Genomic DNA, 373631 nt, shown 5'->3' on the forward strand with positions numbered 1-373631 from the left:
TGCTGTCCACGATGAGCTCCTTTGATAATGGCTTTCCATTAACAGTAATTTTTAAAATGGTATAGTTTTGCTCTCTGTCGTTCATCTTTCAAAATCTCCTTCTATATCTATTTTTAATATATTTCAGCTCATATATTCCTATTCAAGCCCTGATCAGGTGCGGGTTGTTCTTTACTCGTTTGTTGGGAAAACTGCCGGAATGTTGCCGCTTCCTTGATATACCCGTTTTAAGGTACACTTAAACTAATATATCGAGTTTTTTTGATCATCTTTTCCCGTATTTGTCGTCTGTATATTCTAAAACCTGCATCCAAATCATTATATTGTACGTAACCATGTGATATGGGTAATGATCTGTAACATCTAACATCTTGGTTTATCAAAGGGGGGACATCTCTTGGCACGAGCAACTTGTCGCTTGGCTTTGTACCGCCGCATTGTCTGCGCTGCTATAGCACTTTTGTTTATTTTTGGGGTAACTCGTGTACCCGAAGTTCATGCTGCTTATTGGGATGATGTATATCAAGGCTTTGAGCAGTTTTCGCGGTTGCCCGGCGATGTGTACCAGCTCAAGGAAAGCTACCGACAAACACAGGAAGATCTGGAAAAGGCCCGCACCAGCATTGAAACCTATCAGAAGCAGAACGCCCAACTGCTGGAGCAAAACCGCAAACTGAACGACACTGTTACAGAATTAAAAAATCTTCAAACCCAGCGCGATCAGGCTTCACACCGAAATAAAATGCTCATCATCACGGCTATCATTCTGCTGGCCGGTTATTTTATCGGTATCCGACTGTTGCGTTACGGGATGCGTCGACGTTCGGGAAGATACTAACTGCCTGAAAGGATGAAAGGTCTGAATGGACATACAAACAGGACAACACCATGATGAAAGCGTCGGTTCAGTCGTAACGCTCGACCTGACTGAAGGGGAAAAGCTGCACGTTCTGCATCCGCAGCAAATTATCGCGTATCGCGGCCCCAGTGCAGGCCGTAGTGATAAGCTGATGAATATTAAAGGCATGTACCGCAAGCACAAACTGATTCAGGCCGATTTCACAGGGGCTTGCCGACTAATTGCCGCACTTCCTCCTGGCTTTAGTCTGAAGATGATCAAGCTTGAAGGAAGCGACGATCTGCTATACGATTTCCGCAACCTGTTCTGGTACAGCGCCGGCATCCAAATGCGTACCAAGCTACTAAGCATGAAAAACATGTTGTTTAGCCGTGATGTCATTAAAATGAAATTTGACGGTATAGGTTACATTGGTATTTTGACACAGGGATTGGTATGTCAAGAACAACTTCATCCCTCAGAGCCGATCTATGTCGATGCGAGCAGCGTCATAGCCTATCCAGAAAATGCCAAGCTGGAGTTAACCGTATACGGTAACCATCTGGCCAGCCAGCATATGAACTATCATTTTAAAATGACTGGACATGGTACTGTATTATTTCATGCCGGTGAGCATCATCGGCGGCTTCAGCAGGATATGAACGACGATGGCGTGATCAAACGACTTTTAAGGGAAATCATTCCGTTTGGTGGAGTGTTTATCAAATAGTCCTGCCATGCTATAATGGCAATGCTATTAATGAAGCTGTCTGTCCTCGTGGCAGATGCTAATGAAGAAAATCCATGCATAACGCATGGGAGAGGTTCGCGAACTCCCTCTATAAAAAACTAACGATGCTTTGTCCTCCGCATTTGAAAATGAACTTGCGGGGCAAGGCCTGTTTTTTGTTGAAGCCGGTTCAAGAACTCTCTTTCTTCCACGTGACAAGACGCTGTGTCTTACACCATTCCAAGAAGATCGAGAGGTTTTTTATGTTTACAAACGAAAAAGCAGTCGTCGTATTCAGCGGCGGCCAAGACAGTACAACCTGTTTATTTTGGGCAAAAAAACATTTTGCCGAAGTAGAAACTGTGACGTTCGATTACGGTCAACGCCACAAGCAGGAAATCGAAGTTGCCGCCGGAATCGCCAGCGAGCTGGGTGTTCCGCAAACGGTACTGGATATGAGCCTGCTCAACCAACTTGCCCCGAATGCCCTCACACGCACCGACATTGACATTACTCAAGAGGAAGGCGAACTGCCTAGCACATTTGTTGACGGTCGTAATCTATTGTTCCTGAGCTTCGCAGCAGTTCTCGCCAAGCAAAAAGGAGCGCGCCATATCATTACAGGCGTTTGCGAGACAGATTTCAGCGGCTATCCCGATTGCCGGGATTCCTTTATTAAATCGCTGAACGTCACACTGAACCTTTCGATGGACTATCCCTTTGTGATTCATACCCCGCTCATGTGGTTGAACAAGGCCGAAACCTGGCAAATGGCCGATGAGCTGAAAGCTTTTGAATTTGTAAGAACCCGTACACTAACGTGCTATAACGGCATCATTGGCGATGGCTGTGGCGAATGTCCTGCTTGCAATCTCCGTCGTGCCGGACTCGAGCAGTATCTCGCAGTGCGCGGAGCTTCCTCCCAAGGAGTTGAAGGTCATGCGTGAGCCAGGTACCTTTCGCATTGTCGACAAGCTCCAGCAGTTCGGGACAGACATTGAGCGTTCTCAGCTGCGTTATCACCGCAAGCGTGTACTTGTTAGCAAACAATTTACGTTCGATGCAGCACACCATTTGCACTGTTACGAAGGCAAATGCAAAAATCTGCACGGACATACTTATATCGTCGTATTTGGCATAAGCGGAATACCGGGAGAAACAGGTCTAACGCTGGATTTTGGTGATATCAAAACAATCTGGAAAGAGCGAATTGAGCCTTTTCTGGATCACCGTTACTTGAATGAGACGCTTCCTCCAATGAATACAACGGCGGAAAATATGGTCGTCTGGATCTTTGAACAAATGGAGTCAGCCTTGACCTCGGATGCATACTGCAATCGTGTTGAAGGTGGACGTACCGAATTTGTAAGGTTGTTCGAGACACCTACCAGCTACGCCGAGTTCCGACGGGAGTGGATGTTCGATGAGTAATACCGTAAATGCTAATACCGTAACTACTCACCAACCTACGATAACCCTCGATAGGGCTAAAGCAGCCCCTATTCCTGTACTTGAGGTGTTTGGTCCCACCGTTCAGGGCGAAGGTATGGTCATTGGTCGTAAAACGATGTTTGTTCGTACCGCAGGCTGCGACTACCATTGCTCATGGTGCGACTCCGCCTTTACCTGGGACGGCAGCGCCAAGGATCAAATTCGACGTCTGAGTGCCACAGATATTTGGCAGGAACTAAAGTCCATCGGCGGCGAACGGTTCTCGCATGTGACCCTTTCCGGAGGCAATCCTGCCCTGCTGCCACAGCTTGGGGCGCTGATTACACTGCTACGCAGTCAAGGCATTGCCACCGCTGTCGAAACACAAGGCTCCCGTTGGCAGGAATGGCTGTACGATATCGATGAAGTGACCTTATCCCCGAAGCCGCCCAGCTCTGGCATGACGACCAACTGGGAGGTGCTGGATGATATCGTAACCCGTCTGACCAACCGGAAGATGGCTGGAGAGTCCAAGTCTACAACAAACGTCTCCATCACAACGTCCGCAAAGAAATCAGAGGATGAATCGGTCAGACTATATGCTGGAGCATGCAGCCTGAAAGTCGTCATCTTCGATGACACTGATCTTGCATATGCCCGCACCATTCACGAGCGATATCCACATATACCGTTGTTCCTCCAGACGGGTAACCCAGATGTGAACACGGAGAACACCGGACAGATCGCGGAGTCTCTGCTCCATCGTTATGAATGGCTTATCGACCGCGTCATGGACGATTCCAGACTAAACGATGTAAGAGTACTCCCGCAGCTCCACACCCTCGTATGGGGCAACAAACGCGGCGTATAACACGTATATACAATATATTCCATGCGAGCTGTATATGATACACAAGATACACCAAATTAGTCGAAGTACACCCTCGACACCCAAAGCCATATAAAAAGAGAGAAACGCTCGTCCGCGAGGACGGGGTTTCTCAATAAAATATCGCTCCTTAAATATAAGGAGCGAAATTCCATTTCTGCCCAACCCACATGTAAACGGGTAGGGACTTTATGGTGTTGACGGCGGTCGCAGCGGAGCGGAGGATTTGAAGCTGGAGAAGCGTTAGCGTTCGCCTTTGAAATGGGATTCTAACCTATAGATCTTTTATCAGAAAGAATCCCATTTTAACAGCGATATGAAGCTCAAATCCTTCGCGAAGCGTCGCTTAACCGAACCTCCCCACCATAACTCCCTCTCCCTTTTACCAAACTAAACCAACTTTAAGGAGCCTCACTCAACATGACCGGAAGAAAACCTGAAGAAATGACCGACGTTACCCTACTTGGCAATCAAGGCACACAATACACTTTTGCCTATGATCCCGCCATTCTCGAAAGCTTTGATAATAAACACCCGTACCGCGATTATTTTGTAAAATTCAATTGTCCAGAGTTCACCAGCCTGTGCCCGATCACAGGACAACCTGATTTTGCAACCATCTACATCAGCTACATTCCTGATATTAAAATGGTTGAAAGCAAGTCCCTTAAGCTGTACCTGTTCAGCTTCCGCAACCACGGTGATTTCCATGAAGACTGTGTCAATATCATCATGAATGACTTGATTAAGCTGATGGACCCTCGCTACATTGAAGTATGGGGCAAGTTCACGCCACGCGGCGGCATTTCGATCGACCCGTACACTAACTACGGCAAGCCGGGAACGAAATATGAGCAAATCGCAGAGCATCGTATGATGAACCATGATATGTATCCAGAGACGGTGGATAATCGTTAGGCTGATCCTCTCTGTGCACTTGCATACAAATAAACAAGGGGCTGTCCCAAAGGTCATAAAATGACTCAGGGACAGCCCCCATTTTCTAGTCTGTTGAAATCATCCATAAAAGGATTACGCTTGTGTCGTTTACACACTCAGATCAAATTTTGATTTTTTATATTCATAAGGGGTTTTACCCATAACTTCCTTAAAAGCTTTTCTAAACGATTTTTCGTTGGGAAAGCCCGCCTCGTAAGAAATTTCTGTAAGTGACTTATTCGTTGTTTCCAATAAATCGATTGCTTTTTCCAGACAAAGAATTTGCTTGTACTCCGTAAACGTCTGACCTGTATATTCATGAAACATTCTCGACAAATACGCCTCTGAATAGCCGCAGATTCGGGCTGTTTTCGCCAGACTAATATTTTCGGCGTAATGCTCTTTAATAAAATCCATGATCGTCTTTATCTTTCGCTGCTTTTCGCTAAATACCTCTGGCTGTATGTCTGCTGTCTGACTAAAATGATTAACGAGCAAATACTTAAGCTCAATAATTCGGCTTTGCTCTAAAATATAGTCATATTTCCCTTTGGAAATATGCAGGTTATATATATCGATAAATAACTCTCTTAATTTAGAAAGTATAGTATGTTCAACTTGTCTCTCTTGCGTGTTTAATTGGATGAATACTTGTTCATTGGCAAAAAAGGTAGCTGGAAATTGCAATACAACAACTTGGTTTTCCGTAATACTTTGGGTGGAGTGCGGTACATTGCTATTAATAAAAAGTGCATCCTTTTCCTTCAAAATGGTTATCTTTCCTTCATGCCACACTTTGAGGCTTCCACTTGTACAATAGATTAATTCCATATTGCTGTGAAAATGCATGGGGATGACTCTTTCTGTATCTGTCGATTGAAACATAAAGAGGTTAATCATTTTTCTTCTGTCTATTTCAATATGTTCATAAATTTTTTTCATACGACACCTCATCAACCAGCTATGAGTAATCAACAGTAATTTATATTCAGTCATATACTCTAATACTCATACTATACCGATAGTAAAATGCCTACACAAGCTGAAATCTCTTCAGCCGACTAAGACAAAAAAAGGCAGTTCTTCTCGCAAACGGAGAATGAACAGCCTTTCCTTGCCTGTTTGTAGCTCTGCAGGTGAAAGATAAAAAATATCGTTTTAATGATTGATTATGGCTCCACATTCCTGCAGCTGATAAATCTCAATTTCTCCTTCATTATCTCCTGCATCAAGCATCACACTGCGCTGTTCCGTATCTTCCAAGAAATAACGCAGAGAAAATACTTCCTCGCCTTCGTTCACAAAAATCTCCAGACTTGAGCTTTCTATAAATATTTGCATGTCTACAAGTTGATTGGCTAATGTTGCTTTTCTGTACTCCCTCTGGTTCGTCAACCAGTTGGTTCTCCATACGGTTAAACTGTTTTCTTCTGAATCATAGTCAATTTCCACAGCATTTCTTACTATCATTTTGAAGTTCTCTGTAAGCTTCGAAAAATGAACAATACATTCCACCTGCAAGGAAGGCAGCATCCAAACCCCATTTTTGTGAATGTTCTCCTTAGAATGCACACCATCCAATCTTAACAACTGTAATTCCGATAATGGTTTCTGGTATAGCACACCGTTAGACAACACTATTTCTCTAGGAAGGGTCAGCGCATGAATCCAGCCTTCCTGAATGGTTGGAACAGCCCTCTCTGCTTCTTCATTCATGGCACTCATCCATCCGAACATAATGGTTCTATCATTCACCTTAAATGATTGTGGCGCGTAGAAATCAAACCCCCGATCAAGCTCTTTGAAATGGGCAAGATTCCCGCTAAATTTTCCTGTATCCATGAATTTCCCAACAATATATCCCGATTGGTTAGGGTTTCTATAATATTCGCCTGCCTCTGGTAAACCCTGAGGAGAGAAGACAAAAATATCATTTTCCGCAAATTGAAGTAGATCAGGACATTCCCACATATATCCGAACTCATGATCATGATCCAAAAATGATCCTTGGTATTCCCAATCAGACAAATCTGCAGATTTGTAGATAAGCGTTTCTCCAGTCAGATCCTCTCTTTGAGCGCCCACGATCAGCCACCAGCTCCCGTTCCGATCTCTCCATACTTTCGGATCTCGGACATGTCTGGTATAGCCTTTGGGATGTTCGAACAAAGGGCCCATTTTCTGAAAATGCTCCCCATCCTCCGAAATGGCTGCGCATTGATAGCTTTCCTTGACTCCATCATTTCTGATTACATTTCCTGTGTAAAACAGATACAGCTTTTCATCATGAACTATAGCGCCTCCAGAATAAATGCCATCCTTGTCATACCATTCCGAAGGCTCCAGTGCTACACCTTTTCTTTGCCAATGCACCAGATCGCTCGAAACAACATGGCCCCAGCATTTATTTCGATGTTCGGTTCCTTGGGGGTTCCACTGATAGAAGACATGATATTGTTGATTGAAAAAGGCAAGTCCATTAGGATCATTTAATAGCCCGTAAGGAGGAGTAATATGATATTTAAGATGATAAGCGTCGCTTTTATTCATGTTTATCCTCCGGTAACAAAGTAAAACTAAAGCTTAGCAAAATGTCTTGTGAGCTTGAACCGATATAAACCTCAAATTCGCCTGGCTCACTCTTATACTCCATTTCACGTCCATAAAATTTAAGCATGTCCTCATTCACTGAAAATTCTACAATCGTAGTCTCGCCGCTTTGTAAAAATACTTTTTTAAAGTCTTTTAATTCTTTAACGGGTCTTGCAACACTTGCAAATTTATCGCGAATATATAATTGAATCGTTTCTTTCCCAGCATACGTTCCAGTATTGGATACAGAAATACGGATATCCACTGACTCATTTGTTTTCATTTCCTTTTGGCTGACGGTTAACAGACTGTATTCAAATGAGGTATAGGATAGGCCATAGCCAAACGGATACAAGGGTTCGTTCACTTCATCTATATATCGGGACGCAAAGCGATAAGAGCCATTTTCCTTTAAATTCGGTCTTCCTGTATTCAGCTCATTGTAGTATACCGGAATTTGTCCGACGCTACGTGGAAAGGTCATCCCTAATTTCCCAGACGGATTTACTTCCCCATACAGTATATTGGCCAACGCTTCTCCGCCCATCGTTCCCGGATACCAGGCCTGAACAATGGCGTCCACTTTTCCAGCAACATCGGTAAGGACCAGAGGTCTTCCACTATATATGATCAGAACAATCCTTTTGCCCAATAAGCTTAATTCATGAAGTAGTCTCAATTGCGGCTCTGGAAGCGTCGGATTCGTACGTGATCCACCTTCTCCGCTCTGATAAATACTTTCTCCCAAGGCAAGGACTATGACTTCTGCTTCATTTGCATTCCTAATGGCTTCTTGCAGTAGAACTTCCTCGGAACCTGTTTCAACAGCCAGTTTGTCCGCATATTTATCGAATGTTTCCCTTGCATCAGGAGGTAGCAGATAACTTCCTCTGCATACCGAGAGATTGTCGGAGCCAACAAGCTGTAACAACCCTGTTTTCAAATTTATAGTGTCTGTCTGCTCTCCCTTAATCGCCCACATGCCCAGGGTAGAATTTTCTTCTGCATAGGGACCCATTAAAGCTACCTTCGTTTCCTTTGACAACGGTAATACATTATTTTCATTTTTCAGCAGCACCACAGATTCCTCTGCCAGGGACAGTGCCGCTTGTTTATGTTCGTCTGACAGAATACTGCTTGTTGAACGTTTAACGATTTCCTGTAATCCGCGGAATGGGTCCTCGAACAGCCCCAAATCATTTTTCAGCTTTAAGACACGGTATACAGCTTCATTCAGAAACTCCAGCATATAGTCGTCACCAGATATTACATTCTTCAGTTGATTAGCGTACACTGCCGTCTTCATATCCACATCCACACCTGCCAACAGTGCCAGCCTGGCGGCGGAAGCCTCGTCTTCGGCATAACCATGCATGATTAACTCTTCAATAGCGGCGTAATCCGAGATCAATACACCGTCAAAATTCATTTCCTGTCTTAGTACATCACGGTTAAGCCACTCGTTTCCAGTCGCAGGGATACCATTCAACGTATTAAAAGCCGTCATGACAAGCTTGGCACCCGCTTCTATTGCAGCTTGATATCCAGGCAAATAATATTCTCGCAATGCATGCTCCGATAGATCCACGGCATTGTATTCACGTCCAGCGACAGGCGCTCCATAAGCAGCAAAATGTTTGACGCAAGCGGCAATTTTATTGGCTGGCACGGCTGTGCTTTCCAAGTTGCTGCCCTGGATTCCCAGAACTACGCTCTGGGCATATTTCTTTGCCAACAATGTATCCTCTCCGGGCGATTCCATCACCCGCCCCCAGCGGGGATCTCTAACCATATCTACCATAGGAGAAAAGGTTACATGAATGCCTTCATCGTAGCATTCCTGAGCAGCAATCGAAGCCGCATTCTCTATCTCCTGATAGTTCCAACTACATGCTTGAGCAATCGGAATCGGGAAGATGGTTCGGTATCCATAGATAATATCTGCCATGAATAACAGCGGAATTTTATGAACCGATTTTTCCAAATAATCAGTTTGCAACCGGATTATTTTTTCCGGGTTGGTAATGTTTAATATGGAGCCCGTATTATAAATATTATAGTCCGTATTTAGCCCTAGTTTTTTCAAAGGGCCCGTCACAACCGTATCCATGTCGCCTTCAAAAAAATCACCGGTTAGTTGGATGAGCTGGCCAATTTTCTCTTCTATTGAAAGACTGTTCAATTTTTCAAGCAATGTTTTGTTGTCCATGATTTTCTCCACTAAATTTTATTTGTTCTCTATTTTTTCTTTAAATCCAAAGATCCACGTCAACGCAAATGCTACACCAAAACCGATTACACAAACCAAAGCATACAGAAAAATTTGATTATTCAGATACAATAACAAACCAGGTATAGCTGTAATCGACATGCCTGTTGCTTGAACATTAAAGATACGTGCAAAGAATCCTCCAACCGCTCCTCCAATCAAGCCCATCACGAATGGTTTGCCATATCGAATGTTCACCCCAAAAATAGCGGGTTCTGTAATACCGAGCAGTGCAGACACGGCAGACGGGTAGGCAATAGATTTGGTTTTTAATCTTTTGGATTTCAAGCCGACAGCTAACGCCGCACCCGCTTGTGCACAAATAGATGCCGAACTGATCGGGTTAACCATATTCCAGCCGCCATCCACCAGCATCTGTATTTCGATCAGGTTCAACGCATGGTGCAGTCCGGTAACGACAATAATCTGATTAATGCCTCCATAAATAAATCCGCCAATGCCAAACGGCAACTTCAAAATAGCTGTAACTGCCGATAATATAAAAACCTCTACTTCATGGAAGATGGGACCAATCACGAACAAGCCCAGTACCAATGTGAGCAACAATGTCAGAAACGGTGTCAAAATCAAGTCCAGTGCTTCGGGAACGGATTTCCTGATTCTCTTCTCCAGCATCGCTCCCACGATCCCTATAATGAACGCCGGCAGAACTGAACCCTGATAGCCTGCGATTTTAATGAAGCCCAGAAATAAAAGAGGTTCCTTCACATGTTGAGCGACATCCCAGGATGTAGGTAAAGAAGGACTTACCAGCATGAGTCCGAGCAATATCCCCAAGATCGGCGACCCGCCAAATACTCTGAACGCTGACCAGCATACCAGCACAGGCAAAAAGGCAAACGCGGTATCGGTCAGTATTTGTGTAAATAATATGAAATTCGCAGAAATATCATCCGGTGTAAGTCCAAATAACTGAAGCAGTGCAGGCTGAGTTACCAAGCCCCTAACTCCCATAAACAATCCGGTAGCTACCAATGCTGGGATAATGGGAACAAATACATCTCCGAAAACCCGAATCATTCTTTTGAAAAAGTTGTCATCTTGTGTTGAGGCCTTCTCTTTCAGCTCTGCCTTTGATGTAGCAGATACGTTCTGGCCGACCATTGCTTCATAAACCTTGTTCACGGTACCGGTTCCAAAAATAATTTGATATTGTCCGGAGGTAAAAAACACCCCTTTTGCCTTATCAATATTCTCAATAAATTCATCATCAATAATGTCCCTGTCTTTTACAATCAATCTCAACCGTGTAGCACAATGTGCCATAGAAATAATATTGTCTTCTCCGCCAAGCCCTTTAATGACATCCTGGGCTATTTTAACGTATTCTTTCTCAAGACTCATCAGTCTTCTTCCTTTCCTCTGTTCCTCTTAGTTAGTCTGTACCTTTAAAACTTGGACTAATATGCTTCTTAAGAATAACATGACTGCGCTTTCAAACAGCGCGATTATTTTACTACATTAAGGTCAAATTTTGACCTTTTTATATCCTTGGCTATAAATAACTCTGAGAAATGCGCTTTTTACGGGAACAAAAAATGCACCTTAAGAATGGGCACTGGATAACTTCATGGTTTATCCGGTGTATTCCAAAGGTGCACCTTAAATTGTCCTATTTGGTTACTTCGTGACTTTTAACTGAACACTATTGGCTGTATAGACAACCTTCACTTTATAATTGCTTGGTAGACCTGCTGCTTCAATGGAAGAGAATGCCCCATTGCGTTTACCATAGGTTAAAATGGTGGCACCGCTAGCTGGTACATATTTGTTAGAAAAATTCAGGCGTAATTTCCCGTTAAGTTGTGCTGTTCCCTTAATTTTAAGTACGTCATTTTTACTGCCTAGGTTGAGTTCAAGTTTTCCCTTGGCAGTTTGTTTGTAATTCCCGCCAACAATCAGCTTTCCAGAATTGTTTTTAAGAAGAGTTCCCCCGTTATTCGTAACTTCACCACTTCCGAAAGCTGTCTCCGAATTACCTTCGAGTATGCCTTGATCTATCTGTGTACCGCCGGAATAAATATTGCTACCCATAAGCTTCAACGTACCTGTTCCCTTTTTAGTCAGCTTTCCAACACCAGAAATATTGTTGCGCCAGCGATCCAATGCATTGAAACCGCCTTTGGAAGCATCCATATTCACCGTAACATGATTGACAAAAGCACCGTAGCCATCCGCAGCGGAAAACAGGTTTAATCGTCCCCATCCCTCAGCATCATCCAGCACAGGATAGCCGGAAGGAATCCCCGTGGTAGCCAATACCCAACGGCGTTGTGTGCTGTCAAGGTAAGGTAGGCGTGTCTCCAACAGCACCTCCGCTCCCTTAGGCACTGTCATTGGCTTCGTCGTTGGATTAATCGGGCTGAATCCGTACGTTAATCGTTGATTATAATTTTTCTTGTTTGTAGCATAGTTGCTGAAACGATCTGGGGCTGTACCTTTTTGGGACAGCAATTGTTTATGAGCATCCTGATAAGCTGCTTTCTTCAAGCTGCTATTGGCTGGATCAGACAGGATGGCAGCAGCCAGCGCTGTTGCCATGACACGCCCTCCCATAACATCAAGCGGGGAATGCATACCAGCAACAACACGATTATTGCCCAGCTCCGAAGCTCGTGTCAGCAATTCCTGATAACGCTCCGGCATGGCATAGGCCATAGCAATAGAACTGAGATACGCAGCATTGGTATGACCGCTTGGAAAGCCGCCATCATTAGTAGCATCAGATTTGAGCGCAGGGACCAGGCTCGGGACAACCACTGAATTATCGCTCCAGCGAAACGGACGAGGATAACTAAAGTAAGACTTAGCCGGGTTCGTCGTAGAGTATTCCCCGCGCAAGGTATTGACCAAATTCACGACGTTGCCGAGACTGGAGCTTACATCCCCTCCATTTGTTCCCTCATCTTCATATTTTTTAGTTGTAGCATCGGCCGGGACGTCGTTGATTGTTGTCGTGGCGCCGGCCTTCTTTCGATATACATCAGTGAGCGAACCCAGACCGTCGATTACACTGTAGCTCTGATTTCGACGATCATCCAAATAAGCCGCATCGGCCTCACTGGAAGTGCGACGGGCAGCGATATCAATTACTTTTTGAATATTAGCATCCAGTACATTGCTGTTTAGCTTGGTGCCCGTGTCCCAGGTAGCGCCGGGAGTCCAAAGCCTATTAAATTCAGAGAGCAGCCCGAGAGTCGGATTGGAGCTTTCCGTCTTATTAGCAGCACTATTATTTTTATAATGATCTACAAAATATCCCCATGACGGTTCTGTTGGAGTTACTGTCGTTGGCAGCGTGGCCGCACTCGCATAACTTCCACCTAGAGAACCTAGAAGTAAAGGTAAAGATAATAATGCAACTGATAGTAGTTTCCTTAGCAATTTCATTCTCAAATCAGATCCTCTCTTCTCTTGTGCTCTTCATACTATTTCTACATAGAAATAGTTTTATGGTGTTTGTAATACTTCCACCATGTTGATATGTCCTTATGATCAATATAGTTGGAGCAGTAGAGCATAAAATTTAATTAAGGTAGGTTCTCTTATGAACGAGGAAACTATTGCTTTCAAGTGTGGAACGTGTCAACAGGTACCAGATAAACCCCTATTAGAAAACAAAGATTTTGAGATTGTAGCTATCGAAGATGCTATGGACTGGGCAGATTTCAAACATGATATTCCAGATCTAAATAGTGAAATATGGGAAAGAGCATTGATACCTCCCACAAAAGGTGACTTAAGAAAAGTACAAGTATATTTTCCTTTTCATATGTCCGTTGGAGAAACTTTTTGGACTTTATTCAGACCTGCTTATTCACATTTTAATGGTTGGGAAGAGCAGCCTGATGAGATCAACTTCTCTGCGTTTATTAAATGTAGATTTGAAGACATCATATCCAAAAATGAAAAAAGAGCTTGGATCCATGTCAGAGTGGAGCAAGTCCTTTTTTTGAAAAATGTATGTAATGAAATGCCGACCCGTGATGGAACAGGCTATTTGGATTCATTTCATATGTTTGGAGAGGCTCAGCTGTTTCAATACAAGGATTGGATTCTTCTCTACTGTGGAAATCTAATAATCCCTGAAGACGAGTTGAACCCATTTATGCATGTTAGAGAGTAAAATGATAAGTAAAGGATATCTTATACAGATACAATGCACTCAGAGCAAGATAATCTATTGTGAATTAGAGGATCGAGCAATAAAGAGTATCCAGCAGAATGGGCAAGCAGCGATGAGTAAAGGGGGACTTTATCCCACTTTCAGCCATTTGCTGCAAACGGATTGCTTCCTATATCTTAAAATATACATACATATCCGGAGGTTGCCATGACTACTAAATCTGCTACAAAAAAAGAAACGGGCCAATCGCTCCCCCTCCAGGGGCCGCAAGCGAAAGACACCGTTTTTACGATTCTGATTGCGATCAGTTTCGTCCATCTGTTCAATGACTCGATTCAATCGGTCATTCCAGCGATCTTTCCGATCTTGAAGGAATCTATGAGCCTAAGCTACACGCAGATCGGCTGGATTTCATTCGCCATCAACTTTACAGCTTCAATTATGCAGCCTGTAATTGGCTTGTTTTCGGACAAACGGCCTACGCCCGCTATCCTTCCTATCGGTATGGGCTTTACGCTCACTGGTATGCTGCTGCTCGCCTATGCAGCCGATTATAAAGCGGTGCTAATCGCAGTCATCTTCGTGGGTTTAGGCTCAGCTGCCTTTCACCCCGAAGGCTCGCGCGTATCCCATATGGCGGCAGGATCACGCCGGGGATTGGCACAATCCATTTTCCAGGTCGGCGGCAATGCAGGTCAATCGCTGGCACCGATGCTCACAAGCTGGATTTTTATCCCGTTGGGGCAATTTGGCGCCATCTGGTTCACGGGTATTGCGGCAGCCGGAATTGTAGTGCAATCATTCATTGCCCGCTGGTACGGTAACGTCCTGCGTACAGAAGGCATTGCACGCAAAAAAACGGTGACACGCCGCATGAAACCTGAAGTGCGCAGCCGTATTATGTTTGCCATGATTGTCCTCATTCTGCTGGTATTTGTTCGTTCGTGGTATTCGACCTCGGTCGGCAGTTACTATTCGTTTTACCTGATGGAAGTATTTAAAATGCCATTGGCTGACGCACAGCTATACATTTTCCTGTTCCTCGGAGCTGGAGCGCTGGGCACCTTTTTTGGCGGCCCGCTGGCAGACCGTTTTGGTAAACGCAATATGATTTTTCTGTCCATGGTATTAGCTGCACCGCTGGCGCTGCTATTGCCTTATGCCAACCAATTCTGGACGGCGATCCTGCTGGCGATTATCGGATTTATTATGTTGTCCAGCTTTTCGGTCACAGTCGTATATGCACAGATGCTCGTGCCTGGCAAAATCGGGACGGTGTCCGGTCTCATTACAGGCCTGGCTTTTGGTCTGGGCGGTGTGGGCGCACTCGTGCTCGGCAATTGGATCGACAAAGTAGGCATCACCAACATCATGTTCCTGTGTGGCTTTTTGCCACTGCTCGGCATTTTAACCTTCTTACTTCCTACAGACAAAACCCTGAATCGCTGGGCGGAAGAAAATGGAGCCGAAGTGTAACAGGCAACCGTGTGGCGGCCATCATTGGCCGCTGCACACCTTCATAAACAACTAACTCAAGCTCCATTCCTCATTTCTACCCCACTCTTCATCTCTCCTGCATTCCTTACTTCTACTCCAACCCATTCTCTACTTCTGCTAAACGCTTTAAAATACGACGCTTCCGATACAGCATTTTCCCCGCTTCAGCTACGTCACTAATCGCACTTCGATTGGCAATGGAGCCAAACAAAATGCCTGCAATCGGGACCATTTGCAGCAGCTTTTTCCATCCAAACTGATCGCGATAGGTGTTAATGACCTCTTTCCATCCCTGCATCTGGGAAAAAACCTGTGCCTGACGTGAAGGATCATCGAACAAGGCCAGTTCCTCTAATACAGCCTTTTTACCCACAATATCGGATGAAGCAAATTGCATACATTTAATAATAAAAATGCGTTCCTGCTTATCATGGGGGTTAAAGCCATAGCACAAAGCGATTTCCTGAAGCACCTTGAGTGACAAGCCGAGCAAAATAGGGATATCCGCCGCAATCGTAAACACACCGCCAATCCCCGTGGTTGCTCCTTGAGCGGTGGCAAAGGTAATGCGTCCCGACGTCATATCGTCCGCAGTCTGATCCATGATCGTTAGTGGTAGCTCTGCCGCCTGCTTCAAATCCCACGTGGATTCCTCACTATGCTCCGCATCTGCATTTTCCCCGGCACGGAGCTGATCCTCCGGATCCGAGACGAAATCTGCACCATTTTGCTGAATTATATATTCACGGGCCGTCTTGTTTAACTTGCTCAGAACCGTTTCTTCTTTCACCAAATATTTGCCACCATTCTGAATGAAGCTGCCCATCTCATTAAGCAGTTGCTCCAGCTTGTCTTTAATGATTTTGGGCGTCAGCCGATCCAGCAGCATAAAGGGCCATCTGCCGATTTTTTCCCAGAAAAAAATATCCTTCTGCTCCTTCTCCCACTTCTCAATATGCTTCAGCTCTTGGTGCAATACATCCTGACTTTCCCGATATTCTATAAGCAGCTTCATAAGCGTAGATGTCTCCTTTTGACTATGCTAGTTTATGTATGGATAATACGTAAGTAAGACGAGTTCAGGTTTCTTTTTTTAGTAAACGAGACTGATATAATAGATTAAAATTTGTCCAGATCGGAGGGTAATGATGAATAATATAGAGCTTGTCCCTTACCATTGTGAGCATGATGCTATTTTACATACCTTTTATTTGCCTGAGGAGCAGAAGCAATTTACTGGAATGCCAGCTGAAATGCTGGCACTAGCCAAGGAAGACCCACACCGCCATCCTGTTGTCATTACGGCTACTGGAAGGCCGGTTGGATTTTTCATTTTATACGATGGAGATGAATTAGCAGACTATACGAATACTTCTGAGGCATTGTTGCTACGTGCGTTTTCTATTCATTATGCAGATCAAGGACAAGGGTTCGCTAAACATGGGCTGCTTCTGCTACCACAGTTCATCTCTAGACACTTTCCACATATTCGCGAGATTGTACTGGGCGTCAATGCCCGTAATCAAGCTGCCCAAAATCTGTATCTCAAATGCGGCTTTATCAATGAAGGTAACACTAAAATGGGACAACACGGCTTACAGCATATTTTTAAAATGAGTCTATAATGCTGACATCGACAGCCCTCGTAAACAAAAGCTTTCGGGACAAACGCCGAAAGCTTTTATTATTAAATTACGCCAATGGAAAAGCTCAATTTGTAGTTACCAAACTTCGTAAGTTCATCCAGCATGGTATTTAACTCTGACTGTGATGACATGCGAACCCGCATCCAATAACAGCCCTCCCCACTTACCCGATGGATTTCGACAATAGAGGGATGCTCCCGTGCAAAAGTCTGAAAAGCACTGTGAGTCGTTCCTGAATTCAGAAAAACCGTAATAAAGGCATGAATCGTCTGCCCAATTTTCTCAGGGTTCCAGCGCAGTGTATAGCCTTCAATAATACCTGCATCCTGCATTTTTCGAACACGTGCCCCTACTGCTTGGCCTGTCAAATGAACAAGCTGACCAATCTCCTTGTGCGTTAAAGAGCTGTCTTCAATTAAATGATGAAGAATGCGCAGGTCGGTCTCATCAGGTACGAATAGTTCCATAGTTATTTTTCCTTTCATGATGAAACGAGAATGCTGGTTTTCCTTTCAGCAGGCCGTAGCCTGCATGTTCTTGCGTCAGATATGATTGTAGCAGAAACAAAGAACGGCCGAAAATACATTCGGTCAAAAAACATTTACGATCAAAGGAGCTTCTATATATGAAAATCACACTAATCCGCAACGCAACCTTATGGATCGAATACGCTGGAGTAAAATTTCTGATTGATCCGATGCTGAGTGATGCTGGCCTAAATCCACCAGTTCCCAATACGGAGAACACTCTCCGCAATCCGCTGGTTCCCTTGCCACCACAATGGCAGACGCTTGGACAGCCTGACGTGGTCATCGTCACGCATTTGCATCCAGACCATTGGGACCCGGCGGCAGTACGCTGGCTGGACAAACAAATTCCTGTCTTCTGCCAGCCCGGAAATGAAGAACAAATCATGGCTGACGGTTTTACACAGGTTACTCCGATTTCGGTGGCTGGCTCAGTCGGGAAAATCGAGATTACCCGTACAACCGGGCATCACGGTACCGGAGAAATCGGGGAACAGATGGGACCCGTATCTGGCTTTGTATTTCAGGCTCCAGGTGAGCCTGTCGTCTATGTGGCCGGGGATACCATTTGGTGCAGTGAAGTTGCGGAGGCACTGGATAAATTCCGCCCTGACTGGACGATCGTGAACGCTGGAGGAGCGCGGTTTACGGTGGGTGATCCCATTATTATGACTGCCCAAGATGTAACGGCTGTTGCACAGCATGCCCCTTACACACAAGTCGTTGCTGTCCATATGGAAGCAATCAACCATTGTGTACTGACTCGCTCCGAGCTTACGGAACATATCAATCGTGAAGGTCTGGAGAAGCGTGTCCATATTCCGGCAGATGGAGCAACGATTTCGGCATAAGGTGATAACTCCCGATTCACCGTTTGCGCCCATTTCGAATATATTGGATTTCAAAACGCCTAAAAGAAGGGATTATTAAATGAATTGCCAATATCAATATCCTTATTATGGTACAGAAACCCAATGTAAAGAAGTTCCGATTGCTTTTCCTCCCCAGCATCAATATAGACAGCCGGGGTTGGAATACCTGGTGGTTCCACGCCCTATATTTGATAATCCAAAGTATATCGGCACGGGAAAGCTTCAGGATCGGGTGGCTATTATTAGCGGCGGGGACAGCGGCATTGGTCGCGCGGTTGCAGTCGCTTTTGCCAAGGAAGGAGCCGATGTGGTCATTGCCTATCTCGATGAGCATCGAGATGCTATGGAAACCCGTGATGTCATTCACAGGCTTGGCCGACGTTGTTTGTTAATTCCGGGTGATCTAAGGCTAAGAAGCAACTGCTGTCTGGTTGTTCAAAAAACGATGGAAACCTTCGGTCGTATTGATATCCTCATTAATAATATGGGTGTTCAGTTTGTACGTGAATCGTATCTGGATATCAGTGAACAGCAGCTTCGTGATACGTTTGATACGAATATTATTTCCTTCTTCCATATGACTACAGAAGCATTGCCGTATATGCGGGCTGGGGCCAGCATCGTCAATACAGCATCGGTTACAGCCTATGTTGGGCAAAAGAATCTGATTGACTATTCAGCTACCAAAGGTGCTATTGTCAGCTTCACGCGTGCTTTGGCTAATAATCTGGTCGATCAGGGTATTCGCGTGAATGCCATTGCTCCCGGTCCGATCTGGACTCCGCTGAATCCGGCCACACAGTCGACCGAAGTCATCCGCACCTTTGGCAGCAATACGCCGATGAAGCGGGCCGGGCAGCCTTATGAATTGGCTCCTGCCTATGTGCTGCTGGCTTCGGATGATGGCTCCTACATTACCGGCCAAACGCTGCATGTGAATGGCGGACAAATGGTGACGACTTAGTTGGGTTGGCTGATAGCCATAAGGCCTAACATACAAGCAAACCTCCAGCATCCACAAGTTAAGTGGGACTGGAGGTTTGTTTATTTTACAATATTGAATATGATCTTAGACTGATCTTTTGTTTTTGTTGTAAATATCGAAGGCAACCGCCAGCAGCAGTACCAAGCCCTTGATGCCTTGCTGCCAGTCAATACCGAGGCCGATCAGAGACATACCGTTATTGAGTACGCCCATAACCAAACCACCGATAATCGCTCCAAAAACCGTGCCGATCCCGCCTGACGCCGAAGCTCCACCAATAAAGCAAGCTGCGATGGCATCCAGTTCAAAGTTCGTACCCGCTCTCGGCGTAGCCGCGTTCAGACGTGCAGCAAAGATGAGACCGGAAATGGCAGCCAGTACACCCATGTTGACAAATACCCAGAATGTCACTTTTTTCGTTTTGACACCGGACAGACCCGCTGCCTTTTCATTTCCACCCAGCGCATACACATGACGACCCATAATCGTACGGTTCATGACAAAGGAGTATACCACGATCAGGATGAACAGCAGGACAAGAATGTTCGGTATCCCCGCATAGCTCGCGAGCATGAAGGTGAACAGATTAATCACAGCAGCCACTACGATCAATTTGAGTATAAATAACGCCTGTGATGGAACCTCAAATCCATATTTAAGCTGAGAACGGCGTTCACGAATTTCATTCACGATAAACCATACTGTAAGTGCAATGCCGACAATGATGGATACCAGGTTATAACCAGTAGCTGAGAAATCCGGCAGGAAACCTGAACTGATTTTCTGAAATCCTCCCGGGAAAGGAGAGATCGACTGGCCTTCCAACACGATCATTGTTAATCCGCGGAAGAGCAGCATCCCCGCCAAGGTCACGATAAATGCCGGAATCCGTACATAAGCGACCCAGAACCCTTGCCATGCCCCAATTAACGCTCCGACCAGCAAAGCTGCAATCACAGCAATCCACGCTGGAAGCTGCCAATCGACCATCATAATGGCGGCAACCGCACCGACAAAAGCGGCTATGGAGCCGACGGACAAGTCAATATGCCCAGTGATGATAACCAGCACCATCCCGATGGCCAGCACGAGAATGTAGCTGTTTTGCAAAATCAGATTGGTAATATTAATCGGCTTCAACAGCAAGCCGCCTGTCAGCACCTCGAACAAGATCATAATGACGACCAGCGCAATCATCATTCCATATTGGCGGATGTTATTTTTAAATAGTTTAGTTATGGTTTCCATGCTTCACGCCTCCTGACTTGGTCATATATCTCATCAACGTTTCCTGCGATGCGTCTTCACGGCTAACCTCTCCGGTGATCCGCCCGGCATTCATGACATAAATCCGGTCACACAAGCCTAGTACCTCTGGCAGCTCAGACGAAATGACTAGCACACCCTTACCCTCAGCGGCAAGTCGATGAATGATCGTGTAGATTTCATATTTAGCACCCACATCTATGCCGCGCGTCGGTTCATCCAGAATCAGAATATCCGGTCCGGCAAAAATCCATTTGCTCAGTACTACCTTCTGCTGATTGCCGCCACTCAGATTACCGGTTTTCTGTAAAATGCTCGGCGCTTTGATGTTCATGCTTTTTTTCATTTCCTCTGCAACGACGACTTCCTCCTGCTCATTGACCACAGCGCCCTTCGTCAGCTTGCTCAGACCAGTTAACGAAATATTACGCTTGATATCATCCATTAAAATGAGGCCATACTCCTTGCGATCCTCCGTCACATAGGCAAAACCGTTGTTAATCGCGTCCGTAACCGTGTTGTTCTGGATCGGCTTACCGTCCTTAATCAGTTGACCCGAGATATTGCGTCCGTATGACTTGCCAAAGATACTCATCGCCAGCTCGGTCCGTCCTGCTCCCATCAGCCCGGCAATACCGACAATTTCACCGCTGCGAATATTCAGATTCACCTGATCCAGCACCTTGCGGTCTGCATGATGCTCGTGATACACCGTCCAGTCCTTCACTTCCAACACAACTTTGCCAATCTCGGCATGACGCTCTGGATAACGGCTGGTCAAATCGCGTCCAACCATCCCGCTAATGATCCGATCCTCTGTGACCTCATCCTTTTTCATATCCAGCGTCTCAATCGTCTTCCCATCCCGCAAAATCGTAATCGAATCTGACACCTTTGCGACCTCATTCAGCTTGTGGGAGATGAGAATGCAGGAAATGCCCTGTTTTTTAAACTCCAGCATCAAATTAAGCAGATTTTCACTATCATCCTCATTCAATGCCGCTGTTGGTTCATCCAGAATAAGCAGCTTTACCTTTTTAGAGAGCGCTTTCGCAATTTCGACCAGCTGTTGCTTGCCGACCCCGATGTTCGTAACCAATGTATTGGGATTTTCACTCAAACCGACCTTAGACAGCAGATCGCGTGTCCCCACAAAAGTCTCTTTCCAATCAATCACGCCGCCGCTAGCGCGCTCGTTGCCCAGATAAATATTTTCCGCAATCGAGAGATACGGGATCAATGCCAGCTCCTGATGGATAATGACGATGCCTAATTCCTCACTCTGCTTGATATCCTTGAACTCACACGTTTTGCCTTGGAAAATAATATCCCCTTCGTAGGTTCCATGCGGATATACACCGCTCAGTACCTTCATTAGCGTCGACTTGCCCGCACCGTTCTCGCCGCACAGCGAGTGAATCTCGCCTTCCTTGACCTTGAGATTTACATTTTCCAATGCCTTTACGCCAGGAAAGGTTTTGGTAATTCCCTTCATTTCCAAAATGATTCCAGTCATGGGATACGCTCCTTTCGGTTGGATTCTTACTCTTATTTGAGACCAATTTGCTCTTTGGTGTAATAGTGACTGCCGACAATATCCTTCTCTACATTCGTCCGATCCACCGAGATCGGATCAAGCAAGTACGCAGGAATTACCTTTTTACCGTTGTTATAGGATTTAACGTCATTCACTTCCGCTTGCTTGCCCTGTAAAATGCTGTTGGCCATCACGACCGTTTGCTCAGCCAGCTTGCGGGTGTCCTTAAATATGGTTTGGGTCTGCTCACCAGCTACAATAGATTTAATTGAAGCCAGTTCTGCATCCTGTCCCGTGATGATCGGCAGTGGCTTATTCGCAGATCCATATCCGACCCCTTTGAGGGATGAAATGATACCGATGCTAATGCCGTCATACGGGGAGAGCACCGCGTCCAGATTGGCCCCTGAATAGTAGGCACTCAGCAGATTATCCATCCGCGACTGTGCTAAAGCTCCGTCCCATCGCAGCGTAGCGATCTGTGCCATCGTCATCTGCTTGCTGCGCACAACCAGCTTGCCGGAATCAATGTATGGTTTAAGTACGGACATCGCACCATTAAAGAAGAAGTATGCGTTATTATCATCCGGTGATCCGCCGAACAGCTCGATATTGAAAGGGCCCTTGCCTTCTTTGAGGCCCAGCTTCTTCTCAATATATGCCGCCTGTAACACGCCCACCTTGAAGTTATCAAAAGTCGCATAATACGTCAGATACGGTGTGTTGCGAATCAGACGGTCGTAAGAAATGACTTGAATCCCTTGGTCGTGTGCCTTCTGAATTACATCCGTCAGCGTGTTCCCATCGACCGAAGCGATGACCATAACATTGACGCCCTTGGTGATCATATTTTCGATTTGGGAAATTTGATTTTCCACCACGTCCTCGGCATACTGTAAATCCGTTTTATAGCCTTGCTCCTGAAACAACCGAACCATATTCTCCCCGTCCCCTACCCAACGCTCGGACGATTTGGTCGGCATGGAAATACCCACATAGCCTTTTTCCTTGCTGCCCGTTCCACTCTCCGCCAGATTGCAGGCCGAAAGCATCAGGGCCAAAATCAGAAGCCAAACGACAACAGCTCCTTTTTTCATATGAAGTTCCCCTTTCCTCATGTGATGCAGGTCATTTGAAGGTAAGGATTTTGTAAAATCCTCAGGTCAGTGCTAATTAGATCTGTAATTAGATAGCGCTTACATAAGTGAGGCTATGAGCACCTCTCCTTTTTTTATGTGCAAACACATGGTATCATTCCAGGCCGGGAAAGGTCTTTGCAGGTTTTGAACTTTTTTTATAAAATTTTAACCTTTGTGGTGAGGGGAGGGGATTACTTTAATAAAAAACAATGAGGGGCAATGGAGGGTAGTTGCAATTGATTGAAAAGCTATTTTAGATGCGGAGCCAACAGCTTTACCCCGAAGGCATGTTGTATTCGAGCTATAAGCTCATCCGCTAAGTTATCCGAATGAGCTTGACGTTAAACTTCATCGACATCAATTAAGAATACCCGCTCCTGGAATCCGCCTCGGGCCTCGGCTTTGTCCGCCCGCAGCTTGTCCAGCTCGGGTACATTCGCTCCATGTACTTCTGCCAGCGCTCGGATGACTTCCAGCATATCCGCCAGCTCTTCCAGCGCGTCCTGATCTTTATCTGCTGCAAAATATTCCTCTGTCTCTTCACGAAGCTTCGTTCGCAGTTCCTGCTTATACTCCTCCAGGTCCAAAATGCGTGTCCGACATTCCTTCCCCTGAGACATAATGATATGCGGAATCCGGTCTCGCACCAGCTTGTTGTATGTAGGCATATCAAATAACATCCTTTCTGATGTGGAGATTAAAAAATTTAACAATTTAATTGAACGGGTTTTCTTTAAAAATAGACGGATACCTCTTCGATGGATTAGCTACAATGCGCCGCGACATACGCTCTAGAATAGAGTCTGTTTTATAAAGCAACATGTCTACTTCCTCCAGCTTCATCGTCTCCCTGGATGCTTCTTCCTCTCCGGAAACCAGATAATGCATGGTACCCATAAACAACACCATATCTAAACACGGCTCAGCATCCGAGCGAATTAGTCTGAGCAGATCGTTCATGGATAGGCTGATGGATAAAGGTATGATTTGATTTCGATGTACATAAATGGCCTTCGCCATTGAAAATATGGCGCGATCACAAAGAATGAGGCAGTTTAGCCATTGATCATGATCACGCATCATCTGGGCAAGCTGCATTTGGTATTGGGCAAGCTTTTGAAAATCCAGCATGCAATTCAATATGTGGGTGTCACTATACTTAGGCAATTTAAAATCAGCTTCACTATGTAGTTGGTTGCTTAAGGAGTAATGTTTCATGGGGGGAATCAACTCCTGAATTAGAATTTCATAAACAGTGTGAGCAACGTAGCATATCAATGGACCACTAAAATGTATAATTTTCTAGCTATCGGACAAGCTTCATAATGAATATTACTATATAGTAGTTTTTAATTCAATTTACTTACTAACGCATATTAATTAGATGTAACTCTTTCTCTACACTTCTAACTATAGAGAGGTGTATTCATGTCAGAACTTTTAGAATTAGTCGGTACACGTATCCGAGATATTCGAAAGTCCAAAGGGCTTTCGCAAGAAGCTTTAGCCGAACAAGCAGGATTCAATTCGAGTTATATTGGTTTCATCGAGCGTGCGGAGAGAAATATATCTTTGAAAAATCTGGAGAAAATAGCGAAGGCATTGAACGTGGGCGTCTATCAATTGCTTACATATGTGAAGGAAAATGATGAGCTTACCGAAGAAGATTCGAGTATAAAAGCCATTTTGTCTCTCCTAAGAACTCGTGAAACCAAAGATACTGAGCTGGCCTTAAAGATTCTTACGGATATATTTATTAGAATGGATGAACGATGAAACAAAAAAAAGGAACTGCACTCTGCAGTTCCCTACCTACCTCTTACGACAACGCCAGCATCGCTTTCATATCTTCCTCTGCGGTCGTAATTAGCTTCAAGCCAAACATATCCACCAACACATCCAATACACCAGAAGAAATAAACTCAGGCGGTTTCGGTCCGATGCGAATATCCTGGATGCCAAGACTGAACAAGCCTAGCAGGATGGCAACCGCTTTTTGCTCAAACCAGGACAGCACAATGCTGACAGGCAGCTCATTCACTGTGCATCCGAAAGCATCGGCTAATGCCAGAGCGATTTTCACAGTAGAACCTGAATTGTTGCATTGTCCCAAATCAATATAACGCGGAATGCCAGTATCTCCAACGGTGCCATAGTCCACATCATTAAAGCGGAACTTACCACAAGACGTGGTCAAAATGACCGTGTCGTTCGGCAAGGATGTAGCCAGCTCGCGGTAATAGTTACCGCCTTTGCCTGGTGCGTCGCAGCCTGCGATGACGAAGAAACGGCGGATATGTCCATCTTTGACTGCCTGAATGATCTCAGGTGCCAGCCCGATAACTGTCTCATGATGGTATCCTGTCGTAAGCACTTGTTCAGAGTCTACATCTGCGGCTGGCAGAGCCAACGCGCGTTCAATCAGTGGAGAGAAATCGTCGTTCACAATTTTGGCAACACCCTCCAGCCCTGCTACTTCATAAGAGAAGAAGCGGTCTGCATATGTGCCTTTAATCGGCATAACACAGTTCGTCGTAGCAAGAATCGCCCCTGGGAATTCCTCGAACAATCTGCGTTGATCGTACCAGGCCTTGCCGATATTGCCCTTGAGATGTGCATATTTCTTCAACGCCGGATAACCGTGGGCAGGCAGCATCTCCGAGTGAGTGTAGATATTGATGCCCTTTCCTTCGGTCTGACGCAGTAATTCTTCCAGCGCGTACAAATTATGTCCGGTCACGACGATGCATTGACCTTCGATTTTATTTTGGCTGACGGTAATCGGCTGTGGAATGCCAAAACGATCCGTATGCGCACGATCCAGCACATCCATGATCCGTACAGCTGCATTTCCGACCTTCATCGCCATTTCCAAATGCTCTTGTACATTAAAGTTAGAATTGGTTAAGGTCATATATAACGCTTCATGCGTGATCCGATCCACCTCAGGATCGGTATATCCCAACTGACGAGCATGTGTCGCATAGGCAGCAATCCCTTTTAATGCAAAAATCATTGTATCTTGCAAGCTTGCTACCGTCTCATTTTTCCCACATACTCCGATGACTTTACACCCGCCGCTCGGCGTCTGTTCACACTGATAACAAAACATATCGTTTTCCTCCAAATATTGATAGATATTTGTTCGTTATCTACAGGGTAACAAACCCCTGAACGTGCGGGTGTGATTACACACACACTTTTTAGTACAGATTATAATGAGACGGTGCAGGCACTTCGCAATCCAATCATTCCTATTCCGACGAATTTTCCTGAATTCCCCCGCCCTTACGGTACTGCACAGGGGACACGCCCATGGTCTTTTTAAAAGCAGTGCTAAAATAATGCTGACTGTCGTATCCCGTACGTTCTGCTATTTCAAGCACAGACAACGTCGTAGAGTCCAGCAGCTGTGCTGCTTTGCGGATACGGGCACGCGTGACGAGGGTCACGAAGCTGTCATTGAGCTCCTTTTTGAGCACACGGCTGAGATATACAGCAGAGACCTGTAGACGCGAGGCCAGAGCTTCCAGCGTCAGTTCCCGATCGGCATAACCTTCCTGAATAAGCTGCCGGGCCCGGCGCACGATGGGAGGTAGCTGCGATTCACCGTACACCCGATCCCGGCTGATCCGATACGCATCGATTGCGCCTTCCAACCCACCCGTGTTGGGCTCCACATGTGTGTGAACCGCTATATTCAGATAGCGGCCCATGGCCTGCTCTATGGAAGCGCCGATCGTCTCGGGTGCCTCCTGCCACAGGCATATGCCGATCAGCCCGTTTGCATCGCGGAACAACACATGCGATAGGTTCTCCAGCAATTCGCCAATAATATTTTCTGCGGCGAAAAGAAACAACTGGCGATCATTCTCGCGCATAATCGTCTGCCGCGCCTCTGCCGCTGGCCACCGTACCACACCGATCTGAGCAGGTGGCCGGGATGGAAGACGTAAAAACGTCAATTGCTCCATAACGTCCTTTCCCGTGTGCTGTCCTTCCAGCCATTCCAGGCAAAATCGCTGGCGCAGCAGCGGAATATTGCGTTCAATCTGCCCGGCGGCTTGTTCCACATAGGCGGCACGTTTGTACTCCTCGTCCAGTCGCTGACGAAGGCGCGACAACGCAGCGTGAAGCTGATTTGCATTTACCGGCTTCAGAATATAATCCTCTACGCCAAGTCGGACAGCCTCCTGCGCATAAGCAAACTCATCATGCCCGGAAATGATCAGGCAACGGCATTCCGGACGTTCTTCCCGCAGCCGCCGAATCAGTTCAATCCCATCCATGAACGGCATATTCATATCGACCAGCAAGATGTCGATGCTAAGCTGATCAACCAGTTCCAGCGCTTCTTCACCGTCCTCGGCCTCGGCTACAACCTCCATGCCCAGAGCTGCCCAGTCCAGGCAATCCCGAATCCCCTCACGAATGATCGGCTCATCATCTGCGATCAATACTTGATAACATTTGGCCGTGGCTATGCTTACTTCTGGTATGGCCTGGTCAATCAGACTCGCCGTTGTCGCGTTGTCTGTTCCCTTGAATTTCGTCATCCTGACCCTCTCCTCTGTCATAAGGCTTCTTCAGTTGCGCCATATCCAGCAGCAACGGATGAGTGATTGTAACGCAGGTACCTGTCCCTTCTTTACTGTCCAATGTAATTCCATATTCCTCGCCAAAAGACAATCGGATACGCGCTTGCACATTCAGCATGCCGTAACTTCTGCCATTTGTACGAACGCCCTTTTGTTTCTGTCTTCCTTCCATCGCCTCCAGTGGTCTTTCCAGCCATTCACGCAGCTCACACAGACGTTCCGCCGTCATCCCTGCACCGTCGTCACGTACCGTCAGCAGCAGCTTGCCGTCCTCGGCTTTAGCTTCTACGCAAATTGTGCCTGGACCGCGTCTGGCCTTAATACCATGGTAAATCGCATTTTCCACTACAGGCTGAAGCATCAGCTTCAATACAAACAGATCCTTCAGCTCGTCGGGAACATTCAATTCCCAGCGAAGTCGATCACGATAACGGGTTTGCTGGATTTGCATATAGCTCGTGATATGCTCAACCTCAGAGCGCAGCGGAATAAAGTCATCCCCTTTGCTGAGTCCAAGGCGGAACAATCTCGATAACGCCCCCACCATGTCGGATACGTCGTCTGCTCCATTTTTCCGAGCCATCCAATGAATTGTATCTAGCGTATTGTATAGAAAATGCGGCTTAATATGCTCTTGGAGACTGCGCAGTTCGGCATCCCGTTTTTGCCGTTCCCTCAGTTCACTAAGCAACATGAGACGGCGGATCTGCTCCAGCATCCGGTTAAAGCTCCGGCCCAGCATTCCGATTTCATCCCCGCGCTCACTCCACTGGCGAACCGTAAGATCCCCTGTCTCTGCCTTACGCATATAAGACATAAGCCGGAAAATCGGCTGCGCGATGGAACTGGATAACCGCAAGGATGCCGTTAAACCAAACAGACATACAATGAAAACAAAACAGACGACGTAGAACTGAATTTGCCGCACTTCCAGTGTAGATTCGCGTGCCGGGAATACTCCCACTGTTCTCCAGCCCGTGAACTCGGAAGCCTGGAACATGAAGAGCAATTCCCTACCTCCGGCTTCACGGGTAAACATTCCGCTATCCTCTGTCCCGAACCATTGCGGCGGAATGCGCTCAATCAAAGGCATATCTGGCATATATACACTGCGTCCCTTGGCATCTGTCACCATGACATACCCGCTTTTGCCCAAGGTTACATCTCTGGCGGCTTGTGACACAGCCCGCAGCTTGAGATCGATCATAATCACACCCAGTACATGTCCTGTCTCTGGGTCCGTGACCGAGCGAACGACAGAGACAATTTCACTATCCTTATACCGGACATGAGTGGTCACATTACGGTGACTTGGCTGTCCCAGCACCGTGAATATACCTGCATGCTGCGCCGCCTGTGTGTACCAGTCTTCTTCCGTCAGGCTGCGCGTGCTTCGAGCATACATTTCATTGCTAATATAATCGCCTTTTTCGTTCACGATCAGAATCCCGGCAATTTCAGGATATAAGGTGGTAAACCCCTGCAAAAATTGCTTCATTTTATACAGCGTATCCTGCTCCTGTACGGAACTTACTGCCTGCTTGGAGCCGGGAGCCTGGTTTTGCAGAGGCTTCTGGGCTCGCTCCCCCTGATTTTCTGGCATTAAACTACTCGTATGAACCGCGTGGCCATCGGCCAGCGTCCGCCCTTTCCAAAACTCCCCAATATCAGGATTAAAGGCAATCAGATACGTCATGTTCTGCAAATTTTCCATTTTAGTATCCAGTGCTTCGTTCACCTTGCCAATCAACTGCATCGTATGATTTTCCACCTGCCGCTCAATAATCCGTTCCACCGTCCAATTCACCAGCAGGCCTAGTCCCAGCGAAGGCACGATGCCAAACAGCAAGAACAGCACCATGAGCTGATAACGTAAAGGCATATTACGCAAGCGAAGCCGTGGCATCATTTGGTGCAATCCTAAGTAGAAACGCTTCCAAAATTTATTTTGCATAATAATCATCTACATTCGCTCGGGTGACGACGGAAATCCCAGTATCTACCCGCACGGGCAGCGGAGTATTGTCTCCAGAGGAAGAAGGTGCAGGAATCGTCAAATGATGATGCAGATGGAACAGATATTGAAGTGACCAATAGCCCATATTCCATGTCCCTTGGGCAATTGTGGCCGAGATCGTCCCATCACGAATCATATCCAGTGTCGCTTTGTTCGTATCAAAAGAAATAATTTTCAGCGGATGACTGCTTTTTTGGCTCAGTGCTGCCTCACCCACACCTGTTCCTCCGGTGGCTTCGGTCACAAAAATACCCGCCAGTTTCGGATAAGCTTTCATTAGCCTTTGCGATTCATCCCTAGACACCATCACGTCAGCACGACCATCTACCACTTCCACCACCTTCATGGCAGGATACTGCCGCTGAATGGTATCGCGAAAGCCGCGCGAGCGTTCCTCATGATTTTGCTGCCCAGGCAGTGTGAGAACAGCGACTTGGCCTTCACGTCCCAACAGCTCTGCCATTTTTTCCGCAGCGGTCACGCCTGCCTTATAATTATCTGTGCCCAAAAAAGTATATGCCCGGCTCCCCGGCGCTCCGGCGTCAAACAGCACTACAGGGATGTCGGCATCCAGTGCCTTATTAATGACCGGGATCAGGGAGTGGGGATCAATCGCTGATATGGCAATGCCTGCGGGTTTACGGGCAATCGCCTGCTCAATGACCGTCGTCTGCTCCTGTGCATCATACCGGGTAGCCCCCCGATACTCCACTGTCACCCCCAAGGCATCCCCAGCATCCTCGAAGCCCTTGAGCCCGCTTTTCCAATACTCCAAACCGGACTGGAACGTAATCATCATATACGTTTCTCCGATACTGCCTCGTAGCCCTTTTTCCTCCCAAGCTCCATTCAACCGCCCGGTTTGTTCATATCTGAACACATAGAGAGCAAAGGCTGCAATCAGCAGCATGTACACCAGCAGCGTTTTCTTCATCCTTCCTCTCCTCTTCCTGTGCGTATCCTTAAGTTATAAATTCACTTTAATTTATTCTGGTTTCACTTAGATTGTAAACGCAATCATATTAAATTGGAACTACTTCGCTCTTCTTACTTTCAGGTGGCGTTAATCCTGCACTAATGTTTCTACGTTACAATACCTACAATTGTGCTAGGGAAAACATGTGCGAATCTTGAGGAAAAGGAGTGATATGGATGAGCAAGCCACGTATTGCGGAATGGACAGAACTACGGGGTCTTGCCTACCTCGCTGTCGTGCTTCAGCATTGCATTGGCGAATATATTTATCGCAGCGACATCCAACAGCCGGATTCCGTTATGCTCGCGATGCTGTACCATTTGACACGTTTTGGCACACCCACGTTCGTCTTCCTGTCTGCGGCGCTGCTATTTTATAATGGTAACAAACCGATTGGCTATTCCCGTTATATTGGCAGACGGTTTCGAGATATTTATGTTCCTTTTCTCTGCTGGACCATTGTTTATTGGGTATGTACTCAGAACTGGTCAACAGCGCAGTGGGGAAATATATATTTTTACAAAGGCATGTTTGAAGAAATGATCATCCCCGTCAGCGGATATCATCTATGGTTTGTGGTCATGATCTTTCAGTTTTATATTTGGTTTCCTTTATTTGCAAAAGCAACCGAACGGATTCGGACGCTTCTACGTCCTTTTAGCACCAAAAGGCGCAAGCAGCTTGTTTTGGCTGTGATGCTGATTGCTGCTGCGGCTTATGCGTTGCTGTTACAATGGTCCTACTATGACATGTCTGCATGGAGCGCTTGGTTGCCATCCTTTGGACAGACCCTGTTAGATTACCGCACTTATAACTTTGTTATGTACTTTTTCTATTTTATGCTGGGCGCAGTATGCGCCTATATGACGGACACCTGGCGGGGATTGGCCCAACAGACGTTGCCGTGGAATGTATTTATCTTTATTGGTCTGTTCATGCTCATGGGTCACACGATGCTGATCCAGTCTGGCGATACGATCAATCTCAATATTTCTACTTATCTGAAGCCAAGCACCTTCGTGCTGATTGTCTCGCAGTTGCTTTTGTTGTACGGACTGCTGCTTCATTTGCAAAAAGACCCGCGTACCGAGCCGTTTCGCCGTATGCTTAACTGGATTGGACGCTACTCCTTCGGAGGATATCTGGCCCATGCACTCGTGCTATCCTTCATATCCTATTACACTCGTCCGCTTGCACTGGGTGATCATCATTTTACAGCTACGCTCATTACGTTTGTCGTCGTGGCAAGTGTTTCTCTGGGCATCAGTTGGTTCTTTGCCCATCTGCCTGGCGGCAACTGGATTGTTGGCTCCAAAGGCAGACAGCGCTTGAACTGGCGGCCTAATTTTCAGTTTCTCTCCTCCAAACGTGCTTCCAAAAGCACACAGGAGCTTGGCTAATCTTCTGCTCAGCGTTTCAGCATAGGGATTCCAAGCTACATCAAAAGACTTTCGCAGGGCTCATGTATTGAGCTCTGCTTTTTTTATTGTCAAAGTATGCTGAATCATATCCCAGAGTGATTAACATTTTATGACATGGATATGTATTTTATTTTAAAATAAGTCATTATATAGAATAATTGTAAGCATTACGTGGGAGAAGTCACAGTTTTGCATAAAAAGAATGGGGGGATAAACTCAACATACCATTGTCGCTGATCATGATCTGATCCACAACTTGGTGAGGCTGCTTCCTGGTCTGAAACATACGGTTGAACTGATTAATCAGTTCATCCAAAAGCATAGACTGCTCCAGTACACAAGCATGTCCTAAGCCATACTCTGTGTACAGATCATGTAGGCGTTGTCTGGCGCATTCCATTTGTTGAATTAACGTTTTCGTTTCATCCTTGTTCATCCTACATACCTCCTATTGAATCTCATTTTAAGAAAGGATGTACAAATACGTCAGGATCAATTTTGAAGCAAAAAATTACAAAATAATACAAAAAAAGACCAGCATTAAGCTGGCCTAGAGTAAATGAATTAGTGCTTGATCAAGATCCACCAACGTGTTCTTGAATTTAAATAGTTTCATGTATTTTTTACACTTAAACTAGCACATTGATCTCAGTAATAAGCTTTACTATCAAGAAGAAAGCCATCTTTTTGATCGACTTTTTCCCATAGACTTTGCAATTTATCTTCTGTTTCTGGAACTGCATATGCCCTGAAGCGTTCAAACAGCATTGCACAATTATGCATAAGCAGCCCTTTATTAAGAATTTCAGCCTTATCCCAAGCATTTAATAGACATTTAAAACCATATGGATATCTGCCTTTATTTAGACTGTACTTAGCCATTTTGTACCAGAATCGCACGTATTCTTCTGGCAAAACTTGCTGTGTATACATGTCTGAAAATGCCGGCTCCTGATAAGCTTCAATTTGAGATTCAAAGCGCCGGAGAATATGATCTACATCTACATTATAGCGATTAGCCACTTCAAGGACGTTCAATAGCTCGGCTAAAATCTCTTTTTCAGCAGCTATATGTTCTACGTAATCTGGCAGAACACTAATATCACCAGACATAAGTCTGTTGACGTAAGTATTAATTTTCGCCCATTGCTGATATTGCTTCTTCCAATACAGAGACTCGGGGTCTTTTTCCTTCACCCAACTAAGGTCAGCATAACCACGAATATGTGCTAATGCTTGTGCATGATCGCCTTTTGCATCACAAGCATTAGCACACAACAATTCGGCGTAAACTATGTATACAAACAATGGTCTGCTTAGCTTTTTTCGTGGTTCTGTTCCTTTGCGCTTGGAATTGTGAACCAAATGATATTGAAGTTGTCCTAACTGACCCATCCGATGTGCAAATTCATACACCTTGTCCCACATGCTTAATGATCTATAGACATTCGCTAAATCTTTTAGAGCATCTAATTGCTCTATCTCGTCTAAGCGATCCACAAAGGGGGCAAATTCAATGGCAGCCTGAAGATTTACAGCCCGATCTTGTCCAACTTTGATTTGGAACAAGCGATACTGGCAGATTGCCAATCGCTCTGAATGCTGCTGCTTCTCACTTTCAGCTACCTTTTTGTATAAGTAAGCGGCTGCTTCGTTGTAACCGTCTTTGTATACATTTTCGGCGACTTCAAAGAGCGATGGCAGATAATTAGGGTTATCCAATAACAGAATGACAACTCGCTGCAAGCAGTCCAATCGCCCTAGCTCAATGCAACGGTACAGGAACGGACTGATTTTTTTCCAGTTCAGCGGACACTCTTCAATGTATTCTAAAATATAACGTTCGTAAAAGTGATCCGGTGGTAAATTCATTCCCACAGTTATACTATCCAGTTGGTGAACAGACATAGATCGATTGCCCGTCACAATACCACTAACTGTACCTACATTCAAATCGATCTTGTGACCAAACTCGGTCATGGTTAAGCCTTTTCTTTTCAGATAGGTTTGAACTTCTGCCTGTATCGTAGGTGTGATTTCCATGGATAAACCACCCTTTCAGCATCTTCATAGATTCCCATTTTCAATAATTCATATAGTTTTGAAACAAATAGTATAATTACTGTTTTTTCATTCATGATAATACCATCTTTTGGAACATCAATAAATACTTTTACTTTATAGATTTTTATATTTTTATTAGGAAATCATTGGATGATAGATTATTATGATAGGAGAAGGTCACTTGAAAAATACAGGTATGACACGTCCCTTGGACACGTTAGGCCGGATTGTTATTCCAAAGGAATTGCGAACCTCTATGGGTATTCAAGCTGGCGAGTCTTTAGAATTTTATTTGGATGTTGAAACCGGATTGTTAAGTATGCGGAAGTATATTGGTGTCTGCTGTCACTTATGCCATTCGGTCCAGGATTTAAGCTATTTCAGACATTCATTTTTATGTAAAAAATGCATACAAGATTTGAAGGGAAACATCGAGGTATGTTCAGTACCTGTTCCTGCTGTCAACGAAGCTGTGGGCAAGGAAAATAGTCTGAACCGATCGTCTTCACAACATTTGGTTGAACATCTAAGAAGACTTATGCGTGAGTATCCAACAGCCCAGCAAGGCGAATATGCTGAATGGCTTGGCGTGTCACAAAGCCGTATTTCCCAGCTTAAAAAGCTATTATAGGTATCGCTTCACTCGCATCCCAGCAAAACTCAATAACCAGTCGCTGTTTATTTCAAGCGACTGGTTATTTTTTAACTTTGAATCCGTACTGACCAAAATTCAACAAATTAGATTCCAAAACTTCCAGATGATATTGCTGTAAAATATGGATTTAAACTCTTCAAGATGATATATTCTGACTATATGTAAACTTCCTAAAAACGCTTTTAACGGACTTAAAACTAAAAAATTAACGTTGTGAGTAGGTGTATAAATGAAGTCACATGTTCTAATTTATGATGGGTATGTTAGTTTTGAAATTATGCTAGCAACCTATTTTATGAAAACCAAAGGGGATATTGTTACGATTGGAGTATCCAAAGATCCTGTCATTTCCTATGAGGATTTTAAAGTTACGCCTGCGGTAGCCCTTGATGAAGTGTCTGCGGAGGACATTCAACTCCTAATTATACCTGGTGGAGATAACACTCAATTAAAGACAAACAAGCAACTGCTAGCTCTCATTAATGCACTGAACAATGATCATAAAGTGATCGCAACCATTTGTTCTGCCACTGAACTGCTAGAGCTAGCAGGTGTTTCCCCTAAAAATCATGTGAGTCATCCATCGGGCCTGGAAATACACAAGAATATCATATCTGCTAAACCCAATAAGTATGTAGATTTTGCAATCGAAATAGGTAAGGTCATGAATATTTATACGGATGATGAAGATTTTAATGAAACGATAGACTTTTTTAAGCTTTTTAAAGAAAGCTGACTCTCCTCACAACAATCACTTTATGCATGGTGGTATTTGGGATATTATTAATAAGGAAATTAGGATACATAAAGGGGTTAATAAATTGAAGGACAAATTAAAGGGGTTACTCGTGGGCTTAACCATGGGTACGATGATTACGGGTGCAACCGCAATGGCTGCATCTGGAACAAGTGTAAATGCTGTTGTGAAAAAGTTTGATGTATTTTTAGAGGGTACAAAAAAGAACACTGCCGATGGCTTGATTTACAACGGAAACACATACATCTCTGTTAAGGATATTGGAGTTGCAGAAAGCAGACAAATCAGCCTCGTTGGTAACAAACTGTATTTAGGTAGACAACAAAATATTATTACAGAAAATCAAGCACTCGATATTCTTTTGGATAAAATAAAAAATGAAGCCGCTAAATATAATTTACACGTAATGGTTGAAGGGATCGAAGGAACAAAATACTCTTTAAGAGCTTTCGAAGATTTCCCTGATCACATTGCAACTTATGGATTCTATTACGTAGACAAATACACTGGTAAAGTAACTAAATATGACATCGTAAATGATAAGGAAGTTGAAATATAAGGATGGGTTCTCCCCATCCTTTTTTATTGTAAAACGATCCTACTCCCAGACTATCGCTTCAATTGAGCTTCATTCGAAGTTCCAGATTTACGGTCGAATGTAATCGGGCCTTTACGGTTCACAAGCCTTTTCAAATCCACGGTCATTTCGTTCTTCAATTTATCAATGAGCTGATCCTCTTGAATTCCTTTGCTTTTAGCAACCTCGGCCAACGATTTCCCTTGTCCCAGCTCTTTCTCTAACTGGACAGGAGTGATGCCCAGCAGCCTAGCTACTTTCTCGTTGAGATGGTGATTCAAGCCGCCAGGCCTTTTGCCATGTCTATGTCTGTGCACATGTCCGTGCCCGTGATCGTCCTGTGATTCAACATTCCACTGTTGGGCTTCCCCTTGGACTGAATTATTGGGAGTGAGAGCTTGCAACGAATGCTCTGATTCCATACTGGATGCTCCTGCGGGACTCGTAGCACCGAACATCATTACTCCTCCATATAGGATAGCAGCGGTCAATTTCCATTGTTTATTCATGTTGCAGACCCTTCTTTCACCCTTTTTCATCAATATTTTCTCTTTCAGCTTTTTTTATTCGTATTTCGCCTGTTAAGTAACCATAAGACGGGAAAAAGAGCTCATGAGCATTGCTATCACAATTACACCCAACCTTCGATCTTCACGCGCTCCTTGAGAACCCTATCGTGTAGAGTGAGCAAAAATAAACAACTAAACTTTCTACAATATAACTTGAAGTTTTTCAGGTTAAATATAAAGGGTAACATGATAATATTAATTTGTAATCGATTACAATGTATTTTTGGAAATAAATGTTGTATCAAGCTACTACAGAATGCATTGCATCACAGTCAGCATTATTCCGTAAAGGCAAGAAATTCAACGAAACCAAGACACACCAGCAAATCGGAAATATTTCTGTAAACTACAGCGCCAACTACCAACCAAATGGTAATTCTTATTTATGCGTCTATGGATGGGCAGTTGACCCGCTCGTAGAATATTACATCGTCGATAGCTGGGGAAGCTGGCGTCCACCTGGTGCAACACCAAAGGGCACCTTTACCGTTGACGGGGGAACATATGATATTTATGAAACCACTCGGGTTAACCAGCCTTCTATTAAAGGAGACAGAACAACTTTTCAACAGTATTGGAGTGTCCAGACATCCAAACGCACAAGTGGAACCATATCGGTCAGCGAGCACTTCAAAAAGTGGGAAAGCATGGGCATGAAAATGGGCATGATGTATGAAACTTCACTTACTGTAGAGGGATACCAAAGCAGCGGCAGTGCCAATGTAACTAATAATACCATTACGATTAACGACAGATAATCCTAAGGGCGGAACGACTCTAAAATCAACTAACCTTACTGTTTATTAAAATTGTTAGGAGGAAGAACCATGTCTATAGCTAAATTAGGAAAATGGACGGCGATTATGTCAATCACCGTGTCTTTATTCACAGGGTCGCTGGTAATCTCCAACAATCAGGCGCATGCGGCTGATTGCTCGAACGGTTATGTAGCGTTAACCTTTGACGATGGCCCCAATCCCTCTAATACCAGAGCACTGCTTAGTGCCCTGAAGCAAAACGGATTACGCGCAACGCTCTTTAATCTTGGACAAAACGCGCAGAATAATTCTTCGCTCGTACGTGAACAACAAGCAGCAGGCATGTGGATCGGTAACCATTCATGGTCACATCCGCATATGACGCAACTGAGCGCATCACAGATGTCATCGGAAATTACACGCACACAGCAAACAATACAGTCTATTACTGGCACGGCACCAAAGTTGTTCCGTCCTCCGTATGGCGAGACCAATGGAACCCTCAAATCCATTGAGAACCAAAACGGTCTTACCGAAGTGTTATGGAACGTTGACTCCCAGGACTGGAACGGCGCCTCCACCGCACAGATCGTAGCTGCCGCAAGCAGACTTAAAAACGGCGATGTGATCCTGATGCATGATCAGTATCAGACTACACTCCAAGCGATCCCACAAATCGCACAGAATCTCAAAAACCGCAACCTTTGCTCTGGTATGATCTCTCCAAGCAATGGCCGGGCGGTAGCGCCTGACGGCAAAAACAATGAAACACCGCCAAACACGAGCACAAAAATCGAAGCAGTAAATATGACGAAGAGCGGTCAGTACACTTCAAATATCAGCTCGCCGTTCAACGGAGTGGCTTTATACACGAACAATGATTCGGTGAAATTCACACAGAATTTCACCAGCGGTACCCATAGTTTTTCACTCCGGGGGGCTTCAAATAATTCCAACATGGCCAAAGTTGACTTAAAAATTGGTGGACAAACGAAGGGTACCTTCTACATCGGCGGCAGCAGTCCTGCGGTCTATACTTTAAACAATGTCAACCATGGCACCGGAAATCAAGAGATTGAGCTTGTTGTAACAGCCGATGATGGGACATGGGATGCTTATCTTGACTATTTGGAGATCATCTAATTTTAAAAAAACAAAATCCCGGCGGGATCTTCCCGACCGGGACTTTTGTTGATATCCTTTTCACATAATTCTCAATGTAAAAATAACATAATATTGCAATATCGCAATCTCTTATATAATGGCGGGTAACAACTAGAAGTCGCTACGAAAACATTTATAAGAGATGCGGGTGATGGCCATGGAATGGTATTTTGCATACAAAGAAGAATTGGAAAAGGTATTCCGCCAAGCGGAGGAACGGACGGCCACATTTCCGGTTCCCTTTCAGCAAGAGGGGTTAGACTACCTGGCGCGGTTTAATCCGTTGCGGGAAGACAGTACGCGTAATTACATATGCTATTTGCTTCCATTTTGGCTACAGGAACTGACCGGACTGTCTCCCGAAACATGTCGCAAGCTGTCACTCGGCAACGTGTTCGTCATGGCTCATTATTTAATTCAAGACGACGTGATGGACACAGCAGCAGACAACCGTAAAACGCAACTTGCCTTAAGTCAGCTTTTCTATACCGAGTGTCTAAACATTTATCAGGAGCTTTTTCCGGCAACCTCTCCTTTTTGGTCATATGCCAGGACGTATGTGGACGAATGGGCCGTTAGTGTGATATCCGAAGGAACAGAGGACTATTTTCAAGGTGAAAGAAATAAGGTCGCACTAAAAGCCAGCCCATTAAAAATGGCCGGAACGGGTGCCTTATTGCTCGCAGATCATGCCGATCTGATCCAGACTGTTACCCATATGACAGATTTGAGCTTGCTCGTGCTCCAAATGTCGGATGATTGGGCAGATTGGTCAGAAGACTTGGTGGAACATAGCTATAACTGCCTATTGTCCCATATCAGCGCCGAACAAAAGACGGCGTACTGTGAAGGACTAGGACCACAACAAATTCAGGAAGCGATTTATGTACGCGGGGCGCTCGCCAGCTATGTGGACATTGCGAATCAAGCAGTCCAGGAGCTAGAGACGATGGAGCCTTCCATCCACGGTCTGCATAGGTTCGCACATTCCATCGCAACAGAGCTCAGCGAAGAGGCAGCAGAAATTGAAGGCGGACGCTCACATTTGCGAAGAGGCGGGCTTGATTATTGGCTCTCCAAAAATATGAAATAATGCTAGATTTTTCTGAGTCTTACGTGGTATACTGACTAGGTAATTATAACCAATTGAATGAGAGGGTGATTTTTGATGGCTACTGAAGTTCTTCAAACACAAGTCATTCAAAAAGCTTGGGAGGATGCCAGTTTCAGAGAGAAACTGATGGCAGATCCCAAATCTGCAATTCGTGATGTGTTAGGAGTCGTGATCCCCGATCATATCCAAATCAAAACGGTAGAGGAAACGTCTGATCAATTTTATCTGGTTATCCCTCCAAATCCTTCAGGCGTGCTCGCTGCATCCCAGAAACCTCGCGCGATGTGGTAGATTGGTTCTTGTAGCTTATTTAATCTATACTTTTTAATCTCAGGCGGGTGGGCTCAGCAAGCTTCCCTCCGTTTTCTCCGAACGCAAAAAAGCCGGATGTTATCCGGCTACGGGGAAGCGGATGGTCGCTTCTGTTCCCACCCCTTTTGCACTTGTAAAAGATATTTTACCATTCATCGTTTCAATAATCCGAAAGGTCACCATCATCCCCAAACCCGTACCTTTAGTCTTATTCGAAAAATAAGGCTCACCTAGTCTGGATAAGGTCTGAGCATCCATCCCTTCACCATTATCCCGAATATGAATGACTGCTTCTCCATTGTCCACATAAGCCCATATATGAATATGTCCCTGTTCTCGCAACGCTTCAATACTGTTTTTGATAATATTGATAAATGCCTGCTTGAATTTGGAGGAATTCCCGCGCACTTTGATTTCCTGGGGAATATCCAGCGAAATTTTACCACCTTGCAGATTTGCCATTGGACTGATAATTCCTTCTATATGTTTGAACTCATCCAATATGGTCAACGTTTTGGTATGGTCAAACTCCGGCTTGGCAAAAGTCAGAAAATCGGTAATAATCGCGGATGCTCGATCCAGCTCCTCCAGAGCGATATGCAGATAGTCTTTGTTCTTACCATCCTCCTGCTTGCTCATCAACTGAAGAAAACCACGTGTAACCTGGAGCGGATTGCGTACCTCATGAGCCACAGATGCAGCCAAATCGCTAATAATCTCCATTTTCTCTGAACGTTGAAGCTCATTATTGAACATCTCCAGTTCTCTGGAATACCGAACCACCTGCTTGTGCTTTTCCGCCAGCCTTCTGCCCAAGATCGCAATCAATGCCAGGACAAAACCGAACACGCCCCATTTCCATAAAAACATATTGTAGTGTCCGTCCCGGATAAAGAACCAGCTGAGTTCTGCGATCGTGATGACTGCAAAAAATGCAAAGCCTGTCGATAAAATGATCGCTTCGTGGTCTCCCTTAAGCGCCATGCGAATCGAAGCAAATACCAAAAGTACCATCAAAGCTACGAGCAATATACCGAGGACGATGACACTGAAGAAATAATATACATCGTTGAGTCGCTCCTGTGCTCCTAAATTCACAATCATGATGATGAAGCAGAACAAAGAGTAGGCGGTTAACAATTTTCTGAATTTCCGAATCAGTAAAATTGAATTGATATTTTGCTCAAAAAAGAAGGCTAATGAAGGCAACAGAATAAATAGCGCCACATCAAAAAGTTGTAAATACAGCTTGCCATAGCCGCGATAGAACGTATATAAAAACGGTGAATACGTTACAATCATCAGACCGATCGACAATACAATCGCGCTTAGGGACAGCCACATGGCCATACTTGGACGGAACAGGAAAAACGAGCAGATCAATAGCACCAGGGAGATAAAGATAAATGTACTGCCCAGTACAATATCCAAGACATCCATTCTGACCAAGTTTCCCAACAAGTCACGATAATCACCAGTCATCACATTTCCGATAATGCCCAGTCTATTTTTACTGCTTTCCGTCCATATGTATAATGTTTTACCACTGTCTTCTGGCTTCAGCGGAATCAGAATACGATTATTCTCATAATTATAGCCACGGTACGATTCATAAAAATTGGTGCCATCCTTATACAGTGTAATGTGCCTGCCATAAATATTTTCAAAAAGCACCGCTGGTGTTTCATCATTTAACGAAGGTAGCTTAATACGAATCCAGGCGGTGCCTCTATTGCCCGGCTGCTTGAGCAGCTGTGTATCATCTTCAATATGCATCCAGACCTTACTGTGATCAGTTACCTCATCTAAAGAGCCATCCTCGTCTTCTGCTCCCCATCTCATATCCCAGGAGGGTATCTTATACTCCCTTTCCGGGGTCATTTTGGCCGCATAGCCAATGTGGTCCAGCGACAACAGTATCACAATGACCGCTAGCAGAGCGGCGACAGCTTTGGGCACATGCCTCATATTAAGCACCTCAAAGTTACGTAGTAGGATTTACAAATTTGTATATGTTTTAACATTTTTATCTTCCTGAAACTATATTATTCTATACGATGATGTTCATACCTTCTTCAAAATAAGGGTATCATGTTCTTTTTAATCATTATTTGTAAAATCTTCATATTGGTTAATGATCATTTCCTGTTCGCGTTGCTCCATCTGCTCTCTAAGCCCTATCCAACGTTCACATTCTTCATCCTCATAGATCGTCCAAATATCGGAGAATAAATAATCACGTATTTCTACTATTTTTCCGGCCTGTCCGCCGTCTGTCCAGTATAAACCATCCGGACGCCGAATAACGGTACGCGAATAGCCTGGGGTAGATGCCTTTTGACCTACTCGGATTCGACTAATCATCGGACCAAACATGTACCATTCCAATTCATATCCCTCCAACTCCTCTTTATCATATCACAGCAGTTACCAAAAAAACGCTTATTGGGAAAGAGCATATCCCTATTCGCATGATTTTAACTTTTTACAGACACACTAACTCTAAGTTTAGCCGTTCTGCGGTTTGGGTAAGGTCGAAATAAGCAACAAAAAGCAAAGGAGCTGAGTTAGATGGCAAATCGCGACAATCAAAAGACTGAGCTACAGGATCATGATTTTGAGCCTTCCCTGCAAAATGCAGAAACAAACTGGGAGAATCTGATCGAGGGGCCTGATACTCCTCTGGAGGACGTACCTGATGCCGATGAACTGACACCGAACAGTCCTGTTGATCCCTCTGCGCCTGCTGAATTCCTGCATGGTACAGATTTGCTGAACGGTACCGATGGGGATGAAGAAGAGCAACTGGACAGTGACGATATTCTGCTGCATGTTATAGGAGATAAGAAAGCGGTTTCCCATCTTGCTATGCGGGTAATGAAGTGTATATACCGAAAGGAGTTGACTAATCTCCTATGTATAAAGATCCGATGTCTCAAGCTGATATGGAGTACAAACGCTATAAAACCTTGAATCCTGTAGAAGAGGATGACCGCAGGACTGCGGACAAGATCCATACGGACGATGGCATAGCCGAAGATAACCCACGAGGAGTCGCATCAGCGAAGCCCGAACCCAGAGATCAAGCAAGATGATAGCACAGATAGGGAATGCAAAAACTAGAATCGGAAATCAGGGCTTGCCTTCTGCATCCACTTTGTTTAAAATAAGGTCAAATCTTTTGAATACCATGAACAAAGACATAGACGGAGACAAGTAAGCGTCATCGGATTCCCACAGAAAGGTACGTATTGCTGAGAGCGTACCGCAATCCCGCGTTGAAATTCACTCCCGAGTCGAGCCTTGAACCGACGACAGAAGGATTCATTCCTTTGACCGCAGTAGAGGTTTCCGGAAGCCCCCGTTACGGGCATCAAGCTCAGAGGTTACTGCCGTCGATTGAATGACGTTGACGACTTGCATGTATACTTCTGTAATTAGGGTGGTACCACGGCATTCGTCCCTTGCGACGAGTGCCTTTTTGTGTTATTTTCTGCAAAAAGTCTATGGGCTGAAAGAAAAACAATTTATAAATCGGGAAGGGTGTACTGTATGTCAACCAATGAAAATTCTTTGGAGCTGTTGCGGGAACAGCTCGATGCTACAAACTTGCAATTGCTGGAGCTGCTGTCCCAACGCGCTGAACTGGCAGGACAGCTAGGAAAATTGAAAGAAGCTCAAGGAGTACCTGACTTTGATCCAGTGCGCGAGCAACAAATGCTGGACAAGCTGATCGCAGCTAATCGTGGACCTTTCGACGATGCTACGATTCGCCAGCTGTTCAAAAATATTTTCAAGGCTTCTCTGAACTATCAAAAAGAAGAACACAAAAAACATCTGATTGTCAGCCGCAAAAATCAGCCGGATAGCACGGTTATCAAGGTTAAAGATACACTGGTGGGCGGCAAAGCCTCCATCATGGTTGCAGGTCCTTGCTCGGTGGAAAGCTACCAACAAACTCGCGAGGTAGGTGCGGCTCTCAAGGAAGCCGGTGTGCCGATTCTGCGTGGTGGCGCGTTCAAGCCGCGTACATCTCCGTATGATTTCCAAGGGCTGGGTATTGAAGGCCTGCAAATTCTTAAACGCGTTGGCGACGAGTTCGGGCTGGCTACAATCAGTGAGATCGTCGATCCAAGACATTTGGAGGAAGCCATCCCGTACATCGATATCATTCAAATTGGCGCGCGCAACATGCACAACTTTGAATTGCTTAAAGCTGCGGGTGAAACCAGAACTCCGGTTCTGCTCAAACGCGGATTGGCTGCCACAATGGAAGAGTTCCTTCATGCTGCTGAATACATCGTTTCCCGTGGCAATACACAAGTCATGTTGATTGAACGCGGTATTCGTACGTATGAAAAATGGACACGTAACACGCTGGATATTTCCGCTGTTCCGATTTTGAAAAAGGAAAGCCATCTGCCTGTACTGGTGGACGTAACTCACTCTACAGGACGTAAGGACATCCTGGCTCCTTGCGCCAAGGCTGCCCTGGCAGCTGGTGCCGACGGCATCATGGTAGAAGTTCACCCGAACCCGGCAGTCGCTTTGTCCGATGCTCAGCAACAGCTGAACATACCTGAGTTCCACAACTTCCTGTCTGAAGTCAAAGAATCCGGATTATTCAAAGCGTAAAACCAATTTTATGCCTAAACCTTCAATAAAAAGAATGCCATAGTGGTTATCATCCTAAACACAGCATTCAATAAATTAGGCTCATGGAAAATACTCCATGGGCCTTTTTATTTTTGCATATCGGACCTCAAACAATCTCTATACACGTTTAATGCTCTTTTCAGTCAAAGGAACATAATATCCTTTTCCATTCGGGCCCATAGCAAATTTATTGCGAAGATGGATTAGATTAGGGCCGAATTTTGCCTCCAATTCTTCACGGAACTCATATAGGATTTCCATGATATAAATATCATGAATAATCACTTCCGTAATCGGCATTACAAGGCCTGGGTGTAGCGTCCATGCAGCGCGGCTGTCATCACCAAGTGAAAGTATGCCAGCTACAACTTCCCGGTCATCCACGCTAAGCACAATCCACCGACCACCGATTTCGGACGTAATCTCCTCACTCATATCATGGCGGTAAACAGTAGCAAAATCAAAGTTAAGATCACCATATGCTACAAGGATCACCTCAATTCCTTGCTGAGCAGCTTGCTCTAAGGCATCCCGGAACACCTCGGCATCCTCTTTCCAAATTTCCAGTAAAATTCGGTGTTTTGCTCCCTTCACACCTTCGTTGATGCGATTGATAATGGCTTCATAACCCGAAATATTCCAAATATTCTCTCTATTTTGAAACGATGCTGTGTACTGCTCCAAACTCTCTTGCGCCACATTAAAAATCTGTTCTGCTTTGCGTTTTCTCTGGGCAATCAATTCATGTGGAGGAAGCGGCACATACAGAGGTGTATTTTCTTGACTTACCATGATGTCCCCACGGTTGACCATCCCCGACAAAACCTCATAAATTTTGGATCTCGGTACTCCAGAGTTCAATGAAACGGCATATCCCGAAAGTGGAGAGCTTTCCAATAAGGTCACATAAGCCTTGGCTTCATATTCACTAAAATTCAAATCACGTAGAATTTCTAATATGTTTGGTTTTGATTTCATGACGTCTTCTCCTCAATTCATGTTCTTCCTTACTATATCACTTCCCCTTGACAAAAACTGATATACAAATTATCTTTTTAGTAGTATTTTCATAGTAGTAACTATAGTAGCTACTATGATACTTTCATAGGGGATGAACTCAGGGAGGATACAACTTGAACAAAGTCATAGCTCATCACAGCGAAAGCAACCGGATTTACTATACTTCTACGATTCTAGCCTTATTGATCTGGAGCACATCGTTTATTGCCACCAAAGCAGCCTATACGACGTTCCCTCCTCTTACCTTGGGTCTATCCAGATTTATCATAGCTTCCATCGTACTAGGTATCGTTTTGCTAATCAAAAAAGAACATGTCAAAGTAAAGCCAAAGGATTTGGCTACGATTTCGTTTAGTGGGGTTCTTGGAATCACTCTTTATTTCTCAATGGAGAATATAGGGGTTAGCCTGACAACCGCTTCTAACGCAGCATTAATTGTCGCATCGTATCCGGCAATTACATCGCTGCTTGAATTTATTTTGTATAAAGTTAAATTATCCAAATATAAAATCTGCGGTATAGCACTGGCCATGATCGGGGTATATTTCTTAACCTCAGTTGGCGAAAGCTCGGATGGTAAGAATCAACTCATCGGAAATTTAATCTTGATTGGAACCGGATTTGCGTGGGCGTTTTACACTTTCATGACGCGTAAGGTTGTGGACAAATATCCGCCGGTGACGTTATCTTTTTATCAAACCGTTGCAGGTAGTATCTTTTTCATACCGTTAGCCTTATTGGAAAAGGATAGTTGGCAGGCTCCGACAACGGGATCGCTTATGTTGCTCATGTATCTGGGTGTGTTCTGCTCTGTTATCGCATTTTTGCTTTATAATTACGGATTAATCAAGCTGTCACCGAGCAGTTCCGTTTCTTTAATGAACTTGGTTCCGATATTTGGGGTGTTGTTCTCTGTCTTACTATTGCACGAAACGATTACATGGCGCCAAATCATTGGCGGTTTGGTCGTTATTCTAGGGGTCTTGATGAGTGCACACCAAACAAGCCGTACCTAAAGATATTGCAGTCCTACAATACTAAGGCGAGTGACCTTTCTAAAAGTTCTCGCCCAGTCGGCTATATCTAGGCAGTCGGCTTTTTTTCTTTTATATAAAAAAGGTGGTTATATTGATTGATGAGGTTATCCATAATTACAGACTGTTTGAGCACACTAGCATGATTAAAACCATGTTTTGCTTGCAAAATATACAGCTTTTGACGAGCATTCTCAAGCTGTTGACGCAAAATGTCGTCTCTTATCATAATATATCCCTCCCTGTCATATGATCAGTGTAAAGGGTTATGAATAATATACTAAAAATAAGGGTTTGGGATAATTATCTAGTTGGCCTATCCAGCAGAATGAGTATTCTGCTCCGTAGCGTTATTTTTGGCTGAAATCGGGAAAACGTTTTTTCCCTTCGCCCTTAGCAACAACGCTGCAACCAGCAAGATGCCACCGTTTAATACGAAGATCCAGCGAATGGGCATCCAGCTACCAAGCATGCCGCCAATCAGCGGTCCCGCCATCGTCGCCAGCTGGGTAGCTGATTGATTCAGGCTAAAGGCTCGTCCGCGAAACTCCGGCTTGGTGACTTCCACAGTCATTGCATTGATCGCCGGCATGACAGACGCATAAAACAATCCATATCCAAACCGAAGCGCACCAAAGCCAATAAAGTTGGTTACAAAAAACTGCAAGATGTTCCCGATCCCCGAACCGATCAGCCCAATCAGCAGCACTTGGGCAAAGCCGATTTCCCCTCCAATCCGGCCCCATCGGGGAGCCATCAGCACCGCCGCGATGCCTACAGCTGAGAATACAATCCCGGAACTTAAAGACGCATGGCTGCGATCCACGCCCATTTCAAGCACATACACCGTAATTAACGGTTCCAAGATCATGACGGAAAAGGTACTTAATCCAGCCAGAATAAGCAAAAAGTACAACGGCCGATTAGCAATAGCCTCTTTGATATCATCACGAACATGCGAGCGGGTACTGGTGCCCTTGAAGCTATCCTCTCTAGCGCCAAATGTCGCGATGAACGCAGATACCAATACAAGAGCCGCAGAGAAATAAAAGGCATTCCGATTGCCATAATAATGGCTCACCACACCGCCAATCAGCGGCCCTATAATGCTGCCCGTCGCTCCAGCAGTCGCCATAATGCCAAGGGCGTAGCCCGTTTTTTCTTCAGGCGAGCCCGTCCCGACCAGCGCAATCGCCGCAGGAATAAATCCGGAGAGGAGTCCTTGAAACAAGCGAACTCCTACAAATACATATGGGTCTGTCACCAAAGCACATACCAGATACAATACAGCCAGGCTGAAGCCTGATCGAATCAACATCGGCTTACGTCCATACTTATCTGCCAGCGAACCCCAAAACGGAGCAATCAACGCGCTCGCTAAAAAAGTAACTCCAAAGGCAATCCCCGACCATAGTTCCAGATGATCGTTAACACCCAATTCCGTATTCAGAAAAATAGGTAAAAACGGAATCGACACGGAATAGGCCATGCTGCAAAACAATACTCCGATCCACAAAACAATCAGGTTTCGCTTCCAATATAGATGCATGCTGCCACACGTCCCTTCTGTTCAATCCATTATTACCCTCTAAATTAGAAAAGTCTACCGTAGACCTTAGCCTTTCATCGTGGAACAACCACGAAGAAGCTGATATAATCGAATGGAATGGAGATGATGACATGGCTAAAAAGAGAAATTCGTCTTTCGCTGCTCCTGCGGCTCAGGACAAACCTGCTACGTTAAAGGATCTGTTGAGTCAGGACGTGCTGAACAAGCTTAAGGCTCAAGCCAATGAAGCGCAAGCAGAACAGGACAAGCGTAAAGATGATGAACGGCAACGTGCCCTCGAAGCAAAAAAAGCTGAACAAAAGAAGCTGGACAACAACTTTGAACACCTGTTGAATAACAGCGATTTAGACTGGCACAAATATAAATAAGCCAAAACCATTGCGGTTTTGGCCTATCTTTACACTTTATGTTATAGCCAGTCACGAATATGTTGTACTGAATACAGCACCCCTACCCAAACCGGCAGACTGAACGCCATACCCCATATGAGACCTTTAGCCAGTTTTTTGTCTACCTCCATCATGATCCTGCCCCTTTCCTTGGGAATAGCAGCAGTATGGGTCAAGAATACGGCTTTCAAACCCGTATTTCCTTATCCCCAACAAAAAAGGTATGATAGTAAATGGAAAAGTGTTCTGCGCTGTCCCCAAACTATAAATTAGGATGTTACACCATCCAACCTTTCAGGAGGAATATTAATGAACCGAAAATCGATACGCCCATGGTACACATTGTGCCTGCTGGCCATCATGCTCGTGCTGGTTGCCGGATGTGGCACAAAAGCGGCCGATGTGGAAGCCGCAAGCCGGACAAGCACTACAACGCCCGCTGCAACTAAAGACAAAAGCAAGACTGTTTCACATCCAGTTGTCACGATTGTCATGAACGATGGCAAGAAAATCAAGCTTGAGCTGTATCCGGAAGTAGCACCGAACACGGTTAACAATTTCATCTCCTTGGTGCAAAAGGGAGCTTATAACGGTACCATTTTCCACCGCGTCATCCCAGGCTTTATGATTCAGGGTGGTGATCCGCAAGGTACCGGTACAGGCGGCCCCGGCTACAGTATCAAAGGGGAATTCAAGAGCAACGGCGTTAACAATACACTCAAACATACACGTGGCGTATTATCCATGGCCCGCTCGGCGGATCTGGATTCGGCCGGATCGCAATTTTTTATCATGGTTGCCGATGCGGACTACCTCGACGGTCAATATGCCGCTTTCGGTAAAGTAACGTCCGGAATGGACGTGGTCGACGCTATCGTCAACTCCAAACGGGATAGCAATGACAAACCTACCAAACCAGCTACAATGAAAAAAGTTACTGTAGATACGCTGGGTAAAAAATATCCAGAACCCGTCAAAGTAAAATAACCTGTCTTTCAAAACGGGATAACAGCAACGACCTTGTGCATACGCATGAGGTCGTTGTTGCTTATCCCCTGATGCTTTCTAAGCTGCTGGCTCTGTGATGTAGTAAGAGTATATACACAAAAGGAAGCGTTTTCAATCATTATTTTTAAAGTATTTTACTGTTAAATGGGTCTGTCAGCGTTCGACAAAAAAGATACTAAATGAGCCGTAAAGTCGTCTAATTGGATCTGGTCTCGACTGAACGGATACCTTCCATCTCTTGTAGCAGTGACAACAATTCCTCCACTCCCTCAGACCGGGACAACTTTAGAAGCATATGAACCATCAACTGCTCACCGTTATTGATACGCTCGGCGTGAAAGCTGTGAATGGTCAGCTTTTTGTTCTCCAGCAGTTCTTTAATTTGATTCAGTACACCCGGCTCATTTTCAACTTGAACAACCACTTGCCGTGTGGACGGGGTAGCCATCTGATAAAAACGACTATGGAGCAAGGACTGAGCCGCCAAAATAAACAGCGTTACACCCGCGCCAAGCCCATACATTCCTGCACCGACAGCAATACCAATCCCGGCGGTAGTCCAGATGCCCGCAGCGGTGGTAAGCCCTTTGATTCTATTTTTTTGTGTAAAAATCATTCCTGCGCCGATAAAGCCGACTCCACTTATAACCTGTGCTGCTATTCTGGAAGGGTCCAGCGACAGGTTGGACCATACAGTCTGATCCTGAAAACCGTATTTGGATACCACCATCATAAGTGACGCCCCGATCCCGACAATGAAATGTGTGCGAATGCCGGCCTCCTTCATCCGACTTTTGCGTTCATAGCCGATTAACGCGCCGCACAATCCGGCAAACATGACTCGAATCAGGTAATCCCAATCCCACATACCTTTTTCACTCCACTATTGTTTAAGTTATGAAAAGATGTTGCCTTAATATATATAATTCATGATGCTCCGGCAAATGAGCCGTTATACAGCTGTTATTTTGTTATTACCCAAATTTTAAGGAACCTTCACTTCATGTTCGGGAAGATTGCGATGTGCCTTTCTCCCCTTGAGTAGCCACAGCTCTGGTGTATCCTGTACACCGTCTATACGCATACTAAATGCCCTTGATGGTAAATTGCGTATACGGAGCAATAGACGGTTTCCGTCTGCTGCTGCATCCACAAGCTCTAGCAGTGTTAGTGAATCATTTGTTAACTTGCGGTTCAAAGCGCGAGTTGAATCTGCGTTGTCCTCACGGCTCCAAATACGCAGCTCATCTAAAGACGGCGTAGTAATTCGCTTACTGAAAGAAATAACCACCTCATCTTCGGCTGAACGTTCCGCCCTAAGAGGTACTGGAGGCTCATCGTACATGTAGCCTCCCAGATGATATTCATAGGCAGTCCAGGCGTTGTAGTCGCCCTCCAGGGCGGTAGCCCCGAACTGCCGCGTCCACTTGCGGTCCCGAACCATCCGCGCAAGTGAACCGATATCTGCCTGCACTCCGAGGGACAGGTCCGGATAAGCGGCGCGTATGGACTGCGCGATGCGAGCATAGCCGTGAATATACTGTGGCGGCAGACGGCGGCGCATCCAGTCCGGCCAATGGGTCTGGAGTACGTGCATATCCGGAGCTACGCTCCCGATCATGGCTACCGCATCCAGGCCCTGCCATTCCCGCAGCTGACCGGGAATATCGCCACGCCCGCTCACAGCGAGCGACCATGTCGCCACGCAGATGTCCGGCCGGACATCACGCACACCGCCTGCGCCGTTCACCAGCTCATTGATGAGACTATTCACGGCGTCCACGCGCAGATCGACCCACTGCGCGTACAGCTTGGGGACCTTCCGGTAGTAATTCCGCGCATGCTTATCGCGGAAATTTGGAATGTCCTCACCGCAGCGTGCACGGAAGGCACGCTGTGCATGTGGCCCAATATCCCCGTACACTCCACTGCGCAGCCCGTTCCATTCGGGGAAATAAGGCTCCGCCACCTCAAAGCCGTCAAACGGAATATCAGTGACGAGCCGGGCAGCGGCTTTCTTTTTCCATTCCACATATTCCTGGGCAAAATGCGAAAGCCGCTGAAAGCCGTCGTTGGGCTCGCGCAGCAGCTCCATGCGCCATTCCTTCCACGCTGGCGGCAGCTGGGACACGCCAAAAGAACCGTTGCCCAGCACCATCGCCCACACTGCGATGCCTCTACGCTGAAAAGCAGCAACAAGGGCTCCATCCACTTCATTTTCACGTACAACAAAATAATGCACGGTCTGGTAGCCCGCAAGAGCGATCTCATCCGCTATGCTATCCCGCGACCGATTAGCGTAATAGGGAAACAACGGATCAATTTGAATATTGGGACCGTTCAGAGCCCAGGGTTTCATTTTTCCGATTCGTGCTATAGAGTCTGTCGATCCGGATCGCTCATCTCTCTTATTGTCCAATTCGATCCACCTCCGTCACTCACGTTTTTCCGATACTTGCTCAGAATCTACAGGTTTGGGCTATATGTTCCTACTGGTTCGCCTATGTTACCATATTTCGCAAATGGGGTGAAATGCAGCTGCTACTGTTTCATCATTAGCGTTCAGAGGTATTGGAATAACGAGTCAGGTTTAGCTTATGAACGGAATGGGAGGAATAGTCAATGGCAGAGCAGAGATTGCAAGGAAAAATAGCAGTGGTCAGTGGTGGAGGTTCAGGAATCGGCAAGGCAACCGCAATTCGTTTTGCAGAACAAGGCGCCAAGGTGGTCATGCTGGATCGGACACCTGAGCATGCAGAGGAGACCCAAGCAATCATTGAGCAGGCCGGCGGTGAAGCACTTGTGCTGGAATGTGATATTTCCAAGCCAGATATGATTCAGCAGGGGTTCGCTAAAGTCGTAGAAAGATACGGAAAGCTGGATATCGTGTTCGCCAACGCAGGCATTAATGGCACCATGGCCCCTATTGAGACCATGGAGCTGGAAGAATGGGACCGCACGATGAACATTAATCTACGCGGCACCTTCGCTACCGTTAAATATGCCGTTCCATACCTGAAGGAACGCGGCGGCAGCATTATCATCACCAGCTCCATCAACGGTAACCGAACCTTTTCGGGTATTGGGTTCTCAGCTTACGCTTCCACCAAAGCGGCGCAGGTTGCTTTTATGAAAATGGCAGCGCTGGAACTGGCACGTTACAAAATTCGGGTTAACGCGATATGCCCAGGAGCCATCGACACGAAAATTGATGATAACACGTACCCTACCGAAGACTTGAAGAAGGTACAAATTCCAGTCGAATTTCCGAAGGGCGGAGAGCATCCGCTGGAGGATGCTCCCGGTGAGCCAGAGCAGGTCGCCAATCTGGTTCTGTTTCTCGCCTCAGATGAATCATCCCATGTATCGGGTACAGAGATCTATGTAGACGGAGCAGAATCGCTGCTGCGCTAAGCATAAAGGGGATCGTTGTCCCCATATAAACTACTGTTTAGGCATTCCTAGCAGCCTTATCCCAAGTCATTACTAGTGGAAAAGGCTGCTTTTGCATGACTTGTGCATCGTTTCACAACAATTCTATAGCGCCCTGTCAGCACCATGCACAGCTCCTTTGCGAAGGCGGACATACAATCTCCCTCCTGGCAGCACCTCAAACAACAACATCAGAAGAGAAAAGAACAGCAGTGCAATGGCCTCTTCTGCCAAAATATAAACAGGGTATGGTCCCAAAACATCCAGTATCGATGGTGTCGACGGCTTTCCGGTCAGAAACATGTAGTTGGCACCGAGAGCACGGTCTACAATCCACATCATCAACGCCAAGCCATTGAGAAATAGCATAACTTTCCCTACACCCTTCCACGTCGGTCGGAGCCCTGCGATCCAGGTCATATATAGGGCAGCCAAAATAATAGCACTATGAGCTACGAAAAAATGGATAAAACGATAGTGAGGAAAGGCATAAGCCAAATTAGGCGTGAGTACGGCTTGAAGCGCTCCTCCAATTCCGGCAAAAAGGACCACCGGGTATAACCAGCGGCTGCGGAAAATAAGCATGAGGATGGACAACAGCAGTGTCACACTGCACAGCTCTAAGGGCAATGATGTCTGGACATCCCAAATATGCTGTGCCACATACCATATATTCAAAGTCACCTCTGAGAGAACGAGGACCGTAATTAATAGCCAGCGAATTCCCTCACTTACAGGCTTATTCGACCGAATCCAGCCCCGCGTTAGCCACAGCAGCACAGCGCATACAATGAGTCCCAGTATAGCTAAACCATGTGACGGAGTAAAAGCCTCGAACCTCTCCGGCGCGTACGCATCGAACCAAGACCCTGACCATAGCCAGTTCATAGAAAGCCCCCTTCGATCTCTTTCTTTTTTCGCACCTTCTATTTTATACCAAATAGTCGAATATGTTCTAGCCATCTTTCTTGCTTGTTCAATACCTTAACCTTTATGATAAAAGATATTATATTCAAAGGAGAACACTCATGCCGATTAATCGCCGACTAATTACAGATCAGGATTTCAGCGAGGCACTGGAACGTCATCTTCGTATCCGGGTATTTCAAGATGACCAATTGATTGGCTCAGGCGGGACTATAATCCGTTTTGACGATCAAACCATCGTTGTGCAGTCTAGCGTCAGTGATCTGGCTTACCATCCCAGAAAACAATGTGAGTTTTTTGAAATTAAAAAATAGCCACCACGCACCGGAGAACCCGTTTGCTTCGTTTTCCGGTGTGTAGCGGCTAAGTTTTATGGGTATTCGTCATATCTTACATGACGGTTTTAATTATAGTTGATTCCACGTGTTTTCATCATGAGTTTATTCGTAAGCACTTTCAAGTCCTCGGAAGAGGATGAAATTTCCTGCATAATAGCCGTCTCCTCATGAGCAGCCGTATAAATTTTGTGAGCACCTTCAGAGAACGCCCCTGACATTTGCTGAATACGATGAATCTGCTCAAAGGTTTGATCCACCCGATTCGTCTGCTCTGTTACGGCTTCTTCCATAGTACGAATGCTTTCGACAAATTCACGTACAATAGCGTTCAAACGGTTTAGTGTCTGATCGACAGAGCTTGTCCGTTCCGCCTCAGCACTGACCAAAGACGTTTGCTGATGCATCAACTCCACGGTCTCTACGATTTGTGACTGTACACGGCTAACGATAGCATTAATTTGCTGTACAGACTCCGTACTTTGGGCGGCAAGTGCGCGAATTTGGTGCGCCACTACAGCAAAGCCGTTCCCTTCTTCTCCCGCACGTGCCGCTTCTATGGAAGCATTCAGCGCCAACAGATGGGTTTGTTCGGCAATATCCTTCACGGTGCTTGTAATCGCTTCAATTTGTGAAGCTTCTTTTTCCAGTCGTGCAATCACCTGCTGGGAACGACTATGTGAAGCTGTCAGCTCTCCCATTCCATCCATCAGGGATGAAAATACAGTCTGCGTCGAATCCACTGAATGCTCCATATGGCCTGACAATTCCAGCATATGTCCCGATTTGTTACGCATCATTTTAAAATCGCCCAGCATTCGATCCGCTGTTTTAATTGATTGGGCAGATGCTTGCTTTTGCTGCTCCACGCCATCCAAAATATCTTCTACCACCGTAGACATGGACTCGATTTGCGCCGTAGCTTGTACAATAGCCAAGCTCAGATTTTCTGCACTTTGCGAAGTTGTTCTGGTGCTATACGAGATCTCATTGAACATATCTTTAATGTTCAGCATCAGATGCCGAAATGCATCGTACAACACTTTGATTTCATCATCTGAACGGCGCTCTGGAATTACGACAGACAGGTTGCCCGACGAAGCTTCCTCTGCCGCCTTGGCCAATCTAACAATTGGCCGTGTAAGTAATTTTGAGATCAACCAGCCCAAAATGCCACTCCACAGGACACCCAATAACAAAATGATCGAGGTGTATACCCATTCCTGTGTACCATGAGCAAGCCAGTCCTTGAGTACAAAAATAAAAAAAGCGCTTGTTCCATAGGTTATTGCTGAAATTGAGACAAATGCAGTAACCATTTTCGTACCTAGTGACATCTTCATGTACTGTAGCCCACCCCAAAAAACTCAAATTTGATTCCATTTTACCATAAAATTGCTACATTTCTAGTAGTATTTTTCACAGACACCTATATTTATAAGCATAAAGATCCAGAGCCTTAAGTCTCCTGACCTAACTACAAAAACAACATGCTATTCAGGCAGCAAACTGCGGAAAAAAAGTGGACGAATCGCGCTGCCGCTTACGTTGCAGGCCATTCGTCACATCTAAAGTAATCTATTTCTTCGCAATCCCATTTTCCATCATTGAGAATAACTGTCATCCTTTTGTTCAACAACTGCCTTTTTAACCGCTTCAATTGTGTCTATTTGGTGACTGTTTTTTTCCAGTACAGTAAACTCCCATAATCCGCTGGTCAGCTTGTCTCCTTGCTGGATATCAAAACGTTCTGAAAGCATCCAACCGCCAATCGTATATACGTCCCCGGCCTCAATATCTGTCTCCAAGCGCCGATTGACCTCATGGATAAGCGCCTGTGATTTGAGTATGTAACGATGATCATCTGTTTTTGTAATGAGTGGTGTTAGCGCTGCGGGGGTTTCAGTATCCGTATAGGAAGGAATGTCTCCAACAATCTCTTCCATAATGTCCTCTAGGGTGACAAGCCCAGACGTTCCACCATATTCATCCACCAGCACCGCTACTGGAATACGTCGTTTTTGCATCTGAATCAGCAGATCCCGAGCCTGTACCGTCTCAATCACCTGAAGTACCGGATGAATGTAAGAAGCCATCGTTGTATTTCCTGTACTATGCCCACGGGCCAAATCATGCAGAGCTTCCTTAACGCGAATCATCCCGATAATACGATCCCGGTCCCCATGTTCAGCTACAGGCAGAAAATTGTAGACCTTGTCCTCGATCAGCTCCATAAACTCGGCTACCGTTGCCTGATGAGAGATGGAACGGATGTGGATGCGTGGTACCATAATTTCCTGCGCCGCACGGTCATCAAAATCAAATACATTATTCAGGTATCGATATTCTGTCGGTGTAATTTCACCACTACGAAAGCCTTCAGATAACGCTAGTCGAAGCTCAGCTTCACTGAGTGCTGCATCTTCTTCAGATACCTTTTTCAGCCCAAAAAGCCCCGTAATGACACGTGAAGAACGACTGAGCACCCAATTCAGGGGATACGTTATTTTATAGAATACCGTAATCGGACGGGCAAAAAACAATGCCATCGGTTCGGCAATTTGTATGGCAAAGGTTTTGGGTACCAGTTCCCCGACGACCACCTCGAAATAGGTCAAAATCAGAAACGCCAGCAAAAAGGAGAGTACTCCCGTTAGTCCAGCCGGAATATGCGCCAACACAAACAGGGGATGTAGCAGCTTCTCAACTGTAGATTCTCCTAACCAGCCTAGCGCCATTGAAGTTAGTGTTGTACCAAGCTGACAAGCGGATAAGTACTCATCGAGCCGAGACAGAATATTTTTAACGGCTTTCGCGTTTTTATTGCCCTCTGAGGCCAATTGATTGATACGAGATACCCGCACACGAATAATGGAATACTCTGAGGCCACAAAAAAAGCAGTTAAGGTGATAAGTAAAATAACTAGAATGATATTTATCGTTTCCATAGCCCTCTCTTACTCCGTTGATGACGAAGCAAGAAGCACCCCCTTTGACATTCATTTTTGGATGGAATCATAACGAGAGTAATGATGTCCATAATCGTGTATTACCCAAAAATGACAAGGAGTAGACTATGTACGACTTGGTTAACGAATCGCCAGTGGACTCTTTTGCACAATATCTATCCATTGATCAGCTATCAACTGATGCCCAACCGCTGTCGGATGAACCCCGTCATGCAGCCAATAGGAGGCGTCCGCCTTGGTAGCAGCTTCGTTCAACATGCTCTGGAGCGGCACAAATACGGCCCCATATTTGTCGGCAAGTTGACGTACAATACGCTGGTAGCCCGTTATTTTTTCTTGCCAAATGTCCCAGCGCGCCTCGGTAGCTCCCGTTTTCAAAATAAACGGCTCACACAGCACCAGCCCGGTATCAGGCATCACTTCACGTGTCTCCTCCAGCAGGTGGCAATAGGCTCGTTCAAATCGGTCCGTCACCCCGGACGGCTCCTGCTCCACAATCCGCCAGGCATCGTTCACTCCGATTAGAATACTGAGCAAGTTCGGCTGTAGACTAAACGTGTCTTCATTCCAACGTGCATACAAATCCGAAACCCGATCCCCCGAAACTCCCCGGTTGACAAATTCCGGCTGTGTATCAGCCAGTCGACTCCCAAGTGCCCCAGCGATCAGATACACATAGCTCTGACCCAGCCAATGGTTCGCGTCCTCATTCCGTCCCCTTCCTCCGTCTGTAATGGAATCTCCTTGAAAAAGAATACGTGTGTGTCCTGTACTCGACATTTCGATTGTCCTCCTCGTAATTTCCAATAATACCCTTATCATACCTCGTATTTTCCGAATTGGAAAGCGGTTTCAGGAATTGGGAGAGTTATAGCCACTATGCAGGCGGAATGGTGCTTTCCATTGCTTGTACAGCACCATTCCACCTACTCCGTTTTTATATTGATTTTTCGATTTCAGACCGCTCGGTACTTACACACCTCGCGAAAATTACAACCCCCGCATACTCTGCGAGAAGGCATCGGTGTGAAGAAAGACTCGGGCTTGGGTCGATTATAGTAATCGTCATCAAGGCAGGACTTCATTTCCTCGATGTAACGTCCTACATTGCCAACTACCTTGTCGATATCCTCTGGTGTGGGGCGATATACTTCATGCTCTCCTGTCATCAAATACTCCACACGTACCTCGATCTTCTCCAAAGGAAGCTGATAGTGCTCCTGTACATAGGAAGCATACAAAAAAAGTTGGTCGGAAAAATCGCCTTCCTTACCTGTTTTCCAATCCACGATGACCATGTCTCCATTGTCTCTACGGTAGAGCAAATCCATTTTGACATATACTTTCGTCTCATGAAGGAGCATCGTATCCCACTTCTCCACTTCTACAATTCGGGCCTTTCCCTGTTGCAGTTCACGCCAAACCGCAGTACGGTACAAATTGTGTACCACCGCGTGCTGTCGCTCCTTAATCCGGGCAATCCGTTCCGGAAGCACTTCATCGTCGTAATAAATCTCTGCCAGCATAACCCGATTTTTGGGATCTTGTAGCCATACCTCACGGTGTAATGATTCCTTGTAGCTGTCATTCAACATGTTCTTCATAGCTGTCTCCAGAAATGCTGTGCGCGGGACAGCCCCTTTTTCCATCCACCCGCGTATGACCGATTCACACATTTGGTGCGTAATATTCCCGAATAAAATATATAAGTTGCTCAGTTGCTTAAGCCGATACAACGTAACTTGCTCTTCAGTGCCCTGTGCCGAATTCCAGCCGTTATGCGAGCCGTAATAATGATAATAGTATTTGCGTAAGCATTCGTCGAACGTTTGGGCCCTCGATTGTGAATAGGACCAGGACGGATATATTGCCATGACAGGCCCTCCTTCATTAGAACTTCCATCTCTTTATTATAACGCATGCCTAAGCTGTATCGGTCATAAAAACGACAAAAGACTTTAACCCATAGGTTAAAGTCTTTGACTGACTAGTTAGTATTCTCGCTACGAGTCCGTTCAGCATTGATCAATTCACTTACATTAACAGCACCATCCTCACGGACGTTGACTACGAGTACTGGAGTTCCCAGCATTCCGCTGATCCACTCCTTGTAATCATCCACATGATCATTGGGAAGAATCGTCAAGATCACACCAGCAAAGCCACCACCATGTACCCTGCATGCGCTATTATCAATTGATTTTAAATACATTTCCGTTAAAGCCAGGGCAACCGATACGTCTTGTTCCCGATCAATCCCACTTCTATATACATTCTGTAGCCATTTCCATGAAGAATTACCGGATTCGGTAATGAGCTTTAAGAAATCAGAAAAGCGCCCTTCCTCCAGCGATTTCACTTGCTCATCCACACGCTTATTTTCTTCAAAAAAATGCAAAGCACGAAGCACTGCCCGATCCCCAGCTTTTTCCCTGACCATCTTGAGATTGGCATACAGATTCTCAGGCGATAAGTCACGGCAAACTGAAGCGCCCAAAGACTGAGCCACTGCCCGCATTTCGTTCGGCACCGCTGCGTAATCATCGGTTAAATCAGCATGATTTCCACCTGTATTTACAATAACCAGGGAGTAGCCGTTTTGTTCAAAATTCCAATGGACTGGATTGATGATCGGTTCCTTGGGATTTTCAAAATCAATGGAAATCAAACCGCCATATGCGCAAGCCATCTGATCGAGCAGCCCTGAAGGCTTGTTCCAATAGACGTTTTCCGCATACTGACCAATTTTGGATTTAGCAACAGTATCTAACGCTCCCTCGTTATAAAAATGATTTAATATCGTGCATATCAACATTTCAAACGAAGCGGAAGAGCTTAATCCTGAAGCAGAGAATACATTACTTGATATATAAGCTTGGAAGCCTCCGATACGATACCCGAATTCAAGCAAACCAGCTGCAATGCCACGGACCAGCAACATCGTACCGTCATCCTCCGGTTTTGGTGCCAAGTCGTTTAAATCAATGACGTATTTCGTTTTGTAGCCTTCAGAAAAGAATGTTATAACGGATTCCTCTACTTTAGTAGCTACAGCGATCGTATCAAGTGTAATACTGCCTGCCAGCACCCTCCCGTGGTTGTGGTCTGTATGATTCCCTCCAATTTCGCAGCGCCCCGGAGCACTAAACAGTTCAATATCCCCTACACCAAAATGCTCCTGATACGCCTGTATAAGTGATTGATATCGAGAGGTTTGCTCGGAAATTTGTTGTTGGCCGTACATCCGTGCGAGAACAATCTGTCCCTCGCTAGAATTCAATAGCTCCATATCTTTCATCGTATATCCCCCTACTTGTATGTCTGTTTCCACGCAGAATGATGCTTTAATTATCTCAATTTTCCGTGTGTAAAAGTATGGCACAATTTTAATCTGTAAGCGCTTATTTTAATCGCTTTTATGAGCATTTTACCAATATAACTAAAAAAGAACCAGCCCCTAATCCGGGCTGGTTCCTGTATTTACACCTGATTCATTCCATACACTAACCGTTAAGAAGAAGAATGGTGTTCTGGATTTCTTTTTTAATCGCGTTTCAGCACATATTCTCCAGCATTGTTACGAGTTACAGTAGCGCCAAGTGCCTCTGCAACAGATTTGAAAGGAACATACAATGTGCCATATTCATCCGTATATGGAGCTTGCGGCAACGTCAATGTGCTTCCTTCCAGTACAGCCTGCTTGGAGCCACTTTTTAGCTTAATCGTCTTACCAGTAATATCATCAATTACAGTTGTTTGTTTGGCAGCCGCATCCCATTTTAATTCTGAGCTCAATTCGCCTGTCAGTTCACGCAATGGGATGAAAGCCGTACCTCCACGATTCTCCAATACGTAGTAATCGTCTTTAGGATCGAAAATTGTTTCTACTTTTGTAATTTCCAAATCATTTTTTAAAATGTTGTAGATCGGAGAATTCGCTTCAAAATTGCGCAGTGTCGCTCCCGGTGTTAATTCAGCTTGTGCATTCAAGTCAATAACGCCGTTAGAAAGATCTACTTTATCGGCCGTTACACTACCATTGACGTTCCATGATTGGGTCTCGGTCAGAACGGTAAAGGACTTCACCGGAAGATCGTCTACATCTGGCAATGCAACTGTCAGGTCTGTCAGCGCTTTGCGAACATTTCCTTTTTCATCAAAATACATGTCGCTTTTCAGCACAGTGTTTGCACTCAGAACTGTTTTGATTTCAGGTGCCTCTGCATACATAGTGCTGACTCCTACATCATACTGTGCCACAGCCAAGTCCAAATACTTTTTAACCTCAGTGTAAGCCTCGTTGACCAGCTTTTCTTTGTTTTCATTCAGTTCTGTTGTTACTTTATCACTACCCTCAATTGCTATGCTGGAAGCGATAGTTTTAGTCATATCAATAGCTTGACCGATCAATTCTTTTAAGCCAGCTTCATCCTTGGCCAGATTCGCCAGGAATGGTTTTACCAATGCAACCAGTTCATCACCGCGCAGTTCTGTATGGAGACGAGTCAGTTTCACCTTGTCTTTTTCACCGTATACTTCTTCGGTTACAGACGTTGCAGAAATGGTCGAAGGGTTAGGGGCATGCTTGAGCATAAGTGCAGCGGCTGTTTTGGTCAGATCTCTCACGTCTTTGGAATATACATACGGATCAAACCCGGCAGGCAGACCACTCAAACTCTCTTGCGAGTTCAAAGATATGTAATAAGGTTTTTTGGCACCTTCCAGATGAATAGCCATACCTTGGCGATCCAAAGCAAGCTCAAATGGCAAATTATACTTATCAATATGCAAAGTACCCTTGGCGGAAGCAACTTCCTCCGATTGTACCTTGGCTTCATCTACAGTCACCGAAATCGAATTAATCAAATCTATGATTTGTTGATCTCCTTGCGTGATACCTTCTTTTGGAGTCAACTTAAGAGAAATTTTCTCCGTTGACTGCTGGGATTTCACATCAAGTGTTCCCAATAAATTTTTACTTACATCAAATCCGCCTACTGCCTGGCAACCTGTCAAAGCTACCATTAACAGAATAAGAGGGACGGCAATCCATTTTTTTATATTCATATTAATCCCCTTTCAAGATATTTCCGTTATCTCTTCTATTATCTCAGTGTTGATACGCATTGTAAATGAGTAGAATGGAAAATAGAGCTAGTTATTTAGGATCAATTTTCAGCCTGAAGCATCCGGTAAGCCAGAAGTGCCATTTCCAGACAGCGACGTTTGTCAGAGTCTGCCAAATTCCCTTCTACGATTTCATTAATTTTATCCAGCCGATTATAAAGAGTCTGCCTATGAATATACAAAATTCCGGCGGTATCACGCTTGGAGCCATGGCATTGAAAGTAGGCATCCAGGGTATCCAGAAGCTGCATATGATGCTCACGATCATGCGCAATCAACTCACCCAAATGGTCCTGTACAAATTCTTGTAGAAAAGGAATTCGAGGCACCGCCTTCAACAATTGATAGATTCCGATGCTGTCGTAAAATAGCCGATCCTTCATGACCGGGACGCTTCGCGCGACTTCAATGACCTGATATGCCTCTTCAAAACTGCGGTCCGTCCCTGTCATGCGGTGCCTTACCTTACCAAAGCCTGCATGAATGCGCACTTTATCAAGCTGTCCTGCGGCATAGTTCTGAATATATTGAACCGTATGGGCCAGCACTTTTTTCATCTGCGCTATGGAACGCAGCGTTAATTCCTCCTTTGCACAAAGGATGTAGCATTGACTTCCCTTCATCATCAACAGATTGTGCAACGCTTCTTTTTTCAACAGAGAACGAAGCAGCACTAATACATCCTGATTGATGGATTCCTTGCGCACCTGACTTGCGTCCTTGTCCTGATGCTCTACCTCGATGACTCCTGCCCAAAATAAATACCGCCCCTTCGTTAACAATCGCAGTCCCATCCGGGTCTGGGCCTGTTCTTCATTGGGAAGCTGGCCGTTCAATACATCCTGAATCAGTTCATTTTGATTACGTAGCAATCGGTCTTCAAGAAACTGTGTTCTCAGTACCAATGTAGCAGCTGCCTTGGCTGTGTAATCAATGAGCAGCGACATTTCTTCCGTCGGCATTTCATTATGCAGTACTACACCTACAGCGGAAAACACCTGACCGAAGCATACAACAGGCTGAAACAAGACAGCAGTGGATTCATTCAGGTGAAACAGCAGGTGCCCTTCACGATCGGCAGTCATACTTGTTTCCACTTCATGGGCATAAAAATCTGCAATATGGTCTGCCACATCCGGCTGGACGGAGGGTACAAATCGATTGGTATCAATGGAGGACATGTAGATGACCTGCCGGGCAGCATAGTCATGAAGCACACGCAAGAGGGCGTTCATATCGGTGCTGCGTAGGGTTTCCTGCTGAAGCTGACGTGAAAATCGCTCCAGATCTTTTAATAGTTCATGATGTCGGTTAATAAGTAGAGAGTGAATATCTTGTGTAATTTCAACAAAACGCACCGGCTGCTCAAATACGATGACCGGGAAGTGATGCTGTTCCGCCAACTCCAGTATTTCAGGGGGGATCTCATAGATGCTCGTGCCCAGCTCCACACACAATCCCGCAGCTTCCGAGCGGATCAGCTGCTCCATATACTCGGCGCGCTCTTCCCCCTTCCGGATTAACCACAGGCCGGTCGTCAAAATCAGGTCATGACGGCTCACAAAGGGGGATACATTTGTGATTTCTAGCACATGAACCCAACCCACACGGCGATTTACGCCCTGTTCCCCCGCTGCCAGCTTCGCCCGCCGGAAAACAGGACGTTCCAGCACATCCGCAATGGTAAATGTTTTTTTACCTTTCATCGGCATTCTCCTTATGTGTATGTTTCTATGTCATTTTATATGACATATATTCATCAAAAAGTCGAGCCTTTAAGTCAGATAATCCGACAAAATGTATGATGCGAAGGAGTCGCTCCCCTTGTAAACTGTACCTAATCTAACACGAATTGCATTTATCGGCTTGAGTCCATGTAACTAATCAGCAGACTGCACAAATGATAGTGCCATTTTCTGCACTCGTTTGGTCGTATCCAACACTAAAACATAGCAGACATAGCTGCCCTAGAACAATGCTTGGCTGTTGGATAACACGATCAACAAACATTGATTCTGCAGCGTAGCTGCCCTAAAAACAATCATTTGCCGTTGGATAACAATTATTTTTAGGAGAGGTGAGACGAATGAGAATTGGGGTTCCGAAAGAGATTAAAAACAATGAAAATCGTGTCGCTCTGACACCTGCGGGTGCTGCTCAAATGATTCAACACGGACATCAAGTGTTTGTAGAAAGCCATGCAGGGGTTGAAAGCGGCTTTACAGACGGAGATTATGCCACTGCGGGTGCTACCCTGGTGCAGCAAGCCGCAGATGTGTGGTCCCAGGCGGATCTGATTATCAAAGTAAAAGAGCCGCTCCCCTCTGAATACGGGTATTTTCGGCCAGGTTTGATTTTGTTCACCTATCTGCATCTGGCTGCCGAGCCCGCACTGGCCCGGGCTTTAACAGACAACGGCGTAGCCGCCATTTCCTATGAGACGCTAGATGTGGAAGGAAGCTTACCGTTGCTTACCCCCATGAGCGAGGTTGCAGGCCGAATGGCTGTACAAATCGGAGCACAGCTGTTGGAAAAACCAAAAGGCGGTAAAGGCATCCTACTGGCAGGTGTGCCGGGGGTCAAACGCGGTAAAGTGACTATTATTGGGGGAGGGGTGGTCGGCACCAATGCTGCCAAGGTCGCTATCGGTCTCGGGGCAGATGTGACACTAATCGATCTGAGCCTGCCAAGATTGCGCCAACTGGACGATATTTTTGGCAATCAGCTCCATACGCTGGTGTCCACCCCCTCCAACATTGCTGAAGCCGTGGCGCAAAGTGATTTGCTGATCGGTGCTGTCCTGATTACCGGTGCCAAAGCCCCGCGGCTTGTCACAGAGGCCATGGTGCAGACGATGCAACCCGGTTCAGTCATCGTCGATGTCGCCATTGACCAAGGTGGCATTGTTGAGACGATTGACCACATCACGACACATGATCAGCCAACCTATGTAAAGCATGGCGTCATTCACTATGCAGTGGCGAACATGCCAGGCGCGGTACCGCAAACCTCTACGCTCGCTCTGACCAACGCAACGCTCCCCTTTGCTCTCCAACTTGCAGATCTTGGTGTGCAAGAGGCGCTTCGCAGAAGCAAGCCGCTGCTTAGCGGTGCCAATGTCCTGAATGGACATATCACCTACGAAGCAGTCGCCCGTGATCTGGGGTATCCTTATGTTCCTGTGGAACAGGCATGGCAGACCAAAACCTTACAATAGAAAAAAGCAGCACAAAGAACCATACACTTTTCCCAGTAGGGATTGAAGTGTATGGTTCTTTGTATGCTAACTACATCTAACATATTTAACCGCATTTAGACGGCTTCTGACGAAAGGAACATTTGGAGACGGCGATAAATATCCGTGATTTCTTCCAACGACATGCGCACCAGTCCACTAGACGAAGGTGCCACAAATTCATGCATTTCGGGGATTAGCGGTTCAGGCTGGAATCCCCAATCTGCTTTGGATTTTTTACTATATTCGGTGTACACGCCTTTGCCGACAAAGCAAGCGACCTTCGGGCGGTACTCCATTAGCTTCGCATGCAGCTTCAGACGTCCTTCGGCGTACTCCTCTCGTGTGATGTCCTCCACTCCCCTAGTGGGACGAGAGACAATGTTGGTAAAACCGTAGCCTAGCTTTAGCAACTCTCGATCTTCCGATGGATCGTATAAGCGAGGCGTCAAGCCGGCCCCCTCCAGTATGCGCCAAAAGCGGTTGCGCGGATTAGCGTAATGATGTCCTACCTCGCCTGATTTCAAGCTGGGATTAAAGCCGATAAATACAACGGATAATCCATAGTCGAGATGATCATCTACCTCGTGTAGTTCTGTCTCTGGTTCTGTCATCGGGCCCCTCCTTCCTCAAACCATATCCAGCGGCTGCTTCCTCGTTGGTGGAGGAAAAGCTTCGTCTATTTGTTGAAGTTGTTCAGGGGTGAGCTGAATGCTCGCCGCCGCTGCATTTTCTCGTACATGCGATTCTTGTACCGCCTTGGGAATTGCCCATACATCACCGTCCCGTATGACCCATGCGAGTGCGATTTGCGATGGAGTTACTCCGTGGCTGGCAGCAATGTCTACCATAACAGGATGGTCCAGCAGTCCTCGACGCAGGCGTCCCCCTTGAGCAATCGGGCAATAGGCCATTACAGGTACACCATGCGTACGGCTCCAAGGAAGCAGATCATATTCGATACCTCGCGAAGCCGCGTGATACAGCACTTGGTTGACAGCACAGGCTTCGCCATTACTCAGGCTCCATAGCTCCTCCATATCGGACTTGTCCAGATTGGACACGCCCCAGCTACGGATTTTGCCTTGCTCACGCAGTTTTTCCATGCCTTGTATTGTTTCTTGCAGTGGAATATTTCCGCGCCAATGCAGCAGATACATATCCACGTATTCGGTTCCCATTCGGGTTAGGCTCGCTTCGCAGGCTTGAGCCAATCCTTGACGGTCCGCATGATGAGGGTAGGCTTTGCTGACGAGATACACATCATCCCGGCGGCCCCGAATGGCCTCCCCGACGATCTCTTCTGCGCCGCCCTCCGCATACATTTCAGCCGTGTCCACCAGCGTCATACCCAGCTCGAAGCCAAGTTGAAGCGCACGCACCTCCTCCTGCCGAAGTGAGGCTTTTTCGCCCATATTCCACGTCCCCTGCCCGATGAGTGGTACTTCACGACCGTCCGTCCATGTAATCTCACTTTTCTTATGTTGACTCAACTACATTCCCTCCTTAGGAGCCTGGTGTCACAGGCTTGTCAAATACATGACTCTGCGTCCAGTGCTGACCGCCATCCGAGGTGGTATATAGGATCGGGGCCTGCTCTGAATCTGAGAAAATAGCCCAGCCTTCCTTGGCATTGGCCATCCCGATTTGCTGATTGCCATAACCCTCAAAGCCTTGCTTGCCATTGTTCCACGTCTTGCCACCGTCAGTTGTCCAACCAATCGTATTAGGCTTGTCGCACGGTACACAATAGCCTCCCATCAATGCGGTACTGCTGTTAACTGCATAGAGCATGCCTGGTGCCGTCCCTTCATTTTTGGCAACCTGATTGTCTTGCTGGCCAATACCCGGTGCCGGACCGCCGCCAGCGGTGGAATTTGCCAGTACAGTGCGCCAGCTTTGTCCACTATCAGCCGTATGCCAAAGCGAATACGACGTCTGATTCATCCCCGTGTCTCCAACCAGCTCAATCCATGCGTTGCCCCGTTCTACCGAACGAATAGTTACTCCGTTCAGAGGCCCTTCGGTTGTTCGTGACATGACAGGGGTCCAATTTTGGCCTCCGTTAACGGTGTGTAAAATCTGGAATGAGCGTTCTGTGCTCTGAGTTACCGCCCAGCCGTTTTGCCGATCATGATAATATGGCTGTCCTACTATGTGGCTAGGTACGGGGAGCGGAGACCAGCTTTGTCCACCATCTTTGGTATATTGATTGCCACTGAATCCTTCCTTGGATGATACAAAGTGTAAAAAGCCCGCTTGTCCTTGCTCAGGCACAGTCCCGACAGCTTCCCAACGCTTGCCGCCATCGAGAGTTGCCAGCAGTGAACCGCTATCTTCCATAACAGCCCAGGCCTGCTGTCCATTCAAGGCAAAAATCTGTTGAACCGTACCTTTGCCTTGATACTGCACATTCCAAGCTGAACCGACTGAACCGGATGGAGCCGCATCTGTTCGGGCAATCCATCCATTACCGCCGATCCAGCCGGATTGGCCGTCGATTAATCGCAGCGCGGTAATATTGTCCATGCGGACGTTCGCTATACTAGCATCTGTCGTTGATTGCCCTCCTGTCTCCACTGCTTTGTCAGTGCTGGACGGAGATGTGCTATTTTTACCGTCAGAAGTAGTCTGCTGTTCCGGTGTATCCACAGTGGCTCCCGAACCATTGACTTGTGACGCTGCAGAATCCTTTGGTTTGTTCTGAGCTGTTTGTCCTGTTTGTGAATTTGATTCACACCCCGCTGCTACTAGGGCTACGGCGAGCAAAAGCACCCAAACCGATGTTTTTTTCTTCATTTTGTTCATCCCCTTATGTTGTTGATATACTTGCTGCGCGGGTATGGTACTCACAGCAAAGCATATTCTATGTATTACTCTGCTGTATTGGTTTCACTCTTGCGGTGAATATACGATACTGACTGCATGCGAATCCTGTATGCGAATCGTTATAGGATTACGAGTTTACAGGAACAAAGCCGCTTTTTTCAATAGCCCGAGTTCCTTCTTCGCTTTGCAGCCATTCAAGTAATCGTTGCATCGAAGCACGTGGTTTCTCACCTTCGCGTGTAACTACAAACAGTTGGGCTGTGAATGGATATTGTTTCGAACGAATGTGTTCTTTGTCAGGCTCCACTCCATCAATAGATAAAAATTTGACCTCTTGACGATTATGCATCACATTTGCGAAATAATAAAATGAATAACCGAGCGCATTGTGATCCTTGTTAAAATCAGCAACTGCATTAATCATTTCACCCATTATACCAATTCGGAGTTCCCGAGGTGGTTCAGCCATGTCATGACCTTTCATCACTTTCTTCTGCATATATGTTTGACTTCCTGAATTTTCCTCTCGCTGATAAGCAACGATCGGCTGATTCTTTCCCCCTACTTCACTCCAGTTACGAATAGATCCTTCATATATGCTGCGTACCTGCTCCGAAGAAAGTCCGTTAACCGGATTGCCTTTATGAACGAGAAAAATAAACGCATCCCACCCGATGGGTGTGAGCTTCATTTGAATTCCCCGACTTTTCGCCAGGCGCAATTCCTCATCGGATGGACCCGCCACCAGTATCAGATCCGCCTTCTTTTCAATCAGATTGACATAAGCCTGATGTGTTGTGTTGAATCTCAGTTCGTGAGCCGCACGAACCTTGCTCATTCCGGTCAATTCATGCAGCATATCCTGCGCGAATGGAATGGCCGCTGTAGCTCCATCTACTACCGGGAAATCCCTTTCCGCAATGTACGGACGTTGAGGAAGCATGAGCGTAATCGTCAGTACAATGATGAGCGCAGCAGATATCGCGGCAACAACCCATTGCCATCTATGATCCACCTTACCATTCTTGTCGGTTAGTGCTGGATAACGATTCACCCCAACTCCTACTACCATGCCAACTATCGGCAGCAGTGCAGCCAGTAGAAACCAGAATTCACCATGCTGTGTATATGGGCCCAATACCTCTAACACAGGTTCCGCCCAAGCGTGATAGAGTGAAAAAAGCTCCCACGCTCCTCCAGACACTTCGGCAAGTTGGCCGCCAGATCCTCGTAGTCCTACAATCCACAACCACAGCCCACATAATAATGATAATAGCCCTGTCAGCATCAACGGAAGCTTGCCCATGTTGGACATACGCGCACTCAAGGCACCATAAGCTGCAAAGATGAGACCGATAATCCATGCATATAGAAGCAGTATTACAATCACAGTTGTATCCGTTACACCTTCATGCCTCAGCAAATACTGCACTTGAGGTGCTACAACCATACTCCAAATAATATTAAACATGACTGAAAACAATCCAAACATAAACGTACCGACCAGCCATGGCCAAAACCATGCGATCCGCACAGACTCGTCCTTTTTCGGCTTGGTTATAACTCCCTTTGGTTCAGACATGTACATCCCCCTATAACTAATGAATGAAATGAGACTGTAAGCCATTGCTTCTTCATTGTACAATTATGGTAAAGATTAGTATACGAAAGGATGGTAAACATGGCAAAAAGGCCTCCCCTACAGGAAAGGCCTCTTTGGTATCGAATCTTCTCTATATCGCTCTGGCATGGATCAAAAAACGATGCTGCTTCACGTCCCAATACCCATCACGTTTAATGTCCAAATACAGACCATACAGCTGTTCTATATATTTCTCTGGCTGGAAGTCTGCAATCTGCCATTCAATGACTTTTAAGTAATAGACAATCGCTCCAATATCGTAAAATCGCTGTATCGGAAACTGTTCCTGCTGCTCTAAAATTTCGAAGCCATTGCTTTTCAAACCTGCAAGTGCTTGAGAAAGGGTCCAGTCCGCATACTCGTATTCAGGTGCTCCCAAGCGAGCGTTAAGGCCTGCACAATCCAGGCCTCCCGCCTGTTGAGTCAAAAACGTACCTCCAGGACGCAAAATACGGCGCACTTCCGCTGGCGAAAATGACTCATGCTTGTTCAGCACAAGATCGAACCCGGCATCGCCAAACGGAAGGGAATCGTCATCATGTATAGCCATCACGTGCACACCCAGCGGCTCCAATCTTTGCTTGGCAATAGGTATGTTCGGTGCATATGCCTCTGTCGCACATATGATCTCTGGAAAAGGGCGAAACTGCGACAAGAGCTCTCCCCCGCCTGTTCCCATATCCAGCATCGCCTTGGTGGAATGGATCAACGCCAAAGCCTTGCTGGCATAAGACCAGTCCAAAGGCTCGCTCGCCACTCGTCCCGTATCCGAGATGAATGAAAAATCCCATCCGGAAAACGACTGTTTATGATGCTCCAACAACTGTAGAAATTCACGATCTTCTGTATACTTCATATTTTTTGCTCCTCCACTATTGAACTGTACACGCTTTGGTCTCTATTTATATCAGTTCTAATTTGGAGGAGCTCTTGCCCGTCGATCAGGTTGTTATATGTCGTGTCCCAACCATCCCATGTTCATCTACCTCCGTCTATTTGCCATCTAAACCAGACGCTCTCCCTCGTTAGAGCTTAAGGAATTGCCGGTAATGCCTTTGCAAGCTCCGGTGTCATATCGTTTGGCGTAAAATAGTAATAGCCTGTGTGGGGATCTGAACTAAATAAAGGTTTGATCTTGACCTGAAATAGGTAAGTACCCTTCGCAATATTTGGAGTATAGCTATAGGGTCTGCGCTTTTCCAGTACAGTACTCCAAAGCTTCGGATCTTCAATTGTTATTGCTTTGTGCTTCTGTTGAATGCTTTTAAATAGCTTATAGTCTTCAATATACTGATTGGGTTGATAAGGTTCAAGCTCTTCAGTAATAATAGGAACAGCCCGTATCGAAAAAATATCCTTGGCATCGATGACGACCTTATCCGCATATCCCTTTTGTTCTAGCCAACCTGTAAGCTTGTGATAGGAAGCCGGCCAATTAAATGAGAGTTCACGCTTCCATTTCGGTTCGTTATTGGTAAAGGATGACTCTTTATTTGTAATAGAAACATTCCCCAGAGGATATCGATGTGATTGCATTTCACTATAACTCATACTTAATACTTCTTCTCTGAGTATATCTTCAAATTCACGAGTTTCTTTGGGATTGGTCAAAACCACTCGTCTTTCATTATCATCTATGGATTGGATATTAATCGTCTCTGCTTTTCCTTGCAGCTTATCCAGCTCGTATCTTACCGTTTTATAAGGCTCTGCTTCCATCACCTTAGTCAGTTCTGTCCGGAAAGGTTTCTCAGGGAATGTATAACGCCGAGTCATGGTGGAACCATCATCCAAACGGTAGACTATGAATGCCGATTCGACGGCCAGGTTTTTGGACAACATTTTCTCGCCAGCTGCATGTGCGCGTACGAGTTCACGATGTAAATTCAGCACAGAGGTGATATAGGCCCTGTCTTGGGAGTAATAAGCTTCTCTTTCTGCATCTCCCCCTAGAGGCTCCTCTCGCCCGACATAAACTTTTTCTACGGAGTGTGCTGTTGGAATCCGCCCCTCATAACCCAACCAACCTGAAACCGGGATATATAGTACCAGCCCCATGATCACACCGTACACGACCATTTCCACTAAAGCACGAACACGCATAATTTGCCACGTCTTGCGAATGACCATCTCTACAACGATATAGCCTAAAATAGCTCCAAGTGCATACCCAAAAATCGACCAGTTTGCTCCTCTTGTACCTGCATTATTAAAATAATCGCCTAGTATAAGCATGGCGCATAGTATGACTCCTGCCTTGAACAAAGGCTGTAAGAAAGGAAATGCTATGGCCTGAGTCGCCTTTTCGACCAAGCGTTTACGATACAAACCATAACTCAAGGCGACAAACAGCAGAGAGATACCTAGATAGGCAAGTAGCTCCATGTAAGAAAAGGCGCGCTGTGGCAAGTTGTCCATAATGCGTACAAACGGCGATAAGTTTTCCCAAACATTATTATTGCTGCGAAACTCCCCACCATTAATATATTGAACAACGGTTTCTCGCACCCGCACATATCCGTATAAATTACGTTCTAGAAAACGCCCTATCATCATGAATAGAAACTGAGGCAATAGCAGCAAAACATACACTACTACGGTCTGTAGCAACGATTGTCCCACACAAATCCCTACAAACACAGTAAAAGTAAACAAGAAAATCGTAAGGACGGACACGACCAAAGCCCACGATCCAACATCATTAATTTGAAAAATATAAGGCAGTTCGACTGACGTGTTAACCCAAGCAGTTACTCCCGCAGTCAGCCATACAGGTACAAGTAAAAGAATAAGACCGCTAATTAAATGTGCCGTTAATAGATGCTCTCTACGCAAAGGTAGGCTATGATACAAATCGGATGGCCCCTGTCGCTGAACAAAACGAAGCAGCATCACTCCTGCCAGCACCGGTACGGTCACTAGAATTAATTTTTGCAATTCATTACCTGAGCTTGTGCTATCGAACAAGCTTTTTAAAACCACTCGTGGTTGTTCATCACCAATGCTCATAAACAATGACAGCGGTACTGTAAACAGTAATCCCGCCAAGTACAGTAGACCGATCCAGCCATGCTGTCTCAGGCATTGGCGAATTACGCCGCCGCTACAGAAGAATCGGTTGGATGTCATAACCTGCGTCCTCCATTTCATAAATGAAAATTTCTTCAAGCGTCAGCGGTAGCAAATCGAATACATGTGGCTCATACACTTCAATCGTCTCCGCAATCCGCTCTCGCTCACCCCGGATAATAAGCAGCAGAACACTGCCCCTCCGCTCCTTATGTACGACCGAAAGTTGGCTACAGACAGCTTCCTCATGCATGCTGTCCCGAAAAGCAACCTGCACCTTATGCGTATCGGATTTGAGGTCATCGACCTCTTTTTCCAATAGCATCCGACCTTGGTGCATAATGCCGACATGATCACACATGTCTTCAATCTCACGCAAATTATGCGATGAGATCACGACGGTCATCTCACGTGCAGCGGTTTCTTGGAACAAGAGATTTTTGATCATTCTACGCATCACCGGGTCCAGACCATCAATGGGTTCATCCAAAACCAGCAGCTCAGGCATGCAGCTCAAGGCAAGCAAAAAAGCGGCTTGGCGCTTCATCCCTTTGGAAAAACGGTGGAGTTTGCGCTTCGGGTCCAGCTTGAAAATATCCGTAAGCTGTGTGTAGCGTTCCTCACTCCAACTTGGATAAATGGAGCGGTAAAACCGGGCCATCTGACGAATTGTCGCTTGCGGGAAAAAATAAGGGGTATCCGGTAAAAACAGAATGTGCTGCTTGACTTCAGGCTGCTCATACACTGGCTGACCACCGATTAGCACCTTGCCAGTATCCGGTCGGTAAATCCCGGCAATGATTTTGAGCAAGGTCGTTTTCCCTGCCCCGTTCGAGCCCAGCAGTCCAAAAATGGAGCCCTTCTTTACCGTGAGGGCAAGCTGATCGACAGCCTTTTCTTCTGTAAATGTCTTTGTGACTTCCCTTAATTCAATCAAGGGACATCCCCCTTTCCTTTGTTTGCATAGCTTCCACGTATATGTCGTCCACTTCCTGCTGTGTAAAACCGAAATGGACAGCTTCGATCATCTGTTTTAACAATGCCACCCGAATCTCATCCCGCTTCATTTGTTGCGGCTGCTGCTGGGTAGGCGTGACAAAGCTGCCTTTACCCTGAACGGAATAGATATATCCTTCGCGTTCCAGCTCGCGATACGCCTTCTGAATCGTATTCGGATTCACCGTAAGTTGAGCGGACAATGCCCGTACAGAAGGCAATTGCTCATCCGGCTGAAGCGATCCGTACATGATCATTTCCTTGACCTTCTCCATAAGCTGTTCGTAGATCGGCTTACGGCTGCGGATATCCAGCTCGAACACATGGACTTCCTCCTTTCAACACTGGCTCAAATTCATTTATACATGTTCAACCGTTCTAACTGTACTATCATTAATAGTACAGTTAGAACAGATTGTCAATCTTTTCTTTGGACATTTCTTACGAAAATAGCCGTGATGCAGGATGCATCACGGCTATGTCTTTTTTTAGCCTTCCTTTGAATCATAAGGCTGATCACGGCTTATATTGGCAAGCGTTTGCCCTTCCGGCAGTTTAAGATCCAGCTGGAACCGGAATGTTGCTCCTTTGGCCTCGTTGCTATCCACACCAATGGAACCTCCCATTAGCTTGACCAGGTTTTTGCAGATGGACAAGCCGAGGCCTGTCCCTCCATATTTCCGGTTCAATGCCGGATGAAGCTGGGAAAAAGGCTGAAACAACAAATGCTGACGATCTGCCGGGATGCCGATTCCAGTATCAGTTACACTAAACTCAATTAGGCATTTCTTTTTACGGCGGCTGTAAGCCTTTCTCTCCACAAAAATATTTACATGCCCTCGCTCCGTAAATTTGATCGCATTGCTCACCAAGTTCACCAATATCTGTCGGATACGCACATGATCACCGACCAGCATCCCTGGCATTTCCTGATCTACATGCCATTCTAGCTGGATGCCTTTTTCCATAGCCTGTGTCATAAATAGGTCAGCTACACTGCCAACCACATCCTCCAGTACAAAAGACTCATGCAGCAACGACATTTTGCCAGCTTCGATTTTGCTCAAATCCAGTATCTCATTTAGTATCTGCATTAAAGCGTTGCTACTGCTGGTAATAATATCGATATAGCTACGTTGCTCCTCATCTAATTCCGTGTCTGCCAGTAACCCGGCCATGCCTATAATGCCGTTCATTGGTGTACGGAGCTCATGACTCATCACAGACAGGAATTCTGACTTGGCCCGGTCGGCGCGTTCCGCAGACTCCTTGGCCCGAATAATCTCCTTTTCATTCGTCCTGTCTACAAAAACCATCACAGCTCCTTTTCGCTCGCCGTTATCCATCAAAGGGCTGATTCGATAAGAAGCCAGAAAACTGGACCCGTCTTTTTTCCAAAATACAGCTTCCTCTGCCTGATAAGAAGCTCCGCTGCGAATCGCTTGGAGAATAGAAGCCTGCTCGTCCGGAAAATGGCTGCCTATTTCGTCAGCATGGCGAATCACGTCTATACATGAACCGTTCAGCGGGTTGGCTGATCCTATGCCGAACATCTCAACGGCTGCCGGGTTCATAAAGCGGACATGTCCTTCGGTATTCAAACCCACAATTCCTTCGGATACTGCATTCAAAATAAGCGAATGCTCGTTACTGAGCTTTTCAATCTGAGCAATGTAGTTTTTAAGAGGGGTAACATTCTCTATAATCCCGTAGCAGCCTACAATTTCTTCTTGCACGAAAATCGGGATATTAGTCATCTTGATGAATAGACGCTCCCCCTCCTTATGTATGAATTCCGATTCATAGGTTTGTGTCTCCCCCTGTTTGGCCATTTCGATATGTCGTTTGATTTTGTCCTGTTCCTCAGAGGAAGCCATTACAAGTATTTCAGTTCCAAGCAGCTCATCCCTCGTATAACCCGTAAGCTTCTCCAAACTCGGATTCACGCTCAAAATATGACCTTCCATATTCATGGCGCATATCCCGAGTGGATTATGCTGAAATAGTGACTTATAACGGTTTTCACTTTCACGAAGACGCTGCTCGATTTCCCGGTGCTCTGTAACATCCTGTATCATCCCGACTACTTGAACAGGCTTGCCTGCATGCTCGTCCATCTCAGCTTCCCAGATCGAACGCAGTACCTTCTGTTCCCCATTGGGCAATACAATCCGGTAAAAGGTTTCTTCGTGAATTCCCTTTAAGATCACGTTGTTGATAATTTGCTTCATCCGTTCAGTATCTTCGGGATGAACTGCCTTCATGAAAGCGTCAATACTTGTTTCAACCGGCTTGACACGATAGCCAAATATGCTGCGAAATTCCTTGGAAAAATGCATAACATTGTTGACCAGATCCCAGTCCCATGAGCCGAACATCGCCAACTGTTGAGCTTTTGCCAGGTTCTCCTCGCTCTTCTGGCGCTCTGTGATATTCCGTCCGATGGATAGAACTCGCTTGATCTTGCCCTGTTCATCCCGAATAATACGGTACGATACTTCCAGCCACAAATAATGCCCGTCCTTATGACGTACACGCCGCTTCATGATGCCTGTTTCCTTGAACATTCCATGTACACGCATGTAATCGGCATCTTCGATATGGTAAAATTGAAGCCGTTTTTTGCCGAGCATTTCCTGCTTCGTATAGCCAAGGAGTTTTTCCACCGAAGGAGAAATATATTGAAGTATGCCGTCTGCCGTGCTGTAAGAGATGACATCCGGCGTATTTTCGGTAATCAACATGTACAAATCCTCATTGTCCGAAAGCACCTGCTCCATGTCCTTTTTCTCCGTGACATCCATTGCATACGCAATCAAATAAGATTGTTCGGTAGCCTCATCATCAAATATGGTTAATTCCAGCGATAGCCAGACAGTTGTTCCCCGTTTATGCTTTAAACGCAGCTCTGTCTTGTAGACTTGATCCGTAGCCTTTAGCCAACCTGCATAGGCCTCCCTCAGCCCTTGCTGATCCTGAGCCTCATTATACAAGAGATGGTAATATCGGATATCCAGTAATTCCTCCTGCTCATATCCGACCATTTTGCAAAAGGCGGGATTGACATACAGACACTTCCCCTCCCTCGACAAAATCACGATTCCTGTCGGGGCATGATTATACATATGTTCCAGCAAAGGCAGTCGTTGAGCAGCAGAAAACACAATGAATCTCCTCCTCTGTGGTCCGGCAGTTTTTCTAACTATACCTATTCTAACATGATATGGGATTTTTATTGAGGAGAGCCCTCCTCTAGATGAAAGCCATTAAAACATGTATGCACAAAAGATTGCCGATGCAGGTTCATCGGCAATCTTTAGATTATTTTTTTATACCACCCGGCTAAGAAAATGACGCAAAAATCGCTCAGCGTCTACTTTAAGTGCCACATCAATCGTAGTCAGCGTTTGAGCTTCAGTCTCATTTTGTACCTCTCGGGTGCGACCAACCTCGGTGGAATCCCCTACCTCAACGGCAATGTGCATTGGACGCGTCTCCACAAAACTGGAGTCAATAGCTAACCCTACGGCTAATGGATCATGCAATGCACAGCCTGCAATACCAGGTCTGAAATTGCGATAGGCTTCCATATAAAAGTCGGTCATATCCGCCATAAACATACCAAGCTCAGTCCCTTGCTCACGCCACTTGTCCACTTCCTGCTGGAGAAGCAGGGTTTGCATGGTAACGTCCAGCCCAACAAGCGTAAGCGGAAAACCTGCTCCCAGCACATAGGCTGCTGCCTCTGGATCGGCATAAATATTGGCTTCTGCCGTTGGAGTTACATTCCCTTTCACCGTGACCGCGCCGCCCATAATAATGAGGCGGTCAAGTAATTGAGGCAATTCCGGACAACGATCCAGAGCAATCGCTAGATTGGTGAGCGGTCCCACAGCTACAAGTGTAAGCTTGCCTTCATAGCGACGAGCCTGTCCAATGATAAAATCAGCCGCATCTCCAGACGCTGCCTGACGGGACGGCGCTCCTTTTAGCTGGTTGCCAATGCCGTCTTCACCATGAATATGACGGGAATATGGCTTGAACAGCTCACGGGCATACGGCTTGTGAGCGCCCGACACGACCGGAGCCTCTACCCCCAGTTTTTCCAGCAGGATCAGTGAGTTACGTGTTGCCTCCTCCACCGAGATATTGCCAAAGGTGGTTGTAATACCAAGTAGCTCCAATTCCGGCGAATGGACTGCGTACGCAATAGCAAGCGCATCGTCAATGCCAGTATCTACATCTAAGATTAACTTTTTGCTCATGATGACCTCCACAGTAGAACAGCATTCTTTTTTCATTATACACAATTTGAATGCTTATTCCCTTGGTCATCGAATTCTTTATTTGAAGACGTTAAAAAAAGGCTACGACAGTTATGCCGTAGCCTTCTTTTACCACTTTTTAATCACTCAAGGGCACATGTTCTGGCCAAATCCTAAGGCTCGATTCCCCATACCAGCTTATCGTTGTGGAACAACGTTACTTTGTTCCATTCAGCATAAGAGGTTTTGGTTGGATCGAAGGAATAGTCATTGGATTCGTTCAGATTAGACCAGTCGCTATTGTTCATGCGGATCTGAATATCACCTGTTTGCGCTCCAGCAGCAAGCGTGCCGGCTGCCGCACTGAACCCAATTTCAATATAGTTGTCTTTAATGGTGCGCAGCACATTATCATTACCTACTTGCGCCCAGTCTACCGCAGATTGCAGTTCTTGGCTGCCATCTTTTGTGAAGTAATAGCGGATTTTCAGCTCGCTCAGCTTCACGGGTGTTGTACCTTTATTTTTCAGGTTAAAGAAAGGCTTGGCAGCGTTATTCGCTGGATCCGTGTCCCCAGCACGATACATTACCACCAGATCACCCGCTGGATCTGTAGGGTCGGTTGGATCTGTCGGTGTACCTTTTGGTTCAGCGCTTACCGTTGCTGAATCCTTACTTGTTCCTTTCGCATTCGTAGCACTTACAACATAGAAGTATGTTGTTCCGTTCGTCAGTCCCTTATCCGTGTACTCTCTTGCTGTTACAAGAGGCGCCACGGCTGTAAAAGGGCCTGCTTCGCTAGTCGCACGTTTTACGGTGTAGCTTTCGGCACCCGTAGACGCATCCCAAGTCAGCGTTACTTGCGCATTACCCACAGTAGCCTTTAAGCCTGAAGGTACAGCTGGAGCTGTAGGCGCTGGGTCCACACCACCACTGGAAGGCACGATTGCAGGGTACGCATTTTGTACCAGCATCACAAACTGATCATGGAACCATGCTCCTGAAATAGGTGCATTCGGCAAAGCATCTGTTAATGTGCCATCCTTGGTTGTATAGGTAGGATCACACATACGGTCAAAGCCTTTACCCTCATCGTTCGGAATGAGTGAGCTGGAACCATCGGAATCACCCGGAGGTTTCGCCCAGACATAGGCATCGATATGGCCAGCTGGAGCCGTTTGTGGCGGTGTTCCCATCCCTGCTCCGCTGCTATTACACCAGTTACCACGGTGCGAACGTTTGTCCACACGACCTGAGTTTACATAGGAGTTAATATCATTGCCGACTGCGGAAGTCGGACGGTTAGGTCCTCCCCATCCATTACGGCCGGTATCAATTAACATGCCGAGCGAGCTTGGCCAGCCTGCATTGACAAAATCTCTATGCAAGGACTCAGCGAAATCCGATTCATCGAAATTAGGATTCCATTCGTAGAATTTGGACGATTTGATCGGCTGCCCGCCAATATTCAGGTTGGGATCAGGCAGATTCGGTTCTGTCAACGGTGAAGTATTGGCTGTATTCGTGATAAAGCCATCCACACTGGCCAGACCTTTGCTAGTATCTTTGAAGATAGTTGTAAACAGAGATACCGTTGCTGCACGGTTGTTATCCCAACCTAACCAGCCAGAGTGACCGATATCCACGTATTTGTACACATTCGGAATCTCGTTCAGCTTATTCATTGTGTATTTAACGCCAGCCTCATAAATTCCTGTAGATTTGGCTTGTCCACATTGGGGAGTATCCAGATTGGTTACCAGATTTGGCAAACTGTCCGGTTCAATGATCGCTACGATGCGAATATCCTTATATTTGGGATTCGCAAAAATAGAAGAAATTTTGTCAATATAATCCTTTTTGTACGTTTCCAGACCTGCCTGGGTCAACGGCAATTCACCATTGGAAGCCAAGGCATGACAATCTCGTCCGGGCAGATCATACACAATGAATTCCGCCGTAATCGGTGTGTTGCCTTTCTTTTGCGCCAATACTTGGTCCAAATGCGCTTCCAAGCCAAGCTTGCCCCCACCGCCGTTAATAGCAGCAATACGATCAAGCCATACGGCTGTCGGGAACGTTTTGACCGTTTGCATTTTTGCCTTCAGGTTCGCATCCGTAACCTTGGCAATCGATGTGTCGACACTAGCCGCATAATCAGGGTTAACGTATTTTGTCGCTCCTTGGTATGGATTATCGACATGGGATTCTGCATGTATTTTATCCGTAAATCCTGCACCTGGTAGAAAGCTGCTTGCGACGAGTGATAGCGCAAAAGCATACTTCATTCCTTTACGAAGCACTTGCTTTGTTTTCAATTGCTTCACCTATCTTTCCGTAGATTTTATTGAATCTTCCTATGTCGGCACCTGATTGTTATATGATTAAATGTGTGTTACGCCTACTCTCTCCCTAGAAAAAGTAGCGTTCATAGTTGTGAAAGGTAAGCGCTTTCTATTTGTTCATGCGCTCACATTTTCCCCTTTTTGTCACCTCCTATGTTAGATTATAGTGAGCTGGAAATCTGCTGTAAATTGAATAAATTAAGGACTACAATTATTAATTAGGCATTTGAATTGCCACAACGACGGTCCGGCAGGGTGCCTCTTTTTCTAAGATCGGTTCTATCACTTGTTGAACTTCCCTGCTATGACAAGCTCTCAGGAGATTCAGAGTCGACAGTAAAAGAGTGGATTCATAAAAAACAAGACTGTATTCTTTAATTTCCGCCAGCCCAAATCGACAATGATAAACCTCAGGTTGCCAGCTACGCCAAATCGTTAAATCTATCGACAGCAAAAAGGGTGTTCCAGACCTATGGTCATGAAAACACCCTCTTATTGTTGTTCCATCCGTCTCTGTTTATTAACAGGCCATAGAATGAGCGTTACTTCAATTGTACCAAGTAGCTGTTACGCCTTGCTGTTCTGCACTTTTTCGCGATCCTTGCCTTTGTCGGATTGTCCTGCATTTTTATTGGCAGCATCCCGGTCCAGCTGCATTTCTTCAACCGTCTTCACCTTAAGCCGCGCTGCTCCCTCATAAGGTCGGGCTGGAATCAGATCGCCTGCAGCCAAACGTTGGCGCGCCTCGGCAATCGCTGCTCCATATTGCGGCAACCATGCCTCCTGTGCCACCAGCATCTCATCGACCATCTGCCAAATTTCTTTTGGATTACACACCGCGCCCACTAACGGGTCCATCATAAACGCTTGGCGCAGCAGCTTATCGTCTCCATGTACAGCCGCTTCGACAGCCAAACGCTGAACGGAAATACTAACATTGCACACGGCAGCAGGACCGAGCGGCAGTTCTCCAACATGCGGCATGGAAATGCCATTTCGATCCACATATCCAGGGGCTTCAATAATCGCATCGTCCGGCAAGTTGGAAATTACCCCATGATTAATAACATTAAAATGTCCCCGGTATACACGTCCTGTTTCCAGACCTTCGATAATGTATGAGCCGTGCTCTTCACCGCGACTCTCTGCCTTGTACTCCAGTGGCTCTTCCTTCATCCAGTTCGGGAAATCTGTTTCAAACCAGTTGCGTCCTTCCGTACATACACGCAGATAGCCGCCTGTTTCTCCGTTGATCCAGTTGCCCAGGTCAATCCAGTCCAGAATTTCATTCGGACGCTTACGATACCAAGGCACATATTCACTGAGATGACCATTCGACTCTGTGCTGTAATAGCCAAAACGACGAAGCATATCGATGCGTACCTTTTCGGTGCGGCTAAATTCAGGATGTTGTTCAAATGCCTCCAGCAGTCCGGCTGTCAGATCCTTGCCCTTATGCGAGGCCTGAATATACCATGTTTGGTGATTTATCCCTGCGCATACAATGTCCACATCCTGCTTCTCCAGACCGTACACCTCGGCAATTTGGTGATGCCCATTCTGGACGCCATGACATAGACCAACCGTACGCACGCCGCCGTACTTGTTGCACGCCCAGGTCATCATTGCCATGGGGTTCGAGTAGTTCAGCAGCAGTACATCCGGTGCACTTAACTCGCGGATATCTTTGCAAATCTCCAGCATTTCAGCGATACCACGCTGACCATACATGATGCCTCCTGCACATAATGTATCGCCCACACATTGATCCACACCGTATTTTAGCGGAATATCCACATCGGTCGCAAAAGCTTCCAGACCGCCGACACGGATTGTACAAATGACATATTTGGCATCCTTTAGAGCTACCTTTCGATCCGTAGAGGACTGTATTTGTATGGACAAACCATTCTCACGAATATCCCGTTGACACAGTTCAGTAACCATATCCAGATTGTGCTGACTGATGTCCGTAAAAGCCACTTCAATATTGTTAAACTCCGGTACCGATAACAGATCCCGCAAAATTCCACGGGTAAAACCGATGCTTCCTGCTCCAATAAAAGCTACTTTAAATGACACGGCATTCAACCTCCGGTAATTAGAATTGTAATATACCGCCATTGTAGCAATATGCCTGCGGAAAGCGTTATCAAAATCATGACCAGTTTCGCACTTAAGTGTCTAAAATCCTAACTTTCGCGTTAGCAGAGGGTTGCCCTTTTCCACTTCGTTCCATCCCATCTCTCTCTTTCTGTGTAATGTTTCTTCAGTTCAATATGTACTTTAAGTGCGATAAATGTAGTAACATAAAAGAAAATATTGGAGAGCAAGGAGTAGCCCTAAGATGAACAAAAAGATTATTTTTTTAGATATAGATGGAACGCTAGTGGATGATGACGGTATGATTCCCGAATCTGCAAAAACAGCATGTATCGAAGCGAGAAAAAACGGACATCTGATTTATTTATGCACTGGCCGATCCAAAGCGGAGATTTATGATTTTATCATGGAGATCGGTTTTGACGGGATCATCGGAGCTGGCGGTGGCTTTGTAGAAATTGAAGGTGAGATGTTATATCACCACAAAGTATCGGATGAAGATGTTAGACATATGGTCGATTACTTTGATGAGCATGATTTGGACTTTTATTTGGAATCGAACGGGGGGTTGTTTGCGAGTAAAAACTTTTTGCCCCATGTAGAACGGCTTATCTATGGAGATGTGGACAATGATCCCGTAGCCAGAGAAAAAAAAGAACAACGCCCGCATCCTTTTATCACCGGCCTAACTATAGGCGAGGACAACCTATACCGTAGTGACGTGAACAAAGCATGTTTTTTGGAAAACAAAAATGTTCCTTTCGAACAAATCAAAAAGGAATTCGCAGGGAAATTTGAGGTTATTCAATGTACTGTATCTGCCTTCGGGCAAGACAGTGGTGAGCTAATGGTTCCCGGTATTCATAAAGCCGTAGCTATTGAAAAGCTTATTGAGCATCTGGGAAGATCCCAAGAAGACACCATTGCTATCGGAGACGGGATGAACGATGCTGAAATGATTGAATATTGTGCGCTAGGAATTGCCATGGGAAATGCCAAACCGGGCCTCAAAGCCATTGCAGATGACATTACGGATGCTGTGGATGAAGATGGACTGTTTCACAGCTTTAAAAAGCATAGTCTGATTTAGCGATGTTATTTTTTATACTTAAGCCCCTGCAGCAGTTTCTGGACTTAAAATGTCCTAATCCTACTGGCAGGGGCCTATTTAAATTGCAGTATTCTTATTTTTGTATTTTCTCAATTTGTTTCATAATTAGTTCATCATTTTAAATTATCTCCATGTTGCCGAATTAGCAATGCTATCTTTCCACGGAATTCACTTCGTGCCTGCTCGACTTCCATCCCTCAATAACCGCACTTATGCTGGCGATAGCTGCGTGCGCTTCTTTTGTTTACTGTATAATGAGTTGTGTCTCTAAATATTCCCAAAGGAGCAAGACATGTCAAACCGTAAATGGACATTTATCCTTATTCCCGTCTTCCTGCTATTTGCCTGGCTGCTCTTTCAGTTCACTCTGTCTTCTCTTCAAATTCACCAATTTACAGAACAATTGAAGACGGTTTCACCAAACGACAGGGGTTCCGATACAAAAGTGGTATTGATATCGCAAGAGCTGGACAATTATTACTGGCGCTCAATCGAACAAGGAGCTCGAAAGGAAGCGGAGCAGTACGGTATACGGCTCGATTATATCGGACCGGACCGCATTAATCCGTCCGAGCAGATCAAACTGCTGGATAAAGCGATCGCCGCCAAGGCGGATGCGATTCTGGTTCAAGGGATAAATGATCCAGAGTATCGCCGATTAATCGACAAAGCGGCCGGACTTGGCATACCTGTCATCACGATCGATACGGATGAGCCGGACTCCCGGAGACTAGCTTACGTTGGAACGGATAACGAAGGAGCAGGAAAACAGATGGGCATGCTGTTGGCGAAGGCCTCTGGGGAGCGTGGCGATATTGGAGTGATGATCAGCAGCGAGCGCGTCGAGAATCAGCGGCTCAGGCTTGCCGGATTTCGTTCCGTGATCAGCCGCTATCCCAAGCTCCGCATTGTGGAGATTCGCTCCTCAAATATTTCACGGCTTCAGGCAGCCCAGCAAGCTCAGAACATGCTCACCCATTATCCGCAGATTCGCTACATGGTCGGATTCAGTGCGCTGGACGGCCTTGGCATTCTGGAGGCTACAGAACGGCGTGGAGCGCAGAACTTGCAAATTTTTGCTTTTGACGATATGGCCGAAACGTTGAAAGCTATTAAAGATCGCAAAATCGAACTGACCATTGTGCAACAGCCAGAGGAAATGGGGGCCAAGGCCATAAAATTGCTGAATGATTATCTAAAGGGGAGTCATCCTCAGGAATTAACATATACCAGAGTTTATGAAGTGCATGCAGACACTCCCGATGACATGTCTGGAGATAACAAGCGATGACGATCAGAAAGAAGCTGCTTCTGTTCATCCCTCTTCTAGTTGTGTTTGCCAATATCATCGCTTATTTCGTATTCCAAAGTGGAAAGGTTGTACAACAGAGCTACAATGAAATGCTTGGCCGCATTCTTCTCATCGAGCAAACCTCCGAATCGGCGGAGGGCAACTTAAATCTCCTATATGCCTATCTGCTCAATCCAAGAGACGATAAGGATGTGCAGGGCCTAACAGAATACCAATTGAAACAGCTAAAAGGCAGAATCCAGGAAGTCTCCGACTCGACCGATCCCTCTTTTGCCGAGGAGGACTACATGAATCTGTTAGCCACATTTCTTGAACAGAAACAAGCCGCAGTTCTGGATGCAAAGGCACAAGATCCTCAATCGGCTTTTGAACATTATATTGAAGCGGAGAAAACCGTCAGCTATATTCATGAGGAGGGCCAGCGACTGATCGATGCTGAACTGGCTTATTACCGACCGATCATCGAGAACATCCGGAACAAGAATGAGCAAATGAACGGATTGGGAATGGCGTTGTTCGGCATGAACGCGCTGATGGGTGTTTTGCTTGCCATCTGGATCTCGCGCAGCATTACTGGCCCTGTCGGCAGACTTGTCAGACTGGCGAAGCGAATCGCCACAGGTGATCTGAATATCGAGCCCCAACCCCAACCGCGACGGGATGACGAGCTAGGCGTATTGGCGGACGCCATTTCGCAAATGTCTGCTGATTTGAGCATCCTTATCGAAAAAGATAAACAGAGTCTGGAAATGCGGCGGCTTGTGAAGGAGCTAGAGCTTTTGGCTCTGCAAAATCAAATTAACCCGCACTTTTTATTCAATACCTTAAATGTGCTCTCCAAACTGGCGATCCTGGAAGGGGCGGAGAAGACCAGCGACCTGATCGTTTCGCTGTCCAATCTACTACGGTACAGTCTGCAAAAGCTGGACAAACCCGTAACTCTCCAGGAGGAACTGAATCATATAAACGAATACGTGACCATCCAGCAGGCGCGCTTCCGGGACAGAATTTGCTTTGATCTTCACTTTGACGCTTCCGTACTTCAGCAGCAAATTCCGGCCTTGACGATTCAGCCGTTTATTGAAAACGCCTTTCTTCATGGTGTAGCAGATATGGAAAACGGGGCCATTATCACATTGACGCTGTCGAGAGCGGGCGAGGATGTGCAAATTGAAATTTCGGACAACGGAAAGGGTATGACAGAAGAAACCCGACTGTCCGTGCTCCGTCTTGAAGGCGGAGCTGAAAGCAGCAGTTCAACGGGACTTGGAATGCAAAACGTGTTTAGGCGGCTGCAGTTGTTCTACGAAAAGGAAGGAATGGTTGAAATCCGTAGCCATACCGGACTAGGTACTACCATAACAATACGAATCCCAGTCAAGAAGGAGAGTGAGCAGACGAATGTATCGGTTGTTGATCGCGGATGACGAAGCTTTAGAGAGGGAAGGACTTGAATTGATAGTGGAACGGGCGATGCCGGGGGTATTTCGGTTTATTCATGCCGACAACGGCCGCATGGCGATCGAATGCGCAGAAGAGCACCGTCCCCATATTGCCATTCTGGATATCAATATGCCCGGAATCGATGGGCTTGAAGCGCTTCGTGAATTAAAGGAGCGTCTTCCTGATACCCGTTTCGTGCTCGTCACCGCATATGATTATTTTGCTTATGCACGTGAGGCGCTCTCTTTGGGCGTAAAAGAATACATTCTGAAGCCAGCGAAGCGAGAACTAATCATCAGTACACTGAAACGACTGATTGAAGAAATTGAATGCGAGAAGCGAGCACGCACGGAAGAATTGGAGCTTAGGCACAAAATCTCACAGCTAATGCCGCTCGCAGAAAATGAGCTGGCTTTAATGCTTATGGTCGACCAGACGGTGGATTCGAGCGCTTCCCAACTGTCGGAATGGCTGGACTTTCCTCTTGATCAGGGAAGCGCCATCATTGCTGCCTTTGAAGGATATGCAGACGAGCAGGACAAAAAGAAAATTTACGATCATTTCCGAAGCTATGTAAAAACACATGGTCCAAATTCCATTGTGAGCTCCCTGATTGACCATCATGTAGCCACTTTTTTACAAAAACCAGCTGCCACCAGCGAAAACGACTGGCGCCAACTGATTAAGCACCTTGTTCAGCAGCTCTCCGAGCTGGCCCAGCAGCAATTTGGCATGAAAACGGCTATTGGAATCGGCTCACTGCATAGCGGCGAGGAAGGACTTCGCAAGTCCTATTTTGAAGCCGTTTTTGCCTCCACCCTACGCAAGCGTGATGGAGGTTACTGCCACTTTGACGAACTGAAGTCGTCAGAGGCTGGAAACGCCTCTGAGCTTGCCGTCAAAGCGGAGAATGGAATGCTTCAGCAGACGTACGTCATATCAGCACTGCAACGGATACGCGAACAGCGGGAGGTTCAAACACTGACTATGCTAGGCAGAGCAAAAATGTATATCGAGGAACGCTTCAACGATGAACTTTCGTTGGAAGAGGTGGCTGATTTCGTCCATTTGAATCCCCACTACTTCAGCAAAATCTTCAAACAGGAATACGGAGAAACGTTCATCGACTTCGTAACCCGGCTAAGGATTAATAAAGCTATTTCTCTGATCAAGGAGGGCAACCTTGCTCTGAAGGAAATCAGCTTTGAAGTGGGTTATAAGGATCCGAACTATTTTAGCCGCGTCTTTAAGAAGATCACGGGCGTTCCTCCCACAGAGTTCAAAAGCCAAAAATAGCAGAGATTCATCCATGTCGACCATCGACATGGATTTTTTTAAGCTCGAATGACAAGGTAATGCTAGGTTTAGCCCCTTCATCTCGAATTCGGGAATCGAAGTCAAAATCGTGCATGAAAAGGTCCGTTTATTGAAGACGATCACCGACCTTTCTTTTACAGGTGCATGTTATACTTCTCCTCGAAGAACGGAATGAGGTTCTGGAATCTGAGGGGAGATGATCATATGGGAGTAATCATCCATAATGAAAGCGCTCAACAGAAAGCGCTTCAATCAGAAAAACCCAGTATGCTGTTTGTGACGCTGGTATCCATCGTAGCCGCGCTTGGAGGCATACTGTTCGGTTTTGATATCGCGGTTGTTTCGGGGGCAGTCGAATTCCTACAGCAGCGTTTTTCGCTGAGCGAATTTCAGGTTGGTTGGGCGGTGTCGAGTCTGATTGTAGGGAGTATCACAGGAGCGGCTCTCTCTGGCTACATGAGTGAAAGAATCGGCAGAAAAAAGGTACTGCTGGCTGCCGGATTTTTATTCGTCGTCGGCTCGATTTGCTCTGCGATTCAAGATTCGTTCACCGGGTATGTTATCTTTCGCATGATCGGCGGCGTCGGCATAGGAATCACTTCCACCATTTGTCCGGTGTATAACGCAGAGATCGCTCCCGCCAAATACCGAGGCCGTTTGGTTGCTTTAAATCAGCTGGCGATCGTAACGGGCATTTTCCTGGTTTATTTTCAGAATTCGTGGATCGTCAGCTTGGGGGATGAAGCCTGGGGTGTCTCAACCGCCTGGCGCTGGATGTTCGGAGTGGGGGCTGTTCCCGGACTAATCTTTATGCTCTTGATGCTCTTCATACCCGAAAGCCCAAGATGGCTTATCAAAAAGAATCGGCCTTATGAAGCGCTGCCAATTCTGCTGAAAATTCACGGTGAAGAAGCCGCTAAACAGGAAGTACTTGATATCAAGGAATCGTTCAAAAATGAGAACGACTCATTAAAACAATTGTTCGCTCCCGGTATTCGGGTCGCTCTCTTTATCGGTATTATGCTCGCCATTATGCAGCATATTACCGGCATCAATGCCATTTTGTATTATGCGCCGGTTATCTTTAAAGGAATGGGGCTCGGTACGGACGCTTCTTTGACCCAGACCATCTGGATCGGGTTGATCAATGTGTTGTTTACCATCGTATCCGTATGGCTGATCGACAAAGCGGGACGAAAAGTTCTGCTGATGATCGGTACCTCGTTGATGACCCTCTGCTTGGTCATTATTGGAGCCGCATTCAAAATGGGTTTAACTACCGGACCGCTCGTGCTGATCATGATATTGATCTACGTGGCCTCCTACGCTATATCGCTTGGGCCAATCGTATGGGTCATGATCTCGGAGATCTTTCCGAACCGCATTCGCGGCAAAGCTGTCGCCATTGCTTCGATGGCACTATGGGCCGGTGATTATCTGGTCTCCCAGGCATTCCCTCCCCTGCTAAGTTCAGCAGGTCCCTCCAATACCTTTTGGATATTCGGAGCCATCTCGTTGTTCGTCGTAGTCTTTATATGGCGCAAGGTTCCCGAAACCAAGGGGAGATCACTTGAACAAATGGAAAATATGTGGCTCGGAAAATAATCCAACTTTAGCTCTCAAGAAGCCCAGCACTTGTTATAATGCTTCAAAATATACGACCTCTGAAGCCATACCGACCTAAATCGGCAATGGTTCAGAGGTTTTTTATGATCAGCTCCCACCCTCCTCCGCATAGTTCCTCACATCGCGCTCCACAGCAGAGCGGTATTCAACAGGGGTTTGACCAGTGTGCTTTTTGAACAACATATGAAAATACTGTCTGCTGGCCACGCCAACATAATCGGCAATTTCTTGAATGGGAATGTCCGTTTGCTGAAGCAGCATACGGGCCTTGTCCATTCGCAACATCGTTAAATACGCGGTAAGCGTTAGCCCCGTATGTTTTTTGAAAATTCGATGCAAATACCCCGGATGCAGATTGACGGCTGCGGCCATGTCCTTGACTGCAATATCCCGGTCATAGTTCAGATGGAGAAATTCAATGCATCGCTTGATGTACACATCTGTTTGCTGCGTATTGCTGCGCTCTGCCTCTTCCCGCAGACGTGCAATTCGTACTAGCAATTGCATAAAAAGCATTTCTGCCATGGCACCCGGCTGTTCTTTTCTTTGATCCAGCTCCAGCACGAGACTTTTCAGCGCATAATATACCTCTTCCGGGTCCGATAGCACCAGATACGGGAATGGACGCGACATAAAGGCCGTGACCTCCTGTTCCTCCGCTGCTATTTGTTGGATAGATGGGCCTACCCTCACCCCTTCCTTAAAGCCAAACTCTACATTCAGCATCCGGCACGGCTGTTCACCTTCCACCACCAATCGATGTGGGATGCCTGCATCCAGCATAATAAACTCGCCTTTGCGCAGCGTAATGCTTTCTTCCGTATCTTCTCCGGTTTGTACATCTACCCTGCACAAACCAGAGATCATATACATAATTTCAGTGGAATAATGATCGTGGTAAGACATCGTATAGTCACGCCATTGCTTGTAATAGTAAGCAAAAAAACGGGGAATATAATCCCCGTCCCGCAGTCCTGGCTCAAACAGACTTCCGTTCATCCCCGCACCTCCGCGAAATAGATCAAGCTAATATGGCAACGTATATGTACCCGTTCTATTTTCACAGTTTAACAGACTGAGCCGTGTTATTCTATTTCGCTTTATCGGACACTGAAATCCCTTGGAATACGGTGAGCGACTCCTACCTAATCACTTTCTGGACTTAAATACTGAACCAACATCCCTACAAATCGGTTTGCAATTTGTACATCCTGAAATTCACTATTCCAATCTTCCTTGGAAGTTAGGCTCATTTTCTGGAGTAAACCCATCATAGACGTGAAGATAAAATGCGCAGTCTTTAAGGGTTCAGCATCCGACTTTAATGATCCATCCTGGATTCCAGCTTCCAGAGCATCTATCAGGAAATGTTGTTCCTTTTCCCGGCTAACAAAATTTTTGTACTGTTCTTTGAGTTCTTGATTTGAATCATAAGCTTCGTAATGTAGATCGAATAGTAGAATAAACTTGATGTAATCTGGATGTTGCCAAGCATAATCAATCCATGCATCAAGCATCGAAGTAAGCATCTGCTTACCATTCATTTCGGCTGAAGGTGCTCTTCTAACAAATTCGGTCATACTCTCAAGGATTTCCATTTGGACCTCAAAAATCAGTTCGTTCATGGACTGAAAGTGCTTATAAAATGTAACCCGACTTACACCAGCCACATGGCATACATCCTTAATATTAACTTTGAGAAAGCTCTGCTTCATAAAAAGTTCCTTCGCAGCCGCAATGAGTTCTTCCCGATTTTTGTTTTTCAAATTCTGGTGCCAGTTCTCAGTCATTAGCAACCATCCGTTTCTCATTTTTTGATTTTTGAAAGGTTAAGAAAAGGGCAGATGCAAGGATTAGTGCACCAAAAATATAAGGAATATGAATGTGTTTGTCAAACAATAAACCTGCTAAAATAGGTCCCAATATATTGCCTAGGCTGGTATACGTCGTATTCAGTCCGGCGGCATATCCTTGACGATCACCAGCCGAGTTGGCGATCATTGTACTTACTGTTGGCCTTAAGAAAGCATTAAAGGCAAAAAACAGAGCCGATACCACCAGCAGATAACCTAAATTGATCTTAATAAGCATGAACAGTAAAGCAATGGCTGTCATGATCAAAGAGAGGCGTATGAGCTTCATCTCGCCAAGTCTCTTGATGAGATAATCAAGCAGCCATACTTGCACCACGATGCCTATTATGGCACCAACCGTAATGATCATTGAGATTTTAGTGGCATCAAAACCGTATTTTCGTTCCACAAAAAGAGCATACACCGTTTCGTAATTCATCAAACCTAATGTCATGATCAATATGAGGAGAAGATAACGAAAATAGGACGTCCGAAATGAATTCAGGATTTGCTTTCGAATGGGCTCCCGTCGGACCCATTGGTCAACGGATTTTCGTTGTTCCTTAGGCAGTGTCTCTGGCATATATAAGCTAAGCAGCGTTGCTACAAGTCCAAGTCCACCAGCAAAAAAATAGGGCACCCTTATACCAAACTCAGCGATCATACCACCTAGCCCCGGACCAAGCACCATCCCCAAATTCATGGAAGCACCCAAGTACCCCATTCCTTTAGCGCGGGTTTCAGGAGTGGTAATATCAGCGACATAGGCCATATTGGAAGGTACCATTAATCCAATACCCATCCCCCCAATAAACTTGGCAATATATAGAAGGGGCAATGTCGTAGATACCGCAAACATCAAATCCGAAATGACGGTTAAAAACAGACCAATAATAATCATCGATTTTCGCCCGTATCTATCCGAAAGCTGACCACCTAGAGGTGAAAAAATAAACTGTGCTGCTCCAAAAGCGGCAATAAGATACCCCGCAGCAGCTCCTGCCGCATTAAATTGTTTCAGATATTCAGGCAAAATGGGAATTACCATGCCTTGACCCAATAAAGCAATAAACAGATTCAGCATCAAAATGAAAAGTGGAAATTTAGCAGACTTAGGTAAGTTGCTCATGTTTGTAGCCCCCTCCAACGATTTACACTATGTAATCCTTTACTATGTGTAAACCATATTAGTTGAACTAGGGGCCATTGTAAATAAATATATAACCTAATTGAGCCAAGCTAATATGTAAAGAGACCTTTTTATGCTGGATTTACACATAAGGCTCCCGTTTTGCAAACTCTTGCAGCATACCTCTTATTTGTTCTACCAATATAGCAGATGCTTTCTTGGGTGAACCCGTCATACATCTACGGGGTATGGGTATATTTAACGTTACGTAGCTGTAAAAAAGGCATACTTAGAAAAGGAGTTCCAGCGTAGTCCTTTCTAAATATGCCTGTAAATCTGTTGATCAAGCCAGCTTATGAGCTTTGTTTTCTCAACTGACCATAATATAAATCACTATAAAAGCCTTTGTGAGCCAGCAACTCCTCATGGGAGCCTTGCTCGTCCAGATGGCCGTCCTTTAAGACCAAAATCCGGTCAGCCTGACGAATGGTATTCAACCGATGCGCAATAACGAAACTTGTTCGGCCTTGCATGAGCCGTTCCAGTCCTTCCTGGATTTTCATCTCGGTAATGGTGTCGATACTGCTGGTCGCCTCGTCGAGTACCAGGATGGAAGGGTTGGCCAAAATCGCACGGGCAATCGCCAGCAGCTGCTTTTGACCTTGGCTGATACCGCTGCCGTTCGCTTCCAGCACCTTGTCGTACCCGTCCTTCATCCGCATGATAAAAGAGTGGGCGTTGGCCAGCTTCGATGCTTGTTCAACCTCCTCATCAGTGGCATCCAGCCTGCCGAAGCGGATATTTTCACGAATGGTCCCTTGAAACAGGAAGGTGTCCTGTAGCACAAACGCCATACGGGAGCGCAAGCTTTCACGCTCTATGGTCGTAATGTCACGCCCGTCCAGTGTAATCGTTCCCTTGTCTGGGCTATAGAACCTGGAAAGAAGCTGGATCAGTGTCGTTTTTCCTGCTCCGGTCGGGCCGACCAGCGCGATCATCTCACCAGGTTTAGCTTCAAAAGAGATCGCTTCTAGCGTAGCGCTGCCCTCATCATAACCAAAGGAAACATCCGTAAACCGCACAGCTCCCTCTACATGCTTCAGCTTTACTGCGCCACGTTCATCCTTGGACTCTTCATCTTCGTCCAATATTTCAAATACGCGCTCAGCGCCGGCAATGGCAGACAACAGTGTATTCCACTGGTTAGCCAAATCGTTCAGCGGCCTAGTGAACTGGCGAGCATATTCTACAAAGACGATAATCGTTCCTATCGTAATCGAGCCGCGAATGGCCAAAATGCCACCGATCCCTGCTACAATAGCAAAGCTGAGATTATTCAGTCCGTTCATCAGCTTAGGGATAAAGCCTGAAATCGTTTGTGCCCAGAAACCTGACAGCCGAATACGGTCATTACGCTCACGAAAATCACGAATAACCCTCTTCTCCTGTGAAAATGCCTTAATAATCTGCTGACCGGACAGCGTTTCTTCGATGTATCCGTTCAGTTCGCCCAAGTTCTTCTGTCGTTCCTTATATAAAGGCCCGGTGCGGCGTGTAATCCAGCGCATCCCGGCTGCCATTAACGGCACCACGATAAAGGTTAGCAGAGTCATCAACGGGCTTAACCACAGCATCACTGTGAGTGTACCGATGAGCGTCAATATGCTTGAAAAAATCTGAATGGCCGAGCTGTTCAGCGTAGAACTGACATTTTCGATATCATTGGTCAGACGACTCATAATTTCTCCCTGCTGACGTTTGCCGTAGAAAGGAATGGGGAGTCGATGCAAATGTGAAAACAGATCGAAACGCATGCGGTATACCGTCTCTTGGGCAATCTCAATCATCCAGATATTTTGCAGCCAGGAGGTCAGCGAGTTCAGTAAATATACAGCCCCTAAACCTATGAGAAAATAAATCCACGTGCGTCCACCCGGACCTTCGAGAAAATCATCCACCGCTACGCCAACCAAATATGGTCCCAGCAGCGACAGCCCGGAGCTGAGCAACACCATGAACAGTACCAGCATTAGCTTGGCCTTGCGACGGGCCAGATAAGCCCATATTCGCCCTACCGTGCCAGACCAGTTCTTCGCTTTGGCCTTGTTTCGTCCCTCAGCACCTGCCGGATTTCGCAACACACCGGATTCTGGTGTAGACTGACGGAACGGTTCAATGAGTTCCTTGAACATGCGACTCCTCCTTTCCGTATTGTGATTCATAGATACGCCGGTACAGATCCGAGCTATCCATGAGATGCTTATGACTTCCACTTGCGATCAGACGCCCCTCATCCAGCAGTAAAATCTGATCTGCGGATGCAGTTGAGCTGATCTTCTGCGTGATGAGAAATGTCGTGCAGGACAGGCCATCAAGTGCATTCAGCAATGCTGTTTCCGTCCCCGCATCCAGCGCACTTGTGCTATCGTCCAGAATCAGCACTGCCGGCTGGCGCACCAGTGCGCGGGCAATCGAAAGCCGCTGCTTCTGTCCGCCAGACAGATTAACGCCACGCTGTCCGAGCATGGTGTCATAGCCTTGTGGCAAGCGTTCAATCATATGATGGATTTGCGCCATGCGCGCGGCTTCCTGAATCTGCTCCAGACTCGCATGCTCCAGCCCCCACGCAATATTATCCCGAATCGAGCCGGTGAATAGCAGTACCTCTTGAGGGACATAGCCAATCGCCTCACGTAGTATGGAACCATCCAATTCACGAGCGTCCTTTCCGTCAAAGCGCACATGACCTTCATCTTCTTCATACAGACGTGTAATCAACTGTACAAGTGAGGATTTGCCCGAACCAGTAGCTCCCATAATAGCGATTCGCTCACCCGGTCGTGCCTTAAAGGATATATCCTTTAATACAGCCAAATCACTGCCCGGATAATGAAAGCTCACCCGATCCATTTCCACCTGTCCCTCCATTCGTGTGTTCTGTGTTGGAACAGCCTCCAGCTCTCGCCCCTCTTCATTAGGTGTTTCCAAAACCTCTCGAATCCGTCCTGTGGATGCAGTAGCCCGGGAAAATACCACAACGATACCGGACAAGGCAGACAAAGCTCCAATCGTCCGCAGAGAATAATTGACGACTGCCACCACCTGTCCTACACTGGCATCTCCAGTGGAAATTTGACCGCGCCCAAACCAAAGTACTGCAATGATCCCTGCATTCATCGTAAACAAAATGAACGGCATCGTCGTTTCTGTCCAGCGTAAAGCGGACACTGTCCCTTTCATCAATTCGCTTCCATAATGGGCAAAGCGTTCAATTTCATGCCGCATTCGCACAAAAACCCGGATAAGCCGTATGCCTGTCAGATTCTCCTGAATTACTCCATTAACATCATCCAAGCGCCGCTGGACACCCTTAAACAAAGTGACAGTCCTCCGCATCGTCACCAGCACAAATACGAACAGCACCGGGGCCATAACCGCCAGTAGCAGCCCAAGCCTAAAATGTACAATCAAGGCCATCACAATACTGCCGATGACCACCAGCGGAACCCGTGTCATAAATCGCAAGCTCATAAACACCGTATCTTGTACTTGCGTGACATCTCCCGTCAGGCGCGTAATCAGCGACGAAGTAGCAAACCGTTTGAATACCGGATAAGAAAAGGATTGCACCTTTTGATACAGCTTTTCCCGCACATCATAGCCAAAACCCTGACTTGCATGCGAAGCAAAAAAGGAGCTCGATATCCCTGCCATAAAAGCGATAACGGCACTGCCCACCAGTACACCGCCCCATAACCAGACGACAGGCAAATCCTGCTGCCGAATGCCCTCATCTATGATTTTGGAGATCAAATACGGCTGCGATAACTCTACCGTCAATTCCAGCAACATCATCACGAGCGCCGCGATGGCTGGAACCCGATATTTTTTTAGAAAAGAGAACATCATCCCCACAAACATTCCTCCAATTGCCTATATCCGTCCTTCCAGATCAGCGTCTTATGGTTGTATGAGTCGAAACCATTATATTTTATTATACCCTTCTGAACGACTTCGTTTAACCAGCAAATTGGAGACTCCAGTTGCAGGAATTAAAAAAACATACAAGAAAGCGTTCCAGTCACGGTCACACTTACCGGACGGGAACGCCTTTTCGGTTATTTTGGCAGCTCTGCTGGATAATACTGCAGCCAGTGCTTTAAGTCCGTGCTGCGGATGACCCGCTTGGGGTCTTCACCGACTAGGCGAAGCCGCTCCAGCAGGAAGTTGATTTCACCAGAACCTGCTTCAATTCCTTCCTGCTCCAGCATATATTGAACTGCACTTCTGCCCGAATGTTTGCCGAGTACGAACGAATGGTCGGTGCCTAGCTCAGACGGATCAAGGGCCTGATAGGCGGCGCGCTCCTTTAGCAGACCGTTGATATGTATGCCGGATTCATGGGCGAATATCATGTCTCCCACAATTGGCTTGCCTTCAGGAATGGTTCGGTTAGAGGCTTTGGACACCAGTGCAGCCAGCGGGTTCAGCAGTTCGGGACGAACACTGCAGGTTCGTTGATATAGGTCCCTCCACGACATCACTACCTCCTCCAGCGCTGTATTACCCGCTCTTTCCCCAAGTCCCGACACCGTGGTACTGGCCCAGACAGCTCCCGCCTGCAAAGCTGCCAGAGTATTGGCTAGCGCCAGGCCATAATCATTATGACAGTGGATCTCAAGCTCCATATCCTGCGGCACACGCGAAACAAGTCTGCCTATGCGGGCCGCTATGGCATCGGGATGGTGAACGGACAGCGTGTCGGCATATCTTAAGCGTCGGATACCATCCCTGTAAAGCTGATTTGCCAACTGCTCAAGGAACAGGTCATCTGCCCTTGAAGCATCCTCAAAGCCTACAGAAACAGTCAATCCTTTACACTGACCGTAATCAACAGACTTGCGGATCAGTTCCGTCACCTGCTCGGGATTCATACCCAGCTTGGCCTTCATCTGCACTGTCGACACAGGAACCGAAATATGGGCCCAGCCGACACCTGTCGATTCAGCTGCATCAATATCAGTGAACACCGCGCGATTCCAGGTCATTAGCTTCATCTGGAGTCCGAGAGCAGCAATCCTGGCAATAGACCTGCACTCCGCCTCTCCCATTGCCGGAATTCCGATCTCAGCCTGCTCCACCCCCGCCGAGTCCAGCATGATGGCAATTTCAGTTTTCTCTTCAGCCGAAAAGGCAACGCCCGGAGCCTGCTCCCCGTCACGAAGTGTCGTATCACAAATATGCAACCGACTCATCTGTATCCCCTCCTGTTCCGCAGCACGGACAACGCGTGTTGCGTTTGACCGCTACGGTGTAGCTACTCATATCCAGCACATTCATACGGTACATGCGGTCAGTGAACAGATTGCCCGCTTTTGTAATCCATTTGACCACTTCCAGTGCAGCCATACAGCCAATCAAACCGGAGGTGGCCCCCAGGACCGGGAATCCCAGAGGCTCCCAAGGTTGTCCGCCTTCCGGATAGAGACATTCCAGACATGCTGTCCTACCGGGATCAATGGTCATCAATGATACTTCATAGGCGTACATGGCCGCTTCTATCATCGGTCTGCCATGTCGAACACATAGTCTGTTGAGCGCATATCTTTCTGGAAAGTCATACCGCGCGTCAATCACGATATCCGCTGCTTCTACCCATGGTCCAGAGGATTCTTCCGTGATTCTATGGGCGTGGCCCTCAAGCTGTGTCTCCGGATTGATACGGTGCAAGTGCTGCAATGCCGTCTCCATCCGTTCCTCCCCGATTCGTCCGCTGTCCATCAGCACCTGCCGATTCATATCGGGCAGATGGATTACGCCCTCATGGGCCAATATCAGCTTTCCGACTCCAGCAGCGGTCAGGTACATCGCCGCTGTCCCTCCCAATCCTCCGATGCCTGCAACCATAACAGTAGCCTGCTTTAGCCTGTTCTGACCCTCTACTCCCAGTAGCTTCAACTGGCGTCCGTATCTACTGTCTTCCAGCAGCTGTACCATTCGTCCACCCCCATCATGTGCGGTCCCGCCCTGAAGATATTCGGTCCGCAGGATCTTGACATCATATATGGTTGCTCTTCCTTACAACATGTCATGATTCGACTTTGCCGCTGCCCTCCTCAGCATGCAGGATTTTGGCAAGCCACATGGGCGGATTACGAGCCAACATATTCTGGAGACGCTGGACCTGCTCCTCAATGGTGCTACCGAAGGCCACCTTCACAGGCATAATTGTCCGTTTGGTAACCTGTGCGGCGGCCGAAGCGCCAATTTGTACCAGGAAGATCAAGGCACAATCCTCGATCAGGCCAATTCGGCTGGCGATCTTGCCCGCCTCATTCTCATCGCTCCCCAGGGCTATCCGCCGATGCTCCAGAAACTGAACGCCTGAGTGCCGGATTTCGAATACAGTGAACATGGGACTCTGCCCAAAATGAGCATTCACAAGCACACCGTCTTCCGTCGCAAATGCAACCTTCATCCTCCTCTCCCCCTCTCAGCAAGCAATACATTGCCCACCTTGTTTACCCATTCCATAGTTCCACGGTATCCGACGCTGACGGATGTGTGGGCGCCTAGCTCGTCATACACCGGCAAGCCTGCCGGTACAAATGAAGCCCCGGCTCGTGCCGCTCCCTTTCTTCCATGTGAATTACTGATCCACAAATCGACACCCTGCGCGTGCTCCTCTGCATCATCCATATCACCAATCCAAACTTCCCGTTCTGTCTTTTGCAGTGCGGGTGTGCTGCAGGGTGTAATTAGCCGCTTCAGTTCCACTCCCATCTCCTCCAACCAGGCAGCGGTCGACAGCAGATGATCCGGTTCTAGCGCTACTACAGCCGAAGCGCCGGAATAATAGAAATGAGCATCCAGCATGCTATCCAACAGATTTTCACGCTGCCAGCGGAATCGAACGGGGGCTGGCTCGCGGCTGATTTTCTGCAGAAAATGTATGAACGCATCGCTCGCGGTCAAGCCAGACAGACCAGGAAACAAGTGGTAGGGAATGCCTGCGGCATGATCCAGCCTGCGTGCCGGACGTTCCATGCTCGCGCCAATGGCAATAGTGCAGGAAGACTCCAGCATCTGGCAGGCTGAATCCAGCGGAGTCCCCCCCCTCGTCAAAGGAGAAAAGCCTGTCAGCAGGTGACCGGACAAGGAAGTGGAGATATCGGGAAGTGTAATAACCTCCAGGCCGAAGGAAGCAATAATATCTTTGATTTCCATGACATCTCCAGCAGTCAGATAAGAAGCCGGCAACAGATTGACCTGCGTCCGGCGCTGTTTTTTGGGAAACTTGCCTCCGGCCAACCCGAGTACGGCATCCAATAGCGACTCTACTGTACTACTGTAGCCCGTCTCCAAAGAGCCGTGAAAATCAGGCAGCGAAACAGAAAACAGCAGACTGTCCTTCAATGCTCGTTCTCGCTTGAATGCCTTTACCCTGGACTGAAAATCAACGCCTGCCACCTCGGTGAGAGCTGTGCTGATAACGCCGATGACATCTGGGTGGTGCTTGGACCAGATATGATCCAGTGCCTCCTCCAGATTTCGGTCTGCATCAAATATAACGTCCATCTCTTGCAGTGCAGAGGTCTGAATGGCAATCGGCTCTCGAAAATGGCGAGTCAGCAGCGCCTTGGAGAAGGCCGAGCAGCCCTGAGCGCTGTGCAGCAAAGGCATCGAGCGATACATCCCCTGAAGAGCCAGCACGCCACCCAAAGGCTGTCCTACCTTGAGTGGGTTGACACTGACAGGCTTCATGACAGATTTAATCGGCAAATTCCGTCTCCTCCTCCCATGGAGCCAATTTGGCGGCCAGCTCCCATACCGGATGCTGCAGCGTATGCACAAGCTGTTTCGCCAGAGATAACAGCCCGTCATAGCCCGCATAGGCCTTGTGCCGCTCCTGATTGATGTCCACAAAAGGAATCTGTTCCTTGAGCGCCATATACATGTTCCGGCCCCCGGCAATGACCATGTCTGCCTTGCGACTCCGGACGGTCTTGAGAATCTGCCGGGCGCCGCCTTCCGGGATGTATTCCGCATCATCTCCGATACGATCAGCAATCCGGGATACATCTTCGGCAGTGCTTTTATTGGTTCCTACACCAACCACCTTTATGCCCAGCTCCTGCAAAGCCGTAATGACAGACCAGCTCTTTACCCCCCCGGTATAGAGCACTGCCCGTTTTCCTTTCAGCTGCTTGCGATAGGGCCTCAGCTCCAGCGATAGCCTCATTTCCTCCCGTGCGGCCAGCTTATCCACCCGTCGCTCCACATCACGATCTCCGGTCAGGTAAGCCATCTGCCGTAAGGAATAGCTCGTCTCTTTTGCTCCATAAAATGAACCTTCAAAATAAGGAATGCCGTATTTACGCTCCATTTGGACTGCCAGACCCAGCAAAGCCCGGCTGCATACGACCATATTGGCCTTGGCACGATGCGCCCATCCCACCTCACGGAACCGACCATCCCCGGTAATTCGGGACAGGATACTCATCCCCGTTTGCTGCATCAGCCGCTCGATATGCCACATCTCACCCGCAATATTGTACTCCCCGATGAGATTGATATCATGGGGAGTTGTCTGCTCCGGCTCGGTACTGCCGATAATTTGCTGGAACAGCACATCTCCCGCCAGCCGGGTCCCGAGATTCTTGCTACCCACGAATCCGGGACTGTTCACCGGAATGATCGGCGTCCCCAGCCGCTCCGATTCGGCCTTGCAGACTCCCTCGATATCTTCACCGGTGAGGGCTGTGACACAGGTTGTATAGACAAACACAGCGGGAGGGGCAAAACGGCTGACAATGTAGCGAATCGATTCATGCAGCTTCCGCTCACCACCAAAAATGATGTCCTGTTCTCCAAGATCAGTAGTGAAGCCATACGCCGACAGTTCCGGTCCGCTAGACAAGCTGCCTCTGCTCTCCCAGCTATTGCCGAGACAGGCAATTGGTCCGTGCACCAGATGAGCCGCATCTGCAATGGGGATCAGGGTAATCTGAGCCCCGTCAAAGGAGCAGCCACCCGAGGCCTCCCCCGGCACAGGCCGGGGACAGGGCATGCTTTTGGGAATTTTGTTGCCGCAGGATACCTCTAGCCTTCCGTTAGACACAGCCGGTTCCATCTGCACACCCCCTTATTTCAAATAGAATCCATTGAAATCACAAGGCAAGCTGTCAACTTCCATCTACATGGGACTGCAATTAGCGCACCAGATCAAAGCTATGATCCGGAGCCTGCTCTTCCATGACATCCAGTACGGTATTCACGAATTGGGTAAGCAGATTCAGCGCACCCTGATAGCCGATAATCGGATAACGATGCAGATGATGCCTGTCGAAGATCGGAAAGCCCACACGAAGCAAAGGAATTTTCGCATCTTTTGCAGCGAACTTCAGATGGGAGCTGCCAATAGCCAAGTCCACCGGGTCCTGGAACAGCAATGAACGCATATGCCACAAATCCTGACCGACATGAACCGTGGCTTCTGCACCGTAAGGGCTGGACTTCAGCAGAAGCTCTGCCTCCTTCTCAAATTTCCGATCTCCATTGGAGCAAACAATATGCACCGGCTCCATGCCTAGCTCCAGACAAAAGCCAATCAGGCCGATGAGCATATCCGGGTCTCCTGCCATAGCCACTCGTTTGCCGTGCAGATAGGTATGCGAATCCATCATGGCATCCACCATTCGGGCGCGCTCCTGCTTCAATGCCTCTGGAATTTCTTTTCCGGACAGCCGACTGATCTCTTCAAGCAAACGATCTGTAGCGCGAATGCCCAGCGGCGTGGAGATGGAAGACACCTGCTGCCCCCAGGTTCGTTTCATGTAGCCTAATGTTTTACGAAGAGAGTACTGCTGGATCGCCAACGTCCCGGCAGCATCTGCGGCCTCGGGCACATCCGCAAGCGGCGTTCCCCCGTAATAGTAGCTGTACTCTCCCGTGGCCCCTGAATCAAAATTACTGCTGTGGTCACCCAGAATAGTATACGTAACGTCGAACATCCCCAGCATGCGCCGCATTTCCGCAAAATTGCCCGTATACCCGTCAAACCCGAGCAGTACATTCAGCTTCAATTCATGACCAGGCTGTGGCGTCCGGCCTGACTTGTTATACAGCGTCTCCAGTACAGAGCGCAGCATGGCGTCATAGCCTGTAATATGTGAACCGGAAAAGCTGGGGGTATTGGCAAAAGGGACTGGCATAGCTTCGGGAAGGACTCCCTCCTGACGGGCATTAGCCAGGAAGGCAGATAGATCATCCCCGATTACCTCTGCCATACAGGTCGTACATACCGCAATCATTTCCGGCTGATACAAGGCAATACAGTTCTCTATACCGTCAATGAGGTTGCGCATGCCGCCGAATACGGCGGCATCCTCGGTCATTGAAGTGGAGACGGCAGGAACAGGCTCTTTAAAGTGACGGGAAAGATGGCTACGGAAATAAGCTGTACAGCCCTGCGAGCCATGAATGAACGGGAGCGTTTTTTCGAAGCCGAGTGCAGCCATAACCGCTCCCAGCGGCTGACAAGCCTTGGCCGGATTCACGACTACGGCTGTACGAGCGAAATTCTTATCCTTGTATTCCTTGGTCTTGGTATACTCCAGGGTGGCGGTAACCTCCTCTGGCGAGCATGGGTCCTCGAAGGCCCGTTTCTCCTCACGCTGGCGCACATATTTATCCTGCCGAAACAACTGATTGTGATCGACAATATTCAGACGCTCGCTCATACCGACACCTCCGCAGTCTGCCGGGACGGCAGCAGGCTCCATACTGGACTGTTTAGGGTCATATCCATATCACGTGCAAAAATCTTAAAGCCATCAAAACCATGATAAGGCCCGCTGTAATCCCAGGAGTGCATTTGACGGAAGGGAATGCCCATTTTTTGATACACGTATTTCTCCTTGACTCCGGCGCCCATTAAGTCAATATTCAGTCGCTGGGCCAATTCCTCCAGCTCATATGCCGTTGGATCATCGTACAGAATAGTGCCTTCCTTTACATCGGGAACCGTCTTTGCGTAATCATCCTTATGGGCAAACTCATAGCCTGTAGCCACAATTTCCATCCCCAGATCCTCATAGGCACCGATGGTATGCCTTGCCCGCAACCCGCCAATCAGAAGCATCACCTTTTTGCCCTCCAAACGTGGTCGGTATTTACGGATGACTGCCTCCATCTGCGGCATATATTGGGCGATGACCTGCTCACATTTTTTCTGAATCGTCTCGTCAAAGCGGGCAGCAATCGCTCTTAGGCTCTCTATCGTCTTGGTCGGACCGAAGAAGTTATATTCCATCCAGGGAATTCCGTATTCCTGTTCCATCGTTGTGCACATATAATTCATGGAACGATAACAATGGATCAGGTTGAGCTTAGATTTATGCGCAATCCCCAGCTCATTGATCGTACCATCACCCGACCACTGCGCTATGACCCGCAGTCCCATTTCCTCCAGCAAAATGCGTGAGGCCCAGGCATCACCACCGATATTGTAGTCCCCGATAATGGAGACGTCATAAGGCCCGCATTCCTTCAGTTCGCGGCGCCCCATCAGGAAATCGCGGATAGCATCATTGGCAATGTGATGGCCCAGAGACTGACTCACCCCGCGAAAGCCCTCACAGCGTACAGGAATGACCGGAACGCCCAGTTCCTCTGTCATCTTCTTGGCCACGGCCCCGATATCATCACCAATCAGTCCGACTGGACATTCAGACTGCACGGTGATACCCTTAGCCAGCGGGAACATCTCCTTAATTTCCCTGCAGATCACCTCCAGCTTCTTATCTCCGCCGAACACGATATCCTTTTCCTGAAAATTGCTTGTAATCTGCATGGCGGTAAAATTATCGATTCCCAATATTCCATTCGCATAATTGCGTCGGGTACCCCAACTGTATTGCCCGCAGCCGATGGGACCATGGCTAATGTGTACCACGTCTTTAATCGGGCCCCATACCACCCCCTTGGAGCCTGCATAAGCACACCCCCTTGCTGTCATGACGCCGGGCCGTGATTTCATGTTGGACTTAATGGAACAGGTTCCGCAGTTCACAAGCTCCTCATCCGCGATTTCAAAATGCTTGGTCCGATCCTTCTTGGCCTTCTTGGGATATACCTCCAGTATCTCCTCTACGATCTGCTTCCCCTTATCCACAATACTGCTCATTTGGCCTATTCCTCCCTCCTGCGAGCTCGCATTCAACTCCCCCATCATCACACGATGGTTCCGTCATTAAGCCTTCTAGCTGGAGCCTACTGCCCGGACGCCTCAGCTTTGTTAATTGCGGTTTCTTCATCCTCAATAATGCCGAATTCCATCAATAGCTCCTCCAACTCTTCCATGGAAATGGGAGTGGGAACCGTTAGCATGTCATTATTTAAAATTTTACCTGCCAGCTCTTCATACTCCGCAGCTTGCTTATGGTCCGGGTTGTATTGGGTAACGGTCATACGGCGCAGCTCTGCGTGTTGCACCACATTGTCTCGCGGCAAAAAGTGGATCATCTGCGTGTTCAGCCTTCTCGCAAGCTCCGTAATCAGTTCCGCTTCCCGGTCCGTATTCCGGCTGTTGCATATTAAACCGCCCAAACGCACGCCGCCGCTGTTGGCGTACTTCAATATCCCGCGTGCAATATTGTTGGCAGCGTACATAGCCATCATTTCTCCTGAGCATACGATGTAGATTTCCTGCGCCTTCTTCTCCCGGATCGGCATGGCGAAGCCCCCGCACACGACGTCCCCCAGTACATCGTAGGACACAAAATCCAGCCCTTCGTAGGCCCCCTCTTCCTCCAGAAAATTAATGGCCGTGATGATGCCGCGCCCTGCACAGCCGACACCAGGCTCTGGCCCACCACATTCCACGTTCAGAATGTCACCAAAACCCTTCTGGACAACGTCCCCCAGTTCCAGGTCCTCTACCGTACCCATTTCAGCTGCCAGATGAAGTACAGTTTGTTGAGCCTTCGTATTCAGAATAAGACGGGTGGAGTCTGCCTTGGGATCACAGCCTACGATCATAATTTTTTGTTTGAATTTGGTTGCGAGCTGAGCCAGTGTATTCTGCGAGGTTGTCGACTTGCCGATACCGCCTTTACCGTAAAACGCAATTTGTCTCATATTTTCTCAGCCTCCAAAATGTTCAATGGGTAAATCAGAATGATTGCCTTTAACTCCCTTATTGTGCTTACTTCCCTTATTCCGCTTACTTCCCTTATTGCTCTGCACAGGATACATATAACGCAAAAATTTTACATATTCCAGAACGGATTCCTCAATATCTCCGCCGCATACAATAGGTAGCACGCCAGCTTCCTGCAATGTCTCTTTAGGAGCTTCGCCTATGCCGGACGATAGCAGTAATGCACAGTCATGCACCATAGAAAGGATCTCCTTCATCGTCTCGGCCTTGTCCCCATTGCAATCGGCTTTTCCGTGGCAATAGGATTGTACCTTACGAATGCCTATGAAATTTACGATGCCCCCGTCGCTTTCATAGATCATAAATTCCTTGGCACGACCGAAATGCTGATTCACCTTCCCTCCACCACGACTGACCACAGCGATCAGGACTGGCTTTGAGGTGAAGCTCGCTTCAGGCTTATCTCCCGATAACGGGCAACTACTTCCAGCCCCGGTTGACGGTTGTTTGTGGTGTGATTGTCCCTCCTTGCGCTCCATTCTCACTCTCACCTTCTCATCCAGTTCTTTCTGAAATTGTGCCCTCGCCCCTTCATCCATGAGAGGAGCAGCCGCTATGTTATCCCATGTAAAATCCTGATTGCGATCCTCGCCCAACAGTCCAATCGCATCCGCCCTGCACTGACGACAATGGCGCATAATGACAGCTCCCACTTCAGCACATTGCTCCTGCAACTGCCGGACCAGACGGGGACTTGGGGCCCGCATTCCTTCCTGCTCATACCGGCTACCGGGTGCGATGATGAGCGGCATAATGTTGTGCAGCACCGCCCCATGCTCCTTGACCACCCTGGCTACCTCCGGTAGATGGGCATCATTGACTTCGGGAATGAGCACCGAGTTCACCTTGCACAATACGCCTCTCGAAGCCAGCATCTTCAAGCCTGCCAGCTGGCGGTCAATCAAGAGCCGTGCAGCCTCCTCTCCTGTATAGCGTTTTCCTTCATCATAGATCCATCCATAAATACGGCTCCCCACCACTGGATCTACAGCATTGATCGTGACCGTGACATGCGAAATGCCCAGCTCTACAATCCTGTCGACATGCCTGATCAAGGTAAGGCCATTCGTGCTGAGACAGAATATGACATCCTTAACTGTCTCACGGACCCGGCGGAAGGTATCGAAGGTCGCCTCCGCATTGGCCAGCGGATCTCCAGGTCCCGCAATGCCGACAACGGACAGTTGCATCAGTTGTGCCGCTACGCCATAGGTCTTGCTCGCCGCCTGCTCCGGCGTGAGCAGTTCACTAACAACGCCGGGACGACTTTCATTGACGCAATCGAATTTGCGATTGCAATAATGGCACTGAATATTGCATGCCGGGGCTACTGGAAGATGAATGCGCGCAAAATAGCGATGTGCCTCTTCGTTATAACAGGGATGTCTTCTGAGGGTTTCCAATGCTAAGGGGGTCTCCGATAGATCAGCTAAAGAGTCCATTCATTCCCTCCTCTCTACGTTATATTCCCTTACACAATTCTCTGTTTTGTCTGGAATATAATTACATGTTAGAGGCAGAGACAAATCTAGTCAATTCGCTCCCTCATGAAATCTCTGACATTCACCCTCAATTCACATATGTGTCAAATTTAAAGTTAGATAATATATCATATACTTAACATGTTTACGGTTACACTCCATATTCTCAATAACATCAAGACGCAAAAAAGAGAGCTCGTAAAATACAGCTCTCTTTCAAAAATACGAAATTCATATCAGACTTTTTCGACCCTTACATTTTGGTAAAAAGCTTGCCCTCCAAATACATTAATGCCAAAATGCCCTGCGGCAAACGTACCATCTTCCAAGTCGATTACCTGTTCATCGTCTATCTCTATACGAAGGCGTAATCCTTTTGCTTGGATTTTGATATGATAGGTTACTCCCGGAAGTACAAATCTTGGAACCTTGGTCAGCACCTGTTGTTCCTCGAATCGCCCTTCTTTTTTATAAAAAAGGCGAATGGATTTCATGTTCGGATCCAAATTCAAATAATAGCCACTCGACCCGTCCGCGTTGGCACGGAAAATCATGGAACCAGCACTCCCATTTCCATGCAGCTTCATATCAGCCTCATACGTAAAATCTTTCGCCTGTTCAGAAGCCATATAATTCGCATCGCTGATATAGCTTCCGCGCATACCATCTGCCGTCACCATCCAGCGGGATGCAGAGACATCCGGCTTCCAACCTGAAAGGTTGGTATAAAACATCCCGCCGTGTACGGTAACAGAGGTACTTGCTCTTACCGTATCTCCCGGGATGGAGGCTGTAACAACAGCTTCTCCAGGGAAAAGTGCCTCCACGGTCGCAAAGCCCTCATTTGACACGATCACCTTGACGACTGCGGGATTGCTGGATTCCCAATTCAGCAAATGTCCTTTTCTCCCGGAATGGTCCTCCACACTCGCATACAGACGTTTGGACTGTCCTTCCGCAAGCTCCAGCTGAGTGTAATCCATCATCAGTCTGATGGGTGAAGCCTCTGTAACCCTCCAGCTATTGCGTAGCGCATACACTCGAAGAGAAACAACTTTTACTTCACCACCTTGGGTATAGAAGCTCATCCCTCTACGCGCCGAATCTGGAAAAATGAGATCAGAAAATACGACTTCCCCATGATTACCAAACACCTCAACTGAGGATTCGTCCACAAATATACGCATTTGAATCCGATTCCCGACGGGTGCCAGCGATGCTTCATGAAACGTTGAAAACAGGGGAGAGAAATCGGCAAACCCTGAATCAGCACGGTTTACAAACATCTGTTGTACATCTGTTTTATAGCCGACTGCCGTTCTTTGCTCACCGCCTTCCCGTACGTAAAATCCAAAAGTCGATGCCATCCCAACGGAAGGGAATTCGAACTCCGCTTCAATCTCATAGGCCCCCGCATTCAAGCCTTCCAGTATATTCGGAGAAGATTCCGTGATACTCTCATGGTCTAGTGAAAATAAATGGGAACGCAGCGAAGTCAGTTCGGATATCGGATGCTGTATCAAGCGGATACCTTCACGGGTCGTTTTTAGCGATAACTCTCTCGCGATGCTGAACTGCCCCTTCCAGGACGAAGTCGGAAAGCTGAACGGGTAGTCCCAATTCGTCATCCATGCCAGCATGATACGCCGCCCGCCGGGTACATTGGTGAAGGACATCGAGGCATAGAATTCCTTGCCCCAATCGGTTTTCAGCACCTTCCCCGGCGGAAGATCATTTTGAAATTTTCCATCAGACGTCAGTTCACCGATAAAATATTCCGCATCCGAGCCTTGAGTGTTCGTGCTGGCTCCAGTGCTAATCATCAGCACCCATTTAGAGGTGTTGCCTTTGTCTACCGGAAGCGGGAATAAATCAGGGCACTCCCATACCCCACCCCGTATATAATCACCGTAGCCAAAGTTATCCGTCCAGCTCCAATCTAATAAATTGGCGGAGGTAAAGAAACGGATATGGTCACCTCCCGACACGACCATAATCCAGCGCTGATGCGCTTCATCCCATACTACTTTCGGATCACGAAAATCCCAGTTGCCAGGATCGTTTTCACTTTGGCCCGGATTCTCTATTACAATCGAACGGTCTTCTGAGTATTGCCATGTCCGTCCCCGGTCTGTGCTGTAAGCAAGGCCAATTCTCTGGTTTCCCCTGGGCTGATCGGGATTATAGGAGGTGTAATAAGCAACCAGCCCTTTCCCGCCATAGTCGCTGAACAAGCCGGAAGTATTGGTGAGATCAGCTACAGCCGAGCCGGACCAGATATGGCCCAAATCATTCCACTTTAATGCCAAGGGAAGCCTTTTCCAATCCAGCAAATCCAGACTGACCGCATGTGCCCACTGTCCACCATCCTGATGGAACAGGTGATATTCCCCCTCAAAATAAACCAATCCGTTCGGATCACTGGCTGAACCTCTGGCAGGAGAATAATGATACTGCGGACGATATTTTTCTGTATAGTAATTCGAGACAGGGGTAAGGTAGAGATCCTGAAAATAAGTCGTTCCCCCAGTTGCCTTTATACCTATAAAACCACTGGAATAACTGTCATCCACGATGTCAATCGCCGCAGGCATGTAGCCATCTACAAACACGCGAATCCGCTCTCCATGTGCGATGATTTCCAAACTGTGTTTACTGCCCGATGTATCCAGATACGTCATCGCCGAGCTTGCAACCAACGTTCCGTTCGCCTTTTTCAGATGTACCCGAACCTGATGATCCTCACCTTGCACAGAAGCAACATAACCCTCTGTTCCCTTCTGATTCCCTCTGAAAAATAGTCCCGCTTCCATTCCTGGTTGAGAAGGATTCAGCGTCACACTGCCTTCCATGACCAGGTCGGCAGTTGCGGTACCGTATATTTTGAGCGCACCTCCAGTACTTGTTCCCTCAGCTTTTTGCCCTTTTAGGTCCGGTTGCCATTTCCCACGGATTAAAAGCAGTTCACCTACATTCGTATCCATATCACTGACTTGAATGTTCTGAAATAATGCCGACCCATTCCAGACATTCAGTCCCAAATATCCTGATGCATACGTCGTATCGACCACATCTATAATCGGGTGATAGCCTTCATCCCAGTACACTTTAAGATGAGGACCTTCCACCTTCACCTTGAGATGATAAATACCTCCTTTTTGTAATTCTATTGGCCGTTCCTCTTTGAGCCTTTCGATATCTCCAGCAGCATCCCGTAGCCGCACCAACCCGGCGGACGGCACAATTTGAAGCATATAGGAAAACCATCCATCCCTACTGGAACGAAATACTAGGGCAGCATCCGCCTGTAGGTCTGTGACCATTACATCTGCTTCAAAAGTAAAATCCTCAGACATGGTTGCAGACATAGCCATCACATTTTCATGTGGCTCCGATCTTAGTAAAAGTCCCTGAACGTTATCTTCAATATGTCCCTGTCCTTTAATCTGCCAGTCCGTCAGGTTCGTTCGCGTGTTTGTGAGCTTTATCCTCATCGCCAATTTCCTACCTTCCAGTATGGATTATGAAGAAAATCTCATTTCAGCGCATAAAGCTCCAGCGAAAATAAAGTTACCTGCTCTTCCGATGGGAATATTTCAAGCCCCTTAGCTTCTGCGTCAGGAAATATTAAATCGGTAATGGCTACCTGTCCGCGATCGAAAAACACTTCAATAGACGAGCGATCCACATAGAGGCGGATGTCCATTCGATCTGGTAAGATTCCTAGTGAGGTCCCATGTCTGACTGCAAAGTCTTCATGAAAATCCGAACAGCCTGACCGTGTCCGGTCGACGTATACTTCCTGCGTGGCGGAAGTATAACCGACGAGTGTCTCTTGTTCATCCGATACCCGCACCTTAAAGCCAAAGTCTCCGGTAGTTGCAAATTCAGCCACAAGTTCGTAGCAATCCAGTTGCAGGGCAGACAATGCGTTCCGCACTTCCTCCCAAGATGGCTCTGTGAGTGACAGGACAGGAGTTCTTAATCCCTCCAGTTCCCGAACAGGGCGCTGAATAAGTGCCACTGTGCCCTTTCTCGTTTCCAGTGCGAGTTCACGCGGAATGGACATGGCACCTCTCCAGCGTTCCGTCGGGGTCTGATTGGCATATCTCCAGTTGCTCATCCAGCCCATAAACAGGCGTCGTCCGTCCTCTGCCGGGATATCCGACCAGCACACACCTGCGTAGTTATCTCTGCCATAATCGAGCCAGCGGACTTTTTCACTTTCCACATCTGCCACAAATGTCGTCCCATCAAATTCACCCGTAAAATACTGTGTTCTGGACCCTTCCCGAATCTCCGGATGATCACCGATACTTACGAGCATAACCCACTTTACCTGTGACCTCTCCCCATCAACCCATAACGGAAATAAATCCGGACATTCCCACACCCCGTCATGGCTACCGATGCCGTGTCCAAATTCACTGGCAAACACCCATTCCTTCAGATTCGGAGAATGATAGATTCGAACCGTCTGACCGCAGGCCAGCACCATCACCCACTGCTCTGTAGGCTCATGCCAGAACACTTTGGGGTCACGAAAATCAATGCAATGCTCATCCTCCAGTACCGGGTTGCCCGCATATTTAATCCAGCTTTCACCTGAATCTGTACTATAGGCGAGGCTCTGGTATTGGCGTATCTGATCCGTGTTTGGAAGCGAATAATGATGAGTGTAAATAGCTACCAAACCCGGCTTGCCTTCAAAAAAACCGGACGTATCCCGCTCATCCACCACGGCGCTCCCGGAAAAAATCGTTCCTAGCCCATCCGGCTCCAAAGCAATCGGCCGCTCCTCCCAGTTCACCAAATCAGTACTGACCGCATGCCCCCAATGCATAGGACCCCACGTTGTGCCGAATGGATGATGCTGATAAAACAAATGATAACGTCCTTCAAAATAAACCATTCCGTTCGGATCATTCATCCATCCGTTTTTCGGTGAAAAGTGATAGGATGGGCGGTATTTCTCTTGCCTAACAACGTTCATATATTCCATCTCCCTCGAAAAAAGAATCATTTACTTGCGTTTCTGTCATAGCCCGCTTGCTTGATTTGCAACCATTCCTGTAATCCCAGACTGTTCAGTTCCTGCAAATATTCCGGCCACTCCTCTTCGACCTTGCCATTCTGGTACCATTCCGTACGTTTGCGGAGAACGTAGGCGAATAGATCGGTTTCAATGGTCGATAAGCGGTCCAGCTCATCTATAGAGAAAAACACTTTAGGGTAATTATGATCTGCTTGCATATGGGGAACCATCACCTTTTTGAGCAAACCCAATCGCCATGTGGCATCTTCTGGCTGGGTTGTGTATTTTCCGTAGTATTCATCCAATACAGCTAACGGTCCGCCAATGTTCGTCTTTTGTCTGATTTCCACCGGAGCCGAGCCTTCCAGCGGCAGATGCTTCAACATTCCCTTTGCCTCATCATACTCAAAGATATTTTTCTGCTTCGTATCCCCGTAAGTTCCCCAGTTGTTCTGTATGGACTGGATCGGATCATACAGCTGGTCAATCCACTTGGCGGTCGCTTCCAGCTTCTTATTGGCACTGGTGATCACCATGCGCCCGCGATCGAAGCCGATGCCATTCGTCCGTGTAACATTCACATGTCCATCCGGTCCAGCCAGCGGCGGCATGAGATCGTATTTTTTATTCGGGCCTGTAATATTAGCCTTATCCCATGTAAAGTACAGACCATAGCGGTGATCCTTCCCTTTGGCCAGATAAGTGTTCCAATCCTGCTGGGAAGACTCTATGTCCACCAGCCCTTCCTTGTATAAATCATGAATATATTTGATGGCTTCCTTATATCCGTTATCCGCTGCTGTAAAAACGACTTTCCCATCGTTCGTCACTACTGTATGATCCCAGTTCTCTCCAAGCCCAAACGCCCCGTATAAAAAGGCCAAATCCTCGCCGCCGGGTTTATCTATAAACGATAACGGAATCTCGTCCGCCTGCCCGTTGCCGTTGGGGTCCTTTGTTTTAAAGGCAATCAAGACCTGCTTCAGCTCTTCGGTTGTTGTCGGCATGGACAAGCCCAGCTTGTTCAGCCACTCTACATTAATCCACGGCAAATCATCTACGGACTGGATCGCTTCTTTTCCTGTTCCCAATTCTTCAATCCACGGAAAGGAATAAATATGTCCATCTGGCGCAGTCAACATCGCTTTATATTCCGGGGATTGCTCCAATACCTTTTTAAAATTCGGCATATGTTGTTCAATCAAATCCTCCACCGGAATAATGACACCGTCTTTGGCCAGCTTGAGTAAGTCGTAATCCGAGTAGCCCGCATCGAACACTGCATCCGGTAAATCACCGCTGGCAATAGCCAGATTCCTTTTTTCCACAAACTGATCACTGGTAAAATTCTTCCAACGAATATGAATGCCTGTTTTTTCTTCCAGCCGTTTGTTGATCAGCTTGTCGTTCGGGTCTGCCGGAGCGAGTGGAGAGCTTTGGGTTATAAAGTTGAGCGTCACTTTTCCATTCACATCTGTTGCATCGCTCTCATTAGAGGAATTGCTGCTGCCGCAGCCGGAAAGAACTAAGATCGCCGCCAGTGCGGCAAATGAGGCAGTTTTGACTGTTTTCATCTGGATGACCTCCATCGGATAAAGGTAAAATGCACGTGTAGCAAATGAAGTTCCCGGCATCTTTTATTTTAAGGAGCCGACCATAACGCCCTTTTCAAAATACTTTTGGAAAAAGGGATACATCACAAGTAGCGGAAGACTGGAGATGACAATTGATGAATATTTGATCATTTCCGAAAGACGTTTCAGTTCTGCCATTGCCAATTGATCACTAATCATGCCAGGCATCGTCTGATTTTGGATCAGGATCGATCTCAGCACTAATTGAAGTGGATGTAGCTGTGCATTATCCAGATAAATCATGGCATCAAAATAAGAATTCCACTGACCGACAAAGGCATATAGCGCAATGACAAAAATAATGGGTTTGGACAGCGGGAGCACGATTCTGAAAAATATTGTCCAGTCCGAGGCTCCGTCCACGTTGGCAGCTTCTTTTAATTCATTGGGTACACCTTTAAAGAACGTTCGCGCCAAAATCAGATCCCACACATTGATCGCACCGGGAAGAAGGATGGCCCATACGGTATCCAGCATCCCTAAATTTTTGACCAGCAGGTAAGTTGGAATCAGCCCTCCACTGAAAAACATGGTGATGATAAACAATGTCATAAAGAAATTCCGCCCTACCAAGCTGTTCACCGATAAGGCATAGCCAGCACAAATCGAAACCGTCACAGAGATCAAGGCGAAGCATGAAGAATAGAAGACCGAATTGGCAAATCCACGGAGCATCGCCGGGTTGGACAAAATTTTCCGATATCCCTCCACACTCCAATCCGAAATACGGAAGGATAGCCCTTTGCTTAACAAAACGGTCGGGTCCATAAACGATGCTATGACGATATAACCTAAGGGAACTACGATAATCAATACAGCTAGAGTGAGCACAATATAATTCACACCTAGGATGAAGCGGTCCAGATTAGAATGTTTGACATGCATAAAGAGGCTCCTTTCCTAATAAAGCCCTTCTCCCTCATTGAGCTTCTTGACGATAAAGTTAACGGTCAGCAGCAAAACCACATTAATCACCGAGTTGAACAGCCCGACCGCTGCAGAATAGGCGTAATTACCGGATTGCAAGCCGACTTTATACACATAGGTAGGAATGATTTCAGAAGTAGGCAAGTTCATGGATGTCTGCATGAGATACGCCTTCTCAAACCCGATCGACATGATTCCTCCTGCTGCCAAGATAAAAACAATCGCCATAATGGGTTTAATCGTCGGCAAATCAATATGCCATATGCGCTGAAGCAGGTTGGCTCCGTCCAGACTTGCTGCATTATGCAGCTCGGGATCAACATTAGCTAGCGCAGCTACATAAATGATTGAAGACCACCCCGCCCCCTGCCAAATTCCAGACAGGATATAAATCCAGCGAAAATATTCAGGCTCTGTCATAAAGATCACAGGATTGCCGGTCACCGACGCAATGATTTGATTCAGGGGCCCTGTCGGAGACAAGAAAATAAACAGCATACCCACAATGACAACGACCGAAATAAAATTAGGAGCGTACAAAACAAGCTGGATATTCTTTTTCAATCCCGCCTTGCGGATTTGATTCAGCATGACCGCCAACAGGATCGGTACAGGAAATCCGAGTACAAGTCCATAGAAGCTCAGTTTCAGCGTATTAAAGAAAATATCTGTAAAATTAGGCGAGTCTAAAAATTTAGTGAAGTATTTCAGTCCAACCCAGTCACTTCCCCAAATCCCCTTGAGCGGGCTAAAATCCTTGAAAGCAATAATCGCCCCGTACATCGGAACATACTTGAAAAGAATCGTAAGAATCAGCGCAGGCGCCAGCAGTACGTAAAGAAAATAGTTCTTACGAATATAGTCTAATTTACTGCGAATGGTCCTTTGCTCCCCCAGTGCGACATTTCTCTGAGCTGCCTTAGCCAAGTTGGCCATTTGCCTTCCCCCCATCTGTAATAGCCGTCTGTATAACACATTTGAAAAGGCTTACAATTTTCATCTTCAATTTACCAAATCAAATTATCATCCGTCAATAACTTTTGTAAAATAAATTATTTACATTTGACCAAAATAATATTGTCAATTTGAATATTTGTAACAAAAAACAAAATAATCATACCCAATAATCCAAATATGAAACTTCCCCATTCACAATGACCGCTTCACTTATACGGCACTAATCTCCCCTCTCAGTTTTAATGAGTATTTTTTTATCCAGCTTATATAAATTTGAATTTCAGTTCATTTGTTGATCCGGTGAAGATAAATATAGGCTATTAAGCAAACTTCACAAATGTAAAAATAATTTAGTCGTTTGTAACGTTAACATTGCTATTTTATGCGAACTATTATACATTTAGGATACATTTTAGGTCTAAACGGAGAGCTGGCAGAGGGAACTGTACCTCTCAGGCAATCCATTTATTAAGTGAAGGTGGAACCAGTCTATGAAGAAAGAAAAAGTCACCATTCAAGACATTGCTGACGCTTTGGGAATCTCCCGAAATACCGCCTCCAAAGCGATTAACGGTAGTGAAAGCATCCCGGTTGATACTCGGAACAAGGTCATTAAAAAAGCGATCGAACTCAAATATAAGCAATTTGCCTATGTGGAAACAGACAGCATCATCCCTAAGAACCAAGGTAACATTGCCCTGTTTACATGCAATCTGCCGAACAGCTCGCATTTTGGCTCCTTTCTGATCAGTGGGCTGGAAAAAAGAATAAGTGCAGAAGGGTATAATTTGTCGATTCATATTGTGCGGGAAAACGAAACCCAAGCGGGAACACTTCCTAATAATTTTGAAGCCTCCAAGGTTGACGGAATCATTTGTATTGAAATGTTCGATCCACAGTATAGTGAGCTCGTTACGAGTTTGGGATTGCCCACAATCTTTATTGATTGCTCGGTGGACATTTTTTGTCCTGATTTGAAAGCGGATTTATTGTTGATGGAAAATGAACATAGCGTTTATTTTGTTACCAAAAGCCTGATTGATCGTGGATTTGCGCGGATCGGTTTTGCTGGGGATTATAAACATTGCAAAAGCTTCAACGAGCGGTGGGTTGGATATAACCGTGCTTTAATCGAAGCAGGCCTAAGTGTGGATTTATCTTGCTGCATCGTTGATCAGGACCGAAATTTTTTCTCCGAATCAGATTGGATGGATAAACAATTGGAGGGTATGAGCGCGCTTCCGTCCGCGTTCGTATGCGCCAATGATTTTATCGCCGTCAGTGTCATGAAAGCGCTCAAAAATAAAAACTTAAAAATCCCTGAAGATATTGCTGTGTTTGGGTTTGATAACGCTCCTGAATCCCGGATTGTGGAGCCTCATTTATCCACTGTGCATATCTACAACAACGAAATGGGGATTACGGCGGCTGAGATGCTATTGGCACGGGTCAAAGATCCTTCCAGACCTTATCAGATTACGCATATCAGAACAGAGCCGATATTTAGAGAATCGACTCCGACATTGTAGTAGATGGTGAGTGTAAAAGAGGTATTCTTGCGGGGCTCCGCGAACGGAACGTTGCTCCAATCGCTGTTGTATCTGGATTTTATTGAATAGCTTAGTGGTAAAAATCTGGATACAAAGGCGACCCTGACGCTTTTTCGCAATCGTTCCGTCCTCTCCGCTGCTTTCAGCACTCTTAAACTTTAATAATACAAAATGGCAAGCCTCTAAATCATCAGAGACTTGCCATTTTTCTAAGTCTATTAAACTGATGGATGCGGAGATAGAGTCTTAGTCTTCAGCTAGTCGTTTATAGACCCTCTGCTGGAACTACAGGAACTACTGGAGTTGCTGACTCTCCCTCTATTTTCTTCGCTCCTATTTCTGTTTCATCAACTTTCGTTTCATCGATGCTCGTTTCTTCAACTTTCATTTCATCGACTTCTTTTTCATCTACCTCCGTTGCCTCTATCTCATCCGCTTCGTCACTGCTCTCTTCATTCATCAAGGCTCTTGGTGTGTAGAGCTTGGGAATGGGCACGTTCGCCCAATCCATATCGGATGCAAAGTAAAAGCTTGTGTAGGACGGCTGGTTATAGCCGGTATTTTGACGCGCCACATCCGCACGATACTGCGGGTCATGCATCAACGTGTACAATTTATGCGTTGTGGGCTCGGTACTCAAATAGATACGAATCGCTGAGCTATCCGCTGTACGGACAAGCATTTCCTCACGCCAATCTCCGAAAATGTCAGCGACCAACGATGGCGTTCCTTTGGTATAATTGTTCGTTTTGGTGCCTGATGCGGTTAGTAATGTGCCTCGTTTCCAATCTTCAATGGTTGGGGTTACGTCGATCGCCCCGTTCACGATTTGTGTGGTCATATCAGCCGCCCATTTGATACTCATATTGGTACCCGGCATCTTCGTATCCAATTGTTTACCCGCAGCGGTCCACAAGCCTATGGCCCAAGTCTCCAGTCCTCGCTGTTCAGGGTCTACGTCACCGACCATCCCCCGGCCTGTATCCTTCCCGGAATATCCACCGTAGATGACTTCACCCGTTTTGGCATCCCGCAGCGAATAACCATACGGGGCATAGGTGCCGCCTTCATGCACCATAAAGATTTCTTTTCCTGGCCGATCAGGGTCAATATCGGTCACATGCAGCGCGTCGCCGTGTCCCAATCTGGCGGTTTGGCCCGGAATTGCGCTTTCAGGAGGCATAACATCAAATGAGCTGTACAGTAGGCTACCATCATGGTCAATCGTGGCGGAGCCATATACAATTTCGTCTTTGCCATCTCCATCCACGTCTGCCGCACTCAGCGAATGTGCTCCTTGTGTAGTCAAAGTGCCGAATTTCGGGTCCGTTCCATCCCGTCCGTGTGGGCTATCATTAAACGGATTGGTCATTGGCGCCCAACCACTGTCCACCATCCAATGTTTTTGGAGATGACGACCATCCCACGTGTAAGTGACCAAGGTGGAACGCGTATAATAGCCACGTGCAAATACGGCATATGGTTTACGTCCGTCCAGATATGCTACCCCTGCCAGAAACCGATCCACGCGGTTAGCAGGTTCAATCCGGGCCATAGCATAGTCTCCCCACATAAGACCGTCGTCATGGCACTCTGGCTCATAGCGAATCGTTTCCAGCTCAGTCCCCGTTTTTCCTTTGAAAATGGTCAAATACTCCGGCCCATCCACAATGAAGCCTTCAAATTCTCTCAGCTTGTTTTTGTCGCTCCGCGCAGGAGCATACACATCCATAAAGTAATCCGTCAGGCTTTCCGCATCCTTTCGGGATAACGGGTAGCTGTACTTTGGAGCAATACCAAAACACTCCTCCAGCGTAGCAGGCCACTGCCTCTTGACCACTTCTTCATGCTTCGTCCAATTCATAAACATGTTCACCACATGCTCATAATAATCCGTGCGGCTCAAACGATAATCATCCTTATGTGTAATTCCAGCTTTGCGATCCTCACGGGGCAGGGTAATATATTTTTCTTTTTTGGGTTTGCCCTTTTTATCAAAAGTAATCGTTTTGGTCCCTGGAGCCGTCTTGAACATCAGCTCGGCTTTGCCATCGCCGTCAAAATCATACACCATCATCTGTGTATAGTGCGCACCTGAGCGAATATTCACACCGAGGTCAATTCGATACAGTAGCATGCCCTCGAACGTATACGCATCGACATACGTATTTCCGGTATAACCCTTCTGAGATACATCTTTGGAGTTGGATGGGTCCCATTTTACAAAAAATTCATATTGGCCGTCTCCGTCCACATCCCCCACACTCATATCGTTGGCCGAATACGTATAGGATTCACCTGCGGGTGTTACGCCATCAGCAGGCTTTTGCAGAGGAAGCTCATAATAACCTTGCTGCCATGGCTTCACTTTGGCACTGCGATCCTTCTCTTTCCCTTTAACGACTGAAGCGACCCTGTACACCGCATTTCCGGTTCCTTCCTTATCCAGATAATTGGTGCTGTCCGTCACCGTTGCGATTTTCTTGCCATCACGGTATACGTTAAAGTCCGCTCCTGTCAGCCCTGTTGAACTGTAGCCGTTCACTTCTTGGGCCAATAACCGCCAGCTTAAAAATATACCCTCTTGCGTCGCCGCAGCCACCAGTCCGCGATCCAGCTTTTCCAACTGAATGCTGCCGCTACGATTCTGTTCTACTGCGATTGATGATTCTACCTGCAGCGTGGGTTCGGACAAGTCTTCCGCAGCCACTCCCCCAGTCGTACCCGTCATCGCCAGCATTGCTGCCAACGCGGCGGTCAAGGTTCCCTTTCGCCATGCGCCTTTCCTTTGAGCCATCCAATTCGTCCTCCTCAATTGTATTGTGATGACAAGCAAACACCCAAAATGATTGCGCTTACATAATTTAAATTCCTTATTATTATAGTTTTGCCGTTCCTCCAAACGCGTTTAAATATCCGTGCATTTCTCTACACAAATCCGTGTTGTTGTTCGTTTCAATTAAAATGTCCCCATTAACCACTACTAACAGTCCATTTCGTGAACCGACTATGTTAGTTGAAGTGAATATATCCGAATATCATAAGATGATAAAATGGACGAGCTGTGATCAAAACATACATACCTATCAAGGTTTCACAAAAATGATGTCACAAAACGCCCCGTTGCGATTGTTATATAGACATAAATACAAGGAGGTGAGCTCTTGCAGGCAACCATCCCCGGGGATCAACAGGATAAACACAGCCAGATTGAGCTGGCCGTAGAGCGCGTCAAGACTGGTGAACAGCAGGCTTACGAAATCATTATTCGACAATTCGAGCGGCAGATGTACACCTACTGCTTCTATATTTTGAAGAATCATGAAGCAACAGAGGACGCTGTTCAGGACATTTTCATCAGAGCCTATGAGAATCTTCATCAATACAGCAGACAAACCAGCTTCTCGGCATGGCTATACAAAATGGCCTACCATCACTTAATGAACATCAAAAAGAAGCACAGCCGCTGGCTCAGACTGGTTCAACAAGTCAAGGAACAAGATCCAATCGTCCAAGTATCACCTTATAAAAGCGTAATTGAAGAACTCCTGACTTATCTTACACCGGAAGAGCGTCATATTCTGCTACTGAAGGCTGTTGAGCAATACAGCTTTGAGGAGATTAGCAACATCATGGGTTTGAAGTCGGCAACCATCCGCAAAAAATATGAGCGGCTTCGGCGCAAGCTGCTGGACCACAGAAGCAAAGGAGGACTTGTTAATGGACAAACGCCCAACACCACCTTATGAACGCGAAATGGACCAGTTGGAGGATTGCATCAATGAATCAGTCATGCCCAGAGGCAGTATGAGTGATCAAATTATGAAGGAGATTGAAAAAAGAGCCATGCAAAGAAAGACGACGAAATCGAAATTTGCAAAACGGGCTGTTCTGGCGGCATCCGTAGTTGGCATATTAGGGACAGGAGTGGTAGGCGCCGGGTTTGTATCACCCACGATGGCAGCCACACTCAAGCAAATTCCCGGAATTGGCAGTATTTTTTATGGATTGAGCTCGGATGAAATTCAGACTGCTGTAGATAAGGGCATTCTCAGTCATCCTAATGAAAGTGTGACTCATGACGGAATTACGTTGACATTAAGCGATGTTCTGTATGACGGTACACGCCTGTCTTTCTCCATTGAGCGTCAAGGCGAGAATATGCCGGAAACCTCTATGAATCCTTATATACCTATGGATGCCAAAACTGAAAATAGCGATGACGAATGGGTAAAGGCACATAAAGTGCCTGAGAAGGATCAGCTTAAGGGGTACCTTAAACGTCCAGAAGTACTGATAAATGACAAAAAAGTGGACTCTCGGCGATTCGCGTTTGGGGATGATCCAGGCAAAAATAATTCAGTTATAGGGGAATACATGCAATTAGACTCCCTGCCAGATGAATTTGATTTGACGGTCAGAACTTCAGTTACAGGTGTTGACGGGTTGTATGAATTTAAGGTTCCGGTAAAAGTGGACAACACCATGATTGCTGTCCAGCCGAATGAGACAAAAACCATTGGTAGCTTCAGTTATACCGTGAAGGAACTTAAATCCACCCCAACAACGACTCGGCTAGTGCTAGACAGTATAGGTGAAGTGCCTGCTTCCCCGGAGCAAACGGGAGAGTATGCGCCAACGATGATGTATTACGATATTGTGGATGATCAGGGCAACGTTATTGAGCAACGCCAATTCGGTTATTTCTACAGTAAGCCTAGAACAAAATACCATGTGGATGAGCTGTATAATGCACTTAAGCCAAATACAAAATACGTGACGATTAAGCCTTTCACCTTGACCGTCAAGCCGGCTGATTGGAGTATTGTCGGTGAAGGCATGGGATCTGACGGCAAGCATAAAAGAGGAGATAAAACGTACATCAAGGAACTCGAAATGAAGATTCCCCTGAATAACTAATCACCAATTTTTTCAATACATGAATTTCATTTCATGAGAGGAGAACATATCTAATGAAACAAACAAACTTAAAATTAACATTCCTAAAACGGGTATTACTTACAACTTCCGCTTTCGCGATAATAGGAACAGGAGCAGCCATACCAAAAAACATATCCCCCATTGCAGCAGCCACTAGTGACGCGAAATCCGCGCAAGCCGCTTCTTCCAATCTGAGCCTAACGCAGGACGGGGTTACACTGAAGCTTGGCGATGTGTTTTATGATGGCACACGCTTGTCCTTCTCCATCGAACGTGAAGGCAAAAATTTACCTGAGGGAGTCATGAGCCTGTACCTCCCAGTAGATGCCAAGGCCAGTAAAAGCCTCAAGAAGTATATGGTTCCTGAGAAAGATCAAAAGAAGGGCTATATCAAGAGGCCTCAAATTCTGATTGATGGGAAGGCATTTAAAGGCCTTGGCTCGTTCGGAGACAAAGTATCTCAAAAGAACGCCGTAGAAGCTGAATACAATCAGTTGGATGCACTTCCAGACGAGTTTGAAATGACTATCCAGGTAGGGGTTACCAGAATCAGCAAGCCTTTTGAGTTTAAAGTCCCTGTTAAAAAGGACGGTAATATGGTGAGTATCAAGCCAAATAAAACCCAAAAGAGTGGGGATTTCAGTTATACAGTCAAACAGCTCGATATTGCCTCCCGTACAACCCGGCTGGTGCTAGACAGCGAAGGTCAAGTGCCTGCATCTACCAAGCAGACAGGAAAGTACGCTCCATCCATGATGTATTATGACATCGTAGATGATCAGGGGAAAACGCTTCAGCAACGGAGAGTCGGCTTCTATCATAGCAAGCCTAGAACGAAGTATCATATTGATGAGCTGTACAGTGCTATAGGCAGCAAACCCCAATATGTGACGATCAAACCATATACATTTACAGTCGATCCCTCTAATTGGAGTGTTGTCGGTCAAGGCAAGGGAGCCGACGGGAAATATAAAAACGGAGATAAAACATACATTAATGAACTCGAAATGACCATTCCCGTGCCAGCCCAATAACATCGATGCAAGAAGCGAGCAAGCCTAAAAGAGAATCCAGGCTTGCTCGTTTTGTTTACTTTACGTTAAGCCATTCCTTCCCCTGCTTACTTTACTGGTTCTACTGATTATACTAGTGCTGAGTGGCTTCAATTATCCGCTCACATTGCACCTGCACAGTAAGGGAGCATCGGTAAAAAAGCTGGAAAGCGACCGAGCGCTCTACACAGGAGCTTGTCAAGCTTGTACAACATCGTCAAGGATAGGTTTAGTTTACCCTTAATTGGTATATCTCCTAATTAGTGAGGGACAAAGGAATTGAAGTCGTCCCGACTAGACTGGTCTGCATGATAAAATACTATATCCCCATCCTGTAAATGAAAGGTGTGTCCGTATGGGTCCTTTATCTCTCTGCGATATCCTTCCAGTTGCCATTGGTTCAAAAGCGGGCCATTGATATATTGCAAATGTGGATGCTCGGTGTCCCCCTGACGGAGCGATTCCAAATTAAAACGAACCACTATAAAGCCTGTCTTCTTGAATAGATCTGTATGTTCGTTTAACTCCCTCTCTCGGCTTACATTACGTAAATCCGTCCCTTTGGTGACCGCGTACACATCGGCAGGCAGACTATACTCGCCATACCAGCGCTGAATCGCCGCATTCGCACGATCGGCATCCACCCCCTCCGGCAGGTCTGTCTTAGGACCGATCAAGGTACGTACAGCCGCAGGCAGCACCAGCCAGTCGTAGCGTCCAACCCAGGTCTTGCTGCGTGTGATACGCTGGGCATACAGCGCCACATAACGTTCCAGCGTTAACTGACTCCGCTCTGCTTCACTCAGTCCATGTTGATATTGGTAGGCTGCTGTATTCTGCATTTCCTCCATAGGGACATTGCGTAGTCGTTCATTCAAAATAACATATCGCTTCTCCCGGTCCTCCGCCGATCCTACACGGATAAATTTTCGACTGCCTGCATGTGTATACAGATCTACCTCTTCCCGCTGTTGCCCATCTTTGCTCACCCAATAAAATGAAGGGGTAATGCGAATTCCATCCCGGGCGCTGAACATATTGCCTTTGGTTTTGAGGTCAAACTTGAAATGATAGCCTGTCTTGACCGCCACATTTGCGTAACCTTCAAATGGATGACTGCCGGGGCGAATGGGCAATGTGAAGGGCTCCGGGTTCCCTCTAGGCAACCCGTCAATATTGCCAAGCCCTGTCCAATAGGACAGGCCACTATGCAGTGGGCTTCCTTTTTGCAGTCGAAATACACGCTCCCAATGGTAATCTGCAATATCCGTGATATGAAAATCATACATCCGTCCGATGACCTCAATATTCACCACATCATTGGCAACATGATGAGCGAGATTTGTGTTGGCATGGTGCTGCTCGGTGAATCCATCCGGTGCATTTTCGGCAATGATGCGGAACTCGACTGTATAATTGCCTTCATCGACCCATACGGGCAAATAAAAGTCTGTGTCCAGTTGTAGTACCGGAATCTCAATCCAGGTACCTCGCGGATAAAAATGCGTCTTTCCTTTGTCGTACACATCGAATGGAAAGCGCACCTGCTTGGTTCGTACATATTTGGCATACTCCCGATCACCATAGCCGGGAATATTCAAATGCGGACCTGCTGTCGAAATCGTCACCCGGAAAGGACGCTCCAAAATAAGTGCGGATCGTCCCTTCGTAGGTTGGGTTTTCTGATTATGACCAGCATCATCCGACACTGTAGACAGATTCACTACGGGAGTGTGGACAGTCACTGTATTGATCCCCTGTATCGGCAACGTTTTATCCGCACCTCCATTGATATTTCCTTTGAGAATAGCGTAAGTGATGTCACCACTGCTGGGCGTGTTGGGCTTATTCATCTTATGCTTATTAATCACATGATTCGGACTGTACAGCACATCGGCCCCAATCGCTCCAGAAGAGGGAATCACACCTGGTTTAGGGCCATTTACCTTGACGCGCTCTGGATTCATAATGATCTTGTTTTCAAAGGTCAAAGTATCGTTCTCCACTTCAATTTCCTTAACTGCCTCCTCTGCCTTAGATTTCAGTACACTGCGATCATCAGGCACACTTGGCTTGCTGCTGCCGCCGTTTTTGCTACGACTACCTCCATCCACTGTCCCTGGTGCAGGGGGCGGATAAAAGTTACCCTGGGTCGCTGCAATATAGGAAGGGGGATTATAGGATTGCGGAAACAGGGTGATTGCTTCATTGGGTAACGCATAGTTTCGGAGTGAAGCCTCTTTAATGCCATATACCTCCAAATTGTCTATCTTCCAATAGGAGTACGGACGGACGATTTGGTAAGTATAAGTTCGCTTCACCGTCTCATTCCGCCGAGATTTTTTCTTAGGCCGCCAGGTCAACCGATATTCCCGTTTTACGTTCACCGTATATGTACACTGACCCGTCATGTTCACAAACTTATGTTGAAAAAGGTATCTCTTGGCTTGCACATGACCGTACAGGCTTTCAGAGGTAGGAATACCTTTGGATACGTCGAATCGTTCCCGACCACGCTGGTCCGCTTTGATCACGGCAGATACTACTGGGTCCAACTCGGCAGTTTCCAAGCGCAGACCTGGAACGGGACGGGAGCAGACAACACCTTTCGTTGGCTGTTCATTATCTTGGCAATTTGAGGGCACTCCCTCTTGGATTTCTCCAGGCTTCGGACAGCCCTGAGCTTCTTTGTAATACAAATAAGCGGTAAACTGCTCAAAAGAACCGTCATAGGTAAACCCGGGTACAATCCCAGGCAAAACATCTCCGCTTGGCGGTTTACCTGTCGTGCTCTTCTTGTAGCCCACATACTCATATTTCGGGTTGGTTGGCGGGATGAAGTCATACGGTTGATTAGGTTTTAGCTCATCTTCTATTGGTGTAAATACGTTGTTAAGTGACTTTCCGTCAGTTGTAAAATGCTTGACGATGAGTGCGCTCTCTAGTTCAATCTTGAACAGGATGGGCTGGTAAATGCGCCAAGCTTCTACTTCTTTGGCACAGGTAGGGCAGCTTTCTTCCTTGATATCTTTGGCTATGACTTCCGCATTAAGCATCATGTTTACTGTAATTGGAATAGTAGTGGATTCCGTTCCAACCCCCTGGATTTGATAGGAGCGAATATCGTCCTTCACTGTGCCTTTACTTATGTAACGTACATATTCTTCATAGCCATCAGAACGGGATTTCTCAAAATATTTGATATAGTCAGGGTTCAGTTTGTTTTTCTCGTCGTTAGGTTTATATAGTGATGCTTCAACACTTTTTATTTTTCTACCCGGAAAACTAAACTTGTAGGTAAAAGTAGCCTCACCATGCATCCCTTTTCCAGGCTGTTTACCACCGTCTGTGACCCACGTCCCTGCGATATTCTTCCACATATCGAAATACATCATACCGACAAAGTAGCGATTATTCTTGTCAGCATAGTAGGACAGCGGAGTAATTTCTGTAACGGCTGCCGCCTTATCAATGGGAAAATAAAAAGGTGGGAGCTGCAATAATAGCAGTACCCCCACCAGCAATACGGCCAAAATGCGTTTGGTGTTACTCATATGGTTAATTTCCCTTCCAAGGACTAACCATCATCGGGATATAGTCTCTCGATGCAAGGTCAAAACCAATGTACTCAATGTCTTGCAGCTTAAAGGTTTTATAATCCTTGTTACCATAAAGGTTAGCATCAGCGTACGAATATATTTTGTAATAGAGCATCTTTGTACCGTCTCCATTATCTTGCGTCATTTCGTCTAGGGCAGGGCGAAGACGTACATCCTTGCTTTTAGTCAGGTAAAAAAGGCTACCTGCTGTAGATTTCGTTTTGGCCCGCACTTTCAGGTATGGGACTCCCTTTGGACTTGTATAAGGCTCGACTGAATAAATGTCGCGCAATAACTTAATAGGCAAGTCGGACCGTTTAAAGATTACCACTTTGTTATACGGCTGACCGACAACATTATTTAAAAGTCCAGGCATGGTCCCAATCGCCTTTTTATACGGCTCAATACTCACCGCCTGATGCCCTGTATCCTCTAACGCAGTGATTTCCTTCTTCCCAATCCAGACCCAGCGGCTGACCTTATCCCATTCTACCGTCTGTCCCAAACCCTCACTCACTAACCGCAGCGGCACAAAAGTACGGTTTTGCTTCAAAATAATCTTCGTTTCATACGTTTTGGTCTGTCCATCCACGGTAGCGGTGTTTTGCCCCACTGTCATATTAACGGCATGTGCATCATTTTTTATCGACACAGCTAATTGGCCGCCTGTTTTCTCCCAGCCCACCTTAGCACCCAATGCCTCGGATACAAACCGGATTGGAACCATTACATAATCGTTACCATCCTGAAAAGGTTTGGCATCCGGGAACTGTATTTTTTTCGCATTTAATAAGACTTCAATTGGTTTGGTGCTACTTGCCGCCTCCGTCGTTGGAATCGTATTTGTCCCGCCCCATAGCAACGCGACTGCGGTCAAACTCAACACCCATTTTTTCATACTCATCTCTCGATCCCCTTTGTCTGCTTAAACTTTCAAACTATGTATATCATCTCTAATCTCATAAACTGTTCGCATCCCCACTTTCGGAAAATACTGGATACAACTTATATATTATAGGGTTTCCCAATTACAAAATCTATAAGAAAAATAACTAATATAAATACTCTAAAAATCATTTCCTATGAGAAACCTATCCCTCTAAATCATAGAATGGCCTCCTTATTTAACTTATATCTTCCGCAAAATCTCAACAAAAAAGGGCTGTCTCTCCCCTATGAAGGAAGAAACAGCCCGTGTGCTTCACGCGCAAAAACTATGAAAATATCAGTTCATACCATATAAATTGTTCCAGCATCATCCAATATTTCTTATATCATAAATCATAAATCATAACAGACTAAAAATCAAACGTTACTTTTTTCTCACAAAGCAGGAATCCCGGCGAACTTTTGACGCCCCCTGCCCCCCATTCATCTGCCTCCCTTACACATAAGCTGGAAGCCACGTCCCGTGCGCTGCAATCAGGTCGTCGCACAGAGAAACGATATCATCCATGGATAATTCAGCCGAGGTGTGCGGGTCCAACATAGCGGCGTGGTAAATGTGTTCTTTTTTCCCCGTCATTGCAGCTTCAATCGTTAACAGCTGGGTATTAATATTCGTCCGGTTCAGTGCAGCACATTGAGGCGGCAAATCCCCGACAAAGGTCGGCGTAACCCCATTGCGGTTCACCAGGCAAGGCACCTCCACACAGGCTTCCTTCGGCAGATTGGTAATCAAGCCTGTATTCATCACATTCCCGCCAATGGCAAAGGGGTGATTGGTTTCGATTGCCTCAAATATATAAGAAGCATATTCATTCGACCGTTCATGGCGCAGATCCTGATCGCCCAAAAGTTCCTCACGCATCGTCTCCCAGCGTTCAATCTGGCTCACGCAGCGACGCGGGTATTCATCCAAAGGAATATTGAAGCGTTCAATTAGCTCAGGATATGCCCGTTTGATAAAATACGGATGATATTCTGCGTTATGCTCGGACGATTCCGTAATGTAATAGCCAAATTTCAGCATCATTTCAAAGCGTACCATATCATGATGCTTTTCCCGCTGCTTGGCGGTAGCCCGTTTTTTAATCTCAGGATACAAATCCACCCCATCCTTGCTCACTTCGAGCAGCCACGCCATATGATTGATGCCTGCGATCTTTGCCTTTACACCTTCCTGCTCCAAGCCGAGGCTTTTGAACAACTCGGGTATACACGCCTGTACGCTATGACACAGCCCTACCGTACGGACACCGCCATGTACGTTCATCACGTTCGTCAACACAGCCATCGGATTGGTATAGTTGAGAAACAGTGCATCCGGGCACACCTCGCGAACGTCTGCCCCAAAATCGAGCATCACCGGAATCGTTCTTAAATTGCGGAAAATACCGCCAATACCAACCGTATCAGCAATCGTTTGGCGCAGTCCGTATTTTTTGGGAATCTCAAAATCCGTAATCGTACACGGATCATAGCCGCCCACCTGGATGGCATTTACTACATAGGCCGCTCCGCGCAATGCTTCCTTACGGTCAGTGTAGGAGCGGATCACACAGGTACTCCCCGTTGTTTTTTTCAAATTGGATAAAATATTTTCCGAATCCTTCAGCCTAACAGGGTCAATATCGAACAACGCCAGTTCAAAGCCCTGCAAAGCAGGTGTCAACATACAATCGCCAAGCACATTTTTAGCAAACACCGTACTGCCTGCACCCAGAAATGTAATCTTGCTCATACTTTGTCCCCCATTCACATTTTGTTCGCAGCTTTGCACCTCAAATGCAAGGATACCCATCGCCCCTCTCCCCCTTTGCAGGAAGAAAGTGACGATGGGAAAGATTAGCCATGACTATGCGTTGTTGCCTCTTATTCAGGATACTCCCACTGATTTAGCTGGGCTGATAAGCCGAGACGGTAAGACAGATGTTGCCGGGGATGTCGTAGTTGGCGGGGTTACTGAAGTCTCCGGGCTAACCGAAGTTGCCGGTAAAACCACGGCCCCTGCCTCAATCACAGTTACCTTGGCCAATGCCTTCAACTCTGTCCCTTCCACTTTGCCCTTCAATTCAAACGAACCTGGAGCAGCATATTGTGCAGGGTGTATATCCTCCCATTCCACAGCCACCCATTTGGTGGAGCCTTCTCCATACGTAGCTTCCACTACGCTTGGCAGTTCAGGTTTTTCACCGACATGAGTTGTTACATTCACCTCTTTTAACGCAGTGATGTTCTCAGTTGCCGTCAGACTCTGTGCTGTACCGGAGGCCAGACCTGCCACCTCGTTTGCATTCAAAGCGCGGCTATAGATCCGGAATTCATCCACCAGACCATTGAAATACGGATCAGGGTACTGGGACTTACCGATAAAATTATTTTTCGTCTGTCCCAGACTGGTTGGATTCAAGGTCAGGTTGGTATTGCGTCCCACTTCTTTCCCATCCACGTACAAAATACCTGTGGAGCCTGAAAGCGTGACTGCAACATGCTTCCATACGCCTGTCGGCAATACAGGGGCATCAATCGTCTGTTCCTGTCCTTGCCCGTTACCCTGATTCGTAATGGCAAATAGCATCCGGTTCCCGGCTTTAGGGGTCAGGAACATATATTCATTGGTCCCGGAGCCGAAGTCAAAAAATCCGCACATAATCGCTCAGGCTGTTCGCCTTGACCCAGCCGGATACGGTCAATTGCTGTGCCCGGCTGACAATCCCTGCCGGAAGCTGCACATAGCTGTCCTTGCCGTTCAGGCTCACAGCGTTGCCTCTTTTCCCCGCAGCCCATGCCGCAGTTCCCTTAACGGTAGCATCATTGCCGCTTTCCGATGAATCCGCAGCAACAGTACCGCTGGTTTCGTCGAACTTGTAAACGGCAAGCTGTTCAGGTAACGGTGCCGCCGGTTCAGCTATCACAGTTACTTTAGCCTCTCCTGATAACTGGGAGTCGCTGGCTGTCAGCTTGAATATATACGTTCCTGATTCGGAAACGTTCACCTTCGAGCGTAGTGATGTTTTGCTGCTGAATGTGACCTTCGCGTTCTGTGGTCCTTCAACCAGACTCCACTCGCTGGTCACCTTTCCTTGCGGAAGTCCATCATCTGTAGCTGTACCTTTCAGAATAATCTGATCCGGCAGCTTCACCTTGGAATCCTTGCCTGCATCAACGACAGGTGCTTTGTTGGGATCAGGTGTGGTGGGTGTCAGCTCTACTGTATAGGAGGATGCTGTACCCATTTCCAACTTAAGCTTATTGGTTGGTGCATACGCATTAAACTTGCCTTGTGATTGACCACCCACTTTAACCAGGTACGTTCCTTTCTTTAAGCCATCAAATGTAACGTACGTAGAATGAGCTTGGCCCGGCGTTTGATTTTTCAATTGGAGCCATACATAATCCTTGGATGTTGCCAGCTTGGCTTCTGTATACTGGTCCTTTTCCAGCTCGATATACAGCTTTTCCGTAATCAGGTTGACTCGTTTGAACAAACCGTCTAGCGGCTTGATCGTATACACGTTACCGCTTTTACTCACCTCTGCACCGTAGCCGGTCAATCCAAAAATTGGATCAATCGCGATATCCGCGCTTAAGGTTTTAAGTGCACCAAACAATCCGAGGTCAGCCTCACCGCTCATGCCGCGCCAGCCGTTAAAGAGCGGAACATTTTTACCGCCGCCAGTACCGTTTGTTCCGTTATTGCCTTTTTCTGCTTGATACGTCCATGTAACCGCCCCGATGTTCTCAGGGTCCGAGCTGATTTGCCCGGAGTTAATCGCTCCGACATTGGCAATTTTGGCAGCATAGGACAGCCGTTGTTGCTCCTCGCGATGATTGTCCTCATGATGACGAATCCAGTCATCCATCGCATATCCCGCAAGTGAAGTCGTGTACTGGAAGTTAAACCAGTTCTCCCCGGTAATCGTCACCGGATCGGTATAGTAGTACCATACAGGCATATGGCCGCGTGATGCACGAGTTTTGGCATTGATTTTACCCATCATCTCCAGGGCTTTACTTTGTTCGCCTTCTGTATCTATATTCTGCTTGGCTAACGTATATACAGCCTCTTCCCCTGTATTGTCGTAGCTATATTCGGAACCGTAAGGATACTTTGTATTTTTAAAATTGTTATATTTGCGATCCATTTTTTCCTTGAGATCGTTCGCTTCATCATCGTAGCCTTCATCATGAAGGGCCTGAATAATATCCGGCGTGGTCAGCTCGCCCATCAGACCTGTTTCCCAGTTGTACGCAACGGGTCCTTCATACAATGCTTTGAAAATGTTATAAGCCCGCAGCAAATAGGTTTCCTTCGGATGCTTGTAAGTGACTAGGTCCGGGTATTCCTTGGCAATCTTATACATGCTGAAATACGTATTATATACATGCGGGTATGCATATCCCCGATAGGTCGGTGTATCATTGGGCTCCGGCATCAGGAAATCATGAATTAAATAATCCTCATGATGTCCATTCATCAGATTCGTCCAAATCGCCGTCTCCAAATAATCGTCTACGGCCCGCACCTCTTTGGCGACTGGAGAGAGTGTGTTTTTCTCAGCCAGGAACTGTCCGTGGGTCAGACCCCAATCGTCCCCCCAGCCCCAATAGCCATTGAAAATGTTGCGTTTGGATTTGGTATGCATCATCCAATCGTCAAATACCTTATCACGCAGATCACCTGGCACGTTCCACTGGGTTTTGTCTACCATAAAAGTAGCGTGCCGTTGCAGCGCCTGATCAATCGGCTCAATGGCATAGAATTGTAAAACCGTTTTGTTGCCATTGCCGTATTCTACCGTTATGAAGTTCGGGCCCAGCTTAGTAAATTTCAGTTCATAAATCTGATGTCCTCCAGCCTTGCTATCCGTCTGCGGAATAACGGTTCCGTCTGGATAGGTCACCTTGTTGATCGTTTGCTTGGTACGCAGATCCACCTTCGCCTTTTGATTCGTAGGCACAATCATGCCTGGTACAACTGTAGTATCCACCAAGTTTTCTTGATACAACGTATCTTTTACATCATGCTCGTCCTTTACCGCCAGGAACTTGAAGCCATAGTTTTTGCTTTGTCCTGGATTCAGGATCAGGCTTGTATTGGGCAAATACCCACGGTTGGTGGACTTGATGACATTGGAATGAATATAAAATACATTCAATCCCTCCAACCACTTGCCTTCGTTGGCCGGGTTCCAGGCCCACTTGCTACCCGGATGCTCTTCATCCCGCCAATGGTCCTGATACTCAAACCCAGCGCCTGTTGTGGAATCAGGGATCAATAGCAGGGAAGACCCGATACCGCTGGGACGCCCAGCTGTAATATAGGAGCTGTTATTGCCGACAAAGGAATGCGTCACGACTCTCGTTTCGTAAATTGCATCACCATAAGTCCACTGTTCATTAAAAGGTAGGGGCAATCCAAAATCGCCAATCTCCAATTTTTTGCCGCTGGTATTCTGTACCTGTATATTCCACAACACTGAACCATTCGACTCCGCCGAATAGGTTTCAATAACTTTAAAATTGCGTATGCCTTCTGCATTACTTGAGTTCTCATACGTGACAGTAACGCGGTTGCCGCTGGTCGTGATCTTACGTGCGTCTGCCGACTTATTCGTCCATGCCTTCGTCCAGCTACCTCCATCCAGTCGATACGTGAACATCAGCTCTCCTAGCCACTGATGATCAGCCGTGTTCTGCTCAGGTGTCACCGTTGCGTTCATGACATATTCGGTCGGAAAAGCATCTCCCTTGATACGGATAGACGAAATTTCCCCATGTTCTCCTGTCTGAATCGTCAGCTTGTCATTAGATAGTTCATGTGCTTCTGCTGTATGCGTCCCAAACAACACAGACGCTGTGGTTAAAAACAAAAACGCCGCCAATATTCCCTTAAATTTCATCAACACGGCCTCCTTTTCAATCTCGGGGTCCTGATTTGCTTGTCAATCAGCTGAAGTCTCTTCATTTCGCCGCAACCTCCTTGGAAATGTAAGCGCTACAACTCTATTGTACAAATCCTTGTCCATTGGTAAAATCAACATTTTCAACCGATTTATATAGGATTTCAACCTAATCGGGGGATGAATCATTCATACCAACAGACACCATGTTTTGGATTAATGAATGGACAAATCGGAAATAATTCACTCATACCGTCTGTAGGAGGGAACAACTTCATGAATTCGAATGATAATCCACCAGAGCAAAACGCTTATTTGAAAGAGCTGAATGCATTATTTATCCCATTGGATGGAATGGAGAATCTGGACCGCATGGTTAAGGCCATCGGAGATGCAGATATTGTGCTGCTCGGTGAGGCGAGCCATGGGACTTCTGATTTCTACCGAGTTCGGGCCGAGCTTTCGAAGAAGCTAATTACAAGCAAGGGTTTTAACATTATCGGTGTGGAAGGAGACTGGCCCTCTGCTTATCGGGTGAACCGGTATGTTAAAGGGATGGAGGGGGCCGATTCCTCGGCAGCCGATGCACTGGGTGATTTTACCCGCTGGCCGACATGGATGTGGGCAAATACGGACATTCGTGATTTCACGGAGTGGCTCAAGGAGTACAATGAGGCGAATCACGGCGGCGGCAGTGTCCGTGCGAAGGTTGGATTTTATGGCATTGATATGTACTCGTTATGGGAATCGATGGAAGCGATTATCGGTTATTTGGAGGAGACCAATTCTCCCCAACTGAAACAGGCCCGCAGGACATACGCCTGTTTCGACCCATATAGCAGGGACCATCAGTCTTATGGCATTGCGGCAGGACTGCTCTCGGAGAGCTGTGAGAAAGAAGTGGTTGAGCTGCTACAGCAGATGCAGAGCCGGCGCATGGCGTATCCGGGAAGTGAGGAAGAGCTGAATGCAGAGGTGAACATGCTCGTCACCTCCAGCTCGGAGGCCTACTATCGTACGATGGTCCGGGGCGGCCCACAGTCCTGGAATATACGGGACAAACATATGGTTGAATCCCTCAAGCGAATCATGTCCTATTACGGGGCCTCGGCAAAAGCCATTGTCTGGGAGCATAATACGCATATCGGTGATGCGCGGGCAACGGATATGATGGCGGATGGCATGGTTAATGTGGGTCAGCTGCTGCGGGAGGATCCAGAACATCGGGTGTTTGCCATTGGCTTCGGGACCTATCAGGGCGAGGTACTGGCTGGAAGAGCTTGGGGATCTCCGGTTGAGAAAATGACCGTCCCGCCCGGACAGCCAGAAAGCTGGGAGTATTACATGCACCAGGCGGGAGGCGGCCGAAATGGCATGATAATGCTCTCCGATGCATCTTCCATGCTGCATACGACCATTGGCCACCGTGCCATCGGTGTGGTGTACGAGCCTGCTCATGAGCGGTTCGGCAATTACGTGCCTTCCAGCATGGCAGATCGTTATAATGCGTTTGTTCATCTCGATCGGACCACCGCCCTTCAGCCACTGCCTATCCTTCAGCCGGTTGCAACGGATGCTTTATTTTCAGAATAACAGCTCGCAAGAAACGTCTGTGGGATGCTGGATGGCTGGGTAGCGTTTACCGTCAGGCTTCGGATAATAACTATGAGACTGGCTCCAATACAAAAAGTGGCAGGCACGGACTTTATTTTTATTAGTCTGGGCCTGCTGCTTTTTTATTGAACTAAACGGTCCGTTAGTTTTTATGCATCTATCAAAAAAGGGATGTCTCCATCACGGAAATCTGGAGAACACCCCCTATCTCCTGTCTTTCCGTCTGGTGTATATGGCGGCTGGACGGATGTGCCTGATTCCTTGCTCATTCCACAATTTCCGGTCCTGTCGGCCTTGGAAGTGATCGCCCGTTACTTCAATGAAAGAGGGAACATTTGCCGCGACAGTGTATCGTTTCCCGTTAGTTGAATCATTTCTGTGATAAATACAACAAAAATCGTCTCACGACTATATCGAATACCGCATAGATTTGGCCAGGAACATGAAGGACGGTAAATTCATCTGGAACCTGCTTTCCATTCTTTCTCCTACAGTGTAAAAGAACCACTGAATATCTTCTTGTTTAGAAATGCTTCCATTTTGTCTAGAAATTCAAGTACCACAACGAAGAGATCTAGTAACGCTTCAATTCCTCTTCAGACATGTATCCTTCCTGACCGATAGAAGGATTTCACTATCCTTCTTTTTCTTTGTCTTTCACTTCACTTTTTTTAAGTAGAATTACGTATAATCAACGAAGTCTTGTAGATTTTCGTTATAGGAGCAGATCGCATCCCCTTCAATCGCCGGGTAAGACATTCCGTAACATCCTTTACCATATCAGGAATACAATTGGTTAATGTGGTCAATTCCGGATTAGTCATTAATCCTACAGGATGGTTATCAAATCCGATGACGGACATTTCTTGAGGCACGGATATCCCCTTTTGCTTTGCTGCTTTCAATAAACCAGTAGCTACAAAGTCACTACCTGTTATCATTCCATCCGGCAATTGATCAGAAGTAAATAATTGTTCTCCCAAGGCATACCCATCTTCCATAGTCATCAGACCCGTATAACATTGTGATTTTGTACAGGCAAGACCGAATTGTTGGTGAGCCATTTGAAACCCATTCCATCTTTTCTTTTGCAATTGTGTCAGGTGATCCATACAGAAAAACAGATGACGGCGCCCCTTGGACAGCAAATATGCTGTCGCTTGAAAGACCGCATCTTCTTCATCCAATCGAAAGACATCAAGAAACTCTCCGTCCATCGCTTCGTTGCATATGATTCCAATGTAAGAACCTATATATTCTTTAATTTCTCTCTCCGAGAAATGGGAATGAGCAATAACCACGGCATCCATTTCTCGACGTGCCAATCGAGCATACACATCACGTTCATACTCCCGGGATAATTCAGTCTGATAGATGACAAGTTGATACCCCATTGAGCCTAAAGATCGACTTAATGTACTAACAAGCTGACTGAAATAGGGATGTTCCACATCCGGGACAAGCACACCGATATGATTGCTTGCCTGTAGACGCAACTGAACCCCCTGCGTATTGCGGACATATCCCAGCTCCGTAATGGCTTTCTGTACTTTTTGTCTGCTTTCAATAGATACATGAGGATGGTCATTTAACACACGTGATACCGTCGACTTGGAGAGACCGCTTACACGTGAAATATCAATTATGGTGGGCAAAATTAACACCTCATCTAAAGTATTGACCTGGGAACGTTCCCTGCAACTATGATATCGTTAACAAACTATAGGAGGAGCTACACTCATGAAAGTCATATATACCCCCGCTGTAACCGAATATCTGATATTGTTTGATTTTGACGAAACTTATTATCCGCATGAATGTTTGCCTGAACAACTCAAAATGGTGTACGAACTGGAACAATACCTCCAGCAGCTTGCCAGAAATCATCAGGTAAAGATAGCTTGGGTCACCGGAAGTAGTGTTCAGCAAATACAAGCAAAAATGAATATAGCCGGTATGACGCAGCTCCCCCATTTTATAGCGAGCAATCTGGGCACAGAATTGTGGGAAGTCGAGCCTGACGGACAACTGGTCGCTGTTCCTTCATGGGCAAAGATCATAAGGGCCTCCGGATTCTCTCGAAGAGATGTAGAAGATTTAATTAGCGAATTAAAATCAACATTCAACATTGTTCTTCACGAGCAGACTCAATTGGGTCAATCGCGATACAAAATGAACTACTATTATTATCCGGTATCAGCAGTCAAAACCCAATATGATATAAGTATCATCAGGCATCTGGCTGCAAATCATGGGATCGGAATTAATATCAATATTTGCAATCCCAAGGCGGGTGATCCGGAGCACGCATATGATGTCGATTTTATCCCCGCAGGAACTGGAAAGAAAGCGGCTGTGCAATTCCTGATGGATTATAGTCAGGTACTCCTGTCCAAAACATTGGCTTTCGGTGACAGTGGAAATGACATCGAGATGCTTCAGATGGTTGCCTATGGATATCTTCTCCAGAATGCAACGGCAGAGGCAAAGTCATGCCACAACAACGTTGCCCCTTATCCTTACGCCGAGGGAATTTTGCATGTATGCAGAAATTTCTTTGGGGAGTAATTCATATGGCGTTTGCCCAGCTATATTTAGCCGATCTAAGTCTCGGTAAATCGTGCGAACCGGCACTTCAAAGCGCATCGCTAGATCTTGCGCACGAACTTGATTTGTTCGTTTTTAATTTTCTACACAAAAGTCACTCCATCCTGCCCATTAGTTAAACAAAGGCAGCCAATCACTTTGATCGGCTGCCTTCTTGTTTGTATTGAACTATCGTTCTTCGTTAGCTTAATGACCTCAAATATGAAAATTTCTAAAGAGTCCATATAAGAACGAACAATTCCAATTACTGTATAATTGAGAACAAGAAAGGGTGGTAATAACAAATCATACAGGGTTATTTAAGAAATTAAAACCCACCGTAAGGCTGTCGCCTTGCACGGTGGGTTTTGCCTTTATTATCTGATTTGCGTTCCGTTGGGTAGATCGAAATCCGGCTTCAACAGCACGACATCTCCCTGTTCAGGCAGTCCGCCCAGAACCAAAACTTCCGAATTGAATCCCACTATGCGGTACATTCATTGAAACAAATATAAAGCACCAGCTTCAAAAAGATTCTTCTTTGGTTTGTCATATCTATCGGCAGAGAGTAAGTATACGGCTATCCACTAAGACTTCCCGATCGCAGACTTAGGATAGAAACTCTTTTCCCCATACTCTTATAGAATCGATAATACTCGACAATTTATTTCCTTGTTCAGTGAGGGAGTATTCTACTTTGGGTGGCACAGTGTCATCTACTATCCTCTTCACAATTCCATCCGCCTCGAGTTCCCTGAGTTGTAGAGTCAACATCCGTTGTGAAATCCCTGGTATTAATCGTTTAAGTTCATTAAATCTGACCGATTTTTCGGATAAAATGTCGATAATGATTCCCTTCCATTTTCCTCCTATCATATGTAAAACCATTTCAACAGGACAGCCCTTTATAACCTCTTCACTGCAATCGCCATAATTTTTTAATCCATATCCCATATTGCCACTCCATTCATTAAGTTACAAAAATGTGCGTACTTACAAGTATCAATCATTTCCACTATATTAACTATATCAGAAATGAAAGGAGATATATCACGATTACAATGAGAGAATCTAAATAGCAGTCACAAATATAAGAATTAAATACATTTTCGTAGGTACAGATTTTAGAAAATAGATTAGGGAGGCAATTTTATGAATAAATCCAAGATCGTATTAATTACAGGTGGCAACAAAGGTATTGGTTTTGAGACAGCAAGACAATTGGGAAACATGGGGTATGAGATTTTAATAGGAGCAAGAAGCGAAGAAAAAGGACATGAGGCCGTAACGTTTTTAGAAACGGAGAACATTAAAGCTAAAACGGTGGTTCTTGATGTCACAAACCCCAGCTCCGTTCTCTCCGCAGTAGAATGGATTGAACAAGAATATGGATACCTTGATATCTTGATTAATAATGCAGGCGTGTTTTTTGAAGGCAACACACCTCCAAGTGAACTGGAACTGTCCGTTCTCAAGAATACCTATGAGACAAACGTTTTCGGCGTATTTTCTGTCACTAAAGCAATACTTCCATTGCTCAAAAAATCTTCTGCCGGAAGAATCGTAAATCTTTCCAGCGGATTAGGTTCCTTAACTTTGAATTCAGACCCAACGTCGGAATTTTATAATGTGAATTCGCTCGCCTACAATAGTTCCAAAACGGCTGTAAATGCTTTAACTGTTTTCTTTGCTAAAGAATTAAGAGATACTCCTATTAAAATCAACTCGGTTTGCCCTGGATTTACGGCTACCGATTTAAATGGTAATAGTGGCTATCGCACAGTCGAACAAGCAGCTTCCAGTGTAGTTAAGCTTGCCACAATCAATAATGATGGTCCAACTGGTAGCTTTTTTGATGAAAATGGAGTTGTGCCTTGGTAAAAACACAGGGAATAAGTTAGCTTTAACATCCAAAAATTCCTATATAAATATTTCTAATACATCATCTTATCCGTACCATTTTACCCGGGCAGTTTCTGAGTATTCCGTAAAGCTATTTGGAGAAAGGTATCCTTTTGTTTGATCATACCAGCGGTTGCGCATATACTGAAGACCTGTTACCCCGTCCCACTCTCCAGAGTAGCGGAATAGATTCTCTGTGTAGTCAACGGCTATAAGGACTTGTTTATGTCCACTATCGGCAATAGGGTCAAATTCTTGTACCTGACCAAGGACATGAACTTGACCCTTTAAAATGAAAAAACGCGCCTAGCGCGGGTTTCTATAGGGCTATGTTCTTTCTCCTCTGACCCGAGTGACGAGCAGTCGTAGTTGCCATACCTTAGGCGGAAGCCGTCATATCATGAATAGTTATTGGTTTCCCTGCAACGCCAATCCAATCTCCCAAAAGAGTTAATACTTGAACGTGTAGTTTGTTCACATCTTCTAAGCATGTAACAACATTAACATTGCCAAATCTAACTTCACTCATGTTTCTTCCCTCTCTTTTGTAGTATGTGTTAAATTATTCAGAAATGCATAATTTGACAAGGCTAAGTATTAATAGAGCTCTACAACTTTGCAATCAGCTTCTACAATCCAGTATTGTAATTTTATATTGATTGCTAAGTTGAATATGTATTTAAACTAACCTGCCCGTTAGCTTAATGATTCGTCATCAGTCTAGAATTTTATTTTCTTCTGACACCGATATAATAAAAAAAGCCGCTTAAATAGCGACTTTCAATAGAAAATGTCTATGTACATACTATTTTCAATCTTCCCTTTTTACCGGATAGCCTATTTCCTGGATATCCTCTTCAAGATCAGCGAGTTCTAATTCTTTATCTAGACCTTTAAGCATTTCCCAATCCAAAGGCTCTATATCGAATATTCGCTGTACGAGCGACCGGTCCAGTGAAATCTCGTAATACTCCGTTGCCCAAGCATAATAATGATCCGCTTTGCCGTTTAAAATATGCAACAGGTGGTAGGCCTCGGCATCCAGTTCCTTACTCGCGGACCATGCCTGGTTGCCTTGCAACTTCCATGTGCAAAATGTAGCCACATCCATAATAAACGCTGGTTCCTTTAGAAATCCCTCAAACTCGTTAGGCACGCCTTGCAGCACATCATGTGGCCCATGCACCTGATTGAACCGCTGGTCAAACCCTTTGATGATCAGTCCGGTTGGCTGAAACAGCGCAAAATAGTGATCCCCTTCGCCGTCCCTGATCGATGCCATCTGTTTATTCTCATCCCAATGGGCGTTGTACGAATAATATCGGTATTCCCACTCTGGCATAAGGATAGCGTCCAGGATGGCTGCAGCTTGAAATATACGTCCGCTCTCCTCGATGTCGGGAAGCATGAATGAAGTTTGAATCTGTCATGATCTATCTCTCCTCTACCCGGGTCTTCTTTTATAACATCTCCATTATAAATCTTAGATACTGGAAGAAATGACAACAAAAAAGCCACGGTATCCCGTAGTTTCCTGCTGAGTAAGCCTCAAACCAGTTGAGCTATCGTTCCCCGTTAGAGCCTCGTGAATGTGATGTAATCGACTTGGGCAGGCTCTGCCGATTCGATTCGAAGTGCCCGGTTGATCTGTCCCCGGTGATATTGCCCATGTAAGAGGACCTGCAACAGGATGTCCCGGGCGGACGTTCGGAACGGAACCCCACTCTGATTCTCATAGTCAATCATCTCATCCAGCTCGAATTCCTTGAGCCCTTCGATATAGACGCGATATTGCTCAGCGTTTTCTTCGAACATCGTCCGAATCGCTAACAGGTCTTCCGTTTCCTCCCACAACGAATATTGCCCGCTACCCTTGCCCTGCAATCGGTCCAGCCAGACTCGTTCCGCGACTGCAACGTGCCGAACCAGCTTCAGAAGATCCTTGTTCTTCGTCTTACTCTCCTCTAGCGCGTCCAAGATGCGTCCGTCCGCCCAGTATAGGTGGTCCATCATGCACTTGATTGTCTTCATTTCGGTCTCCCCCTCTTCTTTTCATCGATTACTTGAACCTAGTGTATCTCGTTAGTTTAGCGACTTCAAACTTTTAAATACTTATCACACGCCATACAGATTTGCCAATGAAGTTACAGACTTACCTGTAACGTTTAGGATAAGATTGTTTGTGAGATTTGTAAAAAGTCGGCACCAAGTGGAACAAGAACGAAAAGTGAATCAAAAAATCAGTGAGTATATGAGAGGTGCTGAAGAATAAGCGAGTCAACTTCCCTACACTCCGCAGCAGCGTTCATCCATGGGTATCAAAGCCCTACTTATCAATCATCCATTTTTGATCTTTTGTAGGCTAGTGGTGTCATATTCATCGCTTTTCTGAATCTTTCTATAAAATAGCTCGTACTGTTAAATCCGACCTTATAGGCAACTTCTGTAACGTTGGATTCTGCTTGTTGCAGTAAGACTAAACTTTTTTGAATCCGATAATCCATTACATAATTCAACGGAGTTACCTTTAAAATTCGTTTGAAATATCGGCAGCACTCCGAACGGCTCAATTGACCCGCTTTTGCAATATCATCTAATGTGACTTTTTCAGCATAATGCAAATAGATCCAATTTAACATTTGCTTGATCCGTTGACTCTTTACCATTTCCATCTGGTCGTATTCTAATTGAAAGCCATTAATGACTAAGTTTTTCCAAATCAGTGTTAAATGCATGGTAATATCCATCTCAAAGTATGGTGATTTTTGTTGAATATATTGATTCATTTTCAAAATGGCATCTAAAATGTTTTTAGCCCAAAGCTCGTCCGAATCTATGTATACATAAGGTAAATTAGTCGCTTGAATATAAGGAGCTACGTAGGGTGTGTAAAGCTCTTGTGATAAAACGAAATGAGGAGAAACATTTAGACAGATATAGACGCAACCCGATTCATTCTTATCTTCCGCCATGTGTAGGCAGCCACTATTTATAAATAACCCATCACCTTGTCGTACGATTCGTTTATCCTCATTTATTCGAAAGATCGCTTCCCCTTTTTCAACCAAAACAAATTGAATTTCATCATGCCAATGAAGGGGTACATATCCATGTATATTTTGGTTAATTGTTGTTTCATAACACGCCACCGGTAGTACGACCGTCCGATGCTCAGTTAGTTCTTTTAGGTTTTGGTCAATCATAAAATTTTTTATTTGCAAATCACCACAACCTCAATATATTTATATTTTATCATCAAATTCAAGTATAATTTAAAATATTTTTCACCTATTATAACACTATTATTATATTTCAAGGTGGAGAATATTCATGGATAAATCAACTAGGGCCTGTACGCAAACTGTACAACTCGTAGAAATCTAGTAAAATAAGGCACATGAGACGAAGATACGAGTTAACGGATGAAGAATGGAATATAGTTGACCCCCTGTTGCCCCCAGCCCGAAAAAAACAGGGAGGACGTCCGCCCAAGGATCGGCGCCAGATGCTCAATGCCGTGCTTTGGGTTGCTCGAACGGGCGCGCCATGGCGGGATTTACCGAGTTACTATGGCCCTTGGTCTTCAGCCTACAGCTTTTTCTGGCGGCTACAAAAAGCGAATATTTGGGGTGAAATACTGAAGCATGTCGCCATCGAGCCGGATTGGGAGCAGGTCATGGTCGATGCCACCATCGTCCGCGTCCATCAACATGGAGCGGGCGCAAAAGGGGGCAGGACCGGCAAGCAATCGGACGTTCGCGCGGAGGATTAACTACCAAAATTCATGCGATGGTGGATGCGCTCGGCTATCCGCTGCGTTTCGAATTGACGCCAGGACAAGACCACGATTCTGTCACCGGCTATCGCCTTCTTCATGAACTGGACTTCTGCCCGGGCGAAGTGTTGGCTGATCGCGCCTACGATACCAATGCCATTCTGGAGCTTTTGCAAAGCCGAGCGATCACTCCGGTTATCCCAAGCAAACGCAATCGGCGGGTAAAGCGCCCGTTAGATTCTGAAACGTATAAAGAGCGACACTTAATTGAATGCTTTTTCAACAAAGTAAAAAACTATCGACGCTTGGCCACTCGCTATGAAAAAACAGCGAACATGTTCATGGCTTTTTTGACGCTGCTTTCAATTCGTTTATGGCTCAAATAGGTTTGCGTACAGGCCCTAGAAGAACAGGATTATTTCTTGTTATCACAGGAGCTATATTCTGGGGGATCAGTGGGACCGTTGCAAAAAAACTTTTTCTACAAATCGATGTAAATTGGCTTGTAACAACACGCTTGCTCATAGCTGGTGTTTTACTCTTGGCCCTTCAATTTTTAATAAAAGACCGTACACAAATATGGGGTGTATGGAAAAATAGAAAGACCGCTTTCCAACTCATTGTCTACGGTTTGGTTGGTATGCTAGCGGTTCAATATACGTATATGGCATCCATTCAAAGTGGTAATGCCGCTGTTGCAACATTATTACAATATTTAGCACCTGTAATGATTATCATCTATTTAGTTCTGCGAAAGCACCTGGTCTTCACACGAAAGGATCTGTCAGCTATTTTCCTGGCTTTAGTGGGTTGTTTTTTCTTGTTAACAAACGGCTCTATTTCTCAACTATCCGTTCCGAAGATCGCAATCGTGTGGGGTCTTTTATCAGCAATAGCCCTGGCTTTTTATACCTTATACGCAATTCCTCTTTTGAAGCAATACGATTCCCTGGTTATTGTGGGTTGGGCTATGGTCATTGGCGGTTTTGGATTAAGCTTAATCCATCCACCCTGGCAGATCGATTTTAAAAGCTTGACCCTAGAAACCTATTTATATCTAGCATTCGTTATTATATTCGGCACAATGATAGCATTTTGGTTCTATATAGAAAGTTTACAAAGCCTTTCACCAAATGAAACAAGCTTTCTAAGTAGTTTGGAACCACTTGCTGCTGTTTTAACAACTGTATTTTGGTTAAAAGAGCCCTTTGGTTTTTTCCAATGGATTGGTGTATTATGTATCATTGGACTGATACTATTATTGGCATTTAATAAAAAGTCTTCTTCAAATAACCAATCAAAAGAAGATATCTCGCTTTCAGAGTGAATAAATTTTACGGGTAGACATAAGGATAGTACTGCTCGTTAATTGAGAAGACGACAGCCGTTACAATGGCTGCCGTCTCATTATATTGGTGAAGCTACGGTTTGGGTTTCGTTTAATAATACACCCGAACGTTAATTTGTTTTTTGGGGAGGTTGCATAATCATAAAAGGTATATTTTGTACTCCAACCATTCGTACATACGTAAATAATTGGCCTTTATGGTGAATCTCATGGTCTTTCGCCGTAGATAGCCAGAAGCTCCCAGTGCCAAGGAAGTTTTTAAATTCAATCTCCTTTTCTAGCTGTTGAGCATTTAATTCCTTCAATTCTCGGATTGTTTCCTCTGTCAATTGATCGACTATGCTGCGTACATCGGCTATTGTGTGATATTGATCTATTTTTGACGGTGGAGTGAAGGTACCATTTTTTACGGTTTTCACGAACATTTCCATAGAACTGGCTATATGAACAATTAGGGAACCCATAGGCATCGCATTGTCCCAGGGTTTAAAGTCAATATGTTCATCCGGAATCACTTCAACCAATTCTTGCAACACCAATCTGTGCCTTAGCCATTCCTGAAGATATTGAGCTACTACAGACATGTTACCAACCTCCAAAATTTAGTAGTTTTCTAAGGTATTCATTCTACACTTTCACCCCATTACCTTCTTTTATGAAAAGGTTACGAATGAAAAAGGAACGATTTATCATCCGATGGGCGTTCCATCAGGTAGTCTAATTTCCGGTTTCAATAAAACCACGTCCCCCTTTTCGGGTATTCCGCCAAGAACTAATACCTCTGAGTTAAAGCCTGCTATTCGTCGAGGAGGAAAGTTGACTACAGCTATGATTTGTTCCCCTATCAACTCTTCAGCTACATATCTTTTTGTAATCTGTGCACTCGATGTTTTTATTCCGATATCTTGTCCAAAATCGATCTTAAGCTTAATGGCAGGCACTTTGGCTTCTGCAAAAAACTCAGCGTTAATGATGGTTCCAACCCGAATATCGAGTTTCAAAAAATCATCAATCGTTGCCATGTAAGTATTCTCCTCATCCATTGTTTTTTTTAATCTTACAATAATCCGTAAACAATTTTAATATTTTGCAAAACACAATATACCATAACTGAAATAGCCCACAGAGTGGGCTTCAATCACGTAAATCACTTCATTCAGTCGTTTAAAAAACATTATAATAAAACACCTAAAGAATTCCGCAAATTTAGAAATGATTCATGAATAAAGAAATGACGTAGCTGATATTAGATCCATTGGTATACCCTGCAACTGCAAAAAGAGAGAATTTTATGTGAATGGGCTACATTATACCGTTAGATCAGCAATCGACAAAGATGCGTCAGATTTATCTGAATTAAGATTACAAATTAATGGAGAGACAGAAAATTTAGATAGAGAGCAAGGGGAAGCATTTATAGATACATCAAGGTTCAAACAAATCATACAAATGGACGCTGTAAAACCAAGAAATTTATTTTTAGTTGCTGTAAAGGACAAAATTCTTACCGACGGTAAGTACCACAATACGGTTATAATGGGACGTTTTAATGAATAATTCCAGTAATAAAGCTCCTGTAAATCATCACGGGAGCTTTATTACTGGAAATTATAATAGGTCGTTTGCGAGATTTGTAAGAATTCGGCACCAAGTCGAACAAGAACGAAGTGGACAGAATAGTGCTGTTCAAGCGATAACATTCACCTTTGTGCCCGAATTTCAAACTTTTTAGCTTGATTAAGAAATACGACCGCGTAGTGGCACCGCATGTACATTTTTAACTCAGCTTGTATACTAAAAAAGTTTTATGCGAATAACGCATAGATATCAATATGTATCTTCCATATGTAGTAAACTTTGCTTGGATGATAGATTTACGTGATAACAAAGACTTAACACAACAGTATTCATAGGAGGCAGGATAAAAAAATGATTTTGGAGGATATGTATTATGGGAACTGGCGTCCCAGTGAACAAATAAAGTCAACCGACCCCGAATCTCAAAAAGTGAATCAAAAAATTTGCGATCTTATGGAGATGTTGAAAAATAAATTATCGGCAGTCGATTTTGAGCAAATTGAAGTCATGTTTGATTTATTAAGCGAGTCAACTTCCCTGCACTCCGCAGCAGCGTTCACCCACGGTTATCGGACGGGGGCATTAACGATGATTGAAATATTTAGCAGTGAGAAAGAATGAGTTGCTGGTCATAACCATAAGGAAAATGATAGAGAAAAGAGTACTTTATCAGCTTAAATAAACCCAGTTTGCAGTACGCCCTGCAACTGCAAAAAAGGAGATGGCGCTCGCCATCTCCCTTGCTCTTCCTACTCACACTTCCTGCTAAAAGCATAGTACATGCACAGGTGGTCGGTGAGCGGAGCGGGCAGAATTGTTCTGAAGAAGCGGAGCGTTCGCCTTTATCCCCGGATTTTCACCTCTAATTTCTATTCCAATGAAAAAATCCGGGGATAACAGCGATCGGAAGAACAATCTGCACGCGCAGCGCCTCCCCTGGAAACAACTATGTTTTTAATCCCCCACCCGATTCAAAAACACCTTCGTCCGCTCCAACTGCGGATTGCCAAAAATCTGCTCCGGTGTACCGGATTCCGCAATTTCTCCATTGTCCATAAAAATGACGCGATCTGCCACGTCTCTCGCGAAATTCATTTCGTGGGTCACGATGACCATCGTCATATGCTCCTCAGCCAACTTTTTGATCACTCGCAGTACCTCACCTGTCAGCTCGGGGTCAAGGGCCGAGGTTGGCTCGTCAAACAGTAAAATATCAGGGTTCATCATCATTGCCCGGGCAATCGCCACCCGCTGCTTCTGTCCCCCCGACAATCGGGACGGATACGCATCCGCTTTGTCCGCCAAGCCGACTTTAGCCAGCAACTCGGCGCTCTGGCGTCGCAACTCAGCCTTGCTCACCTTTTTCACCAGCTTTGGAGCCAGTTCCAGATTATCCTGCACCGTCAAATGAGGGAAGAGATTAAAATGTTGAAACACCATGCCCATTCCGGTAGTAATGCTCTTAATGTCGCCTGCCGGAGCATAGTGACCGTTTTCCACCAGGGCTTTATCATGGATGCGAATCGTCCCGCCCGTCACATCCTCCAGATGCACCAAGCTGCGAAGCATGGTACTTTTCCCTGAACCTGAAGGACCGATGACAGCTACAACCTCGCCCGACTTCACGTTAAAGCTCACTCTTTTCAGAACGTCGAGCTGGCCGAATGATTTTTTCAAATCGGTTACTTCTATTGCGTTAGTGTTCATATCCCGACATTCCTTTTACTCGAATTTGAAACGTTTTTCCAGTGCTCTGAAGAATATCGTAAGCACCAAAGCCATCAATAAATAAATAACTGCCGCTACAACATAAGGCACAATCGAGAAATCACGGTTTACAGCCGTATTGGCAAAATGCAAAAGTTCCGGTACTGCTACCGCATACAGCAAAGCCGTATCTTTCACCAGGGTCGTCGCCTCATTGGTTACCGCAGGCAAAGCAATCCGTACCATTTGCGGCACGATGACTCTAATCAACGTCTGCGACTTGCTTAAGCCCAGCACTTGCGAAGCCTCGTATTGCCCTTTATCAATCGACAACATCCCGCCTCTAAAAATTTCTGCAAAATAAGCTGCATAATTCAGTACAAATGCCAGTACCGCAGCCGTTGTCCGGTCCAGTACCAGATATTCCCCAATGACAGGCAACATCGGCAGACCAAAACAAAAGAACAATAATTGCAGCAAAAGCGGCGTGCCTCTTATAACATAAATGTACGTGTGCATCAGCCAGGCAATAGGCTTAAACCGACTTTTGGCCAGCAGCGTAACGATAAACCCAAGCGGAATAGACAAGATGAGCGTAATGAAAAATAAAATAACCGTCATCTGTGCCCCTTCAAGCATAGGCTTCATAATTCGTAAAATATATTCCATACTCATAACCTTCGACTCCTAAACCCTTAGTTCATTACATTACGTATTAATTTAATACTTTATCTTCACCGAACCATTTTTTTGAAATCTCAGCCGCTTTTCCGTTCTTGTGCAGCTCATCCAAAGCAGATTGCAGTTGCGTCAACAGCTCTTCATTCCCCTTTTTCACGCCGATGCCATATTCCTCAGGAGCCAGTGATTCATCAAGCAGCTTATACGTCCCTTGTTCCTTGGACATATAATACTTGGCAACAACTTCATCAATGACAACTGCATCCAGGCGACCCGTTTTCAAATCTGTCAAAGCAAGAACGTTATCCGGGTACTCCGACACTGGCTTCAATTTACTTTTGATCGGATTCGCATCCAGTGCGTCGGCTGCTGAGGACAACGTTTGGAGTCCCACCGTTTTGCCCGCCAGATCAGCCAGTTTGGAAAGACTGGAGGTAGCCGGAACGACAATGACCTGACTGTTTTTCAGATATGGTTTTGTGAACAGCACCTTTTCCTTACGCTCATCTGTAATGGTGTATCCATTCCAAATGAGATCAATACGTCCACTGTTCAGCTCGGATTCTTTGGCAGACCAGTCGATCGGCTGGAATTCCACTTGCTTGCCCATTTGTTCCCCGGCCGCCTTTGCATAATCAATATCAAAACCGGTCAGCTCATTATTTTCATCTCTAAAGCCCATCGGCGCGAATTTATCATCAATTCCAATAATCAACTTGCTGTTATCCTTACCGCCGGAACATCCGGCCAACACGATCATAATCAAACCAATCATCATCGTAAACATGGCTGCTTTTCTCATTTTATTCCCCTCCAACAATGGTGACCCCCGTATTCAAGAACAGGTGGCAAACGCTTTAGTTCGTTAACACGTTATCAGAGTATCATCATAACATACCGCAGGATACTCGTCGAGAGGAATCAGCGGATTCTTAGCCTTATAAAAATGGAAAACTTGTGACGAAAATTTGACCTGTGTTTTATAATGTAAAACCTTACCTTGACATGATACCTTATCCGTTTTATCATTTCCTAGTATTCTTATATACTTTTATTTATTTTAAAAATTCAACAACAATAGAATGAAAATCAGCTTGATAGACAGGAGAAATATAGTCCCATGTACATTTTAAAACGTCTTTTCACGATGCTCATTACGTTATGGATTATCGTCACTTTAACGTTTATTATCATGCACATCATTCCGGGTGATCCGTTCTCGAACGATTCCAAGACCATTCCGGAGGCTGTATTACAAAACATGCGTGCCAGGTACAATCTGGACAAGCCGCTCGCTGTGCAGTATGTATTGTATCTCAAAAATCTGCTCGTGCTGGATATGGGTCCGTCTATTCAATCGAAAACAACCGACGTAAATATGCTTATCGCCAGAGGCTTTCCACCTTCTGCACTGCTGGGTATTCAATCCATCGTGGTTGCGATTATAGCCGGTATTTCACTCGGAACATTGGCTGCTTTACACCATAATCGACCACTGGATTATATTTCAATGTTTATCGCCATTGTGGGTATTTCCGTCCCCAGCTTCATATTAGCGCCATTGTTAATCAAGTATGTTGCCGTCAAATGGCATCTGCTTCCGGTCGCCTCATGGGGAACCTGGCAGCACACGGTGCTTCCATCGCTAGCTCTCGCTGTTTCACCTCTTGCTGTTATCGCCCGTTTTATGCGGACAAGTATGCTGGAAGTCATGCATGAGGAATACATACGCACCGCCAAAGCGAAAGGGTTGTCCTCTTGGGCAATAGTCATTCGTCACGGACTACGCAATGCATTAATTCCGGTGCTGTCCTTTATCGGACCGCTATTCGCTTCTGTGATTACAGGTACCTTTGTCGTCGAAAAAATATTCGCCATTCCCGGCATCGGTAAATATTTCGTAGACAGTATCTTTAACCGGGATTATCCAGTCATTATGGGTACAACCATTTTCTACAGTGCCATTCTGGTCGTTACCTTATTTCTAATTGATATATCCTATCGCCTTGTCGATCCGCGAATCAAATTAGTCAGCAAAGGAGATTAACATGAAAGCAGCACCTACTGTCGAAAAGGACAGTCTGTTTAGTCTTGTAGACCGCAGCCAGATACCCACCCCCACGTTGACCAGACCCCAAGAGTCACCATGGCGGGATCGGCTTCGCAGACTTTTTAACAACAAGCTTGCTCTGTTGGGGTTTTCTCTACTTATCATTATTATTGTGCTAGCGATTGTCGGACCTTCCATGGTTCCTTATGCACCCAGTGATCAATCCCTTTTGAAAACGAACCTCTCTCCTTCGAAAGAGCATTGGTTTGGCACGGATGATCTGGGGAGGGACGTATGGGCACGGACATGGGCCGGAGCTAGAATTTCACTTATGATTGGCTTTGCTGCTGCTGCCATTGATTTGTTGCTTGGCATTCTCGTCGGCTGTGTAGCTGGTTATTGTGCGGGACATGGTAAAACGGGCGACCGAATCGACAATGTCCTGATGCGCATTATTGAAATTTTGTACAGCATTCCTTATCTACTGGTCATCATTCTGCTGCTCGTCATTATGAAACCCGGCCTGCTCACGATGATTATTGCTTTATCAATTACCGGATGGGTCGGCATGGCTCGGGTGGTACGTGGGCAAATCCTACAGCTCAAGCAGCAGGAATATGTGCTGGCCGCCCGCAGCTTGGGGACATCTCATTCACGCATTATTTTCAGGCATCTGCTGCCGAATGCAGCGGCTATCATAATCGTGAACCTGACGTTCACTATCCCGTCGGCTATCTTTGCCGAATCGTTCCTGAGTTTTCTCGGTCTGGGGATTCAGTCACCTTCAGCAAGCTGGGGAACAATGGCCAACGACTCGCTCGGCGTTATTTTAAGCGGTCAATGGTGGCGCTTATTCTTCCCCGGTCTGATGATATCGCTCACCATGCTGGCGTTCAACACACTTGGAGACGGGCTTCAGGATGCACTTGACCCGCGTTCACAGCATTAACAACACAGATATCCAAATTGGACAAGGAGGGGTGTCACCATGATCCGCAGCTTCTCGCCTAACCGCAGAAAAAACGGCAGTTCCTTTATGGAAGTGCGCACACGCGGCATACCTGCCGGAAAGGAGGTTGAATAAATCCCGGCTGATCGTTTAACTAACCATAATAATGGAGGAAAACCACGATGAAAAAAATGCATTGGATGACGATCATCTTACTTTTAGCCGTAACGGCTTTGGCAGGATGCTCTGGCACTGCAGACAAGACAGCAAGCAACGACTCGTCCGCTGCGTCTCAAGCAGATGTCCCGCAAGAAATTACAGCCAATCTGGCAGGTGGCGAGCCTTATACGCTGGACCCTGCTTTCGCATCAGATACAACGTCCTATTTTGTCATTGATAACCTGTATGAAGGGCTGTATACATACGACAAAGCCGGTAAAATCGTAGAAGGTGCTGCCAGCAAAGTAGACGTGTCTCCTGACGGCAAAACATACACCTTTACCATTCGTGACGGCGCAAAATGGTCGAATGGTGACCCGCTGACTGCTAAGGATTTTGAATACTCCTGGAAACGAGTCCTGAATCCGAAAACGGCTGCCTACGATCCTTCTGCCCTCTACTATATCAAAGGTGCCGAAGCGTACAACACAGGCAAAGGTAAAATTGAAGATGTAGGTGTTACAGCTAAAGATGATAAAACGCTTGTCGTTGAGCTAAAATCACCGCTGAGCTTCTTCCCAACGATTGCTGTCGGTCACGCCTATTTACCCGTGAACCAAGCTGTTGTGGAGAAAAGCGACAAATGGGCAGCAGAAGCTAACACGATTGTCGGCAACGGCGCGTATGTAGCCAAGGAATGGAAACATAACGAGCAAATTACGCTGACGAAAAACGATCAATACTGGAACAAAGATGCCATTACAATGGCAACGATTAACTTTAAAATGGTTCAAGACTCCACAACCTATTATCAAATGTACAAAACAGGCGATCTGGATCTGATCTTGAGCCTCCCTGTGGATACACTGGATCAGGAAAAGAGCAGCAAGGAATTCCTGTCGCACCCATCCTTCAGTGTGTACACGTATTCTTTCAACGTAAAACAAAAGCCGTTTGACAATAAAAAAATCAGACAGGCCATTGCCTACGCCATTGACCGTGAAGCACTGGCTACCAACGTAGCCAAAGGTGGCGAAACTCCTGCATACGGCTATGTTCCATACGGAACGACAACACCGTCTGGCAAAGACTTCCGTGATGAAGCGCCGAAAAAATACTATGAGTTTGATGCAGCAAAAGCAAAACAATTGCTGGCTGAAGGACTGAAAGAAGAAGGTTTGACCAAGCTGCCACCGATCACCTTCAAGTACAACACGTCGGACAAGCATAAAAAAGTAGCTGAAGCCATTCAAGAAATGCTAAAAACGAACCTGGGCGTTGAAGTGACGCTGGAGAATCAGGAATGGAAAACATACATTGATACCTTTAAACAAAAGAACTTCCAGATCGCCCGTATGGGCTGGGAAGGAAACTTCCTTGATCCGCTTGGCGTATTGGGACACTATACTTCCAAAAATTCGAACAACTTTACCAACTGGAGCAACCCGGAGTATGACAAGCTGATCGAATCCTCAACCTTTGAGCTTGATCCGGCAAAACGCTTTGAACAGCTTCATCAGGCAGAAGACGTATTGATGGAAGATCTGCCGATTATTCCGATCCAGTTCTCTGCGGATACCGCATTAATCAGCCCTAAAATTCAAGGCATCGTATTTGACGCTCGTTCGAACCCAGATCTACGTTTTGCAAAACGGGTCGAAAAATAATGATTTCACGTTTCGGGATCACTGCCCTGATTGTCGGTACCTTAGGATTTTCATACGCCGCACCCCATCTCATGTATGGTCGTGAAAACCTGGCTACCGCAAATCTGCTATTTCTGTTAGGATTGCTGGGCTTGGTGATTGGTGCGATCTTCCATGTTCTGCAAAGTGGCTTTCTCACCCTCTTTCTGCGGGGATTTGCCGACATCGGGCAGTTGTTCATTCGTCAATCCAAGGCATTACAGGAAGAAAATGAACGTTTGCGTTCCGATGAATCTCTGTTAGCCTGGAAAACATCCATGTTCCGCCAGCTCAAGGTATATACTTCGGGGTGCGGGACGGGACTTTTACTTTGCTCGATAGTATTAATGGGGATGAGTTAAGGAAATGAGAAGCTTTCTTGCGGTTGGTGGACGCTGCGCGTGCAGATTGTTCTTCCGAACGCTTCGCTTCTCCAGAACAATTCTGCCCGCTCCGCTAGCAACCGCCAATAGAGCTTCTACATGTTTTAGTGATTGGTAAAATGAAAAGAGAGAGTTCCGCAAAGCGTTTGCTAGCAGAGCTCTCTCTTTTTTCATTTTTTATATTAACTTTGAAAAGTTTCTCATAGTACAAGACTTATTAGCCTTAATAAATATGCTTTTCCTTCGCTTCTTGCAGCCATGACGGGAACTCGTTAAGTAATAGTTCGTACAGTTGATTGTCTTCCATAGATTCGATATCTTGTATTTGAAAGAAATTGGCGTTATCTACCACACGACCTTCTATGTTGTCGAGCTTTTTTAATACGCCAAAATCGGATTCACCCACACCGATAAATTGCCAGAAAATTGGCTCTCCTGATGAATCAATGACTGCGTTGTCAATATTGTCCCCTTTGCCACGCTTCACACCGCCATCATTAATAAAAATAACAAAAGCCGGATCTGAAGAGGGTTCTTCCTTGGTGTACTTGGCGATGACATCGCGCATCACTGGAGGCTCATCATTTCGACCAAACTTGGGCAAATAATCATTGGACAAAATATGTTTTTCAACATAGTTGTCAACGTCATTTTCGGTAACGGATGGCAACCGTGAAAAACGGTGATCATACACCCATACATCCAGTACACCATCATCATCCAAAGAACTTGCTACCGCAACAATTCGCTCCAACACTTTTTGAACGGTACCATTTTTGTACAAACTTCTCATAGATCCTGAAATATCGAGCACTAATCCAACTCTCGCGGTCACATTCGTTAGATTCTTTTTAGTCAGTACCAATTGCGCATTCTTTTTAAGTAAAGAAATACCGCTCATGTTCCCCACGCTCCTCTATGATGTTTTCACTAGTCCATCTAATCTACCATCTGCGTCGTCGCTCGTCGCCACTTAGGGGGAAGTCGCTCAATTCTCCAAGTTGGTCATGTGCAGCCTTATAAATGCGGAGGATAGCTTGCACCTTGTTAAAATCATTGTCTTCCGGTCCGAATCCTTCCATATACATCCTTTGGATGATGTTTTGGAAAAAATCGATACGTTCGCGGACAGAATCCTGCTCGATTTGCAGCACATCTTCAAAGCTGTGTGTCTCAGCAAATTCAGACAGCTCATCAAATTCCTGTTCCTGATATCGCTCTCCCCGAGTTTCGGGATTGAGGTCAATAGAGGTACGCAGGGTTGACAATAAAATATTTTCGCGTGCCAGCATGACATGAAAATCTTTGTTCTTAAACAGATCTGTAACGATCAGACGGCACATTTCCTTGTTCTGCAACAGAATCCCATCAAAGGGATGTAGCGTCCACACACCGTAATTAAAAAATAAATTAAAATTGAAGCTGCTGCTCCCATACTGATATACAATGTTGATTTTCGATTCATCGATGATTTCAAATGAAAATTCCAGCATGCATTCTCCTTTGGGATTCCAATATTTAACTCTATCCTATCAGAAAATGCATGATTTTCAATAAAAAATTTTATTTCACAGTTTCATTTAACTCCACAATAGAGTCTGCTTTTTCGCTACTGGCAGCCACGAGTAAAAAGACAATCACACACCCTAAAATAAAGGACATCATACGCTCATTCTCTCCTTTGTCATTTCACTTTTTAAGAGTTTATGCACGAGAATGCTATATATGTTCATCATGTCCTTTATTGTCCGCTGCCAAACCAAAGAAAGACGCCCTTGGGACTCGCCCTGGTATTATCCCCTTCTAGTAGACAAGAGAGAAAAGACATCTGTTAAGATGGACTTAATCTTGTTGAACGGAGGGGATTTTTCATGGCTAAAAAGGGACAATCATTCCGGCAATACTCCTTAGATGTAAAGATGGAGGCAGTCCGGTTGGTGAACGAAGAACATATGAGTATTCGTGAAGTGACGAAACAATTGGACATTCGTAATAAATCCCAAGTGCAAAGCTGGGTGATGAAACATCGAGCGGGGGAGAACCTCCAGCCAACGACCACAAGGCAGGGACGACCCAAAACGAAATTTTCCAGTATGGAAGAGGAGATGGCGTATCTACGGGCGGAGATTGAATATTTAAAAAAGCAGTATCCAAATCTACACAAGGAGTGACGAGGAAAGAAGCGAGGTTTGAAATTATTGAGGGAATGCGGACACGATATTCGTTGAAATGGTTACTTGAATTAGCCCATGTTTCTCGGGCAGGATATTATAAATGGAGAAAGAATCAGCAAACAACCCAGCAGCGTAAGCAAGAAGAAGAGCTTCTGGAATCGCATATGTTGTCGATCCACCGGATCCATCCCTATTTTGGTTATCTCCGGATGACCGTTGCTTTACGTAGAGAAGGTATCTTGGTCAATCACAAAAAGGTGTACCGCCTAATGAAGAAATTAGGGATCCGTTCCGTCATTCGAAAGAAGCGGCGCTTTTTTGGCAAACAGGCATCTGTGGTAAATGCCAACCGATTAGATCGACAATTTCAGGCAGATTCTCCTTTATCCAAGCTGGTTACCGATATTACATACATACGAGCTGGAGAGCGGTTTGTATATCTCTCTGTCATTCAAGATCTGTTTAACAATGAAATCGTGGCTTGGCGTCTTTCGGAACGAAATGACCTTGCTCTAGTTAGCGAGACGCTAGACGTTCTAAGTAAGAACGTGAACATGGAGGGTGTCATTCTCCATTCAGACCAGGGTTTTCAGTATACCTCCAAGCCGTTTAACCGCAAACTTAAGCGGCTTGGAATACTTGGGAGCCATTCAAGGCGTGGAAATTGCCTAGACAATGCCTGTATAGAATCCTTCTTCTCCCATCTTAAAACAGAGAAGATTTATTTAACGAAACCCGGAACCCTAGCGGAGGTAGAACAACACGTACGGGAGTACATTTCTTTTTATAATGAAAATAGATTTCAGAAAAAATTAAACAACCGTTCCCCGATTGAATACCGAGAAACGGTTGCTGCTTAAAGATGTCTTTTTAGTTCTGTCTACTTGACAGGGGTATGACCAATGAGCGGGTTTTTTCATAGATTATTATATTATTGTATATTAGCTATCAGTTCAAAAACGAACTTAGACCCTCAGAAGAATGGTTATCCTTCAGTGGTTTGGATTGTTCTTTCCCTTCGATGCCCAAACGTTGGCTAAGGTTGGCATTGATTGCTGTCATTTTACTTGTATAATCATGGCAGCTTTCAATAATCCGACGGTTTGATTTTTCAGACAGATCCAAAGCAGATACCAAATCGCCAATCGCCTGATTCACAGCTTCCAATGACATCGATGGCTTGCTAAGCAGATCTGTCGTTCTTTCGGTCGTCGTTTTGAGAAGCTTTGCATTTTCCTTGAATTGATCCTCAATCGTACGGTTAGTCGCATCAACGGCTGAAATAATTTTATCTTGATCGGCCAGTGCCATCGCGATCATAGCCGATACGGTGATTAGATTCGATGTTTTATCAATCGCATTATTGACAGAATCAATCAGTTTATCATTGTTATCATTAATAATATCCGTTGCTGCAATGGCCTGATTGTATAACAGGATCATTTCAGTCATCGACTGTGTACGAGTAACTACTTTGCGCAATCCCCGTTCCAGATGAGGCTTGCGATTTTCATTTTCCGGCTTGGCAATCTCGGCTTCGAACAGCTCTTTCAAGCGATTACCAAAGGCAATCTTCGTCTGCAAATTGTAGATTTCTTCAATGGAAGCCTTCTTCAACTGTCTCATGCTGACGATGTTTTCTTCCAAATTATCCTTGCCATCTCTCAAGGCAGTAATGATTTTTTCGATGTTGGTCTTCACCGACTGATACTTATAAATGTAGTTTTTCAACGGACTTTTACGCAGGAGCTTGCCAAAAAAACCTACATCTTTACTCTGCTGAAGCGTTTCGCATTCATCTCGGAGTTTTAAGATCATATTCGAGACCTCAGCCCGATCACCGGACATGAGGTCGTTTACCGGACGATCCAACATTTTAAGGGTTTGTCCCGCCCGTTCCTGCGTTTTAACCCCCAGCTTACCAATGTCATCCATTAAGGTATCCAGACTCATAACATCGCTTTGCGATACCTTTTGAATCAGCTGCGAAGCCTCCTCAGTCACCTTTTGTTCATCTTCTTTTCTCAATTCAGCCCATGGGGTCGCCATCATGCTAACCTCCTATTCTGAAAACAACTGTTGCTGAGAGCTAATAGTTATTGTTCAGAGCAGCTATGCTGCTGATTTTTATTCTTTAAAGTAACCTACAGTTCGGAACTGCTGTATCGCTGGTGAATAAGCTCTGCTTTGCTCTGTAATTCCATCAGATCCTTATGCTCCACCGTGGATACAATCACAGATATTTTGCTATCCACATCTCGCAATCCGTTTAGTAGCGTCCTCCGGTTGGTCCGTTTCGCATCGCCACTAAGCCGAAGAAATGGGTTAATCAGTCCGTTCAAGTCCTTCAAAATCAATCTCCGAACCGTGTGATTCACTTCACTGTTGTTCAATTCATGCAAAAGCGGGATGACCCGCTGCAAACGTGCAAATAGAGCCAGCGCCTTCTCGACAATCTCGTTATCTAGCGCATCTTTCTGTCCCTCGGAGATCACCATATCCTCCAGTACCTCCAAATACTCCATCACCTGAGCAAATTCACTGCTCACCTGACCTGGTTGACGTACTTGTCCTGTTATAGACTCCGGTCGAACGGCATCTTCCTTTTCATGCTGCTGTGTCTCACCGACCTGCTCCTGCACCACCGGAATCACGGAACCAGTCAGATTAGGTCGAGGATGGCGAACAGCCATGATAAGGCTATATCCTCCCAGACCAATGATCGGAATCGCCAAACACACAAACAACGGCAACCAAGAACTTAGTAAAAGCGCAATCAGGTAGCTGACCACAGCAATCGTGGCACCCCACATTTTAGAAGTCATAGCTTGTACCTCCTGACGTAAACCCTTACCATATTGTAGAAAACAATATTTGCCTATGTCAATGTAAGGATTGGCGTATCGTGATCGGCTGCTCGATATGACTAGCTAGAATGTCGTATTGCGGGTGTAGTGAACCGATTTCATGACCCAAAGCCGATTTCACCGCCAGGTAAGGGAAATTGATACCTGACAAGCATGATACATGAAGACCTCCCGACATCCGTGGATTGATCTCTAATAGCTTAGCCCGCTCGCCGTTATATTTCACTTGAATGTTATAATTGTACGGAATGTGATACGCCTCAGCGACCTTCTCTGCCACCTTCAACAGTTCAGAATGCTGCTCCAGTAGCCGTAATCGCCCTCCTGCCTTCCTACGCGGAACTGCTGCTAACAATTTTCCCTTTCGGTCAGCCAAGCAGTCGATACTGTATTCGTATCCCTCCAGCAGTTCCATCACCATCAAATTGGGAAACGTCTCTGTGGAAGACAATACGCGATAGGCCTCCTCGAACGAAATATGATTCAGCGCATGACCGAACAGTTCCTCCAGTGGATTGCGTTCATTATCGATGATACGAAAGCCCATTCCGCCTTCTGCATTACATGGCTTGAAGCATACCTTGTGCCCAAGCGCTATTAATGACTCATACGCCTGTCTAAACTGCTCGGCATTACTGGCAATGGCATAATCGGGAATGGTGACAATATCTTTTTGACGAATGGATTCATAAAATAGGTCCTTCTCCATCAATTGCTCCAGCAGTTCGGTATCCCGGCACACCATTACTTCTGTACCAATATCGTCGAACAAATAAAGATGCTTGCTAATATCGAGCATATTCCACCGTGGAATAAAGACATCAATTTCATGTCGCCTGCAAAAATCAGCACAAAACTGTGCATACTCGACACCGCTCGTGCGCGGCTCTACTTCAGCTACATCACTGGCCTGTAGTGCCATGTGCTGCGGGTCCGAATGTGTGGCATAGATCTCGAACGGAATACCGTCCTCATTGTTACGAATAGCGTTCATATAATGATACACCACCGAAAACCAGCGGTTAAAATACACTTTGACCTTCTTCACAGCGCCACGTCCCCTACTATTTTAATCATGAAGTACGAGCCGCTGATATGCTCCCGTGCACTTCATAGACATATTCCATAATTTCATCTGCTGCATAAACCCCCGACACTTCCGTAAATCGGTAGTTGACCTCTAGCTTATCCCGCAGCTGTTCCCGATACAATTCACCATGACGCGGGGCAATCGCATAGTCGGCATAATCCAGCAGACAACGGTCCAGTAAAGAGTCACCGGATGCAACCACAGCTCCCCCATTGGTAAGGTTACGGATATGCTCCACAGCTGTCTGTTTATTCACGGCCGCAGGCACCAGATATACTTTACGGCCTTGAATGGATACCTCCCAGCCCATTTCATGCATCATCCGCGCCTTCTCCAGCACCTGTTCCAGCGGCATACGGTCCCTTTCAATCACGAAAGCATAAAATAGTTCATCGCAAAAACGTTCGCTTACGACCCAGTCCTCATGCAGCACCTGTCCGAACACCTGACGTGCTTCTTCCGCATGAGCACCATCGCGGCGTACTTGTTCGTGAATACGCCGATTCCACTCTCGGTCCACCTCGCCTCCGACGATGATGTTTCCGCCGTTACTCGTCACGGCATATGCGGGAACCAGCTCCGTCTGAAACACGGTGATTCGTCTATACTGTTCCATGGTCCGAGTCGTCACAGGCATAAACATGACATCTGCCGGTAGTGTCTTGAGCCATTGCAAAGCTTGTGCAGAAATAAAGGCCGACGTCGCCCCTTCGATCTGTTCCGCAGGCAGCAGACCAGAGGACTCCAGTGGCACGCCAAGCGAACGTTTGGAATAAATCAGTGTCTGATCCAGATCACTTGCGTAGATCATTCTTGTCCCCCTTTAAGCGGCTTGATGATCCCGCAACAGGAATAGGTCAATCCTTTAAATACCTCTACAGGCACTCCACGATCCTTGGCCAGCAGCATAATATGCTGAAGATTCGGATTATCTTCACGGTCAATCAGAATTTTCCACGGCACCCTGCGGAGCAATACGCGAGTCGTCTCTCCTACTCCCGGCTTGACCAGATTGATATCCCGAATACCAAATGCTTGCTGAATCGCCTCAATATCCCGTAAGCCCTGCCACGTCACGACAGGCGGATTCAATGTCATCTGTTCCGCATGTGCAACCGCCGTTTCAGCCACGGATTGAAAGTAACCGGATACTGTATCCACAAACGTATTGGATTGATCCACTGAACGCCAGGATTCATAAAATTTAGCCCCATGAAAATCGTCCGCACCTATCAGATCGTCCCGAAGTACCGTCCGGCTCATCAGTCCTGATACCGTTGAATTCAGACAAGCGCTCGGGATCAAATAATCTTCTCGTGTACCAAAGGTCTCCGAACAGCTGCCCGGATCGGCTAGCACCGCCAGATCATCATTTAGGCGCAGCCCGTAATCTGCATTCATTTCACGGCAGGCCTCGATCAACACCTGACGAATGGCGCCTTTCCCCGTCCAGCCATCGACAAACTGAAGTTCAATCCCCAGTCCATGCTGCTGTAGAATGTACAAAATAGCATTCCGGTCAATACCTTTGCCACGAATAATAGAAATACTGTAATGCGGCAAGGATACGCCATACTTCCAGTCAATATAACGCTTGATCAGGATGCCAATGGGCGTTCCCGCTCTGGCAAGAGAAACAATCGCCGTGTTCAGACCTCTTTTTCTCACAATCATCTCAGCCACAGAAGCTGCCGCTAATGCAACCTTTTGGGCAGATTGGGCAAGCGTTTCGTGAAACAATCCAATATACTCTGCTGTGGGCTGGTATTCCACAGGCAGCATTTCTGAATAATGGACTCCAGACTGTATCGCCTCTTCCCGATCCTCTGTCCCTTTTTCCAACGCAACCCGGCTCAAATCCTTCAATAAAAAAGTGACATCCGAGGCAGGATAACTGCCTAGCGGTACGGGCGGATGAATGTTCTTCTGCTGTATTTGCTCCATGAGTGCTTGCTTCATATCCGCGCTCCTTTACTCTCCTGCTTAGTTAAACTGTTAAAATAAACGACATGCACTTTATCACAGCCCAGACCGCTTAATGCATCCAGCATGGGCTTCATTCGCTCTGGGTCCGACTCTCTTTCCAGCAAAACGAATATTTCGTCATACTGACCGGGCTCTACATTATAAATAAAATTGCGTACCGTACTGTCCTCAGGCGAGGGATAGGTCACACCACAAGCGACGCCATACTCTTCTTCCCGGTGGGGATACACCGGGCTGCGTGTCGTCGATTGGTAATAAACATCCGGGCCTAACTCCGCAGCAATGCGCATAGGAATGTACATGAATTCACCCGTACCCATTACCAGTGTGCGTTGCCCTGAACGAAGTTGGTTCAGTCGTTCAGCTGTACGCGTGATTTCTGCATCCAGCGCTGGGTTATCAGCGGATTGTAGACCAAAACGACCTGTATATTTAAGATAAGGAGTTGTATTGGCATACCCGTCGGTTGATAGGGAGCTATGTGATACTCGCTCAAAAGCGGAAGCATCCTTTTCAAGACAGTGGTCAACTACTGAAAAATCTTTGTTAATCTCTATGGTGCTAGTGGCTGCATGCTCAGCGTTTCCAGTCTGTCCGGCATATTCTGTGTGGTCCAGTATCGGTGCTCCCTGTATTTCTATCTTTCCTTTGAGTAAACTTAGAGGTGTAATCCTAATACCTAGCTCTGCTTCCAGATCGGCAAAAGCCTGCTCATCGCTGTCTGTCCGCCAGTCCAATAACGAAGCTATCACATATTGTTTGCGCGGAAAATGCTCCTGAATATCCCGTATAATATTAAGCGTTGTTTTTCCTGTCGTAATCTCATCATCTACCAGCACAATGGGTCCATCTCCGGCAAAAGCATCCTCATTCAGTGCATAACAACGATGATCAACAGCGTGCGAATGCTCTTCTTCAAACCGAATAATAGGCCGAAGGCCCGGAATATCCTCGCGTGTCGTATGAATATATGTAGCACCGTCATCAAATAACCGATACATGCTGTGCCCCAGTGCTGTAGCCGTCTCGGCAAAACCTACAAACTTGATTGGCTCTGGAAAAGCAAAAGACAAACGTTCATCCATCAGCTTTTCATAGGCCTCTTTCGCATAATTCGAATCAAGAAGTCCTCTCACGGCCTCTCTAATCAGTTTATCCATCTGTTGTCCTGACTGTGGGACAAGCTCTTTATATAGCAGGATTGCCAGTGCTGCCCCACTTAACAGAGAGGTGTATGGATTTACCGGAATATGCTTGCCCAGCACCTTGCTGACAAACAAAAACGAACGCTTTTTGTTGACCCGTGCCGCCATCGCAAACAGCTTGTCCACAGGAAGACGGAATGGATTATGAGTCTCCGTAATTTTAACGCTGAACTGCTCCAGAATTGGCAGCAGATGTGTTTTCGTGGTTGGGTAAGAGACTGACAAAATGTTGTTGTTCATGTAACACCCCGTATACTTTAGATCTATTTATAATACGATAAGCCCAATTCAAATGAGGCTTAATTTCATTCATTTTGTTGGCATAGGTGCTCTTGAATACACCCAGACTACCGTCGTTACGTTCAACAATCTCAAGTGCATCCATATACTCTTCATGGGTCACCGCATACATGGCCTGTACCGGCTTAATGTGGGACGGATGAATAATCGTTTTGCCAATAATCCCATTCTCTTTATCCATCATAACTTCGCGAATCAGCCCATCCACTGCATCTGAGATGAAGTCCATTCGCAAGTAGCGCCCCGGCTTCCCAAATGCGTCTTCAAAAGGCGACACTCTTAATTGAGGTTTAAAGATACGTTCCCGGTGAGAGAAATATTCCCATACAGGACCGGAAATGACATAGTCCGAGTCCACGCGTCCGAACAAGTTAATAATATCTGCGATGCAGTCCCGAATGACGGCAATCTCATAAATCGTAATATCCGGGCTGCGTCTCAGCCCATACAGACTGGAGAAATCAGTAGCCCCAATTCGTACATTCAGCACATATTCCTGAACCTCGTCCAAAATTTCTTTAATCGCCAGCAGCTCTTTCCAACGGGTTTCCCGATAAATAATTTTAGAGCTTTCAAGAATCGGCAATCCATACAACACAGGCGTGCGGCTTGCGTCTCCTGCCCCTGTATGCATAGTCCGGTTATATTCAGCAATGAGTGCAAAATACGCCCGTCCATTATCAGAGGAGAACTTGGGGAGGACAAAGCCCGTAAGCAGCTCCAGGGTTTCTCCCAAACTGTTCAGCAGTCGTTCCAGCTGTTCCACAGATCGCACACGTACAAACAGCAAAGGTAATTGCTGTTCACTCATCATCCCTGTCCGTACATAGGACAATAGTTGAAGTAGTTGCTGTGCCAGCGATTCTTCAGCCTGTCCGACCTGCTGATCCCCTATAGCATCCTCCAAATCCAGAATGACCGTTGTTAGTCCTTCATGCTTTCCATTCTTGATCTCTTCCGCTACTTCCAAGCGAGTCGCCGGCATGTACAAAGCCGCTCCTATGGCATAAGCCAATATACTTTTGGGTGAACGGTTATGAAACTCCATCGGTGGAGTACAAAAGATCGCTTCTACTTCCTCAGAGGTTAAATCATTAAAATATTTCAGGGCCCTTCCCCTCCTCTTGCTCTTTCTTGCCTGACTGAAGCCCTGTGCCTCGGGTATAAAAGAAATCCCCCCTTAGTTTCAGGAGGGATTTCGCTATACTTTGTACATTAAGCCTCTTTGTCGGCCTTTTTCTTTCTTTTCGCCGAGCTAAGAATCATTGTGCCTACAAAGACGGCAATCAAAATGCCGAAGAATAATACTTGCGACATGTGAAAGCCAAAAGCAGCAGCCAGCATTTTACCCCCGATAATGGCGATCATAATAAAGGCTGTCTGTTCCAGTTCCGGAAATTTATCAATGAGCTTGAGGAACACTTGTGCAACACCACGCATCATCAGAACGCCGAGTATACCACCCAGGAACAGAACCCATACTTTCTCGCTCACACCAAAAGCGGCAATAACGCTGTCAATACTGAAGGCAATATCCATCAGTTCGACCATTAATACGGTTTTCCAGAAAGAAGTAGGTTTGTTTTTCACTTCTCCATCACCCTCGGACTTGAATAAGCCCTTATAAGCGATATAGAGCAGATAAGCCGCACCCAGTACCTTAATCAGCGTGAACTTAATCAGGAATGTACCCAAGCCGATGGCCAGGAATCTGAAAATATACGCACCTAAAATCCCGTAAAATAAGGCTCTCTTTTGCTGCTCCTTCGGTAAATGCTTAACCATAACTGCGAGAACCAAGGCGTTATCCGCCGACAAAAGACCTTCCAGCAAAATGAGAGTTCCAATAATCCCCCAACTCACCGGGTCAGTAAGCGTACCTACCACATCACTCCATGAAAAGAAATGGCCGTAGTTCTCGCTGATATTTTTAAATAAATCATTCAACATGAAAAGAGTGCCTCCGATAATTCAATTTATTTACTCCCCTGCGTCCAGCGCATGCCCCAGTTATATGCCTGATCCATTTCACGATGACCGCCATAAAACTGTACGAGTCTCTCAATACTAAACGTTTCATCGTTCACATTTTGGATCATTGCAATCGCACACATCCCTTTGCGATTGTCATGTTCATTCATATGAACGATAATGTCTGGCCCGTCCTTCTGGTACAGCGTGACTACCCCGTCTGCTTGTGACCAGTTCGTGACTCCTTCATAAATGAAGGTAAACACCAAAATTCGCTTAATTTCAGAAATTTTGGCACCGTTAATACGAAGATTCTCCCCTGTTTTCACAGAGCCTGTACGGTCGTCACCATCCAGAGCAATGTACGGGAAGCGATTCAGAGAACCGAAAACTTCCCCAAGCGCCTGAACGACACCTTTATCCCCGTTCTTCATCTCATACAAGCAGCCCAGGTCCAGATCGACACCCTTGGAGCCACGACTGAAAAAGCCCTTACTCTGCTGTACCTGATTCCAGTTCAGATTGATTAGGATTTCACCTAATCCGCCTGAGCCTTTTTTCAGGTTAATGGTGTCGCCCTTTTTCTTCAGCTCAATTTTCCGCAGATTCAGATTCACCGGAGTTGCAGATGGCTCTGGCTTTGGAACAGGAGGTGCAGGTGGCGGTGTTGGTGCTGGCCGAGGCGCTGGAGGTGGTGTAGGCCCTGGCGCCGGAGGAGCCGGATTATTTTCCACTTCAATGCCGAAATTTTCACACAACGCATCCAATCCACCGGAAAAGCCTGCGCCTATCGCGTTAAACTTCCATTCACCGTTATGGCGGTACAGCTCGCCTATCACAATGGCCGTCTCGACTGTAAAGCCACTATCCAAATTAAATCGTAAAACCTCTCCATTAACCGGATGAACAAAACGTATAAATCCGCCTTGAACCTGTCCAAAATTTTGCCGTTTCTGATCCGCATCATAAATGGTCAGCGTAAACGCAATCTTCTCGATATGGGAAGGTATTCTGGTTAGCTCCAGCGAAAACTGTTTCTTGTCACCAAACTGTTGTCCATCTGAATAGGTGATAAAGGGTGTGGTCGGATTATTGTAGAAGATCAGATCCTCATCGCCCGATACCTTCCCTCCAGGGCCTAACAAAAATGCAGAAGTATCGAGTTCCAGAGCCGCTGAGGACTCCCAACCGATCCCTATGTTGACATGGCTCAGGCCCGGATTCGTTTTGGTCAAATCCACCTTCTGTCCTTTTACTACGATAACAGCCATGATTGTGTCACCTTTCTGTCCGTTTGTCGTGTTCAGCGTACGTTCTTCAATGGCTTAAAAAGAAAGGGGTAGCGCCCCTTTGGACACCACCCCAAGTGGATATTATTGAGCGTCCAAGCCATAGTTTTTAGCAAGCGCACCCAATCCACCAGCAAAGCCACTACCGATAGCCTGGAATTTCCAGTCCGCATTGTGACGGTAAAATTCACAGAATACCACAGCTGTTTCGGTGGAGAAATCTTCTCCCAAATCGTAGCGCAACACTTCACGATCCGTTGCCGCATCTACCACCCGTACAAAAGCATTGGACACTTGTCCAAAGTTTTGCGCACGGGCCTCATAGTCATAAATCGTAACTGTAATACCGATACGATGGATGTTTGCAGGAATCTTTGCAAAATCAATAATAATTTGCTCGTCATCCCCGTCGCCCTCACCTGTGCGATTATCGCCTGTATGAGTAACAGCACCCGCACCACCTGTCGGGTTATTGTAGAATACAAAATCGTCAGCTGCCTTCGCTTTACCGTCCTCATATAGCAGGAAAGCCGAAGCATCCAAGTCAAATTCAGCGCCGCCACTGTATTTATTGGTATCCCAGCCAAGACCTACGACCACACGAGTCAAGCCTGGATTTGTTTTGGTCAGATCAATCCGTTGTCCTTTCGAAAGACTAATCGTCATACTGCGTACCTGCCTTCTTCGTGTAGATTTTTTTAAGCTAAGCCGTAATCGCGTGTCAACCCTGCAAGACCATCCTGGTAGCCGCTACCAATGGCATTGAACTTCCACTCACCGCTATGGCGATACAGCTCGCCTACCACAACGCCTGTTTCGATCGAGAAATCTTCTCCCAAATCAAAGCGAACCAATTCTTCGTTGTTTGCTTCATTTACAATACGCGCATAAGCACGGGACACTTGTCCAAAGTTTTGGCTGCGTTCTTGTGCATCATAGATCGTAATCGTAAAAGCGATCTTTTCTACGTTAGCAGGTACATTGCTCAGATCAACTTTAATTTGCTCGTCATCTCCGTCACCTTCACCTGTGCGGTTATCTCCGGTATGAACGACAGAACCGTTCTCGTTTTGTGGATTATTAAAGAAAACGAAGTTCTTTTCCGTTTCTACTTTGCCGTCCGCATTCGCCAGAAATACGGATACGTCCAAGTCAAAATCCTTACCACCATCGTACTTATTGGTGTCCCAGCCGAGACCAACCATAATTTTGGACAAACCTGGGTTTGTTTTCGTCAAATCAATTTTTTGACCTTTAGATAAGTTAATTGCCATGAGTAAGTACCCCGTTTCTCATTAGTTTTGTATGAGCAACCTAAATTACATGTAACGCTCAGCCAGCACATCAATATGTACGGCATGGGTGCCTGCACCGATTGCAGCAAACTTCCATTCGTCATTGTGGCGATAGAGCTCCCCGCAGATCAGCGCAGTCATTCCCTCAAAAGTATCAGATAAATTAAACGTCACCAGTTCCTTGGAGTTGGCACCGTCCAGAATGCGGATATACGCTTTCTCGATCATGCCGAAATCCTGTTTCCGGTTTACGCAATCATATATATTCACAACAACAAGCACTTTATCGACATTGGCCGGAATCCGTGCCAGGTCAATCATAATTTGTTCATCATCGCCGTCACCTTGTCCGGTCAGATTATCACCGGAATGCACGACTGAGCCGCACGGGCTTTTTTTATTATGGAAGCATACTACATTGTCAGACTGAGTTAGTTTCCCGTTAGCATCCAGCAAAATGGCAGAAGCATCACAATCAATATTGGGTTGCTTCTTGAAGCCAAAAAATCCTTTGGACTGCACTGGGTCCCATCCCAATCCGGCTATAACCTTGGTTAGTCCTGTGTTTCCCTTGGTTAAATCAATTTTCTGGCCCTTGACCAGATTAATTACAGCCACTGATTAACACACCTCCCTTCCGTAAAATTTACAGACTAAATTCAGATGGGTTCAAACCAAGAGCGCCACAAATCTCAGCAACAATCCGTTGCTCATTGGCATCAAAGTCACCGTCAGCTGCACCAATTGCACTGCATACGCCGACGACAAGTCGACCTACTTCAGGCTTGCCTTTCAATTTACCAATCGCTTTCAATGCTTCCTGTTTGCCGATTTCAGGTGAAAATTCAAAGTTCGCTACATAGTGATTGAAACGGTTGATGACCTCACCCATATCAAACACTTTCAATTCTTCACTAATATTTATGTATCCGGCCATTTTTGTTTTCTCTTCCGGACTAATAGTACCGTCGGCAAATGCTACTAATGCACAACCTGCAACAACAGCTTCCATAAAATCTTTATTCTTAAATTTCTTAACCTGGTCTCCAAGTCCTTTTTTAGTTGTATTCAACCAATTTTTAAATGTACTCATATTTCCCTCCACAATTACGTATTTGGGTATAATCTATCCTAGTTAATTTCTTCCTTTACTATAACCTGAATTACGATCTTATTCTACAATAATATACAAAAATGCGGTAAATCTGATCTACCTTTTATAGGTATCCTCTCTATCTTTAGCCCTATTTTCTGTCGAAAGTATCCCTTCCATTATCCCCCATTAGATAGTGCAATTGCAAGTTTGTAGAATGCTAGACTTCTATGGATATGCAACAAAATACAATTGCTGTTCTACATATACGGTTTTGCTAAGGTAAACGTTGCGCATACTTGCGGATCAACAGCATACAAAAATAGCGTCGACCAAATTTAGGACGACGCTATTTTCACTTCAATCTATTAGGTTCGGTGGTACTATAGCTACTCTTTTAATTCCGAAGCTGAAAAACTCTGTCTAATGCAGGATATCTCTTTCACGTTGTTTAAACAAGTGACATATGCTGGTGTCTACATATCTTGCTTTTATTAAGAGTCTGTAAGCAACTCTGTTTTAGCTTTTTCAATTGCTTCGTCACGACTCTGCACTTGCATTTTTGAGTAAATGGTCGAAATGTAGTTTCGAACAGTTCCTTCAGACAAGTGAACCTTGCTTGCAATTGCTTTGTAACGGTGTCCTTCAGTTAAACAATGTAGAATTTCCAACTCCCGCTCTGTCAGTCCATAAGGATTCTTCATCGTCCCCGTCATTTGCTGAAACAGTGTACCTGCTACTTCTTGGGTTATCATCGTTCCTCCGTGATGCACTAGCCGTATCGTATTAGCCAGCTCTCTTGGATCAATTGTTTTTAGTACATAACCTTCAGCACCCAAAGCAAGTGATTTCGTAGCATACGAAATGTCATCAAAGGTTGTGATCATAATTACACGTATGTTAGGCCAGCTTTCTTTAATTAACTTCGTCGCAGTAATACCGTCCATCTGGGGCATATGTACATCCATTAATACAACGTCTGGCGGATCGCTGGCACATCGATCTACAGCAACGTCTCCGTCTTCTGCCGTTTGAATTCGAAAATCAGGTTCGTTTTTGAGCAACAGGCCTAAACTGTCCCGAATGAGTAATTGATCATCCACCAGCAATACCTTGATCTTTGGATTACTAACATCTGTATCCTGAAGTAATGGTATAGAACAGGTCACAATCGTTCCTTCGCCTTCTTTGGAATGAAGGTATAGCTTGCCTTGAAGGGACGAAAGCCGCTCTTTCATTCCTGAAAGACCAAACCCGAACTTAATTTCGTCACTTCCCTTCCCATTGTCCTGCACCTGCAAAATGATCTGGTTATGGTCGTAGTGAAGAAGCACCTGAATAGAATTGGCATGCCCATGTCGGCTGGCATTAGTCAATAATTCTTGTAAACAGCGGTACAAGGTCAGTTTTGACTGTTTTAGTACAGGAAGCGGCTCCCCCATCGTTCTGAACACAACACGAATGGCAGTATTTTTTTTGAATTCATTAATTATATTGAGCAAGGATAAATCCAAAGAGGGATCTTCCTCCATAGGGTCCATCTGATGAACTTGCTTTCGGATATCTTCGAGCCCTATTCGACCAAGTTGAAGAACAGATTGCAATCTTTCAATCCCCTCTTCAGAAGAGATATAAGGACGTAATGTTTCCATACTTAAGATAATGGAAGTGAATGTATGACCAATCGAGTCATGAAGCTCGCGTGACATGCGATATCTTTCTTCCAATAGTGTCATCTGTTCAACCTGAGTTGAATACTGCTCAAGAGTCTGATACTGCTTTTTTATTAATTCGAGTTTTTGTTTGATCCGATCTATAGAACGAAATGCCATTTGTAATCCGAAACCAATACCGTATACAAACGAAGCATCCACTAGGTTCTGGAATACGTCCTCTATCGTCCAATGAAACGCCCCTCTTCCTCCCAGACAAAACATCAACAACGCAAGAGGAAAAGTTACCGCATGTGAACGGCCGCGGCTATAAAACGCAATCGTAAAAACAGCTGGCAAAAATAGCCGGACAAGCTCATATTGATGAGCAAATAGCAAAGAAATTCCACCCACTAGAAATACTTCAGCCAACAAATACCAGAGATAATGGCTTCGATCAATGAACAAAGGTAGTGAATAGCAAACGAGAACAGTGATAAATACAACAGTGAAAGGGAAAGATGGGCGGTCTTGATACGATAGCAAAACAAAGCAAATCAACCACAAGATTCGGAATACAGCAACAATCCATTCCTGCCAAGACCAGCGCATATTGCATCCAAACATGTAAGTACCCCATTCTTCTTAAATTAAGGTAATTTTTTCAATCTTTTCACATCATAACAAGGTCATGACATTTTGTCACTAGGGAGTATGACTGCACTCCTGATACTTTATAGACAATCAAACTGCTGGCGAGGAGGGAATCGTTGTTGTCACTATTACAGATTCGTAATTTAAGTAAAAAGATTGGGAGGAGAACCATTGTTGAAGGATTATCCTTGGATGTGAAGGCGGGAGAAATCATGGGTCTTGTTGGCCCAAATGGAGCGGGCAAGACGACCACTATTCGAATGATCGTAGGTTTAAGTTCAAAATCAGGAGGCCAGGTATTTATCCACGGCCAAGATATCGATCGCTCCTTCGAAAAGGCAATGAGACATGTAGGGGTTATCGTCGAAAATCCAGATCTGTACAAATATCTATCCGGCTATGACAATCTGATTCATTTCTCAAGAATGTCTCCAGGGGTTTCTTCGGAACGTATTCAGGAAGTAATCTCGCTCGTTGGACTTGAGGACAGCATTGATAAGAAAGTGGGAACTTATTCTCTTGGCATGAAGCAGCGACTGGGATTAGCCGTTGTACTGGCCCATAAACCTTCCTTACTTGTGCTTGACGAGCCTACCAATGGTTTAGACCCAGCAGGAATAAGAGAGCTTCGGGAACATTTAATCAATCTGTCTCAAAAAGAAGGCGTTGGTGTTCTTATTTCTAGCCATCTTATGGCTGAAATGGAACTGATGTGTGATCAGGTAGCGATTTTAAATAAGGGAAAACTGATTGGTATCCATAATGTAGCTGAGATGATGGATAATCGGCTTGCTCCTGTTCGGTTTGAAGTAGATAGACCCGAATTGGCTCTTCCGGTATTCCAGTCCATGCTGGCGGGGAAAGAAATTATTGCAGATCAACAAACTCTACAAGTTGACATTACAAAGGATCAAATTCCGGGTATTACAAAAAAACTTATGGATACGGGGGTGAACATATACAGCGTTCAGATCACGAAACAGACACTAGAGGATAAATTTATTGAAATCACAGGGGGAATTGAAAAGTGATTCAGTTAATTCGCAATGAAAACATGAAGATTTATAAGCGTAAACGCACCTGGTTTATCATCATACTGCTTATTTTGTATGTATTAATCCAGATGGCCAATTTAAAAAGTTCTGGTATGACTGAGTACAATGAAGGCTGGAAAACACTTTTACAGCATGAAAATTCGAAGCTAACGAGAGATGCAGCAAAGTCAGACGCTCTACCCATTGAGAAAAAAATGGCAGCAGAAAAAATTTTGATGAATCAGTATTATTTGGACCATAACATCGCTCCTCAATCCAATGCTTGGAGTTTTACAGTGAGTCAATCCAGAAATTTAATTGTAGGTATCTCTCTTTTAGCTCTTATCGTGGCTGGCGATATTGTTGCCTCTGAGTTTTCTGCCGGTACAATCAAATTTTTACTGACACGTTCAGCTACACGCTCGAAAATTTATTTTTCTAAATATATTGCAACTCTCTTGTTTGGGATATTTTTGGTTCTGCTCACTTTTCTGGCTGCCATATTTTTCGGCGGTTTAATGTTTGGCTTTAAGGGGATCGGCGATCCCTACTTATTCGTCAAGGATCAAACCATTCAGCAGGCAGATATGATTCAAGCCTTGTTAGGTGGGTTTTTATTTAATATACCTTTTATGGTTATCGTGTTGACATTTGCATTTATGATTTCTGCAGCATTTCGCAGTGTTACATTTTCTATTGTATTCTCTATGCTGGCAGCTATAGCAGGATTCGTCTTGAGTATCACCATGAATGGATGGCCTTGGACAAAATATTTTGTGTTTTCCAGCACAGATCTCAATCCTTATTTTTTTGGAACAACACCAGTGGAAGGCATGACCCTGGGCTTCTCACTGTTCCTTCTTCTACTTCATCTGGTCGCTATGCATCTCGTTTCATATCCTATTTTTACAAAACGGGATGTAATCTAAATCTATACTAACTATTCTGAAATGGAGTGATTGAAATGAAATGGCTCACTACTTTAGTGATGATCTCAATGTTACTGTTAACTGCGGCCTGTTCATCCAAACCTGCAACATCTTTAAACAAGGAACTTGAACTATCATCTGCCGGTATTTCCAGCTTAGTTTTAGATAATAGCAACGGTCAAATTGAAGTTGTCGGAAAAAACAATACAGATAAAATACAAGCCAGTGTCGTTGCTAATGGCAGCAACATGGATAAGCTAAAATTAAGTCTGGAGGGAAAAGATGGTGTAGCTACGCTTAATACTTTTTTCGAAGGCCAATTCATGTCAACAGGTCCCCAAACAGTTGATGTCAAGCTCACCATTCCGGAACAAATGAAACTAGAAATTAAACATCCGCATAGAGATGGAGATATTCAAGTAACGAATTTAGCCTCGGATGTAAGTATTGAAAATGTGAATGGTAATATCACACTTAAAGAAATCGGTGGAGCCATTGATTTAACCAACAGAGATGGGGGAATTACTATTCAAAATAGCTCATCCGACGTCAATATTGAGAATGTAAACGGACATATTCAAGCAGATAAAATAGGGGGTACTGCATATATTGAGTTAGGTGACGGCTCTCTGGATATTGATCAAGTTGCAAAAGATGTTGTCATTATTCAGAGCGGCAATGGAAAAGTAAGCATCGGTGATGTGAAGGGGAAAGTAACTCAAAGCAAAAAATAACTGAAAGACCAAAAGGCCAACTTAAGTTGGCCTTTCCATTAACATCAGGTCCTTCAATCACATCATAAGCAGAAATTCAGTTTATAATGCTGATACCCGTTCTTTTTCACCTACGCTATTAAGGACTGGTTCGGCATTTTGACTGAAAAAGTTACGTAATTCTTTGTTCTTATGAGCCATGATACCCATCACCAGAGCAACTATTCCTGAAGCTAGAGGAAGGTATACCCAATGGATTCTATCCAATAGTATTCCGTACAACCCGATTCCGAGCGGAGTTGCTAGCATAGTGATCGAGCTGATTACACCAAACACCCCGGCTCTGATATGTTCTGGAGTATATAGTTGCACATAAGATATCATGGGGACATTGCTCATCGAATTAAAAAATCCGGTGACTGCCAAAATCATAATGAAGATGAACGTCATCTGTATCAGGCTTCCTGCTGTTGAGGGAAACAACAATGGGAAACACCATGTCAAGAATAAGATGGCTTGAAGCTGAAACAGGATAAATATTTTGGTAATAACAAATTGATGTACTTTCCGACGTGAAACCACAATGGCTCCTGCAATGACTCCTACGAACCAGGCTCCTTGAATAACAGACAGTTGCTGAGCTGAAAGTTGAAGTTCCTGATAAGTCACATACGGCAGTACAACCTGGATTAACGGAGCGAGCATAAAATTGATGCCAACAAAGATGACCAGTAAATACATGATGGCTTTTTGCTTGTTTATATACGCAAACACGTCTTTTACGCTGTCTAAATAACTTGATGATACCGTTTGTTCATCAGATTTTCTGAATTGTAACCATAGTTGCATTAATCCAGCCGAAATAAATGTTATTCCGTTAATCATCACAATCGTTTCCAAGCCCCAAGCTCGATAAGTAATTGCACCCAGGATCGGGCCAAGTACATTTATGATTGCTCCTATGCTTTGATAGGAAGAGTTTGCGCTATGAACTTTTTCTCTTTCCACTAAGTTAGGAATTGACGCATTCAGCGTTAGGAACGTAAATGATTGAATTAAGCTTAATATAACGGAAAACACAGCAAGCAACATAACATTGGTTGAGTCCAACAAGAAAATGGGTAAAAAGATTAGTAGCGCTATGCCGCTTAATATTTCGGTTATGACAAGCACTTTTTTCTTATTACTCCGGTCTATAACTACACCTGCAAAAATATTGACAAATACTCCGGGCAGAATGGACAAGCCTAACACCATTGAAAATACAGTGGCCGATCCGGTGATGTCCAAAATATATAGACTTAAAGCAAACTTAAAAATCGAACTTCCTAGCTCGGATATAAGCCTGGTCACAGAAAAAATAAATAGATTCCGGCGAGCATAAAACGAGAATTCCTTTGGCTGATTCATGAGATCCCCCTATTCGGTTAGGGCAAGAGTTACAGAACGGTTGCCCAGCGTCTTTCCAATTGCTCCAAGGCACTTTGTAAATGATTCCGTACTATACTTTCGTCTTCTGAAAAAGGTAGAGTTAGTGCCATAAACAGATTAGACTCGCTATCATGCCAAACTTCGCATAAGATTCGTGATCTTCCTTCAACATTGACATTACCCATATCCACCGTTTGTAGGAGTTGATGCTCACTTCTCAGCTCACCAAGGAAATTAAATACAATTGGCATTCTATCCAAAGCCTGCTGCAAGTATCCTCCAGATAAAGGATAATCGTTCTGTACATCCGGGTTATACATTAAGTTAGCAAAGCTGATATTATGTTCAGCTGCCCATTGAACACTTTGGCGAACCTGCTGTTCTAGAGATACCAGGTTTTGGTCTAAATTTGTTAGTATCGGGATATGATCCACAAATTCACCAATAACATCATAGTAACGCTTCTCTCCAAAGCTTCGGCCATACTGCGTTACCCAAATGGGTACCTGACTAAGCTCGAAATACATTTTACAAAAAGCAGTAAACGTAAAGAATGCGATCTCCCAATGACTAGTGTTGTCCAAGTGAACTGCTCTCTCGGAAGATTTTAAATCCCACATAACGGTTGTATGCCCTTCAAGTACTGCTTTTTGATCGACAAAATTGGTTATACGACCCATTGCACGATCAAACTTATCTAGACTATAGGTAGTTACTAGTTCCAGATCGTCAACACCCTGAGGTCCTTCCATAATATGAGCTGTAAAATCAGAGTAACGATTTTTGCTCCCTTCAGGCGTTTCCTTTCCAGCTCGAACACATTCATAATAAGTGTTGAACTGGTGCTTAATAATCTCACTGCTCATAAAGTCAAAGATCGAGTGCGAAAAAGGTAATATAAGCAGGTAGTCTTTCAGATTCTTTTTCACAATCAATATCCGATATAAAAGTGAATTGCTCAATTCATGCTTTTTGTAAAAATAAGGCCAGATGATATTATTCAGAATCACTTGCTGTGCATCTTCGTCATACATAGAGATATCCACCAGTGGTACAGGAAGATGATCCGGTGCTTCCCTTACTTGCCATTGCAATTCTCCGTTTTCTTCACACAGCGTACTTCTCATCAAATCTTGATCTCGAATAATCTGCAGAATCGCTTCTCCCACATACTCCATGTTCATATGTTTTTCTAGCGGAATAATCGTGCCAGAAATATCACTGTGTTGGAGATGGTAGCGTTGTGTTGGAGAAACTGGCAGTCTCTCGATCACTCCTGGGCTTAGAATAGCTTTGGAGAAAATGTCCAAATCATTGTCAATTCTTTCTGTCCATATGCTCTTAATGTCTTCAAGATTGACCTTTTCTAGTCTCAGGGTTTCTTCTCCATGCCAAGTGATGTAATGAGGCTGGATCGATTCATCGCAATTCATGTCCAACAGTTCCATAATCTCTTTTTCGAAAGAAATGGCTCCCTCTTCTAAATGCAGAACAATATAAGATTTTCCATTGAATTGCTCTTGTTGTATCCAACCCTTAACGTTCAGCTTTTGATGCAGCAACGCTATAATCTGATCAAATTGTTGGGCAAGTGCAGAATGTTTCTCTTCCATTCTTTCCACATGTAGTGCCAACTCTCTGACCGTAGGGTATTGATAGATACTGCTCAACCGTAATTCACTACTCAAAATCCCCTGTAACCGAGATGCAAGCTGAATAGCCGTTAAAGAATGTCCTCCCAGTTCAAAGAAATTGTCGTCGATACCCACATGTTCAACACCGAGTACACTCATCCAGATCTCGACTAATTCCTTTTCCAGCTCGTTGCTGGGCTCTACATATTCTGTTCCGGTACCAAACTCCAGCTCAATTTCTAATAGCATACGACGATTAATCTTACCACTCGACGTGAGCGGCATCTGATCCAAGAATACAAAATAAGCTGGAATCATATACTCTGGAACTGAGACAGATAGATTTTGTCGCAACATTGCCGTTGTCACATGAGGTTCGGCAACAAGATACGCACCCAAACTAGGCGTCCCCGTTCGGTCATCAGCACGGGCAAGCACTGCCGCTGCCCGAACTCCATCATGTGCAAGCAAAGCCGCCTCAATCTCACCCAGTTCGATCCGATACCCGCGGATTTTCACCTGATGATCGATTCTGCCCATATATTCGATATTTCCATCCGGCAACCATCTGGCCAGATCTCCTGTTCGGTACATCCGTCCTCCCGGCTCGTATGGATCTTCTACGAATTTCTCTTCCGTCAATTCCTCCCGGTTGACATATCCTCGCGCTACACAGTCGCCCCCAATATGCAGTTCCCCCGGTATCCCTATCGGTTGCAAACGGTCCTTCTTGTCCAAAACGTACAATTTTACGTTATCAATCGGCTTCCCGATCGGAATGCTCTCCGGTTCATGCTCGGCAGGACAGTCATAATACGCCACCTCCACGGTCGCTTCCGTTGGGCCATACAGATTATGCAGCGTGGCACCGCCGCCTCCTATCAGGCGGTTAAACCGACGAACATGCTCTGTCATCAGCGCTTCTCCACTGGCAAATACACGTCTTACACTGTGCATTTTCCCCGCAGCTCCGCTGTGTTCCATGTATTCCAGAAACGCTCCCAGCATCGACGGCACAAAATGCAATGCCGTTACCCGGTTAGCCTCAACCGTTTCAGCTATTGTTGCCGGGTCCTTCTCTCCTCCTGGCTCCAAAAAGCATACCGTTGCCCCTTGGATGGCCCACGAGAATAATTCCCACAACGATACATCAAAGGTATACGGTGTCTTTTGCAGGATCACATCCTCCGCTCCAAACGGAATCCGCTTTTGCATCCAGTGCAGACGATTGATCAGCGAGGCATGCTCAATCATGACTCCTTTGGGCTTACCCGTAGACCCCGAGGTATAAATCACATATACCAAATCCGTCGAGCGATTGATTGATTCCAGATTCTTTTCTCTTCCTGTTTGCTCCTTTTTCTGTACCAGCATATCTTCGATAGCGATCAGTTCCCGGGTTGTTCCATGACAACGAAGCTGCTCCGCTAACTCTTGCTGGGTCAATAAAATGGATGCTCCACTGTCCTCCAGCATGAACGCCAGTCGTTCTTCAGGGTCCTCTGGATTCAGCGGCAGATAGGCTCCACCTGCTTTCAAGATTCCTAGTAGTCCGATAATCATCTCCAACGACCGGTGAACCGCGATCCCCACCACACGATCAGGTCCTACTCCTTTTTCCCGCAGCACATGAGCCAACCGATTCGCTTGGGCATTCAGCTCCTGATACGTTAGTTGCCGTCCTTTATAAAGGGCTGCCGGATGTTCCGGTGTTCGCTCCACCTGCTCCTCAAACAATTGATGGATTGTCTTCTCTCGCGGATAGATCGCCGTAGTATTGTTAAATTCATTCAAAATCACTTCTTTCTCTGGTAAAGAAGTTACTTCAATTGAGGATATACTCATCTCCGGATTATCCACGATTTGTCGGACCACGCCATTTAAATGATTTTTTATACGTTCCACAAATTCTCTACTTAAGGTATCAGCGTTGTACAGAAATTTAATGTTCAGTTCTTCTTTTAGGGAAACAATAAGATTAAAGTCATAGTTTGTCTGTTCATAAAAAGCCATATCTCGCACGTGAATTTTCAGATTGTGCTTCTGTAGGGCCTCTTCTTCGCCATACTCAGGGTAATTTTCAAACACCATAATATGATCTAACAGGCTTTGCTTCAGTGTAGATATGGATTGAATGTCTGCTAACGATGTGTACTCATACTTAACCGATTCAATGGAGCTTTGTTGAGCTCTCTTGGCCATTTCAATGAAGCTTTCATTCTCCTCGCCATAAATTCGCACGGGAATCGTATTAATGAAAATACCTACCATGCTCTCAATGTCCGGGATTACTGGCGGTCGCCCTGAAACGACTGCTCCAAATACTACATCGTTGGTATTGTTATATCTTTGAAGCAATGCCCCCCACATGGATTGGAACAATGTGTTGACCGTAATCCGATTATGAGATGCAATCTCTGTTAATCGTCGTGTCAGTGTTTGGTCTAACGAAAATTCCAGCTGACTCGTCTGGTAACCACTTTCTTTAGCCTGCAATTTGGACGTCTTTGGTATAACTGCACATTGCGTATATCCATCCAAAGCCTGTTTCCAATATTGCATGGACTCCTCTTTGTCCTGCTTTTCCAGCCAACGAATATAAGTTGAATAAGCAGGGGCTGTTTCAGACTTAAGCGGTCTACCATCTTTCAATTCTAGATACATGCTCATAAAATCGTGGTAGACAATTCCTACGCACCATCCATCCATAATCATATGATGGAAAGTCCACATCATAAGGAACTTATCAGGAGTTGTTTTTAATACATTTATACGTATTAGTGCCTCATTGGATAAATCAAATCCATGCAGAAGATCTTGTTTTTTGCAATCCTCAAGATACACGGTAATTTCTTGCTCATTCATCCTGGTAAGGTCATAAAACTGAAACTCTGTATGTTGATGTTTACGCACAATTTGCCGAGGTTCATGTATACCGGTAAACACAAAATTCGTACGCAATACTTCATATTTTGCCAACAATTCTTGAAAACTCTGTTCCAGAAGCTCCTGCTGTAGTTCACCTTCCATTTCAATCGCGACTTGTTCCACATAAGCTGTAGTTTCCGGCTCCATCATGTAATGGAACAGCATTCCCTGCTGCATAGGTGTTAACGGGTAAATATGCTCTACCTGTTCAGTCCCACCAAACTGTGTGAGAATCTGATCTAATTCAGGAATAGAGAGAGTATGGTCTTGGTAATCAGATGGTGTGAGAACCTTCTGTGAAATGCTTGTACAGTGATTAATTAACATTTTTAAATGCTCTATATACATAAGGGATAATTGTTCAATAGCATGGTCTTCATGCTCGCCGCGAATATATCCAAATTCAAGTAACAGTTGGTCTTGGGAAACAATACTGTTGATGTCCAGTGTAAAATGGCTTTCTGCCCCTTCACCAACAGAACGTCCAGGAGATAACGGTGACGATTCAAAGCTTCCCTCTTGCGTACCATCCATAAATTGTCCCAGATAATTAAAACTGATTTGTGGCTGTATGTTAAAATCTAAATCTTGAATATGCTCCACATCGGTCAAATACTTCAGAACTCCGTATCCAATCCCTCGATTAGGGATATGCCGAATCATTTCCTTAGTTCGCCGAATAACAGATGAAATATCTTCACTATCCCTCATATCCAGCACAACAGGAAACATCGAAGTAAACCAGCCTATGGTTCGAGTAACATCAATCTCCTCCATAATCTCTTCCCTGCCATGTCCTTCAAGATTAATAGCGAAGATTTTACTACCCGCCCATTGCTTAATAGCCAATCCAAGTGCTGATAACAATAAGTCATTAATTTCGGTATTATAGGCCTGATGAGCAGTTCCAAGCAGTAGCTGTGTATCTTGCTTGTCCAACCGGACAGCTATACTCGTTCTTTCTTTTTTCACTCCACCCTCTTCAGGAACTGCTCTCTTCTGAGGAAATGGAGACTCACATTGAACACCTTCAATTTGCTGCCAATATGCCTTCTCCTTTAGTAAAGTCCGACTATTCGAATACTCTGCAAGCCGGTCGGACCAATACTGAAAAGAGTCTGTTTTATCCGGCAAAGCGATAGCCTCACCTTGTAATGCCTGGGTATATGCGCTCTCCAAATCCTCTAATAAGATTCGCCAGGAGACCCCATCAATAACTAGATGGTGAATAGCAATCAGCAAATGCTGACCTTGATCTGTTTGGAACAAGCCAACCCGGATAATCTCGCCTGCTCTTAAGTCCATGGTAGCCTGTAGACGACTAGCCTCTTCCTCAATCTTGCTTTCAGCATCGTTATTTCCTTGTAGATTATAAATATTTAAATGAAGAGGCTTTAACTGCGTTTCCATATGGTATTGGCAAACAGAACTCTGACCGATCTCATACACCATTCGTAGGGCGTCATGGTGAATAATAATATTCTCCAAAGCAGTTTTTAGGGCATCTTCATCAAACACACCACTAGTAAACAACATAACCGCTTGATTAAAATGGTTCCGATCATCCTGTACATTTTCGAAGAACCATTTTTGGATTGGAGTTAGCTGTACCTCACCTGTTACCGCCTTCTGGTCAATGATTCTGGAACGACGTTGGACATATGGTGCTACTTGCTGAACAGTAGGGTGCTGAAATATGTCCTTCATATCCAGCTTTAATCCCTCTTGACTCAACCTTGCGATAACTTGAATGGCCTTAATAGAGTCTCCTCCAAGGTCAAAAAAACTGTGACTAATTCCAATTCCCTCTTGTCCCAGTACGCCTTCCCAAATTTTGATCAACTTCTCTTCCGTAGGGCTTGTCGGTGGTTCATACAGCGTGCTTAAGTCTAAGTTGATATGAGGCTCTGGCAATTTCTTCTGATCCACCTTGCCATTAGCGTTCAGCGGCAAACTGTCTAGCAGTATTAAGCTGGATGGCAACATGTAATCTGGTAAATACTTCGCCAAGTAACGGCGAATAGCTGAAGTATTTAATTCCCCGTCTGTCACCATATATGCAGAAATACGATTTTGGCCGGATTGATCCGGTTTAGCTACAACTATTGCCTCTTTAATGCGTTCATGGGATAGTAGTTGATTTTCAATTTCTCCAAGCTCTATACGGAACCCCCTAATTTTCACCAGATGATCTTGGCGGCCTACAAATTCAATATTTCCATCTGGAAGCCATTTTGCAATGTCACCTGTTTTGTACATTTTCTCGCCCGGATTAAATGGATTGTCTATAAACTTTTCTTTTGTAAAGTCAGGTAGGTTCAAATAGCCCTGGGAAAGTGCATCGCCTGCTATACAAAGCTCTCCCGGAATACCAATAGGCTGCAATTTGAGATTTTTATCCAGAATATACACAGTAGTACCTGTAATCGGGGCTCCAATCGGAATTGTACCTTTCCGTTCATGAATCTGATCTACACCATAACAGGTAGCAAAGACCGTGCTTTCGGTAGGACCGTACATATGCAGCATTTTATGGGGTCCGATATATTCAAACAACTTACTCACATGCGGAAGTGAAACCCGCTCTCCACCAAAAAGTACTTTGCGAATTGTAGTAAAACATTCAATATTGGTTTCTATCAACGTGTTAAACAAGGCGGTAGTAATAAAAAATACCGAGACATTTTCATTTCGAATTAAGGAAGACAGTTTTTCTGGATTCAGCATATTCTCTTTACGTAAGAGAACCAGCTTAGAACCATTGACCAGAGCGCCGAATATATCGAAGACTGACCCATCAAAGGCATAGTTAGATAACTGCAAGAGAATATCCTGTTCTGTAAGATCGATATAATTGGAGTTTTTAATCAATCTTCCCACGTTATAATGCATGGTCAGATTCCCTTTTGGTTTACCTGTTGAGCCAGAGGTGTATAGCACATATGCCAAATCATCCGGTTCATTCACATAAGGTAAGTTACTAGAATCTGAATCCTTAACGATCATATCGAGCTGATCCAAATCAAGGATTTCCCCTGCAAATCCATCTGCTCCTGCCTCTTTTATGAAAGTTGATTCAGTCAGAACATGATGGGAAGCCAATAATAGTGTTATCTTGCAATCGTATAGCATCAGACTAATTCGCTCCGCAGGATAATCTGGTGCCAGAGGAACATATGCACCCCCAGCCTTTAAAATCCCTAGGATTCCGACTATCATTTCAAAAGATCGCTCTACCATAATGCCAACAAGCGTATTGGCCTGTACTCCTTTTTCTCTAAGCACTCTGGCAAGCTGATTCGCTTTATCGTTTAACTCGCTGTAAGTCCATTGTTGTTCCTCGAACGATACTGCGACACGCTCCGGCGTCTTCGCTACCTGCTCTTCAAAGAGCTGATGCAGCAATTTTCGGTTCTCTTTCTCGTTAGAAGCGGGTACCGTATTAAATTTCGTTAACAGGATCTCTTCTTCGGATGCAGTTACCATGTTTACGTCGCTAATCCGGAGATCCGCAGAGTCCACAATAGTCTGCAAAATCTGCAAATAATGCTTCGACATTCTCTCAATACTTTCTTTGTGAAACAGCTTGTTACAATAATCAATTCGAAAAGAGAGTCCCTCTTGATCCGCTTCTGCTGTTAACGTTAAATCAACTTTGGCAATGCCAGCTTCAACAGAATACGGTGATATGGATATCCCGTCAGCTTGCAGGCTTACCGAATCGGTATTTTCTAGAGAGAACATCGTATCAAACAGAGGATTTCGGCTTAAATCCCTGTGAAGTTCGAGCTTATCTACAAGATCTTCTATTGGATAATCCTGATGTTCGAAAGCTTCCAGGCTGCTTCTTTGCACCTCCAGTAAAAATTGCTTGAGCGTTTTGTCAGCAGCTGGACGGTTGCGCAGCACTAGTGTGTTAACGAACATCCCCATAATATTTTCTAAATCTGTATGATTACGACCTGCTATTGGAGACCCTACCACGATATCTTCCTGGCCTGAATACTTATGCAGCAACACGTTGTAAGCCGATAACAGTACCATAAATAAAGTGGTCCGATTTGCTGCAACAAATTGCTGTAGACTTTCACGAAGTGTCTTGTCAGCTTGAAAAGAATACCGGTCACCTTCAAAGCTTTGTACTTGAGGCCTCGTGAAATCAGTTGGTAGATTAAGGACAGGAAGCTCATCCGAAAACAAGTCTAACCAGTACTGTTCCTGCTTCATCAAGTGTCCTTCTTTGATCCACTCACTGTTCCAAACGGCGTAGTCTTTATATTGAATACGCAATGGTGGCAGCGAGTTCCCGTGATACAATATCGTGAAATCATTAGCCAAAACGCTCATGGAAACACCATCTGCAACAATATGGTGCATATCTACCATCAAAATATGCCTATTGTCCGAAATACGCACCAGCTTCGCCCGCAATAATGGAGCCTGACCTAAGTTAAACGGTCTTACGAACGATTTGAATATCGCTTGAATCTGTTTGTCCTGTGCTTCTATTTCGATATCATCAGCCTGTTGGAAACTTAGTTGAAATGGAACCTCACTATGAATTTTTTGTACTGGCTCCTCTGTGCCCCACTCAAATGATGTCCGCAATGCCTCATGCCTATCTATTAGATCCCTGAACACTCGCTCCAGCCGCTGGATGTCCAGTTCTCCCTCCATCAGTAAGGCAAAGGGCATATTGTATGCTGTTTCTGCTCCTTCAAACTGATGTAAAATCATTTGTCTCTTTTGAACGGATGTCACTGGATAAGAATCGCGTAGCTCGGCAGGAGCAATATCCATCATCGTCCCAGCTGCAACCTCTGGTCCGCAGATCAAAACACTCATTTCTTCGATGGTCGGATGTGCAAAAATATCACGGAGTGGAATTTCAACTTGCAGCAACTTATTGATTCGAGACATAAGTCGAGTCGCCGTTAGTGAATGTCCACCCAGTTCAAAAAAGTTGTCATGTATACCGATGGAGGATATGTCCAGCAACTTCTCCCAAATCTCGGCTAGTTTTCTTTCCGTTTCGTTTCTTGGTGCAACATAGCTGGTGGCTCGCATCCCATGATCTGGTTCGGGTAGCGCTTTACGGTTAACCTTGCCACTGGACAGGTGCGGCATAACATCTAGCCGAACGAAATGACTTGGCACCATGTAATCCGGTATGAGTGCCTTCAAGTGCGCCCTTAAAATAGATGTGTTCAAACCTTCTCCGCTTTCGAAATATGCGCATAAATATTTACCACCATCTCGATCATCAAGGGCAAGTACTGTAGCCGCCTTGATACCTTCGTACGCGAGTAAGGCCGCTTCAATCTCACCCAGTTCGATCCGGTAGCCCCGAATTTTCACCTGATGGTCGATCCGACCCATATATTCAATGTTTCCATCCGGCAGCCATCTCGCCAAGTCTCCCGTCCGGTACATCCGTCCCCCTGCTGCATAAGGGTCCGCTACGAATTTCTCCTCCGTCAGTTCTTTCCGATTCACATATCCCCGGGCTACGCAGTCCCCTCCAATGTGCAGCTCGCCCGGTACACCTATCGGCTGCAATCGGTCTTTACGGTCCAAAATATACAATTTCACATTATCAATCGGCTTCCCGATCGGAATACTCTCTGGTTCCTGCTCGGCAGGACAGTCGTAATACGCCACCTCTACCGTTGCCTCTGTCGGTCCATACAGGTTGTGTAGCGTGGCTCCTTCGGCTCCCAGCAAACGGTTAAACCGGCGGACATGTTCTGTCATCAGCGCTTCCCCGCTGGCAAATACTCGCCGGACACTGCGCATTTTCCTAGCGGCTCCGCTGTGCTCGATGTACTCCAGGAATGCTCCCAGCATGGATGGTACAAAATGGATCGCTGTTACCCCGTTGGCCTCCACCGTTTCGGCTATCGTTGCCGGGTCTTTCTCGCCTCCCGGCTCCAAAAAGCATACTGTCGATCCCTGAATCGCCCATGAGAACAGCTCCCACAACGATACGTCAAAGGTGTATGGCGTTTTTTGCAGGATCACATCCTCTGCTCCAAACGGAATTCGTTTTTCCATCCAGTGCAGACGGTTGATCAGTGAAGCGTGCTCAATCATAACCCCCTTCGGCTTGCCGGTAGAGCCTGACGTATAAATCACGTACACCAAATCGGTTGAGCAGTTAACGGGTTCCGGGTTCTTCTCGCACTCTTCTCCTGTAAGCTCCATCCCCTCCATCAGCAGATCTTCGATAGCGATTAGCTCGCGATCGACTCCGTGTGGACGAAGGCGGTCCAACTGATCCCGCTGGGTCAACAGGATAGATGCCCCGCTATCCTCCAACATGAATCCCAGCCGTTCTTCCGGGTCCTCTGGATGTAGCGGCAGATACGCCCCGCCTGCCTTCAAAATCCCCAGCAGGCCGACGATCATCTCCAGCGATCGATGAACTGCGATGCCCACCATCTGGTCGGGTCCGATCCCTTTCTTCCGCAGGACGTGAGCCACCCGATTCGCTTGGGCATTCAGCTCCCGGTACGTCAATTGCCGATCTTTGTATAGGGCTGCCGGATGTTCCGGTGTTCGCTCCACCTGCTCCTCAAACAATTGATGAATCGTCTTCTCCCTTGGATAAGGCGCAGCCGTCCCGTTGAATTTATTCAAAATCAATTCTTTTTCTTCTGGCAGAATAATATCTATTTCGTTCAAAACTACATCAGCAGATGAAACCACAGTGCGGGCGATTTCTTCAACATGTCGACCTAATCGATCTATATATGCTGGTTCGTATAATAGACCGTTATAGCTGAATTTCATCCGCAGTTTCTCACCGGGGACAACGTTAAGGTTGAAGGAATAATTAGTTTGTTCAAAGCCAGCCATCTCCGAAACCGCTAAACTGTTTTCGTCCGCGTGATCGGGGGCTTCCTCCATACCCGGAAAGTTTTCAAAGGCCAAAATATGGTGTATCAGATTACTCTTCAACAAACTCCCCGCCTGAATATCAGCAAGAGGCACATAATGGTGCTCCCCCGCCTCCATAACCGAATATTGTACATGCTGGACGAATTCCGAAAAAGCAAGATGATCCTCTTCACTTGATATACGCACTGGAATAGTATTGATAAATAGGCCCACCATATTTTCTGCTCCCGGAATATCTGACGGACGACCGGAAACGACAGAACCAAACACTACATCGCGGGTGTTGTTGTATTTCATCAATAGCAGACCCCAGATGGAGTGAAACAATGTACTCAAAGTAACCTTGAGTTCTTTGGCCAGTGATTCCAACTGACCTGTTAATTGCGAATCAAAGCTAAAGATTTGCTGCTGTGGATCGTAATCAACGTGGCTCCCTTTACCACTCGTAGGCAAGATGCTTTGCTGTTCAAAACCATCCAAATATCGCTCCCAAAACATAAGCGCTGTATCTGTATCCTGCTTGTCCAGCCATTTGAGGTATTTTTCATAAGAAGGAGCTTCACCTAGCTGAACTGGCTCATTTTTTTTCAATGATGTGTAGATCTGGAACCATTCTTTCAGAACGATTTCTAAGCACCATCCATCCATAATGATGTGATGGAAGCTAACGATCAGCTTGTATACATCAGACGCACACTGCAATATGGAGACCCGGAATAACTCATCCCGGGTGATATCAAATCCGTTGGCCTTATCACGTTGAACAAACTGTTCTATATAGGCCACCTGGTCAGATTGCGTTAGTGAAGAAATGTCTTCAAAGTGAATGGATGGATGCTTCTGCCGGAATACGATCAATTTAGGCTCTTCAATATTGACGTGAAAAACATTGCTTCGCAATATCTCATGGCGCTCAAATAGAACAGAAAGACTTCGGTCCAGAAGCTCTACCTCGAGTAAGCCGTTCAGGGTAAGACTCACTTGTTCAAAATAGGCGTACGAAGTTTGATCTAGCAGGCTATGGAACAAGATTCCTTGTTGCATCGGAGTTAATCGGAATATACTTTGAATTTGCAGATCTTTACTCATAATCCACCGCCTAGGAAGATGTATTATTTTTATAGTAGGCCATAATCTCATCCAAATCGTTAATTGAAAGATTCTCATCGCTCACATCTGCGGGAGTCCATTCCTTCTCCTTCTTTTCAGAGCAATGCTCAATAATTTCTAGCAAACGACTTTGCAAGAAATTCCCCAATTTTTGAATACTCGATTCAGCATATTCACGACTGCTATACTCAATCCCGAGGGTTAATATCCCCTGTTCGATACTTCCATTAATATCAAGCACAAATGGTGTCTCGGTCTCCTCACTTACTGTTCGACCCGCAGAATACTTTGATTCGACAAATAAAGGCGCAACGGAGCCTGAATCAATCTGGCCGTGATAATTAAAGCGAATTTCAGGTGCAAAATGTCCCTGATTAGTACTTTTCAAATCGTGTAGGGTCATATATTCCAGAATTCCGAAGTCAATGCCCTTATTAGGAACACGTCGCAACGCTTCCTTGGTCAGCTTAATTTGGTAAGCTAAATCGGTATTATGCTTCATATCTAGATGAATAGGATACATCGTAGTAAACCAGCCGACCGTTCTGGTTATATCTATATCATCAAAAATCTGTTCCCGTCCGTGCCCTTCCAACAAAATGGTAAATTCGTCATCATCAGTCCAGTCTCTCAATGCCAGCCCAAAGGCTGTCAACAGTAGATCGTTTACATTCGTACTATAAGCCTTGTGTACATCCTTCTGTAGACGATCTGTTTGTTGCTTGGAAAGCCTTACGTTGCAGATTTCCAGGTCCTTCCCTCTTCTGTCAGCGGCCGGATAGTCTTTATGAAGCGGTTTACTGGCATGACGGATTACATTCTCCCAATAACGTTTGTAACGAGCTGGACGCCCACCCTTTGCATCGTCACCAAGGCGATGGGTCCAATCCTTCCATGAATGGGTCTTCGCCTGAAAGAGGATTTCTTCATTATTAAGTGCCTGCATATACCCCTGCTCCAAATCTTCCAATAGAATTCTCCAAGAAACTCCATCTACCACCAAATGATGAATCGCGAGTAGTAAGTGATCACCTTGAGCGGTGTGAAACAACCCCGCTTGCACAAGCGGACCGCTTTCTAAATTCATGCGCCGCTGAATCGCTTCGCTGAGGGTCTGGATTGCTTCTTCAATGGATGACTCATGGCTTACATCCAGAGCAGTAAGAGCATATGCCTTTCGATTCGTACCATGAATGATGGGAATAATTTTGTCCTGATTCGCTGTATATGTCATTCGTAAGGCATCATGATGCTCAGTCAGCTTACACAACACCTGATCGACCAGTTCTTCCTTCCACCCATTTTGGCTATACAACATAACGGCCTGGTTCCAATAGTTGGATTCCGTGAACTTTTGCTCAAAAAACCATCGTTGGATAGGGGATAGCTCAGCCTCTCCTTCAATAATCCCTTGCTCGGCTTGAACACTGACTGCTCTTAGATCTGGAGTTAGGCTACCTATCGTTTGATGACGGAAAAGGTCCTTAATTTCCATGCGATATCCGTGCTTGCTTAGACGTGTGGAAATTTGAATAGCTTTAATCGAATCCCCGCCCAATTCAAAAAAGTTATGATTCGTTCCGATAGGAGCATAGCCAAGAACCTCTTGCCAGATTTCCGCCATCAACGTTTCAACCTTATTGGATGGAGGAATATAATCTACCTCAATCGACAGACTGTGATCAGGCTCAGGCAATGCTTTTCTGTCGATCTTACCGCTCGATAGATAAGGCATAGCTTCCATAGATACGATATAAGCAGGCACCATATACTCGGGAAGGACTTCTTTAATACGAGCCTTTAATGCTTGTACATTGAATTCCTGGGCATGTTCAACATAGGCGCATAAATAACTTCCTCCAGAACGGTCATCACGAGCAAGCACTACTGCCGTCTGTACCCCTTCGTAGGCCAGTATTGCCGCTTCAATCTCACCCAGTTCGATCCGGTAGCCGCGAATTTTCACCTGATGGTCGATCCGACCCATATATTCAATGTTTCCATCCGGCAGCCATCTCGCCAAGTCTCCCGTTCGGTACATCCTTCCTCCCGCCGCATATGGGTCCGCTACGAACTTCTCCTCCGTCAGTTCTTTCCGATTCACATATCCTCGGGCTACGCAGTCCCCTCCAATGTGCAGCTCGCCCGGTACGCCTATCGGCTGCAATCGGTCTTTATGGTCCAAAATATACAATTTCACGTTATCAATCGGCTTCCCGATCGGAATGCTCTCCGGTTCCTGCTCGGCAGGACAGTCGTAATACGCCACCTCTACCGTTGCCTCTGTCGGTCCATACAGGTTATGCAATGTGGCTCCTTCGGCTCCCAGCAAACGGTTAAACCGGCGGACATGTTCTGTCATCAGCGCTTCCCCGCTGGCAAATACTCGCCGGACACTACGCATTTTTCCGGCGGCTCCGCTATGCTCGATATACTCCAGGAATGCTCCCAGCATGGATGGCACAAAATGGATCGCTGTTACCCCGTTGGCCTCCACCGTTTCGGCTATCGTTGCCGGGTCTTTCTCGCCTCCCGGCTCCAGAAAGCATACCGTCGCTCCCTGAATCGCCCACGAAAACAGCTCCCACAACGATACGTCAAAGGTGTAAGGCGTTTTTTGCAGGATCACATCCTCCGCTCCAAACGGAATTCGTTTTTCCATCCAGTGCAGACGGTTGATCAGCGATGCGTGCTCAATCATGACCCCCTTCGGCTTGCCGGTGGAGCCTGACGTATAAATCACGTACACCAAATCGGTTGAGCGGTTAACGGGTTCCGGGTTCTTCTCGCATTCTTCTCCTGTAAGCTCCATCCCCTCCACCAGCAGATCTTCGATAGCGATCAGCTCGCGATTGGCTCCGTGCGGACGAAGGCGGTCCAACTGATCCCGCTGGGTCAGCAGGATAGATGCCTCGCTATCCTCCAGCATGAATCCCAGCCGTTCTTCCGGGTCCTCTGGATGTAGCGGCAGATACGCCCCGCCTGCCTTCAAAATCCCCAGCAGGCCGACGATCATCTCCAGCGATCGATGAACTGCGATGCCCACCATTTGGTCGGGCCCGATCCCTTTCTTCCGCAGGACGTGAGCCACCCGATTCGCTTGGGCATTCAGCTCCCGGTACGTCAATTGCCGATCTTTGTATAGGGCTGCCGGATGCTCAGGTGTTCGCTCCACCTGCTCCTCAAACAATTGATGAATCGTCTTCTCCCTTGGATAAGGCGCAGCCTTCCCGTTGAATTTCTTCAAAATCAATTCTTTTTCTACCACAGTTAACAAATCGGTATCACCTATGGTTTGTGTGCTATTAGCTACAAACGACCTTAGCACCACCACCATATGATCCAAGAAGCGTTCGACAGTGTCCTTTTGGAACAAAGCACTGTTATACTCCAAATTTAAATGAAGGTAGCTACCTGTTTCTTCCGCACTCAAGGTTAAATCAAATCGGGATACACCTGGATTGAACGGAAATGGTTTGAATTCCAATCCACTAGATTGTAGCGGCTGTCCTTTTGTATTTTGCATGACAAACATGGTGTCGAAGATCGGGCTTCGGCTCACATCTCTCCGCAGCGCAAGCTTTTCGACCAATTGCTCAAAGGGATATTCCTGATGCTCAAAAGCAGATAAAACCGTTTCCTTAACTTCGTCCAGAAAAGCTGAAAGACTCTTCTCCGCTGAAGGGCTAGTACGCAGTGCCAACGTATTAACAAACATGCCGACGATCTTTTCTGTATCTGGATGTCTTCTCCCAGCAACCGGTGTACCGATGACAATGTCGTCTTGTCGTGCATGCTTGGACAAAACAACGTTATATACAGCCAGTAAAATCATGAACAATGTACTTTGAGTTTCAGCTGCAAGTTTGTGAAGTGGCTCTGTTATATCATCGCCCAGGATTCGGGATACCGTGTTACCTTCATAGCTTTGAATAGACGGTCTTGGGAAATCCGTTGGTAGCTCCAGTACAGGCGGCTCATGTTTAAAGAGATCCAGCCAGTAGGATTCCTGCTCTTTAATAAATCCATGATTTATTTGCTCATTATGCCAGTTAGCATAATCTTTGTACTGAACGGATAGAGGCGGAAGCGCCTGTTCATCATATGCTTTTACAAATTCATCCATAATAATAGACATAGAAACGCCATCCGAAATAATATGGTGTAAATCAACCAGCAGCATATTTTTGTTCTCTGCCAACGGGATCAGCTCGCCTCTTAATAAAGGGGCACGGCTCAGGTCAAACGGTTGGACGAATTCACTTAGCACCGTTTCTATTTGCTGTTCCTCTGAATCCTCTTTGCTGGTCAGACTATGAATTTTCAACTCAAATTCTACTTCGTCATGTACGCTTTGAACCGGCTCTCCGTTGATCCATGAAAAAGAAGTGCGCAATGCTTCATGCCTGTGAATCAGAGTGTTGAAAGCCATTTTCAACCGTTCCTGTTCCAGATGGCCTTGAACGAGCATGACAGAAGGCATATTGTAAACCAGTTCCGCTCCTTCAAGTTGATGCAATATCATCTGACGTCTTTGCGAGGAGGAAACTGGATAATAGGTTTGATCAGAAAGTAGAGCAATTTCGGTAAATGTACCTGCCCCTCTCCCGATTGTACGTTCAATGAGTTTGCTCATGCTTTCCACAGTTGGGTACTCAAATATTTCACGCATAGGCAACTCGACCTGGAATTCTCGAATAATTTTCCCAATCAGTATTGTAGCCTTCAGCGAATGTCCACCCAGTTCAAAAAAATGGCTGTGTATACCTATTGGGCTCACATGCAGAATATCCTCCCACAAACGTACTAGACGAGTTTCTGTATCTGTTCGAGGAGCTACAACCCCCTGCTCCCGAATCACATGATGGGGCTCAGGAAGCGCTCCTCGGTTCACCTTTCCATTAGGCGTAAGAGGTATCGTAGCCATCTGTATCAGATGAGCAGGTACCATATACAAGGGCAGAGACGCTTTCAAAAAAGATCGTATTTCCTGTGTTAAGAGTTCATGGTCCGAAACAATATAAGCGCATAAATACATTTCGTCCTCTTGGTCTTTTCTAGATAGAACAACGGCTTCTCTGATGTCATGATGAGAGAGCAGGACCTTTTCGATTTCTCCAGTCTCAATACGATATCCACGGATTTTCACCTGGTGGTCTGTTCTTCCGAGATACTCCACATTGCCGTCGGGGAGCCACTTTGCCAAGTCCCCTGTCTTATACATGCGCTCTCCGAAAACGAATGGACTATCCGTGAATCTTTCGTCCGTTAGATCGGGTTGATTAATGTAGCCTAGGGCTACTCCTGTGCCAGCAATATGAAGTTCCCCCGGAATACCAACAGGAAGCAGTCTCCTCTCCTGATCCAAAATGTACAACCGGGTATTGTCAATAGGCTTACCAATTGGAATACTCTGCAAATCATCTCCATCCGGGCAATCAAACCATGTTGCATCCACTGTTGCCTCCGTTGGTCCGTATAAATTATGCAGAGTTGTTCCATTCGGCTTTCGAAGCAGAGTATTAAACCGTCTGGCTTGCTTTACTGTTAGTGCCTCCCCGCTAGCGAAAACTCGTTTAATACTGCTGAGTTTCCCCTCTGCTTGGTGCTGCTCAACATACTCCAAAAAAACAGACAACATGGAAGGCACAAAATGAAGGGTTGTAATTTTCTGTTCTGCCACCGTGTCCACCAGTAGCTTGGGATCCTTCTCCCCATCAGGCGGAAGAAAGTAGACTGAAGCTCCGGCTATAGCCCACCAAAATAGTTCCCATACAGAAACATCAAAGGTGTAAGGCGTTTTCTGTAAAATGATATCGTCCACACCAATCGGATACTTTTTTTGCATCCAATGAAGCCGATTCACTATAGAGGTGTGACGAATCATAACTCCTTTAGGCTTACCTGTAGAACCGGATGTATAAATTACGTAAGCTAAATCTTCCGGCCCACTGTAAGGTTCAAGATTAGTTTTTTCAGTTGGCCAGTCTGCTCCGATCGCAAGCACGCTGATATTCGCTGAAATATCCTTCAATGTAGTTTGGATTTCCTGCTGCACCAGCAGGATGGAAGCTCCGCTGTTACCCGCTATATATTGAATTCGTTCCAGAGGATCCTCTGGATTGATTGGCAAGTAAGCCCCCCCTGCCTTAAGAATAGCCATGATCCCGACTAGCATCTCCGGTGAGCGATAGGCTGCAATCCCAACAATCTGGCCAGTTTGCACCCCTTTCATCCTCAAGACGCGAGCCAATCGATTAGCCCGTTCGTTCAATTCCAGATAAGTTAACCGCCCATCAGCGAATGCTGCTGCCAAACGATTCGGCGTCAGTGCCACCTGCTCTTCGAATAGCTGTTGAATCGTTTGGCTTTGAGGATATAAGGCATCTGTATCATTAAAATCTCGCAGGATTCTGTGTTTTTCCTCGCCAGAAAGCAAATCAATATCATCCACATTCATATGCGGATTAGAAACTACCTGTTCAGCTATTTGTTTTAGGTGCAGTTCAATTCTTTCAATATCTGAAGCTTGATAAGCAATACTGTTATAGCCAAACTTAACTTTCAATTCTTTACCAGGAATGACTCCAATATTAAAATCATAATTCGTTTGCTCAAAGCCCTCGGTTTCCACAATTGAAACAAGCTGTTCTCCTTCACCACCAGCAAGCTCTTCAGTAATTGGGTAGTTCTCGAATGCTATGATATGGTGGATTAAGCTCTTGCCCAGTGGGGTTAGCATCTGAATATCAGCCAAGGATAGAAAATGGTACTTCCCCGATTCCATCATATTCTGCTGAAATTGCTTGATTATCTGGGAAAATGTTTGTGCTTCTTTATGACAAATACGTACAGGAATCGTATTAATAAATAATCCAACCATTTTCTCCGACCCTTCCAGCTCAGCTGGACGGCCGGAAACAACGGAACCAAATACCACATCTTTGGTGTTATTGTATCTTTGCAGCAACAGACCCCATATCCCATGAAATACAGAACTTAAGGTTACCTGATTTTGTTGTGCTATCATTTCCAAACCACGGGTTAACTGCCCGTCCAAGGTGAAAATATGGTTGTTCAGCTTGTAGCTTCCATCCTCAGTTGACTTGCTGCTAAGAGGTAAGCCACTTTGCTCTTCCACACCTGATAATTGTTGTTCCCAATAAGCAAGAGCTGTCTTCTTATTTTGCTGCCCTAACCAACTGATATACCGGCTATATGGAAATACTGCGTCCAATTCTGGCTTCTTCCCGAGGGAATAAGCCCTGTAAATTTGGAACAGATCCTTCGCAATTGTACCAATACACCAGCCATCCATAATGATGTGATGAAAGCTTAGAACCATTTTGCAGCTTGTATCACTTAATGCAAGAACACTTATCCGAATAAGGAGATCCTTTTCCAGATCAAAACGCATTTTCCGATCATTAATCGTAAAATTATCAACATATAAACGTTGTTCTGCTTCATTTAATTCCGTAATGTCTCTATAATCAATCGTTGCCTCTTTATTAGCCAGCACGACTTGTAACGGTTGGTCTGTTTCTTTATAAACAAACACAGTCCGTAACACATCATAACGGTCAATTAGGGTTTGGAAGCTTTCATTCAGCGTCTCTGCATTCAACCGTTCATTTAAGGTAATGACCGTTTGATCAAAATATGCTTCTGAGTGCTCGTCTAAAATGGAGTGATATAGAAGCCCCTCCTGCATGGGTGTCAATGGATAAATGTTTTGAATGAGTGCGTTTCTCATACGGCTCACCACTTTGCTACAAGTTTAGTTTGTTACTTAAAAGTTGGGACAGGTTCTGAAACTCATCGATTGACAATTTGTCATAGAGAAAATCAGTTGGACTTTGTTCCGTTACTTGTTTGCTGCAGCAATGGTCAATTAGATTCGTCAAATGTTTTTGGAATAAAAACAATATTCGTTCAATGGTTTGTTGCTGGTATTCTTGCTTGTTATAGTTGCATGTAATAATTAACTGTTCATTCTCATTAATAATGCAGTTGATATCTAACGCTACGGATCTTTCCGTAAAGGGACTAGCCTCTTCTCCTGAGGAAAATTTAGAAAGTGTAAATACATCTGTATCTAGTTCCGTATCAAAACGCCCCATATAATTAAAGGCAATTTCAGGAGCGGCTTGAAAGGCAGTCACACCAGACTCATTCACTTGAGCATAGTTTAATACCCCATACCCAAAGCCCTTGTTCGGTATCCTTCTAAGGCTATCTTTGATGTTCTTAATCTGATATGAAAGATCATGCGCATTGTCCACTTCCAGTAAAAATGGATACATTGTTGTGAACCAACCAACGGTTCTGGAAATGTTCATTTCCTGAAACACTTCTTCTCGCCCATGCCCTTCAAGATAGATCAACACACGAGACTGCTGAGTCCATTCTTTGATACTTAATCCAAGAGCAGTGAGCAAAATGTCATTAATTTCAGTATTGTAGGCCTGGTGCACCTGTTTTAATAATTTACTAGTGTTCTCATTATCAAGTGAGACACTTACATTTTCGCTATCACGCAACATATTGGTTTCATAGGAGTTATCTTTAGGTAACGTTCCAGACTCGGTTTGCTCCAGCTGTGTCCAGTATTCCAGTTCTTGTGCCAGCTCCTCGCTTGTTGCATATTGGCTTATTTCTTGTGCCCAAGAGCGGTACGAATCTGTTTTGTCTGGCAAGAGTAGTGCTGCCCCCTGCTGATATTGCTGATAAAGGGACGTAAAATCTTGTAAAATAATTCTCCACGAAACCCCATCAACTACCAGGTGATGAACCGCAATGAGCAGGTGATCTCCCTCAACAGTCCGGAATAATCCCAGCTTCATTAAAGGGCCGGTTGTGAGATCGAAACTACTTTGAATAGCCGTTGCTTCTTGCTCAATCCATGCTTCTGCTGGTAGACCTTCAGGCAGTGATTTTATCGTCAAGGATAGTGGTTGATTGTTTAGCCCTTCATTGTATTGAACGATGCGATCTTCTCTCTGACAGAATGTCATTCTTAAGGCATCATGCTGTTTAATGATGCAGTCAAATGCAGCCACAATCCCTTGCTCATCAAAACCGTCTTCAGAAAATAGCATGACGGACTGATTAAAATGCTGAGGACTTATCTTCTGTAGATGGAAGAATCGCTGCTGTATTGGCGTTAAAGGCAGCTCTCCCTCAATAGCTTCCTGACTAATCTTCCGACGGATCACCTTAACGAATGGGCTCAATTGTCTAATCTGAGGGTACAAAAATAATTCTTTAATGCTTAGCTTGTAGCCATGTGTGTTCAAACGCGAGACGATTTGCAGACCCTTAATAGAGTCTCCTCCCAAATCAAAGAAGTTGTGAGTTGCACTCACGCCTGTTACGGCAAGCACTTCCTCCCATATTTGGGCCAGCAATACTTCAGTCTCACCTGTTGGTTCCACATACTCCACTTCTAAGGCACCGCTCCAGTCAGGTTCAGGTAATGCTTTACGGTTAATCTTTCCGCCAGGTGTAATGGGGATCACGTCAAGCGGAACATACACCGAAGGTATCATGTAATCAGGAAGCTCCTTAGCCAACTGCATTTTGATATGATCCGTATCTAATGGATTAGCTGATACCACATACGCGCATAAATAAGAACTTCCCTTATTCTCTTTGACCATTACGACAGTTTCCTGAATATCAGCTATGCCTAAAAGATGATATTCAATTTCACTAAGCTCAATCCTATAGCCGCGAATTTTGACCTGAAAATCGGATCTACCCAAGAATGCAATATTACCGTCAGGCAAGTATTTAGCTAAATCTCCTGTTTTATAGAGCTTTTCATAGCCAGGCATTGAATAAGGATTATCTATAAAGCTAGCCTTCGTTTTAGTCGGATCATTCAAATATCCAATCCCAAGTGGTGTACCTGCAATATACATTTCTCCTGCGATTCCTACGGGAACCCTTTTTAGTCCAGGGTCCAATATATAAATCTTGGTATTGGCAATTGGCTTTCCGATAGGAATTCTGTCTTCATCTCCTGTCACTTGATAAGCAACACAGCCTATACTTGCCTCCGTTGGACCATACAGGTTCGTGATTTGAACATGAGGAAAAATGGTTAAAAACGTATGAACCGTCGATGGCGTAATTTCTTCACCACCAAGAATAACTTGTTGAAGAGAATCCAATTGCTTGGTTCGAGTTGAATTTTGGTCTAACTGGTTGACAATAGCATTAAATACGGATGGAACGAAGTCTGTAAAAGAAATACGCTCCTGTTCAATGATATTCGTCATGTACGTAGCATCCACGGTCATGCCTGTTTCTGGCAACACGGTCGTTCCGCCGTTCATTAATGGCCAAAACAATTGCCATACCGCGCTGTCGTATACATGATGAGTCGTCTGGAGAACACTTTGTGCAGCCGATGTTCCAAAATAGTCGTTCATCCATAGAAAACGATTGGTGATTCCTTTATGGGCAGCAATAACTCCTTTGGGTTTGCCAGTTGAACCCGAAGTAAAGATTACATAGATTGGTGATTCCATATCTACATCTACTGCCGGATTACTGATAGCGTTACTCCTCTTTTCGACTACAGAGCAGTCTATAACTAGATACTCTTCTGCATTTATTTCTGAACTGATAGGTGTACTTGGATTGACCAATAGGGTAGAACTTCCCAAATCCTGCAGGGCGCTCTGTAAGCGGTCAATAGGCCACTCTGTATCAAGAGGCGAAAAAGCAGCACCTGTTTTCATAACAGCCAGTATGGATACTACCAGTTCCAGGCTCCGTTCCATGAGTATAGGCACATAACTTCCAAGTCCAATTCCTTTAGCCAACAAATTGCTTGCTATCGCGTTTGCCTGATCATTTAACTCCTTGTAGGTCAGCACCTGATCTTGATAGATAACAGCTTTAGCATCCGGTCTTCTATCAGCCTGCTCCTCAATATAATGATGTATGGGTCTTGGCTGTGGATAAGCTATATGAGTGCTGTTATACCGTTCCTCCATAGCAGCCGCTTCTGTTGCGCTTAGAAGATTAATATCAGTCAATGCCATATCAGCGTTTTGGACTACTTCCTCCAATACATTCAGGTAATGCTCGACGAGAAGCTCAATTGTTTCTTTTTTATACAGTTTTGTACTGTACTCAAATTCCAGATGAACTCTCCCAGCCTTTTGTTCGGCATTCAGTACAAGATCGAATTTGGAAATCCCCGTTTTAAACGGATATAGCTCAAAATTAAGGTTATCGGCTTGCCACTGCTGTGCATCCGTATTCATAAAGGAGAACATCGTGTCAAACAACGGATTTCGACTCAGGTCTCTCTTGATGGACAGCTTATCAACCAGTTCGGCAAATGAATACGATTGATTTTGCAGAGCTTGCAGCGTGTTTTCTTTTACTTCGTTCAAAAAGGTTTTGAAGCTCTTATGACTAGCCGGATGGTTTCGAATAGCCAGTGTATTAACGAATAACCCTACGATCCCATTGGTATCTGCATGCGTCCGTCCAGATGTTGGAATGCCGATTACGATATCTTCCTGTCCCGCATATTTCCCCAGCAGCACATTATAGGCAGCAAATAGAAGCATAAAGAGTGTGCTATCTGTTTGAATACACGTGAGATTCAACTGTTCTATAAGCTTTTCGGACAGTTCGACTTTCACCATATCTCCAACAAAACTCTGCAACTGTGGCCGCTGATAGTCTGTAGGCAGATCTAGAACGGGAAGTTCTCCTTTATATTGATCAAGCCAATACTGTTCTTGCTTTGCATGAATTTCTGTATTCGATCTGAGCCAAGCAGAGTAATCTTTGTATTGAAGCGGTAAAGCGGGAAGTTCTTCTCCCTTGTACAGCTTGTTCCATTCGTTAATAATAGTGTCGATAGAAGTACCGTCAGCTATCAAATGGTGCATATCAATAAGAAGCATAAATTTATCATGATCCATTTGAAGAAGCTCTGCCCGAAATAGTGGGGCTTTACCAACATCAAAAGGACGGATGAAATTATGGATCAATGTATCTATGCCCTTTGTCGTAATATCACCAGCAGCCCGGGCAAAGCCAAGTTCAAAGCTTACCTCTGGTTGTACAAATTGCACCGCTCTATCATCCACGTATCCGAACGAGGTCCGAAATGCTTCGTGCCGGGCTAATAATTGTTCAAAGGTACGCTCCACTCTTCTTCGATCTACATGACCTTCGATCATCAATGCTGCCGACATGTTGTAAGCCACACCCGTCTCATCTAGCGGTAGCACGGCCAACAATCTGGATTGTGCTGGAGAAACCTCATAATAAGCTCCCTCAGTCACTGCCTCAATTCGTTGGTAATCTGTGGGTTTGGCAGCAAGAATCTTCTTGGAGAGCGCTTCGATTGTTGGTGCCCCAAATATATCTTGAGTTGAAATTTCGATATGAAAGACCTCGTTGATTTTCGCAGTCAACAGGGTCGCTTTCATCGAGTGCCCACCTATTTCAAAAAAATGATCGTGTATACCAATCGGAGAAATCTCCAGCAGATCCTGCCACATTTCGATCAATAGCTGCTCCGTTTCATTATTGGGCCCAACGTGTTTGCTAGAATGCTCCCCTGGTTCAGGTAATGCACTTTTACTAACTTTGCCGTTTGCTGTCAGCGGCATCGCATCCAACAAGAATACATGGGCTGGTACCATATAATGAGGCAGGCTTGACGACAGATAGTCTTTCAAAACATCTACTGTAACCGATTCCCGCAAAACGGCATAAGCGCATAAATACGGATTGTCATCTGTTCCTTTAATCACTACTGCTGCCTCTTTTACCGCTCTATGAGCCAACAATGTGCTTTCAATTTCACCTGGCTCAATCCGGTAGCCCCTGATTTTAACTTGTTGATCTGCGCGGCCAAGATACTCTAGCGTTCCGTCAGGTAACCATCTCGCTAAATCTCCTGTTCTGTAGAGCTTCATATTGTCCAAATAAGGGTGTGGGATAAATTTCTGCGCCGTAAGCTCAGGACGATTACGATATTCTCGCGCAATTCCTTTACCCCAAACGCATAATTCTCCTGAAAGCCCTATTGGCCGCAACTGCAAGTATTGATCCAGAATGAGAACGCCCGTATTAGGAATCGGCTTTCCAATACACCCCACTTCTTCAGGCCCCATATCTCGTAACATCGTTGTAACTACACTATTTTCTGTTGGACCATACTCATTGAACAATTGAATGCCAGGATGTTTGGCTTGGCTGGCTTCTATCAACCGTTTCGTTGCTTTCTCACCGCCTAACGTTACAACCTTGAGAGACTTGGCTTCATCTGGAGTCAGACCCTCTATAATAGACATGTACATGGAAGGAGTACACACGAGATGTGTAATACGACTTGATAAAATTAAGGCCTTCAGAGCCGATAATTCACTCAGTTCCTCATTTGTAGGTAGCACTACCGTACTTCCAGACAACAGCGGAGTAAAAAAGGCACCCACAAAAGCATCAAATGAGCTAGACAGCATTGGCAGGATACGGTCTGCTGCTTCTAGTGCATATTCATTTATTCTCCAAGACAACGTATTTAATATCGCTCGATGCTCAATACAAACTCCTTTAGGAGTACCCGTTGAGCCCGATGTATAGATCACATATGCCAAATGACTTGAATCCGATTCCCACTTTGAAGACAACTTGCTTTCTGTTTTATACCACTCATCATCGTCCATATTTAGGACTAAACCTTCATAAGTTGTAGCATTGTAATTAGATGAGTCATTCAACAACAGGAGAGCAGCCCCGCTATCCTCAAGCATAAAGTGAATTCGTTCTTCTGGATAAGAACTGTCGATTGGAAGATAGGCGCCACCGGCTTTTAAAATAGCCAACATACCAACGGCCAAATCTAATGAACGGGCCGCCATTAAGCCGACTACAGTTTCTGCCCCTACTCCCCGCTTCATTAATGCCCTCGCCAGCTGATTTGATTTCTCGTTCAGCTCTTTATAAGTAATCACATGTCCCTGATGAACTACAGCTACATGATCCGGACTTTTGAGAGCTTGCTCTTCGAATTGCAAGTGCAACGTTTCTTGTCTCTCCACTATCGATGAAGAGGGCAGATCAAAAGTGTTAAAGCCGTGTATTAGCTGCAACTTCTCTTCCTCAGGTAACCATTCCAACTTCCCAATCTCGCTCCAAGGTTGTTCTAAAATGGAGCGTAATATTTGTATATAGAGGCTAGCAAGGCGATCAATCGTTTCTGATCGGAACAATTGGGTACAATAATTGAAGCGTAAGGCTAGACCCTCCTGCCATTCGTCAGCACTTAGTACCAAATCAAATTGGGAAATCCCTGGATTGAATTCACTTGGATGAAATTTTACTCCATTGGCTTCAAGAGAACTCATTTCAAAATTCTGCATGACAAACATCGTATCAAACAAAGGATTGCGTCCTTGGTCACGGCGGATATCCAGTCTCTCAATCAACGCTTCAAAAGGATAGTCTTGATAATCCATAGCTCGCAGAGTCGTTTCCTTGACCTCTTGCAAAAACGAATGAAAACTCCGCTGAGGAGACGGACGGTTCCGCAAAGCTAACGTGTTAACAAACATTCCTATCATCGTTTCCGTGTCCGGATGCTGGCGTCCTGCCACCGCTGTTCCTACAATAATATCTTCCTGACCCGTATACTTTGCGAGCAGTATATTGTAAGCCGCAAGCAGGATCATAAAGGCCGTAGTCCCCGTATTTTTGGCAAGTTTCTTTAATTCCTCTGTCATTGCTGAAGTGATGTTATACGATAATACAGCCCCTTCGTAGCTTTGATGTAATGGTCTAGGGAAGTCCGTAGGCATTGCCAGTACAGGTAATTCTCCGTTCAAAACATTTTTCCAATAATGTTCCTGTTCAAACAAACGATTGCTGGTATATTGTTCCTTCTGCCATGCAACAAAATCTTTATATTGAATTTGGATCGGAGCTAACATTTCACTCCGATACAGCTGTACGAGTTCATTAAGGAAAATGGATAACGAAAGCCCATCTGCAATACTGTGATGCATATCCATGACCAACATATGTTTATTAGCTTCAAAGCGAAACAATTCTGCTCTGAAGAGTGGCCATTGGTGCAGGTCAAACGGACGGACAAACAAGCGACTCATCTCGTCTGCATCTTTCTCCAATATTTCTGTGACTTTGATTTCAAAAGCCGGCTCATCATGAATGACTTGTACAATTTCGCCATCCACGATATTAAAAGAAGTACGAAATGATTCATGACGCCGAATCAAATCCAGGCAAGCCTTCTGAAGACGGGGGATGTCTAGATCCCCATCAATACGCACCTGGCCCGTAATATTGTAAGCTGTACCTATCCCCATATCCTGCAAGACAAACATACGTCTTTGGGCATCGGATACTGCATAATGCGTACATTCTTCGAGCTTTTTAATAGAAACGGCTGTACCTTGTTTGGCTCCTTCGATCACCTTGGTCAAGGCCGAAACTGTCGGTGAATGAAAAAGTACATTCAAGGGGATTCGTTTGCCAAACTCTTGATGAACTCGGGCAAGCAAGAGAGTCGCCTTCAACGAATCTCCTCCTAGATCAAAGAAATTGTCATCAGATCTAACACGATTCAATCCCAGCACCGTTTCCCAAATTTCCCCTACTTTTCTCTCCGTGCTACTAACTGCCTCAACAGGTTCTTTGCTAACAGCTTGTTTCATAGTAGAAAGTTGCGACAAATCTACATATCCCTGCGAATTTAAGGGCATGTTTTCAAGCTGAATGATCTGTTGAGGTACCCATTGGTCTTGCAAATGATTTCGCAATTGCTTGCGTAGGATTTCCTCTATTCCATCATTAATACTCGTAACATATGCAACCAAATGGGTGTCTGCTCTGTCCTCTGTACTCTGAACTATCACTTGGCACTCGCTAATTTGTGGAATAGAGGTAATAAATCGTTCAAGCTGTTCAGTATATATCGCATGTCCTTTTATATAGGCTCGCTTCTGAACAGGTCCCAACAGTCGCAATTCACCGTTTGCGGTTCGCAAAGCCAGGATTCCTGTCGGTAAATACACTGAATTTTCGGAAGGAGATTCGTTTTCCTGTACTACATGCAGTTCCCCGATCGTCCCCACAGGCGCAGGTTGCAGATAATGATCCAGTAAATAGATGGCTCTTGGTGAATCGTTGTCCGTGATGCCGCTGGATTCGAGTTCCACATAGTCCCTGTAGTTTTTAACCCCATATTTCAGTTCATCCTGATTTAAGAGGGAGATATCTACAAAATCCCGTTCCTGCCCATCAGCAATCGTATTCAGGATGTGTAAAAAATACTCTGCCCAAATCTGCATTGTTTCCGGTGCGGCCAAGCTGGCTTTAATATCAAAATCAAACCAAAGCTCTCCCTCGACCTCCATCACATTGAGAAACATGTCATATTTGGAGTACAGGATCGGCGTCGGTATCAATTCGACGTCCAGTCCATGAAAATGAAAATTCTGCATTGGTCGATCCATATTGAAGATGACATTCATCTCAGGTATCCGTATGTTCTCAATACGCTCAATCAGATCAGCAAAAGAGTAGCTTTGAAGCGGTTCGACCTCCTGCATGACTTGCTTAACTTGTGCCATATACTTAAATAAAGAATCTTTACTGGTAATATGGCTCACAATCGGCAGCATGTTAACACAGTTACCGATCAAATTAATTTGTTCCATTCTAGACTGTCCAGAGGTAGGAATCCCTACTACTATCGTTGTGTTTCCAGTTAAGCGGTGCAGAAACACCTTATATGCACTCAGCAGTGTAACAAACAAGCTGTTACCCGCTTTAATGCTAAGCTTTTTCAACTTTCTCGCCAGCGTACTGTCTGCCCGAATATTTATTCTTCTTCCTCTATACGATGCTTTCTTCATGCCACCGTCCTCAGACGGAATGTCCATGGCGACAGGGACGGAATCCAATGTCCGTGCCCAGTAAGAAACTGCCTCACTCACTCCTGCATGTTCTAGCTCCAACTGTTGCCAAGCTTGAAATTCTCTGAATTTTGGCGGTACAGGCAACGTGACTATATTTTCACCTTTGCAGAAAGAAGTGTAGGCTTGCTCCCATTCACGGATAAACACTGCCATCGACCAACCATCAGCAACAATGTGATGAAATGTGAACACCACAATATGTTCTTCCGGTTGTAACCGTAAAATGTGAGTTCGGAACAGCGGATCTTTAGACGTCAAATCAAACGCTCTTTTTCCCTCTTCCTCAAACCATTGCTTGACCTTTTCTTCGTGCTCTGATGGAGGAGATCCTGAGAAATCACTCAGTGAGATGACCACATTCACGTTGTCAAGAACATGCTGTTCTTCGCCATCGAGGTCAATAACCGTCCGTAGCGAATCATGCCGGTTCACAATTGCTTGAACTGAACGTTTTACAGTATCAAGCTTCAGTTGACCCTGCATCCGCAAGGCTGCTATTTCATTGAATGCAGTGGATGAATCACTTCTGGATTGCGTTGCAAACCAAATTTGCTGCTGCTCCTTTGTTAAAGGGAACGATGAGGATTCGATGGGAACCACATTATTTTTTCGATTTCCATTTTCATCCGGTGATGGCGTATTGTCAGGTAAGAATCCCCCTTTTCTCAATTCCTCCACGCTTTCCTTTACAGCCTGTGTAATTAGTTGAAGGTCCCCATCTGTATGAGCAGTCGATAAAAAGCAATTGCGACCTTCCCAAATGTAAATTCCCTTGTCAATCAGCAGATGGAAAAAGAGCTCAATGTCGCCAAACGAAACAAACCGGAATAGTGAGCCATAGTTCACCATGTGGATAGGTACACTATTTTGTTTAAAATAAGTATTCAGCTCTGCTACCCATTCGTTGGTTCTTCGGTTCAGTTGTTCCTGAAGATTCGGCCCTTCAGACTTCAAATATTTCAAAGTCGCTAGAGCCGTGTGCATGGTCAGCGGATGTGTGCAGAAAGTACCGCCTACGAATGTTTTAATATTCGTATTTTCCGGATAGGAGTCGTCTCCGAACGACCACACACCTCCATCTACAGTGTCCATAAACTCTGGGCTTCCGGCGACAATGCCAACAGGCATACCTCCACCCGCCACTTTTCCGTAAGTAACTAGATCAGCTTTAATTCCAAACCAGGCCTGAGCACCTCCTGGATGAATTCTAAATCCTGTAATTACTTCATCAAAAATAAGTGCCGTTCCCGAATTTGCTGTTATCTCGCGAATTTGCTTCAAGAACTCCTTTGGTTGCAAATCCGGTCTGCGACTCTGTACAGGCTCCACCAATACGGCAGCAAGTTCATGTGCATAATGTTTGATAGCTTTTATAGAATCCGGGTGATTATAAGGGAGTACAATAACATCCTCCATCATACTCGAAGGAATTCCCGGTGCCATGGGTAACGCCTCTCCCCCGCTTGAGTTCGGATCGGACACAGCCAGTACACCATCGAACGTTCCATGGTAAGAACCAGCAAACAGCACTATTTTGGAGCGTCCTGTAGCCGCTCTAGCCAAACGTAAAGCGACCATAACAGCTTCTGACCCCGAATTATAAAAGGCAACCCGCTCCACACCTGTCAGCTCGCTAATCAAGGCAGCAACCTCACCTGCTGTATTTGACATAGGGCCGATCGAAGGCGTACGGTCGTGCACATTGCTCCGCAAAGTATCGGTTAGCCAAGCTGGGTTATGACCCAGTAAATGAACCCCGAAGCCCATAGTTAGATCAATGTACTCATTCCCATCTACATCCCATATCCTTGAACCCGAAGCGCTCTCTGAAATGATAGGATATACGATTTCTTTCCAATAGGACCGGAACCCAGACACATGACGATTATTAGCATGAACCAATCGACTTTCCTGTGTGTATTTCTTGGACCCGAGGGTTCGTTGAGTATATCGTTTAATAAAACGCTGTAAGAAATCATTTTGCCGCGCACTGTATCCACTTTCCTCACCGATCAGTAGAGGTTGATAGGGTACAAAGGGTTTGGATTCAGTAGTTGTATTCACTTTAATTGTAGAAGTGATAGGCACGTCAGTTGCCACAGCATGCAGAGTTGTAGGCTGAACACTGGCTGTGTCTTTGTTTGTTGTTAACGGTGCAGCCTGAATAGTTCCCCCTTGACCGCCACTAAGCATCTCTAGTTGTTTGGTCAACACTTGAGTAAGTCCAAGCTGTTGGTTGTTCAGTAATTCAATTTGTTGAGAGAGTAACTTTTCCAGGCCACCAAACTCGGACGAAGACTTTGCAGCAACCGTATTTTCTGGATTGACTTCTGTCCGATCATCGACCGTACTTAGAGCATCAGCAGCCGCTACCGATTGGGTGGTATATGTCAAATCTGAAATAAACGTTGTTAGACGATCCAGGTTTGTAACACTTTCAAAGAAGTGGTTCATGGGAACATCCACATTAAATTGTTCTCTAATTTCTTTTTGAACTTGAACTAGCATAATTGAATCCAAGCCCATTTCGAGAAAATGCATCTGTTCATCCAGTTGTTCCACCGTAAAACCGGAAACTTTACTGATTACATCTTTTAATACTTTGGAAATCTTCGCTGTGTAGTCTAGCTGATCTGTAGCTTGCAGTTCTTTTGGATACGCGGACTCCATACTTTTCTCCTCCCTGCCTACGTTACTTATCTGCACTACTTTTGGAGTAAACCAGCAACGATTTCGTTCAAAAGGGTACAAAGGCAGCGACTGGATTATTTTGATATCATCCGCATAAAGCGCTTGCCACGGAATAGCCATACCTTTGACGTACAGTTCACCCAATTGGCGTAGAGCGTGAATATCTGTATGTGCACTTGCTCTAATGGCTGTAATCAATCGACCTACCGTATCATCTTTTTTCCGTTTATGATCAACGCTCTGTTTATGAGAACCTATATACATATCAGGTGCATTCTCTTGTTTGTTCCCGGAAGTCCATCGCTTCAACTTGTGTAATAAATCCTCTGGACTGGAAGTAATAACTGCTAATTTATGTTCCATATGAGCTCTACCGATATGTGTGGTATAGCACATCTGCTCCAAGGAAACCGCTGGATTTTGGCGTAAATAGTCCACATATTCCTCAACCAAATGATGCAGACTTCGCTCATTTTTTGCAGAAACCGTAAAAAGATGAACACCATCCGGCGTGTTTACAGAATCATCATCTGTTCGCGTTTCTATAAACTCTTCCATAACAACATGAGCATTTGTTCCACTGAAACCAAAAGAACTTACTCCGCAGCGAAGTGGGGCATCATTTGAACTTAAATCCGCTACTTCTGTCGTTAAATAAAACGGCGACAATTCAAAATTAATACGGGAACTAGGCCTCTTAAAATGAACCAACGGAGGATTCTTCCTCGTTTGCAGCATCAGAACTGCTTTAATAAGACTGGATATTCCTGCTGCTTCAAATAAGTGACCAATATTGGGTTTAACAGAACCGATTGCACAAAATTGTTTTTTATCCGTATATTTTTCAAAGGCTTGTGTCAATCCCGCGATCTCAATAGGGTCCCCCAGTTTAGTTCCCGTTCCATGAGCTTCGATAAATGATAGAGTTTCCGGGTGAATAGCCGCATCATTCCAAGCGGCCTCTACCACTTCTGTCTGTGCGGAAGGACTAGGTGCAGTAATACCTACCGTTGTACCATCCTGATTCACCGCACTTCCTTTAATCACAGCATAAATACGATCTCCGTCTTGCAATGCTTGATCGAGAGGCTTCAACAGGACCGCTGCAACCCCTTCTCCCACACCTGTTCCATCCGCCTCTGCATCAAAGGTACGAGCTCTGTAATTTGGCGATTCCATATCTAGTCCCAGCTTCACTGGCAATAGCATCGTTCGGATTCCTCCAGCGATCGCCATCTTGCAATCCCCCGTCGCTAACGCCTTACAAGCCATATGAATCGCGACAAGTGAAGAGGAGCACGCCGTATCTACTGTTACTGCTGGACCTTTTAAATTAAGAAAGTACGAAATCCGACTTGCCAGCACTGACGGCAAATTTCCAACAATATACTGGTGAAATTTGTCCGGTTCTCCTTTAGAGAGCATCCGCTCATAATCGTAGCCCACTTTTGAGAAGCCGACGTAAACTCCTACCTTTTGTCCATGAATCCGATCCCCTGCATAGCCCCCATCCTCAAGTGCATGCCATGCGGTCTGAAGGAATAATCTCTGATTTGGGTCCATATAGCTTGCTTCCACAGGACTCAGCTTGAAGAACGCATAATCAAATTTATCAATTTCTTCTAGGAAGCCGCCTTCTATAAACTCTTCTTCTCCCTTCCTTTGATCCACAACTGATAAATAATCGATAGCGTCTTGCTTACGTTGAGAGCTTAAGTTCCCGATACAGTCATCGCCCTGAACAATATGATCCCAATACTGTGACACAGATGAAGAACCAGGTAAGTCCAAAGAAAGCCCAATAATAGCCACGTCCTTGCTATGGTTGTGATCCGTATCATCTGTAGGAATATGCTGTTGTTCAGAATCGGCAGGGCTCGCCAAAAATTCTGCCAAGTGAGCTATTGAGGGGTGATCAAACAAATCGGTAACTGCAAGCTTAATCCCCAGCTGATTTTCAATTTTGTCTGTAATCTGAACCAGTTGTAGGGAATTGGCTCCTAAATCAAAATAGCTATCTCTCGTATCAACCTCTTCCCTAATTAATACCTTGCAGCAAATATCGTGAAGTACTTTTTCGATCTCAAACGAAAGTGTAGGCAATTTTTGATTTTTGTTTTCTTGCTCCATGATCCCTTTTAAAACTATCGAAGTCTCCTGATAATGTCCCGCTTCATACTGAGCCGCAAGCTTATACCTCTGTAACTTCCCACTGGTCGTTTTGGGCATTTGCTTAATAGGTATAATATCGTGAACCGCCCATCCTCCATGACGATACAAATGTTTTTTTAATTGAGATGCAATTGGAGAAAATTTTTCTATCGTCTTTTTGGATACGACAAATACCACAATTTCCTCTGATTCCATCCCATTTACACGAACTCCACACGCCGCCACACGATTAAGTTCGACTCCTTCTACTTCCTCAGCGATACGCTCGATGTCATGAGGGTAAACGTTCTGTCCATTTACAAATATGATATCCTTTGCTCTCCCTGTGACGACTAATTGACCTTCACGGAAGAACCCCAGATCGCCAGTTCTCACCCATCCATCTAACGTCAAAAGTTTGGATGTCGAATCTTCGTTGTTATAGTATCCTTTTGTAACATTTTCACCTTTGATTTGTATGTGCCCAATAACGCGATCCGCGACTTCTGCATCCTCATCATCGCATATTCTGATTTCACAATAATCTAACGACTGACCGACCACAACAAATGGCAGAGCATTATGAAAAGTCTTGTCTACCTCTAAGACGGACTCTCCAATATTTAAGTGCTTACGATCAACATAAACGGTTATATATTCAGTATTGATGGGCGGGATAGCGACTCCAACCGATGCTTCTGCTAAACCATATGATGTTCGCATGCTCGTTCTTTTTAATCCAAAAGGAGCTAATGTATCAAGGAATGCATCACATAATTCAGGAGAGATAGGTTCGGCACCATTGATGATGGCGCGGATCTTGGACAGGTTCCAGTTCTTCACTTTTTCAGGTTTGAAAAATTGCATGAAATACTTATATCCGAAGTTTGGCGATGAAATAATGCTTACTTGATGTTCACTAGCTTTTTTTATCCAAAGTACTGGCTGACGAATGAACAGCGAAGTTGGCATAATATACTGATTCACTCCAGCAACTAATGGGGTAATATGATTGTAAATTAAACCCATATCATGGGTTAGAGGCATCCACTGCAAGAACGAATCTTGCTCTGTGACGACTGTCCTATTTATAATTCCACTTGTGTTATGAATGAGATTATGATGTGTAAGGATGACTCCCTTAGGATCACCTGTGGAACCGGAGGAAAACTGAATAAATGCTATATCCTCCAATTGAGGGGTGTGTATCTTTGCAAAGGATTGCTTGGGTTGTTCATGGTCTTGAAGAAGTAATTGATGACGATGGCGAATGTTTTCGAATAGGTCATCTTGGTTGCTTTTCAATGTATATTTCTCAAGGTCTTTTAATATTTTGGGCTCGATGATTAAAAAAGGATCGTTAAGAACATCCCAAATTTTAAAAAGTTTCATTCTATGCTCATCATTGTTACCGATGCTGACAGGTACCGGAATCATGCCACCAAGAATGCAAGCCCAAAACGCTTTTACAAAATGGCGATTATTTTCTATTTGAAATACAATTTCTTGTCCCTGCTTAACTCCTGCATCCTGAAGATTCCCCAGAAATGCTAGAGCTTCCCAATATAAATCTTTATAAGTAAGTGTTGTTTCATTTTGATCCGATTCAATAAAAGTAATAAATTTATGATCACACTTTCCCCGTTCTGTAATAACATCAAGCAGTGTTTTGAACCTATTTGTATACATGCTATTCCCCCGTATATCGTAAGATTTATTAGCTTCCAGTTAATAAATTTACAATCTCCAACATCATTGATGGATCTTATTCAGAACATATTAAGAATCGTCTGTTGTTCTTGATCGGGCACTTGCTTGGTAGTGAGAATAGTACGAATTAGCTCTAACACCTCTGTATTAACCGCATTATAAACGGTGTCATTTTTATGACTTTGAAGTTGATTGATCCGATTTCGAATCTGCTGACTAGGGTAAACAACCCCCTCCATATGTTGTTTGTAATCCCCATTTCGATTTTGTGCAATAAGCGCTGCTGCAAAGCCTTCCTCCAGACGCTCAAGTGTAACTTTGCGTGTAGTTTGCTGCTTACTTAGCCATTTGTCCACTTCTTTTAAAGAAGAACTGGTATTAACAGAAAAAGTGGAGATACTCGGATATCTTTCTTTCATCAGCTGTCCAAGTACTTTTCTCGGACCTAATTCTAACGCAACGGTAATACCGTTCTGATATAAATAATCCATCGTATCTGTCCAGCGTACGGGGCTTATCATTTGCTTGTACAGCAATTCATAAATCGAGAATTCATCATGTGGTAAGGCTGTTACATTGGAAACAACCGGCCACCTTCCCTTGCGTAGCGGGAATTTCTTTAGTTCTACGGCAAGCTTATCTGCTGCAGGCTTCATCAGAGTACTGTGAAAAGGCCCGCTTACTGTTAAATAGTTAACCTTACTTTGTTCCAGACATTTGATTTGCTCCACTATTCGAGCCATAGGTTCTGTATGTCCCGATAGCACGTACTGATTGTCCGAATTGTGACATGCAATAGATATAACATCACGATCCGTAGAAATTTCTTGACATAAGCTCTCTAGAATAGAAGCAGAAACATTCGCAACAGCAACCATAGTCCCTACCCCGTTAGCTGTAGTCTGCTGCATGAGCATTCCTCGTTTTCTCACGATTTGAAGTCCATCTTGAAAAGAGAAAAAACCGCTGCACACCAATGCTGAATATTCTCCTAAACTATGCCCGGCTAACAGTTGAGGTTCCAGTTCCAGTATTTCTCTGCTAGCATAATATGCAGCAAGGCTGGCAGTAAGTAAGGCTGGCTGGGCATTCATGGTCTGAAGAAGCTCTTGGGAATCTCCCTCAAAACAAAGTTTTGAGAGTTTTACACCTAAAATATCATCCGCTTCTTCGAATAAACGCTTTACCACATTAAAATTATCCCATAGTTCTTTACTCATTCCTACATATTGCGAACCCTGCCCAGGAAAAATAAAAGATACTTTATTCATCTGAAAACCATTCATCTGAAAACCTCTTCTCCAGTGAGCTTCCTGAATATGTGTACTTTTTAAATTTAACTTCTGTTGCAAGTTATAACCTTTATAGTATTAAAGCAGAAATTCATGATCGACATAATTAATGAAAAAAGGAATTATTTTAAAACAAATTAAATCATATGTAATCACCGTGTACTAGCATTTAATCAGCTTGTATTAATAATTTATAAATCGTTATTCCAACCCATGTTCTACTCCTTTTACGAATTAAAATAACGATTTATTTCAACAAAGTCAATGAATAAGTCAACCTCCAAATGTTACATTTTTGTAAATAAAAGGTCGTAAAATGTAGAATTTTGTTGATTGTCATTACATAAAGTCGTTTTCCTGAAAGAATAGCTCTTTTCATTATTTTCACTACATAAAAATAAATAAAATTAAATTATGCAATTGTTAAATATTTTTAAAAGATTGATATAAATACATTCTTATTATATTTTTGCATTTATCCAAATTATGAAAAATACAATCTTTTTTTGAAGCTTGCTCTTAAGCTCAGATTACTCTACATTTGAAAAAATAAATTAAAGACACGACATGAGTCAGATGTCCTTTATTCCATAAAGTTGCAACTTAAATCATAATTACGATGTAACAATTAAATAACTCAAATATAATTTTAGAAATATGCGCACTAAAAAATCTACAGATTTTACCAACTGGTGAGTTTTGCAGTCTTACACTGCCGCTCGCTTAGTCTTTAAAAAGTCTGTAGATGTGATAGATATTGCTATTCGCTTTACTAAGATCATTTTCCACTCAAGTTCTAGTTATAATCCTCCCAATAGCGATACTTCATTTCATTTTCACCTTTGGTGACGATGATCATGTTCTCCACATGCCCAGTTTCTTTATTTGTTCGGTAGATCATGGTACGGGTTTCTCCCTCATCGGGGACAGAGAATAGCACCTTGTCACTGATCATGCCGCCACCAATGCCGACAACGTGTTCTCCCCAGCCGGAGGCTGCGCTCGAACCTGCTCCACTGACGCCAGTCCCGCGCGACAAAATAAGACCTATTCCATAACCGGTAACGGTCTGGGCCGTTTTACCTAGAGCGTGTTCTCCAGCTGATTGAGTATGCTTTTGGACCCAGTAATCGTATTTGTCCGTATTTTGCTCATAACTTATAATATTTCCTTTTTTATCTAAGATATATCCGTTTTACTTCCGTCTTTACCTGTCAGTTCAGTGACGGCAACAAGAGAATCGGATGTGATCTTGGAGGGCGCTCCTGTATTATAATCTGTACGGATAACCGAGTCCTCATATTGCAGCCGCAGGACATTCATCTGGTCGTGGATCTTCTGCATGACCTGCTTGTCGCCGATGGTCTCTGCGTTTTTCAATAGTTCCTCATATTGATGATATTTATCCGCGTCTGCCTGCTCCCACTCGTCTATATTTTGGGGTGAATCCACGATATCTCCAGTATGATTTCCACCCTCTCCGCTGCCCGCCAGCGCTGCACTGGCGTTCATCGCTGCTGCCAAGGCTGACCAGAAGCCACGTGTGCTCCCACCATCCGCATTTCTAAACTTCAAAGCAATGCTTTTTAGCTCAATTTCAATGGATTGAACCTTATTTAATATAGAAGAAAGCGTATATTTAGCTGTACGATAGTCATTATAAAAACGATTTCTCTCCATACCATCCCACTGGCTGTGAAGGTGGTTCATTGTGCTATCCAGACCGTTTAGCTGGTTATACAGTATGCCGTGGGCATTGGCAAATTGGGAGGCCACGTTATCCAGCTGCTCCGGTGTGACTTGGATTTTTGTCATGGTGATCACATCCCATCTTCGAAAATAGGAGATAGACATTATAGTTTACAGTAATCCTTATTTCATATTGTAAGCTATAGAAGTCGGACATTCATGAGGATTTATACGTATTTGTGTATTCAGAAGCAGTTCCTTTGATATAATGAATCCATATGAGTTTATTTCGACAATATATTATTGAAAGTCAGGTGTAAGGACATGTCAGACAAAAAAATTATTTTTTTCGATATCGACGGTACATTACTGGACGATGACAAGAAAATGCCGTTTACCGCCGAAAAAGCTGTCTTTGCTTTGAAAGAGCAAGGCCATGAGGTAGCCATCGCAACAGGACGTGCACCTTTTATGTTCAAAGATATCCGTGAGCAGCTAGAAATTGATTCCTACGTTAGCTTTAATGGGCAATATGTCGTGCTTCGCGGGGAAGTCGTCGCTACCAATCCGCTGAATCGTGAAGCCTTGCAAGCAATGACCGATCTGGCACTCACCCATAATCACGCTCTCGTATATATGGATCATCTGGACATGAAAGCCAATATCCCTAACGATGAACTTGTGGAGAAATCGGTCCAAACGCTTAAGGCCAAGATTTCGGTTGGATACGATCCGCTCTATTTCCATGGGAGAGATATTTATCAGACGCTGTTGATGTGTACGGCAGAAGAAGAGCCTTACTATGAAGCGGTGTTCAAAGCATTTGACTTTGTACGCTGGCATCCAAGTTCAGTGGACGTTGTTCCTCACGCTGGCTCCAAGGCCAAGGGCATCCGCGAGATTACGTCCAGACTGGGCATTGCCGCTGAGAATCAATACGCTTTTGGTGATGGATTAAACGATGTGGAGATGCTAACTACTATACATAACAGTGTCGCGATGGGGAACGGCTGCGATGAAGCCAAAGCCGCAGCTAAAATGGTCACAAAGCGCGCTGATGAAGACGGTATTTTGTACGGACTGCAAAAACTTGGCTTGTTAAGCTAACAGAATTGCTGACGGACTGGGCATGTTTCAGGAAAAATCATGTCGGTTTAATGACTTAGATATGAGAAAAATAGGAGGTTGTCGTTGGTATGGAAACGGAAGGCTTACGCAATGTTGAACAGCTAGCCCTGAAGAAATACAAAATTTACAAGCAAAGCCTGCTCCGGTATTTGGCGCGTTCCATGCTGGCGAGTATGTTTATCGGCTTCGGCGTCATTGTCGCCTTCAAGACGGGCAATTTTTTTTACATGGAGCATTCTCCACTCACTTATCCCATGGCAGCGCTCACGTTCGGGGCAGCCATCATTCTGATCGCCTATGGCGGCGGGGATCTGTTTACCGGCAATACCTTCTATTACACCTATGCTGCGCTCCGTAAAAAGCTGCGCTGGGGGCAGGTACTCCGGCTGTGGGCTGCCAGCTATGGAGGTAATTTGCTAGGGGCGGGTGTGTTTGCACTCCTTATTTACTTGACCGGGCTGTTTGAATCCTCCAGCGTGAACAGCTTTTTGCTGAGCGTGGTTGAGTATAAAATGGAAGCGCCTGCAATGCAGCTGTTTTTCCGCGCTATTTTGTGTAATTGGCTGGTCTGCCTCGCCTTTTTTGTACCGATGTTTATGAAGGAAAATGGTGCAAAAATGTTCGCTATGATGCTGTTTGTATTCTGCTTTTTCATTTCGGGATATGAGCATAGTATAGCTAATATGTGTACTTTCGCCATTGCGCTCGTGCTGGATCATCCGGGTACGGTCTCTGTCGCTGGCGTCATCCATAATCTCGTTCCGGTTACGCTTGGGAATCTGGTGGGTGGCGTGCTGCTTATGGGGGTTATGTACTATTCGGTCAATCTCCCGTTTTTGGACGAAGAGGAACACTAAAAAAGAAGCCATGGAACCTAAGTTCCATGGCTTCTTTGCATTAAGCGTATGCAGTGTCTGCAGGTGTTTTTTTGCTGTTTATTCTGCTTGAGCAGGAAAATGGATAAATTCCTCCAAATCCTTGAACAGCTTTTTGGGATTGACGTTGTCAGGTACAACCAGAGTTAGCGGCTCATCCAGTTTGAGCACATACATGCCTAAAATGGATTTGGCATCTGCCATGCCGCTTTTGCCATGAATCCAGATGTCATACGTATAGTTGGATACGATTTGATTGATCTTCTCAATATCCTTAACGTTTTTTACCTTGATGGGTGTCATCATTGCACAGCTCTCCCCTGCGTTGAATTGGGGCTTACGAAACAAGCCTTAACATCACTATACCCTATTTATAAAGAACGTTGCACAAACTTATTTTAGAAAATGACATGCGGCGGGGAGCTGACCTTCCAGTAGCTGCCGACCTTTTCAAAATTCACAGTGATTTTCTCGTTTGCCTTCTTGGTTTCTGCCGGATACGGCACGGTCAGCAGGTAGCTGCGCTTCACCGGAGTCATGGTTATCATCTTCGCCGTGGCACGACTGAACTCTAGCAAATTACCGCCATCTGCGTTCAACTGAGCTAGTCTGCCGTTGACTTCAACGAAAAATTTGCCGACAAATTGCTCACTTGCCTGTTTGGTATAAACCTGCGTCAAATAGTTGATTAATTTGGTCTTCGTGCCGATGTCCTCGGACAAATAGCGGTAGCTTTTACCGTTCAACTGGAACGCTTGGCCCAACGATTTGCCACCGCTGATGGCATACTGATAACGAGACTGCGCCTCCAGCACAAGCGGAATCGCACTCTCATGGTTCAGCTTGTCCAGCTGGGTTGGATTCACGCTAGTAGCTGTAGCTGCGGCTGGCGCCGAAGTAGACGGCTGCTGCGGCTTGGACGGCTTGGCAGTCGATGGTACAGACGGAGCTGCCGCAGGTGCTACCGACGCGGATGGGCGCGGTGCTGGTGCAGACGGAGCTGCTGGTGTAGCCGCTTGGACGGAACCAGTTGCTGGGGCTGTTGCTGCTGGAACTGACGGCGCTTGCGCAGGGGCAGGCGTCGCAACAGACGCAGATGCTGCTGGTGCAGGCACCTGAGCCGGTACAGTTGCTGACGGACTAGCAACGTTCGGTTGCGCCGCATTCGCGGGACTGGTCACAGCGGGTGCAGCAGCGGCGACCTGTGCCGCGCTCAAAAGTGTGGCCGCAACACATAGTGCGGATAGTTTCGTATTTATTTTCATACTCAAATACACCTCCATAATCATATGTCTGCATAAACTGCACACGTTTCTATTATAAGAATTTCGGTGCTCGATTAGGTTGCTAAATTGTTTCTATTTGCCTTTTTTGTTCATTCTGCACGAAGTTTGTCCGTATTTGCCGGGAGCGTAGGTTCTGACCGTTTCTCCTGCTTTGCCTCGATCTCTTCCAAGGATCGTGACATTTGCTTCACAGAACGGTCCAGCTGCTCCAATCTACGGTTAAGGGTGACGAGAATGTATTTTAACAGAATTAGGCTTAATGCTGCAGGGAATCCGACATTAGTTACGAGCTCGATCATGCTTTCAGTCGTTAAAGAACTCACAGATCCCGCCTCCTTTACCATACACATATATTACCTTTGTAAGAACTAGCGTTCCCATTTATATGGAAAACATACGTTCCCCTCTGCACCTATAACAAAAAGAGCCCCGATTAGCATGGAGCCCTTTCTGATTATATTCATTTAACCAGCATTCAACCCACTACCGAGCTGCATATCAAGGAGTGTATATGTTCGGCTGCGGGGGCTTGGACATCCCTTCTCCCAGATAAAATCCGGTGTGCGGGGGCTGATTATAGGCTACGTTCTGCCAGGCCACACTCAGGCGATACACCGGATCATGCATAAGCGTGTAGAATCGGTGTTCTGACTCGTAAGGTGTTGTGTAGATACGCAGCGCCGAATTATCACTTTTGCGCCAAATGACTTCCTCCCGCCAGTCACCGAACAGATCAGCCTGCAACGACGGTGTTCCTTTGGTTCCGTTATTGGAACTCGTCCCTGTGGCCGTAAGCAAGTTGGAAGTCGTCGAGTTCGTATAGTTCCACTTGTCGATTTTACCAGCGCTTGAGGAGGTATGATCCAGCAGTTCACGCAGCAGATCCCCATCCCACCAGATACCAAAATTAATAGAAGACGGCGTCGTGTTGGTAATGAGCTGCCCCTGGGCTGAACGTAATCCGATGCCTGGTGCCCATTGCTCATTCCCCTTCGTACGCGGATCAATGTCTGCCGACATGCCTCGTCCGGTATCCTTGCCTGTTTTTACGCCCCATAAAATGTTGCCATTGCGCGGATCGTACATGGCTGCTCCGTAGGTGGCATTTTTATCCTCGTTCACCTTAAATACTTCATATCCTGAACGGTCCGGGTCCAAATCCCCGACATGAAGCGCATCTCCATGTCCCATTCCCGTGTTAGCCAGCTTCGCTCCGTTATCGTCTACAACCAGTGAGCCATACACGATCTCATCCTTATCATCTCCATCCACATCTGCCACACTCAAACTGTGATTCCCCTGTCCAGCCGTCCCGGCATTGGTGGAGCTGTTGCTGTCAAAGGTCCAGCGGCGGCTTAGATTGCCGTTCCGCCAATCATATGCGACTAGAACAGTACGCGTGTAGTAACCACGTGCCATCACTATGCTGGGTCTCACGCCATCCAGATAAGCAACCCCGGCGAGAAAACGATCCACACGGTTACCATAGTTATCTCCCCAGCTGGACACCGTTCCGCGCGGTGGCACATAGTCAATCGTACTAAGAGCCTTGCCTGTATCACCTGAGAACACAGTTAGAAACTCGGGGCCTTTCAAAATATATCCACTCGTGTTGCGATGATCAGCCGAAGCGTCGCCAATCTTTACACCTGTACCATCTACCGTGCCGTCTGCTGTCTTGCATACAACCTCTGCTTTACCATCTCCATCAAAATCATAGACGAGAAATTGCGTATAGTGTGCACCAGCCCGAATGTTCCGTCCCAGATCGATTCGCCATTTGCGTGTTCCATCGAGCTCATATCCGTCCAAAAATACATTTCCCGTATACCCGGATTGCGAATTATCCTTAGAATTGGAAGGGTCCCATTTCAGCACAATCTCATACTCGCCATCCCCATCAAGATCCCCCACACTGGCATCATTGGCATTATACGTGTAGTTCACATGATCCGGGGTTGTGCCTCCAGCAGGCTGCTGGATGGGAACGTCCAGATAGTTGCTGTTCCATGCTTTTACCGCTGGAGAAGCGGCCTGCTCTGCTCCGTTAACCACGGCACGAACGGTATACGAAGATGAGGTCGTACCTGCCTTGTCCAGAAAGTTGGTTCTCGATGTAATCGGCGCATCATTCACTTGCTTGCCCCTCTGTACAGATTGAAGCCAACCGAATCCGCTTCCGTACCCAATAAACGCCAGCTCACCAGTACACCCTCTGGTACCTTCACTGCGACAGTTCCCCTGTTCAGCTTCTCCATTTGCCTTGTAGAGGCAGCTGAGATTGGGCTATCCATCGGAGTGACCACTCCACACAACATGACACCGAGACAGAGCAACACAGTATGCCGAAACCTTTTGTTCATCTGATCATTAGCTCCTTTCATGGTTTGTATTTTCAATAAATTTATTTTATCTGACTGATAAGTTATTGTTTTTTTAAATCTTATGATATCGCTTACATAAATGTAAAGTGACGAATCCGTCCTTTTTGTTCAAAAATCCAGACTAATGCTTTAAAAATCAGAGGTCCATGAATAATCGTTCCTCGTCAGCTATGCTTTGGATATCCTCTGAGCTAATACTGATATATTGGTAGCCTTCTGCCTGTTGTTTTTTCAATGCCAGTTCCTTCATAAAACGTGGGCTACCCTCTCCGGCATCCTCGTCATACACAAGCAATAAACCGTCTGTTTTGCGGAAAAGGAGTTCATCCCGTGCCTTGAGTTGCCATATTCCCTGATACGGCTGGCGGCTAACCACTCCCACATAGTCAACTTCGGCACAAATCTGCTGAAAATATTCCTTTTTATCCTCCTTCCATTTTTCCTCCATATTTTGATAAGCCATCATAATAGAGCATTTTAGGTCGGGGTATTGCTGTTTTAATGCAATGACGACCTCGCAAGCCCACAAGTCCACCCCGTATTGGCCGGGGGTAATCACCCATTCCAGCCCATCTTCGATCAGGGGAATCAGCCTGCTTGTAATCGCCTTTTTAATGTATGGAATGCCTTCGTGCTTTTGACTGAAAATATTCAGCTCATGGGCACGATAGCCAGAAACGAGCAAGTTTTTCATCATCTCATCGTCCTTCTGAAATTATCATAAAGCTTATTGTACCACTTCAAAGCAGGTCGCTAAACATTTCATTTTTGGATGAATGAATACGGATGAATGAATCGAATATAGTTACAAAAAAAAAACGAACCTCTGCCCTATAGGCTAAACAAGGTTCGTTATTTGGGATGCTGGGTGTTCATTCACAACTACTTTATGGTACTTAATGAATTCCTATTAATATCGGTGTATCACTCCTCGGCCGAGTTTACACGCCGATCTTGAATTCTAACATTGCTACTCAACACACCAGCATCGCTACTTATTTTGAACGACGGGTAACTAGGATCTGCCTCAAGCCGCATTTTGCTATCGAACTGCTGCTCCTGCTGCCGATCTACCCAAAAAGAATAAGAATCGGACTGAACTGCTATATCGGTTGCATTCGGTGCATCGATCACCAAGATAACAAGTACGCCGTTGCATCCACAATCTTCTGTATCATAAAACAACTTGAACATGCCTGGCCGTCCTGAAAGGACCATCGCTAGCCTTTCAACCGACAAGGAATCCAACTCTAAATGTATACTCATGAAATGAACTCTCTCCTTTGTAATTGAGATGTTTGGACATATTTGGACTCAACAACTTCAAAAAGTCTAAATATAAACTATATTTTCATTATAATCATCTCAAAACTTTAAGTACAAGGAGATCATTAATGATGGCATTTATAAAAGAAACCGTTTGTTTCTTCGCGGAGATTCTGCTGAATGCACATCTCTAACTTGTTCCTTTGTGCCAACGATTCAAATCCACCCTTACATTTGTATTAATTTGTTTGGTATTTATCAAGTTTGAACCATTTTTGAAATTCACTCTGGCTAATTTTTTTAACAGATTTCACCTTTTTGCTGTCCATGGAGTATCTGTATAATTTCTTTTGATCAGATGGATACTCACTTATATAGTCTAAACTTTTTCCATCTTTATGCCATAAAATCAGGCCGGTGCTAATATAATCCGTTTCTCTAGGAAGATATATAAAGCCTTCCTTCTTCGTATTATAAATGGCTAGGGAGCTGCTTGACGTATCACCGAACGAAAAGGCAATTTGATCTTCTTTTGGTGACCAATTATAAGCAGTAATGGATTCTACATTTTTTTTGCCTTTAGCCTTTAATAGATCCTTTACAATGGTAGATTTTCCGGTTGTAAGATTGATTAGTAATAACGTATCGCCTGCACTACGCTGTGTCTGTATAGCCAACCATGTATTAGAAGGAGATAATACTGCACTCGATATATCACGCAGTTTATCATTATATCCATCTGTTTTAAGGGTGTAACTCTTTTTTCCTTTTTTGATCGTTATGGATGTAATGACACTTTTCTCAGAACTCGGAACATTTTCCAGCTCGACTTTTTTTGCCAATAACGTAATGTTTTTTTCCTTCCACATCACTTGATCTGGAGTCTCGTTCTTTTTAAACTTAGTTATGGACTGATACACAGATGGATTTACAACATGAACCGAACTTTGAACATAGGGATTAGAATGCAACGTACGATTAGCATTGACAATAGAAAAGCCACTTACACTTCCCACCATCACTATACCCGACAGGAAAGCAATAGCGTATTTTAATGTTAGACTTTTCATTTTAATTGCTCCTTTTGTAGTAGGTTTATTGTTCTTAGGATTCATTATAGAAAGAGAAAGGATGCGTTGATCTAAACATGAACAAAACAGCTAAATTTATTTCTATTCTTATATTTTCTGCGAGTACTATGTGTATTAGGTTTTTCACCCGATAATACGGTATACCTTCTATTTTGAAAAGGATAAAGATAATGGATGGACAATTGTTTCCATTGACTGATTAATCATTCGAATCGAAGAGAAGACGTACTGATAAAATCAGAACGTCTTCTCTCCTTTAAAATTTATTTGAACAAGTTCTGCAGCAAGAAGCGTACACAAGAAAACCAGCTAGTGTTTGTCATGAGGGTCCACTTGTACAGGGAAAATAAAACATTAGACTGGCACACCTAACTTTGAAAAGCTTTTATATACCAAGCGTCCATAGCAGAGTGTTCAGAACCTGGTAGAGGTTCATGTAAAAGTGTGAATCCAAACTTTTCATATAATAAACATGCAGTTTTTAATTCATGCATTGTTTCTAAATAGCATTTTTCATAATGTTTAGAAGCAAAAGACGAAGCTGTTTCCATAAGTTTCTTGGAAAGCCCTAAACCTTGAGCTTTTGGACTTAAGTATAGCTTTTGTAATTCGCAAACTTTATCATGTTCGTTAAACGGCGCTATGCCAATTCCACCAACAACTTCTCCCTCCATTTCTACTACCCAATAGTTCGCATGTTTTAAATTATTATAGTATTGGTGTAGGTCATTAAGTTGAGGGTCAAAATAAGCTGTTCCAGGAATCGCTAATCCAAGTGATTTTAATGAATCTTGTATAATTTCTTTTACTTTTGCATTGTCTTCTTTTTTCATTTCTCGAATAACCATATACGATCTCCTTCAATTAAATCTAAAATTCGGGAGCATACTGCCGGTAGTCCTTTCGGTCTGTGGTTCAGTATTTCAGTTCGTGATTCGCCGGACAAACGAACATATTTCGCTCGGCGTCAAAGGTGAATTTCCACTTTGGAAACAATCCTTGCTTGGGATGAAATCTCCGGTGAGCAATCACCGCAAAGGTCTTCCAGCTTTGAAGTCCTTTGCAAATTAACGTTGTTAAATAACCCGAATCAAGTGCTACGGCTTCGACCTTAAATTCAAAGCGTTTTTGCTGGCGGCCAAAAGCGACAAATAGGGCACGTATCCAAAGAAAACACTTTATTTTCTTTCAACACAACTAACATACTAACAGAAAAACACGCCAAGGACATGGTCGTGTTTTTCTAAAAACTGAACGGTATGATCGTTTAATATGATATATTTTTTGTGACCATGCAATGATGATATCTGTTGGTGAATGGAATAATATAACTTAACAGGAAATATACCTCTTAAAATATATGTTATCTACGCACCGCCTGAGCATCCATTTGGTACAGTTCATCAAAAATTGTTTAGCTCAAATACGATAGACACTACACGAATTTGAGTTGATCATGATCTTGCTGTCATGAGCAACTAATTCAGATGGCCTATCCCGGATTTCCACGAACGACGGTAGCCCATACGAAACATCGGTAGCCGTATCGAACTATCGGCTGACGTATCCCCCTATGTCAGAACAAGGGAGAAACCTTCTCTGAAAACATGTTTGTACCAAACTATGCCATGCATGAAGGACTTCCAGTTCTGCTAACGAGAAAACGGAACTCCCACCTGTTGTCTTACGTTTTTTGATGGAACACCAGAAAATGAACGCCTATCTTGTTGGTTCGGAATCAACCATTTCCCGTGAAGTAGAGGCGGAGTGGGACAGTTTTCTTGACGGGTTATTTATTCCCTAAAACCACCTAGTTCTCCCCCGGCTATCATCATCTTAAAACACCTATTAAAATAGGCCGCCCAAATTTTGGGTTGACCTAATAATACGAAATCATACTTGAGAGAAAACCGCCTTTTACTCATATCGAAATCAATCTTTAATAAGAAGCTCGCCTAGCCGCTGTTGCAACTGGTGGGCATAGAACGATAGTTCTGCTTCAGCGGCCAAATCCCGCAGCAATGCCTGGATCAAAAACGCTCTAGGTGCCTTATTTTCCAACTCTTCCTCAAGCAACACGGTCACTTGCTGAAGTTCCTTCTTTCTGGCATTTGGGATATATAGATCAGGAATGATCGACAAGATCGCTTGAAACAAAACGGAAATCCTCGCTGAGCTTGTCGGGACAAGTGACTCTAAATCCACTTCCTCATACTCTTTCATGAACTCATAGGTTAGCAGAGGCTGAGGTGAACATTTACTCAAACCTTGAACCAAATCATCCATACGTTCCGCGATAAATCCTGCTAGTTTTTCGACGGTGATTGGTTTGTAGGCAAATAACAGATGAAAAGTATACTCCCGGATCATGCCGCTAAACATGGCAGTTACGTCCCATTTCCAATCCAATATGGCAGAGCCGTATTGGCGCATCAGCAGGTTTTGGTAATAGCTGAACATCTGAATCTGAATCTGATGAATGAGGGTAGAGATGTTGTCGTTGCTCGCCGAGGGAAATTCATTGTAATCTCGGGAAATATAGTAGCCGTGACGGCCAAAAAATTGGAATAAACCCATAATTTCGGCCAGATACGTTTCCCGGCGCGGTAATGCCATTTTCCGAATTCGCTCCACCTCATCCATCATATACTGCTGGCGCTGCTTCAATATACTGACGAACAACTCTTCCTTGGACTCAAAAAATTTATACAAGGAACCTTTGGCGATACTGCAATCGTCGGCGATATCCTGAATTGAGGTCGCTCTATAGCCTTTCTCCATAAAAAGGCGGATAGCAGATTGGACGATTTTTTCCTTTATTAAACTCATGCTTATGTCTCCTTATCACTTGTTACGGACAGATGTGATTTTTTCAAAGTTCCTTGATCAAGTATAGCCAATATCCAGCGAGCAAAAAAGAAGGCGTCGTGCCAAAATGAGGCGTCCGATCCACTCCATGGTACTCAGTAAAAGCGTTCTCCCTTACATTAGAGCAATACATAGCATACAAATATGGAGTAAGACCAGTACATAAATAAGCCTCACAACAGTGTCAGGCCAATTTCGGATTATGAGCAACACGGTCATCAAGGCTGGAAAACCAAAAAGACCGCCCCATCGACTGACGAACCTGTCGGCTTGTCCATTCATGAAATGAACAGGGATCTCCAGAGGAGCAGACCAGACCACTATCATGGCGGCAAGCCACGCAAGCACTGTGACAAAAACGGGCGTTTTAGGATGAAAGAGAATCTTAATCAATGCGTTGCCTCCTTTTGTTCTATCTTATTTGGGAGTAGTAAGCCAGAAAGTCCAGTGCCAGTCTACGAATTCACCCAACCGGCCGGATAGTACCATACTTAGCGCGGGAGCGAGAAGCATTGGAATCCCAAGTAAACTGATGATCGCCCCTCGCTTGTCAGGTGGAGCAAGGCGATATAGCATGGCCATTCCAATCGGGGAAACCATGTCTCCTCCTAAACCTTGAATGATCCGAAAAAAAATCAGTTGTCCGGAATTTTGCGCGAATGCAGATAATATGGAACCTAACATAAAAAATCCAATAGAACAAAGAAACACCTTCCTAGCACCGCATTTGTCCGAAAGCCATCCTGCCAACGGAATGACCGCAGAAAGTGAAAGTGTATAGGCGTTTACCGACCATTGAGTGGTCTGGAGCGAAACGCCAAATTCCTGATCCCAGGTCGCGAGGGCCAGGTTAAGAGCTGTGCTGTTCAAAATCACCATAAACGTCCCTATGACGATCGCAAGCGTTGGTAAAAAATATAGACGGAATATAAATGACCCTTCCTTAGAAGATTCGTCAATAACTGCATGATGAGACATATACAAATACCTGCTTTCTCTAGAAATGAACGAAGGTTGAGGACTAAGCCTGCTTCAGTCTAGCCCGTCAAGACCCTATTTGACCAATTAGTTTTATTAAAAACTTTTAGGTTTTCAACTCATCATATCCTTGAGAGCCAGGTGTGTCAATCCTCGATATAAACAGATTTATTCGGATTATGAACTATTAGTTCTTTACAAAACTAAATAGTCAAAATAAGATAAATGTCAGGGGTCGAAATATACAGCATTGATTTAGTCATGAAAAAACAGGGATTTATAAATGAACGGAAGGAAAAGAATATGCAAAAAAACAATCATGAGCATACCGCTGCACTCTATTTTGATGGCTTGACCAACTTCAGGGATTTCGGAGGCTATGCCACCACGGATGGGAAGAGAGTAAGAAAGGGAATCCTGTTCCGCTCCGACGAATTGTCAAAGTTATCGAGAGCCGACATGGCACGAATGGATCAAATCGGCCTTAAGCTGATTTGCGACTTGAGAACGGAAACGGAGCAGAAATCGAACAAGAGCCGCATGCTGAATCAGGGAGTCGAAGTAAAGAATTTGACCATGCAGGATAAAAGTCAGGAATTTACCCGTCTCGAATTTATAAGGTATTTAATTAGACATGGCAAGGATATCGATTTTGAGCAAACGATGAAAGACATGTATGATCATATGGGGACTGGTTCTAAGTCTACGTTACAGAAACTTTTCACTCTGTTGTCCGAAAAAGAGAAGTTTCCCGTCCTGATTCATTGCACTGGGGGCAAGGATCGAACTGGATTCATCGTGGCGATTATTCAGCTGTTTCTGGGAATTCCCTACGAAAGCGTGCTTGAGGACTACTTGCATTCCAATATATGCATCGGGCCACGTATGAAAAAAGCCGAGAAAATGATTCGACTGTTGAGCTTTTACCGAGTGCCTGCAGAGCGAATCAGGCCCATGCTGGAGGTGAAGCGTGATTATCTGGAGGACGTGCTACAGGGAATTATGAGCCGGCATGCGAACATTGAAGGATACTTGAAAAACGAATGCGGCGTTTCGCAGCAGCACCTGGAACGCTTCAAAGAGCTCGCTCTAGAGTAACGAAATTGAAGTTACCTTGTCCAATCTACTATGGGGTATTCTGGTATTTAACCGAGGACTGATCAAGGGAAACTATATGTACATTCACCGATGGAAGATAAAATTGACTCTATACTTAACTATAGTGTTTATAATTGGTGACGCGAAACAACAAGAAAAGTTTTAGTGAGGGGATTTTAAATGATATACGTGGCGTGAGAGCTGTAAGACGGAACATCTCCTGCAGAGGAAATGAGCCTTTGTCCGGGAATGCTCGAAGGCAAGCTTGATGAAAGAATTGTTTCTGGGAACACGGTCGGAGATGAGGAATTTGTCTCCCAACTGGGCTTTCACTACAAAGAGTAGAGGTCTCAGACAATATACACAATTAAAGTGTATGCCTGCCCACATATTGATAAGTGCCCTTCGGGTAAACAAGCCACTCATCTTGCTGATTAAAAACGGGCGAGCCGCATGTTATACCTTGTTTACGAACAAATGTCCCGCCTTGAGGAAACAATTGATCCTGCGAATGAGGCTCTCCAAGCACATCTACCACAGTTCCATGATATTTTAGTACATATGCGACCGTATTAAATTCGCTTGGGTTATAGAAATGACCCTCTTGATTAAAATAGGAAACATTTGTAACATCCATAAAATCGTAAAAGATGCTGTTTATGATCAGATACGGTATTAATGGATTAACCGGATATAGCGCTATGCTGGACACGTTCATGCGGTTCGTATTTTTCATGAATTGGTGAACCTCCAGTTCATATCCTTCTATTTTATGAGAGAGGTCACATTCTCGGTTGTAAAACAATTGCAGCACGATGCGACCGTCTCCACCATCGACATATTGTGAAAAGAACAAAAGAAATACCTCCTGTGGTTCCTGATGAACCTGAAATATAGTCGCTCTGCCAGGCGGTACCACTAAATACAACGTGAATGTCCAACTTTGTAACATCTTAATTACGTCAAAGTTGAGCTATAAGTAGAGCCAGTGACTGTATTCGCTTTAGTCACAATTGCTGATGTGTCCCCTTTCTTTTCCACATGAACAAAGCTGTGGTCCCCATGCTATACCTGCCAGCAACGTCTCGATTAGCGCTTTCTACCATTCTTTATTTGTTCTTAATTCACCAGTTTCTCCCCGTACATGGTTCATTCTTTTGTTAGTGAAAAGATTTTATCATCCACTTCTGAACCGATTCTGAACAATCTTAAAATTTTATTTATTCGTAGTTGGAACTTGGTAGAGAAAAAAAGAGCACTTAACCAGATAGGGCTAAGCACTCTAAAATTTTTATAAACATGGATGTACAGACCCTCTCAGGAAGTTGTAGGCTTCCATTGAAAGGTAGCTGCTGACTTAGATGGAAGGGTTGATTTGAAAACTTGATTCCCCTGCCGAACCTTAAATGTCTTTGTGTTCTCTCCCGTATTGGCGGCAATCAGGATCAGCGTACCATCGGGGTTACGATAAGCGACCGTTTCAATACTTCCACTATAATGAGAAGAATTAATACGTACCGCACCAGGACGGACAAATTTGCTGGCATGTCCAATCGCATAATATTCTACATTTTTCGTAACGGCACCGCTTAACGGGTCGATGGTCACTACACCTCTACAGTTGGTACATCCACCATTGGTCGGACCGCCGGACGGGTCAAGTGCAATATTCCAAAAGAGGACATTTTGCGACCAGTTTCGGGGTGCGCCAATAATCAGCTTGGACATATCCCAGCTTAAATCATCTCCAAAGCCCGGACTCCATGCTCCTCCGCTGCATTCTGTCATATAAACAGGCTTATCCGGAAAAGCATTGTGCACGTCTGACATCGCTGTCGGCTCTCCTTTGTAGCAATGAAAGGCCGTTCCGTGCGTATAGCTTCGAGCCTGTTCGTCTCCCAGTACGGTCTTGGCATATTCACTCCCAGTATCCCAGTTATGGTCAAAGGCAATAATATGGGTAGACAAATCGTTTCGACTTAAAGCAGGGCCTAAATATTGCTTAATAAATTTCGCCTGCTCTACTGCTCCCATACTCATGCTGGGATACTTGGACGTGGTGAATTCCGGCTCATTTTGAATGGAAATCGCCTGAATGGGAATCCCCTCATTCGCATAGGCCTGTATATAACGAACAAAATAGTCAGCATACGCCTGATAGACACGCGGATCGGTATAGTCCAAATACCAACCGTTATATATCTGCTCACCATATTTCATCCAGGACGGGGCCGTCCATGGAGTCCCCATAATCCGTAAATCTTGGTTTCTTCTCAGAATTTGCTTCAGCACATCGATCACATCCCGATCCTTGGCAATGGAGAAATGATTTAGCTCATAGTCCTTGCCTGTGGCCACATCATCATAGGTATAGCTGCTAGGCTGTCCCTGTTCATCCACTGAATAATCTGATGCTCCAATGGTATGGCGAATATAGCTTAATTGAATACCGCCGGCTGTAAACAAGTCATTGAGCAACTGATCACGCTGATTGGCAGACATGCCATGATTCATCAGATATGCAGACGAACCGGAAACTGCTGCGCCAAACCCTTCCATCGTCTGGTAACGAATATCTGGTCTAATCTCAACCGTCAGTGTATCCGCATTCGCTGCAACTTCGTTACTGTTGTCTTTTCTCCATGGGATTGGGGCTTGCTGTGTCAGACGATTCGCCGGGTCTGGTGTGGTTAGCCACATACTGACATTCCTTTCGCCTGCCGTGTTCACACCATTCTGCATAGCCAGACTGATCAGAATAGCACCAATCAAGATGATAGCTGCAACTATAAGCAGGAACAAGTCAGAACGTCGTTGTTTTGGGAGTTTCTTCATCTAAGGTCCTCCTCTCTCCATAATCAGACTGTCCCCTATATTTCCTTCTATTTCAGCTTTCACTTGGGTTTCCCTTTGCATACCTACTGAATGTTACATATCTATAGCAAAAAGAGAGCCGGTGCTAGTGCCCGTGCTCTCTTGAAATTTAACCACTTTAAAAGGAATATAACGGGATTACTTTTTTGCCTTTTCTGTAGAGGTTGCCGGAATCGTAACACTTCCTGTCAGTCTTGTATCCTGAGAGGAGCTGCCTACATAAATCGGAACTTCACCAGATGGCATAACCCATGCTTTGGATTTTTCATCCCAATAAGAGAGAGCTTTCGGGTCGAGCTCAATGCGAACCTTCTTCTCTTGGCCCCGCTTTAACTCTACCTTGGCCCAACCTGCCAATTGACGTGATGGAGTCTCTACATTGGTCGGAAGCTTACCGCTGTATACCTGCACAACCTCAGCTCCGGCTGTTTTGCCAGTGTTTTTTAATTTAAGCGAAACCTCGACAGAACTTGTACGATCGGATTTCTTTCCACTCGCATGCTGTTTTACCTTCAAATCACTGTACCCGAAAGTTGTATAGGATAAACCGTGTCCAAAGGAAAATGCAGGTTGAATACCCGATTTCTCATATCCACGGTAGCCTACAAAAATACCGTCTGAATAGTCACCGACTCCATTGACACCCGGAAATTTCTCCGGTGAGGATACAGGTGTAGACTGCTCGTTAACCGGGAAGGTTACTGGCAGCTTGCCAGAAGGATTCACATCCCCAAACAAGACGCGCGCTATGGCATTCCCTTGCTCTTGACCAGCAAACCATGCCTGTACGATCGCTGGAACTTTGTCCTGCCAGGTGTCCATTTGCACAGCTCTGCCGCTCATTTGTACCACAATGGTTTTCGGGTTGGCAGCGGCAACCGCACGGATCAGCCGATCCTGATTATTCGGCAGCTCCATATCGGAACGCTCCACATAGCCTTCACTCTCATACGTACGTGTGACCACAATCGCAACATCCGATTTTTTAGCCAGCTTTACAGCATTGTCAATCAGCTTGTCTGTCGTATCTGCCGGAGGCTCCCAGCCCAGACGAACCATACCACCAGAATCGCGACCATTCGTTGGATAATCGGCACGATATTCAATTCGTATCTTATGCTTTTCCCCCGCTTGGAGCGAGATGTTTTTCTTCGTTGTTCCCAGCTTCGTACCTTGATTATCTACAAATAGCTTGTCATCAAGATACAGCTTGCTTGACCCCAAACTGGTTAATGACAATGCATAGTCACCATCCTTGGGAGCTGCAATGGCCCCTGTCCAGCGTGCAGATATCAAACCATTTAGTGTTGTTGGGGTATTAGGAACTTTAGGGGACTTCGCATTGAAGCCCTGATAATTATAAAAGCCAAGATTCATATTGACTTGATCATCATTGCGCACAAGAATCGGATTGCCTTCCATCTTGTTATTCGTCCAGTATTCGCCTCGCAGTCCCTGCTCAGCATCGCCATAAGTCGCATATCCAACACTGACATTCTCTTTCTGATCGGATGTGGTCAGCAACGAAGACGGAACAGCTGATGGACCTGGCATAATGTCTCCCGCAGAAATAGGGTCCGTGCCCGGTGCATACTTGACGGTAACTCCTTTGCCTACACGATTACGGATGCCTTCCAGCGGACTCACCGTGTACGTCGGGTTTACCAACGAACTGCCTCCGCCTGCCACTGTGCCGCTATCTGCATCTGGACCAATCACAGCAATGGATTTGAGTTTATCTTGAGATAACGGTAATACGTTGTTTTTATTCTGAAGCAGTACCATACTTTCCTCAGCCAATTGACGGGCTGTTTTACCATGGTCACGTGCATCAATTTGATTATTTTGAGCCGGGTGATCAAACAAACCTTTACTGAACATTTGCACCAGAATGCGCTTAGCCTTATCATCAATCGTTTGTTCACTTACCTTGCCATTCTTGACAGCATCCAGCAGCTGGTCTCCCCATTTACCATAAGGTGTTCCGGGTGTTTCCAGGTCCAAACCGCTATTTGCCGATTCGACTGTACTCAGATTTGCGCCATAATCACTCATCACGAAGCCTTTGAATTGCATTTCCTTTTTCAAAAGGTCTGTCAGGATGGTCTTGTTCTCACATGCCGATTCGCCGTTGACCTTGTTAAAGGAGCACATAGCTCCGCCCAAGTCTGCCTTGGCAATAGCCTCCTGAAACGGGCGTATGTAAATTTCATGTAGCGCACGGTCACTGACTTTGACACTTGTCGTGAAACGCTCCGTCTCCTGATTATTCATAAGGTAATGTTTCGCAGTCGCCAAGACAGGGTGGCTTTGCACACCTTTGACATAAGCGGTCGCCATTTGCGATTGCAGTAGCGGGTCCTCGCCCATAGATTCAAAGTTCCTCGATCCCCATGGAATACGGGCAATATCCATCCCCGGTCCAAGCACCACATTATGAGTCGTATTAAAAGCCTCGTCTCCAATCAAATCTCCATACTGTTTGGCAGCCTGGGTATCCCACGTTGCAGCCAATGCAATAGGGGCCGGCAACGCAGTTGATTGCTTGTCCTGCACATCCGGATTGGCGATCCGAACACCCGCAGGTCCATCTGCCATCTTTAACGCCGGAATACCCAACCGTTCCATCGAATTATTATAAAATCCATAATAATTGTTGACCTTACCAGTCACCAGATCTATTTTTTCTTCCAGCGTCATTTCTTGTAACAGCAATGCTGCCCGTTTCTCAGCCGACAGGGATGTGTTCATCCAAGGCCGATCTGTCCGGCTTCCTGCCGCTCCTGCAATATGCATAGGTCCGATCACAACAGCCGCAATGACTGTCATCATCACCATACGGAACAACCATGTTGATTTTACTTTCACGTTTGTAATTCCTCCTTGATGTTTGGTCATGAGGTGAATGCCTATTCAACGCTCACAGGCTTGCAAAGGCTCTCGACCCTGCGAGCTCCAACAAGAATCCAGAGCCACGGGGTAAGCAAGCAAGCAGCAAAAGCCGCAATGGCTCAAGTGACACGTTTACCACCCTACCGCACATTTTCGGAAATTTCATTGAAAGTTTTTGGAAGAAAAATACTAGGACCTTCATTCTTTCTTATATAAAGAGAGCGCTAACAATTCAGTTAACTGATTATAAGATTACACTTTTGTAACTTTTTAATGACTGTTTTTTAACTATTTATAACCATAAAAAATGATCCATATGTCCCACGCTTTGACATGCATCTATGATCTTTTTTAGCGTGCGACCAAAGCCTCTATTTTAGGAAATTGGAAATACTTATGTATAAAAAAGAAAGGATAATAAAAAAACAGAGACCTGAAAGGTCCCTGGAGGCAATGTGGATTCAATGTGATTATTCAAATGGATAACGGAGCCCCCACTGTGAACGAATTTGATCCATCAATTTCATAATTCCTAATGATTCATCCAAAGAAATAGTAGAACTTTCGAGCAAACCTTCGTTCAAGCAGCGCCCGACTTCTTCTGCCTCAAAAGCATAGCCTGTAGAGAAGCGGTCATCCTGAAAGTTCTGTGCCTCTTCACCGTCCACAACTAAAGTAGCCGATGTACTATTCAAGAATGACGGAATGTGGATATAGCCCTTGGTTCCATGGATATAAGCCTCATTCGTCAGCCCGAGACGAACCGCCCCGTTAAGCATAGCCGTGCGTCCTTTTCCATAATCCAGCATGATCGAAAATGTTTCATCAACGCCCGTTTCCCCGATATGGGCGGTACTCCATACATGCTCTGGCTCGGGGCCAAAGATCATCGAAGCAAAAGAAACGGGGTAAATTCCTGCATCTAATAATGCCCCTCCGCCCAGCTCGGGATTCAATAATCTTCCCTCTGGGTTCCAGTCTATACGAAAGCCGAATTCCGCCTTCACCAACTTCACTTCACCAATACGTCCCTCATGTATCCACTCCCGCACTTGACGAATCGGTGGCAAAAAACGTGTCCACATTGCTTCCATCAGGAATAGTTTATGATCACGCGCATAGCTGACTAGTTCCTCCAGCTCTTTGCTGTTGACGGTGAAGGGTTTCTCACACAAGACGGCTTTGCCCGCTCGAAGAGCCGCTAGAACATTCTCTTTATGAAAAGGATGAGGGGTTCCAATGTAAATCGCATCGACTTCGGAATCTTGCACTAATTCCTCATAGCTACCGTATGCCTGTGCTATTTGATGCTTGGCTGCAAATTCGGTAGCGCTTTCAATATTGCGTGATCCAACGGCGTATCCTTCTCCATTCGTAACATGCTGCAAATCAGCAACAAACTGATCTGAGATCCATCCCGTACCGACAATTCCCCATTTTATCTTTTTGCTCATACTTGTATCCCTCCCAGTTGTATAGTTAACGTAGACTTACACGATCTTCTTCATTCTAGCAAACACCTGCCCTAAACAAAAGAAATTCCTGTTCGCCGACAGTTTGTATTGCAGCTCGGCAGAAAGGCAGCGAGGCGAGCACGAAGTCAGTTTTGAGCAGGAATTTCCTTCAGGATCGTCTTGGTTCAGGCTATTTATTGAATGGTGTATTTGTAAAACTTTTTATCCACTTTCATAACTGGAAAGCCCATTGGCAATTCATCAGGAGCAATACTAACAAATCCATTCTTCTCATAAAATCGATGAGCTGCAACGAATTGCGGTGTTGTTCCAAGATAGATTCCTTCAACAGACCGTTTCTTGGCCCATTCTATGGCATGCTGTAGTAATTGATTCGAAACATTAAAGGCTTTGCCTCTATAGTTTTGTTTTACAAACATCTTTCTGAGTGCTGTCTTATGGCTTCCGATATCTAGCAAGGCAACCGTTCCTACTACGCTTCCTCCGCGAAGAGCCACCCAGAAGTTACCGTTGCCATGCTGATAAAAGTTTTCAATTTCAAGCAGATCAGGCTGATCTTCTTTAGTGATGGCGATATTATATTCGTTTTGTTGAATATGTAAAATTAAATCGACAACTTGCGATTGATACTCAGTTGCGTACTCCTTTAAAAGGATGCTATTTACCATCGCTGTATTCTCCTATTATCGTCAATTGTGATGTCGTAAGCTTCCCGCCAAAACACAGAGACAACCTTTTATGTATATCTCCTTGTTCGTGCTTGATTCGTACCTTGTATTAAATAACTCAACCTCCGCAGCTAAACTGAGCTTCCACCTGTATAGTCGATTGAAACCCATGTCTAAGTACGAACGTTGAGTTAATTATGATTTTCTCTATTTTTCTCTATATTACAATATCTATCCTACGCTTGAAGCTGTGCAAGAATTTGCGGATCCTTGATCTTCTGATCCTCAGCCAGCAATGCTATTTTGGATAGAATCTCGGCTGTTCTTGGATCCTCATCCAGAAATGGTAAGAAGATGCGCCCACGATGCTGCGAATGCACCGGAATAATGTGCAGTGCTCCCTTCGCTTGCTTGTAGACCCCACCGCTTCCGAGGTGGACCGCATACTCGCCAAGATTCCCATCTATACGTGCATAATTCCCATCTAAGCGTACATTGCTAATTTTCAGCAGACGAAGAGATTCCTGTACAATGACCTTACGCATTTCAACGGTCGTCAGACTAGCCTCTGGATCAACGCCGCCTACATGAGCAACACTGACAACCAAATCCACGTCCCGCATAACTTCAGAGAACAGAACAGGGGGGACCTCCTCCAAAGGCACGCTCTTATATGTTGTCCGATCAAAGAACTGCACGGTCTCCAGTGTAGGAGCCTCAGTGTCCGCTGGTGAGAACCAGTCGGCCATGGCATACAGGTTCGCAATCAGATTATCGGCATAGAACACCTTTTGGAGTCCGTCCTCATAGCTGACCGTCCATTGGCGACCTTTTAGTAGAGATACCGTTTTATTCGGCTGTACCTGGTGTCCCGCATACCGACGGGAAACTGTCGCGTTAGCACGTTCATCAGCATTCAGCAGATACAGCTCACGGAACACCTGTTTAAATGGCTGGCGTATCTGACGGTCGAATAGGTCCTTCTGGAATTCACTCCAACGACCACTTTCGTACAAATGAAGTGGATGTGCGATAATCAGCTTATCTTCTTCTCCAATAGTATGCTGTTCAGCAGAAGGAGCAGTCAACGCTAACGTATCCCCGTTAAAATATCCAAGGTGATCGCCAGCCTTGAAAACCAGTGTCCGCACCAGCGGAGCAAGCACAGGATTGCCTAGCAGTCCTCTCAATTCCTTTACCATAAAGGTCGTACCAGACTCCATAGAGCGCTCCAATTCTTTGCGAGCTCTGCGATATTGGTCTACCAGATCTCCTTTAAGCTCTTTCAACGACGTAACATACTCATCCTTCTTGAAACGAGCCGGAATGGATTTCAGCGTCTTCCCTTTGCTGACAATTTCAATATCTGCTGCTCCTTCATCATCAATAACGAGTTGTATCGTTGTAGCCTCATCCAAGGCCTGAGGCTCAAAATAAGAGCGGAGATCATCCAGCTTGCGAGCTTCCATGTCCCAGACGAGACGGGTTACGTCATCATAACCTGCGTTACGTGCCAAATTCCCGAGCGCAATCCGTGAAACCAGTGCCTCACTAGCCTTACGCTGTGCCCCGAATTTTTTGCTTTGTTCCAGAAACTTCTGGATAAAATCATAACGTTCGCGGACATCTGATTCAGGCGGCTCTGCAAGTGGAATCAGACTGTAGGTCAACAAATGGTCTTTATTTCGCTTGTCTTCCACTGATTTTTCCATTTTACTCCGTTTCAGCTTACCCAGCGTTGCATCCGCAAACAACTGGGAGCGACGATGATTGGCTCCAGCCGAAATATACTTGGCACAATCGTACAGCAGATCAAATCGTTCCTCGCCCAGCGTCTCATAGGCCTCATGAAACCAGTGAATATCGAAGGCACCGTCATTAAAATCCTGCGGAGCTATCGGTGAGTAATGAGCTACAATCGTTTCTTTCTCAGCCGAAAAGCCTTCATTGATATGCGCATGGAAGTACCATGCCGCACTGCGAAGTCCTTCCCATCCGAGATAACCTGCTACAATCTCAATCCATTGCGGGGCATACATTGCCGCCTCCAGCAGGCGTTTATCTGTAATTTTAGTGTGTTTCAGCTTTTCCTTGAGCAATGCAGCATCCTCGCCATCACTTGGATAACACGCCTTGAGTAAGTGGCTGAACGATTCCTTTTTGGTAATACGATCACCGTAGCCGTACACATAACCACGCACGAACGTTTCCTTGTCGAGACCCTCCAGAATACGGATAAAATAATCCATGCCTTCAATCCGGCTCAGACCCATCACCTTTGGTGTGGCCTCGGTAGGCAAGTCGCCTCGAACCAATTCAACCTCCAGCAGTCGATCAATAACCGTACGACGTATCTCCAAAAATTCTGGTTTGCTGGAAATCCATGTATTACGGGCATTGGTTAAGGTGCTCATATGGCTTCTGCTATCACTACTGGCCAACAGCTCCCGATACACTTCACCTACACCAATCAGCCCTTTTTCATAGGCTTTGAAGTAATCCTCCAGATCCAGCGGAGAATAAAATCGATTTTCCATTCCTGGCCATTCTGCGTAGTTCATAAAGGTATGGAAAAAGCGCTTAAAGGACTCACTATCATGAATTCGTCCCTTCTCCAATGCCACCCACGGACTGGACAATAGATGAAACATTCCCATATCCTCTGCAGGTCTATCCTTAGGCATACTCTGCATCAGTGAATTTAAGGCAAGGTCGATTACGTCAAATGTCTCGGCTCCGGCTGTGTCCATAAAATAGGCATTAATTAATGTGCTTACCTGATCGGTATAGGTCAGCTCTGCCATCCACTTTTGAACCTCGTTAATCCGCTCTAAAGGATACATTTGCTCGGCGAAGTCTTTACGCCATCCTTCCAACAGCTTGTGCTTGCTTTGTTCTGAATAGCCAAAGTTAAATGAGAAATATCGATAGTAACGATCCAAAGTTCGGTCCATAGGCTCCAATCGATCATAAAAAACAAGCTCCAGCAGATCACGCGCTTTTATGCCGCTTTCCTGCAAATAACAGTCCCATTCCTCGTAAAGAGGATATAAAGACAGCCTAGAATCTACTTCTTCATCGACCTGAATCATCCGTAGAGGGCGAAGGTTCGTCCCAATAAGCAATGTATCTTTGTAGCCTGAATAATACTCCGCAGTATATTCCACATCACGATGATGATGAACCAGTTCATCCAGTCCATTCAAGAACTGCTTGAGCTTCTCCAATGGGCTAACAAAAACATCGGCCATTCGGAAATCACCCAGATCAACTTTCTCTTCCAACCAAGCTTCCTTGACATTCGGATCGTACAGGCCAAACCCGTTTGTCCCTGTATAAGCATCCTCCTGTCCCAACTTGGACAGCAGTTGCTCCTCTTTGGCGGTGGGTTGCTGAATGATATCCGCCAAAGACCGCAGGCTTTCATACTGCTCGGCACGATCAGGATCTGCATATATCTTCGTCAAAATTTCCAGGCCACCCAATCGTTGCAGTTCCGCCTTAGCACGAAGCAAGCGTTCCAAAGAGCCAGCTAGCGGCTCTTCCGATTGTGAAAGCAACACACCGATGACACTTTGTCGCAACGAGCCTGTCTTGAGCTTTAATAAGGCTTCCATTTGCTGCATTTCTGGTTCCGACAGCGTCAGCTTACGCGCCTTAGCCACAGCGAACTCACGGATACTCATACTTTTGTCAGACAAGCTGGAAAAAATAAAGTCACGCTGTACCGCATCCTCAGGATTCTGCACAAAATGATTCAATATCTCGCCGCGCAGATTAGGGCTAATCTGATCCTTTAAGGCTATAATTTCCCCAATCCAGGAAGCGTCCATATCATAACCAGCGAGATACAGCATTTTTTGAATAGCTGCATCCGAGCGGTGATACAGATTTACATAATCCAGTACCTTGGAGGGCTCGGTAGACTCTCCCTTTTTCATATGTACAAACAGGTTATGAAGTCGTTCAAAATCCTTACGACGCTCCTCTTTGCTCTCCAACAAAGGAGTGCGCGCCACTTTAACGATTCGATCCGCAACCGTCCCGCCTTCTACCCATTCATAAAAATAATCAGTTGTATAGTTCGTGAGTATCCAATAGCGAAGCTCCGGATCCGTCTTATCCAGATATTCTCTAGCAATTCCGAGGCGCAGATCCTTGTTTTTAGTATTAGACAGTACATATTGTGCTACAATCTTCTGGTAAGCTGCTCCCTGCTCCATAAGTTGGCGAACCTGTCCATACAAGTCACGTTCCTCATGTACTGCTGTAGCCCACAAACTCATATACAGTTCGTTAGCATTTGAGCTGGTCAGCCATTCCTGGCGCAATTCACTGCGAGTCAATGCTTCATATGCCTGCTCGATCAATTGGCGAACGACCCGCTGATTCGCGGATTCCAAGCCCATGCCCGTCCAGACTGCAAGCGCCCGCACCACCGAACTGTAACGAATGAAGCCTTGGTCGATGATCACCTTTAACAGATAAATGAGAGCCTCTGGAGTTCCTTCATCCATTTGCTCCACAATGCTTTGGCGCAATCCCTCCTGAAGCTTGGCCGCTGCCAGCAGCTCGCCAATCATGTGATAATTCTCTTCTTGATGGCTCAGCAGCATGCCTTTAATCATATTGCGAGTAAGTAGCGCCGCCTGATTATCCCCATAAATAATAGCTTTTAGCGCCTCAAGCACCTGTGAATTGCCATTGTCTAGCTCGTAAGCAATCCAATCACCAATCGTCTCCTGAATTCGGTAATCCCTGCCTGGTTCATAGTCTTTTTTCGTTAAATAATCCACTATAGAGAATCCGATACAGTCCATTCGGATCAACTGCACCATTTTTTTATAAATTCGGGAAGTATGAGCGGTAATATCCGAAGTGCGAAACGGTCTGCGCTCATATCCGGTGCTGTATGGATATTCAGTCACATGTTCTGTTAGATGTGCGAACACATTGCCAGCTGTTTGTCCAATTAGAGCACGCAGTACCTCTGCCAGTGGCTTGAACAGCCGTTCTCCGCTTTCTGCCGCCCGTTCTTTCAATATTCGCTGACATTCGATAAATGACTCCTCGACCTCTTGTATGTAATGAAGCTTACCCAGTTCCACAACATACTGAGCCAACTCCTGTTGTTGTTCACCCAGTTGCGCTGCGCGCTCTTTCAGTGTGGCGAAATATTCTTGCTCATTGTTCTCCTGATGCATATTTCGTCTCCTCCTCTACCATAGGCCTCCAGCCAACATTGTGAAGCGTATAAATACAATCTCATCCCCTGCATGAAGTGACAAAGGAGCATCCAGTTCAATCGCTTCCTCATCACATACAAAAACTCTGTATAATCCATCTTCAAAGGCCTGCATCGCCGTGTTCACGGCATCCTCAATATCAGGAACACCGTCATTATATATGGAACCAAATCCTACTTTGCCTATCTCGCCTTGTGCCTGAATTTCCTCTCCCGTGAGGAACGGAATCAGCGCGACACTCTCCTGCTTTTCCCGTAGTTTCTGAACATTCAGGGCAACGGTTGCAGTAATCAAATCTCGCAATGTTTCTGGAGTAGGGTTCAGCTCTATTTCGTTTCGTGCGAGTGCGGGCTTGCGCTTTCCCAAACTTTTTACAGTTACAAACAGCTTCATATCGTTTCCCTTCCTTGTTTATTCACACTTTTTACCCGTTGTCAGCTGAATTTCTCGACCCTCATACAAACATCATTAATAAAATGAAAGACGAATGTTTGTTCGTATAATTATTTTAATATGTTCCTTATCATTACTCTATCGCCCTTAATGACCAAAATTCACAACGTTGTAACACCCCAAATCTTAAAAAATAAGACTTTGTACCCTGTTTTCGATGAAATTCATCCATATTAAGGATGAAAAAGAAAAAGACCTGCACAAGGGAGACCATCTGCTCTTTACAGACTTCACTCCATTATACAGGTCAAATATCATCAAAAATAATGTTTCAATACTTATTTATTTAAAATGCTGGAACAACGCTATCCTTGTAATTGTCCTCAAAAAATTTACGTACTTCCGGTCCGGTCATTCGTTTTGCCAGCTTTTGAATGGCATCAGAATCTGCATTATCCTTACGCGCTACCAAATTAATGGCAAAGTGCGTATCATCTTTTTCGGTAATCAGTGCGTCCTTCTTCGGTGTCAGACCGAGCGGCTTGGCATATGCGGGATACATGGCAGCCATGTCCACATCATCCAGCGACCGCGCCAGCATCAACAAATCCACTTCTCTAAACACAAACTTTTTCTTATTCTCAATAATATCAGCCTGTGTAGCATTATAGCCTACGCCTTCTTTAAGCTTGATCAAACCGTTTTGCTCCATCATTACCAAAGAACGTCCCGTATTGGCCGGATCATTGGCAATGGCAATCGTCGCACCTTCGGGCAGGTCTTTAACGTTCTTGTATTTTTTGGAGTACGCGCCATAAATGGCGTTATAGATTGGTTTTACTGCTACCAAATCAGATTTGTTGCTTTCATTATATTGTTGCATAAACGGTGCATGCTGAAAGAAGTTAGCATCCACTTCACGGCTTGCTAATGCGTTGTTCGGCTGGATATTGTCTGACAGCACGACGATTTCCAGATTGACTCCGTCCTGTTTAAGCAATGGCTTCACGATATCCAGCACATCTGTCATCGGTGGGATTAGCGTGGCTACTTTCAATGTTACTTCTTTTTGGGAAGCTGCTTCTTTAGTTGTTGTTTCTTGTGTAGCCTGCTTTTGACCACCGCATCCGGCAACCAGCAGCATAACGACTGCAAATAGTGTAAGTAATTTCAAGTTCGTTTTCATGTTGTTTTTCCGACTCATTCGATGATGAACCTCCAAATTAGTTGTGATTGGGAAGATGTTAATGAGTTACAGTATAGCCGCTCCGCTTTTGAGGCACTGTAAAGTCATTTCTCTTTCCCATAGTGAGTGGTGCAAGTGTAGCGAAAAGTTACAATTCTGCCCTATCGCTTGTCGATCCGTCGGGATATGGTGCTTCCGGTGAACTGGATCGTTTGTACGAAAATAATCATAACGACGATGGTGAACGCCATCAAGCCTGTTTCAAACCGCTGGTAACCGTAGCGAATGGCAAAATCGCCTACCCCGCCACCGCCCACAATGCCCATCACCGTGGAGTAGGAGATGAAGCTAATGGTGGACGTGGTCAAACCCAGTACTAGCCCGGAACGGGCTTCCACGTATAGAAATTTAAAAATAAGCTGGAGGGTGGATGCTCCCATAGAAGTAGCGGCTTCAATCACACCCTTGGGCACCTCAAGCAATGACTGCTCCACCAGCCTCGAATAATAGGCGATGGCCACCACTGACAAGGGAACCGTAGCAGCCATCGTGCCCAGCGCCGTCCCTACGACCAGACGTGTAAATGGAATCATAAACACGACGAGCAGCAAAAACGGGAATGAGCGGATGACATTGACCACACTGTTCAGAATGGTGAAGAGCAGTCGGTTTTCATATTTTTGCCCTTTGCCGCACAAATACAAAATCGTTCCTGCCGGAAGCCCTAACAGTACAGCTGCTGCGATGGAAATCCCCACCATGATAAACGTCTCTCCGATGGCTTTCCATATCTCAGACTGATATTGCGCAATGATGCTTAGCATCTCATTCATCAGCTTCACCTGCTTTCGCTGTTGAACCTACCGCAGCGTCAGCTACACGTTGCGTTGAAAGCAGCTGTCCATCCCGCATTTCTGATACATGGGTACAAATGTTGCGTACCACGTCCATATCATGCGTGACGATTACAATGGTAACTCCCAGTTCACGGTTGATCTCCCGTAACACGCCTAGAATATCCGCAGTCGTCTGCGGATCAAGGGCTGAGGTCGGCTCATCACAAAGCAGCACCGCAGGACGATTCGCCAGTGCTCTGGCAATCGCCACACGTTGCTTTTGGCCTCCGCTCAGTTGTGCCGGATACTGTTCTGCCTTATCCGCTAAACCGACGAATTGCAGGCATTCGCGCACGCGTTCCGCTCTCTCTTTTTTCGCGACACCTGCCAGTTCCAACGGCATTGCTACATTTCCACTTACCGTCCGATTGTGAACAAGATGATAATGTTGGAAAATCATCCCTATGGATCGTCGAGCTTCACGGAGACGTTTTTCCGGCATGCGAGTCAGATCTTCCCCGTTCACAACCACGTTTCCCTCATCCGGTCTTTCCAATACATTCATCAACCGGAGCAACGTAGATTTGCCGGCACCGCTGGCACCTATGATACCGTGAATCTCCCCCTCCTCCACTTGAAGGGACACGGATTGAACCGCATGAAATGGGCCGCTTGAGGTGGTATAATGCTTGTTTACCTGATGCAGCGTAATCATGAAACTTGGCCTCCTGATGATCCATTACTGCGGGAAAATGTAATAAGCCCGCCAGCCCAGGCGGGTCTGTACGAGCCGTCAATTCCCATTGCATTAATATACCACAGAGCAGAAATCGGGCAAAGCCTTTTGCAACAATTAACGTACATCCCATACCCCTACATAAGGAAAGCAGGTACCAAGTCCCCAAGCCAGCATCAGCAGCACCACAAAATAAAAAATAAATATAATATCTACAGCCGAATAGCCGATCGCATAATAATACGTGCGCTTGGTTTCATTAGCAAAACCCTTCGCTTCCATGGCAATAGCAATGCGCTGTGCACGCCGGATACTTTGAGCGAGTAGCGGAATTGCGTACCTGCGGAGCGTGGCGTACATATTCCATTTGGACACATGCTGGTGTAAACCTCGAATACGGTGGGCATGTCTCAAAGCCTGAAATTCCTCCAGCATCATCGGCATCAACCGCATAGCTGCCAAAAAGCTGTATGCATACTTGGGAGGGAGCTTCCATTGCTGCATCAGTGAATAAAAAAGGCTCACCGGACGAGTCGTTAAACCAAACAGCAACCCTGCCGCGGCCATACTCAGTGCACGAAAGCCCAGATGCATGCCTCGGAAAAAGCTTTCCTGCGTAATATGGATCAGGCCCCATGTCCACCAGGTCGTCACTCCTTTGCCAAACATCATCATGCCTGTTGAGGTTGAAATAAACACCAATATAAAGGGAGATCCGTACAGGAGCAGCCGCTTCCATGGATGGCCTGACCAGACAAGCAACAGCAGCATAGCACATGCAACATTAAACATAACGTTCGGATCATGGATGACTATAACGATCACAAACAGCAGGGAAAACATCACGAGCTTTAGGCCCGGGTTTACACGATGCAGCCATGTTTCATGATGAGGAAAGGACAGGCTCATACTGTAGTTCCCCTTTCTGAATACGCCATACATCGGTACAATATCGACGGACAATTTCCGGGTCATGCGTAACCATCACAATGGCCGTGCCTGCCGCTCTCAGCTGCTCCAACATATCCAGCATGACAAAGGTATTACGCGCATCCTGCCCAAAAGTCGGTTCGTCCAGCAGCAGCACTTCCGGCTCACGGATCATAGCGGTAGCAATACTCAACCGCCTTTTTTGGCCCAACGAAAGCTGATACGGATGGCGTTCATCCAGCCGTTCCAGTCCGAACTGTATAAGCATTCGATCCACTCTTTCCCTACGCTGTTCAGCTGTAAACAGGCTCTTGGGTAACGAATATTCCAGTTCCCTTCGTACGGTGTTCGCTACAAATTGCAGCTCGGGATTTTGAAACGCGAACCCAATGCGTTCTGCCAGTTGCTCCGTATTGCCTGCCTCAGCTCCGCACACGCAATAACGACCCTGCGTGTGAAGTAAGCGCATCATAGAGAGCAGAAGCGAGCTTTTGCCAGCCCCGTTTTCACCGACCACGCCAATCCAGTCGCCAGGCTTCACCTGCGCTTGCTCCACATAAATGACTGTGCTCAAACCCCGGAGTCCGCTAAAATGTTCTAGCTCCAGCAAATCCGTTGTAGGTGCTGAGGTGGACGGACTATCCGCATGCCCTCCATCTTTCTGCTGCGTCACAGACTCTCTCCAACGCGGCGAAGACGATTCATCCCATATCCCCGGATACCACACGCCATACTCGGATAATGCCTGCCGATGCACATGAAATACGTCTTCCGCCCTTCCGTCCGCAATCATTTCTCCTTGATCAGAAAGCACCACAATCCGATCCACATCCTGGACAATTTCATTGATTTTATGCTCTACGATCACCAGCGTCTGGTCTGCCGAAATGTTGCGAATGGTATCCCACACCTGTGTCGTGCCCTCCTCGTCCAACAAAGCTGTCGGCTCATCCAGAAAAAGCACTTCCGGCTCCATAGCCAGCACAGAGGCAATCGCCAGCCGCTGTTTCATTCCCTCTGACATGCTGGCAATGGGCAATTGTATATCATCCGTCGATAGACCAACCTGCATTAGCAGCTCGCGAATACGGGATGGCATCTGCTCCCTTGGAACCTGTTTATTTTCCAACACAAAAGCCAGTTCCTCGTCTGCATACGACATACAAAACTGCGTGTCAGGATCTTGAAATACAATACCAGAGAGACTCGGGATCACGGCAGCATCGTATTTCATAGGCACTTCTATCGTGCGTGGAATCAGTCCGCTCAGCACCTGAAGCAGCGTTGATTTGCCGCATCCGCTTGGCCCCAGCAGCAGTAGCTTTTCCCCTTTGCGGACAGATAAGGACATATTGTGGAAAAGCAACTCTTGCTCACCGGGAAATTTCAAACGAAGACGGGTGATCGAAGCCACCACATCTTCGTTGGCCGCGCTCATCAATCCAGCCCCTTATAATCTTGTTCCGTTGCCGGTCTCAAACTTCGCGTAACTCCGGTTACCTCCAGCGCCTTAGCCAGATAGAAAGCGAATACCCCAGCAATCACAATACTGCCAATCATCCGAAATCCAATATACAAAACATAGTTCCAGGTCGATAGCTGATCAATATACCCATAGCTGAAGTCTAAAATCAAAGAAGTGACAGCCGCCCCTGCCGCAGCTAATGAAGCGACCCACAGGTTTGCGTTCCGATACAGAAAAGCCGCAAAGAACAGCTCCGCTCCCAAGCCTTGCAGCAGACCATAGTACAAGGTGGACATGCCCCATTCGCTTCCCAAAAAAGCACTGACTGTGGCCGCGGCCACTTCTGCCAAAATCGCAACTCCCGGCTTGCGAATGATAAGATAAGCGAACGTGCCAGCCATAAACCACATCCCATACATCAGTTGCTCAGCGTGTAGACCGAATGGTTTCATTAAATCATAGGCAGGTCCCCATATTTTGTAGACTAGCCCGAACACCACGGAGATTACAATCGTGACCAAAATATCAGTCAGCTTCAGCCCTTTCGACGCTCTTACATTCGTGTTCATTGTTGATACGCTCCCCTTTTTCGTTAAAATAGGCCTTCTGGCCATAAAAAAAAGCCTGTCCGGAGCTGAATCTCCAGGCAAGCTTTATGCGCAGTCATAAAATGATCACCATACATTATCAGTTGTCGACATATCTCATATAGCACAGTAGTCTACTGCACTGAAACCGAGCCAAAGTCAGGTACAAAACAAGACACGTTTGTCCGTCTGCAACTTTTTACAGACCCGCAGCTCGTTAACTTGATATATGATATGAAACGAATCCATCGACTAGTCGCCACCAATAGGCGGTAATCCTGTTTCTTGTATAGTGTTCTAGGTTTCTCTACGCTGGCATTACCCAGATCAGATTTCACGGTCGGCGGCAAGGGCCACCCTCTCAGCCTGACTATCTCAAGCTCCCGACAATGCTTTTTAATTCACTATAATATATACCACATCTATGGCTTTGACAATCCTATAATCCGAAGAAACGTTTGCCTGTTTCCGTCGTCGCGATTTCGATCTCCATCATGCTGCGGCCTGTGCACTCAGCAATCGTAGCGGCGATGTGAGCGAGATACATCGGCTCATTACGCCCTTCTTTGGGCTTCACAGGCAGATTACGCGGGGTCAGAAACGGAGCATCCGTTTCAATCATCAACCGGTCGAGCGGAATATCCCTCACCAACTCACGCAGATGCTTGCCGCGCCGCTCATCACAGATCCAGCCTGTGATACCGATATACAGTCCCATTTCCACATACGTATGCAATTCCTGAGCAGTGCCGGTAAAACAATGCACCACCGCTTTATCGACAAGCCCTTGATGCTCTCGCAACATAGCGACAAAATCCTCATGCGCATCTCGTTCATGCAGAAATAACGGCATATGTAGCTCACCCGCCAGTTGAATCTGCTCTCCAAACCATCGGCGCTGTACATCACGCGGAGAAAAATCACGGTTATAGTCCAACCCGCATTCTCCTATGGATACGACCTGCGGCTGAACCGCGAGTTGGCGGAGCTGTTGAATCGTATCTGTGCTGCAATTTTTGGCATCATGGGGATGCACGCCAGCTGTAGCATACAGCTGACCAGGATAACGCGCTGCATACTGAGCGGCCTCTCGACTACTGCGAACACTGGTTCCAGTAATAATCAACGGTGTAATCCCTACAGCCGCTGCTCTCTCGACCACCTGTTCCCGATCTGCATGAAACGAACGGTGCATCAAGTTCACACCAATATCAATCAACGGTGTAATCCTATCCATCTCAATCCCTCCTTCGCAAACTACAATCTCGGATCAATCGGCTCCGATTCCAGAGATAGCGCGGCCAGGACGCATTCATGAATACGCTCCACCGTATCCTTGCGGACAAAACGTTCCACGCCCTCCATGCCAAGCGCTCCTTCCATCAAGGCATGACGCTCCTTTTTGTTCGTTCGACGCTGCTTCAGACGTTTTAAATTCTCAGGGACAAGATAATCCATACCGTAAATGATGTGCAAGTACTTCCGGCCTCTCACCTTGATTGCAGGCTGAATCATCTTGTCCCGATTTTTCATCAAAAAGCGTTCCGGCTTGATCACAATGCCCTCATGACCATCCTCTGTCATCTCATTCCACCAGCGAATGACCTCTTCCTCGCTTGTTTCATCCGTGATGACACGATACTCTGTCTCCATAAATATAGAGGACAGTCCTGCCAGCTCCCGGTTGTGCTCCATATGCCAAATATGAGATTGGTCAAAAAACGTCTGTCCGCTGTGGGCCAGTGTATGAAACGGTGCAATACGAATTTCATCCAGACCGTCCACATCCCAGCAATATTTTTGAAAAGCCTCTTGGAACGTTACGGCATTGCCATATTTCTGTTCCATTTCCTCCAGCCAGTCTCCAACCTCTCGGCCTGCAACCTTCGCCTGCTTCAGCTTGTCTACCAGCTTACTGCGATCCAGCAGAGCTGCTTCACCCACATGCGCATACTGTGCAGCAATCAGTTCCCGAGCCTTGAGATTCCACGGTACAATTTCTGCATCCAGCAACACAAAATCCGTCTGGTTCTGTTCAAAATATCTGGCATCCACTAGATCCGCATTCAGTTTCTCCAGCACCTGCTTCCCAAAGCCTGACTCAAAGAAGGGTCGTCCGCTTCGGGTGTAGATCGTGCCCAATGTCGGGTAGCCTACATATTCAACAGCAGCCTGTTCGTTTTTGAATAATAGCAAAATCGCCCGACTACCCATATGCTTTTTCTCCGCTACCATCGTTTGTACGCCTTGACTGCTATAATAAGCTAGCGCTTCACGCGGATGCTCCAGATAACCTTCCTCTTCGGAAACCTTGGGGGCAGGACTCATCGTGGGCGGAATGTACACCAGTTCCTCCATCGGTACCGTCACATGTGACACGGTATCTATAGCGGTTTTGACCGATTCTCCTTGAACGCGCACTTCGCCATACGATTCCGTCAGCACACTGTAACCAGCGATGAGCTTACGTAAATTCGGCGGGGAAAACCGTTTTCTCTGCCACCGGACAAGTGGGCTATCGGGATCATTCGCATAATTCTCATGAGCCGGAACGCTGACAAATTCCTTTTCCGGATAACGATAAGCGGTCAGCATACCACCAAATACCACACCCTGATCAATATTCACCGTCTGATTGACAAGGGTAGGCTGCGGTCTCGGATCATGTCCCCATACTACTATTTCTCCCGATTCATGGTCTACGAACCAATCTTTGCGGATTGGTTTTCCGTCTGCATCCTGACCTTCCGTATCTCCATAACGACAGTAATCAGAAATACGCGCCGACTGTTTGCCAATAAAATGATCCTTGATCCCCGCATGAGTCACAACTACGTGCCGCAACCCGTTTCTGCCGAAAATAAGATGAGAGGGTGCATGTAGTAGAAAATCCCTCAGCTCGCCTCTAAGCTGTTCCGCTGCTACCTTGCCCGCTTTTTGTTCATATTGAACCATTTCCTCTGCGAATCGTTCATCTCCATGATTGAGAGTTACCTTTCTTCCATCAAGGTAACGACCGATTTTCCAGCCATGATTGCTGTCAATCATGTAGGCGAGTCCAGCGTCCACGTGCTTTTTCCAGAACTGCACCGCTAATAACGATTCTGGGCCACGGCTCATCACATCTCCGACAGACACCAGTCTTCTGCCTTCTGGATGATGGTATAGTCCTTCCGTATCTTCCATATATCCGAGCCGCTCTATCACTTCCAGCATCTCACGGTAGCACCCGTGAATGTCACCAATGATATCAATGCCTGCCCCCATATCATGAAACAGCGGCTGAGCACGACGGGCAAAGTTAACCTTTTCTACATCCTTGAGGACATAGCAAGCGTCAAAGCCTTCTTCCCGGATACCACGCAGGTTCCGCTTTAACAGCTGCGCCTGCTGCCTGACCCGTTGGCGGCCACGCGGATGCGCCCTGCCTGAATCACGTTCCAGTAGCACAGATTCGGGTACATCCAGCACCAAAGCCATCACAGGTACATGTGCCTTGGTTGCTAGCTGTACATATTTCTGGCGGTCCTCAGCATACAGATGGGTAGCATCCACAACTGTCAGCTTATTCAGACGACAGCGCATAGCCAGAATGGTATCCATCGCCTCAAACGCCTTGGCTGACATCTGCTGATACTCATAAAACAGCATGTCCGATTCCAGCCTTGGAAGTCCGCGCCAGTCAATAAATTCCGTATCTCCGACCAGCTTGCGAAAATGATCCGAGGATACCACTTCCGTTTCCAGTAGAACCCCTTCGCTCACCAGCCTGTCCAGTAAAGTGGTTTTACCACTATTCGAGGCCCCTACCAATACAACCAGTCCAGCATGCGGTAAATCAATCGTTCGTTCGGATGAAATGCTCATGAATTCTTCGGCTCCTTTCTGCGCGTAAATACAGCCATTTGGGTCGGTTGTCCAAAGCCTTCGACCTCTTCTCCGATCCCTTCCAGCGCTAATGAATAAGGAGCTTCCTCAATCCATTGCTCGCATCGTTCACGAAACTCACTTCTGCTCCATTCAAATCGGTGATCGCCATGCCGCAGCTCTTGCTGATCCATACGATACACTTCATTATATTCGCGATTGGGAGTCGTCACGATCAGCATACCTGGCTGATATTCTGTCACAATCGTATTCATCACCCGGTTCAGACGATGCTCATCCACGTGCTCAATGACTTCACACAGGATCATCACATCTTTCCCTCGCAATTGTTCATCATAATAAAAGAGAGAGCCCATCATAGGTGTAGGGCGAATGGCGTCGGCATGCCTTTCCAGCTTGGCAAAACGCTCCACAGCCCTCACCTGTGCATAAGCAGACGGCTCCACAGCCCAAATCTCTTCAATGCCCTTCATTCGGGCCAAGCGAGCCGAAAGCTTCCCTTCCCCTGAACCAAAATCTACGATTTTCTGTCTTCGGGGCAGCTTGCGAATCACATCCATAATGGCTTGATACCGCAGCTCATTGAGCCGTACAGTAGGCTGTTGCGTCCCTTCCTCCAGTGACTGTTCTTGCTGCTGATCCTGTTCGTGATTATGCTTTTGTTCTTGGATCGCATGTTTTTTAGTCCGTGTAGCAGCAGAATCAGATTGCTCAAATTGCTCAATCAGGTTGGTAAAATGAAGTGTACGTCGAATGATGAGCTCGCGTAGCGGATGCGCTGACAACCAGCCTTCACCGTAACGTCTCAGCTTGTCAAACTCTTCTTCGCTAATATAGTAGTGCTTATAATTATCCAACACTGGAATCAACAGCAATAACTGACGCAGCGCATATTGCACCGTCTGATGACCACTTAGCGTGACATATCTGACGGTGCTTCGATTTTTCAGCTGAAAAGAATAATCCGCTTCCCCTCGTTCTATGGTCACTTGATAGCCCAGCGGCGCAAATAGTCCCTCCACCACAGCATCTGGCAAATCCGACGCAACAGGTCCAAACGATAACTCCAATGCAAAAGGATGCGTCACCCATGCTATATAGTCTTCCTTGGGTTTGCCGTTCAGGGCCGTACCAAGCGTGCCGCGAATATAGGTACAGAACAAGCTACTGGTTACAAACTCCCGGTCATTAATATACTGTGTAATATCATAGCTATCTGGACTGTTTTTGACCAAATCTATCGAATCTGGCGAAGCCTGAATGACGATTTCTGCCTCTTCCTCGGTAAACACGGTGTACACCATGCGTACACGCGCACCCTTTTCCGTGCGATCATACGTATTATAGGGATTTTTGGCAAGCAAATGCGAAATCATCCCGGCATTATTTCCGGTTGCTTTTAGCGTGATATGCATACTCTACTTCTCCCTCCCAACTTATGTTTTCCATACTTCATTCACCGCAGCGCGGAACATATCATCCAACTGCTGATCCCGTCCGCCCTCCATATGCTGAAGCAAAGGCGCCTTCTGTTCAAAGTAAACAATTTGCTGCTCGATAAAATCATTCACCACCGAAAGCTGTGACTCCACACCCAGCTCCTCGCCCGCTTTTTTACGTTCCAGCAAATGTTCGATCACCTGATAAAGTTCGGTATCAGCCGGAATGAATTCCTCCAGCAAGTCTACGAATTCCATCGGAGGCATGCTGTTGTATCGTTCAATCCAGCCACAGGCCAGCAGCGGGCGCAGCACGTAAAAATACTTTTTAATCTTCACCTGTTCACCTTGCAAATAATCCCGATAATTTCCCCGCGCCATATTCAGATAATGGTACATACAGGACTTCGGAGAGAAGGTTAACGGCGAGATCGCACGAATCTGATCAGCCACTGAATACTGCTCCAGATAGGGAATCGGAGATTGCAGCCATTCCAGCAAAGGCGGATTGGATTTGCGAAACAAATTGAGCGCCTTTTTCAAATCCCAGCCGTTTATACCCAGCAAATCGCTGATTGGCCGTTCAATCACATCCCGCTTATCAAAAATAGATAAATACCATTCTATGGGTCTTACATAGATAAATCGTACATCATAGTCACTGTCCTGTGAAGGAAACCCCCATGCCCGACTGCCTGATTCACAGGCGTATACAATGCGCACCTGCTCCTCCTGCTCCAACGCCCGCAGCTCACGCAAAATCGTTTCGCGCATTCCCGGTTGAATGAAACCCTGCCCATGCTTCACATCTGTCATGTTGTTCCCTCCCTTATCATTAAAGTAATTCCCGAATCTGTTCTCTAATCGACTCCTCCGTTTCAGCTACCGATAAGCGGCGAAGACGCTCTGTCGTTTCCTCACCCCACATCTCAGAAGGCCATTCCTTGAGTACATGAAGCGCTGCATGACGATTGGAGGTCACCGGACTCCAGAGTCCGGCAGCAACTAGCTCTTGCCCCATTCCTTCGTAAGAAGACAATAGCTGAAGCAAAATACCCAGACACTGATGCGCTTCATACTCCGGTCCAAAGCCTGGCACATCAGCAGGACCAGAAGAAATCTCTTCCAGAGGCAAGCGCTTTTCTGCAAAAGCCACCAGCTTACGAGCCCGTTGTTCATCCTCTGTCCTGATGAGTTCAAAGTACAGATTAGGCTTGACTGGGTATTGGCTTAATTGATCAAATAGCACGGGCCATACATCTAGTGCTAGCATTCGAGCTACACGAATGGCGTAGTGGAGATGCGGTGAATTTGCATGCTGTAGCTCCTGTTCTACCGGCTTTACCCACTGTGGATCGTCCATCATCTGCTGGCATATCGACGCGTAACGTTTACGCAATTCCGGCGTCCATTCATGCTCATAACGTGCCTCCCATGAATCGTCTTCTTCACCCAGAAAATCCGCAATATCCATGATGATCGTAAAATGCTTCACAGTCGTACACATGGCCTTAGCATGGCGAAGGTAGTTGCCTATGACCATAGCGGCATGCTCATAATCATCTATACTTTCCGCAGGTCCGCCTGCTGCCAGCAAAGCTGATAGAATATCACCCGCCCCGTCAAACAACTCCTGATCAATGTGCGGTACAGCGATGGCTGTATGCAGTTCGCCTTTATGAGCGCACTCATAAGCAAGATACTCATACATGACATTGTTGCGGAATCCTTCCCGTAATAACCAATCACGTATTTCCTGCCGTGTCGGCTCCAGCCGTTCTACTACGTGAATACGTCCCCAGCCATGTACCTGTGATGCTAACCTATACAACTGCTCGTTGGCCTGCTCCGAAATATTACGGATAGCTACAGCCGCATATAGCGTGAATTCATCATGCTTGGCTAGTGTTAAAATAAGCTCGTGGTGCTGATCCGTCTCCAGCAATCCAAGCAATGCAATGCCAAACTTCACCACATTACGATGTGCTCCGTGTTCAGCCAGCCAACGTGCTTCCTCATACAATCGATCCGGCTGAATTGCTGGATGCTCCCGCACCGCATCTAGCAGCGGATCAATCAGGCTGAGTGCATTTTCCTCCATCAAGCGTACATACGTCTCACGTCTCGTCTTCATCCCTGGCTTGCGGCATTGTCTGGACAACAACTGCGCCAGATCCTTAATTTTGTCAGTCTCTCCATCTCCGCCAGCGCCGTGATGCCCAAACGCTCCATCCAGCCCTCCTGCCACCCAACGCATCTTGTGACCTGCCCAGTATTCTTCATCATCTGGCAAATGATCATCCGTAAGCCTACCCTGAGGGTCCAGTCCCTGCTTAATCGTTTCATAAATCGAAAGCTTACCTACCCATGGATATAACACTTCATTTTTGAATCGTCCAAACATGTTGCATCACCCTTCTGTTATGTATTGCTTCTTACTTATCGTGCTACCTTATATCCCTATAATCCTTTATTTTGGAAGTCATGAACATGGTGAAAGTATTACAAAGATGAATAAATTACCTTTTTCCTGCATCCCTTCCCTGTTAGAATAAAGGGATACTTATTTTCGGAGAACGGCTACAGAAACGGGGAATGCATCATGGCGAGAGAGAGTTTTGATAAAGAAATTCAATTCCTGCGTATGCTCACACTAACAAGCGGCGCTTATAATCGGCAGCAATTTGCAGACAGACTTGGCATTTCGGTACATACCTTTGATAAAACGATCCGCCGCCTCAAGGAAATCGTCCAATCCGTACAACAGCAGCTGCCTGCGGAACAGGGACATGATTTTAATGAGATGCTGCGCTTTAATTATTACGAATCCGCTGATCCATTGCTGTTATTCCTGTTTCGGGCCAAATCGCTCAAGGAATCGGAAAGTGTCCGCTTATCCCTTCTGCTGACAGCGCTACAGTCACAGTCTATGACTACCATGGAACTGTTGGATGCTTGCTGCAATGGCCTGCCTTCCGACAGTTCACTGCCAGATGAGAAAACAATTCGTTCTGATCTGAAATATCTGGTCGAAGTCGGCGTGATTCGTAAGGAGCCTGGCGGCAGGCCCTATCGCTATGCTGTCCGCAATGATCTGGTGACAGAACTGACGGACGAGGAATTACTGGACTTATATGATTTTGTGGACATTATGGCCAACACCCAGCTCCCCTCTGTGCAGGGATATCTGTTACGAGATCATCTTAAAAAAGCCATGCGCCGTCAGCTCGGAGATCGTGAGATGGCAGAGCCTTTTTTATATAAATACCATTATTATTCACGCATTCTGGACGAAGCCCATATTCATCCGCTTCTGCATGCCATTCGGCAACGTCGCTGTGTAAGCTTTTTATATTTTTCGGCGTCCAAACGAAGCATGTACGGGTCACAGAACACAAACCCACGGTTTGAAAAAGAGACCGAAGGCCGTGAACATACCATTCTGCCCCTGCAAGTCATCTATGATCATCAATACGGACGTTGGTATGTGCTTGGTCATGTAGGCGGCAAAGGAATCATGAAGTTTCGTATGGAGGGCATGACTCAATTGGTGGAGGGCAAGCCTGTCCCAGAGCAGCTTTATGCCGACCTGTTAGCCGTGTTGGAAGAAAAAATGCGGTACAGCTGGCTTGTTGATACGGCTCGTCCCGTGAAGGTACGGGTACGTTTTTTTAATCCTGAGGGTGCAAAGCGCAACTTTATCCGGGAACGTGTACTGTCACAGGGACAATGGGGTGCAATTACGGAGGAAGAAAGTGAATCCTTTATCTATGAAATCACAGTGAATGGAATCACTGAGATTAAACCGTGGATTCGCAGCTTCGGATCAAGCTGTGAGGTATTGGAACCCCAGCGGCTGCGTAAGGAATTCAGACAGGAATGGAAGGAGCTGCAAGCCTATTATGAGCCTGTTCGAGAAAATATTTAACTATCAGATCGTCTCACGACTGGATGAATCGGGCGCTTTTGCTACCACATCGCAGGAAAGAGTCTGGCTTAAATCCATGCTTGCAGACTCGGCAGCGACAGAGGCTTTTACCCCCTCTACACTTGATAAGCTTCGGCAATTACTTGCAGACGACGAGCCTCTGGAGGCTGATGGCAGCCTGCGCGAAAAAGCAGGGGTTCCTGCTGCTTCGGTTTATCATCCACTCCTGCGTGAATTGCGTTCCATTCTGCGATCCCGTTCAGGCATCTGTATGACCTACAAACTGCGCAACGGACGCCTGCATGAGCGAATGTCCGGATTCCCATACAAGCTGGAGTTTTCCATGGTCAAAAAAGAATGGAGTCTGCTGTGGTATAATCGTCGCCACCGCGCATTTATGTCCACTAAACTGTCCAACATCGTAACCGTTACGGAGGATGAGATCCTACCTGAAGAAGCCGAGATGTTTACCCAACGAATACTCGGTATACTGGAGTCACGCAAAGAACAGGGCATCATCGAAATTATTCCTGTATATAACGGTGAAATGTCTCGTATTTTATATGCTTTTTCCTGTTTTGAAAAGGAGGTCGAATATGATCAGGAAGCAGATACCTATCGTATTACGCTCACTTTCCAGGCAGACGAATGTGAATATGTGTTATCCAAAATCCGCTTCCTCGGCAAACGTGTCAAGGTCGTTCAAGGCTCTCGATTAATTTCGCGAATGAAGGAAACAACAGCCAAGGCCCTCGCACGATACGAAGAGGAATAGCTGCTGAAGACATATAGGATATATCCACGTAAAGGCCCTCCCTCCGTCTGTTAATGAGACGAGGGGAAGGGCTTTTAAACGAGTTATGGCAAGGCTTGTCCGCGCGCGCTGACATACAATTGATACCATTCCTCACGGGTCATCAGCTCGCTCTGGCGTTCTGCATCCTGACATGCTTTGATTCGTTCAGGATTGGCGCTGCCAATGACAGGCTGAATCCGTGCCGGATGCTTCATCAGCCAGCCCAGGACGATCGCTTCACGTGTCGTCCCCTTTTCAGAAGCCAGCTTCTGCACTAGTTCTGCCGTCTTACGGATGTGCTCAGGCTCTCCTTCCAGAGAACCTCCGCTAAAACGTCCCTGCGCCAGCGGTCCCCAAGCCTGGAGCTGAATATCCTCAGTTTGGCAATATTCCAGCAATCCTTCGCCAAAATGTACATTCGTCCCTGCCTGCTGGTTCACGTGTACGGTCTGATCTATAAAATGCAGATGTGCCAGGCTCATCTCCAGCTGATTAACAATCAGCGGCTCCGTTAGGCTACGCTCCAGAAAACAAATTTGGCTTACATTCATATTGGAAACGCCAAAATGCCGGACTTTGCCGGATGTCCTAAGCTCGCTGAACGCCTTCGCTACTTCTTCCGGCTCTACCAGCGGATCGGGACGGTGCAGCAGCAGGATGTCTAAATACTCAGTACCCAGACGCTTCAAGATACCATCTACGGACTCCATAATATGATCATATGAGAAATCAAAACGGCCTGGGAGCGTGCCATCCGGCAAAAAAATGCCGCATTTGGACTGAATTACGATTTGTTCACGCAATCCGGGCTGCCCCTTTAAAATCCGACCGAAAATTTCTTCCGCTTTTCCCATACGATAGATATCCGCATGATCAAACATCGTAATCCCGATGGATTGTGCAGCTTCTACAGCTCTCTCCGCTTCAACGACATGCTCCTGTGTATACGGTGCATGGCTCCATTCTCCACCAAAAGGCATGCAGCCAAGTACCAGCCGACTATCGGAGATCCCTCGTTTCTGTAAAGGCATAATTTTCATGCTGCTCCTCCTTGAACCCTCAAAGTATTCCTTGCTTCATCTACATTCGAATAGTGCGTGAAACCGCTATCACACACCTATTTTACCACTTACTTACGGTCGTGTATCCCTTTGACCCCATTCTGCGTCTTTTTATCCGAATATCCCCATGCTCAGATAACGTTCTCCGGTATCCGGGGCAATACAGAGTACCCGTTTGCCTGCTCCCAAACGCCGGGCTTCCTGAAGGGCCGTCCATATTGTAGCCCCACTGGAGGGCCCGACGAGAATCCCTTCCTGAGCAGCAATCGCCCGTGTCATCGCAATCGCATCCTCATCGGAAACCTGTATGATTTCATCATATACTTCCGTATTCAGCACGGTGGGAACAAAGCCCGGACTCGTTCCCACCAGCTTATGCGGACCGGGTTTTCCCCCAGACAGTACGGGCGAACCTTTGGGCTCGACCACAACAATCCGCAGATCCGGCAAATGCTGGCGCAGCACTTCACCTGTACCCGTAATGGTACCACCCGTTCCCGAAGAAGCGACGAACACATCCAACCGCCCCTCCGTCTGCTCCAAAATTTCAAGTGCCGTGGTTGTACGATGGATATCGGGATTTGCTTCATTTTCAAACTGATGCGGGATAAAACTCCCTTCAATTTCTGCCCCCAGTTCGAGAGCTTTACGAATCGCTCCTGGCATCCGTTCTTCCGCTGGTGTCAGTACGACCTCAGCCCCATAGGCTTTTAAAATATTGATCCGTTCCTTCGTCATATTCGAAGGCATTACCAAAATCGCACGGTAACCTCGAGCTGCCGCATTCATCGCAAGACCAATCCCCGTGTTGCCACTGGTTGGCTCAATAATGGTGCCCCCCGGCTTGAGATGTCCCGCCTTTTCCGCCTCGGCAATCAGATTGCCCGCCGCCCGATCTTTAACACTGCCGCTTGGATTAAAATACTCCAGCTTCACATACACTTCCGCATCCTGCGGTCCTGTGAGCCGTTGCAGCCGCACACAAGGCGTATCTCCGATTAAGTCCGTAATACTATGTACCACTTTAAGTGTCATTGTTATATCCTCCCCGGATCATTCCTTCAACGTCATTTCCTATCTTCATATCATACTACCAAAATAACATAATTGGCTCCTTCCAACCTATCACTTTTGTAAATTACACAAACCTTATCAACTTAGTATGTAAAATTCTTGCAAAATGGGTCGCCAGATGTCGCCTGGAATGATATACTCGCATTACTATTTTTTCAGGAGGATACAAGAAACTTATGAGTACTCAAGAAAATATGACAGCTAATCGCTTCCCCCCCTCCTTGCTATGGTTAACCCTTGGTGCCTTCGCCATCGGCATGACCGAATTCGTCATTATGGGACTTCTACCCAATGTAGCCCATGATCTTCATGTTACGATTCCACAAGCCGGACAATTAATCACCAGTTACGCGCTTGGTGTGGCCATTGGCGCACCTGTGCTTACTGTATTAACCCATAAGGTTCCGCAAAAAAAGCTGTTGTGTCTGCTGATGTCTATATTCATTTTAGGCAATCTTTTTTCCGTCATTGCTCCTAACTACGAACTGCTGATTGCGGCCCGTATGGCTACTGCGCTATCGCACGGAACCTTCTTGGGAGCAGGTTCCCTGATCGCTGCCCGGCTAGTTCGTGCTGATAAGCGGGCAGGAGCCATCTCTATGGTGCTGACCGGATTGACCGTGGCGAATATTATTGGCGTGCCCTTTGGCACCTTTATCGGGCAGCAGCTCGGCTGGCGCGCTTCCTTTGGAGCCATTGTTGTGATCGGCTTGATTTCTCTCTTCGGTATTATTCGTTACATTCCGGTGATTCAGCAGGACAAGCCTTCCAGTCTCAAGCAAGAAGTCAAAAGCCTGTTTAATCCAAAGGTGCTGCTGATGCTGCTCACAGGTGCAGTTGGCTGTGGTAGCCTGTTCACTGTCTTTACGTACATTACGCCTCTGCTTACGGACATTAGCGGCTTTGCCGAACACAGCATTACCTGGATTCTTGTCCTGTTCGGCCTAGGCGTCACAATTGGGAACATCGTTGGCGGCAAGCTCGCAGATTGGAAGCTGCTTCCCTCCTTGATTGCAAACTATGCTGTACTGGCCATTATTCTGGCCATTCTGACGTTTACACTTCAAAGCCAGGTACTGGCCGTTATCACTGTATTCATCTGGGGGATTGCTGCATTCGGCATCATGCCGGGTATTCAGGTTCGCATCATGAATCTGGCCTATGAGGCTCCTTTGCTAGCCTCTACCTCCAGCCATTCCGCATTGAATCTGGGTAACGCAGGTGGTGCTTTTATCGGGGGAGTCGTGATTAACCAAATGGGGCTGTCCGCCATTCCATGGGTTGCATCACTCATTACTGTCGGCGGTCTGCTGCTGATGCTGGTCAGCTACATGATGGATCGCAAGACGGCTCATACTGAAGCGATAGCAGAGATACAGTCATAAGAAAAGGGACTTTCGTTCATTAGAGCGAAAGTCCCTTTTTTAAGGTCTAAATCCACGCAACCTGTCTCGGCGTTCAGCTTAACCAACCATCGAAAAAATCCCTATATCCCTGCTTCATCACCTGACTTGAAAACTGTTCCATGGCGTATGCCTGGTTTTCTGTCGAAACCCGGCGAGGTGAAGCCGCAGCCATATTGACCAGTTCGAACCAGTTCTTCTCATTCCCCGAAAATGAATGTGTAGAGCTGATGTGCCCATAGCAAGGATGCTCCGGCTTGACGACGATTTTCCCCATGGCTAGCGCTTCGGTCAGCGGCATCGCGAACGTGTCGAATTTGGAGCAGCTCCAATACACCTTCGCCGTATTCATCAGTGCAAACACCTCGTCTTGCGTTAATGCAAATTGAAGTTTTACATTGTCCGGGATGTCGTACTTCTTCATGCTTTCCTTGTAGCGTTCACCACCAAATACCATATAGACATCCTTATCAGGATTATGCCGTGCATACTCCAGTACCAGATCCGGACGCCGATTCTCTTCATCTCTACCAATCCACATCACCCGGTTCTCTACCACTTGTGAGGGATCAAAATGCTTTTCCACCAACCGCTCATTAAATCCGATCGGGATGACTGTCACATCGGTTACGCCAAACTTCGAGGCCATCTCCTGCTTGAGAAAGGCAGTCTGTACGATAGCCTTGTCCACGATCTGATAAAAAGGCTTCATCATCTCATAGCCTGTCAGTGCCGGGTCTGGAAAACTATGTGGAAAAAGCACGCTGTTTTTAAAAAACATATTCAAATAGGTAAAGCCAGATACCGTATAAATAACGTGCTCAATCTGCTGCTCGTGCAGTTGATCCAGTACGATGTCATAATTGACCAGGTCACCCTTTTCGTGCTCATAGCCCGGAAGCCAGTCATGACTGCTTACATGGCGCTCCGGTGATACAAATACGATATCCACCCCCAGTTCCAATCCGATCTGCTTCAGACGTTCTGCAAAAATACGAGGACCCTGCGCTTCAGCAAATTGTATTTTTCTCATGACCAAACCGACTTTTTTCATGGATTTATTTCCCTACCTTCTTTGGCTAACTATATAGAATCTAGGCCTTAAACCGACTACTTACATGGTTGGGCTTGTTCCCAATCCATCATCGTTGTACATTGGTTTAAACAAGCTAACGTTTCATCCAACTGGGACTCTAATTGCTCTTTTGACCATTTGTTGCTATTTCTATGCAGCTCCTTTTTAATCCTTTGCAAATCACTTGTGATTAGTAATAGCATCCAAAGCGAAAATACCACAGCAAACATACCATATTCCTGTATAAATGCCGTTCGATCTACCTGTATCCCCAACAGCTCCAGCTGTTCCAGATAGGTGTCTAGCATACGAATACGCAATTCAGACGTCATATGTCGGGGGAATAACGGATGGGACATGTCGATCAGGTGATATACATCCCACAGCGGTGTGTTTAGATGAACATGCTCCCAATCCAATACCTTTAACTGCTCCCCACTCAGCGCATAGTTCCCCGGATGAAGATCACCATGAGACAGTACAAGCTGGTGTGAAAAAGATAGATGCTCCAGTTGTACATAAATACGCTGCATGTGTTGCTTGGAAAAACCGAGTGAGCTGCAAAGCTCTAATATATCTGGCTTGCGTATGTGCAGTTCAGAAACCATCTCCTGAATGAGCGGCTTCGGTCCCCGCAATGGCATTCCTGCAAAATAATCCAGTGGCAAAGCATGCCACCTTGCAACAAGTCCTACAGCTTGCAATAGGATTTCGTCTGCGTGAACATGATGTAACGGACCAAGGTCCTCAAATACCATCCATTCTCCTCCGTCATCTGCGTCTGCATCAGACCAAGCTAGCAATTGGGGATAGATGGGTGGTAATGCGGGAAGCACATGCTCGTACACCCATCTCTCGTGCCCCTTCTGATCGTCATTGGTTAGTGGTTTAAATATATAACTTTCAGAGGAGGACACGTAAAAACGTTCCACATGCCGGCCATTCGTACCTGTATATAAAATTTCACGATCGCGCACCAGCGTATCATTCAAAGTACCGTCTACATTCACATATTGATGAAATAGATTCATAGCCACCCAACTTTTTTTGTATAAAATGTAATAGCACGATCATAACATAGTCCTTGTTCTGAACGAAGCCCAGATCATCTTTTGGGTAACTCAACGTACCAAAAAGGGGCTTGTCCTATTAGATCATACGACCTGTTGGACAGCCCCTTTTCCTATCCGTACTCCTATCCTACGCTAACGATTAGTATTTAGTATTGCCGGACTCGCTCGTGTTGCTAGATTTAAAGCCTTTGAACAATTGTTTTACATTATGATAACGAGTATTCGTAATTTTAGCTTTGCTGTTAGGACCGTCGGATCTCAGGATCGAATCCTTCACGTTGGAAATATCCGAGTTATCCAAAGTCATATTCACTCTAAAAGTAGAGCCCCCAAGTTGGCGAACCAGCTTACCGATATCATCGGCTCTAAAGTTTTTAATGTTAATTGTGCCTTCGGCATTGATTTGGAACACTTTATCATATGCATGGTATGCTCCACCGCCTGTAATATTCACTGTGCCTGGTTCTTTAAGCGTCAATGCATCTTCACCAACATCCTCCCACGTAACGTTGGAAATGGTGCCATTGCCATATACATGCACACCATCCGCAGCAGGCGCGGCGATGATCACATTTTTCAGCGTTGCATTATTTTCAAGCTTGAAGATAGGCTTTTGAGCCTCTTTTTGGCTTCCATCTCCCAAGGTATCGGGGTCAGCCACTACGGTCTTGCCTTTACCATCGTATACTTCTCCGGCTTTTACAAGTATGGTCTTATGAACGACCTCTGGAGCTGCATGAGCAGAATAATTGCCGACAAATAATGCGATCAACATACCGGATAAAGCAATACTCATTCCCTTTTTCAATACTTTAGCTGTGTTTGTTTTCATTTCAATTCATCCCTCTCGTAGATTGTTTTTTATTCTTATCTCCAATTCTCCGTTGACTAGAGCGCAAGCGCGTAGACCGTATCACCACCTTCGTACAATGAACCCATTGACCGACACATGTCCGTAAAGTGATATTTAACTATTTGCATATGTATACTTGGTTTTTGGTTCAAAGTAGCTTCATTATTATAAATTCAATCAATCACAAATTGTAAATAGAGCGATTACATTTACAATTTGCATAATTCTATTATATTCCTGCTTCCAATAATTTCAATACGTTTTTCGGCAAAATATGTCCTTTTTTTCAATTAAGTACACAAAATTGCCTCTTTTATACTTGTACAAGTTTGTTATTCTTCAATTTACGCATTAAATAATACTTGAATACCTAGTTTCGTTTGCCTCTTTTATCGTATACCTCATTGCTGATGTGCTCTATACTATTGAATGACACGGTTGATGAACGTATAATGTATTTAGTGCTTTGAAGCGTTACATCTCAACATTACTGGTGAGAAAAGAGTGGTTATCGTGCAAAACAATAGTGAGATTCCATTAAAAGAACAAAATATTGTGCTCATCGGCTTTATGGGCGTAGGCAAAACAACGATCGGTTCCCATCTAGCGCGCAAACTGTATCGCGATTTTGTCGATATTGATCAGGAGATTGAACAAGAGTACAACATGCCTACAACAGAAATTTTCAAAACTTACGGAGAGAAGCGTTTCCGCGAGATTGAAAAAGAACATATTTTGAAGTTGTGCAGCAATACACGCCTCAAAATCATTTCTGTTGGCGGTGGTGCGTTTTTACAGGAAGAGGTGAAGCAGGCTTGTTTGGCTTCCTCCATTGTGTTCTTCTTGGATTTAAATTGGGATTCCTGGAAAGATCGGCTCAAGATGCTGATTGACACCCGCCCTAATCTGCAAAACAAGACGCTGGAGGAAATTGAAAATCTTTTCCGTTCCAGACAGGACATTTACGCGGTGAATCACTCCAAGATCGATACCGATCAGTTGGATGCGGAAGAAGTCGCAGACTATATTATTCAAACGCTGAATCTGGGTTGGGAATTGTATGAACCTACTCGGGGATTGAATTAAGCGTTACAAAAAGGAGGGCCCCAGCATGCTTATCGCTTGGGGTCCTCCTTTTGTGTTCATTGCGGATAACTTGCTCACTAGCGAGCAATACCTGCGTCTTTTAAGAATGGCTATGCAGCACCTGCAATATTTCTCTCAGTTCAGTGACAGGAATCTGTCCCGGCGCGGAAGCTTTCTTGGCAGCACCAAAAGTCAAAGCTGAACCAAACAGTTCTCCGGTCAGACGGCTCACGACACCTTTTCCCGCCATCGACATCGTGATAATCGGCCGATCCGCATACTCTTCTGCCATAGTGCGTGTGGCGTCCAGTAAGGTCAGTACATCGGCTGTATTAGTTGGCATCACCGCTATTTTAGGCAGATCGCCGCCCAATTCCTGTGCCTTACGCAACCGGGACACAATTTCCTCTTTCGATGGTGTCTTTTGGAAATCGTGGTTAGAAATGATCACATATACGTTATGCTTGTGTGCTGCTTCTACCAGTGTCTTCACATCAGCTTCCTCATTAAAAAGCTCTACATCAATGATATCTACTTGTCCCGTCTCGGCCACAGTGCGATTCAATTCCACATAACTTGCAGCACTGATTTCCTTTTCTCCACCTTCTCGGGCGCTACGGAACGTAAATACGAGTGGAATATTGGCTAAAATAGACCGAATTTCATGTAAGGCAGCCTTTACCTTTTCCAGATCTTCCACATGCTCGAAAAAATCGACTCTCCACTCTACGATATCCAGGTCGAGTGTTCGTAAATGGGTAGCCTCTTCCTTCAACTGCTCCAACGTTTCTCCCACCATGGGAACACATATTTTAGGCGCTCCTTCACCGATCCGTACATCTTTTATCTTTACGATTTTTCCCATATCTATCTCACTCCCCAATTACAGTTTTAAGTCGAACATTCACAATAATTCATAGTATAACGCATTATGAATAAGCATGCAGACGATTAGGTTCAGTCGCTAGTTATTTCGTATCCAGTACGATTTGAGGAGACAATTCTCGTTTTGCAGGAAAAACGGCACTGTAGCGAAAATTAACAAATACCGCCAGTGCGATTCCAAGTACATTCACGATAATAGCCAGCATAAACACACTGGAAATCTGAGAATGCTTCAAAAGAAAGCCTGTAAACACGGGAATGAGCGTATAGGACAGCGAAGTTGCGGTATAAATAAACCCGGTAATCTGTCCTTTTCGTTGACTAAAAAATTCACTCATTACGGTTAACGTCAGCTGAAGTACACCCGATATTGAAAACCCGATGACACTCGCACAGATAATGGCGGCAGCCCCAGATTTGAAAAGAAGAAGCGCTCCAAAAGCCAACAAGGAAATGCAAGGATAAATAAGGATGATATGAACAGGTTTAACCCATTTTCTCAATACAATGACCAATACAAACACGGAAACCAGCGAACCCATATTGTAATAAACTAATAGCCTCAGAGACTCTGATTCCGTCATGCCGATAAACTGTTGTCCAAAGGTAGGCAACCATAACTGCACAATATACAGCAAGGTAGGTCCTGTAAATCCAAGCAAGATAAGACACACACCTTCCTGCCAAAACCGCGGTTTACTCGGATCATTTTCTTTTAAATTCCCTGTCTGCTTGGCGCTAGATACAGAAGTACCGCCACTTTGCCCCTTGGTGGGCTGCACGCGCATGTCTGGAAACTTCATTCTGAACAAGTAGATCGCATTCAATACAAATATCAGTGCTGGTATAAAGAAAGAGAACCCGTAAAAAATATCGTGATTCATAAAAAAGATAATCATTAGCGGTAAAAATGCCGCCCCAATGGATATAAAACCTCTCACCAACACTGTAGCCGAACCAGAGGATTGGGGAAAAGCCTCGATCAGAGCTGGATAAGTACCTGAATCAAGAAAAGAATTCGCTACACCTGCCAGCACAGCCAGTACCATCGCCATCTCAAAGGTGGGACTCAGCGGTATACCGACCAAGAATACGGTCATCAGCAGCCCTGCGGCCACAATAAACGGTTTGCGACCATAGCGGTCGGAGAGCACTCCGGATATATACAGCGTAAACATTCTGCCAAACCCCATCGCGGAAACCAAGAGACTGATGCCTGCCTGATCTGTATGCAAATGCTCTGTTAAAAAGGACATGTGTGACGCCAGCATAATATTAAACATGCCGAACAAAAGATAGTTCACATAAAGACCTGTCGCCACTGGAATAGAAGAACGTTTCATCATGAATTCACCTGCTTTTGTAAGTAAGTCTTGTAGTATCAAAACGTGAATCATTTCACATTGCTTGTGTCGATGATGAAGTATAGAACACAATTTAAAATTTATCAAGTTTAAAAATTGCGAGACTCCGGCTTAGACACGCTGATGCGTTTTCAGATAAAACTCCTTGCCATAACTTAGGGCAAAGTTCCGAAACTCTACTACTGCCGGGGATAAGTATCTATTTTTAATGCTGGCTAGGTAGATAAAACGCTCGTATTCTGGATTTACAATAGGCAATGTTTTGACGTTAAAATAATCTAACGATGAAATGCGGGGCATAACTCCGATCCCGTAATTGATAGACACCAGTCCTGCCATTGCCGTATCTTCTTCAATCTCGCAAATAATCTGTGGTGTAACGCCTGCCTTGGCGAACAAATTTTCAATAATGGGCCGAACCCCACTCTTTTTGTTGAAGAAGATCACCGGGTAATCCGCTGTATCCTTAAGATCAATTTGGTCCAGCGAAGCCAGCGGATGATCAGGGGAAACAATGACCACCAGTTCCTGCTGAGCCAGCGGAATAAACTCCACTTCTGGTTCATTTTCCACGTGAGAGCAGAACGCCACGTCATAGTGTTCCTGCTTCAGACCTTGAATAATATCGTTCGTATTCCCTTGGTGAAACGAAAAGGAAATGTCTTTACGGGCATCTTGAGCTGAAAAAGCTTGGATTATTGCTGGAATGAAGTGTGAACCTAACGTGTAAATGAACGCCAAATCTATATTCCCATGGCTTGGACTCACTAATTCCCGTAAGTTATGCTCCCCCTTTTCCAATTCATCCATCGCGTGCTCCACATATTTCAGAAAAAATCGCCCGTATTTGTTTAGTCGAATATTTCTCCCCTGCTTTTCAAACAGATGAACACCCAAATCCTTTTCTAATTCTGAAATCGCATGACTTAAACTGGGTTGAGTGATACATAGCCGCGCAGCTGCCTGGGTAAAATGCTCCATCTGTGCAAGTACACGAAAATATTGTAAGTGCTTCAGATTCATAAGAATGTACGCTCCCTCTTTAATTCATATTTTAAATTATAGATTCAAACTATGAAAACCGATAAAAATATGCATTGGATTTATAATAACACCCCTTATATAATTAAAACATAGACATTATGTGAATATTTTCACTTGTTTGTGGGCGTACTTTAATAGACCTGGACGATGCCTATCTAGGCCATTGATCTAAAATTTAAGTTGGGAGTTACACTTATGAAAAATCCTTATATCAGAATGGCAACAGGGCTTTATATCAACTATTTTCTTCTGGGTATGATTAATGTTATTCTCTCGTCGAATATGAGCTTTCTGACCGTGCAATTGAACACGGATAAAGCAGCCATCGGCTATCTGGTGTCAGCGATTGGAATTGGTAAACTGCTCGCTCTCGGAGTAGCCGGAAAAATGTCAGATAAATATGGAAGGAAACCACTCATTGTTATTGCATCATTTGCTTATTTAATCTTCCTAATCGGTATTCCGCTTGCACCTAACTACACGTTGGCATTCGTGTTTGCCATTATCGCAGGGCTCTGCAACTCAATGATGGATGCGGGGACTTATCCCGCACTCATTGAAGGGTTCGGAAAAAAAGCCGGGTCTGCAACCGTCCTGGTCAAAGCATCCATCTCGATCGGTGCCATTGTTATTCCGTTCATGATTGCATTTTTTATTAATCACGATATGTTCTATGGATATTCCTTCTTTATTCCAGCAGGAATTTATCTGCTGAACGGGATCTTCTTGTCGATGACCGCTTTCCCCAACCACAAAGCAGAGGAACAAAAGGCTCCAGCCGAGGCTGGTCAATCAACGGATTCGTTCCACAACGAGCCTAAGTTTTGGCAAGAAGGTCTGTCTCTGATTATTATCGGTTTTACTTCAACTGTATTGTTCATGATCGTGCAGCTATGGCTTCCTACCTTTGGACAAGAAGCTCTTGGCATGGACAAAGCCAGCGCCATTAAGCTGCTTAGCTACTATAGTATAGGTTCACTAGTTTCCGTTATTTTGTTGGCTGTGGTACTTGGTAGATTCATTAAGCCTATTACCGTCATGATTGTGTATCCGCTTATTGCCCTGTTTTCTTTGCTGGCTTTAATTGTATGGCACAATCCTGTCGCTACCTTGATCAGTTCATTCTTAATCGGCTTGTCTACTGCGGGTATCTTCCAAATTGCCCTTACGGTCATGACAGAATTTTTCCGCAAGAACAAAGGAACTACGACTTCTCTCGTAAACATAGCAGCCAGCCTATCGTTCATCCTGATGCCTTTGGCTACCGGGAGCATGTCCAAAAGTCTGGGAATTACCTCGGTATTCATTCTAGATATTGCGATTGCCGTAGTCAGTATTTTGCTGGCCGTGTTTGTTGCTTATCGATATAAAAAAGTGTTTCATTAAACTACACAGATAACTTGGAGGCTTATTATGAAAAACGCTGGACGTATTGACGGAAGAACACAATTAATCGGACTGCTAGCTACACCGATCGGACACTCTTTGTCCCCGGCTATGCATAATCTTGCGTTTGAGAAACTAGGGCTAAACAACGCATATATGGCCTTTGAAGTAGGCAATGAACAACTTGAAGAAGTAGTACGGGGGATGCACGCTCTAAACATACGCGGCTACAATGTGTCCATGCCCAACAAAACAGCCATCTTACAGTACCTTGACGAGCTGGACGACAGCGCTAAATTTACAGGTGCCGTCAACACTGTCGTGAATACGGATGGTAAGCTGAAAGGCTACAGTACAGATGGATCTGGTTATGTTCGCAACTTGCAGGAGCACGGCATTGATCTGAAAGGTAAGAAAATGACACTCGTCGGCTCAGGCGGTGCTGCAACACCGATTGCTATTGAAGCCGCTCGAGCTGGTCTTGCTGAAATTTCAATTTTCGCTCGTAATGACCAGTTCTTTGCCCGGGCGGAAGAGAATGTTCGTATTATTAATGAAGAGATGAAACATGCTCAAGTCAAGGCGAACATCTATGCATTAGAGGATCAGGAGAAGCTGCGTGAAGAGATTCTTACAAGTCATATTTTCGCTAATGGTACAGGTGTGGGTATGAAACCGCTGGAAGGCAAAAGTGTCATTGAGGATGTGTCCATGCTTCGTTCCGACCTGATCGTGACCGATGTAGTGTACAGCCCAGCTAAATCCAAACTGATGGAACAAGCTGAGTCCGTAGGTGCAACCGCCATTAACGGTCTGGGCATGATGCTGTGGCAGGGCGCACTTGCCTTCGAATTATGGACAGGGCAAGAAATGCCTGTCGCTTATATTAAAGAACAGCTTTTTGCTGATCAACTGTAAGATTTAGAGCTGCTAACAAGCACATCAAGCCATGAGTTCCTTCTATTATATATGCATATATGTACTTTAAAGACGATGCTCAGCGAATGAAACTTCTGCCGGGCATCGTCTTTTTTATGGGTACACACCATTCTTCCTTCTCTTTTCATTAATCCTTATATGGGTCAAACTCATTGGCCCCAGCCATGCATACCCCGATTGGCTTCAGCACATGCATAACTTCAACAGTCTCGGAATGAGCGTCCAGCACCTCACGCAGTTTGCGGTAGACGAACGGGCTTTCGTCTGTACCTGCTCCGCGCAGCTCGACACCGTAGTTTCGAACAGCCTCCTTCATCTGTAGGTCCGTAATCTGCCCTCCGCTACGCGTACGGGTTTTCCAATTCATTTTACCGGCTGCCTGGGTACGACTCATAATACGACCTGCGCCATGGACTGTGCTATAGTAGGAATCCCGATTTTCTACCGAATCTTTCCCACGCACAATCACCGAGATATCCCCCATGCTTCCTCCAATAAAGCCCATTTGACCAGGGGCCGAGGGGGTTGCGCCTTTGCGGACCACAATGGTGTCGCGTCCATCATGCTGTTCTTTCCACGCGTAATTATGGTGATTATGCACCGTAAAGTCCGCTTCGGTCCCCATAATACCAAGCACTTGTTCTATCACATGGTCACGTCCTGCATAAGCATAACGTCCGGCAAGGCGCATTGCACGATAGTACATATCCCCCAGCTCACTGTTCATATCCAGTAGTACAGGCGGCTGATCCATATGTTCTCCCGGCGCCTTTCCGAGAAACTCCCGTCCTGCGGCCAAATTTAGAAACCCGCTTGCTGTTTTATGCCCAAAGCCCCGGCTGCCGAAATGATTGGCAATCCAGACCTGTCCTGTCGCTTCCTCTACAAATACATCAACAAAATGATTGCCACTTCCTACTGTACCCAGCTGTTCTCTCGCCAAGGACTTCAGTTTGTCATGCTCTTGCTTCCCAATCGCTGCATATACCGCCCAATCCGGGTCATCAAACAGCTCATGGTCCACCTGAATCTCATTCACACGACCTACGCCAAATGAAATCTGACGTGCAATCTCATCCATCACGGTTGAAATACGCGGCATAATGTCTGCGGCAGACAGCTTGGTTCTTACCGCCTTATTTCCGCAGCCGATATCATACCCTACACCTGAAGGTGAAATTTGTCCGTCATACACCATCACACCGCCAATGGGCTGACTGTAGCCTTTATGATGATCTGCCATCAGTAGCGCCTGAATCACATTACCATTTTCGGCACATGTGCGGGCTTGAGATAATGCCCCCGGATCAGGTGCTCCCCATACGCGTACTCCATTGATTTCTTGATAAGCCATCGTTTTATCCCTCCATATTTTGCAAGAAAATTTCTATATGTAAAATTGAGCATTCTATTTTTAAACTTTGGATCTCTTAATAGCATTATGTACGGTTTACCCGCTTCCGAACAGGGCGTAAGTATTACAAGCACAACATCAGACGTCTCTATAAGAAAGTCCCTAAGAAAATGAAAAAGGATATCCATGCAGCCAAACAGACTGTAGGATATCCTTTTATGATCATTTAGAAACCATTAATCAATTTTACTGATATTTTTTGATGATTCCGAATTGATCCACAATAAAAGGTTTGGCATCATTTTTGTTTTGATCAATTTCGTACGTTACGGCTGTAAGTTTATTTTCGTCTACAGTGATGCCAACAAAATTCTGTACCTGTCCTCGTACAGGTCTACGATTGTCACTCGGATCTGGGCCATATACTGCCGCATGATTCTCTTCAGCTAATTCAAAGAGGTTATAGTACTTATCTCCAAGCTTTTCACTCGGGTTCTTGTAGTAAACTTTAGGGCCAGCAGTTGCTGGGATGACATAGATACTTCCATCCGGATTCACACTATATTCAATCGTCTTTTCATTTAATCTATCTTTTAATTGGGTTGGCGTTGTTGCTTTACCCTCTTGGTTGATTGGTTTCGTCCGAGCATAAATATGATCATGCCCCTGCACGACAAAGTCGATATCAAGTTTGTCCATGAGTGGAGCGATTTGGTTACGAACTCCATTGTTATCCATGATGTCAGCATCTGTTGCATGGTTAGAGGTAGTGTAGGGACCTTTGTGAATATTAACAATGATCCACTTTGCACCCGCCTTTTTGGCTGCCGCAGCATCTTTCTTTAACCATTCAACTTGATCTTCAGAAAAATTGGCATATTTCTCTGAGTCCTCATTGGAATTCAGTACGATAAAGTGAGCATTGCTGTAATCAAAGGAGTAGTACGCTCCTGTTTTAGTAGCAGAACCCGCTGGTTGATTAATATTAAAGTGATCATAAAAAGCGTAGTTCTCATCCTCGTGATTACCTGCTGAAGGAACAATGGTTGTATTCAAAAGACTTTTTTGTGAATGTCCCAACAACCAGTTCCACTGCTCTTCTTTGGTACCGGTATCTACGATATCTCCGTTGTGAACTACAAACTGAGCATTATTTACGGTTTGAAGTGCTTTTTCGAGCGTCTGTGAAGACAATATGGCTTCATCTTCGCTTTTCGCTTGTGTATCAGCTAAATCAATGAAGGTAAATTCACCGTTCTTAGGAGCCGTTTGAAACATACCTGTTTCGCTCCATATCCCGCGCGCTGCATCACCCACACGATAATAATAAGCTGTGTCCGCTTGAAGACCTGTAGCTACAGCTTTATGGACAAGCTCTTCTGGAGAATTGGTCGATGGAGAGGAAGTGCCTTCAAATGTAAGAGCATTCGTAAAATCAGCTTCAGAAGCTGTTTTCTTGGTTACTTGAACAGTGCTCTTCGTGAAAAGCTTTGAAGTATACCAGGTAAATCCTTTGGAGGCTTTGGTGTCTCCATAAAATGTAGCTGTAACTTTACTAATACCTTGATCTGTGTTCACTGGTGACTCAGCATGAACAGGTAAGGCTGACAGGCCCGTAATCAAACCTAACGCAAGAGCAACAGACATAGATGTTGCTGACCACTTTTGAAACTTCTTAAACATGTGTACACTCCTCTGTGCAGTTAATATGTAAAAGTTATAAATATGATCATAACAATCAATTATTAATACGTTATTTGCTGAGATGTAGTGCTTTGTAAAAATGAGTTTAGGTATATAAACCAAAAAAGGCCTACCGGATGTTTGCAAAATTTGCGAAACCGGTAGGCCTTATTCATGTTCTAAGTACTCTTGACACATAAAACTAGACTGCCCCCATATAAGAAGCAGTCGCGGAGTCTTGGAAAGCTAGTAAGGGTTTGGTTAAATCACTAGCCAACTAATGTGCAGAGGTATTTTTCAAATCCGCTTCATAACGAAGACCAAATTGTTGTCTTGCCTCCTCCATCACTTCAGCGACTGTCAGCGAACACTCCAAAGAGTTAATGGAACTGTTGCGTTCCCCACTCTTGATCAGATCAATAAATTCCTGAATTTCATAATACATGGGCTCACGCGTCTGAGCCTTGGTCAAATCCTCAATCGTGCCGTCCCGATAATGAATTTTCACCTCATAGGGCTGGCTGATTTTGTCGATCACCATCGTTCCATACTCACCCTGAATTTCGGCAGGCAAATAGGAATCTGTAATTTTGGAATGCATGACGATAGCATCCATATCCGGGTACTTCATCACGATACTGCCCTCGCCGTCGACACCAGAGGATAACAGTACACCCACCGCCCGGATCTCATCCGGTTTGCCGAACAATGCTACCATTGGATACAAACAATACACTCCCAGATCCATCAAGGAACCATTCGAAAAAGCCGGATTAAAGGCATTCAGCACCTTGCCCTGCTTAAAAGCATCAAAGCGTGAAGAGTATTGACAGTAACTTGCAAAATAACGCCGAACCCGGCCTATTTTATACATATGATCCTTTATAATTTTAAAGTTGGGCATAAGCGTGGATTTAACGGCCTCCATCAACAGAACATCATTGTTGCGCGCGGCTTCGATCATACTCTGCACCTCTGCTGCATTAGAAGCAAAAGGCTTCTCACACAGCACATGCTTTCCATGGTTCATACATAAGATCGCTTGCTCCGCATGTAAAGAATTGGGACTGGCAATATATACGGCATCCACCTGATCACTTGCAGCCATTTGTGCCAGATCTGTAAAAACCTCCGGCTGGCTGTTATATTTGGCAGCAAAGGCTTGGCCTTTCTCCTCTGTTCGTGAGTACACCGCGGTCAGGGAAAATTCGTCTGTCTCTATCGCAGCTTGAATAAATCTTTCTGTTATCCAATTCGTTCCAACGATACCAAAACGCATCACAGTATCCCATCCTTTCCCGTGAGTCATTACAATTAATATATGTTCCTATTCTCGCATTCCAGCCAAGACTTGTCCACTATACCGCTTGTCATCTCCCATGCTTCCACATATTAAAAAGGACTGCGGTCTATCAGCTTAATTTATACTGATTGTACCACAGTCCTTGTATGCTTTTTGAGGTTATATCTCTACTTTTTGGAGATCACCTTGCCCACTTCTGCCAAAATGGCATCCATGGAAGCAGGGTCGTGTACATCGTACTCATCAATGTTGAGACGCAGTACAGGACAGGCATCAAAATCGTTGATCCAATCGGAATATCTACGATGCATTTGCTCCCAATAGGATCGCTCGGTCTGAATCTCCATTTCGCGGCCGCGTTCTTCGATCCGACTCAGTATGGAGGGCAGGCTGCCTTCCAGATAGATCAGCACATCAGGGTGTGGAAAGAACGGGGTCATGACCATCGCCTCAAATAGGCTAGTATATGTTTCATAATCGGTAGGGTTCATTGTTCCCTGATCGGCATGCATTTTCGCAAAAATGCCTGTGTCCTCATAAATGGAACGATCCTGCACAAAACCTCCACCAGACAAGAAAATGTTCTTTTGCTCCTTGAAGCGTTCCGCGAGAAAATAGATCTGCAGATGAAAGCTCCATCTTTCAAAATCGTGATAAAACTTCTCCAGATACGGATTATGATCGACTTGCTCTAACGAGGTTTTAAAACCAAGACGACTGGCCAAAGCGCCCGTTAACGTAGACTTACCTACACCCACCGTACCCGCTACCGTAATTAGGGCATTTGCAGGAATGTTGTAATTATTCACTATATAAGCTCCTTTACATCGGAAACAATTTGTTCAAATTGTGCCTGGTTTTCTACAAAATCAATTTCATTCCCGTTTACGGTCAATATACGAGGGGCAGGTGACTGTTCGGCGAGAAACTGAATGCCTTTATCATAATCCGTAATCAATTGCTCCAGATAGGCAGGGTCCATCTCCTGTTCAAAGGAGCGTCCGCGCTTACGAATTCTGCCCAGCAAGGTATCCAAATCTGCTCTAATATAAACGATAATGTCAGGCTTGGGCATGTCATCTGTGAGCAAATGATAGATTTGGCGATATTTTTCGAGCTTCACACCCTTAAGCGTACGTTCAGCAAAAATCAGATTTTTATAGATATGGTAATCTGAAATTACAGGCTGGGCTTTCTCGATGTATTGCAGACCAGTATCCTCTAGCTGCTTATACCGATTGCAGAGAAAGAACATTTCCAACTGAAAGCTCCACTCATCTATATTTTGATAGAATTTATCGAGAAACGGGTTTTCCTCGACAATCTCTTTGATCATCGGCAATTGTAGCTCGGTTGAAAGCATCGAAGCCAACGTTGTCTTACCTGCTCCAATCGGCCCTTCAACGGCTATAAATGGGGCTTGTTTCATGCGGTTCTGCTCCTCCTTGTACTCCAGGTCCATCCTATGGACAACTATCCTATTGTATCACAAGGAAGTACGCTAGAGGCATAGCAAATCTATGGATAAAACAAAAAAACAGAGCAGCTACGCTTGGCTTCATAGCGTCCCTGTTCTGCTTAATATTTTTGCCTGTCTCTCATTTGAACCAACCTTTTTCATTAAAACGTGTAATCGCCTCAATTCGGTTGCTGACACCCAGCTTATCGAGAATGACTGAAATATAATTTCGCACCGTCCCTGTTGTTAAAAACAGTTCACCAGCAATCTCTTTGGTGTTCTTTCCGTCAGCAATAAGCGCCAACACGGTCTTTTCACGCTCCGTTAGCGGGTTGACCTCGGCATAAGCATCATCAACCAGTTCTGGAGCGTAAATACGCCGACCTGCCATAATGCTGCGAATGGAGGAAGCCAGTTCTTCACTGGGACTGTCCTTGAGTAAATAACCGTGTGTGCCTGCCTTAATCGCTCGTTCAAAATACCCGGGGCGAGCAAACGTTGTTAAAATAAGCACCTTGCAATTCAAGCCTCTGAGTTCCTCTGCAGCATCCAATCCGCTTTTTATCGGCATTTCGATGTCCATAATGCATATGTCTGGCTGATGTTGCTTCACCAGCTCTATAGCTTCTTCCCCGTTGCTTGCTTTTCCGACTACTTTCATGTCTTCTTCCAAGTCCAACAGGGAGGCTAGAGCACCCAGCAACATACGCTGGTCTTCTGCAATAACGATTCGAATCATGGCCCCACCTCCTCATTCGGCTTTTCAGTGATGTTGGGCACCTTAATGACCAGGGTCGTTCCCTGATCGGAACGCAGTTCCATACATCCGTTCACGAATTCGAGCCTTTCCTTCATGCCTTGCAGACCATGTCCCCGAAAGACTGCATTTTCTCCCATAATACCAACTCCATTATCCTGAATCCGCAGGGTCAATTCCTTACGAGACGGCTCAATGGTGATGGAGCAAGCGGTAGCTCCACTGTGCTTCACTACATTGGTTACGGCTTCCTTCATACACATGCTCAGCACATTTTCATTCATTAATGACGTATGCTCCAGCTTCGGGTCGCCCTCCAAGGTCAGTTCGATGTGAGCAGCCTTTAAAATTTGCCGAATACGTAGCAGTTCATCCTCTAGTCTCATGCCGCGCATTTGAGTAACCATTTCCCGTACTTCTTTTAACGCACTTCTTGCCGTGAGACGAACATCGTTAATTTCGACATGAGCCCGTTCCGGGTACTGGTCCAGTAGCTTGCCTGCCAAATCACTCTTCAGCCCAATGAGTGACAGCTTCTGACCCAAGGTATCGTGCAGGTCACGCGCAATTCTTTGCCGTTCCTCCAGCTTGATCAATTCCGATATTTTCTTATTGGCATCCTCTAATTGGACCTGAAGCCGATCACTCTTGTTGCGATTAAAATTTGTAATCGGAAGGAGGATCACACCGATCAGATTGAGCAAGATAAAAGGAATCTGCTTAATAAAAACAGGATTCTGAGAAACAAACCCATAATTGATTAATCCAATCGTAATAACCATTAAAATAATATACAGCGTCGTAAATGCAGCCTTACTTTTAATATTACCGATCAGATAAGCGATAAATATGGAAAAATACATATAGCTAAATAGCAGCGTCATCGTAATCGATATAGCAATCTGCACACTGGTCCAGAAGTATATGAGCCAGCCTTGAGAGACAAAAGCCAGTACATAACAAGCAAAAAACACCAAAATAATCGCGGTACCCAGAATAATATGACTTGTAGATGAAGAGCTAAAATAGTAAAAGGGCAGGATGTAAAAGACGACCCACACATAAGGGCTAAGTCCCGTATTTCTTTGGAAAATCTGATACCACTTTTGCATCCTACCACCCTTTTCTACTTTAGATATCCCTATCTTAACATACCAATTTCCGTACAACGTCTATTTTCTATCCGTGCCTACAACAGGTGTGGGGATGGGTTTTGAAGCGCCAACACGTTTGCTAAGCAGCGGCTTTACTTGTTTAAAGGTCAGAAAGGTTTTGGTACTTTCATCCCACAGTCGGAATTTCAAAGATTGCAGACTGCTACTCACTGTGATCGTGGTCGCCTTTTGCAGCAACGGTGTGGCTTCATGAGCTTTCTCCAAATTGTAATTTGGTACTTTCGGGCTCAGGTGATGAACGTGATGAAAACCAATATTGCCCGTAATCCATTGCAATACTTTAGGGAGCTTGTAGTAAGAGCTGCCTTCTACAGCCGCATTAATATAACTCCACTCTTCATCATGCTCAAAATACGAATCCTCAAACTGGTGTTGCACATAGAACAGCCAGATTCCCAACATACCAGAGACAAAAAAGATAGGCGTCTGTACCAGAAGGAATGCCTGCCAGCCAATAGCCCAGCACAACAGTGCATACAATGCAACGATGGATATATTCGTCACATAAGTGTTTATTTTTTCCTTACGTTTGGCTGTCTTGACATTAAACCGATAGGAAATCAAAAAAGTATAGATCGGACCTAGCCCGAACATAACCCAAGGATTTCGATATATACGATAGGCCAGTCGTGTCCATGTGGAAGCCGCTGTGTACTCTTCTACCGTGAGCACCCACATATCACCTGTGCCTCTTTTATCCAGATTACTGCTGGTTGCATGGTGGATCGCGTGACTATTTTTCCATTGGTGATAAGGGCAGAGCGTAATAATCCCTGTAATCGTTCCCACAATATCGTTCAGCTTGCGACTTTTGAAAAAAGATTGATGACCACAATCATGAAAGATAATAAACGTCCGTACCACAAAGCCTGCCGCAACAATGGTAATTGGAAGCGTAAGCCAGTAAGAAACCGCTAGGCTAAGATAAGCGGCATACCACAATAGGATTAGCGGTCCCAAGGTATTGATAAGTTGCAGAATGCTGGATTTCGTGTTTATTTTCTCGTAGGGAGCCATATTTTTTTTCAATTGAGCTAACGGGAGTTGTGTCATACCCATTCTGATCCTCCTTTAAAATGCAGCCCATACCTTGATCCTGTCAGGCGTACATGTTGGTCTAAGCTCAGTATAAGGAGACCGCTGGATCTGCTGTAGTCATAAACGTCAGTTCGGGCATATGACATTTGTCATATAGACAACTAACCAAACCTGTTTGCCAAATGTTCGCGGGTTTCCTTTCTGCTGTTTTTTTGTTAAAATGTAAGATATATAACGCTGTATGTGACTGGCGAAGTCAGTGGAATCAACCACGAGGGAGCATACAAACAAAGCGTACCGTTCGCCTGGGAGAAGTATTTGCAGAGGATTCGTCTGTCTTGACGACCTTGTGCAAATACTTTTTTTCGTTTTTTAAGACCATGACACCCTGTTGATTCTATTATGCGATAAATTCAGAGGAGGCTCGGACTATGGCTATTATTATGAAATCCAAAGAAGCAGCTGAGCAAGTGTATGCAACGATCCGTTCCCAAGTAGAGCAAATGAAACAGCAAGGACACCGTCCCCATCTGGCAACCCTGTTGGTAGAAGGTGATCCGGCATCTGCATACTATGCACGGACCAAGCAAAAAATAGCAGAGAAGCTGGGCATCTCATTTCATCTCCATACTTTTAATCGTCATGTAAGCGAAGCCGAGCTTCTGCACCTGATCGGCACCCTAAATGATGCATCCCATGTACATGGCATTATGCTGGAACTCCCGCTTCCTCAACATCTTTCCGCCTCCGTTATTAAACAATCCATCGCCCCCTACAAGGATATTGATGGAATTACACCTGATAACAAGCTGGCTACCGTTACTGGTGACGCAGGGTTGTACCCCGCTACACCTCAAGCCTGTATTGAACTGTTGAAGCATTACGGGCACTCCTTGGCAGGCAAAAATGTCACGCTCGTGGGCATTGGGCAGACGGTGGGACTTCCCCTTTTCCACATGCTGCAAAGAGAAAATGCCACCGTCACCGCCTGTCATGCAGGTACACGTGATATTGCAGAGCATCTGAACCATGCAGACATTGCCTTCGTCGCAGTTGGATGCCCTGATGTGATTACGCAGGATATGGTGCATCCAGGTTTGATTCTCGTGGATGCAGGAATTAATGAGACGCTGGAGGGAAAAATCGTGGGTGACGCTGCTCCGGACGTTGTAGAAAAGGTACATGCCATTTCTCCCGTTCCCGGCGGTGTGGGTACCTTAACGACTGCCATTTTGTACAAAAACTTGCTCAAAGCGATACGTCTGCAACATTACTCCAGAGAGGTGGTTTATTCATGACTGAACTGTCGTGGAATCAGTCCATCGCACATTTTCTGAAAGAAGCTGCAAGTGCAGCGCCTACCCCCGGCGGAGGAAGTGTATCCGCGCTGGCTGCGGCACTAGGCGCAGCTATGACCTCCATGACCGCCAACCTTTCACAAGGAGAAAAATTCGCGCAATTCCGTGAACAAATGACGCAAGTCATTAGCAGCATGGAGAGATTGTCTACACATTGTGAGGAACTGATGGCCGCAGACATCCAATCCTTTGAACAGTACATGACCGCGTTGCGTTTGCCCAAAGAAACAGACGAAGAAAAGCGCTATCGTACCCATTCCTTACAAACAGCGGTGATTGCTGCCATTGAGGTCCCTATGCGCCTGCTGGAAGTATGCCGAGACGGACTATCACAAGCCTACAACATTGTGGAAATATCCAATAAAAATGTGATCTCTGATCTGGGCATCGGCGCGATTTTGTTTGAAGCAGCCGCTCAATCGGCCTTGCTTACCATTGATATTAACCTTGCCTCGCTCAAGGACTTGGATGTCAAACAATCCTACGAAGCCAAAACAGCCGTACTCCTCCGTGAAATCGGACAAATTAAAGAGCAAACCTTATTGACTGTGCGCAGTCGAATTGCTAATTAATCAGCTTATAACTGTGCGCAAGTTGTAATAACCAAAATATTCTGCCTATTTGGTGATTACAAATAACCTCCAAACCCATCTTTAATCGTTGGGTTTGGAGGTTATTTTATTGCTCCAAAAAAAGATACTATCTTTATTTTTGGTTGATGCTCGCAATTTCCTTAAAGCTCTCATCACTTGTCAGAGGGCATGACAATTCGTTACAACGTCGGATCTTGTCATCTTTAAATTCAAAAATAGCAATCAACTCCACCTGTCCCTTCATTCCATTTTTCTTCGTAATATCTACGATATAGCGTAAAGTGACACTTTGCAGCTCATCATCATACAAAAAATCATTAAATGGTGAAATGGTGATGTTGTCGATCAGGCTTTTTAACGTGGTAATATGCTGAGTAAATTCCTCCAAATTTGTGGTGACTCCATCTGTAACTTGAATATATTCAGGTACAAAATAATCAGGAATCTTCTCTACCTTTAAACCCACGACTATGTCATTATACATACAAGTTAGAAATGCTTTTGCCTCTGCTCTGTTCATTCTGTTCTCTCCACATCTTTATAGTAGTCGGGACCATGCATGCAGAAATCGGATGACTACGTCTAATTCATCTTCCGAAAAAGCATCAAATAATTGCTCGTATTGTTCCTTTAATTGCCGGTGCATCCGATCATGTACAGCAGCTAACTGCCTGCCTTCATCCGTTACGTTATAATATAATTCCTTATGATTATCCGACTTTTTTGACGTCAGTAACAAATGGTGTTCTATAAGAATATTCACGGCTTTGGTGACCGCTGGCTTGGATATATTCAGTTCAGCAGCCAATGATGTGTTATTCATACTTCCCTGACTGTTGCTAACCAGAGAGAGAATATGAAGCTGGGTAATCGTCCATCTCCGCTTCTCCCTCACCACTTCTTCTGTTAGAGTCTCTAGTAAAGCTTGACGTCTCTGTGCACTTTTTTCTCTTTCCAGTATAAAATGTTGGATAGCCTCAAATGTCCGTTCGTGTTTGGATTGACTCATAAATCCTCCATGTTTTTTATTAACCGGTTAATAAAAATAGTTTACCGGTTAACAATATAATTGTCAAATTTCATCTCATGATTCCTTGGTACAACCTTTGTATCTGCTCAACAAATCAACAAAAAAAGCACCTCACCGCGGTTGTTATCCGTGTAGTGAAGTGCTTATTCCAGGTGAATCTCACACCTATTTTTTAGCTTTATTCTCTTTCTCTCTTTCAACCAGCATATCCACAACCATATCAATCTGTCCGGTAATAGCGATCGGATCGTAGCGATAGTACGTATCAAAATCATTAAAGAACACTTTATTATTCTTCACCGCAGGCAGATTCCCCCACACAGCGGACGATTTCAGTTGCTTAAGCGCGGTTCCCTTTTTGTCTGGATCATACGTAGTCAGGAACATGTAATCTGCGTCATACTGCGGCAGTACCTCCATTGAAAGCTGTATGGTTTGTTCCTTGGAATTAGCTGTCTTCTTCGGCATGTTCAGTTTGAGCGCATTGTATACAGCTTGTCCGCCTCGTCCCGCATTGTCGCCAAAGATCCAAAGTGCATTTTTGTCTGTCAGCTCATACAAACCGAAAGTTGCCTTTTCGTCAATAACACCTTTCAGACGAGCACGGCCTTCAGCAGCCTTTTTATCAAATGCAGCAATAAATTGCTCAGCCTTCTCCTTTTCCCCAGTGATATCGCCGAACAGCTTGACCGTATCATAGATATTAGTCGTCGTACCATACGGAATGTACAGGGTAGGTGCGATTTTAGACAAAGCCTCATAATTGGTATCCTTCATAACCACGATTAGATCGGGTTTGAGTTCCAGCGTCTTTTCCAAATTGGTCGGATCACCCACCTCTTTGGTTCCTTTTTCCTTTAGCAAATCGGTCAAAAAAGGATTTTGAAACGCAGTCGGCTCTACACCCACCACGTTAGCACCCACGGACAGCAGCTCTCCGCCGTAAAAATCCGTTACAATACGCTGCGGCTTAGCGGGAATTTGAATATCCCCTTTAACCGTTTTAAAGCTTCTTGTCTCTCCAGTAGAAGCCGACTCTTGCTTATCTCCTGAAGTTGAAGCGGGATTATTTCCAGTGTTATTTCCGCCGCATGCGCTGATAAATACAGCCAATACAAGCATCAAAGTAGCCAGCATAAAAATCGATTTGTTCCTCAACCTATTAGCCCCCTATGTAATATGGAATAGCCTTATCTCAACATGATAATGATTATCAATATCGTAAGAAATATATCAAGCGCCATCCTTACTGTCAACTAAAAAGCGAACTTTGTATTATTTCACTACTAAAATAAAAAGACCTGCCAAAATATTGGCCAGGTCTTTTCGTGAAGCCGTCTCAAAAACCTACACATTGGGGCTAGGTTGCTGGAGGCTGCTTGCTGGTGATCGCTGTTTTGTTTTATATTCTTCTCCCCAATCCTTCATCAAGTTAATAATCGGGATCAGTGTTTCTCCAAATTCGGTGAGAGAGTATTCGACCTTAGGCGGAACCTGTTGGTAGACTTCACGGTGAACGACACCATCCTCTTCCAGCTCGCGCAATTGAAGTGTCAGCATACGCTGGGTAATTCCCGGACAGATCCGCCGAAAATCACTAAATCGCTTAGTCCCATACATGAGATGGTATAAAATAATCCCTTTCCACTTGCCCCCAATCACATCCAACGTGTACTCAACAGGACACGCCTGATCATTTCCAGCGGTACACTCACCAAAGCCGCCTTTCCGATTGCGCATTGGCCCTTCTCCTCCTTGGTATCATTTTATATACTACAGCACATTAATGTGCGTACTTCCAAAACGATTATATATATTCTAATATTAGTCATGCACTTGATAAGCGTCAATTTCAATCACATCCATAAGGAGTGGAATCACGATGGAAACCCTAACAACCACTAAAGATCAAATTTTAGCTGCATACAAGTTCAGACATGCTACAAAGGAATTTGATAGTCATAAGAAAATTAGCGATTCCGATTTTGAGTTTATTCTTGAAACCGGTCGTTTATCCCCAAGCTCGTTTGGCTTTGAACCCTGGAAATTTGTTGTCGTCCAAAGTAAAGAGATGCGTGAGAAACTGCTACCCTATTCTTGGGGGGCCACAAAACAGCTACCAACAGCAAGCCATTTCGTACTTATTCTCTCCAGATTGCCTAAAGATATGGTAGCTTCATCCGATTATATCAAGAATATGATGGAAAACGTGCAGCAATTACCTGCTGAAGTGATGCAAGGCAAAGAGAAGGTATATGATGCCTTCCTAAAATCAGATTTTGCGCTTGAGGAAAATGAAAGAGCTATGTTCGAGTGGGCATGCCGACAAACCTATATCGCTCTGGGCAATATGATGACTGCCGCAGCTCAAATCGGCATTGATTCCTGCCCGATCGAGGGTTTTAATAAACAAGAAATTGAACGCATCCTTTCCGAAGAAGGCATTATGGATGCCGAGCATTTCGGTATTTCTTGCATGGTGGCTTTTGGCTACCGCCTGAACGAGCCGCGCGACAAAACTCGTCGACCTGTAGATCAGATTGTGGAGTGGGTGTAAAACGCGGAATATCCTTCTTTAAAGCAAAGGGCGCTCCACAGCCATTTCCATGGCTATGGGGCGCCCTCTTTTCATAAAACTCAGGTCCTACAAGTTTTATCACTTCATACGCTTACTGATAGTTCACTTCTTCCACGAAATAGATGTCCTTCAAACGAGCTTTCACGCGCTGAATTTCATCTGCTGTTAAAGGAGCCGTTGGACTTAGCTTGAAGTTCCTTCCGGTGACATAGCTTACGTCCGTGTGACCATCCAGGTTGTAATCCATCCTCGGAACCGGTTTTTGGGTATAATCGGTAAAGTCAATAATAGACCATTCCGCATCTCCATCCTCTTTGGATAAAATAACCCGCTGTGAGGCATTTTCAGTCCACAAATAGCGCAGATTTGCTGGTGAATTATTGGAATCCATAGCCGTCTTAATACCTGAGCCTCTAAACATGAGCGTAAACTCGGTATGATCATTATTGGATCCTGCTACCGATTCATAAACCTGTTTCAGCCCGTCCACACCCACAATCTCGACCTTGCGATCAAGCGGGAAATGATTCACAAAGTTCTCCCATATTGGACCCATGTTATGGGTGTTGGCAAGTGCGTTAATGTCCAAAATAATGGACAAGTAGTTTACCGTATTTATACGTTGATAAGGGTTATCCAAATATTGCTGTACTATATACAGTTGTGGTGCCGCATCCGTCTCCGTCACATAGGGGTCACCCGGATGAAGAGTCCAGCGTGAGGAATCTTTGGTATAGCGTGATCCAATCGGATCAATCGTAACCGAGTTCATGAATACGGTACCGCTATTATCAGTAATTCCTTGTGCGGGAACAATCGGATTGTCTTTATTAGACCAGTAAGGCATCAAAGGTGAGCCCTCACCATACATGCCGTTGACATTATATTGTGTAGCCGACCATCCCATCGCGGATGTAATTCGATAGTGATCTTTTAACCATTGAGTCTGTTCAGGATTCACCGTGAAGCTGGTCAATGATTTCGGCAGATACTTCCGATATTGGTCTGTATCCATGCTTTCAAACACGGATGGTGATCCCATCGAACCAGATTGGTGTAGCTCATTGAATGCATTGTAACGGTACATGTACAGCCACTCATCCATCTTTACTTCCCAAACAGGAAACTTCTGCTGGTTCGGATACCCGGCCAGTATCCCGACTTCATCTCCATACTGATCGACGTAATCCAGAACCTGTTTAAGCTGCGGTCGGTTCGATTCCACAAAAACAAATCCGTTTTCCATCGCCCACGTCACTTTGATGTTGGGACCAAAGTGATCCATCAGCAATTGACGAGATTGCTTGATTTGGTCTACGGTAGTCACGCTTCCCTGCAGCATGATGGAGACAGCAAAATATTGCTTCTTGCGTTCTCCGGGTTCTACCGTTAATTCCGCATCAGATGTGAAGAGAATCCCTTGGGATGGTGACTCAACCGTGAGCTTTAATGGAATAACCGAGTTTACTACCGGAATCAAATGCAGATTGGCAATCTTTCCATCCTCGTCAAATATTCCTCTGGAATCCTCTACCCGAAGTATCAAGTCGGACGGTAGCATTTCAGGAGCTATAACCTCTCCTTTAGCATTATGAAATACGTAGGACATTTTCCAAGCAGCGGGATCTAAAGCAGCAGCCTCTGAAATAGTATACGTAGACAAGTATACGGACCTGATTACGTTCGGTGGCTCTGCCGGCGGAGTCTTCCCTTTCACGATCAGCTTGGTCTGAGCTGTAAGGACCTGATAAGGTTTGGCAATAGTGAACTTCATCTCTACAGGAATGAAGCTGTCCGCAGCCGGAATATTTTCAGGATGTGCGATTTTCCCTTGTATATCAAACACGCCTAACTCATCACTAAATGTGTACGTAACACTTGTGACGCTGGTAGCAGGAATGCTTACTGGACGCCCTTCATGGTAGAGCTGAAAGGATAGCTGATACGAAGGGTACGTTTCCGGCTGATTTACCAGCTCCTCCGCCTTGATTACGACTTTATCTACCAGAAAATCCGAAGAATGATCCGATGGATCTACTGGAATTACTGGTGGTTTGGGATTAGGTACCGGTGGTGTGACTGGCGAGTCCGGTCTCGGCTTCGGTGGTATCACCGGCGGTTCCGGCTTCGGTTTCGGTGGTGTCACTGGCGGTTCCGGTTTCGGCTCTATTGGTGTCACCGGGGAGACTGGTGAATCAGGTCTTGGGCGATGCCTTTTAGGCTCCTCAATTTCCGAATTCACAGGTTGTTGCCTAATTTCCGGTGTCAAATCGACCGCAATCTTCTGCGATTCTTGTTGGCTGGTCGCCTGAGGCATCGTTGCAGCTCCATTTCCTAATGACTCCAGCAAACGTTTGGCACGTTCTCTCAGACCGTCACCGCCTAGCCATATCCGATAAGCAACCAGCGTGGCATCCTGCCGTCTCACAGACTCTTTAGGATGGAAATAGTGATTCGTATCCCCCTCGATCAGCTCCAACCGTTCCATTAGCCATACACTCGTTTGTGCATAGTCTGATATATCTGATTGATCCACAAAACTGGATATTCCAGCAGATCGGGTATCATCAGTAACACCAAAATACCGGGCATACCAAACGGCCATATCCTGACGGGTCATATTGTGCTTGGCACCAAATAATTGATCGCTAATCCCTTTGGTAATGCTCTCTTCCTGCAAGGCCTGTACATAAGGTAAGGCCCATGGTGACACATCCCGAAAAGAAGTTACGCCTCTGTTATTCGATGTTCGCTTTAAGGTTTTAGCAAAAATGCTTGCCCATTCCTGACGCGAGATAAAATGTAAAGGTCGAAAGCTCCCATCCTGATAACCTGTAACATAACCTTGAGCAGCCATGGCCTCAATCGCATCAGCTGCATAGGAATGTTCGATATCGTTAAAGGCTCTGTTCGCAAAAACAGGCGCACTATGTATACAGAACAACCAGACAGCCAGTAAACCAGCCATGAAATGCCTAATTTGTTTCAACCTTTTTTCACAGTTCATTATTTGAGATCATTACACCTCCTTTACGAGATGGCACTGGGCCACTTTCACCTGTACCTTCATATCAACTTTGAAAATAAATCTCTTTTGTTTTCAAACGATTTTTCATTACTGTTAACACCAAACTGTATATACTTGGTTTATCGGAATAATCTCCCTAGGATTGAATAAAGCCATCAAAAAAAGTGGTTTGAGCAATCTGCTGTCCTGCTCATTCAGCATGTTTTTTTAAGCCGTCATTCCCTATCACTAAACAATGGTTTTCATTGGTAATTAAATATTTATCACCTTTGGGTTATCATTTTATTCATGTATACAAACAAAAAAAGAGATGACACCTGTATCCGCATTCGTCTGAATACAAAATGTTATCTCATTTTTTGTGTAAGATGCACTTATTAAATTCTGTCTTCTCTTTCTAATCCTTTTTCAACTCAGAGCCCTTATAAATATAAAAGTAGCCCTTTAAAGATCCGTTTTGTGGATAAGCAGCAGGATCTTTGTCTTTTATTTGAGCTACCCACTCTCGGTTTATAAGCGTAGAGGGGCCTTCCTCAACTAGTGCTTCAGCAGACATTCCAGTGACTGGTTTTGCTGCGCTGGACCAGAATGTAACTAAGTATACATCGTCAGCATTAAAATGATAGCGTTCTTCACTTGGAGTTCCCTCATAAAACAGCTCAGCCAACGAAGCTGCCTCAGATCCTCTCATAAAAATTCGAATCTCATCGTTTCCGTTCCATGTATGAGGAATTCCGTCTTTTGGATTAACGTAGTCTACAGTTTCTGGCTCCTTGTCGGTATTAAAATCAACAACTGCATATTTATAAACCTCATCCGTTACACTCTTGGTTGCAAATTCAGTTGTTTTCTCTGTTCGGTAGCCACTGAACTTTCCATACACATTCGGGGTTTTGCTAATCGCAGCAAAGGCCTTTTCCTGATCCATAAATCCAGCTCTACCAGCTACCGGTGTCAGCCTGTAGGTCTTGATTTCAGTCCCCTTGTACTGATCCCAAGAGTATTCGTAATAATATTTTGCATAAGATATTCCACTGTTCCACCCTACGGATACCAGCATGATAATACCTATCATGAATACTACTGGCCATTTTTTCAACATCATACCCACAACCTCTTTTCTTCAAGTACAATCAAATCATCATTAGAATTATAGCTTTTCAATAATTCTACTAACAGTTAAATATTAGAAGGAATTGTGGATAAATTATGTCTTTTCTATTTTTCTGTCTTCTGCGGATCAGTTGCTGCTTTGAGACGTTTTTCCATTTCCGTAGACACCATAATGTTCAACAACCCCATGAGATTATTGGTCTCGTTTCTTGCTTTTTGATAGGCGGCAGCAAAGGCCTTTTCATTCGCCGCAGGGTTTTTAATATCACTCAGTTTCTTCCACTCTGGTTTAACTTGTTGATCATACATATTGTACAAACTAATGTCTGTGGGCGTCTGTGCAACAGGTATCATAGACTCAAATTTCGAAGCAACCTTAAAGAAGCCCAGCGTATTTTGGACTGATGGAGTAGAGTAATCATGCGTCTTCATCGCTTCTTCTAAAATAAGAAGTCCCTCGCGTGACAGGTAGAGCATTTTGATGAGCCCTCTTTCTGTATTAGAAGTTTCCTCCCATTTCTTGTAGGTCTCTCCCGGAGCAACTCCCTCTGTAAAATAAGTATAAGCCTCATGAATAAACTCATCCGTATTCGGGTGAATTGGCTTTTCTGTATATAAATTGACAACAGAGTCGCTGTAATTTGCGATGTTGATATGTTTTCCGGTTGGATCGGAAACCCGCCGAATGGGATGGTTTGGCACCCGTACCAGCCCATAACGATCCGCAAAGGAAAGGAGCTGCTCTTGTGTTGTATTTAGTCCTATTTGGCCTGCTTGCTGGTCTGGTTTCGTTGCTTCTTTAGCCATGTCTGCATACGTTTTTGTGTTGGTCTCAGCTTTTGCCGCTTTGTCCACTGTACTGCTCGCAGTAGCTTCCACATTTGCTTGTCCCGCAACATCACGATCCACTTTGGGCGTCTGTGTAGCTGTGGCAACTGTAGACGTAGTCGTTCCAGTCGTAGCCTCACCTTCATTTTGTTTCTTGGAGTCACCGCATGCTGCCAGCATAGCAGATAAACTCATGACAGCAGTCATCAAAATAATATACTTCTTTACCTTCATCTGATGTTTTCCTCATTTCTTGGTGTATCATTCTGCCATCCATACCTACCATAGACTAAGCTTCACATGTATCCTCGCAGGCCAATGGTATCTTCAATAATATGGAATTCATCTTATCAGAAATAAAAATGAGGGAATACTGGACCATCCTCCTGATTAAGCTCAGTTTGTTTTATAGTAATACGTTGTTTTCTGAACTAAAGACGTGATTATCACGCTGAAAATGGGCAAATTTCCTGTTGACTTTTAGAATACGGCAATCCTCGGTACTACTCCTGCACGCTTATAATTTCTAACCCGAATACGAAAAACGAAGCTCATGACCTAGGAACTTCACACACATCCGAATGGTCCTTGTTTTATCTTGCAACATTCCGCCTACTCCTTTTTTTCTATTTATTTGAAGTCCCACGGTCTGACCTTTAGAATAGATAATACACTTGGCGTTATTTAAGGAAGGGGGCACTTATCTATGTTCAAGAAAATGGATATCTACCGAATTCTCACTTTAATATTTGCCGTAGTTGCTTTGATCTCGTCCTTTTTATCACTCACATACCCAGACACCTACGGAGACTTATACAAAGTCTCACAATTTTTCCTAGGGTTTATGTTTCTATTTTCTGGAATCACGGAGTTTAAGGCTCAACGTAAGGTTATAGCAATAATCAACTTCTCCGTTTCTCTTCTCACTTTTTTGGTATCTATATTTGCACTTGTAGCGCCAACAGGTTAACCACACACTTTTTCACCTCACTTACAGCCTTTTCATTGCTCTATTCCTCTTCATATAAAAAGAAAAGCCGAGCGCAACTCAGGTAATCTGAATTACGCTCGGCAAATACTACATCTTGAGCAGCCTATTCGTTTTTTTCTAACTCTTCAATTCTCTGCCGCTTTCCTATACCAAAGATAAAATATCCAACAACGACGATCGCCATGAATGTTGCCCCGACAATCAACGATAAGCGTGTGTCCGGGTTAAACCACATTCCAACAATTACGAGCAACAGAAAAATAATCGTAATGTAATTACTGATCGGGAAAAAACGAGACTTAAAGTTATGACCTTCCATTTCGTTTTTCCACTTTTTCCGGAATTTAAATTGACTGATGGCTAATGCAAACCACGGTACCATACCTGGGAGAACGCTGGCGCTGTAAATATACAGAAATAGTTTGGAATCAGGCATTAAGTAGTTAAATAACACCCCTACCAGCAGCAAGGAAATGGTCGTTATTATACTATTTCTAGGGACGCCGCTTGCCGAAACTTTCCCAAAGAACTTAGGAGCTTGTCCATTCTTAGCCAATGTATATAACATTCTGCCCGCACTATAAATACCACTGTTGCAACCTGACATCGCAGCTGTGAGTACAACAAAGTTAATGATACCCGCAGCAGCCACAATTCCTACCTTGGCAAAAGTCAGAACAAACGGGCTGCCAATCTCGCCAATTTGGTTCCAAGGATAAATCGTAACAATGACAAAGATTGCCCCTACGTAAAAAATCAGAATACGCCAGATGATGTTTTTAATGGCTTTTCGCAGGGTCATTTTAGGATTTTCTGCTTCACCCGCTGTAATGCCCACCATCTCAATCCCCTGGTAAGCCGCCGTTACAATACAGAGTGCAAATAGGAATCCTTTTAGCCCTCCTGCAAAAAAACCACCATGGCTGACTAGATTGGATAGACCTATCGGCTGTCCGCCGTTACCGAGGCCAAAAAAGATAATCCCCGTACCAACCACTAACATGAAGATAATAGCGATAATCTTAATCATCGCAAACCAGAATTCAAATTCTCCATAAAATTTCACAGCCGCCAAATTGGCCAGCGCAATAATAATTACACCTACCAAAGCCGGCAACCATTGCGGGATATCCGGGAACCAGTAGCCCACATATACCCCAATCGCAGTGACCTCCGCCATCCCTACAGTAACCCATAAGAACCAATAGCTCCAAGCGGTCAAGAAACCGGCCAAAGGGCTGATGTATTTATGAGCAAAGGTAGCAAATGAGCCCGTCACCGGTTCAAGAATCAGCATTTCCCCCATGATCCGCATGACAAAAAACATAATAATCCCAGCTAAGAGATAAGCCAACAGCACCGAAGGACCTGCCCATTTTATCGTACTTGCCGATCCCATAAACAAGCCGACGCCAATCGTGCCTCCAAGCGCAATCAACTCAACGTGCCGTGGCTTCAGCCCTCTTGTTAATTGTTTCGATTCCAAAAGAACGCTCCCCTTCGTATATGTTCGTCATCAAATGCTAATGATCCGGAAAACTGCCCCCAAACATTATTAATTTTCAGACTGACGTGGTTGACCGAACGACTACACAGTAGTTCCACGATTCGTAAATATACAAAGTCAACCACGTCCTATTTGCCGTCCAAACCTTACTGTTTCTAAGACCGAGTCCGTAGCATTAGATGCATTGTATGACAAAAAACGTCTAAATACAACTGCTAATTAGCAGACATTTTTAGACATGAAATGGAAAGGAAGGAGATTCATTTTTCTGAACATTGGTCAATTCAATGTAATGCATTAGAGCGTTAAACATGCGTATTTTTTCAATGATAAATATCACGATATTAAGCTTATTTAAAACCTGTATCCCTACAGTGCAAAACATGAACTCCGAATGAAAGAGCAACATTTCAAACATTACCTTGTGCTATAACTATGCATGAATTCCAAACAAGGAGATGAAGACATGAGTAAGTTAAAAGGTCAAATCGCTTTAGTAACTGGTGCAAGTCGAGGAATCGGTCGTGGCATTGCATTACGTCTGGCTCGGGAGGGGGCCATTGTCGCAGTGCATTACGGAAGAAGGCATAAAGAAGCAGATGAGGTGGTTCATCAAATTGAGCAACTTGGAGGGGCTGCATTTACGATCAGTGCTGACTTCAGTGCCCTGAACGGCGTTTATGATTTATATGCGAAATTGGATAAAGCGCTTCGGGAACGTACAGGCGATAATCGGTTTAATATTCTCGTCAATAACGCTGGAATGGGTCAAATTGTCCCCCTAGAAGAGACAACAGAAGAATCTTTTGACGAAGTCATGAACATGAATGTCAAAGCACCTCTTTTTGTTACCCAGCAAGCTTTGCCGCGTCTAAAAAATGGAGGCCGCATTATCAATCTCTCATCGTTTGTTACACGCGTGGCCTCCCCTAGTGTTTTCGCATATAGCATGTCAAAGGGGGCAATCGACACACTGACACGCGTTTTGGCTCATCAACTTGGGAGCCGTCATATTACAGTCAACGCCATCCAACCTGGCATTATCAATACAGAGATGAATAGCGGAACATTACAAGATCCCAACGGGCAGAAATTTGCCGCCGGCCTATCAACTTTTAAACGCTGGGGCGAGCCTGAGGATGTTGCAGATATAGCTGCCTTTCTTGCCTCATCGGATAGCCGTTGGATCACTGGTCAATTGATTGATGCAAGTGGTGGATCTCATCTGTAAATGAACAGGTTCAAAATAAAAATAAATGCGTTGGTGAGAGAAAGTCGTTCTTCTCCACCAACGCATGAAATAGATTATCAGCCAGTTGTTCAACATGACTACTACAGATCAGGTACCACAGAAGGTTCGGTAAGGACAAGTGGGTTCCTCAGGCAATGTAGAGTAAACCTCCTGTTCAGTAGAATAAGCATAAGGGTCCGAAAGAACTTCAAGAAGTTTCTCCATCACACGGTAATCTTCTCGTTCCACCGCAGCTTCCAGTGCTTCTTCTACCCGATAGTTGCGCGGGATGATTGCAGGATTGCTGCTGCGCATCAGCTGATGCGAGGAGGCTTCGGATTCCTGTTGTCTGTCCAGCCTCGCCTGCCACTGCTTGTTCCACTGGGTAAAATCCGCAGTGCTGAACAAATCCGCATCCTCCAGCTTGTTTAAAGTTAGGGCACGGAAGGTATTGGTGTAGTCCGCGCGATGCTTCTGCATGATTTTAAGAAGATCCTCAATAAGGGATTCATCTTGCGGCTCTTCGTTAAAGATCCCCAATTTGGCCCGCATTCCCGTAAGCCAATGGTGGCGAAACATGTTTGCAAAATCTGAAATTGCATCCTCGGCCAGTTGGACAGCCTGCTCTCTGTTGTCATGTAGCAGCGGCAAGAGGGTCTCTGCAAATCTCGCGAGATTCCACGCAGCAATATGCGGCTGGTTGACATAAGCATAGCGGCCCTGCATGTCGATGGAACTGAACACCGTCTCAGGATTATAGGTATCCATAAAGGCGCAAGGACCATAATCAATGGTTTCTCCGCTAAGGGTCATATTGTCGGTGTTCATCACTCCATGAATAAAACCCACTAGCTGCCATTGGGCGATCAGCTTCGCCTGACGCTTAATCACTTCCTGAAGCAGTGAAAGGTAACGGTTTTCGTCATTGGCAACTTCAGGATAGTGCCGTTCCAATGTGTAATCAGCCAGAGTACGCAGATCTTGGGACGTGCCCCATGCTGAGACATATTGAAAGGTGCCGACACGAAGATGACTGGCAGCCACACGAGTCAGAATGGCGCCGGGCTGCTCAGTTTCCCGGATGATCGCCTCACCTGTAGTAACCACCGCCAAGCTGCGGGTGGTAGCGATACCTAGCGCATGCATCGCTTCGCTGATGATGTATTCGCGGAGCATCGGCCCAAGTGCCGCTCGGCCATCACCACGACGAGAGTACGGCGTTCTGCCTGAGCCCTTAAGCTGAATATCAACCCGTTTACCCAAGGGAGTGATCTGCTCGCCGAGCAGTAGAGCACGCCCGTCTCCTAGCATGTTAAAATGCCCGAATTGATGTCCTGCGTAAGCTTGAGCAAGAGGCGTAGCACCTTCGGGAACCTGATTGCCGGCCAACATTGCTACGGCGTCATCTCTTTGCAGCGCATTTTCGTTCAAACCCAGTGAGACTGCCAACGGATGATTTAAAATGATCAGCTTTGGTGAGCGAACAGGATTTGGATTGAGCTTCGTAAACATGGATTCCGGCAGACGAGAATAACTGTTGTCGAAGTTCCACCCTATTTTATTTGCTATTTCTTTTTTCTCCGTCATAGTGTCTCCTTTTCTGCTGTGGTATCTTGGATTTTTCCATTTTAGTTTTTACTTCTATCCATTTATTATCCACATTTCACCATGCTGTTGTACCTTTCAGCCTACTTTTTTATTGTAACCGATGATCAAACATGAATTGTATTTGAATACCGAATGGGTCTTCAATAATACCATAGGCTTGGCTAAACACGTTACTTGATAAAGGTACAATGATTTTCACTCGATCATCTGTTATTAGACTATGATAAAAATGTTCAATTTCTTCTCTGTCAGCACTTTGAATACATAATGAAGTATTATTCCCTACGGCATATTCTTCACTGGGATTCATTGGTTCTTCTGCTATCATGACCTTTGTTCTTCCGATCGATAAGACAGAATGAGAAATATAATCTTTATTTTCAGCAGTAAGCTGTATTGAGCTGTCACGTTTGGCCATATCTTGATAAGTAACGAGAAATCGTTCCTCGGCGTTAAAATGTTTTTTGTAAAAAGTTATAGCCTCCTTTGCTTTTCCGTTCATGGATAAGAAAATAGCTATTTCCAGTGTTGTACTCATGGGTTCAATCTCCTTTTATATCATGCTTTTAGGTAGATATCTTATAGATTTGATATATCACCTTGAACCTATTATCATATGTAAAGGTATCAAAACATGACACCTTTTATAAGGAGATTTATGTATGAAGAAATCCGAAAGATTAAATGACATGATCAGGTACTTAAACAGTCGAGAGTACTTTAATTTAAATGATCTCATGGATAAATACCATATTTCAAAAAGTACAGCCTTACGTGATATTAGTTCATTAGAACAATTAGGTATGCCTATTTATTCGGAACATGGCCGACATGGACGATATGGTATCTTAAAAAATAGATTGTTATCCCCTATTATTTTTACGATGGATGAAGTATATGCTCTGTACTTTGCAATGTTGACGTTAGAAGCTTATCAATCTACACCATTTCATTTAAGTGTTAATAAACTTAATGAAAAGTTTGAACACTGTCTTTCTAAAATACAAATAAACCAGATTCATAAAATGAAAAAGGTTCTACAATTTGAAATATATCAACATAATCATGTTAGTCTCTATTTGGACAAAATACTAACCAGTATTCTTAATGAGACGTACTGTAAGGTTAAATATTCAAAAAATAACCAGAATAAAAGTTACCATGTTCAATTTTTCAAGATTTCCGCTAAGTTTGGCCAATGGTACGCAACTGGAATAGAGTTAAATACGAATAAGTATAGGGTTTTCAGATGTGATCGAATCACCTTGGTAGAAGAAGAGGACATCCATTCTCACTTTTCGATAGATGAACTCCTTAATCGTTCATTAGAAATGTATCAATCTGAGAAGAGCATTGACTTTGAAGTAGAAATTGTAGAACAAGCCAAGGATATTTTTTATAAAGAACATTATCCCTCTATGAAAATACAGCAGGGTCATAAAACAGTCATCAAAGGATTCTATAATCCTGGAGAGGAGGAGTTTATCGCTCATTATTTTATGAGATATGGTCATTATGTACGATCAGTAAAGCCTGAATCTTTAAAACAGATTATTAAGGAGAGAGTTGAGCACCTCTTAAACCACTATCAAAAATTATAAAATCATCGAAGGTTTGTTCCAAAGATTCTCTACATTTTAGCAAGAAAAAGAAGCCTCAAGCTCCTTTTCCCTGCCAACAATGACATTGAAATTATGGCTTCCGTTTGGCGATAACAGCATAGGATACCGTTCTTGTGAATCCACTTGGATTCCATGCAGTAAATACCCATCTGTCTTCGGCTGCGGAATAATTATTGAGAAGAAAACCTTGTTCATTTCCAGAGAAAGTCCATGAGCCGCTAATCAGGTTGTAGTCGTTACCGTTAATCGTAGTGCTTCTAAAGCTATTGGGAGAAAGAGTGACCGGAGCGAAAGTGAAACGTGCGAATCCATCTCCAAGTTGAGTTACACGAATGGCTTTTCTAACATTCATAACCACATGGCTTCTTTTTTTCAGTTTTTTCCCCAATTTTGCTTCCGCTTTTCTAATTTTCACTAAAGTTGCCTTTCGCAAAAAAATCATCTCCTTCATTGTTATACTTATAGTTAATGAAGGACTAAATACTTTTGAATGGACAAAATCCCCGGTAAATTGGCTGGATTTTTTGGAGATGTTGAAACAAAAAGCCCTTCCTTAAAAAAAGGAGGGCTTGATACCGCTACTTCTTATTTCCTATACCGATTTTGTTAAGCCGATATGGGTTATCATGGTGTCATATGGCTCTAATTCCATGGTTTGTTTGCCATAGTCCGTTTCAATCGTTGTTCTTTGCAGTTGATCACTATTGTTAATAACAACCAACATTTTACTTTCTGGATAATAAGCACACTCCGTGTATAGGTTATCCGTAATGTACTTCGTTTCATTTAACTCATTGTCCGCAAAACGGATTATATTCAGCAGCAGTCTTGTGTTTTCCCAGCTGAATTCGAATGAAGGAAGGTAAATTCCCTTTCCTTTACCGAAGGCATGAGTGGATAGTGTTATCATTCCATTCGTTTCACCCGCTATTGCAGCTGACCCATCCGTAAGATAAATCCTATTCTTTGGCGTTATACTTGCCCCTTCAGGCACCAAACCATGCTCATCCCTAACCTCATATGTCCATCTTCCATGACCTACCCTGGAGCCTGTATCCTCATCCAAACCGAGAACATGTGCCATTCTAAAAAAGCTGTCGTGACCTTCTACCGCCGAAGGCTGATTGATGCCAATAAAGGTACCACCTTCATAAACCCATTGGGTCAGTAAGTCCACACACTGGTTGTCATTCCAATGCTGTCCACCACTCCATGCTGTACCGGCAGAGCCTGCATTGATGACTACATCACAATCCTGTAGTATTCCCTGACGGATATCTTCAAAATCGATGAACTGAACTTCAACCGGCAATCCGGATAAAGCCTCATTGATATGAATCAAATCATGCATATACGTTTCGTGGAAATGGCCAGACAAGGTCCACGATCTCAATTTTCCCCAGCTGTGCAGAATAGCTACTTTCGTCTTCATGTGATAGGGTTTGCCTTCATGATGCAGTTCTTTGATTTCTCTAAATTCATTGGCAATCTTTTCGATGTAATCGCAAAAATCCGGGTAAGGCTCTACAAGATGCAAATATCCACCCAGTCCAATCCGGTCAATAGGCTCCCTCAACAGGGCGCGCCGGATATTAATCCAATACTTTTTGGCATCCAGCGTGGGGTCGCCCCCCTCCATAAAGGTAGGAAGCCCGCCTAAGCCAACCGGAAATAAGTAGGGATGCAGCCGAATCTCATGCGTATTCACTTTCACACCTGAACACAGCCTCGCCTCATAACCTGAGAACACACATTTAATCAACCCGTCAAATCCAAACTCTTGAAAACGGTCATTATAAGGCTCCATACCAACCCAACTGTCATCATAAAACACATAGGCCAGCTTGTCGTGCTGATGCACAATATCAATTAATTTCTTGCCAAATTCGATTACAAAATCATTGATAAATGCCATCCAGTCCAGCTTGCGCTGCTCAGCCGGGATATGTGTGACGCGATACTTCCCGCCATTCACAAAATCCTCGGCAGTCATCGAATACCTATATCTCTTGGCAAATAGATCCAGCGCTCTTGAGCTTACCGTAAAATCGTATGACCCCCAATCAGAGAACAGATGGCGATTGCGCTCATTGCTGCCCCAAATCCAGGCGAAGTTATAAAATAAGGAGGTAAACCGGACAACCGTGGTTTCCTTATGATGAAGACACCAATCCTCCATCCAATCCAGCAGATACTGTTGCGTTTCTGTATACATGGGATCAATCTGCATTAAATGCTCTTTGTCCCAATGATTCGTGGTGTGATTGTACATGGAAATCTCTTCCCAGATCCGGTAGGCCATGAAGCTTACCGTGTATTTATGCCAAGGAGCAATTCCGGTAATGACCACATTTCCGGATTCCCTTTCATAATTCCATTGTTCTCTTGGAACTTCTTCCCCGGTCGTTCTGTCAAAAACCTGCCAGTAGTTAAGCGCCTCTTTAGAATCATTCACTTTGAATTGTTCTGCAAAAAAATCCTCCATCAGATAGATGGATACATAATCCTGTACAGCTACCTTCGGATTCGTCATTAAAAAACACTGTTGCAGCTTATCCAGATTGCGGGACGCCCACTTGTTATGATCTCTGATGATACAAATTGTAGAATAAATGCCGTATCCAGCGTTTATAATCTCATCGGACAACTGCGTGCCGTCACTGTCACGGATGACATCAGCGCCCCATCGTTCAGCTAATTTCAGGGTCAGCGCCTCATAACCAGATTCTCCTGGTAGCGTAAAGGCCCCCGTTTTTTGTTTAGACAACTTCGATCCCTCCTAATTCAACATATCGGATAGAAAAGCCAACGCTAAGCCTTGTCCCCAGCCCTGAATCCAGTCTTTTGGAATATTGCGATACCCTTCACGATCTTTCATAACCGCCGTGCCGCCCGATACACCCAATACCCGTCCGTCTTCGCTAATATGGTTTAAGATGCCCTCCAATGCCTTTTGCACGTATTTGGTATGCAGTGGATTGCCGTTATTGATCATGGCCGCCGCAATACCGCAAGATGCAGATACTTCTTCATAGGACTCCTCGTCATCCAGTACCGTACGCCATAAGCCGTTCTCTGTTTGAACACCTTTCAGTGCCGCCAGTTGATCCCGAAGGGAACACTCCACGTCCATACACGGCGGATACAAATACCAGTCTTTCAAATGAATTTTGACTTGCGACATGGTAAATGCTCCCCAAGCATTCGCTCTTCCCCAGAAAAATCCGGACATGTGATCCTGTTTGACATTGTTGTAGCCATGGTACCAGAAGCCGCTACTAGGATCTTGCAGGTATTTGATATGCCAGTAATATTGATTTAAGGCATCCTGGATCATTTTCTCGTCCTTTAATTTGGTTCCTACACGCAGCAGAAAGAATGCCGCCATAAACAACGTGTCTGCCCATGCCTGTTCTGGAAAATCATTAGCAACGGATACCGTATGCTGCAGAACATGGTCTCCGAACCTGAGAGCATGGTTTTGGATGTAATCCACCTTGCTCATCACAATATCCCAATATTTCTGGTCCCCTGTTTCTTCATACAATGTGATCAGCATATGGCCCATGGCACATGTATTTACCGTCCAGTGCGGCAGACCCAGCTCGATGTATTCATCTGCCCACTGGACAAGCATATTTAGATACTCTTTATTCCCTGTTTGGGTATAGGCTCTGGATACACCATAATAAGCCACACCGCAGGGCCAATCCCATGTTAAATCCATCGCCATGGTTTTTCTGACGACTTTGTCGATGACTCTTAATATTTCTTCCTTGTCATAATTTAATTGAAGCATTGTTATTCCCCTCTCCTAGTGCACACGCCCCCAAAGGCGCTTGAGAGCGGTTCGTCACTGTTTTGGAAACGCTTTACTTATTCCATTGTACGCAGTAAAATAGTCTCAATCTAAGCACATTCGCAACAAAACTGCGCAATTTCGATCATTTATGTATACCTGCTGGCTAAACTTGACATAGCGTTGACCTATAATCTACTCAAATCCAAGTTATGGGAGTATCGAATATGCCCAGAAAAAAGAAGCCCATTATAGAATACCGACATTACAGCTTGCCTATAAACTTCCCTGTCTTGCTGTTAAGCGGTGAACGTTGGAAGATTTCAGATATTAAAAGTGAGCATCTCCATTTTCATAACCATTTGGAGATTGGTATTTGCTATTCGGATAGCGGCTTCATGGAGATCAAAGGAGAATCTGTCCCCTTCAAAGCCGGGGATGTAACTTTCATTCCCAGGTATCTTCCTCACACCACGTATAGTTCGCCAAATACAGCCAGCCTTTGGTCTTATATCTTTTTTTCGCCAGAGGACCTTTTCCAACATTCCTTTAAAAGCGCTTACAGAAACTTTGAGCCCAATTTGTGGGTGATGAAGGGAACGAACTGTATATTAAACAAGGAGCAGCATCCCAAGGTGTATACACTTGCGACTTCGATCGTAGAGGAGTTACAACAACAGAATCCTTACTATCAGGAAAGCGCCTACGGCTTATTGTTATCCCTTTATATAGAACTTCTCAGAATTCACTCCAGGAATGAATCATTGAAAGATGCAGAAACAGTACATAGCCGGAAAAGCGATTTTGCCATTTCCCCGGCTTTGGAGTACATCACTAAAAATTATATGACACCTGTTAACATTGATTTTTTGGCTGATCTATGCCATTTAAGTACAACTCATTTTCGCCGAAAATTTCATGAGATTATGGGAACGTCGCCTCTTGATTTCCTAAACAGCACCCGAATCGAAGAGGCCTGCAAGCAGTTAAAAAGCACAGATGACTCCATTCTTTCCATCTCCGAGCAAGTCGGTTATCGTTCCATTTCCAGCTTCAACCGATGCTTCTCTAAGCTTATGGGAGAGCCGCCTAAAGAATGGCGTAAAGGAGCGCAATCCGAAGCACAATCGGCGAAAGCGTCCATACTGGAGTTTAAGGGGTGGGTTTAATTTTGCCAAACTGAATCCAGCAGCGCGTCCAGTTCCCGCCAAATATCATAGTGGGTGACGTAGGACATTGCGGCAACCAGGAAAGATCCTTGAATAAGGATAACCAAATCAATTTCATTTTTAATGAAAGAGACATATTTATTATTAATTCTCTTCCTCCAGTCGAAAATGCTCCGTAAGACGTTCAATCGTAAACTGGTTTCTCAATTTACAGGCAGAATTCTGATTCGCAAACATCCCTTTCTCCCAGATCGCCTCCTGTTTAGAAACAGTCTTGACCCATTTCACTCGTACAACATATTCGCATAAATCGGGGTCATCGACATCTGTATCCATTCTTACATGTATATCAGCATCAAGCAGTGGTATATTTACTCCATTTACCATCACTTGAAACTCCTTTATGGGTACTACTTCCTCTTGCACGATTCCGACACCAACATACCCCACCTTAGGAATACATGCAAAAATCCTGGCACCTGGCTTTAGAAGATTCAGCGATCTGCTGTACCATTTTCCTTGGCCAGCCGAAATAAAACCGTATCGTCTGCAATCCTCCCAGTTCCGATAATCACCGTCTCCCAAAGAGATATAAAAATCTTTCCCGTTCCATGGAGCCTTTCCTGTTTTATTCGTCGTCACATTAGATGTTTTAACCTCAACTTTGTTGGGATCAATGAGCCAGTTTCTGGCCAGATATTCATTATCTCCGTCTTTAAAATAATGAAAAAAGAGTGCATTAATCGGGACACCGAAGTTCGTTAAGTAGTTAATGATTCGTTCTGTTACTGGATCCAATTCTGCTGACACGATAATCAATTGATGGAGTTCGTTCAAAGTTTCAGGTAGGTCGGTTTGAAAATAGTCTACAAAATCTTGTTCCAATTGCTTTCCCGGATTTCTCTCACTATAGATCTCAATGATATCCGTATAATTCAACTGTTGAACCCACGAGGCATAATCCAGTGTCTGTGCAACTACTTCTCGTGGCGTTTTATTACGTTTTAATTCGATAATGACTAGATTCCCTTCCGAGTTCATTGCAAGGATATCAATGAATTTACCAAAGGCTGTATTGATCTGTCTCCCAATTAATAATAACGAAGGATCGATGATGCTAATATCATGTGTGATAACATCTTCGAGCTTACGTTCGGTCTCCATACTAGAAAAATGAATTTTCTCGACAGCTCCATTAATCTTCCAAATTCCTAGTTCGATCGGCATTCCAGTTCTCTCCTTGTTTGCATGCTTTCCTCACTCCTTAAGTCGGACCCCCAACACCTTACTAGCCAAGTCTACCTGCTCATGATTCAAATCCACTTTAACTGTACCTAAACGTCTCTGCTCGCGCCACTGCACCAGGTCCTCTTCTGTTTCCAATTTGAGTTCAGCAATCTCCGCTGCACGGTCAAACATATACTTCGACGTATACAGCACCGTATAAATTCCTCGTCCACCAGAAACAATCGGCTTGTCCCTCTTCATCCATTTCTCCACCGTAAATTTCACATATAGTTTATCTTCCGTACCTCGCCTGTAAGGACGTTCAGTGATTTCTTTACGCCGCATTACCTTCCAGTCAACCACTTTCCCATACCAGTGAATCCCGGTTTCGCCTGTGGATAAAAACTGACTTCGTGATTGATAGAGAGCAACATATTCTAGCTGTGTTAATAGTTTGTGGTCAGAGATATTTTCCAAGGGCATATGGTAAAATCCGTGCTTTAATGCTAAATCTAACTGCACCTTTTCCCGCAACGAACCAACCATAACATTTTTGCCGCTCATTTTGTTCTGATAATAACTCTTCGTCCCCCGCGGCCGGGTAGAACGCTCATAGGCTTTCTCAGGACTATCCATGATAATCTCATCCAAGAAAGCTTCCATCAGCTTTGTTGAGTTCGGTAAAAATGGAAATGCCCCAACATTAATTAACTCAATACTTTTGTAAAATTTATGTTCTTGAAACCGTTCCTCATCATGATATGGGAACAACACATAAGCACCAAACATGCTTCGTTCCAGCTCCCGGCTATGTGCATCTGTGTACACTATAGCATCCCGATAGCGATGCATCGTGTTGATGTCATCTTCCTCGGGACCCGGCATCTTGTAATTTCTGAAATACGACGTTCCCTCATACCCAGGATTCAAGCGATATTTGGCATCAAAGATATACTTATATTCCACCGCAGCTTCATTTTTCTTCAGTGTAAGAACATTGTCCGGCTGTTGCCCCAGTGTTTCGCTATGATCGCCTTTAGGTAATGTGTTGTAGTAAAGGGTGAATACCTCCCCATTGGCCGGGTTTCGATATACCATCTTGGCTTTCTGTGTTTTATCCAGGGTTACAAACAAGCCCCTGCGATCAACCCTAATCATATCTTGGGTGAGAAGCTCATACTTCCGGCTAAGAAGATCATGGATTTTAAGAAAACACCAATATTCATATAGCTGTGCTAAGTCCTTCATGGAAATACGGAAGAGGTCATTTTGAATGGACAAGCCCTTCATAAGCATCAAATAATTCCGGTACACTTCCCGATACCCCGGTGCCATTTGTAACACCAAAGAGATCGACAATTGCCTCATTTCGCCAACCTTTAGAAAATCCAGGTTCAATAGACGCTTTATTTGTGTTTGCATAAATTCCAACCGCTTCGCTAGCAATGGATCTTGTAAGCGGCCCTTTTTCATCAATCGTGCTTTTATATCCTTCAACTTGCTCGAAATACGGAGCAGCACCCAACGTACAAAGCGATTCTCCATCGTGTTGTAGCTAATTTGCCGTTTCGTCTCCAATACATGACTTGGGTAATAGCCTTGGTTGTTTAACAATACAAAGCCAAGCCTCTCATCCGGCACTAACAGATGGGGACGTTTAGTTATAAAAGGAACGTTCTCTTTGCCCACCCTCTTCGCTCGAGCAGCTTCTACAATTCGCTCCTCTTTCACTAGCTTAGTATGCGGAGAAGCCTTAATCCGCTCCACAGCTTGAACAAGCTGGTCGAACACATGCTGAAGGATGGTAAAAAACTCAGTTAGACTTTGATTACGTGTCTCTTTTAGACCCGTCAGATTGTAGGTTTTTCGTAAAAAGTCAAAGGATAGATTATAAATCTGCTGGTTCACATCTTTCAGGATCATTTGGTAATCATTTTTGTAATCCATCTTTGCTGGAAATATCTCGAGCTGAAGCTGACAAATCGGCTGCCCATTCCATCTTAGCTCCAAATCGGATAGTCCGACTTCATTTTGAAAGTTAAGAATACCAGATAAAATCGTTTTACCGAGGGGCTTAATCGCTTGACGTAAGTTTACATTCTCATGGTGAAAGGTTAACGCTATATCCTGCTTTTTCTCAATAATTAGCTCATAAGACTGCGTCTCGAAAAAGATCGGGTAGCTTGGGTCACCTGTTTGCCATGGTGACAATTCGCCTAATTGAGGAGTAAATACAGATACCTTTTCAATAGATAGAACCGCAGACAGAGTAGACACCTGCAATGAGGTATCCACCCATTTCCCTTCCTCGGTGCGGTGAAGCTGCAAAAACTCCACCGTCGGATGAAACGGCTTGCCTTGAATATATAAATTAAATAGATTCGTCTCGACACGAAGAAGCTCAACGCTCTGACTAAGAGAGCCAATATGAGGTAAATCCATCTTCCTCCAACCTCCGTAACATGAAGGCAATTTTTTTAGCAGTTTGAGGATGCTTCGCATCTTCTTCTCCTTGACTGGAGCTCCATTTCTGGTAGAGGTCTGAAGCATCTTCAATAAGATCATTTACTACTAAAGACTTCCCTAGCGCTCCTTGCATCAATTGCAGTAACACCCGTTTCACAGATAAGCTACTACCCTGGACACGCGGAAGTATTTTCTGAAGAAGCTGCAAATCAAACGCTTCATCCTCAGTAAGTAATTGAAACCGTTGATTATACACCATATAAAAACAAATGGAGTCCCTAATCCGAAATCCGACCTGAGCATGAATCTCTTCTAGGATATGGTTGATCTTCACGAGCTTCTCTGTCGTTTTATGTACCAAATCACTATAATCCCGGTACATGTCCACCAACTGTAAATACTCACTGCGTAAAAATTGATTATCGGCCACTATCATTTCTTGTTGCTCTGCCCGATAATCGTTTGGATACTGCTGTAAATTGATGTAGTTAAATTCAATCGTATTGGCACGATCTAACACCTTTTTGCTAAAAGGATGCGTAGTCTCATCCATATTGACTGTTCCAATCAAATACACGTTATCTGGCAAATATAGATCCCCATAGATCGACTGATCCTCTGACCTTAAGGAATCTCGGTTAATTAACGGTGAAGTCACAATTCGATTGTTATTCCATTCTTGGGTTTCGATGATACTTAGCAAATCACTAAAATAATACTCTACCCTAGCCAAATTCATCTCATCCAGACATATAAAAAAAGGCTTATGTCGGTTTTCTGGCTGTGAGGCTTCTACCAATACTTCCGCTAAACGGCCCGGACGAAAAGCTCCTGATAAATCTTTGTAGCCCAAAAGATCAGACGGATCACTCCAATCCGGCCTTACTGGAATCAACGTGAATTGATGGTTACTCCCAGTCGCACCAAGTGCCTCAGCAAATAGCTTAACAAGCTTCGTTTTGCCTGTACCGGATACTCCAGCTAGAATGACGAATGGTTTAGTCTTCAGAGATAAATACAGGTTCTCAATTAGCCCCGTTGGATAATGAAATCCTCTTTGCTCGATATAAGCTTTGATTTGCTCAACTCGCGGCGACACCGTTAATGGATCCAATGGCTCTAGCTCCTCATATTCGAAAGTAGGCTCATTCTCTTCTACTGGCTCTTGTGTCAGGCTGTCCACGTAAAGCTTATAGTTGTTCATTACATTTTCTAAATCGGCCAATAGTTGATCATCATCTGGGATAGAGTCCCGATCATAACGCACATAAGCAACCGTGGATACTTGATAATCCCGTCCTAAACCGCTTGTTGTTAAGTGGATGTTATCATCCTTTTGCATGCTTTGAAGTGGAAGCTGATCTCGCATTTCGGTGACCTTTTGCTCGAAATATTGGTAGGCCTCTTTTCTGCCCCATTCCTTGATAGGAAGGGTCACCCCCTGGGCTAAAGTTAGATAAACATTCCTCATATCCTCTGAAAATAAATAAACGATATACTGGCCTTGCTGTGTTGTTCCTGTAATTCGCTTATCCATGATAGCAATCCAGGGTATGTTAGCCCAGTTCCCCTGACCAATAGAGCCTTGGATTTTATAGTTATCATCAATAAAGGGCAGCTTCCTTAGTTGTTCCGGTATAGTTTGTCGAAACAGCACACCTAAGGGATGATTAGCAAAAGTTTGTGTTTTGGCGTGTAGGTAACTATTTAAAATTTCAGTTAAAGTATTTTGCAGTGAAAAGGTGGCTCCTTGTTGGTTAGCTGCTAGTTGATTATTGTAGCCGTCTAATTCGTCTAACGCATATGCTTTTAATTCCTGAATTACATTGTCATTAAGCTCATTCTTAATGGATGACTTAAAAGTAATGGCTTGCTGATCGTTGTTGAATTCAAGTATCGATGATAACGCATTTATCGGTGTTTTAAGCAGTGTCTTCGTCTGGGCTAACGTATAATCATTCCAGCTTGAAGCTTCTCTCTGCGGCGGGGCATCCACTGGATTCTCTGCACTGCTATGATGTCGGTAATACGCCAAAAAACGCTCAGCAATTTTGTTGAGCGGAAATACTAGATTGTGGTTCTCTTCATATTCGTCGATGAGGGACAGGATCAGAACCATCTTATAAGACTTTTGTTTATTTCGGAAAATGTTAGAAAGTTCGTCGGGTAACATGGTGTTCCTCCAAGAATGTGCATTAACTTATATTAGACATAATTCGAGAAAAAGTACCTTTATCCTTTCTTTATCGGCATGATAGGGAAAACTTTAAATTCCAGATTAAAGAAGCAACTAAAAAACAAGACCGTTTCCTTTTATGCATATCCTTTGAAACATCTTTCGTATTCAGCACGGAAGAAGAACCACTTTTTGAATCTCACCGATTCATTTTTAAACTTTCATCCCATATTAAATATTGAAGTAATGAAGAAGAAAAAAACATACGATCTCCCAACTTCCGGTCCATATATTTATGCATCCTTTCCCGTAGGAAACTTCTAATGTGAACCATTTTGATATGTAAGCAATCACTTTTGGGATTATGAAGTTTTCTTGTTACTAGCAGCTTGGCTATCTGATAATCTCCAAAACTAACCATAGAGTTATCAAAAATTTCTTGGTAATCTAACTCGTTACTCGTAAATCCAATTCTTTGGACAGACTTATTCACATTATAATCTTGAAAAATTTTATTGGTGTTAAAGTTGAGACCTGTTTTTACTTCGCAAATAATTCCTATTGTTTTCCCTGGCTCGAAGTAAGAAAGTAACAACGGATCCCAATCCTCTAACCTACCGCCTGTTTCTTCATATACATATGGTAATCGAACAGCTAACAAATCTGCGTCGGATGTCCTTCCCTCACTATTTAGATGTAAAACAAAATTATTAATAAGAAAGAAGCCGTTTAATCTAAGATACCAATACACCAATTCTTCTCCAAAATTTGCATTCATTTGTTTTCTCCCGCACACTACATTAGAATTGATAGGATTATTAGCCTATGCGTAAATAATATCATTTTAAGGGACTGAAAATCATTAACTTTGATGAAATTTAAAAAGGACTCCTTCTAAGGAATCCTTGGTATCTTATCAATTATTATCTTTTATTTAATAATAAGGTAAGAATAAATTTAATAATTCATTCATTGGTTATCGTTTCCGTTCTCTTATCATACTACCTTTATTTTCAGGGAGAATCCGGTTTTGGCTAAAGAATACTTTTCATTGAATGTTAATTTTTTTTCATAATGTACTACGCCGTAGTTCATAAAAATACTGCACAATGGGATGCTTTAACTTCATCTTCTCGGTCATGTTTAATATTCGCTTTTTTCCTACTCGTCTGTCCACTAAAGCTAGAATATTCAATAAAATATCATTACTCTCTAAGCTGTCTTCTATAGAAGTAGTTAAAAACTTATTAGCTACAACATTAAAATTAGACTTGCTTAATGAGGCCTGTGCTGACAAAAGCTCCTTTGCATGTTCTGAAATTTTTCTACCTCTTGCTATTACTTGTAGACGATCCTCCGGAACGTTCCCATTAGTATCTTTTCTGATCGTTTCAATTTCTTCATTGCTGATAGGAACTTGGATCTCTGGATCATTCTTGATTTCCAACTCCGACTGGTACCATTTGATTGGACTAGTTATATCATTCATATTGAGTATGTTCTTCTTATCTACAGCAATATAACAAACTCCAGATTTATCAGGCAAATAACGGTAACTGGTTGCCCGGTATTCGACCCTACCGTCTAACGCAGGAGAAAGGAAGCTCTCCAGTTGTTGCTTCAATTTACTCCAGGACATATATTCCTCCTATGTTCTCAAAGCCTACTAACAACCCGTCCTCCAACTTGGCAATTTAAATTCCACGTTCCTCTACCTCATCATGATCCTTACTTCCAAACTCATCAAGCAATGTACGCACTTCACTTGTTGATTTGGCATTCATTAAGCTGCTTCTGAGTTCACTTGCCCCTCGGAATCCACGGACATATATTTTGAAGAAGCGGGCGAGAGGGCTGAACGAACGTGGCTCCTGTGCTGAATAATGATCATGGAGATCTAGATGAAGCCGCAGCAGTTCAAGCAATTCCTCACTGCTGTGTTCCTTCGGCTCCTTCTCAAACGCAAATGGATTCTGGAAAATACCACGCCCAATCATAATGCCGTCCACTCCATATTGCTCAGCGAGCTTCAAGCCGGTCTGACGGTCCGGAATATCTCCGTTAATGGTCAGCAGTGTATCTGGTGCTACCTCATCACGAAGTTTCTTAATCTCCGGAATCAGTTCCCAGTGAGCGTCTACTTTGCTCATTTCCTCTCTTGTCCGCAGATGAATGGACAAATTCACAATGTCTTGTTTCAAAATATGGGTCAACCAGTCGCGCCATTCGTCTACGGCAGTGAAACCGAGCCTTGTTTTTACACTAACGGGCAGTTCCCCGGCTTTGGCGGCCTGAATGATATCCGCTGCGATTTCGGGACGGCAGATCAGGCCGCTTCCCTTCCCATTCTCGGCTACATTCGCTACAGGACAACCCATATTAATATCGATGCCTTTGAAGCCTTCTTTTGCCATACCGATGCTCATTTCACGGAAATATTCCGGCTTATCTCCCCAGATATGGGCCACCATGGGCTGTTCATCCGCTGTAAAAGTCAAACGCCCGCGTACACTTTTGTTCCCCTCCGGGTGACAATAACTCTCTGTATTCGCAAACTCCGTAAAAAACACATCCGGTCTAGCTGCTTCACTTACGACATGGCGAAACACAACATCCGTCACATCTTCCATCGGTGCCAGTATAAAAAAAGGTCGTGGCAAATCACGCCAAAAATTATTCGTCATATCAAAAACTCCTCTATAATTACCAGGACAAATCTTTGGTCCCAAAATGGTAAAGCTAACCTGTTCATGTCCTTGCTTCTTCTTCACATATAACATGTTTAACCAACGTAGTTCAAACGGCAGGTTAAGCATAGACATCTAAATGAGTATATCATACTCAATAGAGGAGCATACTCCCCAAAAGACTCGCAAAAAAAGGAAGAGCGCCGCCCCTCCTTGCCATCTTCTATAACGTACTGCGCCGCAGTTCATAAAAATACTGCACGGCATAACTTCCCCCAGCCTACGCCGTTCCCATGCGAATGGCTAAAAAAAAGAGCCGAGGAATAATATCCTTGACCCTTTTCGTCAATTTCTACACATCAATACCCAAAATTTTCAGCTGTTCATTGATTCTGGCTTCAAGTTCAGCGATTTCTTGTTTATCTTGCTCTATTTCTTCAAGTGATGCCACGTGAGCATATTTATCAACATCTACACGATTTCGGTACGTTTCGATAATCTTATTGATGTTTTTATCAGTAAGTTTGTTTTGATTTTTACCTTTTTCAAACGCCAATACACCTTAACTATTAGTCTTTTCTGACCAACAGCGCAACACTCTCCACATGAACCGTATGCGGAAACATATCTACAGGCTGTACTTCCACTGTACTATACCCGCCATCCTCCAATATCCTTAAATCCCGCGCCAGTGTGCTTGGATTACAGGATACATACACTACACGCTCTGGCTTCATCTCCAGAATGGTGTCGAGCAGGCGTGGATCGCAGCCCTTGCGGGGCGGATCGACGACGATAACGTCGGCGGTGATGCCTTGCTCTTTCCATGCGGGAATGACGTCCTCGGACGCGCCTACCTCAAATTTCACATTACGCATTTCGTTCAACAGCGCATTACTCCGTGCATCGTCGATGGCTTCTTTGACAATTTCGACCCCATACACCTGGTCCGCATGCTGAGCGAGGAACAAAGAAATCGTGCCGATGCCACAATACGCATCGATTACCGTTTCTTTGCCTGTGAGCCCGGCATATTCGACGGTTTTGCTATACAGCACTTCCGTTTGTACGGGATTCACCTGATAAAAGGATCGCGCGGAAATCGCAAACTGGACGTTTCCAATGTAATCGTAGATCACGTCACGCCCCCACAGTACACGAGTCTCGTCGCCAAAAATAACGTTCGTTCGCTTCGTGTTCACGTTCTGGCATATGCTTGCCACGTGTGGGATATGCTCACGAATACTGCCGATCCACGCATCTGCGTGCGGAATATCTCGCCCATTTGTGACGAGGACCAGCATCATTTCACCTGTGCGAAAAGCGGTCTTCACAACGACATGGCGCAACAGCCCGCGCCCGGTTTCTTCATTATATGCACTGATGCCCAGCATTCGGCCAATCTCTTTGACCCGTGCGACAACTTCATCGTTGCGCTCGTCCTGAATGAGACAGGTATTCATATCCACGATGCGATGGCTGCCACGTGCGTAGAAACCGCCGACAAGCCCGCCCTCGGCGACACCAATCGGCACCTGTGCTTTGTTGCGGTACCGCCACGGCTCACTCATACCGAGTGTAGGATGCACAACTACGCCTTGTACACGCGACATGTGGTCTGCATTTCCATCCGCAGAGTCAGCCAAAACCTCTGCAGTACGCTCACTGGACTCCGTAGTCACACTCAGCTTTCCTATACGCTCCAGCACATCCACCACATGTTGCCGCTTCCAGCCCAGCTGCGCTTCGTAGCTCATATGCTGGAGCTGACAACCGCCGCATTGATCATAGATGGCACACGGAGCTGCAATTCGGTCGGGGCTAGCCTGCGCAATATCCAGCAGCTTGGCATAGCCGTACTGCTTTTTCGTTTTCAGCACCTTGACCCGTACCTTTTCACCCGGTAACGCGCCTGGAACAAACAGCGTAAACCCTTCGACACGCCCTACACCCTCGCCATCATGGTTCATGCCGATGATGTCTATCACGGCCTCATCGTTCTTTTGCACAGGCAGATCGCTACGCTCTGCACTAGACCGTTTACGATTGGAAGCTTCCTGACTCCGTCCGTCGTTACTCCGTTCATTTTTGGAAAAACGACGAGGTTTTCGTTCATTCTCCCCTTTTTTCCGAGGAAAATCGTCCATATTTCCATTTTTATTTTCGGTTCCAGCCCGAAGCATTCTATTCCCAGCTCCAACTGGTGACTGTTCCAGTTCTCTGTCTTTTTTCGCCTGCATGGTCTTGTTGTGCTGCTTTCCTGGAACTGGAGTTGCTGTTGCTGTATTCCGGCGGCTTTTTCCACGTCCGCTACGGTTATTTGTCATGGTTGTCACTTCTTTCTGTTCTTCTTTACTCACTTATCTTCAATCAGCCATATCATTCAAATCGTCATCTAGACGACGTTTAACATCAACTCGAAAATGCCGTTACTCCCCACGGAGAACGGCAAGGACCGATATGTTTCCTACAAAAAACAACGATCTTCTCTACGCTCTGTATATCGAACTGCTCAAATCAACAAAAACAGAACTATTTCCGTTGATTTCCTCACCGGAACACATTCAAATGATGCGGTAAATTTCGGAAGGTCGCTGGCAAGGTGCCTCCTAATTCGCCATCCAGATTAAGCTGAACATAGCCAGGTGAGGTCACTTCCATGTAATCTGTTCTGAAATAAACGATTTTCTTGTCCTGCATATGCTCTCCGCGCAGCGCAAGTGTAACCAAGCGGATCATTTCCGCCAGATTGCATTTGCGCACAGCGATGACATCGAGCAGTCCATCATCTATTGTCGCCCCAGGAGCAAGCTTTTCAAACCCGCCGACCGAATTTGTATTTGCGATTAGGAAAAGCATAAATTCGTCGTGGATCACTTCCTGACCCGATGCCTTGATGATCAGCTCCTGTGGAGCAAGGCTGACCATCTTCTCCATACCTTTAAAATAATAGGCCAATTGGCCAATCATCGTTTTGAGCTTGCTTGGAACTTCATATGTAAGCTCGGTTAAAGTTCCACCGCCTGCGATGTTGATAAAGTAGCGGTCATTGGCTTTTCCGATATCCAACGGCTTCGGATTTTGACGAATAACGAGGTCACAATAATCCTCCCAATGCCTGGGAATGCCCAGTGCTCTGGCAAAATCATTCGTCGTTCCTAGAGGAAACACACCCAGAGGCGGGCGGTTTTCCCTTTCAGCCATCCCGTTAATGACCTCATACAATGTACCATCGCCACCAGCGGCAATAATCATATCATAGCCACGCTCAACGGCCTCTGTTGCGGCACGCGTTGCGTCCCCTTCCCCTGTAGTTGCATGGCAAGAGGCCTCAATACCACCTTCATCCAGGCGCTGCAAGACATCCGCAAGGCGACGCTTCATTTCCTCACGCCCAGAGGTCGGGTTGTAGATTAATCTAGCTCTTTTCATTCCGTTACGCCACCCGTATATTTAATGATATTTATATTCACATCGCAGTTCATCACATTCAGTCTGTACAAAATATCATCATACTGGAAAAAGGCCTCTTTTACAATAAAAGAAGCCAGTCACTATCCAAATAAGGGAATTTCAGGTTGAGACACTAGCGCCCGAATTCCGTCTATTTATTATCGATCCTTGCTTGCTTCTGCATATTCTGCATCAGTTCACGAATCTGTCTGTCCATCCAGCTTGTTAGCAAAGGATGCGGCAATAAAGGATCACCTAAATAACGGTAATCCAGCCCCTGTAAGCGTTTAGGAATCATATGACTTGTAAAATATCCCGAACTCAAAAACAGCGGTGCCACAATAACATCATGCCCCCGCTCCTGATTCCAGTACGCCGCCTTGTCATGCACACCCTCAGGATTTAGCAAAGCGTGGTCCGTAATGATGCCACTCACGTTTTGCACCGTACGAGCCAACGAGGAAATCCCTTGCTCCCAGCGCTGAAGAAAGCCGTTGTGCGCGCTGCCGTGTCCTACGAGTAAAATGACCTCGCGCGCAGGATCGACCGACAACGGGCGAACCTTGTCCCACACCATGCGGGCAACATCTTCGCCGTCATCCAATGGGCTACCAAAATGCACACGTGCCTTCAATCGAAACGGCTCCAAATCTGTTTCTTTGTCTGGCGCAGCTTTGACTCCCAGCGCATAGCTAATTTCATCTACATGCGTACTGCCTGACGACACGAACAAAGGAATAACCAGTAAATCTGTTACCCCCAAGGCTTCCAGACGGTCAATCCCATTTTGAATCAATCTTCCTTTAACCGTTTCCAAAAATGAAACCTCTACCGGCATTTCTTCCAGCAATTGAAGCTTTGCAACTGCCTGATCCACCTGTTCCACCCAATATGGCTCTCTAGAGCCATGGCTGATGACTAGTATCCCAGGGCTCCGCATTAGCGACCCAGACGTTCCAGAGTCATTTTATACCCGTCATTCCCATAGTTCAGACAACGCTTAACACGTGAAATGGTGGCTGTACTGGCGCCTGTCTCAGCTTCAATCTGATTATATGTGCTGCCTTTGCCAAGCATACGGGCAACCTCCAGACGTTGGGAGAGGGATTGAATTTCATTAATTGTGCACAGATCATCAAAAAATACATAGCACTCTTCCAAATTTTTAAGAGTTAAAATAGCTTCAAACAATTGATCAATACTTTTATCATTAAGCTTTTTAAGCTGCATAGATTATCATCTCCCAAAGGTTACAATCTCTCCTCATTGTACTCGACAAATAGTCAGTTTTTCAAGCATTAACGGTTTCACGCATTACAGAACAACATTACATGACTACAGAAACATACTGTGCGAATGCCCAAATCCGCTTTTATACCTAATTTCGGGACACGCGCCTAAACCCACTGTGCGTTTGTAACATACAGTAGAGTATCAATCTGCAAAGGAATGTGATCTCATGCCTGGACATTACTATCATCGGAGGGCGCAAACGCGTTCCATTTCCGATCCGTATAGTTCAACTCCTTATCCTGGACTCGATCCATACAGCGAGGTTCCGCAAGTCGATTCCTCCGCCGTGGTGCCCTATGAGGCACCAGCGAGTATAACAGATTCCGCCGTGGTCACGCCAGACCCCGCCCCAGCCAAAGGAGGGCTGCTTGGCGGTCTTGGTAATCTCAACGATATTAAAGGTATTATTGACCGTATGGGCGGTATTGACGGGATTGTTGCTACGGTCGGCAAGGTACAAAAGATCATGTCTAGCGTGCAGCAATTTGCTCCGATGGCAAAACTGATTATGGGCTCGCTCCCAGCATTCAACAAAAACGCAAGCAAAAATTCCAAAACAGAAATTACTGAGGAACTGGATGAATATACACCGCCACGCCGACGCCGGAAAAAGACACAGCGCAAAAGCAATACTACCCCGCGCAGACGTCCGCGCAAGCGCACAAGAAAGTAGGCAGTTTTATTTAAACCAGCCTCGGCGAATAAACCACACCACCATCGCAACACTCAGTAAGAACATAAAGAACAGTACGCCAAAATATCCATATTTCCAGCCCAACTCGGGCATATTCGAAAAATTCATACCATAGATTCCTGCAATCAACGTTAAGGGCATAAAAATAGTCGTAATTACAGTCAGCGTCTTCATAATTGAGTTCATGCGATTGGAATTAAGCGATATGTAACTGTCTCTCAGGTCGGCTGTCATCTCGCGGTCGGCCTCCAGCATGTCTGTCAGCTTCAATAAATGATCATAAATGTCAGTAAAATAAGCCTTATGATCCCCCTGACCCTGCACATGCTGCGAATTTAAAACACGGTACATCAGATCACGCATCGGGACGATCGTACGGCGCAGCTTGAGCAACCTGCCACGCAGGTCAAACACCTGCTTCATTAATTCCTCTACCGATTCGTGTGCGCCCAAACCTTCCAGCTCGGCTAATTCATCCTCAATGATGAAAAGGCTCGGAAAATAGTTGTCTACCAGCTTGTCCATCACCGTATAAGCCGCAGCCAGCGGTCCGCGAGACCATATTTTGCGTTCATTCGCATGCTCAACAATCCGCTCCCAGGCCTGATCCAGCTCCTCTTGCTCACGATGGTGATAGGTAACCAAAAAACGGCTGCCAATAAACATATCTACCTCTTCCGCCTCTAATGTATCCGCATCAAGCGCATGCACTACCAGAAACTGTACATCCTCGTAATAATCCAGTTTGGGACGTTGCAGTACATGCATACAATCCTCCACAGCTAGCGGGTGAAAATGAAAATAACTCGTCAGCAGTTCTGACTCGCTCTCTGTAGGCTCGTTAAAGTCGGCCCAAATCCATATGTAATCTTCCATGACAATCTGCTCCAATGGTTGTCCCACCGTCACCTGATGATCATGACTTATAGCCAATGTACGTATCACCGTACGTCCCCCTCGCTTATACTGCCGTCTTATATGTTATTTATATTGTATATAAGCCATTCCACATTATACAAATCTCATGCTCTATATTTCCATACACTAAATAAGAAAAGGATATGCCAGGTTCAATCCCCCTAACATATCCTTAAAATAATTGGTCGTTATCACTTAAATCTTTTTCATTTCTTATACAGTTGTGGGATGCCCGGGTTCCACCATTCAAATCGAATGATGCTTACTCGCTATATCCCTCTCGGCGCAGCAAGCAAAGCGCTGCGCCAATTCCCTCTGCCTATCTCCACCCATTTAAAAGTGGCGCGGGCTTTTGCGAAGAAAGGAGTAGGTTCAGCAAGTCTTAGCGTAGCGGTCCATTTGAATCTGTAGAAGCGCCAGCGTTCGCCTTTGCCCTTGAATTTTCACCATATAGGTCTTATATAATCGAAAAAATTCATAGGCAACAGCGATCGAAAGATCAAATGGATCGTGGAGCGTCTCACAACGAGCACCCCGACTCACATTCACACCCCCTACCCCACTTACAATACCTTCTCCAAGAAACTAATGGTCCGCTCGTTTTTCGGATTACCAAATACCTCTTGCGGTGTTCCTTCTTCCACGATGTAACCACCGTCCATAAATACGACACGGTCGCTTACTTCTCGCGCAAAGCCCATCTCATGCGTTACGATCATCATCGTCATGCCTTCGCGAGCCAGATCTTTCATTACGCCGAGCACTTCGCCCACCATTTCAGGATCAAGCGCCGATGTTGGCTCGTCGAACAGCATAATGTCTGGGTTCATTGCCAGAGCACGTGCAATCGCCACACGTTGCTTCTGACCGCCAGAAAGCTGTCCTGGCAACACATCTGCCTTATCGGCCAAACCTACACGATCCAGCAGCTTCATAGCCGTCTCCCGGGCCTGCGCCTTCGTCTGTTTGCCCAGCTCAGTCGGTGCGAACATAATGTTCTTGAGCACCGTCATATGCGGGAACAGATTGAAATGCTGAAACACCATACCTATATTTTCACGGACCTTGTTAATGTCCACGTTTTTGTCACCCAATTTGTAGTCATCGACGATGACCTCACCAGCTGTAATTTCCTCCAGCATATTCATACAACGCAAAAACGTACTTTTCCCTGAACCAGAAGGGCCAATGACGCATACAACTTCGCCTTCCCGTACTTGCATGTCAATGCCTTTTAGCACCTGGTTACTGCCATAGCTTTTTTTCAGGTTTTTAACGATAATTTTACCCACGGCGAACTCTCCCTTCAAGACGGTTGGAAATTTTGGTCAGGACTGTAATGACGATAAGATACATCACCGCAACGACCAGCCAAATATCAAAGGATTGGAACGTCCGCGCAATAATGATTTTGCCCGATTGGGTCAATTCAACCAGACCGATAACTGACAAAATTGACGTATCCTTCAACGTAATAACCAACTGATTGATAAACGACGGGATCATGATTTTCACTGCTTGTGGCAAAATGATCTTCAGCATGGCTGTCCGGTATGGCAAACCAAGCGAACGAGCTGCTTCCATTTGTCCTGGATCAATGGACTGAATACCCCCGCGGATAATTTCGGTCACATAAGCACCAGCGTTTAGAGATAACGTCAACACCGCCGCGACAAAAAGCGGCATTTTAAAATCGAGTGCCTGTGGGATACCGAAGTAAATAAAGAATGCAAGTACGATCAGTGGAATACCGCGGAATACATCAACGAAAACAGTTGCAATACCGCGGAACACCTTGTTATGGCTAACTTTCATAAAGCCAAACACTAGTCCCAGCAAAAAGGCTACGAGCAAGGATACCAGGGTGTACAACAGCGTATTTCCCATCCCTTTAATCAACGCAGGCAGCGAAGCGGAAATGAGCTCCCAGCGGCTACGTTCTACAGGGGCCACACCTTTGCCAGATTCACCAAGGTATTTCGACATAATCTTGTCATATTCCCCGCTGTTGCGAAGATTCACAAGCCCTGCATTAAATTTCTCCAGCAGCTCCGCATTTTTGCCTTGGTTGACAGCAAAACCGTAAGAACCGCCTTTTTCCTTATCAGTCACCAGCTTAAGACCATTATTCTGAGTCACACCGTATGCCAGTACCGGATAATCATCAAAGCAGGCAACCGAATTACCTGTTTTAACTTCATCATACATCTGAGAAGAATCGTCGAACGGAACTGTAGTAAAGCCATATTTCGCCTTAATGGATTCCGCGAACGTGTAGCCTTCTGTTCCTGTTTTGACAGCGACACGCTGTCCTTTCAAGTCCTCATAGCGTTTAATCGTATCATTATCCTTACGGACCGCCATGACAACACCTGAGTCAAAATAGGGTTCAGAAAAATCAAATTTTTGCTTGCGTTCATCGGTAATACTCATCCCGGCAATGACACCATCTACTTGATTCGTTTCAAGGGCCTGCACTGCCGCGTTAAAGCCAAGTGGCTTAATGGTATACTCAAAATTCTGATCCTTAGCAATAGCTGCCAGTAAATCCATGTCGATTCCGACAAATTTCCCATTTACATCTTCAAACTCAAAAGGCGCGAACGTTGTATCCGTGCCGATATCATACTTTGTTTTATTTTCTGCGTGAGCCACCACACCGAAATTACCGGCCAGGGCAACCACAGAAAACAAACAAATCATGAGTGCTATTAGTTTTCTTGGTTTTTGCATAAGATCCTCCAGTCAGTTGAACGGTTCAAAGTTTTCTGTTTATTCTACAGGAGTTATTAAAAATTGACTACTTTGATGTCAGGTATTTTTTAAAAAACATCTCATGGAACTATCTGGATGTGTGAACTCTGAAGATGTATTTTTGCCCCAGAATGCCAATAAGCCCCTGCCGCAAAAAGCGGACGGAAGCTTATTGTGTATCCTATATTGTATGTTCTTTTTCAGGGATTCATGAAGAAAACTAGAAAAGAATTTTGAAAATTAAACCTGACAACAGCGCAGAAATTGGAATCGTTATTACCCAGGTAATTACAATACGACCAGCTAATGACCAGCGAACTGCGCTAAAGCGCTTCGCAGAACCAACACCCAAAATTGCCGAAGTTATTGCATGTGTGGTACTTACTGGCAAATGGAGCAAGGTGGCTGTGAATATAACGGAAGCCCCCGAAACGTCGGCTGCAAATCCATTAATTGGGTCAATTTTAAAAATTTTGGTTCCCATCGTTTTGATGATCTTCCAACCACCAATAGACGTACCCAGTGCCATAGCGGTTGCCGCTGAAATTTTAACCCACATAGGTACTTCCAAATGGTCTTGATACCCTGCGGAGACGAGTGCGAATGTGATAATCCCCATCGCCTTCTGAGCATCATTCGTACCATGCGTAAACGACTGGATAGCTGCCGTAATGACCTGCATAGTGCGGAAACCTTTGTTCACTGTATGTGGACTGCGATAAGCAAAAATGTATTTCAAAATCATCATCACAATGTAACCGACAACAAAAGCAATCAACGGGGAGAAAATAAGCCCCTCCACAATCCCGATGAAGCCGCTCCAATTTAATTTATCCTGTCCCGCACCTACATACACCGCCCCTGCCAACGCACCAATCAATGCATGAGAGGAGGATGAAGGAATACCAAACCACCAGGTTAGAAGATTCCAGATAATCGCAGCGATCAGCGTCGCAATGACGATATCAATACCGTTGGTTAATTTGGTAGGGTCAGCAACACTTCCACCAATGGTTTTGGCAACCCCAGTGAACATGATGGCCCCAAGAAAGTTCATAACCGCAGCCATAATAATCGCACGTCGCGGCGTCAATGCACGGGTCGAGACCGAAGTCGCAATCGCATTCGCGGTATCATGAAACCCATTGATAAAATCAAATGCCAGAGCAAGAAAAATAACAATACCTAATACCAGTAAACTTGTATCCATGTAACAGGACTCCCTTACGAGTTACGCATAATGATGGATTCCAGCATATTTGCAACATCCTCGCATGAATCCGTTGTATTTTCAAGGCGTTCGTACAATTCTTTACGTTTAATCAGCTCAATAGGATCAGTTACAGTTGCAAACAGGTTTTTGATGCAAATACGCAATAATTCATCCCCCTGATTTTCCAAATCATTTAGGCGAATGGTGTATTCACGAATAGCCAACAATTTTTTCTGTGAAAGCAAATGTACAGCCTTCTGAATTTCGTAAGCTGATTGACGCAAAATATCAGCGAACTGCACAATATACTCGTCCGGCTCTGTAATGTTGTACATATAAAAACGAGAGGCTGTCGCTTCAAGACCATCCAGCACATCATCCATGGTCGTTGTCAGTTCCATGATGTCGTCGCGTTCCAGCGGCGTAATGAAGGTCTTGTTCAACTCAGTAATAATCGTGTGTGTGTAATCATCACACTTATTTTCATACTTCTTCATCTCATTGGTAAACAAAGTCACATCTTGAAAATTTGAAGTATGTTGGGCAAAATAATCGGCTGCTTGCACGATCGTATCTGCCATATTTTCCAACGTCTCGAAGAATATATCCTTTTTCTTCAATCTCATAACGATTACCCCTTTACGAAAATATCCGCAACCTGTTTCGACTGCAATAGACAACCTTTGCTATCTTATCACACTCATCAATGTTTTTGTAATGTTTGTAAAAGCAAATTTCTAGATATACGTATACAATGCCCGACATAGAGGGTCATTATCCGACAATTTTTTCCTAAATAGGTGTATTACGTTTTCTAATTCGCTTCAAACGTTACATGTTCCGTTAGTGAAGTATCTGCAGGTACTACATGTATATAGGATGTACCTGGTGTTAACGGGATTTCAACCCCATTTTTCATAAACCGAATCGCATCGCCAGATGTATGCTGCCATTCAGCACGTATTAACTGTCCTTGTTGAAACACCATGGCCTCTCCGCTACCGTCCAGTTCAACGCTTAGTCTGCCTACATCATCCAGCGTTCGATGCCTCGTGCTCATCACAATAACATTAGCCGCTGAGAGCTGTTGGTTATTATTTTGATCCAGATGTGACTTTTCGTTCACAAAACGCTTATATCGTTGATCGGCTCGATCATAGGTATAAGATACGCGATAGCTTTTCAGCAAAAACCGGATGTGCACAGATGCGGCACTCTCGTCCACCATAACTGGAGTTTCGCCGGTTTTAAGATAAGGATACACTGGAACTTCCGTCTGCTTGGTATATCCTTTGCTTTCGCTTCCTTTACGTAGCCTGCTCACATCTGTGTATAAATTATGTGGTGGACGACGATCTTTACTTCGCCAAAAATAAGCCCCTCCATTTGAAATCTCATCCAGATGCTCCTTCCGCTGCTGCTGTAAAATCGCATAGGCATCTGTACTTCCCCCTGCATGTATCGGCAACGCACCATAGGTTTCGCCTAGTTCAATCAAATACGGCCGAATACTGCGGACCGGACCGATCTTCACATCTCCACCATGACTTTGGAAAAAAGCTACCAAACGGGTAATTCCGCCTTCTGCAAGAACCTCATATACCATGTCTGCCTCGCTAAGCCCTGCCTGTGGACGCGCAGCCGGGGCATTGTTAATCATGACAGCCAGTGGCCGCTCCAAAACAGGCTGCTCCACCGGAAGCCCGGTAAGCGGAGCTGTAAATGCCGGAACAGATGGCTCCTTAGGCGGTTCAAGCACCTTCTTCTCTGTTTCTTGCTGGTTCGGTTGGGGAACGGATTCAGATTCACCCGTATTGGACAAAGCAGAACAAGATATCATTGTCATGCATAACAGAGCTGAGGCCATCACACGCAACCAATGATTTCGTTGAAACATGGGCCCGGACAAGTTCATCCCTCCACATCGTTATTTTTCTCATTATAAGCTTTATTTCCTGTTTTTGTCTTGATTGAGGCATTACCTCTCTATAGAATACTTATCTAAAGACATTAAAATTTAAAAAATATTTAGAGTTTGTGATTTTTATCACAAATAACTGTAACTGAACCTAATACAATAAAGGTGTAGCAAAGATGATCATCCCAAACAAAATGAAATACAACCCATCATTATAGATTAACAAAGAGGAGTGATTTGAATGTTTAACAACTGGTTACGTGAGAACAAAGTAGCAATGTGGCTGCTGACTGTAGTACGGGTTTATCTAGGTTATGAATGGATGACCCACGGACTTGAGAAGCTGACTGGCGGATTCGATGCAGGTGGATTTATCTCGGGGGCCATTGCTAAAACAGGCGGAGATCACCCCGCTGTACAAGGCTGGTGGGGATCGTTCCTTGAAGCCTTTGCCCTGCCGAATGTCGGTTTGTTCAACGTCCTGATCCCATTGGGTGAGTTCTTGGTCGGGGTTGGCCTGCTGCTTGGTACATTGACTACACTGGCTACTTTGATGGCTATGGTTATGAACTTCTCGTTCCTGTTCTCGGGAACAGTAAGCACCAATGCAATCTACCTGCTGGTTGAAATCTTCCTTATCGTTGCTGGTGCAAATGCCGGAAGAATCGGCTTTGACCGTTGGGTACTGCCCTTCCTGCGTGGACTGTTTGGTAAAAATAAAGATACTTATCAAACGGACCCCAATCGAAAAATAGCTTAACTATCCAAAAAACAACCGTTATCCTCTGGAAATGGTTGTTTTTTTGTTCAGCCATGCTGCTTCTCTTTAATGTGTGGCTATGCTGCACCCTCCTCTATTTAAATGAACAAAGGAGTCCTCAAGTCCATCCTGACTTGGAGACTCCTTTTTCGGGTTCATCTTTCCCACTTGAAACCTCAGAAGGCATGTTTTACCCAGTCATCAACTATGAAAAATATAAAGTATTCGGAAATGACATTACCGCAGATATCCGCAGATATATTGACATCATGGCGACGGAATCTGGACAGCCGGCTACCAAGGATGCGGCATTACACATCGGTTATCAACAGTTAGCCGGAAGGGTGCTGGCTCAAGAGTCGTTTATAACCCAATATCCACATTCCAATCGTACACAAGCAGTGAAATCATTACATGATCTCTATTTCTTCTATACTTTTTATGGTACGAACAATACACCACTATTCGATGATGACACCGGGAAGATTCGCCCCAATGCCAAAAAAGGATATCAGCTCGTCGTTCAACGCAACAGGGATTCGAAGAGTACCTACATTCAAAAGCTGAAGGCATTTATGACACTATTGGATCAAAATGGAGATAAGCGAACTCCGCAGGTATCCGCCTGGCTAAAAAAGAACGTGCCTGCTAATTAATCACAGAAGAACACACCAAAAGAACTTCCAACCCCACACACCATGTGGTTTCGGAAGTTCTTTTTCTTACATTTACAGATCATTTTCTTGACCAAAAGCCCAACAATTGAGGCTCAATGAGCCAAGGACATACGACTGAAAAAGCTTACGCGCGGAGCGATCATGATCGGCAGCCCCCATCACGTAAAACAAAGGCGAAAAGTGCTCTATTCCATACGAAGGAACCGCCTGCTTGGCATATGGAGCCTTCTTGTCATATTGGAACAGATGACGCAAATTCCAGTCTTGAAGCTGCTGTGCGATCCAGTCATCATATTGAACGGCCCAATCGGCTGGCTCACTCGTCTGCTTGAGTGTCCGCAAGTTGTGGACCAAGCCTCCACTACCAAGGATCAAAATCCCTTGTTCACGCAGTGGCGCCAGCATCCGTCCAATCTCATATTGCTCCTGAGGATCGCGCCGTGAATCAATGGATAAGGGTACGACCGGTATGTCCGCATCAGGATATATATGCCGCAAAACCACCCATGCTCCATGATCCAGTCCCCGGTTCCGAACCGGCTGGTGGAACAGGTTATGCTGACTGAACAGATGCCCTATCTCCTCATACAGCTTTGGATCGCCTGGTGCAGGGTAATCAAGTGAGTACATTTCTTCGGGAAAGCCGTAGAAATCGTGCAACGCTGCATGCTGATCATCCGCGCCGATACATTGATCGGGGCTATCCCAATGCGCGGAAAAAATGATGATTCCTTTGGGTCGGGGCAGGCTCGCGCCCAGCTTTGCAAGAAAGCTGGTATATGCGTTATTTTCTACAGCCAGTGTCGGTGAACCATGCGCAACAAAAATTGAGGGTAATGTCATCGCTGCCAACCTCCACACGCCAGTATAGTGTTACTCTTTCATTTTACTCCGGCGGAGGCGCAATTTCCAATACAATCCGTTACACCCTGAAATCAGATCATCCAGTGCTGCCAATCCCGTTGAATATTTTCCTGTTCATCCAGCCATTCCAGTGTGCGGTCAATCAGCTGTTGCCGCTCTTTACCTGACGAGAAAGTGTGATCTCCCTGGAAAATAATCTCCTTATCACAGCGTCCCTCTGGACGCATCCAGAATACCTTTTGAAACAGAAATGCATAATCCACAGGAATGATATCATCCGAGGTGCCATGAATAACAAGCACATCACCGTTAAATTTAACGGCCTCTTGGAACGGTTGGAATTGAGCTAATGACTCAAAATAAGCTGGTGTGAACTTATAGCCCAAGTAGTCTGCATGACCGGTTTTAACAGACTCGTCGTACACGCTTCGCTCCGTAATTTTGACAATGTCGTTGAACGGATAGCCGACAGCTGACCAAAGGACCAGGTTTTGTACTCTTTTGTCCCGAACGGCTGTGAGCAGAGCAACCGCGCCCCCCAAACTGTGACCGATCAGCGTCACCTTGGTCGGGTCAATGTCCGCGCAATTAACGGCGTAATCCAACACGGTGCGTGTCTGATTAATCATGGACTCAAGCCCCTGCTTGCCGTATTCACCCGTACTTTCCCCACAACCGGCAAAGTCAAAGCGCAGTACAAAATATCCACCTTCGGCCAATTCACGCGCAGTCTTGACGAACAATCGATCGACTCCGATACGATTGCCCACAAAACCGTGACAAATGACAACGAGCGGAACTCGTCTCTGACGTTCTCCCTCATTCGTACGGTTTGGATAATGAATTGTTGCGGCCAGCTCCTCATGTTCAAAACGAATTCCAATTTGCCGTTCCATCCTGATTCCCCCTGTTTCAAACTTCACTACAGCATTTTATCATTCAAACTCATATAGTAACGTGGAATATCCATCCAGAATATTCATTCACTTTAATTCCGATAAGTTTAATAAGTTTTATAGTAAAGTCAGTCTATCATCGCCCTGCTTCCTTGTCAACCTGTCAGTTCATACCGGGATGGAAGTAAACAAATGGCGCTCCCCGATGTGATGCCGGAGAACGCCATACTACTCGCTTATTAGAGTGCATCCGCTACATTAAAGTAGACGACTTGCTACTCGTAGCTGTGCCTGAACATTTGGTGGGTTTCGACTCGTCCCTCCCACTCCAGTTTACAAGAGGCGCCGTTATTTTGATCCTCATGCCACAGGCTGCGGTAGCTCTGTTCACCCAGTTCACCTGCAAATTCTGTGTCCTCAGCCAATTCAGTATCGTCCAAAATACGGTACGTTGGAGATGTCCCTTGAACGCTTCGGTGACTCACGTTTGCAAGCAAGGCTTCCCCGCTGTTCCCGTTCGGAGCACCTGTCAGTCGTTTTTGGACTGAATAATCTGCCTGGTTCTCCAGTTTCATGATGCCACATCCTCTCAACGTTTTATATTCAGGTTGCTCCATGTGCTCACCCTTTATCCAGTTTGAGGAGAATGCAGCGGTAATATACATAATGGATAAAGCCTTTTGCCATCCGGCGTATCCTCACGTATACTGTCTTTGTTACAAAATGGCGATTCCAGCAACTTGGGATACGATCATAAAGTAGGAGGAAGCAATGAATAAAGCAAAAAATTATACGCTTATTGCATGGGTTGCCTTGTCCATGTTTTTCCTGACACAGGCGATTATTGGTTGGTTTATCACATTTACAGGCGGGGATATCAAACCTTTTGAAAAAATTAGCCTTTCCACCCTCATCATCATCGCCGCAGGTGCCATTCTGCTGGTTGAAGCACTGATGAATTTCATGGATCGTCCGGAAGAAGGCGAGGAGACTCAACAGCCAGACCATGCTCCCGCGAAGCCCCAAATGAATTTCAAATCCATCTTGATGTATGTAGTACTGGTTGTTGTCATTCTTGTCACCGGACTTGCGCTACGCAGTGTGCTGCCGGTATTCAAAATCTCACCTTGGATGAATTTAGTGCTTGCGGCTATTGGCTTTATTGGACTCAAACCGATTTTTCTGCGTAAAAAACGTTCATAACCTCGCAATTCTCACAGTGCTGGAGCTGCCTCATTACGGAATCGTAGCAGCTCCTTTTTATTTGCAATCAGCCATCTGACTCGAAGCTTGAGGATCGTTAGAAAAGCCGTATCCCCACCTGCAAGAAGATGCATGGGGAATACGGCTTGATGTACTTTCGCATTTATTTGGAAAATAGTTGTTCTGCATTATCCAATGCAATTTTGTGTCCCATCGCGGAATAGTCCAGCCATGGCTGTCCGTCCAACATGTAGACATGACCTTGCTTCACAGCTTTGAGTCCTTGCCATACTGTATTTCCCTCCAACTGCTTATATACCTTTTGGGCATCCGCACCTTTACTGATAATCACCAGGATGGCATCAGCATCGTAATCTGGCAAAACCTCTTGAGACACAACCTGGTAGGCCTTATTAATCTTTTCCACACCTTTAGCTGGCTTCAAGCCCAAATCCTGATACAATAGCGGTCCTACTGGACGCTTCATCCCCATGACACGAACTTCTTTCGCTGTGACACGTACAGCCATGACAGTCCCGTCTCCGATTTTGGAATGAATGAGCTTTTTGACCCGTTCCCTCTGTGTATCATAATCTTTCAGAAAAGTGTCTGCCTGTGCTTCATGTTTAACCATAGCAGCTATTTTTTTCAATTGATCTTTCCATGTACCTTCATCCAAATCAAAAACCTCGGTCGGTGCAATTTTTTCAAACTTGGCCACATCGGTTCCCGAATATTTTTTGTCGAGAAAAATATGATCAGGTTGAAGCTCCAGTACCGCTTCCATATCGGGGTCTGTGACAACCCCCAGCTTACGAGTATTTTGAAGACGATCTTTTACATGGGGCAAAAAATCCTTCACATCTCCACCTATAACCGAACCCGCTGGAGTAATGCCCAATGCTAGCAGATTGTTCGTCAAATGAATAGACATGGAAGCAATACGCGAATCCGCACTCATGGTGGTTTGGGCACTATCGGCTGCTTTCGTACTACTAGCTTGTTTGTCTGCTGTTTGCCCACAAGCAGACAGCATGATCATGCATGCAACAAGAAACAGGGCTATCCACGAACGTTTAAACCCTGAACCCTCAAATCTATTTTTTCTCATGTATATTCTCTCCTATACTATAGAAGCTCTATTTTTAATGTTCGATCCTCAACGCTTCTATTTCGTTGTTGTTTAGCATGCTGCATCATGTGCAGCTTTGGGTTTCATATGTAACCTAATCCTATTGTCATTTGGTTCGGGACAACAAGAATAAAAAATACGGAGCTCCTACCACAGCAACCACTACACCTGCTGGAATCGCATTCGGCTGAAATACCGAACGACCAATCGTATCTGCCGTGACCAGAATGACGACTCCAACCAAAGCGGCTACTGGCAACAAATGCTGATACATCGGTCCAACCAAACGGCGAGCCAGATGAGGCGCAATCAGCCCAATAAAACCGATACCTCCGGCCATGGATACGCTGGCGCTCGATAGAGCCACTGCTGCGCCCAGCAGTATCAAGCGCTGGCGTTTTACACTTGTACCGATTCCAGCTGCGGTCTCATCACCCAGCGACAGATTATTTAGGCTACGTGTCTGCGATAGAACGTAGGGCAATACAATGACAATCCATGGCAGTAAAGCCACTGCATGTATCCAGTCCCGTCCCCATACGCTGCCAGCCAACCAACGTGCGGTAAATGCGTACGTATCCTCATCCAGCCGCAACGACCAATACAGCGTTATGGCGCTGAGCCCTGAGGCTACACCGATACCGGACAGGATTAGCCGCACAGGCACGATTCCTCTGCTGCCACTATAGGACAGCATAACTATCAGCACCGCTGCGACGACACCTCCTGCAAAGGTAAACAAGGGGATGAACAAGGCTGCTGATCCTTCCAAATCGCGAAAAAAGCTGACATACATCACCAGTCCTAAAGCAGCCCCCGCATGAAGGCCCAGCACTCCCGGATCTGCGAGTGCGTTTCGCGATAAGCCCTGCATGACCGCCCCGGCTGCACCCAGTCCCGCTCCAGCCAGTACCGTTACAACCATCCGCGGCAGCCGGTATTCAAACAGGACCATATGGTCACGTCCGCTGCCTCCGCCAAAAAGTGTATCCAGCACGCGTAGCGGTGGAATACGAATCGTTCCGGTATTCAAACCCAGAACAAGGACAGCAAAACTGATTCCAGCCAATACGAAGCAAACGAGCCAAGCCTTGGTCGTTCTTGTATCCCCTGCCCCTAGAGAGCGTCTCACTATAATTCCCTCCTTTCCTTACGAGCGAGAAAGAGGAAAAAAGGTACTCCGATAAAAGACACCATAATTCCAATAGCTAGCTCCTCTGGCGGATTCGCCATTCTCGCTCCCAAATCAGCCAGCACTAGCAGCACGGCTCCCAATAATGCAGACAATGGTACGATCTGGCGATAATCCACACCGATCAGCTTGCGAGCAATATGTGGCACGACCAAACCTACAAAGCCGATGGCCCCGGCAGCCGATACAGAAAGTCCAGCTAGGACCACCACAGTCAGTAGCCCCAGCAGCCGGATACGCCGGAGATTTAATCCCAGATTCAGCGCTACCTCATCGCCCATTGAAATCAATGAAATGGAGCGTGCGAGCCCCATAGACCAAGCGATCACAATAAGCAAAATCGGTGCAAGAATCTCGAGCTGCGACCATTTGATTCCGGCAACACCACCCGCATACCAGTAGGCTAGATCCTGACTTAGATCAAAATAAATCGCAATTCCCGAAGTCATGGAACCTAACAAGGCTGCTGTCACAGCTCCAGACACCGTTAGTCTCATGGGTGTCAATCCTCCCGGCGCGGAAGCTCCTAGTCCGAATACCAGTAAGGTACTCATCAGTGCCCCCAGGAACGACAAAACAATTAACGTCCCATAAGGTAGATCAGGGAAAAAAGCAAAGCTCACTGCAACTACAAACATCGCTCCTGCGTTAATGCCCAGCACACCTGTATCCCCTAGCGGGTTGCGCGTGATTCCTTGAATCAGAGAGCCTGCAACCGCCAGCGCAGCCCCAATGACAGCTGCACCGAGCACACGCGGCAATCGAAGTTCATGAATGATCTGATGGGTCGTCAGCGAACGATCATAGTGAAACACTGCTGACCACACCGTGCTTATGGTCAGATCCTTGGCTCCTAAGGAAATGGCAGCGAACATGGCCAAAGCCAATAATACAGCCGAAGCTGTGAACAACAACGCCTGCCGAATCCTGCCCGCTCGGAGCACCGGTCGGGCTATAAAGGCTACTTTAGGAGCGTTCCTCTCTGTCGAAGCTGTATGTTTGTCCATGCTGTCTTTAGACTGCATTCGGTGAGGTCACCCCCTCCATACCTGAAAGCCATTACGACTTTCATTACAATAAACGCCAATGATAATGATTATCAACTTGATTCATAATAGCATGTTTCTATGACATTGCAAGCCAAAAACTGTTCCCCCGTGGGAGGAACAGTTTTTGGATATATCTATGTGAGATCGTTACAGGTATAGTTTCAATTAACCCTCTCTTTAATACGTAGGCCAACCTGCCGAATCCCATTTCAAATCACTAATCAGAAGCTTTGGATTTCCGCCATCAGTGGCATCATAGGCATGACGCGCAATCACACTGTTGTTATAGACAGATTGTCCACCTGGTCCCCTCCAGCGGTCATTCCCCGCATCCAGTATTGTTCCACCGCCGTCCATCAGACTTTTTCCGCTCTTGTCCACATACGGGCCAGTGATACTGGTCGAGCGACCATAAATGATTTTGTAATTACTGTCTACGCCTTTGCAGCAGTTATCGATGGAAGCAAACAGATAGTAATAGCCGTTGCGGTATGTAACATGCGGTGCTTCCAAACCACCAGCCGTACGTCTAGCAATAGAATAAATCTGGCCTGTAGGCTTCATCGTATTCTTATCCAGTCGAGTCACTTTCAAGCCCGAATTCCATGAACCGAAGGAAAGCCATGGGTTACCGGAAGCATCAATAACCAGATTCGGGTCAATAGCATTATAATCGTCAGAATCCGTCGTACGCAGCACTAGTCCATCATCTCTCCAGCTTCCCGCGCCGATGCTCGTTGCTGAAGTTAAGCCAATGGCCGAAGTGCGCGATCCAAACGTAGAAATGGAATAGTAAACCCAGACACGTCCATTGTACTTTTGAGCATCCGGTGCCCATACATCATTAGTCTTTTGCTTAGGTACATACGATTTCCACCAAGATGGTGGCGACAAGAAGATTTGCGGCAATCTGTAAAAATTGCGTCCGTCATCCGATCTTTGAACCTGTATCCCCTGCCCTGTGGAGAAAATATACCATGCATTTCCTTCCTTGGTGATGGATGGATCATGTACTGCCACATCGCCTGTTAACGCCCAATGCTCGGCCGATGTGGACGGCACCACGGACAGCAACAAAGCAGCCGAAGTTACGGCAGCAAATGCTGTTCGGGCGAATTTACCCTGTACTGATTTTTTCCATGCTTTCAACATTCTTTCGCACCTCCAAATTAATATTCTATAATGAAATCAGGTGATTCGCTTATTACATTAGTGTTTATACTTATGAAGTTACCCATATATTAACCTATCAACTTCAGTTTTGTAAACGCTTTATTTCAAATAAAAAGAAATTTATAAACTACGCATAACATTGCATATACAAAAAAAAAGAGCCCGTAGGCTCCTTGTCAGATAAGCATATTAAACAAATTCTCATTTTTGTTCAATTCCGTATAGTTAAGCCCTTTGCGATTCATTCGTTCAATTAAAGGAAGATAGTCTTCCTTGTGTAACAATTCAATACCGACCAGCGCCGGGCCATTTTCTTTATCATTCTTTTTCGTATACTCAAACCTAGTAATGTCATCGTCCGGTCCAAGCACTTCCTGAAGAAACTCACGCAGTGCCCCTGCTCTTTGCGGGAAATTCACCATGAAATAATGTTTTAGCCCTTCGTATATCAGGGAGCGTTCCTTAATCTCCTGCATACGATCAATATCGTTATTGCCACCACTGACGATACAGACTACTGTTTTGCCTTGAATCTGCTCACGATACAGATCAAGTGCTGCTACAGGCAGCGAGCCCGCAGGCTCCACAACAATCGCATTTTCATTATACAGCGCCAGAATCGCTGTACATGCCTTGCCCTCCGGTACCTTCACAATATCATCCAAGGTATGTTTACAAATGTCATACGTTAACTGACCCACTCGCTTCACCGCAGCCCCGTCAACAAACTTGTCTATTTGCTCCAGTGTAACGACCTTGTTCAAACGCATCGCTTCCGTCATTGATGCTGCGCCCAGGGGCTCTACGCCGATTACTTTGGTGGTCGGACTCACAGTTTTAACATATGTGCTTACGCCTGCCGCCAAACCGCCGCCGCCAATCGTCACGAACATATAGTCCGCAGGTGTATCCAGACTCTCCATCACTTCCATCGCAATCGTACCATTACCCGCGATAATTTTCGGCTGATCGAACGGATGGATGAAGGTCATTCCCTGCTCGCTACACACCTTCATAGCCTCGTCATAAGCATCGTCAAATGTATCTCCGGTCAAAATAACCTCTACACTGTCTCCGCCAAAGCGACGTACCTGCTTCACCTTCTGATTGGGCGTTGTGCTCGGCATAAATATTTTACCGTGGATGCCGAGCGCGTTACATGAAAAAGCCACGCCTTGTGCATGATTACCCGCACTCGCACACACGATCCCTTTCTCCATCTGCTCAGGAGTCAAGCTGCGGATCATGTTGTAAGCTCCACGGATTTTAAAGGACCGCACAACTTGGAGATCCTCTCGCTTCAGATACACATTACAGTTATATTTGGCCGATAGGACGGCATCCCTCTGTAAAGGTGTACGAACAATCACCTCACGCAGCATATGATGCGCCCGTACAATATCCTCCATGCCAACGGTTGACGCCGTGGCCGGTTCAGTTTTCTGGGTTTCTGTTGGTTCCATAGGTTCTCCACGCTCCGCCTGAATATTTCTGTGTATTTGAAATCTTTCAAACATCATACCACGTTTACCTATAGCTTGTGCAGTTGATAGCCATGAAAATGAGAATGAAAATCATTGAATCCATAAAAAAAGCAGGTCGAGACAATGCCCGACCCGCCTTTCCTGACTCTATACATTTCAGTATTCAATCGACTCATTCAGCACCGTAATGATTACCCTTTTACCCCGCCTGCAGTCATCCCTTCAATAAAGTAACGCTGGAAGAACAGAAACACAACGAGAATCGGCAGAATAGCCAGGACTGATCCGGCAATCAACACATCATAATTGTTGCCATATGGCGTCAGCAGACTGGACAGACCGATTGGCAGTGTCAGCATGTCGTTAGTACGCAATACGATCATCGGCCACAGGAAGTTATTCCAACTGTTCATAGCCTGTAAAATAGCCATTGCCGCAAAGGCAGGTGCCATCAGAGGCATCATAATCCGCACAAAAATACCATACTCTGAACAACCGTCAACTCGTGCAGCATCCATAAAATCCTTGGGTACTCCGCTCAAATATTGACGGAAGAAAAAGATCGGAATCGGTGCAACGACAAACGGCAAAATTACACCCCATACCGTATTGATCAGCTTCATACCGATCATTAGTTTGTAAAGTGGCAGCATGATAATTTCTACCGGGATCATCATCACGACCAGCACCAATGTAAAAATCACATTTTTCAGTCTAAAACGATACATCTCCAGGCCATACCCGACCATTGCGGACAATATCAGACATAACACCGTAAACAAGACGGTAATGACAAGACTATTCCAGTACCATTGAAAATAATCCGTCGTCCCCTGAAAGATGAACGCATAGTTTTTCAAGGACATGATGGCCCACTCCAGCTTGAGATTCAAACCGTAGCGCAGCAGCTCCGTTGATGGCTTGAATGAGGCAAGCGTCACGGCAAATAGCGGAAACAGGGCGAACCCGGCAAATAGAATGAACAGGACAACGAGAAATGCGGATAACGGGCCTTTTTGTTTCTGAGCCATCGCTTAATCCTCCTTCCGAAACATGCCAAAAAATTTGAGCTGGATCAGGTTCAGTACTAATGTGAATACGAGCAATACAATGCCGACTGCCGCTCCAAAGCCCATACTATTCTGTTCCAGACCTTGGCGATAGAGATAGCCAACAATCGTTAACCCAATATCATTCGGGGAGTTATTTCCGTTCCACAACATATAGCTCTCGGTGAACATGGATAACCCGGCATAAATACTAATCGTAAATACGTAGATCGTCACGGGTTTCAGCATAGGAATCGTAATCCGCCAAAATGAATCGAAACGACTGGCTCCATCAATCTGTGCAGCTTCATACAACTCGGGAGGAATGTTCTGGAGTCCCGACATGTAGTACAGCATATTTACGCCTAGCCATCTCCATAAGGCCAGCACGATCAACGCTAAAAAGCCGGTGTTCGCGTTCATTAGCCATTTGTAAGGCTCAAGACCGAATAACCCCAACAGAGAGTTCATCAACGAGCCGTCCAATTCCCCAAACATGAGTCGGAAGATTGTTCCTGCTACCACCACTGAGGTTAGTGCGGGTATAAACATCACGGAGCGAAACAGCCCTCTGCCCGGCATTTTAGGCGAATTCAGCAATACCGCCAGTACCAGTGGCAGAGGAATCAGCACGACCAGTGTAAGCAGCGTGTACAGGACGCTGTTTAATATCGCTTTTCCAAATGTAGGATTCATTAAATCCTTATAATTTTCCAGGCCAACGTAAGTTGTTATCCCCGGCAGAACTTCCTGAAAGCTCATAATGACCGTCGAGATGACCGGATACGCAAAAAACAGTGCAAAGGACAGTAAAAATGGAAGGACAAATACATACGGTGCCGTACGACTGGAATGAATAAATCGGCTCCATTGACTTCTGGTCGGACGCTGAGTTTTTGGCGGCTGACCTGTCGGTACATTAGCGTTCGTATGAACGGGCGTTGCCATGAATCTCACTCCCTTTCCTGTTGGGGTCTATCTCAGTTCATCTGCTAGCTCATGCAGCACCGTGGCTGGATCTTCGCCACTCTGTAGTGTCCGATAAAGTATTTTATTGCGTACAGCACTGGCGATGTCAGGCGTTTTCGGTCCGATATGCACCGCATTGATCTCATCTTTGACTTCGATCAGCGTGTCAAAAATATTCGTTCCGAAATACTCCGTAAATTTATTTTTGGCTTTGGCTTCCGGCATGGTCCACACTTCACTGCGGATGGGATCAAACCCTAGCTGCTTCCAAATCTCCACATTCCCTTGCTTGGACAGCTTGGCAAAGGCTAGAAAACGCATCGCCAAATCCTGGTGCTTTGACTGGTTCGTGACTACCGTTCCGGTCCCGCCCATACCTGCTGAGCGATAGCCGCCTTTTTCCCACGCCGGCATCGGTCTAATGATGATTTTTCCTTTCAAATCAGGCATGTAATCCGTAAAACGTCCCATATACCACATCGGCATCCACACCGAAGCGGCCCCGCCTTTGTTCATAAACCCGTAGTATTCCTCCATATGATGCCCGCCGCCCGGTGCGGGAATAGCGATTTTGTCTTTTATCATCTGTTGGAGAAACTCGAGTGTTTTAATATTGGTTTCGTTATCCAGCGTCAACTCGCCCTTGTCATCCAAAAAATCTGAATTTTGCTGGGAGATCATCGGCCAGTAGCTCCACAGGTCATTGGTCTCCAAGGTTGCCATCGGCTTGCCCGTTTTTGCCAGCACTTGCTTGCCAGCAGCAGCATAGTCTGCCCAGGTAACGATGGAATCCGGGTCTACCCCCGCCTGATCCATAATCTCTTTATTGTAATACATCACTTCGGCTCCAACGTGGAAGTCAATGCCGTAATACTTACCGTCTTTGCCGTAAATCTGTACTCTGGAAGGCACAATGTTATTGATCTCAGGATCAATCACCGGATTGAGCGGGACCAGTTGCGGTATTCCTTTGAGGAAATTACCAATTTTGTTGACCTCAATATCCGCGATATCCGGCGCTCCCACCCCTGATTGCAACGCAATCGAGAGCTTGCTGTGGTGGTTGTCATAAGGAAATGTATTCGCTTTCAAATTAATCAATTCATCAGGGTGCTGTTGGTTCCATTGGTCAGCCATTTGCAGAAAAAACTTCTCATGCAGTTCATTGAAAGTCCACAATACAAGTTCTGTTCCCGGCCCATCCTTTTCATCGCTCTTGAAAGAACAACCTTGCAGCAGTCCAGCCATCAAAACCACCGCCATAAGCATCAAAGCCATGCTTTTTCTTCGCAGCAGCATATCCTTCCCCCTTCGCATGATGAAATCCTAATTCGTAAATGATTGCGCTTTCTTTTATTATTTAACATCAATACAAATTAGTTTACAACAACATTATTCAAAAAAAATTCGTTTTTGTGTAAAACAGATCTCATTGCATTATAGGGGGAAAATGAATTGGATGGGAATATGATGATTTCTGCATAAAAAAAACGACCCAACTTCAATTGAAACTTGGAGTTGGGTCGCGCTATGTTAACTACTCTTGCGAATGTGCTGCTTCGTCTTTCACTTCTTCTCGAAATGATCTAATACTTTGTTTACGACGATTATTTTTTTCTTCGATCTGCTTACGCTCCTCATTGCTGATTTCAGAGGAAAATTCGTTTAGGTATCCTTCAGCCTCATGAAGATTCTGCAATGTATTCTGAATATTTTGTTGCAAATGCTCCACATTATCTGCTCGATTATCCGGTTTTGCCATCGGTTTAACGCCTCCTAATCATAGAATCGCTCACTAGAGCGCTAAACCGTAGCTTGATCGTTATCGAGTTATTTTATACATTAAAATGCTTTCCAAACCATTGGCCTGCCGCTTCGGCTTCAGTGCGAGTCAATTGATGACCATTGCGTTCCAAGTAGGCTTCCACCTGCGCTCCGGCCCCCTCCAGCAGGGCTTGCAGCTCCTGAGATTCCGCCGCTGGAACAATCGGGTCATTTTCACCGGAAGACAGAAATACAGGGACACCGTTCAAGTCCGGCAGTTGCAGCCCTCGCAATGGCACCATGGCATGATGGAGAATGGCCCCACGTAGCGCTTTTGCATCATGAAAGAGCATACTGGCCGCTATGTTGGCTCCATTGGAATAGCCCAGAGCCACCACGTTGTTACGGTCAAAATCATATTGCTCTGCAGCTGAATCTACAAATTCGCTTAGTTCTTTGGTACGAAATACGAGATCCTCAATATCGAATACCCCCTCAGCCAAACGGCGAAAGAAGCGCGGCATCCCATTTTCCAATACATTACCTCTCACGCCCAGCACAGACGCTCCCGGTGCTACCATATCAGCCAAGGGTAGCAAATCTTGTTCATTCCCGCCGGTACCATGCAACAGCAAAATAACCGGGGCTTGCGGATCATTTCCTTTACGAAAGACGTGTTTCATATCTATTCCCTCCTCTAATTAACTTTAAATTAAGAATCTTATTTTTTGTATAAATTGATTATAGCCCATTTCACTGCTTTATACAAACATAATTGACCTCGTTCATTTTTTATAAAATGATGTCTTGTTCCATTGACATGTAGTATAGCTGTATTTTACTATGGTGTTAGATATTTAGAATATTATCTAAATATCTAAAGGAGGAAATGTATTTTGAATGATGCCTTCAAAGCTTTGGCTGATCCGACCCGGCGTACAATCTTGCAGCTTTTAAAGGAAAAAAGCATGAGCGCAGGCGAAGTAGCTGAACATTTTCAAATTAGCAAACCCAGCATCTCCCACCATCTCAATATCCTGAAGCAGGCTGGGCTGGTGCTGGATGAACGACAGGGGCAAAACATTATCTACACCCTGCATACAACGGTTGTGGCGGATGTGATCGGTTGGATGTTCAGTATCGCCCACTCCGATACCCCTGCGAAAAAAAATAGGAATCATATTAAGGATGAGGAGGAATCTGAATGAAATTTCGAACACCTTGGAGCTTGACGGATGTTTTGACAACTTTGATTGCCTTATCACCCGCCATAGGCGCTATACTGCTGTACGACCGACTTCCCAATGTTCTAGCCTCGCATATTAACTTTAACAATACAGCAGACGGGTATACGAGCAAAAGTGGTTCTATTATCATGCTCGTGTTGTTGGGCCTAGTCCCGCTGGTCATTCGATTGGCACGCCACATGGACCCCAACAGAGCTAATTATGAGAAATTTTCAAAAGCCTATGAAGTTACGCGTGCAGGTGTTTCTGTAGTTCTCGCTGTAGCTGGATGGGGAATGCTGCTGTATAACCTGAATATACGACTGCAAATGAATGCTATAATTTTAGGGTTAATAGGCCTGATGCTGATGGTGATGGGGAATTATATGACTCAGGTACAGCCGAACTATACGTTCGGTATCCGCACGCCGTGGACTCTGTCTAATCCCGAGGTATGGCGTAAAACGCACCGTTTCGGGGGGCCTATGATGATGCTTGGCGGTGCTTCAGCGTTGGTGGCGGCATGGGTCGGTGGAATGGCGGGAGTAGTCATTTTCCTAACCGTACTGATCATATCCGTTATCTCTCCTGTACTCTATTCTTACTTGTTGTATCGTAAGCTAAACAAGTAAATAGACAAAGCCACACCTGAACCTAAAAAAGGAACCTCCCAAACCGCGATAAAGCAGAATGGGAGGTTCTTTATACATCTACATATTCAATTAAAACAACAGTTTATCGGGATGGGTGCCTACACGCTCATCCAGATGAAGACCATTGATTCGGTCAATATCCTCAGTCGTCAGTTCAAAATCGAACAATTCGGCATTTTCGCGGATACGATGCGTGGTAACCGATTTGGGAATCGTCACAATCCCCCGATCCAGATGCCAACGCAAAATAACCTGAGAAGTCGTTTTGCCGTGTTTAGCAGCAATCTCAACAATGTCTGCCTGCTCCGTCAGTTTCCCCTTCATCAGAGGACTCCACGATTCAAGCTGGATCTGATGCTCCCGGCAGTATTGATGCAGCTCTTGCTGTGTCAGACGCGGGTGAAGCTCTACCTGATTAATAACAGGCACAATATTGCTGTCTTTCAGGAGGTCTTCGAGATGGTGAATTTGGAAGTTGCTTACTCCAATTGCGCGTACGCTTCCTTCTTCATACAGCCGTTCGAACGCCTTCCAAGTTTCCTTGTACTTGTCCTTGCCAGGCCAATGAATGAGATACAGATCAATAATGTCCAGGCCCAGCCGTTTGCGGCTTTCCTCGAAGGCACGCAGTGTTGAATCGTAGCCCTGATCTTGATTCCATAGCTTAGTGGTCACAAACAGATTTTCTCTGGCTGCTCCACTGTCACGAATGGCTTGTCCGACCAGTTCCTCATTGCCGTAGATCGCCGCCGTATCAATGTGACGGTAACCGACTTCAATGGCTGTTTTGACTGCTTCGTAGACCTCATTACCTTCCGCCTTGTACGTACCAAAACCAAGCCAAGGCATCTGAACTCCGTTATTTAGTAAAGCTGTATCCGCAATGTTCCCCATGTCTATCTCCTCCTATTCCTAGTTATATATTATCCAACAGGATAATTACAGTTTAGTCGCATCCTGAAAAGCATTCACTTCAAGCGGAGCAGCCAACAGTTCTTTCGCTGCAGCAACAAATGCCTGGAAATGGGCAGAATTGTTATGGAAATCTACAGCAGCAGCATCCTTCCACTCTTCCACCATCGTAAATGCGTTGGGATCATTCAGATCCTGCATTAACGTATAGCGGACATTGCCCTCTTCAGCTTGTGATGCGCTGATCAACCCTTGGGTTTGTTGCAGAAATGTTTCTCTTTTTTCTGGTAAAACTTTCATATCGGCATGAATAATAATCATAATATTTTCCTCCTCGCATTATGTAACTATTTCTATTATAGACCATTCTTTCGATAGATTAAAAGTGCGGCCGTTTCTGAAATACAGTAAAATGAATCGTATTGGGGAGTTGATCGGCTGATCAACTGCTCCTATATTTTGTTTAGTGGCGGTGAAGGCATGTGCGTTTTCAGACAAAATTAATGGTATTCATATCCCTTCTAGTGCTAGTCGTTACCGGACTGTTGGGATTATCCTTGCGCTATATGATTACCTCCGCCTTGTATGAAGAGATTGGGAAAAGGGCGCTGACCGTAGCCAATACGCTTGCGGTAGATGCACAGGTCAGGGATGCTCTAGAACAGACCGATACAACGCAACTACGTGCGCGGATCAACGAGGCAGTGAAGCCCGTTCAAGCCAGCAGTGGGGCTGATTTTATTACAATTGCAGATCGTCATCTCATTCGTCAATGGCATGTTAACCCGGAACGCATCGGACAGCCTATGATGGACCCGCTGAATACTAAGGTGCTGCAAGGGCAGTCCTTTATTACGGAATCCACCGGCTCTCTCGGACCGTCACTGCGAGCCAAAACCGCAGTCTATAATGAACAAGGCCAAGCTATCGGACTCGTTTCTGTAGGTTTTCTGATGACAGATGTGGCGCAAAATATTCGTACATACACATATACATGGCTATGGTTCATGATAGGCGCGCTGATGATCGGCATATTAGGAAGTTTGATTATAGCACGACGGGTACGGCGCGAACTGCATGGGCTGGAGCCAGTAGAGATTGGACGGTTGTATCAGGAAAAGCAAGCCATTCTCGAATCCATAGGCGAAGGGATTATCGCGGTTAATAGCAGTGGACAAGTCACACTTGCCAATCCACAAGCCGTCCGTTTGCTGGGCCTTCCCCCGGAAACTAGCCTCTATGGATGCGAGCTTCGTCACTTGGCGGGCGCCGCAGATCAGCTGGCAGATGTGCTTGCTACAGATTTTATCGAGAAGAATCCAAGCATGAAGCCCGATCAGGAACAGAACGTATTCAATGAAGAAATTGAGATCCAACAACGAGTCGTAGTCGTCAGCCGTGTGCCAATCAAGGATCGATTCGGACGAATGCTGGGCACGGTTGCCAGTCTGCGCGACAAAACAGAGCTGCTTCGCATGACGCGGCAGTTGACGGAGGTCAAGGATTATGCGGATGTGCTGCGATCACAAACACATGAATATACCAATCGGCTATATCTCATATCCGGTCTGATTCAGTTGGAGTGTTATGACGAAGCAGTGGACTTTATTACTCAAGAATCGGAGGAGTATCGTGTACATCGTTCCGTTTCCTCTTCTCTTTCACCTGATTCAATCATCGCCAGCCTGCTGATCAGCAAGAAAAAACAGGCATTGGAAAAAGGGATTGTACTCCATTCATATATTAAAGGAGCATTTTCAACTCCGTCTCCTACGTTGGAGTGGTCGCTTCTTGCTGCCATTGCCGGAAACCTGCTGGACAATGCTATGGAAGCAGTTGCGATAGGCTCTATACCTGACGGACAGGTCTGGTTCCGGCTTGAAGAAATGACTGAAGCCATCATCGTCGAAGTTGCAGATAATGGATCGGGTATTTCAGAGGATATCCAGGAAAAACTGTTCGTTAAGGGAGCATCAACCAAAGCAGAGGCAGGACACGGATATGGCCTCGCTCTCGTGCAGGAGTACACTGAACGAATGAGTGGCTCCATAAAAGTACATGAACGGCCTGGTGGTGGTAGCATTTTTGAAGTATACATTCCTTTAAATAGGACAGACACGGGGAGCAATAATGCAAAAGGAGGTTACGTCCATGAATGAGCGGGTTTTATCGGACATTGAGGTTCTTATTATTGAAGATGATCCGCGAATTGCGGAGATTAACCGACGATTTATTGAAAAGGTGGACGGGTTCACTGTATGTGCAATAGCAACGAACGAATTTGAGGCAAAGCTTCAACTAGATGTTCTGCGTCCGTCTTTAGCCGTGCTGGATGTTTATTTTCCCGATACGAATGGTCTAACCCTGCTATCGTTCATCAAGCAACACTATCCGGGTACAGATGTCATTATGCTGACTGCCGCCAAAGAAGCTGAAACTGTGGTACAAGCGGTTCGCGCAGGCGTATTTGATTTTATCGTAAAACCGCTCGTATTCGAAAGATTGCGAGCGACCTTAGAGGAATATGCCCGTTTTCGCCGCCAAGTCACAACATGGCAAGAGGAACAATCTACGGTGGAGCAATCGGAAATTGACCGTCTACTACAAAGCGCGGGCACGGGTCGGATGACGGGTAACGGAGTCGGAGAGCTATGGGCCAAAGGCATTGATAAAGTCACTTGCGAAAAGGTGCTTGATCTCCTGAATCGACAAGGTGAGGTTACTACGGGTACAGTGGGAATTGAGCTAGGTATGAGCCGATCTACCGCCAGAAGGTATCTGGAATATTTAGTGGAAAGTGGCGATGCGCACCATGATCAGGTATACGGAACCGTCGGCAGACCGGAGCGTATCTATCGCAGACGGCAGGAAAATGCATAAACCACCAATTCTGCCGTTCGGTCTCTTCCTTCCTCTCTCCTCGGTTGTGATTTTAATGAACTTAATTCGCTTAATAGGCTAAAATGGTTTAAATGATCACATTATTTACGTCCCCCTTCCCGGTTGCTAGAATGGTCAACAGTTAGTTAATTGATAATGATTATCAGTTTCTCTGGTAAGCATATTGGGAACGGGGGACAATACATGGCAACACCAAAACAGCCACTACCACTACGCACAGGCATGCTGCTTGCAGCGATTCTGGTACTACTGACAGCCGTTATGGCGGGATGTGGAGGCCAATCACAAAATAATAATGCAGCAGCACCTCAAACCACAGGCGACACTCGAACGATCAAACATGAGATGGGAGAAACCAAAGTTACAGGCAAACCTAAAAGAATCGTAACGTTGGAATTCTCTTTTGTCGATGCCGCTACCCAACTGGGTGTGATGCCTGTCGGCATAGCTCAGGAAAATGAGGATGATATCGATGGGCTGCTTGGCAAAAAAATCGACTTTACACCTGTCGGCACACGCAAACAGCCGAACCTGGAAACGATCAGCTCCTTGAAACCCGATTTGATTATTGCTGATCTAAACCGTCATAAGAGCATATACAAAGAACTAAATGAGATTGCTCCTACCATTGTTCTTAAGAGCCGCAATTCCTCTTATGAACAAAACCTGGCATCCTTCGGCGTTATCGCTGACGCGTTGGGTGAGAAGGAAAAGGGTGAGCAAATTCTCGCAGCACATAAAGCTACCATGGCAAAGCTGAAAGAAGGCATCCAAGCTGGTGAGTCACGCAGCGTATTGCTTGGGGTATTCCGTTCGGATTCACTATCGGCTCACGGCGCTTCATCTTTTGATGGACAACTGCTGGAGCAAGCAGGCATCCACAATGCGCTTCAAAATACAAGCGAGCCTACAGTCAAGCTGACACTGGAGCAGATTGCACAAGCTGATCCAGATGTGATCTTCTTGGTGGAAGCCGATGAGAAGCTGCTTGCGGAATGGAAGCAAAATCCGTTATGGCAAAACATTACGGCCGTGAAAAAAGGGGAAGTTTACGAAGTAAACCGGGCACTGTGGACCCGGTACCGTGGACTCGGCTCTGCCGAGAAAATACTGGAGCAAGCGATTTCGCTTCTGTATCCCGCGCAAAATAAAGGAGACGGCTCCCGTTGATCGGACAAGCCTTACGCGACCGGCTAAATAAGCCGGTCGTCTTTGCACTTCTATTCGCGCTGCTGGCTGGACTGCTGCTGAGCGTGGCAATTGGCCCAGTCAGGATGGATATCCCCACCATGCTGACTGCGCTGTTCACCGAGCATCCGTCCAAGGATCAGCTCATTATCTTGACGATACGCCTACCACGTGCCGTCATTGGCCTGATCGTCGGCGCCGGGCTTGCCGTGGCCGGAGCGCTGATGCAGGCTATCACACGCAATCCGCTGGCTTCGCCGCAGGTTTTTGGAGTCAGCTCTGGTGCTTCGCTGGCTGTCGTTCTGTCGGTCGTGCTGCTGCCGAATATCGGGTCGTCCGGCAGCATTTATTTTGCTTTTGCTGGAGCGATCGCAGGCGGCTCCTTCGTATATGCGCTGGCCGGAACGGCGGGCATGACGCCAGTCAAGTTGGCCCTTGCCGGGATGGCAGTGCATCTGCTGCTGGCCTCTGTCACTCAGGGACTGCTCGTGTTTAACGAGCAAATATCCGATGTACTGTATTGGCTCGCCGGAGCCATCGACGGGTCCACTTGGGCCGATACGCGTCTGGTGCTGCCCTGGTTCGCCGTCGGTATGATCCTTGCACTGGCACTGGCCCCCTCGCTATCTGTGCTTAGCCTCGGTACAGAGGTCGCACAGGGACTGGGGCAAAATGTACGTCTTGTCCGCTTACTGGCCTCAGCCTCAGTTATTATGCTGGCAGGCTCTGCTGTAGCAGTAGCCGGGTCTATTGGCTTTGTGGGCCTGATGGTGCCGAATATCATCAAGGTGTTTACAGGCGATAATTACAAACGGGTCATCCCCCTGTCTGCAATCTGCGGAGCTTTGCTGCTGACATATGCAGACGTGCTTGGACGATTTATTGCCTTTCCTTATGAATCGCCCGTTGGTATCGTAACCGCGCTGGTGGGCGCGCCCTTCTTTTTATATCTGGCGCACAAGAACGGGAGGGCTTCACGATGAAAAAGCTGTGGATTTTACTCGTATTAATGCTGGGTGTTTCCTTTGTAGCTATCGGCGTGGGTAGCACCTACATTACACCCGCTGAGCTGATCGCCGCTCTGACTGACCGAAATGCCTCTTCCTGGTTCATCGTTCACCATTACCGACTGCCTCGTGGCCTGCTGGCCATCATGGCCGGTGCTGGCCTTGCAGTAGCTGGCGTGCTGCTGCAAGGTATGATCCGCAACCCACTGGCTTCGCCGGATGTGGTGGGTGTATCCAAGGGAGCCGGCTTTGCTGCGGTTCTCGTCATCGTGCTGCTCCCCTCATCCCCCGTGGCGCTACTGCCTGTAGCTGCCTTTGTCGGTGCCGGACTAGCTGCACTACTGCTCGTACAGCTTTCGATGAAGGGGGGCATGCGTCCTAACATGCTAGCCTTAACCGGGCTAGCGGTAGGTGCTATTTTTCAGGCTGCAACTGATTATATTCTGGTCAAATATCCACTTGAAGCCAGCGATACGCTGACTTGGCTAGCTGGAAGTCTGTGGGGCAAAGGCTGGGATGAAGTATATGGACTTTTGCCATGGTTAATTGTATTGCTGCCTCTCGCCTATACGCTACAGCGCAAGCTGGATATTATGAGTCTGGATGAGGAAAGCTCCGCTGGCTTGGGACTTAGCGTGAAGCGTATGCGCACAGGACTGCTGGCCGTATCCGTGGCCTTAGCTGCTTCCTGTGTCGCTGCCATCGGCTCCATCGGTTTTATAGGACTGCTGGCACCACATCTGGCGCGGCGTTTGTTTGGCAATCGCCACCGCTATCTATTGCCCGGCGCAGCCATGATCGGTGCCCTGATTCTCGTCCTTGCCGATGCGCTCGGACGGGGGCTGAAGCCGCCGCTCGAAATTCCTGCTGGCATCGTGACAGCCGTGATTGGCGCGCCCTATTTCCTGTATCTCTTGCTAAGGGAACGCAAGCAAAAAAGCAGCGGATAAAGGACAAGTTCTACATTACAGCTAAACGCTGCACGATAACGTAGCGTTTAGCTGCATTACCTACCCACCTGTACACCGATCTCAGATAACATAAAAAAGGAGAGTCAGCCTGTATATAACACAGGCTGACTCTCCTCACCCCTCAACTCTTACGCTGGATAGGGTACTTCTGTTCCATTCAAAATGAGGTGCATCCGAATTTCCGCTTTTAAGGAGTCGGATACTGCACAATATTTTTCCTTACCCATCTGAATCGCTTTCCATACACGGTAGTCTGGAATATCTCCGTCCACGTGGAATGTCAGATCAATCGCTGTAAACCCCGTTGGCATTTGTTCCTTGCGCGTACCTTCTGCATCAATATCAATTCGCTGAATGTCCGACAAAAAACGATCCAAAATCATCGTAATATCAATACCGATACATCCCGCCAGACCCGCAAGCAGCAGTTCCATCGGTGTCATCCCTTTACCATCACCGCCATAAGCCGCCGTAGCATCCATCCCTACGGAATAACCGGATGGTCCTTCCGATGTAAACGCGCGTTTGCCGTGCCAAGTTGTAGATACTTTCATGTTCAATTGCCTTCTTTCTATCTTAGTAATCTATGATTTATTCTCAATCTAACTTAAAATTCGCTAATTTGACGCAAAAACTTTTGTGTCCTCTCATGCTGGGGAGCATCAAAAAATGCCTGTGGCGCAGCCTCCTCCACAATGATACCGTCCGCCATAAATACAACCTTGTCCGCCACCTCACGGGCAAATTTCATCTCATGAGTCACGACGACCATTGTCATTCCGTCTTGAGCCAACTCTCGCATAACCCCTAGCACTTCACCCACCAGTTCGGGATCAAGCGCCGATGTCGGCTCGTCGAAAAGCATAATCGCCGGGTCCATCGCCAGTGCACGTGCAATAGCTACCCGTTGCTGCTGTCCACCCGACAGACGAGATGGGTGTACATCCTGCTTATCCAGTAATCCCACCCGCTTCAATAGCTGTTGTCCGATAGACATAGCCTTGTCGCGCGGCATTTTCTTTACTGTCAGCAGTCCTTCAATGACATTGCCGATTGCTGTTTTATGCGGATACAAATTGAATTGCTGGAACACCATCCCCGTCTGCTTGCGAATATCACGAATGGCCGCTTGGCGGGCACGAACAGGAGATGTAGCATCAACCTCAATCCCGTTCACCTCAAACTTGCCGGAAGACAGCTCTTCTAGACCGTTCAGACAGCGCAGCAAGGTACTTTTACCAGAGCCGCTGGGACCGAGCAATACGACGATTTCACGAGCGGCAACCTGAAAATCTATGCTTTTCAGAACCTCTACCTGTCCGAATCGTTTACCTAATCCGTTTGTTGTTATCATCATCTATCATCTCCACCTTAATAAGCTCGAGCCAGACGCTTTTCCACCCGCTCCAGTATAGCGGAGAATCCAATGCTCATAATCCAATACATCAGGGCAATTTCGAGCAGAAACGGCATGTAGAGCAAATACTGCGCCTGTAAAAGCTGTGCCTGCCGCATCAATTCACTGACCCCGATAACTGACACCAGCGACGTTTCTTTAAGCATACCCACGAACGTATTTCCCATCGGTGCAATTGCAATGCGTACCGCCTGCGGGAGAATGATACGCCACATCGTTTGACCAGGCGACATTCCCGTAGCATAAGCGGCCTCGGTCTGTCCCTGCGGTACGGCTAAAATAGCTCCACGGAACGTCTCCGATAAGTACGCCCCTGTATTAATACTGAGCGCGAGACAAGCAGCCGTAAGCGATCCGAATGATATTCCGTAATCATCCAGACCATAATAAATGACCGCAATCTGCACCAAAACCGGCGTTCCCCGGATGATTGATACATACATGCGAGCCAGCCACCGAACAGGTCGATTCCCTTTCAATCGGGCTACAGCAACAACCAGACCAATGATTAGACCAAACAGCATAGAAACAATCGTTATATACAGCGTATAATAAGCGCCCTTCAATAAAAAAGGCACGTTCTCCCACATTAATTCAAGCATCGGTTATATTCCCTTCTTTCAGACGAGTGGCCCCATGTCAGCATAAAAGCCAAGACTGGAGCCAGACGCCTGTAACAGGCTTACGTTATTCTTTTGGCTCCTCGCCAAACCATTTTTTGAAAATTGTTTTGTAAGTGCCGTCTTCCTTCATTTCCTTCAGAGCCTTGTTCAAGGCTTCCTTCAGCTCAGGAGTTTTCTGGTTAATAGCTACAGCCGCCTGATCCGATTTAATCGGCTCGCCTACAGCTTTAATTTGAAATCCGTTTTTGTCAATAATGGGCTTAAGAGCATACAGATTGTTAATGGTTGCATCAATACGACCAGAGTTTAGATCCTTCAATGAAGTAATGACATCATCATATGTTTTGATCTCAAAATCGCCTACCTTTGGCAGCACTTCGTTGCGCAGATAAGACTCATCATTTGTTCCCAAGCCGACACCAATCGTTTTGCCTTTAAAGTCTTCCAACGTCGTAATGTCATTGGTTTTACTGTTCACGATAATATTCACATTATTGGTGATATAGGGATCTGTGAAGTCAATGGCCTTCTTACGATCCTCTGTAATCGCCACCTGGCTAACCACTGCATCGAATTTTTTCTTTTGCAAACTTGGAATCAGTCCCGAAAATTCTTGTGCCGTGAACTCCGCTTTTACTCCAATCCGTTTCGCCAATTCTTTGGCAATATCCACATCAAACCCGTCCAACTCCTTGTTGTCGTTCAAGAAATTGTACGGCGGGTAAGTACCCATCATGCCTACCTTCATTACACCAGCCTTCTTGATGGCTTCGAGCTGATTGGCGGCTGCCTCGTTACTGCTGCCTGCTCCATTGCTAGTATTCGAAGCTTCTGGCTTTGTACCGCAAGCGCTCAGCACAAGGCTAAACAATGCCAGAGCCATGAGTGTGGTCACCAAGAATCCTTTTTTACGTGTTTTCATGTATCGTTCTCTCCTGTCTAGATGTAAATGTTTAAGTTTGTATGTGTAATTTGGCTATATTATTTGTTGCCCATACTCATTCATGCGATGTTGACGTCTAGCTTTGGCCTAATAGCCCGTAAAATTCAAAATTAGCAGCCTCTTCTGCCAATCTTGTAGCGGATACCTGCTTGATGTGGTCATGTGTTCCCTCTGAACCGAATAGCCAGCGTATAATGACACCTTCAATCATGCTCATGAGTAGTGCTGCCCTTAATTCGACATCTAATTCGGCAGGCAACATGTTCAGCTCGATCGCTCGCTCCATATTGCGCCGGAATGCAAGCTCCATCGCAGTCCTTGTTTCACGGATGCTCTGCCTCACTGGTTCATCGACACCACTGCCGATCAGCAGCAAACCCATCAGATAACGGTTCTCGAATGCAAAATGAAATAGCCGAACAAACAGCGCTTCCGATGCCTTAACCATATCAGCCAGTGTTCCCGCATCACGGCGATACCCCTGCCCGATCGCTGACAAAAGCTGTTCACGACCTGTAGCGATAATCTCCAGCGCCAAGGCCTCTTTACTTTTAAAATGCCAATAAAATGTGCCTTGAGCTACTCCTGCCTCCACCACGATATCTGAAATCTTCGTTTGGTGATAACCCTGCTCAGCGAACCGCTTTAACGCAATGTGAAGAAGCTGTGTTCTGCGGTCTGTTTCTTCTCCCCCGTGGTCAACAGGTGAGTCATTCGAAAGGGTTTTGGGCTGCTTCGCCTTGTGTGGCTGCATGGGTTTCCTCCTCCCGATTGATCAGTCAGTCAGTTTTGTATTTTTAATCCTATAGGATAAGTATACATTTGTCAAACGAAAAAGAGGACCTCCGAAGAGGTCCTCTGTATCCTATATATTGCTGTTATAGCAATGCTTTTGCCGCAATGTCTGTACGGTTTTGCTTGCCTTCAAAGGTAATATGAGCAGCCTGTTCGTAAGCTTTGTCCCGTGCCTCGGCAATGTCACGTCCCAAACCAACCACGCCTAACACGCGTCCGCCGTTCGTTACCCACTCACCCTGTTCGTTGATGCCTGTTCCGGCATGGAAGACGATAGCTTCGTTTGCCTGGTCCAGTCCGTGGATAGGTACTCCTTTGGCGTAAGCTGCAGGGTAACCCCCGGATGCCAGCACCACGCACACCGCAGCCTCATCCTTCCACTCGATCTCCACCTGATCCAGTGTGCCGTTCACCGCTGCGAGAAAAATATCGAGCAAATCGGATTTTAGTCGAGGCAATACGACTTGTGTTTCTGGATCACCAAAACGTGCATTAAACTCAATGGTCTTCGGCTTGCCGTCCGGCGAAATCATCAGTCCAGCAAATAAAACACCACGGAACGGACGTCCTTCAGCAACCATAGCCTTGGCCGTCGGCTTAATAATCGTCTCAATGGCTTCCTCAATAATGGAATTGGCTATGTGAGGCAGCGGGGAATATGTTCCCATGCCACCTGTGTTGGGTCCTTTGTCACCATCAAAAACCGGCTTGTGATCTTGCGCCGCTGCCATCGGCCGTACCGTTTCACCGTCAACAAAGGAAAGAATCGACATTTCCTGTCCAGTGAGGAACTCCTCGATCACGACCTGTGCGCCCGCTTCTCCAAATACCTTTGCCACCATAATATCGGACAGAGCCCTTTCCGCTTCCTCCATTGAGTAAGCGACTGTCACGCCTTTGCCTGCTGCCAGTCCATCGGCCTTAATGACCACCGGAATCGGCTGGTCCTTTAAGTAGGCATGTGCTTCCTCATAGGTATAAAATTTGCGATAAGTTGCTGTCGGAATTCGATATTTATGCAGCAAATCTTTCATGAAGATTTTGCTACCTTCAATTTCCGCCGCATTTTTACGCGGTCCGAATACTGGGATGCCTTTGGCTTCAAAGGCATCCACAATGCCGTCTGCCAGCGGATCATCGGGGCCTACCACGACCAGTCCGACTTTTTTGGATTCCGCCAGTTCTGTCAGCGCGTCAAACTCACTCACCGGAATCGGCACACACTCCGCTAATTGTCCAATACCAGCATTACCTGGCGCACAATAGATTTGTCCGGCCTTGGGGCTTTTCTTCAGCGCCCACACAATTGCATGTTCGCGGCCGCCCCCTCCGATAACCAAAATATCCATTCAGGTGATTCCTCCCGCTCCCAGTATGATCGTTCAGGTGTGCTGCAACCACAACTCACGCAACTTAGTGCTTGAAATGACGTACGCCCGTAAAGACCATAGCAATGCCATATGCGTTAGCAACCTTGATGGATTCTTCGTCTTTGATAGAGCCACCCGGCTGAATGACTGCCGTGATGCCTGCTTTAGCTGCCAACTCCAGCGTATCGCCCATCGGAAAAAATGCATCCGATGCCAGTACCGCACCTTTTGCTTTGTCACCGGCCTGCTCGATTGCAATCTTGGCTGCTCCGACACGGTTCATTTGTCCTGCGCCTACGCCAATGGTCATATTATCTGCCGCCAGTACAATGGCGTTGGATTTCACATGTTTAACCACTTTCCAGCTAAACAAAAGTTGTTTCAGTTCCTCCTCGGATGGCGCGCGCTCTGTTACAACCGTAAGTGCATCCGGGTCTACAGCATGAACGTCATTTTGCTGAACAACCATGCCACCTTCAATGGAAGTCACGACGAAACGACTCTTCGCCTCAGACGGGGAAAGCTCACCCAGATCAAGCAAACGGATATTTTTCTTTTTCGTTAAAATCTCCAATGCTTCTTTCGTGAAGCCCGGTGCCAATATAATTTCCAGAAAGATTTCACTCAGCTTGTTCGCTGTATCACCATCAATAATCCGGTTAGCCGCGACGATGCCGCCAAAAATCGAAGTTGGATCTGCTGCGTAAGCTTTGCTGTACGCTTCATAAATACTGCCGCCAATTCCCACACCGCAAGGATTCATATGCTTAACTGCAACTACTGTAGGCTCGCTGAATTCTTTGACGATTTGCAGGGCTGCATTAGCATCATTGATATTATTGTAAGACAACTCTTTACCGTGAAGTTGCTTTGCTGTTGTCAGTGTACCCTTGGCCGCCAATGGCTCACGGTAAAACGCAGCCTGTTGATGAGGATTTTCGCCATAACGCAAATCCTGAATTTTTTCATAGGTTACAGTGTAACGCTCAGGCAGTGGGTCGCCTGTCACATTCGACAAATAATCGGAAATCAAAGCGTCGTATGACGCCGTATGACGGAACACTTTTGCAGCCAAACGCTTACGAGTATTCAGCTCCGTGTCGCCATCCTTACGTATTTCCTCCAGTACAGTGCTATAGTCATCAGCATCGACCACTACACTGACAAAAGCATGGTTTTTTGCCGCAGAACGAAGCATCGTTGGACCGCCGATGTCGATATTTTCAATCGCGTCCTCATAGGTTACACCGGGTTTGGCGATCGTTTCCGCAAAAGGATACAGGTTCACAACGACCAGATCGATATAATCCAATCCAAGCTCCTTCATTTGACGCTGATGCTCTTCATTATCCCGAACAGCCAGCAAACCGCTGTGTACCGCAGGGTGGAGTGTTTTAACACGTCCATCCATAATTTCTGGAAATCCCGTTACCTCTGAAATACCGATGACAGGAATACCCTCCTTCGACAGCAAGCTGCTCGTTCCCCCTGTCGAAACGATCTCCACACCCAATTTGGACAACTCACGGCAAAACTCTACGATTCCCCGTTTATCTGATACGCTGACGAGCGCTCTTTTAATACTCACCCTGTCTCCTCCTTTAGCTCTTTCAGAATTTTGCAAATTTCTCTTCTATCAATTTATTTCCCGAGAAATATCGGAAAATGCCTGTACAGTATCCTTGTTAGGACAATGATATGACAAATTACAGTTATCTTTAGAGAAGTGAGTTCACCTTGCGGCCATTCAATTGGATTTTGCCTTGGGCCAGTCTGCCAACTACCTCAGGATATAGCTGACGTTCCACGGATTGAATGGCTACGGATAAGGATTCCGCTGTATCATGATCGTGAACCTCCACGACACGTTGGGCAATAATCGCCCCAGTATCCATCCCCCCGTCCACAAAATGGACGGTGACCCCACTTACCTTGACCCCATAGGCTAATGCCTGTCCAATAGCATCTTTCCCTGGAAATGCCGGAAGCAGCGACGGATGAATATTAATGATTTTCCCAGCGTACGCATCAACCATGACACTAGATAGCAAACGCATATAGCCTGCTAACACGATGAGATCAATCGATTTCTGCTCCAGCAAAGCCACTAATTCACGCTCATAGTCTTCTCGGGCAGGATAATCTTTAGGACGAAAAGTATGACAGGCAATTCCAGCTTTTTGTGCTCTAGCTACAGCAGGAGCCGCAGGCTTGTCACAGATGAGCAGTTCTACCGAGGCGCCGCCCAGTTCACCCCGCGCAGCCGCATCCACCAAAGACTGAAAGTTCGTCCCTTCGCCTGATGCAAAAACAGCAATCCGGTACTCGTTCATTACACCTCGGCTCCTGTAAAGGTCACGATAGAGCTGCCTTCCGTTACTTTTCCGATCACATACGCAGCTTCACCCTGTTCCTTCAGAACTTCCAGTGCGGTCTGTGCGTGCTCTGCACCGACAACGATCACCATTCCAATCCCCATATTGAAAGTCGTGAACATGTCTTTGTTGGAGATTTCGCCTTTTTCCTGCATGAGCTGGAAGATCGGCAGAATCGGCCAAGTGCCATATTGTATATCCACATTGACGTGATCCGGTAACACTCTAGGGATATTTTCAATAAAACCGCCACCAGTGATATGCGCCATGCCTTTTACTTTTACCTTATCCAGCAATGCCAACACAGATTTCACATAAATTTTCGTAGGCTCCAGCAGTACATCGCCCAGTTTGCCATTCAAGCCTTCGATTTCATCATGCAAATCATAACCTTGCTGTTCCAATAACAGCTTGCGAACCAGTGAGAAACCATTACTGTGAACGCCACTGGAAGCTAGTCCGATTACGGTATCTCCAGGAGCAATGGAACTGCCGTTAATGATTTTGCTTTTATCTACAATCCCTACCGTGAATCCGGCAATATCATATTCGCCCTCGCTGTACATCCCCGGCATTTCTGCGGTTTCACCGCCGACCAACGCACAACCTGACTGGTGACAGCCCTCGGCAATACCGGCGACAATCGCTTCGATTTTCTCAGGTATAACCTTGTCACAGGCGAGATAATCGAGAAAAAAGAGTGGCTCCGCGCCCCCTACGACAATGTCGTTTACGCACATCGCAACTGCATCAATGCCGATGGTGTCATGACGATCCATTGCGAAGGCAAGCTTCAGCTTCGTGCCGACACCGTCAGTACCAGACACAAGTACAGGCTCCTCGTACTTATCTTTATTCAGGCCGAACAATGCACCGAATCCGCCCAAGTCCGTGAGCACTTCCGGACGGAAGGTACGTTTAACGTGCTTTTTCATCCGTTCTACTGCTTCATTACCAGCAGCGATATCTACCCCTGCGTTTTTGTATGCTTCGGACATTCATGAACACTCCTTCAAATGATTGACCCTCCTAAGTCCTCCCTAGCAGGGAGGATTCCATGGGGCTGCTCCCCCTGGACCCCTCAAGAGTCGGTCAGATGCGTAGGATTGGGTGCTGCTTGGTGGTGGTTCGTGCTGTGAGTCGCGTGTTTTCCTTTGTGAGTTGCGGGTCTTCCCGCAATTCACAAGGACACGCTTTGATGCGTGGCCGCCTTTGGTAGTGACGGCGGCAGGGGCACGTCCCGGGCTGTTTGCTTTGCAAAGTCGGGGACGTGCCGGTCAAAGAAGTGAGCAGCGCTAACGGGCGGCTTACTTCTTTGACCCTTGAGTCAGGCAGCTGCGCCCGCCTGTTAAAAACTCATGGCATGAAATAGTTATGCCATGAGTTTTTAACGGCCTTACCTATCCTCTTCCCTGTGGGAACAGAAGAGGTACAGGCACTGCTGCAAAATGCTGCACACCTGAGGAACGCAGCGGGTGAAAGGATTCTGGAGAAGCGAAGCGTTCGCCTTTGCCGCTGGATTCCAACCCTGTAAGGGGTTAATCCAATCCTGGAATCTGGCGGCAACAGCGATCGTAAGAACCTTCCACACGCGGAGTGGCCCCCTCAGAACCACCATCCCCATGCACCTCTGTACCTCTTTTGTTCCCTATACTAACAACTACACCCGAACTTTTCTTCGCCTTTGAAATCTACCTGTGTCGGATAATCGTTATCGAAACAAGCCAGGCACAAACCGCCCTTGTAATCCTGTTCGTTATGTCCGCCCACTGCGGCAATCAACCCTTCGGCGCTCATAAAGAAGAGCGAATCAGCGTTAATCTCTTGCCGAATTTCCTCTACGGTTTTGGACGAAGCGATCAGTTCCCGACGGTCCGGCGTGTCGATACCGTAGAAGCACGGGTTTTTGAAAGGCGGCGAGGTAATACGTACATGTACTTCCAACGCGCCTGCATCCCGCAGCATATTTACGATTCGACGAGACGTGGTGCCACGAACGATAGAGTCGTCGATCATAATGACCCGTTTACCTTCAACCACACGGCGTACGGCGCTCAGCTTCATTTTCACACCCTGCTCGCGCAGCTCCTGACTCGGTTGAATGAAGGTACGACCGGTATATTTATTTTTAATCATGCCCAGCTCATAAGGAATACCTGTTTGCTCTGCATAACCAATTGCAGCCGAAATACTGGAATCCGGTACACCGGTCACCAAATCAGCATCGACAAAAGCCTCCAGCGCCAGTTGGCTGCCCATCCGTTTGCGTGCAGCATGAAGATTAGCTCCGTTCAAATCACTGTCAGGACGAGCAAAATAAATATACTCCATCGCACACAGCGCTTTACGCTGCTTATCTTCCGTATAGCGGTCTTCGTGCAGTCCATTTTTATCAAGAATCAACAGCTCACCTGGCTCGATATCGCGCAACAGTTCTGCACCAATCGTTTCCAGAGCACAGGATTCGGATGCAAACAAATAAGCATCTCCCAATCTGCCCATCGTCAATGGACGCAAGCCGTTGGGGTCAGAAGCCACAAGCAGCTTGTCATTGGTCATAATAAGGAAAGCAAACCCACCGACAATACGCTTCAATGCATCCTTGGCAGCCTCCACCAAATCCTTGGACGATCGGGCGATCAAATGAGCTACTACTTCGGTATCGCTGGTCGTTTGAAAAATAGACCCACCCTGCTCCAACTCATGCCGGATTTGCAAAGCATTTACGATATTTCCGTTCGTCGCTACCGCCAGATCACCATCACGATACTTGAACACCAAAGGCTGTGCATTTGTCAGCTTACTGTCTCCACTTGTCGAGTAGCGCACATGTCCTATAGCAATATCGCCTGTCAACGAAGCCATTAAGTCTTTATTAAATACTTCTTTGACAAGCCCCATTCCACGATGATAATGGAACTCGTCGCCACTGCTCACACAGATCCCTGCGCTTTCCTCACCACGATGCTGAAGCGCGTGTAAGCCGTAATAGGCTAGGGAAGCGGCATCGGAGTGTCTGTATACCCCGAATACGCCGCATTCCTCTTTTAATTTATCAAACAGCCCCTCTTTACCAGAGCCCTCATTATAATAATCTCCAGTCCACAACGTCCGTGCTGTTATTTCATCAGACATGGAATGACATCCTCCCAGATTTGCTTCAAACTGGCGACTGCCTCGTTCAAAGCGGGTTGTCCGTTCACCTCAACTGTCAATTGTGATCCTTCAACTTTTCCCAATACGGCAACTGGCACTTCCAATCCACGCAGATGCGCTTCCAACGCAGACGCTTTATCCGGCGATGCGGACAACAAAATGCGGGATTGACTTTCGCTGAATAAAGCATGGTCAGGACGCAAAGACGTCTCTATGTTAACCTGTGCTCCCAATCCGCCGCTAATTCCAGATTCGGCAAGCGCCACAGCCAATCCGCCCTCTGCGAGATCATGCGCAGATTGTACCAATCCGGCTTGTATCGCTCCCAGTACTGCGGTCAGCAGTTTTTTCTCTACATTCAAATCCAGCTCAGGCGGACGTCCTTCGGACACACCATGCATGACAGCCTGGAACTCACTGCCTCCCAGCTCAGCCTTCGTCTCCCCCACTAGGAAAATGACGTCGCCTTCAGCTTTGAAGCCTTGTGTCGTAATATGATCTGTATCATGTACCAGACCGACCATACCGACTACAGGCGTCGGATAGATCGCACCTTTGGCATTTTCGTTGTACAAGCTAACGTTACCCCCGATAACAGGTGTATCCAGTACACGACAAGCTTCTGCCATACCGTCCACGGCTTTTTCCATTTGCCAGAAAATATCCGGCTTTTCAGGGTTACCGAAGTTGAGGTTGTCCGTAATCGCCAAAGGCTCTCCGCCGGAGCATACAATGTTACGAGCTGCTTCGCTGACTGCAATTCGTCCGCCTACCTCTGGATCCAGGTATACATAACGTCCGTTACAATCTGTAGTCATCGCAAGTCCCTTGCGGGTGCCGCGTACAGTCACTACAGCCGCATCCGAGCCCGGACGAACGGCCGTACTGGTGCGAACCATGTAATCATATTGCTCGTATACCCATTTCTTGCTGGCTACACTTGGGGATGAAAGCACCTTTTTCAGCGCACCGTTCAAATCAGTCACTTCTGCGTAACGCAATGTGTCAACAGCAGCATTTTGCTCATAATAAGCAGGAACTTCGGAAGGCTTGTCATAGATCGGACACTCGTCTACTAGCGCCGTCACTGGCATATCCCCCACCACTTCACCGTGATGGAACAAACGCAAACGCCCGTCATCCGTCACCTTGCCGACCTTGGCACAAATGACGCCCCAACGCTCGAAAATTTCAAGCGCCTGTGCTTCATCCTTTGGCTCAACCACGAACAGCATACGCTCCTGTGATTCGGACAGCATCATTTCATAAGGTGTCATGCCCTCTTCACGCTGCGGTACCTGATCCAGATACAGCTCAAGACCGTTGCCCGCCTTACTTGCCATTTCGGCACTGGAGCAGGTAAGTCCCGCTGCGCCCATATCCTGAATACCCAGTACAATACCGCTGTCGATCAGTTCCAGACATGATTCCATAACCAGCTTCTCCATAAATGGATCGCCTACTTGAACCGCAGTCCGATTCGCTTCGGATTCCTCTGTCAGCTCAACCGATGCGAAGGTAGCTCCATGAATCCCGTCACGACCTGTCGGAGGTCCCACATAAAACACCGGGTTACCGACCCCTTTTGCCACACCGCGCTGAATTTTATCATGGTCAATCAGTCCGACACACATGGCATTGACGAGCGGATTGCCCTCATAGCTTTCATCAAATACAACCTCGCCGCCTACGGTTGGAATACCGATACAGTTTCCATAGCCCGCAATACCGGATACCACATGCTCGAACAAATATTTCACACGGTCGCTCTCCAGCTTGCCAAAACGCAAAGAGTTCAACACAGCTACAGGTCTTGCGCCCATGGAGAAAATATCACGGATGATGCCGCCTACCCCAGTCGCTGCCCCTTGAAAAGGTTCTACAGCGGATGGATGGTTATGACTTTCGATTTTAAATACAACCGCTTGGTTGTCTCCAATATCTACAATCCCTGCTCCTTCACCCGGTCCCATCAGCACTCGCGGACCGCTCGTCGGGAAACGTCTCAACAACGGCTTGGAGTTTTTGTAAGCACAATGCTCTGACCACATAACACTGAACACGCCAATTTCCGTATAATTCGGCTGACGCCCCATGAAATCACAGATCAGCGCATATTCACTGTCCGACACACCCATCTGCTGATACAGTTTATGTTCGGCAACCTGCTCTGCCGTCGGTTCCTTAGCGGACACTTGCTGCGCCATGACGATCCCTCCAAGCATTCAAAATAGATGTAAACATACGTTTGCCGTCATCCGTGCCAAGCAATGCATCCACCGCACGTTCCGGATGGGGCATCATGCCCAGTACGTTACCTTGTTCATTACAAATCCCCGCAATATCCGTCATGGAACCATTGGGATTATCTTTATACGTAAATACGATCTGATTGTTCGCCTGCAAACGAGCCAGCGTCTCATCATCACAGTAATAGTTGCCTTCACCATGTGCGATCGGAATAATGATTTCTTCACCAGCAGCATAATCTCTTGTAAAAGGCGTATCGTTATTCGCAACCTGCAACACCGTATCACGGCAAAGGAATTTCATCGACAGATTACGGCGCAAAGCTCCTGGCAACAGCCCGGCTTCGGTCAAAATTTGAAAACCGTTGCAAATCCCCAAAATATATTTGCCTTCAGCAGCCGCTTTGGCTACTTCCTTCATCACCGGGGCAAACCGGGAAATCGCACCGCACCGCAGATAATCCCCGTAGGAGAAGCCTCCCGGAACAAGAATACAATCGTAAGGTGACAGATCCGTTGCAGTATGCCACACATAATCGACAGGTTCACCGACCGTGTCCTCTATCGCCTTATAGCAGTCAATATCACAGTTGGAGCCCGGAAAAACCAGAACTGCAAATTTCATGGAATCAGCCCTCCAGTTCGTAGCGGTAGTCTTCAATGACCGTGTTGGCCAACAGCTTTTCACACATCTCGATGACGCGTTTCTCTGCACTCTCGCGGTCTGTTGTATCCAGATTCAGTTCCATATACTTACCAATTCTGACGCTATCCACTTCTCCGAAACCCATAGAATGCAGTGCGCCCTGCACCGCAACCCCCTGCGGGTCCAAAACGCTTTGCTTAATCGTGACATAGACTGTTGCTTTCATCATGTTCCTTCAGTTCCTCCTCCGAATGAGTGAATCCTATTGGTTGAATTATGATTACTATTTACTGTGCCGTCAGACGCCGCCAAATATCCGTATATCTTGCAGTTGTTTCTTCTACGACCTCAGCAGGCAACGGATCGGGCTTGCTGTTCTTGTCCCAACCGGATGATGCCAAATAGCTTCGTACCGGCTCCTTGTCCATGCTGTCAATCTCCACATCCAGCTCATACTTTTCCTGCGCCCAAAAACGGGATGAGTCCGGTGTGAAAATTTCATCAATCAAAATCACCTTGCCATCAACAAGACCAAACTCAAACTTGCAATCCGCTAAAATGATTCCTCGCTTTTCGCAGAAAGCACGCGCAAATTCGTACAATGCCAAGCTTTTTTCCTCAAGCTCACCGGTTAGCTGGGCCCCGACCAGCTCTTTCATTTGGTGAAGGGAAATGTCCTCGTCGTGACCGACATCATTTTTTGCAGCCGGTGTAAATAGAGGCTTGGGAAAGCGTTCATTCTTACGTAGCCCCTTGGGCAATGGAATACCGTTTACCTCGCCGGTCTGCTCATACTGACGCCAGCCGCCTCCGGTAATATATCCGCGCACCACACACTCGATGTCGATGCGTTCAGCCTTCAGCGTAACCATGATCCGGTCCTTTAGCAGCTCTTTATGCTGTTCGTCGATAACATGTCCGAGCTTATCTACATCGGTATGCACGACATGGTTTTCCAGCAGGTCTTTCGTCTGTTCAAACCAGAAAGCACTGAGCTTGTTCAATACATTTCCTTTTTCCGGTACGGGCGGCTCCAACACATAATCAAAAGCCGAAATCCGATCCGTCACGACAATCAGAAAATGTTCTCCGAGATCATACAACTCACGCACTTTGCCTTTGTACAAGAGCGGCGCATGAATCAGACCTTCGGCGGTAGACAATGACATTTCATTACACCTCTTTCATAGAAGTTGCCCCTCCTAAATCCTCCCCTCGGGGAGGACCCCCAGGGCTGCTGCCCTCGGGACTCCCGCAAGAGTTGGCTAGTGAGCCGGGTGAGGGCGTCTATTTTGTAGCTACGGTCGGGTGAGCGCGCTCCGCTGGATGAAGCTTGTTGGCACAAGCCTCATCCAGCAACGCTTTTACGTCGGCGCGAACGGCTGGCTCAAGGCTTCGCTTCTTGAGCCTTGCGCGTTTCTGGAAGGACTGCGGGCTGTTTGCTGTGCAAATTCGGCAGTCCTTCCAGAAACGTTGCTTGTGATAGAAAAGCGTGTTCCACTGCTTTTCCATCGCTCTTGGGAAGGTGCGGCATCTTATGTGCCGCACCTTTTCAAGTTCTGCTCCCACATGAGGGTTGGTGCTGGAAGTAGCGGAGCAGACGGAATCGTTCTGGAGAAGCGTTAGCGTTTGCCTTTGCCCCTGGATTCCAACCTTTGCAGGTTTTCCAATTCAGGAATCCAGGGGCAACAGCAATCGGAAGAACGATCCGTTCGCGCAGCGGTCTCATCACGCTCCTGATCCTCTCCCAAGCGCCAACTTTCCCTCTTACTCCCCTAATCCCAGCTTTTTAAAGATCGTATCCACGTTTTTCAAATGCCAAGCTGGGTTAAACGCATCCTCGATTTCATCCGGACTGAGCACGTCAGTAATTTCAGGAGTCGCCTCGACGATTTCGCGGAACTGGCGTTGTTCTTCCCATGCCTGCATAGCACGCGGCTGCACGGTATCGTAAGCTTTTTCACGACTAAAGCCCTTGTCGATCAGCTTCGTCATAATACGGCCAGAGAATGGTACACCATACGTACGCGCCATATTGCGCTTCATATTTTCAGGGAAGACCGTCAGATTTTTCACGATATTGCCAAAACGGTTCAGCATGTAGTTCAACAGCATTGTTGCATCTGGCAGAATGATGCGTTCTACAGAAGAATGCGAAATGTCGCGCTCATGCCACAGCATAACGTTCTCATACGCCGACACCATATGCCCGCGAATCACACGTGCCAGGCCGGAGATGTTTTCACTTCCGATCGGATTGCGTTTATGCGGCATTGCGGAAGATCCTTTTTGACCCTTGGCAAAAGCCTCTTCCACCTCGCGGAATTCACTCTTTTGCAATGCACGGACTTCTGTAGCAAACTTGTCCAACGATGTGGCTATCAACGCCAACGTGGCCATATATTCAGCATGACGATCACGCTGAAGCGTTTGTGTAGAAATCGGAGCAGGCTTGGTGCCCAGCTTGCGGCATACGAATTCTTCCACAGCCGGGTCAATGTTGGCATATGTTCCGACTGCACCGGACATTTTACCGTATTGTACCTGGTCAGCAGCATAGCGGAAACGTTCCAGATTGCGCTTCATTTCCTCGTACCACAGGCCCATTTTCAGTCCGAATGTGGTCGGCTCAGCGTGCACTCCATGTGTACGTCCCATCATCGGTGTGTGCTTGTAAGCCAATGCCTTTTCCTTCAAAATCTCAATAAAGTTCAGAATATCTCGTTCCAGAATTTCATTCGCCTGTTTTAACAAATAGCCCAGTGCTGTATCGACCACGTCTGTGGAGGTTAGACCGTAATGCACCCATTTGCGCTCGTCGCCAAGACTTTCGGATACTGTGCGGGTAAAAGCAATGACATCATGTCTTGTTTCCTGCTCAATTTCATAGATCCGTTCAATATCAAAGCTTGCATTTTTGCGTAGAGCCACGGTGTCTTCTTTTGGGATAACACCTAACTCAGCCCATGCTTCACAGGCACACAGTTCTACTTCCAGCCAAGCTTTGAATTTATTTTCTTCCGTCCAAATCGCTCTCATTTCCGGTCTGCTATAGCGTTCGATCATGACTATTTATCCCCCCAAATATTAGTTTGATCAATCCATTCCAGCGCTTGTTCCGTATCCTGGCACAACAGATTAATATGTCCCATCTTCCGGCCTGGCTTGGCTTCACTTTTTCCATACAAATGCAGCTTCGGTACAACACTCAATCTTTCAGCTTCAGCATCTGTTTGTCCGAACCGCCGAATTACGTTCTCCAAATGCTCACCTAGTACATTGACCATCACGACCGGAGTCAGAAGCTTCGTGTTGCCTAGTGGCAAACCACAAATCGCACGTATATGCTGCTCAAATTGCGATGTGGCGCATCCCTCCATCGTGTAGTGGCCGGAGTTATGGGGACGTGGTGCCAACTCATTAACGTACAATTGTCCCTCTTCGGTGACAAACATCTCCACAGCGAGCAGCCCCACCGCATCCAATGACTCCGCCACAGCCAGCGCCAATTTGCGTGCTTCTTCCTGGACAGGTTCAGGTACGCGTGCGGGTACAATCGACGTGTGCAAAATGTTGTTTACGTGAATGTTTTCCGCAGGCGGAAAGGCTTTGGCTTCACCGTTCGTGCTGCGAGCTACAATCACCGAGATTTCGCAGCGAAAACGGATGAACTGTTCCAACACCAGTTCCGAGCCGCTTCCAGCCAGTTGCTCGTAGGCATTCGTGGCTTCCTCCGATTGGCGAACGACCACTTGGCCCTTGCCATCATAACCGCCGACTGCTGTTTTGAGCACACACGGTACACCCAGTTCGGCTACCGCTTGAACCATATCGGCAGAACTGCTAATTTCACGATATGGAGCGACAGGAACACCAGCTGCTTCAATAGAACGTTTTTCACGCAGACGATGCTGTGTCGTGTACAAAAGACTACTGCCCTGCGGTACACTGGATTCCTGTTCCAAAAGCGCGGCTACACCTGCATCCACATTTTCAAACTCATACGTGATCACATCACACCGTGCAGCTAGTTCTCTGGCCGCGCGTTCATCATCATAGGCAGCACGGATTTGTTCGGACACCTGTCCACACGGACTATCCGGTGCAGGGTCCAGTGTTACGAAGCGATAGCCTAGGTTTGTTCCTGCCAGTACAAGCATTCTTCCTAGTTGTCCGCCTCCCAAAATTCCAATCACTGTGCCAGGAGGGCGGATTCGGCCTGCCGATTCACATGCTTCATTCATAGCGAGTCACTGCCTTCCAGTACCTCGTCACGGATACGATCGCGTCTTGCCACAACCCGCTGACTTATCTTTTCGTCAAAAGCACCTAATATTTGTGCAGCCAGCAGCCCTGCGTTGGTAGAGCCTGCCTTACCGATCGCCACAGTGGCGACTGGAATACCACCCGGCATCTGCACAATGGAGAGCAGGGAGTCCAGACCATTCAGAGCCTTCGACTGGACAGGCACGCCAATTACTGGCAAGGATGTCTTCGCAGCCACCATTCCCGGCAGATGTGCAGCCCCGCCCGCTCCAGCAATAATGACTTTTAATCCGCGCCCGGCGGCCTCTTCTGCAAAACGAAACATTAAATCCGGTGTACGATGGGCTGAAACTACTTTTTTCTCATATCCGATTTCAAGCTCGTCCAGCACAGCACATGCATGTTGCATGGTGTCCCAGTCTGATGTGCTGCCCATAATGACAGCGACCTGCACTGACATGTCCTTCACTCCCTGTTTATCAATAAGCGCCAAAAATCCGGCACTCGAAAATAACGTTATTTTCAAGACACCGGACTACGAAAAAACAAACGACAGAGCCTCTTAAAGGCATGCCAAAAGCAAGCCTGTTCCACCGCATCCAATGCGGCTTCAGCCGTATGTCTCCCGTAGTCCGGAAATTTAAGGTTTCCAGGTAGAAACTTCCGGGCCATATCCCCGGCATTATACGAGTCAGGATTGTGCTTACTCCATACCCAACGATATACTTTCCTAGCGTAATCGTGGTGAGTTTCGGCTCCAACATGTGTACCTAATTAAATTGTACCTAAAGTTCATTTTTTATCGACAATACACTTCATAGTTTAACAATTCCCTACACCCTGTGTCAACTTGAAAACGAACATTGTCATAATGATACAATTTAATGTTCGTGTTTAACAAAAACCAAGCCCTTTATATGCACAGCTCGGGACTATTGTATTACATTTAGCTATCTCTCTACCTACACTGATAACGGCCAGCAATACATCTTACCAACAAAAATAAAAAGCCGGCACTACCTGTACAGGTAGTGATCCGACTTTTACTTTTTTTATTTCGTTATTTTACGACCAGCACGGGGATACGTGCATGCTGCACCACATTGTGACTTACGCTACCTAAGACAAATTCACGAATACCACCCAAACCGCGACTGCCGATCACAATCACATCGAAGCCATTCTCATTGGCATAATCCAAAATGACTTCGGCCGGCGAACCTTGAATCAGTTCCACCTTGGCATCTACACCTTGCTCAGCAAGCCGCTTTTTAACTTCATCCGTAGTTTGCTCAGCCAAATCATAATACTCTTTATTCACCGAAGCTGGAATTGGAGCCAAGCCTTCGCCCATAAAAATCCGCGGGAAATCGAATGCTGTTACGACCTCAAGCTTCGAGGAGGGTGATGCCTTCACCAATTCAGCCGCCTTCAATAAAGCTTTGTTGGATGCATCCGAACCGTCATAAGCAAGCAATACTTTTGAAAATAGCATAATACGCACCTCTTCCGAATTCAGTTTGTTAAATCAAAGCCTGAAATTATGTATTCCTGTAGTTGTTCACTTTCATTACATCATGTAATGGCTGAGAATAGTCTTCTCAATCATCATTAAACTTCCCTATGGGAAGCTAAACTCCCAGCCTTACCGTAAAAAATACCCATAGAGCAATGCGTTAATGAAAAGCAACGCAGGAATACCTAATCTGAAGGTCATATGCCGTGTTTTATGGCGCTTGCGGTACATCGCAATGAGTACACCTAATGCGCCCCCAATCAGTGCCAGCAAAAACAACGTCCGTTCAGGTACACGATCACGGTGTTTACGTGCTCTCTTTTTATCTTCCGACATTACCAGATAGCCTACTGCATTGATGAACAGCAGCCATATCAACAAGCCTGTCTGCAATGTCTCCCCTCCTTTTGCACACCGTACCAGTTTGAGGTATTAGGACTTATATAGAGCTCTCTCCTTCATTATAACCTCACCCCTTTTATAGAAACAACGCCTTCTCTGACTGGGAAAACGTTTTTGCGGAAATAGTAACGGTGTATGAGGGCAATTCCCGAGTGCATCTATTTTGTCTTAAAGGAGGAACTACGATGGAAAGCACCCATGAGTACGTTGAAAAGCTACGAGAAAATGCAAAAAAGGCAGAACGTAACCGTAAACAAGGAAAAGGAACTCCCAGCGCCAGCTTGCCAACAAAACAGCACAGCAAAAACCCCTGATCATGGGAACTGTATTCAACTGTAGAACCATGTAAATACCGTAAGACATCAACTTCATCTTGTCACTCTCATTCAATAAAATTAAAGGTAAACTCAGTTGTTCACCTTTTATCAAAAAACAACAAGCAGACTCCTTATGAGATTTCTGCTTGTTGTTTTGTTTTCAAATCTTTTCCATTCAGGTATAATTAAAGCGATTACATATATAAAAACAAATCTTTGTGTCATATTTCATGACATAGTTATTGACTAAAGATATTCTCACACTCTATAATGCGTGATATTAACGTAATTCGACAAAATTTTTGTCAGTTAATCTATCATTAATATTTCAAGGTTTAAGATTGGAGAGGAGCTTTATATGACTAACATGAAAAAAATGACAATGATTCCCCTGTTGGCCAGCTTTATTCTCGGAAGTACCTTATGGAGTGGTGGATTTACTGCTAACGCTGCGACCGCAGCTACAACCAGCACAACGGTATCTACTGTTACTACCACTACTACTCCGGACAAACAAACCAATCATTTACCCAATATTAAAATATTGGCCACAGGAGGGACCATTGCAGGGTCATCCTCCGTCAACACAGATACAACTGGTTACAAAGCAGGTGCATTAGGTGTTGAAACCTTGATCAATGCCGTTCCTGAGATGAAAAGTATTGCAAATGTCAGTGGTGAGCAAGTGGTTAACGTAGGTAGCCCCGATGTTAATAATGAAATCCTCTTAAAACTTGCCAAACGCACCAACGAACTGCTTGCCAGAGATGATGTAGATGGTATTGTCATTACCCATGGTACAGATACATTGGAAGAAACGGCATACTTCCTCAATCTTGTCGTTAAGAGCGATAAGCCTGTAGTTGTTGTTGGCTCTATGCGCCCAGCTACTGCCATCAGTGCCGATGGTCCATTCAACCTTTATAATGCTGTAAAAGTTGCCGGTGCTTCGGCCTCTAAAGGCCAGGGTGTACTCGTACTGCTGAACGATCGCATCGGTGCAGCAAGATATATCACGAAAACAAACACAACAGCAGTCGATACGTTCAAGTCTGTAGAGCAGGGATACCTTGGAGCTGTAGTAGGCGATCAAGTATACTACTACAACAAATCCACTCATAAGCACACAATTTCTTCTGTATTCGATATCTCTAATCTCACCCAGCTACCACAAGTAGATATTTTATACGAATATCAAAACAACGGTCGCTACCTGTATGATGCAGCCGTAGCAGCTGGTGCCAAGGGTATAGTGGTCGCTGGTTCCGGTAATGGTTCCTTGTCCAAGACCTCCTCAGAAGGCGCAGAGGCTGCAGGTAAAAAAGGAGTTATTATTGCCCGCTCTACCCGCGTAGGAAGTGGAGTTGTGTCCCCGTCGACAAAAGACGCAGCTTCGAACTTTGTGTCCACTGATTCGCTCAATCCGCAAAAAGCACGGATTTTGCTCATGCTCGCTTTGACCCAAACGCACGATGTGAACCAAATTCAATCTTTCTTTAATGAATACTAAGAGCAGTCATTCCAAGTCAAATAAATACAACTTCCTTATTATGAAAAAGAAGCAGCAGTTACGGTTGACCGCCGTACTGCTGCTTCTTTTATGCAAGAAAATAGAGTCTGGGACCGATAACTAATTTATCTGGTTTCCAATCGTTCTGGTCTTATACAGCCATTCGTTTTCCCTTACAGGCAGCATCAAGACTGCTGTTTGGGAATCCCATTCAAGCTTGGAGGATATTTAGCTTGCTTCTCTGGATGAGCAGCGATTTCTTCCTCCAGTATACTTGATTTATTTTGCTGATTATTGATTTTAAGCGGCTTATGCTTGGGCATAAATACTCACCTCCTCGGATTACCATGCCAAGGAGTAAGCTTTTTTATACCGACATACGCCTGCTAATTGTGTAGCTTATAGCACGTTCTGGCCAATCTTTATTCGCCCTGCTTTTGCTCCATTGCTGCTTTTAACAAATCCCCCAAACTGGAGCCAAAAGAATCCTTCTTTTCAAACTGTTTTACTAGCTTTTGCTGTTCCCGTTTGTTTACCCGTTGCTTGTCCTTATCCAGCGTCTCCGTAATGCCGCAGGGTAAGCATCTTACATACAGACCTGCTTTGCCCTCTTTCATTTCCATTTTTTTATGACACTGTGGACAACGTCGATTGGACAAGCGTTTTTCCCCTGAACGACGGTAACCACAATCCGCACTTGGACATACAAGGAACTTGCCTTTCTTCCCTTTTTTCTCCAACAACTTTGTACCACAATCCGGACAATGGCTATTCGTTACGTTATGGGGCTTGTACTCCGCGCTGCTATTTTTCACAGTAGAAACCAATTCTTTCGCCATAGCACGGATAGAATTCAAAAATGGCTCAGGTTGTCCTTGACCACGGGCAATCCGTTCCAACTCCGATTCCCAACGTGCCGTCAATTCGGGCGTTCGTAGCTGTGGAGCCGCCAGTTCGATCAGTTGCTTGCCTTTACCAGTTGGATGCATCACGTTCCCCTGGCGCTCTATCGTATCCGAGCTGACGAGTTTCTCGATCAGATCTGCACGGGTAGCTGGTGTACCCAGGCCGTGCTTTTCCATCTGAGCGAGCAGGGCTGCTTCTGTATAACGCTTCGGCGGCATCGTTCGTCCAGCTCGTACAATACAACGCTGCAATTGGACGGAGTCTCCTTTTTTCAGCTCAGGCAAAATAACGCCCCGTCCATTATTTTCACGATCATCTATCTCTTCATCGTCCAATTCATAATGACTTTCGTCATATACAGCACGCCAACCACTATCTTTTATGGTTGTACCTTTTACCTGAAATGTTTCCTGCCCCACCATGACCGATACAGCTACAGCATCATAACGTGCAGGTGGGTAGAACAAACTGATAAAACGGCGTGCAATCAGATCATACAGCTTACGTTCCTCTGGGCTTAACTGATTAAGCAATAATGTCTGCTCAGTAGGTATAATCGCATGGTGATCTGTGACTTTACTATCATCCACAACTCGCTTTGTGATTGGCAATTTGTTACGCAATAACGGACGTGCTAAAGAAGCATACGGACCTACTGCTACGCTACTGAGCCTTTCCTTAAGTGAATCCACCATATCGGATGTAAGATAACGGCTATCTGTACGCGGATAGGTCACCAGCTTATGCTGCTCATACAGACGCTGAAGAACATTGGACGTCTGTTTGGCTGAGAAGCCGTAGCGCTGGTTAGCATCTCGTTGCAGCTCAGTTAAGTCATACGCCAGCGGGTGAGGCTCGTTTTTTTCACTCTTTTTAACACTCACAACTGTACCTTTGGCCCCCTCAAGCCTGTGGCGCAAAGTCTCTGCCTGAGTACGGTCAAACATACGTGAATCCCCATTTTCTGCCCGCCATGTTGCCTGAAAATGGCCAAAATCAGCCGTCAAAGTATCATATTCCTGAGAACGAAACTGGGTGATCTCTTTCTCACGTTCCATAATCATCCCCAGTGTCGGTGTCTGTACCCTTCCAGCCGAAAGCTGAGCGTTATAACGAACCGTTAACGCGCGGGTTACATTGAGACCAATCATCCAGTCTGCTTCAGCCCTACAGCGAGCCGATTCATATAAACGATCAAACTGCTGGCCAGGCAATAATTTCGCGAAACCTGCCTTAATTGCCTTATCCGTCTGCGAGGAAATCCATAAGCGTCGGAAAGGCTTTTTCCAGTTTGCCATTTGTATAATCCATCGTGCCAGCAGTTCTCCTTCACGAGCAGCATCTGTTGCCACGATAAGTTCTCCAATGTCCTGTCGTTTCATAAGCTGCTGTACAGCTTTGAACTGATGATTACTTTCCCGCAATACCTTTAACTTGGAGTTCTTCGGAAGAATGGGCAAGTCCTCCAAGTTCCAAGTCGCATACTTAGAATCGTAATCCTCAGGCTCTGCTAATCCGACCAAATGACCCAAAGCCCATGTCACTACATACTTAGGTCCTTCTATATAACTTTTATGCTTCTCTCGGCTGCCCATCACACGTGCAATCTCTCTGGCCACGGATGGTTTTTCTGCCAATACCAATACCTTCATGTTACGCTCCTTTCTCTCATAATGTTAATTATACCATCCTGCCATCTTACGATAAATCTAATGCCAACCAACGTCTCTTTATCAACATGATCTTTCCTTACTATTACTATTGCTTATGCATTAATTAGACCAACTTACAAATCAGGCACACTCCATTTTATTAGCAGACCCGCATAGGTCAGGCCTCCCCCGAATCCATATAACACCACATGTTGTCCATATCTTAAACGCCCATCATCCAATCCACACTGTAAAGCCAACGGAATGGACGCCGCCGAGGTATTGCCATAAAACTCTACACTCGTCAGCGTTTTTTCTAAAGGTACTGTACTTTTTTCACATATGGACTCAATCATTCTCAGATTAGCGCTATGAGGTACAAACCAGTCAAGGTCTTCTTTCTCCATATTTGCCTTATCCATTAATCTTTCGATGCCAGCTGGAACAGAGCGTACAGCCCATTTATAAACCTCACGTCCATTTTGAGCAATAAAGCCATTATCTTGCAGCTTCTCTCCATCCAAATAGTTAGATAATCCTGCGCGGTAAAGATGTGCTCCACCTTGCCCAAAGGTTCCTATATCTGCGGTCAAAAATGATCCTTCATCCTCGTCATATTCAACAAGTGCGACTCCTGCTCCATCTCCAAAAAGAACACATGTCGTCCGGTCGGTATAATCTGTAATTTTGGATAATGTCTCTGCTCCAATCACTAGAACCTTACGATGTAGACCACCCGTAATAAGACCATTCGCCAAATGAAGTCCATAGGCAAAGCCTGCGCATGCAGCACTAACATCCATTGATCCTGTATTTGGAATATTAAAATAAGCCTGAATACGGGAAGCCGTACTTGGAAAATAGTAATCAGGTGTACTTGTCGCTACAATGATCATGTCAACATCGTCCACATTTACGTTATAAAGGTTAACCATACGTTTAATAGCTTGTATACATAAATCAGATACGTACTGATCTTCAGCCGCGATTCGTCGTTCCCGCATACCCGTTCGTTGTACAATCCACTCGTCACTAGTTTCCACAAGTTTCTCCAAGTCGGCGTTTGTTAAAATCCGTTCAGGTACATAAGTGCCAAGGGCCGTTAACTTTGCTTTTGAATTCAACATTCTGATCACTCTCCTTTATAATTCTTATTCATATTATAACACCAGATACTAATACCTGGTACTAATTTTCTTTAAAAAATGTCTATCTATTTACTAGCTAATATCCACAGATTCAGTCGAACTTATAACTAACTTACTCTAATAAAAAATACTACTGAAATTTAACACAAAAAAAAGATCATGATCTCAGTGAGATCATGATCTTTTTTACTTGTTGCTTGGCAACGTCCTACTCTCCCAGGACCCTGCGGTCCAAGTACCATCGGCGCTGGAGGGCTTAACGGTCGTGTTCGGGATGGGTACGTGTGGAACCCCTCCGCTATCGCCACCAAACATGAATTTGCCTCGCAAATTCTAACTTCAAGGTTACACCCTGAAAACTGGATCCGAAACTTATTGCGTCTTATCTTTAGGATAAGCCCTCGACCGATTAGTATTGGTCAGCTCCATGCATTACTGCACTTCCACCCCCAACCTATCTACCTCGTCGTCTTCAAGGGGTCTTACATACTGGGAAATCTCATCTTGAGGGGGGCTTCACGCTTAGATGCTTTCAGCGCTTATCCCTTCCGTACATAGCTACCCAGCGGTGCTCCTGGCGGAACAACTGGTACACCAGCGGTACGTCCATCCCGGTCCTCTCGTACTAAGGACAGCTCCTCTCAAATTTCCTACGCCCACGACAGATAGGGACCGAACTGTCTCACGACGTTCTGAACCCAGCTCGCGTACCGCTTTAATGGGCGAACAGCCCAACCCTTGGGACCTACTTCAGCCCCAGGATGCGATGAGCCGACATCGAGGTGCCAAACCTCCCCGTCGATGTGGACTCTTGGGGGAGATAAGCCTGTTATCCCCAGGGTAGCTTTTATCCGTTGAGCGATGGCCCTTCCATGCGGTACCACCGGATCACTAAGCCCGACTTTCGTCCCTGCTCGACTTGTAGGTCTCGCAGTCAAGCTCCCTTCTGCCTTTGCACTCTTCGAATGATTTCCAACCATTCTGAGGGAACCTTGGGGCGCCTCCGTTACTCTTTAGGAGGCGACCGCCCCAGTCAAACTGCCCACCTGACACTGTCCTCGTACCGGATTACGGTACCAAGTTAGAACCTAGATACGATCAGGGTGGTATCCCAAGGATGCCTCCTCTCAAGCTGGCGCTCAAGATTCTACGGCTCCCACCTATCCTGTACAGATCGTACCCAAATTCAATATCAAGCTGCAGTAAAGCTCCATGGGGTCTTTCCGTCTTGTCGCGGGTAACCTGCATCTTCACAGGTATTAAAATTTCACCGGATCTCTCGTTGAGACAGCGCCCAAGTCGTTACGCCATTCGTGCGGGTCAGAATTTACCTGACAAGGAATTTCGCTACCTTAGGACCGTTATAGTTACGGCCGCCGTTTACTGGGGCTTCGGTTCATAGCTTCGCTCTTGCGAGCTTACCACTCCCCTTAACCTTCCAGCACCGGGCAGGCGTCAGCCCGTATACTTCGCCTTGCGGCTTCGCACAGACCTGTGTTTTTGCTAAACAGTCGCTTGGGCCTTTTCACTGCGGCCCCCTCGGGCTATTCACCCTACCGAGGCACCCCTTCTCCCGAAGTTACGGGGTCATTTTGCCGAGTTCCTTAACGAGAGTTCTTCCGCGCGCCTTAGAATTCTCTTCTCGCCTACCTGTGTCGGTTTGCGGTACGGGCACCTTCTCCTGGCTAGAGGCTTTTCTTGGCAGTCTGAGATCATGACCTTCGCTACTATAATTTTCGCTCCCCATCACAGCCCAGCCTTAACGATGTGCGGATTTGCCTACACATCAGCCTCACTGCTTAGACGGACATCCATCAGTCCGCGTCACTACCCTACTGCGTCACCCCATCGCTCATAGCGGATTACGGTGGTACAGGAATTTCTACCTGTTGTCCTTCGACTACGCCTATCGGCCTCGCCTTAGGTCCCGACTTACCCTGAGCGGACGAACCTTCCTCAGGAACCCTTAGGCTTTCGGCGGATCTGATTCTCACAGATCTTTTCGTTACTCATACCGGCATTCTCACTTGAATGCAGTCCAGCGCTCCTTCCGGTACACCTTCAATCCGCATTCAACGCTCCCCTACCCCTGATGCAAGCATCAAGCCATAGCTTCGGTGGTGTGTTTAGCCCCGTTACATTTTCGGCGCAGAGTCACTCGACCAGTGAGCTATTACGCACTCTTTCAATGGTGGCTGCTTCTAAGCCAACATCCTGGTTGTCTGTGCAACTC

At 45.6% G+C, this 373631-nt stretch carries 295 protein-coding genes, 2 rRNA genes, 9 pseudogenes, 3 riboswitches and 1 other annotated feature (2 of these 310 cut by a window edge); of the genes and pseudogenes, 83 read left to right on the plus strand and 223 right to left on the minus strand.

What is annotated here, in order from left to right:
• A protein-coding gene (locus tag C0638_RS25275; RefSeq protein ID WP_013369763.1) for a hypothetical protein crosses the window boundary here: on the minus strand, positions 1-85 show its 5' portion. The gene continues 71 nt to the left of window position 1, outside the view; the window shows 85 of its 156 coding nt (coding positions 1-85); it begins with the start codon at positions 83-85; its stop codon lies off the left edge, out of view.
• A 312-nt stretch (positions 86-397) separates the two neighbouring features.
• Between C0638_RS25275 and C0638_RS02235 the strand changes: the two genes are divergently transcribed.
• The 6 genes from C0638_RS02235 to queF all read left to right on the plus strand — a co-directional run bounded on the left by C0638_RS02235 (position 398) and on the right by queF (position 4806).
• On the plus strand, positions 398-838 hold the full coding sequence (locus tag C0638_RS02235) for an SH3 domain-containing protein (protein ID WP_013369762.1): 441 nt from the start codon (positions 398-400) through the stop codon (positions 836-838).
• A gap of 25 nt (positions 839-863) precedes the next feature.
• Positions 864-1568 (plus strand): AIM24 family protein, encoded by a 705-nt coding sequence (locus tag C0638_RS02240; protein ID WP_058711959.1) that lies wholly within the window; start codon positions 864-866, stop codon positions 1566-1568.
• An 85-nt stretch (positions 1569-1653) separates the two neighbouring features.
• Positions 1654-1697: riboswitch (PreQ1 riboswitch) on the plus strand.
• Between the two features lie 134 nt (positions 1698-1831).
• Positions 1832-2515 carry a 7-cyano-7-deazaguanine synthase QueC gene (gene queC / locus C0638_RS02245; RefSeq protein ID WP_013369760.1) on the plus strand — a complete coding sequence of 228 codons (684 nt, stop codon included), beginning with the start codon at positions 1832-1834 and terminating at the stop codon, positions 2513-2515.
• Positions 2508-2999, plus strand: coding sequence for a 6-carboxytetrahydropterin synthase QueD (gene queD, locus C0638_RS02250; RefSeq protein WP_013369759.1), 492 nt, complete (start codon positions 2508-2510; stop codon positions 2997-2999). The genes queC and queD overlap by 8 nt, the downstream gene beginning before the upstream one ends.
• Positions 2992-3870 carry a 7-carboxy-7-deazaguanine synthase QueE gene (queE, locus tag C0638_RS02255; RefSeq protein ID WP_058711960.1) on the plus strand — a complete coding sequence of 293 codons (879 nt, stop codon included), beginning with the start codon at positions 2992-2994 and terminating at the stop codon, positions 3868-3870. Before queD ends, queE begins: the two co-directional genes overlap by 8 nt.
• Positions 3871-4308: 438 nt before the next feature.
• Positions 4309-4806, plus strand: a complete 498-nt coding sequence (gene queF, locus C0638_RS02260) for a preQ(1) synthase (RefSeq protein WP_017426398.1) — start codon at positions 4309-4311, stop codon at positions 4804-4806.
• 129 nt (positions 4807-4935) lie between these two features.
• Here the strand turns inward: queF and C0638_RS02265 are convergent, their stop codons facing one another.
• The 5 genes from C0638_RS02265 to C0638_RS02285 all read right to left on the minus strand — a co-directional run bounded on the left by C0638_RS02265 (position 4936) and on the right by C0638_RS02285 (position 13099).
• Entirely contained in the window at positions 4936-5769 is an 834-nt protein-coding gene (locus C0638_RS02265) for an AraC family transcriptional regulator (protein ID WP_058711961.1), read from the minus strand.
• Positions 5770-5985: 216 nt separating this feature from the next.
• A complete protein-coding gene (locus tag C0638_RS02270) occupies positions 5986-7377 on the minus strand; it encodes a glycoside hydrolase family 32 protein (protein ID WP_102163320.1) in 1392 nt (463 codons plus the stop codon).
• A complete protein-coding gene (gene bglX / locus C0638_RS02275) occupies positions 7370-9628 on the minus strand; it encodes a beta-glucosidase BglX (protein WP_058711963.1) in 2259 nt (752 codons plus the stop codon). The genes C0638_RS02270 and bglX overlap by 8 nt, the downstream gene beginning before the upstream one ends.
• An 18-nt stretch (positions 9629-9646) precedes the next feature.
• The gene (locus C0638_RS02280; RefSeq protein ID WP_058711964.1) at positions 9647-11053 is read right to left on the minus strand and encodes a sucrose-specific PTS transporter subunit IIBC; all 1407 of its coding nucleotides are present in this window, start codon (positions 11051-11053) and stop codon (positions 9647-9649) included.
• A 276-nt stretch (positions 11054-11329) separates the two neighbouring features.
• Positions 11330-13099 carry an acid phosphatase gene (locus C0638_RS02285; protein WP_058711965.1) on the minus strand — a complete coding sequence of 590 codons (1770 nt, stop codon included), beginning with the start codon at positions 13097-13099 and terminating at the stop codon, positions 11330-11332.
• A gap of 157 nt (positions 13100-13256) precedes the next feature.
• Between C0638_RS02285 and C0638_RS02290 the strand changes: the two genes are divergently transcribed.
• Together C0638_RS02290 and C0638_RS02305 are read left to right on the plus strand one after the other, a co-directional pair.
• Positions 13257-13835: a hypothetical protein gene (locus C0638_RS02290; protein ID WP_058711966.1), complete on the plus strand. Its 579-nt coding sequence runs from the start codon at positions 13257-13259 to the stop codon at positions 13833-13835.
• 207 nt (positions 13836-14042) lie between these two features.
• Positions 14043-15311 (plus strand): MFS transporter, encoded by a 1269-nt coding sequence (locus tag C0638_RS02305; RefSeq protein WP_058711967.1) that lies wholly within the window; start codon positions 14043-14045, stop codon positions 15309-15311.
• 112 nt (positions 15312-15423) lie between these two features.
• Here the strand turns inward: C0638_RS02305 and C0638_RS02310 are convergent, their stop codons facing one another.
• Positions 15424-16347: an EcsC family protein gene (locus C0638_RS02310; protein ID WP_058711968.1), complete on the minus strand. Its 924-nt coding sequence runs from the start codon at positions 16345-16347 to the stop codon at positions 15424-15426.
• A gap of 133 nt (positions 16348-16480) precedes the next feature.
• On the opposite strand from C0638_RS02310, the gene C0638_RS02315 reads away from it, so the two are divergent.
• Positions 16481-16957, plus strand: coding sequence for a GNAT family N-acetyltransferase (locus tag C0638_RS02315; RefSeq protein ID WP_082689669.1), 477 nt, complete (start codon positions 16481-16483; stop codon positions 16955-16957).
• Positions 16958-17019: 62 nt separating this feature from the next.
• On the opposite strand, the gene C0638_RS02320 is transcribed toward C0638_RS02315, so the two are convergent.
• Positions 17020-17445 (minus strand): Lrp/AsnC family transcriptional regulator, encoded by a 426-nt coding sequence (locus tag C0638_RS02320; RefSeq protein WP_025679449.1) that lies wholly within the window; start codon positions 17443-17445, stop codon positions 17020-17022.
• A 158-nt stretch (positions 17446-17603) separates the two neighbouring features.
• Between C0638_RS02320 and C0638_RS02325 the strand changes: the two genes are divergently transcribed.
• Together C0638_RS02325 and C0638_RS02330 are read left to right on the plus strand one after the other, a co-directional pair.
• Positions 17604-18356, plus strand: a complete 753-nt coding sequence (locus C0638_RS02325) for an MBL fold metallo-hydrolase (protein ID WP_040101953.1) — start codon at positions 17604-17606, stop codon at positions 18354-18356.
• Positions 18357-18435: 79 nt separating this feature from the next.
• Positions 18436-19341 carry a glucose 1-dehydrogenase gene (locus tag C0638_RS02330; protein WP_058711970.1) on the plus strand — a complete coding sequence of 302 codons (906 nt, stop codon included), beginning with the start codon at positions 18436-18438 and terminating at the stop codon, positions 19339-19341.
• A 105-nt stretch (positions 19342-19446) separates the two neighbouring features.
• Here the strand turns inward: C0638_RS02330 and mmsB are convergent, their stop codons facing one another.
• The 5 genes from mmsB to C0638_RS02355 all read right to left on the minus strand — a co-directional run bounded on the left by mmsB (position 19447) and on the right by C0638_RS02355 (position 24522).
• Positions 19447-20610, minus strand: a complete 1164-nt coding sequence (gene mmsB, locus C0638_RS02335) for a multiple monosaccharide ABC transporter permease (protein WP_040101955.1) — start codon at positions 20608-20610, stop codon at positions 19447-19449.
• A complete protein-coding gene (gene mmsA / locus C0638_RS02340; RefSeq protein WP_040101956.1) occupies positions 20594-22144 on the minus strand; it encodes a multiple monosaccharide ABC transporter ATP-binding protein in 1551 nt (516 codons plus the stop codon). Before mmsA ends, mmsB begins: the two co-directional genes overlap by 17 nt.
• Positions 22145-22176: 32 nt before the next feature.
• Positions 22177-23262, minus strand: coding sequence for a multiple monosaccharide ABC transporter substrate-binding protein (chvE, locus tag C0638_RS02345; RefSeq protein ID WP_025678893.1), 1086 nt, complete (start codon positions 23260-23262; stop codon positions 22177-22179).
• A gap of 383 nt (positions 23263-23645) precedes the next feature.
• Positions 23646-23972: a nucleoside triphosphate pyrophosphohydrolase gene (locus C0638_RS02350; protein WP_058711971.1), complete on the minus strand. Its 327-nt coding sequence runs from the start codon at positions 23970-23972 to the stop codon at positions 23646-23648.
• 46 nt (positions 23973-24018) lie between these two features.
• On the minus strand, positions 24019-24522 hold the full coding sequence (locus C0638_RS02355; RefSeq protein ID WP_058711972.1) for a hypothetical protein: 504 nt from the start codon (positions 24520-24522) through the stop codon (positions 24019-24021).
• 210 nt (positions 24523-24732) lie between these two features.
• Between C0638_RS02355 and C0638_RS02360 the strand changes: the two genes are divergently transcribed.
• Complete coding sequence (locus tag C0638_RS02360) at positions 24733-25080, plus strand: helix-turn-helix domain-containing protein (protein ID WP_058711973.1); 348 nt, start codon at positions 24733-24735, stop codon at positions 25078-25080.
• A gap of 43 nt (positions 25081-25123) precedes the next feature.
• On the opposite strand, the gene hcp is transcribed toward C0638_RS02360, so the two are convergent.
• From hcp to C0638_RS02380, 4 genes are all read right to left on the minus strand, one after another.
• The gene (gene hcp, locus C0638_RS02365) at positions 25124-26416 is read right to left on the minus strand and encodes a hydroxylamine reductase (RefSeq protein WP_058711974.1); all 1293 of its coding nucleotides are present in this window, start codon (positions 26414-26416) and stop codon (positions 25124-25126) included.
• A gap of 142 nt (positions 26417-26558) precedes the next feature.
• Positions 26559-27860, minus strand: a complete 1302-nt coding sequence (locus C0638_RS02370) for a response regulator (RefSeq protein ID WP_058711975.1) — start codon at positions 27858-27860, stop codon at positions 26559-26561.
• Positions 27811-29811, minus strand: coding sequence for a cache domain-containing sensor histidine kinase (locus tag C0638_RS02375; protein ID WP_040103769.1), 2001 nt, complete (start codon positions 29809-29811; stop codon positions 27811-27813). Before C0638_RS02375 ends, C0638_RS02370 begins: the two co-directional genes overlap by 50 nt.
• Positions 29812-29845: 34 nt before the next feature.
• Positions 29846-30853 (minus strand): substrate-binding domain-containing protein, encoded by a 1008-nt coding sequence (locus C0638_RS02380; RefSeq protein ID WP_013369733.1) that lies wholly within the window; start codon positions 30851-30853, stop codon positions 29846-29848.
• A 218-nt stretch (positions 30854-31071) separates the two neighbouring features.
• On the opposite strand from C0638_RS02380, the gene C0638_RS02385 reads away from it, so the two are divergent.
• Positions 31072-32295, plus strand: coding sequence for an acyltransferase (locus C0638_RS02385; RefSeq protein WP_040101962.1), 1224 nt, complete (start codon positions 31072-31074; stop codon positions 32293-32295).
• 202 nt (positions 32296-32497) lie between these two features.
• Here C0638_RS02385 and C0638_RS02390 read toward each other — a convergent pair whose 3' ends face one another.
• Both C0638_RS02390 and C0638_RS02395 read right to left on the minus strand, forming a co-directional pair.
• A complete protein-coding gene (locus C0638_RS02390) occupies positions 32498-32752 on the minus strand; it encodes an aspartyl-phosphate phosphatase Spo0E family protein (protein WP_058711976.1) in 255 nt (84 codons plus the stop codon).
• A gap of 212 nt (positions 32753-32964) precedes the next feature.
• Positions 32965-34359, minus strand: a complete 1395-nt coding sequence (locus C0638_RS02395) for a helix-turn-helix domain-containing protein (RefSeq protein ID WP_102163321.1) — start codon at positions 34357-34359, stop codon at positions 32965-32967.
• 184 nt (positions 34360-34543) lie between these two features.
• On the opposite strand from C0638_RS02395, the gene C0638_RS02400 reads away from it, so the two are divergent.
• From C0638_RS02400 to C0638_RS02410, 3 genes are all read left to right on the plus strand, one after another.
• On the plus strand, positions 34544-35011 hold the full coding sequence (locus C0638_RS02400; RefSeq protein WP_058711174.1) for an AbrB/MazE/SpoVT family DNA-binding domain-containing protein: 468 nt from the start codon (positions 34544-34546) through the stop codon (positions 35009-35011).
• Positions 35012-35264: 253 nt separating this feature from the next.
• Positions 35265-35771, plus strand: coding sequence for a DJ-1/PfpI family protein (locus C0638_RS02405; protein ID WP_058711173.1), 507 nt, complete (start codon positions 35265-35267; stop codon positions 35769-35771).
• Positions 35772-35856: 85 nt separating this feature from the next.
• Positions 35857-36351, plus strand: coding sequence for a hypothetical protein (locus C0638_RS02410; RefSeq protein WP_058711178.1), 495 nt, complete (start codon positions 35857-35859; stop codon positions 36349-36351).
• 50 nt (positions 36352-36401) lie between these two features.
• Here C0638_RS02410 and C0638_RS02415 read toward each other — a convergent pair whose 3' ends face one another.
• Complete coding sequence (locus tag C0638_RS02415; protein ID WP_058711172.1) at positions 36402-36878, minus strand: hypothetical protein; 477 nt, start codon at positions 36876-36878, stop codon at positions 36402-36404.
• Positions 36879-37210: 332 nt separating this feature from the next.
• On the opposite strand from C0638_RS02415, the pseudogene C0638_RS02420 reads away from it, so the two are divergent.
• From C0638_RS02420 to C0638_RS02435, 4 genes and pseudogenes are all read left to right on the plus strand, one after another.
• Positions 37211-37696, plus strand: a pseudogene (locus C0638_RS02420) (glycoside hydrolase family 11 protein); the annotation flags it as partial.
• A 69-nt stretch (positions 37697-37765) separates the two neighbouring features.
• The gene (locus tag C0638_RS02425) at positions 37766-38839 is read left to right on the plus strand and encodes a polysaccharide deacetylase family protein (RefSeq protein WP_058711171.1); all 1074 of its coding nucleotides are present in this window, start codon (positions 37766-37768) and stop codon (positions 38837-38839) included.
• 178 nt (positions 38840-39017) lie between these two features.
• On the plus strand, positions 39018-39953 hold the full coding sequence (locus tag C0638_RS02430; RefSeq protein ID WP_058711177.1) for a hypothetical protein: 936 nt from the start codon (positions 39018-39020) through the stop codon (positions 39951-39953).
• Positions 39954-40028: 75 nt separating this feature from the next.
• Positions 40029-40265 (plus strand): NHLP leader peptide family RiPP precursor, encoded by a 237-nt coding sequence (locus C0638_RS02435; protein ID WP_025678851.1) that lies wholly within the window; start codon positions 40029-40031, stop codon positions 40263-40265.
• 99 nt (positions 40266-40364) lie between these two features.
• Here the strand turns inward: C0638_RS02435 and C0638_RS02440 are convergent, their stop codons facing one another.
• Both C0638_RS02440 and C0638_RS02445 read right to left on the minus strand, forming a co-directional pair.
• On the minus strand, positions 40365-42254 hold the full coding sequence (locus C0638_RS02440) for a sensor histidine kinase (RefSeq protein ID WP_058711170.1): 1890 nt from the start codon (positions 42252-42254) through the stop codon (positions 40365-40367).
• 132 nt (positions 42255-42386) lie between these two features.
• Positions 42387-42674, minus strand: a complete 288-nt coding sequence (locus C0638_RS02445; RefSeq protein ID WP_058711169.1) for a hypothetical protein — start codon at positions 42672-42674, stop codon at positions 42387-42389.
• Positions 42675-42857: 183 nt separating this feature from the next.
• On the opposite strand from C0638_RS02445, the gene C0638_RS25505 reads away from it, so the two are divergent.
• Positions 42858-43259 (plus strand): hypothetical protein, encoded by a 402-nt coding sequence (locus tag C0638_RS25505; protein ID WP_233902273.1) that lies wholly within the window; start codon positions 42858-42860, stop codon positions 43257-43259.
• 221 nt (positions 43260-43480) lie between these two features.
• Positions 43481-43754: a binding site (T-box leader), on the plus strand.
• A gap of 84 nt (positions 43755-43838) precedes the next feature.
• Positions 43839-44921, plus strand: coding sequence for a bifunctional 3-deoxy-7-phosphoheptulonate synthase/chorismate mutase (locus C0638_RS02460; protein ID WP_013369718.1), 1083 nt, complete (start codon positions 43839-43841; stop codon positions 44919-44921).
• Between the two features lie 138 nt (positions 44922-45059).
• Here C0638_RS02460 and C0638_RS02465 read toward each other — a convergent pair whose 3' ends face one another.
• Positions 45060-45920, minus strand: coding sequence for a TrmB family transcriptional regulator (locus C0638_RS02465; protein ID WP_013369717.1), 861 nt, complete (start codon positions 45918-45920; stop codon positions 45060-45062).
• Between the two features lie 155 nt (positions 45921-46075).
• On the opposite strand from C0638_RS02465, the gene C0638_RS02470 reads away from it, so the two are divergent.
• Entirely contained in the window at positions 46076-46978 is a 903-nt protein-coding gene (locus C0638_RS02470) for a DMT family transporter (RefSeq protein WP_058711168.1), read from the plus strand.
• A gap of 67 nt (positions 46979-47045) precedes the next feature.
• Here the strand turns inward: C0638_RS02470 and C0638_RS02475 are convergent, their stop codons facing one another.
• Both C0638_RS02475 and C0638_RS02480 read right to left on the minus strand, forming a co-directional pair.
• Positions 47046-47225, minus strand: a complete 180-nt coding sequence (locus C0638_RS02475; RefSeq protein WP_013369715.1) for an aspartyl-phosphate phosphatase Spo0E family protein — start codon at positions 47223-47225, stop codon at positions 47046-47048.
• Between the two features lie 87 nt (positions 47226-47312).
• Positions 47313-48545: an MFS transporter gene (locus tag C0638_RS02480; RefSeq protein WP_058711167.1), complete on the minus strand. Its 1233-nt coding sequence runs from the start codon at positions 48543-48545 to the stop codon at positions 47313-47315.
• A 131-nt stretch (positions 48546-48676) separates the two neighbouring features.
• On the opposite strand from C0638_RS02480, the gene C0638_RS02485 reads away from it, so the two are divergent.
• Complete coding sequence (locus tag C0638_RS02485; RefSeq protein ID WP_040101973.1) at positions 48677-48934, plus strand: YqkE family protein; 258 nt, start codon at positions 48677-48679, stop codon at positions 48932-48934.
• A 330-nt stretch (positions 48935-49264) separates the two neighbouring features.
• Complete coding sequence (locus C0638_RS02490; RefSeq protein WP_058711166.1) at positions 49265-49942, plus strand: peptidylprolyl isomerase; 678 nt, start codon at positions 49265-49267, stop codon at positions 49940-49942.
• 217 nt (positions 49943-50159) lie between these two features.
• Here C0638_RS02490 and C0638_RS02495 read toward each other — a convergent pair whose 3' ends face one another.
• A complete protein-coding gene (locus C0638_RS02495; RefSeq protein ID WP_058711165.1) occupies positions 50160-50831 on the minus strand; it encodes an MgtC/SapB family protein in 672 nt (223 codons plus the stop codon).
• A gap of 117 nt (positions 50832-50948) precedes the next feature.
• Positions 50949-52382 (minus strand): N-acyl-D-glucosamine 2-epimerase, encoded by a 1434-nt coding sequence (locus tag C0638_RS02500; protein WP_102163322.1) that lies wholly within the window; start codon positions 52380-52382, stop codon positions 50949-50951.
• A 203-nt stretch (positions 52383-52585) separates the two neighbouring features.
• Between C0638_RS02500 and C0638_RS02505 the strand changes: the two genes are divergently transcribed.
• On the plus strand, positions 52586-53377 hold the full coding sequence (locus C0638_RS02505; protein WP_025675500.1) for an SDR family oxidoreductase: 792 nt from the start codon (positions 52586-52588) through the stop codon (positions 53375-53377).
• 123 nt (positions 53378-53500) lie between these two features.
• On the opposite strand, the gene C0638_RS02510 is transcribed toward C0638_RS02505, so the two are convergent.
• Complete coding sequence (locus C0638_RS02510) at positions 53501-54283, minus strand: YwaF family protein (protein WP_058711163.1); 783 nt, start codon at positions 54281-54283, stop codon at positions 53501-53503.
• A 140-nt stretch (positions 54284-54423) separates the two neighbouring features.
• Between C0638_RS02510 and C0638_RS02515 the strand changes: the two genes are divergently transcribed.
• Positions 54424-54636 (plus strand): hypothetical protein, encoded by a 213-nt coding sequence (locus C0638_RS02515; protein ID WP_025675499.1) that lies wholly within the window; start codon positions 54424-54426, stop codon positions 54634-54636.
• An 89-nt stretch (positions 54637-54725) separates the two neighbouring features.
• On the opposite strand, the gene C0638_RS02520 is transcribed toward C0638_RS02515, so the two are convergent.
• The 7 genes from C0638_RS02520 to C0638_RS02550 form a co-directional block, all read right to left on the minus strand.
• Positions 54726-56000: a methyl-accepting chemotaxis protein gene (locus tag C0638_RS02520; protein WP_025675498.1), complete on the minus strand. Its 1275-nt coding sequence runs from the start codon at positions 55998-56000 to the stop codon at positions 54726-54728.
• 261 nt (positions 56001-56261) lie between these two features.
• Positions 56262-57605 (minus strand): hemolysin family protein, encoded by a 1344-nt coding sequence (locus C0638_RS02525; protein WP_058711162.1) that lies wholly within the window; start codon positions 57603-57605, stop codon positions 56262-56264.
• Between the two features lie 141 nt (positions 57606-57746).
• Positions 57747-58406, minus strand: a complete 660-nt coding sequence (locus C0638_RS02530) for an SGNH/GDSL hydrolase family protein (protein WP_040101980.1) — start codon at positions 58404-58406, stop codon at positions 57747-57749.
• Between the two features lie 176 nt (positions 58407-58582).
• Entirely contained in the window at positions 58583-59500 is a 918-nt protein-coding gene (locus C0638_RS02535; protein WP_025675495.1) for a RecB family exonuclease, read from the minus strand.
• 113 nt (positions 59501-59613) lie between these two features.
• A complete protein-coding gene (locus tag C0638_RS02540; protein WP_058711161.1) occupies positions 59614-60924 on the minus strand; it encodes a galactokinase in 1311 nt (436 codons plus the stop codon).
• A gap of 245 nt (positions 60925-61169) precedes the next feature.
• Complete coding sequence (locus C0638_RS02545) at positions 61170-62693, minus strand: copper amine oxidase N-terminal domain-containing protein (RefSeq protein WP_013369695.1); 1524 nt, start codon at positions 62691-62693, stop codon at positions 61170-61172.
• A 101-nt stretch (positions 62694-62794) separates the two neighbouring features.
• Complete coding sequence (locus tag C0638_RS02550; protein ID WP_013369694.1) at positions 62795-64459, minus strand: PucR family transcriptional regulator; 1665 nt, start codon at positions 64457-64459, stop codon at positions 62795-62797.
• A 380-nt stretch (positions 64460-64839) separates the two neighbouring features.
• Between C0638_RS02550 and ald the strand changes: the two genes are divergently transcribed.
• Complete coding sequence (ald, locus tag C0638_RS02555; RefSeq protein ID WP_013369693.1) at positions 64840-65970, plus strand: alanine dehydrogenase; 1131 nt, start codon at positions 64840-64842, stop codon at positions 65968-65970.
• Positions 65971-66065: 95 nt separating this feature from the next.
• On the opposite strand, the gene C0638_RS02560 is transcribed toward ald, so the two are convergent.
• The 12 genes from C0638_RS02560 to C0638_RS02615 form a co-directional block, all read right to left on the minus strand.
• Entirely contained in the window at positions 66066-66602 is a 537-nt protein-coding gene (locus C0638_RS02560) for a mismatch-specific DNA-glycosylase (RefSeq protein ID WP_013369692.1), read from the minus strand.
• Positions 66603-66617: 15 nt separating this feature from the next.
• Positions 66618-67481, minus strand: coding sequence for an aldo/keto reductase (locus tag C0638_RS02565; protein ID WP_058711159.1), 864 nt, complete (start codon positions 67479-67481; stop codon positions 66618-66620).
• Positions 67482-67494: 13 nt separating this feature from the next.
• Positions 67495-68787, minus strand: a complete 1293-nt coding sequence (locus tag C0638_RS02570; protein WP_058711158.1) for a WD40/YVTN/BNR-like repeat-containing protein — start codon at positions 68785-68787, stop codon at positions 67495-67497.
• A 157-nt stretch (positions 68788-68944) separates the two neighbouring features.
• Positions 68945-70399 (minus strand): PstS family phosphate ABC transporter substrate-binding protein, encoded by a 1455-nt coding sequence (locus tag C0638_RS02575; protein WP_058711157.1) that lies wholly within the window; start codon positions 70397-70399, stop codon positions 68945-68947.
• Between the two features lie 151 nt (positions 70400-70550).
• Positions 70551-71315, minus strand: coding sequence for a class I SAM-dependent methyltransferase (locus C0638_RS02580; protein ID WP_013369688.1), 765 nt, complete (start codon positions 71313-71315; stop codon positions 70551-70553).
• A gap of 176 nt (positions 71316-71491) precedes the next feature.
• Positions 71492-73588 (minus strand): hypothetical protein, encoded by a 2097-nt coding sequence (locus C0638_RS02585; protein WP_058711156.1) that lies wholly within the window; start codon positions 73586-73588, stop codon positions 71492-71494.
• Positions 73563-74465, minus strand: coding sequence for an ABC transporter ATP-binding protein (locus C0638_RS02590; RefSeq protein WP_013369686.1), 903 nt, complete (start codon positions 74463-74465; stop codon positions 73563-73565). Before C0638_RS02590 ends, C0638_RS02585 begins: the two co-directional genes overlap by 26 nt.
• Entirely contained in the window at positions 74458-74847 is a 390-nt protein-coding gene (locus tag C0638_RS02595) for a GntR family transcriptional regulator (protein ID WP_029516087.1), read from the minus strand. The genes C0638_RS02590 and C0638_RS02595 overlap by 8 nt, the downstream gene beginning before the upstream one ends.
• 165 nt (positions 74848-75012) lie before the next feature.
• A complete protein-coding gene (locus tag C0638_RS02600) occupies positions 75013-77688 on the minus strand; it encodes a PAS domain S-box protein (protein ID WP_058711155.1) in 2676 nt (891 codons plus the stop codon).
• Between the two features lie 165 nt (positions 77689-77853).
• A complete protein-coding gene (locus C0638_RS02605) occupies positions 77854-78789 on the minus strand; it encodes a nucleoside hydrolase (RefSeq protein WP_102163323.1) in 936 nt (311 codons plus the stop codon).
• 173 nt (positions 78790-78962) lie between these two features.
• Positions 78963-81116 carry a glycoside hydrolase family 6 protein gene (locus C0638_RS02610; protein WP_102163324.1) on the minus strand — a complete coding sequence of 718 codons (2154 nt, stop codon included), beginning with the start codon at positions 81114-81116 and terminating at the stop codon, positions 78963-78965.
• Positions 81117-81701: 585 nt separating this feature from the next.
• Positions 81702-83216, minus strand: coding sequence for an alpha-glucosidase/alpha-galactosidase (locus tag C0638_RS02615; RefSeq protein ID WP_102163325.1), 1515 nt, complete (start codon positions 83214-83216; stop codon positions 81702-81704).
• Between the two features lie 265 nt (positions 83217-83481).
• Here C0638_RS02615 and C0638_RS02620 point away from each other — a divergent pair, with 265 nt between their 5' ends.
• From C0638_RS02620 to C0638_RS02640, 5 genes are all read left to right on the plus strand, one after another.
• Positions 83482-84327 carry a Cof-type HAD-IIB family hydrolase gene (locus C0638_RS02620; protein WP_013369679.1) on the plus strand — a complete coding sequence of 282 codons (846 nt, stop codon included), beginning with the start codon at positions 83482-83484 and terminating at the stop codon, positions 84325-84327.
• A gap of 313 nt (positions 84328-84640) precedes the next feature.
• Positions 84641-85639, plus strand: a complete 999-nt coding sequence (locus C0638_RS02625; protein ID WP_013369678.1) for a substrate-binding domain-containing protein — start codon at positions 84641-84643, stop codon at positions 85637-85639.
• Positions 85636-87087 (plus strand): sensor histidine kinase, encoded by a 1452-nt coding sequence (locus C0638_RS02630; RefSeq protein ID WP_013369677.1) that lies wholly within the window; start codon positions 85636-85638, stop codon positions 87085-87087. The genes C0638_RS02625 and C0638_RS02630 overlap by 4 nt, the downstream gene beginning before the upstream one ends.
• On the plus strand, positions 87062-88399 hold the full coding sequence (locus C0638_RS02635) for a response regulator (RefSeq protein ID WP_013369676.1): 1338 nt from the start codon (positions 87062-87064) through the stop codon (positions 88397-88399). The genes C0638_RS02630 and C0638_RS02635 overlap by 26 nt, the downstream gene beginning before the upstream one ends.
• Before the next feature lie 225 nt (positions 88400-88624).
• Complete coding sequence (locus C0638_RS02640; protein WP_013369675.1) at positions 88625-90025, plus strand: sugar porter family MFS transporter; 1401 nt, start codon at positions 88625-88627, stop codon at positions 90023-90025.
• Between the two features lie 108 nt (positions 90026-90133).
• Here the strand turns inward: C0638_RS02640 and C0638_RS02645 are convergent, their stop codons facing one another.
• The 19 genes from C0638_RS02645 to C0638_RS02740 all read right to left on the minus strand — a co-directional run bounded on the left by C0638_RS02645 (position 90134) and on the right by C0638_RS02740 (position 116263).
• Entirely contained in the window at positions 90134-91045 is a 912-nt protein-coding gene (locus tag C0638_RS02645) for a helix-turn-helix domain-containing protein (RefSeq protein WP_102163326.1), read from the minus strand.
• 146 nt (positions 91046-91191) lie between these two features.
• A complete protein-coding gene (locus C0638_RS02650) occupies positions 91192-91836 on the minus strand; it encodes a TetR/AcrR family transcriptional regulator (protein ID WP_013369673.1) in 645 nt (214 codons plus the stop codon).
• On the minus strand, positions 91829-93028 hold the full coding sequence (locus C0638_RS02655; RefSeq protein WP_102163327.1) for an MFS transporter: 1200 nt from the start codon (positions 93026-93028) through the stop codon (positions 91829-91831). The genes C0638_RS02650 and C0638_RS02655 overlap by 8 nt, the downstream gene beginning before the upstream one ends.
• 353 nt (positions 93029-93381) lie before the next feature.
• Positions 93382-95220, minus strand: coding sequence for an ABC transporter ATP-binding protein (locus C0638_RS02665; protein ID WP_102163328.1), 1839 nt, complete (start codon positions 95218-95220; stop codon positions 93382-93384).
• On the minus strand, positions 95201-96937 hold the full coding sequence (locus tag C0638_RS02670) for an ABC transporter ATP-binding protein (protein ID WP_082689638.1): 1737 nt from the start codon (positions 96935-96937) through the stop codon (positions 95201-95203). The genes C0638_RS02665 and C0638_RS02670 overlap by 20 nt, the downstream gene beginning before the upstream one ends.
• 209 nt (positions 96938-97146) lie before the next feature.
• Positions 97147-98283: a homocitrate synthase/isopropylmalate synthase family protein gene (locus tag C0638_RS02675; protein WP_040101996.1), complete on the minus strand. Its 1137-nt coding sequence runs from the start codon at positions 98281-98283 to the stop codon at positions 97147-97149.
• Positions 98261-99025, minus strand: coding sequence for a HesA/MoeB/ThiF family protein (locus tag C0638_RS02680; protein ID WP_040103771.1), 765 nt, complete (start codon positions 99023-99025; stop codon positions 98261-98263). The genes C0638_RS02675 and C0638_RS02680 overlap by 23 nt, the downstream gene beginning before the upstream one ends.
• Positions 99026-99116: 91 nt before the next feature.
• Positions 99117-99506, minus strand: coding sequence for a NifB/NifX family molybdenum-iron cluster-binding protein (locus C0638_RS02685; protein WP_025676200.1), 390 nt, complete (start codon positions 99504-99506; stop codon positions 99117-99119).
• Complete coding sequence (gene nifN, locus C0638_RS02690; protein ID WP_040101997.1) at positions 99503-100810, minus strand: nitrogenase iron-molybdenum cofactor biosynthesis protein NifN; 1308 nt, start codon at positions 100808-100810, stop codon at positions 99503-99505. The genes C0638_RS02685 and nifN overlap by 4 nt, the downstream gene beginning before the upstream one ends.
• A complete protein-coding gene (gene nifE, locus C0638_RS02695; protein ID WP_058711145.1) occupies positions 100800-102161 on the minus strand; it encodes a nitrogenase iron-molybdenum cofactor biosynthesis protein NifE in 1362 nt (453 codons plus the stop codon). The genes nifN and nifE overlap by 11 nt, the downstream gene beginning before the upstream one ends.
• 79 nt (positions 102162-102240) lie before the next feature.
• A complete protein-coding gene (nifK, locus tag C0638_RS02700) occupies positions 102241-103770 on the minus strand; it encodes a nitrogenase molybdenum-iron protein subunit beta (RefSeq protein ID WP_058711144.1) in 1530 nt (509 codons plus the stop codon).
• A complete protein-coding gene (gene nifD / locus C0638_RS02705) occupies positions 103767-105215 on the minus strand; it encodes a nitrogenase molybdenum-iron protein alpha chain (protein WP_058711143.1) in 1449 nt (482 codons plus the stop codon). Before nifD ends, nifK begins: the two co-directional genes overlap by 4 nt.
• An 86-nt stretch (positions 105216-105301) precedes the next feature.
• Positions 105302-106168, minus strand: coding sequence for a nitrogenase iron protein (gene nifH, locus C0638_RS02710; RefSeq protein ID WP_058711142.1), 867 nt, complete (start codon positions 106166-106168; stop codon positions 105302-105304).
• 6 nt (positions 106169-106174) lie between these two features.
• Complete coding sequence (gene nifB, locus C0638_RS02715) at positions 106175-107692, minus strand: nitrogenase cofactor biosynthesis protein NifB (RefSeq protein ID WP_058711141.1); 1518 nt, start codon at positions 107690-107692, stop codon at positions 106175-106177.
• A 275-nt stretch (positions 107693-107967) separates the two neighbouring features.
• Positions 107968-111225 carry a glycoside hydrolase family 32 protein gene (locus C0638_RS02720; RefSeq protein ID WP_058711140.1) on the minus strand — a complete coding sequence of 1086 codons (3258 nt, stop codon included), beginning with the start codon at positions 111223-111225 and terminating at the stop codon, positions 107968-107970.
• Between the two features lie 41 nt (positions 111226-111266).
• On the minus strand, positions 111267-112724 hold the full coding sequence (locus C0638_RS02725; RefSeq protein ID WP_040102004.1) for a glycoside hydrolase family 32 protein: 1458 nt from the start codon (positions 112722-112724) through the stop codon (positions 111267-111269).
• A 26-nt stretch (positions 112725-112750) separates the two neighbouring features.
• Positions 112751-114340, minus strand: a complete 1590-nt coding sequence (locus tag C0638_RS02730; protein ID WP_058711139.1) for an ABC transporter substrate-binding protein — start codon at positions 114338-114340, stop codon at positions 112751-112753.
• A gap of 63 nt (positions 114341-114403) precedes the next feature.
• Positions 114404-115285 (minus strand): carbohydrate ABC transporter permease, encoded by an 882-nt coding sequence (locus C0638_RS02735; RefSeq protein ID WP_013369666.1) that lies wholly within the window; start codon positions 115283-115285, stop codon positions 114404-114406.
• 15 nt (positions 115286-115300) lie between these two features.
• Positions 115301-116263 carry an ABC transporter permease gene (locus C0638_RS02740; RefSeq protein ID WP_013369665.1) on the minus strand — a complete coding sequence of 321 codons (963 nt, stop codon included), beginning with the start codon at positions 116261-116263 and terminating at the stop codon, positions 115301-115303.
• A gap of 512 nt (positions 116264-116775) precedes the next feature.
• Here C0638_RS02740 and C0638_RS02745 point away from each other — a divergent pair.
• Positions 116776-117813: a substrate-binding domain-containing protein gene (locus tag C0638_RS02745; RefSeq protein WP_058711138.1), complete on the plus strand. Its 1038-nt coding sequence runs from the start codon at positions 116776-116778 to the stop codon at positions 117811-117813.
• A gap of 286 nt (positions 117814-118099) precedes the next feature.
• Here C0638_RS02745 and C0638_RS02750 read toward each other — a convergent pair whose 3' ends face one another.
• Positions 118100-120631, minus strand: coding sequence for a rhamnogalacturonan lyase (locus C0638_RS02750; RefSeq protein ID WP_058711137.1), 2532 nt, complete (start codon positions 120629-120631; stop codon positions 118100-118102).
• A gap of 367 nt (positions 120632-120998) precedes the next feature.
• Between C0638_RS02750 and C0638_RS02755 the strand changes: the two genes are divergently transcribed.
• The 3 genes from C0638_RS02755 to C0638_RS02765 are packed head-to-tail and all read left to right on the plus strand — an operon-like array spanning position 120999 to position 123809.
• Positions 120999-121583, plus strand: a complete 585-nt coding sequence (locus C0638_RS02755; protein ID WP_058711136.1) for an RNA polymerase sigma factor — start codon at positions 120999-121001, stop codon at positions 121581-121583.
• On the plus strand, positions 121555-122754 hold the full coding sequence (locus tag C0638_RS02760) for a DUF4179 domain-containing protein (protein WP_058711135.1): 1200 nt from the start codon (positions 121555-121557) through the stop codon (positions 122752-122754). The genes C0638_RS02755 and C0638_RS02760 overlap by 29 nt, the downstream gene beginning before the upstream one ends.
• Before the next feature lie 53 nt (positions 122755-122807).
• Positions 122808-123809 carry a DUF5643 domain-containing protein gene (locus C0638_RS02765; RefSeq protein ID WP_167346970.1) on the plus strand — a complete coding sequence of 334 codons (1002 nt, stop codon included), beginning with the start codon at positions 122808-122810 and terminating at the stop codon, positions 123807-123809.
• 278 nt (positions 123810-124087) lie between these two features.
• Here the strand turns inward: C0638_RS02765 and C0638_RS02770 are convergent, their stop codons facing one another.
• From C0638_RS02770 to C0638_RS02785, 4 genes and pseudogenes are all read right to left on the minus strand, one after another.
• The gene (locus C0638_RS02770; RefSeq protein WP_058711134.1) at positions 124088-127381 is read right to left on the minus strand and encodes a DUF5704 domain-containing protein; all 3294 of its coding nucleotides are present in this window, start codon (positions 127379-127381) and stop codon (positions 124088-124090) included.
• 4 nt (positions 127382-127385) lie between these two features.
• A complete protein-coding gene (locus tag C0638_RS02775; protein ID WP_058711133.1) occupies positions 127386-128330 on the minus strand; it encodes a copper amine oxidase N-terminal domain-containing protein in 945 nt (314 codons plus the stop codon).
• A 480-nt stretch (positions 128331-128810) separates the two neighbouring features.
• A complete protein-coding gene (locus C0638_RS02780) occupies positions 128811-130109 on the minus strand; it encodes an alpha-glucosidase/alpha-galactosidase (RefSeq protein ID WP_058711175.1) in 1299 nt (432 codons plus the stop codon).
• 135 nt (positions 130110-130244) lie between these two features.
• A pseudogene (locus C0638_RS02785) lies at positions 130245-134271 on the minus strand (DUF5695 domain-containing protein).
• Between the two features lie 276 nt (positions 134272-134547).
• Here C0638_RS02785 and C0638_RS02790 point away from each other — a divergent pair.
• Positions 134548-135864 (plus strand): erythromycin esterase family protein, encoded by a 1317-nt coding sequence (locus tag C0638_RS02790; RefSeq protein ID WP_058711132.1) that lies wholly within the window; start codon positions 134548-134550, stop codon positions 135862-135864.
• Positions 135865-136556: 692 nt separating this feature from the next.
• On the opposite strand, the gene C0638_RS02795 is transcribed toward C0638_RS02790, so the two are convergent.
• Complete coding sequence (locus C0638_RS02795) at positions 136557-137540, minus strand: LacI family DNA-binding transcriptional regulator (protein ID WP_058711131.1); 984 nt, start codon at positions 137538-137540, stop codon at positions 136557-136559.
• Between the two features lie 85 nt (positions 137541-137625).
• On the opposite strand from C0638_RS02795, the gene C0638_RS02800 reads away from it, so the two are divergent.
• Complete coding sequence (locus C0638_RS02800) at positions 137626-138453, plus strand: HAD-IIB family hydrolase (RefSeq protein ID WP_058711130.1); 828 nt, start codon at positions 137626-137628, stop codon at positions 138451-138453.
• Between the two features lie 395 nt (positions 138454-138848).
• Here the strand turns inward: C0638_RS02800 and C0638_RS25510 are convergent.
• Both C0638_RS25510 and C0638_RS02810 read right to left on the minus strand, forming a co-directional pair.
• Positions 138849-138962: pseudogene (locus tag C0638_RS25510) on the minus strand (export-like chaperone csaa); the annotation flags it as partial.
• 118 nt (positions 138963-139080) lie between these two features.
• Positions 139081-139425 carry a winged helix-turn-helix transcriptional regulator gene (locus tag C0638_RS02810; RefSeq protein WP_058711129.1) on the minus strand — a complete coding sequence of 115 codons (345 nt, stop codon included), beginning with the start codon at positions 139423-139425 and terminating at the stop codon, positions 139081-139083.
• A gap of 198 nt (positions 139426-139623) precedes the next feature.
• On the opposite strand from C0638_RS02810, the gene C0638_RS02815 reads away from it, so the two are divergent.
• Complete coding sequence (locus tag C0638_RS02815; protein ID WP_013308701.1) at positions 139624-140352, plus strand: SDR family oxidoreductase; 729 nt, start codon at positions 139624-139626, stop codon at positions 140350-140352.
• A gap of 400 nt (positions 140353-140752) precedes the next feature.
• On the opposite strand, the gene C0638_RS25120 is transcribed toward C0638_RS02815, so the two are convergent.
• The 4 genes from C0638_RS25120 to C0638_RS02830 form a co-directional block, all read right to left on the minus strand.
• The gene (locus tag C0638_RS25120) at positions 140753-140902 is read right to left on the minus strand and encodes a hypothetical protein (protein ID WP_158309127.1); all 150 of its coding nucleotides are present in this window, start codon (positions 140900-140902) and stop codon (positions 140753-140755) included.
• A gap of 282 nt (positions 140903-141184) precedes the next feature.
• Positions 141185-141715, minus strand: coding sequence for a hypothetical protein (locus tag C0638_RS02820; RefSeq protein ID WP_233902274.1), 531 nt, complete (start codon positions 141713-141715; stop codon positions 141185-141187).
• A gap of 233 nt (positions 141716-141948) precedes the next feature.
• A complete protein-coding gene (locus C0638_RS02825; RefSeq protein ID WP_058711128.1) occupies positions 141949-142404 on the minus strand; it encodes a DinB family protein in 456 nt (151 codons plus the stop codon).
• A gap of 302 nt (positions 142405-142706) precedes the next feature.
• Positions 142707-143594 carry an AraC family transcriptional regulator gene (locus tag C0638_RS02830; protein WP_058711127.1) on the minus strand — a complete coding sequence of 296 codons (888 nt, stop codon included), beginning with the start codon at positions 143592-143594 and terminating at the stop codon, positions 142707-142709.
• Positions 143595-143770: 176 nt separating this feature from the next.
• Between C0638_RS02830 and C0638_RS02835 the strand changes: the two are divergent.
• Both C0638_RS02835 and C0638_RS02840 read left to right on the plus strand, forming a co-directional pair.
• A pseudogene (locus tag C0638_RS02835) lies at positions 143771-144534 on the plus strand (IS5 family transposase).
• Positions 144522-145475, plus strand: coding sequence for a DMT family transporter (locus tag C0638_RS02840; protein ID WP_102163330.1), 954 nt, complete (start codon positions 144522-144524; stop codon positions 145473-145475). The pseudogene C0638_RS02835 and the gene C0638_RS02840 overlap by 13 nt, the downstream one beginning before the upstream one ends.
• 131 nt (positions 145476-145606) lie before the next feature.
• Here C0638_RS02840 and C0638_RS02845 read toward each other — a convergent pair whose 3' ends face one another.
• Both C0638_RS02845 and csaA read right to left on the minus strand, forming a co-directional pair.
• A complete protein-coding gene (locus tag C0638_RS02845) occupies positions 145607-146080 on the minus strand; it encodes a DinB family protein (RefSeq protein ID WP_058712438.1) in 474 nt (157 codons plus the stop codon).
• A 105-nt stretch (positions 146081-146185) separates the two neighbouring features.
• The gene (gene csaA / locus C0638_RS02850) at positions 146186-146518 is read right to left on the minus strand and encodes a chaperone CsaA (protein ID WP_058712439.1); all 333 of its coding nucleotides are present in this window, start codon (positions 146516-146518) and stop codon (positions 146186-146188) included.
• Between the two features lie 60 nt (positions 146519-146578).
• Here csaA and C0638_RS02855 point away from each other — a divergent pair.
• The 3 genes and pseudogenes from C0638_RS02855 to C0638_RS02865 form a co-directional block, all read left to right on the plus strand.
• Positions 146579-146719: pseudogene (locus tag C0638_RS02855) on the plus strand (helix-turn-helix domain-containing protein); the annotation flags it as partial.
• Between the two features lie 37 nt (positions 146720-146756).
• Positions 146757-147002 (plus strand): annotated as a pseudogene (locus C0638_RS02860) (GNAT family N-acetyltransferase); the annotation flags it as partial.
• Positions 147003-147425: 423 nt separating this feature from the next.
• The gene (locus C0638_RS02865; RefSeq protein WP_058712440.1) at positions 147426-147695 is read left to right on the plus strand and encodes a DUF6809 family protein; all 270 of its coding nucleotides are present in this window, start codon (positions 147426-147428) and stop codon (positions 147693-147695) included.
• Between the two features lie 333 nt (positions 147696-148028).
• Here C0638_RS02865 and C0638_RS02870 read toward each other — a convergent pair whose 3' ends face one another.
• The 3 genes from C0638_RS02870 to C0638_RS02880 are packed head-to-tail and all read right to left on the minus strand — an operon-like array spanning position 148029 to position 150264.
• A complete protein-coding gene (locus C0638_RS02870) occupies positions 148029-148781 on the minus strand; it encodes an amino acid ABC transporter ATP-binding protein (protein WP_013369637.1) in 753 nt (250 codons plus the stop codon).
• Positions 148782-148796: 15 nt separating this feature from the next.
• Positions 148797-149456 (minus strand): amino acid ABC transporter permease, encoded by a 660-nt coding sequence (locus C0638_RS02875; protein ID WP_025676166.1) that lies wholly within the window; start codon positions 149454-149456, stop codon positions 148797-148799.
• A gap of 40 nt (positions 149457-149496) precedes the next feature.
• Entirely contained in the window at positions 149497-150264 is a 768-nt protein-coding gene (locus C0638_RS02880; RefSeq protein WP_058712441.1) for an amino acid ABC transporter substrate-binding protein, read from the minus strand.
• Positions 150265-150582: 318 nt separating this feature from the next.
• On the opposite strand from C0638_RS02880, the gene C0638_RS02885 reads away from it, so the two are divergent.
• From C0638_RS02885 to C0638_RS02900, 4 genes are all read left to right on the plus strand, one after another.
• Positions 150583-151509 carry an ABC transporter permease gene (locus tag C0638_RS02885; RefSeq protein WP_013369634.1) on the plus strand — a complete coding sequence of 309 codons (927 nt, stop codon included), beginning with the start codon at positions 150583-150585 and terminating at the stop codon, positions 151507-151509.
• Position 151510: 1 nt separating this feature from the next.
• On the plus strand, positions 151511-152461 hold the full coding sequence (locus C0638_RS02890) for an ABC transporter permease (RefSeq protein ID WP_025676164.1): 951 nt from the start codon (positions 151511-151513) through the stop codon (positions 152459-152461).
• Between the two features lie 182 nt (positions 152462-152643).
• A complete protein-coding gene (locus tag C0638_RS02895) occupies positions 152644-154287 on the plus strand; it encodes a peptide ABC transporter substrate-binding protein (RefSeq protein ID WP_058712442.1) in 1644 nt (547 codons plus the stop codon).
• Positions 154287-154667, plus strand: coding sequence for a DUF3899 domain-containing protein (locus C0638_RS02900; protein ID WP_058712443.1), 381 nt, complete (start codon positions 154287-154289; stop codon positions 154665-154667). Before C0638_RS02895 ends, C0638_RS02900 begins: the two co-directional genes overlap by 1 nt.
• 244 nt (positions 154668-154911) lie before the next feature.
• Here the strand turns inward: C0638_RS02900 and C0638_RS02905 are convergent, their stop codons facing one another.
• Both C0638_RS02905 and C0638_RS02910 read right to left on the minus strand, forming a co-directional pair.
• Positions 154912-155589 (minus strand): vWA domain-containing protein, encoded by a 678-nt coding sequence (locus tag C0638_RS02905; protein WP_025676162.1) that lies wholly within the window; start codon positions 155587-155589, stop codon positions 154912-154914.
• Between the two features lie 43 nt (positions 155590-155632).
• A complete protein-coding gene (locus tag C0638_RS02910; RefSeq protein ID WP_013369629.1) occupies positions 155633-156181 on the minus strand; it encodes a hypothetical protein in 549 nt (182 codons plus the stop codon).
• A gap of 378 nt (positions 156182-156559) precedes the next feature.
• Between C0638_RS02910 and C0638_RS02915 the strand changes: the two genes are divergently transcribed.
• Positions 156560-157722, plus strand: a protein-coding gene (locus C0638_RS02915; RefSeq protein ID WP_412534807.1) for an IS3 family transposase whose coding sequence is annotated in 2 segments (ribosomal slippage) — positions 156560-156824 and positions 156824-157722 — 1164 coding nt in all. Because the reading frame shifts where the segments join, the coding sequence is not laid out codon by codon here.
• An 88-nt stretch (positions 157723-157810) separates the two neighbouring features.
• Here the strand turns inward: C0638_RS02915 and C0638_RS02920 are convergent.
• The 14 genes from C0638_RS02920 to C0638_RS02985 all read right to left on the minus strand — a co-directional run bounded on the left by C0638_RS02920 (position 157811) and on the right by C0638_RS02985 (position 172237).
• On the minus strand, positions 157811-158911 hold the full coding sequence (locus C0638_RS02920) for a toxic anion resistance protein (RefSeq protein WP_058711024.1): 1101 nt from the start codon (positions 158909-158911) through the stop codon (positions 157811-157813).
• Positions 158912-159006: 95 nt separating this feature from the next.
• Positions 159007-159687, minus strand: coding sequence for a hypothetical protein (locus C0638_RS02925; protein ID WP_013369627.1), 681 nt, complete (start codon positions 159685-159687; stop codon positions 159007-159009).
• Between the two features lie 58 nt (positions 159688-159745).
• A complete protein-coding gene (locus tag C0638_RS02930; RefSeq protein WP_013369626.1) occupies positions 159746-160777 on the minus strand; it encodes an ATP-grasp domain-containing protein in 1032 nt (343 codons plus the stop codon).
• 25 nt (positions 160778-160802) lie between these two features.
• Entirely contained in the window at positions 160803-161630 is an 828-nt protein-coding gene (locus C0638_RS02935; RefSeq protein ID WP_025676159.1) for an HAD family hydrolase, read from the minus strand.
• Entirely contained in the window at positions 161627-162778 is a 1152-nt protein-coding gene (locus C0638_RS02940; protein ID WP_058711023.1) for a cysteine protease StiP family protein, read from the minus strand. The genes C0638_RS02935 and C0638_RS02940 overlap by 4 nt, the downstream gene beginning before the upstream one ends.
• Positions 162775-164118 (minus strand): phosphoribosyltransferase family protein, encoded by a 1344-nt coding sequence (locus tag C0638_RS02945; protein ID WP_040103775.1) that lies wholly within the window; start codon positions 164116-164118, stop codon positions 162775-162777. Before C0638_RS02945 ends, C0638_RS02940 begins: the two co-directional genes overlap by 4 nt.
• A gap of 52 nt (positions 164119-164170) precedes the next feature.
• Complete coding sequence (locus tag C0638_RS02950) at positions 164171-165358, minus strand: HpcH/HpaI aldolase/citrate lyase family protein (protein ID WP_040102024.1); 1188 nt, start codon at positions 165356-165358, stop codon at positions 164171-164173.
• A 167-nt stretch (positions 165359-165525) separates the two neighbouring features.
• Positions 165526-166260, minus strand: a complete 735-nt coding sequence (locus C0638_RS02955) for a TerC family protein (RefSeq protein ID WP_013369621.1) — start codon at positions 166258-166260, stop codon at positions 165526-165528.
• A gap of 26 nt (positions 166261-166286) precedes the next feature.
• Positions 166287-167552 carry a TerD family protein gene (locus C0638_RS02960; RefSeq protein WP_040102025.1) on the minus strand — a complete coding sequence of 422 codons (1266 nt, stop codon included), beginning with the start codon at positions 167550-167552 and terminating at the stop codon, positions 166287-166289.
• Between the two features lie 102 nt (positions 167553-167654).
• The gene (locus tag C0638_RS02965; RefSeq protein ID WP_013369619.1) at positions 167655-168236 is read right to left on the minus strand and encodes a TerD family protein; all 582 of its coding nucleotides are present in this window, start codon (positions 168234-168236) and stop codon (positions 167655-167657) included.
• A 32-nt stretch (positions 168237-168268) separates the two neighbouring features.
• Positions 168269-168844: a TerD family protein gene (locus C0638_RS02970; protein ID WP_013369618.1), complete on the minus strand. Its 576-nt coding sequence runs from the start codon at positions 168842-168844 to the stop codon at positions 168269-168271.
• A gap of 45 nt (positions 168845-168889) precedes the next feature.
• Complete coding sequence (locus C0638_RS02975) at positions 168890-169483, minus strand: TerD family protein (protein ID WP_058711022.1); 594 nt, start codon at positions 169481-169483, stop codon at positions 168890-168892.
• A 28-nt stretch (positions 169484-169511) separates the two neighbouring features.
• On the minus strand, positions 169512-169958 hold the full coding sequence (locus C0638_RS02980) for a tellurite resistance TerB family protein (RefSeq protein WP_013369616.1): 447 nt from the start codon (positions 169956-169958) through the stop codon (positions 169512-169514).
• A 494-nt stretch (positions 169959-170452) separates the two neighbouring features.
• The gene (locus C0638_RS02985) at positions 170453-172237 is read right to left on the minus strand and encodes a hybrid sensor histidine kinase/response regulator transcription factor (RefSeq protein ID WP_058711021.1); all 1785 of its coding nucleotides are present in this window, start codon (positions 172235-172237) and stop codon (positions 170453-170455) included.
• A 146-nt stretch (positions 172238-172383) separates the two neighbouring features.
• On the opposite strand from C0638_RS02985, the gene C0638_RS02990 reads away from it, so the two are divergent.
• Genes C0638_RS02990 through C0638_RS03000 form a run of 3 tightly spaced genes read left to right on the plus strand, consistent with a single transcriptional unit; the run spans position 172384 to position 174961 of the window.
• The gene (locus C0638_RS02990; protein WP_058711020.1) at positions 172384-173295 is read left to right on the plus strand and encodes an ABC transporter ATP-binding protein; all 912 of its coding nucleotides are present in this window, start codon (positions 172384-172386) and stop codon (positions 173293-173295) included.
• On the plus strand, positions 173292-174227 hold the full coding sequence (locus C0638_RS02995; protein WP_016821476.1) for an ABC transporter permease: 936 nt from the start codon (positions 173292-173294) through the stop codon (positions 174225-174227). The genes C0638_RS02990 and C0638_RS02995 overlap by 4 nt, the downstream gene beginning before the upstream one ends.
• Positions 174228-174262: 35 nt before the next feature.
• The gene (locus tag C0638_RS03000) at positions 174263-174961 is read left to right on the plus strand and encodes a DUF4097 family beta strand repeat-containing protein (protein WP_040102028.1); all 699 of its coding nucleotides are present in this window, start codon (positions 174263-174265) and stop codon (positions 174959-174961) included.
• Between the two features lie 81 nt (positions 174962-175042).
• Here the strand turns inward: C0638_RS03000 and C0638_RS03005 are convergent, their stop codons facing one another.
• The 7 genes from C0638_RS03005 to C0638_RS25520 all read right to left on the minus strand — a co-directional run bounded on the left by C0638_RS03005 (position 175043) and on the right by C0638_RS25520 (position 215584).
• Positions 175043-176350, minus strand: a complete 1308-nt coding sequence (locus C0638_RS03005; RefSeq protein ID WP_058711019.1) for an MFS transporter — start codon at positions 176348-176350, stop codon at positions 175043-175045.
• A 29-nt stretch (positions 176351-176379) separates the two neighbouring features.
• Positions 176380-188922, minus strand: coding sequence for a non-ribosomal peptide synthetase (locus C0638_RS03010; RefSeq protein ID WP_058711018.1), 12543 nt, complete (start codon positions 188920-188922; stop codon positions 176380-176382).
• Positions 188923-188932: 10 nt separating this feature from the next.
• Positions 188933-196699, minus strand: coding sequence for a non-ribosomal peptide synthetase (locus C0638_RS03015; RefSeq protein ID WP_058711017.1), 7767 nt, complete (start codon positions 196697-196699; stop codon positions 188933-188935).
• 16 nt (positions 196700-196715) lie between these two features.
• The gene (locus tag C0638_RS03020) at positions 196716-212456 is read right to left on the minus strand and encodes a non-ribosomal peptide synthetase (protein WP_102163331.1); all 15741 of its coding nucleotides are present in this window, start codon (positions 212454-212456) and stop codon (positions 196716-196718) included.
• 80 nt (positions 212457-212536) lie between these two features.
• Positions 212537-213763, minus strand: a complete 1227-nt coding sequence (fabD, locus tag C0638_RS03025) for an ACP S-malonyltransferase (RefSeq protein ID WP_233902277.1) — start codon at positions 213761-213763, stop codon at positions 212537-212539.
• Between the two features lie 802 nt (positions 213764-214565).
• Positions 214566-214808 carry a hypothetical protein gene (locus tag C0638_RS25515; protein ID WP_233902278.1) on the minus strand — a complete coding sequence of 81 codons (243 nt, stop codon included), beginning with the start codon at positions 214806-214808 and terminating at the stop codon, positions 214566-214568.
• A gap of 140 nt (positions 214809-214948) precedes the next feature.
• On the minus strand, positions 214949-215584 hold the full coding sequence (locus C0638_RS25520) for a WXG100 family type VII secretion target (protein ID WP_233902279.1): 636 nt from the start codon (positions 215582-215584) through the stop codon (positions 214949-214951).
• Positions 215585-215782: 198 nt separating this feature from the next.
• On the opposite strand from C0638_RS25520, the gene C0638_RS03035 reads away from it, so the two are divergent.
• Both C0638_RS03035 and C0638_RS03040 read left to right on the plus strand, forming a co-directional pair.
• Positions 215783-216565: a Cof-type HAD-IIB family hydrolase gene (locus C0638_RS03035; RefSeq protein ID WP_102163332.1), complete on the plus strand. Its 783-nt coding sequence runs from the start codon at positions 215783-215785 to the stop codon at positions 216563-216565.
• Positions 216566-216654: 89 nt separating this feature from the next.
• Positions 216655-217443: a formate/nitrite transporter family protein gene (locus C0638_RS03040; protein ID WP_102163333.1), complete on the plus strand. Its 789-nt coding sequence runs from the start codon at positions 216655-216657 to the stop codon at positions 217441-217443.
• Between the two features lie 78 nt (positions 217444-217521).
• Here the strand turns inward: C0638_RS03040 and C0638_RS03045 are convergent, their stop codons facing one another.
• From C0638_RS03045 to C0638_RS25525, 9 genes and pseudogenes are all read right to left on the minus strand, one after another.
• A complete protein-coding gene (locus C0638_RS03045; protein ID WP_013369603.1) occupies positions 217522-217767 on the minus strand; it encodes an HPr family phosphocarrier protein in 246 nt (81 codons plus the stop codon).
• A 92-nt stretch (positions 217768-217859) separates the two neighbouring features.
• On the minus strand, positions 217860-218726 hold the full coding sequence (locus C0638_RS03050) for a DL-endopeptidase inhibitor IseA family protein (RefSeq protein ID WP_102163334.1): 867 nt from the start codon (positions 218724-218726) through the stop codon (positions 217860-217862).
• Positions 218727-218836: 110 nt separating this feature from the next.
• Positions 218837-219070 carry a hypothetical protein gene (locus tag C0638_RS03055; RefSeq protein ID WP_102163335.1) on the minus strand — a complete coding sequence of 78 codons (234 nt, stop codon included), beginning with the start codon at positions 219068-219070 and terminating at the stop codon, positions 218837-218839.
• 175 nt (positions 219071-219245) lie between these two features.
• Positions 219246-221110: pseudogene (locus tag C0638_RS03060) on the minus strand (rhamnogalacturonan lyase).
• A gap of 157 nt (positions 221111-221267) precedes the next feature.
• Positions 221268-221828, minus strand: a complete 561-nt coding sequence (locus C0638_RS03065) for an SLOG family protein (protein ID WP_025679708.1) — start codon at positions 221826-221828, stop codon at positions 221268-221270.
• A 227-nt stretch (positions 221829-222055) separates the two neighbouring features.
• Positions 222056-222397, minus strand: a complete 342-nt coding sequence (locus C0638_RS03070) for an iron-sulfur cluster biosynthesis family protein (protein WP_102163336.1) — start codon at positions 222395-222397, stop codon at positions 222056-222058.
• Positions 222398-222636: 239 nt separating this feature from the next.
• Positions 222637-223467 (minus strand): hypothetical protein, encoded by an 831-nt coding sequence (locus C0638_RS03075; protein WP_102163337.1) that lies wholly within the window; start codon positions 223465-223467, stop codon positions 222637-222639.
• A 389-nt stretch (positions 223468-223856) separates the two neighbouring features.
• Entirely contained in the window at positions 223857-224336 is a 480-nt protein-coding gene (locus tag C0638_RS03080) for a GNAT family N-acetyltransferase (RefSeq protein WP_025679703.1), read from the minus strand.
• A gap of 70 nt (positions 224337-224406) precedes the next feature.
• A pseudogene (locus tag C0638_RS25525) lies at positions 224407-224648 on the minus strand (IS5/IS1182 family transposase); the annotation flags it as partial.
• Positions 224649-224779: 131 nt separating this feature from the next.
• On the opposite strand from C0638_RS25525, the pseudogene C0638_RS25530 reads away from it, so the two are divergent.
• Positions 224780-224937, plus strand: a pseudogene (locus C0638_RS25530) (cupin domain-containing protein); the annotation flags it as partial.
• Positions 224938-225420: 483 nt separating this feature from the next.
• Here the strand turns inward: C0638_RS25530 and C0638_RS03090 are convergent.
• From C0638_RS03090 to C0638_RS03100, 3 genes are all read right to left on the minus strand, one after another.
• On the minus strand, positions 225421-226317 hold the full coding sequence (locus C0638_RS03090; protein ID WP_102163338.1) for a TetR/AcrR family transcriptional regulator: 897 nt from the start codon (positions 226315-226317) through the stop codon (positions 225421-225423).
• Between the two features lie 153 nt (positions 226318-226470).
• Positions 226471-226749: a DUF1648 domain-containing protein gene (locus tag C0638_RS03095; protein WP_102163339.1), complete on the minus strand. Its 279-nt coding sequence runs from the start codon at positions 226747-226749 to the stop codon at positions 226471-226473.
• A 24-nt stretch (positions 226750-226773) separates the two neighbouring features.
• Positions 226774-227334: an MFS transporter gene (locus tag C0638_RS03100; protein ID WP_102163340.1), complete on the minus strand. Its 561-nt coding sequence runs from the start codon at positions 227332-227334 to the stop codon at positions 226774-226776.
• Positions 227335-227637: 303 nt separating this feature from the next.
• Between C0638_RS03100 and C0638_RS03105 the strand changes: the two genes are divergently transcribed.
• A complete protein-coding gene (locus tag C0638_RS03105) occupies positions 227638-228432 on the plus strand; it encodes a tyrosine-protein phosphatase (protein ID WP_102163846.1) in 795 nt (264 codons plus the stop codon).
• Between the two features lie 367 nt (positions 228433-228799).
• On the opposite strand, the gene C0638_RS03110 is transcribed toward C0638_RS03105, so the two are convergent.
• The 18 genes from C0638_RS03110 to C0638_RS03195 all read right to left on the minus strand — a co-directional run bounded on the left by C0638_RS03110 (position 228800) and on the right by C0638_RS03195 (position 255451).
• The gene (locus C0638_RS03110) at positions 228800-229288 is read right to left on the minus strand and encodes an RTX toxin (protein ID WP_090736640.1); all 489 of its coding nucleotides are present in this window, start codon (positions 229286-229288) and stop codon (positions 228800-228802) included.
• A 461-nt stretch (positions 229289-229749) separates the two neighbouring features.
• Complete coding sequence (locus tag C0638_RS03115; RefSeq protein ID WP_102163341.1) at positions 229750-231267, minus strand: glycoside hydrolase family 30 protein; 1518 nt, start codon at positions 231265-231267, stop codon at positions 229750-229752.
• Between the two features lie 177 nt (positions 231268-231444).
• Positions 231445-234174, minus strand: coding sequence for a beta-glucosidase (locus C0638_RS03120; RefSeq protein ID WP_102163342.1), 2730 nt, complete (start codon positions 234172-234174; stop codon positions 231445-231447).
• A 494-nt stretch (positions 234175-234668) separates the two neighbouring features.
• Positions 234669-235652, minus strand: a complete 984-nt coding sequence (locus C0638_RS03125) for a Gfo/Idh/MocA family protein (RefSeq protein WP_102163343.1) — start codon at positions 235650-235652, stop codon at positions 234669-234671.
• A gap of 194 nt (positions 235653-235846) precedes the next feature.
• Positions 235847-236341, minus strand: coding sequence for a GNAT family N-acetyltransferase (locus C0638_RS03130; protein ID WP_102163344.1), 495 nt, complete (start codon positions 236339-236341; stop codon positions 235847-235849).
• A 236-nt stretch (positions 236342-236577) separates the two neighbouring features.
• On the minus strand, positions 236578-241545 hold the full coding sequence (locus C0638_RS03135; protein WP_102163345.1) for a DUF4132 domain-containing protein: 4968 nt from the start codon (positions 241543-241545) through the stop codon (positions 236578-236580).
• Positions 241546-241560: 15 nt separating this feature from the next.
• A complete protein-coding gene (locus tag C0638_RS03140) occupies positions 241561-241980 on the minus strand; it encodes a hypothetical protein (RefSeq protein WP_102163346.1) in 420 nt (139 codons plus the stop codon).
• A gap of 346 nt (positions 241981-242326) precedes the next feature.
• Positions 242327-243184: a MetQ/NlpA family ABC transporter substrate-binding protein gene (locus C0638_RS03145; protein ID WP_064962525.1), complete on the minus strand. Its 858-nt coding sequence runs from the start codon at positions 243182-243184 to the stop codon at positions 242327-242329.
• Between the two features lie 143 nt (positions 243185-243327).
• On the minus strand, positions 243328-243999 hold the full coding sequence (locus tag C0638_RS03150) for a methionine ABC transporter permease (protein WP_013369584.1): 672 nt from the start codon (positions 243997-243999) through the stop codon (positions 243328-243330).
• Entirely contained in the window at positions 243992-244717 is a 726-nt protein-coding gene (locus C0638_RS03155; RefSeq protein WP_058828989.1) for a methionine ABC transporter ATP-binding protein, read from the minus strand. The genes C0638_RS03150 and C0638_RS03155 overlap by 8 nt, the downstream gene beginning before the upstream one ends.
• A 138-nt stretch (positions 244718-244855) precedes the next feature.
• The gene (locus tag C0638_RS03160; protein ID WP_013369582.1) at positions 244856-245647 is read right to left on the minus strand and encodes an energy-coupling factor transporter transmembrane component T family protein; all 792 of its coding nucleotides are present in this window, start codon (positions 245645-245647) and stop codon (positions 244856-244858) included.
• A complete protein-coding gene (locus C0638_RS03165; RefSeq protein WP_102163347.1) occupies positions 245622-247106 on the minus strand; it encodes an ABC transporter ATP-binding protein in 1485 nt (494 codons plus the stop codon). Before C0638_RS03165 ends, C0638_RS03160 begins: the two co-directional genes overlap by 26 nt.
• A complete protein-coding gene (locus C0638_RS03170) occupies positions 247106-247702 on the minus strand; it encodes an ECF transporter S component (protein ID WP_102163348.1) in 597 nt (198 codons plus the stop codon). The genes C0638_RS03165 and C0638_RS03170 overlap by 1 nt, the downstream gene beginning before the upstream one ends.
• Positions 247703-248159: 457 nt before the next feature.
• The gene (locus tag C0638_RS03175; RefSeq protein WP_102163349.1) at positions 248160-248957 is read right to left on the minus strand and encodes a TatD family hydrolase; all 798 of its coding nucleotides are present in this window, start codon (positions 248955-248957) and stop codon (positions 248160-248162) included.
• Between the two features lie 20 nt (positions 248958-248977).
• Positions 248978-251587 carry a polynucleotide kinase-phosphatase gene (locus C0638_RS03180; protein ID WP_102163350.1) on the minus strand — a complete coding sequence of 870 codons (2610 nt, stop codon included), beginning with the start codon at positions 251585-251587 and terminating at the stop codon, positions 248978-248980.
• Positions 251584-253023, minus strand: a complete 1440-nt coding sequence (locus tag C0638_RS03185; RefSeq protein WP_058710807.1) for a 3' terminal RNA ribose 2'-O-methyltransferase Hen1 — start codon at positions 253021-253023, stop codon at positions 251584-251586. The genes C0638_RS03180 and C0638_RS03185 overlap by 4 nt, the downstream gene beginning before the upstream one ends.
• Positions 253024-253044: 21 nt before the next feature.
• On the minus strand, positions 253045-253863 hold the full coding sequence (locus tag C0638_RS03190; RefSeq protein ID WP_102163351.1) for a nucleotidyltransferase domain-containing protein: 819 nt from the start codon (positions 253861-253863) through the stop codon (positions 253045-253047).
• A gap of 19 nt (positions 253864-253882) precedes the next feature.
• A complete protein-coding gene (locus tag C0638_RS03195) occupies positions 253883-255451 on the minus strand; it encodes a hypothetical protein (RefSeq protein ID WP_058710809.1) in 1569 nt (522 codons plus the stop codon).
• Between the two features lie 198 nt (positions 255452-255649).
• On the opposite strand from C0638_RS03195, the gene C0638_RS03200 reads away from it, so the two are divergent.
• Both C0638_RS03200 and C0638_RS03205 read left to right on the plus strand, forming a co-directional pair.
• Positions 255650-256975, plus strand: a complete 1326-nt coding sequence (locus C0638_RS03200) for a helix-turn-helix transcriptional regulator (protein WP_058710810.1) — start codon at positions 255650-255652, stop codon at positions 256973-256975.
• Complete coding sequence (locus tag C0638_RS03205; RefSeq protein WP_058710811.1) at positions 256950-257750, plus strand: WYL domain-containing protein; 801 nt, start codon at positions 256950-256952, stop codon at positions 257748-257750. The genes C0638_RS03200 and C0638_RS03205 overlap by 26 nt, the downstream gene beginning before the upstream one ends.
• Positions 257751-257833: 83 nt before the next feature.
• On the opposite strand, the gene C0638_RS03210 is transcribed toward C0638_RS03205, so the two are convergent.
• Together C0638_RS03210 and cysK are read right to left on the minus strand one after the other, a co-directional pair.
• Positions 257834-258811 carry an aldo/keto reductase gene (locus tag C0638_RS03210; RefSeq protein WP_013369572.1) on the minus strand — a complete coding sequence of 326 codons (978 nt, stop codon included), beginning with the start codon at positions 258809-258811 and terminating at the stop codon, positions 257834-257836.
• Positions 258812-258943: 132 nt separating this feature from the next.
• On the minus strand, positions 258944-259867 hold the full coding sequence (gene cysK / locus C0638_RS03215; RefSeq protein ID WP_058828983.1) for a cysteine synthase A: 924 nt from the start codon (positions 259865-259867) through the stop codon (positions 258944-258946).
• Positions 259868-260082: 215 nt separating this feature from the next.
• Here cysK and C0638_RS03220 point away from each other — a divergent pair, with 215 nt between their 5' ends.
• Positions 260083-261291: an MFS transporter gene (locus C0638_RS03220; RefSeq protein ID WP_058710814.1), complete on the plus strand. Its 1209-nt coding sequence runs from the start codon at positions 260083-260085 to the stop codon at positions 261289-261291.
• Positions 261292-261364: 73 nt separating this feature from the next.
• Here the strand turns inward: C0638_RS03220 and C0638_RS03225 are convergent, their stop codons facing one another.
• The 3 genes from C0638_RS03225 to C0638_RS03235 all read right to left on the minus strand — a co-directional run bounded on the left by C0638_RS03225 (position 261365) and on the right by C0638_RS03235 (position 264289).
• Positions 261365-262363: a glycosyltransferase gene (locus C0638_RS03225; protein WP_058710815.1), complete on the minus strand. Its 999-nt coding sequence runs from the start codon at positions 262361-262363 to the stop codon at positions 261365-261367.
• A 56-nt stretch (positions 262364-262419) separates the two neighbouring features.
• The gene (locus tag C0638_RS03230) at positions 262420-263415 is read right to left on the minus strand and encodes an aminoglycoside phosphotransferase family protein (protein WP_058710816.1); all 996 of its coding nucleotides are present in this window, start codon (positions 263413-263415) and stop codon (positions 262420-262422) included.
• 181 nt (positions 263416-263596) lie between these two features.
• Entirely contained in the window at positions 263597-264289 is a 693-nt protein-coding gene (locus C0638_RS03235) for a pectate lyase (protein ID WP_013369567.1), read from the minus strand.
• A 534-nt stretch (positions 264290-264823) separates the two neighbouring features.
• Here C0638_RS03235 and C0638_RS03240 point away from each other — a divergent pair.
• Positions 264824-265396, plus strand: coding sequence for a shikimate kinase (locus C0638_RS03240; protein WP_025677396.1), 573 nt, complete (start codon positions 264824-264826; stop codon positions 265394-265396).
• A gap of 100 nt (positions 265397-265496) precedes the next feature.
• Here the strand turns inward: C0638_RS03240 and aroD are convergent, their stop codons facing one another.
• The 3 genes from aroD to C0638_RS03255 all read right to left on the minus strand — a co-directional run bounded on the left by aroD (position 265497) and on the right by C0638_RS03255 (position 268668).
• Complete coding sequence (aroD, locus tag C0638_RS03245; protein WP_058710817.1) at positions 265497-266261, minus strand: type I 3-dehydroquinate dehydratase; 765 nt, start codon at positions 266259-266261, stop codon at positions 265497-265499.
• A 103-nt stretch (positions 266262-266364) separates the two neighbouring features.
• Entirely contained in the window at positions 266365-267627 is a 1263-nt protein-coding gene (locus tag C0638_RS03250) for an MFS transporter (RefSeq protein WP_058710818.1), read from the minus strand.
• A gap of 129 nt (positions 267628-267756) precedes the next feature.
• Positions 267757-268668, minus strand: a complete 912-nt coding sequence (locus C0638_RS03255) for a LysR family transcriptional regulator (RefSeq protein ID WP_058710819.1) — start codon at positions 268666-268668, stop codon at positions 267757-267759.
• 216 nt (positions 268669-268884) lie between these two features.
• Between C0638_RS03255 and C0638_RS03260 the strand changes: the two genes are divergently transcribed.
• Both C0638_RS03260 and aroE read left to right on the plus strand, forming a co-directional pair.
• The gene (locus tag C0638_RS03260) at positions 268885-270075 is read left to right on the plus strand and encodes an MFS transporter (protein WP_058710713.1); all 1191 of its coding nucleotides are present in this window, start codon (positions 268885-268887) and stop codon (positions 270073-270075) included.
• Positions 270076-270102: 27 nt separating this feature from the next.
• A complete protein-coding gene (gene aroE / locus C0638_RS03265) occupies positions 270103-270993 on the plus strand; it encodes a shikimate dehydrogenase (RefSeq protein WP_058710714.1) in 891 nt (296 codons plus the stop codon).
• A gap of 148 nt (positions 270994-271141) precedes the next feature.
• On the opposite strand, the gene C0638_RS03270 is transcribed toward aroE, so the two are convergent.
• The 8 genes from C0638_RS03270 to C0638_RS03305 all read right to left on the minus strand — a co-directional run bounded on the left by C0638_RS03270 (position 271142) and on the right by C0638_RS03305 (position 279804).
• The gene (locus tag C0638_RS03270; protein ID WP_013369560.1) at positions 271142-272368 is read right to left on the minus strand and encodes an RtcB family protein; all 1227 of its coding nucleotides are present in this window, start codon (positions 272366-272368) and stop codon (positions 271142-271144) included.
• 246 nt (positions 272369-272614) lie between these two features.
• On the minus strand, positions 272615-274051 hold the full coding sequence (locus C0638_RS03275) for a purple acid phosphatase family protein (protein ID WP_058710715.1): 1437 nt from the start codon (positions 274049-274051) through the stop codon (positions 272615-272617).
• Between the two features lie 277 nt (positions 274052-274328).
• A complete protein-coding gene (locus C0638_RS03280; protein WP_013369558.1) occupies positions 274329-275330 on the minus strand; it encodes a Gfo/Idh/MocA family protein in 1002 nt (333 codons plus the stop codon).
• A gap of 191 nt (positions 275331-275521) precedes the next feature.
• Positions 275522-276163: a deoxynucleoside kinase gene (locus C0638_RS03285; RefSeq protein WP_058710716.1), complete on the minus strand. Its 642-nt coding sequence runs from the start codon at positions 276161-276163 to the stop codon at positions 275522-275524.
• A complete protein-coding gene (locus C0638_RS03290) occupies positions 276163-276783 on the minus strand; it encodes a deoxynucleoside kinase (protein ID WP_040102071.1) in 621 nt (206 codons plus the stop codon). The genes C0638_RS03285 and C0638_RS03290 overlap by 1 nt, the downstream gene beginning before the upstream one ends.
• A gap of 169 nt (positions 276784-276952) precedes the next feature.
• The gene (locus tag C0638_RS03295) at positions 276953-277552 is read right to left on the minus strand and encodes a response regulator transcription factor (RefSeq protein ID WP_013369555.1); all 600 of its coding nucleotides are present in this window, start codon (positions 277550-277552) and stop codon (positions 276953-276955) included.
• Complete coding sequence (locus C0638_RS03300; protein ID WP_040102072.1) at positions 277549-278682, minus strand: sensor histidine kinase; 1134 nt, start codon at positions 278680-278682, stop codon at positions 277549-277551. The genes C0638_RS03295 and C0638_RS03300 overlap by 4 nt, the downstream gene beginning before the upstream one ends.
• 60 nt (positions 278683-278742) lie before the next feature.
• Positions 278743-279804 (minus strand): Delta(5) desaturase DesA, encoded by a 1062-nt coding sequence (locus C0638_RS03305; RefSeq protein WP_058710717.1) that lies wholly within the window; start codon positions 279802-279804, stop codon positions 278743-278745.
• Between the two features lie 212 nt (positions 279805-280016).
• Positions 280017-280101: riboswitch (ZMP/ZTP riboswitch) on the plus strand.
• A gap of 113 nt (positions 280102-280214) precedes the next feature.
• On the opposite strand from C0638_RS03305, the gene C0638_RS03310 reads away from it, so the two are divergent.
• Positions 280215-281081 carry a bifunctional 5,10-methylenetetrahydrofolate dehydrogenase/5,10-methenyltetrahydrofolate cyclohydrolase gene (locus tag C0638_RS03310; RefSeq protein ID WP_013369551.1) on the plus strand — a complete coding sequence of 289 codons (867 nt, stop codon included), beginning with the start codon at positions 280215-280217 and terminating at the stop codon, positions 281079-281081.
• Positions 281078-281713, plus strand: coding sequence for a cyclodeaminase/cyclohydrolase family protein (locus tag C0638_RS03315; RefSeq protein WP_058710718.1), 636 nt, complete (start codon positions 281078-281080; stop codon positions 281711-281713). The genes C0638_RS03310 and C0638_RS03315 overlap by 4 nt, the downstream gene beginning before the upstream one ends.
• A gap of 133 nt (positions 281714-281846) precedes the next feature.
• Here the strand turns inward: C0638_RS03315 and C0638_RS03320 are convergent, their stop codons facing one another.
• The 4 genes from C0638_RS03320 to C0638_RS03335 all read right to left on the minus strand — a co-directional run bounded on the left by C0638_RS03320 (position 281847) and on the right by C0638_RS03335 (position 284504).
• Positions 281847-282254: a nuclear transport factor 2 family protein gene (locus C0638_RS03320; RefSeq protein WP_058710719.1), complete on the minus strand. Its 408-nt coding sequence runs from the start codon at positions 282252-282254 to the stop codon at positions 281847-281849.
• Between the two features lie 18 nt (positions 282255-282272).
• Positions 282273-282743 (minus strand): MarR family transcriptional regulator, encoded by a 471-nt coding sequence (locus tag C0638_RS03325; protein WP_058710720.1) that lies wholly within the window; start codon positions 282741-282743, stop codon positions 282273-282275.
• A gap of 186 nt (positions 282744-282929) precedes the next feature.
• Positions 282930-283922, minus strand: a complete 993-nt coding sequence (locus C0638_RS03330) for an ABC transporter substrate-binding protein (RefSeq protein ID WP_013369547.1) — start codon at positions 283920-283922, stop codon at positions 282930-282932.
• Positions 283923-284111: 189 nt separating this feature from the next.
• On the minus strand, positions 284112-284504 hold the full coding sequence (locus tag C0638_RS03335) for a winged helix-turn-helix transcriptional regulator (protein WP_013369546.1): 393 nt from the start codon (positions 284502-284504) through the stop codon (positions 284112-284114).
• 142 nt (positions 284505-284646) lie between these two features.
• Between C0638_RS03335 and C0638_RS03340 the strand changes: the two genes are divergently transcribed.
• Positions 284647-285321, plus strand: a complete 675-nt coding sequence (locus C0638_RS03340; RefSeq protein WP_013369545.1) for an NAD(P)H-dependent oxidoreductase — start codon at positions 284647-284649, stop codon at positions 285319-285321.
• A gap of 112 nt (positions 285322-285433) precedes the next feature.
• Here the strand turns inward: C0638_RS03340 and C0638_RS03345 are convergent, their stop codons facing one another.
• The 4 genes from C0638_RS03345 to C0638_RS03365 form a co-directional block, all read right to left on the minus strand.
• Positions 285434-288349 (minus strand): S-layer homology domain-containing protein, encoded by a 2916-nt coding sequence (locus C0638_RS03345; RefSeq protein ID WP_058710721.1) that lies wholly within the window; start codon positions 288347-288349, stop codon positions 285434-285436.
• A 418-nt stretch (positions 288350-288767) separates the two neighbouring features.
• The gene (locus tag C0638_RS03350) at positions 288768-289475 is read right to left on the minus strand and encodes a hypothetical protein (protein WP_058710722.1); all 708 of its coding nucleotides are present in this window, start codon (positions 289473-289475) and stop codon (positions 288768-288770) included.
• Positions 289476-289588: 113 nt separating this feature from the next.
• Positions 289589-290545 (minus strand): hypothetical protein, encoded by a 957-nt coding sequence (locus tag C0638_RS03355; RefSeq protein ID WP_058710723.1) that lies wholly within the window; start codon positions 290543-290545, stop codon positions 289589-289591.
• An 860-nt stretch (positions 290546-291405) separates the two neighbouring features.
• Positions 291406-292788, minus strand: a complete 1383-nt coding sequence (locus C0638_RS03365; RefSeq protein WP_058710725.1) for an amino acid permease — start codon at positions 292786-292788, stop codon at positions 291406-291408.
• Between the two features lie 487 nt (positions 292789-293275).
• On the opposite strand from C0638_RS03365, the gene C0638_RS03370 reads away from it, so the two are divergent.
• Positions 293276-294040 (plus strand): SDR family oxidoreductase, encoded by a 765-nt coding sequence (locus C0638_RS03370; protein WP_058710726.1) that lies wholly within the window; start codon positions 293276-293278, stop codon positions 294038-294040.
• A gap of 108 nt (positions 294041-294148) precedes the next feature.
• Here the strand turns inward: C0638_RS03370 and C0638_RS03375 are convergent, their stop codons facing one another.
• Positions 294149-295627 (minus strand): protein adenylyltransferase SelO, encoded by a 1479-nt coding sequence (locus tag C0638_RS03375; RefSeq protein ID WP_058710727.1) that lies wholly within the window; start codon positions 295625-295627, stop codon positions 294149-294151.
• A gap of 109 nt (positions 295628-295736) precedes the next feature.
• Complete coding sequence (locus C0638_RS03380; RefSeq protein ID WP_058710728.1) at positions 295737-296186, minus strand: VOC family protein; 450 nt, start codon at positions 296184-296186, stop codon at positions 295737-295739.
• A gap of 124 nt (positions 296187-296310) precedes the next feature.
• Between C0638_RS03380 and C0638_RS03385 the strand changes: the two genes are divergently transcribed.
• Positions 296311-297249, plus strand: coding sequence for a helix-turn-helix transcriptional regulator (locus C0638_RS03385; RefSeq protein ID WP_058710729.1), 939 nt, complete (start codon positions 296311-296313; stop codon positions 297247-297249).
• 91 nt (positions 297250-297340) lie between these two features.
• Here C0638_RS03385 and C0638_RS03390 read toward each other — a convergent pair whose 3' ends face one another.
• From C0638_RS03390 to C0638_RS03400, 3 genes are all read right to left on the minus strand, one after another.
• Positions 297341-297712 (minus strand): hypothetical protein, encoded by a 372-nt coding sequence (locus C0638_RS03390; protein ID WP_225683773.1) that lies wholly within the window; start codon positions 297710-297712, stop codon positions 297341-297343.
• 150 nt (positions 297713-297862) lie between these two features.
• A complete protein-coding gene (gene gnpA / locus C0638_RS03395) occupies positions 297863-300037 on the minus strand; it encodes a 1,3-beta-galactosyl-N-acetylhexosamine phosphorylase (protein ID WP_058710730.1) in 2175 nt (724 codons plus the stop codon).
• A gap of 12 nt (positions 300038-300049) precedes the next feature.
• Positions 300050-301069, minus strand: a complete 1020-nt coding sequence (locus C0638_RS03400; protein ID WP_058710731.1) for a glycoside hydrolase family 88/105 protein — start codon at positions 301067-301069, stop codon at positions 300050-300052.
• 227 nt (positions 301070-301296) lie between these two features.
• On the opposite strand from C0638_RS03400, the gene C0638_RS03405 reads away from it, so the two are divergent.
• Positions 301297-302238 carry an AraC family transcriptional regulator gene (locus tag C0638_RS03405; protein ID WP_058710732.1) on the plus strand — a complete coding sequence of 314 codons (942 nt, stop codon included), beginning with the start codon at positions 301297-301299 and terminating at the stop codon, positions 302236-302238.
• A gap of 144 nt (positions 302239-302382) precedes the next feature.
• Here C0638_RS03405 and C0638_RS03410 read toward each other — a convergent pair whose 3' ends face one another.
• The 11 genes from C0638_RS03410 to C0638_RS03460 all read right to left on the minus strand — a co-directional run bounded on the left by C0638_RS03410 (position 302383) and on the right by C0638_RS03460 (position 315477).
• Positions 302383-303465 (minus strand): endonuclease NucS domain-containing protein, encoded by a 1083-nt coding sequence (locus tag C0638_RS03410; RefSeq protein WP_058710733.1) that lies wholly within the window; start codon positions 303463-303465, stop codon positions 302383-302385.
• 30 nt (positions 303466-303495) lie between these two features.
• Entirely contained in the window at positions 303496-305907 is a 2412-nt protein-coding gene (locus C0638_RS03415; RefSeq protein WP_058710734.1) for a restriction endonuclease-like protein, read from the minus strand.
• Positions 305879-308104 carry an MrcB family domain-containing protein gene (locus tag C0638_RS03420; RefSeq protein WP_058710735.1) on the minus strand — a complete coding sequence of 742 codons (2226 nt, stop codon included), beginning with the start codon at positions 308102-308104 and terminating at the stop codon, positions 305879-305881. Before C0638_RS03420 ends, C0638_RS03415 begins: the two co-directional genes overlap by 29 nt.
• A 202-nt stretch (positions 308105-308306) precedes the next feature.
• Positions 308307-308885, minus strand: coding sequence for a hypothetical protein (locus tag C0638_RS03425; RefSeq protein WP_040102090.1), 579 nt, complete (start codon positions 308883-308885; stop codon positions 308307-308309).
• Positions 308886-309176: 291 nt separating this feature from the next.
• Positions 309177-309746, minus strand: coding sequence for an SF0329 family protein (locus tag C0638_RS03430; protein ID WP_040102091.1), 570 nt, complete (start codon positions 309744-309746; stop codon positions 309177-309179).
• 55 nt (positions 309747-309801) lie between these two features.
• On the minus strand, positions 309802-310791 hold the full coding sequence (locus C0638_RS03435; protein ID WP_040102092.1) for a tRNA dihydrouridine synthase: 990 nt from the start codon (positions 310789-310791) through the stop codon (positions 309802-309804).
• Positions 310792-311146: 355 nt separating this feature from the next.
• On the minus strand, positions 311147-311350 hold the full coding sequence (locus C0638_RS03440; protein WP_058710736.1) for an N-6 DNA methylase: 204 nt from the start codon (positions 311348-311350) through the stop codon (positions 311147-311149).
• Between the two features lie 13 nt (positions 311351-311363).
• Entirely contained in the window at positions 311364-313121 is a 1758-nt protein-coding gene (gene rlmD, locus C0638_RS03445; RefSeq protein WP_058710737.1) for a 23S rRNA (uracil(1939)-C(5))-methyltransferase RlmD, read from the minus strand.
• A gap of 223 nt (positions 313122-313344) precedes the next feature.
• A complete protein-coding gene (locus tag C0638_RS03450; RefSeq protein WP_013369524.1) occupies positions 313345-314226 on the minus strand; it encodes a diacylglycerol kinase in 882 nt (293 codons plus the stop codon).
• A 172-nt stretch (positions 314227-314398) separates the two neighbouring features.
• Positions 314399-315187 (minus strand): sirohydrochlorin chelatase, encoded by a 789-nt coding sequence (locus C0638_RS03455; protein ID WP_014599496.1) that lies wholly within the window; start codon positions 315185-315187, stop codon positions 314399-314401.
• Positions 315187-315477 carry a YerC/YecD family TrpR-related protein gene (locus tag C0638_RS03460; protein ID WP_007428885.1) on the minus strand — a complete coding sequence of 97 codons (291 nt, stop codon included), beginning with the start codon at positions 315475-315477 and terminating at the stop codon, positions 315187-315189. Before C0638_RS03460 ends, C0638_RS03455 begins: the two co-directional genes overlap by 1 nt.
• 229 nt (positions 315478-315706) lie before the next feature.
• On the opposite strand from C0638_RS03460, the gene C0638_RS03465 reads away from it, so the two are divergent.
• A complete protein-coding gene (locus tag C0638_RS03465; RefSeq protein WP_058710738.1) occupies positions 315707-316213 on the plus strand; it encodes a hypothetical protein in 507 nt (168 codons plus the stop codon).
• A 6-nt stretch (positions 316214-316219) separates the two neighbouring features.
• Here C0638_RS03465 and corA read toward each other — a convergent pair whose 3' ends face one another.
• The 7 genes from corA to C0638_RS03495 form a co-directional block, all read right to left on the minus strand.
• A complete protein-coding gene (gene corA, locus C0638_RS03470) occupies positions 316220-317179 on the minus strand; it encodes a magnesium/cobalt transporter CorA (protein ID WP_058710739.1) in 960 nt (319 codons plus the stop codon).
• A gap of 345 nt (positions 317180-317524) precedes the next feature.
• A complete protein-coding gene (locus tag C0638_RS25125; protein WP_158657695.1) occupies positions 317525-317695 on the minus strand; it encodes a hypothetical protein in 171 nt (56 codons plus the stop codon).
• Between the two features lie 20 nt (positions 317696-317715).
• Positions 317716-318444 carry an amino acid ABC transporter ATP-binding protein gene (locus C0638_RS03475; protein WP_058710740.1) on the minus strand — a complete coding sequence of 243 codons (729 nt, stop codon included), beginning with the start codon at positions 318442-318444 and terminating at the stop codon, positions 317716-317718.
• Positions 318437-319885 (minus strand): amino acid ABC transporter substrate-binding protein/permease, encoded by a 1449-nt coding sequence (locus C0638_RS03480; RefSeq protein ID WP_013369517.1) that lies wholly within the window; start codon positions 319883-319885, stop codon positions 318437-318439. The genes C0638_RS03475 and C0638_RS03480 overlap by 8 nt, the downstream gene beginning before the upstream one ends.
• 241 nt (positions 319886-320126) lie before the next feature.
• Entirely contained in the window at positions 320127-321116 is a 990-nt protein-coding gene (locus C0638_RS03485; RefSeq protein WP_040102097.1) for an inorganic phosphate transporter, read from the minus strand.
• A 14-nt stretch (positions 321117-321130) separates the two neighbouring features.
• The gene (locus C0638_RS03490) at positions 321131-321745 is read right to left on the minus strand and encodes a DUF47 domain-containing protein (protein WP_040102098.1); all 615 of its coding nucleotides are present in this window, start codon (positions 321743-321745) and stop codon (positions 321131-321133) included.
• A gap of 188 nt (positions 321746-321933) precedes the next feature.
• Positions 321934-323028: a DUF3048 domain-containing protein gene (locus tag C0638_RS03495; protein ID WP_058710741.1), complete on the minus strand. Its 1095-nt coding sequence runs from the start codon at positions 323026-323028 to the stop codon at positions 321934-321936.
• A 250-nt stretch (positions 323029-323278) separates the two neighbouring features.
• Here C0638_RS03495 and C0638_RS03500 point away from each other — a divergent pair, with 250 nt between their 5' ends.
• Together C0638_RS03500 and C0638_RS03505 are read left to right on the plus strand one after the other, a co-directional pair.
• Complete coding sequence (locus C0638_RS03500) at positions 323279-323797, plus strand: DoxX family membrane protein (RefSeq protein ID WP_013369513.1); 519 nt, start codon at positions 323279-323281, stop codon at positions 323795-323797.
• 185 nt (positions 323798-323982) lie between these two features.
• A complete protein-coding gene (locus tag C0638_RS03505) occupies positions 323983-324453 on the plus strand; it encodes a hypothetical protein (protein WP_233902280.1) in 471 nt (156 codons plus the stop codon).
• A 72-nt stretch (positions 324454-324525) separates the two neighbouring features.
• Here C0638_RS03505 and C0638_RS03510 read toward each other — a convergent pair whose 3' ends face one another.
• The 3 genes from C0638_RS03510 to C0638_RS03520 all read right to left on the minus strand — a co-directional run bounded on the left by C0638_RS03510 (position 324526) and on the right by C0638_RS03520 (position 326809).
• On the minus strand, positions 324526-325317 hold the full coding sequence (locus tag C0638_RS03510; protein WP_013369511.1) for a dioxygenase family protein: 792 nt from the start codon (positions 325315-325317) through the stop codon (positions 324526-324528).
• A 92-nt stretch (positions 325318-325409) separates the two neighbouring features.
• Complete coding sequence (locus tag C0638_RS03515) at positions 325410-326234, minus strand: alpha/beta hydrolase (RefSeq protein WP_058710743.1); 825 nt, start codon at positions 326232-326234, stop codon at positions 325410-325412.
• 275 nt (positions 326235-326509) lie between these two features.
• Positions 326510-326809 (minus strand): hypothetical protein, encoded by a 300-nt coding sequence (locus C0638_RS03520; protein ID WP_025677308.1) that lies wholly within the window; start codon positions 326807-326809, stop codon positions 326510-326512.
• 196 nt (positions 326810-327005) lie between these two features.
• Between C0638_RS03520 and C0638_RS03525 the strand changes: the two genes are divergently transcribed.
• Positions 327006-327437: a hypothetical protein gene (locus tag C0638_RS03525; protein ID WP_058710744.1), complete on the plus strand. Its 432-nt coding sequence runs from the start codon at positions 327006-327008 to the stop codon at positions 327435-327437.
• A 163-nt stretch (positions 327438-327600) separates the two neighbouring features.
• Here C0638_RS03525 and C0638_RS03530 read toward each other — a convergent pair whose 3' ends face one another.
• The 10 genes from C0638_RS03530 to C0638_RS03575 form a co-directional block, all read right to left on the minus strand.
• Positions 327601-328548 (minus strand): ABC transporter substrate-binding protein, encoded by a 948-nt coding sequence (locus C0638_RS03530; RefSeq protein WP_025677304.1) that lies wholly within the window; start codon positions 328546-328548, stop codon positions 327601-327603.
• A 127-nt stretch (positions 328549-328675) separates the two neighbouring features.
• Positions 328676-329701 carry a FecCD family ABC transporter permease gene (locus C0638_RS03535; RefSeq protein WP_058710745.1) on the minus strand — a complete coding sequence of 342 codons (1026 nt, stop codon included), beginning with the start codon at positions 329699-329701 and terminating at the stop codon, positions 328676-328678.
• The gene (locus C0638_RS03540) at positions 329701-330786 is read right to left on the minus strand and encodes a FecCD family ABC transporter permease (RefSeq protein ID WP_013369504.1); all 1086 of its coding nucleotides are present in this window, start codon (positions 330784-330786) and stop codon (positions 329701-329703) included. The genes C0638_RS03535 and C0638_RS03540 overlap by 1 nt, the downstream gene beginning before the upstream one ends.
• A gap of 201 nt (positions 330787-330987) precedes the next feature.
• Positions 330988-331962, minus strand: coding sequence for an arabinan endo-1,5-alpha-L-arabinosidase AbnA (locus C0638_RS03545; RefSeq protein WP_040102102.1), 975 nt, complete (start codon positions 331960-331962; stop codon positions 330988-330990).
• A 197-nt stretch (positions 331963-332159) separates the two neighbouring features.
• Positions 332160-333446, minus strand: coding sequence for a threonine ammonia-lyase IlvA (ilvA, locus tag C0638_RS03550; protein ID WP_025676833.1), 1287 nt, complete (start codon positions 333444-333446; stop codon positions 332160-332162).
• A 212-nt stretch (positions 333447-333658) separates the two neighbouring features.
• A complete protein-coding gene (locus C0638_RS03555; RefSeq protein WP_013369500.1) occupies positions 333659-334498 on the minus strand; it encodes a carbohydrate ABC transporter permease in 840 nt (279 codons plus the stop codon).
• Positions 334499-334501: 3 nt separating this feature from the next.
• Positions 334502-335464 carry a carbohydrate ABC transporter permease gene (locus C0638_RS03560; protein WP_013369499.1) on the minus strand — a complete coding sequence of 321 codons (963 nt, stop codon included), beginning with the start codon at positions 335462-335464 and terminating at the stop codon, positions 334502-334504.
• Between the two features lie 27 nt (positions 335465-335491).
• Positions 335492-336784, minus strand: coding sequence for an ABC transporter substrate-binding protein (locus tag C0638_RS03565; protein WP_013369498.1), 1293 nt, complete (start codon positions 336782-336784; stop codon positions 335492-335494).
• Between the two features lie 238 nt (positions 336785-337022).
• Entirely contained in the window at positions 337023-337247 is a 225-nt protein-coding gene (tlp, locus tag C0638_RS03570) for a small acid-soluble spore protein Tlp (RefSeq protein WP_013369497.1), read from the minus strand.
• Between the two features lie 73 nt (positions 337248-337320).
• Positions 337321-337932: an alpha/beta hydrolase gene (locus C0638_RS03575; protein WP_013369496.1), complete on the minus strand. Its 612-nt coding sequence runs from the start codon at positions 337930-337932 to the stop codon at positions 337321-337323.
• Positions 337933-338145: 213 nt separating this feature from the next.
• On the opposite strand from C0638_RS03575, the gene C0638_RS03580 reads away from it, so the two are divergent.
• Complete coding sequence (locus C0638_RS03580) at positions 338146-338457, plus strand: autorepressor SdpR family transcription factor (protein WP_058710746.1); 312 nt, start codon at positions 338146-338148, stop codon at positions 338455-338457.
• The gene (locus tag C0638_RS03585; protein ID WP_013369494.1) at positions 338454-339107 is read left to right on the plus strand and encodes an SdpI family protein; all 654 of its coding nucleotides are present in this window, start codon (positions 338454-338456) and stop codon (positions 339105-339107) included. The genes C0638_RS03580 and C0638_RS03585 overlap by 4 nt, the downstream gene beginning before the upstream one ends.
• 90 nt (positions 339108-339197) lie before the next feature.
• Here C0638_RS03585 and C0638_RS03590 read toward each other — a convergent pair whose 3' ends face one another.
• Positions 339198-340022 carry an aldo/keto reductase gene (locus C0638_RS03590; RefSeq protein ID WP_058710747.1) on the minus strand — a complete coding sequence of 275 codons (825 nt, stop codon included), beginning with the start codon at positions 340020-340022 and terminating at the stop codon, positions 339198-339200.
• A gap of 45 nt (positions 340023-340067) precedes the next feature.
• On the minus strand, positions 340068-340361 hold the full coding sequence (locus C0638_RS03595) for a putative quinol monooxygenase (RefSeq protein WP_058710748.1): 294 nt from the start codon (positions 340359-340361) through the stop codon (positions 340068-340070).
• A 161-nt stretch (positions 340362-340522) separates the two neighbouring features.
• Between C0638_RS03595 and C0638_RS03600 the strand changes: the two genes are divergently transcribed.
• The 5 genes from C0638_RS03600 to C0638_RS03620 all read left to right on the plus strand — a co-directional run bounded on the left by C0638_RS03600 (position 340523) and on the right by C0638_RS03620 (position 346086).
• Positions 340523-342199 carry an ATP-binding protein gene (locus C0638_RS03600; RefSeq protein WP_058710749.1) on the plus strand — a complete coding sequence of 559 codons (1677 nt, stop codon included), beginning with the start codon at positions 340523-340525 and terminating at the stop codon, positions 342197-342199.
• Positions 342192-342920, plus strand: coding sequence for a response regulator (locus C0638_RS03605; protein ID WP_013369490.1), 729 nt, complete (start codon positions 342192-342194; stop codon positions 342918-342920). Before C0638_RS03600 ends, C0638_RS03605 begins: the two co-directional genes overlap by 8 nt.
• A 204-nt stretch (positions 342921-343124) precedes the next feature.
• Positions 343125-344111, plus strand: a complete 987-nt coding sequence (locus C0638_RS03610; RefSeq protein ID WP_058710750.1) for an ABC transporter substrate-binding protein — start codon at positions 343125-343127, stop codon at positions 344109-344111.
• Entirely contained in the window at positions 344108-345112 is a 1005-nt protein-coding gene (locus C0638_RS03615) for a FecCD family ABC transporter permease (RefSeq protein WP_013369488.1), read from the plus strand. The genes C0638_RS03610 and C0638_RS03615 overlap by 4 nt, the downstream gene beginning before the upstream one ends.
• Complete coding sequence (locus C0638_RS03620; RefSeq protein ID WP_013369487.1) at positions 345109-346086, plus strand: FecCD family ABC transporter permease; 978 nt, start codon at positions 345109-345111, stop codon at positions 346084-346086. The genes C0638_RS03615 and C0638_RS03620 overlap by 4 nt, the downstream gene beginning before the upstream one ends.
• Before the next feature lie 149 nt (positions 346087-346235).
• On the opposite strand, the gene C0638_RS03625 is transcribed toward C0638_RS03620, so the two are convergent.
• The 14 genes from C0638_RS03625 to C0638_RS03695 form a co-directional block, all read right to left on the minus strand.
• Positions 346236-346661, minus strand: a complete 426-nt coding sequence (locus C0638_RS03625; RefSeq protein WP_013369486.1) for an OsmC family protein — start codon at positions 346659-346661, stop codon at positions 346236-346238.
• Between the two features lie 53 nt (positions 346662-346714).
• Entirely contained in the window at positions 346715-347464 is a 750-nt protein-coding gene (locus C0638_RS03630) for an amino acid ABC transporter ATP-binding protein (RefSeq protein WP_013369485.1), read from the minus strand.
• A 14-nt stretch (positions 347465-347478) separates the two neighbouring features.
• Positions 347479-348126: an amino acid ABC transporter permease gene (locus C0638_RS03635; protein ID WP_040102109.1), complete on the minus strand. Its 648-nt coding sequence runs from the start codon at positions 348124-348126 to the stop codon at positions 347479-347481.
• A gap of 85 nt (positions 348127-348211) precedes the next feature.
• On the minus strand, positions 348212-349069 hold the full coding sequence (locus tag C0638_RS03640) for a transporter substrate-binding domain-containing protein (protein WP_040102110.1): 858 nt from the start codon (positions 349067-349069) through the stop codon (positions 348212-348214).
• A gap of 97 nt (positions 349070-349166) precedes the next feature.
• Entirely contained in the window at positions 349167-349844 is a 678-nt protein-coding gene (locus C0638_RS03645; protein ID WP_058710751.1) for a TetR/AcrR family transcriptional regulator, read from the minus strand.
• A 124-nt stretch (positions 349845-349968) separates the two neighbouring features.
• On the minus strand, positions 349969-351234 hold the full coding sequence (purD, locus tag C0638_RS03650) for a phosphoribosylamine--glycine ligase (protein ID WP_058710752.1): 1266 nt from the start codon (positions 351232-351234) through the stop codon (positions 349969-349971).
• Positions 351235-351298: 64 nt separating this feature from the next.
• Positions 351299-352843, minus strand: coding sequence for a bifunctional phosphoribosylaminoimidazolecarboxamide formyltransferase/IMP cyclohydrolase (gene purH / locus C0638_RS03655; RefSeq protein ID WP_040102112.1), 1545 nt, complete (start codon positions 352841-352843; stop codon positions 351299-351301).
• Between the two features lie 130 nt (positions 352844-352973).
• The gene (purN, locus tag C0638_RS03660) at positions 352974-353588 is read right to left on the minus strand and encodes a phosphoribosylglycinamide formyltransferase (protein ID WP_058710753.1); all 615 of its coding nucleotides are present in this window, start codon (positions 353586-353588) and stop codon (positions 352974-352976) included.
• Positions 353588-354628: a phosphoribosylformylglycinamidine cyclo-ligase gene (gene purM, locus C0638_RS03665; protein WP_025675375.1), complete on the minus strand. Its 1041-nt coding sequence runs from the start codon at positions 354626-354628 to the stop codon at positions 353588-353590. Before purM ends, purN begins: the two co-directional genes overlap by 1 nt.
• 655 nt (positions 354629-355283) lie before the next feature.
• Positions 355284-356765, minus strand: a complete 1482-nt coding sequence (gene purF, locus C0638_RS03675) for an amidophosphoribosyltransferase (protein ID WP_013369475.1) — start codon at positions 356763-356765, stop codon at positions 355284-355286.
• Positions 356750-358993: a phosphoribosylformylglycinamidine synthase subunit PurL gene (gene purL / locus C0638_RS03680; protein WP_058710755.1), complete on the minus strand. Its 2244-nt coding sequence runs from the start codon at positions 358991-358993 to the stop codon at positions 356750-356752. The genes purF and purL overlap by 16 nt, the downstream gene beginning before the upstream one ends.
• Positions 358971-359660, minus strand: coding sequence for a phosphoribosylformylglycinamidine synthase subunit PurQ (gene purQ, locus C0638_RS03685; RefSeq protein ID WP_013369473.1), 690 nt, complete (start codon positions 359658-359660; stop codon positions 358971-358973). Before purQ ends, purL begins: the two co-directional genes overlap by 23 nt.
• 4 nt (positions 359661-359664) lie before the next feature.
• A complete protein-coding gene (gene purS, locus C0638_RS03690) occupies positions 359665-359910 on the minus strand; it encodes a phosphoribosylformylglycinamidine synthase subunit PurS (protein ID WP_007428837.1) in 246 nt (81 codons plus the stop codon).
• A gap of 58 nt (positions 359911-359968) precedes the next feature.
• Positions 359969-360850 carry a phosphoribosylaminoimidazolesuccinocarboxamide synthase gene (locus C0638_RS03695; protein WP_040102117.1) on the minus strand — a complete coding sequence of 294 codons (882 nt, stop codon included), beginning with the start codon at positions 360848-360850 and terminating at the stop codon, positions 359969-359971.
• Positions 360851-361007: 157 nt separating this feature from the next.
• On the opposite strand from C0638_RS03695, the gene C0638_RS25130 reads away from it, so the two are divergent.
• Positions 361008-361307, plus strand: a complete 300-nt coding sequence (locus C0638_RS25130; protein ID WP_058710756.1) for a hypothetical protein — start codon at positions 361008-361010, stop codon at positions 361305-361307.
• Here the strand turns inward: C0638_RS25130 and C0638_RS25965 are convergent.
• The 6 genes from C0638_RS25965 to C0638_RS03725 form a co-directional block, all read right to left on the minus strand.
• Positions 361304-361432: a hypothetical protein gene (locus C0638_RS25965; protein WP_267893749.1), complete on the minus strand. Its 129-nt coding sequence runs from the start codon at positions 361430-361432 to the stop codon at positions 361304-361306. The genes C0638_RS25130 and C0638_RS25965 overlap by 4 nt on opposite strands.
• A 16-nt stretch (positions 361433-361448) precedes the next feature.
• Complete coding sequence (gene purB, locus C0638_RS03705) at positions 361449-362747, minus strand: adenylosuccinate lyase (RefSeq protein ID WP_058710757.1); 1299 nt, start codon at positions 362745-362747, stop codon at positions 361449-361451.
• Between the two features lie 2 nt (positions 362748-362749).
• Complete coding sequence (gene purK, locus C0638_RS03710) at positions 362750-363925, minus strand: 5-(carboxyamino)imidazole ribonucleotide synthase (protein ID WP_040102120.1); 1176 nt, start codon at positions 363923-363925, stop codon at positions 362750-362752.
• Positions 363922-364407 (minus strand): 5-(carboxyamino)imidazole ribonucleotide mutase, encoded by a 486-nt coding sequence (gene purE, locus C0638_RS03715; RefSeq protein ID WP_013369467.1) that lies wholly within the window; start codon positions 364405-364407, stop codon positions 363922-363924. The genes purK and purE overlap by 4 nt, the downstream gene beginning before the upstream one ends.
• A 148-nt stretch (positions 364408-364555) precedes the next feature.
• Positions 364556-364657, minus strand: a riboswitch (purine riboswitch).
• A 350-nt stretch (positions 364658-365007) separates the two neighbouring features.
• On the minus strand, positions 365008-365442 hold the full coding sequence (locus tag C0638_RS03720; RefSeq protein ID WP_013369465.1) for a universal stress protein: 435 nt from the start codon (positions 365440-365442) through the stop codon (positions 365008-365010).
• A gap of 150 nt (positions 365443-365592) precedes the next feature.
• Complete coding sequence (locus C0638_RS03725; RefSeq protein ID WP_058710758.1) at positions 365593-365856, minus strand: DUF1294 domain-containing protein; 264 nt, start codon at positions 365854-365856, stop codon at positions 365593-365595.
• A 194-nt stretch (positions 365857-366050) separates the two neighbouring features.
• On the opposite strand from C0638_RS03725, the gene C0638_RS03730 reads away from it, so the two are divergent.
• Both C0638_RS03730 and C0638_RS03735 read left to right on the plus strand, forming a co-directional pair.
• Entirely contained in the window at positions 366051-366179 is a 129-nt protein-coding gene (locus C0638_RS03730; protein WP_013369463.1) for a DUF4023 family protein, read from the plus strand.
• Between the two features lie 361 nt (positions 366180-366540).
• Entirely contained in the window at positions 366541-367692 is a 1152-nt protein-coding gene (locus C0638_RS03735; RefSeq protein WP_058710759.1) for a type II asparaginase, read from the plus strand.
• Between the two features lie 185 nt (positions 367693-367877).
• On the opposite strand, the gene C0638_RS25280 is transcribed toward C0638_RS03735, so the two are convergent.
• The 5 genes from C0638_RS25280 to C0638_RS03755 form a co-directional block, all read right to left on the minus strand.
• Positions 367878-368015, minus strand: coding sequence for a hypothetical protein (locus tag C0638_RS25280; protein WP_016819760.1), 138 nt, complete (start codon positions 368013-368015; stop codon positions 367878-367880).
• A 99-nt stretch (positions 368016-368114) separates the two neighbouring features.
• Positions 368115-370250, minus strand: a complete 2136-nt coding sequence (locus C0638_RS03740; protein ID WP_058710760.1) for a DNA topoisomerase III — start codon at positions 370248-370250, stop codon at positions 368115-368117.
• Positions 370251-370384: 134 nt separating this feature from the next.
• Entirely contained in the window at positions 370385-371377 is a 993-nt protein-coding gene (locus tag C0638_RS03745) for a ketoacyl-ACP synthase III (protein ID WP_058710761.1), read from the minus strand.
• A gap of 216 nt (positions 371378-371593) precedes the next feature.
• A 5S ribosomal RNA gene (rrf, locus tag C0638_RS03750) occupies positions 371594-371710 on the minus strand.
• 77 nt (positions 371711-371787) lie between these two features.
• Positions 371788-373631, minus strand: a 23S ribosomal RNA gene (locus tag C0638_RS03755) (it continues 1084 nt past the right edge of the window).

The organism is Paenibacillus sp. lzh-N1, assembly GCF_002872435.1.
In the GTDB taxonomy this organism is placed as follows: Bacteria; Bacillota; Bacilli; order Paenibacillales; family Paenibacillaceae; genus Paenibacillus; species Paenibacillus polymyxa_C.

Bases quoted from the DNA above. Each gene is read 5' to 3' on its own strand.
- C0638_RS02240 (WP_058711959.1), top strand. From the start codon at position 864: ATGGACATACAAACAGGACAACACCATGATGAAAGCGTCGGTTCAGTC.
- queC (WP_013369760.1), top strand. From the start codon at position 1,832: ATGTTTACAAACGAAAAAGCAGTCGTCGTATTCAGCGGCGGCCAAGAC.
- queD (WP_013369759.1), top strand. From the start codon at position 2,508: ATGCGTGAGCCAGGTACCTTTCGCATTGTCGACAAGCTCCAGCAGTTC.
- queE (WP_058711960.1), top strand. From the start codon at position 2,992: ATGAGTAATACCGTAAATGCTAATACCGTAACTACTCACCAACCTACG.
- queF (WP_017426398.1), top strand. From the start codon at position 4,309: ATGACCGGAAGAAAACCTGAAGAAATGACCGACGTTACCCTACTTGGC.
- C0638_RS02265 (WP_058711961.1), bottom strand. From the start codon at position 5,769: ATGAAAAAAATTTATGAACATATTGAAATAGACAGAAGAAAAATGATT.
- C0638_RS02270 (WP_102163320.1), bottom strand. From the start codon at position 7,377: ATGAATAAAAGCGACGCTTATCATCTTAAATATCATATTACTCCTCCT.
- bglX (WP_058711963.1), bottom strand. From the start codon at position 9,628: ATGGACAACAAAACATTGCTTGAAAAATTGAACAGTCTTTCAATAGAA.
- C0638_RS02280 (WP_058711964.1), bottom strand. From the start codon at position 11,053: ATGAGTCTTGAGAAAGAATACGTTAAAATAGCCCAGGATGTCATTAAA.
- C0638_RS02285 (WP_058711965.1), bottom strand. From the start codon at position 13,099: ATGAAATTGCTAAGGAAACTACTATCAGTTGCATTATTATCTTTACCT.
- C0638_RS02290 (WP_058711966.1), top strand. From the start codon at position 13,257: ATGAACGAGGAAACTATTGCTTTCAAGTGTGGAACGTGTCAACAGGTA.
- C0638_RS02305 (WP_058711967.1), top strand. From the start codon at position 14,043: ATGACTACTAAATCTGCTACAAAAAAAGAAACGGGCCAATCGCTCCCC.
- C0638_RS02310 (WP_058711968.1), bottom strand. From the start codon at position 16,347: ATGAAGCTGCTTATAGAATATCGGGAAAGTCAGGATGTATTGCACCAA.
- C0638_RS02315 (WP_082689669.1), top strand. From the start codon at position 16,481: ATGAATAATATAGAGCTTGTCCCTTACCATTGTGAGCATGATGCTATT.
- C0638_RS02320 (WP_025679449.1), bottom strand. From the start codon at position 17,445: ATGGAACTATTCGTACCTGATGAGACCGACCTGCGCATTCTTCATCAT.
- C0638_RS02325 (WP_040101953.1), top strand. From the start codon at position 17,604: ATGAAAATCACACTAATCCGCAACGCAACCTTATGGATCGAATACGCT.
- C0638_RS02330 (WP_058711970.1), top strand. From the start codon at position 18,436: ATGAATTGCCAATATCAATATCCTTATTATGGTACAGAAACCCAATGT.
- mmsB (WP_040101955.1), bottom strand. From the start codon at position 20,610: ATGGAAACCATAACTAAACTATTTAAAAATAACATCCGCCAATATGGA.
- mmsA (WP_040101956.1), bottom strand. From the start codon at position 22,144: ATGACTGGAATCATTTTGGAAATGAAGGGAATTACCAAAACCTTTCCT.
- chvE (WP_025678893.1), bottom strand. From the start codon at position 23,262: ATGAAAAAAGGAGCTGTTGTCGTTTGGCTTCTGATTTTGGCCCTGATG.
- C0638_RS02350 (WP_058711971.1), bottom strand. From the start codon at position 23,972: ATGCCTACATACAACAAGCTGGTGCGAGACCGGATTCCGCATATCATT.
- C0638_RS02355 (WP_058711972.1), bottom strand. From the start codon at position 24,522: ATGAAACATTACTCCTTAAGCAACCAACTACATAGTGAAGCTGATTTT.
- C0638_RS02360 (WP_058711973.1), top strand. From the start codon at position 24,733: ATGTCAGAACTTTTAGAATTAGTCGGTACACGTATCCGAGATATTCGA.
- hcp (WP_058711974.1), bottom strand. From the start codon at position 26,416: ATGTTTTGTTATCAGTGTGAACAGACGCCGAGCGGCGGGTGTAAAGTC.
- C0638_RS02370 (WP_058711975.1), bottom strand. From the start codon at position 27,860: ATGACGAAATTCAAGGGAACAGACAACGCGACAACGGCGAGTCTGATT.
- C0638_RS02375 (WP_040103769.1), bottom strand. From the start codon at position 29,811: ATGATGCCACGGCTTCGCTTGCGTAATATGCCTTTACGTTATCAGCTC.
- C0638_RS02380 (WP_013369733.1), bottom strand. From the start codon at position 30,853: ATGAAGAAAACGCTGCTGGTGTACATGCTGCTGATTGCAGCCTTTGCT.
- C0638_RS02385 (WP_040101962.1), top strand. From the start codon at position 31,072: ATGAGCAAGCCACGTATTGCGGAATGGACAGAACTACGGGGTCTTGCC.
- C0638_RS02390 (WP_058711976.1), bottom strand. From the start codon at position 32,752: ATGAACAAGGATGAAACGAAAACGTTAATTCAACAAATGGAATGCGCC.
- C0638_RS02395 (WP_102163321.1), bottom strand. From the start codon at position 34,359: ATGGAAATCACACCTACGATACAGGCAGAAGTTCAAACCTATCTGAAA.
- C0638_RS02400 (WP_058711174.1), top strand. From the start codon at position 34,544: ATGATAGGAGAAGGTCACTTGAAAAATACAGGTATGACACGTCCCTTG.
- C0638_RS02405 (WP_058711173.1), top strand. From the start codon at position 35,265: ATGAAGTCACATGTTCTAATTTATGATGGGTATGTTAGTTTTGAAATT.
- C0638_RS02415 (WP_058711172.1), bottom strand. From the start codon at position 36,878: ATGAATAAACAATGGAAATTGACCGCTGCTATCCTATATGGAGGAGTA.
- C0638_RS02425 (WP_058711171.1), top strand. From the start codon at position 37,766: ATGTCTATAGCTAAATTAGGAAAATGGACGGCGATTATGTCAATCACC.
- C0638_RS02430 (WP_058711177.1), top strand. From the start codon at position 39,018: ATGGAATGGTATTTTGCATACAAAGAAGAATTGGAAAAGGTATTCCGC.
- C0638_RS02435 (WP_025678851.1), top strand. From the start codon at position 40,029: ATGGCTACTGAAGTTCTTCAAACACAAGTCATTCAAAAAGCTTGGGAG.
- C0638_RS02440 (WP_058711170.1), bottom strand. From the start codon at position 42,254: ATGAGGCATGTGCCCAAAGCTGTCGCCGCTCTGCTAGCGGTCATTGTG.
- C0638_RS25505 (WP_233902273.1), top strand. From the start codon at position 42,858: ATGGCAAATCGCGACAATCAAAAGACTGAGCTACAGGATCATGATTTT.
- C0638_RS02460 (WP_013369718.1), top strand. From the start codon at position 43,839: ATGTCAACCAATGAAAATTCTTTGGAGCTGTTGCGGGAACAGCTCGAT.
- C0638_RS02465 (WP_013369717.1), bottom strand. From the start codon at position 45,920: ATGAAATCAAAACCAAACATATTAGAAATTCTACGTGATTTGAATTTT.
- C0638_RS02475 (WP_013369715.1), bottom strand. From the start codon at position 47,225: ATGATAAGAGACGACATTTTGCGTCAACAGCTTGAGAATGCTCGTCAA.
- C0638_RS02480 (WP_058711167.1), bottom strand. From the start codon at position 48,545: ATGCATCTATATTGGAAGCGAAACCTGATTGTTTTGTGGATCGGAGTA.
- C0638_RS02485 (WP_040101973.1), top strand. From the start codon at position 48,677: ATGGCTAAAAAGAGAAATTCGTCTTTCGCTGCTCCTGCGGCTCAGGAC.
- C0638_RS02490 (WP_058711166.1), top strand. From the start codon at position 49,265: ATGAACCGAAAATCGATACGCCCATGGTACACATTGTGCCTGCTGGCC.
- C0638_RS02495 (WP_058711165.1), bottom strand. From the start codon at position 50,831: ATGTGGGATTGGGATTACCTGATTCGAGTCATGTTTGCCGGATTGTGC.
- C0638_RS02505 (WP_025675500.1), top strand. From the start codon at position 52,586: ATGGCAGAGCAGAGATTGCAAGGAAAAATAGCAGTGGTCAGTGGTGGA.
- C0638_RS02510 (WP_058711163.1), bottom strand. From the start codon at position 54,283: ATGAACTGGCTATGGTCAGGGTCTTGGTTCGATGCGTACGCGCCGGAG.
- C0638_RS02515 (WP_025675499.1), top strand. From the start codon at position 54,424: ATGCCGATTAATCGCCGACTAATTACAGATCAGGATTTCAGCGAGGCA.
- C0638_RS02520 (WP_025675498.1), bottom strand. From the start codon at position 56,000: ATGAAGATGTCACTAGGTACGAAAATGGTTACTGCATTTGTCTCAATT.
- C0638_RS02525 (WP_058711162.1), bottom strand. From the start codon at position 57,605: ATGGAAACGATAAATATCATTCTAGTTATTTTACTTATCACCTTAACT.
- C0638_RS02530 (WP_040101980.1), bottom strand. From the start codon at position 58,406: ATGTCGAGTACAGGACACACACGTATTCTTTTTCAAGGAGATTCCATT.
- C0638_RS02535 (WP_025675495.1), bottom strand. From the start codon at position 59,500: ATGGCAATATATCCGTCCTGGTCCTATTCACAATCGAGGGCCCAAACG.
- C0638_RS02540 (WP_058711161.1), bottom strand. From the start codon at position 60,924: ATGAAAGATATGGAGCTATTGAATTCTAGCGAGGGACAGATTGTTCTC.
- C0638_RS02545 (WP_013369695.1), bottom strand. From the start codon at position 62,693: ATGAATATAAAAAAATGGATTGCCGTCCCTCTTATTCTGTTAATGGTA.
- C0638_RS02550 (WP_013369694.1), bottom strand. From the start codon at position 64,459: ATGAAAGGTAAAAAAACATTTACCATTGCGGATGTGCTGGAACGTCCT.
- ald (WP_013369693.1), top strand. From the start codon at position 64,840: ATGAGAATTGGGGTTCCGAAAGAGATTAAAAACAATGAAAATCGTGTC.
- C0638_RS02560 (WP_013369692.1), bottom strand. From the start codon at position 66,602: ATGACAGAACCAGAGACAGAACTACACGAGGTAGATGATCATCTCGAC.
- C0638_RS02570 (WP_058711158.1), bottom strand. From the start codon at position 68,787: ATGAAGAAAAAAACATCGGTTTGGGTGCTTTTGCTCGCCGTAGCCCTA.
- C0638_RS02575 (WP_058711157.1), bottom strand. From the start codon at position 70,399: ATGTCTGAACCAAAGGGAGTTATAACCAAGCCGAAAAAGGACGAGTCT.
- C0638_RS02580 (WP_013369688.1), bottom strand. From the start codon at position 71,315: ATGAAGTATACAGAAGATCGTGAATTTCTACAGTTGTTGGAGCATCAT.
- C0638_RS02585 (WP_058711156.1), bottom strand. From the start codon at position 73,588: ATGACATCCAACCGATTCTTCTGTAGCGGCGGCGTAATTCGCCAATGC.
- C0638_RS02605 (WP_102163323.1), bottom strand. From the start codon at position 78,789: ATGAGCAAAAAGTTAATCTTAGATGTAGATACTGGCATTGACGATGCG.
- C0638_RS02620 (WP_013369679.1), top strand. From the start codon at position 83,482: ATGAACAAAAAGATTATTTTTTTAGATATAGATGGAACGCTAGTGGAT.
- C0638_RS02625 (WP_013369678.1), top strand. From the start codon at position 84,641: ATGTCAAACCGTAAATGGACATTTATCCTTATTCCCGTCTTCCTGCTA.
- C0638_RS02630 (WP_013369677.1), top strand. From the start codon at position 85,636: ATGACGATCAGAAAGAAGCTGCTTCTGTTCATCCCTCTTCTAGTTGTG.
- C0638_RS02635 (WP_013369676.1), top strand. From the start codon at position 87,062: ATGTATCGGTTGTTGATCGCGGATGACGAAGCTTTAGAGAGGGAAGGA.
- C0638_RS02640 (WP_013369675.1), top strand. From the start codon at position 88,625: ATGGGAGTAATCATCCATAATGAAAGCGCTCAACAGAAAGCGCTTCAA.
- C0638_RS02645 (WP_102163326.1), bottom strand. From the start codon at position 91,045: ATGAACGGAAGTCTGTTTGAGCCAGGACTGCGGGACGGGGATTATATT.
- C0638_RS02650 (WP_013369673.1), bottom strand. From the start codon at position 91,836: ATGACTGAGAACTGGCACCAGAATTTGAAAAACAAAAATCGGGAAGAA.
- C0638_RS02655 (WP_102163327.1), bottom strand. From the start codon at position 93,028: ATGAGCAACTTACCTAAGTCTGCTAAATTTCCACTTTTCATTTTGATG.
- C0638_RS02665 (WP_102163328.1), bottom strand. From the start codon at position 95,220: ATGTTCAAGGAACTCATTGAACCGTTCCGTCAGTCTACACCAGAATCC.
- C0638_RS02670 (WP_082689638.1), bottom strand. From the start codon at position 96,937: ATGATGTTCTCTTTTCTAAAAAAATATCGGGTTCCAGCCATCGCGGCG.
- C0638_RS02675 (WP_040101996.1), bottom strand. From the start codon at position 98,283: ATGAGTCGGTTGCATATTTGTGATACGACACTTCGTGACGGGGAGCAG.
- C0638_RS02680 (WP_040103771.1), bottom strand. From the start codon at position 99,025: ATGGTACAGCTGCTGGAAGACAGTAGATACGGACGCCAGTTGAAGCTA.
- C0638_RS02685 (WP_025676200.1), bottom strand. From the start codon at position 99,506: ATGAAGGTTGCATTTGCGACGGAAGACGGTGTGCTTGTGAATGCTCAT.
- nifE (WP_058711145.1), bottom strand. From the start codon at position 102,161: ATGGAACCGGCTGTGTCTAACGGAAGGCTAGAGGTATCCTGCGGCAAC.
- nifK (WP_058711144.1), bottom strand. From the start codon at position 103,770: ATGAGCGAGCGTCTGAATATTGTCGATCACAATCAGTTGTTTCGGCAG.
- nifD (WP_058711143.1), bottom strand. From the start codon at position 105,215: ATGAGCAGTATTGTGGATAAGGGGAAGCAGATCGTAGAGGAGATACTG.
- nifH (WP_058711142.1), bottom strand. From the start codon at position 106,168: ATGAGACAAATTGCGTTTTACGGTAAAGGCGGTATCGGCAAGTCGACA.
- nifB (WP_058711141.1), bottom strand. From the start codon at position 107,692: ATGGACTCTTTAGCTGATCTATCGGAGACCCCCTTAGCATTGGAAACC.
- C0638_RS02720 (WP_058711140.1), bottom strand. From the start codon at position 111,225: ATGAGGATAAAGCTCACAAACACGCGAACGAACCTGACGGACTGGCAG.
- C0638_RS02725 (WP_040102004.1), bottom strand. From the start codon at position 112,724: ATGAACGTTGTTAGGCAAGAGAAATACCGCCCATCCTATCACTTTTCA.
- C0638_RS02730 (WP_058711139.1), bottom strand. From the start codon at position 114,340: ATGAAAACAGTCAAAACTGCCTCATTTGCCGCACTGGCGGCGATCTTA.
- C0638_RS02735 (WP_013369666.1), bottom strand. From the start codon at position 115,285: ATGCATGTCAAACATTCTAATCTGGACCGCTTCATCCTAGGTGTGAAT.
- C0638_RS02740 (WP_013369665.1), bottom strand. From the start codon at position 116,263: ATGGCCAACTTGGCTAAGGCAGCTCAGAGAAATGTCGCACTGGGGGAG.
- C0638_RS02745 (WP_058711138.1), top strand. From the start codon at position 116,776: ATGAAGAAAGAAAAAGTCACCATTCAAGACATTGCTGACGCTTTGGGA.
- C0638_RS02750 (WP_058711137.1), bottom strand. From the start codon at position 120,631: ATGGCTCAAAGGAAAGGCGCATGGCGAAAGGGAACCTTGACCGCCGCG.
- C0638_RS02760 (WP_058711135.1), top strand. From the start codon at position 121,555: ATGGACAAACGCCCAACACCACCTTATGAACGCGAAATGGACCAGTTG.
- C0638_RS02765 (WP_167346970.1), top strand. From the start codon at position 122,808: ATGAAACAAACAAACTTAAAATTAACATTCCTAAAACGGGTATTACTT.
- C0638_RS02770 (WP_058711134.1), bottom strand. From the start codon at position 127,381: ATGAGTAACACCAAACGCATTTTGGCCGTATTGCTGGTGGGGGTACTG.
- C0638_RS02775 (WP_058711133.1), bottom strand. From the start codon at position 128,330: ATGAGTATGAAAAAATGGGTGTTGAGTTTGACCGCAGTCGCGTTGCTA.
- C0638_RS02780 (WP_058711175.1), bottom strand. From the start codon at position 130,109: ATGAGCAAGATTACATTTCTGGGTGCAGGCAGTACGGTGTTTGCTAAA.
- C0638_RS02790 (WP_058711132.1), top strand. From the start codon at position 134,548: ATGAATTCGAATGATAATCCACCAGAGCAAAACGCTTATTTGAAAGAG.
- C0638_RS02800 (WP_058711130.1), top strand. From the start codon at position 137,626: ATGAAAGTCATATATACCCCCGCTGTAACCGAATATCTGATATTGTTT.
- C0638_RS02810 (WP_058711129.1), bottom strand. From the start codon at position 139,425: ATGGGATATGGATTAAAAAATTATGGCGATTGCAGTGAAGAGGTTATA.
- C0638_RS02815 (WP_013308701.1), top strand. From the start codon at position 139,624: ATGAATAAATCCAAGATCGTATTAATTACAGGTGGCAACAAAGGTATT.
- C0638_RS25120 (WP_158309127.1), bottom strand. From the start codon at position 140,902: ATGAGTGAAGTTAGATTTGGCAATGTTAATGTTGTTACATGCTTAGAA.
- C0638_RS02820 (WP_233902274.1), bottom strand. From the start codon at position 141,715: ATGCCAGAGTGGGAATACCGATATTATTCGTACAACGCCCATTGGGAT.
- C0638_RS02825 (WP_058711128.1), bottom strand. From the start codon at position 142,404: ATGAAGACAATCAAGTGCATGATGGACCACCTATACTGGGCGGACGGA.
- C0638_RS02840 (WP_102163330.1), top strand. From the start codon at position 144,522: ATGGCTCAAATAGGTTTGCGTACAGGCCCTAGAAGAACAGGATTATTT.
- C0638_RS02845 (WP_058712438.1), bottom strand. From the start codon at position 146,080: ATGTCTGTAGTAGCTCAATATCTTCAGGAATGGCTAAGGCACAGATTG.
- csaA (WP_058712439.1), bottom strand. From the start codon at position 146,518: ATGGCAACGATTGATGATTTTTTGAAACTCGATATTCGGGTTGGAACC.
- C0638_RS02865 (WP_058712440.1), top strand. From the start codon at position 147,426: ATGATTTTGGAGGATATGTATTATGGGAACTGGCGTCCCAGTGAACAA.
- C0638_RS02870 (WP_013369637.1), bottom strand. From the start codon at position 148,781: ATGAACACTAACGCAATAGAAGTAACCGATTTGAAAAAATCATTCGGC.
- C0638_RS02875 (WP_025676166.1), bottom strand. From the start codon at position 149,456: ATGAGTATGGAATATATTTTACGAATTATGAAGCCTATGCTTGAAGGG.
- C0638_RS02880 (WP_058712441.1), bottom strand. From the start codon at position 150,264: ATGAGAAAAGCAGCCATGTTTACGATGATGATTGGTTTGATTATGATC.
- C0638_RS02885 (WP_013369634.1), top strand. From the start codon at position 150,583: ATGTACATTTTAAAACGTCTTTTCACGATGCTCATTACGTTATGGATT.
- C0638_RS02890 (WP_025676164.1), top strand. From the start codon at position 151,511: ATGAAAGCAGCACCTACTGTCGAAAAGGACAGTCTGTTTAGTCTTGTA.
- C0638_RS02895 (WP_058712442.1), top strand. From the start codon at position 152,644: ATGAAAAAAATGCATTGGATGACGATCATCTTACTTTTAGCCGTAACG.
- C0638_RS02900 (WP_058712443.1), top strand. From the start codon at position 154,287: ATGATTTCACGTTTCGGGATCACTGCCCTGATTGTCGGTACCTTAGGA.
- C0638_RS02905 (WP_025676162.1), bottom strand. From the start codon at position 155,589: ATGAGCGGTATTTCTTTACTTAAAAAGAATGCGCAATTGGTACTGACT.
- C0638_RS02910 (WP_013369629.1), bottom strand. From the start codon at position 156,181: ATGCTGGAATTTTCATTTGAAATCATCGATGAATCGAAAATCAACATT.
- C0638_RS02920 (WP_058711024.1), bottom strand. From the start codon at position 158,911: ATGGCGACCCCATGGGCTGAATTGAGAAAAGAAGATGAACAAAAGGTG.
- C0638_RS02925 (WP_013369627.1), bottom strand. From the start codon at position 159,687: ATGACTTCTAAAATGTGGGGTGCCACGATTGCTGTGGTCAGCTACCTG.
- C0638_RS02935 (WP_025676159.1), bottom strand. From the start codon at position 161,630: ATGATCTACGCAAGTGATCTGGATCAGACACTGATTTATTCCAAACGT.
- C0638_RS02940 (WP_058711023.1), bottom strand. From the start codon at position 162,778: ATGAAGCAAGCACTCATGGAGCAAATACAGCAGAAGAACATTCATCCG.
- C0638_RS02945 (WP_040103775.1), bottom strand. From the start codon at position 164,118: ATGGCGGCACGGGTCAACAAAAAGCGTTCGTTTTTGTTTGTCAGCAAG.
- C0638_RS02950 (WP_040102024.1), bottom strand. From the start codon at position 165,358: ATGGAGTTTCATAACCGTTCACCCAAAAGTATATTGGCTTATGCCATA.
- C0638_RS02955 (WP_013369621.1), bottom strand. From the start codon at position 166,260: ATGTTGAATGATTTATTTAAAAATATCAGCGAGAACTACGGCCATTTC.
- C0638_RS02960 (WP_040102025.1), bottom strand. From the start codon at position 167,552: ATGGCTGTTATCGTAGTAAAAGGACAGAAGGTGGATTTGACCAAAACG.
- C0638_RS02965 (WP_013369619.1), bottom strand. From the start codon at position 168,236: ATGACGATTAGTCTTTCGAAAGGACAACGGATTGATCTGACCAAAACA.
- C0638_RS02970 (WP_013369618.1), bottom strand. From the start codon at position 168,844: ATGGCAATTAACTTATCTAAAGGTCAAAAAATTGATTTGACGAAAACA.
- C0638_RS02980 (WP_013369616.1), bottom strand. From the start codon at position 169,958: ATGAGTACATTTAAAAATTGGTTGAATACAACTAAAAAAGGACTTGGA.
- C0638_RS02985 (WP_058711021.1), bottom strand. From the start codon at position 172,237: ATGTTTGGATGCAATATGCGCTGGTCTTGGCAGGAATGGATTGTTGCT.
- C0638_RS03000 (WP_040102028.1), top strand. From the start codon at position 174,263: ATGAAATGGCTCACTACTTTAGTGATGATCTCAATGTTACTGTTAACT.
- C0638_RS03005 (WP_058711019.1), bottom strand. From the start codon at position 176,350: ATGAATCAGCCAAAGGAATTCTCGTTTTATGCTCGCCGGAATCTATTT.
- C0638_RS03010 (WP_058711018.1), bottom strand. From the start codon at position 188,922: ATGAGTAAAGATCTGCAAATTCAAAGTATATTCCGATTAACTCCGATG.
- C0638_RS03015 (WP_058711017.1), bottom strand. From the start codon at position 196,699: ATGAGAAACGCACTCATTCAAAACATTTATCCATTGACACCCATGCAG.
- C0638_RS03020 (WP_102163331.1), bottom strand. From the start codon at position 212,456: ATGTATACAAATAGGTTCAAAACACTGCTTGATGTTATTACAGAACGG.
- fabD (WP_233902277.1), bottom strand. From the start codon at position 213,763: ATGAATGGTTTTCAGATGAATAAAGTATCTTTTATTTTTCCTGGGCAG.
- C0638_RS25520 (WP_233902279.1), bottom strand. From the start codon at position 215,584: ATGACAAAAATCCAAGTCACACCGGAGCAGCTGGATAACGTGGCCTCC.
- C0638_RS03035 (WP_102163332.1), top strand. From the start codon at position 215,783: ATGTCAGACAAAAAAATTATTTTTTTCGATATCGACGGTACATTACTG.
- C0638_RS03040 (WP_102163333.1), top strand. From the start codon at position 216,655: ATGGAAACGGAAGGCTTACGCAATGTTGAACAGCTAGCCCTGAAGAAA.
- C0638_RS03045 (WP_013369603.1), bottom strand. From the start codon at position 217,767: ATGATGACACCCATCAAGGTAAAAAACGTTAAGGATATTGAGAAGATC.
- C0638_RS03050 (WP_102163334.1), bottom strand. From the start codon at position 218,726: ATGAAAATAAATACGAAACTATCCGCACTATGTGTTGCGGCCACACTT.
- C0638_RS03065 (WP_025679708.1), bottom strand. From the start codon at position 221,828: ATGATGAAAAACTTGCTCGTTTCTGGCTATCGTGCCCATGAGCTGAAT.
- C0638_RS03070 (WP_102163336.1), bottom strand. From the start codon at position 222,397: ATGAGTATACATTTAGAGTTGGATTCCTTGTCGGTTGAAAGGCTAGCG.
- C0638_RS03075 (WP_102163337.1), bottom strand. From the start codon at position 223,467: ATGAAAAGTCTAACATTAAAATACGCTATTGCTTTCCTGTCGGGTATA.
- C0638_RS03080 (WP_025679703.1), bottom strand. From the start codon at position 224,336: ATGGTTATTCGAGAAATGAAAAAAGAAGACAATGCAAAAGTAAAAGAA.
- C0638_RS03090 (WP_102163338.1), bottom strand. From the start codon at position 226,317: ATGAGTTTAATAAAGGAAAAAATCGTCCAATCTGCTATCCGCCTTTTT.
- C0638_RS03100 (WP_102163340.1), bottom strand. From the start codon at position 227,334: ATGTCTCATCATGCAGTTATTGACGAATCTTCTAAGGAAGGGTCATTT.
- C0638_RS03105 (WP_102163846.1), top strand. From the start codon at position 227,638: ATGCAAAAAAACAATCATGAGCATACCGCTGCACTCTATTTTGATGGC.
- C0638_RS03115 (WP_102163341.1), bottom strand. From the start codon at position 231,267: ATGAAGAAACTCCCAAAACAACGACGTTCTGACTTGTTCCTGCTTATA.
- C0638_RS03125 (WP_102163343.1), bottom strand. From the start codon at position 235,652: ATGAGCAAAAAGATAAAATGGGGAATTGTCGGTACGGGATGGATCTCA.
- C0638_RS03130 (WP_102163344.1), bottom strand. From the start codon at position 236,341: ATGGTAAATAGCATCCTTTTAAAGGAGTACGCAACTGAGTATCAATCG.
- C0638_RS03135 (WP_102163345.1), bottom strand. From the start codon at position 241,545: ATGCATCAGGAGAACAATGAGCAAGAATATTTCGCCACACTGAAAGAG.
- C0638_RS03140 (WP_102163346.1), bottom strand. From the start codon at position 241,980: ATGAAGCTGTTTGTAACTGTAAAAAGTTTGGGAAAGCGCAAGCCCGCA.
- C0638_RS03145 (WP_064962525.1), bottom strand. From the start codon at position 243,184: ATGAGTCGGAAAAACAACATGAAAACGAACTTGAAATTACTTACACTA.
- C0638_RS03150 (WP_013369584.1), bottom strand. From the start codon at position 243,999: ATGAATGAGATGCTAAGCATCATTGCGCAATATCAGTCTGAGATATGG.
- C0638_RS03155 (WP_058828989.1), bottom strand. From the start codon at position 244,717: ATGATTACGCTGCATCAGGTAAACAAGCATTATACCACCTCAAGCGGC.
- C0638_RS03160 (WP_013369582.1), bottom strand. From the start codon at position 245,647: ATGAGCCTGTCCTTTCCTCATCATGAAACATGGCTGCATCGTGTAAAC.
- C0638_RS03165 (WP_102163347.1), bottom strand. From the start codon at position 247,106: ATGAGCGCGGCCAACGAAGATGTGGTGGCTTCGATCACCCGTCTTCGT.
- C0638_RS03170 (WP_102163348.1), bottom strand. From the start codon at position 247,702: ATGAACACGAATGTAAGAGCGTCGAAAGGGCTGAAGCTGACTGATATT.
- C0638_RS03175 (WP_102163349.1), bottom strand. From the start codon at position 248,957: ATGGATAGGATTACACCGTTGATTGATATTGGTGTGAACTTGATGCAC.
- C0638_RS03180 (WP_102163350.1), bottom strand. From the start codon at position 251,587: ATGAGCATTTCATCCGAACGAACGATTGATTTACCGCATGCTGGACTG.
- C0638_RS03185 (WP_058710807.1), bottom strand. From the start codon at position 253,023: ATGCATATCACGCTAAAAGCAACCGGAAATAATGCCGGGATGATTTCG.
- C0638_RS03190 (WP_102163351.1), bottom strand. From the start codon at position 253,863: ATGACAGATGTGAAGCATGGGCAGGGTTTCATTCAACCGGGAATGCGC.
- C0638_RS03195 (WP_058710809.1), bottom strand. From the start codon at position 255,451: ATGTTTGGACGATTCAAAAATGAAGTGTTATATCCATGGGTAGGTAAG.
- C0638_RS03200 (WP_058710810.1), top strand. From the start codon at position 255,650: ATGGCGAGAGAGAGTTTTGATAAAGAAATTCAATTCCTGCGTATGCTC.
- C0638_RS03205 (WP_058710811.1), top strand. From the start codon at position 256,950: ATGAGCCTGTTCGAGAAAATATTTAACTATCAGATCGTCTCACGACTG.
- C0638_RS03210 (WP_013369572.1), bottom strand. From the start codon at position 258,811: ATGAAAATTATGCCTTTACAGAAACGAGGGATCTCCGATAGTCGGCTG.
- cysK (WP_058828983.1), bottom strand. From the start codon at position 259,867: ATGACACTTAAAGTGGTACATAGTATTACGGACTTAATCGGAGATACG.
- C0638_RS03220 (WP_058710814.1), top strand. From the start codon at position 260,083: ATGAGTACTCAAGAAAATATGACAGCTAATCGCTTCCCCCCCTCCTTG.
- C0638_RS03225 (WP_058710815.1), bottom strand. From the start codon at position 262,363: ATGAAAAAAGTCGGTTTGGTCATGAGAAAAATACAATTTGCTGAAGCG.
- C0638_RS03230 (WP_058710816.1), bottom strand. From the start codon at position 263,415: ATGAATCTATTTCATCAATATGTGAATGTAGACGGTACTTTGAATGAT.
- C0638_RS03235 (WP_013369567.1), bottom strand. From the start codon at position 264,289: ATGAAAACAAACACAGCTAAAGTATTGAAAAAGGGAATGAGTATTGCT.
- aroD (WP_058710817.1), bottom strand. From the start codon at position 266,261: ATGGGAAAAATCGTAAAGATAAAAGATGTACGGATCGGTGAAGGAGCG.
- C0638_RS03250 (WP_058710818.1), bottom strand. From the start codon at position 267,627: ATGATGAAACGTTCTTCTATTCCAGTGGCGACAGGTCTTTATGTGAAC.
- C0638_RS03255 (WP_058710819.1), bottom strand. From the start codon at position 268,668: ATGAATCTGAAGCACTTACAATATTTTCGTGTACTTGCACAGATGGAG.
- C0638_RS03260 (WP_058710713.1), top strand. From the start codon at position 268,885: ATGAAAAATCCTTATATCAGAATGGCAACAGGGCTTTATATCAACTAT.
- aroE (WP_058710714.1), top strand. From the start codon at position 270,103: ATGAAAAACGCTGGACGTATTGACGGAAGAACACAATTAATCGGACTG.
- C0638_RS03270 (WP_013369560.1), bottom strand. From the start codon at position 272,368: ATGGCTTATCAAGAAATCAATGGAGTACGCGTATGGGGAGCACCTGAT.
- C0638_RS03275 (WP_058710715.1), bottom strand. From the start codon at position 274,051: ATGTTTAAGAAGTTTCAAAAGTGGTCAGCAACATCTATGTCTGTTGCT.
- C0638_RS03280 (WP_013369558.1), bottom strand. From the start codon at position 275,330: ATGCGTTTTGGTATCGTTGGAACGAATTGGATAACAGAAAGATTTATT.
- C0638_RS03290 (WP_040102071.1), bottom strand. From the start codon at position 276,783: ATGAAACAAGCCCCATTTATAGCCGTTGAAGGGCCGATTGGAGCAGGT.
- C0638_RS03295 (WP_013369555.1), bottom strand. From the start codon at position 277,552: ATGATTCGAATCGTTATTGCAGAAGACCAGCGTATGTTGCTGGGTGCT.
- C0638_RS03300 (WP_040102072.1), bottom strand. From the start codon at position 278,682: ATGCAAAAGTGGTATCAGATTTTCCAAAGAAATACGGGACTTAGCCCT.
- C0638_RS03305 (WP_058710717.1), bottom strand. From the start codon at position 279,804: ATGGGTATGACACAACTCCCGTTAGCTCAATTGAAAAAAAATATGGCT.
- C0638_RS03310 (WP_013369551.1), top strand. From the start codon at position 280,215: ATGGCTATTATTATGAAATCCAAAGAAGCAGCTGAGCAAGTGTATGCA.
- C0638_RS03315 (WP_058710718.1), top strand. From the start codon at position 281,078: ATGACTGAACTGTCGTGGAATCAGTCCATCGCACATTTTCTGAAAGAA.
- C0638_RS03320 (WP_058710719.1), bottom strand. From the start codon at position 282,254: ATGAACAGAGCAGAGGCAAAAGCATTTCTAACTTGTATGTATAATGAC.
- C0638_RS03325 (WP_058710720.1), bottom strand. From the start codon at position 282,743: ATGAGTCAATCCAAACACGAACGGACATTTGAGGCTATCCAACATTTT.
- C0638_RS03335 (WP_013369546.1), bottom strand. From the start codon at position 284,504: ATGCGCAATCGGAAAGGCGGCTTTGGTGAGTGTACCGCTGGAAATGAT.
- C0638_RS03340 (WP_013369545.1), top strand. From the start codon at position 284,647: ATGGAAACCCTAACAACCACTAAAGATCAAATTTTAGCTGCATACAAG.
- C0638_RS03345 (WP_058710721.1), bottom strand. From the start codon at position 288,349: ATGAACTGTGAAAAAAGGTTGAAACAAATTAGGCATTTCATGGCTGGT.
- C0638_RS03350 (WP_058710722.1), bottom strand. From the start codon at position 289,475: ATGATGTTGAAAAAATGGCCAGTAGTATTCATGATAGGTATTATCATG.
- C0638_RS03355 (WP_058710723.1), bottom strand. From the start codon at position 290,545: ATGAAGGTAAAGAAGTATATTATTTTGATGACTGCTGTCATGAGTTTA.
- C0638_RS03370 (WP_058710726.1), top strand. From the start codon at position 293,276: ATGAGTAAGTTAAAAGGTCAAATCGCTTTAGTAACTGGTGCAAGTCGA.
- C0638_RS03375 (WP_058710727.1), bottom strand. From the start codon at position 295,627: ATGACGGAGAAAAAAGAAATAGCAAATAAAATAGGGTGGAACTTCGAC.
- C0638_RS03380 (WP_058710728.1), bottom strand. From the start codon at position 296,186: ATGAGTACAACACTGGAAATAGCTATTTTCTTATCCATGAACGGAAAA.
- C0638_RS03385 (WP_058710729.1), top strand. From the start codon at position 296,311: ATGAAGAAATCCGAAAGATTAAATGACATGATCAGGTACTTAAACAGT.
- C0638_RS03390 (WP_225683773.1), bottom strand. From the start codon at position 297,712: ATGATTTTTTTGCGAAAGGCAACTTTAGTGAAAATTAGAAAAGCGGAA.
- C0638_RS03400 (WP_058710731.1), bottom strand. From the start codon at position 301,069: ATGCTTCAATTAAATTATGACAAGGAAGAAATATTAAGAGTCATCGAC.
- C0638_RS03405 (WP_058710732.1), top strand. From the start codon at position 301,297: ATGCCCAGAAAAAAGAAGCCCATTATAGAATACCGACATTACAGCTTG.
- C0638_RS03410 (WP_058710733.1), bottom strand. From the start codon at position 303,465: ATGCCGATCGAACTAGGAATTTGGAAGATTAATGGAGCTGTCGAGAAA.
- C0638_RS03415 (WP_058710734.1), bottom strand. From the start codon at position 305,907: ATGGATTTACCTCATATTGGCTCTCTTAGTCAGAGCGTTGAGCTTCTT.
- C0638_RS03420 (WP_058710735.1), bottom strand. From the start codon at position 308,104: ATGTTACCCGACGAACTTTCTAACATTTTCCGAAATAAACAAAAGTCT.
- C0638_RS03425 (WP_040102090.1), bottom strand. From the start codon at position 308,885: ATGAATGCAAATTTTGGAGAAGAATTGGTGTATTGGTATCTTAGATTA.
- C0638_RS03430 (WP_040102091.1), bottom strand. From the start codon at position 309,746: ATGTCCTGGAGTAAATTGAAGCAACAACTGGAGAGCTTCCTTTCTCCT.
- C0638_RS03435 (WP_040102092.1), bottom strand. From the start codon at position 310,791: ATGACGAATAATTTTTGGCGTGATTTGCCACGACCTTTTTTTATACTG.
- rlmD (WP_058710737.1), bottom strand. From the start codon at position 313,121: ATGACAAATAACCGTAGCGGACGTGGAAAAAGCCGCCGGAATACAGCA.
- C0638_RS03450 (WP_013369524.1), bottom strand. From the start codon at position 314,226: ATGAAAAGAGCTAGATTAATCTACAACCCGACCTCTGGGCGTGAGGAA.
- C0638_RS03455 (WP_014599496.1), bottom strand. From the start codon at position 315,187: ATGCGGAGCCCTGGGATACTAGTCATCAGCCATGGCTCTAGAGAGCCA.
- C0638_RS03460 (WP_007428885.1), bottom strand. From the start codon at position 315,477: ATGCAGCTTAAAAAGCTTAATGATAAAAGTATTGATCAATTGTTTGAA.
- C0638_RS03465 (WP_058710738.1), top strand. From the start codon at position 315,707: ATGCCTGGACATTACTATCATCGGAGGGCGCAAACGCGTTCCATTTCC.
- C0638_RS03480 (WP_013369517.1), bottom strand. From the start codon at position 319,885: ATGCAAAAACCAAGAAAACTAATAGCACTCATGATTTGTTTGTTTTCT.
- C0638_RS03485 (WP_040102097.1), bottom strand. From the start codon at position 321,116: ATGGATACAAGTTTACTGGTATTAGGTATTGTTATTTTTCTTGCTCTG.
- C0638_RS03490 (WP_040102098.1), bottom strand. From the start codon at position 321,745: ATGAGATTGAAGAAAAAGGATATATTCTTCGAGACGTTGGAAAATATG.
- C0638_RS03500 (WP_013369513.1), top strand. From the start codon at position 323,279: ATGTTTAACAACTGGTTACGTGAGAACAAAGTAGCAATGTGGCTGCTG.
- C0638_RS03505 (WP_233902280.1), top strand. From the start codon at position 323,983: ATGTTTTACCCAGTCATCAACTATGAAAAATATAAAGTATTCGGAAAT.
- C0638_RS03510 (WP_013369511.1), bottom strand. From the start codon at position 325,317: ATGACATTACCCTCAATTTTTGTTGCGCATGGTTCACCGACACTGGCT.
- C0638_RS03515 (WP_058710743.1), bottom strand. From the start codon at position 326,234: ATGGAACGGCAAATTGGAATTCGTTTTGAACATGAGGAGCTGGCCGCA.
- C0638_RS03520 (WP_025677308.1), bottom strand. From the start codon at position 326,809: ATGAAACTGGAGAACCAGGCAGATTATTCAGTCCAAAAACGACTGACA.
- C0638_RS03525 (WP_058710744.1), top strand. From the start codon at position 327,006: ATGAATAAAGCAAAAAATTATACGCTTATTGCATGGGTTGCCTTGTCC.
- C0638_RS03530 (WP_025677304.1), bottom strand. From the start codon at position 328,548: ATGAGAAAAAATAGATTTGAGGGTTCAGGGTTTAAACGTTCGTGGATA.
- C0638_RS03540 (WP_013369504.1), bottom strand. From the start codon at position 330,786: ATGCAGTCTAAAGACAGCATGGACAAACATACAGCTTCGACAGAGAGG.
- C0638_RS03545 (WP_040102102.1), bottom strand. From the start codon at position 331,962: ATGTTGAAAGCATGGAAAAAATCAGTACAGGGTAAATTCGCCCGAACA.
- ilvA (WP_025676833.1), bottom strand. From the start codon at position 333,446: ATGGAACCAACAGAAACCCAGAAAACTGAACCGGCCACGGCGTCAACC.
- C0638_RS03555 (WP_013369500.1), bottom strand. From the start codon at position 334,498: ATGGCTCAGAAACAAAAAGGCCCGTTATCCGCATTTCTCGTTGTCCTG.
- C0638_RS03560 (WP_013369499.1), bottom strand. From the start codon at position 335,464: ATGGCAACGCCCGTTCATACGAACGCTAATGTACCGACAGGTCAGCCG.
- C0638_RS03565 (WP_013369498.1), bottom strand. From the start codon at position 336,784: ATGCTGCTGCGAAGAAAAAGCATGGCTTTGATGCTTATGGCGGTGGTT.
- tlp (WP_013369497.1), bottom strand. From the start codon at position 337,247: ATGGCAAAACCGGATAATCGAGCAGATAATGTGGAGCATTTGCAACAA.
- C0638_RS03575 (WP_013369496.1), bottom strand. From the start codon at position 337,932: ATGAAACACGTCTTTCGTAAAGGAAATGATCCGCAAGCCCCGGTTATT.
- C0638_RS03585 (WP_013369494.1), top strand. From the start codon at position 338,454: ATGAAATTTCGAACACCTTGGAGCTTGACGGATGTTTTGACAACTTTG.
- C0638_RS03590 (WP_058710747.1), bottom strand. From the start codon at position 340,022: ATGGGGAACATTGCGGATACAGCTTTACTAAATAACGGAGTTCAGATG.
- C0638_RS03595 (WP_058710748.1), bottom strand. From the start codon at position 340,361: ATGATTATTATTCATGCCGATATGAAAGTTTTACCAGAAAAAAGAGAA.
- C0638_RS03605 (WP_013369490.1), top strand. From the start codon at position 342,192: ATGAATGAGCGGGTTTTATCGGACATTGAGGTTCTTATTATTGAAGAT.
- C0638_RS03610 (WP_058710750.1), top strand. From the start codon at position 343,125: ATGGCAACACCAAAACAGCCACTACCACTACGCACAGGCATGCTGCTT.
- C0638_RS03620 (WP_013369487.1), top strand. From the start codon at position 345,109: ATGAAAAAGCTGTGGATTTTACTCGTATTAATGCTGGGTGTTTCCTTT.
- C0638_RS03625 (WP_013369486.1), bottom strand. From the start codon at position 346,661: ATGAAAGTATCTACAACTTGGCACGGCAAACGCGCGTTTACATCGGAA.
- C0638_RS03630 (WP_013369485.1), bottom strand. From the start codon at position 347,464: ATGATGATAACAACAAACGGATTAGGTAAACGATTCGGACAGGTAGAG.
- C0638_RS03635 (WP_040102109.1), bottom strand. From the start codon at position 348,126: ATGCTTGAATTAATGTGGGAGAACGTGCCTTTTTTATTGAAGGGCGCT.
- C0638_RS03640 (WP_040102110.1), bottom strand. From the start codon at position 349,069: ATGAAAACACGTAAAAAAGGATTCTTGGTGACCACACTCATGGCTCTG.
- C0638_RS03645 (WP_058710751.1), bottom strand. From the start codon at position 349,844: ATGCAGCCACACAAGGCGAAGCAGCCCAAAACCCTTTCGAATGACTCA.
- purD (WP_058710752.1), bottom strand. From the start codon at position 351,234: ATGGATATTTTGGTTATCGGAGGGGGCGGCCGCGAACATGCAATTGTG.
- purN (WP_058710753.1), bottom strand. From the start codon at position 353,588: ATGAACGAGTACCGGATTGCTGTTTTTGCATCAGGCGAAGGGACGAAC.
- purM (WP_025675375.1), bottom strand. From the start codon at position 354,628: ATGTCCGAAGCATACAAAAACGCAGGGGTAGATATCGCTGCTGGTAAT.
- purF (WP_013369475.1), bottom strand. From the start codon at position 356,765: ATGTCTGATGAAATAACAGCACGGACGTTGTGGACTGGAGATTATTAT.
- purL (WP_058710755.1), bottom strand. From the start codon at position 358,993: ATGGCGCAGCAAGTGTCCGCTAAGGAACCGACGGCAGAGCAGGTTGCC.
- purQ (WP_013369473.1), bottom strand. From the start codon at position 359,660: ATGAAATTTGCAGTTCTGGTTTTTCCGGGCTCCAACTGTGATATTGAC.
- purS (WP_007428837.1), bottom strand. From the start codon at position 359,910: ATGATGAAAGCAACAGTCTATGTCACGATTAAGCAAAGCGTTTTGGAC.
- C0638_RS03695 (WP_040102117.1), bottom strand. From the start codon at position 360,850: ATGTCATTGTCTACCGCCGAAGGTCTGATTCATGCGCCGCTCTTGTAC.
- C0638_RS25130 (WP_058710756.1), top strand. From the start codon at position 361,008: ATGAAGCTTGTTGGCACAAGCCTCATCCAGCAACGCTTTTACGTCGGC.
- purB (WP_058710757.1), bottom strand. From the start codon at position 362,747: ATGATCGAACGCTATAGCAGACCGGAAATGAGAGCGATTTGGACGGAA.
- purK (WP_040102120.1), bottom strand. From the start codon at position 363,925: ATGAATGAAGCATGTGAATCGGCAGGCCGAATCCGCCCTCCTGGCACA.
- purE (WP_013369467.1), bottom strand. From the start codon at position 364,407: ATGTCAGTGCAGGTCGCTGTCATTATGGGCAGCACATCAGACTGGGAC.
- C0638_RS03720 (WP_013369465.1), bottom strand. From the start codon at position 365,442: ATGCTATTTTCAAAAGTATTGCTTGCTTATGACGGTTCGGATGCATCC.
- C0638_RS03730 (WP_013369463.1), top strand. From the start codon at position 366,051: ATGGAAAGCACCCATGAGTACGTTGAAAAGCTACGAGAAAATGCAAAA.
- C0638_RS03735 (WP_058710759.1), top strand. From the start codon at position 366,541: ATGACTAACATGAAAAAAATGACAATGATTCCCCTGTTGGCCAGCTTT.
- C0638_RS25280 (WP_016819760.1), bottom strand. From the start codon at position 368,015: ATGCCCAAGCATAAGCCGCTTAAAATCAATAATCAGCAAAATAAATCA.
- C0638_RS03740 (WP_058710760.1), bottom strand. From the start codon at position 370,250: ATGAAGGTATTGGTATTGGCAGAAAAACCATCCGTGGCCAGAGAGATT.
- C0638_RS03745 (WP_058710761.1), bottom strand. From the start codon at position 371,377: ATGTTGAATTCAAAAGCAAAGTTAACGGCCCTTGGCACTTATGTACCT.